The 388,508-nt window shown below is 68.8% G+C and carries 319 protein-coding genes, 2 tRNA genes, 1 other RNA gene and 3 pseudogenes (1 of these 325 cut by a window edge); 200 read left to right on the top strand and 125 right to left on the bottom strand.

The genetic code is table 11. The features are described 5' to 3' along the window. Positions 1-169 precede the first annotated feature (169 nt). Positions 170-616: an Lrp/AsnC family transcriptional regulator gene (locus AMK34_RS33405; protein ID WP_073847984.1), complete on the bottom strand. Its 447-nt coding sequence runs from the start codon at positions 614-616 to the stop codon at positions 170-172. 107 nt (positions 617-723) lie between these two features. Between AMK34_RS33405 and AMK34_RS33400 the strand changes: the two genes are divergently transcribed. The 5 genes from AMK34_RS33400 to AMK34_RS33380 all read left to right on the top strand — a co-directional run bounded on the left by AMK34_RS33400 (position 724) and on the right by AMK34_RS33380 (position 6,894). After that, entirely contained in the window at positions 724-1,176 is a 453-nt protein-coding gene (locus AMK34_RS33400; RefSeq protein WP_083650072.1) for a rhodanese-like domain-containing protein, read from the top strand. 89 nt (positions 1,177-1,265) lie between these two features. Beyond that, positions 1,266-2,021, top strand: a complete 756-nt coding sequence (locus tag AMK34_RS33395) for a type 1 glutamine amidotransferase (protein WP_073847983.1) — start codon at positions 1,266-1,268, stop codon at positions 2,019-2,021. A gap of 105 nt (positions 2,022-2,126) precedes the next feature. Further along, positions 2,127-3,245, top strand: a complete 1,119-nt coding sequence (locus AMK34_RS33390; RefSeq protein ID WP_083650071.1) for an inorganic phosphate transporter — start codon at positions 2,127-2,129, stop codon at positions 3,243-3,245. A 111-nt stretch (positions 3,246-3,356) separates the two neighbouring features. Then, positions 3,357-6,329 carry a bifunctional [glutamine synthetase] adenylyltransferase/[glutamine synthetase]-adenylyl-L-tyrosine phosphorylase gene (locus tag AMK34_RS33385; RefSeq protein WP_073847982.1) on the top strand — a complete coding sequence of 991 codons (2,973 nt, stop codon included), beginning with the start codon at positions 3,357-3,359 and terminating at the stop codon, positions 6,327-6,329. A gap of 130 nt (positions 6,330-6,459) precedes the next feature. Further along, entirely contained in the window at positions 6,460-6,894 is a 435-nt protein-coding gene (locus tag AMK34_RS33380; RefSeq protein ID WP_020633826.1) for an acyl-CoA thioesterase, read from the top strand. Between the two features lie 91 nt (positions 6,895-6,985). On the opposite strand, the gene glnA is transcribed toward AMK34_RS33380, so the two are convergent. Further along, the gene (gene glnA / locus AMK34_RS33375; RefSeq protein WP_073847981.1) at positions 6,986-8,410 is read right to left on the bottom strand and encodes a type I glutamate--ammonia ligase; all 1,425 of its coding nucleotides are present in this window, start codon (positions 8,408-8,410) and stop codon (positions 6,986-6,988) included. Between the two features lie 172 nt (positions 8,411-8,582). On the opposite strand from glnA, the gene AMK34_RS33370 reads away from it, so the two are divergent. Then, positions 8,583-9,068: an RDD family protein gene (locus tag AMK34_RS33370; RefSeq protein ID WP_241832918.1), complete on the top strand. Its 486-nt coding sequence runs from the start codon at positions 8,583-8,585 to the stop codon at positions 9,066-9,068. A 64-nt stretch (positions 9,069-9,132) separates the two neighbouring features. On the opposite strand, the gene AMK34_RS33365 is transcribed toward AMK34_RS33370, so the two are convergent. Continuing rightward, the gene (locus AMK34_RS33365; protein WP_241832917.1) at positions 9,133-9,759 is read right to left on the bottom strand and encodes a hypothetical protein; all 627 of its coding nucleotides are present in this window, start codon (positions 9,757-9,759) and stop codon (positions 9,133-9,135) included. Between the two features lie 431 nt (positions 9,760-10,190). Continuing rightward, on the bottom strand, positions 10,191-10,919 hold the full coding sequence (locus AMK34_RS33360; protein WP_016331624.1) for a DUF4191 domain-containing protein: 729 nt from the start codon (positions 10,917-10,919) through the stop codon (positions 10,191-10,193). 63 nt (positions 10,920-10,982) lie between these two features. Here AMK34_RS33360 and AMK34_RS33355 point away from each other — a divergent pair, with 63 nt between their 5' ends. The 6 genes from AMK34_RS33355 (at position 10,983) to AMK34_RS33330 (ending at position 15,503) form a co-directional block, all read left to right on the top strand. Beyond that, on the top strand, positions 10,983-13,070 hold the full coding sequence (locus tag AMK34_RS33355; protein WP_073847979.1) for an ATP-dependent DNA helicase UvrD2: 2,088 nt from the start codon (positions 10,983-10,985) through the stop codon (positions 13,068-13,070). A gap of 216 nt (positions 13,071-13,286) precedes the next feature. Next, entirely contained in the window at positions 13,287-13,553 is a 267-nt protein-coding gene (locus tag AMK34_RS33350; RefSeq protein ID WP_038518784.1) for a hypothetical protein, read from the top strand. 167 nt (positions 13,554-13,720) lie between these two features. After that, positions 13,721-14,104, top strand: a complete 384-nt coding sequence (locus AMK34_RS33345; protein WP_007033873.1) for a WhiB family transcriptional regulator — start codon at positions 13,721-13,723, stop codon at positions 14,102-14,104. Further along, complete coding sequence (locus AMK34_RS33340; protein ID WP_038518781.1) at positions 14,101-14,352, top strand: hypothetical protein; 252 nt, start codon at positions 14,101-14,103, stop codon at positions 14,350-14,352. The genes AMK34_RS33345 and AMK34_RS33340 overlap by 4 nt, the downstream gene beginning before the upstream one ends. A gap of 105 nt (positions 14,353-14,457) precedes the next feature. Further along, complete coding sequence (locus AMK34_RS33335; protein WP_073847978.1) at positions 14,458-15,327, top strand: class I SAM-dependent methyltransferase; 870 nt, start codon at positions 14,458-14,460, stop codon at positions 15,325-15,327. Continuing rightward, positions 15,324-15,503 (top strand): hypothetical protein, encoded by a 180-nt coding sequence (locus AMK34_RS33330; protein WP_038524339.1) that lies wholly within the window; start codon positions 15,324-15,326, stop codon positions 15,501-15,503. Before AMK34_RS33335 ends, AMK34_RS33330 begins: the two co-directional genes overlap by 4 nt. A 5-nt stretch (positions 15,504-15,508) precedes the next feature. Here the strand turns inward: AMK34_RS33330 and AMK34_RS33325 are convergent, their stop codons facing one another. From AMK34_RS33325 to AMK34_RS33315, 3 genes are all read right to left on the bottom strand, one after another. Beyond that, positions 15,509-16,420: a hypothetical protein gene (locus AMK34_RS33325; protein WP_073847977.1), complete on the bottom strand. Its 912-nt coding sequence runs from the start codon at positions 16,418-16,420 to the stop codon at positions 15,509-15,511. Positions 16,421-16,562: 142 nt separating this feature from the next. Beyond that, entirely contained in the window at positions 16,563-17,903 is a 1,341-nt protein-coding gene (locus AMK34_RS33320) for an ABC1 kinase family protein (RefSeq protein ID WP_073847976.1), read from the bottom strand. Between the two features lie 77 nt (positions 17,904-17,980). Then, positions 17,981-19,015, bottom strand: coding sequence for a hypothetical protein (locus AMK34_RS33315; RefSeq protein ID WP_038518773.1), 1,035 nt, complete (start codon positions 19,013-19,015; stop codon positions 17,981-17,983). A 163-nt stretch (positions 19,016-19,178) separates the two neighbouring features. Between AMK34_RS33315 and AMK34_RS33310 the strand changes: the two genes are divergently transcribed. Continuing rightward, entirely contained in the window at positions 19,179-19,742 is a 564-nt protein-coding gene (locus AMK34_RS33310; RefSeq protein ID WP_016331633.1) for a M48 metallopeptidase family protein, read from the top strand. Between the two features lie 6 nt (positions 19,743-19,748). On the opposite strand, the gene AMK34_RS33305 is transcribed toward AMK34_RS33310, so the two are convergent. Continuing rightward, entirely contained in the window at positions 19,749-21,098 is a 1,350-nt protein-coding gene (locus AMK34_RS33305) for a zinc-dependent metalloprotease (RefSeq protein ID WP_073847975.1), read from the bottom strand. A 203-nt stretch (positions 21,099-21,301) separates the two neighbouring features. Between AMK34_RS33305 and AMK34_RS33300 the strand changes: the two genes are divergently transcribed. Beyond that, positions 21,302-22,306, top strand: coding sequence for a YlbL family protein (locus AMK34_RS33300; protein WP_179948475.1), 1,005 nt, complete (start codon positions 21,302-21,304; stop codon positions 22,304-22,306). A gap of 131 nt (positions 22,307-22,437) precedes the next feature. On the opposite strand, the gene AMK34_RS33295 is transcribed toward AMK34_RS33300, so the two are convergent. Next, positions 22,438-22,986, bottom strand: a complete 549-nt coding sequence (locus AMK34_RS33295) for a PPA1309 family protein (RefSeq protein ID WP_073847974.1) — start codon at positions 22,984-22,986, stop codon at positions 22,438-22,440. 156 nt (positions 22,987-23,142) lie between these two features. Between AMK34_RS33295 and AMK34_RS33290 the strand changes: the two genes are divergently transcribed. Continuing rightward, positions 23,143-26,136 (top strand): UPF0182 family protein, encoded by a 2,994-nt coding sequence (locus tag AMK34_RS33290; protein ID WP_038518766.1) that lies wholly within the window; start codon positions 23,143-23,145, stop codon positions 26,134-26,136. Between the two features lie 67 nt (positions 26,137-26,203). Next, a tRNA-Met gene (locus tag AMK34_RS33285) sits at positions 26,204-26,277 on the top strand. A 187-nt stretch (positions 26,278-26,464) separates the two neighbouring features. On the opposite strand, the gene AMK34_RS33280 is transcribed toward AMK34_RS33285, so the two are convergent. Beyond that, entirely contained in the window at positions 26,465-27,922 is a 1,458-nt protein-coding gene (locus AMK34_RS33280) for an FAD-dependent monooxygenase (RefSeq protein ID WP_073847973.1), read from the bottom strand. A 93-nt stretch (positions 27,923-28,015) separates the two neighbouring features. Here AMK34_RS33280 and AMK34_RS33275 point away from each other — a divergent pair, with 93 nt between their 5' ends. From AMK34_RS33275 to AMK34_RS33240, 8 genes are all read left to right on the top strand, one after another. Next, positions 28,016-28,609, top strand: a complete 594-nt coding sequence (locus AMK34_RS33275; protein ID WP_073848029.1) for a TetR family transcriptional regulator — start codon at positions 28,016-28,018, stop codon at positions 28,607-28,609. An 83-nt stretch (positions 28,610-28,692) separates the two neighbouring features. After that, a tRNA-Met gene (locus tag AMK34_RS33270) sits at positions 28,693-28,766 on the top strand. Positions 28,767-29,045: 279 nt separating this feature from the next. Further along, positions 29,046-29,546, top strand: coding sequence for a PadR family transcriptional regulator (locus AMK34_RS33265; protein ID WP_016331641.1), 501 nt, complete (start codon positions 29,046-29,048; stop codon positions 29,544-29,546). A gap of 66 nt (positions 29,547-29,612) precedes the next feature. Beyond that, positions 29,613-30,716: a peptide chain release factor 2 gene (gene prfB / locus AMK34_RS33260; RefSeq protein WP_037345950.1), complete on the top strand. Its 1,104-nt coding sequence runs from the start codon at positions 29,613-29,615 to the stop codon at positions 30,714-30,716. 135 nt (positions 30,717-30,851) lie between these two features. Further along, a complete protein-coding gene (gene ftsE, locus AMK34_RS33255) occupies positions 30,852-31,541 on the top strand; it encodes a cell division ATP-binding protein FtsE (RefSeq protein ID WP_005168409.1) in 690 nt (229 codons plus the stop codon). A gap of 51 nt (positions 31,542-31,592) precedes the next feature. Next, on the top strand, positions 31,593-32,486 hold the full coding sequence (gene ftsX / locus AMK34_RS33250) for a permease-like cell division protein FtsX (RefSeq protein ID WP_038518756.1): 894 nt from the start codon (positions 31,593-31,595) through the stop codon (positions 32,484-32,486). Positions 32,487-32,538: 52 nt separating this feature from the next. Beyond that, complete coding sequence (gene smpB, locus AMK34_RS33245) at positions 32,539-33,021, top strand: SsrA-binding protein SmpB (RefSeq protein ID WP_038518755.1); 483 nt, start codon at positions 32,539-32,541, stop codon at positions 33,019-33,021. Next, positions 33,018-33,914 (top strand): amidohydrolase family protein, encoded by an 897-nt coding sequence (locus AMK34_RS33240; protein WP_073847972.1) that lies wholly within the window; start codon positions 33,018-33,020, stop codon positions 33,912-33,914. The genes smpB and AMK34_RS33240 overlap by 4 nt, the downstream gene beginning before the upstream one ends. Here AMK34_RS33240 and AMK34_RS33235 read toward each other — a convergent pair. The 5 genes from AMK34_RS33235 to AMK34_RS33215 all read right to left on the bottom strand — a co-directional run bounded on the left by AMK34_RS33235 (position 33,904) and on the right by AMK34_RS33215 (position 38,147). Then, positions 33,904-35,229, bottom strand: coding sequence for an acyltransferase family protein (locus AMK34_RS33235; protein WP_038518751.1), 1,326 nt, complete (start codon positions 35,227-35,229; stop codon positions 33,904-33,906). The genes AMK34_RS33240 and AMK34_RS33235 overlap by 11 nt on opposite strands. Before the next feature lie 94 nt (positions 35,230-35,323). Continuing rightward, entirely contained in the window at positions 35,324-35,557 is a 234-nt protein-coding gene (locus AMK34_RS33230; protein WP_038518749.1) for a hypothetical protein, read from the bottom strand. A gap of 82 nt (positions 35,558-35,639) precedes the next feature. Then, positions 35,640-36,281, bottom strand: coding sequence for a response regulator transcription factor (locus tag AMK34_RS33225; RefSeq protein WP_038518748.1), 642 nt, complete (start codon positions 36,279-36,281; stop codon positions 35,640-35,642). A 52-nt stretch (positions 36,282-36,333) separates the two neighbouring features. After that, positions 36,334-37,473, bottom strand: a complete 1,140-nt coding sequence (locus tag AMK34_RS33220) for a sensor histidine kinase (protein ID WP_038518746.1) — start codon at positions 37,471-37,473, stop codon at positions 36,334-36,336. Beyond that, a complete protein-coding gene (locus AMK34_RS33215; protein WP_073847971.1) occupies positions 37,470-38,147 on the bottom strand; it encodes a sensor domain-containing protein in 678 nt (225 codons plus the stop codon). Before AMK34_RS33215 ends, AMK34_RS33220 begins: the two co-directional genes overlap by 4 nt. Before the next feature lie 155 nt (positions 38,148-38,302). On the opposite strand from AMK34_RS33215, the gene ssrA reads away from it, so the two are divergent. The 3 genes from ssrA to AMK34_RS42865 all read left to right on the top strand — a co-directional run bounded on the left by ssrA (position 38,303) and on the right by AMK34_RS42865 (position 39,872). Further along, positions 38,303-38,675, top strand: a transfer-messenger RNA (tmRNA) gene (ssrA, locus tag AMK34_RS33210). A 109-nt stretch (positions 38,676-38,784) separates the two neighbouring features. Then, positions 38,785-39,522: an alpha/beta fold hydrolase gene (locus AMK34_RS33205; RefSeq protein ID WP_073848028.1), complete on the top strand. Its 738-nt coding sequence runs from the start codon at positions 38,785-38,787 to the stop codon at positions 39,520-39,522. A 134-nt stretch (positions 39,523-39,656) separates the two neighbouring features. Next, on the top strand, positions 39,657-39,872 hold the full coding sequence (locus AMK34_RS42865; RefSeq protein WP_037345970.1) for a hypothetical protein: 216 nt from the start codon (positions 39,657-39,659) through the stop codon (positions 39,870-39,872). Here AMK34_RS42865 and AMK34_RS33200 read toward each other — a convergent pair. Next, positions 39,860-40,645: an IclR family transcriptional regulator gene (locus AMK34_RS33200; RefSeq protein ID WP_073847970.1), complete on the bottom strand. Its 786-nt coding sequence runs from the start codon at positions 40,643-40,645 to the stop codon at positions 39,860-39,862. The genes AMK34_RS42865 and AMK34_RS33200 overlap by 13 nt on opposite strands. Before the next feature lie 384 nt (positions 40,646-41,029). Here AMK34_RS33200 and hutH point away from each other — a divergent pair, with 384 nt between their 5' ends. Genes hutH through hutI form a run of 5 tightly spaced genes read left to right on the top strand, consistent with a single transcriptional unit; the run spans position 41,030 to position 47,861 of the window. Further along, positions 41,030-42,556 carry a histidine ammonia-lyase gene (hutH, locus tag AMK34_RS33195; protein WP_073847969.1) on the top strand — a complete coding sequence of 509 codons (1,527 nt, stop codon included), beginning with the start codon at positions 41,030-41,032 and terminating at the stop codon, positions 42,554-42,556. Positions 42,557-42,560: 4 nt separating this feature from the next. After that, positions 42,561-44,213: a urocanate hydratase gene (gene hutU / locus AMK34_RS33190; RefSeq protein ID WP_073847968.1), complete on the top strand. Its 1,653-nt coding sequence runs from the start codon at positions 42,561-42,563 to the stop codon at positions 44,211-44,213. Further along, on the top strand, positions 44,210-45,406 hold the full coding sequence (locus AMK34_RS33185) for an allantoate amidohydrolase (RefSeq protein WP_073847967.1): 1,197 nt from the start codon (positions 44,210-44,212) through the stop codon (positions 45,404-45,406). Before hutU ends, AMK34_RS33185 begins: the two co-directional genes overlap by 4 nt. After that, positions 45,403-46,707, top strand: a complete 1,305-nt coding sequence (locus AMK34_RS33180; RefSeq protein WP_073847966.1) for a formimidoylglutamate deiminase — start codon at positions 45,403-45,405, stop codon at positions 46,705-46,707. Before AMK34_RS33185 ends, AMK34_RS33180 begins: the two co-directional genes overlap by 4 nt. Then, complete coding sequence (gene hutI / locus AMK34_RS33175; protein WP_073847965.1) at positions 46,695-47,861, top strand: imidazolonepropionase; 1,167 nt, start codon at positions 46,695-46,697, stop codon at positions 47,859-47,861. The genes AMK34_RS33180 and hutI overlap by 13 nt, the downstream gene beginning before the upstream one ends. A gap of 27 nt (positions 47,862-47,888) precedes the next feature. Here the strand turns inward: hutI and AMK34_RS33170 are convergent, their stop codons facing one another. Both AMK34_RS33170 and AMK34_RS33165 read right to left on the bottom strand, forming a co-directional pair. Next, on the bottom strand, positions 47,889-48,647 hold the full coding sequence (locus AMK34_RS33170; RefSeq protein ID WP_073847964.1) for a hypothetical protein: 759 nt from the start codon (positions 48,645-48,647) through the stop codon (positions 47,889-47,891). After that, complete coding sequence (locus AMK34_RS33165) at positions 48,644-48,853, bottom strand: hypothetical protein (RefSeq protein ID WP_016331662.1); 210 nt, start codon at positions 48,851-48,853, stop codon at positions 48,644-48,646. The genes AMK34_RS33170 and AMK34_RS33165 overlap by 4 nt, the downstream gene beginning before the upstream one ends. A 115-nt stretch (positions 48,854-48,968) precedes the next feature. On the opposite strand from AMK34_RS33165, the gene AMK34_RS33160 reads away from it, so the two are divergent. Both AMK34_RS33160 and AMK34_RS33155 read left to right on the top strand, forming a co-directional pair. After that, positions 48,969-50,573: a histidine kinase gene (locus tag AMK34_RS33160; RefSeq protein ID WP_073848027.1), complete on the top strand. Its 1,605-nt coding sequence runs from the start codon at positions 48,969-48,971 to the stop codon at positions 50,571-50,573. Continuing rightward, positions 50,548-51,222: a response regulator transcription factor gene (locus AMK34_RS33155; RefSeq protein WP_073847963.1), complete on the top strand. Its 675-nt coding sequence runs from the start codon at positions 50,548-50,550 to the stop codon at positions 51,220-51,222. Before AMK34_RS33160 ends, AMK34_RS33155 begins: the two co-directional genes overlap by 26 nt. Here AMK34_RS33155 and AMK34_RS33150 read toward each other — a convergent pair. After that, on the bottom strand, positions 51,167-52,288 hold the full coding sequence (locus AMK34_RS33150; RefSeq protein ID WP_073847962.1) for an FAD-dependent monooxygenase: 1,122 nt from the start codon (positions 52,286-52,288) through the stop codon (positions 51,167-51,169). The genes AMK34_RS33155 and AMK34_RS33150 overlap by 56 nt on opposite strands. Before the next feature lie 43 nt (positions 52,289-52,331). Between AMK34_RS33150 and AMK34_RS33145 the strand changes: the two genes are divergently transcribed. After that, the gene (locus AMK34_RS33145) at positions 52,332-52,877 is read left to right on the top strand and encodes a TetR/AcrR family transcriptional regulator (RefSeq protein WP_073847961.1); all 546 of its coding nucleotides are present in this window, start codon (positions 52,332-52,334) and stop codon (positions 52,875-52,877) included. 188 nt (positions 52,878-53,065) lie between these two features. Here the strand turns inward: AMK34_RS33145 and AMK34_RS33140 are convergent, their stop codons facing one another. From AMK34_RS33140 to AMK34_RS33130, 3 genes are read right to left on the bottom strand one after another with little or no spacing between them, the layout of a single operon-like run. Next, the gene (locus tag AMK34_RS33140) at positions 53,066-53,812 is read right to left on the bottom strand and encodes an ABC transporter permease (RefSeq protein ID WP_073847960.1); all 747 of its coding nucleotides are present in this window, start codon (positions 53,810-53,812) and stop codon (positions 53,066-53,068) included. Beyond that, positions 53,809-54,849, bottom strand: a complete 1,041-nt coding sequence (locus tag AMK34_RS33135; RefSeq protein WP_073847959.1) for an alpha/beta hydrolase family protein — start codon at positions 54,847-54,849, stop codon at positions 53,809-53,811. Before AMK34_RS33135 ends, AMK34_RS33140 begins: the two co-directional genes overlap by 4 nt. Beyond that, positions 54,846-55,763, bottom strand: coding sequence for an ABC transporter ATP-binding protein (locus AMK34_RS33130; RefSeq protein WP_073847958.1), 918 nt, complete (start codon positions 55,761-55,763; stop codon positions 54,846-54,848). Before AMK34_RS33130 ends, AMK34_RS33135 begins: the two co-directional genes overlap by 4 nt. 135 nt (positions 55,764-55,898) lie before the next feature. Here AMK34_RS33130 and AMK34_RS33125 point away from each other — a divergent pair, with 135 nt between their 5' ends. After that, positions 55,899-56,687, top strand: coding sequence for an ion transporter (locus AMK34_RS33125; protein WP_038518711.1), 789 nt, complete (start codon positions 55,899-55,901; stop codon positions 56,685-56,687). Here AMK34_RS33125 and hrpB read toward each other — a convergent pair. Further along, entirely contained in the window at positions 56,672-59,065 is a 2,394-nt protein-coding gene (gene hrpB / locus AMK34_RS33120) for an ATP-dependent helicase HrpB (protein ID WP_073847957.1), read from the bottom strand. The genes AMK34_RS33125 and hrpB overlap by 16 nt on opposite strands. Continuing rightward, positions 59,062-59,889, bottom strand: coding sequence for a glutamate ABC transporter substrate-binding protein (locus tag AMK34_RS33115; RefSeq protein ID WP_073847956.1), 828 nt, complete (start codon positions 59,887-59,889; stop codon positions 59,062-59,064). The genes hrpB and AMK34_RS33115 overlap by 4 nt, the downstream gene beginning before the upstream one ends. Positions 59,890-59,980: 91 nt before the next feature. On the opposite strand from AMK34_RS33115, the gene AMK34_RS33110 reads away from it, so the two are divergent. Then, the gene (locus AMK34_RS33110) at positions 59,981-60,469 is read left to right on the top strand and encodes a MauE/DoxX family redox-associated membrane protein (protein ID WP_073847955.1); all 489 of its coding nucleotides are present in this window, start codon (positions 59,981-59,983) and stop codon (positions 60,467-60,469) included. Positions 60,470-60,471: 2 nt separating this feature from the next. Next, the gene (locus AMK34_RS33105) at positions 60,472-61,266 is read left to right on the top strand and encodes a DsbA family protein (RefSeq protein WP_038518704.1); all 795 of its coding nucleotides are present in this window, start codon (positions 60,472-60,474) and stop codon (positions 61,264-61,266) included. A 73-nt stretch (positions 61,267-61,339) separates the two neighbouring features. Here AMK34_RS33105 and AMK34_RS33100 read toward each other — a convergent pair. Continuing rightward, positions 61,340-62,517, bottom strand: a pseudogene (locus tag AMK34_RS33100) (IS30 family transposase). Between the two features lie 387 nt (positions 62,518-62,904). Further along, complete coding sequence (locus AMK34_RS33095) at positions 62,905-63,783, bottom strand: LysR family transcriptional regulator (RefSeq protein ID WP_073847954.1); 879 nt, start codon at positions 63,781-63,783, stop codon at positions 62,905-62,907. Positions 63,784-63,916: 133 nt separating this feature from the next. Between AMK34_RS33095 and AMK34_RS33090 the strand changes: the two genes are divergently transcribed. Beyond that, positions 63,917-64,738 (top strand): ThuA domain-containing protein, encoded by an 822-nt coding sequence (locus tag AMK34_RS33090; protein WP_073847953.1) that lies wholly within the window; start codon positions 63,917-63,919, stop codon positions 64,736-64,738. 169 nt (positions 64,739-64,907) lie between these two features. On the opposite strand, the gene AMK34_RS33085 is transcribed toward AMK34_RS33090, so the two are convergent. Further along, complete coding sequence (locus AMK34_RS33085) at positions 64,908-65,615, bottom strand: RraA family protein (RefSeq protein ID WP_073847952.1); 708 nt, start codon at positions 65,613-65,615, stop codon at positions 64,908-64,910. 9 nt (positions 65,616-65,624) lie between these two features. Continuing rightward, positions 65,625-66,572 (bottom strand): hypothetical protein, encoded by a 948-nt coding sequence (locus tag AMK34_RS33080; RefSeq protein ID WP_241832916.1) that lies wholly within the window; start codon positions 66,570-66,572, stop codon positions 65,625-65,627. A gap of 180 nt (positions 66,573-66,752) precedes the next feature. Here AMK34_RS33080 and AMK34_RS33075 point away from each other — a divergent pair, with 180 nt between their 5' ends. Genes AMK34_RS33075 through AMK34_RS33055 form a run of 5 tightly spaced genes read left to right on the top strand, consistent with a single transcriptional unit; the run spans position 66,753 to position 71,322 of the window. Then, positions 66,753-67,946 (top strand): thiolase C-terminal domain-containing protein, encoded by a 1,194-nt coding sequence (locus AMK34_RS33075; protein WP_198941794.1) that lies wholly within the window; start codon positions 66,753-66,755, stop codon positions 67,944-67,946. A 17-nt stretch (positions 67,947-67,963) separates the two neighbouring features. Next, positions 67,964-68,395 (top strand): type II toxin-antitoxin system Rv0910 family toxin, encoded by a 432-nt coding sequence (locus AMK34_RS33070; protein ID WP_016331679.1) that lies wholly within the window; start codon positions 67,964-67,966, stop codon positions 68,393-68,395. Further along, positions 68,392-69,234 carry a MaoC/PaaZ C-terminal domain-containing protein gene (locus AMK34_RS33065; RefSeq protein WP_073847950.1) on the top strand — a complete coding sequence of 281 codons (843 nt, stop codon included), beginning with the start codon at positions 68,392-68,394 and terminating at the stop codon, positions 69,232-69,234. The genes AMK34_RS33070 and AMK34_RS33065 overlap by 4 nt, the downstream gene beginning before the upstream one ends. Before the next feature lie 10 nt (positions 69,235-69,244). Next, the gene (locus tag AMK34_RS33060; RefSeq protein ID WP_073847949.1) at positions 69,245-70,114 is read left to right on the top strand and encodes an SDR family oxidoreductase; all 870 of its coding nucleotides are present in this window, start codon (positions 69,245-69,247) and stop codon (positions 70,112-70,114) included. Continuing rightward, positions 70,111-71,322 carry an acyl-CoA dehydrogenase family protein gene (locus tag AMK34_RS33055; protein WP_038518690.1) on the top strand — a complete coding sequence of 404 codons (1,212 nt, stop codon included), beginning with the start codon at positions 70,111-70,113 and terminating at the stop codon, positions 71,320-71,322. The genes AMK34_RS33060 and AMK34_RS33055 overlap by 4 nt, the downstream gene beginning before the upstream one ends. 202 nt (positions 71,323-71,524) lie before the next feature. Here the strand turns inward: AMK34_RS33055 and AMK34_RS33050 are convergent, their stop codons facing one another. Together AMK34_RS33050 and AMK34_RS33045 are read right to left on the bottom strand one after the other, a co-directional pair. Next, the gene (locus AMK34_RS33050) at positions 71,525-74,011 is read right to left on the bottom strand and encodes a DNA gyrase/topoisomerase IV subunit A (protein WP_038518688.1); all 2,487 of its coding nucleotides are present in this window, start codon (positions 74,009-74,011) and stop codon (positions 71,525-71,527) included. 29 nt (positions 74,012-74,040) lie between these two features. Beyond that, positions 74,041-76,092: a DNA gyrase/topoisomerase IV subunit B gene (locus tag AMK34_RS33045; RefSeq protein ID WP_038518686.1), complete on the bottom strand. Its 2,052-nt coding sequence runs from the start codon at positions 76,090-76,092 to the stop codon at positions 74,041-74,043. Between the two features lie 230 nt (positions 76,093-76,322). Between AMK34_RS33045 and AMK34_RS33040 the strand changes: the two genes are divergently transcribed. After that, positions 76,323-77,264, top strand: a complete 942-nt coding sequence (locus AMK34_RS33040) for a hypothetical protein (protein ID WP_241832915.1) — start codon at positions 76,323-76,325, stop codon at positions 77,262-77,264. Here AMK34_RS33040 and AMK34_RS33035 read toward each other — a convergent pair. Next, entirely contained in the window at positions 77,248-78,672 is a 1,425-nt protein-coding gene (locus AMK34_RS33035) for a glycoside hydrolase family 76 protein (RefSeq protein ID WP_073847947.1), read from the bottom strand. The two genes, AMK34_RS33040 and AMK34_RS33035, sit on opposite strands and share 17 nt — an antisense overlap. Positions 78,673-78,807: 135 nt before the next feature. Between AMK34_RS33035 and AMK34_RS33030 the strand changes: the two genes are divergently transcribed. Beyond that, on the top strand, positions 78,808-79,881 hold the full coding sequence (locus AMK34_RS33030; protein WP_073847946.1) for an LLM class flavin-dependent oxidoreductase: 1,074 nt from the start codon (positions 78,808-78,810) through the stop codon (positions 79,879-79,881). After that, positions 79,878-80,459 carry an FMN reductase gene (locus AMK34_RS33025; RefSeq protein WP_073847945.1) on the top strand — a complete coding sequence of 194 codons (582 nt, stop codon included), beginning with the start codon at positions 79,878-79,880 and terminating at the stop codon, positions 80,457-80,459. Before AMK34_RS33030 ends, AMK34_RS33025 begins: the two co-directional genes overlap by 4 nt. 304 nt (positions 80,460-80,763) lie before the next feature. On the opposite strand, the gene AMK34_RS33020 is transcribed toward AMK34_RS33025, so the two are convergent. Continuing rightward, positions 80,764-81,105 carry a YciI family protein gene (locus AMK34_RS33020; protein ID WP_073847944.1) on the bottom strand — a complete coding sequence of 114 codons (342 nt, stop codon included), beginning with the start codon at positions 81,103-81,105 and terminating at the stop codon, positions 80,764-80,766. Between the two features lie 128 nt (positions 81,106-81,233). On the opposite strand from AMK34_RS33020, the gene AMK34_RS33015 reads away from it, so the two are divergent. The 3 genes from AMK34_RS33015 to AMK34_RS33005 all read left to right on the top strand — a co-directional run bounded on the left by AMK34_RS33015 (position 81,234) and on the right by AMK34_RS33005 (position 83,289). Next, complete coding sequence (locus AMK34_RS33015) at positions 81,234-81,647, top strand: PGPGW domain-containing protein (RefSeq protein WP_037346915.1); 414 nt, start codon at positions 81,234-81,236, stop codon at positions 81,645-81,647. Between the two features lie 29 nt (positions 81,648-81,676). After that, positions 81,677-82,345, top strand: coding sequence for a TetR/AcrR family transcriptional regulator (locus tag AMK34_RS33010; RefSeq protein WP_073848025.1), 669 nt, complete (start codon positions 81,677-81,679; stop codon positions 82,343-82,345). A gap of 86 nt (positions 82,346-82,431) precedes the next feature. Beyond that, the gene (locus tag AMK34_RS33005; protein WP_073847943.1) at positions 82,432-83,289 is read left to right on the top strand and encodes an oxidoreductase; all 858 of its coding nucleotides are present in this window, start codon (positions 82,432-82,434) and stop codon (positions 83,287-83,289) included. 59 nt (positions 83,290-83,348) lie between these two features. On the opposite strand, the gene AMK34_RS33000 is transcribed toward AMK34_RS33005, so the two are convergent. Next, positions 83,349-84,173 (bottom strand): ABC transporter permease, encoded by an 825-nt coding sequence (locus AMK34_RS33000; protein ID WP_073847942.1) that lies wholly within the window; start codon positions 84,171-84,173, stop codon positions 83,349-83,351. Further along, positions 84,163-85,059, bottom strand: coding sequence for an ABC transporter ATP-binding protein (locus AMK34_RS32995; RefSeq protein ID WP_073847941.1), 897 nt, complete (start codon positions 85,057-85,059; stop codon positions 84,163-84,165). Before AMK34_RS32995 ends, AMK34_RS33000 begins: the two co-directional genes overlap by 11 nt. 156 nt (positions 85,060-85,215) lie before the next feature. Between AMK34_RS32995 and AMK34_RS32990 the strand changes: the two genes are divergently transcribed. Beyond that, on the top strand, positions 85,216-85,674 hold the full coding sequence (locus AMK34_RS32990) for a membrane protein (RefSeq protein WP_037346056.1): 459 nt from the start codon (positions 85,216-85,218) through the stop codon (positions 85,672-85,674). Positions 85,675-85,714: 40 nt separating this feature from the next. On the opposite strand, the gene AMK34_RS32985 is transcribed toward AMK34_RS32990, so the two are convergent. Together AMK34_RS32985 and AMK34_RS32980 are read right to left on the bottom strand one after the other, a co-directional pair. After that, positions 85,715-86,017, bottom strand: a complete 303-nt coding sequence (locus AMK34_RS32985; RefSeq protein ID WP_228694684.1) for a hypothetical protein — start codon at positions 86,015-86,017, stop codon at positions 85,715-85,717. Between the two features lie 37 nt (positions 86,018-86,054). Next, positions 86,055-86,687, bottom strand: coding sequence for a hypothetical protein (locus AMK34_RS32980; RefSeq protein ID WP_038518662.1), 633 nt, complete (start codon positions 86,685-86,687; stop codon positions 86,055-86,057). A 367-nt stretch (positions 86,688-87,054) separates the two neighbouring features. On the opposite strand from AMK34_RS32980, the gene AMK34_RS43055 reads away from it, so the two are divergent. From AMK34_RS43055 to AMK34_RS32960, 5 genes are all read left to right on the top strand, one after another. Further along, complete coding sequence (locus tag AMK34_RS43055; RefSeq protein ID WP_158073312.1) at positions 87,055-87,228, top strand: hypothetical protein; 174 nt, start codon at positions 87,055-87,057, stop codon at positions 87,226-87,228. Between the two features lie 91 nt (positions 87,229-87,319). After that, entirely contained in the window at positions 87,320-89,932 is a 2,613-nt protein-coding gene (locus AMK34_RS32975; protein WP_083650069.1) for a CHAT domain-containing protein, read from the top strand. Between the two features lie 212 nt (positions 89,933-90,144). Further along, positions 90,145-90,660, top strand: coding sequence for a lytic polysaccharide monooxygenase auxiliary activity family 9 protein (locus AMK34_RS32970; protein ID WP_016331699.1), 516 nt, complete (start codon positions 90,145-90,147; stop codon positions 90,658-90,660). Positions 90,661-90,737: 77 nt separating this feature from the next. After that, positions 90,738-91,679 carry a DNA polymerase domain-containing protein gene (locus AMK34_RS32965; RefSeq protein ID WP_073847940.1) on the top strand — a complete coding sequence of 314 codons (942 nt, stop codon included), beginning with the start codon at positions 90,738-90,740 and terminating at the stop codon, positions 91,677-91,679. 72 nt (positions 91,680-91,751) lie between these two features. After that, on the top strand, positions 91,752-92,906 hold the full coding sequence (locus tag AMK34_RS32960; protein WP_073847939.1) for a 4-hydroxybenzoate 3-monooxygenase: 1,155 nt from the start codon (positions 91,752-91,754) through the stop codon (positions 92,904-92,906). A gap of 147 nt (positions 92,907-93,053) precedes the next feature. Here the strand turns inward: AMK34_RS32960 and AMK34_RS32955 are convergent, their stop codons facing one another. The 3 genes from AMK34_RS32955 to AMK34_RS32945 all read right to left on the bottom strand — a co-directional run bounded on the left by AMK34_RS32955 (position 93,054) and on the right by AMK34_RS32945 (position 95,634). Then, the gene (locus AMK34_RS32955) at positions 93,054-93,680 is read right to left on the bottom strand and encodes an AAA family ATPase (RefSeq protein WP_038518657.1); all 627 of its coding nucleotides are present in this window, start codon (positions 93,678-93,680) and stop codon (positions 93,054-93,056) included. A gap of 55 nt (positions 93,681-93,735) precedes the next feature. After that, positions 93,736-94,401 (bottom strand): DUF998 domain-containing protein, encoded by a 666-nt coding sequence (locus tag AMK34_RS32950; protein WP_038518655.1) that lies wholly within the window; start codon positions 94,399-94,401, stop codon positions 93,736-93,738. Between the two features lie 81 nt (positions 94,402-94,482). Beyond that, a complete protein-coding gene (locus tag AMK34_RS32945; RefSeq protein ID WP_038518654.1) occupies positions 94,483-95,634 on the bottom strand; it encodes a beta-ketoacyl synthase N-terminal-like domain-containing protein in 1,152 nt (383 codons plus the stop codon). 134 nt (positions 95,635-95,768) lie between these two features. On the opposite strand from AMK34_RS32945, the gene AMK34_RS32940 reads away from it, so the two are divergent. From AMK34_RS32940 to AMK34_RS32920, 4 genes are all read left to right on the top strand, one after another. Continuing rightward, complete coding sequence (locus AMK34_RS32940; RefSeq protein WP_038518652.1) at positions 95,769-98,345, top strand: sensor domain-containing protein; 2,577 nt, start codon at positions 95,769-95,771, stop codon at positions 98,343-98,345. 100 nt (positions 98,346-98,445) lie between these two features. Further along, complete coding sequence (locus AMK34_RS32935) at positions 98,446-99,012, top strand: Rv1733c family protein (protein WP_073847938.1); 567 nt, start codon at positions 98,446-98,448, stop codon at positions 99,010-99,012. A 410-nt stretch (positions 99,013-99,422) separates the two neighbouring features. Beyond that, positions 99,423-99,986, top strand: a complete 564-nt coding sequence (locus AMK34_RS32925; protein WP_174492059.1) for a TetR/AcrR family transcriptional regulator — start codon at positions 99,423-99,425, stop codon at positions 99,984-99,986. Between the two features lies 1 nt (position 99,987). Next, complete coding sequence (locus AMK34_RS32920) at positions 99,988-100,350, top strand: tautomerase family protein (RefSeq protein WP_073847935.1); 363 nt, start codon at positions 99,988-99,990, stop codon at positions 100,348-100,350. On the opposite strand, the gene AMK34_RS32915 is transcribed toward AMK34_RS32920, so the two are convergent. Next, positions 100,351-101,046: a CDP-alcohol phosphatidyltransferase family protein gene (locus tag AMK34_RS32915; protein WP_038518643.1), complete on the bottom strand. Its 696-nt coding sequence runs from the start codon at positions 101,044-101,046 to the stop codon at positions 100,351-100,353. A 60-nt stretch (positions 101,047-101,106) separates the two neighbouring features. On the opposite strand from AMK34_RS32915, the gene AMK34_RS32910 reads away from it, so the two are divergent. Genes AMK34_RS32910 through ribA form a run of 5 tightly spaced genes read left to right on the top strand, consistent with a single transcriptional unit; the run spans position 101,107 to position 105,954 of the window. After that, entirely contained in the window at positions 101,107-102,087 is a 981-nt protein-coding gene (locus tag AMK34_RS32910; protein WP_073847934.1) for a zinc-dependent alcohol dehydrogenase, read from the top strand. Between the two features lie 21 nt (positions 102,088-102,108). Next, positions 102,109-102,507 (top strand): 6-pyruvoyl trahydropterin synthase family protein, encoded by a 399-nt coding sequence (locus tag AMK34_RS32905; protein ID WP_038518637.1) that lies wholly within the window; start codon positions 102,109-102,111, stop codon positions 102,505-102,507. Then, entirely contained in the window at positions 102,504-103,571 is a 1,068-nt protein-coding gene (locus AMK34_RS32900; RefSeq protein ID WP_073847933.1) for a glycosyltransferase family 4 protein, read from the top strand. Before AMK34_RS32905 ends, AMK34_RS32900 begins: the two co-directional genes overlap by 4 nt. Next, positions 103,568-104,386 (top strand): methyltransferase domain-containing protein, encoded by an 819-nt coding sequence (locus tag AMK34_RS32895; protein WP_073847932.1) that lies wholly within the window; start codon positions 103,568-103,570, stop codon positions 104,384-104,386. The genes AMK34_RS32900 and AMK34_RS32895 overlap by 4 nt, the downstream gene beginning before the upstream one ends. Further along, positions 104,383-105,954: a GTP cyclohydrolase II gene (gene ribA, locus AMK34_RS32890; RefSeq protein ID WP_073847931.1), complete on the top strand. Its 1,572-nt coding sequence runs from the start codon at positions 104,383-104,385 to the stop codon at positions 105,952-105,954. The genes AMK34_RS32895 and ribA overlap by 4 nt, the downstream gene beginning before the upstream one ends. 196 nt (positions 105,955-106,150) lie before the next feature. Here the strand turns inward: ribA and AMK34_RS32885 are convergent, their stop codons facing one another. Beyond that, positions 106,151-106,846: a creatininase family protein gene (locus tag AMK34_RS32885; RefSeq protein WP_083650079.1), complete on the bottom strand. Its 696-nt coding sequence runs from the start codon at positions 106,844-106,846 to the stop codon at positions 106,151-106,153. An 18-nt stretch (positions 106,847-106,864) separates the two neighbouring features. Here AMK34_RS32885 and AMK34_RS32880 point away from each other — a divergent pair, with 18 nt between their 5' ends. The 3 genes from AMK34_RS32880 to AMK34_RS32870 all read left to right on the top strand — a co-directional run bounded on the left by AMK34_RS32880 (position 106,865) and on the right by AMK34_RS32870 (position 109,619). Then, positions 106,865-107,653: an inositol monophosphatase family protein gene (locus AMK34_RS32880; protein ID WP_038518626.1), complete on the top strand. Its 789-nt coding sequence runs from the start codon at positions 106,865-106,867 to the stop codon at positions 107,651-107,653. Between the two features lie 78 nt (positions 107,654-107,731). Beyond that, positions 107,732-108,826 carry a glycosyltransferase family 4 protein gene (locus AMK34_RS32875; RefSeq protein WP_125735721.1) on the top strand — a complete coding sequence of 365 codons (1,095 nt, stop codon included), beginning with the start codon at positions 107,732-107,734 and terminating at the stop codon, positions 108,824-108,826. A gap of 55 nt (positions 108,827-108,881) precedes the next feature. After that, complete coding sequence (locus AMK34_RS32870) at positions 108,882-109,619, top strand: GNAT family N-acetyltransferase (protein ID WP_037346103.1); 738 nt, start codon at positions 108,882-108,884, stop codon at positions 109,617-109,619. Between the two features lie 5 nt (positions 109,620-109,624). Here the strand turns inward: AMK34_RS32870 and AMK34_RS32865 are convergent, their stop codons facing one another. Continuing rightward, on the bottom strand, positions 109,625-109,918 hold the full coding sequence (locus AMK34_RS32865) for a hypothetical protein (protein WP_143202682.1): 294 nt from the start codon (positions 109,916-109,918) through the stop codon (positions 109,625-109,627). Positions 109,919-110,022: 104 nt separating this feature from the next. On the opposite strand from AMK34_RS32865, the gene AMK34_RS32860 reads away from it, so the two are divergent. Continuing rightward, entirely contained in the window at positions 110,023-110,886 is an 864-nt protein-coding gene (locus AMK34_RS32860; protein WP_073847929.1) for an NAD(P)-dependent oxidoreductase, read from the top strand. A gap of 411 nt (positions 110,887-111,297) precedes the next feature. Here AMK34_RS32860 and AMK34_RS32855 read toward each other — a convergent pair whose 3' ends face one another. The 9 genes from AMK34_RS32855 to AMK34_RS32815 form a co-directional block, all read right to left on the bottom strand. Next, a complete protein-coding gene (locus tag AMK34_RS32855) occupies positions 111,298-112,260 on the bottom strand; it encodes an LLM class flavin-dependent oxidoreductase (RefSeq protein WP_073847928.1) in 963 nt (320 codons plus the stop codon). Between the two features lie 16 nt (positions 112,261-112,276). Then, positions 112,277-114,178: an elongation factor G gene (locus AMK34_RS32850; RefSeq protein ID WP_073847927.1), complete on the bottom strand. Its 1,902-nt coding sequence runs from the start codon at positions 114,176-114,178 to the stop codon at positions 112,277-112,279. A 209-nt stretch (positions 114,179-114,387) separates the two neighbouring features. Continuing rightward, the gene (locus AMK34_RS32845) at positions 114,388-115,830 is read right to left on the bottom strand and encodes a glycoside hydrolase family 3 protein (RefSeq protein WP_073847926.1); all 1,443 of its coding nucleotides are present in this window, start codon (positions 115,828-115,830) and stop codon (positions 114,388-114,390) included. A gap of 3 nt (positions 115,831-115,833) precedes the next feature. Continuing rightward, a complete protein-coding gene (locus AMK34_RS32840) occupies positions 115,834-116,664 on the bottom strand; it encodes a carbohydrate ABC transporter permease (protein ID WP_038518602.1) in 831 nt (276 codons plus the stop codon). After that, on the bottom strand, positions 116,661-117,647 hold the full coding sequence (locus tag AMK34_RS32835; protein WP_038518598.1) for a carbohydrate ABC transporter permease: 987 nt from the start codon (positions 117,645-117,647) through the stop codon (positions 116,661-116,663). The genes AMK34_RS32840 and AMK34_RS32835 overlap by 4 nt, the downstream gene beginning before the upstream one ends. Continuing rightward, positions 117,644-118,936, bottom strand: coding sequence for an extracellular solute-binding protein (locus tag AMK34_RS32830; protein WP_038518596.1), 1,293 nt, complete (start codon positions 118,934-118,936; stop codon positions 117,644-117,646). The genes AMK34_RS32835 and AMK34_RS32830 overlap by 4 nt, the downstream gene beginning before the upstream one ends. Before the next feature lie 298 nt (positions 118,937-119,234). Beyond that, entirely contained in the window at positions 119,235-119,657 is a 423-nt protein-coding gene (locus AMK34_RS32825; RefSeq protein WP_073847925.1) for a DoxX family protein, read from the bottom strand. A 126-nt stretch (positions 119,658-119,783) separates the two neighbouring features. After that, positions 119,784-121,832: a hypothetical protein gene (locus AMK34_RS32820; protein ID WP_073847924.1), complete on the bottom strand. Its 2,049-nt coding sequence runs from the start codon at positions 121,830-121,832 to the stop codon at positions 119,784-119,786. Positions 121,833-121,910: 78 nt separating this feature from the next. Further along, positions 121,911-122,708, bottom strand: coding sequence for a thioesterase family protein (locus tag AMK34_RS32815; protein ID WP_038518588.1), 798 nt, complete (start codon positions 122,706-122,708; stop codon positions 121,911-121,913). Positions 122,709-122,766: 58 nt separating this feature from the next. Between AMK34_RS32815 and AMK34_RS32810 the strand changes: the two genes are divergently transcribed. Both AMK34_RS32810 and AMK34_RS32805 read left to right on the top strand, forming a co-directional pair. Continuing rightward, entirely contained in the window at positions 122,767-123,462 is a 696-nt protein-coding gene (locus tag AMK34_RS32810) for a TetR/AcrR family transcriptional regulator (protein ID WP_038518585.1), read from the top strand. Positions 123,463-123,471: 9 nt separating this feature from the next. Continuing rightward, the gene (locus tag AMK34_RS32805) at positions 123,472-124,677 is read left to right on the top strand and encodes a PP2C family protein-serine/threonine phosphatase (RefSeq protein WP_073847923.1); all 1,206 of its coding nucleotides are present in this window, start codon (positions 123,472-123,474) and stop codon (positions 124,675-124,677) included. Between the two features lies 1 nt (position 124,678). Here AMK34_RS32805 and AMK34_RS32800 read toward each other — a convergent pair whose 3' ends face one another. After that, positions 124,679-125,248, bottom strand: a complete 570-nt coding sequence (locus tag AMK34_RS32800; protein WP_073847922.1) for a YdeI/OmpD-associated family protein — start codon at positions 125,246-125,248, stop codon at positions 124,679-124,681. A 90-nt stretch (positions 125,249-125,338) separates the two neighbouring features. Between AMK34_RS32800 and AMK34_RS32795 the strand changes: the two genes are divergently transcribed. Beyond that, complete coding sequence (locus tag AMK34_RS32795; RefSeq protein ID WP_038518577.1) at positions 125,339-125,698, top strand: arsenate reductase family protein; 360 nt, start codon at positions 125,339-125,341, stop codon at positions 125,696-125,698. 219 nt (positions 125,699-125,917) lie between these two features. Here the strand turns inward: AMK34_RS32795 and pdxR are convergent, their stop codons facing one another. After that, entirely contained in the window at positions 125,918-127,273 is a 1,356-nt protein-coding gene (gene pdxR / locus AMK34_RS32790; protein ID WP_143202681.1) for a MocR-like pyridoxine biosynthesis transcription factor PdxR, read from the bottom strand. 46 nt (positions 127,274-127,319) lie between these two features. Between pdxR and AMK34_RS32785 the strand changes: the two genes are divergently transcribed. After that, positions 127,320-128,324, top strand: coding sequence for an aldo/keto reductase (locus tag AMK34_RS32785; RefSeq protein WP_038518572.1), 1,005 nt, complete (start codon positions 127,320-127,322; stop codon positions 128,322-128,324). A gap of 49 nt (positions 128,325-128,373) precedes the next feature. Here the strand turns inward: AMK34_RS32785 and AMK34_RS32780 are convergent, their stop codons facing one another. Further along, positions 128,374-129,531: an epoxide hydrolase family protein gene (locus AMK34_RS32780; protein WP_073847921.1), complete on the bottom strand. Its 1,158-nt coding sequence runs from the start codon at positions 129,529-129,531 to the stop codon at positions 128,374-128,376. Positions 129,532-129,592: 61 nt separating this feature from the next. On the opposite strand from AMK34_RS32780, the gene AMK34_RS32775 reads away from it, so the two are divergent. Next, on the top strand, positions 129,593-130,552 hold the full coding sequence (locus tag AMK34_RS32775; RefSeq protein ID WP_073848021.1) for a helix-turn-helix transcriptional regulator: 960 nt from the start codon (positions 129,593-129,595) through the stop codon (positions 130,550-130,552). An 18-nt stretch (positions 130,553-130,570) separates the two neighbouring features. On the opposite strand, the gene AMK34_RS32770 is transcribed toward AMK34_RS32775, so the two are convergent. Both AMK34_RS32770 and AMK34_RS32765 read right to left on the bottom strand, forming a co-directional pair. Then, the gene (locus tag AMK34_RS32770) at positions 130,571-132,232 is read right to left on the bottom strand and encodes a sulfatase-like hydrolase/transferase (RefSeq protein WP_073847920.1); all 1,662 of its coding nucleotides are present in this window, start codon (positions 132,230-132,232) and stop codon (positions 130,571-130,573) included. 62 nt (positions 132,233-132,294) lie between these two features. After that, positions 132,295-133,434 carry a PucR family transcriptional regulator gene (locus tag AMK34_RS32765; protein WP_038518564.1) on the bottom strand — a complete coding sequence of 380 codons (1,140 nt, stop codon included), beginning with the start codon at positions 133,432-133,434 and terminating at the stop codon, positions 132,295-132,297. 144 nt (positions 133,435-133,578) lie between these two features. On the opposite strand from AMK34_RS32765, the gene AMK34_RS32760 reads away from it, so the two are divergent. Genes AMK34_RS32760 through htpG form a run of 3 tightly spaced genes read left to right on the top strand, consistent with a single transcriptional unit; the run spans position 133,579 to position 138,347 of the window. Beyond that, positions 133,579-134,814 carry a YncE family protein gene (locus AMK34_RS32760; protein WP_073847919.1) on the top strand — a complete coding sequence of 412 codons (1,236 nt, stop codon included), beginning with the start codon at positions 133,579-133,581 and terminating at the stop codon, positions 134,812-134,814. A 51-nt stretch (positions 134,815-134,865) separates the two neighbouring features. Continuing rightward, entirely contained in the window at positions 134,866-136,461 is a 1,596-nt protein-coding gene (locus tag AMK34_RS32755) for an alkaline phosphatase D family protein (RefSeq protein ID WP_073847918.1), read from the top strand. A gap of 20 nt (positions 136,462-136,481) precedes the next feature. Further along, on the top strand, positions 136,482-138,347 hold the full coding sequence (gene htpG, locus AMK34_RS32750; protein ID WP_073847917.1) for a molecular chaperone HtpG: 1,866 nt from the start codon (positions 136,482-136,484) through the stop codon (positions 138,345-138,347). Between the two features lie 368 nt (positions 138,348-138,715). Here the strand turns inward: htpG and AMK34_RS32745 are convergent, their stop codons facing one another. The 8 genes from AMK34_RS32745 to AMK34_RS32710 all read right to left on the bottom strand — a co-directional run bounded on the left by AMK34_RS32745 (position 138,716) and on the right by AMK34_RS32710 (position 147,743). Continuing rightward, positions 138,716-140,731 carry an iron ABC transporter permease gene (locus tag AMK34_RS32745; protein ID WP_073847916.1) on the bottom strand — a complete coding sequence of 672 codons (2,016 nt, stop codon included), beginning with the start codon at positions 140,729-140,731 and terminating at the stop codon, positions 138,716-138,718. Further along, positions 140,731-141,708, bottom strand: coding sequence for an ABC transporter substrate-binding protein (locus AMK34_RS32740; protein ID WP_073847915.1), 978 nt, complete (start codon positions 141,706-141,708; stop codon positions 140,731-140,733). Before AMK34_RS32740 ends, AMK34_RS32745 begins: the two co-directional genes overlap by 1 nt. Positions 141,709-141,725: 17 nt before the next feature. Further along, the gene (locus AMK34_RS32735; protein WP_073847914.1) at positions 141,726-142,541 is read right to left on the bottom strand and encodes an ABC transporter ATP-binding protein; all 816 of its coding nucleotides are present in this window, start codon (positions 142,539-142,541) and stop codon (positions 141,726-141,728) included. 72 nt (positions 142,542-142,613) lie between these two features. Next, positions 142,614-143,483: a metal ABC transporter permease gene (locus tag AMK34_RS32730; RefSeq protein WP_037346150.1), complete on the bottom strand. Its 870-nt coding sequence runs from the start codon at positions 143,481-143,483 to the stop codon at positions 142,614-142,616. Then, on the bottom strand, positions 143,480-144,223 hold the full coding sequence (locus AMK34_RS32725; RefSeq protein ID WP_038518545.1) for a metal ABC transporter ATP-binding protein: 744 nt from the start codon (positions 144,221-144,223) through the stop codon (positions 143,480-143,482). Before AMK34_RS32725 ends, AMK34_RS32730 begins: the two co-directional genes overlap by 4 nt. Continuing rightward, positions 144,220-145,134 (bottom strand): metal ABC transporter substrate-binding protein, encoded by a 915-nt coding sequence (locus AMK34_RS32720; RefSeq protein WP_038518543.1) that lies wholly within the window; start codon positions 145,132-145,134, stop codon positions 144,220-144,222. Before AMK34_RS32720 ends, AMK34_RS32725 begins: the two co-directional genes overlap by 4 nt. Before the next feature lie 48 nt (positions 145,135-145,182). Beyond that, positions 145,183-147,282, bottom strand: a complete 2,100-nt coding sequence (locus AMK34_RS32715) for a (Fe-S)-binding protein (RefSeq protein ID WP_038518540.1) — start codon at positions 147,280-147,282, stop codon at positions 145,183-145,185. Between the two features lie 23 nt (positions 147,283-147,305). Next, positions 147,306-147,743 carry a hypothetical protein gene (locus AMK34_RS32710; RefSeq protein WP_073847913.1) on the bottom strand — a complete coding sequence of 146 codons (438 nt, stop codon included), beginning with the start codon at positions 147,741-147,743 and terminating at the stop codon, positions 147,306-147,308. Positions 147,744-148,020: 277 nt separating this feature from the next. Here AMK34_RS32710 and AMK34_RS32705 point away from each other — a divergent pair, with 277 nt between their 5' ends. From AMK34_RS32705 to AMK34_RS32690, 4 genes are all read left to right on the top strand, one after another. Next, positions 148,021-148,605 (top strand): hypothetical protein, encoded by a 585-nt coding sequence (locus AMK34_RS32705; RefSeq protein WP_037346159.1) that lies wholly within the window; start codon positions 148,021-148,023, stop codon positions 148,603-148,605. A gap of 80 nt (positions 148,606-148,685) precedes the next feature. Then, positions 148,686-150,632 carry a flotillin family protein gene (locus AMK34_RS32700; protein WP_228694680.1) on the top strand — a complete coding sequence of 649 codons (1,947 nt, stop codon included), beginning with the start codon at positions 148,686-148,688 and terminating at the stop codon, positions 150,630-150,632. Continuing rightward, complete coding sequence (locus tag AMK34_RS32695; RefSeq protein WP_073847912.1) at positions 150,629-155,512, top strand: DNA repair ATPase; 4,884 nt, start codon at positions 150,629-150,631, stop codon at positions 155,510-155,512. Before AMK34_RS32700 ends, AMK34_RS32695 begins: the two co-directional genes overlap by 4 nt. A gap of 286 nt (positions 155,513-155,798) precedes the next feature. Beyond that, positions 155,799-157,022, top strand: a complete 1,224-nt coding sequence (locus AMK34_RS32690; protein WP_073847911.1) for an HNH endonuclease signature motif containing protein — start codon at positions 155,799-155,801, stop codon at positions 157,020-157,022. A 184-nt stretch (positions 157,023-157,206) separates the two neighbouring features. Here AMK34_RS32690 and AMK34_RS32685 read toward each other — a convergent pair whose 3' ends face one another. Beyond that, on the bottom strand, positions 157,207-158,127 hold the full coding sequence (locus AMK34_RS32685) for a MarR family transcriptional regulator (RefSeq protein WP_073847910.1): 921 nt from the start codon (positions 158,125-158,127) through the stop codon (positions 157,207-157,209). A gap of 183 nt (positions 158,128-158,310) precedes the next feature. Here AMK34_RS32685 and AMK34_RS32680 point away from each other — a divergent pair, with 183 nt between their 5' ends. Both AMK34_RS32680 and AMK34_RS32675 read left to right on the top strand, forming a co-directional pair. Continuing rightward, the gene (locus AMK34_RS32680; protein WP_073847909.1) at positions 158,311-159,513 is read left to right on the top strand and encodes a cytochrome P450; all 1,203 of its coding nucleotides are present in this window, start codon (positions 158,311-158,313) and stop codon (positions 159,511-159,513) included. Between the two features lie 5 nt (positions 159,514-159,518). Then, positions 159,519-159,698: a ferredoxin gene (locus AMK34_RS32675; RefSeq protein WP_037346172.1), complete on the top strand. Its 180-nt coding sequence runs from the start codon at positions 159,519-159,521 to the stop codon at positions 159,696-159,698. 49 nt (positions 159,699-159,747) lie between these two features. On the opposite strand, the gene AMK34_RS32670 is transcribed toward AMK34_RS32675, so the two are convergent. Further along, the gene (locus AMK34_RS32670) at positions 159,748-160,299 is read right to left on the bottom strand and encodes a snapalysin family zinc-dependent metalloprotease (RefSeq protein WP_038518521.1); all 552 of its coding nucleotides are present in this window, start codon (positions 160,297-160,299) and stop codon (positions 159,748-159,750) included. Between the two features lie 138 nt (positions 160,300-160,437). On the opposite strand from AMK34_RS32670, the gene AMK34_RS32665 reads away from it, so the two are divergent. The 6 genes from AMK34_RS32665 (at position 160,438) to AMK34_RS32640 (ending at position 167,331) form a co-directional block, all read left to right on the top strand. Further along, positions 160,438-163,059 carry a P-loop NTPase fold protein gene (locus AMK34_RS32665; RefSeq protein WP_073847908.1) on the top strand — a complete coding sequence of 874 codons (2,622 nt, stop codon included), beginning with the start codon at positions 160,438-160,440 and terminating at the stop codon, positions 163,057-163,059. 36 nt (positions 163,060-163,095) lie between these two features. Further along, on the top strand, positions 163,096-164,850 hold the full coding sequence (locus tag AMK34_RS32660) for a substrate-binding and VWA domain-containing protein (RefSeq protein ID WP_073847907.1): 1,755 nt from the start codon (positions 163,096-163,098) through the stop codon (positions 164,848-164,850). A 1-nt stretch (position 164,851) separates the two neighbouring features. After that, positions 164,852-165,373 carry a hypothetical protein gene (locus AMK34_RS32655; RefSeq protein ID WP_038518512.1) on the top strand — a complete coding sequence of 174 codons (522 nt, stop codon included), beginning with the start codon at positions 164,852-164,854 and terminating at the stop codon, positions 165,371-165,373. Positions 165,374-165,423: 50 nt separating this feature from the next. Next, positions 165,424-165,789, top strand: coding sequence for a hypothetical protein (locus AMK34_RS32650; RefSeq protein WP_016331763.1), 366 nt, complete (start codon positions 165,424-165,426; stop codon positions 165,787-165,789). A gap of 29 nt (positions 165,790-165,818) precedes the next feature. Next, a complete protein-coding gene (locus AMK34_RS32645) occupies positions 165,819-166,520 on the top strand; it encodes a Crp/Fnr family transcriptional regulator (protein ID WP_037346186.1) in 702 nt (233 codons plus the stop codon). A 121-nt stretch (positions 166,521-166,641) separates the two neighbouring features. Beyond that, a complete protein-coding gene (locus tag AMK34_RS32640) occupies positions 166,642-167,331 on the top strand; it encodes a hypothetical protein (RefSeq protein ID WP_037346187.1) in 690 nt (229 codons plus the stop codon). 216 nt (positions 167,332-167,547) lie between these two features. Here AMK34_RS32640 and AMK34_RS32635 read toward each other — a convergent pair whose 3' ends face one another. The 4 genes from AMK34_RS32635 to AMK34_RS32620 form a co-directional block, all read right to left on the bottom strand. After that, a complete protein-coding gene (locus tag AMK34_RS32635; protein ID WP_143202694.1) occupies positions 167,548-168,993 on the bottom strand; it encodes a DUF1996 domain-containing protein in 1,446 nt (481 codons plus the stop codon). 431 nt (positions 168,994-169,424) lie between these two features. Further along, entirely contained in the window at positions 169,425-170,942 is a 1,518-nt protein-coding gene (locus AMK34_RS32630; RefSeq protein WP_073847906.1) for a tripartite tricarboxylate transporter permease, read from the bottom strand. Further along, positions 170,942-171,436 (bottom strand): tripartite tricarboxylate transporter TctB family protein, encoded by a 495-nt coding sequence (locus AMK34_RS32625; protein ID WP_037346191.1) that lies wholly within the window; start codon positions 171,434-171,436, stop codon positions 170,942-170,944. Before AMK34_RS32625 ends, AMK34_RS32630 begins: the two co-directional genes overlap by 1 nt. Beyond that, positions 171,433-172,401: a Bug family tripartite tricarboxylate transporter substrate binding protein gene (locus AMK34_RS32620; protein WP_081976006.1), complete on the bottom strand. Its 969-nt coding sequence runs from the start codon at positions 172,399-172,401 to the stop codon at positions 171,433-171,435. The genes AMK34_RS32625 and AMK34_RS32620 overlap by 4 nt, the downstream gene beginning before the upstream one ends. Before the next feature lie 132 nt (positions 172,402-172,533). Here AMK34_RS32620 and AMK34_RS32615 point away from each other — a divergent pair, with 132 nt between their 5' ends. Further along, positions 172,534-174,066, top strand: a complete 1,533-nt coding sequence (locus AMK34_RS32615) for a sensor histidine kinase (protein ID WP_038518505.1) — start codon at positions 172,534-172,536, stop codon at positions 174,064-174,066. Next, positions 174,063-174,725, top strand: a complete 663-nt coding sequence (locus AMK34_RS32610) for a response regulator (protein ID WP_038518502.1) — start codon at positions 174,063-174,065, stop codon at positions 174,723-174,725. The genes AMK34_RS32615 and AMK34_RS32610 overlap by 4 nt, the downstream gene beginning before the upstream one ends. Here AMK34_RS32610 and AMK34_RS32605 read toward each other — a convergent pair. Next, positions 174,676-175,287, bottom strand: coding sequence for a TetR/AcrR family transcriptional regulator C-terminal domain-containing protein (locus AMK34_RS32605; protein ID WP_241832914.1), 612 nt, complete (start codon positions 175,285-175,287; stop codon positions 174,676-174,678). The two genes, AMK34_RS32610 and AMK34_RS32605, sit on opposite strands and share 50 nt — an antisense overlap. 92 nt (positions 175,288-175,379) lie before the next feature. Between AMK34_RS32605 and AMK34_RS32600 the strand changes: the two genes are divergently transcribed. The 22 genes from AMK34_RS32600 (at position 175,380) to AMK34_RS32495 (ending at position 205,951) form a co-directional block, all read left to right on the top strand. Then, positions 175,380-176,747, top strand: a complete 1,368-nt coding sequence (locus AMK34_RS32600; protein WP_073847905.1) for a DHA2 family efflux MFS transporter permease subunit — start codon at positions 175,380-175,382, stop codon at positions 176,745-176,747. Between the two features lie 92 nt (positions 176,748-176,839). Further along, on the top strand, positions 176,840-178,042 hold the full coding sequence (locus AMK34_RS32595; protein ID WP_016331776.1) for an ROK family transcriptional regulator: 1,203 nt from the start codon (positions 176,840-176,842) through the stop codon (positions 178,040-178,042). Between the two features lie 550 nt (positions 178,043-178,592). Then, entirely contained in the window at positions 178,593-179,810 is a 1,218-nt protein-coding gene (locus AMK34_RS32590) for an ROK family protein (protein ID WP_228694674.1), read from the top strand. After that, a complete protein-coding gene (locus AMK34_RS32585) occupies positions 179,807-181,309 on the top strand; it encodes a sugar ABC transporter ATP-binding protein (RefSeq protein ID WP_063273992.1) in 1,503 nt (500 codons plus the stop codon). Before AMK34_RS32590 ends, AMK34_RS32585 begins: the two co-directional genes overlap by 4 nt. 35 nt (positions 181,310-181,344) lie before the next feature. Beyond that, entirely contained in the window at positions 181,345-182,322 is a 978-nt protein-coding gene (locus AMK34_RS32580) for an ABC transporter permease (protein WP_228694672.1), read from the top strand. 22 nt (positions 182,323-182,344) lie between these two features. Next, positions 182,345-183,397 (top strand): substrate-binding domain-containing protein, encoded by a 1,053-nt coding sequence (locus tag AMK34_RS32575; RefSeq protein ID WP_038518486.1) that lies wholly within the window; start codon positions 182,345-182,347, stop codon positions 183,395-183,397. A gap of 42 nt (positions 183,398-183,439) precedes the next feature. After that, positions 183,440-184,609: a Gfo/Idh/MocA family protein gene (locus AMK34_RS32570; RefSeq protein WP_073847904.1), complete on the top strand. Its 1,170-nt coding sequence runs from the start codon at positions 183,440-183,442 to the stop codon at positions 184,607-184,609. Between the two features lie 109 nt (positions 184,610-184,718). Then, entirely contained in the window at positions 184,719-185,876 is a 1,158-nt protein-coding gene (locus AMK34_RS32565) for an inositol-3-phosphate synthase (RefSeq protein ID WP_073847903.1), read from the top strand. Beyond that, positions 185,873-186,721: an SCO3242 family prenyltransferase gene (locus AMK34_RS32560; RefSeq protein ID WP_038518478.1), complete on the top strand. Its 849-nt coding sequence runs from the start codon at positions 185,873-185,875 to the stop codon at positions 186,719-186,721. The genes AMK34_RS32565 and AMK34_RS32560 overlap by 4 nt, the downstream gene beginning before the upstream one ends. Then, complete coding sequence (locus tag AMK34_RS32555; protein WP_241832913.1) at positions 186,718-188,298, top strand: EboA domain-containing protein; 1,581 nt, start codon at positions 186,718-186,720, stop codon at positions 188,296-188,298. Before AMK34_RS32560 ends, AMK34_RS32555 begins: the two co-directional genes overlap by 4 nt. A gap of 4 nt (positions 188,299-188,302) precedes the next feature. Beyond that, positions 188,303-189,166 (top strand): TatD family hydrolase, encoded by an 864-nt coding sequence (locus AMK34_RS32550; protein WP_037346221.1) that lies wholly within the window; start codon positions 188,303-188,305, stop codon positions 189,164-189,166. Further along, positions 189,163-190,233, top strand: coding sequence for a metabolite traffic protein EboE (gene eboE, locus AMK34_RS32545; RefSeq protein WP_073847902.1), 1,071 nt, complete (start codon positions 189,163-189,165; stop codon positions 190,231-190,233). Before AMK34_RS32550 ends, eboE begins: the two co-directional genes overlap by 4 nt. Continuing rightward, complete coding sequence (locus tag AMK34_RS32540) at positions 190,230-191,603, top strand: alkaline phosphatase family protein (protein WP_073847901.1); 1,374 nt, start codon at positions 190,230-190,232, stop codon at positions 191,601-191,603. The genes eboE and AMK34_RS32540 overlap by 4 nt, the downstream gene beginning before the upstream one ends. Positions 191,604-191,917: 314 nt before the next feature. Further along, positions 191,918-195,013, top strand: a complete 3,096-nt coding sequence (locus AMK34_RS32535; RefSeq protein ID WP_073847900.1) for a ThuA domain-containing protein — start codon at positions 191,918-191,920, stop codon at positions 195,011-195,013. Further along, complete coding sequence (locus tag AMK34_RS32530; RefSeq protein ID WP_038518461.1) at positions 195,010-196,014, top strand: sugar phosphate isomerase/epimerase family protein; 1,005 nt, start codon at positions 195,010-195,012, stop codon at positions 196,012-196,014. The genes AMK34_RS32535 and AMK34_RS32530 overlap by 4 nt, the downstream gene beginning before the upstream one ends. Before the next feature lie 10 nt (positions 196,015-196,024). Beyond that, entirely contained in the window at positions 196,025-196,912 is an 888-nt protein-coding gene (locus tag AMK34_RS32525) for a sugar phosphate isomerase/epimerase family protein (RefSeq protein ID WP_038518458.1), read from the top strand. Between the two features lie 14 nt (positions 196,913-196,926). Further along, the gene (locus AMK34_RS32520) at positions 196,927-197,943 is read left to right on the top strand and encodes a multicopper oxidase domain-containing protein (RefSeq protein ID WP_038518455.1); all 1,017 of its coding nucleotides are present in this window, start codon (positions 196,927-196,929) and stop codon (positions 197,941-197,943) included. Positions 197,944-197,962: 19 nt separating this feature from the next. Next, complete coding sequence (locus tag AMK34_RS32515; RefSeq protein WP_073847899.1) at positions 197,963-201,928, top strand: ThuA domain-containing protein; 3,966 nt, start codon at positions 197,963-197,965, stop codon at positions 201,926-201,928. A gap of 71 nt (positions 201,929-201,999) precedes the next feature. Beyond that, a complete protein-coding gene (locus AMK34_RS32510; RefSeq protein WP_073847898.1) occupies positions 202,000-203,892 on the top strand; it encodes an OmpL47-type beta-barrel domain-containing protein in 1,893 nt (630 codons plus the stop codon). A gap of 321 nt (positions 203,893-204,213) precedes the next feature. Continuing rightward, positions 204,214-205,077 (top strand): sigma-70 family RNA polymerase sigma factor, encoded by an 864-nt coding sequence (locus AMK34_RS32505; protein WP_073847897.1) that lies wholly within the window; start codon positions 204,214-204,216, stop codon positions 205,075-205,077. A 29-nt stretch (positions 205,078-205,106) separates the two neighbouring features. Beyond that, positions 205,107-205,586, top strand: coding sequence for a carboxymuconolactone decarboxylase family protein (locus AMK34_RS32500; protein WP_073847896.1), 480 nt, complete (start codon positions 205,107-205,109; stop codon positions 205,584-205,586). Beyond that, complete coding sequence (locus AMK34_RS32495; protein ID WP_073847895.1) at positions 205,586-205,951, top strand: DoxX family protein; 366 nt, start codon at positions 205,586-205,588, stop codon at positions 205,949-205,951. The genes AMK34_RS32500 and AMK34_RS32495 overlap by 1 nt, the downstream gene beginning before the upstream one ends. 66 nt (positions 205,952-206,017) lie before the next feature. Here AMK34_RS32495 and AMK34_RS32490 read toward each other — a convergent pair whose 3' ends face one another. From AMK34_RS32490 to AMK34_RS43305, 3 genes are all read right to left on the bottom strand, one after another. Continuing rightward, on the bottom strand, positions 206,018-207,763 hold the full coding sequence (locus tag AMK34_RS32490) for a BCCT family transporter (protein WP_037346253.1): 1,746 nt from the start codon (positions 207,761-207,763) through the stop codon (positions 206,018-206,020). Positions 207,764-207,965: 202 nt separating this feature from the next. Continuing rightward, positions 207,966-208,730: a hypothetical protein gene (locus tag AMK34_RS32485; RefSeq protein ID WP_073847894.1), complete on the bottom strand. Its 765-nt coding sequence runs from the start codon at positions 208,728-208,730 to the stop codon at positions 207,966-207,968. Positions 208,731-208,756: 26 nt separating this feature from the next. Then, positions 208,757-208,900 (bottom strand): hypothetical protein, encoded by a 144-nt coding sequence (locus AMK34_RS43305; protein ID WP_198941792.1) that lies wholly within the window; start codon positions 208,898-208,900, stop codon positions 208,757-208,759. 86 nt (positions 208,901-208,986) lie between these two features. Here AMK34_RS43305 and AMK34_RS32480 point away from each other — a divergent pair, with 86 nt between their 5' ends. Continuing rightward, positions 208,987-209,943 (top strand): GlxA family transcriptional regulator, encoded by a 957-nt coding sequence (locus tag AMK34_RS32480; RefSeq protein WP_038518433.1) that lies wholly within the window; start codon positions 208,987-208,989, stop codon positions 209,941-209,943. A 9-nt stretch (positions 209,944-209,952) separates the two neighbouring features. Here AMK34_RS32480 and AMK34_RS32475 read toward each other — a convergent pair whose 3' ends face one another. Together AMK34_RS32475 and AMK34_RS32470 are read right to left on the bottom strand one after the other, a co-directional pair. Next, positions 209,953-210,141 (bottom strand): hypothetical protein, encoded by a 189-nt coding sequence (locus AMK34_RS32475; RefSeq protein ID WP_038518431.1) that lies wholly within the window; start codon positions 210,139-210,141, stop codon positions 209,953-209,955. An 86-nt stretch (positions 210,142-210,227) separates the two neighbouring features. Next, a complete protein-coding gene (locus tag AMK34_RS32470) occupies positions 210,228-211,130 on the bottom strand; it encodes a LysR family transcriptional regulator (RefSeq protein ID WP_073847893.1) in 903 nt (300 codons plus the stop codon). A 120-nt stretch (positions 211,131-211,250) separates the two neighbouring features. On the opposite strand from AMK34_RS32470, the gene AMK34_RS32465 reads away from it, so the two are divergent. The 3 genes from AMK34_RS32465 (at position 211,251) to AMK34_RS32455 (ending at position 213,799) form a co-directional block, all read left to right on the top strand. Beyond that, complete coding sequence (locus AMK34_RS32465) at positions 211,251-211,949, top strand: type 1 glutamine amidotransferase domain-containing protein (RefSeq protein WP_073847892.1); 699 nt, start codon at positions 211,251-211,253, stop codon at positions 211,947-211,949. 65 nt (positions 211,950-212,014) lie between these two features. Continuing rightward, positions 212,015-212,584, top strand: a complete 570-nt coding sequence (locus AMK34_RS32460) for a TetR/AcrR family transcriptional regulator (protein WP_051972666.1) — start codon at positions 212,015-212,017, stop codon at positions 212,582-212,584. Positions 212,585-212,602: 18 nt separating this feature from the next. After that, a complete protein-coding gene (locus AMK34_RS32455; RefSeq protein WP_073847891.1) occupies positions 212,603-213,799 on the top strand; it encodes an FAD-dependent monooxygenase in 1,197 nt (398 codons plus the stop codon). 100 nt (positions 213,800-213,899) lie between these two features. Here AMK34_RS32455 and AMK34_RS32450 read toward each other — a convergent pair whose 3' ends face one another. The 5 genes from AMK34_RS32450 to AMK34_RS32430 form a co-directional block, all read right to left on the bottom strand. Further along, the gene (locus AMK34_RS32450) at positions 213,900-214,649 is read right to left on the bottom strand and encodes an SDR family NAD(P)-dependent oxidoreductase (RefSeq protein ID WP_073847890.1); all 750 of its coding nucleotides are present in this window, start codon (positions 214,647-214,649) and stop codon (positions 213,900-213,902) included. Between the two features lie 10 nt (positions 214,650-214,659). Beyond that, positions 214,660-215,706: an ABC transporter permease subunit gene (locus AMK34_RS32445; RefSeq protein ID WP_073847889.1), complete on the bottom strand. Its 1,047-nt coding sequence runs from the start codon at positions 215,704-215,706 to the stop codon at positions 214,660-214,662. Further along, positions 215,703-216,590 carry an ABC transporter ATP-binding protein gene (locus AMK34_RS32440; protein WP_073847888.1) on the bottom strand — a complete coding sequence of 296 codons (888 nt, stop codon included), beginning with the start codon at positions 216,588-216,590 and terminating at the stop codon, positions 215,703-215,705. The genes AMK34_RS32445 and AMK34_RS32440 overlap by 4 nt, the downstream gene beginning before the upstream one ends. Continuing rightward, positions 216,587-216,979: a GntR family transcriptional regulator gene (locus tag AMK34_RS32435; RefSeq protein ID WP_037346270.1), complete on the bottom strand. Its 393-nt coding sequence runs from the start codon at positions 216,977-216,979 to the stop codon at positions 216,587-216,589. Before AMK34_RS32435 ends, AMK34_RS32440 begins: the two co-directional genes overlap by 4 nt. A gap of 72 nt (positions 216,980-217,051) precedes the next feature. Continuing rightward, complete coding sequence (locus AMK34_RS32430) at positions 217,052-218,230, bottom strand: glycosyltransferase 87 family protein (protein ID WP_073847887.1); 1,179 nt, start codon at positions 218,228-218,230, stop codon at positions 217,052-217,054. A gap of 134 nt (positions 218,231-218,364) precedes the next feature. On the opposite strand from AMK34_RS32430, the gene AMK34_RS32425 reads away from it, so the two are divergent. The 4 genes from AMK34_RS32425 to AMK34_RS32410 all read left to right on the top strand — a co-directional run bounded on the left by AMK34_RS32425 (position 218,365) and on the right by AMK34_RS32410 (position 222,837). Beyond that, complete coding sequence (locus tag AMK34_RS32425) at positions 218,365-219,270, top strand: AraC family transcriptional regulator (protein WP_037346272.1); 906 nt, start codon at positions 218,365-218,367, stop codon at positions 219,268-219,270. Between the two features lie 78 nt (positions 219,271-219,348). Then, entirely contained in the window at positions 219,349-220,191 is an 843-nt protein-coding gene (locus AMK34_RS32420) for a dioxygenase family protein (RefSeq protein WP_037346274.1), read from the top strand. Between the two features lie 192 nt (positions 220,192-220,383). Then, positions 220,384-221,727, top strand: a complete 1,344-nt coding sequence (locus tag AMK34_RS32415) for an erythromycin esterase family protein (protein WP_073847886.1) — start codon at positions 220,384-220,386, stop codon at positions 221,725-221,727. Between the two features lie 135 nt (positions 221,728-221,862). Further along, positions 221,863-222,837 (top strand): sporulation protein, encoded by a 975-nt coding sequence (locus AMK34_RS32410; protein ID WP_038518411.1) that lies wholly within the window; start codon positions 221,863-221,865, stop codon positions 222,835-222,837. Positions 222,838-222,892: 55 nt separating this feature from the next. On the opposite strand, the gene AMK34_RS32405 is transcribed toward AMK34_RS32410, so the two are convergent. The 5 genes from AMK34_RS32405 to AMK34_RS32385 form a co-directional block, all read right to left on the bottom strand. Then, positions 222,893-224,098 (bottom strand): acyl-CoA dehydrogenase family protein, encoded by a 1,206-nt coding sequence (locus AMK34_RS32405; RefSeq protein WP_073847885.1) that lies wholly within the window; start codon positions 224,096-224,098, stop codon positions 222,893-222,895. Between the two features lie 188 nt (positions 224,099-224,286). Further along, complete coding sequence (locus AMK34_RS32400; RefSeq protein WP_073847884.1) at positions 224,287-225,483, bottom strand: GNAT family N-acetyltransferase; 1,197 nt, start codon at positions 225,481-225,483, stop codon at positions 224,287-224,289. Between the two features lie 31 nt (positions 225,484-225,514). Next, the gene (locus AMK34_RS32395; RefSeq protein ID WP_073847883.1) at positions 225,515-227,215 is read right to left on the bottom strand and encodes an ABC transporter ATP-binding protein; all 1,701 of its coding nucleotides are present in this window, start codon (positions 227,213-227,215) and stop codon (positions 225,515-225,517) included. Next, positions 227,212-228,954: an ABC transporter ATP-binding protein gene (locus AMK34_RS32390; protein ID WP_073847882.1), complete on the bottom strand. Its 1,743-nt coding sequence runs from the start codon at positions 228,952-228,954 to the stop codon at positions 227,212-227,214. Before AMK34_RS32390 ends, AMK34_RS32395 begins: the two co-directional genes overlap by 4 nt. Next, positions 228,951-229,853 (bottom strand): alpha/beta hydrolase, encoded by a 903-nt coding sequence (locus AMK34_RS32385; RefSeq protein WP_073847881.1) that lies wholly within the window; start codon positions 229,851-229,853, stop codon positions 228,951-228,953. Before AMK34_RS32385 ends, AMK34_RS32390 begins: the two co-directional genes overlap by 4 nt. 96 nt (positions 229,854-229,949) lie before the next feature. Here AMK34_RS32385 and AMK34_RS32380 point away from each other — a divergent pair, with 96 nt between their 5' ends. The 5 genes from AMK34_RS32380 (at position 229,950) to fxsT (ending at position 239,575) form a co-directional block, all read left to right on the top strand. Further along, complete coding sequence (locus AMK34_RS32380; protein ID WP_073847880.1) at positions 229,950-230,984, top strand: PucR family transcriptional regulator; 1,035 nt, start codon at positions 229,950-229,952, stop codon at positions 230,982-230,984. Between the two features lie 150 nt (positions 230,985-231,134). After that, positions 231,135-231,851, top strand: a complete 717-nt coding sequence (locus tag AMK34_RS32375; protein WP_037346286.1) for a S1 family peptidase — start codon at positions 231,135-231,137, stop codon at positions 231,849-231,851. A gap of 150 nt (positions 231,852-232,001) precedes the next feature. After that, positions 232,002-234,101, top strand: coding sequence for a VMAP-C domain-containing protein (locus tag AMK34_RS32370; protein WP_241832911.1), 2,100 nt, complete (start codon positions 232,002-232,004; stop codon positions 234,099-234,101). Positions 234,102-234,114: 13 nt separating this feature from the next. Then, the gene (locus AMK34_RS32365; RefSeq protein WP_073847878.1) at positions 234,115-235,197 is read left to right on the top strand and encodes an AAA family ATPase; all 1,083 of its coding nucleotides are present in this window, start codon (positions 234,115-234,117) and stop codon (positions 235,195-235,197) included. 1 nt (position 235,198) lies between these two features. Next, positions 235,199-239,575 carry an FxSxx-COOH system tetratricopeptide repeat protein gene (gene fxsT / locus AMK34_RS32360; protein WP_083650068.1) on the top strand — a complete coding sequence of 1,459 codons (4,377 nt, stop codon included), beginning with the start codon at positions 235,199-235,201 and terminating at the stop codon, positions 239,573-239,575. Position 239,576: 1 nt separating this feature from the next. Here fxsT and AMK34_RS32355 read toward each other — a convergent pair whose 3' ends face one another. The 3 genes from AMK34_RS32355 to AMK34_RS32345 are packed head-to-tail and all read right to left on the bottom strand — an operon-like array spanning position 239,577 to position 242,379. Next, complete coding sequence (locus AMK34_RS32355; protein ID WP_073847877.1) at positions 239,577-241,391, bottom strand: HEXXH motif domain-containing protein; 1,815 nt, start codon at positions 241,389-241,391, stop codon at positions 239,577-239,579. Further along, positions 241,391-241,606 (bottom strand): hypothetical protein, encoded by a 216-nt coding sequence (locus tag AMK34_RS32350; RefSeq protein WP_073847876.1) that lies wholly within the window; start codon positions 241,604-241,606, stop codon positions 241,391-241,393. The genes AMK34_RS32355 and AMK34_RS32350 overlap by 1 nt, the downstream gene beginning before the upstream one ends. A gap of 59 nt (positions 241,607-241,665) precedes the next feature. After that, the gene (locus AMK34_RS32345) at positions 241,666-242,379 is read right to left on the bottom strand and encodes a Crp/Fnr family transcriptional regulator (protein WP_037346295.1); all 714 of its coding nucleotides are present in this window, start codon (positions 242,377-242,379) and stop codon (positions 241,666-241,668) included. A 185-nt stretch (positions 242,380-242,564) separates the two neighbouring features. On the opposite strand from AMK34_RS32345, the gene AMK34_RS32340 reads away from it, so the two are divergent. The 3 genes from AMK34_RS32340 (at position 242,565) to AMK34_RS32330 (ending at position 246,997) form a co-directional block, all read left to right on the top strand. Then, positions 242,565-242,978, top strand: coding sequence for a hypothetical protein (locus tag AMK34_RS32340; RefSeq protein WP_073847875.1), 414 nt, complete (start codon positions 242,565-242,567; stop codon positions 242,976-242,978). Positions 242,979-243,633: 655 nt separating this feature from the next. Beyond that, complete coding sequence (locus AMK34_RS32335; RefSeq protein WP_073847874.1) at positions 243,634-246,165, top strand: phosphocholine-specific phospholipase C; 2,532 nt, start codon at positions 243,634-243,636, stop codon at positions 246,163-246,165. A gap of 157 nt (positions 246,166-246,322) precedes the next feature. Continuing rightward, positions 246,323-246,997 (top strand): DUF4232 domain-containing protein, encoded by a 675-nt coding sequence (locus AMK34_RS32330; RefSeq protein WP_073847873.1) that lies wholly within the window; start codon positions 246,323-246,325, stop codon positions 246,995-246,997. Positions 246,998-247,009: 12 nt separating this feature from the next. Here AMK34_RS32330 and AMK34_RS32325 read toward each other — a convergent pair whose 3' ends face one another. Continuing rightward, a complete protein-coding gene (locus AMK34_RS32325; RefSeq protein ID WP_038518375.1) occupies positions 247,010-247,516 on the bottom strand; it encodes a MarR family winged helix-turn-helix transcriptional regulator in 507 nt (168 codons plus the stop codon). A gap of 93 nt (positions 247,517-247,609) precedes the next feature. Here AMK34_RS32325 and AMK34_RS32320 point away from each other — a divergent pair, with 93 nt between their 5' ends. Beyond that, entirely contained in the window at positions 247,610-248,527 is a 918-nt protein-coding gene (locus AMK34_RS32320) for an EamA family transporter (RefSeq protein ID WP_073847872.1), read from the top strand. Here the strand turns inward: AMK34_RS32320 and AMK34_RS32315 are convergent. The 3 genes from AMK34_RS32315 to AMK34_RS32305 all read right to left on the bottom strand — a co-directional run bounded on the left by AMK34_RS32315 (position 248,484) and on the right by AMK34_RS32305 (position 257,164). Next, complete coding sequence (locus tag AMK34_RS32315; protein WP_073847871.1) at positions 248,484-254,777, bottom strand: type I polyketide synthase; 6,294 nt, start codon at positions 254,775-254,777, stop codon at positions 248,484-248,486. The genes AMK34_RS32320 and AMK34_RS32315 overlap by 44 nt on opposite strands. 82 nt (positions 254,778-254,859) lie before the next feature. After that, positions 254,860-255,699 carry a poly(ethylene terephthalate) hydrolase family protein gene (locus AMK34_RS32310; protein ID WP_073847870.1) on the bottom strand — a complete coding sequence of 280 codons (840 nt, stop codon included), beginning with the start codon at positions 255,697-255,699 and terminating at the stop codon, positions 254,860-254,862. A gap of 247 nt (positions 255,700-255,946) precedes the next feature. Next, complete coding sequence (locus AMK34_RS32305) at positions 255,947-257,164, bottom strand: cytochrome P450 (RefSeq protein ID WP_073847869.1); 1,218 nt, start codon at positions 257,162-257,164, stop codon at positions 255,947-255,949. A 133-nt stretch (positions 257,165-257,297) separates the two neighbouring features. Between AMK34_RS32305 and AMK34_RS32300 the strand changes: the two genes are divergently transcribed. Together AMK34_RS32300 and AMK34_RS32295 are read left to right on the top strand one after the other, a co-directional pair. Continuing rightward, positions 257,298-258,230 carry an ATP-binding cassette domain-containing protein gene (locus AMK34_RS32300; RefSeq protein ID WP_073847868.1) on the top strand — a complete coding sequence of 311 codons (933 nt, stop codon included), beginning with the start codon at positions 257,298-257,300 and terminating at the stop codon, positions 258,228-258,230. Next, on the top strand, positions 258,227-258,970 hold the full coding sequence (locus AMK34_RS32295) for an ABC transporter permease (protein ID WP_038518361.1): 744 nt from the start codon (positions 258,227-258,229) through the stop codon (positions 258,968-258,970). Before AMK34_RS32300 ends, AMK34_RS32295 begins: the two co-directional genes overlap by 4 nt. On the opposite strand, the gene AMK34_RS32290 is transcribed toward AMK34_RS32295, so the two are convergent. The 3 genes from AMK34_RS32290 to AMK34_RS32280 all read right to left on the bottom strand — a co-directional run bounded on the left by AMK34_RS32290 (position 258,954) and on the right by AMK34_RS32280 (position 263,724). Next, positions 258,954-262,079 (bottom strand): BTAD domain-containing putative transcriptional regulator, encoded by a 3,126-nt coding sequence (locus AMK34_RS32290; protein ID WP_073847867.1) that lies wholly within the window; start codon positions 262,077-262,079, stop codon positions 258,954-258,956. The genes AMK34_RS32295 and AMK34_RS32290 overlap by 17 nt on opposite strands. A 32-nt stretch (positions 262,080-262,111) precedes the next feature. Continuing rightward, positions 262,112-262,663, bottom strand: a complete 552-nt coding sequence (locus AMK34_RS32285; protein ID WP_073847866.1) for a YbhB/YbcL family Raf kinase inhibitor-like protein — start codon at positions 262,661-262,663, stop codon at positions 262,112-262,114. A 299-nt stretch (positions 262,664-262,962) separates the two neighbouring features. Then, positions 262,963-263,724, bottom strand: coding sequence for an NBR1-Ig-like domain-containing protein (locus AMK34_RS32280; RefSeq protein ID WP_073848018.1), 762 nt, complete (start codon positions 263,722-263,724; stop codon positions 262,963-262,965). Between the two features lie 255 nt (positions 263,725-263,979). Here AMK34_RS32280 and AMK34_RS32275 point away from each other — a divergent pair, with 255 nt between their 5' ends. Next, a complete protein-coding gene (locus AMK34_RS32275; protein ID WP_038518352.1) occupies positions 263,980-264,798 on the top strand; it encodes a peptidoglycan-binding domain-containing protein in 819 nt (272 codons plus the stop codon). Between the two features lie 47 nt (positions 264,799-264,845). Here AMK34_RS32275 and AMK34_RS32270 read toward each other — a convergent pair whose 3' ends face one another. After that, entirely contained in the window at positions 264,846-265,520 is a 675-nt protein-coding gene (locus AMK34_RS32270) for a GbsR/MarR family transcriptional regulator (RefSeq protein ID WP_073847865.1), read from the bottom strand. A gap of 121 nt (positions 265,521-265,641) precedes the next feature. Between AMK34_RS32270 and AMK34_RS32265 the strand changes: the two genes are divergently transcribed. Beyond that, positions 265,642-266,457 carry an oxidoreductase gene (locus AMK34_RS32265; RefSeq protein WP_073847864.1) on the top strand — a complete coding sequence of 272 codons (816 nt, stop codon included), beginning with the start codon at positions 265,642-265,644 and terminating at the stop codon, positions 266,455-266,457. A gap of 1 nt (position 266,458) precedes the next feature. Here the strand turns inward: AMK34_RS32265 and AMK34_RS32260 are convergent, their stop codons facing one another. Next, complete coding sequence (locus tag AMK34_RS32260) at positions 266,459-266,701, bottom strand: hypothetical protein (RefSeq protein ID WP_228694666.1); 243 nt, start codon at positions 266,699-266,701, stop codon at positions 266,459-266,461. 41 nt (positions 266,702-266,742) lie between these two features. Further along, on the bottom strand, positions 266,743-267,360 hold the full coding sequence (locus AMK34_RS32255; RefSeq protein WP_073847863.1) for a TetR/AcrR family transcriptional regulator: 618 nt from the start codon (positions 267,358-267,360) through the stop codon (positions 266,743-266,745). Between the two features lie 67 nt (positions 267,361-267,427). Here AMK34_RS32255 and AMK34_RS32250 point away from each other — a divergent pair, with 67 nt between their 5' ends. Next, positions 267,428-268,057 (top strand): MSMEG_1061 family FMN-dependent PPOX-type flavoprotein, encoded by a 630-nt coding sequence (locus AMK34_RS32250; RefSeq protein ID WP_073847862.1) that lies wholly within the window; start codon positions 267,428-267,430, stop codon positions 268,055-268,057. A 4-nt stretch (positions 268,058-268,061) separates the two neighbouring features. Continuing rightward, a complete protein-coding gene (locus AMK34_RS32245) occupies positions 268,062-268,958 on the top strand; it encodes a PDR/VanB family oxidoreductase (protein WP_198941806.1) in 897 nt (298 codons plus the stop codon). Positions 268,959-268,971: 13 nt separating this feature from the next. Here the strand turns inward: AMK34_RS32245 and AMK34_RS32240 are convergent, their stop codons facing one another. Further along, positions 268,972-270,117 (bottom strand): hypothetical protein, encoded by a 1,146-nt coding sequence (locus tag AMK34_RS32240; RefSeq protein ID WP_073847861.1) that lies wholly within the window; start codon positions 270,115-270,117, stop codon positions 268,972-268,974. Between the two features lie 80 nt (positions 270,118-270,197). On the opposite strand from AMK34_RS32240, the gene AMK34_RS32235 reads away from it, so the two are divergent. Continuing rightward, on the top strand, positions 270,198-271,154 hold the full coding sequence (locus tag AMK34_RS32235; protein ID WP_038518331.1) for an alpha/beta hydrolase: 957 nt from the start codon (positions 270,198-270,200) through the stop codon (positions 271,152-271,154). Positions 271,155-271,238: 84 nt separating this feature from the next. Further along, positions 271,239-271,535 (top strand): DUF1540 domain-containing protein, encoded by a 297-nt coding sequence (locus tag AMK34_RS32230; protein ID WP_016331847.1) that lies wholly within the window; start codon positions 271,239-271,241, stop codon positions 271,533-271,535. 217 nt (positions 271,536-271,752) lie between these two features. Here AMK34_RS32230 and AMK34_RS32225 read toward each other — a convergent pair whose 3' ends face one another. The 4 genes from AMK34_RS32225 to AMK34_RS32210 form a co-directional block, all read right to left on the bottom strand. Then, a complete protein-coding gene (locus AMK34_RS32225; RefSeq protein WP_073847860.1) occupies positions 271,753-272,421 on the bottom strand; it encodes a hypothetical protein in 669 nt (222 codons plus the stop codon). Between the two features lie 153 nt (positions 272,422-272,574). Next, complete coding sequence (locus AMK34_RS32220) at positions 272,575-274,755, bottom strand: RICIN domain-containing protein (protein ID WP_073847859.1); 2,181 nt, start codon at positions 274,753-274,755, stop codon at positions 272,575-272,577. 160 nt (positions 274,756-274,915) lie between these two features. Continuing rightward, a complete protein-coding gene (locus AMK34_RS32215; RefSeq protein ID WP_073847858.1) occupies positions 274,916-275,794 on the bottom strand; it encodes a helix-turn-helix domain-containing protein in 879 nt (292 codons plus the stop codon). A gap of 18 nt (positions 275,795-275,812) precedes the next feature. Then, positions 275,813-277,627: a glycoside hydrolase family 15 protein gene (locus tag AMK34_RS32210; protein ID WP_073847857.1), complete on the bottom strand. Its 1,815-nt coding sequence runs from the start codon at positions 277,625-277,627 to the stop codon at positions 275,813-275,815. A gap of 139 nt (positions 277,628-277,766) precedes the next feature. On the opposite strand from AMK34_RS32210, the gene AMK34_RS32205 reads away from it, so the two are divergent. Next, a complete protein-coding gene (locus tag AMK34_RS32205) occupies positions 277,767-279,074 on the top strand; it encodes an MFS transporter (protein ID WP_073848016.1) in 1,308 nt (435 codons plus the stop codon). An 87-nt stretch (positions 279,075-279,161) separates the two neighbouring features. Here the strand turns inward: AMK34_RS32205 and AMK34_RS43640 are convergent. Together AMK34_RS43640 and AMK34_RS32195 are read right to left on the bottom strand one after the other, a co-directional pair. Next, positions 279,162-279,401 (bottom strand): annotated as a pseudogene (locus AMK34_RS43640) (ion channel); the annotation flags it as partial. Positions 279,402-279,727: 326 nt separating this feature from the next. Beyond that, positions 279,728-282,337, bottom strand: coding sequence for a LuxR C-terminal-related transcriptional regulator (locus AMK34_RS32195; protein WP_443111217.1), 2,610 nt, complete (start codon positions 282,335-282,337; stop codon positions 279,728-279,730). Between the two features lie 172 nt (positions 282,338-282,509). On the opposite strand from AMK34_RS32195, the gene AMK34_RS32190 reads away from it, so the two are divergent. Together AMK34_RS32190 and AMK34_RS32185 are read left to right on the top strand one after the other, a co-directional pair. Further along, positions 282,510-282,854, top strand: coding sequence for a hypothetical protein (locus AMK34_RS32190; protein ID WP_083650067.1), 345 nt, complete (start codon positions 282,510-282,512; stop codon positions 282,852-282,854). Next, positions 282,851-283,105, top strand: coding sequence for a hypothetical protein (locus AMK34_RS32185; RefSeq protein ID WP_228694664.1), 255 nt, complete (start codon positions 282,851-282,853; stop codon positions 283,103-283,105). Before AMK34_RS32190 ends, AMK34_RS32185 begins: the two co-directional genes overlap by 4 nt. Positions 283,106-283,128: 23 nt before the next feature. On the opposite strand, the gene AMK34_RS32180 is transcribed toward AMK34_RS32185, so the two are convergent. Further along, positions 283,129-283,635, bottom strand: coding sequence for a DUF1269 domain-containing protein (locus AMK34_RS32180; RefSeq protein ID WP_038518308.1), 507 nt, complete (start codon positions 283,633-283,635; stop codon positions 283,129-283,131). Between the two features lie 200 nt (positions 283,636-283,835). On the opposite strand from AMK34_RS32180, the gene AMK34_RS32175 reads away from it, so the two are divergent. Beyond that, complete coding sequence (locus tag AMK34_RS32175; protein ID WP_073847854.1) at positions 283,836-284,297, top strand: DUF7144 family membrane protein; 462 nt, start codon at positions 283,836-283,838, stop codon at positions 284,295-284,297. A 113-nt stretch (positions 284,298-284,410) separates the two neighbouring features. Further along, complete coding sequence (locus AMK34_RS32170; RefSeq protein WP_143202678.1) at positions 284,411-286,891, top strand: LuxR C-terminal-related transcriptional regulator; 2,481 nt, start codon at positions 284,411-284,413, stop codon at positions 286,889-286,891. An 8-nt stretch (positions 286,892-286,899) separates the two neighbouring features. Here AMK34_RS32170 and AMK34_RS32165 read toward each other — a convergent pair whose 3' ends face one another. Next, the gene (locus AMK34_RS32165; protein WP_073847853.1) at positions 286,900-288,045 is read right to left on the bottom strand and encodes an AI-2E family transporter; all 1,146 of its coding nucleotides are present in this window, start codon (positions 288,043-288,045) and stop codon (positions 286,900-286,902) included. A gap of 207 nt (positions 288,046-288,252) precedes the next feature. Between AMK34_RS32165 and AMK34_RS32160 the strand changes: the two genes are divergently transcribed. Together AMK34_RS32160 and AMK34_RS32155 are read left to right on the top strand one after the other, a co-directional pair. Next, positions 288,253-289,605, top strand: coding sequence for a hypothetical protein (locus tag AMK34_RS32160; RefSeq protein WP_038518297.1), 1,353 nt, complete (start codon positions 288,253-288,255; stop codon positions 289,603-289,605). 598 nt (positions 289,606-290,203) lie between these two features. Next, positions 290,204-290,668 carry a hypothetical protein gene (locus AMK34_RS32155; protein WP_073847852.1) on the top strand — a complete coding sequence of 155 codons (465 nt, stop codon included), beginning with the start codon at positions 290,204-290,206 and terminating at the stop codon, positions 290,666-290,668. Here AMK34_RS32155 and AMK34_RS32150 read toward each other — a convergent pair. Next, on the bottom strand, positions 290,589-291,254 hold the full coding sequence (locus tag AMK34_RS32150) for a TetR/AcrR family transcriptional regulator (RefSeq protein WP_083650066.1): 666 nt from the start codon (positions 291,252-291,254) through the stop codon (positions 290,589-290,591). The two genes, AMK34_RS32155 and AMK34_RS32150, sit on opposite strands and share 80 nt — an antisense overlap. 68 nt (positions 291,255-291,322) lie before the next feature. Between AMK34_RS32150 and AMK34_RS32145 the strand changes: the two genes are divergently transcribed. From AMK34_RS32145 to AMK34_RS32035, 23 genes and pseudogenes are all read left to right on the top strand, one after another. Then, a complete protein-coding gene (locus AMK34_RS32145; RefSeq protein WP_073847851.1) occupies positions 291,323-292,048 on the top strand; it encodes an alpha/beta fold hydrolase in 726 nt (241 codons plus the stop codon). A 121-nt stretch (positions 292,049-292,169) separates the two neighbouring features. After that, positions 292,170-293,201 carry a VanH-AOV family D-lactate dehydrogenase gene (gene vanH, locus AMK34_RS32140; RefSeq protein WP_073848014.1) on the top strand — a complete coding sequence of 344 codons (1,032 nt, stop codon included), beginning with the start codon at positions 292,170-292,172 and terminating at the stop codon, positions 293,199-293,201. A gap of 1 nt (position 293,202) precedes the next feature. Beyond that, positions 293,203-294,249 carry a D-alanine--(R)-lactate ligase VanA-Ao2 gene (gene vanA-Ao2 / locus AMK34_RS32135; protein ID WP_073847850.1) on the top strand — a complete coding sequence of 349 codons (1,047 nt, stop codon included), beginning with the start codon at positions 293,203-293,205 and terminating at the stop codon, positions 294,247-294,249. Beyond that, a complete protein-coding gene (vanX, locus tag AMK34_RS32130) occupies positions 294,239-294,847 on the top strand; it encodes a D-Ala-D-Ala dipeptidase VanX (protein ID WP_038518289.1) in 609 nt (202 codons plus the stop codon). Before vanA-Ao2 ends, vanX begins: the two co-directional genes overlap by 11 nt. A gap of 1,140 nt (positions 294,848-295,987) precedes the next feature. Further along, positions 295,988-296,785 (top strand): winged helix-turn-helix transcriptional regulator, encoded by a 798-nt coding sequence (locus AMK34_RS32125; protein ID WP_038518287.1) that lies wholly within the window; start codon positions 295,988-295,990, stop codon positions 296,783-296,785. A gap of 137 nt (positions 296,786-296,922) precedes the next feature. Then, positions 296,923-297,753, top strand: coding sequence for a prephenate dehydrogenase (locus AMK34_RS32120; RefSeq protein ID WP_073847848.1), 831 nt, complete (start codon positions 296,923-296,925; stop codon positions 297,751-297,753). 181 nt (positions 297,754-297,934) lie between these two features. Beyond that, complete coding sequence (locus AMK34_RS32115; protein WP_037346384.1) at positions 297,935-299,887, top strand: ABC transporter ATP-binding protein; 1,953 nt, start codon at positions 297,935-297,937, stop codon at positions 299,885-299,887. A gap of 32 nt (positions 299,888-299,919) precedes the next feature. Then, positions 299,920-309,227 (top strand): annotated as a pseudogene (locus AMK34_RS43985) (amino acid adenylation domain-containing protein). A 554-nt stretch (positions 309,228-309,781) separates the two neighbouring features. Continuing rightward, positions 309,782-321,766 carry a non-ribosomal peptide synthetase gene (locus tag AMK34_RS32105; protein ID WP_073847847.1) on the top strand — a complete coding sequence of 3,995 codons (11,985 nt, stop codon included), beginning with the start codon at positions 309,782-309,784 and terminating at the stop codon, positions 321,764-321,766. A 156-nt stretch (positions 321,767-321,922) separates the two neighbouring features. Further along, positions 321,923-327,472 (top strand): non-ribosomal peptide synthetase, encoded by a 5,550-nt coding sequence (locus tag AMK34_RS32100; RefSeq protein WP_073847846.1) that lies wholly within the window; start codon positions 321,923-321,925, stop codon positions 327,470-327,472. 11 nt (positions 327,473-327,483) lie between these two features. Further along, positions 327,484-327,693 (top strand): MbtH family protein, encoded by a 210-nt coding sequence (locus AMK34_RS32095; protein ID WP_037346390.1) that lies wholly within the window; start codon positions 327,484-327,486, stop codon positions 327,691-327,693. A gap of 229 nt (positions 327,694-327,922) precedes the next feature. Beyond that, positions 327,923-329,098, top strand: a complete 1,176-nt coding sequence (locus tag AMK34_RS32090) for a cytochrome P450 (RefSeq protein ID WP_038518273.1) — start codon at positions 327,923-327,925, stop codon at positions 329,096-329,098. 22 nt (positions 329,099-329,120) lie between these two features. Continuing rightward, positions 329,121-330,278: a cytochrome P450 gene (locus AMK34_RS32085; protein WP_038518271.1), complete on the top strand. Its 1,158-nt coding sequence runs from the start codon at positions 329,121-329,123 to the stop codon at positions 330,276-330,278. Next, positions 330,268-331,464, top strand: a complete 1,197-nt coding sequence (locus tag AMK34_RS32080) for a cytochrome P450 (RefSeq protein ID WP_073847845.1) — start codon at positions 330,268-330,270, stop codon at positions 331,462-331,464. The genes AMK34_RS32085 and AMK34_RS32080 overlap by 11 nt, the downstream gene beginning before the upstream one ends. Before the next feature lie 338 nt (positions 331,465-331,802). Then, entirely contained in the window at positions 331,803-333,044 is a 1,242-nt protein-coding gene (locus tag AMK34_RS32075; protein ID WP_073847844.1) for a cytochrome P450, read from the top strand. A gap of 12 nt (positions 333,045-333,056) precedes the next feature. After that, entirely contained in the window at positions 333,057-334,214 is a 1,158-nt protein-coding gene (locus tag AMK34_RS32070) for a glycosyltransferase (RefSeq protein WP_073847843.1), read from the top strand. Positions 334,215-334,246: 32 nt separating this feature from the next. Further along, entirely contained in the window at positions 334,247-335,464 is a 1,218-nt protein-coding gene (locus AMK34_RS32065) for a glycosyltransferase (protein ID WP_073847842.1), read from the top strand. A gap of 17 nt (positions 335,465-335,481) precedes the next feature. After that, positions 335,482-336,696: a glycosyltransferase gene (locus AMK34_RS32060; RefSeq protein WP_073847841.1), complete on the top strand. Its 1,215-nt coding sequence runs from the start codon at positions 335,482-335,484 to the stop codon at positions 336,694-336,696. A 25-nt stretch (positions 336,697-336,721) separates the two neighbouring features. After that, complete coding sequence (locus tag AMK34_RS32055; RefSeq protein WP_038518254.1) at positions 336,722-337,534, top strand: class I SAM-dependent methyltransferase; 813 nt, start codon at positions 336,722-336,724, stop codon at positions 337,532-337,534. Positions 337,535-337,553: 19 nt separating this feature from the next. Continuing rightward, positions 337,554-338,678: a glycosyltransferase gene (locus AMK34_RS32050; protein ID WP_073847840.1), complete on the top strand. Its 1,125-nt coding sequence runs from the start codon at positions 337,554-337,556 to the stop codon at positions 338,676-338,678. Positions 338,679-338,710: 32 nt separating this feature from the next. Continuing rightward, complete coding sequence (locus tag AMK34_RS32045; protein WP_073848013.1) at positions 338,711-339,520, top strand: PIG-L deacetylase family protein; 810 nt, start codon at positions 338,711-338,713, stop codon at positions 339,518-339,520. Between the two features lie 13 nt (positions 339,521-339,533). After that, positions 339,534-341,351 carry an ArnT family glycosyltransferase gene (locus AMK34_RS32040; protein WP_083650063.1) on the top strand — a complete coding sequence of 606 codons (1,818 nt, stop codon included), beginning with the start codon at positions 339,534-339,536 and terminating at the stop codon, positions 341,349-341,351. A 63-nt stretch (positions 341,352-341,414) separates the two neighbouring features. Next, positions 341,415-342,455, top strand: a complete 1,041-nt coding sequence (locus AMK34_RS32035; RefSeq protein ID WP_073847838.1) for a methyltransferase — start codon at positions 341,415-341,417, stop codon at positions 342,453-342,455. A 399-nt stretch (positions 342,456-342,854) separates the two neighbouring features. Here AMK34_RS32035 and AMK34_RS32030 read toward each other — a convergent pair whose 3' ends face one another. Then, complete coding sequence (locus AMK34_RS32030) at positions 342,855-344,141, bottom strand: aminotransferase-like domain-containing protein (RefSeq protein ID WP_073847837.1); 1,287 nt, start codon at positions 344,139-344,141, stop codon at positions 342,855-342,857. 166 nt (positions 344,142-344,307) lie between these two features. Here AMK34_RS32030 and AMK34_RS32025 point away from each other — a divergent pair, with 166 nt between their 5' ends. The 15 genes from AMK34_RS32025 (at position 344,308) to AMK34_RS31955 (ending at position 361,529) form a co-directional block, all read left to right on the top strand. After that, positions 344,308-345,138, top strand: coding sequence for an alpha/beta fold hydrolase (locus AMK34_RS32025; RefSeq protein ID WP_038518236.1), 831 nt, complete (start codon positions 344,308-344,310; stop codon positions 345,136-345,138). Continuing rightward, entirely contained in the window at positions 345,135-346,868 is a 1,734-nt protein-coding gene (locus tag AMK34_RS32020; RefSeq protein ID WP_073847836.1) for an amino acid adenylation domain-containing protein, read from the top strand. Before AMK34_RS32025 ends, AMK34_RS32020 begins: the two co-directional genes overlap by 4 nt. A 14-nt stretch (positions 346,869-346,882) precedes the next feature. Then, on the top strand, positions 346,883-348,073 hold the full coding sequence (locus tag AMK34_RS32015) for a cytochrome P450 (protein ID WP_073847835.1): 1,191 nt from the start codon (positions 346,883-346,885) through the stop codon (positions 348,071-348,073). A gap of 110 nt (positions 348,074-348,183) precedes the next feature. Then, positions 348,184-349,236 (top strand): 4-hydroxyphenylpyruvate dioxygenase, encoded by a 1,053-nt coding sequence (gene hppD, locus AMK34_RS32010; RefSeq protein WP_073847834.1) that lies wholly within the window; start codon positions 348,184-348,186, stop codon positions 349,234-349,236. Next, complete coding sequence (locus tag AMK34_RS32005) at positions 349,233-350,303, top strand: alpha-hydroxy acid oxidase (RefSeq protein WP_073847833.1); 1,071 nt, start codon at positions 349,233-349,235, stop codon at positions 350,301-350,303. Before hppD ends, AMK34_RS32005 begins: the two co-directional genes overlap by 4 nt. A gap of 5 nt (positions 350,304-350,308) precedes the next feature. Beyond that, a complete protein-coding gene (locus tag AMK34_RS32000; protein WP_038518222.1) occupies positions 350,309-351,718 on the top strand; it encodes an NDP-hexose 2,3-dehydratase family protein in 1,410 nt (469 codons plus the stop codon). A 1-nt stretch (position 351,719) separates the two neighbouring features. Further along, complete coding sequence (locus AMK34_RS31995; RefSeq protein ID WP_073847832.1) at positions 351,720-352,697, top strand: NAD-dependent epimerase/dehydratase family protein; 978 nt, start codon at positions 351,720-351,722, stop codon at positions 352,695-352,697. Further along, the gene (locus AMK34_RS31990) at positions 352,694-353,803 is read left to right on the top strand and encodes a DegT/DnrJ/EryC1/StrS family aminotransferase (RefSeq protein ID WP_073847831.1); all 1,110 of its coding nucleotides are present in this window, start codon (positions 352,694-352,696) and stop codon (positions 353,801-353,803) included. Before AMK34_RS31995 ends, AMK34_RS31990 begins: the two co-directional genes overlap by 4 nt. Positions 353,804-353,822: 19 nt before the next feature. Then, the gene (locus AMK34_RS31985; protein ID WP_038518213.1) at positions 353,823-354,440 is read left to right on the top strand and encodes a dTDP-4-dehydrorhamnose 3,5-epimerase family protein; all 618 of its coding nucleotides are present in this window, start codon (positions 353,823-353,825) and stop codon (positions 354,438-354,440) included. 223 nt (positions 354,441-354,663) lie between these two features. Further along, the gene (locus AMK34_RS31980) at positions 354,664-356,328 is read left to right on the top strand and encodes an ArnT family glycosyltransferase (protein ID WP_241832909.1); all 1,665 of its coding nucleotides are present in this window, start codon (positions 354,664-354,666) and stop codon (positions 356,326-356,328) included. 198 nt (positions 356,329-356,526) lie between these two features. Then, positions 356,527-357,627, top strand: a complete 1,101-nt coding sequence (gene dpgA, locus AMK34_RS31975; RefSeq protein WP_038518209.1) for a 3,5-dihydroxyphenylacetyl-CoA synthase DpgA — start codon at positions 356,527-356,529, stop codon at positions 357,625-357,627. After that, the gene (dpgB, locus tag AMK34_RS31970) at positions 357,621-358,283 is read left to right on the top strand and encodes an enoyl-CoA-hydratase DpgB (protein WP_073847830.1); all 663 of its coding nucleotides are present in this window, start codon (positions 357,621-357,623) and stop codon (positions 358,281-358,283) included. The genes dpgA and dpgB overlap by 7 nt, the downstream gene beginning before the upstream one ends. Beyond that, positions 358,280-359,494 carry a (3,5-dihydroxyphenyl)acetyl-CoA 1,2-dioxygenase DpgC gene (gene dpgC / locus AMK34_RS31965; protein ID WP_083650062.1) on the top strand — a complete coding sequence of 405 codons (1,215 nt, stop codon included), beginning with the start codon at positions 358,280-358,282 and terminating at the stop codon, positions 359,492-359,494. The genes dpgB and dpgC overlap by 4 nt, the downstream gene beginning before the upstream one ends. Then, complete coding sequence (gene dpgD / locus AMK34_RS31960) at positions 359,491-360,282, top strand: enoyl-CoA-hydratase DpgD (protein WP_073847829.1); 792 nt, start codon at positions 359,491-359,493, stop codon at positions 360,280-360,282. The genes dpgC and dpgD overlap by 4 nt, the downstream gene beginning before the upstream one ends. Before the next feature lie 170 nt (positions 360,283-360,452). Beyond that, positions 360,453-361,529: a 3-deoxy-7-phosphoheptulonate synthase gene (locus tag AMK34_RS31955; protein WP_038518200.1), complete on the top strand. Its 1,077-nt coding sequence runs from the start codon at positions 360,453-360,455 to the stop codon at positions 361,527-361,529. 74 nt (positions 361,530-361,603) lie between these two features. Here AMK34_RS31955 and AMK34_RS31950 read toward each other — a convergent pair whose 3' ends face one another. Next, positions 361,604-362,005: a winged helix-turn-helix transcriptional regulator gene (locus tag AMK34_RS31950; protein ID WP_241832908.1), complete on the bottom strand. Its 402-nt coding sequence runs from the start codon at positions 362,003-362,005 to the stop codon at positions 361,604-361,606. 29 nt (positions 362,006-362,034) lie between these two features. Here AMK34_RS31950 and AMK34_RS31945 point away from each other — a divergent pair, with 29 nt between their 5' ends. Beyond that, on the top strand, positions 362,035-362,598 hold the full coding sequence (locus tag AMK34_RS31945; RefSeq protein ID WP_073847828.1) for a hypothetical protein: 564 nt from the start codon (positions 362,035-362,037) through the stop codon (positions 362,596-362,598). 285 nt (positions 362,599-362,883) lie between these two features. Here the strand turns inward: AMK34_RS31945 and AMK34_RS31940 are convergent, their stop codons facing one another. Then, the gene (locus AMK34_RS31940) at positions 362,884-363,771 is read right to left on the bottom strand and encodes an oxidoreductase (protein WP_073847827.1); all 888 of its coding nucleotides are present in this window, start codon (positions 363,769-363,771) and stop codon (positions 362,884-362,886) included. An 88-nt stretch (positions 363,772-363,859) separates the two neighbouring features. Here AMK34_RS31940 and AMK34_RS31935 point away from each other — a divergent pair, with 88 nt between their 5' ends. Then, a complete protein-coding gene (locus tag AMK34_RS31935) occupies positions 363,860-364,507 on the top strand; it encodes a response regulator transcription factor (RefSeq protein ID WP_038518191.1) in 648 nt (215 codons plus the stop codon). On the opposite strand, the gene AMK34_RS31930 is transcribed toward AMK34_RS31935, so the two are convergent. Next, on the bottom strand, positions 364,504-365,388 hold the full coding sequence (locus tag AMK34_RS31930; protein ID WP_073848010.1) for an ADP-ribosylglycohydrolase family protein: 885 nt from the start codon (positions 365,386-365,388) through the stop codon (positions 364,504-364,506). The genes AMK34_RS31935 and AMK34_RS31930 overlap by 4 nt on opposite strands. A 246-nt stretch (positions 365,389-365,634) precedes the next feature. Between AMK34_RS31930 and AMK34_RS31925 the strand changes: the two genes are divergently transcribed. From AMK34_RS31925 to AMK34_RS31915, 3 genes are all read left to right on the top strand, one after another. Beyond that, positions 365,635-365,949, top strand: coding sequence for a hypothetical protein (locus AMK34_RS31925; RefSeq protein ID WP_038518188.1), 315 nt, complete (start codon positions 365,635-365,637; stop codon positions 365,947-365,949). Between the two features lie 34 nt (positions 365,950-365,983). Then, positions 365,984-367,195, top strand: a complete 1,212-nt coding sequence (locus AMK34_RS31920) for a peptidoglycan-binding protein (protein WP_073847826.1) — start codon at positions 365,984-365,986, stop codon at positions 367,193-367,195. 78 nt (positions 367,196-367,273) lie between these two features. After that, the gene (locus tag AMK34_RS31915) at positions 367,274-367,684 is read left to right on the top strand and encodes a hypothetical protein (protein WP_037346455.1); all 411 of its coding nucleotides are present in this window, start codon (positions 367,274-367,276) and stop codon (positions 367,682-367,684) included. A 4-nt stretch (positions 367,685-367,688) separates the two neighbouring features. On the opposite strand, the gene AMK34_RS31910 is transcribed toward AMK34_RS31915, so the two are convergent. The 3 genes from AMK34_RS31910 to AMK34_RS31900 all read right to left on the bottom strand — a co-directional run bounded on the left by AMK34_RS31910 (position 367,689) and on the right by AMK34_RS31900 (position 370,280). Further along, the gene (locus AMK34_RS31910) at positions 367,689-368,672 is read right to left on the bottom strand and encodes a glycosyltransferase (RefSeq protein ID WP_073847825.1); all 984 of its coding nucleotides are present in this window, start codon (positions 368,670-368,672) and stop codon (positions 367,689-367,691) included. A 180-nt stretch (positions 368,673-368,852) separates the two neighbouring features. Further along, positions 368,853-369,347, bottom strand: coding sequence for a hypothetical protein (locus AMK34_RS31905; protein WP_241832907.1), 495 nt, complete (start codon positions 369,345-369,347; stop codon positions 368,853-368,855). 192 nt (positions 369,348-369,539) lie between these two features. Then, a complete protein-coding gene (locus tag AMK34_RS31900; protein WP_038518176.1) occupies positions 369,540-370,280 on the bottom strand; it encodes a hypothetical protein in 741 nt (246 codons plus the stop codon). Between the two features lie 200 nt (positions 370,281-370,480). Between AMK34_RS31900 and AMK34_RS43790 the strand changes: the two genes are divergently transcribed. Continuing rightward, entirely contained in the window at positions 370,481-370,606 is a 126-nt protein-coding gene (locus tag AMK34_RS43790) for a hypothetical protein (protein ID WP_274534456.1), read from the top strand. Positions 370,607-370,653: 47 nt separating this feature from the next. Here AMK34_RS43790 and AMK34_RS31895 read toward each other — a convergent pair whose 3' ends face one another. The 4 genes from AMK34_RS31895 to AMK34_RS31880 all read right to left on the bottom strand — a co-directional run bounded on the left by AMK34_RS31895 (position 370,654) and on the right by AMK34_RS31880 (position 372,417). Continuing rightward, the gene (locus AMK34_RS31895; RefSeq protein ID WP_073847824.1) at positions 370,654-371,205 is read right to left on the bottom strand and encodes a M23 family metallopeptidase; all 552 of its coding nucleotides are present in this window, start codon (positions 371,203-371,205) and stop codon (positions 370,654-370,656) included. A gap of 127 nt (positions 371,206-371,332) precedes the next feature. After that, the gene (locus AMK34_RS31890) at positions 371,333-371,773 is read right to left on the bottom strand and encodes a hypothetical protein (RefSeq protein ID WP_073847823.1); all 441 of its coding nucleotides are present in this window, start codon (positions 371,771-371,773) and stop codon (positions 371,333-371,335) included. 78 nt (positions 371,774-371,851) lie between these two features. Next, entirely contained in the window at positions 371,852-372,133 is a 282-nt protein-coding gene (locus tag AMK34_RS31885; protein WP_037346464.1) for a hypothetical protein, read from the bottom strand. 17 nt (positions 372,134-372,150) lie between these two features. After that, positions 372,151-372,417, bottom strand: a complete 267-nt coding sequence (locus tag AMK34_RS31880; RefSeq protein WP_073847822.1) for a hypothetical protein — start codon at positions 372,415-372,417, stop codon at positions 372,151-372,153. A 155-nt stretch (positions 372,418-372,572) separates the two neighbouring features. Between AMK34_RS31880 and AMK34_RS31875 the strand changes: the two genes are divergently transcribed. From AMK34_RS31875 to AMK34_RS31865, 3 genes are read left to right on the top strand one after another with little or no spacing between them, the layout of a single operon-like run. Beyond that, positions 372,573-372,995 (top strand): helix-turn-helix domain-containing protein, encoded by a 423-nt coding sequence (locus tag AMK34_RS31875; RefSeq protein ID WP_038524247.1) that lies wholly within the window; start codon positions 372,573-372,575, stop codon positions 372,993-372,995. Positions 372,996-372,997: 2 nt separating this feature from the next. Next, positions 372,998-373,480 (top strand): ImmA/IrrE family metallo-endopeptidase, encoded by a 483-nt coding sequence (locus AMK34_RS31870; RefSeq protein ID WP_073847821.1) that lies wholly within the window; start codon positions 372,998-373,000, stop codon positions 373,478-373,480. After that, entirely contained in the window at positions 373,477-374,553 is a 1,077-nt protein-coding gene (locus tag AMK34_RS31865; RefSeq protein ID WP_073847820.1) for an MAB_1171c family putative transporter, read from the top strand. The genes AMK34_RS31870 and AMK34_RS31865 overlap by 4 nt, the downstream gene beginning before the upstream one ends. Here AMK34_RS31865 and AMK34_RS31860 read toward each other — a convergent pair. After that, on the bottom strand, positions 374,540-375,211 hold the full coding sequence (locus tag AMK34_RS31860) for a hypothetical protein (protein ID WP_073847819.1): 672 nt from the start codon (positions 375,209-375,211) through the stop codon (positions 374,540-374,542). The two genes, AMK34_RS31865 and AMK34_RS31860, sit on opposite strands and share 14 nt — an antisense overlap. After that, positions 375,211-376,704, bottom strand: coding sequence for a glycosyltransferase family 2 protein (locus tag AMK34_RS31855; RefSeq protein WP_073847818.1), 1,494 nt, complete (start codon positions 376,702-376,704; stop codon positions 375,211-375,213). The genes AMK34_RS31860 and AMK34_RS31855 overlap by 1 nt, the downstream gene beginning before the upstream one ends. A 423-nt stretch (positions 376,705-377,127) precedes the next feature. On the opposite strand from AMK34_RS31855, the gene wecB reads away from it, so the two are divergent. From wecB to AMK34_RS31840, 3 genes are all read left to right on the top strand, one after another. Then, entirely contained in the window at positions 377,128-378,339 is a 1,212-nt protein-coding gene (gene wecB, locus AMK34_RS31850) for a non-hydrolyzing UDP-N-acetylglucosamine 2-epimerase (RefSeq protein ID WP_073847817.1), read from the top strand. After that, complete coding sequence (locus AMK34_RS31845; protein ID WP_073847816.1) at positions 378,336-380,063, top strand: DUF2334 domain-containing protein; 1,728 nt, start codon at positions 378,336-378,338, stop codon at positions 380,061-380,063. Before wecB ends, AMK34_RS31845 begins: the two co-directional genes overlap by 4 nt. 193 nt (positions 380,064-380,256) lie before the next feature. Further along, a complete protein-coding gene (locus AMK34_RS31840) occupies positions 380,257-381,480 on the top strand; it encodes an HNH endonuclease signature motif containing protein (RefSeq protein ID WP_073847815.1) in 1,224 nt (407 codons plus the stop codon). A 261-nt stretch (positions 381,481-381,741) separates the two neighbouring features. Here AMK34_RS31840 and AMK34_RS31835 read toward each other — a convergent pair whose 3' ends face one another. Further along, positions 381,742-383,439, bottom strand: coding sequence for a tetratricopeptide repeat protein (locus tag AMK34_RS31835; RefSeq protein ID WP_073847814.1), 1,698 nt, complete (start codon positions 383,437-383,439; stop codon positions 381,742-381,744). Beyond that, positions 383,436-384,611, bottom strand: coding sequence for an ATP-binding protein (locus AMK34_RS31830; RefSeq protein ID WP_038518151.1), 1,176 nt, complete (start codon positions 384,609-384,611; stop codon positions 383,436-383,438). Before AMK34_RS31830 ends, AMK34_RS31835 begins: the two co-directional genes overlap by 4 nt. 198 nt (positions 384,612-384,809) lie before the next feature. On the opposite strand from AMK34_RS31830, the gene AMK34_RS31825 reads away from it, so the two are divergent. From AMK34_RS31825 to AMK34_RS31805, 5 genes are all read left to right on the top strand, one after another. Beyond that, positions 384,810-385,820, top strand: coding sequence for a DUF5925 domain-containing protein (locus AMK34_RS31825; RefSeq protein WP_073847813.1), 1,011 nt, complete (start codon positions 384,810-384,812; stop codon positions 385,818-385,820). 67 nt (positions 385,821-385,887) lie between these two features. Further along, positions 385,888-386,181 (top strand): hypothetical protein, encoded by a 294-nt coding sequence (locus AMK34_RS31820; protein ID WP_143202677.1) that lies wholly within the window; start codon positions 385,888-385,890, stop codon positions 386,179-386,181. Positions 386,182-386,268: 87 nt separating this feature from the next. Then, a complete protein-coding gene (locus tag AMK34_RS31815; RefSeq protein WP_073847811.1) occupies positions 386,269-386,583 on the top strand; it encodes a WXG100 family type VII secretion target in 315 nt (104 codons plus the stop codon). Further along, on the top strand, positions 386,583-387,956 hold the full coding sequence (locus AMK34_RS31810) for a WXG100 family type VII secretion target (RefSeq protein ID WP_073847810.1): 1,374 nt from the start codon (positions 386,583-386,585) through the stop codon (positions 387,954-387,956). Before AMK34_RS31815 ends, AMK34_RS31810 begins: the two co-directional genes overlap by 1 nt. Then, positions 387,953-388,249 (top strand): hypothetical protein, encoded by a 297-nt coding sequence (locus AMK34_RS31805; protein ID WP_073847809.1) that lies wholly within the window; start codon positions 387,953-387,955, stop codon positions 388,247-388,249. Before AMK34_RS31810 ends, AMK34_RS31805 begins: the two co-directional genes overlap by 4 nt. Before the next feature lie 25 nt (positions 388,250-388,274). Here AMK34_RS31805 and AMK34_RS31800 read toward each other — a convergent pair whose 3' ends face one another. Then, positions 388,275-388,508: the final stretch of an AfsR/SARP family transcriptional regulator gene (locus tag AMK34_RS31800; protein ID WP_073847808.1), read on the bottom strand. It continues 2,754 nt past the right edge of the window; the window shows 234 of its 2,988 coding nt (coding positions 2,755-2,988); its start codon lies beyond the right edge, outside the window — the gene reads right to left on this strand; the stop codon is at positions 388,275-388,277.

Genomic DNA, 388,508 nt, shown 5'->3' with positions numbered 1-388,508 from the left:
ATGGTACTGCAACCGAAGGGTTGTGGGAGAGTAGGACACCGCCGGACTAACATTAGAAAGAAGGTCTGGGACCTGGTTGAGAACCGAGAGTTCTCCCAGGTCCCAGACCTTCTTTCATGTCTGCCCCGCCGAGTGGTAGCAAAGGTCCCTTGCTCCCCCGCGGAGTCGCTCAGCAGCTTTCTCGGCCGACCGCGCGCCGGCGCACAGGCGACGAGAAGACCAGCGAAGTGGTGGTCTCGCCGTAGCGCTGCATCCGCTCTACGAGTTCTTCCAGCTCCGCCGTGTTCCGGCAGGCGACTCGCACGAACCAGCACTCGTCACCCGTGACGTGGTCGGCGTCGAGCACCTGCGGTAATGCGAGGATGGTTTCGCGGAAGCGTGCCGTGTCCAGGCTGCGTACCCTTGCCCGAACCATCGCCTCGATCGGAAGCCCGAGCTTCGTCAGATCGACGCTCGCCGAGTACCCCGTGATGATCCCCTTCTCCTCGAGCCGACGAACCCGCTCGGTCACCGCGGGCGCGGACAGCGACACCCGCCGGCCGAGCTCCGAATAGGTCAACCGGCCGTCGGACTGGAGCAGTTCCAGCAGCTGCCAGTCGAGATCATCGAGGTTCACAGAACTCCAGGTCGATCGTCATGCCTGCCAGGGATCTCCAGGCTAGCCGCCGCCGAGACCTGGATTCTCCGATGTTGCGGATGATCACTGACCACGAAGATTGAGCCATGACGACCGAACCCCGCGCACTGATGTTTCCGGCTCTGGACAGCGCGACCGCGGCCGCGCACCTTCGCGCTGAACTCGCTCTCGAGGTCGACCCGGACGACCTGGTCCGAGATCTCACCTCTGGCGCCCAGCAGGGATACGTGGTAGTCGAGACCAGAGCTCCCGAGGCCTTCGCGTCTGCTCGCATCCCCGGCGCGATCAATCTCCCTTACCGGGACATGACAGCGGAGTCGGTCAGCGGGCTGGACCGCGAACTCGTCTACATCTGCTACTGCGAGAGCATTCACTGCAACGCCGCGACCAAAGGGGCCCTGAAACTCGCGGAGCTCGGCTTCAAGGTCAAACGCCTGTCCGGTGGTATCACCGCCTGGCAAGCTGCCGGCTATCCCGTTGAGCGAGACGCCCTGCCTTCCCCGCACACCCCCGCACCCGCCCCGCGCTGCGCCTGCTGACCGCTGAAGAGCAAGGGACCTTTGCTATCGCCGCCTCCCCACGTGGTAGCAAAGGTCCCTTGCTGTCGGTGCGGTCGTAGGCTGGGGAGGTGACCGCTCCCAAGTTGCTCGTCATCCAGCCGGATGCATCAGATCCGATCGGCCCCCTCGGCGACTGGCTCGCCGAGGCAGGCGCCGAGCTCGACATCCGGTTGCTGCCCGATCAGACTCTCCCCGCCGATCTCGGCGGATACGCCGGCGTCGTATGCCTTGGCGGCGGGATGGGCGCCAACGACGACGAGGCTCATCCGTGGCTCGCGGACGTGCGGAAGCTTCTTTCGAAGGCCGCCGGCGCGCGGATCCCGACGCTCGCGATCTGCCTCGGCAGCCAGCTCCTGGCGGTGGCGCTGGGCGGCAGCGTCGCCACTGGCGATCAGGGCCCCGAAGTCGGTCCGGGGCTTGTGTCCAAGAAGGACGCTGCGTGGACCGACCCGCTGTTCGCGGACCTGCCGCTCATGCAGGATGTCCTGCAGTTCCACAACGACGCGATCACGCGGCTGCCTGCCGGAGCCGAGCTTCTCGCCTCCTCTCCGCGGTATCCCTATCAGGCTTTCCGATTCGACCGTTGTGCCTACGGAGTCCAGTTCCACATCGAGACGACGCCAGAGGTGGTCCTCGACTGGGCGCGGCAGGCACCGGAAATGGCGGAACTCACCCGGCCGGACGTACTGACCCCGGAAAACCTGGCCCGGGTGCATGCCGATATCACCGAAACCTGGCGGCCGTTCGCCCAACGCTTCGTCCGACTGGTGTCCGGTGACCTCGCTCCGGCTGCGGACCGTCAACGTACTTTGCCGATGGCTTAACGACTTATGTCTCAAATACGTATGGGTTGTTAACACTCGGGTCTACCTGTCAGGTACCTTGCGAAGGGAGTTTCGAAGGGTTCGGAGGTCGGGGTGGAGCCCTCAGTGTTGGTCGTGCTCGTCGTCGTCACGGCCCTAATTTTCGATTTCACAAACGGGTTCCATGACACGGCCAACTCGATGGCGACGTCGATCGCCACCGGGGCGTTGCGTCCCAAGGTCGCGGTGACGATCTCCGCGGTCCTGAACCTGGTCGGCGCCTTCCTGTCGGTCGAAGTGGCCAAGACCATCTCGAATGGACTGGTCGACGACACCAAGATCGGGCCTGCGATCGTGTTCGGTGGCCTGGTCGGGGCGATCGTTTGGAACCTGGTCACCTGGTTCGTCGGACTACCGTCCAGCTCGTCCCACGCGCTGTTCGGGGGACTGATCGGCGCCACGTGGGTGTCCGCTGGAACGGACTCCGTCCACTTCGGAAAGATCGTCGAGAAGGTCCTGGTCCCGGCGGCGCTGTCGCCCGTCTTGGCAGGCCTCGTCGCGATGATCGTGACGTACTTCGTCTATCGGATCTTCGTCCGCCGCGGCCGCACCGCCGGCTTCCGAGTCGGCCAGATCATCTCGGCTTCGCTGGTCTCGCTCGCTCACGGCACGAACGACGCGCAGAAGACCATGGGCGTCATCACACTGACGATGATCACCGCCGGAACCCTCCCCGCCGGGGCAGGGCCGCCGCTCTGGGTGATCGTCAGCGCGGCGTTGGCGCTCGCGCTCGGCACATACCTGGGCGGCTGGCGCATCACCTTCACGCTAGGTAAAGGCCTGACGGATATCGATGGCCCGCAGGGCTTCGCCGCGCAGACCAGCTCGGCGGCCGTCATCCTCGCCTCGACGAACTTCGGTTTTCCACTTTCGACGACTCACGTCTGCTCCGGAGGGATCGTCGGCTCCGGAGTGGGCAGGAATGAGTCACCGGTTCGCTGGCGCACGGCCGGCCGCATGGTGGTCGCGTGGCTGTTCACCCTTCCGGCAGCCGCCATCGTCGGCGCCGGTGCCGGCCTCGTGACCTCGACCGGCACGGTGGGGACGATCGCTGTTGGCGTCGCGGGCCTCGCGATCGGCATTGGGATCTACCTCCTTTCCCGGCGGAGTCCCGTCAACGCCAGCAGCTTCACCAGCCCCGCCCCGCCCGTTCCGGAACAGGAAGTCGGCAGGATCGCCGCTTAGCAGGGAGCAAGGGACCTTTGCTACCGCGCGAGCCGAAGTGGTAGCAAAGGTCCCTTGATCCCTTGCGCGTCCGTCTGGCTCCGGGCGGAAGGGCGACTACGGTGGAAGCCGATGGTTGAGCGCGCCAGGCCGACCGCTTCCGTGGCGAGATACGGCTTCACCGATCCCCGTGCCGACGGGCAGCTGCGTGCTGCCGGTTGGTGGACCGAATCCGGCCCGGACGGTTCCGCCGCCGACGTGTTGTCCGCACTGTCCCGCGCCGCGGATCCCGATCTCGCACTGAGCGGCCTGGATCGGATCAGGGAAGTCGACCCAGCCGCCTGGAACGGGCTCGACCAGGCGCTGCGCGCCAATCGCACCTTCCGCGGCCGAATGCTCGGTGTCTTGGGCACTTCGAGCGCACTCGCGGACTTCATGGTCTCGAACACCGGCTGCTGGAAGGCCCTCGAAGGGCAGAAGAGCACTGAGCCGGATCAGTACGTGAGCAGTCTCCTCGGCCACCTACGTCCGGAAGGCGAGGTGCTCACCGGGCTTGAGGCGGAGCAGGCTCTTCGCGTCGGCTACCGCGAGCTGCTCCTCGGCATCGCAGCGGCCGACCTCGGGCATCTGGTCGAACCCGGCCTTCGCCAGCCCCCCTATGCCGAGATCGGAGCCCAGCTCACCACGCTGGCGGAGGCCGCGCTGACCGTGGGGCTGCTGGTCGCGGAGTCTGAGGTGGGGGCCAGTGTCGAAGGCCTGCTCGCCGTGATCGCGATGGGCAAATGCGGTGGTCGAGAGCTGAATTATGTGAGCGACGTGGACGTCATCTTCGTCGGCGATGGAGATCTGTCGGTCTCCACGCGGTTGGCGAGCACGATGATGCGCGTGGTCGGGAAGGCCTGTTTCGAGGTCGACGCGGCGCTGCGTCCGGAGGGCAAGGCGGGCGCCTTGGTCCGGACCCTCGACGGACATGCCGCTTACTACCAAAAGTGGGCCAAGACCTGGGAGTTTCAGGCCTTGCTCAAAGCACGCCCGGTGGCAGGCGACGCCGAGCTCGGGCGTAAGTACGCGGAGATGGTCGCGCCGAAGGTGTGGGCAGCGGCCGATCGCGAGAATTTCGTCCCCGAAGTCCAGAAGATGCGGCGCCGCGTTGAAGGGCATGTGCCCTCCGCGCACGCCGAACGAGAGCTGAAGCTGGGGCGCGGAGGTCTCCGGGACGTCGAGTTCGCGGTGCAGCTGCTGCAACTGGTCCACGGTCGGATCGACGCGGAGCTGCGCTCTCCGTCCACGATGGACGCACTCGCAGCCCTGGGTGACGGCGGCTACGTCGGCCGAAAGGATGCCGCGGAGCTGGCATCGTCTTACGAATTTCTCCGGACCATCGAGCATCGACTTCAGCTTCGCAGGCTCCGGCGCACGCACCTGTTCCCTGCTGCTTCGGACGTCAGCGAGCTGCGAACGATCGCGAGAGCGAGCGGTGTGCGACCGGCTCGGGGCAAAAGTGAAGGGGACGTCCTGCTGGCGGAGTTCCGCCGCCACCTGCAGAGCATCCGACGGCTTCACGAAAAGCTCTTCTACCGGCCCCTGCTGCAGTCTGTCGCGAACGTCCCGACCGAAGCGCTCCGGCTGACCACGAAACAGGCAGAGAGTCGTCTCGCCGCGCTCGGCTATGCCGCTCCGGACGGTGCCCTGCAGCACATCAAGGCTTTGACCGCGGGAATGTCGCGCCGGGCGGCCATCCAGCAGGCTCTGCTGCCGGTCTTGCTGGACCTTCTGGCCGACACTCCGGACCCTGACCGTGGGCTGCTGTCTTATCGGAAGGTCTCCGAAGCGCTTGAGGCAACGCCTTGGTACCTCAGGGTTCTCCGGGACGAAGGCGCAGTAGTCGAGCGGCTCGCTTTTCTGCTGGGTACCTCGCGCCTCGTGCCCGACCTGCTGGCCAGAGCACCCGAAGTCCTGCAGCTGCTCGGTGATCCCGCGCGGCTGGCCGGTCGCACCCCGGCAGAGGTGGCCACCTCCCTGCGAGCCGCGGTGCGGCGGCAACCGGGTTTGAACGCCGCGGTCGCGGCCGCGAGATCGCTCCGCCGTCACGAGATGCTGCGAATCGCGTCGGCGGATCTGCTGGGATTGCTGGATGTCCCAGCGGTCTGCGCGGCGCTGTCGAGCGTGTGGGTCGCCGTGCTTCAAGGTGCTTTGGCCGCTGCTTTCCGCCAGCGTCAGGCCGAGCTCGGACAGACCCCCGCGAAGATCGCTGTCATCGGTATGGGACGCCTGGGTGGGGCCGAACTCGGCTATGGATCTGACGCGGACGTTCTCTTCGTGTGCGAGCCGACCGAAGGAGTGTCGGACTCCGAAGCAGCGAAGTTCGCTTCTTCGGTCGCCGAGACGGTGCGCAAGATCCTCGGTGCCCCCAGCCCCGACCCTGCTCTGGTCGTCGACGCTGATCTCCGTCCGGAGGGGCGAAGCGGCCCGTTGGTGCGGACCCTTGAGTCTTACCGCAGCTACTACGGTCGCTGGGCGGAGGTCTGGGAATCGCAAGCGCTGCTCCGAGCGCGGTTCATCGCCGGTGACGAGGATCTTGGCGCTCGGTTCATCGAGATGATCTATCCCATTCGGTACCCGCAAGAAGGCCTCGACGGGGTTCGAGTGCGGGAGATCAGGCGGATCAAGGCCAGAGTGGAGACGGAGCGGATGCCCAAGGGCGCCGACCCGACACGGCACACGAAACTCGGCCGCGGAGGGCTCGCCGATGTGGAGTGGACTGTGCAGCTCATGCAGCTGCGCCATGGGCATGAAGTCGAGGGGCTTCGGACCACCTCGACGATCGAGGCTTTGAAAGCGGCGGCTGGGGCGGGGCTCGCCGAGCCCGCCGAGATCGAGTCCTTGACCGAGGCCTGGCTGCTGGCGACGCGTGTTCGGAATGCTGGGATGTTGGTCCGGGGCAAGGCCGTCGACGAGATCCCCAGCTCCGGTCGAGACCTGGCCGCGGTCGCGCGAGTGCTCGGCTACTCGGCCGATGACGATCCGGGCGAGTTCCTCGACGCCTATCGTCGGACGACGCGACGTGCTCATGCGGTCGTGGAGACGCTCTTCTACCAGGGCTGACCCACTCTGACCTGCGGTAAGTGATCAAGGGACCTTTGCTACCGCCCCGTGCGGAACGGACGAGGTGACAGCAAAGGTCCCTTGCTCACACTCGGGGTCGAGGAGGGGGAGCGGCACTTACAGTGGACCGGTGACTGTGCGCGAGCCATTTCGCACCCGGATCAAGGTGCGCCATTACGAGCTGGACACCCTTGGCCATCTCAACCACGCCGTCTACCACTCCTACGGCGAGGTCTCCAGACTCGAGCTGATGGAGCTCGCCGGCGGCCTCAACTCAGGTATGCGCGATGCGAATCTTGCGTTCGTGCTGCTCGAGTCCCATATCGTGTTCAGGCGCGAGCTTCGTGCGGGCGATGTCGTCGACGTGACCTGCGACGCCAAGTTCGGCACCGGCAAGACCTTCCACATGGACTCGAACATCTACAAGGTCGACGGCACCCTCTCCGCGGAGATCACGTGCACGCTGGGGCTGATGGATCTCGAGCGCCGAAAACTGGTGGACGACCCGCGCGGCCGCATCGAGCGGGCAGGCGTCGACCTGAAGGTTCTTTCCACTTCGGAGTAGCCGTACCGCGAAAGACCAATAAGAAACGCCGGTGGTGAGGGCGCTTTTGCACCTCACCACCGGCGTGCTCTTGGTGTTGCTTACCGCACGATCACACGTCGTAGTACAGCGAGAACTCGTACGGGTGCGGGCGCAGCCGCAGCGGGTCGATCTCGTTCTCACGCTTGTAGGAGATCCACGTGTCGATCACGTCGGGAGTGAACACGCCACCCTCGAGCAGGTAGTCGTGGTCCGCTTCCAGCGCGTCGAGAACCGCGCCGAGGTCGCCAGGAACGAGCTTGACGTTCTGGGCCTCCTCGGGCGGAAGCTCGTAGAGGTCCTTGTCGATGGGCTCCGGCGGCTCGATCTTGTTCTTGATGCCGTCGAGACCGGCCATCATCATCGCCGAGAACGCGAGGTACGGGTTACCGGACGAGTCCGGGCACCGGAACTCGGCGCGCTTGGCCTTCGGGTTGTTGCCCGTGATCGGGATACGGACACAAGCCGACCGGTTCCGCTGCGAGTACACCAGGCTGACCGGCGCCTCGAAGCCCGGCACGAGCCGGTGGTACGAGTTGACGGTCGGGTTGGTGAAGGCCAGCAGGCTCGGCGCGTGCTTGAGCAGGCCGCCGATGTAGTGGCGGGCGGTGTCGGACAGGCCCGCGTACCCCGACTCGTCGTGGAACAGCGGCGTGCCGTCCTTCCACAGCGACTGGTGGCAGTGCATGCCCGAGCCGTTGTCACCGGCGAGCGGCTTCGGCATGAAAGTCGCGGTCTTGCCGGCGGCGAACACGGTGTTCTTCACGATGTACTTGAACAGCTGCAGGTCATCCGCAGCGTGAAGCAGCGTGTTGAACTTGTAGTTGATCTCGGTCTGGCCGGCGGTGCCCACCTCGTGGTGCGCGCGCTCGATCTCGAAACCGGAGCCCTGCAGGTTGCGGACGATCTCGTCGCGCAGGTCGGCGAAGTGGTCGACTGGCGGGACCGGGAAGTAGCCGCCCTTGAACTTCGTCTTGTAACCCTGGTTGCCGCCCGGTACGTCGGCGCCGGTGTTCCACCAACCCTCGACGGAGTCGATCTCGTGGAACGAGGCGTGCTCGGCCGACTCGAACCGGATCGAGTCGAAGATGTAGAACTCGGCCTCCGGGCCGAAGAACACGTTGTCGGCGACGCCGTACTCGGAGATGTACTGCTCGGCCTTGCGCGCGATGTTGCGCGGGTCGCGGCTGTACGCCTCGCGGGTGAACGGGTCGTGCACGAAGAAGTTCAGCGAGAGCGTCTTCGCCTTGCGGAACGGGTCGATACGCGCAGTCTCGGGGTCCGGGAGGAGCAGCATGTCGGATTCGTGGATCGACTGGAAACCACGCACCGAGGAGCCGTCGAAGGCCAGGCCTTCTTCGTAGGCTTCTTCGTTGAACGCCTTCGCCGGAACGGTGAAGTGCTGCATAACGCCGGGCAGGTCGCAGAACCTGACGTCGACGACCTCTACGTTCTCGTCGGCGATAAGGCGCTGAATGTCGTCTGGAGTAGTGGGCACCCTCGGTGACTCCTTCTCGTTCGTTGCCGGCGGCAGTACTCTCTTCGGCTCACGCTAAGAGCGCGGTGTTGCCCGACCGTCACCCGTATGTTTCGCCGGTGTTAACGGGGCGGCGATATCGGGTAGTCGACCAGGGCGAATGTGGCCCGCGCCACCGGCATACCCTGGATGGGTGGCGAGATGGACCGGAGAATGGCTGCCCGGAGCCGGTGACGAGACGACTGCCGGTGGCGAGGGTACGCAGCGGTGGCGTGGCGAGCGACTCGGCTTGCCCCAATCGGGTGTCGGCTCGGTGGCGGGCGGCGGCGCACGCCTTCTCGGGCTGATCATCGACTTGGTTCTCGCCTCACTGGTCACGACCCTCTTCGTGACGCCCAGTCTCCAAGATCCGGCTGTGATGCAGACCTTCAACCTCTGGTCGGTCGGCGTCTGGGCGGCGATCACGGTCATTCCCGCGGCTTTCTTCGGCTTCACGCCCGGTATGGCTGTGGTCGGTATCCGTGTCGCCAGGCTCGACGGCGCGCAGATGGTCGGGGTGTGGCGCGCGGTCGTGCGCGCGGCGCTGACCTTTGTGATCATTCCGGCCGCGATCCGCAACATCGACGGCCGAAGCTGGCTCGACCGGCTGACCGGGACTGTCGTGATCCGCATGCGCTGACCTCGGAGGGGAGCAAGGGACCTTTGCTCTCGTCGGGAGATGCCGCTGCCGGGACCGGCCGTGGTCAGGCGGCCGGTGCCGCGGGAACGCTCCCGAGGTCTGGAGGCGGTCGTTGCCGAGCGCGGCGGTGTGCCGCTCGCAGGTCCTGGATCACCACCAGCGGCTCGTCACGCAGCTGTGCTGGGCTTACCTGGACGACGATGAGGCCTGGAGCGACCAGTGTCGGCATCGTGGGCAACTTGTCCGGTTCGAGAGCGACCTCGTCATGGCGAACCTGCAAGGCGACGCCGACCTGCGACCACCAGGCGTCGGCGACCCCGACCACCGCTCCGTCTGAAGTTCGCAGCTCCGCCCTCTGTGTGGGCCGGGGCAAGCCGCTGCGATCGAGGACGGACTCCAGCCACTGCTCGACAGCAGAGCCGACCCCATCTTGGAGGGCGTTGACGACGATTCGGGGGAGCGCGGAGCCGATCGTGCTGGCCTGGGCAAGCTCGTCTCGAAGTTCCTCAGGAGTGCAGAGTCCGCGATGGACCGCATCGTGGATCATGGCCCGCACCGACTTGAGTTCGTCCATACGTCGCGCCGCGTCGATCAGGGCCCGGGCGAGCGGGGCGACGGGCAGTCCGTCGATTTCCACTGGTTCCGGCAGATGGATGGTTCGTTCTACGACGGCGAATCCCCAAGTGGCCACCTTGCTCCGGTGGGGGATCAAAGTGTGCGCACGTCTTTCTGGCGGGAGTCTTCGTACTCCGTACAACCTGGCGGCCTGGACGCCGGTGAGCATCGCCTCCGGGCCCGCGTGAGTCAGTGCGACCTTCAAGAGCTGATGCTTGGTCGGTGTGGCGTTGGTCAGGAGGATGACGCCGGGTATCGGACGCCTCCACGGTCCGCCTTCTCGGCAATACCGAGAGATCGAGGAGTGTGAGTACCCCAGGGCGACAAGTTTCGCCCGGGCGGCCACGCCGTCCGGGAACATCGCTGCCAGCACTTTCTGGCGGGCGCTCGAAGTTCTGTCCACACAGTGATCATGCGACCACCCACCGACAGTTTTTCGCCCGAAGACGGATCAGGGGTCCTTTGCTACCACCTAGCGGTAGCAAAGGACCCCTGATACTCGTTTGATCAGCGGCGGCGGATGGTGCGCTGGACGTTGCGCATCTTCGCGCCGGCGGGCATCGGGCCCTTGGGCATGGCGGCACCGCGGCTGCCGAGGGCGGCCAGCTTCGCTTCCAGCGCGTCGACCTGGGCGGGCTTGAGGTTGCGCGGAAGCTTCATCAGGTAGCCCTGGAGCTTCTTCAGCGGCACCTGCTGCTCTTCGTTCCCGATGATCACGTTGTAGATCGGGGTCTCACCGATCAGGCGGGACACACGCTTCTTCTCCTGCGCGAGCAGGGACTTCACGCGGTGCGGCGCCCCCTCGGCGACGAGCACGACACCCGGCCCGCCGAGCACCCGGTGCACGGCGTCGAGCTGGGTCGTGGCCGCCACGGTCGGCGTCACCTTCCAGCGGCCTCGCATGTTCTCGAGTGCCCAGGCCGCGGCGCCGGGCTGCCCGTCGGCCTTCGAGTACACGGTCTTCTGAACCCGCCTGCCGAAGATGATCACGGCGGCGAGCGCGCCGAGCAGAATGCCCAGCGGCAGCACGACCCAGTGGACGTCGAAGATGAACCCGATGCCGAACACGACACCGGTGATGACCAGGAGCGATCCGACCATCCAGGGGATGAGCGCCTTGTCTTCCTTGCGCTGCATCTTGAAGGCCTCGAAGATCTGCCCGCGGCGAGCCTTGCTCGCGGCGCGCTTCTCCTTCTTGGCCAGCTTCGCTGCTTCCTTGTCCTGCTTTCCCGCCATGTGACCAGGATACGGCCGCGTGCCCTGCGCCGATCCCGTCGGGCCCTCTGCGAGGATCGGGGTGTGGTTAGCGCATCGTCCCCGAAGAGTCGTCCAGGCCTGCTCGATGGGCTCGATCCCGAGCAGCGCGCTGCCGCCTGCGCCCCGAGGGGGCCGGTCTGTGTCCTCGCGGGAGCGGGGACCGGCAAGACGCGGACGATCACGCACCGCATCGCCCACCTGGTCCGTTCCGGGCACGTCGCCGCTGGTCAGGTTCTCGCGGTCACCTTCACGACTCGCGCGGCGGGTGAGATGCGCACGCGTCTTCGAGGGCTGGGCGTCGACGCCGCCCAGGCGCTCACCTTCCACGCCGCCGCCCGCCGCCAGCTGCGCTACTTCTGGCCACAGGTGGTCGGTGACCGGCCGTGGGAACTCCTCGAGAACAAGTTCCGCTACATCAGCCAAGCCGCCAACAAGGCCGGGCTCGGCACCGAGACGGAGCTCCTGCGCGACCTCGCCAGTGAGATCGAGTGGAGCAAGGCCTCTTTGGTATCTCCGGACGACTATCCGGCGGTCGCCGCGCGTACGCAGCGGGACACACCGGCGCCCGCGTCGCAGGTCGCGGAGGTCTACCGCAACTACGAGAAGGTCAAGAACGCCGCACAGGTGCTCGACTTCGACGACCTGCTTCTGCACACCACCGCGGTCCTCGAGGAGCACACGGTGGTGGCCCAGGAGTTCCGCGAGCGCTACCGCTGCTTCGTCGTCGACGAGTATCAGGACGTCACGCCGCTGCAGCAGCGGTTGCTCGACGCCTGGCTCGGTGGCCGCGACGACCTGACCGTCGTCGGCGACGCCAACCAGACCATCTATTCGTTCGGTGGTGCTTCTCCCCGGCCGCTGCTGGAGTTCACACGGCGGTTTCCCGAGGCGACGGTCGTGAGGCTCGAGCGGGACTACCGCTCGACTCCCGAGGTCGTGGCTCTCGCCAACCAAGTGATCGGCGCCGCGCGTGGCCGTCCTGCGGGGTCGCGGCTGAAACTGATCGGCCAGCGTCCTTCCGGGCCGGTCCCGCGGTTCGCCGAATATGACGACGAGACCGCAGAGGCCGCGGCCGTCGCCCGCAGGATCCGCGATCTGCTCGACAGCGGAGTGACAGCGAGCGAGATCGCGGTGCTCTACCGCGTCAACGCCCAGTCGGAGGCTTACGAGCAGGCTCTGGCCGAGTTGGGTATCCCGTACCTGGTCCGTGGCGGCGAGCGGTTCTTCGCCAGGGCGGAGGTCCGGCAGGCGATGTCCGCGTTGCGGATGGCGTCGACCGACGCCGACACCGGAGAGCTGGTGACCCGGGTCCGCTCCGTGCTCGCGAAGGTCGGGCTCACGGACCAGCCTCCCGCCGGAGGCGCGGCGAAAGAGCGATGGGACGCGCTTCTCTCGATCGTCGAGTTGGCTGAGGAGCTGGCTTCCACCGTCGACGACGCGGATCTGCCGCGTTTCGTCGCGGAGCTCGAGCAGCGGGCGACAGCGCAGCATCCGCCGACGGTGGAGGGCATCACCCTGGCCTCGCTTCACGCGGCGAAGGGTCTCGAATGGGACGCTGTGTTCCTCGTCGGGCTTGCCGAAGGGACCATGCCGATCCTCCATGCCGATGGCGACGACGCGGCCATCGAGGAAGAGCGGCGTCTCTTTTATGTCGGCGTCACTCGGGCGCGAGAGCACCTCTCGCTCTCGTGGGCTTTGGCCAGGACGTCGGGAAATCGGCGCAATCGGCGACGGAGCCGCTTCCTCTACGGCCTCATCCCCGAAGACCATCCGGCAGCGCGGGTGGCCCGCTCGCAGCAGCCGAAGCAGTCCGGCAACAAGGCCCGGTGCCGGGTGTGCGGTGGGCCGTTGCCGGAGACGCTCGACATCAAGCTGGGCCGCTGCTCCCGTTGCCCGTCCAACGTGGATGAGCAGCTGCTCGAGAAACTGAAGTCCTGGCGGGGGGAACGTTCGCGTGAGCTCAAGGTGCCGGCCTTCGTCGTTTTCACGGACGCGACGCTGGTCGCCATCGCCGAGCAGCGGCCGACCGATGACACGGCGTTGTGCGCCATCTCCGGAATCGGCGCGACGAAGCTCGAACGCTTCGGCGCGGAGGTTCTCGACGTCGTGCGGGCCTCGGTGGGGCCTTGACCGCGTTCCAGGCATGATCCACGCGGCGAACCCGCTGCTCAGAGCCGATCTTCGCAACTTCGACGGATTTTCTGGAAAATAAGTTGCCCCGGTGCGGCCGGGGGCAATAACCTGCAGGTACCGGGCGGGAAGAGCCCGGACTGGGGAAGAACATCTACAACACAGCGTAGACCGCCGGGCGGTTCGCGCGCGACAGAGAAAGGTGGTGCCGGTGAAATGACGATCAACATGATGCTCACGAACCCTGGCACCCGTCTGTCCTGCGTCGCGGAAGTCCCGCAGGCTCAGCGCCAGGGCACCTTTGTGCCCGTGAGCATCCTCGCCGCCCGCGGCACCCAGCGTTTCGACCTCGGCCGGATCGCCGCTGAAAAGACCTTCTCGCACGCTGCCGCCATCGGTGGGGCGTACGAGAACGGTGGCGTCGATCTGCCGGTCATCAAGCAGTTCCGTGTTCCGTTGTCCATACGGGAGCGAAGTTCCTGACCTAGTCAGGACCAGAGGCTCACGAAGGCCGCGGAACCGGGTTACCGGATCCGCGGCCTTCGTGTTTTTGCTGCACAAACAAGTTGGCTGCACAACCTAATTGGGGTTCAGCGTTGTCCAGTTCCACCGTGAGTAAGAAATCCGTTACGGGACAGAGGAGTGCACTTATGTCATCGGCCATAGCTTTCGCGCCGGGGGAGGCTCTGCCTTTCGCCGACGCCGGCGTCGTAGACCTGCTCGACGCCATCGACTCGCCTGAGTCGATGCTTCCCTGCCGTTCGGGCGACGCGGACCTTTGGTTCGCCGAGTCGCCGGCAGAGCTCGAGCGGGCGAAGGCGTTCTGCGCGGACTGCCCGGTCCGTTCCGCCTGCCTCGCGGGCGCCCTTTCCCGGCGTGAGCCGTGGGGTGTCTGGGGTGGCGAGATCTTCGAGCGTGGCGTTGTCGTCGCGCGGAAGCGGCCCCGTGGCCGCCCCCGGAAGAACCCGGTCGTCGAGCCCGCCGCCGAGGCTCGCCCCGTCGCGCGCAAGGTCGAGCGGAGCGCTGCGGCATGACCGTCGAACTCATCACCACCAGGGATTACGAGGCGCGGACAGGAATTCACGCGCCGACCGAATTGAACGAGATCAAGGTCGAGGAGACCAGCGAAATGTTGCTTTATGAAGAACTGTCCAGGGCCCGAATACGAGACCTCGAGGAGGGAGTCCGCGCTCAGCGGGCTCGAAGCGGCCCGCGCGCCGCACGCAGGTGGACCAAGGTCGCCCGCTGGGCGACCCGGCGAGCCGAGCGCCTTCAGGCCTGACCACTCGGGGGAGCGGGGGACCTTTGCTACCACGGCACGGTGGTAGCAAAGGTCCCCCGCTCCCTTTTGGGCGTGGGTCGGGGCGGCTTGGTGTTCACTGGGGGAATGGCCGTACACACGCACGACGACATCGACTGGGCTGACCGGCTCCGATCGCTTCGCATGGCTGAGGCGCTCGACGCCGAGCCGATGCGGGAGGCGGCTCGACGGTTGCTGAAGGGCATGCCGGAAGGCCCGACCATTCTCGACGTCGGCTGCGGCGCGGGCGGGATGAGTGTGCTCTTCACCGAGGAGCTCGCGTCCGTCGGTGCCAAGATCGTGCTGGTCGACGCGACCGAGCATCTGCTCGCCGAAGCGCACCGCGTCGTCCGCGCGGCCGCGGGCGACAGGGCCACCGTCGAGACGATCCACGCCGACGTGGCCGATGGCGGGCTGGCCGCCAAGCTTCCGCCCGCCGATCTGGTCTGGGCTTCCCGCGTGGTCCACCACCTGCCCGACCAGCAGGCGGCCATCGACACCCTCGCCCGGCTCGCCCGCGCCGGCGGCCTGGTCGCCATCTCCGAGGGCGGCCTGGACTTCAACTGTCTTCCCTGGGATCTCGGCATCGGCCGGCCCGGGCTGGAGGAGCGGCTGCTCGCCGCGCGCGGTGAGTGGTTCGCCGAGATGCGGGCAGGGATCCCTGGCTCCGTTTCCATGCCCTACGGCTGGAACATCGCGCTGCAGCGGGCCGGTCTCGCCGACGTCGATTCCTTCGGCGTGCTCATCCACCATCCGGCGCCCGGACCGGAACTGCTGCGCGAGTTCATCATCGAGCGGCTGACCTGGCTGAACGAAGTGGCAAATGACCGCCTCGCCGACGACGACCACGAGACCGTGGCCGCATTGGTGGATCCGGCGAACCCGGCCTTCCTCGGCGCCCGCCACGACCTGTTCCTGCAAGGGGCGAAGACGGTCCATTGCGGACGGCGGTCGTGAACGACCCGGTCGGCTGCTCGTTGTGCGGCCGGACCCGCGGCGTCGACGAGGAGCCGGCGCAGACACTCGCCTGGGTCTCCACCCGTGAGAAGAACGTCGTGCGCTGGATGTGTCCCACCTGCGCTCGCCGCCACACCCGCGACATCGAGGGAAAGCTGCCGGACGAGTACTGGTGAATCACTCAGGCGGCGTCGATCCGGCCGATCGTGCGAACCTTCGGTCTCGGTGTCCGCGCCGCTTCGGCGAACGCCCTGACGAGCTCTGCCGCGACCTCCATCGGAACCTTCTTCAGCTGGTCGATGGTGCAGCGGACCAGCACGGTCCCGGTCGCGGTCAGCGCCAGAGGATGGAAATTGGCGGCGCCTTGTTTCGGAGCTCGGAACTGCCACGCCATGCCGATGTCGTCCCACCAGGCATCGGCGGTGCCGATGGGGCGCCCTCGTCGGTCGCAGAGCGTCGTGTTCCACGACGGCGAAGGCAGCGGGCAGCCGCTGAGGACCTTCTTCGCCAGCCCATGCGCGTACGTCTCTTCGGGATCGACGCGCCGCAAGGCCGCCCGCACCGCGGCTGAACCCCGTCGGTTGCCGGAATCGAGCTCCTCGCTGAGCTCCTCGAGCGTGCACAGACCCCAATACAGCGGCAGCGCGATCAGCTCGTCTATTCGCGAGGGGTCGAGCTCCAGCCGGGCCAGATCGAGCGCGGCCCTGGCCGGCGGGGCGAACGGAACACCGCCGATCAAGGTCGGCGGCGGCATCCGTGTGGTTCTTCGCGGCAGCATGCCGGGCTCCGCCGGAACGCGCCGGTAGTCGGGGACAAGGAGATGGACCTCCCGTGTGACCGGGCAGTCGACGCCTCGTGCGCGTAGCGCGTCGGCGCCCGTCACCACCACGTCCGGACCGAACCGCGCGACAGCGGCTTGCAGCAGCTGAAGGCGGGTGGGCGCGGCGTCGCGCAACAGGATCACACCCGGCAACAGCCGTCGCCAAGGGCCGCCAGGGCCACAGAGCTTCGCGGCGTAGCGCGCGGTGACGCCCGCTTTGCGCAGCTCGCGGCTGGTGATGATCCCTGACTCGCTGGTGTTACTGAGCGCCATGAGTCGGGCGCTTCGTGTAGTGGTCATGAATCGAGGATGACCGCTGGGCCGACCGGGTGGAACCGCTTCCGCCAACTTGTGGACAACTCGCCCGAGAGTGCCCGTTTTCGGCTCAGTCGCAACGTTCCCTGTGGATAACTTCTCAGGCCGCGAAGCCCGGCTGCCAGCGTTCGACGATCGCGCGGGCGGGGATCTCGGCGTCGAGCTGGCAGAGGATCCCGGTCGATCCGGCGGTCACCCGGTGGATCATCAGGTACTCGGGCGGGAGGTTGAGGGAGCGGCCGATCCGGAAATCCCGGCCGCGGGTGTCGCCGACCCGGCCCGCCTGTCGCTGCATCCAGCGGCGAGTGAAGTGGAATGTGTCGCCCGCCAGCGGTTCCGTGAACGGGGCCAGGTAGGCGAGTACGTCGTCGGCCCGCAGGTCCGCGTCGGCCCGGATGAAGCCGGACTCCCTGAGTAGCCGCATCAGTTTCGCGGATTCGCCGTCGAGCGCCAGCCGGGTCATCTCGCCGAGGTGCTGCGGAATCCCCTCGGGCAGCCGGGACACCCCGCCGAAGTCGATGACGCACAGGTTGCCGTCGGCGGTCAGCATGAAGTTGCCGGGGTGAGGATCCGAATGCAGGAGCCGGGCTCGTTCAGGGGACGAGTAGTGGAACTCGGTGAGCAGGCGGCCGGCGCGGTCCCGTGTCACCTTGTCGCCGCCGGCGATGATCTTCGAGAGCGGGGTACCGGTGGCCCACTCCGTGACGACGACCTTCGGCGCGCTGGCGACCACGCGGGGGATCAGGAACCCGGGGACACCTTCGAACGCCTTCACGAAATCACGCTGATTCTGGGCTTCCGCCTGGTAATCGAGCTCTTCGTTCATCCGTTCGGCGAGTTCCGCCAGGAGCGGTTTCACCTCGGTCCCCGGCACGAAGGCCTGGAACAACCTGCTGAAACGCTGGAGTTGCCGAAGGTCGCTCCGCAAGGCGTCGTCGGCTCCCGGGTACTGCACCTTGACGGCGACTTCGCGACCGTCGTGCCAGGTCGCACGGTGGACCTGGCCGATGCTCGCGGACGCGGCGGGCTCGTCGTCGAAGGCGGCGAATCGCTGCCGCCAGGTGCGCCCCAGCTGCTCGGCGAGGACCCGATGGGTCTGCCGGGTGGGCATGGGCGGCGCGGCCGCCTGAAGCTTCGTCAGGGCCTCGCGATAGGGCTTCGCCATCTCGTCCGGCACCGCGGCCTCGAAGACGCTCAGCGCCTGGCCGAACTTCATCGCGCCGCCTTTGAGCGTGCCGAGGACCTCGAAAAGCTGCTCCGCCGCCTTGGCCGACAGGGTCGCGTTGACCTCTTCGGCGCTCTGCCCGGTCAGCCGCCTGCCCCAGCCGCCGACCGCCCGTCCCGCTATGCCGAGGGGGATACTGGCCAGCTTCGCCGTTCGCGCGGCCCCGTTCCGGGGGATGGCGGCGTCACGGTCCTCGGCGTTGCGGGAGTCGGTCACCTTCGCGATTCTGCCTTGATTCACTGCGCCCGCGCAGCCTGTTGAGGGAGTGTGTGTGGGCTACATCGCTCGCCGTATCACCGGGCACCGCATCCGCATCCGGTGTGCGGCGGCCAGTCGCGGTGCCGGATCGTGCCGTCGAAGAAGTCGATCTCCAGTGTCGCGTTCCAGGCGGGCGGAGCCTGGTCGCCGGGGGACAGAAGCCGGAGGGCCTGTGCGGCGGCCAGCGCGGCGCAAGCGTGGACGGCGCCGAGGTCCGGCTGTTGCACCCGGCCCGCGAGCTGGCTCGCCACCCTCGGCCAGGAGTCGTCGCGGCCGGCGCGGTGGAGATCGGCGCAGCGCAGGCAACTGCTGCGTCCGGGCACCACGAGCGGCCCGACGATGCCGATCCCGTCCCGGACGCGCACCGGCAGGTGATTGACCCCGTCGCGGACGAGCCCCTCGACCAGCTCGGGAGCCGGTACGACGGCGTCGGTGAGCAGGACGAGTTCCGGCCGGCGATCCGAGTAGAGCCTGGTGGTCGCGATGTCCGTGCCCGCACGGTGCACCACCTGGGCCAGTGCGTCCCGGCGTGGCATGCCGATCTCGGCTTCGGTGTAACCCGAGCCGAGGTCGCCCTCACCGACGACGCCCGAAGCCCGGACGTCGATATGCCCGACGCCGCCTTTGGCGAGCAGGACGGCGAGGGCCGCGGCCAGCCTGCCGTCGCCGTGGATCGCCACCGCGGTGCGCTTGCGGCGTGCGGTCATGGCCGCCTGATGGTGGCGGGCTCGTAGCGACCAGAGCCCTGTTTCCGTTCTCGGTCTGGGATACCCGTCGGAGTGCCCCGCATCGGTCAGGAGTCCTCGGGCCGTCAGGTCCGTCATCAGGTCCCGCAGCTGTTCGTCGTGTTCGCTCTGCGCGAGCACGATGTCGTCCGCGGCCCGCTTTCCGTCCAGCCCGCGGACGGCTTCGGCCACCTCGGTGGCGACGCCGGCGACCACCACGGCGTGTGCCGGGTCGAGGCCGATCTGGATCTCGCCGTTGCCCCGTTCCAGCACATCCAGGCCGGGAAGCAGGGTGGGGAAGGCGGGAAGGATGATCGATCGCAGATCAGGTTCGCGCAGGTTCATGATCGCAGGATCGCACCCGCCCGCCGTCCCGCCGTCCGAAAGAACGCGAGTTATCCACAGGTTGGCCCCGTTGTGGACAACTGGGGGCTGTGACCTTTCGGCCCTCGGAGTTGTCGGTGACTGGCCTTACCGTGGTCGAGTGGTCGAAGCACGGACGCCCTCGTTGAGGGGCCGGGACACGACGAATCCGTCGGACACTCCCGAACACAAGGTCGAGGTACGGCGTAGCCAACGCCGTCACCGGACCGTCACCGCGTACTGGGACGAGGACACCCTCGTCGTGCTGATCCCTGCCCGGATGACCCGGGCCGAGGAGAAGCACTGGGTTGCCGAGATGCAGCGCAAGCTGCTGCGCAAGGGCCCGCGGCAGGCCGCGCCGCCGAAGGCCTCCGACGAGGCGCTGCTGGCGCGCTGCGCCGTGCTCTCGGCGAAGTATCTGGACGGAAAGGCGATACCCGCGAGCGTTCGCTGGGTCCCGCCGATGAGGACGAGGTGGGCGTCCTGCACGCCGGTCGACGCGACGATCAGGGTCAGTGATCGTCTGCGCCGGGTGCCGGGATGGGTGCTGGACTACGTCCTCGTGCACGAACTCGCGCATTTGAAGGAACCAGGGCACAACGCGGCGTTCTGGGAGCTCGTACGCCGTTATCCCAAGACCGAACGCGCCATCGGCTACCTGGAGGGCCTGTCCTCCGCCGCCGGTTGGGGCATCGCGGCGGAGGACTGACGTGCCTCAGCTCTCGTCTTCGTCGCCCTTGGGCTTGTTCTTCTCGCGCTCGGCGCGTTCGATCTCGGCGATCGGGTCGATGCCTTCGAGCGTCGACTCGCCATCGCCGAGGCGTTCGGAGAAGTCGAGCGGCTCGTCGAGGTCTTCGGCGGTCGGCATCAGGTCGGGGTGGGACCAGAGGCCATCCCGCTTCTCGATGCCGTGCTGGTCGCCGACGAGCTTCCACAACGAGGAAGCCGCCCGCATCCGCCTGGGCCGGAGTTCGAGCCCGACCAAGGTGGCGAAGGTCTGCTCGGCGGGACCACCGGTGGCCCGGCGGCGGCGCAGCGTCTCCCGGAGCGCGTCCGCGCCCGGCAGCCGGTCGCCGATGGCCTCGGCGACCACGACGTCGACCCAGCCTTCGACCAGCGCGAGCAGGGTCTCCAGGCGGTTCAGCGCCGCCTTCTGCTCGGGCGAGGTCTGCGGCTCGAGCAGGCCGGACGACATGGCCTCTTCGATGCTGGCCGGGTTCGACGGATCGATCCGGCCCGCGAGCTGCTCGAGCGCCGACGTGTCGACGGAGATGCCGTTCGCGAACTCCTCGACCGTGGCCAGCAGTCGCTGCCGCAGCCAGGGCACGTGGGCGAACAGCCGCTGGTGGGCGGCCTCGCGTGCGGCGATGAAGACCAGCACCTCGCTGGTCGGCAGCTCCAGGCCCTCGGTGAACTTCTCGATGTTGGCCGGCAGCAGCGCGGAGGTGGCCGCGGGACCCAGCGGAAGGCCGACCTCGGTGGAGGTGAGCACTTCGGAAGCCAACTGAGCCAAGGCGTTGCCGAGCTGGGAGCCGAAGGCCATCCCGCCCATCTGCCCCATCATCGAGAGCAGGGGGCCGGCGGCCTGCTTGGCCTCGTCGGGCAGGGCCTGGACCCACGCGCCCGAAACCTGCTGGGCGACGGGGTCGCAGAGGCGCTGCCAGGTCGGCAGGGTCTTCTCGACCCAGGTGCGCGCGGACCATGCGACGGTCGAGGTGGCTCCGGCGGGCAGGATCGTCGCGGCGTCGAGCCACAGCTCGGCCAGATGGGCGGCGTCACGGACAGCCGTGCTCGAGTCACCACCACTGGACGACGAAAAGCCGAGCTTGACGTCACCGCTGTCGCTGCTGCTGAGGTTTTGCAACGCGATCTGTTTCGCCAGGTCGTAGTTGACCGGCCCGGTCGAGCTGCCGGCCTGGCTGAGCATCTGGCCCAGCTGGCTGAGCATCTGACCGAGCTGATTGAAGGCCTCGGCGCCGGAGGGCTGGCCGCCGGAATCCGACGGCTCGTTCTCGCCTCGTTTGTCGGGATCGGGCGGTCCGAAGCCGAACGGGGGTTTGCTCATGGCACCACCGTACGCGGGTCCTGGGATTCACAGCTCGTCAAGTGGAGTGATGAGCGTGGCCTTCACCGAGAAGCGAACACAGTCACCGTACGCTGTCACGCGTGACAGAGCCCTCGGAGGAGACCACAGGAGCGCGGAGCCGTTCGGGCTCCGCGGGTGACCAGGACCGCTCCGAACGGCGGCTGACCCGGCGCGGCTGGACGCTGCTGGTCAGCGGCGCGTTGTTCGTCGCCTTCGCGCTGGTCGGGTTCTTCATCCCGGTGCCGTATGTGGCGATCAGTCCCGGCCCGACCTACGACACGCTCGGCAAGGATGCCGCCGGGCAGTCCGTGATCCAGGTCAACGGGCACGAGATCTTCCAGACCTCCGGCGAACTGCGGATGACGACGGTCTCCCTGCGCGATGGCGGCATCACGCTGTTCAACGCTCTCGGGCTCTGGGCGAGTGGCCGGTACGCGCTGGCGCCGCGCGAGGAGTACTTCAAACCCGGCGAGACCAACGAGCAGGTCCGCCAGGAGAACATCCAGCAGCTGCAAGACTCGCAGACCGCCGCTCAGGTCGCCGCGCTGCGGCGCAAGTTCCCGGTGAAGGTGCTCGCGAAAACGATCGTCTCCGGCAGCCCCGCGGACAAGGTGCTCGCCCCGGGGGACCGGCTGCTGGTGGTCAACGGGGCGACGGTCAAGGAAGCGACCGATGTGCGGGCCGCTCTGAACGGGACGAAGCCCGGGCAGACCGTCCAGATCACTTTCAAATCCGACGGGCAGGCCGAACGCACCGTGCCGCTCACGCTCGCGCAGCGGCCCGACGGGCCGGAAGGCTTCATGGGCCTGACCGCGGTGGACCGCGCGGACGTTCCCTTCGACGTGAAGATCTCGCTGCAGGATGTCGGCGGCCCGTCGGCGGGCCTGATGTTCGCGCTCGCGATCGTCGACAAGATGGAGCCCGGCGACCTCGCCGGTGGCAGGCACATCGCCGGAACGGGCGAGATCTCGGAGAAGGGAGCCGTCGGCGCGATCGGCGGCATCTCGTTCAAGGTGGTCGGTGCCCGCGAGGCCGGCGCGACCGACTTTCTCGTGCCCGCGCACAACTGCGCCGAGGCGAAGACCGCCGCGCCCGATGGCCTAAACCTGATCAAGGTTTCGACGCTCGACGAAGCGATCGCGCAGCTCGAGAACCTCAAGGCGGGACGGCCCACCGCCTCCTGCTGACCGCCGGGGGAGCAAGGGACCTTTGCTACCACCCCGCGGGCCTGGCTGAAGAGAGCAAGGGACCTTTGCTATCGCCCGGTGTGCGTCTCGGGCCGGGTGGTAGCAAAGGTCCCTTGCTCTCTTTCCGCAGGTCAGGGGAGCAGAGTCGCCTTCAGGGCTTCCAGCAGGTTGGGCGCCAGCTCCGGGTTCTCGATGATCTCGTCGACAGGGACGTCGCCGGGCTCTTCTGCCTTCCCCGCGCCGCGAAGCCGCATGACGCAGGCTCCGGCACCATCCCGCAGGACGGCCGCGACGAGCCGGGCCTCGGTCCGGCGAGGGTGGTCGGCGGCCGCCTGACGCAGGCGGTCGGCATCGGTCTCGGGCACGACGGGAAGCTCGGCTTCGGCGTCCGGCGGCAGCACGATGATCTCTTGCGCGAGCGCGCAGCCCAGAACCAGATCGGGCCACGCGATCTGCGCCAGCGCTTCACCGAGGTCGCCATCCGGCAGCGACTCCTGTGCGACCGGCGTCAGCGGGGCCGACGGATCGAGCTGTCCGGCCAGTTCGGGCTGCTCGTCCAGCAGCGCCGCGGTCGGGACCAGCGCGAACAACTGCGGCGGCTGATCCCATCCTCCGGAGGCGACGAACTCCTCGACTTCGCGGGCCAGGCCGGCCACGCCCTGCTGCTCACTCGGTGCCATTGCCACATCGTTCCAGGCGGCCGGGACAGCGGCGTCCCGAGTCCGGTTTGGGCGGGTTCCGGGAACTTCCGACGGCATCCGTAGAGTTAGAGCATCAGGGGCCGCACGCGGTACGCGCGTCCCTGCGAAAAGTTCACCAAACCAGGAGCGTGTGCAGTGGCCACTCGGCCCCCCGTGAGCCTGCCGAAGCTGTCCCGGCGCAGCCGGATCCTGCTCATCATCGCCGCCGTAGTCATCCTGGCCCTGCTGCTGGGCGCGAGACTGCTGGACACCTATGTCGACTGGTTGTGGTTCGGCGAGGTCGGCGCCCGGACGGTCTTCAGCACGGTGTTGATCACCCGTGTCGTCTTGTTCTTCGCCGTCGGGCTCCTGGTGGGAGGCTCGCTCGCGATCAGTTTGATGATCGCGTACCGGTCGAGGCCCGTCTTCGTGCCGATTTCCGGCAACGACGACCCGCTCGCGCGCTATCGATCGGCGATCGTCGGCCGGATCCGGCTTTTCGGCATCGGCATCCCGGTGCTCACCGGGCTCATCGCCGGCGCGTCCGCGCAGAGCGACTGGCAGGTCGTGCAGCTGTTCCTGAACGGCACGCGCTTCGGGCAGACCGATCCCGAATTCGGCAACGACGTCGGCTTCTACGCCTTCGACCTGCCGTTCTACAACTGGCTCCTGGGCTGGCTGTTCATCTCCGTCGTCATCGCGTTCTTCGGCGCGTTGATCTCCCATTACATCTTCGGTGGCATCCGGCTCGCGGGTAAGGGCGGCCAGCTCGCCGGCCCGACCCGTGCCCAGCTCGCCATCACCATCGGCATCTTCGTGCTGCTGAAGGCGGTCGAGTACTTCTTCGATCGCTACAACCTGCTGCTCTCCGACAGGGGGGCGCCGCTCTTCATCGGTGCGACCTACACCGACCTGAACGCGGTCCTGCCCGCGAAGCTGATCCTTCTGTGCATCTCGGTGATCTGTGCCGTCGCCTTCTTCGCCGGCGCGTTCCTGCGCAACCTGCAGCTTCCCGCGATCGCACTGGTGCTGCTGATCCTGTCGAACGTGCTCGTCGGCGTCGCGTGGCCCGCCGTGCTCGACCAGTTCTCGGTGCGTCCCAACGCGAACGAGAAGGAGTCCGCGTCGATCCAGCGCAACATGGACGCGACCCGCCAGGCGTTCGGCCTCACCAACGTCGAGTACAAGGACTACACCGGAAAGTCCGAGGCGACCTCCGCGGAGATCAAGGCGGACAAGGGGACCGTTCCGAACATCCGCCTCCTCGACCCGAACATCCTCAGCGACACCTTCACTCAGCGCGTCGGCCGTGAGAACTTCTACGGCTTCCCGTCGAAGCTGGACATCGACCGCTACACCCTCAACGGGGTCACGCAGGACTACATCGTCGCGGCCAAGGAGATCAAGACCGAGGGCCTGACCGGCAACCAGACGAACTGGATCAACAAGCACCTCGTCTACACGCACGGAAACGGCTTCGTCGCCGCGCCGGCCAACACGATCGACCGCGCGCTGAAGGACGCCAACTCCGACGGCGGTTACCCGATCGCCACCACCAGCGACACCCAGAACCCGACGGGCGCCGGCTCGACCGACCCGAACAAGCCGGGCATCAAGGTGGACGAGCCTCGCATCTACTACGGCGAGCTGGCGACCGACGCCGCGTACGCGATCGTCGGCGGCAAGGCGGGACAGGCGCCCGGCGAGTACGACACCGCCGTCGACCGCGGCTACATCTACAAGGGCTCCGGCGGCGTGCCGATCGACAACTGGTTCAACCGGCTCGTCTTCGCCGCCGAGTACGGCGAGCGGAACATCCTCTTCTCCGACGCCATCGGCGACGGATCCAAGATCATGTTCAACCGCGAGCCGCGGGACCGCGTCGCCAAGGTCGCCCCGTGGCTGACCCTCGACGGTGACCCGTATCCGGCGGTCGTCAACGGCAAGATCATCTGGATCGTCGACGGCTACACCACGATGAACAACTTCCCGTACGCCCAGCAGACCCAGCTCGGCCAGGCGACCAACGACTCGCTCAGCGGCACCACCCGCCAGGCGAACTCCTCGCTCAACTACATCCGCAACTCGGTCAAGGCCACCGTCGACGCGTTCGACGGCACCGTGACCCTGTACGGGGTCGAGGACAACGAGCCGGTGCTGAACGCCTGGAAGAACGTCTTCCCGGGCCTGGTCAAGCCGAGCAGCGAGATCTCACCGGACCTGCGGTCGCACTTCCGCTACCCCGAAGATCTCTTCAAGGTGCAGCGAGAACTCCTGTCGAAGTACCACGTGAACAACCCGGCGGAGTTCTACGCGCAGCAGGCCTTCTGGAGCGTTCCGCAGGACCCGACGCAGGAAGGTGGCGTGAACGCGTCCGCTTCCGGTGTCGCGAACCAGCCCGGCTACTACGTCCTGGCCACCGCGCCGGGAGACAACAAATCGCGATTCCAGCTCACCAGTTCACTGACCGGTCTCCAACGGCAGTACCTGGCGGCGTGGATGTCGGTGTCCTCGGATCCCGAGGACTACGGGAAGATGCGCGTCCTGAGACTGCCGACCGGCGCCAGCGGCTCGACCCAGGTGGACGGTCCCGTCCAGGTCCAGAACAGATTCCAAAGTGACCCACGGGTCGCGCAGGACCGGACCCTGTTCAACAACCCGAACGTCACCGTCACGTACGGAAACCTGATCACCCTGCCTGTCGCGAACGGCTTCCTCTACGTGGAACCGGTCTACATCCGGCAGCGGAACCAGCTGAGCTATCCGCAGCTGGCCCGGGTCTTGGTCTCCTATGGCACCAAGATCGGTTTCGCGCCGACGCTCAACGAAGCCCTGGATCAGGTCTTCGGGCCGGGCACGGGTTCCGGGGTCACGCCGCCGCAGACAGGAGGCACGCCCGGAACGACCACACCGCCCCCCGGCACCACGACGCCGCAGCCGCCGGCCACCGGCAACCCGGCGCTCGACAAGGCCGCGGGCGACATGCACGACGCCTGGGTCAAGTTCCGCGCCGCCCAGCAATCCGGCAACTACGCCGACCAGGGTGCCGCCCTGGCCGCACTCGAAGCCGCTTCGAAGGCCTACGAGTCGGCCAAGGCCAACCCGCCGGCGTCCGGTGCGCCCCCGACCTCCGGCCAGCCCGGAGGGTGACGTCGCTTACCTAAAGGGCACCTGCTTTGCGCCTGCTCGAAACGCAGGCGTAAGGTAGGTGTCACGACGCGGGGTGGAGCAGCTCGGTAGCTCGCTGGGCTCATAACCCAGAGGTCGCAGGTTCAAATCCTGTCCCCGCTACAGAGGTTGGAGGCCCGTGTCTGCGGAAAACGCAGATACGGGCCTCCTTCGCATTTGTCCCGGGGGTCGAACCCCCGGACCCCCGCCAGGAGGGCTCCGCCCCCTGGACCCCCGAGGTGAGTCGGTCGCTTAGGTGCCCGAGGTAGCGGGGGACCTTTGCTACCAGGTGGGGAGCGGGGGACCTTTGCTACCGCGTGGGGGCGGGGGCGGTCCAGCAGGCATAGCCATCGGGGCGGTACAGGACGGCTTCAGTGGCGGGCCACGGCAGGGACATGACCAGCTGGGTGGTCAGGCGCGGCGAGCGGGCATGGGCCCGGGCGGCGTCGATGTGGGCCGGGGTGGTCGTCAGGAGCACGAAGGCGCCGTCGCGGAAGAGCGTGCTGGGGCGCAGTGGGCCCTCTTCGGTCGCGACGTCCTCATCGGTCAGCCGCGAGCCGAGCGCGGGATGCGCGGTCCCGTGGGTCGTGTAGCGGATTCCCAGGCCCGAGACCATGCCCGACAGGTGCTTGCTCACCTCGGGCAGCGCGGCCAGGTCGGCGAAAACGGCGCGAAGCGCGCGAGACGAATGAGACCGCGGAGTCAGCCCCAGTTGAGCGGCGACGTTGTGCAGCACTTGAGCGCCGACAGGGTGCCGCTCGGCCTCGTAGGTGTCGAGCAGGTCGTCGCCCGCCCAGCCGCGCACTGTCGCGGCGAGCTTCCATCCCAGGTTCATCGCGTCCTGCACGCCCAGGTTCAGCCCCTGGCCGCCGGCCGGGAAATGGATGTGCGCGGCATCGCCCGCCAGCAGCACCCGCCCGGCGCGGTAGTGCTCCGCCTGCCGCGCGGCGTCGGAGAACTGTGACGCCCACCGGATTTCCGACACCGTCGCTGTCTCACCGTACGAGTCCAGCAGGGCGCGCCGGACTTCGTCGTGGGAGACGGCGGCCCGGAGGTCCGCAGGCCGCGAGGCCCTGTCGCCGTACACGAAGCGGTAGAGACCCGGTTCTCCCAACGGAATCAGGCCTTTGAACGTGGTCGCACCGGTCGGCTCGCCGGTGTTCCGCATCGTTCGCCACTGTTTTTGCACGCCGTCAGGGATTCTGTCGAACAGGACGTCCGCGACCACGCCGAAACCTTCACCGTCCACTCCGGGAAAGTCCACGCCGAGTCCTTTGCGTACAACACTTCGAGCGCCGTCGCAGCCGACGAGGAACTTCGCATACAGCACGTTCTCGCCGCTGTCTGTTCGGTACCGGACAGAGACAGAGTCCTTGTCCTGCACGAAATCGATTACTTCGGCGCCTCGGATCACCTTCGTTCCTTGTGCGGCAAGCCGTTCCTCCAGGTACTCCTCCACCTGTGCCTGCGGAATCCCCAGCTGGAAAGGGAAACGAGTGTCCCAGCCGTCGTAGCCGACCGGGATCATCGCGAAATGTCCGTCTCGCACTGTCGCGAATGAACGTTCCTCGGCGCCGTCCAGAAGTCCGCGCAGCTGCAGGATTTCCGCCGTGCGCGGCTGCAGGTTCAGCGCCTTCGACAGTCCGGTGCGCTCGTGAAGCCGTTCCAGAACCACGACATCGACACCGGCGAGCGCGAGTTCGTGGGCAAGCATCAGCCCCGTCGGCCCGGCGCCGGCCACGACCACGTCCGTCCCCAGGTTGTTCATACCACTCCTTAACGACGTTAAATTGACCGACGCCCAGCGTGCCCTTAACATTGTTAAATTGTCAAGGCGCTTCCGCTGGAAAGAGGGATGAAAGTGGGTCTGACCAGGCAGGACATCGCCCGCGCCGGGCTTCGGCTGCTCAATGACGTCGGGCTCAACGGGCTGACGCTCCGCCTGATCGCGGAGGAGCTCGGGGTCAAGGCGCCCGCGTTGTACTGGCACATGAAGAACAAACAGGAGCTGCTCGACGAGATGGCGACGCGGATGTACGCGGACGCGATGCCGGGTCGTGTGCCGGAAGGTATGGGGGAACGGGAGTCTCTCGAGCTGGCGGCACGGGCTTTGCGCCGGATGATGCTCGCTTACCGTGACGGCGCGAAGGTCTTCGCCGGGACTTTCCTGACCGACGACAGCCTGCTCGGTGACAATCCGCTGCAGGGGCGGGTCGACGCGGGGCTCGAACCGTACCTGGCCGGACGAGCGTTGTTCACCGTCTACACCTATGTCATCGGTTTCACCATCGAAGAACAGGCCGTTTATCCGGTTCCGGGCGAACGGGACCCGCGTTACGACGTGACGCCCACCGCGTGGGTCTTCGACGAGGACGTCGAAGGCAGGTTCGGCGACGGGCTGACCATGGTGCTCAACGGCGCCTTCGCTTGGCTGGATGACAAAGTCGCGCCATAAAGGCAGGTCAAAGGCCTTTTGAGAAGTTAAGGGCACCCCCGTGAAACCCGGTCCGGGCCCCGTGTAATCTATTAACACAACGACGCGGGGTGGAGCAGCTCGGTAGCTCGCTGGGCTCATAACCCAGAGGTCGCAGGTTCAAATCCTGTCCCCGCTACTGTGAAAACGAAGCGCGGATCTGCGGAAATCGCAGATCCGCGCTTCTTCGTTTTCCGGTTCCGTCGTCCGTGTGCCCTCCGGGGCGATCACTCCCCGTTGTTGGTCGGGGCGGGGGACGCGTACCGCTGTCCGTGGCGAAGGCCGGTTGCGTAGCGTGTTCGGTCCATTGTGGACAGGCGTAGTGCGTTGGGCCGAATGAGCGCATATCACTAGCCACAATGGACAGATGTGTTGACCACAGTGGACACAGGTTCCGAAAAGTGGGACCGTAGAGGACGTGTCCGAATTGAATGCAACAGCCGCCGCACTGCTCGGTCTTCTCCACGACGGTCCCGCCACGGGCGGGCAACTGGTCGCGGGGGCGGGTGAGCGTTTCGGCGCCTTCTTCAGCGTGACTCGCAGCCAGGTGTACCGGGAGCTCCCCGCCTTGTCGAAGGAGGGCCTCGTCCGCCTCGGCAAGCAGGGCCCGCGGTCGAGCCAGCAGTACCTCATCACCGCGGCGGGCAAGAAGGCGTTCAAGACGTGGCTGTCCTCCGAAGCCGGTCCTGACCACCTCCGCAGCCCGCTGATCCTCCGTCTCGTGCACGCCGGTTCGTTGACGGTGAAGCAGCGCGCGACCCTGCTCGAATCGGCCCGCGCGAGCTACACGCAGCAGCTCGACGAGGCCAAGGCCGCCACCAAGGCCGCCGACGGCCCGTACGCCAAAGCGGTCGCCGAGTTCGCTCAGGCGCAGGCCAAAGCCGCACTGAAACTGCTGGATTCCATCCCCCAGTCCTGACCCGGACAGGTGCCCACGGCCGGTTCCCCGCAACCGGTCGTGGGTTTTGCCGTAACCTTGGCCGACGTGAGTGATGAGTTCGATGCGGCACTGAAGGACCTGGCCGGCAAGCTGACGCAGATCGAGTCGGTGATGGACCTGGATGCGCTGCGTGCCCAGGTGGCCGAGCTGGAGGAACAGGCATCCAGCCCGAACCTCTGGGACGACCCCGAAGCGGCGCAGAAGGTCACCAGCCAGTTGTCCCACCGGCAGAGTGAGCTGCGACGCATTTCCGAGCTGCGGCAGCGGCTCGACGACCTGGGCGTCCTCTATGAACTGGCCGAGGCCGAGGGCGACTCCGCCAGTGTGGCCGAGTCCGAGTCCGAGCTCACGGCGCTCACCAAGGACATCGACGGGCTCGAGGTCCGCACCCTGCTGTCGGGTGAATACGACCCGCGGAACGCCGTGGTCACCATCCGGTCCGAAGCGGGCGGTGTCGACGCCGCCGACTGGGCCGAGATGCTGCTCCGGATGTACCTGCGGTGGGCGGAGCGCCACAACTACCCGACGGACGTCTACGACATCTCCTACGCCGAAGAAGCGGGCATCAAGTCCGCCACCTTCAAGGTGAGCGCCCCGTACGTCTACGGCACGCTCTCGGTCGAGCAGGGCACGCACCGGCTGGTGCGCATCTCGCCGTTCGACAACCAGAGCCGTCGCCAGACCTCCTTCGCGCACGTCGAGGTGATGCCCGAGGTCGAGGAGGTCGACCACGTCGACATCCCCGAGAAGGACATCCGCGTCGACGTGTACCGGTCGTCCGGCCCGGGCGGGCAGAGCGTGAACACGACGGACTCGGCGGTGCGGATCACGCACATCCCGACCGGCGTGGTCGTTTCGTGTCAGAACGAAAAGTCGCAGCTGCAGAACAAGGCGGCCGCGATGAAGGTGCTCCAGGCGCGGCTGCTGCAGCGTAAGAAGGAGGAGGAGCGCGCCGAGATGGACGCGCTCAAGGACGGCGGCTCCAGCTGGGGCAACCAGATGCGCTCCTACGTGCTGCACCCGTACCAGATGGTCAAGGACCTGCGGACCGAGTTCGAGGTCGGCAACCCGTCGTCCGTGCTCGACGGCGAGATCGACGGCTTCCTGGAGGCCGGCATCCGCTGGCGCAAGCAGTCCGGAGCCGCGTAACAACCCTGCGTGAGAGAGCAAGGGACCTTTGCTACCACTTTCCGAAAGAGAGTGATAGCAAAGGTCCCTTGCTCGCTCGGCCGCCGGGACCGGGCTACCCGGGCTTAACGGCGGGCATGGGTAGTATGCCGAACCGTGATCCGGCTCGAAGAGGTTTCCAAGGTCTACAAGACCTCGACCCGTCCCGCCCTTGAGCGGGTGTCGGTCGAGATCGACAAAGGCGAGTTCGTCTTCCTGATCGGTCCTTCGGGATCCGGGAAGTCGACCTTCCTGCGTCTCCTGCTGCGCGAAGAGGTGCCGAGCAAGGGTCGCGTCATGGTCTCCAACTTCGACGTCGCCAAGCTCGCCCGTCGCCGGGTGCCGCGGCTGCGGCAGACCATCGGCTGCGTCTTCCAGGACTTCCGTCTGCTGTCGAACAAGACCGTCGCCGAGAACGTCGCCTTCGCGCTCGAAGTCATCGGCAAGCCGCGCCCCACGATCCGCAAGGTCGTGCCCGAGGTGCTCGAACTCGTCGGCCTCGACGGCAAGGCCGACCGGCTCCCCAACGAACTCTCCGGTGGTGAGCAGCAGCGCGTCGCGATCGCCCGCGCGTTCGTGAACCGCCCGCTCGTGCTGCTCGCCGACGAGCCGACCGGGAACCTGGACCCCGACACCAGCCAGGACATCATGTTGCTGCTGGAGCGGATCAACCGCACCGGCACGACGGTGCTGATGGCCACCCACGACCATTCGATCGTGGACTCGATGCGGCGAAGGGTCGTCGAGCTCCAGCTCGGCAAGGTCATCCGTGACGACGCCCGAGGCGTCTACGGCATCGGCCGCTGACCGGCCCCGCCCTCCTCCGTAACCCACGACTTCCAAGGGACATCAACCCCGATGCGCGCCAGTTTCGTCTTCAGCGAGGTAGTCACCGGCTTGCGCCGGAACGTCACGATGACCATCGCGATGATCCTCACCACCGCGGTCTCCCTCGCCATGCTCGGCTTCGGTCTCCTGGCCGTCGGCACGATCGACAAGATGAAGGCCAACTTCCTCGCCGACGTCGAGGTTTCGGTCTATCTGGTCAACGACATCAGCGCGGGTGACCCGAACTGCTCGCAGTCCGCCTGCCAGACGCTGCGTCAGGAGCTGCAGGGCAACGAAGGCGTCGAGTCGGTCGTCTTCGAGAACCGCGAGCAGTCCTACGAGCGGTTCAAGAAGATGTTCGAGAGCCAGCCGGAACTGCTCGCGCTCACCGGGCCGGAGGCGCTGCCCGCGTCGCTCCACGTCAAGCTGAAGAACCCCGAGCGCAGCCAGGCGATCATCCAGGAGTACACCGGCAAGCCCGGCGTCTCCAAGGTCGACGACCAGCAGAAGGCGCTGGACCGCGTGTTCAACGCGCTCAACGGTGTGCGGAACCTGGCCTTCGGCGCCGCGCTGATCATGGCCATCGCCGCGCTGCTGCTGATCGCCAACACGATCCAGGTGTCGGCGTTCACCCGGCGCACCGAGGTCGGCATCATGCGGCTGGTCGGTGCGACCCGCTGGTACACGCAGCTGCCGTTCCTCCTGGAGGCGGTGGTCGCCGGCCTGGTCGGTGCCATCATCGGTATCGTCTTCCTGGTGCTCACCAAGGTGCTGTTGCTCGACTTGGTGCTCACGGGTGACGTGTTCCCCGCGGTCGGCATGCTCGAATTGCTGTTCCCGGTGGCGCCGATCCTGCTCGCCGTTTCGATCGTCATTTCGGCGATCACCGGCTACGTGACGCTGCGCCTGTACGTGCGCCACTAGCCGCCCCGATAACCACCTGCCCGAACACAGAAACTCACGTAGAGTCGCCGCTATGCCCAAGGAACGTGGACACAAGGTGATCGTGTCGAACCGCAAGGCTCGCCACGATTACTCCATCCTCGACACCTACGAAGCCGGTCTCGTGCTCGTCGGTACCGAGGTGAAGAGCCTGCGTGAAGGACGGGCATCGCTGGCCGACGCGTTCGCCACGGTGGACGACGGCGAGGTCTGGCTCCGCAACGTGCACATCCCGGAGTACGTGCAGGGCACGTGGACGAACCACACGCCGCGGCGCACCCGGAAACTGTTGCTGCACCGCCAGGAGATCGAGAAGCTCATCGGCAAGACCAAGGAGAGCGGTCTTTCGCTGGTCCCGCTGTCGATGTACTTCAAGGACGGCAAGGTCAAGGTCGAGATCGCGTTGGCGAAGGGCAAGAAGTCCTACGACAAGCGGCAGGACATCGCCAAGCGGGACGCGGAGCGCACCATCAGCCGGGCCATGGGCCGGGCGCTCAAGGGCCGGTACAACGATTGATCCACGGGCCCGCGTCGGACGCCGAGATCCCCGGCTGGATCTCGGCGCTGGGCATCGACGGGCTCGTGGACCTTCACCTGCATTTCCTGCCGAAGCCCGTCATGGACAAGGTGTGGGCCTATTTCGACCAGGCCGAGGAGCACTACGGCATGGCCTGGCCGGTGCTTTACCGCACGTCGGAGGAAGAACGCGTCGAAACCCTGCGCTCGTTCGGCGTGCGCAGGTTCGCGCCGCTGGTCTATCCGCACAAGCCGGGTATGGCCGCATGGCTGACGTCGTGGGCGCTGGAGTTCGCGGAACGCGTCCCGGAGGCGGTGCCGACCGGCACGTTCTACCCCGAGCCCGGCGCGCTGTCCGTTGTGGACGGTGCGCTGCGCGCGGGCGCCCGGTGTTTCAAGGCGCACGTCCAGATCGGCGCCTACGACCCGCGTGACGAGCTCCTCGACGACGTCTGGGGCGCGCTGGCGGACGCGGGCGTCCCGGTGGTCGTCCACTGTGGACACGGTCCGTTGAGGGGCGCCTACACCGGGCTACGGCTGTTCGAAGAGATCCTGGTGCGGCATCCCAGTCTGACGCTGGTGCTCGCGCACGCCGGCATGCCGGAGATCGATTTCGCCTTCGAGCTGGCCGGGAAGTATCCGCGCGTGTACCTCGACACCACGATGGTCGGGGTGGAGTTCACTTCGCACGGCAACCCGCTCCCGCCGGACTGGCAGGACCTCCTGGCGGAATTCCCCGACCGCGTCGTGTTCGGCACCGACTTCCCCAACATCCCGTACTCGTACGCCACACAGCTGCAGGCGATCGCCGGCTGGGCAGCCGACGATCGCCTGGGTGAGCCGTTCTTGCGGGCGGTGCTGCACGACACCCCCGCGAAACTGCTCAGCGTTTGAGCTGTGCCACCTCGGTGACCGACACGGCGCGGCCGAGTAGCCGCGTCCCCAGCTCCGAGACCGGGATCTGCTTGCCCGCCAGCAGGAATCCGCCCGTCGCCAGCGCCACCCACGGCGCCGGGCCCTGCGCCAGACCATCGCTCAGCGGGGCGAAACCGTGCGCTGCGAGGCCGAGCAGCCCGCCGGCGATCGCCAGTCCGGCCACCACGAGCTGAGGCGTGTGCGCGGTCGACGCGGGGCCGGAACCCTGCGTTTCGAAGCGGGCGAACATCCGCAGCAGGCCGAGGAGCACGAGCCCGCAGGCGCCGAGCCAGGCCGGGAGCATCGTCAGCCACAGCACGGAACCCGGTTCGGGGGTTTCGTAACCGAGGCCGTAGACCGCGACACCGGAGACGACGATCAGCGCCGGCATGTGCCACAGGTAGACGCTCATGAACCGCGGGCCGATCCACTTCAGGGCGGCGTCGAGGTTCGGCCGGGCGGCCAAGGCGTTCAGCTGGGGCTTGAAGGCCAGCAGGAGCCCGATCTGGCCGATCGCGAGGAAGGCCAGCAGCGCGGTCGGCGGGCTCATGTTCGACACCGGGGCGCCCGGCATGCCGATCATGCTCGCCGGGTACGGGCCGAAGGCGACCATCAGCGCGGTGATGCCGAATCCGGCGGCGGACATGCCCAGCGCGGCGTTGCGGCTCAACGATCCGAGACGTCCTTGCGTGTAGTGGAAACCGAGCTGGTGCACGGCCATCCAGACGAAGACGGCGTTCGCGAAACCGATCAGGCCGAGGTCGTTGAAGCGGGCGACGTCCACGAGTACGGCGGCGGCGAGCATCACGAGCGGGACCTTCAGGCCCCAGCGGCGATGTGCCGCGGCCAGCATCGGGGTGAGCAGCACGGTGAGCACGTACACGGCGAGGAACCACAGCAACTGGGCGGCGATCGCGCCGCCGACCTGCAACGGCTGCTCCGGAACGCCCATGCCGCGCAGGATGTCCGGGACGAACAGCCAGACGGCCACCAGCGGCAGCACCGGGATCATCAGCCGCTTGAGACGGGCCGCGAGCCAGGAGCGAGAGCTTTCCGCGCGGCTCAACGAGATCAGGTTCGCCGCGCCGCCGGCGAAGAAGACGAGCGGCATGACCTGGCTGAGCCAGGTGATGATCCACCAGCCGGGCGTCGCGAGGGCGTTCCCGGTGGCGAGACGGCCGTCGGCGTAGGAGAGCACCGGCATACCCCAGTGCTGGACGACGACCGCGAGGATCGCGACCGCTCGGACGATGTCCAGGAACCTGTCCCGGCCCTGTTTCCCGCTTGTGTGCATGGAAAAGAGCCTGGTGCTTCGGGGCCGCGAAAACAGTGGTGCGGGCCGCCGTATCGATCTTCGGGGTTTTCGCCCCCGGAAGGTGGAGTTTTCCCTACCCCACGCCGTCGGTCTCGGGCTCCGGGAGCGGGGCGGCGCACAGCCGGAACTCCCAGCAGTCGTCTTCGGCGCGGCCGAGTTCGTACCGGGTTTCGATTTTGGGCCCGTCGTGGAGATGGACGTGTTTGAGGACGGTGCCCACGATCGGTTCCGTGTCACCGAGTTCCTGGACACGGCCGTCGAGCGGCCCGCCGAAGAAGCGGACGCTGCGGGAGGTCCGGTCGGTCATGGGGCCTCCTCGGCTCGGCTCGTTCCCTCACCAACAGTCTGCCCATGTTAGGTGAGTGACGGCTTCGCCACCAAGAGCTACTTCAGCGTCCTAAGTAAGTGAGCACCGCGCGGACCCGGCGGTGCTCCACCGAGCTCGCTTCGAGACCGAGCTTCGAGAAGATGTTGCCGATGTGCTTCTCGACCGCGCCGTGCGAGACGACGAGCGAGTTCGCGATCGCGGTGTTCGACAGGCCCTGCGCCATCAGCCCCAGCACCTCGGACTCGCGGGCGGTGAGCGCGTCGAGCGGGTTCTTGCGGCCCCGCGCCATGAGCTGCGCGATGACGTCCGGATCGATGGCCGTGCCGCCGCCGGCGACGCGCTTGACCGCGTCGAGGAAGTCCCCGACGTCGGCGACGCGTTCCTTGAGCAGGTAACCGACTCCGCCCGCGCCACCGGACAGCAGCTCGACGGCGTAGCTCTCTTCGACGTACTGGGAAAGCACGAGAACCGGAAGACCGGGAACGGCCTCACGGGCGCCCAGCGCCGCACGCAAGCCCTCGTCGGTGAAGGTGGGTGGCATGCGGACGTCGACGATCGCGAGGTCCGGCCGGTGCTCCTTGACCGCGACCAGCAGGTCGTCGCCGTTGTCCACGGCGGCGACCGTCTCGATGTCCTCGTCGGCGAGCAGTCGGATCACCCCCGCGCGCAACAGAACCGCGTCTTCGGCGATGACAACCCGCATGCTGCCCCCAGCGTCGTGAGTGAATGGCAGAGCCTATTCACTCACGAGCGGGTCACCATTGGCACGGCAGGTCCGCGCGAATCACCGTCGGGCCACCGGGCGGGCTGACGACGGTGATCACGCCGTCGATCGTGGCCGCGCGGTCGGCGAGCCCGGCGAGGCCGCCACCTGGCCGGACTTCGGCGCCGCCGTGCCCGTTGTCGGTGATCTCGACGATGACCATCGACTCGGTGCGCCACACCTTCACGCCCGCTTCGGTCGCGCCCGAATGCTTCGCGATGTTGGTCAGCGTCTCGCCGACGATGAAGTAGGCCGTCGTCTCGACCGCGGCCGGCGGTCGCGGCTCGACGTCCACCTCGACGTCGACGTGGATCGGCGATTTCGCGGCCTGCGCGGACAAGGCGGCGTCGAGACCGCGGTCGCCGAGGACGGCCGGGTAGATCCCGCGGGCGAGATCGCGCAGTTCCGACACCGCGAGCTTGGCGTCGAGGTGCGCCTCGTCGATCAGTTCGCGCACGGCGTTCGGGTCCTGGTCGAACTTCGACTTCGCGCGGCCGAGGCTCATCGCGACGGCGACCAGCCGCTGCTGGGCGCCGTCGTGCAGGTCACGCTCGATGCGGCGGCGTTCGGCCTCGGCGGCGTCGACACCGCGAGCCCGCGACGCCTGCAGACGCTCGGCCTTCTGTTCCAGTTTCGCGGCGCGGTTCGGGCCGAGCAGCGAGTACGCCAGGTTGCCGTGCAGCCACCCGACCCACGGGGTCACCCAGATCGCCATCGGCAGCAGCACGATCGACGCGATCGCGATCGGCAGCTCCAGGCAGGCCAGCGGGAACGCCGCCATGAGGTAGGCGAGGTCACGCCAGGTCGTCGCGTCGGTCAGGCGGGTCAGCCAGCGCTTGACCAGCGAAAGTCCTTCGAGGGGGAGCCGCTCGACCGGCTCCAGTGGGGTTTCGAGCATCGTCCGCGCCCAGCCCCGCTCCCGGTCGGCGGACCAGCGGATGAAGCTGGTCGTGGCCATCAGGATCGGGAAGCCGATCCACACCACCGCGGTCGCGATGCCGACCGCCAGCCCGACGACGATGAGGATGAACTGGAGCAGCCGGAAGAAGAAGCTGACGAACATGTAGGCGATCGTTCGCATCGGCCGCGGCCGCGGGATCCCCACCTGCTGTACCTGCTGGTCGATCGTCATCCGTGAACCTCGCCCCAAGAATTTTCCAGACGGCGGCGCTGGGCGTAGGTCGGCCCGAGCAACGCCGCCGCGAGCCGGGCATGCATCCCGGCCAGCGCCTTCGTCAACGCTACCGAGAGAGCGATGCAGAGCACTCCGAGCGCCGCCCAAGGCAGCGCGGAGACCGTCGAATCGACGGTGAACCACGCGTTGTCCCAGGCCGGGAAGCGGTACTCGCCGCCGGGCAGGAAGCGGTAGTAGATCGGCAGCCCGGCGAGGCCGAGACTGGTCGCCCAGAACGCGGTGACCAGGACGAACTCGACGATCCCGAGCGGGAACAGCAGGAAGAAGTAGCCGAGGTCGCGCCAGGTCGAGCCGTCCTTCAGGCGTGCCTTCCAGCGCACGGACTGGCCGGCGACGGGCAGCGGGAGGTACGGCAGGTCGATGTAGCGGTCGAGCAGTGCGTACACCCTGGCGCGCTCCATCCGGGCCGCGCCGCGGACCGTCAGGATCACCAGCGCGAGGATGGGCAACCCGATCCAGACGACCGCGGTGCCGATGCCCGCCGAGATGAAGGACATCAAGAGCGCGAAGGCCAGGACGCCCATCGGCAGGTTCATCAGCAGGTAGACCAGCGAGCCGCCGAACGACGGATCGGACCTGCTCAGCTCCCGCTCGGCCGCCAGCGAACTCATGGTCGTGCTCCTCTCCTGTTCGAGGAGTCAAGCATCGCGCGCGGGGACGTCCGCTGACATGGTGCTCGCGGGCATCTCCCAGGTAGGGCTAGCCCCACCTGCGGGATTAACCCGGTTGCCGCCCGCGTTATGATGTACAGGTTGTGTCCCACCAAGGGGGTGAACGGTTTCGACTTTGGACGTTGAATCAGGAGAAGCGTGCCGGTGCAGGCGAGAGACCACCGTAAGCGTCATCGCAAACCAATAAGCGCCGAGCCTAAGAGCCAGCGCGAGTTCGCTCTTGCTGCCTAAGCAGTAGAGCAACTCTGTCGGTCCGGGGTCGCCTCCGACCCGGTCACCGGCATCAGCTAGGAGGCTTACCGTCACACTCGGCTACGGAGTGTGGTTGGGAATCAAACAGTGGCTGGGCTCGTCACTTCAGCTTGTTCGCGTGACTGAAGGGGCCAAGTAGAGACATAGCGGACTGCGCACGGAGAAGCCCTGATGATTCGCCAGAGGACCCGGGTTCAATTCCCGGCACCTCCACCGTTTCGACGAAGCGGCCCTACCCCTCAGGGGTGGGGCCGCTTCCTTGTACGCGGCAGGTGTGCACTTAGGGACATAGGCTGGCCCGCTTCCGGGTAATAGCCTCGTGACCATGCGCCTTCATGTGCATCAGTGGGGATCCGGACCGCGTGTCGTTCTCGTGCACGGCGTCCTGCTCGGCGGCCGCGAGGCGTGGCGGGCTCAGCGCCCGCTGACCGAGCGGTGGACCTTGCTCGCGCCGGACCGAGTCGGTCACGGGAAATCACCGGACGGCGTACAGGATTTCGAGGTCGACTCCGAGTTGATCGCGGAGCAGGTGCTCGACGAGCCCGCGCATCTGGTCGGGCTGTCCTACGGCGCGATCGTCGCGATGCTGTCGGCCGCGCGGCGGCCGGAGATGGTCCGGACGCTCACCGTGGTCGAACCGCCCGCAGCGGGGATCGTCCGCGGTGACGAGGTCGTCGACGCGTGGGACGCCGAATTGCGGCGATTTCTCGACGGGCCGCTCGACGATCCTCGCGAGGTGTTCAAGGCGTTCTTCCCGCTCGCGGGTGTGCCGCTGCCCATCCCGGACCCTGTGCCGGAGACGCTGCGGCGCGGTGCCCGTGCGCTGGTCGGGATGCGGCCGCCGGGTGACGCGGACTTACCGCTCGCTGCGCTGGCCGAAGCGGGTTTCCCGACGCTCGTGGTCACCGGCGGCCACCGGCCGGAGTACGAGATCGTCGCCGACGCGATCGCGGACGGGGTCGGCGCCCGCCGGGAAATCGTGCGGGGGATGGGGCATTTGGTGCCCGACACGGGTGCGCCGTTCAATGAGCTTTTGGAAGGATTTCTGAATCACGGAGAGTAGCTGTAGCAAGGTCGATTTCATCTCGATTCACCCGCAATGGCGATCTTGTTCCGTGAAGTGTCATGCTGTGTGTCCGACCATGGCTCTCTTTCGAAACGACCCCGTGTCGCCGGAGGGCCGGAAGAAGGTGGCAGATGACCTGGGCCAGGCATTCCAGTCGTCCCGACCCCGCTGAAGACCAGAGCCGGATGGCCGGTGTGCGCGCGGAGGAAGAAGTCCGCCTCACCCTGCAGAACGGCAGAGCCGCTCGAACCGTCGCAGGGCACGCCTCGGACGCCATCGACTGCGCGGAACTGCTGGCGATGCTCGGACTCGAGGGAGTCCAGAAGAAGCACGCTCAGCGCACCTGACCCCCGATCCGGGTGGTCAATTCGGCCGCGGTCGGACGGACCTCGTCGGCGAGATCGGGCCAAGTCTCCTCACACCCCTCGGCCCCTGGGCAGAGGTGGCGGAGGGTCACGCTGATCGCGGCCATCGGCCGGCCGCCGTGGTCGAAGACCGGGCAGGCCACCGAGGCGAATCCTTCGGTGACGTGACCGTCTTCGACCGCCCACCCGAGCCTGCCCTCCGCGTTCAGCGTGCGGCGCAGTTCGGCGAGGGTGCGCGGGCCGCGACCGGTGCGCAGGACGAACGCCGACGCGGCCGGGAAGAGCGCGCGCACATGCGGTGAGGGCAGATGCCGCAGGATCGCCCTGCCCGACGCCGTGAGCTGGCCCGGGAGCCGGACGCCGACCTCGGTCACCAAGGTTTCCGGGCGTGTGGGGCGCTCTTTGACCAGGTAGAGCGACTCGTTGCCGTGCAGCACGCCCAGATGTGCGGTGTGGCCGACGCGGTCGGCGAGTTTGCGCAGCAGCGGGACCGCGAGTCGTTCCAGCGGGTCGTGCCGCAGGTAGGCCGACCCGAGTTCGAACGCGGCGATGCCGAGGCCGTAGCGGCGCTCGGCGGGCAGGTGCGTCACGAAACCGGCGGCTTCCAGTTCGGCGAGCAGGTGATATGTCGTCGACCGCGGGAGACCGAGTTCGCGCGCGATCGCGGCCGCCGACACCGGGCCGGGCCGCGCGGCGAGGGCGCGGAGGATGCCGAGGCCGCGTCGGAGGGCTGGTACTTCGCTGCTCTCGCCCATGGTCGGCCTCCTTCGTTTTCGTGCGGCTGTTCGTGCGGCTGTTCGTGCGGCGGGGGAGCAAGGGGCCTTTGCTACCACTTCTCTCAATGTCGAGACGAGTGGTAGCAAAGGTCCCTTGCTCCCTTTTCGCAGGTGGGAGCGGTGACCGTGTGGATTTCGGGTCATCCAACGCACCAAAATCCACACAGTCGGTAGTCGTCGCTACGCGGGGTAGGGGGTGTGTGGATATAGGGACACTCAACGTCCCTATATCCACACACCCCCATCCCGGCGGCGACCCGTGGTAGCAAAGGTCCCTTGCTCCCACCGTGCGTGTCTTGGATACCAGACACAACCACCGGTTGGCGCCGCCCACCAGCAGGCATGGCGTTGTCCAATGGGGCTATGCCGGAAACCGTACTTCTGGGGTCCGAACCGCTTCGGCCCGAACAGGTCGTCGCGGTCGCCCGTGACCACTCGCCCGTCGCGGTCAGCGAAGCGGCCGAGAAGAACCTTGCCGCGACGCGTAAGCACATCGACGACCTCGCGCACGCCGAGACGCCGACGTACGGCGTTTCGACGGGCTTCGGGGCGCTCGCTACCAGGCACATCCCGCTCGAGAGCCGCACCGCGCTCCAGCGGTCGCTGATCCGGTCGCACGCGGCCGGCGCGGGCCCGGTCGTGGAGACCGAGGTCGTCCGCGCGCTGATGTTGCTGCGCCTCCGCACCCTCGCCAGCGGGTACACCGGCATCCGTCCCCAGACCGCGCAAGCGCTTGCGGCCATGCTCAACGCCGGGATCACCCCGCTCGTCCACGAGTACGGCAGCCTCGGCTGCTCCGGCGACCTCGCGCCCCTCGCTGCTGTCGCGCTCGCGCTGATGGGGGAGGGCGAAGTCGAGTACAACGGCGAAGTCGTCCAGGCCGACGTAGCGCTGAAGCACGCTGGGATCGAGCCGATCGTTCTCGCGGAGAAGGAGGGCCTCGCCCTCACCAACGGGACCGACGGCATGCTCGGCATGCTCCTGCTCGCGGCCGCCGACCTGCGCAAGTTGCTCGACACCGCCGACATCACCGCGGCGATGAGCGTCGAAGCGCTCCTCGGCACCGATCGCGCCTTCGCGGCCGACCTCCAGGCCTTGCGTCCGCACCCGGGCCAGGCGCTGAGCGCCCAGCGCATGTGGACGGCGCTGCAGGACTCGAAGATCGTCGAGAGCCACCGCGGTCCCGACTGCAACCGCGTCCAGGACGCGTACTCCCTCCGCTGCGCGCCCCAGGTGCACGGCGGCGCGCGGGACAGCCTCACGCACGCCGAACTCGTCGCCGAGCGTGAGCTTCATTCCGCGGTCGACAACCCGGTCGTGTTGTCCGACGGCCGTGTCGAGTCCAACGGCAACTTCCACGGCGCCCCGGTCGCGTACGTGCTCGACTTCCTCGCCATCCCGCTCGCGGACGTCGCGAGCATCGCCGAGCGCCGCACGGACCGCATGCTCGACAAGGCTCGTTCGCACGGCCTGCCGCCGTTCCTCGCGTTCGACCCCGGCGTCGATTCCGGCCACATGATCGCCCAGTACACGCAGGCGGCCGTGGTCAGCGAGCTCAAGCGGCTCGCGGTGCCGGCGTCGGTCGACTCGATCCCGAGCAGCGCCATGCAGGAGGACCACGTCTCCATGGGCTGGTCCGCCGCGCGCAAGCTGCGCAAGGCCGTCGAGGGCCTCAACACCGTGCTCGCCATCGAACTGCTCACCGCCGCGCGCGCCCTCGACATGCGTGCGCCCCTGGTCCCGTCGCCGGTCACCGGCCGGGTCCGGGATCTCGTCCGCACCAAGGTCGAAGGCCCCGGCCCCGACCGTCATCTGGCGCCGGAGATCGCCGCCGCCGAAGAACTCGTCGCGTCGGGTGCCGTCCTCGCCGCGGCCCAACTGGAGGTCTGAGCCCATGACCCGCACGGTCCGTGCCGCCCGAGGCACCACGCTCACCGCGAAGAACTGGCAGACCGAAGCCGCGTTGCGGATGTTCCACAACAACCTCGACCCCGACGTCGCCGAGCGTCCCGAGGACCTGGTGGTCTACGGCGGCACCGGCAAGGCCGCCCGCAACTGGGCCAGCTTCGACGCGATCACCCGCGAACTGACCACTTTGGACGCCGACGAGACACTGCTCGTCCAGTCCGGCAAGCCGGTCGGCGTGTTCCGCACGCACGAATGGGCGCCGCGCGTGCTCATCGCGAACTCCAACCTCGTCGGCGACTGGGCGACGTGGCCGGAGTTCCGCCGGCTGGAGGCCCAAGGCCTGACCATGTACGGCCAGATGACCGCGGGGTCCTGGATCTACATCGGCACGCAGGGAATCCTGCAGGGCACGTACGAGACCTTCGCCGCCGTCGCCAAGAAGCGGTTCGGCGGCAGCCTCAAGGGCACGCTCACCGTCACCGCCGGTCTCGGCGGCATGGGTGGCGCGCAGCCGCTCGCGGTCACGATGAACGACGGGGTCGCGCTCGTCATCGAATGCGACCCGCAGCGCGCGCACCGCCGCGTCGAGACCCGCTACCTCGACGAGGTCGCCGACGACCTCGACGACGCGATCCGCCGGGTGGAGGCCGCGAAGAAGGAGAAGCGCGCGCTGTCCGTCGGCGTGGTCGGCAACGCCGCCGAGGTGCTGCCCGAACTGCTGCGCCGCGGCGTCGAGGTCGACATCGTCACCGACCAGACCTCCGCGCACGACCCGCTTTCCTATCTGCCCAAGGGAATCGGCATCGACGAGTGGCAGGACTACGCGGACAAGAAGCCCGACGAGTTCACCGAACGCGCCCGCGAGTCGATGGCGGAGCACGTCGAGGCGATGCTCGGCTTCCTCGACAAGGGCGCCGAGGTCTTCGACTACGGCAACTCCCTGCGCGGCGAGGCGAAACTCGGCGGCTGCGAGCGCGCGTTCGACTTCCCGGGATTCGTGCCGGCCTACATCCGCCCGCTGTTCTGCGAGGGCAACGGCCCGTTCCGCTGGGCGGCGCTGTCCGGCGACCCCGAGGACATCGCGGCGACCGACCACGCGATGCTGGAACTGTTCCCGGAGAACGAATCCCTCGCGCGCTGGATCCGGCTCGCCGGGGAACGGGTGGCCTTCCAAGGCCTTCCGTCGCGGATCTGCTGGCTCGGCTACGGCGAGCGGCACCTCGCGGGGCTGCGGTTCAACGAGATGGTCGCCAGCGGTGAACTGAAGGCGCCGGTCGTCATCGGCCGCGACCACCTCGACTCGGGCAGTGTGGCTTCGCCGTACCGCGAGACCGAGGGCATGGCCGACGGTTCCGACGCGATCGCCGACTGGCCGCTGCTGAACGCGCTGGTCAACACCTCGTCGGGCGCCAGCTGGGTGTCGATCCACCACGGCGGCGGCGTCGGCATGGGTCGCTCCATCCACGCGGGCCAGGTCAGCGTGGCCGACGGAACCCTGCTGGCGGCACAGAAACTCGAGCGCGTGCTCACCAACGACCCGGGTATGGGCGTCATCCGGCACGTCGACGCGGGCTACGACCGCGCCGCCGACGTCGCCGACGAGCGCGGCGTGCGCGTGCCGATGCGGGACGCCGAGTGACCGCGTCCTCGCTGCTGGAGGAGATCTCGGACGTCGGCCGCGACCCGAAGCGCGGAGGCTATTCCCGCCACGCCTTCGACGCGGCCGAAACCGAGCTGCGCGCGTGGTTCGTCGAGCGCGCCGGACGTCTGGGACTGGGCGTCGAGACCGACCGCAACGGCAACATCTGGGCCTGGTGGGGAACACCCGGCCCGGACGCGGTCGTCACCGGGAGCCATCTCGACTCGGTGCCCGGCGGCGGTGCCTTCGACGGTCCGCTCGGTGTCGCGAGCGCGCTCGACGCGGTGGAGATCTTGCAGGCCAAGGGATTCCGTCCGGCCAAGCCGTTCGCCGTCGTGGTCTTCGCGGAAGAGGAGGGCGGCCGATTCGGTGTGCCGTGCCTCGGATCGCGTCTGCTGACCGGGACCATCGACGCGGACAAGGCACGCGGCCTGCGCGACCCGGACGGCGTCACGTTCGCCGAAGCGGCGGCGAAATCCGGCCTCGATCCGGATCGGGTCGGCCGTGACTCCGAGCGGCTCGGGCTGATCGGGCGGTTCCTGGAGCTGCACGTGGAGCAGGGGCGCGGGCTGATCGACCTCGGCTCGCCGGTCGCCGTCGGCAACACCGTGATCGCGCACGGACGATGGCGATTCTCCTTCCAGGGGCAGGGAAACCACGCCGGTGCGACGCTGATCGGCGATCGTCGTGACCCGATGATCCCGGCGGCGGAGACCGTTCTCGCCGTGCGGAAACTGGCGAAGGCGACCGCTGACGCGAGGGCCACCGTCGGCAGGCTCGTGCCGACGCCCGGCGGGACGAACGTCATCGCGTCCACTGTGGACCTGTGGCTGGACGCGCGAGTGCCGGGTACGGATACGCCCGCACTGGTCGCGGAAATCGCGAAGCTGGCGGAAGAGGCGGCCGGACAGGAAGGGTGCCGCGTCGAGGTCACCAGGGAGTCGTACTCCGACGACGTGATCTTCGACGACGTGCTGCGCCGTGACCTGAGCACGTGGCTGGGCGGGCCGCCGGAACTGCCGACCGGCGCCGGGCACGACGCGGCGATCCTCGCCGGGTTCGTCCCGTCCGGAATGCTCTATGTGCGTAACCCCACCGGGATCAGCCATTCCCCGGAGGAGTTCTCCGAAGCGGAGGACGTCGACCACGGTGCCCGCGCGCTCGCGGACGTCCTGGAGAAACTGTCGACATGACGACATATTGGTGTGAACGCGCCTGGCTGCCGGACGGGATCGCCGACGCCGTCCGGATCGAGGTCGACGGCGGCAAGATCACGTCCGTGACGGCGAACGCGCCTCGCGAAGGGACTGTCCTGAGTGGACTGACCTTGCCGGGTTTCGCGAACGGGCACTCGCACGCGTTCCACCGTGCGCTGCGCGGGCGGACGCACCACGACCGCGGCACCTTCTGGACGTGGCGCGAGCGGATGTATTCGCTCGCGTCTCGGCTGGATCCGGATTCGTATTACCGGTGGGCGCGCGGGGTTTATGCCGAGATGGTGCTTGCCGGGTACACGAGCGTCGGCGAGTTCCACTACCTGCACCACGCGCCGGGCGGAAAGCCTTACGCTGAGCCGAATGCGATGGGCGAGGCCTTGCGGCAGGCCGCCAGGGACGCCGGGATCCGGCTGACGTTGCTCGACACGTGCTACCTCGCGGGCGGGATCGGCGTCGAGCCCGACGAGGTGCAGCGGCGGTTCTCCGACGGGACGGCCACCAAGTGGGCGCAACGAGTCGGCGAATTGCGTGAGGACGAGACGTTCCGGGTGGGCGGCGCGATCCATTCGGTGCGTGCCGTTCCCGAGGACGAATTGTCCGAAGTGGACAACGGGACGCCCGAGGATCGTCCGCTGCACATCCATCTTTCCGAGCAGCGGGCCGAGAACGAGCAGTGCATGGCGGCTTATCACTGGACTCCGACGGGGCTGCTCTGGGACAACGGTGTGCTCACTGAGCGGCTCACCGCGGTGCACGCGACGCACCTGACACCGGGAGACATCAAGTGGCTCGGCGAGGCGGGGAGCCGCGCCTGTTTCTGCCCGACGACCGAACGGGATCTCGGCGACGGCATCGGTCCCGCGCGGACGCTGCTGGACGCGGGGGTGCGGCTGTCGATCGGCAGCGACAGCAACGCGGTCGTCGACGCGTTCGAGGAGACCAGGGCACTGGAATTGAACGAGCGGCTCGCCAGCGAGAAACGCGGTCGGTTCACCGCCGAGGAACTGCTCGCGGCCGCGACGGATCACGGTGCAGTCGGCTGGGACGAGGTCGGCACGCTGGCTCCGGGCGCGGGCGCGGACCTGGTGACGGTCGGCCTCGGGTCGGTGCGGACCGCGGGGATCGAGCCGTCCGGGGTGGTCTTCGCCGCTTCGGGGGCGGACGTACGGGACGTCGTCGTCGCCGGGCGTGAGATCGTCCGCGATGGCGTGCATCAGCTGATCGACCGGCCGGAAACGGTCTTGGCCAAGGAGATCGAGGCATTGTGGCAGTCCTGATCACGGGAATCGGCGAGCTCACCACGAACGACGCCGAACTGGGCAAGCTCCGGGACGCGGCGGTCGTCATCGAGGGCGAAGCGATCGCGTGGGTCGGCTCGGCGGTGGACGCGCCCGACGCGGACGAGCGGGTCGACGTCGAAGGGCGTGCGGTGCTGCCCGGTTGGGTGGACAGTCACACGCACCTCGTTTTCGCCGGGGACCGCACCGCCGAGTTCGAGGCGCGGATGGCCGGGAAGGCGTACAGCGCCGGGGGCATCGCGGTCACGGTCGATGCGACGCGGTCTGCTTCCGATGAGCAGCTGGCGGCGAACCTGCGGCGTCACGTGGACGAAGCGGCGAGGCAGGGCACGACCTGCCTGGAGACGAAGACCGGATACGGGCTCAACGTCGAAGACGAGGCTCGTTCGGCGCGGATCGCGGCCGATGTGGCCGACGAGGTCACGTTCCTCGGTGCGCATCTGGTGCCGCCGGGCGCGGACGCGGAGTCCTATGTGGACCTCGTGTGCGGTGACATGCTCGACGCCGTGGCCCCGCTCGTGCGGTGGGCCGACGTGTTCTGCGAGACCGGCGCGTTCGACGAGGCGCAGTCCGGACGGGTGCTCAAGGCGGCGCGGGAGCGTGGGCTCGGGCTGCGGGTGCACGGGAACCAGTTGGGGGAGGGGCCGGGAGTGCGGCTCGCCGTCGAGCTGGGGGCGGCGAGTGTCGACCACTGCACCTACCTGAGCGAAGCGGACGTCGAGGCTCTCGCTGCTTCGGACACTGTCGCGACCTTGCTGCCGGCGTGCGACCTGTCGACGCGGCAGCCGCTGGCGTCGGCGCGGCGGCTTCTCGACGCGGGGGCGACGGTCGCGCTGGCGAGCAACGCGAATCCGGGCAGCTCGTACACGACGTCGATGGCGTTCTGCGTGACGACCGCGGTGCTGCAGATGCGGATGACGATCGACGAGGCGGTGTGGTCGGCGACGGCGGGCGGTGCCCGGGCTCTGCGGCGTGACGACGTGGGCTTCGTGCGGCCGGGGGCGCGTGCCGACCTTCACGTGCTGGAGGCGCCTTCGACGACGCATCTCGCGTACCGGCCCGGGGTGCCGCTGACGGCTGAGGTGTGGCGGCGCGGAAGGCGTCTGACCAGCGGTTTCGCCTCAAAGTGGTAGCAAAGGTCCCTTGCTCCCCCGCGCGGATCAGGAGGCTTGGCCGAGGGTCTCCTGGACGCGTTCGCGCAAGGCGGGCGGGAGCTCGTCGAGCAGGTGGGACCACTGCTCGACCCGCTTCTCGCTCAGGTGCGTGAGCAGGTCGAGCACCGGCGCCCACAGGTCCTCGTCGGCGGCCGCGACCCCCAGGAGACCGCGGAACCGGGCTTCGGGAAGCAGCCCGAGGACGTGATCGATCCGGCTCTTGTCGTCGAGGACGAATGCGATCCGGATCAGCGCCTCGTCACCGATGACGGCCAGCGCCCGGCGCACCGTCGGATCGGGCAGGTGCCCGACGAACCGGCCGACGGTGATCCAGTCCTCGCGGCGCACCAGCTCACCTGCCACCTCGACGACGGTGTCGAGCGGGATCCGCGCGATGATCGCGCTCGCCCGGCGCGGGTCCAGTTCGGCCGCGACGTCGGCCAGGAACGGCGGCTTCAGCCGCTTCGCGACGTCGACGCCCCGAGAGACGTCGACCAGCCCGGCGATCCGCGCGCACAGAAGCGGGCCGAAGACCTTCTCGGCGATCTTCGCGAGAATCGGGCTCGGGACGAGCTTGCTCGCCATCGCCATCCGCTCCAGGGCGGCGAGATTGGCGTCGAACAGCGTGTCCGTGACCTGCTCGCGGAACGCCTGGAGCTCGGCTGCGTCCACGTTCTCCAGGTACGAGAGCCGTTCCGGGGTGGTGCCGAGGACGCGGGCGAGTTTGAGGATCTCCGCCTGCGAAGCGAAGTTTTCGGTGGTCACAGGCCCACCACCTTCCGAACGGCGCCGCGCAGAAGCGCGGGTACGTACTTCAGGCCCTCTTCGCCCGCTTCGGCCAACGCCTTGGCCTGGCGGTGGCGCGCGTCCCGCAACGCGTCGGAGAGGTCCTGTTTCTCGTGGTCGGCCAGCGCTTCGATGCCTGCCGGGACAGGACCGCCTAGCTGACCGGTGAGTGTGCGCTCGGCCATGGTCGATCATCATGCCTCATCGGGGCGGGGAAGCAGGGGACCTTTACTTTCGTCCATGGCGGACCGCTCGTCGCGGCTTGTAGCGTCCTGTCGTGTGAAGGACGCGGAGGAGCCCGTGCGGCGTGGGCGGCGGCTGGTCATGGACGTCGCCTTGTGGCTCGGGCTCTGCGGCTGGGTGGTCATCGACGCCGGATCCAGCACGAGGCACTGGGAACTGCTCGCCGGCCTCACCGCGACCACCACGGCGATCGCGGCGGCGCGCCGGTATCCGCTCGTCTCGCTCGCCATCGCGATGGTCGCCAGTTTCGTGGTGATGGGGAGCTTCGGCGGCCGGGTGCCGATCTGGGAAGGCTTCGTCCTCGTCGCGGTCGGTTACCTCGCCGGCTATCGGCAACCGGTCGCGAAACCGATGCTGCGCCTCTTCGCCGCTGTTTCGGTGCTGGCGGTCCCTGTCGCGCTGTTGTGGAGCAAGGACGGCTTCGCGTCCTGGGGTGCGTTGCTCGGCGTCCTCGTTTTCGCGGGGGTGACGCCCTGGCTGCTGGGCAGGTACGTCCGGCAGCGCGAGGACATGGCGCGCGACGGCTGGCGTCGCGCCGAGGAGATGGAGAGCCGCCAGCGGCTCGTCGCCGACCGCGCGCGGTTGCGTGAGCGCACCCGGATCGCCAGCGACATGCACGATTCGCTGGGCCACGAGCTGAGCCTGATCGCGGTGCGCGCGGCGGCGCTGGAGGTCGCGGGCGGACTCGACGAACCACAGCGACGGGCCGCGGGCGAGCTGCGGCAGAGCGCCGCGACGGCGACCGAACGGCTGCGCGAGATCATCGGCGTCCTGCGAGAGGACGACGCGCCGACCGAGCCGGTGCACGAGAGCATCGACGAACTGCTCGACCGGACCAGGGCTTCGGGCGTGCTGATCGAGTCCTCAGTGGACGAACCGCTCCACGGTGAGCCGCCGATGGTCGACCGCGCCGCGTACCGCGTGGTCCAGGAATCGGTCACGAACGTGGTGAAACACGCGCCGGGTGCCGCGGTGACGGTCCGGGTCGTACGGGCCGAAGGGCAGACGGACGTCGTGGTCACCAACTCCGCGCCGCCCGCGGGACCGCTGCCGGGCAGGGCATCGGGCAAACGCGGGCTGATCGGCCTGCGCGAACGGGTCCGTCTCGTCGGCGGGACTCTGCGCGCAGGCCCCCGTGACGGCGGATTCGAGGTCAGCGCGACCTTGCCGCACGACGCGGCGCCGTCGGAGGAATCGCCCGAGAGCCAGGCGGCGATGGACGCCGAGGTGGGACAGTCGACGTCGGCGAGGGAACTGGAACGCGCCCGCCGGGACGTCCGGCGCAGCCTGATCCAGGCGATCGTCGTGCCGATGGGGCTCTTCGGCGTGGTGGTCGGGATCAGCGGGGCCGTGTTCCTGGTGCAGTGGTACGGCTCCGAACTCCCCGGTGGGGACTACGCCCGCATCCACGTCGGACAGACCCGCGCGGAGATCGCCTCCCTCCTGCCCAGCGGTCAGCGGATCGCGCGACCGCGCACGGTGGAGTCTCCCGTGCCGCCGGGGGCGACATGCGAGTACTACGGCACCGAGCGCAGCGTGTTCAACTTGAACTACGAGGCCTACAGGCTGTGCTTCGCCGAGGGGAAACTCGTGGCGAAGGATTTGATCAGCGAAGACGAGCAAAAGGGGGACCCGGATGATCCGGGTGGTGCTGGCCGATGACGAGGCGATGATCCGTGCCGGGGTGTCGGCGATCCTGGCCGCGGATGCCGGGATCGAGGTGGTCGCGGAGGCCGAGGACGGGCGCGCCGCCGTCGAGCAGACCCGCGCGACCAGGCCGGACGTGGTGCTCCTCGACATCCGGATGCCGGTCATGGACGGGCTCAAGGCGGCCGAGGAGATCCGGCGGCTGCTGCCCGAGGTCGGCGTGATCATGCTGACGACGTTCGGCGAGGACGCCTACATCGAACGCGCGCTCGGCCTGGGCGCGAGCGGTTTCCTGCTGAAGTCCGGTGATCCCCGCGAACTGCTCGGCGGTATCCACGCGGTCGCGGGTGGGGCGGCGTTCCTATCGCCGAAGGTCGCGCAGCGGGTCATCGCCCGCTTTTCCGGCAATCAGGTGTCCCGCGCCGAAGAGGCGAAGGCGCTGATCGAGAAACTGACCCCGCGCGAGCAGGAAGTGCTGGCGCTGCTGGGTTCCGGACTGTCCAATGCGGACATCGCCGCGAAACTGTTCGTGGTCGAAGGCACGGTGAAGGCCTACGTGAGCACCATCCTCAACCGGCTCGGCGCGCGGAACCGGGTGCAGGCCGCGATCACCGCGTACGAGGCGGGGCTGGTCGGCGGGGGACGGGAGGAGTCCAGCCGCTGACACCGGCGCCGATGCGTGCGGTGAGCGCGCCGGGGAGCAGCCGGAACACGCCGTTGCGGACGGCCACGGCGAGCGGATTGCGCAGTTGCGGCCCGACTTTTCCCGCCTGGACCGAGGCTTTCACGACGCCTTGGCTGCGCGGGCGGCGCTGCTCGTCGTAACTCTTCAATGCCGCGTCGACGTCTTCGATGGTGCTGAGCGCGGCGGCGAGGACGACGGCGTCTTCGATCGCCTGGCAGCCGCCTTGGCCGAGGAACGGCGGCATCGCGTGGGCCGCGTCGCCGAGCAGTGCGACGCGGCCTTTCACGTACGAGGGCAGGGGAGTGCCGAGCAGATCGAGATCGTGGTGGAGCAGTGTCTCGGGCGCGGTCGCTTCGATGAGTTCGGGAATGGGGTCGTGCCAGCCGCCGAAGCGGTCTCGCAGATACGCCTTCGGATCCTCGTGGCGGACGCCCGCTTCGGCGACGTAACTCGCCCACCAGTAGACGCTGTCGTCGTGCAACGGGATGACGCCGATCTCGGCGCCGTCGTCCCAGCTCGTGCTGAGCTCGATCTTCCGGTCGACGGTGGTCACCGCGCGGAACGCCGTGCTTCCGCTGTAGACCGGTTCGGGGTGTCGTGGCCACAGCTGCTTGCGGGCCATGCTGTGGATCCCGTCCGCGGCGACGATGACGTCGGCGTCGAGGTCGTCGAGTCGGGTGACCTCGACGCCGGTGCGGACGCAACCCTCGGGAAGGGCGTCGTGGAGCGCGCCGATGAGATCCGCGCGGTGGATGGCGGCGAGCGGGCGACCGTGATGACGGCGGAAGGCCTCGGCATCCCATCGGGTGATGCGGCGGCCGTCGCGGTCGTGGAGACCTCCGGATGATTGCTCCCGCAGCTTGCCGAGCCGGACGCCCAGCGTCTCGAGTGACCGCAACGCGTTCGGCCACAGGGAGATGCCCGCCCCGGCGGCGGTGAGCGCCGGTGCCTGTTCGAGGACGGTGACCTCCCAGCCGATGCCGTGCAGCCCGATGGCGGCGCTCAGTCCGCCGATTCCCCCGCCGATCACGATCGCTTCGCGCATGTCGACCTCCTCTACACCTGTAGAGTACTACTACACTTGTAGAGTGCGAAAGGCGACGATCGGGGACGCGGCCATCGAGGTCATCGCGGCCGAGGGGATGCGGGGACTGACGCATCGCGCGGTCGACCGGTTCGCCGGGCTGCCGCCGGGTTCGACCTCGTATTACGCGCGGACGCGGGCGGCGCTGCTGGAGCTGGCGATCTCGCGGATGGTCGAACTCGACGAAGTCACCCTCGACCCGCCGCCCGGGCAGCTGGCCGAATACGTGGCGGGGTTCGCGCACGCGGCGATCACGAAGGGGCGGACGCGGATGCTCGCGCGGTACGAGTTCGCGCTGGAGGCGACGCGGCGGCCCGAGCTGCGGGAGGCTTACGACCGGGGTGGGCTGGTGATCCGGCGGCGGTGCGCGGAGGTGCTCACGGCGTGCGGATCGGCGGAGCCCGAACGGCACTCGCGGGTGCTCGTCGCGTGGCTGGAGGGGACGGTCTTCGACGCGCTGGCCGGGACGGGGTCGCTGCGGCCGCCGGGGCTGGACGAGTTGACGCGGGGGGCGCGGGAGGTTTTGGCGGGGCTCGGGGTGACGGGGTAGCAAGGGACCTTTGCTACCAACCAGGGCGCTGACCTGCGAAAAGAGAGCAAGGGACCTTTGCTACCACTGGGGGCGTCGGTCCTGGAGCGAGAAGTCGCGAAAGCCACTTTCGGGACATCTGACGTCCTGAAAGTGGCTTTCGCGACGTGCGGCCGGCGCGGGTGGTAGCAAAGGTCCCTTGCTCCCCGTCAGGCGTCGCGCCGCCGCAGGACGGTGGAACCGGTCGCAAGCCCGGCCGCGGCCCAAGCCGCACAGAGCGCGACGCCGACCCAAGGCGCGTAGGGCGCGATGCCGCCGAAGATCGGATTGGGCTGCCCAGGCGTGACCATCGCGTTGACGCCCGCGAAGCCGGGGAAGTAGTTCACGAGGTCTTCCGCGCCCAGCGAACCGGCGAACATCGGGATCATCACCAGCAGCACGAACACCGCCACGATCGTCCCCGCCGTCGAGCGCAGCGCCGTCCCCAGCCCGAGGCAGAGCAGGCCCAGCAGCGCGAAGTAGGCACCCATGCCGGCCGCGGTTCCGAGCACTTCGCCCACCGAGGAGTCGGGCGAGGGGATCTGCGGCGCCGAAACCGCCACACCGGCGAGCGTGTTCAGCACGCCGTAGCCGAACAGCACCGGCAGCAGGACCGCCGACTTCGCCATCAGGACCCGGTTCCGCACCGGGACCCACTGCAGCGTCGAGCGGATGCTGCCGCTGGCGTATTCGCTCGTGATGAACAGCGTCGCCAGCGCGACGACGGCGAACTGCGTCAGGTAGAACGCCGCCCCGGCCACCACCGAGTGCGCCGCCATCGGACGGCTGCTGCCGTCGCTCAGCGAGAAACCCATCCCGGCGGAGTAGGCGAGCATCAGGAAGACCCCGCCGATCAGGCACCACCAGGTCGACCGGACCGACCAGAACTTGGTCCATTCCGAAGAGATCGTGTTCATCGTGCGCTCCACTGCTTGAAGAAGCCGGTCAGCTCGGTACGGAAGAACTCCAGCGCCTTCCGCGAGTCGATCGAGCCGTACTGGTTTTCGATCTCGGTCGGCGGGAGCTGCGGTCGCAGTCCCAGCTGGTCGATCAGGATCGCCGCGTCGGTCACCGACGAATGGCCGCTGTTCTCGACGAGGTCCTGCCTCTTCGGGCCGGTGAGCCGCGGCCAGGTCTCGTCCCAGGACGCGCGGAAGTACTTCTCGCCGGTCGGGCTGGTCAGCAGCAGGAACGGCCGGTCGATCGAGACGTCGCCGTAGAACGGGCCGTCGACGTTCACGCCCGCCTTGATCCGCCGGTCGGCGGTCATCGCGGCGGCGGTCGCCGAACCTCCGGCGGAGTGACCGGCCATCCCGATCTTCGTCGCGTCGATCGACCAGCGCCGGTCCTTCAGCAGCGTGTCGACGACGAACGTCGTGTCCACGGCGCGGTTGGCGATCGCGGAGGGCCACGGCTCGCCGGAGAGTCCACAAGCGACACACTGGCGCAGCCCGTCGGGGAACTCCGTCGCCCAGGCTTCGTAGGCGTGATCCACTCCGGCGACCACGAAACCTTGCGCGGCAAGGTGTTCGGCCACCGAGGTCAGCGTGATCCGGTTGTTGCCCGCGCCCGGCGAAAGCACCACCAGCGGACGACGTCCCGGCAGGGAGGGCGCGTTCTCCCGCGAGTGGACCCGCACCTTGCTCAGCGCGTCCGGCGGCAGGTCGAGCTTCCGCCCGGCGACCGCGGCCGCCGACTCGGCCTTGGTCATGTACAGCGGCGCGCGGCCGATCGGCACGGCCGGGTACCAGACGTTGACCATCAGTTCGCGGCGCTTTTCGGGCACCCAGGGGTCGGCTCTCCGCTGATCGGTGAGATGCAGCGTGCGCAGCCCGATCGGGAACGGGCCGTCCGGCGCGGGCAGCGACAGCGCCGGAGCCGGTGCCGCCGACGCGGCCGCCGGCACCCCCAGCAGGCCGGCGATCACCGCCACCATGACCATGAGTGACTTCATGCCGCGACTCCCGTTCCGTATTCGACCGACGACGCGGTCAGTTCCATGTACGCCTGTTCGAGCGAGGCGGTCCGTTCGGTCAGCCCGTGCACGCGGATCCCGAGTTCGTGCACCGCGTCGCCGACGAGATGAATGGGCAGGTCGTGCACGACCAGTTCGCCCTGATCGGCTTCCGTGATCGCGCCGAGCGCGTGCAGGCGCTGTTCGAGGACATGCAGATCGGCGGGAGCGGGCACCCGCACCGCGACCGACGTCCGCGAATTGCCCGCGATGAATTCGTCGACCGGCGCGTCGGCGAGCAGTTTTCCCTTGCCGATGACGACGAGCCGGTCCGCGGTCAGCTGCATCTCGCTCATCAGGTGGCTCGACACGAACACCGTGCGGCCCTCCTCCGCGAGCGACCGCATCAGGTGCCGCACCCAGCGGACGCCGTCGGGGTCGAGCCCGTTCACCGGCTCGTCGAACATCAGCACGCCGGGATCACCCAGCAGGGCGCCGGCGATCCCGAGCCGTTGCCCCATGCCGAGGGAGAACGTTCCGGCGCGTTTGCCCGCGACGTCGCTGAGGCCGACCGTCGCGAGCACCTCGTCGACCCGGCTCGCCGGAATCCCGTTGCTGCGCGCCATCGCCAGAAGATGTTTGCCCGCGCTCCGGCCGGGGTGCAGCGCCTTCGCCTCCAGCAGCGCGCCGACCTCGCGCAGCGGGAAGCGCAGGTCCTCGTACCTCTTGCCGTCGATGCGGACTTCGCCGTCGTTCGGCGCGTCGAGGCCGAGCGTCATCCGCATGGTCGTCGACTTGCCCGCGCCGTTGGGACCGAGGAAACCGGTCACCTTGCCCGGCTCGACGGCGAAGGTCAGCCCATCGACCACCGTCTTCTCGCCATAGCGCTTCGTGAGTCCTCGAAGCGTGATCATCCGCGTCCTCCTTCGTGTCCCTGAATCCTCCGATGCGGGGACACCCGAGGACATTGCCCCGAAGTCATCGGCCACCCCTTACTTTCGGCAGGTGCCGCTCGGCGCGAGTCGGCGCGGAAAGGCACAATCGGCGCCATGACCACCCGCGAACAACGGCGCGTGAATCCGCTCGACCTGGTGATGCTCGTCCTCGCCGTGTTCTCGGTCGGGCTGCTCGCCTACGTGACGTTCTTCCCGCATTCGGCGGAGACGGCGCACCGCGTCTTCGTCATCGACACGACGGTGTGCGGGATCTTCGCGCTGGAATTCCTCTGGCGGTGGCGGCGTAACGGCTGGGAGAAGCGGTTTCCGCTGCGCAACTGGTACGAGATCCTCGGCATGATCCCCATCGCGCATCCGGCGCTGCGCGGCTTCCGGCTGTTGCGGATCATCGTGGTGCTGGTCCGGCTCGCCCGTACGGCGGACAGGGCGTTCGGGGAGCGGTTCACGCAGCGGCTGGTCGAACGGCTTTCGCGGCCGATCGTGCTGGCGATCAAGAAGCCGATCACGATCGCGGTGCTCGACGAGGTCGTGAAGGTGCTGGAAACCGGGAACTATCCGCAGAACCTCGCGCGTTCGCTCGGTGAGAACCAGACGCTGCTGCGCGGGATCATCGCGGAGAAGCTCAAGAACGATCCGCAGGCCGGGCGGCTTTCGAAACTGCCGTTCCACGACGAAGTGGTGCGTTCGGTGATCGACACCGCGATGCGCGTGATCCTCGAAGTGCTGACCGATCCGCGGATCGACGAGTTCTTCGCGCATGTGGTGCGGGAGAACCGGGAGCAGATCCGCAGCGCCGTGCAGCTGGGATTGAACGAGCGTGAGGACGACGAGGAGCTGGCGGCGCAGTTGCCGACCAAGCCGCAACATCAGCTGATGGACTGACCTCTTGAGGTACGCCGGGTGGGCGCGGCGGTCAGCGGATCCTCCGGCCACGGGTGTTTCGGGTAGCGGCCGCGAAGATCGGCGCGCACGGCCGCGTACCCGTTGCGCCAGAACGATTCCAGATCGGCGGTGACGGCGGCCGGCCGCCCGGCGGGGGAGAGCAGGTGCAGCACCACCGGGACACCCGCCAGCTTCGGCGTCGCGAGCCAGCCGAAGGTCTCCTGCAGTTTCACGGCCAGCACCGGCTGCTCGCTCGAATAGTCGACCCTGATCCGCGAACCCGACGGCACCTCCAGCCGATCCGGCGCCAGTTCGTCCAAACGCGACGCTTCGGGCCAGGGCAGCAATCCACGCAGCGCGGCACCCGCGTCCAGCGATGCCAGGTCCGATCGGCGGCGAGCCGAGCCGAGGTCCAGCCAGCTGTCCACAGTAGACAGCAGGTCCGCATCGCCGACCGCGGGCCAAGGCGAGCCCAGTACTCGATGCAGGAAAGACAGCCGCTCGCGCAGTCGCTTCCCGTCTTCCGACCAGCGAAGCAGGCTGAGTCCTTCGGTGCGCAAACCGTCCAGCAGCGCGGCGCGGATCGCGTCCGGCGCGGGTGAGCGCAACGGTTCCTCCGCGAGCACGATCGCCCCGAGCCGTCGCACCGATCGCGCGACGACGTCACCCGAAGACCAGCGCACTTCGTCCTCTGAGGACACCAGATTCGGCGCCGCGCGCACGGCGAGGTCCTCGTCGGCGGGGGCGGCCAGCCGGATGATGCCCTGTGCGCGGCCGGGATCGCGGGTCGCTTCGGCCACGGCCAGCCATTCGACGTCGGCGAGTCCGCTGCCGCGCGGGAGTTCGGCCGCAGTTCCGCCTGCCATCAGATACACCGGCGTCCCCGCGGCACGCCGTCGCGCGAGCCGCTCGGGATGCGCGAGCGCCACCACCAGTGCCGGATCGGACGCGTTGCCGCCGTCGGGCACCAGTCGGGAAAGCCTTCGCACGTCACGCTTCCAGCGCTCGTCACCGCGCACACGGCGCAACTCGGCTTCGAGATCGGTCAGGGTGCCGCCGCTGTCCAGCAGCGCGACGACTTCGGCGGCCGAGCGTGCGTTGGTCCGCGCCGCGCCGTCCAGCAACGCCCTCGCCAGCCGTGGATGCAGGCCCAGCCCGGCCATCTTCCGGCCGCGTTCGGTGACCGTGCCGTCCTCCGCGGTCGCCCCGAGCGTGGTCAGCAACGCTCGCCCGGCGGCCAGCGCGCCTTCGCCGGGCGGGTCCCACCAGGCGAGGCCGGAACCGTCCGGAGTGGACCAGCAGGCGAGTTCGAGGGCGAACCGCGCCAGTTCCGCCGTCCGGATCTCGGGTTCGGGATAGGCGGGCAGCGAACCCTGCTCGTGCGCGGCCCAGCAGCGGTACGCGCGGCCCGGCGCCTCACGTCCGGCGCGACCGGCGCGCTGTTCCGCGACCGCGGCCGAAACGCGGACCGTCGCCAATCCGGGCAGGCCGCGCCGGTGATCGACGCGGGGAACGCGCGAAAGTCCGCAGTCCACCACCGCGCGTACCCCCGGCACGGTCAGGCTGGATTCGGCGACCGATGTCGAGAGCACCACCCTGCGACGATCACGCGGGCGGAGCGCGTCGTCCTGGCTCGCCGCCGAAAGCCTTCCGTGCAAGGGCAGCACGTCGGCGTCGAGACCGTTGAGAAGTCCGCTCACCCTGGCGATCTCACCGGCGCCGGGCAGGAAGGCGAGGAGGTCACCGTCCCCTTCGGACAGTGCTTTGTGGATCACGCGGGCCACGGTCGCCTCGATCCGTTCGCCGCGCGCGGGCGGAGAGTACGAGACGTCGACCGGGTACGTCCTCGCGTGCGCGGTGATCACCGGCGCGTCGCCGAGCAGGGCCGCCAGGCGTCCGGAGGCCACCGTGGCGGACGTCGCGAGCAGCCGTAGGTCGTCCCGCAGCCCGGCGCGCACGTCCAGTAGCAGCGCGAGCAGGAGGTCGGCGTCGAGATGGCGTTCGTGGCATTCGTCGAGCAGGACGGTCGACACCCCGGCCAGTTCGGGATCGCCCTGCACCCGGCGGACCAGCAAGCCCGAGGTGACCACTTCGATCCGCGTCGAAGAAGACACCTTCCGATCGCCGCGGACCGAATAGCCGACCGTCTCACCGACCCGTTCGCCGAGCAGGGACGCCATCCTCGCCGCCGCGGCCCGTGCGGCGAGCCGCCGCGGTTCGGCGACGATCACCCGGCCTTCGCCGTTGTCCAGCGCGAGCGGCACCAAAGTGGTCTTTCCGGTGCCAGGGGGCGCGACGAGGACCGCGGTGCCGTGGGCGTCGAGTGCGGCTTCGAGTTCGGGCAGGACGGCGCGAACCGGCAGATCGGGAAGGGTCACCGCTCGGTGACCTGTGGTGGAGGTGGGATCCGGTAGCCGGACGGGCCGATGTTGCGGTTCAGCGAATCGAGCCATTCCCCGGACGAGATCATCTTCTGGATCGCCTTGGCCACCGCCGCGCGGCCCTCGATGTCGTCCTTGCGCAGGCCGACGCCGTACTTCTCCTTCGAGAAGGGCTTGCCGACGACCCTCAGCAGTTCCGGGTTCTGCGCCACGTAACCGGCGAGGATGACGTCGTCGGTGGTCACCGCGTCCACCTGTCCGGCGAGCAGCGCCGTAACGCAGTCCTGGTAGCGCGGGTACTCGACGAGCTGCACGGCCTGGGCGAACTTGTCGCGCACCTGCTCCGCCGAGGTGGTGCCGCCCACGGCGCACAGCTTGCGGCCGTTGAGGTTCTCGGGACCGGTGATGTCGGTCGACCGGAGGCGGACGAGGAGATCCTGGCCGGTGTCGAAATAGGGTCCGGCGAAGGCGACCACCTGTTTGCGTTTTTCGGTGATCGAATAGGTCGCCACCATCAGATCCGTGATCCCCGAGGTGATGTCCGTCTCGCGGGACGACGGCCTGCTGTCGTGCCAGGTGATGTGATCCTCGTCGACGCCCAATTCGCTCGCCACGTACTTCGCCACGTCGACGTCGAAGCCGACGTACCGGCCGTCGACCGTCCGTTTGGAAAGCCCCGGCTGGTCGAAGCGGATGCCGATGGTGAGCTTGTTGGACGCGACGGCGCGCGCGACGAGGGAATCCGACGGACCGGCCTCTTCGCCGCAGGCCGCCGCTGTGACCAGCATCAAGCAGGCCACCAGCAGGGCGCGTCCCCTCATCGGGTGCCTCCGTCCGCCGCCTCACGTTGTTCTCAGGGTCGGCGGTTAGCCTAGGCCCGTGCGTAGACCGCCCCAAGTCGTACTCGACGCCGTGGGCACACTCGCCCGGCTCGGACTGGCCGCCGTCTGGTTGGTTTCCGGAGCGCTGAAGATCAGCGCCCCGGGGCAGACCTACATCGCGGTCCAGGCGTTCGATGTCCTGCCGGACGGGCTCGTCCGCCCGGTCGCGATCGGGATGCCGCTCGTCGAACTGGCGCTCGGCCTGTTCCTGCTCGCCGGGTTCGTGACCCGGTGGGTGTCGGTGCTGTCGGTGCTGCTGCTCGCGGTGCTCATCGCCGCGATCGCCCAATCCTGGGCGCGCGGGCTGAGCATCGATTGCGGCTGTTTCGGCGGTGGCGGTCAGATCGCCGCGGATCAGACGCAGTATCCGCAGGAGATCGCCAGAGACCTCGGATTCGCGCTCCTGGGTGTCTGGCTGATCGTGCGGCCGCGGACCTGGCTTTCCGTGGACGGCTGGCTCGGGAACTCTCGCGCCTCCGCCGACGACGACTATGTGGGTATCGCTGAAGGGAACGAATAATCGTGGGTGGAGCTGAGCGCAACGCTCGGAAACGCAAGCAGCAGCAGACGGCGGCGCGTTCGGTGGCACAGGCCAGGGGCGTCGCGGGCGGCGACAAGAAGAAGGTCGTCGCGATCACCGTCGCGGTGGTCGTCCTCGCCGCGCTGGTGATCGGTGGTGTCATCTGGACGACCTCCAGCAAGGACAGCACCGAGGGCAAGGTGATCGGCGCGCAGACGGGCACATCGGCGCCCGGCGTCGTCGAGAAGCGCGACGGGGCCGTCGTGACCGTTGGCAAGCCCGAGGCGAAGAAGACCATCGACGTCTACGCCGACTTCCTGTGCCCGGTCTGCAAGCAGTTCGAAGAGACCTTCAAGGGGCAGATCGAGGAGCAGGTGAACAACGGGACGCTGCAGGTCCGCTACCACATGCTGCCGATGCTGAACCAGCGTTCCGACCCGCCCGGCTACTCGCTGGACTCCGCCAACGCCTCCCTCGCGGCGGCCGACGCGGGCAAGTTCCTCGCCTTCCACGACGCGCTGTTCAAGGACCAGCCGGAGGAAGGCGGCCGCGGGTTCGACAAGGCGCAGCTGATCAAGCTCGGCCAGGACGTCGGCATCACCGACCCGACCTTCGTGCTCAAGGTCAACAGCGGCGCGTACGAGCAGGAGATCCAGGACGCGTACAAGAAGATCTCCACGGACCCGTCGCTGCAGCAGGACTTCGGCAACGGCCCCGGTTTCGGCACGCCGACCGTCACCTCGAACGGGCAGGTCGTGAAGCTCGAGCAGGACTGGGTGCAGAAGGTCGTCAGCTAGTTTTCCCGTGATGGCCCCCTTCCCTCGGATCAGCCGAGGGGGTGGATTCCAGGGATGGTTGCAACACGGGTGATCAACTGGCTTCGGTGAGGAGTTTGGTCAAGCGCTCGGCTGGGGTGTCCCAGCCGAGCGTTTTGCGTGGGCGGCGGTTGAGCTGGGCGGCGACGGCGGTGAGGTGGTCGGGGGTGTGGACGCTCAGGTCTGTGCCTTTGGGGAAGTATTCGCGGAGCAGGCCGTTGGTGTTTTCGTTGGAGCCGCGTTGCCAGGGTGCGTGGGGGTCGCAGAAGTAGACGGGCATGTTGGTGGCGATGCTGAATTCGTGGTGTCGTGCCATTTCCGCGCCTTGGTCCCAGGTGAGGGAGCGGCGTAAGTGTTCGGGCAGGGTTGTGATGGTGGTGACGAGGGCGTCGCGGACGTGTTCGGCGGTGCGGGATTGTCCGAGTGGACGAGCATGACGTAGCGGGTGGAGCGTTCGACCAGGGTGCCGATCGCGGATGCTCCGTTCTCGCCGATGATGAGGTCGCCTTCCCAGTGGCCGGGGACGGCGCGGTCGTCTGCCTCGGCCGGGCGGTCGCTGATCATCACCATCGGCGTGGTGAACCGGGGCTGGCGTTGCTCGCCGTTGCCGCGGGGTTTGCGCTGAGTGCGGCCGGTGCGTAGCGCGGCTTTGAGTTCGCGGCGCAGCTCGCCGCGGCCTTGGACATACAGGGCTTGATAGATCGTTTCGTGGGCCACGTGCAGCTCCGGCTGGTCGGGGTGATCACGGCGCAGCCGGTTACTGGCTTGTTCGGGGCTGCACCGGTCGTCCAGCATGTCTTGGATCCGGTCCCGCAGCTCGGGGTTGGCCGCGATCTTGCCAGGTTTGGGCCGGGGCCGGCGAGCGTCGGCCCGGGCCTGCGCGGAATAGGGAAGATACTCATCGCTGGCGGGATCGGCGTTGCGGCCCAGTTCCCGGCTGACCGTCGAGGCCGGGCGGCCGATCCGGCGGCCGATCTCCCGGGGGCCGTGCCCGGCCCGCGCCAGATCCGCGATCAGAAGCCGCTCGTCCTGAGACAGAAACCAGGTGGACGGAACCCGTGCTCCGCCCGCAGGCAGGCGGTCCGAGGAAGGCGACTCCGGCACGGACGGGCACGACGGCGGGGCGGAAGGCCTACCGGCCTTCCGCCCCGCCTGACTCGCGCGTCCTTGCCGCCACCGATGCCCGGTCCGGCGGTTGATCCCCACGATCCGGCACGCCTCAGCAGTGCCCATCCCTTGCGCCACAAGATCAAGATATGCCCGGCGCTCGGCAAGCAGCTTCTTCGGCCCCTGAGGCGACCGATCCATACGGATCTCGAACAACACAACCCCTGAACAACTCAGGTGTTGCAACCACCACTAGAACCCAAGAGGAAGGGGGCCTTCACGCTGTTCGGGGCCGGTGGGGGCGGCCGGGTGGTAGCAAAGGTCCCTTGCTCTCCGCGCCGCGGTGACCGTGTGGATTTCTGGTCATCCAACGCACCAAAATCCACACAGTCAGTCAACACCGCTACGCGTCGTACAGGGTGTGTGGAAATAGGGACACTCAACGTCCCTATTTCCACACACCCCTGCCCGCCGGGGACGTGGTAGCAAAGGTCCCTTGCTCCCTTTCGCAGGTCAGGGGTGCGAGGCGACGGCGGCGAAGGCCTGTACGCGCGCTGTCTCCGCGGAGCGCGGCCAGACGAGGCCCCACTCGACGTCGGGTGATCCGGCGAAGGGCACGAAGCGGATCCGCGGGTGGCTGAAGTACTCCCGCGCGTGCGCGGCGAGCGGGCAGATACCGGCACCGGTGGCGATCGCGGCGAGCAGCTCTTGAAAGGTCGCGAAGGGAGCGCCCCGGGTCACGGGGTGCCCGGCCGGCGTCAGCCACTGTCGCGGTTCTTCGACCCAGTACGGCTCCGGCGGATGCGCCGCGCGAAGGACGGTGTCGCGGGCGAGGTCGTCGAGCGTGACTGACTTCCGTCGCGCGAAAGGGTGTTTCGACGACACCGCGAGCACCATCGGTTCGGTGTACACGGCCGGTCCGGTCGCGAGATCGGGTTCGTCGACCGGAAGCAGGGTCACCAGCACGTCGATCTCACCCGATCGCAGCATCGCGAACGGGTCGGCGAAATCAGCCTCGCGAATGAGCGGTTCGGTGTCCGGGTAGCGCTGCCGGAAACGGTCGAGCAGCTCTTCGGTCAGGTCGGCGACGCCGGGTGCTTCGAAACCCAGCCGCAGCACGCCGCCGATCCCGCGGCCGGCCGCGATCGCGCGGTCGATGCCCTCGTGCAGTGTGCGGTAGGCAGGGCCGAGGTCGTCCCGCAGCCGTTCGCCGATCGGGGTGAGCCGGACCCGTCGGCTGGTGCGGGCGAACAGCGGTACACCGATCCGGCGCTCCACCTGCTTGATCGACTGGCTCACCCGCGCCTGCGAGACGTGCAGGCGCTCCGCGGTACGGCCGAAATGTAGCTCGTCGGCCAGCGCCAGGAAGATCTCGATATCCCGCAGTTCCATAATCTCCAGGTTATCGATGCGGCTCCGTGCCGGTCACCGGGAACCGTATTTCGCGCAGGTCTAGACCATCGATGCTGTGTCATGTGTTAATTCAAGCAATGAATTTACGCGTTCTCGGCATGGGTGGTGAGGTATGACGAAATTCGTGGTCCGGCTCGCTCTGCTGTTCGTTTCGTGTCTCGCACTGGCGTCGGCGCCGGTGGCGGCGCAGGCGGCACCCGCGTTCAAGGTGCTCGCGTTCTACAACGGCACTTACGACGCGGCGCACATCAGCTTCGTCAAGGAAGCCAACCAGTGGTTCCCGAAAACCGCTTCGCAGAACAACTTCAGCTACACCGCGACCAACGACTGGAACCGGCTGAGCTCGCTGCAGCCGTCGCAGTATCAGGTCGTGCTGTTCCTGGACGACCTGCCGCAGACCTCCTCGCAACGCTCGGGCTTCGAGCGCTACATGAACGCGGGCGGCGCGTACTTCGGCTTCCACGTGGCCGCGTTCACCACCAATCCGTCCACATGGGACTGGTACCACAACAGATTCCTCGGCACGGGTGCGTTCAAGTCCAACACCTGGGGCCCGACGACGGCGACGCTGAAGGTGGAGAACCGGCCGCATCCCTCGACCACGCGGCTGCCCGCGACCTTCACCTCGTCGGTGAGCGAGTGGTACGCCTGGAACAGCGACCTGCGCAAGAACCCGGACATCCGGATCCTCGCGTCGGTGGACCCGGTGAGCTTCCCGCTCGGGACCGATCCGAACCAGTCCTGGTACAGCGGGTACTACCCGATCCTCTGGACCAACGCCAAGTACAAGATGCTCTACGCCAACTTCGGGCACAACAAGATGAACTACGAGACGAACCAGCCGCTTTCGTCGACCTTCGGCAGCGAGGTGCAGAACCGCTTCGTCGTCGACGGTCTGCTGTGGCTCGGTGGAAGGCAAACCGCACGAGGATGAGCCGGGCCCCTGCTCCCTTTCCGCAGGTCAGGGGCCCCGGTGGTAGCAAAGGTCCCTTGCTCTCCCGCGGTGCCGTGAAGGCCTCCTTGCCTACCCTGAAGGTAGTGAAGGAGGCCTTCACAGACGGCCTGCGTGGTGTCCGGGGCCGGGTGGTAGCAAAGGTCCCTTGCTACTCCTCGATGGCACCCCCGACCGCCCGCAGATGCTGCCGGAACGTCAGCGAAGGCGACTTCGCCCGCTCCGCGAGGAAGTCGGCGAAGCGGACCTGCTCGCGAAGAGACTCTCCGCCGCGGATCCGGTCGGCCTGGCGCCGCTCGGTGTCGCGGATGCCTTCGGCGCGGTCCAGGACCTCGTCCGCCCGGTCGGCGGGGACGAACAGGACGCCGTCCTCGTCGCCGAACACGAGGTCTTCCCTCGTCACCGTCCATTCCCCGACGGCGGCCGATTCGAGTGCGCCGTCCGGGCGGGCGGAGACCGAGAGCGGGCCGGTCGGGATCGACCCGAGGCTGAACACCGGCAGCCCGATCTTCTTGATGTCGGCCGTGTCGCGGTGCAGCCCCCAGATCACCACGCCGCTCAGCCCGGCCGCCTCCGCTTCGAGGACCGCGAGGTCCCCGACGCAGCTTTCGTCGAGCCTGCCGCCGTTGTCGACGACGAGGACGTCGCCGGGGTTCGCGATTTCGTACGCCTCCAGGAAGACGTCGACGCTGCCGACGTGCCGGGCGGGGGTGACCCGCCCGGCCACGCGGGCGCCGGGCACGACCGAGCGCGTGCCCGCGGGCGCGCACCGGACCTGAACGCCGGCGCGCACGCAGCCGTCGGTCAGATGTGCGGTGGTCAGCAGGGAGAACCGCTGCCGAAGCTCTTCGGGATCCATGCCCCGACTTTAGCCACGGCGCCACACCACGGGTTTGTGGTTCGGGCTGCTGTCATCCCGCACGGAGCCCATGACCTCGCCGTTCGCACCCACGAGAGCACCGCAGCCGGGGGATGGCGCGGGAAGCGTCTCGACCGCGCCGCCCGGCGACCACACCGCGGGAACCGTGGAGAAGTCCGGGGTCCTCAGGCAACCTGTGACAACTCCCGACCGGTTGAGCGAGACCGCCGTCATGGAGTCCGGCACCGGGATGGAGGTGTCAGGGGCCGTCCAAAGCCGTTGGCCCCCTTGGAGATCGGCCAGCACCTTGCCGTCCCGGATCGCGAGGGCGCGTGCTTCGCGGACGCCCTCGGGAAGGACCAGTTGCCGTGCCACGCCGTCCTTCCAGAGCCAGGCGCCGCCGCCCTGCTCTTGCATCAGGATCGTGCCGTCGTGATCGATGTCCACCGGGCCGAGCAGTGGCGGGCTGTCCAGCAGTACCGGATGCGCGCGGTCGTCGGCGGGCCAGATCGCCGCCCAGGAACCGAATCGCGGATCGTTGTGCACGAAGCCGACGACGTCTCCGCGGTCGTTCATGCCGGTGACCCGCGTCTGGGCGTAGTTCGGCACCTTCCCCAGAGGCTGGAAGCCGCCGTTCTCGAAGACGAACGAGCGATAGGTCCGGGTCGGAATCGCGTAATTGTTCGTCAGAATCGACCCTGACACGTTTTCGTCCACGGTCACGACCGAGTCGTAGTCTGCCGGGATGCCGTGGTTTCGAACGGTCCCTCCCGACCAGGTGAGCAGACCGTAGTCGGAGTGGCCCGCGTAGCTTCCGGCCCCGTCGGTGGCCACCACCTGGACAATGCCGAACGGCACCGGCAGGTAGCTCATCGTCCAACCGCTCGCCGACGCCGTGCCCGCCGACAACAGTCCGGCGGCGACGGTGGCCGCCAAGACCATGCTCGTCCGTTTCATCGTTACCCCCTGTGAGTCGTGTTCTCCCTGTTTAACGGGGGTGCGGCTCGCCCGTCTGCGTCACCTGACACGCAACGTGCCGGAAGTAACATCCGTTCAGACCTGTATGTAAGGGTTGATAAATACAAACCTGTCTGTATCTTCAGTGGCAGCAGCGACCCGGCAACGACAAGGAGCGTCGTGGTGGCCAACAAGGTGTACGTCGTCGGCGTGGGCATGACGAAGTTCGAGAAACCCGGACGCCGCGAGGGCTGGGACTACCCGCAGATGGCCAAGGAATCCGGGACCAAGGCGCTCGCCGACGCCGGGATCTCCTTCGACGAGGTGCGGCAGGCCTACGTCGGTTACGTCTACGGCGAGTCGACCTCGGGGCAGCGCGCGGTCTACGAACTGGGCATGACCGGGATCCCGGTCGTCAACGTCAACAACAACTGCTCGACCGGGTCGACCGCGCTGTACCTGGCCGCGGAGGCGATCCGGGGCGGCCGTGCGGACTGCGCGCTCGCGCTCGGCTTCGAGAAGATGCAGCCCGGATCGCTCGGCTCGACCTACGACGACCGCGAGCAGCCGATGGGCAAGCATCTCCAGGCGCTCGCGGAGATCTCCGAGGTGCTCTTCCCGCCCGCGCCGTGGATGTTCGGCGCGGCCGGCCGCGAGCATATGAAGACCTACGGCACCACCGCCGAGCACTTCGCCAAGATCGGCGAGAAGAACCACCGGCATTCGGTGAACAATCCGTACGCGCAGTTCCAGGAAAGCTATTCACTGCAGGACATCCGCGACTCGCGGATGATCTACGACCCGCTCACGAAGCTCCAGTGCTCACCGACCTCGGACGGTTCCGGCGCGGCGATCCTCGCCAGCGAGTCCTTTGTGGACTCGCATGGGCTGGCCGGGCAGGCCGTCGAGATCGTCGGGCAGGCGATGACCACCGACTTCGCCAGCACCTTCGACGGGACCGCGAAGAACATCATCGGCTACGACATGAACGTCCAGGCCGCGCGCCAGGTGTACGACCAGGCCGGCCTCGGCGCGGAGGACTTCCAGGTCATCGAGCTGCACGATTGCTTCTCCGCCAACGAACTCCTGCTCTACGAAGCGCTCGGACTCTGCGCCGAAGGGGAGGCCGGGAAGCTCGTCGATTCCGGAGACACCACCTACGGCGGGAAATGGGTCGTCAACCCGTCCGGCGGGCTGATCTCCAAGGGGCATCCGCTCGGCGCCACCGGCCTCGCGCAATGCGCCGAGCTGACCTGGCAGCTGCGCGGGACCGCCGACAAACGCCAGGTCGACGGCGTCCAGGCCGCGCTGCAGCACAACATCGGACTCGGCGGCGCCGCCGTCGTCACCGCCTACCAGCGCGCCGAGCGCTGATCCCGAAAGGAAGAACCATGGGCAAGATCAGTGCCTCCGTCGAACTCCCGGCCGCTCCCGACAAGGTGTGGGCGGAGTTCTCCAACCCCAACAACTTCGAGAAGTGGCTGACCATCCACACCAAGTGGAAGGGTGAGGTCCCGGCCGAATTCTCCAAGGGAGCACAGGCTTCCGAGGTCGTCACGATGCTCGGCATGCCGAACACGATCACCTGGACCGTCGACGAGTTCGAGGCGCCGTCGAAGCTGGCGATCTCCGGTACCGGGATGGCCGGGGTGAAGGTCAAGTTCGAGCTGTCGGTGGAGGCGTCCGGAGACGGTTCGCTCGCCAGCATCGACGCGGAGTTCGCCGGTCAGATGATCGTCGGCGCGCTCGGCAAGGCCGTCGAGAAGGACGGCAAGAAGAACCTCGACGCCTCCCTCGAGAACTTCAAGGCGTTGGTCTCGTGACCGAGCGGTTCGACCCCGGCGGGCTCGGCGAATGGACCGACGAGTCGCGGTTCGAGGTCACGCGCGAGCGGCTGATCGAGTACGCGAAGGCCACCAACGACCCGATCCCGGCGCACCTCGCCGGTGACGTCGCGAGCCCCGTGTTCGCGATCGTGCCGGTGTTCGAGTCGCTGATGGAACCCGCGCTCGAAGTCGTCCCGGTCGGCTTGTTCGGCCGGATCGTGCACGGAGAGCAGGAGTTCCGGTTCCACCGGCCGATCCGTCCTGGCGACAAGCTCGTGTCGCGGGCGCGGATGACCGGTTACGAGGGCCTGCCGAACGGCACCCGCGGCACCATCCACCTCGAATGCCGGACCGACGACGGAGACCTGGTCAACGAGCAGTACGTGACGCTGTTCGTGCGCGGGTTCGACACCGGGGAGACCCGCGGCGAACTCGGGCCGGACCACAAGTTCGACGAAAACCTCCGTTCGCAGGCGCCGGTGGCGAAGGTGAACCAGCACGTCGACGACGACCAGACGTATCGGTACGCGCCTGCCGCCGGCGACCCGATGCCGATCCATCTCGACGAAGAGGTCGCGAAGGATTCGGGACTGCCGGGGATCATCGCGCACGGCCTGTGCACCATGGCGTTCACTTCGTGGGCGCTGCTGACCGAGGTCGCCGGGTCCGATGTGGACAGACTGAAGCGGTTCGCCGTCCGGTTCGCCAAGCCGGTGCTGCCCGGCCAGGACCTGACGACGCGGATCTGGCGCGCGGGCGCCGGGAGCTACGCGTTCGAAACCACCGTCGGCGAAACCGTCGTGATCAAGGACGGTCTCGCGGAATTCGCGGAGTAGGAGCAAAGTCATGGGAGCACTCGACGGACGCGTCGCCGTCATCACCGGCGCCGGACGCGGGATCGGCCGCGAGCACGCGCTGCTGTTCGCGCGGGAGGGCGCGAGCGTCGTGGTCAACGACCTCGGCGGGGCGAACGACGGCAGCGGCAGCGATGCCGGGCCCGCGCAGGAGGTCGTCGACGAGATCCGCGCGGCGGGCGGGAAGGCGGTGGCGAACCCGGCCAACGTCGCCGAGTGGGCGGGCGCCGCCGAACTGGTGACGCAGGCGGTGGACGAGTTCGGCAGGCTCGACGTCGTCGTGAACAACGCCGGCATCCTGCGCGACGCGTTCATCGCCGGACTTGAGGAGTCCCAATGGGATTCCGTGATCGCCGTGCATTTGAAGGGGCACGCGGCGGTGCTGCGGCACGCGGCCGCGTACTGGAAGACCGCGAGCAAGGCAGGCGAGCCGGTGGCGGGCTCGGTGATCAACACCGCCTCCGCGTCCGGGACCACGCTGCCGAACGCGGGGCAGGCGAACTACGGCGCGGCGAAGGCGGGCATCGCCGCGCTGACGCTGGTCGCCGCCGAGGAACTGGAGCGCTACGGCGTGCGGGTGAACGCGATCGCGCCGATCGCGCGCACGCGGCTCACTCTGGCGACGCCGGGGATGGGCGCGATCTTCGCCCAGGAGGTGGAAGAGGGGGAGTTCGACGCGTTCTCCCCGGCGAACATCTCGCCGCTGGTCGCCTACCTCGCGACCGAGAAGTGCCCGCTCACCGGCAAGGTGTTCGCGGTGCAGGGCGGCGCGATCTCCGAACTCGCGGGCTGGCACGACGTCAAGGTGATCGAAACCGAGGCCGCCTGGGAGATCGACGACATCGCCGCGAGGCTCCCGTGATCGAGTGGTCCGAGACCGAACTGCTGATCAGGGACGCGATCCGGGAGTTCGTCGACAAGGAGATCCGGCCGCACCTCGACGCGCTGGAAAGCGGGACGCTGCCGCCGTACGACATCATCCGGAAGATGTTCGCGTCCTTCGGCATCGACGCGCTCGCCCGGGAATCGGTGTCGAAACTGCTGTCGAAGTCCCCTGGATCCGGTTCGGGCGGCGGCCTGGCGTTCGGTGGGCAGGAGGCGATGGCGCTCATCGCGGTGAGCGAACTGGCCGGGGTCAGTCTCGGCATCGTCGCTTCGCTCGGCGTGAGCATCGGGCTGACCGCGCAGACGATCCTGACGAAGGGCACGCAAGCGCAGAAGGAACGCTGGCTGCCCGGGCTGGCGACGTTCGAGAAGGTCGGGGCGTGGGCGATCACCGAACCCGACTCCGGCTCGGACGCTTTCGGTGGCATGAAGACGTCGGTCCGGCGCGACGGTGACGAGTACGTCCTCAATGGACAGAAGACGTTCATCACCAACGGGCCTTACGCCGACACGATCATCGTGTACGCGAAGCTCGACGACGGCTCGGCGGTCCGGGACCGCAAGGTGCTGACATTCGTGCTGGACAAGGGGATGCCCGGGCTCACGCAGGGCAAGCCGTTCAAGAAGATGGGCATGATGTCGTCGCCGACCGGCGAGCTGTTCTTCAGCGACGTCCGGCTCGGGCGGGACAGGCTGCTCGGCGAGTCCGAGACCGGCCGCGACGGGGACAGCAAGGCCGAGGTGAAGTCCGGGTTCGCCGTCGAGCGGATCGGGGTCGCGGCGCTGGCGCTCGGGATCATCAACGAATGTCATCGGCTTTGCGTGGACTACGCGAAGAACCGGAAGCTGTGGGGCCAGGAGATCGGGCGGTTCCAGCTGATCCAGCTCAAGCTGGCGAAGATGGAGGTCGCGCGGATCAACGTGCAGAACATGGTCTTCCAGCTGATCGAGACCCTGCGCGCGGGCAAGATGCCGACGCTGGCCGAGGCTTCGGCGATGAAGCTGTACTCGTCGGAGGCGGCCACCGAGGTCGCGATGGAGGCCGTGCAGCTGTTCGGCGGCAACGGGTACATGGCGGAGTACCGGGTGGAGCAGCTGGCGCGGGACGCGAAGTCGCTGATGATCTACGCGGGGAGCAACGAGATCCAGGTGACACACATCGCGAAGGGCCTGCTCGGTCGCTGAGGGAGCAAGGGACCTTTGCTACCACGCGGGGTCCGGGTCGCCGACGGACGACACCCGTGACCAGCCGGACGACACGCGTGATCAGCCGGACGACACGCGTGATTGGAGGCGGAACTCGCGTGACTGGAGGCGGAACTCGCGTGCTTGGGGCCGGAACGGCTCCAAGCACGCGAGTTCCGCGCTCAATCACGCGAGTGCGGGGTCAGTCGCGTTCGATGAGGTGACCGACGACCTCCGGGCCGGGGTGCGCGTGGCCGGAGCCGTCGCGGCGGAGGTCGACTTCGGGGAGTTCCACCGGGTCGCCGTTGCGGGCGGCACCGGCCGGACGCGGGCCGATCCAGCCGACGATCAGCCGCGTTTCGCCCTTGAGGAACCGCTGCGCCCGGACACCACCGGTCGCGCGGCCCTTGGCCGGGTACTCGCTGAACGGGGTCACCTTCACACTCGCGCCGGTCGCGGTGACGACCATCGGCTCGCCGTGTTCGGCGTCGTCGGTGCGGATCGCGCCGAAGAAGACCACTTCCGCCTCGCCGCGCACGACGATGCCTGCCATGCCGCCGCCCTTGAGACCCTGCGGCCGCACCAGCGAAGCGGCGTAGCGCAGCAGTGACGCTTCGGACGACAGGAACGCCAGCGTCTCGTTGCCGTCGGTGAGCCAGGTGGCGCCGACGACCTCATCGCCGTCCTTCAGGCTGATCACGTCGAACTCGTCGGAGCGGACCGGCCATTCCGGCGCGCACACCTTCACGACGCCGTGTTTCGTGCCGAGCGCGAGGCCGGGGGAGCCGGCGGCCTGTTCGCCGAGCGGGGCCAGGCCGATGACGCGCTCGCCCTTCTCCAGCGGCACCAGTTCCTTCGCGGCCATCCCGCCGCGAAGCGACACGGTGCCCGCCTGCTCGGGCAGCACCGGCAGCGGCAGCACGTCGGTCTTGAACGCGCGGCCACGGTTGGTCACCAGCAGCACCTGCCCGCGTGCGGTCGAATGGACCACCGCGGCCACCGAGTCGTGTTTGACGCGGCCGTTGCGGCGCCGCACCTCCGACGCCTCCTCCGATTCCGCGGCCGTCCGCGCGACCAGCCCGGTGGCCGACAGGATCACCTGGCACGGATCGTCGGCGACCTCCAGCGGACCCGACGGCTTCGACGCGGCGAGGACCTCCTTGAGGTCGCCGTCGATCAGCGCGGTGCGGCGTTCGGCGGGGGAGTCCTTGGCGACCTTGGCCAGCTCGGCCGAGACGACCTTCTTCAGCACCGACTCGTCGTCGAGGATCTTCGACAGCTCGGCGATCTCCTCGCGCAGCTTGTCCTGCTCGGACTCGAGCTCGATCCGGTCGTACTTCGTGAGCCGCCGCAGCGGGGTGTCCAGGATGTAGGTCGCCTGGATCTCCGAGAGCTTGAACCGCTTCATCAGGCCGTCCTTCGCGGCCGCGGCGTTCTCGCTCTCGCGGATCAGCTTGATCACCTTGTCGATGTTGAGCAGGGCGATCAGCAGACCGTCGACCAGGTGCAGCCGCTCTTCGCGCTTGCGGCGCCGGTACCGCGTGCGGCGGGTGACGACTTCGTAGCGGTGGCTGAGGAAGACCTCCAGCAGCGCCTTGAGCCCCAGCGTCTGCGGCTGCCCGTCCACCAGCACCAGGTTGTTGATGCCGAACGACTGCTCCAGCGGCGTGAGCCGGTACAGATCCGCCAGCAGCGCCTGCGGGTTCACGCCGACCTTGCATTCGATGACCAGCCGCGTGCCGTTCTCGCGGTCGGTGAGGTCCTTGACGTCGGCGATACCGGTGAGCCGCTTGGACTTGTTGACCTCGTCGGTGATCTTCTCGATCACCTTCTCGGGGCCGACGCCGTACGGCAGTTCGGTGATGGTGATCGCCTGACGCCCGCGGCTGCCCTCCAGTGGCCCGGTCTCGGCGCTGGCGCGCATGCGCACCACCCCACGGCCGGTCTCGTACGCGCGGCGGACCTCGTCCAGCCCCAGCAGCGAGCCGCCGGTCGGCAGGTCGGGACCCGGGACGAACTCCATCAGCTTGTCCAGCGTGGCGTTCGGGTGGTTGATCAGCCACCGCGCCGCGCCGATGACCTCGGTCAGGTTGTGCGGGATCATGTTGGTCGCCATCCCGACCGCGATCCCGGAAGTGCCGTTGACCAGCAGGTTCGGGAACGCCGCGGGCAGCACGGACGGCTCTTCGAGCGAGCCGTCGTAGTTCGGCCGGAAGTCGACGGTGTCCTCGCCGAGCTCACCGACCAGCAACATCGCCTCGGGGGAAAGCCGCGCCTCGGTGTATCGGGAGGCGGCCGGGCCGTCGTCGGGGGAGCCGAAGTTGCCGTGCCCGTCGACCAGCGGGACGTTGAGCGAGAAGTCCTGCGCGAGCCGGACCATGGCGTCGTAGATCGCCGTGTCGCCGTGCGGGTGGTACTTGCCCATCACGTCGCCGACCACGCGGGAAGACTTCACGTACGCGTGCGTCGGCCGGTAGCCGTTCTCGTTCATCGAGTACATGATCCGGCGGTGCACCGGCTTCAGCCCGTCCCGCGCGTCCGGGAGCGCCCGCGAGTGGATGACCGAATACGCGTACTCCAGGTACGAATCCTCGATCTCCGTCTTCAGCGAGTTGTCGAAGACGTTCGCGCCTGGCTTGTCGAACGCTGACGGGTCGACCTTGGTCGTGGTGCCCTTACGGCGTGCCATTGCTCAAAGCTCCTTGAATAGCAACGAAATCAGGCGTCGATGGCTTCGCGGTCGACCCGGTCGGAGGATTCGACCAGCCAGTTGCGGCGCGGCTCGACCTTCTCGCCCATCAACAGTTCGAGCGCGTTCTCCGCGGCTTCGACGTCGTCGAGGGTGATGCGGCGGACCGAGCGGGTGGCCGGGTTCATCGTGGTGTCCCACAGTTCGTCGGCGTCCATCTCGCCGAGACCCTTGAACCGCGGCACCGGCGTGACGATCTGCTTGCCGGCGCGTTCCAGCTCCGCGAACTTGGTCTCCATCTCCTTCTGGGTGAAGGTGAAGTGGGTTTCCGGGTTGCGGCCCTTGGTGACCAGTTTGTGCAGGGGCGGCATCGCGGCGTAGAGCCTGCCGTCCTCGATGACCGGCCGCATGTACTTCGCGAACAGCGTGATCAGCAGCGTGCGGATATGCGAACCGTCGACGTCCGCGTCGGCCATCAGGATCACCCGGCCGTACCGCATGGTCGACAGGTCGAACGTGCGCCCGCTGCCCGCGCCGAGCACCTGCACGATGGAGGCGATCTCGGCGTTCTTCAAGGTGTCGCCGAGCGACGCCTTCTGGACGTTGAGGATCTTGCCGCGTAAGGGAAGCAGCGCCTGGTACTCCGACACGCGCGCCATCCGCGCCGAACCGAGGGCGCTGTCACCCTCGACGAGGAACAGCTCGCTGCGGGAGACGCCGGTGGTGCGGCAGTCGACCAGCTTCGGCGGCATCGCCGCGCCTTCGAGCGCGGTCTTGCGCCGGGCCGCGTCCTTCTGCTGCTTCTGGGTGAGCCGGACGCGTGCCGCGTCGACCACCTTCTGCAGCACGATCTTCGCCTCTGACTTGGTCTTGCGCTCTTCGGTCCAGGAGCGGATGTGCTTGTCGACGACGCCCTGGATGACGCGGGTGATGCCGGCAGTGGACAGCTCGTCCTTGGTCTGCGAGGTGAACTGCGGCTCCGGCAGCCGGACGTGGACGACCGCCGTCATACCTTCGAGCACGTCCTCGACGGTCGGCATGTCCTCCTTGGGCTTGAGCAGCCCGCGGGTTTTGGAAATGGCGTCCTGCAAGGCTTTCAGCACCGCGCGGTCGAAACCGCGGCGATGGGTGCCGCCGTGCACGTTGCGGATGGTGTTGGTGAAGCATTCCACCGTGCGCTCGTAGCCGGTGCCCCAGCGCAGCGCGACCTCGATCTCCGCGTGACGCACCACATTGGACTGCATGACACCGCTGGCGTCGGCCGCGTTCTCCTTGTACGTGCCCTCGCCGTTGATGATCAGCGTGCCGCAGACGGGCTTCTCGCTGTCCGGGGCGAGGAAGTCGACCATGTCGGCGAGGCCGTTGGGGAAGTGGAAGGTCTCTTCGCTGATCGAGTCGTCGACGGCGGTGCGCAGCACGTACGTGACGCCGGGGACCAGGAACGCGGTGTTGCGCATCTTCGCGCGGACACCCTCGACGTCGAGCGCGGCGCCGCTCTCGAAGTAGCGCGAGTCGTACCAGTACCGGATCGACGTGCCGGAGCGCTCGCCGCGCTTCATCTTGCCGGTGACGTTCAGCCCGGACTTGCGGGTGAACTTGGCCTTCGGGCCCGGCCCGTCGAACACGCCGGGGACGCCGTGCGCGAACGACATCTGGTGGACCTTGCCGCTCTGCTTCACCGTGACGTCGAAGCGGTGCGACAGCGCGTTCACCGCCGAGGCGCCGACACCGTGCAGACCGCCGGAGGTCTTGTAGCCCGAGCCGCCGAACTTGCCGCCCGCGTGCAGCCTGGTCAGCACCAGCTCGACACCGGACAAACCGGATTTGGCGTGCGTTCCGGTGGGGATGCCGCGGCCGTCGTCGTCGACCTGGACGCTGCCGTCGGCGTGCAGGGTGACCACGATCTTCGTGGCGTGACCCGCCACGCCCTCGTCGGTCGAGTTGTCCACGACCTCGGAGAACAGGTGGTTGATGCCGCGGCTGTCGGTGGAGCCGATGTACATCCCGGGGCGCTTGCGGACCGCTTCCAGACCCTCGAGATGCGTCAGGTCGTCGGCCCCGTACAGGGTCTCAGCAGTCACTGGGTACTTCTCCTGGAGTCGTGGCTCGCGAACTAGCTCGTGGAGGTGGTGTTCAACGCGACACCGTACTGGAGGATATCCGTCCCCTCCGACAGCTTCGTTCTCCCGAGCCCCGCGTGTGGCGCATCACCCTGTCCCGATGGGCGGGTCACGGCTGGGGAAAGCGGCTTCCTCAAGGCTCGGATGAGGCGTTATCGTTTCCGGTGTCACAGGGTGACGGGGGGAACAAGGTGGCCGTCGGAACCGGTCCCACACGCGTCTCGACCGCACAACGCGTCGTGAGTCTCTGGTATTTCGTGGTGGTCATCGGGTCGTTCGGGATGCTCGCGCCGATACCGGTCGCGCACGCCGCGATCCGGCTTCGGCGAGGGATCCTCTGGCTGTTCGTGCTGGGTTACGGCGGCATCGCCGTCGCGATGATCTTCCTGCTGGAGCGGGCGGCGGCGGAGGGCGAGTCGGAGGCGATGTTGTCGTTCGCATGGCTCTTCGGCACGATCCTGTTCGTCACCGCGACCTGTGTCCACCTCGCGCGGTTGCGGACGAAGATCCTCTACCCGCCGCCGGCGGCGTGGGTCGAGTCCGGCATGCATTGCGGGCTGTTCTCGATCGACATCTCCGGATTCGGGCAGGTCGGCCGCAGCAGCGAGGTCTTCGTCCAGGTCCGGCGGATGCTCTTCGGCGTTCTCTCCACCGCCTTCGAGGCCAGCGGGATCGCCTGGGAGGCCTGCCTGAAGCGCGACACCGGGGACGGCATGATCGTCGTGGTCCCGCCGCATTTCCCGAAGTTCCGGCTGGTGTACCCGCTGCTTTCGCGGCTGACCGCGGAACTGGCCCGGTACAACGTCGTCACCGAGCCGGCACTGCGGATCCGGGTGCGGGTGGCGATCCACGCCGGCGAGATCGCGCTCGACGAGTACGGCGTGACGGGACGGCCGAAGGTGCTGCTCGCCCGGCTGCTGGACTCGCGCGTGCTGCGGGACGCGCTCGCCGAAGCGCCGGACGAGGCGCCCGTGGTGGTGCTCGTGTCGGACCGGTTCCACGAGGACGTCCAGGACCAGGGCGGCCCCGGTCTCGACACGATGAGCTACCGGCAGGTGCTCGTGCACGAGAAGGAGACCGAGGTCCGCGCCTGGCTGCACGTCCCGGATCCGGTGTTCAGAGAGCTGCCGTGAGGACCTCCAGCGCGCTGTGCTGACGGGCGGCGTCGATCTTGTCGACCGGTCCCGCCCAGCGCAGGCCGTGCTGATCGAGCGACGTGCGGTTGTTCGCGATCGTCGAGTTCGCTTGGCGCGTCAGGTAAGCGCGGTACGGTCTGCCCGCCAGCGCCCGGTCGAGCTCGCCGAGGCCCCTGGCGTACGCGCCCTTGAACGACGGCCCGTCGGCCCCGCAGTCGCCGGATTCGCACGGGTCGCGCAGGATCCCGTCCGAGTGCAGGAGTGACGTCGTGGTGGATGCGTCCGCGAGCCGCCGGGCCGTGGTGAGCAGGGTGGCGTCACCGGTCGCGCGCCGCAGTTCGACGAGCGCGCCGAGGACGATGCCCTGGTTGTAACTCCAGACGGCCTGGCCGTTGTTGGCGCAGGAGGCGTTCAGGCCGTCGTTGATCAGGGCGCTCCCGTTGATCATGCCGCTCGCGCGGAACCAGTCCCAGACCTCGCGTGCCCGCGCGAGCTGACGCGTGTCGCCGGGGATCCGGTTGTGCAGGGACGCGGCCACCTTGACGTACAGCTCGTTGGTGACGGCGTTCTTGTACGTCTTCGCCGTCGACCACCAGAGCCCGCCGCCGCAGGTCCCGTCACGGTAGGAGTACATGTAGTCCGCCGCGATGACGGCGGTGTCGAGGTAGCGGCGGTCCTTCGTGAGGTCGTAGGCGCGGATCCAGGCGAGCGCCCACCAGCCGGTGTCGTCGATGTATTCGTTCGTGAAGTTGTCGCCACGGTTGCGGTCGAAGGTGTTTCCGATGGCGTAGCGGTAGTTCTGCGAACCGGTTCGCGTGCTGTAGTCGAGGATCGCGGTGAGCGCGTTCGCCGAGTTCCACCAGCCCGTGGTCTGCCAGAGTCCCGTGCCGTTGTCGTAGAACTGCATGAGCGCGGTCGCCGCGGCTTCGGTGCGGTCCTTGGCGGCGACCGTGGTGCGGAACCACGGCGTGCAGGCGATTTCCGGCCGGTTGCCGGCCTTTCCGCAGGCGCGCAGGGCGCCGAAGCGGTGGGTGGCGGGGTCGTCGACGTTGAACATCAGGGTGCGCCAGCCGCGTTGGCCGTCGGGGATCTTCGTGTCGCCGATCCGGCTGTCGCCGGCCCAGGTGCGGCCGCCGTCGAAGGAGCGGTCGAGCCAGACTTCGTCGCCGGGGTCTCCGTTGGCGATGCTGCCCCAGCCCATGTCGTCGCCGTCGGAGAGGTGCAGCGTGATGCCGCGACCCCAGACGGACGCCGTGCCGGGTCTTCTTTCGCCGACGGCCAAAGCGGGGTCGCGGCTGTCGCAGTACTTGGCGCAGATCGTCGCCGCGACGGTGGGTTCGGGAGTGGTGGTGGCCGGAGTGAGAGCGAATGTCAACGTTGTCACAAGCAGGGAGGTGAGCCACATGGATTCGAGTGTGGGGGCGGTCACTTTCCGGGCCGATCAAGTCACCCTTTCAGCCCGCGTCGATGGTCTGGAATACTTCTTGCGTGCGTGAAGTTGAACGCTCAAGCAATGTAACCCCGGCCTAGGGAGCAGGTCATGCAGTTCGGAATCTTCACGGTGGGCGATGTGACGACCGACCCGACCACCGGGGAGGCGCCCAGCGAGTACGAGCGGATCAAGGCGATGGTGCGGATCGCGCTCAAGGCCGAAGAGGTCGGTCTCGACGTCTTCGCGACCGGCGAGCACCACAACCCGCCCTTCGTGCCTTCGTCGCCGACGACGATGCTCGGCTACATCGCCGCGCAGACGTCGAAGATCATCCTTTCCACGTCGACCACGCTGATCACCACGAACGACCCGGTGAAGATCGCCGAAGATTTCGCGATGCTGCAGCACCTCGCCGACGGCCGCGTCGACCTGATGATGGGACGCGGCAACACCGGCCCGGTGTACCCGTGGTTCGGGCAGGACATCCGGCAGGGGATCCCGCTGGCCATCGAGAACTACCACCTCCTGCACCGGTTGTGGCGCGAGGACGTGGTCAGCTGGTCCGGCAAGTTCCGGACGCCGCTGCAGGAGTTCACCTCGACGCCGCGGCCGCTCGACGGTGTCCCGCCGTTCGTCTGGCACGGCTCGATCCGCAGCCCGGAGATCGCGGAACAGGCCGCCTACTACGGCGACGGGTTCTTCGCGAACCACATCTTCTGGCCGAAGGAGCACTTCCAGGCACTGATCGACCTCTACCGCGAGCGGTACGAGCACTACGGGCACGGCAAGGCGGACCAGGCCATCGTCGGACTGGGCGGACAGGTGTTCCTGCGGCCCAAGTCGCAGGACGCGGTGCGGGAGTTCCGGCCGTACTTCGACAACGCGCCGGTGTACGGGCACGGGCCGTCGCTGGAGGAGTTCACCGAGCAGACGCCGCTGACCGTCGGCAGCCCGCAAGAGGTGATCGACAAGACGCTGAGCTTCCGCGAGCACTTCGGCGACTACCAGCGTCAGCTGTTCCTGATGGACCACGCCGGCTTGCCGCTGAAGACCGTGCTGGAACAGCTCGACCTGCTGGGCGAGCACGTGATCCCGGTGCTGCGCAAGGAACTCGACTCGCTTCGTCGTTCTCACGTTCCGGAAGCCCCTACGCACGCTTCTCGTTTGGAGGTCTTGGCATGACCACGATCGCTGTCGTCACCGCGGGATTGAGTCAGCCGTCCTCGACGCGGCTGCTCGCCGACAAACTCGCCGCGGCGGTTTCCGTCGCGCTGCCGGACGTGAAGATCGAGGTGATCGAACTCCGCGATCTGGCCGTCGACGTCACGAAGAACATGCTGACCGGGTTCCCCTCCCCGGCCCTGCGGGCGGCCATCGACACGGTGACCACCGCGGACGGCCTGATCGCCGTGACACCGGTGTTCACCGCGTCGTACAGCGGGCTGTTCAAGTCGTTCTTCGACGTGCTGGACCAGAAGGCGCTCGACGGGAAGCCGGTCCTGATCGGTGCCACCGGCGGGACCGAACGGCACTCGCTGGTGCTCGACTTCGCGCTGCGTCCGCTCTTCGCCTACCTTCGCGCGGAGCCTGTCGCGACGGCGGTGTACGCGGCTTCATCGGACTGGGCGTCTCCGGGCGACCTCGACAAGCGGGCGTCGCGGGCCGGGCGGGAACTCGCTTCGCGGCTGTCTTCGGATTCGCCGGCCGGAGCGCCGGAGAGCGGGTTCGTGCCGTTCGAGCAGCTGCTGGCCGGTGGGTGAGCAAGGGACCTTTGCTCTCTTGTGTTCTCGTGAGCACTCACGAGGCGCGTTCAGAGACCCCTCCGCGACCGGTCCTGTCACGACGGGGTGTGTGGATATGGGGACCTTGAATGTCCCTATATCCACACACCCTTCACTTGCGGTGACATTGGACGCTCGCCGCGGCACGGTCGAGTGGGGAGGATTTGGGACGTTGGACGTCCCAAATCCTCCCCACTCACCGATATCGGCTCCACCGCGGCGGCGGGACGAGGCCAAGCCGCGCAGGTAAGCAAACACCAGTCCTTGCCACTGACTCGCGCATTCAGGGGGTCGGCCAGACCGGCCGGATCTCGATGGTCGCGAACTTCGCCACCGGATGCTTCGCCACGACCTCGATCGCCTCGTCGAGATCGGCGCACTCGATCAGGTCGTAGCCGAGGATCTGTTCCTTCGTCTCCGCGAACGGCCCGTCCGAGACGAGCAGTTCGCCGTCGCGGTGGCGCACGGTGGTCGCGGTGGCCGCCGACCGGAGCCTGCTGCCGGACAACCGCACTCCGCGAGCGGTCATCTCGTCGACCCATTCCTGGGTCCGTTCGTCCAGCGGGTCTTCGCAGTCGTCCGCGCCGGGGAACGGCGTCCCGCAGATCAGCAACATGTAGCGCATCGGTCCTCCTTGGTCGAACAGTTCATCACCCCGACGAACGGTCTCCTCCGAAACAGACCGTCAGGACCAGCGCTTTCCCGTCCCGACCGGCACAATCGACGGAAAGGGACGACGGCGAGGAGACGACGGTGGGCATCGGAAAACCCGTGAAGCAGGCCCTGATCCTGATCGCGGGCATCATCCTGCTGGCGGTCGGTATCGCGCTGCTCGTGCTGCCCGGGCCCGGGTTGCTGCTGGTGCTCGCGGGTCTGCTCGTGCTGGCCTCGGAGTTCCCCGCGGTGGAAAAGTACGTCGATCCGATCCGCGACAGGGCGATGAAGGCGGCCGAGGACAGCGTTTCATCCCCGCTGCGCATCGCCGGTTCGGTGCTGGCGGGGCTGGGGCTGCTGGCCGCCGGGATCGTCTGGGGTCTGGTGCCGGGATTGCCCCTCGCGGGCTGGAGCACCGGATCGAGCTTGATCCTTTCCGGGCTCATCCTGTTCGCGTTGCTGATCTGGAGCTACAAGCGGGTGCAGGCGCGGAGGTCCGCGAACGCCGAATAACAGCCGGGTGGTCTGGTACCGTGCGCCGCGTGGCACCCGACTTCCAGCGCGCACGGCGGCCGGAACAGGTCGAGGCCCGGCGTGCGGCGATCCTCGGCGTGGCGCGCGAACTCCTGGCCGAGCGGCCCGTCTCCCGGATCAGCCTGCGGGAACTGAGCGATCGGGTGGGCCTGGCGAAGTCGAACGTGCTGCGGTACTTCGACAGCCGTGAGGCGATTTTCCTGGAGGTCTTGGACTCGGTCTGGGTCTCGTGGCTCGACGAGCTCGAAGGCGAGCTGAGCGCCCTCGACGGTCCCGGCTACGAGCGAGTCGCCACCGTCATCGCGACGTCGATCTCGCGGCAGCGCCTGCTCTGTGAGCTGATCAGCACGATGGCCGCCGTGCTGGAACGCAACATCTCCGTCGAGACCGCGCGGACGTTCAAGACGCGGGCCGGCGAACGGACCGAACGGCTCGCCGCCATCGTCCGCACTCAAGTCGCGTTGGACGCCGAAGCGGCAGGCTATTTCGCGAAGGCCGTCTTCATCCTCGTCGCGGGACTGTGGCCCTATGCGAACCCAGGAGAGGCCGTGGCGACGGTCCTGGCCGAACGCGGAGCGCCCACCGGCCACGCGATGTTCGTCGACGGGTTGACCGAGGGGCTGGCGAACCAGCTGGTCGGCCTGGCCGTTCGCGCAGGTCAGAGCCCCGAGTGGTAGCAAAGGTCCCTTGCTCCCTTCCCGCACGCGCCGGTCGGCGAGAACCTGCCTAAGGTGAGCGGAACCCACTCGTACAAGGAGCGATCATGAGCCCAGGCGGCACCCACACCCTCGGCGATCTCACCGTGAGCCGGATGGGCTACGGCGCCATGCGGCTGTCCGGCCCCGGCATCTGGGGTCCGCCGAGCGACCGCGACGCCGCGATCGCGGTCCTCCGCGAGGCGGTCGAGCTGGGCGTGACCCACATCGACACGAGCGACTTCTACGGTCCGCACACGACCAACGAGCTGATCCGCGAGGCCCTGCATCCGTATCCGGACGAGCTGCACATCGTCACGAAGGTCGGCGCGAAGCGGTCCCCGGACAAGGGCTGGCCGTCGGCTCTGTCGCGTGAGGAGCTGACGTCCGCTGTCCACGACAACCTGCGCAACCTCGGCCTCGACGTGCTCGACGTGGTCAACCTCCGGCTCGCGGGGGAGCACGGCGTCTTCCCGATCCCGGTCTCGATCACGGAGCCGTTCGACGTGCTCGCCGAGCTTCAGCAGCAGGGCCTGATCCGGCACCTCGGCCTGAGCCACGTGTCGGCGGAGCAGGTCAAGGAAGCGCGCGCCATCGCGCCGGTCGTCTGCGTGCAGAACGAGTACAACGTCGCGAACCGCGCCAACGACGGGCTCCTCGACGCCCTCGCGGCCATCAACATCCCGTTCGTGCCGTACTTCCCGCTCGGCGGGTTCACGCCGCTGCAGTCCGGCGTGCTCGACGACTGTGCCCGCCGGGTCGACGCGACGCCGATGCAGGTCGCGCTCGCGTGGCTGCTCCAGCGGTCGCCGAACATCCTGCTGATCCCGGGCACGTCCTCGCCCGCGCACCTGCGGGAGAACGTCGCCGCCGCGGACCTGGAGCTGCCGGCGGACGTCCTGGCGGATCTCGACGCCCTCGCCTAGCCGTCCGTGAAGGCCTCCTTCACTACCTTGAGGGTAGGGAAGGAGGCCTTCACGGACTTTCAGAGGACATCCCGGCGCCGCAGCAGCCAGCCGCCGAGACCGGCGAAGACCACCAGGTAGCCGGCCACCACCAACGTCGCCTGAGAGGCGCTGACGAGTTCCCCGACGCCCGGCGTCGCGCCCGAAGCGCCGAGCGACGCCGCCAGCGAACCGGCGTTGGCTCCCGGCAGCGCCAGCTGAAGCGTGCCGACCCAGTCCACCAGCGGGGCCGCGACCCCGAACAGCAGGTTCTGCACCACCAGCAGCCACACCAGGCCGAGCCCGATCGGTAGCGCGACCCCACGCATCGCGATGGCGAGCGCCGCGCCGAGTGCCGCCCACGTCATCGCGATCAGCCAACCGGCACCGATCCCCGTCAGCAGCGATCCGAAGGACGGCCAGTTCATCGGCTCGCCCTCCGAAGAGGCGATGAGCGTGCTGGTGATCGCGCCGGTCGCGAAGCTCGTCACGACGACGGTCAGCGACGCGACGGCCAGCGCGAACAACTTTCCACTGTAGACGGTCAGTCGCGAAGGTCCTTGCGTCAGAACGGTCTTCCAAGTGCTCCAGCCGTATTCGGTGCCGACGGCCAGCACCCCGAGCACGAGCAGGATCGCCCCGAGGAACACCGGCAGTCCGCCGATCGCGTTGCCGACCAGGTTGGACGGCAGGGTCGCGGCCAGCCCGCGATCGGTACCGGGAGCCCCGCTCGACGAACCCGCCGCGCCCGCGAGCGGCAGCAGGTAGGTGAACGTCAGGCCGAGCACGACCGCGATCCCCAGCATGAACCAGTTCGCCGGACGCCGGACGAGTTTCGCCAGCTCGGCGGTGCAGCTACCCCACATGACCTGCCACCTCTCCGGTGAGCTCGAAGAAGACCTGTTCCAGATCCCGTTCGCGGACGTGCAGTTCACGGACCGCGATCCCTTCCGTGACGAGTTCGCGGTTGAGCCACGCCGCGCGTTCCGGGTCGACGGTCAGATCGAGCCCGGTCCCGCTCTCGCGCACGTTCTCCGCGCCGATCCGGCGCCGCACCAGATCGGCGGCACGCACGATCTCGTCGGACTCGATGTGCAGCACCGTGCCGCCGCGGAGTTCGGCGACGGTGTTCTCCGCGACCAGCCGGCCGCGGGAGACGACGCCGACGCGGTCGCAGATCTGCTGGACCTCGCCCAGCAGATGGCTCGACAGCAGCACGGTGCAGCCCTCCGCGCCGAGCCGCCGGATCAGCACCCGCATGTCGGCCATCCCGGCCGGGTCGAGCCCGTTGGTCGGCTCGTCGAGGATCAGCAGCCGCGGGTCCTTCAGCAGTGCCGCCGCGACACCGAGCCGCTGTTTCATGCCGAGCGAATAGGTGGAGTACCGGTCCTTACCGCGATCGGCGAGGTCGACCATCGCGAGCACTTCGCCGACGCGGAGCGGATCCGTTCCGCTGTAGCGGGCCAATACCTTGAGATTGTCCGAGCCGGAGAGGTAGGGGTAGAACCCCGGCGATTCGATCAGCGCGCCGACCCCATCGAGGTCACCGGGCGGCCTGCCGAACAGCCGGACGCTGCCGGAGGTGGGCCGGACGAGGCCCAGCAGCATCCGCAACGTCGTCGTCTTGCCTGCGCCGTTCGGGCCGAGGAATCCGTAGATCTCGCCGGGCAGCACGGTCAGTTTCATCCGGTCGACGGCGAGTTGTTCGCCGTACCGTTTCGTGAGTTCGTCTGTGTCCACGGGAAGGTTCATGGTGACGAATGGTGTCGCGGGGGAGGACTTCGCCACATCCGTTCACGAGCGGCACTTCGCGTACGTCGCCGGACGTAGCCGGATGGCCGGAATCCTGCGACATCTGTCGAAAACACCGGTACCGGACACCTCGGCGATGATCATAGGCTCGGTGGCGTGTCGAAAATCCTCTTGATCCTCCACGTGCTCGCCGCCGTCATCGCGGTCGGCCCGGTCACCGTCGCGGCGAGCATGTTCCCCGCCGCGGCGCGAAAAGCCTTCGCCGAACCGGGTTCCGGGCTGTCCGTACTGCGCGCGCTCAACCGGATCTGCCGCGTCTACGCGATTTTCGGTATCGCGGTGCCGTTCTTCGGGCTGGCGACGGCGGGAAGCATGCGGGTCTTCGGCGACGCGTGGGTGATCGTGTCGATCGTGCTGACCGCCGCGGCCGCCGGTGTGCTGGCGTTGCTGGTGCTGCCCGGGCAGAACGCGATCCTCGCCGCGCTGGACGCGGAGCCGCCGTCGGCGCCGGTCACCGCGGGGCGGGTGGCGATGTACACCGGGATGTTCAACCTGCTGTGGGCAGTGGTGACGGTGCTGATGATCGTTCGGCCCGGGTCGACCACGGGGGCCTGAAAGAGCCTCGTGAGTGGATTCCCACTCACGAGGCTCTTGGTCAGGCGCTCAGCAACTGATTGAAGAACGACCGGTAGCGGCGAAGCGCGATCCGGAGGTCTTCGGTGGCCGGTTCGCCCTGGCTCCACGCGGATTCCAGTTCCTTCTTGTGGTCTGCGAAGGTCGTGGCCAGATTTTGGATCACCACCGCGACGAGTTCGTCGGCCTCCTTGACCGCTCGTCGCGGATCGTCCACAAAGGCCGTCTGGATGCCTTGCCAGCTGTCGCGGAACCTCTCGACGTCGACGTTTTCGAACAACGTCTGCGCGTCGTCTTCGGTGGTGCGCCGGGAATCGGTGGCCACCAGGTCCTCGGTGCCCAGGGGACGGCCGGCGTCGCCGTCAGCGGTCCGATCCTCGTCGGGCCGTTCCGTCGTCCCCGCGACGCGTTCCGTTCCCTCGGTTTCCAGTGGCCTGCTTTCCATGGCTTTCCGCTCCTTCGCCGGCATCGGTCAACAGATCTTCGAACACTTCGCGGTAGTGCTTCATCGCTTCCCGCATGTCCTCTGTGGACATTTCGGATTCCCGGTGGCGCACCAGCGTGTCGTGCCCGGCGCGGTAGTGCCGCAACGCGTTCGCGTGCCGGACGGACAGATCCGCGAGCTGCTGGTCGTACCCTTCGGTCGGGTAGCCGCGCTCGGCCATCAACGAGACCAGCACCCGATCCGCCTCGACGACGGCGCCGGACGGGCGGTCGACGAACTGTTCCTGGATCAGCGCCCATTCCTGCGCGTACCGGTCCTTTGTGGTCTCCGGCAACGGCCGGATGTCGAGATCCGAATGTCGTTTCACCCGCGACGAAAGCTCACGTTCGGCTTCTCGCGGGCTTTCGTGCTCCTTGACGGCCCGGTCGTATTCGGGCCCGAACGTCTCTCGCAATCGCCGCCTGCGTTGTCCTTCGATGACGAACCAAGCGGCCGCTCCCACCACCAGGATCGCGGCGATGACGATGATGATGACCAACCACGTGGGCATCGTTATCTCTCCTCCGGATATTCGCCGGTCATCCCCCGACAGGCGGTGAGTTCCCCGCCTTCTCGGCCGGAAACCCTTGTGCCGCAAGAAGTTTTGGATCTTAGGCCGGATGGCCCAGCGAAATGATCTCTCTTGGGCCACTTCGCGGACGTCTGTGCGGCCATGCGGAGGAGGTCGTGAGGCTCGCTAATCAAGCGTCCCCCTATTGGGTGCCGCCGATGACTCAGTGTAGGTAAAAACTCCCGATCACTGCTCCGTTGTGGCACTATTGCCCCGTTCGCAGGAAGAGGGCCTGCGAACGGAGGGGGCCGCCGTAATGGGGCTGCCTGGTACGACAGAAAAGATCATCAGGGGAGGAGATCGTCAAATGTCGACGCCTACGGACGTCAAGGACCCCATCGGCGAGGAGGAGCCGGTCGACCCGGCTCAGCCCAAGCCCGACCAGGGAGAACACCGGCACAGTCCCGATTGTGAGCACCAGAACGAACGGGTCCGCGACTGCCCTGGCGGCTGCGCCCAGACGCCGCCGCCCACTCCCTGAGCGATGCTCCTGGCTGAAGATGTTCGCCCGTCACCCGGTTTAGAACCGGTGGCGGGCGACTCTCGGCTACGGAGTGTGCTGTCATAGATCAGTGGCGGTAACACAGCTCGATCAAATCGAGGTCATTCGCAAGGCGCGCGAACTCCAGCGCGCCGGTATCGATGCCGCGTGTTCGGCCCGTCAACGCGAAGGAATCCTCCTGCTCCGCCGGGGCATGGCGTTGCTCGATTCCATTCATCCGGTCGCCGAGCGGATGAGGCACGATTGGCTCGCCACCCGGATCCGGCTGGCTTCCAGTATCGCGACCGTGGGGTCGGAGACCAGTGGGGGCGTCGCTTCCGGGCTCGCCGGTCTGGACGACGTACGACTGTTGCTGAAAGCGGTGGACGACCCCCGTCTCTACGCGGAATTACGCGGACAGCTCGACCACAATTACGGACTCCTGCTCATGGCGGTGGGCCGGAACGAGGAAAGCACGGCGTATTTCGATTCGTCCCTGGCGCACAAAGAGGCCTTGCTCGCCATGGCGAAGGATCCTTCGACGTCGCTCGACCCCTACCTGGGCACGTTGACCACTCGCGGGCTCGCGTACACCAGACTCGGCGACGTACGGCGGGCGAGGCGAGACCTCGTCAGCGCCGTGGAACTCGCGGAACGGAACGGTCTGCGGGCGCAAGCCGCGGACGTCCGCCGCCCGCTGGGCACGCTCGAACTCCGCGTCGGGAACGTACCCGCCGCGCTGCGACTCTACGAGGAAAGCGAGCGGATCTACCGCTCGCTCGACCTGGACATCCCGCCGCTGCTGAGGTGGGAGCGGGCCGAAGCGCTGTTGACCGCGGGCCTTGCCGAAGAGGCCGGAGCCCATCTCGACGAGATCCTGCCGGTGATGCTGGAACAGCGGAGTATCACCAGAGACCTGGGCGGAGTGGAGTTGTTCCGCGCTTCCGCGGCGCTGATGACCGATGATTTGGAGCTCGCGCGGACCTACGCCACCTCGGCCCGTCGTCGTACGCTCCGCTGGGGCTGTCAGACCTGTGTCGCCAACGCGACCATCGTCGGCCTCCGCGCCGACGTGCAGGAAGCCTTGCGCACCAACGAAATCCCGCCCACCCTGACCTCGCGCGCGTTGCGGGCGGCGAACGGGATGCCGATGCCGCGGCTCGCCGATCAGGCCGCGCTGGCGCGGATGCTGGCGGTTCGGGTCGAGCTGCGGAAGGGGAAACGCAAACGCGCCGCCGAGCTGCTCGCGCGGATTCCGCAGCCGGGGCGGTTGACTTCCGTCGATTACCGGATGCTGCGCAGGCTTTGCCGTGCGGAACTCGCGGTGGCCGAGGGGGACAAGACCAAGGCGCTGGCGGAGATCCGGGCCGGGCTCACCGAACTCGACCGCGTCCGCGACCGGATGGGCGGTATCGAGCTGGTGTCCGGTACGGCCCTGCACGGCAGGGAGCTGGCGGATCTGGCCGTCAAGATCGTGCTGGAGCGGGCCGACGCGGCCCGGTTGTTCGGCTGGACGGAGCGGACCCGGGCGCAAAGTTACCGGTATGAACCTGTTGTCGCGACCGATCCGGAGCTCGCCGAGCGGGTCGGCGAGGTCCGGGGGCTCGATCAGGCGATCCATCAGGCGCAGCACGAGGGGCATCCGACGGCGGCCTTGCGGACGAAGCACGCCGAGCGGTTGCGCGAGGCGCATCGGCTCGGCTGGCATACGGGTCGCTGGGGGAGGCCCCGGCCGGTCGCGCGGCTCGCGGAGGTCGCCGAGGAGCTGGGCGAACGCGCGTTGGTGAGTTTCGCGTCGTCGGGGGACGACCTGGTGGCGATGGTCGTCGTCGACGGGCGGTGCGAGCTGATGCGGCTCGGTTCGGCCGAGCGGGCGGCGGAGTCGGCGCGGATGCTGAACGTCGACCTCGACGCCCTCGCGCCGGATCGCCTGCCGGCGCCGTTGGTCCAGTCGGTGCTCGGGTCGGCGCGGAAACAGGCCGACCGGCTGGACACCCAGCTGATCCGGCCGCTCGAAGCGCTGCTCGGGGATCGCGGCCTGATCGTCGTGCCGACCGGCCCGTTGTTCGCCGTCCCGTGGGGAGTGCTGCCGGCGTTGCGGTCGCGGCCGATCGTCGTCGCGCCGTCGGCGACGGCCTGGCTGGGGGCGGCGCGGTCGACCGTCTCCCGTGCGCGGAAGGTCGTTCTCGTCCGGGGCCCCGGACTTGTCGGGACGCGTGGTGAGCTGGACAAACTCGCCGTGCATTACCGGACCGCGCGGACGCTGGCCGGCGCCGAGGCGACCGTGTCCTCTGTTTTGCACGCGCTGGACGGGGCGAAGCTCGCGCACATCGCCGCACACGGTGCGCACGAGCCCGAGAACGCCTTGTTCTCCCGGCTGGAATTGGCCGACGGCGCGCTCTTCGCGCACGAGATGGCCGGGTTGGCGCAGCCACCGACACAGGTCGTCTTCGCGGCGTGCGAATTGGCGCTGAACCGGATCCGGCCCGGCGACGAGGTCCTCGGTTTCGCCAGCGCGTTGCTCGCGAGCGGTTCGCGGACGGTGATCGCGCCGTTGAGCCGAGTCGGTGACGAGGCCGCGGCGGCCGCGATGGACGATTACCACCGCGGTCTCGCGGGAGGGGCCGGACCGGCGACCGCGCTGGCGGACACCATCGCCGTTGATCCGTTCCGGCGACCGTTCGTCTGTTTGGGTGCGGGCTGATCCTCCGGCTTGACAACCCCTGTTCGATCTTCACGACTCCAAGTGCCCGGTTGGTTACTCTTGACCGAGTCGTCTGAACCAATTATGGTCTAGACCACATTCGCCGGCTCGGCGCTTCGGCGGATGTGTCCCCACCTTCATTGGTATTTCGCTCGCTGTGACCCAGGAATCTCGAGTCCGCGGTGGGTGTAGAGATTGGGAAAGGGGTAGGCATGAGCTTCAAACGACGGCTTTTGACCCTGGCGGCCGGTGCGGCGATGGTGCCGGCGGCCCTGGTCGCGATCCCGGCGGGCACCGCCAGCGCGCACGGCTACGTTTCCTCGCCCGCGAGCAGGCAGGCGCAATGCGCCCAGAACACCGTTTCCTGTGGCTCCATCAAATGGGAGCCGCAAAGTGTCGAAGGCCCCAAGGGTCTCATGAGCTGCAACGGCGGTGTCGGCCGTTTCGCGGACCTCAACGATGACAGCAAGGGCTGGAAGGTGCATTCCCTCGGCCGTACCACCACGTTCCGGTGGACGCTGACGGCTCGCCACCGCACCAGCACTTGGGAGTACTTCGTCGACGGCGCCAAGGTCGCCAGCTTCAACGACGGTGGCGCGCAGCCGGGTGCCACGGTCACCCACAGCGTGAACCTGCAGCAGAGCGGGCGGCACAAGATCCTCGCCCGCTGGAACGTGTACGACACGGCGAACGCGTTCTACGCCTGCATCGACGCCAACATCAGCTAAGTAGTGGCGCTCGTGAGCGGTAATGACGGTTCCCACCGTCATTACCGCTCACGAGGCTTTTGTGTCAGGCTCGTCCCATGTGCGAACGGGACGGCGTCAAGCTGACCAATCTCGACCAGCCCTTGTTCGAGGGCGCGACCAAACGCGACCTGGTGGATTATCTGGACGCCGTCGCGGACCGCCTCGTCCCGGTGCTGGCGAACAGGCCGCTTTCGGTGATCCGGATCCTGCGCGGCCAGGACCCGTTCATGCAGAAGAATCTGCCCAAGTACACGCCCGACTGGGTGAAGCGGTACGGGATGTGGGCGGAGACGTCGAAGCGGCAGGTGTCGTACGCGCTCTGCGACGACCGCCGCACGCTGCTGTGGTTCGCGAACCAGCGCGCCGTCGAATATCACCCGACGTTGATGACCGCGGACGTCGACGCGGGGCCCACTCATCTCGTGCTGGATCTGGACCCGCCCGCCGGTGACGATTTCGCGCATGTCGTGAAGGCCGCCGTGCTGGTGCGCCAGGCGCTCGCCGAATCCGGCCTCGTCGGGACGGTGAAGACCAGCGGTTCCAAGGGAGTGCACATCTTCGTCCCGCTGGTGCCGGGACAAGGCGGCGAAGACGTCTTCGCCGCGACCCGCGCGCTCGCCGCCCGCGCGGAGCGGCTCGATCCGTCGGTCGCGACGACCGCGTACATCGTGGAAGACCGCGAGGGCAAGGTGTACCTCGATTCGACGCGGGCGGGCGGCAACACGGTCGCGGCGGCGTACAGCCCGCGCCTGCGGCCGGGGCTGCCGGTGTCGTTCCCGGTGGCCTGGGACGACCTCGAAAACGTGGTCCCCGCCGATTTCACCGTGCACACGGCGCCCGATCTCCTTGGCGGCAAGGATCCGTGGGCCGAGTCGATGCCGGAACCGCAGACACTGCCCGCCGACCTTGTCGAACAGGGGCACACGATCCCGATCGCGCGGGTCGTGGCGATGCACGAGGGGAAACGCCGGGCGAGGGCGCGCGAGCGGAAGGACTGAACGCCCACGGCGTCACGGTGTTTTGTGTACCTTGGACCGCGCTGGGGGCGGGCGAAGGTACTGGGGGCTTTCGTGGGAAAGATCGATGCCGACGTGGTGATCGTGGGGGCCGGTCCGGCCGGGCTCACGCTGGGGAACCTGCTGCGGGCGGCCGGGATCGACTGCTTGATCCTCGAGCGGCAAAGCCGTGAGCACGTCGAAAACCGGGCGAGGGCGGGATTTCTCGCCGCGAACAGTGTCCGCGTGCTCACCGAGAACGGGCTCGCCGCCGGGCTGATCGAGAAGGGCGCGAGGCACGACACCTGCGCGTTCCGCAATGATCAGGCCGAATTCGAGCTGAAGTACGGCGAACTGGGGAACGGCGAGGTGCACACCGTTTACCCGCAACAGTTCCTGGTCACCGACCTGATCGCCGAGTTCCTCGCTCGCGGCGGGGAGATCAGGTTCGGCACCGAGGTCTCGTCGGTGTCGGGCATGGACGCGACGGTCATCGCCGATGATCTTCTGTTGCGCGCCAAGTACATCGCCGGCTGCGACGGCAGGCGCGGTGTTTCGCTGAAATCCGTCCCCGCGCGGGTCTTCCGGCGGGACCACGACATCTCGTGGCTCGCGATCCTCGCCGAGGCGCCGCCGAGCATGTCCGCGATCGGGTACGCGATCCACGAACGGGGCTTCGCCGGGCATATGGCGAGGACGCCGACGGTGACGCGCTATTACCTCGAAGTCCCGCGCGGCGAGGATCCGGAAGAGTGGGGAGACGACCGGATCTGGGACGAACTGCACGTGCGGATGCGCTCCGATCGCTACGGCGAGCTCAAACGCGGCGCCATCATCGAGCGCCGGATCGTGGACATGGCCTCGCGCGTGATGGACACGATCCAGCGGGGGAACCTTTTCCTCGCGGGGGACGCGGCGAGCCTCATCAGTCCCGCCGCCGCGAAGGGCGCGAATCTCGCGCTGATGGAGGCCGAGATCCTCGCGCACGCGTTGATCGAAGCCCATACCGAGAGCGACACGACGGCGCTCGATCGCTATTCCGCCGACTGCCTGCCGCGGATCTGGCGTGCACAGGAGTTCTCGCTCTGGATGATCAATCTGCTGCACGGCCCGGCTGGATACGACGACGAGGCCGTCTTCCAGCGGGCACTGCGGGACGCGCGGTTGGAGAGCCTGCGGGTTTCCCGTGCGCACCAAGACTTCTTCGCCGAAAACTACGTGGGTATCTGAACCGGACGTCCGTCGCGTCCGTATTCCGGGGAAAGAGGATTTCGCGGAGTGAAAGGACGAACGACGATGCCGGTACGCATCCGCTGGACGCCGCCGAACCCGCACCCGAATTGTCCCGGCCCCGCGGACGAACCCGAGCCGGAACCGCTAGCCCGCGCGGACTGTGTGTGCGGCAGGGCGCTCGACGCGGAGGAGCCGGACGTCGCCTGAGCGGTGTCTCCCCGGCTCCTCCTCGGTGACGAAGCGCAGCGCGCCGGTGACCTCGCGGGTCACCATCCGCGCGCTGTGCCAGCCCGCCGGGACCCAGCCTTCACGCAGGGCGCGGCGGACCTTCTCGGCCCTTTTGACGTGGCGGGCGAACGAATGCCGCCGGATGACCCGCCCGCGCGCGACTTGGCCCGCGCGGGCGTCTTCCGGGGCCACGTCGAGCCACAGCAACCGGACCGGACGTCGGCTCAGGAGGCCGAGCAGGGCCAGCAGGCCGCGGGTCGTGGCCCTGGTCGACGGTTCGTGCACGACGAGCGGGCCGCCGTCCGCCAGCGCGGAGCGGACGACCCGCGCGCGATGCCAGACGTGGACCAGCGGCCGGTAGATCCGGTACGGCAGCGCGGGCGGCAGCCGTTCACGCAGCCGCGCGCGGACCTGGTCGGAATCGAGTACCGGTAGCGCGCCGGTCGCCGCCCGGGACAGCAGGGTGGTCTTGCCCGCCCCGGGAATCCCCGCCACCACCAGCAGGTCGCGACGGCCGAGCCGGAGTGCGATGCGATCGGTCATACGGCCTCAACGACCCGGCCGAGGATAAAGGTTCCTTTACCTTGATCGGCACAGGTCAGGCCGTCACGCGCGTTCCCGGCAGCGCGGTCTTGTCCGGCAGCAGCGTCCCGCCCTTGGTGAGCCACGCGACACCGAACGCGAGGATCGCCACCGACTCCAGCCACAGCGCCGGGTAGAGGTCCTTCGTCAGGTCGTCGAACACCAGCCCACAGAGCACGATCAACGCCAGGCACACCAGCATGATCACGCCCGACGCGACGTACAGCCGGTTCCGTTCGGGTTTGCGGGCGCCGGGGATCTCCTTGTCCGACTTGGTGAACAGCACGATGCAGAAGAACGCCAAGGTGAGGAAGAAGACCGCGGCGAAGCCGAGGTGCAGCAGCCCGATGATCTCGTCCGAGCGGTCGCCGTTCGCCGGTGTCGTGGGGAAGAGCGCCACCCCGACGGCGGCCACCGCCGCGATGTTCCCGGCGATGTCGTCGACCCGGCCGTAACCCCGGTAGGACAACAGGAAGACGCCGATGGCGCACATGACGCCGACCCAGACGTCACGCATTCCCGAGTAGTAGTAGCCGCTGATCGAATTGAGCAGGCCGCCACCGTCGACGACCAGCTTCCCGAAGACCAGCACGAAGGGCAGCCCGATCCCGAGGAAACCTATGGCGCGCCGCAAGAACAGGTAGTTGTGGACGAGATTGTCGGATGCCGTTCGCGGGCTCATGGTCGCCTCCGTGCTCAGAGCTTGTCGCTAGATAATGACAGCTCGTGACGACGTTGAGACCGTGTGTTATCGAATTGCTCGTTAGGGGGTTTCCAGTACGACAGCCGCGACGTACCCGCCCATCCCGATCGACGTCTTGACGGTGAGCCCGCTTTCCGGGCGGGACGGTCCGTCCAACAGCTGCGGATGCCCGTCCGCCACCGGTTTCGGTGCCGGCACCAGATCCCGCTCGGCCGCGAGGCAGATCGCCGCGATCTCGGTCAGCGCGCTGCCCGACTGGCTGTGCCCGGTCAGCGGTTTGATCGAGTAGATCCCGGTCTCGTGGGGGAAGACCGCTTCGAGGATCTGGGATTCCGTGCGGTGGCAGAGTTTCGTGCCGGTGCCGTGCGCGTTCAGGTAGCGGACGTCCGACGGTGCGGCGGCCGCGTTCTCCAGCGCGCCGGTCACCGCCTCGATCGCGCTCGTCGAATCAGGGTCGAGCGCCATCGCGTTGTGCGCTTCGTGCGTCATCGCGCCGCCTCGCAGCGTCGCGTACGAATCGGTCTTCCGCTGGGTCAGCACGACCGCGACCGCGGCCTCGGAGAAGGTGAAACCCTTTGTGCCCTCTTGGAAAGGGCGGCAGGCCTCGAGCGGGGGCACGTCGGTGATCGCCACCCCGCAGTGCACGAAGTTGCGCACCATCGGCCTGGTCGCGGACAGATCGGTGGTGACCACGACGACGTCGTCGGCCATGTCCGCGTCCAGCCACATCTTCGCGGTGAGCACGGCGGCACTGCCGGTCGCGCACATCGCGGACGTGGCCATGGAGGGGCCGTGGAAGCCGAACTCCGACATCAGCGTGGCGATCGGGGTCGAGGGCATCATGCCGATGAACTCGCGCCGGTACATGAGCTGCTCGCCGAGTTCGGTGAGCCTGTCCCAGGTGCGCAGGTCCTCACGGACGCCGCCGGAGATCACCCCGACCCGGCGTCCCGGCGTCCAGCCTCGCGAGCCGGCGTCTTCGATCGCCTCGCGTGCCGCGGCGAGCAGGGCGCGCGCGTGCAGGCTGCCGTCCCTCGCCTTGCCGCCCTCGGCGATATGCGCGACCCAACCGGGCAGATCCGGGGTCTCCCCGAAGCCGTCGGTGAATTGGGCGCAGGGGACGCCGCTCGCCAGGCCCTCCCAGAGTGATTCGCGCCCCCAGCCGTAGGCGGTTACGGCGCCGATGCCGCAGATGTCTGTTTTGCTCCGCACGTGTTTCCCTTCAACTACATTCAGTCAACGCTGGGGTGGAATAGCCGCACCGATCAGCTGTCCGGGGAGGACGGCTACGTCGATTTAGTGATCTAATCGGAAGCTACATCAGTCGAGTAGGGGGTTTGGATCAGATGGATCCTGACGATCTCGACGGTGGGACTCCCGACACCCACCGGCCCTCGGATCAGGATTCCTCGCCAGCGAACGGCACCGCGACCCGCACGGTGGGAAAAACCGACCGGCACGCGTCGCTCGTCCGTCTGCTGACCGAGTTGTCCGCCGAGAGGGATCGGCGCGGCGAACCCGCGCTCGCTTTTCTCGGCCAGGGGTACCGCCTTTTGGAGCAAAATTCCGACAGCGGGACTTTGGGGACGCAATATCTCACGATGGTGGAGGCGAGCCCGTACGGGATCTGTGTCCATCAGCGGGGCAAAGTCGTGTTCGTGAACTCGGCCACCATGCGCTTCGTCGGCGCGAAGGTGTCGACCGAGATCATCGGGATGCACATCACGGATCTGGTCGACGCGGGTTCGCAGGACGCGCTGCTGGCGCGGATCGGGTCGCTGGCCTCGCCCGGCTCGTTCAGCGAACCGACGGAGATGACCTTGCGGACCCTTCAGGGCCGCAGCGTCGCCGTCGAATCCCAGGCGGTGCTCACCACCTGGGAGGGCAAGCCCGCGTACCAGGTGATCATGCGCGATCTGACGACGCAGAAGGCGGCCGAGTCGGGCCTGCGGTTCCAGGCGGCGCTGGTCGGCCACGCGAGCGACGCGATCATCGCGACGTCGCCCGACGGGCTGGTCACGAGCTGGAACCCGGCGGCCGAGGCCGTCTACGGGCACGACCTCGACCAGGTCATCGGGGTGCCGGTGGCCGAGGTCGTCGGCGCGCCGATGAGCCCGCGGGAGGTCGTCGCGGCGGGTGGTGTCGTGCAGGCGACGCATTACAGCGCCGACGGCACGGCGCTGGCGGTGCGTGTCTCCGCGGCCGAGATGTTCGACGGCTACGTGCTGCTGTGCGCCGACGAGACCGCGCAGCGCCGGGCCGAGGCCGAATTCGCCACCGTCGTCGAGACGCTCGACGAGGGAGTGCTGCTGGTCGGCCCCGGCGGGCGGATCGAGCTGGCGAACTCCGCGGCGCACCGGATCGCCGGCGTGCCGTCGGGATCCCTGGTCGGCCTGGAGAGCCGGACGCTGCGACTGCACGACGAACAGGGCGTCCCGGTGCCCGTCGACGATCTGCCGTCCGCGCGGGTGCGCCGGTCCGGGAAGGTCGAGACCGGGCGGGTCGTGCAGGTGCGGCGGCGCGACGGCGCGCACCGATGGCTTTCGCTGACCTCCGGCCCGCTGATGGCGCCCGGTCAGAGCGTGCCCTCGGTGCTGACCTCCTTCGCCGACATCACCGAACGGCGGGCGATCAGCGAACGGCTGGCCTACGAGGCCACCCACGACCCGCTGACCAGGCTCGCGAACCGCACGTACGCGCTGAACCACCTGCGCCGGACGATCGCCGACCCGGCGGCCACGACCACCGTGATGTTCATCGACCTCGACAAGTTCAAGATCATCAACGATTCGCTCGGTCATACCGTCGGCGACCAGGTGCTGCGCATCATCGGCGACCGGCTGCGGGCCGCCGCCGGGCCTTCGGACCTGGTCGGACGGCTCGGCGGGGACGAGTTCCTGGTCATCACCACCGGTTATACCGAAGCCGCCGAGGTGCGGGCGCTCGCCGATCATCTCCAGCGGCGCCTCGCCGAATCGCTCACCGTGCACGGCCGAGAACTGCATATCAATACGAGCATTGGAATAGTGATCGCCGAACCGGGCGATCGGCGCACCGCCGACGAATTGCTGGAAGACGCCGATTTGGCGATGTATCAGGCGAAAACATTCGGCCCCGGTCGTTACGCGTTCTATGCGCCGATCATGCGGAAACGAGTGCGGGACCGTTTCGCGCTGGAACAGGATCTGCGGAACGCCGTCGCGGAAGGGCTGGTCGAGACCGTTTATCAGCCCGTCGTCGATTTGCGGACCGGTGAGATGGTCGCGGTGAAGGCGAAGTCCTGTTGGGACCATCCCGTTCGCGGGCCGATCGATCCGGCGGAATTGGCCGAGCTCGCCGACGACGGCGATCTTTTGACGGTCATCGGGGCGGAGGTTCTCGCCAAGGCCGCCTGCGAGATCTCTCGATGGCGTGCCGATCATGGTGTGCACTGTAATGTGAATGTGAGCCTTTCGGTCCGCCAACTGGGCGATCCCACGTTGCTGCAAGTGGTTCAGACAACACTGGAGAGCGCCGGTCTCGGGCCGCAGGATCTGAGTCTCGACGTCGACGAGACGGCGCTGAAGGACGCGGCCGACGCCGTCGACGCGCTGCGGAAGACCGGGGTGCGGGTGACCGCGGAACGGTTCGGCGCCGGGTACTCCTCGCTCGCGCAGCTGTGCAGGCTCGATCTGAGCGTGATCGAGATCGACCGGTCGTTCGTGGCCGACCTCGGACGATCGAGCGACGCCGAACCGATCGTCGCCGGGATCATGGCGATGGCGCACGCCGTCGACCTCATGGTCGTCGCGGAAGGGGTCGAGACGGCGCGGCAACTCGAAGTGCTGCACGAGCTCGGTTGCGACTGGGCGAAGGGGCCGCTGGTGGCTCCGCCGGGCCGGGTCGAAGACCTGAAGCCCGCGTACGAACACGTTGTGCGGTGAACCGGACGCTCGCCGCGTACGTGGTCCTTTGATGCGGGACCAAAGCCTCCTGTCGTGACGGCTCTTCCCGGCGCAGGCTTACCGGTGAAGGAGGTCCGTCGTGTCGCTTGTGTACCTGTGGCGCCGGATCCACCTCGGCCGCGGCTGGGACCGGGTCGAGGCGGCGATCTTGATCGCCTGCGTCCTGATCGCGCTGCTCGGTGTGCCGCTGGCCGCGGCGGCGGGCTCGGAGGCCTACGCGACCATGATGGCGCGCTCGGCTCTTGAGACGGCTTCGCGTCACTCGACGACCGCGTTCCTGCTCGAAGACGCTCCGCCGGCGCGCGTCGGTGTCGATGGGACGCCCTCCGTGGAGACGGCTCCGGTGACGGCGCGGTGGGCGTTGCCGGATGGTCGGTTTCAGGAGGCGCGTGTCACTTCGGACCTCGGCGCTTCGGCGGGGGACCCGGTGATCGTGTGGCTCGACGATTCCGGTGCCGTCGTCGAGCCGCCGGTGACGCCGCTGGACGCGGCCAGCACGGGGATCGGTGTCGGGGTGGGGGTGTGGCTGGGCGCAGTGACGCTGCTGGCGGCGGGGTATCTGCTCGCGCGGCACCTGCTGAACCGGGCGCGGTGGGCGGCTTGGGACCGGGAGTGGGAGCGGTTCGGGCAGGACTCGCGTTCTTGAGGCTTTGGCGCGTTTAGTCCTCTTAATGCCTGCGGTCCGTGAAGGCCTCCTTGAGGGACCCTGGGTCCCTCAAGGAGGCCTTCACGTACTTGGGGAAGGTGTGAAGGTCGAGTTTCCTCGGCTGAGCCGAGGGAAGGGGGCCTTCACGCGCGCTGGCTGTGAGGCCTGAGGGTTCTGTGGCGTATGTGGTGATTTGGCGGTCCGTGAAGGCCTCCTTCCCTACTTTGAGGGTAGTGAAGGAGGCCTTCACGGACCGGTGGCCATCGCGGAGCGCGTGAGCCTGCGCGTTTAGTCCTCTAAATGCGGAAAGTGGGCGCTGACCTGCGGGGAAGCGTCAAAGTGGTAGCAAAGGTCCCTTGCTCCCACACGCGTGGCTTGTCTCTGTACCTACTAGTATGTACGGTCAGGACGTGGACAAGAGGGAACGGCTCATCGAGAGCACTCGCGAGCTTCTGTGGGAGCGCGGGTACGTCGGCACCAGCCCGAAGGCGATCCAGGAGCGCTCCGGCGCCGGCCAGGGCAGCATGTACCACCACTTCCAGGGCAAGTCCGAACTCGCGCTCGCCGCGATCGGCCGCAGCGCCGACGATCTGCGCGCCAAGGCGGAGGCCGAGTTCTCCGGGCCCGGTTCGGTCGTCGAGCGCATCACCGTCTACCTGCGCCGCGAGCGCACCGTGCTCAAGGGTTGCCCGGTCGGCAGGCTCGCCCAGGATCCCGACGTGATGGCCGACGCGGAGCTGCGAAGGCCGGTCGAGGAGTACTTCGGCTGGCTCACCGGGCGTCTCGCCGAGTTGCTCGAAGAGGGGCGCGCGGCCGGTGAGCTCGATCAGGCACTCGACCCGCTCACCACGGCGACCGCGCTGGTCGCGGTGCTGCAGGGCGGCTACATCCTCGCCCGCGCCGCCGACTCCCCGGACGTGTTCGCGAAAGCCGTCGACGGCGCCCTCGGCCTGCTGACCACCAAGGAGAACTGACATGCCCTTCGTCCGCATCGACACCATCGGGACCGAGAAGCTCGAAGCCCTCGGCTACGCCGTCCACGACGCGATGGTCGAGACGCTCGGCATCCCGGACGACGACCGCTTCCAGGTCCTCAATGGCCAGAGCACCCTGAAATACGACGACTACCTGGGGATCCGCCGCGACGAGGGGGTCGTGTACGTCACGATCACCATGCGGCAGGGCCGCACCGACGTGCAGAAGAAGTCCCTGTACCGGCGGATCGCGGAGCTCGCCGAGGAGTACGCGGGGACCGAGCCGCGGAATGTGCTCGTCACGATCACCGAGAACAATCCCGTCGACTGGTCGATCGGGAACGGCGAAGCGCAGTACGCGTGATCACGCGGGCGCGGCGGTGAAGGCGTGCTGCTCCAGCAGCCACCACGTGTCGCGTCCGAACGACCAGGTCAGCAGTGCCAGCGCGCCCAGTGTCACCACGAAACCGGCCCAGAGCGGCAGGACCGTCGAGGCCACCACGACCAGCACGATGCCCTGGACCGCCGCGACGGTCTTGCGCGCCATGCTCGGCGGAAGCGGCGTGTTCAGCCACGGCCACAGCCTGCCCGCCACGACGAAGACGTAGCGCATCGCGCCGATCGTGAGCACCCACGGGCCCAGCGACTGCGCGACGACCACGCTCAGGATCAGGATCAGATACGCGTCGACCTCCATGTCGAACCGCGCGCCCAGCGGCGACGCCGTCCCGGTGCGGCGCGCGACCTGGCCGTCGACGGCGTCCAGGGCGAGCGCGACCGACGCGATGACGACCATCGCGACGATCTCCCGGCCCGCGGTGTCGACGACGAGCGCGGTCACGCAGCCGACCAGCCCGGAGCGAGCGAGCGTCACGGCGTCGGCGGGGCCCAGGGAGCGCGCGGTGCTCCGGTTCAGGCCGTAGGTCAGGAATCCGCCCACGGCGAGGCCGTAGGCCGCTCCGGCGAGCCAGCCCAGCGGGCCCAGCCCGGTGACGGCGTCCAGCGTCCCCAGCAGCGCCAGCTGGACGAGGACCCCCAGGAAAATACCGGGGTTGATCACGAGGCCTCCTCGTTATGGTGGCGGTGACCCCGCTTCCAGGGTCCGACATGAGAGGACACGATGGAACGCGCCTTCTGGTTCAGTGGTTCCGGCGACGGTGAGCTCAGGCCCGTCACGCTCCCTCCGGTCGGCGATGACGACGTGCTGGTCCGCACCCTGTACACGGGCGTGAGCCGCGGCACCGAGACGCTCGTCTTCCGCGGCGAGGTCCCACCGAGTCAACGTGCGGCCATGCGCGCGCCGTTCCAGGAAGGCGATTTCCCCGGTCCCGTCAAGTACGGATACCTCAATGTCGGCGTGGTCGAACGCGGTCCGGACGACCTCGTCGGGCAGGTCGTCTTCTGCCTCTATCCACATCAGACGCGCTTTGTCGTCCCGGCGTCGGCCGTCACGCCGGTGCCGAGCGAGGTCCCGCCGGAACGCGCGATCCTCGCGGGCACGATCGAGACCGCGGTCAACGCCGTCTGGGACGCGTCGCCGAAAATCGGCGACCGGATCGCCGTGGTCGGCGCCGGGATGGTCGGCGGCGGCGTCGCGAAACTGCTGGCCGGTTTCCCCGGGGCCAGGGTGCAGCTGATCGACGTCGACCCGGAGCGCGCGAAGATCGCCGAAGCGCTCGGTGTCGACTTCTCGACACCCGAGGACGCGCTGGGCGAATGCGACCTCGTCGTGCACGCCAGCGCGAGCGAAGCGGGGCTCGCCCGGTCTCTGGAGCTGCTCGCGCCGGAAGGCGAGGTCATCGAGCTGAGCTGGTACGGCGACCGGCGGATCAGCGTCCCGCTCGGCGAGAACTTCCACTCCCGACGGCTGGCTGTCCGCAGCAGCCAGGTCGGCATGGTCTCGCCGTCCCGCCGCCTGAACCGGACCTACGCCGACCGCTTGGCGCTCGCTTTGCGTCTTCTCGCCGATCCAGGATTCGAAGTGCTGGTCAGCGGGGAATGTCAGTTCCGTGAACTGCCGGACGTCTTGCCGCGTCTGGCCGCGAATGAACCAGGAACGCTCTGCCTCCGTGTCACCTATCAGATGGAGGACACGCGTTAAGGGTTCGACCCGGGAGGTCCGTTGTTCAGTATCACCGTCCGCGACCACGTCATGGTTGCCCACAGCTTCCGCGGCGAGGTCTTCGGCCCAGCACAGCGACTGCACGGCGCGACCTTCCTGGTGGACGCGACGTTCCGCCGCTCCGAACTGGACGCCGACAACATCGTCGTCGACATCGGCAAGGCGACCGAAGAGCTCAAAGCGGTGCTCGCCGATCTGAACTACCGCAACCTCGACGACGTGCCCGAGTTCGCCGGGATCAACACCTCGACCGAGTTCCTCGCCAAGGTCATCGCGGACCGGCTGGCCGGCCGCGTCCACGCGGGAGCGCTCGGTGAGGGCGCGCGCGGCCTCGAAGGACTCACCGTTTCGCTGCACGAATCCCACGTCGCGTGGGCGAGCTACGAGCGTGCGCTGTGAACCGTCTCCACGTGGTCCTGCCCAACGACATCGACGACGTGAGCGCGCCCAGCGGCGGCAACGTCTACGACCGGCGGCTGTGCGACGGCCTCGCCGGCGAGGCGGTGGAGGTCCACGAGATCCCGGTGCGCGGGAACTGGCCGCGGCCCGACACCGAAGCGCGCAAAGTCCTGGCGCGCAAGCTGGCCGAACTTCCCGACGGAGCCGCGGTGCTGCTCGACGGACTGGTTGCCTGCGGGGTGCCCGAGGTGATCGCCCCGGCGGCGCGGCGGCTGTCGATCGCGGTGCTGGTGCATCTGCCGCTGGCCGACGAGACGGGACTTTCGCCTTCGCTCGCCACCGAACTGGACCGGCTGGAACGCGAGACGCTGGGCGCGGTCGACGCCGTGGTCGTGACCAGCGACTGGGCGGCTCGACGGCTGATCGGGCACCACGACCTCGCCGCGCATCGCGTGCACGTGGTGCCGCCCGGCGTCGACAAGGCCGAAGTCGCCTCCGGGAGCCTGGACGGGACGCGGTTGGTCTGCGTCGCCAACGTCACCCCGCGCAAGGGACAGGGCACGCTCGCGGACGCGTTGAAGTCGCTCAAAGATCTACCGTGGATTTGTGAGTGCGTTGGTGCCATTCCCCGAGAGACCCGCTACGTCGAACGCCTGCGGCGGCACGCGCTCGGCGGACGGTTCACACTCACCGGCCCGCGATCCGGCGAGGAGCTCGAAGCGACGTACGCGGCCGCAGACCTTCTCGTGCTGCCTTCGCGCGCGGAGACCTACGGCATGGTCGTCACCGAGGCTCTCGCGCACGGCGTCCCCGTGCTGACGACCGCCGTCGACGCTCTGCCGGACACGCTCGGCCGGGCGCCCGACGGCAGTGTGCCCGGGCTGCTCGTCCCCGGTGAGGACGTCAACGCGCTGGCCGCGGCCCTGCGCCGCTGGCTCACCGAACCCGACCTGCGTGACCGCCTTCGCGCCTCCGCACGCCTGCGCCGCGAGACGTTGACCGGCTGGGACGAGACGGCCCGCGGCGTCGCCGCCGTGCTGCTGAGCGAACGGACGGCGGCATGACCAAATACGCCCCCAGCTGGCTCCAGCTGCGTGAAGACGCCGACGCCGCCGCTCGGGCGGCCGAGCTGATCGAGCCGGTGCGGTCCTTCTTGACCGAACAGGACGAGGTCGTCATCCGGGATCTCGGCTGCGGCACCGGTTCGCTCGGCCGCTGGCTGGCCAGGCGGCTGCCCGGCCGCCAGCGCTGGATCCTGCACGACCGCGATCCGGACCTGCTCACCCACGCGCAGGCCCGCACCAGCCGTCCGGATCACGCTTTGGACGGAAGCGAAGTCACCGTCGTCACCGAACAGCGTGACATCACCGAGTTACGCGCGGAGGACCTCGCCGGGACCTCGCTCGTGGCGGCGTCGGCGCTGCTCGACCTGCTCACCGCCGAGGAGATGTCCCGGCTGGCGGAAGCGTGCGTCGAGGCGCGCTGCGCGGTCCTGTTCACGCTGAGCGTTTCGGGCCGGGTCGTGCTGTCGCCCAAGGACCGGTTCGACGTCGAGATCTCCGACGCCTTCAACGCGCATCAGCGCCGGGTGACCGGCGGCCGGTGGCTGCTCGGGCCGGACGCGGTGGACGTCGCCTTCGGGGTTTTCGAACGCCTCGGCGCCACCGCGCGGCGAGCCCCGAGCCCCTGGCGGCTCGGGGCGGATCAGGCCGCGCTGACCGCGGAATGGCTCACCGGCTGGGTCGGCGCCGCTTGCGAACAGCGGCCGGAACTCGCGGCGGACGGCGACTCCTACCTGCGATGGCGGCTCGCGCAGTGCGCGGCCGGCGAGCTGAACGCGGTGATCCAGCATGAAGATCTCCTGGTGGTGCCCGCGTGAAACGGCTCTGGCCCTGGCTTCGGATCGTCGGCGCGCTCGCCATCCTCGGCGCGCTCGTCTGGCAGCTGGGCACCGGCGTGTTCCTCGAAGGTCTGCGCGAGGTCGACGCGGGCGGGATCGCCGCCGCGCTCGGGATCGGTTTCGCCACCACGGTTTTCAGTGCCTGGCGCTGGCGCCTGGTCGCTCGGCGGCTCAGTCTCGAGCTCTCGTTCGGAAGTGCCGTCGGCGAGTACTACCGCGCGTTGTTCCTCAACGGCGTGCTGCCGGCGGGCGTCCTCGGCGATGTGAACCGCGCCGTGCAGCACGGGCGCGAAGCCGGTGACGTGCCGCGCGGCGTCCGCGCGGTGGTGCTGGAGCGCACGGCCGGGCAGATCGTGGTGATCGGCGCTTCGGTCGTCGTCGTGCTCAGCGTGCCTTCCGTGGTGCCGCCGCCGATCGACCGCGTGGTGACGGCCGCCGGGATCGTCGTGGTCGTGCTGGCGCTCGCGGCCGTCGTCACCGGGATGACGGCCGGGCGGCGATGGATCCACAGTGGATCGAAATGGCGCCGCGGGTTCGCCGTGTCCCTCGCCGACGTCCGGCTCGGCCTGCTGACCAAGGAAACCTGGCCAGGGGTGGGCCTGCTCTCGGTCGCCACTCTCGCCGGGCACCTCGCCCTGTTCGTCGTCGCCGCGCGCGCGGCGGGCGTCACCGCGCCGGTCGGCGACCTGCTGCCGTTGATGATCCTCGCCCTGCTCGCGATGGGGCTGCCGCTGAACATCGGCGGATGGGGCCCTCGCGAAGGCGTTTGCGCGCTGCTGTTCGGCGCCGCCGGCCTCGGTTCGGCGCAGGGCGTCACCGTGGCCGTCGTCTACGGCGTGCTCGCGCTCGTCTCCAGCCTTCCCGGTGCGGGCGTCCTGCTCGCGCGTTCTGTCAGGAGTCACCGAACAGACAGGAGAAGCCCGATGACCGTCGAGAGGGTCGTTGAGACCAGACTGCCCACCCGGTACGGCGTTTTCCGCGCGTATGGGTACTTGGACGCCGACGGCACCGAACAGATGGCGCTGGTGCACGGCGACGTCGCGACCTCCCGCACGCTGGCGCGGGTCCATTCGGAATGCCTCACCGGCGACGTGTTCAGCTCGATGCACTGCGAATGCGGCGACCAGCTGGACGCCGCGCTGCGGGCGATCGTCGACGAGGGCGCCGGAATCCTCGTGTACGCCCAGGGCCACGAAGGACGCGGCATCGGCCTGCTCGCGAAGCTGAAAGCGATGCGGCTGCAGGACGAAGGGCTCGACACCGTCGAGGCGAACATCGCGCTCGGGCTGCCCGTGGACGCCCGCGACTACCGCGCCGCGGCGGAGATCCTGAACGATCTCGGCGTGCGGTCGGTGCGGCTGCTGTCCAACAACCCGGCGAAGGTCGACCAGCTGGAACGGCACGGCGTGCGGATCAGCGAGCGGGTGCCGCTGCTGGTCACGCCGAACGACGAGAACCTGCGGTACCTGCGGACCAAACAGGAACGGATGCACCATTTCCTGCCGCATCTGGACGCTGTCGAGCCGGTGGGTGCGGCGGGGAGCTGAAGGGGACTTTCCCCACGCCTCACGCGGTGAAGGGCGCTTTCGCCGCATCTTGGTCAAGTCAAGAACTGGGGTTGATCGGTTTTAGCGCTGTCATGCGTGGGCTGAAGGCTCCCTTCACCGCGTCTGACGCGGCGAAAGGAGCTTTCAGCCCACGCCGGATAGACCACCGGCAGCATGACATGCGGGAAAGTCCGAGTCAGCCGAGCGCGGCCAAGGTGTCCCCGAAGCTCTCCACCAGTGACGCCAGCACCAGCCGTCCTTTCTCCGCAGTCGCCAGCGAAGGCCGCCCGACCACACCGGATTCCGCATACGGGCGCAGGCCCACCGTCAGCAGGTGCCGCCTGTCGTCGGCGAGGTGATCCGCCTCGGTGAAACCGGGCCGGACCAGCGAAGGGTGCGCGTGCAGCAACAGGGAGGTCTCCAGCTCGCCGGCGTGCATGTCGCTGTCCAGCGACGTCTCCAGCCCGGCCGCGTCGTGCGCCGCCTGCCAGCCTTCGACACCGGGGAAGAGCGCCATCGGCGACGTCGACTCCTGGACCACGTTGGACAGGACGTAGTTGCCGCCGTGCGCGTTCACCAGCACCAGTTTCGGGACACCGGACCGGCGCAGAGACGCGGCGACGTCGTTCACCACGGCGTAGAGCGTCGCGGCGGAGATGCTGACCGTGCCCGCCCACTCCGCGTGTTCGTGGGAGCAGCCGATCGTGATCGGCGGGAGCCGCAGCACCGGATACGCCGCGGCGATGGCGTCGGCGATCGTCGTCGCGATCACCGCGTCGGTGGCGAGCGGGAGGTGCGCGCCGTGCTGTTCGAAACTGCCGACGGGCAGCACCGCGACCTCGGCGCCGCGGGCGCTTTCGTCGGCCGTCGTGGCCGTCGGGAACAGGTTCACGCGGGCTACGGTACCCATATGACCGACCACGCCGCATTGTTGTCCGTGGCCCGCGAGGCCGTCGCCAAGGCGACCGGGATAATCCGCTCGATGACGTCGTTTTCCGTTGCCGCCAAAGGTGATCGCGACATGGTGACCGACGTCGACCTCGCCGTCGAGGACGCCGTCCGCGAGTTCCTGGCACGCGAGACGCCGGAGATCGGCATCCTCGGCGAGGAGCGCGGGCATGAGGGGAACGAGGACCTGTGGTGGGCGCTCGACCCCGTCGACGGTACGGCGAACTTCGCGCGCGGGATTCCGCTGTGCGGTGTTTCGCTCGGTCTCGTCGACGGTCTGAACAGCACGGTCGCGGCGATCTCCCTGCCGTTCCTCGACGTCACCTACACCGCTGTGGCGGGCCAGGGCGCGTACGCGGGCGAAGAGCGTCTCACGGCGTCGAAAGCGACGAAGCTGTCCGACGCGATCGTGAGTATCGGCGACTTCGCGGTCGGCGAGGGCGCGGAGGTCAAGAACCGCGTCCGGATGGCGTTGCTGGCCGAACTCGGCGGCCGCGTGCAGCGGGTCCGGTTCCTCGGTTCCGCGGCGATCGACCTGGCGTGGGTCGCGGACGGCAAACTCGACGCGAGCGTCATCCTCGCCAACAAACCGTGGGACACGATGGCGGGTGTCCTTTTGGTGCGCGAGGCCGGGGGAGCGGTCGTCGACCTCGACGGCGGCGAGCACACGGTGCGTTCGGCGGCCACGATCGCGGTCGGCGCCGGACTGCGTGACGAGATCGTCGCGTCGATCGCGCGCGTGGCGGGCTGAACTTTGTCACCCGGGAAATGAACCGGACGGGCGCCGCGTCCGTGTCTCCTGATAAGGCGCCCGCATCTGGAGGTAACCGTGTTCACCTCGAATGTCCGCGTGACCGAACCGGTCGTCTTCGTCCTGCCGGGCGAAACCGAGGACGTCAGCGGTGAATACGACCGCCGGATGTGCCAGAACCTCCCGGCCACCGGCCTCCCGCTGCTGGAACTGCCGATCGCCGGGGAATGGCCGATGCCGGGGCCGCTGTCGCGGTCGAGACTGGCCCGTTCGCTCGCCGCGCTGCCCGACGACACCGTCGTCCTGATCGACGGCACGGTCGCCTGCGGGGTCCCGGAGATCGTGGTCCCGCACGCGCGGCGGCTCCGGCTGGCCGTCCTGGTCCACCGGCCGCTCGCCGACGATCCCGCGCTCGATCCGGCGCAGGCCGCCGAACTCGACGCCTGCGAACGGGAGACCCTGCGGCTGACGGGGATGATCGTCGCCACCGGGCCGTGGCTCGCGCGGCAGCTGATCGACCGGCACGACCTCGATCCGACCCGCGTCTACGTGGCGACACCGGGTACGGACGCGGCGCCGCTCGCCGCCGGGGCCGACGGCGTCTCGCGGCTGTTGTGTCTCGCGCCCATGACCGCGCGCCACGGCCAGGACGTGCTCATCCGGGCGCTGTCCCTGGTCGACGAACTGGCGTTCAAATGCGTGTTCGCCGGCGCGACACACCACGATCCCGCGTACGTCGACGAACTGCGCTGGACGGTCGAACGGCTCGGGCTCGGCTCCCGGATCAGCCTCATCCAGCCGCCGGACGACCTCGACCTGGTCTACGACGGCGCGGATCTGCTCGTCCTGCCCGCCCGCGGCGGCACGTCCGGACTGGTCGTGGCCGAGGCGCTGGCGCGCGGGATCCCCGTGGTGGCCACGGAAACCGCGGGGGCGCACGACGCGCTCGGCACCGCGCCCGGCGGCGGCGTGCCCGGCATGCTGGTGCCGCCGAACAACCCGTCGGCACTCGCGGCGGCGTTGCTGCGCTGGTCGCTCGACGCCGAACTCCGCCATTCCCTGCGGACGTCGGCGCTCGCGCGCAGCAGCGTCCTCGAGGAATGGGACGTCGCCGCCGGCAGGCTCACCGACGTGCTCTCCCGGTTGCAGGCGGCGCCGCGCCAGCCGGTTTGATCATCGCCCGGAAGCAGCTATCGGGGGAGATCACCGGCTCGGTTGACTGGGCGGCATGCGAATCGTCGATCTTGCGTCCCGTCCCGATCTCCTCGATGCCGCGCTGAATCTCGGCGACGTCGGCGGTGAGTTCATCTACGCCGGGTTCAGCGGCAAGATGATCACCCCGGACCGATTCCTGCGTCACTGGTCCCGGTATTTCCTGATCGCGCTGGACGACGACGGCGAGCCGATCGCGCGGGCGCTGTCGGTCCCGCTGACCTATCCGGCCGAAGACCGCCACGAGCTGCCGTCGCACGGCTGGGACGAGGCGATCCAGTGGGCCGCGCAGGATCTCATGGACGGCCGCGCGCCGGACACCCTGTGTGCGCTCGAAGTCGTTGTGGCGCCGCGAATGCGGGGGACCGGCCTGTCCACGCCGATGCTCAAAGCGCTGAAGGCGCGTGCGGCCGAGACGGGGCTGAAGCGGCTGATCGTCTCCGTGCGCCCGATCGGCAAGGAGGACGAACCCGACGTCCTCATGGAGGACTACGCCCTCCGGCGGCGCGAGGACGGGCTGTTCGCCGACCGCTGGCTGCGCACCCACGAACGGCTCGGCGCGCGGATGATCAAGGTGTGCCCGTTCGCGGTGACCATTTCGGGCTCGATCGCGGACTGGAAGGAGTGGAGCGGCGTCGACCTCGTCGACGGCGACAACGTGATCCCCGGCGGGATCGCGCCGGTGCACGCGAACGTCGAGCGGGACTGCGGGGTGTACGTGGAGGCGAACGTGTGGATGGAGCACCCGTTCTGATCGGCTCAGTCTTCACGGCGGCGGAAGCGCTCGCCGTCGAAGACCATTTCGAGCGGTGGGAGCCGGGTGTCGGGCCGCCAGCCGGCGCGGAAGGCGTCGCGAATGGCGCGGCGGACCTGCGTCTGTGTCGGCAGGAAGGCGTGGTGGTAGGGGTCCAGGACGAGAATCTGGCCGTCGGTGCCGTCTTCCTTGACGCGGATCGCGCGCGTCTTGCGTTCCCAGTCGGCGTCGAGATGCCAGAGGAACGACTGGCCGTTGCGCAGTGAGACCCGACGGGTGTCCTTCTCCGGCCAGGCCATCGTGCTCACTCCTCGTCATCGTGTCGCGGGGCGTTCCTCGCGATTTCCGCCGCAATCGTCGCATCGGGCCCGGTGCCGTTCTCCGGTACCGCAGAGTGGAGCCCATGGACCTCGAACGAGTCGGTTTCGCCGGGCTGGGCAGTATGGGCGAGCCGATGGCACGGAACCTGGTGCGGGCCGGGATCCCGGTGCTCCGCTGGAACCGCACGCCGGGCAAGGCCGACGAGGTGACCGACGTCGCCGAACTCTTCGCGCGGTGCGACGTCGTGATCCTGATGCTCAAGGACGCGGCCGCCGTCGACGCCGTACTCGGCCGCGGCGGGCCCGAGTTCGCCGGGCGGGTGGCGGGCCGCACGATCGTCCACATGGGAACGACGGCACCGGGGCATTCCCGCGCGCTGGAGGCGGACCTCGTCGCGGCGGGGGCGAAGTACGTGGAGGCGCCGGTTTCGGGTTCGCGTGTCCCGGCGGAGGCGGGGGAACTGGTCGCGATGCTCGCGGGCGACCCCGGCGCGGTCGAGGAGGTCCGGGAGCTGTTCGGGCCGATGTGCCGGGAAACCGTGTACTGCGGGCCGGTTCCCAACGGGCTCCTGATGAAGCTGGCGGTCAACGTGCACCTGACGTCGGTCGTGACGTCGCTGGCCGAGACGGTGCATTTCGCCCGGGCGCACGGGCTTGATCTCGGCCGGCTCGCCGACGTGCTCGGCGCGGGGCAACTCGCCAGCCCGATCCTGCGGGTCAAGGCGCCGAAGCTGGTCGAAGAGGATTTCGCGCCGCAGGCCTCGATCGCGAACGTCCTGGCGAACGTCGAGCTGATCGCGGCGGCGGCCGGGGACGCGGGCTTGAAGCTGCCGCTGATCGAGGCGTCCCGTGCCCTCTACGCCGAGACCGCGCGGCTCGGTCTCGGCGAGGAGGACATGGTCGCCGTCGTCAAGGCGCTCGACACCCACCCGCGTCCAGAGGACTGAATGCGGTCGTTGCGTGTGCAAGGACCGCATTCAGTCCTCTAAATGCGGTGCTTTGGGGCAGGGACCCGGCGTGGTCGGTCGCTTGGGCGTTGTGAAGGGGACTTTCGCCGCATCAGATGTGGGGAAAGTCCCCTTCACCTCGGGCGCTGCCGCCCCAAGGCACCGCATTTAGAGGACGAAATGCGGTGCCTTGGGGCAGGGACCCGGCGTGGTCGGGTAGCGATGTCCTGAAGGCCACCCTTGAGACATCTAACGTCCCCAAGGAGGCCTTCACGACGACGCCGACGGTGCCCTTGGTCGCTCGGATGTGGGGAAGGGAGCTTTCGCCGCATCGGATGCGGCGAAAGTCCTCTTCACCTCAGGCGCTGCCGTCCCCTGACCGCATTTAGAGGACGAAATGCGGAAGGGGGGTCAGCCGCGCAGGGCCGCGGCGATCCGGCCCGCCGCGGCGAAGGACTCCTCCTCCGGCTCACCGAGCAGCGGCAGCAGGATGACGGACTCGGTCCCGGCCGCGTACAGCGCGCGGATCTGCTCGACGCATCGGTCGAGCGGGCCGCTGATGCTCAGCCTGTCGATCCATTCGGGCCGCAACCGCCGGGCCAGGTCTTTACGGTCGGTGGCTGCCTTGACCTCGGCAAGCAGTTCGGCGCCGAAGTCCAGCGGCTCCAGCGCCGGACCGGAGTTCGGCCCGATCGCCGACGCGACGTCCGACCGGGCGCGTTCGCGGGCCCGCTCGGGATCGGCGTCGAGGGCCAGCCAGTTGTAGGTGGCGATCGAATGGCCTTCGACGCCGATCAGGTCCCGCGTCGCGCGGACGTACTCCGGGGTCGCCGGTTCGGCCAGGAGCGTCCCGTCGGCGACCCGGCCCGCCGCCGCGAGCGATTTCGGGCCGCGGACGCCGGCGACGAGCTTCGGCGGCAGCGCGGGCGGGAACTCCAGTTCGACCTCGTCGAGCCGGACATGCTTGCCCTCGAAGGAAACGCGCTCACCCGCCAGGAGCCGCCGGATGACCGACAGCGTCTCCTCGAACGCGGCGAGCGCCGACTTCGGCCACGCGTCGATCTGCCGCATCCAGCTCGGCACCCCGTGCCCGAACCCGGCGATCAGCCGTCCCGGGTACAGCTCCGCCAGTGCCGCGATCTCCATCGCCGCGATGGCCGGGTTCCTCGCCACGGCGGGCATGATGCCGATGCCGAGCGTGATCTTCTCGGTCGCCGCCAGCACCGCCGACGCCGTCGCGATCCCGCCCGCGTAGAAGCAGTCCTCGACGATCCAGACCTCGTCCAAACCCTCCCGTTCCGCGCGCCGGGCGAGGCCGGTCAGCCGGGCGGCGGGCAGCTCGCGCGGGATCCTGACCCCGAGCCGTGAAACCATGACGTTCTCCGTTCACTCAGACGCGCCGCAGCACGCGTAGCAGGTATTCCTTGCGTTCCAACGGGTTGTGATCGGTCCTCGATCGTGACGGCACCGGTCCCCGGACGGGCCGGTAGCTGTGGAAGGACGTCTCCATCGCGCCTTCTCCGCGGGTCGCCGAGGGCAGGAGCTGGTGCACCTCATGGGTTTTCGCCGCCGGGATCTCGCCTTCCAGCTCGGCCGTCCCGTCCTTCGTGAGCGTCGTCCGCGGCACGGCGCGCGCTCGCGCCAGCAGCGCGGTCACCGGGCCGAGCGTGTCGGCCGGCGTCTGGAGGGTGAACCGGTGCAGGGGTTCGTGCACGGTCGTCCCGGCTTCGCGCAGCGCCTCCATCAGCACCAACGGCGTCAGATCGCGGAAATCGCCCGCGGTGCTGGACATGCTCTTGTCGAACGTGCCGTGGGCGTGGCTTTGCCTGGCGTAGTAGCCGGAATGCGTCAGCGTCACCGCGCAGTCGCGCACCTCCCAGCCGTGGATGCCTTCGCGCAGCGTCTCCTTCACCGTGTCCTCCACGGCTTTGACGAAGGAGTACGGCATCGAGCCGAGTTCGACCTCCAGCCGGAACGAAATCCCGCTTCCGGGTTCGACGCGCAGTCCGACCGTGGCCAGAAAGGGATTCGACGCCGTGCCGATGAGTTCGACGGCCGATCCGGTGCCGTCGACGCGTTCGACGCAGATCGTGGTCGTCTCGCTGAACGTGACGTCGATGCCGTACTCGTCCGCGAGCGTCGCCTGTATGACCTCCTTCTGCACTTCTCCGTACAGCGAAACGGAAGTCTCTTGGCGGACCTCGTCGTGCCGCAGGCCGATCAGCGGATCCTGTTCGGTCAGCCGGGTGAGCGCCTGGTGCAGCGGCCCGCGATCGGCCGGGCGCACCGGCGAGACGACGGTTTCCAGCGTCGGCGGCGAGAACCGCGCTTCCCGCGTGCGCGGACAGGCCCCGAGCACGTCTCCGATCCGGACGTCGAGCCCCGAGATCTTCGCGATCCGCCCGGCTTCGGCCGACGCCGACGGCACGGCCGAGCCGTTGTCGAAAACGCTGATCGCGGTGACCTTGCCTTCGCCATCGCCGAGCGGGACCTTGTCGCGCACGGCGACGCTGCCGGAGAACAGCCGCACGTACGCGATCTTCTCGCCGCCCGGCGCGCGCTCGACCTTGAACACCGTGCCGGACAGCGGCGCGAGGACGTCGGCTTCCTTGGCGGGCAACAGGTTCTCGATGCCGTCGCGGAGCGCGTCGATCCCGGCGCCGGTGATCGCGGACCCGAAGTAGACCGGATGAGCGCGACCTTCGGCGACTTTCGCGGTGAGTTCGGCGCGGAGCCGCGACGGCGTGAACGCGTCCGGCTCGGTGAGGTATCCGGTGAGGAAGTCCTCGTCGAGCGTCGCCAGCAGATCGATCACCCGATCGGGAGCCATCGTGACGGCCGTTGGCGTGAGTTTCCCGGTGATCTCCCGGAACACGCGCTCCGGATCGGCGCCGCGGCGGTCCAGTTTGTTCACGAACAGCAGCGCCGGGATGCCCAGCCGCCGCAAGGTCCGCATGAGGACACGGGTCTGGGCTTGGACGCCTTCGACCGCCGACAGCACCAGGACGGCGCCGTCGAGCACGCCGAGCGCGCGTTCGACCTCGGCGATGAAATCGGGGTGGCCGGGGGTGTCGATCAGGTTGACGGTGACGTCGCCGAGGGCGAACGACACCACGGCCGCCTTGATGGTGATACCGCGGGCGCGTTCGAGCGCCAGCGTGTCGGTCTGCGTGCTGCCGTCGTCGACACTGCCCAGCTCGCCGATGATCCCGGCGGTGTGCAACAGGCGCTCGGTCAGGCTCGTCTTCCCGGCGTCAACATGCGCCAGAATCCCCAGATTGAGGGTCTTCACGAGTGATCTCGTCCTCGAGGTAGGCGGGAATTACCTGATGGAAGGACGTGGACACTCGCAAGACGATCATCTCCTAGGTCGGGAACCGATCTTCCCGACTACAACACCCCGGCTCCGGCCCCGCAACCGAATAACGCAATTCGTCCTCTGAATGCGGTAGTTGCGTGTGCAAGTACCGCATCCAGAGGACGAAATGCGAGAGGGGTGGGTCAGGCCAGGTACTCCGCGGCGGCACGGAGGCTGACGTAGGACCCGCTGAACGTGTCGATCCGCGGCCCCTCGGTCTCCGGGCCGGGAACGCCGGTCTCGACCCGGATGTAGTCCACAGTGGACTCGCGCAGCCAGCTGAGGAACTCGCGGACCTCGGGGTGCCGGTGCGCCTCGCGCGTCACCACCACGAGGTCGCGCGCGCCGTGGACGGCCTCGATCGCGGTCGCGATCCCGTCCGCGCCGACCTTGAGCGCCCGGGTGCCGGGCACGAGTTCGGTCAGATGCGAGCCGAGCCCCCACGGCATCGGGCCCGCCGCGATGATGGGCTCGGTCTCGATGTCGATCACCAGCGGCGGGCCGCCCAGCTTCGGCGAACCCTGGATCCGCAACGCCTTCCGCGCCGCCTCCAGGCCGAGGCGGTGATCCACCGGAGAGATCGGCGTCGAAACCGGGGGAGTGCCGAGCGCGGCGACCCGCTCCGACGCCTCCGCCAGCCGCTCCATCGGCAGCTCACCGGACTCGACGGCGGCCGCGATGACCGCCGCGATCCGGTTCAGCTCGTCCTCTTCGAACGACACCCCGCCGAGGCAGAGCGCGTCCGCGCCGGCGATCAGCGCCCGCACCGATGCCCGTCCGACGCCCTCGGTCTTGCCGAGTTCGCCCGCGACGGCGCCCATGTCCAGCGCGTCGGTGATGACCGCGCCGGTGAAGCCGAGCTCGCCGCGCAGCACGTCGGTGAGCGCCTTCGGGTTGAGCGTCGCGGGTAGTTCACCCCACGCGGGCACGACGAGGTGCCCGGTCATCACCGCGCGCACCCCGGCCGCGATCGCCGCCTTGAACGGGACCAGTTCGATCTCGTGCAGTTCAGCCTCGGTCCGGGGCAGCACCGGCAGCGCGTGGTGCGAGTCGTCCGTCGCCGCCCCGTGCCCGGGGAAATGCTTGGCCGACGCGGCCACGCCGTACTTCTGCAGCCCGGTGATGAACGCCGCCACATGCGGCGACGCCTTCACCGGATCCGAACCGAACGCCCGGACCCCGATCGAGGGATCCTCCGCCGCCATCGTGAGATCCGCGCACGGGGCGAAACTGATCGTCACCCCGCACGCGGCCAGCCGCTCGCCGAGCGCCGCCGCGACCGAGGTCGTCAGCTCGACGTCGTCCGCGGCGCCGAGTGCGAGTGGTCCCGGCACGAACGAGCCGGTGGCGACGTCGAGCCGGGTGACGTCACCGCCCTCCTCGTCGATGCCGACGAGCACGTCGGGCCGTTCCGCCCGCAGCTGTGCGCTCAGCGCGGCCACCTGCTCGTCGTCGACCACGTTGCGGCCGAACAGGATCGCGCCGCCGAGGCCGTCCGCCACCTTGCGGCGCAGCCAATCCGGCGCGGTGGTGCCGTCGAAGCCCGATACGAGAACGGATGCGGCGAGCTTTTCCGGTGAAGACAAGGATTACCCCTTCACTGCGCCTGCGGTCAGGTTGGACACGAGCTTGCGCTGGACGATGATGAAGAACACCAGCGCGGGCACGGCGTAGATGACCGACGCCGCCATGATGCCGCCCCAGTCCACGGAGAACGCCGTCCGGAACGACGACAGCCACACCGGCAGCGTCTGCTTGTTCTGGTCGCGCATGAACACGAACGCGAACAGGAACTCGTTCCACGCGGTGATGAAGCTGAACACCGAGGTGGTCACCAGTCCCGGCGCGAGCAGCGGCAGCGTCACCCGGCGGAAGGCACCCGCCCGGCTGCAGCCGTCGATCATCGCGGCCTCTTCGAGGTCGTACGGGATGCCGTTGACGAAGCCGTAGAGCATCCAGCACGTGAAGGGCAGCGTCGCCGCGAAGTACACCAGCAGCAGCGAAGGCAGCTGGTTGAGCAGCCCGGCGTCGCGCATCAGCAGGTACATCGGGATCAGCAGCGCTTCGAACGGCGCCAGCTGGGCGACGAGCACCAGCAGCAGGAAACCCTTACGCCCGCGGAAACGCATACGGGACAAGGGAACTGCGGCCAGCACACCCGCGACGAGCGAACACAGCACCGCGCCGAGCGTGACGATCAGGCTGTTGGCGAGGTACGTGGTGAAACCGGGTTTCGTCAGCGCCGAGACGAAGTTGTCGAACGTCACCGAAAGCGGGACGAGGTCGTAGTCCGGGGACAGGACCTGGCCCGGTGTCTTCAGCGAGGAGGTGAACATCCAGTACGTCGGGAAGACGAACAGCAGCGCCACCACCACGCCGAGCGTGCCGAGGCCGATCCGCTGGGTCAGGGACTTCCTCATGACAGGTCGGCCTCCTTCGTGCGCACCAGCAGCTGGACGTACCGGGCGGTGAGCAGGATCAGCACGAGCATCATCAGCAGGGCGGCGGTGGCCGCCAGGCCGAAGTGGTTGCCCGCGAGGCCCTTGAGGTACATGTAGACCGGCAGCGTCGTGCTGGCGCCGTCCGGCCCACCTTGACGGATCGCCCACACCTGGGCGAACAACTTGAAGTCCCACAGCACCGACAGGAACGTGACCATGGTCAGGATCGGCCGGATGGCCGGCCAGCTGACCGCCCAGAACGCCTGCCAGGCGTTGGCGCCGTCGATGCCCGCGGCCTCGTACTGCTCCTTCGGGACGCCGAGGAGCCCCGCGTAGAGCGTGAACGCCACGAACGGCACCGCCTGCCAGACCACCAGGATCCCGATGACGGTGAGCGTGCTCGGGCCGGTGGAGAACCACGAATGCCCGATGAAGCTCTCGAAACCGAGCTTCGCGAGCGTCTTGTTCAAGATGCCGTACTGCTGGTCGAAGATCCACTGGAACACCGTGGTCGTCGCGACCACCGGCGTCGCCCACGCGAGGATCAGCGCGACCTGCACGATCACCCGGACCACCGGGTTGAGATGCCGCATCAGCACCGCCATGAGCAGCGCGAGCAGCAGGGTGAGGATCACGACCGACGCGGTGAACACCAGCGTCCGGACGGTGATCTCCCAGAATTCCGAGTCGGACAGGATCTCGGAGAAGTTCTCGAATCCGACCCAGACCATCTCCCCGGAGACCAGCTCACGGAGGTCGAGCTTGCGGAGACTGATCCCGATCAGCTGCAGCGTCGGCCAGCCCAGCAGGACCAGGATCGCGACCAGAGCGGGAAGGATCAGCAGGTACGGCGCCGTCCGCTCGCCGAGGCGGAGGCGCCGGTTGGATTTCGGGGGTTTGATGCGCGGCGATGCCGGCGGGGTGGCCCCCGCCGGCATCGTCACATCTTTCGTCGTGGTCATCCGCCGATGAGCTTGTCGAGCGCTGCGTTGGCGTCGGCGGTCGCCTGGTCGAGCGTCTTCGTTCCGGTCAGGTAGGCGGTCAGCATGTCCTTGATCGGGTTCTGACCGGACTCGACGTCACCCCACTTGGGGCTGGTCGGCACGGCACGGCCGTTCTTGGAAGCCTCGGCCATCACCTTGGTGAGCGGGTTCGCGTCGAGCGCGGACACGTCGGTCGAGGTACCGGGGACGTAACCGGCCTTGGCCAGCTCGGTCTGGTACTTCGGGGTGGAGAACAGCTTGACGTAGTCCTTCGCCGCGGCCGCGTTCTTGCTGTTGGCCGGGATGACCAGGTTCGAGCCGCCCAGGAAGACCGGGGCCGACTTGTCGGCGGTCTTGCCCGGGATCGCGAAGGCGCCCGACTTCTCCTTGATCTTCGGGTCGGTCTTCGCCGCGGTGTCGACCTCACCCGGGACACCGATCATCATCGCGACCTTGCCGGCGCCGTAGATGCCCGCCTGCTGCGGCGTGGCCTCGTCGGCGTCCTTCGGGGCCTTGGTGCCCGAAGCGTCGGTGAGCTGCTTGTAGAACTCCAGCCCGGCCTTCGCCTGCGCGGAGTCCAGGGTCGACTTGAAGGACTTGCCGTTGGCCTGGGCGATGTCGCCGCCCTCGTCCCAGATGTAGGACAGCAGCTCGTACCAGTTCTGGCCGGGGTGGTAGAGGGCCTGGAACTCGGGGTCGCTGCCGAACTTGGCCTTGAGCTTGGTGATCGCGTCGAGCCACTCCGTGCGCGTCTTCGGCGTCGCGGTGATGCCCGCCTGCTCGAACATGTCCTTGCGGTAGATGACCTCGCGGTTGGCCGCGTAGAACGGGACGCCGTAGGTCTTGCCGTCGAACTCGCCCGAGGCCTTGAGGCCCTGCAGCCACTGCGCGCCGTTGAAGTCGTTCACGCTGGAGGTGAGGTCGGCGAGCACGCCCTGGTTCGCGAACGCGGGCGTCTGGGTGTTGCCCAGCTCGATCACGTCCGGCGGGTTGTCACTGGCCAGCGCGGTGGTCAGCTTCTGCTGGATGCCGTTCCACTGCTGGATCTCGTACTTGACCTTGACGCCGGGGTGCGCGTCTTCGAATTCCTTGTGGAGCGAGTTCGTCAATGCTTCGGGGGCGGTCCCCGTCATGAGCCAGACCGTGAGCGAGCCGTTCGAGGCCGCAGCGCTCGAATTCGTGCTGTCGCCACTGCCGGAACCGGCGCAGCCCGCCGTCGCGAGGGTGATGGCGGCGGCGCCCGCAGCCATCTTGAGCCAGCGCTTCACTCGTGCCGTCCTTTCGATGCCCGGCCACCATGCCGAGCTCCCACAAAATGGTGTAGACCAATGCGGGCAGCGTGGTACGTACCACTCCGACTGTCAAGCGGGTGGCCGGTTCGTTGTAAACGAGCCGCAATCTTTCACCTTGAGTGAGCGTTCGATCACGCTGATGATCAGTTTTCGGCGTGCTCGTCAGCGCCTCGCGAGGCGGGCTGACATGCGGTTTTTCTTTGGCCGTCCCGGTGATCGGGGCATTCGGCGGGTGATCTTTGCGCCGTTCGGTGTAAGGGTGGCGCGCGTTCGCCTAGAGGTCGTCCTCGTCGTCTTCGGGAGGCTCGATCCCGAGCAGTGCGCGCGTCTGATCCTGGAGGAACCACGCCAGCGTCGCGCAGACGATCAGCAGGATCAGCGGGAGGACCGGGCCGCCGTTGACGAGGATGAACAGTTCCGTGACGCTCGCGCCCACCATGACGCCCGCCAGCAGCAGCGCCGACGGGCCGCCGAAGCGGGGGATCAGCAGGCCGATCGCGCCGGCGACCTCGAGTACGCCGGTGACGTACCGCAGCCACTGCCCGAGCCCGATCTCGGCGAAGACCTGTTCGGTGTGGCCGCCGGAGAACAGCAGGTAGCCGCTGTAGAGGAACTCGGCGGCGAGCGCCACGCGCACGACCCACAGCACGATCGAGCCGATGGGCAGGCTTCGGGTACCGCTGGCTCCTCCGGTCATGCCGGGGATCCTTCTCCTGGTGAGCGGGGCTGGCAAGGCGGCGGCGAGGTACATGGGCTGAAGGCTCCCTTCGCCGCGTCTGATGCGGTGAAGGGAGCCTTCAGCCCGGCCGAAACAGGACACACGTCACTTCTGGTCGCCGAGGAGTATCTGTTCGAGCAGCAGGTCGACGTCACGGGCGGACTCGGCTTCGCCTATCCGGTGGAACGTTTCGGCGGCACGGAGCGCGCGGCGGGCCGCCTCGCGGACGCGGCCGGCGGCGCTGAGCACGTGGGCGGCGACGTGGTCGAGCTGCGCGACGAGATGTTCCCTGGCGGGCACGGTTTCGGTTTCCACCGCGTGCACGGCGGTTTCCGCGGCGTCGAGCGCGCTCAGCGCCGCGTCGACGTCGCCGGACCGCAGCCGGGAAAGCGTCGCCGCGTTACGGCAAGTGGCGGCCACGTAGCCGCCGCCGATCGCCAAGGCCGCGTCGGCGGCCCGCGCGTAGAAATCCGCGGCGTTCGCGCCGTAGCCGAGCAGATCGAGCTGTTCGGCGGCGGCCATGCTCACCGAGATGTAGGAATGCCCGGTGTCGCCCGAATCGTGGAGGATTTCGGCGAGGACGGCGTATTCGTTGAAGGCGCGCGAAGATTCGCCGAGCGCGCGGTAGCTGTCGGCGTACATCCACCGGCAGCGGTGGCCCCAGTCCGGTGACGTGGCGAGCAGGGCGATGGTGCGGGGCGCGACGTCGAGCACCTCGTCGTAGCGGCCGGCGCCGTGCAGCGCGGTGACGAGGACGTACCAATGTTCCGCGGTGTCCTTGCCTTTCGACGCGGAGACACCGAGCGACGCGTAGGCGTCGTCGACGGCCTCGGCGAACCTGCCGGTGCCGATCAGCGACAGCGCCCGAAGATGGCGGAGATGCCCGCGTAATCGTTCCGGACCGCCTACGGGCAGCGTCGCCAGCAGGTGTTCCACGAAGACGTCCAATTCGTCGAGCGATCCCGTGCGCTCGTAAGCGATCCGGACCTGTTCGACCGCTTCGACGGCCTTCTCGCCGACGTTCCCGACGATGAAGGCGTCCGTCGCCGACCGCGCGAGTTCCAGTGTGGTCACCGGATCCTCGCCGTCGCCGTTCCGCAACGACGCTTCGAGACACAGAAGTGTCCCGAGGAGCAAGGGATCGCCCGCCTCACCGGCCCGCTCGGCACCCCGTCGCAAGGCTTCGTACGCCTCGGAAGTGCGTCCCTGCCCGGAAAGCACGTGCGCCAGCCAGTATTCGCCCCAGCAGGCGGCGCGTTCGTCCGTCCCGGCGCGCAAGCGGGCCGCGGCCACCGTCGTCAGCGCGACCCCGGTCTCGACCTGATCGTCGAAGACGAGCCACAGGCCGAGCCAGCATTGGTTGAGCAGGAAGCGGATTTCGTTGCCCTGGCCCCGGAATCCGGCGGCCGCGTGGCGCAGCCGCTCCTCGGTGTCCTCGCCCTGGAAGAAGATCGCGCGCAGTTCGCTCAGCCGCGGCGCGATTTCATCCGGGACATCGCCGATCGCTTCGAGGCAGGCGCGCGCCTCCTCCGGTTCGCACCGGTGATTGTGGATCTCCGCCCGGATGACGAGTTCCTCCGCGGACAACCCCGGCGGCGGCAGGATCGGGACCCGGGGGAGCGCCGACGGCAGGAGCGGGACGAATTCCGCGACCGGTTTCGCGGCCATCTTCCGTTCGGCGTAGACGGTGAAGTATCCGGAGTGCTCGCGTCCGTCGAGTTCCTCGGCTTCGACGAGGGCCGCCGCCCGCATCCGCTCGTGCAGCCTGCTCAGGGAGACGCCGTCGTACGGGCCGTTGAGAACGAACGGGATCTCGCCGTATCCGGTTTCCGTCAACCGGCGGGTGAGCAGCGCGGCCGAGGCGAAGAACTCGAGCCTGCCGACGGCGTCCGAATGGTCGCCGACACCGTCCAAAAGCGACAGAAGATCGAGACCGGTGTGCTCGTTGCCGGTGAGGGCGCAGAATTCCAGCCGCGACGCGTGATCGCCGTACCGGATCGGGTCGCCGGACGAAGCCCTGCTCACCCAGCGATAGGTCGACGCGGCCTCGGCGTACTTGCCGGCGGCGGCCAGTGGCACCAGGGTCCGGCAGAGCCGGGTGATCTCGGCGCCGGCGGAATCGTTCTCGCCCGCGCGGCGTGGTTCCGCTTCCATGGTCCTGCCCCCAGAACAATGACGTCGACGCCGGATCTTAACTCCCGGCGCCGCGTCATGAACCCGCTTTCGGGTGGTTCAGGGGAGACGTACGGCGGCGATCTGGGTCGCCTGCCCGATCAGCCGGTTCTTTTCGTCCCAAAGCTCCGCGACCTCGTCCATCCGGTCGCCGCCGAGTTCGCCCGCGCGCATCCGCACCCGCACCGGACCCGGAGCCGGGAGCCCGCGCAGGTACGCGGTGAACTGGACGGTCGGCGCCCAACCCGCGATGCCCAGGTCGTAGGAGATCGGCGGCACCGGATCGAGCGCGACGAGCAGGCTCACCGGATCCCAGTCGCTGCCGTCGGCGAGCCGCAGCCAGGACGAGATGACGCCTTTCCGGGACGGCTGTCCCACCGCGAAACCGGCCGCGGCCGGGTCGAGACGCTGCTCGACGACGTCCATCAGGCCGATGCGGAATCCGCCACCGCCGTCGGCGGGCACGGGCAGGCAGTCCTGCTCCGGCGGGATCTCGACCGGGTCCACTCCGGACCACCACGCGTCGCCGTCGGTCAGGACGCCTTGGGTGATCAGCGCCTCGGTGCAGGGCGCGCCGCCCTGGCTCAGCCGCGCGCGCAGCTGGGTGAGGCCGCGGCCCTCGCGCAGCACCTCGACCTCGACGACCGCGGGGCCGGGCTCGGGCGCCACCGAGAACGAGCCGCTGATCGCGGTCAGATGCGGATGGGAGGAGACCTCGGCGGCCGCCTTGGCGAGCACGGCGAGAAGGTAGCCGCCGTGCAGCTTCGTCCCGATCGTCCACTGTGGATCGAGCTCGGTGTCGAAGACCTGGCCGTCGCCTCGGCGGCGGAGGGCGGTCGCGGTCCGGAAGTGCGCCATGCCTCAAGCTGACATCGTCAAGTTGACGGTGTCAAGTCAATGCTGGCAGCATCACGGCATGGGCGCGAAGCGGACGAAGGCGCGGCCGGGCGAAGGGGACAAGCTGCGCGGTGAGATCTTGTCGGCCGCCGACGCCCTGCTCGGCGAGGCGGGTACCGACGAGGCGCTGACGCTGCGAGCCGTCGCGCGCCGCACGGGCGTCTCCACGCCGTCGGTCTACGCGCATTTCCCCAGCCGGGACGCGTTGCTGGAGGCGGTCTGCCTGCGGGTGTGGGACGAACTCGCGCGCCGTATGCACGAGCATGCCGTCGAGGTCGCCGATCCGATGCGTGCCCTCAGCCGCCGCGCACGGGTGTACGCCCGGTTCGCACTCGACCATCCGGTGCAGTACCGCGTGCTCCTGATGCGTCCCTCCGGCGGTTCGTCGCCCGGCGCGGTCGCCTGTTTCCGGTACCTCGCCGACGCGACCGCCGCCTGCGTGCGGGCCGGGATCCTGCGCGGCGAACCGGAGGTCCTCGCGATGGGCCTCTGGTCGGCGATGCACGGCTGCGTGAGCCTGCTGATCGCCCAGCCGGGGTTCGACTGGCCGGAAGAGCCGGAGGCGCTGATCGACACCGTCATCCGGATGGCCGGGCTCGGCACGGCGCTCGCCTGCCGCGTCCCGAGGGACGCCATTCCGCCGAGTGCAGCATTGGCGGACGACCTCGACGAACTGGCGGCGGGCTGGGAGGTGGCCGCCGATCGGACTGGTTAGGCTCAGCGCATGCCCGAGACCCCGACAGCCGACGATCGGCTCCAGGTGCTCGAAGCCATCACCGACACTGCCTTGGGGAAACTCGGCCAGGACAAGGTGATGGCCACGATCCTGGCGCGCGTGCGCGAAGTCCTCGGGGTCGACACGGCGACGGTGCTCCGGCTCGACCCGTCGGCCCAGCAGCTGCAGGCCATCGCCGCCTCCGGTATCGAAGAAGAGGTCTACCAAGACGTCCGGATCCCCGTGGGAGCCGGTTTCGCGGGACGCGTCGCCGCGCAGCGGCGACCGGTGATCATCGACCACGTGGACGAGACCACGGTGGTGAACGCGCTCCTGTGGGAACGGGGGCTGCGCACGTTGCTCGGCGTGCCGATGCTGGCCGAGGACGAGCTCGTCGGTGTCCTGCATGTCGGGTCTGTGACGTCGCGGGCGTTCCCCGAGAGCGATGTCGAACTGCTGCGGCTGGTGGCCGCGCGGCTCGCGCTGGAAGTGCAGATCGAGATCGCCGCCAGCGATCGGGCGGCCGCGGCGGCGCTCCAGCGAAGCCTGCTGCCGGGGCGGCTGCCCGCCGTTCCGGGCATCCGGTTCTCCGCGCGGTACGTGCCGGGTACCGAACCCGGGGTCGGCGGCGACTGGTACGACCTGTTCTCACTGCCGGGCGACCGGCTCGGCATCGTGATGGGCGACGTCGCCGGGCACGGCCTCAACGCCGCCGTGATCATGGGACGGCTGCGCAGCGCGCTGCGCGCCTACGCGCTCGAATCGGACGATCCGGCGGAAGTACTGTCCAAACTGGACCGGAAGGTGCAGCATTTCGAGCCGGGCTCGCTGGCCACCGTCGTGTACGGATTGCTGACGGCTTCGCGCGACAGCATGGCGATCTCGCTGGCCGGGCATCTGCCGCCGGTGCTCGCGCCGCCCGGTGGTCCGTCGGTGTTCGTCGACGCGCCGGTCGATCCGCCCATCGGGGTCACCGGGCCGCGGCGCCGAAGAACCGTTGTCGAACTGCCGCCCGGTGCCGTGCTCGCCTTCTACACCGACGGTCTCGTCGAGCGCCGGGATCAGCTGATCGACGTCGGCCTGCAGCGGCTCGCGGGGGTGGTCTCCGCGGAGCAGCCCGGAGTGGTCTGCGCACGCGTGATGGCCGCGCTCGTCGGCAACACCCCGGCACAGGACGACATCGCCCTCCTCGTCGCCCGGTGCGAACCGAACTGAGTCACCGGACCGGGTGATTCGCGCGGACGTTCACGGCCGCGAGCTCGACGGTCCTGGTAATCCGCCGTTCCCGGGTCTCCGGCTTCTTCGCTGTCAGGATCCATTCCAGGATCAGCCTTTTCGACGACGGCGGGAACTTCTCGAAATGAGTGCGGGCGGCCTCGTGGGCGTCGAGCCGGGCACGCAGGTCCTCCGGGACACCGTCGCCGTCCGGCACGACCTGCCAGCGGCCCTTCGCCTTGGCCAGGTCGATCATCGCCTGACCGCGTTCGGTCATCTGTCCTTCGGCGATCAGGCGGGTGGCCCGCTCGCGGTTGACCCGGCTCCACGTGCTCCGGGGGTTGCGCGGGGTGAACCGCAGCCGCGAGCTGGTGGCGTCGTTCTTGCGGTGAAGCCCGTCGATCCAGCCGAAGCACAGGGCCTGCTCCATCGCCTCTTCGATCCGGACGCCGGCGACGCCGCTGTCCTTGTGCGGGATGACCAGCCAGACCTCCTTTTCGGTCCCGGAGTTCTCGGCCAGCCAGGCGCGCCACTCGGCGGGGGAGGCGGCGCTGAAGATGGTCTCGTCCATGGCCGGGTTCCTTTCGTCGTAACGTCTATGACCATCATCGGAAGCAAAGTGCTCATCGAGTGAGCACTTTTCGAAGGGAGGTGGACCCGGATGGAGATCTGGGTGAACCCGGCGTGTTCCAAATGCCGGTCCGCGGTGTCGATGCTGGACGAGGCGGGGGCCGAGTACACCGTGCGGAAGTACCTCGAGGAGCCGCCGACGGCGAAGGAACTGAAGGCCGTCCTCAAGCGGCTCGGGCTCGAGCCGTGGGACATCACCCGCACCGCCGAGCCGATCGCGAAGGAACTCGAACTCAAGACCTGGGGGCGCACCCCCGCCGACCGCGACCGCTGGATCGAGGCGCTGGCCACGCATCCGAAGCTGATCCAGCGGCCGATCATCACCGCCGACGACGGCACGACCGTGGTCGGGCGGACCCCGGAGGCCGTTCAGTCGGTACTTCCGGACTGACCGCCTCGTGCGTGGCGAGGACGGTTAGTACCTGGCGGGTGGCACGAAGACGTGATTCGCGTGATCGGAAACGTGACTCGCGTGCTTGGACGCCGCACTCGAGTGTTCGGCCTCCGATCACGCGAGATCCGCCTCCAAGCACGCGAGTGCGGTGTCGCATCACCGGTCCAGCCCGAATACGCCAACTTTGCCCTACCCCTCCATGGCCGTCCTTGCCACTCAAGAGGGGTGCGCGATGGCTTCCCGCAACAGGCGGGCCGCGGTGCTCACGGAGCCGTCCGCGAGGTTGCCGTAACCGAGGACCAGCCCGGGTTCGCCGGGTGCCACGCGGTAGTCGCCGAGATCGGCCACGCGCAGGCCTTTGGCCGCCGCCCGTTCCACCACCGTGGCGGCGGATTCGCCGGGCAGCTCCAGTACGAGATGCAGGCCGGCGGCGACGCCGGACAGACGCGCCGGGCCGAGCGCGTCGACCAGCGCGTCGCGCCGGGCGCGGTAGCGGCGCCGGGCCGCGCGCAGATGCCGGTCGTACGAGCCGCGTTCGAGGAAGGCCGCGAACGCCAGCTGGTCCAGGGCCGGCGGAGCGGGGGAAGGCTCCACTCTGTCCGTCCACTGTGGAGGGACGGTGTACCAGCCGAGGCCGAGCGCGGGACTGAGGGTCTTGCTGACCGAGCCGAGCAGCGCGACCCTCGCCGGATCCATGCCCTGCACCGTCCCGACCGGACGCCGGTCGTAGCGGAACTCGGCGTCGTAATCGTCCTCGATGATCAGGCCGTCGGCTTCGCGCGCCCAGGCCAGCAGCCCGGCGCGGCGGGCGGGTGACAAGACGGTGCCGGTGGGGAACTGGTGCGCCGGGGTCACGAGGACGGCCCGGACGCCGGGAGGGATCTCGTCGACGCGGAGCCCGTCTTCGTCGACCGGGACGCCGACGACGTCGAGCCCGGCGCGTGTCGCGACGCGGCGCAGGGTGTGCCAGCCGGGATCTTCGGCCGCGACGCGGGTGATCCCGGCCGCGAGCAGCGCCCGGCACAGGCGGCCGAACGCGTCGGTGACGCCGGACGCGATCCGCACGTCGTCGACGACCGCACCCCGGCAGCGGCGGAGGTGGTCGGCGAGCACGGCGCGGAGCCGCGGATGCCCGCCGGGGACGGGGTAGCCGAACTCGCCGTGGGGCGCGTTCACGAGTACTTCGCGGACCGCCTCCGCCCAGCGCGTCCGAGGGAAGTGCCGCAGATCGGGCAGGCCGGGCGCGAGGTCGATCTCGGGCGGCGAAACCTTGCGTACGGCGGGTTTCGCGGGCTCGGCGCTCGACGCGGACCAGCGCACGACGGTGCCCGATCCGGTGCGCGCGGCGAGGTAGCCCTCCGCGATCAGTTGCTCGTACGCCTGCGTGATCACCCAGCGGGAGCACCCCAGATCCGCGGCGAGGGTGCGGCTGGGCGGCAACGCGGCGCCGGAGCCGAGCGTGCCTTCGCGGATCACGGTGCGCAGCGCCCTGGTGAGCCGCTCGTGCCTGGGGCCCGGCCCGGAGAGGTCGAGAAGCACGTCCCAAGCCAGATTGGTCCGGGATCCGGTCATGGGAACGGACTGTAGTACCGGACCGATCGCGCATAAGGTCCAGACCATGGAAAAGGTGGAACTCGGCCGGACCGGCCGGAAGGTCAGCCAGGTCTCGCTCGGGTGCATGACGATGGGCACCGCCACCGACGAGCGGACCTCGGCGCGGATCCTGGACGCGTACCTCGACGACGGCGGCGACTTCCTCGACACCGCGAACTGCTACTCGTGGTGGGTGCCCGGCGCGTCGGGCGGAGAGAGCGAGGAACTGCTCGGGAAACTGCTGAAAGGCAGGCGGGACAAGGTCTTCCTGGCGACGAAGGTGTCGGCCGCGGTCGCCGACGCCGACAGCGCGCGCAAGGGGTATCACGACGACGGCACCGCGGACTGGGATTACATCGGACGCCATTTCGAGGGCGCGGGCGGCGACGTGATCCGGCGCGGCGTCGACGAAAGCCTGCGGCGGCTCGGCACCGACCACATCGACCTGTACTACGTCCACGTCGACGACCGGGCGACCCCGCTGGAGGAGACGCTGGCCGCGCTCGACGAGATCGTCCGCGCGGGGAAGGTGCGGCAGATCGGCTGGAGCAACGTCCGGACCTGGCGGCTGGAACGGATCCGCGCGCTCGCGGAGCGGCACGGCTGGGCCTCGCCGGTGGCCGTCCAGTTGCAGCATTCGTACCTGCGGCCGGTGGCCGATTCGGCGTCGCTTGCCACCGGGGACATGCTCGACTTCCTGCGGGACAACGAAGACATCGCGCTCGCCGCGTACTCGTCGATTCTGCGCGGGATCTACGACGACTCCGCGCGGCGGCTGGCGCATCCCGTCTGGCAGACCTACGCCGGCGCGGACGGCGAGGCGCGGATGGCCGCCGTCGAAACGGTGGCACGGGAGGTGGGGGCGACCGGGAACCAGGTCGCGCTGGCATGGCTGCTGCGCCAGACGTCGCCGCGGGTGCTGCCGCTGATCGGCCCGCGGACCTGGGAACACTACGAGGCGATCCGGCCGGCCTTCACGCTGGAGCTGGGCGCGGAGGCCATGGCGCTGCTGGACGGCGCCGGTAGCTGAAGGGGGCTTTCACCGCATGACATGCGGTGAAAGCCCCCTTCAGCCCCCGTCAGGAAAGCTTGCGGAAGAACGCCCGGAGGTCCCCCACCAAAAGGTCCGGCGCGTCCTGCGTCGCCCAGTGGCTGCCGCGGTCGAATTCCTGCCACGAAACGATGTTCGCGTGGTCCCGCTCGGCGAAGCGCCGCAGCGGCCGGAAGTCGTAGGCGAAGCTGGCCAGCCCGGTCGGCGCGGTCGTCGGCTCGGCCGGGTGCTCGCTGTGCTTGTCCTCGTAATAGAACCGCGCCGCCGAAGCCGCGGTGTTGGTGAGCCAGTACAGCGTGGCGTTGGTGAGCACGTGGTCGTCGCTCGTGGCCGACAGCAGCTGCGCGCTCCAAGCCAGCTGCCCGGTCGGCGAGTCGGCCAACGCGTGCGCGAGGTTCTGCGGCGCGCTTTCCTGGAGTTTCGCGTAGCCGGACATGTCGTCGTTGAAGGACTGAAGGAACTGCATGTACTCCAGTTCCTTCTCGGTCATGTCCTCGAACTCCGCCGGGTCGCCGCTGGGGAACGAGAACAGCTGCGTCACGTGCACACCGAGCACGTGCTCGGCGTCGATCCGGCCGACCTCGGGGGCGACGAACGAACCGGCGTCGTTCCCGTGCGTGCCGTAGCGCTCGTAGCCGAGGCGGCGCATCAGCTCGGCCCACGCCTGAGCCGTGCGGTACCGGTTCCAGCCCTTCTCGCGCGTCGGGCCGGAGAAGCCGAACCCGGGCAGCGAAGGGATGACCACGTGGAACGCGTCCGCCGCCTCGCCCCCGTGAGAACGCGGGTCCGTCAGCTGGTCGATCAGGTCGAGGTATTCGAAGACCGAGTTCGGCCAGCCGTGCGTGAGGATCAGCGGCGTCGCGTCCGGCTCCGGCGAGCGGACGTGCAGGAAGTGGATGTTCTGCCCGTCGATCTCCGTGGTGAACTGCGGGTACTCGTTGAGCTTCGCCTCCCACTTCCGCCAGTCGTAGCCCTCGCGCCAGTACGAGACCAGCCGTCGCACGTACTCCAGCGGCACGCCGTACTCCCAGCCCGGCGTGACCGGTCCGCGCTGCACCCCGTCGGTCACCTGGTCGGTGGGCAGTTCGTTCGCCCAGCGGACGCGGGCCAGGCGGTCGGCGAGGTCGTCCAGCTCGGCCTGCGGGATCTCGACGCGGAAGGGCTTGATCTCGGTGTTTTCGCTCATGAGACCAAGGTAGAGTGCCATTAGGAACATCCCGTTCCTAATGGAGGAGCAGCCTGAAGAAATGTTGGAAACCTCGGCAAGATTGCTCCGTTTGCTCTCCCTGCTGCAGACTCCCCGTGACTGGACCGGCACCGAACTGGCGGAACGCCTGGAGGTCAGCGCCCGCACGATCCGCAACGACGTCGAGCGCCTCCGCGCGCTCGGGTACCCGGTGAACGCGACCCGCGGTTCCGTCGGCGGCTATCGGCTCGGCGCGGGCGCCGATCTGCCGCCGCTGCTGCTGGACGACGAGGAGGCCGTCGCGGTCGCGATCGGCCTGCGCACCGCGGCCGGCGGCACCATCGCGGGTGTGGAGGAGACGTCGTTGCGCGCGCTCGCCAAGCTGGAGCAGGTACTGCCGTCCCGGTTGCGCCGCCGCGTGAACGCCTTGCAGGCGTACACGGTCCCGGTGCCGAGGGACGAGCCCGGCCCGCGCGTCACCGCCGAGACGCTCACCGTGCTGACGGCCTGCTGCCGGGATCGCGAGGTGCTGCGGTTCGGCTACCGGACGCACGACGGTTCGGAAAGCGCCCGCAAGGTCGAGCCGTATCGCCTGGTGAACTGGGGGCGTCGCTGGTACCTCGTCGCCTGGGACCTCGACCGCGGCGACTGGCGCACCTTCCGCGTCGACAGGCTGACCCCGCGTATCCCCACCGGCCCGCGGTTCACCGCGCGCGAGCTGCCCGAGGACGTCACGGATCGCGTGCGGCGTGGGGTGTCGTCCGCCGCTTGGCGCTACCGGGCGGACGTCACCGTGCACGCGTCCGCCGAAGAGGTGACCGCGCGGATCAACCCGGCCGTCGGGACGGTGGAGGCCGTCGACGCGAACACCTGCGTCCTGCACACCGGCGCGGACAGCATCGAGACGATGGCCGTCCACTTAGGACTCCTCAACGCCCCCTTCCACGTCACCGAACCCCCGCAGTTAGTCGACTACTTGCGCGAGCTGGCCGATCGATATCGCGACGCCACCCGCATTTAGTCCTCTGAATGCGGGTTTTCAGCGGGCGAAGGTGGTCAGGAACCGGTCCCGGAACGTGTCCATTCGCCACACCGGCGCGTTCCGGTCCGGGTGCAGGCCGTCCTGCCAGTCCCACGCCGCGACCTTGTCGAGTACCGCCTTGTCCCGCGTGACCACGGTGATCGGGACGTCGTGATCCGCGCCCGCGCCGGCGACGATCGGGTTCGGCTGGTGGTCGCCCAGGAACACGAGCACGAGATCGTCGTCGCCGTACGTCTCCACGTACGAGATGAGCGAGTTCAGCGAATACGCGATCGAGTCGCCGTACGCGCCCCGCACCTTGGCGGGGTCGGTGAACACCTCTTCGGGTGTTTTCCCTTGCGAGGGCATGGGATCGTAGATCGATCCGTCGCCGACGGCGGCCCAGTCGACCATGCGGGGCAGCGGTGTCCACGGCCAGTGACTGGTGACGAGGTCGATCTCCGCCATCATCGGCGGGCGGTCCGGCTTCCCGCGTTCGGCCCGCTGGAACGCCGAAAGCGTGAACTGGTCCGGCATCGTGGCGTAGGAGAACTGCGGGCCGTGATACCCGATGCTTCGCGAGTCGTAGTAGCGGTCGTAGCCGTAGACCTTGCCCTCCGGCCAGTCTTCGGTATGCGCCGGGACGACGCCGACGGTCTCCCAGCCCGCGCGTTTGAACGCGCCGCCGAGGGTGAACCGGTCGGTCCTCACGAAGTCGTCGTAGCGGTGCTGGCTGTCGACCCACACCCCGGACTGGAACGTCGAGTGCGCCAGCCAGCTGCCCGCGCTCGTCGTCGGCGACGTCAGGAACGCGCTGCGCGAGCCGTAGCCCGCGTTCTTCAGCCGCGCGGTCCCTGCGTCGAGGACCGCGTCGACCTTGGGTGCGATGTCCGAGTCCTGGACGGCCACCCGGCCGTAGCTTTCGATGAAAGTGAACAGGACGTCCTTGCCGCGCAACGCGTTCAGCAGCCCGGAAGACGGCGTGTCACGGAAGGCGTCGACGGCGACTTCTTCGGCGAAGGCCTGCCTGTCCCGGATTCCGGCCCGGACCTGGCGGAGGTCGTCGTAGGCGAAAGCGACCGCGCTGCGCGAAGCGAAGGGCTGTCCCGGAGCGAGCTGAGCGCCGGAGACCGCGCACACCATCCAGATTACGCTGAGCACGGCCGTCACCCTGGTCGCCGCCGTGCGCCTTCCGGCGACCACCCGGCTCAGCCGCAGCACGGCCAGCGCCATCAGCACGATCACCATTACCGCGAGCAGCGTCAGCCCCATGAACGACGCGATCGCGCCCGTCCTGCCGATCGACGTACCGAGCAGGTCGACGCCGTTGCCGAGCACACCCCAGTCGAAAACCGGGTTGAACCGCCGGTTCAGTGCGAGCCCGAAACCGATGTCGATGGCCTTGAACACGGTCAGCAGCCCGAGGATCGCGCTGGCGGACACCGCGACGATCCGCCGGGCGCCGTCGCGCAGCATGAGCACCACCGCCACCCCGAGCAGCGCCTCCACCGGCAACCGCACGAACGCCTCGGGCGTCAGCGCGTCGAGGTCGTTCGGCGCGAGCAGCGCGAACAGCACGAGAACGGCGGACAGGGTGGTCACCGCGCTGGACGCGATCTCACGGGCGGCCGTCCGGTCGCCGGGCAGGCCCACGAGGGCGGGGCGCGTGAAAACCGACAAGGCGGGTTCCTTCCGGGTGGAGAAGCCTTCACCGGGTTACACGGACGACGGGCCCCGGCGGTTCAGCCCGATCGCCAGGTGCGCAGCGCCCACCACCAGCCGACGGTGTGCCGCACATGCGTACCGCCGTCGTCTTCCGGCGGATCGAGCGACGCCCCGGTGATCTCGCCGAGCCGGGCGAGCCGGTACCGCACGGTGTTCGCGTGGACGTGCAACGCCGCGGCGGTCTGGTCGAGCCGCCGCCCGTGGTCGAGGTAGGCCAGCGCGGTCGAGACGAGTTGCTCGTGGAAGTCGTCGCCCGGCGTCAGCGCGCTCAGCAGGGTGTCGCCGAGGAGCGCGGCGAGCCCCGGCTGGGCGGCGAGCGCGGTCTCGACGGCCAGATCGGCCACCGCGTGCAGACCGCGGGACCGCGCGGCCGTCGGCAAGGCCATCACGCACAACGCGTGCATCCCGCGGACCTCCGCGAGCGGGACGGCGGGGGAGACCACCATGAGGACGTCGTCCCCGAGCGCAGACGAGGTGGGAAGCCGCGGCGCCAGCCCGGTCAGCCGCCCGTCGACCAGGCCGAAGACGCCACCCGTCGCGCCGAGCCGTCGCTCGACGACCCGCGCCTGGTACGGATCGCCGACGTCGGAGAGCAGGCAGTGATAGCGCCCGCCCGGGTTCAGCCCGACGTTCGCGACCTCCTCGGCCGAGGGCGCGGCCGTGTCGCCGCCCAGCAACCGCCGCAGCAACCGGGCCCGGCTGTCGTGCACCGTGCGGGAGAGTTCGAGTTCGGCCTCGTGATATCCGGCGATGACCTGCCGTTCGAGCGCGCGTGTGTTCCGGTCGAAGTCGACCAGTGCCGCCAGCATGACGTCGTCCGGCACCCCGGCCGCCTTGCCGCGTTCGACGGCGATCTCGACCGCGCGGCTGCGGCCGGCCTGCACCCCGCGCAGCAGCGCGGCGAGCGGGACCCCCTGCGTGGCCCGGTCCGCGCCGAGGACGGCGGCCGCGGCGTAGTCCTGCTCCCCGGCCCCGCCCGGCCGGTCGAACGAGGCGAGCCCGGCGGCGAGCACGATCGCGACGTGCCGCCGGTTCTCGCCCACCGGCAGGATCGCGACCTCCGGCGACTCCGTGCGGGCGGCACGGACCACTTCGTCGACGACATCGGCGTCGGCGGCCATCGCGGCCAGCACCTCGTGGAGCGACCGGTGCGCCATCGCCACCGCCTTCCCGCGCGGATTGTGCCCGGTGCACAACGAAGCCGGCGGTCCTTGGCGGCCGTCCCCTACCGAGGGTGTCCGGCCGGTTGGTTTCCTGTGAGCTACCGAAAGGTAACAGGCCCTCGCCGAAAGGTGCGCGTGATGCGGAAACGCCGGTTGCTGAACACCGTCCTCGTGACCTGCCTCGCCGCGGCACTGGGCTCGGCGCCCGCCGCCGCGGCGGAAGACGGCCTGCGGCAGGTGCTGTTCGTGGGCAACAACTGGGAGGGGACCGCGGACGTCATCGCGCCTTCCGGCGACTACGCCAAGATCGCGCGCGTGAACATGGTGCCGGACAAGGACGAACGGCTCACCGAGATCTACCTGAACCCGATCAAACTCGCCTTCTTCCTCGGCATCCGCAACGGTGTCGGCGAGGGACACGACCAGCTCGTCGACGATCTCTACACCACCCCGGACGGCCGCGCGGTGGTCGCTTCCCGCCCGAGTTTCGCCGACGTCGTGTCGATCGACCTCGCCACCGGCCGGGTCAACTGGCGGTTCCCGGTGTCGGGTTTCCGCTCCGACCACATGGCCGTGTCGCCGGACGGCCGCAGCATCGCGGTGTCGGCCTCGACGTCGAACACCGTCCACGTGCTCGACATCGAGACCGGACGGCAGCTCGGCTCGTTCAAGACCGGCGACAAACCGCATGAGAACACCTACACCGACGGCGGCCGGTACCTCTGGAACAGCTCGATCGGCGAGGTCAACACCGCGCTCGACGCGCCGTGGCAGGACTTCACCAAGGGCGACCGGCGGCTCACCGTCGTCGACGCGACCACCTTCAAGCAGGTGAAGGTGATCGACATGCGCGAGCGCTTGGACGCCTTCGGGCGTGGCGATCTCTCCGACGCCGTCCGGCCGGTGGCCTTCACCCCCGACGAGTCGAAGCTGTACTTCCAGGTGTCGTTCTTCAACGGCCTTCTCGAATACGACGTCGCCACCGACCGGATCACGCGGTCGAAGACGCTGCCGAAGAACCCGAACACCAGCGAGGACCGCACCACCTGGGTCAACGACTCCCGGCACCACGGGCTTTCGATGAGCCCGGCGGGCGACAAGCTCTGCGTCGCCGGGACGATGGACGACTACGCGACCATTGTGGACCGCGCGAGCCTGCGGGAGGCTCAGCTCGTGACGGCGGCGAAGCCGTACTGGGCGACCGTGAGCGGTGACGGAAGGCATTGCGTCATCTCGGAAAGCGGATCGGACCAGGTGACCGCGATCGACTTCGCGACCGGCGCGAAGGTGAAGTCCATTCCGGTCGGCGACCACCCGCAGCGGATCCGGATCGGCCACGTTCCCGAGGGCTGGGCGGGGCCCGCCGGCCGGTGACCCGCGCCGCTCAGCGCACGATCTTGGCTCCGCTGTGGCACCGTTTCAGGAATGAGTCTGCGCCTGGGGCCCTTGCTGCGGCATGTCGACGAGACGTCGGCGACGGTGTGGGTCGAGACCGGCACCGCCGGTGAGGTCGAAGTGCTCGGCACCACCGCGAGGACGTTCGAGATCAAGGGACATCACTACGCCCTGCTGGTGCTGACCGGTCTCGAACCCGGCTCGTGCGTCGAGTACGAAGTGCGCGTCGACGGCGAAAAGGTGTGGCCTCCGGCCGGTTCCGAGTTCCCGCCGAGCCGGATCCGGACGTTGCCCGAGGAGGAGTCGAGGGTCCGGCTCGTCTTCGGCTCGTGCCGCAAACCGCACGACGGCGACGCCTTCGGCCCGGACGCGCTGGCCGCGTACGCCCGCCGGATGGCCGCGGGCGAGGAAACCGAGTGGCCGCAGGCGTTGCTGATGCTGGGCGATCAGGTCTACGCGGACGAGACCACCGACGAGACGCAGGAATGGTTGAAACGCCGCCGGGACACCTCCCGGCCGCCGGGTACCGAGGTGATGGACTTCGAGGAATACACCCACTTGTACTTCGAGGCCTGGGGCGAACCGGCGATCCGCTGGCTGCTGTCCACCGTGCCGACGTCGATGATCTTCGACGACCACGACGTCCGCGACGATTGGAACACCTCCCTCGCCTGGCAGCGGCAGATGCGCGCGCAGCCGTGGTGGCGGGAACGGCTGCGCGGCGCGATCATGTCGTATTGGGTCTACCAGCACCTGGGGAACCTCGGCCCCGCGGAGCTCGCCGAAGACGGCACCTTCCAGAAGGCGATCTGTTCCGGCGGTGACAACGCCGAGCTGCTCTCCGCGTTCGCCGATGAAGCCGACAACGAACGCGACGGCACCAAAGGCGCGCGGTGGAGCTATCGCCGGGACTTCGGCGGCGTGCGGTTGCTGGTCATCGACAGCCGGGCGGGGCGGATCCTGGCGGGCGGCGCGCGGTCCATGGTCGACGACGACGAATTCGACTGGATCGAGGAGAACGCCGCCGCGCCGTGCGACCACCTGCTGATCGGCTCGTCGCTGCCCTGGCTGCTGCCGCCGGTCATCTCCCACCTGCAGTCGCTGAACGAACGTGCCTGCGACCGTCCCGGATGGCGCGGCAGGCTCGCGGAGAAGATCCGCCAGGCCGCCGACCTCGAACACTGGGCCGCGTTCCGGGCGTCGTTCGAGCGGTTGTCCGCGATGATCGCCCGCGAGGGACGGCGGGACGATCCGCCCGCCACCATCGCGGTGCTTTCGGGCGACGTCCACCACGCCTACATCGCCGAGGCGCACTACCCCGAGCCGGTGACTTCGACCGTCTTCCAGCTCACCTGCTCCCCGGTCCACAACGCCATGCCGCGTTTCCTCCGATGGGCTTTCGCCGGCACGTGGTCGGCCGCGGTGGCGTCCCTCGCGCGCCGCTGGGCCGGCCGGGGCGGCGTCGCGCCCGACCCGCTGACCTGGACCAAGGTGTCCGGACCGCATTTCGGCAACGTCATCGCCACGGTCGAGACCGAGGGCCGGGCGTGCGTCACGACGATCGAGCAGGCGACCGGCGACGGACTGGTCGAAGTGGCCCGACAGAGGCTTACCCGGGCCGAATAGGCGCTGGGTAATATCGGCCCGTGACAACCTCTGCCGAAACACTCGAGTTCCAGTCGGAGGCACGTCAGCTGCTTCAGCTGATGATCCACTCGATCTACTCGAACAAGGACACCTTCCTGCGGGAACTGGTGTCCAACGCCTCCGACGCACTGGACAAACTCCGCCTCGAAGCGTTCCGCGACAAGGAACTCCAGGCGGACACCGACGATCTCCACATCGAGATCGTGACCGACCCCGAAAACCGCACCCTCACCGTGCGGGACAACGGAATCGGGATGAGCCGGGACGACGTCGTGGCGCTGATCGGCACGATCGCGAAATCCGGCACCGCCGAATTCCTGAAGAAACTGAAGGAGACCAAGGATTCCGCGGCCTCGCAGGATCTGATCGGCCAATTCGGCATCGGCTTCTACGCCAGCTTCATGGTGGCCGACAAGGTCACGCTGCTGACCCGCCGCGCCGGATCGGACGAGGGCGTCCGCTGGGAATCCGAGGGCGAAGGCACGTACACCATCGAGACGGTCCCGGACCTGCCGCAGGGCACGTCGGTCGTCCTGCACCTCAAGCCCGAGGACGCCGAAGACCAGCTCTTCGACTACACCTCGGCCACGAAGATCAAGCAGATCGTCAAGAAGTACTCGGACTTCATCACCTGGCCCATCCGGATGACCGAAGGCGAAGAGGTCGTCACGGTCAACTCGATGAAGGCGCTGTGGGCCCGTCCGTCGTCCGACGTCACCGAGGACGAGTACAACGAGTTCTACAAGCACGTCGCGCACGACTGGAACGACCCGCTGGAGACGATCCGGCTCCAGGCCGAAGGCACCTTCGAGTACCAGGCGCTGCTGTTCCTGCCCGGCCACGCGCCGCTCGATCTGTTCATGCGGGAGCGCAAACGCGGTGTCCAGCTGTACGTGAAGCGCGTCTTCATCATGGACGACTGCGAAGCGCTGATGCCGGAATACCTGCGCTTCGTGAAGGGCGTCGTCGACGCGCAGGACCTCTCGCTCAACGTCTCGCGCGAGATCCTGCAGCAGGACCGGCAGATCCAGCTGATCCGCCGTCGCCTGGTCAAGAAGGTGCTGTCGACGGTCAAGACCCTGATGGCCGACGAGAACCGCTACAAGTACGACACCTTCTGGAAGGAGTTCGGCCGGGCCGTCAAGGAAGGCCTGCTGGACGACCACGAGAACCGCACCGCGATCCTCGACATCTGCTCGTTCGCCTCGACGAACGACCCGGAGAAGCTCACGTCGCTGCGTGAGTACGTCGAGCGGATGAAGGACGGCCAGGAGCACATCTACTACCTGACCGGCGAATCGCGGCAGAGCATCGAGAACTCCCCGCATCTGGAAGCCTTCCAGGCCAAGGGTTACGAGGTGCTCGTGCTCACCGACCCGATCGACGAGATGTGGGTCGACGCCGTCTCGGGCTACGAGGAGAAGCAGTTCCAGTCGGTCGCGAAGGGCGAGGTCGAACTCGACTCCGACACCACCGACGAGCAGAAGGAAGAGTTCTCCGGGCTGCTGACCTGGCTGACGACGACGCTGTCGGAGCAGGTCAAGGAGGTGCGGCTCTCGTCGCGGCTGACGACGTCGCCCGCCTGCATCGTCGGCGACACGAACGACGTCACCCCGACGCTGGAGAAGATGTACCGCGCGATGGGCCAGGAACTGCCGCAGATCAAGCGGATCCTGGAACTGAACCCGGGGCACCCGCTGGTGTCCGGGCTGCGGTCCTCGTTCACCGAGAAGGGCGAGTCCGAAGGGCTCGCGGAGACCGCGGAACTGTTGTACGGCATGGCTTTGCTCGCCGAAGGCGGCGAACTGGCCGACCCGGCGCGCTTTACCAAGCTGCTCGCCACGCACCTGCAGAAGACCCTGTAGTTCCGTGGTCTGAAGGGGCCCTTCACCGCATCGCATGCGGTGAAGGGCCCCTTCAGACCAGGCGACCCGAGGGCCGATCGTGGCCTGAACCGTCCACAAGGGACGCCGAGACTGACTCGATGCCCGATTTGAGCGCTTTGCGCAGAGGTCGTGAGTGATAAAGAGGGTTAGAACGACAATTGCCACTCACGACCCCCGGGCAATACTGCGCAAAGTGCCTGAATCGGGCGCTTTGATCTCGAAAAGTGACCTTTTTGGACAGTCCGGGGGCGGTAGGCCTCGGTGGTGCGCCCGCTTGCACCGCCGACTCAAGTTCGACAGCCCGTCCGGAACACGCACCTTCGCCGTCCCGGCATCCTGACGGCTCGCTACGGCCGGGTCTTCCAGAGCACCAGCACGAAGTACGGCGTCCCGACCATCGCGATGACCAGGCCCGCCGGGATCTGGGCGGGCGCGATGACCGTCCGCCCCAGGGTGTCCGCGACGCTCACCAGCAGCGCCCCGAGCGCCGCGGCCACCGGGACGATCCGGCCGTGCCGTCCACCCACCAGCGAGCGCGCCAGATGCGGTGCGACCAGGCCGACGAAGACGACCACACCGATGGCGGACACCGCGGTGGCCGCCAGGATCCCGGACGCCGCCAGCACCACCAGCCGTGACCGTTCGATGCGCATCCCGAGCACGCGCGGGGTGTCCTCGTCGAGGGCGTGCAGGTCGAGTTCCCGGTGCTTGATCCACAGCAACGGCGTCAGCGCGACGAGCGCGAGCGCCACCGGCACGACCTGGTCCAGCGTGCGGCCGTAGGTCGACCCGGAAAGCCAGGTCAGCGCCTTGGCCGAGTTCCACGGGTCGGAGACCACGATCAGCAGCGTGATCAGCGCCATCCCGGCCGACCAGACCGCGATGCCGATGATCACCAGCCGGTCCGAATCCAGCCCCGACCGCCACGCCAGCCCGTAGACCAGCAGGAACACCACGGTCGCGCCGGCGCCGGCCGCGCCGGCGATCGACCAGGCGCCGACCGCGGGGACGATGGTGATCAGCGTGATCGCGCCGAGCCCGGCGCCCGCGGTGATGCCGAGCAACCCGGGTTCGGCGAGCGGGTTGCGGCTGACCGACTGGATCCCGCAGCCGGACACGGCCAGCGCGGCACCGGCGAGCAGCGCGGCCAGCACCCGCGGAAGTCGTTGGTCCAGCACGAAGGTGAGCGCGGTCCCGGTGTTGCCGGTGACCCAGTTCGCGAGATCGCCGAGCAGCACTATGCGGTCGCCCAGCATCAGGCCTGCTACCGGGACGACGGCGAGGAGCGCCACCAGGACGACGGAAATGAGCACGAGCCGCCGGGTCGATCCGGCGACCCCGACCCGCCCGGCCGGGGCCGGACGGCGCGAGCCGCTTCCCCGGCCGCGCCGCGCCAGCCACACCATCACGACGGCGCCGACGATCGTGGTCACCACCCCGGTCGGCACCCGCACGGCGGCGGCCGAGCCCATGATCGCCCGCAGGACGACGTCGGCGCCGAGCACCGTGACGACGCCGACCAGCCCGGAAACCGGCAGCAGGGCACGATGTTTGGCGATCGGCAGCAGCAGCCGCGTGATCACCGGCGCGCTCAGCCCGACGAACCCGACCGGCCCGGCGACGGTCACCGCCGCCGCGGTCAGCGCGACGGTCAGCACGATCGCGGTGACCCGGGTCCGGCGGACGCGCAGGCCGAGCACGGTCGCGTTGTCGTCGCCGAGGGCGAGGATGTCGAGTTTGCCGCTCATCGCGACGAGCGCCACCACGGCGATCACCACGATCGGCGTCATCTGGGCGGTCGCGCGCAGATCGGCCACCGTCAGCGAACCGCTGCCCCAGGCGAACAGGCCGCTCGTCTCCTCCTCGAACAGGAGCAGCAGCAGGACGGTCACCGACTGGAGCGCCAGCAGCATCGCCGAACCGACGAGGACCAGCCGCGGGCTCGCGGCACCGCCGCCCGCGAGACCGAGTACGACGACGGCCGCGGCGAGCCCGCCCACGAACGCCGCCCCGCCCACCGGCACGAGCGGTAGCGAGAGACCGAACGCGGAAATGGCGACCACGGCGAAATGCGCGCCCGCGTTGACCGCGAGCGTGTCCGGCGAGGCGAGCGGATTCCTTGCCACGGACTGCATTCCCGCGCCCGCGACGCCGAGCGCGATCCCGAGCAGCAACGCGGCGAGCAGCCGGGGGACGCGCGCGCCCTCCAGTACCGCGAGGGTCTGCGCGTCGCCCTGGCCGAAGATCGCCTTCACCACGTCCAGCGGACCGGACGTCGAAGTGCCCTGCGTCAGGTGGATGCCGGCGAGGACGGCGATGAGCACCACCAGCCCCGCCGACACCGCGATGGTGCGGGCACGCATCAGGCCGTGACTGCCTTCACGATCTGGTCGGCGGTCATGATGATCGACTTCGGTCCGCCGAAGGTCCACGTGCCCGACTCGAGTTTGTGGATCTTCTTCGACACGACGAACGGCAGCCGCTGGTAGACGGCGTTCTGCGCGAGCCCGGTGGTGAAGACGTCCTCTTCGGACGCGCTGTAGAACAGCACGGTCTTCGGGTCGGTGATCGCGGTCAGGCCCTCGACGTCGGTCTGGCCGAGACCCCACTGCGGGTCGACCTTGCCGGTCCAGGCGTTCTTCAGGCCGACGGCCTCGGCGGTGTCGGAGACCAGCGAACCCTTGCCGAACGGGCGGATGCTGACGGTGCTGCCTTCGAGGTAGCCGTCGGCCATCAGGAACGGGGTGCCCGCGGCGCCCTTGGCCTCGACGGCCTTCTTGCCCTCCGCGAGTTTGGCGTCCATTTCGGACAGTTGCTTGTCCGCGTCGGCCTCCTTGCCGACCGTCTTCGCGATCAGCTTGAAGTCCTCGCGCAGGCGGTCGAAGTTCCGGCTCGCGTCGCTGGACTTGGTCACCACGACCGGCACGTACTTCTCGATCTGCGGGACCAGGGTCGAGTCACGCTCGTCGGCGATGATGACGACGTCGGGGTTCAGCCCGACGATCGCGTCGACGCTGGGCTCGTTGCGCTTGCCGACGTCCTTGACCTCGGCGGACAGCGGAGCGGCCTTGTCCCAGACGTTGTAGCCCGCGACGTCCGCGGCGCCGACCGGCATGACACCGAGCGACGCGACCATCTCGGCCTCGCCCCACTCCAGCGCGACGACGCGCTTCGCCGGGGCCTTGAGGGTGACGGCCTTGCCGCGCGCGTCGGTCACGGTGACCGGTCCGCTCGCGGCGGCGGATCCGCTCGGCGCGGCCGCGGTGTTCTCCGTGGTGCCGCAGGCGGAAAGCAGCAGGGCGGTCGCCGCGACGAGGGCGGCGGGGATCGGCAAACGCATGGTTCTTCCTGGATTTCTCAGGCGGGCCTGGGCGAATACCGCCCGAGTGGCCTGCAGTGGATCGCGCCCGTCACCGGGTCGTTCGCGACGTGGACGGTGACGCCGTAGGCCTTGGAGAGGTGTTCGGAGGTGAGCACCTGCCCGATGTCACCCGTGGCCACGATGGTTCCCTCGCTCAGCAGGACGACCTCGTCGGCGATGATCGCCGCGTGGTCGAGGTCGTGCAGCACCACGCCGACCGCGACGCCTTCTCCTGCCAGATCGCGGACGACGTCGAGGATCTCGACCTGATAGCGCAGGTCGAGATGGTTGGTGGGCTCGTCGAGCAGCAGCACGGAGGTCTGCTGGGCGAGACAGGAGGCGAGCCAGACGCGCTGGAGTTCGCCGCCGGAGAGCTCGTCGACCCCGCGTTCGGCCATCGCCGTCACGCCGGTGAGCTCCATCGCGCGGCGGACCGCGGCGGCGCCGTCGATGTCGACCCCGCGCCAGCCGGAGCGGTACGGATACCGGCCGTAGGAGACGACGTCGCGCACGGAGACCCCGCTCGGGGTGGGCCGGTGCTGGGTCAGCAGCGTGACCTGGCGGGCGAATTCCTTGCCGGACAACGCGTTGCCGCCCCAGACGGCGCGCTCTCCGAGCCGGACGCCGCCCTCGCGCGGCTTGTGCAGCCGCGCCAGCGAACGCAGGAGCGTCGACTTGCCGGAGCCGTTCGGCCCGACCAGCGCGGTCACCGTACCGGCGCGCAGGGACAGGGACACCCCGTCCACCACGGCCCGCTCTTGGTGCGCGAGCACCAGGTCATGGCCGGTGAGCAGCGCGTCTTCCGTAGACATGAGGGGAGCCTAACCTAAGGCGAGGCTCGGACCCATGTCACGAGAGACACAGAGCGCGGGGTGATTGTCCGGTTACGCTGCCCGTGCCGTTTCCCGCCGCCGCTTGGCCAGCCGCTTCCCGACGATCCCGTGCCGCGGCCCGAACAGGTACACCAGCGTGAACCCGGCGCCCTGCACCAGCACGATCATCCCGCCGGACGCGGTGTCGAGGTGGTAGCTCAGGTACAGCCCGGCCACCGCCGCGAGCACCGAGAACGACGGCGCGATCACGAGCATGCGGCCGAACCGGTCGGTCAGCAGGTACGCCGTCGCGCCGGGGATGATCAGCATCGCCACCACCAGGATCACGCCGACCACCTGCAGCGCCACCACCGCGGTCAGCGCGAGCAGGCCGAGCAGCGCGGCGCCGAGCACCCGCGGGTTGAGCCCGATCGCGTGCGCGTGCGTGGGATCGAAGGCGTACAAGGTGAAATCGCGGCGTTTGAGCACGAGCAGGGTGAGCGTGATCGCGCCGAGGACGCCGATCTGGATCAGATCCGAGGTGTCGACGCCGAGCAGGTTGCCGAAGATGATGTGGTTCAGGTCGGTCTGGCTCGGCGTCACCGAGATCAGCACGAGGCCGAGCGCGAACAACGTGGTGAACACGATGCCGATCGCGGCGTCCTCCTTGACCCGGCTGGTGTCCCGGACGACGCCGATCAACGCCACGGCGAGGAAGCCGAACACGACGGCGCCCAGCGCGAAGGGCGCGCCGAGGACGTAGGCGAGCACGACACCGGGCAGCACCGCGTGCGAGACCGCGTCGCCCATCAGCGACCAGCCGATCAGCACCAGCCAGCAGGAGAGCACCGCGCAGACCGCGGACGCGATCACCGTGGACGCCAGCGCCCGCACCATGAAGTCGTAGCTGAGCGGTTCGAGGAACAGGTCGTAGAGGCTCACGCGGGTTCTTCTTCCCGTTGCAGGACATCGAGTCCGAAGGCGAGCGCGAGATTCTCGGGCCGGAGCACCTCGCCGGGGGAGCCGTGCGCGAGCACCTTGCGCATCAGCAGGATCGCCTCGTCGGCCAGGCCGGGCAGCGCGTGCAGATCGTGGGTGGAGATCAGGACCGCGGCGCCGTCGGCCGCGAGTTCCTTGAGCAGCCGGGTGATCGTGGCCTCGGAGCGCTTGTCCACCCCGGCGAACGGCTCGTCCAGCAGCAGGACGCGGGCGCCCTGGGCGATCCCGCGCGCGACGAACGCACGTTTGCGCTGCCCGCCGGACAACTGACCGATCTGGCGTCCGGCGAGTTCGGTCAGCTCGACCCGTTCCAGCGCGTGGTCGACGGCTTCGTGGTCGGCGCGGCGCGGGCGGCGCGTGAAGCCGAGCCGCCCGTAGCGGCCGGTCATCACGACGTCCCGCACGGACAGCGGGAACGACCAGTCGACGTCCTCGCTCTGCGGTACATAGCCGATCACGCCGGTCTTGCGGGCGCGGGCGGGGGTGCCGCCGTCGATCGACACCGTGCCGGTGTCCGGCCGGACCATGCCCATGATCGTCTTGAACAGCGTCGACTTGCCGGAGCCGTTCATCCCGACCAGTCCGCACACGCGACCGTGATCGAGCGTGACGTCGACACCGTCGAGCGCGAGGACGTCGCCATAGTGGACGGTGACGCCTTCGACGCGGATCGCGGCCGTCACGGCTTCGCCCCGGTGAGCGCGGCGACGATCGTCTTCGAGTCGTGGCGGATGAGGTCGAGGTACGTCGGCACGGGACCTTCCGGCCCGGACAGCGAATCGACGAAGAGCACGCCGCCGAACGCGGCACCGGTCGCCGAGACGACCTGCCGCATCGGGGCGTCGGAGACGGTCGACTCGCAGAACACCGCGGGGACCTTGTTCTCCTTGACGAACCCGATCGCGCGGGTGATCTGCTGCGGGGTCGCCTGCTGTTCGGCGTTGACCGCCCAGATGTACCGCTCGGTGAGCCCGGTGTCGCGCGCCAGATAGGAAAAGGCGCCTTCGCAGGTGACCAGCGCGCGCTCGTTCTTCGGCAGGGCGCTCAGCGCGTTCGTCATCTCGTCCTGCACCCCTTGCAATTTCGCCTTGTAGGCGTCGCCGTTGGCCTTGAACACGGCGGCGTCGCCGGAGGAGAGCTCGCTGAACGCCTTCACCATGTTGTCCACGTAGATACCCACATTTTTCGGGGACATCCACGCGTGCGGGTTCGGCTTGCCCTGATAGGCGTCCTCGCCGATGGCGATGGGCTGGACACCTTCGCTGACCACCTTGTGCGGCGCGTCGCTCTCCTTGACGAACCGGGCGAACCACGCCTCCAGGTTCAGTCCGTTGTCGAGGATCAAGTCGGCCTTCGCGGCCTTCTTGATGTCGTCCGGCGTGGGCTCGTAGCCGTGGATCTCCGCGCCGGGTTTGGTGATCGACTCGACGCGGAGCTTGTCGCCCGCGACGTTCGAGGCGATGTCCGCCAGGACCGTGAACGTCGTCAGCACCACGGGCCGCTTGTCGTCCGTGCCGCCGGCGGGTCCGCCGCATGCGGACAGGACGAGTGCGGACGCCGCCAGCGCGCACACGGTCTTGCGCAGATTCGCCATCCCGTGAGTCTAGAGTTCGGTATGCCGAACTTCCAACTCACGTGTGCCTTAAATCTCGGTGGCGGTCCGGTCCCGTTCCCGTACGGACTCCAGCAGTAGCTGGGAAACGTCGCGCACAGTGACGTTCTCGCCACGCTTTTCGCTCTGCCGCTGCACGAGACCGTCGTTCAGCATCACGCGGCAGAACGGGCAGCCGGTGACAATCGTTTCGGCGTCGGTGCCGAGCGCTTCGTCGACGCGTTCGAGGTTGATGCGCTTGCCGATCTGCTCCTCCATCCACATCCGCGCGCCCCCGGCGCCGCAGCACAGCGAGCGGTCCGCGTGCCGGGGCATCTCGCTGAGCGTCGCGCCGGTCGCGCCGACGAGTTCGCGCGGCGGCTCGTAGACCTTGTTGTGGCGGCCGAGGTAGCACGGGTCGTGGTAGGTCACCGGGCCGGCGTCGACCGGTTTGACCGGCGTCAGCTTGCCCGCGCGGACGAGCCGGTTCAGTAGTTGCGTGTGGTGCAGAACCTCGTAGTGCCCGTCCAGTTGCGGGTACTCGCGGCCGAGGGTGTTGAGACAGTGCGGGCAGGTGGTGACGATCTTGCGCGTCCCCGGTTCGCGGCCCTCGAACACCGCGTTCAGCGTCTCGACGGTCTGCTGCGCGAGCATCTGGAAGAGGAATTCGTTGCCGGAGCGGCGCGCCGGGTCGCCGGTGCACGATTCGTCGGTGCCGAGGATCGTGTACTTCACCCCGGCGAGATGCAGGAGTTCCGCCGTGGCGCGGACGGTCTTGCGGGCGTTGTCGTCGAACGCGCCCGCGCACCCGACCCAGTAGACGTACTCGACGTCGTCGGCGAGCTCACCGTCGAAGATCGGCACCTCGAAGCCGAGGTCCTTCGTCCAGGCGAGCCGGTCGGAGTTGTTCTGGCCCCAGGGATTCCCCTTGGTCTCGAGGTTCTTGAACAGCACGCCGAGCTCGCTCGGGAAGGCCGACTCGATCATCACCTGGTAGCGGCGCATGTCCACGACGTGGTCCACGTGCTCGATGTCGACCGGGCACTGCTCGACACAGGCGCCGCAGGTGGTGCACGACCAGAGGACGTCCGGGTCGATGACGCCGAAGTCCTCCTTGGTGCCGACCAGCGGACGCTCTTCGGGAGCTTCCTTCCCGTCCAGGATGTACGGCGCCTTCTCGAAGAGATGGTCCCGCAGGTCCATGATCAACAGCTTGGGGGACAACGGTTTGCCGGTGTTCCACGCCGGGCACTGCGACTGGCAGCGGCCGCATTCGGTGCACGTGGCGAAATCGAGCATGCCCTTCCAGGTGAAGTCCTCGATCTTGCCGCGGCCGAACGTGTCGTCCTCGCCCGGATCCTCGAAGTCGATCGGCTTGCCGCCGGATTCCATCGGCAGCAGCGGGCCGAGCGCGTCCGGGAGCCGTTTCGCGGTGACGTTGACCGGCGCCAGGAAGATGTGCAGGTGCTTGGAGTAGAGCACGATCGACAGGAACGCCAGCATCACGCCGATGTGCAGCAGCAGCCCGACGGTCTCCAGTGGTTCGGTGACCGACGTCCCCAGCGGCTCCAGGAGTTCGCCGACGCCGAGGGAGACCCACGCGCCCGACTCGTACGGGAAGACGCCGACCGCCGCCGAAGCGCCGCGGAAGAGGAACATCGTCCAGATCACGTTGAAGATCATGAACAGGATCAGCCAGGCGCCGCCGGTGTGCGAGCCGAAGAACCGCGACGCGCGCTCCTTTCGTTCGGGTGCTTGGCGGATCCGGATGACCGCGAAGACCGCGAGCGAGACGAGTACCGCGACCGCGATGAAATCCTGCAGGAAACCCAGGACCGCCCAGTGCCCGATGAGCGGGATGTGGAAGTCGTGGTCGAACAGGGCGCCGTACGCCTCGACGTAGACCGAACCGAGGATCACGAAACCCCAGAACGTGAACAGATGCGCGAGCCCGGGGACGGACCATTTGAGCAGTTTGCGCTGTCCGAAGACCTCGGCCAGATGCGTTTTCGCGCGGACGGCCATGACGTCGGAGCGTTTCTCGTCCGGCTGGCCGGAACGGATCAGTTTGGCGAGCCAGGCGGCGCGACGGGCGGCGAAGGCGAGGCCGGCGACGGTGATGAGCAGACCGAGGATGAGACGAACGAGCACGAGTCCTCCGGGGGAGAATCGGCTCAGTGAGAGCCGGTGTAGTACCGGCACGCCTTGCAGGCGTACCGCATTTTGGCCACTCGCCACCGTTTTCGGTAGGCCTCCAGATGGCCCGGTCGTGGCGGATGCACGCCGAGCCTGCGGTGACGGCGGATCCGCCGTCCCGTTTCGAAGAGTTCGGTCGCCAGGCCGAGATAGGCACGCCTGAGCGCGATCCCCGGCTCCGCGGCGAGGTTGTCCCGGCAGAATCGGTGCAGCAGTGCGAGATCGGGGAGACCGGGGGAGGTCACGCCGGGGAGGTGTTCGACGACGCCGAGGCCGGGATGTCCGGCGGACACGGAGAATCTCGCGGGGAGTCCACAGTGGACGCAGGTGAGCGTGCAACTCAGGCACCGGGTGACGTGGCGGATCCGCCGTTCGCGCTGATCCTCGTCGATCGTCTCGCGAACGTGCCAACCCAATGGAGCCTCCCAAGACCGTGGTGTGTCCTGTGTCACTCTCAATACTGGAGAGTAGGGCTCGTCCCGATGGTGCGACAGGGCCAACCGGATGGCTTCCGGGCGGCCGGTCGGCGTAACGCTCCGCTCCCAGGCCAGATCGCATTCAGAGGACTAAATGCGGGGAGGGATCGCGCACGCTTCCGCACACCGTGACCCAGTCGTAGCCGAAAACGGCCCGCCCGGCGTCACGCGCTGGTTATAGTCCTGACCCGGGGTAATGGGGGAGGGAACGACGGCGATGGGCGGGTTCGTCACCGCGGCTCTGGGGTTCCCGGCCGTGCTCTTCAGCTTCCTGCTGATCGTGGTGATCGGCTACTGGCTGCTGGCACTGCTCGGCGCGGTCGATGTCGACGACTTCGACGGCGGCGACGGGCTCTTGGCGGGCTTCGGCGGCGTCCCACTGTCCATTTCGCTCTCTTTGCTGATCGCATTCACCTGGTTCGCCAGCCTGGCAGGGACGGTTCTTCTCGATGACCTTGAGCTTTCGACACCATCGAGGATCGGGTTCGGGGTCGGCGTGCTCGCCGTCGCGCTCGTCCTCGGCACACTCGGGACGAGGGTGATCGTGGTGCCACTACGCCGGGTGTTCGGTCCCGCGAGGGAACCGAGCAGGAAGGACTTCGTCGGCAGGGCGGCGGTCATTCGCACCTCGTCGGTCACGCACGACTTCGGTCAGGCCGAAGTCGCCGCCGCCGACGGGTCGACGGCCATTGTGGACGTTCGGCAGGCGGGTCAAGGCAACCTGACGGCGGGCAGCCGCGTAGTTCTCTATGACTACGACTCCGAACGCGAGTTCTTCTGGGTCGAGTCTTTGGACATCTGAAGCAGAAAAGGAACACTATGGGTGCCATCAGCGTGGGGGCCGGCGTTCTGATCGCCGTGGTAGTTGTCATCCTCCTGGTCTTGCTCTTCACGATCACCAGGTTGTTCAAGAAGGTGCCGCAGGGTAAGGCACTGATCATCTCGAAGGTCCGCCGCGTCGACGTGACGTTCACCGGCGCGATCGTCCTGCCTGTACTGCACAAGGCCGAGATCATGGACACCTCGGTCAAGGCCATGGAGATCACCCGGACCGGCCGTGAGGGCCTGATCTGCCGGGACAACATCCGCGCCGACATCCGGATCTCGTTCTTCGTGCGGGTCAACAAGACCGTCGAGGACGTGATCAAGGTCGCGCAGGCCATCGGCACCGAACGCGCGAGCCACGAGGCGACCCTGCAGGAGCTGTTCAACGCCAAGTTCTCCGAGGCGTTGAAAACCGTCGGCAAGCAGCTGGACTTCGTGGATCTCTACACCAAACGCCACGAATTCCGCGATCAGATCATCCGCGTCATCGGCACCGACCTCAACGGGTACAGCCTGGAGGACGCGGCCATCGACTACCTCGAGCAGACGCCGATGGCGCAGCTCGACTCCGCGAACATCCTCGACGCGCAGGGTATCCGCAAGATCACCGAGCTGACCGCGATCGAGCACGTGCGCACCAACGAGTTCCGCCGCAGCGAGGAGAAAGAGATCACCCGCCAGAACGTGGACGCCAAGGAGGCGATCCTCGAACTGGAGCGGCGGCAGGCCGACGCGGAGATCAAGCAGCGCCGCGAGGTCGAGACCATGCGCGCCCGCGAAGAGGCCGAGATCGCCAAGGTGCAGGCGGAGGAGCGGCTCAAGTCGCAGGCCGCCGGACTGCGCACGGACGAGCAGCTCGGCATCCAGCACCAGAACCAGCAGCGTGAGATCGAGGTCGCGGGCAAGAACCGCGAACGCGTGATCGCCATCGAGAGCGAGCGCATCGAGAAGGACAGGCTGCTCGAGGTCATCGGCCGCGAACGCGAGACCGAGCTGTCCCGGATCGCCAAGGACAAGGAAGTCGAGACCGAGAAGCGGTCCATCGCCGAGGTGATCCGCGAGCGCATCGCGGTCGAGAAGACCGTGGCGGAGCAGGAAGAGAACATCAAGAAGCTCCGCGTCGTCGAAGAGGCGCAGCGTCAGCGCGAGGCCATCATCATCCGGGCCGAGGCGGAGGCGCAGGAGAACCTCGTCAAGGACATCAAGGCCGCGGAAGCCGCCGAGGCCGCGTCGAAGCACAAGGCCCGCGAGGAGCTGACGCTGGCTGAGGCGCGTCAGCAGGCCGCCGAGCTGGAGACCAGGGCGAAGATCCGCCTGGCCGAAGGCATCCAGGCCGAGGAGGCCGCCGTCGGCCTGGCCGCGGCGCAGGTCAAGGAACGCGACGCCGACGCGCTGGAGAAGGTCGGCCGCGCCGAGGCCATCGTCGAACGCGAGAAGGCGATCGTGCTCGCCGACGCGATGCGCGACAAGCTCAAGGGCGAGGCCGAAGGTCTCACCGAGAAGGCCGCCGCGATGGCCGCGCTCGACTCCGCCAGCCGCCAGCACGAGGAGTACCGCCTGCGCCTGGAGGCCGAGAAGGAGATCCGGCTCGCCGCGCTCAACGTGCAGCGCGAGGTCGCCGAGGCGCAGGCCACGGTGCTGGGCATCGGGCTGGAGAAGGCCGACATCGACATCGTCGGCGGGGAGACCATGTTCTTCGAGAAGGTGATCGGCTCGATCGGCCTCGGCAAGAGCGTGGACGGTTTCGTCGAGCACTCGGACGTCGTCCAGACGCTCGGGAAGTCGTGGCTCGACGGGACGGGCAGCTTCACCGACGACCTGACCAAACTGGTCGGCTCGGTGAGCACGGAGGACGTGAAGAACCTGACGCTGTCGGCCTTCCTGGCCAAGCAGCTGCAGGCGGGCGGCCCGGACAGCGGCAAGGTGCAGGAACTGCTGGCCATGGCGCAGCGGCTCGGCCTCGCTGACAAGTCCGTCGCCGCTCTCGCCCCCGCGAAGCAGTGACGGCGACCGAACCGGCGGCAGGAACGGAGCAGCTGGACGCGGGCACCTACGAGGTGCTCCGCGCCCGGCTCGCCGCACAGGCCGCCGAACTGGCGAAACGCGCGGACGAGCTCAACACCGCGCGGCTCGGCGTCTTCGGCAGCGCGCAGCTCGCGCTGATCGGCACGGAGCGGATCCGCACCGCGAACAACTGCGTACCGCGCGACGTCGTGTCGGTCGGCGGGCGGATGTTGTTCGGCTACAACGTCTTCATCGGCCTCAAGCCGGAGACGACGGTCGACGACGTCTTCTCGCTGCACGGTTTCAGCCATGACGACGAGGCGTTCCGCTTCGACGACGTGCCTGCCGAGGAGCTGCCGGAGCTGTTGCGCGACGAGCAGTTCGTCCGCGATTTCGCCGAGCTGTACCGGTACTACCGGCAGGCGAAACTGCTGCAGCTGCGGCGGGTCGAGGGCAAACTGCTCGCGGTGTTCCAGATCGGCCCGCGGACCGAGGACATCCGCGTGCTGCGCTGGGGCGTGGCCGCCGACGGCAAGGTGTCCTATGTGGACAGCCGAGGCGAACGCGACCACGTCTTCCCGCCGTCGCACGACTTCGAATGGGTCGAGACCGGCCGCGAGCAGCACGTCCTCGGGCGGCATCCGCATATCTCGATCGAGGGCGAGGTGTTCGTCGAGACCGTCGGCGGCAACCTGACGATCAAGGTCGAGAACAACACCGAGACCGGTGAAGGCGTCTACTCCGAACCGGTCGACGAGCCACTGCAGAGCCTGGCCGACGCCGAGGTCTCCTACGCCAGGATCGGCCCGCTGATCCTGCTGCGGATGCTGCCGTACAAGGAGACCGAGCACCGGTACCTGGTGTTCAACACCCGCACCCGGAACGTGGTGCGCCTCGACGGGATCGGGCAGGCGTGCCAGCGGCTGCCCGAGGACCACGGGATCATCTTCCCCGGCGGCTACTACCTCGACACGGGTGTCAGCAAGACGTTCGACACCACTGTGGACGGTCTCGAATTCGAGCGCGTGATCCGTTCGCCCAACGGGGAGGACGTGCTCTACGTCTTCCACGCGCGGGCCGACGGGCGCTCGCTGCTCCTGCCGTACAACGTGATCCGCAAAGAGGTCTCGAACCCGATCCCGTGCCACGGGTATTCGCTGTTCGACGACGGCACGATGGTGCTGTTCCGCGCGCTGTCCGACGAGCCGAGCCGCGTGCACCCGATGCAGGTGTGGCGGACGCCGTTCCAATCGGATACGTACGCCGCGTCGCAGCCGGCCGGGACGGGGCCGCTGGAGCGGGTCGGCAACGCCGATCTGGTCCGCGGGATCTCCGACTGTCTCTCGATCGGCCGGATGGTCGGCGAGATGGCGCCGTCGGCGGCGGTGTTCGAGGCGCTGATCGCCGCGTGCGCGCGGGTCTTCGACCACTATCACTGGCTCGGTGAGGCCGAACTCGGCGATCTGCGGTCCCCGCTGTCCGACGTCCGGGTCACCGCCGAGCAGGTGCTCGACGAATTCGAGACGGTCACCTCGCTCACCGCGCAGGCGGCCGAAGCCGTCGAAGAAGCGGCCGCCGAGACCGCGTCGCTGGTGCGCAAGGTCCGCGGCGAGGCGCTGAACGCGGCCGACGCGTGGGTGCGCAGGCTCGCGGAGATGCACCGTGCGCGCGGGCATCTCGTCACCGTGCGGGAGCTGCGGTACGTCGACACCGACCGGGTCGACAAGCTGATCGCCGATCTCGACTCGGAATTCGGCGAGGCCGCGCAGCGGGCCGTCCGGTTCCTGCAGGGCGAGGACGCGTTCACGAGCTATCACGCCGAGGTCGACGGCCTCATCGAGGCGGCGGGCGCGATCTCGACCGTCGCCGAAGCGGTCCCGGTCGCCGAACAGCTGGACGAGCAGTCCGGCGGGCTCGAAGTCCTCACCGACGTCGTCGGCGGGCTGGAGATCGCGGACGCCGTGGTGCGGACGAAGATCCTCGAACGCGTCGGGGAGGTCATCGGCGCGGTCAACCGGGCTCGCGCAACCCTCGACGCGCGCCGCAAGGAACTGCTGGAGACCGAGGGCCGGGCCGAGTTCGCCGCCGAGTTCGCGCTGCTCGCGCAGGCCATCACCGGCGGTCTCGCGGTCGCGGACACGCCGGACCGCTGCGACGAGCAGCTCGGCAGATTGCTGCTGCAGCTGGAAAACCTCGAATCGCGGTTCGGGGAGTTCGACGACTTCCTGGCGTCGCTCGGCGAGAAGCGCACCGATGTCTACGAGGCGTTCTCCTCGCGCAAGCAGGCACTGCTCGACGAGCGGGCGCGCAGGGCGGACCGGCTGGTCGATTCGGCCGAGCGGATCCTCACGAGCGTGACCCGGCGGGTCGGAACGCTCGGTTCGGTCGACGAGATCAACACCTACTTCGCCTCCGACCCGATGGTCGCAAAACTGCGCAGCGTCGTCACCGAACTGCGTGAACTCGGCGATCAGGTGCGCGCCGAAGAGCTCGAAGGCCGCGTCAAGGCCGCGCGCCAGGAAGCCGGGCGCGCGCTGCGTGACAGGCTGGACCTCTACGGCGAGGGCGGCGAAACGATCCGCCTGGGCCGCAACACCTTCGCGGTCAACACCCAGGACATCGACCTCACCCTGGTGCCGCACGACGGCGGGATGAAGTTCGCGATCACCGGCACCGATTACCGTTCGCCGGTGCGGGATTCCGCGTTCGAGGAGACGCGGCCGTACTGGGACCAGCTGCTGGTCTCGGAGTCGGCCGAGGTCTACCGCGCCGAGTACCTGGCGACGTCGATCCTGGCCGAGCAGCCGGACTTGCAGGACGGCGATCTGCTGGAGGTCGTCCGGCGTGCGGCGGGGGATCGGTACGACGAGGGTTACGCGCGTGGCGTGCACGACCACGATGCCGCCGCCATCCTGGCGGTGCTGGTGCGCCTGCGGTCCGCTGCCGGGTTGCTGCGGTATCCGCCCGCCGCCCGGGCCGCCGCCCAGCTGTTCTGGGCTTTCGGCGCCGAAGAGGCGGCGAAGTCCGCCTGGACCACGCGTGCCGCGTCGCTCTCGCGAGTGCGGGAGGCGTTCGGGCACACCACGGCGATCGACGCACTGGCACGGGAACTCGCCGACGCGATGGCCGCGTTCGCGACGTCCTCGGGGCTGACGCTGGATCTGGAACTGGCCGGCGAGTACCTGTTCGAGGAACTGGCCGACGCGTCGCCGGGGTTCGTCACCAGCGGTGGCGCGCGGACGCTGCTCGACAAGTTCCGGCTGGACCGCCGGAGCTTCGCCGAAGATCTGCGTGCGCTCGAAAGTCTCGCGGATCGTCATCAGCTCGCCGAGGCATGGTTGCGGTCCTTTGTGGACTCTGCTGGCCTTTCTCGTGACGAACTCGCGGAGGCCGTCGCGATCGAGCTGGCCGACCTGCCGCGATACGACTCTTCGGCCGAACTTTCGGCCACTGTGGACGGTCTGCTCGGCTCGCATCCGCGGATCGTCAACCGGTCGCTGACCCTGCGGCTCGATGAGACACTCGCCAGGACTCGGCGATTCCGGCGCGATCGCGTCCCCGGTTTCCGTGCGTACCAACGGTTGCGCAACGACCTGGTGGCGGCCGAACGCGACAGGCTGCGGCTGGCCGAGTACAAGCCGAAGGTGATGAGCGCCTTCGTGCGCAACAGGCTCCTCGACGAGGTCTATTTGCCGCTGATCGGCGACAACCTCGCGAAACAGCTCGGCGCGACGGGCGACGCGCGGCGGACCGACCAGTCCGGTCTGCTGCTGCTCATCTCGCCGCCCGGCTACGGCAAGACGACACTCATGGAGTACGTCGCGAGCCGTCTCGGGCTGGTTTTCGTGAAGGTGAACGGGCCGGCGCTCGGGCACGAGGTCACGTCGGTGGATCCGGCGGACGCGCCCAACGCGACGGCGCGGCAAGAGGTCGAGAAGATCTCGTTCGCGCTGGAGCAGGGCAACAACGTGCTGCTGTATCTGGACGACATCCAGCACACTTCGCCGGAACTGTTGCAGAAGTTCATCTCGCTGTGCGACGCGCAGCGGCGGATGGAAGGTGTGTGGGAGGGCCGGACGCGGACGTATGACCTGCGGGGCAAGCGGTTCGCCGTCTGCATGGCCGGTAACCCGTACACCGAGCAGGGCAAGCGGTTCCGGATCCCGGACATGCTCGCCAACCGCGCGGACGTGTGGAACCTCGGCGATGTGTTGTCGGGCAAGGAAGACCTGTTCGCGCTGAGCTACATCGAAAACTCGCTCACTGCCAACACCGTGCTGGCCCCGCTGGTCTCGCGGGAACGGTCCGATGTGGACGTTCTGGTCCGCCTGGCCCGCGGCGACGGCTCGGTGCGGGCGGATCAGCTGAAACACGCGTACTCGGCGACCGAACTGGAGCAGATCCTCGCCGTGCTGCGAAAACTGATCAAGGTGCAGCGGATCGTCCTGACGAACAACCAGGCCTACATCGCCTCCGCGGCGCAAGCGGACGCGTCCCGGGTCGAACCGCCGTTCCAGCTCCAAGGCTCGTATCGCAACATGAACAAACTCGCCGGCCGGATCGTGCCCGCGATGAACGACGCGGAGCTGGAAGCGCTGATCGACGACCACTACGCCGGCGAAGCGCAGACGCTCACTTCGGGCGCCGAAGCCAACCTGTTGAAGCTGGCCGAACTCCGCGGCCGTCTGAGCGACTCGCAGGCGCAGCGATGGGCGGATGTGAAGGCGGCTTACCTGCGTGCGCAAGCGCTGGGCGGGGACGATGAGGACCCGATGAGCCGCGCTGTCGGCGCTGTGGGGCTGCTGGCCGATCGGGTGGGTGCGGTGGAGGCGGCTATTGAGCGGGCTTCGGAGCGGATGGTTGTGCGGGATGTGATGTAGGGCTTTCTTGGGTTTTGACTGAGGCGGCCCATTGCCGGGAGACGGTGATGGGCCGCCGGTTTTGTTGCCATGGTGGACAGTCCTCGCGCTGAGGAGGCTCGTTGCCGAAAAACGGCGACGGCGTCTACGCGTCTTTCTCCATTGCTGGAATTTGTTTCATATTACTTGCTGGTGATACTGATGTCGTGTGCGTTGCCGAAAATCGGCAATGCCTCTGTCGTTCGCGGGGCCGGGAATTGTCGGTGGTGGGTCGTAGGTTCGTGGGGTGGATACTCATTCCGCGCCTGTGGCGCTCTTGGAAAGCCTCACCGATCCCGAGGTGCTGGCTGCGGTGAGCGATGCCGCAAATGTGTTGGACGACAAGGATTCCGTCGCGTTGGCGCAGGCCGCGTCGGCCGGGATCGCACGCTTGGAAGCGGTGCGGTTCCGGGCGTTGGCGCAGCTGAACCGGCATCGTGACGGCGCACGGAGTGTGACGCAGGAGGTCGCGTTCGCGTTGTCTGTCACGGACAATCACGCGGGCGCCATGGTCGCCGCCGCTGACGCGCTGACCACCCGGCTGCCCCGCACGTTGAATCTGATGGACGAGGGGAAACTCGCCGGGTTCAGCGCGATGAAGGTCGCCACGGCCACCGCCTGGCTCTCCGACGAGGATGCTCTTGCGGTGGACGCCTTGTTGGAGGATCGGATCGGTGACAAGAATCCGGATCAGGTCCGGAAAGCGGCCAATCACGCGGCGAACACGATCGATCCCGAGGGTGCCGGCAAGCGGGCTGAGCAGCATCGTGAGGGTCGTCGTCTGACGGTGCGGCAGGGCGAAACGGGGGTGGCGTCGATCGAGGTCGAGGATGGGCCGGTCGAGAAGGTCGCCGCTGCTTATCAGCGGATCGACCGCGAAGCGCGAGCCCTCAAGACCAAGGAGGAACCCCGCACTCTCGACCAGCTCCGCGCCGACGTCGCGCTCGATCTGCTGCTCGGCGGCCATGGCGGGGCGAGCGAACGTAGCGAAGTGTTCCTGTACATGGATTTGTTCACCTATCTCGGCCTGAACGAGGATCCGGCGGAACTGGCCGGGCATGGCACGATCCCCGCCGCGTTGGCCAGGGAGATCGCCGAGGGTGGGAACAGTGTGTTGCGGCGGATCATCACCGATCCGCTGTCCGGCCAGATCCTCGATCTCGGCCGCGACCGCTACCGGCCGACAGCTGGTCTGGCCGAGTTCGTGCGAGTGCGGGACCGTGAATGCCGAAGACCCGGCTGCCACCGCCCGGCGCAGGCGTGCGACATCGATCATGCGGTGCCGTGGCAGCACGGCGGGCACACCGCCGACACCGACCTCATCGATCTCTGCCGCCGAGATCACCGGTTGAAGGACGAACCCGGCTGGACCTACCACCTCGCCTCCGATGGCACTCTGACGGTCACCACACCCACTGGGCAGCGCTACGACAGCACACCACCGCCGCTGCACGAACCCCGCCCGGGAAGCGACGAGCCACCGCCGTTCTGAGTCCGTCGCCGGAAAACGGCAACGGGGTTGGGACTTCAGCGTTCCGGCCCGTCGCCAGAAAACGGCAACAAGCGGGTCATGCGCAGAGGATTGGACGTTCGCCTGAAGCTGTCAACTCACACCGTCCGAAGCGTCGCCGGAAAGCGGCGACGGGGCAATCGCCAACAGCTCAACACCCCAACCCTCAACCCCCCAAAGCCGCCAACTGCCCCACCGTAAGCCGTTCCACCAAAGGAACCGCCCGATACTCCCCCTCACGACAATCCACCCGCACCGGCCCGGCGATATGCGGATGTTCCTCCACCACAAGCAAAGCCGCCGCAACCCGATCAGGCGACCATCCCAGCGCGTCTGCGAGGGCCGAAACGGAAAGCGCGCGGCCGGCATGCAGAAGGGCGGCGAGTACGGTCAAGGCGTCACCGGCGAACACCGCGACCCGGTCGTCGAGCATGATTTCGTTGATACGCGCGTGAAACCGGGAGAGGTCGTCCATGCGGGCGCCCGCGGGGGTCGAGGTGCCGAGGACTTCGGCGCCCCGGCGTGAGACCCGCACCCATTCCTGATTCGACCGGACGCTTTCGTTCCACACCCGTTGCGGCATTTCCTCGTCGATGACGTAGCGCTCGCGCCGTCCGTCCCGTTCCCGCCGGAGCATCGCCTGGGATTCGAGGTAGGCGACGGCGTTCGAGATCGACGCCGGGCTGACCTGGAGGCGCTGGGCGAGTTCGGCGGCGCTGAGTACGCCGTTGTCGCTGACGGACAGGCACGCGAGCAGTCGCGCGGTCATGCGGGGGAGGCCGGTCGCGACGATCATTTCGGCGAACTCGGTTTCGAAGGCGCGGACGGCTTCGGGGTCGCGGCCGTAGCCGTTTTCGACGACGGGGACAGCACGCGGCTGGGGTTTGCCGCGCCGCGCGCGTTCTCCGGTCACCCTGGTCGCTTCTTCGGCGCGGTAGCCGGCTTGGCCGCTGTTGCGCGCGACCTCACGGCTGATCGTCGACGTCGGACGCCCGAGCCGCCGGCCGATCTCGGCGTAACCGAGGCCGTCCTTGAGCCAGGTCGCGATCAGCCGACGGTCCTCCTGGGTCAGTCTGCCGCCCGGCATGGGCACCTCCTGTGCGTTCACCCGCAGATCATTGCAACGTGCCGTTGCATTCACCGACAAGATCGTTGCAACGATTTACGGAAATCTACCAGCAAGAACAGCAAAAATGCCAGTCTGTAGCTTTGAAGCAAACCTGAATGCAACGTAGCCTTTGGGCATCGGTAAAAACTGGGAGGAACAGAAATGACCACGTCGGTCCCACATCTCACCGAGCTTCCCCTGGAACGCCCGAAGGGCTGCCCGTTCGACCCGCCCGCCGAGCTCGGGACGCTGCGTGAAGAGCATCCGCTGGTCCGGCTGACGTTCCCCGACGGGCACGAAGGCTGGCTCGCGACCGGCCACACGATCGCGCGGGCCGTCCTCGCGGATCCCCGGTTCAGTGCTCGGCAGGAGCTGATGCACTCGCCGCTGCCGGGAGCGGCCGCGATGATGGAGATGCCGCCCGCGGCGCCGGGGATGTTCATCAAAATGGACGATCCCGAACACGGCCGCTACCGCAAGCTGCTCACCGGCAAGTTCACCGTCCGCCGGATGCGGCTGCTCAGCGAGCGGGTCGAGCAGGTGACCACCGAGTACCTCGACGCGATGGAGCGCCAGGGAACGACGGCCGATCTGGTGCCCGCCTTCGCGCAGCCCATTCCGGCGCTGATGATCTGCGAGCTGCTCGGCGTTCCCTACGAGGACCACGAGTTCTTCCGCCGCAACGTCATGCCGCTGAACCTGCCGGACGCTTCGGCCGAGGAGCAGGGAGCCGCCATCGACGCGTTGGGGCAGTACCTCTACAAGCTCATCGTGGCGAAGCGGGCCGAGCCGACCGATGACATCCTCGGCGAGCTGACGACCACGGAGCTCACGGACGAGGAGCTGACCAGCATCGCGTTCCTCTTGCTGGGAGCCGGACTCGACACCACGGCCAACATGCTCGCGCTGGGCACCTTCGCCCTTCTCCAGCACCCTGACCAGCTCGCGGCCTTGCGCGAGGACCCGGAACTCATCGACGGCGCGATCGAGGAACTGCTGCGCTACCTGACCATCGCGCACACCGGGGCACGCACCGCGCTCGAAGACGTCGAGATCGGGGGCCAGCTCGTCAAAGCCGGGGAAGCGGTCGCGCTTTCGGCCCAGGCCGCCAACCGCGATCCGCTGAAGTTCCCGGAACCCGACCGGCTCGACGTCCGGCGGAACGCAGCCGGGCACGCCTCTTTCGGGCACGGGGTGCACCAGTGCCTCGGCCAGCAGCTCGCGCGTGTGCAGATGAAGGTCGCTTTCACCGGGCTGCTCGCCCGGTTCCCGAAGCTGCGCCTGGCCGTTCCGGCCGACGAGATCCCGATGCGGACGGACTCCGACATCTACGGGGTGTACGCGCTCCCGGTGGCCTGGAGCTGATCGCGATGAGGCTCGAAGTGGACCGGGAACGCTGTGTGGGCGCCGGAATGTGCGTGCTGACCGCGCCGGAGGTGTTCGCGCAGGACGAGGAGGACGGCCGGGTCCGGTTGCTGGACCGCGATCCGGCGGAGATCGGCGACGCCGTTCAGTTGTGCCCGGCCGCGGCGATCACGGCGAACGCCTGAAGAACACCCAAGCCAGGGGGTGCCGGGCGGGCACCCCCTGGCGCGGGGATCAGCCGATTTCCGCGAGAACCTTGCCCGCGTCGGCGCTCTGGACGGCGGTGCCGGCGTAGAGCTGCTGGACCCTGGCCTTCTCCTGGGCGTTGGGGTTCACGTTGGCGCAGCTGACACCGCCGGTCGAGCCGGACATCAGCGACGAGCACGGCCCGGGCTTCACGTCGGGCAGGCCGAGGCTGTGGCCCAGTTCGTGCGACGCGATGCGGGTCTTGTTGTAGCCCTGCTGGACGGCCTGCCTGCCGTACCACACGGTGACCGTGCCGCTCGGGCGAACGGGGCCGAGGGTGGCGCGCGGCCAGCCGTTGTCGGCGATGATCCGGATGTTGACCCGCTGGCCCGGCGTCGCCTTCACGAGACGGACGTTGGTGACGTTGGTGTTCCAGACGTTGACGCCGGCGGCCACCGCGTCCTTGAACTCCGCGGCCTGGCTGTCGTCGTAGGTCAGGGTGGTCGCCATGATCTCGGCGGCACCCGCGGAGGGTGCCGTGAGCACCGAGATGGAGAGCGCGGCGCCGGTGAGCACCGCGGCGAAGGTACGTCGAAGCACGTTTGAACTCCTCGCGTCTAAGGCGTGCTGGAATTTCGGAGCAGTGTCGACACTGAACCTGTCGAAGCGCTCGGGGTACCCGCCGATAGTCGTCTGTCGTTAACCATGATCTTGACGCGACCGGAAGACTGTGCCGTTATGACGACGGCACGTTTCACCGGACACGAAGAACCGATCCTCGCGGTCGCGGTGAAGGGAAACCGGCTGGTCACCGGGGGCGCGGACCGGACGGTCCGGGTCTGGGACCTGGAGACGGGGAAGCAGCGATTCACGCTGAGCGGCCATGATCGGCCGGTCCTGGCGGTGGGTATCTCGGGTCAGTACGTGGTCGGTTGCGATGGGGCGACGGTGCGGCGCTGGCGGATCACCGGCGCCGAGGCGCATCCCCCGGAGGTCCAGACCACGAAGCGGGCCGTGGCGGTCGCGGTGGGCAAGGATGCCGTGGTGTCCGGCGCGGGGAGCGCCGTCGAGGTCCGGCGGCTGGACGGCGGGACGGTGCGCGGTCTGCGCACCGGCGGCCCGGAGATCGAATCGGTCGCGGTGACCCCGGACGGCGGGTTCGTCGTCGCCGGGGACGATGCCGGCGGCGTGCGGCTGTGGAACGGGAAAGTCGTTTCCCACTACCGGTTCGGCGGGGTGGGCGCGATCCACGTGATCGCGATCTCGCCCGACGGCGAGCAGGTGCTGTCCGCCGACGGGGAGACGGTCCGGTTGTGGCGGCGCAAGGGCGATTCCGCCCTCGTCTTCCCCGCGCACACCGGGGTGGTGCGAGCACTGGCCTTCGGCGTGGACGGCAAACTCGTGCTCTCGGGCGGTTCCGACGGCGAGGTCCGCGTCCGCGAGATCGACGACCCGCGGGAGTACACGCTCCTCGAGGGACATCAAGGGAACGTCTGGGCGATCGCCTGCACCGCGGGGAACGAGAAGGTCGTCACGGTCGGGGACGACCGCACGATCCGGGTGTGGGACCGCTTCGGCAACCAGATCGACGGCACCGGTTTCGTCGAGCCCAAACCGGGCCGGGCGCGGCCGCGGATCACGCCCGACGTCGAAAGCCCGGTCGACCTGATCGGCTTCCACGACGACGTGCGCACCCTCGCCGCGGTCATCGCCGACCGCGAGACCAGCCCGCCCCTGTGCGTCGCGCTGCTGGGGCCCTGGGGCTCCGGCAAATCGAGTTTCGTCCGGCAGGTGACGGACCGGGTGGCCGAGCTGGCCACCCGGTCCCGCGGCGACGCCGCCAACAGCGTGTTCGCCGGTGAGATCCGGCAGATCCGGTTCAACGCCTGGCAGTATCACGACGACCATCTGTGGGTCGGCCTGGTGGACCATCTGTTCCGCAACCTCGGCGCTCCCGAGGCGCATGCGGACGCCGGTGAGGTCCACGCCGAACGCGAAGCGTTGCGGACCCGGCTCGCGGGGCTGAAAGCCGTCAAGGCGGACTCTCCGCTCACGTGGCGTTGGCGGCTCTTGGTGTCCGGGGTGGACCGCGCCGAACGACGGCGGCGACGGCTCGTGGTGGCGGGCTACGCGCTGGCCGGAGTGCTCGGCATCGCCATGGCGATCACCGGCTGGGCGTTGTGGCACAACGCGATCCTCGCCGCCGCGGGTGCCGTCGTCACGCTCGGTGCCGTGCTGACCCCGGCGCTCACCACCGCCAGGGCCGCGCTCGCGCCGGTGAAGTCCACATTGGACAAGCTGCGGCACGATGTCGACAAGCGCGCGGAACGGTTCGAGACCGAGGTGCGGGAGACCGAGGAACGGCTTCGGCGGCTGGACGCGGCCGGCAGGCTCGGCGATCTGATCGAAGAGGCGAGGTCCGGCCGATATGGGGACTACCAAGGGGTTTTCGCCCGGGTCCGGGAGGATCTCGCGGACCTGAGCGCCGATCTGGCCGACGCGCGGGAACAATGGCTGCGGGCGGGCGGGAGGGGCAAGCCGCCGCTGGAACGGATCGTGCTCTACATCGACGACCTCGACCGCTGCCCGCCGTCGAAGGTGATCGAGGTGCTGGCCGCGGTCCATCTGCTGCTGGCCCTGCCCGCGTTCGTCGTGGTGGTGGCCGTCGACCCGCGATGGTTGCGGCGCTGCCTCGACCAGCACCACGAAGAGCTGTTCGGCGCGGGGGAGTCGAGCCGGACCGAGTATCTCGACAAGATCTTCCAGATCGTGTTCGCCTTGCGCCCCATGGGAAGCGCGGCGGACGAACTCATCGACGCCCTGATGCCGATCGAGGAACGGGAACCGCGGGCATCCGCGCACGAAGAATGGCCGGAGGACGAGAGCGCCCCCGAACGCGGTGAACAGGTGGAGGTCGTGGTCCAGGACACGGCCCCGCCGACGTTCTACAACATGCGGCCGGATCGGTTGCGGCTCACCGAGGTCGAACGCGATTTCGTCCACGTGCTGCGGAAGAAACTGCACACGCCGCGCGAGATCCGGAAGCTGGTCAACCTCTACCGGCTCGTCCGCATCGGCATCCCGGACGCGGAGCTGGAGGCGTTCGTCGCCGGCCCCTATCGCGCCGTGCTCGTCCTGCTGGCCCTGCTGGTGGCCGATCCGGAGGCGGCGCGTACGACGTTCATCGCGCTTTCCGGCGAAGAATCGTCGCGCGACGCCTTTCCACCTGAATGGCGGCTAGACGTCGAATCCTTCGATGATCTAAAGGTTTATCGGAATTGGGTGGGCACGCTCGCGCGCTTCAGTTTCGAAACCTACGATCTGGTGACCGAGGAGACGGAACCGGGATTCACGTTGTAGCTACACTTGCCCGCTACGACGGCTAGGGGGCGGCGCATGCGGAGATCAGGCTGGCTTTCGCTCGTCTTCGGCGCGCTCGTCGGGACGCTCGTGATCGTCCTGCTCGCGACCACGGTCACCGCGCCGTCGAACGCGTCCAGGTCCGACTGCGTCCGGCTGGTCACGAGTTCCTCGACGGAGAAGGGCGATCTGATCGCCGAACTGGCCGCGCGGTACAACGAGACCGGCCGGACGTTCGACGGCGGCAAGTGCGCGAAGGTCGACCCGCACAAGAAGACCTCGGGCGCCACGCTCGACCTCATCGCCGACGGCTGGAACGACATCGACGAGCACCAGCCCGAACCCCAGGTCTGGATGCCGAGTTCCTCGCTCTGGCTCGATCTGCTGCGGCAGCGAGGGAAGGGCGAGCGGATCAAGGCCGGGCCGAAGACGTCGCTCGCGACCAGTCCGATGGTGATCGCGATGCCGGAACCGATGGCCAAGGCGATGGGCTGGCCGGAAAAGACCCTCGGCTGGAATGACGTCCTGCAGGTGAACCGGGACGGTGGCTGGGCCTCGAAGGGCGCGGAGTACGCGAAGTGGGGCAACTTCACGCTCGGCAAGGACAATCCGCGGCGGTCGACGTCCGGGCTCGCGGCGACCATCGCGACCTACTTCGCCGCGACCGGCGGCGACTACGGCAAGATCGGGACCGCGGAGACCGTCCAATTCGTCCGCGGGATCGAGGCGTCGGTCGCCTACTACAGCGACGATTCGGTGGCCTTCCTCAAGACGCTGTACGACGAGGACCGCAAGAAGCCCACGCCCTACATCAGCGCGATGGCGATGCAGGAGCAGATGGTCTACCTCTACAACCGCGGCGTGCCGACCGGGGATCCGGCGCAGCTGAACGCGAATCCCGTCGCCCCGCTGCGCCCGCTGGTCGCCGTGCACCCCAAGGAAGGGACGATGCTGATCGACCACCCCTTCCTGACCACCGCGAGCGCGTCGCCGGAGCAGCAGGCCGCGGCCGAGGACTTCTACGCCTTCCTGCGGGAAGAGGGGCAGCAGAAGCGGTTCCGCGATCTCGGGTTCCGCGATCCCGATGGCAGGCCAGGGCCGGATCTGGCCGGGATCGTGGGCACCCAGGGGACCCAGGAACCCCCGAAGATCGGCGTCCCCACCGGCGAGCAGATCCAGAAGATGCTGGACGGCTGGGAGTACACGCAGCGGCGCGGCCGGATCCTGCTGGTGCTGGATCTGTCCGGTTCGATGAACGAGCCGTTCGACAAGAACCGCAAGGACAAACCGTATTCCGAGAGCCGCATCGCCCTGCTGAAACCCGCGATCCGGAAACAACTCGAGTACCTGCATCCCGAGGACGAGGTCGGGCTGTGGACCTTTTCGGACGGGTACGAGGAGAAGATGCCGATCGGCAAGGTCAAGAACGTCCGCGGCCCGATGCTCCAGCTGGTCGAGAACCTGACCCCGAGAGGGGACACGGCGCTGTACCAGACGGTGATGGCGGCCAACGACAAGATGCGGCGGGAGTTCGATCCGAACCTGATCAACGCCGTCGTCTTCCTGACCGACGGCGAGAACACCGAAGCCGGGACGAAGGAGCAGGTGCTGCAGAACGTCGACGCCGATCGGCTGGACAACTCCGTCCGGATCTTCACCATGGCCTACGGCGCGCAGGCCGACAGCCGCGTCCTCGACGAGATCGCGCAGAAGTCCAAGGCCCGCAGCTATCAGGCCGTCGACCCGTACGGCATCGACAAGATGTTCGTCAACGTCTTCAGCAACTTCTGACATGGCCGAGTACGACAACCGGCCGTTCCACGTCGTCGCGGTGGTGCTGGGCCTGATCGCCGGGATGATCGGCCGCGCCGTGACCTACCCGCATCCGCAGGCCTGGCTCTTCGGCGCGGCCGCCGCGCTGGCCGTGCTGGTCCCGGCCGAAACCGCGTTCTTCGTGCTGAACGGCCGACGACGGAAGCCGGTGCGGGAGGCGCGGGAAAAGAAGCGTGCGCCGCAGCCCGTCCGGCACGATCACTTCAGCCTGCTCGGCCGGGCGCTGACGGCCATCGAAACGCTGCGGCCGGGCGAAACGGAGCTTTCCGGAGCCTTCCGGCGGGCGGCGGCGCGACTCGAAGAGCACAAGAACCGGAACACTCCGGAAGTCGACGAGCTGAGGGACGAGACGAGCCAGATCACCGACAGGCTGGAGCGGCACGTGCGGGACGGGACCCCGGTCGGGGTGGTACTCGTCCAGCGGATGAGGCTGTACCAGGAAAGGCTCGAAGTCGCTCTCGCGGCGGTCGAACCGGGGTGAGTGTTCGGTGCCGAACAGACTACGGCCGTGCGCCATGCTGATCTGACAGCATGCCGTTGATCGGGCGCCGGGTTGTCGAGGGCGTGGAACATGTGGTCGTGCCGGTGGAGCACCGGTTCAGCCTGGAGGAGGCCGTGCTGGCGGTGATGGCCGCCAAAAGCACCGTGCGGCCCGCTCCAGGGATCAAGGTCGCTCCGCTGAAGGTGTCGGAGGTACGGTCAGCGCTGCTTTATGCGGCGAAGCACGCCGATAGGCGACACCAGATCGTGGACAGCTATTTCGTCGAGGCCGAAGACGGGCCGTTGCACCGGTTGGCCGAGTGGATCAGATCGGAACTGGTCCGGCTGGGCATCTTCACCACCCACGACGGTTCCGCCGCCGGATCGGGTGGCCGACTCGGTTACTCTCCGCGATAGGTGTTCACGACTGCCTGGGAGGGTGTTTCGTGGGTTTGGGCCAAGAGGCCGCCGAAGAGAGAGAACGTCCGTTCCTGGAGCGACTGGACGAACCCGTCCGCGCCCGGTTGCTGGAGATGGGGACCCCGCAGACCTACGAGGCCAGACAGGCGCTGATGCGGGCGGGCGAGCCCGGCGACTTCGTCATGTTGCTGCGGTACGGCTACGTGAAGGTGACCAGCGCGGATCGGATGGGCGCGACGGTCATCCTCGACGTCGGCGTGCCCGGCGATCTGCACGGCGAGATCGCGGTGATCGCGGGCGGTATCCGGATGGCCGACGTGGTCGCCATCGAGGAGGTGCACGTCCGGCGCATCGCGGCGAGCGAGTTCAACCGGTTCCTGCTGGATCATCCGGCGGCGATGCGCGAAGTGCTCGTCAGCGTCGCCCGGCGGTTCGTGCTCGCCCAGCGTCAGCGGACCCAGTCGTGGAAACCGCAGGCGGTGGCGAGGGTCGCGACCCGGCTGGACTACCTGGTCGACGTCTGTGGCATCCGGACACCCGCCGGCTGGCGCATCGGGATCCCGTTGAGCCAGGACGAACTCGCGCAGTTCATCCCGATGGGCCGGACCATGGTCGCGCAGGCGCTGGACAAACTGCGGAAGGCGGGAGTTGTGGCCAGTTCGCGCCGTGCGATCACCGTCATCGACCGCGAGGCATTGCGGGTGATCACGGAAAAAGGTGTGACTTAGCTCACTGGCGTTGACCATCGCGAGGTCACGTTTTGTTCGGTTCCGAACAGAACTTCCGGTGAGGAGTGGGAACACTGCTTCCTGCCGCCAGTTTTCACCGATCAGGGGAGGGGTCGCAGAGATGCAGGTGCTGACCTCAGGCCGATACAACGCGCACACCCACGCCGTGCTTTCCGTCGACATCGTCGGTTCGTCCAAGGCCAGCGACGACCTGCTGGACCCGATGAAGACCGAGATGGAAACGCTGGTTTCCCGCTCGTTCAACGCGGTGGGGCTCGCCCCGGGGGAAGCGCGTCACTTCCGGGAGACCGGGGACGGGCTGATGGTCGCGTATCCGGACCACGCCGTCGGGCAGCTCTGCGAGGTCGCGTTCCACCTGGACCATCTGCTCCGGACCCGTAACCGCTACGCCAGGGTGCCGATGCGGGCACGGGTGGCGGTCCACATGGGACCGATGGCGGACAACCACCGCTACCACCGCACGTACATCACGCTGACCCGGCTGCTGTGCGCCTCGACCTTCAACGACGCCGTGGGCTACTGGTGCCGTTCGGATCCGACGGGCGACAAGTTCGGCGCCGGGATGATCGTCTCGCAATCCGTGTGGCGCAACGTGGTCGAGCCGTTCGGGGTCGCGCTGGTCCCGCCCGCCCGCTGCGCCCGGATCAGCGTCACCACCCCGGACTTCGCCGACAGCGCGTGGATCCACTTGCCCGGCTTGGACGCGGAAGCGGTCCTCGCCGAACTGAACCCCGCCGTCGCGGTGCCGCTCGTGTTCGACCGGGTGAGCCGGTTGTCCACGACGGCCTGACCCAGACCGGGCGGTCCGGTTTCCAGGGAGGGAAAACCGTATCGCTCGCCGGTTCCCGGCCCGGTACCCCTACGCCGGGCCGGGAACCGGACCCCCGGCGCGGGGGGTGGGGGCGCGGGTCATCCCCGCCGCGCCCTCTCGCATGGAAATGTCATGAAAGGGTCGTTCAAGACGTTTTCTGTCCTGAACGACCCTTTCATGACGTCCGGGGCGCGCCTACTGCCTGCACCTCTTGCCGCTGTTGATGCACCTCACCAGCTGGTTCATCAGCCGCTGCGACATGACGTTCGCGAAGTCGTCGTGGTCGGAGCGAGGGTTGTGCTTCTCCTGCGCGAAGGCGTCGACCGCGTATTGCCCGGCGGCCTGGATGTTCGACGGGATGTTGTACACCAGCGTGATCCGCAGCTGCGGCACGTTCTTGAAGCCACGCGGGCATTTCCCGTTGCGGTCGGAGAACACGATATGCGTGCGGTGGTTCGCGCTGTCGGTGTTCTTCCCGTCCCAGCAGTTCGGGAACGAGTGGACGCGGGTGACCTTGCTGCCCCGCGGGCAGATCGGGTACAGCTCGGTGAGCCGGTCTTCGAAGCCGGTGCAGGTCCAGCTCGGCCGGGCGTTGGCCGGGCCGTTGGTGCTCTGCTTGGCGTCGCCGTAGAGCACGCGCAGGAACTTCGGCATCGCGACGACACGGCGGGCGCCGCCGCTGGTGAAGGTCAGGTCGACCTTCTCGGCGCGCTGGATCTCGCCTTCGTTGTTGCCGATCTCGTTGTTGTCGTTGACGCCGGGCAGATCGGCCGCCTTGCCGTCGGACTTCTTCTTCTCGGCGTCACCGGCGGCGTTGACGTTGCTGTTGTCACCGCCGTTGTCGAGACCGCCCTTGCCGTTCTGCTTCACGGCACAGCCGGCGAGCTGGTCTTCGTTCTTCGCGACCGGCTGGCCGGCCTGCCGCATGGTGTCGCCGATCTGCTTGATCGACGGCTTCCGCTTGTTCTTCAGCTCGTCGAGCACCTGACCGGCTTGTTTTCCTTGCGCCAGCTGGTTGTTCGCGTTCTCGGACTCCCGGTCGAGTTTGTCGAGGTTCTCGTCGATCGCGGGCATGGCCTGGTCGGGGACTTCGCTGAGTTCACTGAGTTCGCTGGCGACGTCGGGGCAGTCGACCTGGGCGGCGGCCTCGTCCTTGGCGGCGTCGACGCGATCGGCGGCGAGTTTCTCCTCGTTCGCGGCCTCGTTCTCTTCCTCTTCCTCGGTGTTGATCCGGATCACCGGCCAGAAGTAGGCCGACTTGTCCCCGTTCTTGCAGGTGGTGCCCGCGCGCAGCAGGCTCTTGTTGTTCGAATCCGCGTTGGTCGAAAGGTTCCCGACGTAGTCGTGCAGATGCTCGGCTCCATTGCGGACGCCGGGCTGCGCGATGAAGTTGTCGCCGTTGAAGTGGCCGTTCTCGTTGCGGCCGCAGTCCACGGTGAACGTCCCTCGTGCGCCTCGTTTCGCGAGGTCGAGGTTGACGTTGTTGCCGCGGGGGACCTTCGTGATGTCGATGAAGAACGACTTGTCCGCGCCGTCGGCCCTGGCGGCGTCGGGGGTTCCGGTCGTGGTGACCACGACGATCCCGCCGACGGCGATGGCGAAGGCGGTGGCGCCCGTGGCGACCTTGGTGCGGCGCGCCATGCGATGGCGGCCGGCGGATCTTTGGTTACGGGGCATGAACTTGTTCACCTCGTTCGGTGTCGTTGCCCGGAGCCCGGGGGATGCGTCGCCGGGAGTGCCGGCGTCACTGACTCCGTGTTGGCTGAAACGGCCCCGAACGAGAGGCGGTTCAAAAAGCGATCTCACCGTTATGCTTTCGTTACCTTTCGGGGGTGGTGGTAGGCGAGCCCCAGAACGATGGTGATCGGTCCCCACAGGGCGAGTGGCGCGGTGCAGATCGCGGCCAGCGTTTCCCAGCCCGCGTTGACGTAGGACGATGAAGGATCTGCATGAGGCCGATCCTGTCGCCGTGAGGCGCCGGAAAGATCACTCGCGCGGACAAGTTCCCTCCTTCCGGAGAGGGAGAAAGGCCCGGCCTCGGGGCAGTCGAGGCCGGGCCGGGTTCCCGCTGGTCAGGCGTCGACCTTGTCCTTGGGCTCCGCCTCGGGAGCGGTGGGACGGGCAGGAAGGAAACGCTTGATCACCGGGAAGAACAGGATCACCAGGATGATCACGTAGACCACGATCGCGAACGGCGTGTTGACCAGCCCGGTCAGCGAGCCGTCACTGAGCTGCAGCGCGCGCCGCATCTGCTGTTCGGCGGCCGGGCCGAGGATCACGCCGATGATCGCCGGCAGCACCGGCAATCCGTAGCGGCGCATCGCGAACCCGATCAGGCCGATCACGAACATCACCAGCAGGTCGAAGATGTCCGCGTTGACCGCGTACGCGCCGACACTGGCGAAGAACAGGATGCCCGCGTAGAGGTACGGCCGCGGGATGCGCAGCAGCTTCGCCCACAGCGGCGCCAGCGGCAGGTTCAGCACCAGCAGCAGCGTCAGGCCGACGAACAGCGAGGCGATCAGGCCCCACACCAGTTTCGACTCGCGTTCGAACAGCAGCGGACCCGGCTGGATGCCGTACTGCTGGAACGCCGCCAGCATCACGGCCGCGACCGCGGTGGTCGGCAGGCCCAGCGTCAGCATCGAGACCAGCGTGCCCGCCGCCGAGGACGACGCGGCCGCTTCCGGACCCGCGACCCCTTCGATGGCGCCCTTGCCGAATTCGTCCTTGTGCTTCGACAGCCGCTTTTCGGTCAGGTACGAGAGGAACGTCGGGATCTCCGCGCCACCGGCCGGGATGGCGCCGAACGGGAACCCGATCACCGGACCGCGCAGCCACGGCTTCCAGGTCCGCTTCAGATCGGCGCGCGAGAGCCACGGCCTGCCGACCGGGATCGGCTTGAAGGTGTTGCGCCGCAGATGCGCGGCCACCCACAGCGACTCGCCGACGGCGAACAGCGCGACCGCCACGATCACCACGTCGATCCCGTCCGCCAGATGCAGCGAACCGAAGGTCAGGCGCGACTGACCGGTCATCTCGTCCAGGCCGACGAGCCCGATGGTGAGGCCGATCAGCAGCGACGCGACACCGCGGATCCGCGAGTTGCCGAGCACCGAGGTGACCCCGATGAACGCCAGCACCATGATCGCGAACAGGTCGGGTGCGCCGATGTCGACCGCGTACTTCGCGATGATCGGCGCCAGCAGTACCAGCGCCATCGTGCCGAGGATGCCGCCGACGAAATGCCCGATCGCGGCCGCCGCCAGCGCCTGGGAGCCGCGGCCCTTGCGTGCCATGGGGTTTCCGTCGATCGCGGCGACCACGGAGAAGCTCTCACCCGGGGTGTTCAGCAGGATCGACGTCGTCGAGCCGCCGAACATGCCGCCGTAGTAGATACCGGCGAACATGATGAACGCCGCCGTCGGCTCCATGCCGTAGGTCACCGGCAGCAACAGGGCCACCGCCATCGCGGGGCCGATCCCCGGCAGCACCCCGATCGCGGTGCCCAGCAGCACACCGAGCGCGGCGAGCGCGAGGTGCGTCGGGGTCAGCGCGGTGCCGAACCCGTCGATGAGTTGCTGCAGCATCAGAACACCTCCATCAACGGGCCACCGGGCAGCGGGACACCGAGCAGGTTGTTGAAGATCAGGAAGGTCACGACCGACATGCCCGCCGCGATCAGTGGATCACGCACCAGGTTGCGGCTGCCGAGGGCGAACGCCGCGCCCCAGAACAGGATCGCGCCCGAGATCGGGAACCCGACGAGGCCGATCAGCGCCGCGTTGGCGAGGAAGGCACCGCACAGCAACAGAACCGTGCGCATGTCGGCGGGCGCGGTGAGGTCGATGTCCTCGCCGCCCTCGGCCTCGCCCTTGCCGCCGCGCAGGACGTCGCGCGCCAGCAGTACCGCGACGATCAGCAGCAGCGAGCCGACCAGGACCGGGACCGCCTTCGGTCCGACGGGACCGCGCTGGGCGAAGTCGGTGGGAATGCTCAGCGCGTCGGTCAGCACCAGCACGCCGAGCACCACGAGCACCACGCTCACTCCGAGTTCGGAGCGCCCTTTCAGCCACGTGGTCATGCCAGACCCAGCTCTTTCAGCACCGTTGCCACTCGAGTGTTCTCCTCTTTGAGAAACGAACCGAACTGCTCACCTGGCGCGAACGCGCCGGTCCATCCGTTGCGCTGCAAGGCTTCCTGCCACTGCGGCGTCTTCTGCAACCGCTCGAACAGGCTCACCAGCTTCGCCCGGTCCGACTCGGTGATACCCGGCGGCGCGACGATGCCGCGCCAGTTCGTGAACTTCACGTCCACACCGGACTCCGTCAGCGTCGGCGCGTCGATCCCGGGGAGCCGCTTCTCGCTCGTCACCGCCAGGACCCGGAGCGTGCCCGCCGCGATCTGGTCGCGGTACTCGCCGACACCGGAGACGCCGAACGCGACCTTGCCGCCGAGCACCGAGGCGAGCAGTTCGCCGCCGCCGTCGTACTGGACGTAGTTGACCGTCTTCGGCGCGAGCCCGATCGCCTTCGCCATCAGCATCGGCGCCAGGTGGTCCGGCCCGCCGGGGGACGAGCCGCCGCCGACCTGGACCGCGCCCGGGTCCCGCTTCCAGGCGTCGAGCAGCTGGCCGATGTTCTGGTACGGCGAATCCTTGCCGACCACGACGATGTCCGACTCTTCGATCAGCTTCGCCACCGGTGTGGTGTCGAGCAGCGAAGACGGCGACTTGTTCGTGAACACGCTGCCGACGACACCGAGCCCCATCGACATGACGAGTTTGCCGTTGCCGCGTTCGGCCACCGTGCGGCCGAGGCCGACCGTGCCGCCGGCGCCGGGGAGGTTGAACACCTCCGCGTTGCCGAGCAGGTCGGCGTCCTCCATGGCCTTGGTCGCGGTCCGCGCCGTGATGTCGTAACCGCCGCCGGGCGCGTTGGGCACGAGTACCCGCAACGACCGGATCTGCGAGCCCTCGTCGGCCTCGCTGCCCGGGGTGAGCAACGGTGGCACCAGCAAAACGGCGACGAGCGCCGCCGCGATGGCCAACCAGCTACTGGGCTTCACTGTGATCCCCGCCTCTCTGCCGCGTGGTTGGACATGTTGCACTCGTGTAAACAGAGATGTCTCGCTTAGACGCCTAAGGGTTCTTTTGTTCTTTGTGGTCACGAGGAGGTGGCGATGGGTGCTCGGGGTTCCTTGGCCCGCCAGCTCCTCGTGTGGCAACTGGTAGTCGTCAGCTGCCTACTCTGCGCGGTGGGCGTGCTGGCCGTCGTCCAGGCGGGGAACAACTTCCGCACGACCGAGGGACGCCGGGCGCTGTCGGTCGCGGAGAGTGTCGCCGCGCAGGGCATCGTGGGCGACCTCGACAACGGCCCGTGGGAGCTGAACGCGCCCGCGGAGACCGCGCGAAGCCTCTCCGGGGTCGATTTCGTCGTGATCGCGGGAGCGGACCGTTATGTGCTCGCGTCACCTGATCCGGGGCAGGTGCGCACGCTGCTCGACCTCGGCGACAGCACCGTCCTCTCTGGACGGTCGTGGGTCGGCGAACTCGACGGCTCGATCGTGGCGCACGTCCCGGTGCTCGACGAGAAGGGCGGCAAGGTGGTCCGCATGGTCGCGGCGGGCTCGAAGTCGCCCGGGTTCTTCGCCGGAGTGCTCGAGTCGCCGGACAACGCCCTGCGCGTGCTGGGGGTCGCGCTGGTGATCGGGGTGAGCGGTTCGCTGCTGCTGGCGCGGCGGGTGAAGAACCAGACGCTCGGCCTGGAACCGCACGAGATCACCGCGCTGGTCGAGAACCGGGAGGCCCTCCTGCACGGCATCAAGGAGGGCGTCGTCGGCCTGGATCCGCAGCACCGGATCACCCTCGTGAACGACCAGGCGCGCGAACTGCTGGCGCTGCCGGACGACGCGGTCGGCCGGTCGGTCGAGGACCTCGACCTCAACGAACGCATCCGCGACCTGCTCACCGGCCGCGCGACCGGCGCCGACCAGATCGTGCTGCGGCAGGGGAAGGTGCTCACGCTGAACCGGATGCCGATCGACGTGCGGGGAGCCGTGGTCACCCTGCGGGACCGCACCGATCTGATGACCCTGCGGGACGAACTCGACGCCAGCAGGCACGCCACCGACACGTTGCGGGCGCAGGCGCACGAGTTCAGCAACCGGCTGCACACCATCTCCGGGCTGCTGGAACTCGGGGAATACGAAGAGGTTCGCGGTTACGTCAGCCGGATCAGCTCGGCGCAGGGGGAGTGGCGCGCGGAGGTCGGCTCGCGCGTCGGCGACCCGGCGGTGGCGGCGCTGTTGATCGCGAAGGCGTCGCTCGCGGCGGAACGCGGGGTCGGGTTGCGGATGGCGCCGGACAGCGAACTGGATCGCGTCGAAGACGCCCTTTCCACGGATTTGGTGACAGTGCTGGGAAATCTCGTCGACAACGCCTTGGACGCGCTGGGTGGGGAACAGGGCTGGATCGAGGTCGGCGTGTGGCAGGAGGAGGACGAAGTGCGGGTGGAGGTCCGTGATTCCGGGCCGGGAGTCGCCCCGGAGATCGCGGAGGAAGTGTTCGAGCACGGCTTCACGACGAAGGCCGCCGCGCACGGCCAGCGCGGTCTCGGGCTCGCGCTGATCCGGCAGGCGTGCGTGCGGCGAGGCGGTTCGGTCGAGGTGCACAACTCCGGCGGCGCGGTGTTCACGGCGAGGTTGCCGCGATGATCAAGGTGCTCGTCGTCGACGACGATTTCATGGTCGCGAAGGTCCACAGTGGATACGTCACGCGCACGGAGGGGTTCGCCGTGGTCGGGGTCGCGCACACCGGCGCCGACGCGATCCGCCTGGCGCGGGAACTGAAACCGGATCTGGTGCTGCTGGACGTCTATCTTCCCGATGTCGACGGGCTTTCGGTGCTGCGGGAACTGCGCGCGACCGAGGACGTCGACGTCATCCTGATCACCGCCGCGACCGACGTGGAAACCGTGCGGCAGGCGATGCGGGGCGGTGTCCTGCACTATCTGATCAAACCGTTCGAGTACGCGTCGCTGCGCGATCAGCTGACTCATTTCGCGTCGTTGCACCGGCGGCTGGACCGGCTCGCCGAGGCCGGGCAGGCCGACGTCGACCAGGTCTTCGGCGCGCGGCCGAGCGCGAAACCCGTGCTGCCCAAGGGACTCACCGCCGAGACCGCGCGACTGGTGGAGAACGCGTTGCGGGGCGCGGCCGGCGGGATGTCGGCGAGCGAATGCGCCGAGGCGACCGGTGTCGCACGGGTGAGCGCGCGCCGGTACCTGGAGCATTTCGTGGCGACGGGCAAGGCCGAGGTGACGCTCAAGTACGGCGGGACGGGACGGCCCGAACGCCGCTATCTCTGGTCGTGACCCCTCCCCGCATTTCGTCCTCTGAATGCGCGACGTCGGCGCGGAGCCCGGCGATGAGGCGGGCGAGGCCGTACTCGAACGAGGCGGCCGGATCCTCGTCGTGGTCGCTCTCGACGTGCTGCTGTTCGTCGATCGCGCAGCCGAGGGTGTAGCGGCTGATCGCGAGGATCGCGTGCGTCGCGTCCTCCTCGGCGAAACCGGCCCGCAGCAACGGTTTGATCAGCGGTGTCATCGCCGACCGGCCGGTCGGACGGGAGCCGGCGTGCAGGCGGGCGCCGTCCCGGTAGGACAGCAGCGTGGCGCGGATGGTGCGAGCGCGCCTGGCCAGCCAATCGGCCCAGTCGTCCATCGCCGCGGGATCGTCGAGCGGGGCGAGCCGGTCGTCCAGCATCGTTTCGGCCATCTGGTCGAGCAACGCCTGCTTGCTCTTGAAATGCGTGTAGAGCGCGGGACCGCGCACGCCGAGCTTCTCCCCGAGCTTGCGCAGGCTCAGTCCGTCCAGCCCGACCTCGTCGAGGAGTTCCAGCGCGGCTCGAACGTAGCCATCCCGTCTCACGACCATGCGCACACCTTCGCCGGTCCGTATCGAAGTTGACAACTCGGCAGTATCTTATCACTGTTAAGAACTTAACAGTGATAAGAAGGGCAGGTAGGATGATCGGAAGTCCCGATGAGGACCGGTTGACCCCGGCGTTGTGGGGGACGGCCGCGATCCTGACCGTCGGCGGATTCCTGTCGATGTTCACGTCGACCGTCGTCACCGTCGCACTCGGCACGATCGCGGCCGGATTCCGTGCATCGCTCGGTACCGCCCAGTGGATCGCGACCGGTTATCTGCTCGCGCTCGCCGCGATGGTGCCGGTGAGCGGCTGGGCGTGTCGTCGCTTCGGGACGACGCGGGTGTGGCTGGTGTGCGTCGGTCTGTTCGCGCTCTTTTCCGCACTCTGCGCGGCGGCGCCCTCGGTCGAGGCGCTGATCGCCTTCCGTGTTCTGCAAGGCGCCGCGGGCGGGCTGCTGGTCCCGGCGGGACAGATCCTGTTCGCGACGATGGTGGGGCCGAAACGGCTCGGCCGGATGATGGCCGTGCTGAGCATCCCGATCTACCTCGCTCCCGTGCTCGGCACCCTGGCCGGCAGTGTGCTCGCCGAGCGGTTCGGCGTGCCGTGGCTGTTCCTCGTGAACGTGCCGCTCGCGCTGCTCTGCCTGCTGCTGGGCCGGAAACGGCTGCCGAGGGAAGGGCCCGTCGACACCCGTCCGCTGGATTGGCGTGGCTTGGCGCTCACCGTGACCGGATTGCCGTTGCTCGTCTACGGCTTCGCCGAAGCAGCCCCGATCGCGTCAGGTGCCGGTGCGATCCTGCTCGCCGTCTTCGTGGTCACCGCGCTGAGGTCGCCCGCGCCGCTGCTCGACCTGCGGCTGTTCCGCGACCGGATGTTCTCCTCGGCCGCCGCCGTCATCTTCGGGATGGGGATCGCCCTGTTCGGTGCGATGATCGTCCTGCCGCTGTACTACCTCGACGTCCGGCACGAAAGCCTCGTCGCCACCGGGTTCCTGACGGCGCCGCTGGCACTCGGCACGGTGCTGGCCCTTCCGCTCGCGGGCAGGCTGACCGACCGGATAGGCGGGGCGCGGGTGATCTTCGCCGGGCTGATCGTCACGATCATCGGGACGGTGCCGCTCGCGCTGCTCACCGGATCCGACGATTACCGGTGGCTCTCGGCCGTCCAGGTGGTCCGCGGCTGCGGTATCGGTCTGACCACGACGCCGGCGCTCGCCACCGGCCTGGTGTCGGTGCCCAAAGAGCGAATTTCCCACGCGATGCCGCTCTTCGCCATGCTGCAACGGATCGGCGGATCCTTCGGCACGTCGGTCCTGACCGCGGTCGTCGCCGCGCGGCTCGCCGCCGCTCCCGGGTCCGCGGCGGCCGTCGCGGGCGCGCACGGGTGGATCGCCGGGATCACGGCGATCGTGCTGATCCCGTCGTGGCTCCTCGTCCGCGCCGAAATGTCCACAAAGGACTGACGAGGGCCGGTGGGTTTGTTCCCGTCCGGAGGGCGTGAAGGTTTCCAGTGTCATCCGGGACAGCGGGTGGACAACGCCGTAGGCTCAGGTGAATGAGCACGGCACCCACGTCGGAGCATCCGACGGTCGAAACCCGGCACCAGACCCAGTTGCTCACCCTGTTGCGCGATGAGGGACCGATGTCCCGGGTCGAACTGGGGGAGCGGCTGGAGCTGCCGCGTGCCCGGGTGGGGGCCGAGGTCGCGCGGCTGGCCGAGGTCGGCCTCGTCGAGACCGCGGGTCCGTCGGCGAGCCGCGGTGGCAGGCGGTCCACCCTCGTGCGGCTCGCGGGAGACCTGCGGGTGCTGTCGGTCGACGTCGGCGCGACGTCGGTCGGGGTCGCGCTCACCGACGCTTCGTGCGAGGTGCTGGTGCACACCGTCGAGGACTGCGACGTCCGGCAGGGGCCGCACGCCGTGCTCAAACGGGTCGTCGCGCTGGCGGAGAAGATCCGCGAAGAGGCGCCGGGCAAGCTGATCGCGGCCGGGATCGGCTTGCCGGGGCCGGTGAGTTTCGCCGAGGGTATGGCGGTCGCGCCGCCGATAATGCCCGGCTGGGACCGGTTCTCCGTGCGCGACCATCTCGGCGGGTTGCTGCGCTGCCCGGTCACGGTCGACAACGACGTGAACTCGATGGCGCTCGGGGAGCGGCACGCCGGCGTCGCGCGCTCCATCGACGACCTGGTGTTCGTCAAGATCGGTACCGGTATCGGCTGCGGGATCGTGCTGGGCGGCAAGGTGTACCGCGGCGTCGCCGGCACCGCGGGCGACATCGGGCACATCCGCCTCGACGACTACGGGCCGACCTGTGCCTGCGGGGAGACCGGCTGCCTCGAGGCGTACTTCGGCGGCGCCGCGTTGGCCCGCGACGGGCTGACGCTCGCGCGCAGCGGCCGGTCGACGTACCTCGCCGACGTCGTCGCGGCCCGCGGCGCGATCACCGCGCAGGACGTCGGCCGCGCGGCGGCGTCGGGCGACTTCGGCGCGGTTAACCTGATCCGCGACGGCGGTCGGCGGCTCGGCCAGGTGGTCGCGTCACTGGTGAGTTTCGTGAACCCCGGCATGGTCGTGATCGGCGGCGGCGTCGCGCAGCTCGGGCATCAGCTGCTCGCCGAGATCCGCAGTTCGGTGTACCGGCGGTCGCTGCCGCTCGCGACCGGGAACCTGCCGATCGTGCTGTCCGAACTGGGGGACACCGCGGGGGTCATCGGGGCCGCCTGGTCCGCCACGGACCGGGCCTTCACGCTGAGTAGCTGACCGCGGCTCGTGAGTGTTTGGGTCGTTAGGGCCAATCGTGCCCTCCGTACCTCCTGGTCCGAAGTCTGTGAAGGCCTCCTTGAGGGACTCTAGGTCCCTCAAGGAGGCCTTCACAGACTTGGGCACGCAGGGGTGGCGTGAGCGGAGGCGTGACTCGTGTGATCGGGGACGTGACTCGCGTGATTGGAGGCGGCACTCGGGGTGTTCCGCCTCTGATCACGCGAGTTCCGGCTTCGATCACGTGAGTGCGGTGCCACGTCCTCGTGAGTGGTAAGGGCGGTTAGAACGACCCAAAACACTCACGACACCCAAGCGCCTGCCGCACGTTGGGCACTCACCTGATTCCGATTAGTAACGTCAAGATCGTACAGGCTTTCGCTCGAAAAGTACAAAAGTCTGTGTCGTTTGAGACGGCTAATCGGGTGACGGAGGGCTTTAGTCGACATTTCTGTCCTGTTGTCACCTTGACGGGTGACGGGCACCACCCTACTTTCGCTGGCTAAGTAACAAAGTTTGTTACGGCCGATTCGTAAGTGGGGACTGTGTGGCGGTGACGGAATCCGGGCGGCTCGACCCAGTCAGCCCCCGTACGGCGAACCTCGCCGCGCTCCTGCGGGCGTTGCGCGAGGGGCCGCTCTCGCGCACCCAGCTCGCGGCACGCTGCGGGCTCACCAAGGCGGCCGTCTCCGGGTTGATCACCGAGCTGTCCGAACGCGGTCTCGTCCGCTCCGCCGGACTCCAGGGCGGCGGCAACGGCAGGCCCAGCCAGCTGGTCGAGCTGAACGGCGCCAGCGCGTGCGGGCTCGCGCTCAGCGTCGAGGCCGACCGTTTCGCCGCCGTCGTCACGAATCTCGACGGCCGCGTGGTCTCCGAGCGCACCGAGACCGCCGACGTCGCCGCGCTCGGGCTGCACCGGAGCATGGACGAACTCGCCTTCCTCGCCCGGACCGTGCTGCTCGACGGCCGGCCGGTCGGGGTCACCGTTTCGGTTCCCGGCCTGGTCGATTCGGCCGCCGCCGTCCTCCGGTTCGCGCCGACCCTGCGCTGGCGCGACGCCGAGATCGCCGATCTCCTCGCCGCCCGGCTCGGCCTGCCGGTCGAGGCCATCACGGTCGACAACGAGGCCAACCTCGGCGCGGTCGGCGAGGCCGTCGCCGGGGTCGGAAAAGGCGTGCGGGAGCTCTTCTACCTCAGCGGCGGCACGGGTGTCGGCGGCGGGCTCGTGTCCGGTGGCGCGATTTTGCGCGGTGCCAGGGGTTTCGCGGGCGAGGTCGGGCACATCACGGTCGATCCGTCGGGCGAGCAGTGCCCCTGCGGCCGGGTCGGCTGCCTGGAGACCAAGGCCGGGCTCAACGCCGTCCTGCGCGGCGCCGCCTCGCCGGGCGACCCGCTGCACGATCCCGCGCTCGGCGTCGACGGCCGGGTCGGGCTGCTCAAGCACCGCGTCCAGCGTGGTGACCAGCGCGCGGTCGCGGCGGTCTCGGAACTCGGGGTCGCGCTCGGCATCGCGGTGTCCACCGTGGTCGACGTACTCGACCCGGACCTCGTCGTCCTCGGCGGCTACTTCGCCGAACTGGGCGAGTGGCTGGTCGAGCCGGTGCGCCGCGAACTGTCCGCGCGTCCGCTCGGGCACGAGCCCGCCTGCCGCGTCGAGCCGTCGCCGCTGGGCACCACCGCCCCGCTGCGCGGCGCCGCGCATCTCGCCACCGAACGGCTTTTCGCCGATCCGACGCTAGTTCCCACCACGGCCGAGGAGGCTCCGGCATGACCTTGCTATCCGTCCGGGGGATCGTGAAGACGTTCCCCGGGGTGCGTGCGCTGGACGGGGTCGACTTCGACGTCGAACCCGGCGAGGTGCACTGCCTGCTCGGCCAGAACGGCGCGGGCAAGTCCACGCTGATCAAGACGCTCGCCGGAGCCCACCGGCCCGACGGCGGCGAGATCTTCTGGCAGGGCGAGCCGGTCACGCTGCCCTCACCGGTCGCCGCGCTGAAGATCGGCATCGCGACCATGTACCAGGAACTCGACCTGGTGCCCGGGCTTTCCGTGGCGGACAACATCTTCCTCGGCCGCGAGCGCGCGACGTTCGGGTTCACACGGATCAGCGAGTCCCGGAACAAGGCCGCGAAACTGATGGCGCGGCTCGGGCATCCCGAGATCGCGCCGTCGACCGAGGTCGGCAAGTTGTCCGCCGCCGGTCAGCAGCTGGTCTCGATGGCGCGGGCGCTCGCGTACGACGCGAAGCTGCTGGTGATGGACGAGCCCACCGCGGCGCTGGCGGGCGAAGAGGTCGACAACCTGTTCCGCATCGTCGGTGAGCTGACCGCCGAAGGCGTCGCGATCGTCTACATCTCCCACCGGCTCGAAGAACTGCGCCGGATCGGCCATCGCGTCACCGTGCTGAAGGACGGCAAGACGGTCTCCACCGGACTCGACGCCAAGGAGACGCCCACCTCCGACCTCGTCGCGCTGATGGCGGGCCGCAAGGTCGAAACCGTGTTCGGCCCGCGCCACCAGGAACACGTCGACCCGGACAACGAGGTCCTGAAGGTGGAGAACCTGACCACCGTCGGCGAGTTCGAGAACGTGAACTTCACCGTGCACGCCGGGGAGGTCGTCGGGATCGCGGGCCTCGTCGGTTCGGGCCGCAGCGAGCTGCTGGAGACGATCTTCGGCGCGCGCAAACAGGACACGGGTTCGGTGTCGGTCGACGGCGAACCCGTCCGGCCGGGCAGCGTGTCCGCGGCGGTCAAGGCCGGGATCGGGCTGGCGCCCGAGGAACGCAAGAGCCAGGGACTCCTGCTGGACCTGCCCGTCGTGCACAACGTGACCCTGGCGAGCCTGAGCAAGTACGCGACGTTCGGGTTCACCGAGCGGGGCAGGGAACTCGACGACGCCGGGGAAAGCCTGCGGCGTCTCGATCTCCGGCCCGCCGACCCGCACCGGATCATCCGCACGCTGTCCGGCGGCAACCAGCAGAAGGCGGTGCTGGCGCGCTGGCTGGTCCGCGGCTGCCGGGTCCTGCTGCTGGACGAGCCGACGCGCGGGGTCGACGTCGGCGCGCGGGCGGAGCTGTACCGGCTGATCGAGGAACTGGCCGCGACCGGCGTCGCGATCGTGCTCGTCAGCAGCGAGATCCCCGAGGTACTCGGCCTGTCCGACCGGGTGCTGGTGCTGCGTGAAGGACGTGTCCTGGCTGAAAAGCCGTCCGCGGAGCTGACAGAGGCGGAAGTGCTCGACGTGATTCTCGAAGGGAGTGCGGCGTGACCGACCAAGCCGAATCGGTGCGTACGGAGAGCGCCGTGGAACCTTTGCCCCCCAAGAAGACAGGGTTCAAGTTCACCGCCGATCCCCGGCTGCTCGGGCTGACCGGGGTGCTGGTGATCCTCTGCATCGTCGGCCAGGTGACCAGGCCCGACCAGTTCTTCACCGACGGCAACATCTCCACGATCCTGCGGCTCGCCGCGGCCATCGGGGTGGTCAGCGTCGGGATGACGTTCGTGATCATCGCCGGTGGTATCGACCTCTCGGTCGGGTCGATCGTGGCGCTGTCCAGTGTCTGGCTGACCACTTTGGCCACCCAGTCCTACGGCCCGTTCGTGATGATCCTTTGTGGACTCCTGGTCGGCCTCGGCTGCGGGTTGATCAACGGGATCCTGGTCTCCTACGGGAAGATCGTGCCGTTCATCGCCACACTGGCGATGTACGTCTCCGCCCGCGGCCTCGCGGAACGCATCAGCGGCCGCCGCACGCAGGTGGTGTCCGAAGCGGGCTTCCTGGACTTCTTCCGCGGTGACCTGCTCGGCATCCCGGTGCTGATCTGGATGTTCGCGCTGGTGTTCGCGATCGGCTGGGTGGTGCTGAACCGCACCACGTTCGGCCGCCGCACCTTCGCCGTCGGCGGCAACGCCGAGGCTTCGCGGCTGGCGGGCATCAACGTCAAACGGCACACCGCGCTCGTCTACGGCGTCGCCGGGCTGTGCTGCGGTATCGCCGCGCTGATGGTCGTCGCCCGCACCACCGCGGGTGCCTCGACCAACGGCATGCTCTACGAGCTCGACGCCATCGCGGCGGTCGTCATCGGCGGCACCCTGCTCACCGGTGGTCGCGGTTCGCTCATCGGCACGCTGATCGGCGTGCTGATCTTCACCGTGCTGTCCAACATCTTCACGCTCAACAACCTGGACACCGACATCCAGAACATCGCCAAGGGCGTGATCATCGTCCTGGCCGCGCTGCTGCAGTTCCGCTCCGTCAAGAAAACCAAGACGAGTACTTGATCACCGTGGATGGAGAGTCGTCATGACCGAACAATCCCTGCATCGCCGCCGTTTCCTGCTGGGAGGCGCGGCCGTCGGAGCGGGTGCGCTGCTGACCGCGTGCACCTCGAACGAGGCACCGGCGCAGAACAACGCGGCCAACGTGGCCAACGCCGGGGCGAACTCGCAGCCCGGAACCCCTGTCACCATCGGGTTTTCGGCGCCCGCCGCGGACCACGGCTGGATGGCGGCCATCACCAAGAACGCCCGCGCGCAGGCGCAGAAGTTCAGTGAGGTCACGCTCAACGCGACCGAGGGCACCAACGACGTCAACCAGCAGATCTCCCAGGTGGAGACCTTGATCAACGCCAAGGTCAACGTCCTGGTGATCCTGCCGTTCGACGGCAAGGCGCTGACCGCGGTCGGCCAGCAGGCGATGGACGCCGGTATCCAGGTGATCAACCTGGACCGCGTCTTCGACACCCCGCTGGCGTACCGCACCTGGATCGGCGGCGACAACTACCGCATGGGTGTCAACGCCGGCAACTACATCGCCCAGCAGATGAAGGCGAAGAACATCGCCAGCCCGGTGATCGGCGAGGTCGCGGGGATCGACTCGCTGCCGCTGACCCAGGAACGCAGCAAGGGTTTCAAGGACGCCTTGACCCGTCAGGGTTTCACGGTCGGACCGCGCGTCGCCGCGGAGTTCACGCCGGAGTCCGGTGAGAAGCAGACGTCGAACCTGCTGCAGTCGGCGTCCAAATTGGACGCTCTGTGGAACCACGACGACGACCAGGGTGTCGGCGTCATCGCGGCGATCAACAACGCCAACCGCAAGAACTTCCTGATGGTCGGCGGCGCGGGGTCGAAGAACGCGATGAACCTGATCAAGTCCGACGCCGAACCGCTGAAGGCCACGGTGCTCTACAGCCCGTCGATGGCGTCCTCGGCGATCTCGCTCGCGCGACTGCTCGGCCAGGGCAAGGGCGCCGGCGACTTCGCCGAGCACGAGATCCCCGCCGAGATCACCACGTACTCCGCGGTGGTCACCAAGGAGAACGTCGACAAGTACATGGACGTCGGCTTCGACTCGTAAGACCCGCGTACCCGACACGCAAGCGGAGACATAGGAGGGGTATTGAGCACGGCAACGGAAACGATCGGGATCGGCATGGTGGGCCACGCGTTCATGGGTGCGGTGCATTCGCACGCGTGGCGCAGCGTGCACCGGTTCTTCACGCCACCGCTGATCCCGCGACTCGCCGTGCTCGGCGGCCGTGACGAGGTGCGGGCGAAGGCCGCGGCGGAACGGTTCGGCTGGGAAGACGTCGAGACGGATTGGCGCGCGCTGATCGCCCGCGACGACGTCGACCTGGTCGACATCTGCACCCCGGGTGACAGCCATGCCGAGATCGCGATCGCCGCGCTCGAAGCGGGCAAGCACGTGCTGTGCGAGAAGCCGCTGGCCAACACCCTCGCCGAGGCCGAAGCGATGGCCGAGGCGGCGGCGAAGGCACGGGCCAACGGCGTCCGGTCGATGGTGGCGTTCAACTACCGCCGGGTGCCCGCGCTCGCGCACGCCAGGAAACTGGTCGCGAGCGGGGCGCTCGGCGAGATCCGCCACGTGCGGTCGGTCTACCTGCAGGACTGGCTGTCCGACGCCCAGGCGCCGATGACCTGGCGGCTGCACAAGGACAAGGCGGGCTCCGGCGCGCTGGGCGACCTCGGCGCGCACATCGTCGACGCCGCCCAGTTCGTCACCGGCGACACGATCACCGGGGTTTCCGCGTTGACGAACACCTTCGTCAAGGAGCGGCCGGACGGCGACGGCGGCACCGGGCAGGTCACGGTCGACGACACCGCGCTGTTCCTCGGCCGGTTCGCCGGCGGCGCGGTGGCGAGTTTCGAGGCGACCCGGTTCGCGCTGGGCCGCAAGAACGCGATGCGGCTGGAGATCAACGGGTCGAAGGCGAGCCTCGCGTTCGACTTCGAGTCGATGAACGAACTGTCCTTCTTCGACGGTGGCCAGCCGCCCACCGAGGCCGGGTTCCGCCGGATCCTGGTCACCGAACCCGAGCACCCGTACGTCGGGGTGTGGTGGCCGCCGGGTCACCTGCTCGGCTACGAGCACACCTTCACCAACGAGGTCGCCGATCTGCTCACCGCGATCGGCGAAGGCAAGGATCCCGAACCGTCCTTCGAGGACGGATTGCGGGTTCAGCAGGTCTTGGACGCGGTCGAGCGCAGCGCGTCCGACGAGGCGCGATGGACCACTGTGCCCGGCGTCACCGTGAAGGGGAGTAACTGAGGAGTAGATCCAGCCGAAAGTCGCATGACGGCTATCACTGCGACTTGGTTCGATCCGAAACATCCGACCATCGGAGGTTGGGGTTCTCGGGTTCTGGAAAGGTGGAGAAATGCCTGCTCACGAGCGTACGGGCATCTGGTTGATCGGGGCGAGGGGGTCTGTCGCCACTACCGCCGCGGTAGGGCTCCTCGCGCTGCGCGCGGGGGTCGCCGGCGGTGGCGGCTGTGTCACCGAGCTGCCCGCGTTCGCCGGGGTTCCGTTGCCGGGCTGGGACGATCTGGTCCTCGGCGGGCACGACATCGTGCACACCCCGCTGGAGAAGCGCGCCGAACAGCTGGCGCACGCCGGTGTCTTCGGGCACTCGGTGTTCTCCGCGGTCCGGTCCGGGCTGGCCGAGGTGGACGCCGAGATCCGCGACGGCTACCACCCGGCGACGCACACCGGTGCCCAGGCCGACGCGGCCGCCCGGCTCACGGCGGACATCCGGTCTTTCGCCGACCGGCACGACCTCGCGCGGGTCGTGGTGGTCAACGTGTCCTCCACCGAGGCCCCGTGCCCCCACCTGCCCGAACACGACGACCTCGACGCGCTCGAGGCGGCGCTCGCCGACCCGGCACGGGCGGTGCTCCCGTCGAGCTCCCTGTCGGCCTACGCGGCCTTGAAGGCGGGGAGCCCGTACGTCGAGTTCACGCCGTCCGCGGGGATCACCCTGCCCGCGCTGCGTGAGCTCGCCGAGCGGGAAGGCCTGCCGTACGCGGGCTGCGACGGCAAGACCGGCGAGACGCTGCTGCGCACCGTCCTCGCGCCGATGTTCAGCGCGCGGGCGCTGAAGGTCCGCTCCTGGGCGGGCACCAACCTGCTGGGCGGCGGCGACGGCGAGACCCTCGCCGACCCGGTGACCGCGAACAGCAAGCTGGAATCCAAGGCACGCGGGCTCGCTGCGTTGCTCGGCGAGGACGTCACCGCGCCGCTGCACATCGACAACGTGCCCGACCTCGGCGAGATCAAGACCGCGTGGGACCACGTGTCGTTCGAGGGTTTCCTCGGCGCGCGCATGAGCCTGCAGTTCACCTGGACCGGCTACGACTCCGCGCTCGCGGCGCCGCTGATCCTGGACCTGGCCCGGTTCGTCACCGCCGCGCACGCCGGCGGCCAGAGCGGCGCGCTGACCGAACTCGGCTTCTTCTTCAAGGATCCGCTGGGCAGCGACGAACACCGCTTCGCCGAGCAGACCGCCCGCCTGATCAGCTGGGCGGGAACCCTGTGAAGGCCTATGTGGAACTCGTCCGGGCGCCCGCGGCGCTGACGGTGCTCGGCGACACGGTCGCCGGATCCGCCGCGGCGGGGCTCAAGATGACCGGACGGCGGCTGCTGCTGCCGCTGTCCTCGGTCGCCTTCTACTGGGCCGGGATGGCCCTCAACGACTGGGCGGACCGGAAGCTCGACGCCGTGGAGCGGCCCGAGCGCCCGATCCCGTCCGGGCGGGTGAGCGCGGGCGCGGCGCTCACCACCGGTGCCGCGCTGACCGCCGCCGGACTCGGCCTGGCAGCGCTCGGCGGCGGCCGTCGGGCGATGCGCGTCGCGGTCCCGCTCGCGGCGTCGGTGTGGGCCTACGACACCGTGCTCAAACCGACCCCGGCCGGACCGGTGGCCATGGCGGCGTGCCGCACCCTCGATGTGCTGCTGGGTGCCGGTGATTCGCCGAAGAAGGCGGCGACCGCCGCGGCGGCGGTCGGCGTCCACACGCTCGGTGTCACCGCGCTCTCCACCGGGGAGGTCCACGGGGCGAACCCGGCGACCGCCCGGGCGGCCTTGGCCACCAGCTGCGCGGCGACAACGTTGGCATTGACCGGACCGGCCCGTGGGGGCTGGCATCGCGCCGCCTCGATGGCCGCCGGTTCGGGCTACGCGGGCCTGGTCGGCCGGGCGCAGGCGGACGCCGTCCGCGACCCGTCGGCGAAATCCGTGCGGTCGGCGACCAAGAACGGCATCCACGGCATGGTCCCGCTGCAGGCGGCGGTCACGGCGAAGGGCTCGGTACTGGGGGCGGCGCTGGTCGCGGCCGCGCTGCCGATCGCCCGCAAGCTGTCGAGGAAGGTGAGCCCCACATGACGTTCTCACTCGGATACGGCACCAACGGCTTCTCCAACCACCGCCTCGACGACGCGCTCGCGGTGATCGCCGACCTCGGCTACACCGGGGTGGCGCTGACCCTGGACCACGATCACCTCGACCCGTTCGCCGACGATCTGGCGCGGCAGGTCGACCATGTGGCCTCCCGGCTTTCGGCGCTCGGCCTGAACCGGGTCGTCATCGAGACCGGCGCGCGGTACCTGCTCGACCCGTGGCGCAAGCACTCGCCGACGCTGCTTTCGGACGACCCCGCGTTGCGGATCGACTTCCTGGCGCGAGCTTTGCAAATCGCCGGGGACCTCGGTGCGGACTGCGTGTCGTTCTGGTCCGGCGTGTCCACTGTGGACAACGATCTGGCCTGGTCGCGGTTGCGTGAAGGGGTCGCGGCGGTCCTGGAGCACGCCGCGCGGCTGAACGTGCGACTGGCGATGGAACCCGAGCCCGGCCACCTCGTGCAGCATCTGGGCCAGGTCCTGGACCTCCGCAAGGAACTCGGCGAACCGGATCTCTTCGGGGTCACGCTCGACGTCGGGCACTGTGTCGCGGTCGAGCCGGTGAACGCGGCCGAATGCGTCCGCCTCGCCGGTCCGCTGCTGTGGAACGTGCAGCTGGACGACATGCTGCCGAGGGTCCACGAGCATCTGGAGTTCGGCGACGGGCATCTGGATCTGCCGGGGACGCTCGCCGCGCTGGCGGAGATCGGCTACACCGGCCTGGCCGCGGTCGAACTGCCCCGGCACAGCCATGCCGCGCCGGACACCGCGCGCCGGGCCTTCGAGGCGCTCACCGCGGCGATGCCGCAGACGTGGCAGGCCAAGGCGGAACGCCGGATCCGGGAGAAGCCGTCGGTGATCGGCTCGATCTTCCCGGCCGTCGGCCGCGAGGTCGGTCGTGAGGCGCTGCGCCCGGACACCGATCCGCAGGGTCTGGTCCACGGCACGGTCGACGACCGGGCACGGGTCCGGCTCGTGTCGGTGCTGGCCGACGTCCTCGACGACGCGGCGCTGGCCGCGGAACTACGCGATCTCTACCGCTACGGCGACGACGCCGAGCGGCGCGGGGTCCTGCGGGCGCTCTCCGCGCTGAAGTCGCCAGGGGCCGAAGTCACCGATGCCGGGATCAAGCTGGTCGAGGACGCCTTGCGCGCCAACGACATCAGGCTGGTCGCCGCCGCGATGGGTGCCTTCGCCCGGTTCCTGGACGACCACACGTGGCGCCACGGCGTCCTCAAATGCGTCTTCGTCGGTGTGCCGCTGGCCGCCGTCGCGGACCTCACTTCCCGCGCGGACGACGAGCTGCGGAGAATGCTCGCCGATTTCGCCGACGAACGCAGGGCGGCCGGACGTGACGTACCCGCCGACGCCCTCGAACTCCTCAAGGAGAACTCAGTGGTCACCATCGGAAGTCCTCCGGGGGTCTCGACGGCCCAGCTTCCCGCTGGACGCACGGCCGCGAGGCCCGAGTACGACCCCGGTACGCGAACCTCGCGGCCGCACGCCCAGCGGAAACCTGGATCCGCCGAATACCCCCGAAGGACTTCCGATGGCAACCACTAAGCCAGTGCGTATCTTCGATCCCCACATCCACATGTCCTCCCGGACCACCGACGACTACGAAGCCATGTACGCGGCCGGTGTCCGCGCGCTGGTCGAACCCGCGTTCTGGCTGGGGCAGCCGCGTACCAGCGTCGGCTCGTACACCGACTACTTCGACGCGCTCATCGGCTGGGAACGGTTCCGCGCCGCGCAGTTCGGCATCCGGCACCACTGCACGATCGCGCTGAACCCCAAGGAGGCCAACGACCCCCGCTGCCGCGAGGTGCTCGACGTGCTCCCGAGGTACCTGGCGAAGGACGGCGTGGTAGCGGTCGGCGAGGTCGGCTACGACTCGATGACCAAGGAAGAGGACGAGGTCTTCGCCCAGCAGCTGGCGATGGCGCTGGAACACGACCTTCCGGTTCTGGTGCACACCCCGCACCGCGACAAGCTGGAAGGCACCAAGCGCACGCTCGACGTCGTGCGCGAGGCCGGCGTCGCGCCGGAGCGCGTGGTCGTCGACCACCTCAACGAGGTCACCGTCAAGCTGGTCAAGGATTCCGGCGCCTGGATGGGTTTCTCCATCTACCCAGACACCAAGATGGACGAACACCGGATGGTCGAGATCCTGCGCCAGTATGGGCTGGACCAAATGATCGTGAACTCGGCCGCCGACTGGGGCCGGTCCGATCCGCTGAAAACCGCCAAGACCGGGCAGGCGATGCTCGACGGCGGGTTCACCGAGGCCGACGTCGACAAGGTGCTGTGGCAGAACCCGGTCGACTTCTACGGGCTCAGCGGCAGGCTCACGCTCGACCCGCTGCCCGGGTTCACCGGCGAGGCCGTGACGTTCGAGGGCAACTCGGTGCTGCGAGGTGCCCGCAAATGATCTCCTACTGCACGAACGTCCACCCCGCTGAAGACGTCGACGGCATCGTCGCGCAGCTGGAGCGGTACGCGCTCCCCGTGCGTGAGCGGCTGGGCGCCGATCGGCTCGGCGTCGGGCTGTGGCTTTCCGCGCCGGTCGCGCGCGGGCTCGCCGAAGACGCCGAGGCGCGCAAGCGTTTCCGTGCCGAACTCGACGCCCGCGGGCTGTCGGTGTACACGCTCAACGCCTTCCCGTACGGCGGTTTCCACGACGACGTCGTCAAGCACGCGGTCTACCGTCCTGAGTGGACACACCCGGACCGGGTCGCCTACACGATCGACTGCGTGAACGTGTTGTCCGACCTCCTCGCCGGGGATGCTTCTTACGGCAGCATATCCACGCTGCCGTTGGCTTGGCGTGAACCGTGGGGCGAACAGGACGACCGGCGAGCGATCGAGTCCTTCGCCGAGGTCGTCCGCGCGATCGGTGACCGGCCGATCAAACTGGCCGTCGAACCCGAACCCGGCTGCGTGCTCGACACGGTGGCCGACGCGCTGGGCTGGCTGTCCGGCCGCGTCGACCCGGAGTATGTCGGGCTGTGCCTGGACACCTGTCACCTCGCGGTGTCGTTCGCCGATCCGACGGAGACGCTCAGGGCGATCGCGGAGTCCGATGTGGACATCGTGAAGGTGCAGGCTTCCGCCGCGTTGCACGTCGAAGATCCCGCCGAAGCCCGTGACGCGTTGGCGGCGTTCGCGGAACCGCGATACCTGCACCAGGTCCGAGAGTTTTCGGGTGGTGTCGTGCGCAAGGCCGACGACCTGCCCGAGGCGTGGACCGACCTGCCGGGGGAGGGGCCGTGGCGCGTGCACTTCCACATGCCGCTGCACCAGGCGCCGGCCGCGCCGCTGTCCACCACGACCGACGTCCTGCGCACGGTCGCCGCCGGGCTGCCCGGCGAACCGCATATCGAAGTCGAGACCTACACCTGGAGCGTGCTCCCGGACGCGGGCGACCTCGTCGGCGGGATCGCCGCGGAACTCGAATGGGCACAGGCGAACCTCGTCAAGGAAGGGGCTTCCGCGTGAAACCCTTGGTCGTCATCGACGTCGTCGGGCTGACCCCGAAGGCGTTGCGGGACATGCCGAAACTGTCCGCCGTCGCCCGCGACGGCTGGCAGGCCGAACTGGGCACGGTGCTGCCAGCGGTCACCTGCAGCGCGCAGTCGACGTTCCTCACCGGGCTCATGCCCGCGCAGCACGGGATCGTCGGCAACGGCTGGTACTTCCGCGAGCTCGGCGAGATCTTCCTGTGGCGCCAGCACAACCGGCTCGTCGGCGGCGAGAAGCTGTGGGAGACCGCGCGAGCGGCGCACCCCGGCTACACGTCGGCGAACGTGTGCTGGTGGTACGCGATGGGGATGAGCACCGACGTCACGGTGACCCCGCGGCCGATCTACCATGCCGACGGCCGCAAGTCGCCGGACGCCTACGTGCGCCCGCCGGAACTGCACGATCAGCTGACCGGTGCGCTGGGGGAGTTCCCGCTCTTCCAGTACTGGGGCCCGACGGCGTCGCTCAAATCGAGCAAGTGGGTGATCGGGGCGTCGCGGCAGATCCTGCGGGAGAAGCGACCGGATCTGCTGCTGACCTACGTCCCGCATCTCGACTACGACCTGCAGCGCTTCGGCCCCGACGCGCCGCAGGCACGGCAGGCCGCGCGGGAACTGGACAACGCGCTGGCGCCGTTGCTCGATGACGCCCGCAACGCCGGGGCGACCGTGGTGGCGCTCAGCGAGTACGGGATCACCAACGTGCACCGGCCGGTCGACATCAACCGGGCACTGCGGCGCGAGGGTCTGCTGGAGGTCTACACCCAGGCGGGCATGGAGTACCTCGACCCGTGGGCATCGCGTGCGTTCGCCGTCGCCGACCACCAGGTCGCGCACGTCTACGTCCGCGATTCCGCTGATCTCGAGCGGGTGCGGTCGATCGTGGGCGAGCTGACCGGTGTCGACGAGGTCCTCGACCGTGAGGCGCAGGCCAAGTACGGGATCGACCACGAACGCGCGGGCGAACTCGTCGCGGTCGCCGATCCGGACTCGTGGTTCACCTACTACTACTGGCTCGACGACGCGCGGAAGCCCGACTTCGCACGCGGCGTCGAGATCCACCGCAAACCGGGTTACGACCCCGCCGAGCTGTTCTTCGACCCGGAGGACAAGTTCGCCAAGGCGCGGGCCGGGCTCAACCTGGCGAAGAAGTTCGCCGGGCTCCGGTACGCGATGGACGTCGTCCCGACCGATCCGCGCTGGGTGCGCGGCTCGCACGGACGGCTGCCCGATTCCACAGAGGACGGTCCGGTGTTGCTGTGCTCGGATCCGGCCTTCGAACCGTCCGGTCGTGTGGGGGCCACTGACGTACATCCGCTTTTGTTGTCGCTGCAGGGACTGAAGTAGAGGCGGTGGCGGGGGTGCTGAGGCCGGTGCGTGTCGCGAAAGCCACTTTCGCGACGTCTGATGTCCCGAAAGTGGCTTTCGGGACATGGTCGCCCGCCCCCGCCGCCACCGACGTTGCGAAAGCCACTTTCGCAACCTTCAACGTTGCGAAAGTGGCTTTCGCAACACCTCGGCTCGGCTCCGGGCCGGCGAGCTGACCCACTCCAGAAAGGAAAGCTCCACCAACGCAAGTCCTTCCTTGATCGCCGCCGCTCATCGAAAGGATCGCCACTGCTATGTCTTTGAAACGACGACTGGGTGTGCTCGTCACATCCATGGTCACGGCTTTGACAGGCGTCGCGCTACCGATGCAGACCGCATCGGCGCACGAAGCGGCCACGGTGCTCGTGTTCTCCAAGACCGCGGGCTTCCGGCACGATTCGATCCCCGACGGGATCAAGGCGATCAAGGATTTGGGGGCACAGAACCACTTCGCGGTGGAGGCCACCGAGGACGCGGCGGCCTTCACCGACGCGAACCTCAAGCGGTTCAACGCGGTGGTCTGGCTTTCCACCACCGGTGACGTGCTGAACGCGGACCAGCAGGCCGCGTTCGAGCGGTACGTGAAGGGAGGCGGCGGGTACGTGGGCGTGCACGCCGCCTCCGACACCGAGTACGACTGGCCCTGGTACGGCGAGCTGGTCGGGGCGTACTTCAAGTCCCATCCGCAGATCCAGCAGGCGAACGTCAAGGTCGAAGACCACGAGCACGTGTCCACTGTGGATCTGCCGGAGACGTGGCCGCGCACCGACGAGTGGTACAACTACCGCGAGAACCCGCGCAGCAACGTCCATGTGCTCGCGAGCCTGGACGAGAAGAGCTACCAGCCCGGTGACGGCGCGATGGGCGATCACCCGATCGCCTGGTGCCACGAGAACTCCGGCGGCCGCTCCTGGTACACCGGCGGCGGGCACACCAAGGCCTCCTACGCCGAGCCGGCCTTTCTCAAGCATCTGGCCGGCGGCATCAAGTACGCCACCAAACTGAGCGAGGCGGGCTGCGCCAAGGAGACCCAGGAAGACCCGGTCGACGCGGACTTCGACCAGATCACCCTGGCCAAGGGCGAGGAGAAGACCGGCGAGCCGATCGCGCTTTCCGTGCTGCCCAACCGCGACGTCCTGCACACTTCGCGCGACGGCCGCGTCTGGTACACCAGCTCGTCGGCGACGACGTCGCTGGCCGGGCAGATCCCCGTCTACAACCACGACGAGGACGGTCTTCAGGGTGTCGCCATCGACCCGGACTTCGCCAAGAACCGCTGGGTCTACCTGTACTACGCGCCCAAGCTGAACACCCCGGCCGGTGACGCGCCGGAGAACGGCACCCCCGCCGACTTCGAGCCGTTCAAGGGTTACAACCAGCTCTCGCGGTTCAAGCTGGGCACCGACAACAAACTCGACCTCACGAGCGAGCAGAAGATCCTCCAGGTCCCGGCCGAACGCGGCATCTGCTGCCACGCCGGTGGCGAGATCGACTTCGACGCCAAGGGCAACCTCTATCTGTCCACAGGGGACGATTCCAACCCGTTCGCCTCCGACGGTTTCACCCCGATCGACGAACGCGCCGACCGCAACCCGGTGTACGACGCGCAGCGCACCTCGGCCAACACCAACGATCTGCGCGGCAAGGTGCTGAGGATCAAGGTCGGCGCGGGAGGCAAGTACACGATCCCCAAGGGCAACCTGTTCCCCAAGGGCACGGCCAAGACCAAGCCCGAGATCTACGCGATGGGCTTCCGCAACCCGTTCCGCTTCGCCGTCGACCGCAAGACCGGCTGGATCCACCTGGCCGACTACGGTCCCGACGCCGGCGCGGCCGACCCGAAGCGCGGTCCCGGCGGCACGGTCGAGTTCAACCTGATCAAGAAGCCCGGCAACTTCGGCTGGCCGTACTGCGTCGGCGACAACCTGCCGTTCATCGACTACGACTTCGCCACCAAGCAGTCCGGCGCGGCCTTCGACTGCGCGAAGCCGAAGAACACCAGTCCGCGCAACACCGGCCTGACCGATCTGCCGCCGGTGGAGAAGGCGTGGATCCCCTACGACGGCGGTTCGCTGCCCGAGTTCGGCACCGGCCCCGAGTCGCCGATGGGTGGCCCCGTCTACCAGTTCGACGCGAAGAACCCGTCGCAGACGAAGTTCCCGGAGTACTTCAACGGCAAGACCTTCGCCTACGAATGGGAACGCGGCTGGATCAAGGAGATCACCGTCGGCGCGAACGGTGAACGCGGCGCCATCAAGCCGTTCTTCGACTCGATGGACCTCGTCCGCCCGATGAACCTCGAGTTCGGCCCGGACGGCGCGCTCTACGTCCTCGACTACGGCACCGGCTACTTCGGCGGTTCCAAGGAATCCGCCGTCTACCGCATCGACTACACCAAGGGCCGCCGCACCCCGGTCGCCCAGGTGGCCGCGGACAAGACGTCCGGCCAAGCCCCGCTGACCGTCAAGTTCGACCCGGCCGGGACGAACGACCCCGACGGCGGCGCGCTCACCTACGCCTGGGACTTCGACGGGAACGGCACGACCGATTCCACCGAGGCCACCCCGGTTTCCCACACCTACGCCGCGAACGGCCAGTACACGGCGAAGCTGTCGGTCACCGACTCCACCGGGCTGACCGGTTCGGCGAGCGTGGTGGTCACCGTCGGCAACACCGCGCCGGTGGTCACGCTGAAGACTCCGGTCAACGGCAGTGTGTTCAGCTTCGGCGACATGGTCCCGTTCAAGGTCGAGGTGACGGACGCCGAGGACGACCCGATCGACTGCTCCAAGGTGACCGTCGAATACATCCTCGGCCACGAGGGCCACGGGCATCCGCTGAGCCGCGCGACCGGTTGTGAAGGCACCATCGCCACGCCCGCCGACGAAGGACACGGCGCGGACGCCAACGTCTTCGGCGTCATCAACGCCAGCTACACCGACAACGGCGGAAACGGCGTGCCCGCGCTCACCGGCGAGGCGGAATCCATCCTGCAGCCCAAGCTGAAGCAGGCCGAGTTCTACACCCAGTCCAGCGGGATCGAGGTCGTCGCGCACGCCGGCGCCAGTGGCGGGAAACGCGTCGGCCACATCGAATCCGGCGACTGGATCAAATTCGACCCGGTGAACCTCGTGGGTGTCAGCGGCATCGGCTACCGGGTCTCGTCCGGCGGCGCGGGCGGCACGATCGAGGTCCACTCGGGCGCGGTGGACGGACCGCTGGTCCAGACGGTCACCGTCGCCAACACCGGCGGCTGGGACACCTACGCCGACATCCCGGCTTCCGCCATCACCGACCCCGGCGGCACCGGCCCGTTGTTCCTCGTGTTCAAGGGCGGTTCCGGCGGCTTGTTCGACGTAGACGCGATCACCTTCGAGGAGAACCGATGAGCCGTCCGATCACCCTGTTCACCGGCCAGTGGGCGGATCTCCCGTTCACCGAGGTGTGCAGGCTGGCCAGTGAATGGGGCTACGACGGCCTCGAAATCGCGTGTTCCGGCGACCACTTCGAGGTCGACCGCGCACTGTCCGAAGAGGACTACGTGCCCGGACGCCTCAAGCTGCTCGCCGAGCACGGCCTCAAGGTGTGGGCGATTTCCAACCACCTCGTCGGCCAGGCCATCTGCGACGACCCGATCGACGAACGCCACCAGGCCATCATCCCCGCCCGGGTGTGGGGCGATGGTGAGCCCGAAGGCGTCCGGCAGCGGGCGGCGAAGGAGATGGCCGACACCGCCCGTGCGGCGGCGAAACTCGGCGTGGACACGGTGATCGGCTTCACCGGCTCGAAGACCTGGAAGTACGTCGCCATGTTCCCGCCGGTCTCGCAGGCGGTCATCGACGACGGCTACCAGGACTTCGCGGACCGGTGGAACCCGATCCTCGACGTCTTCGACGAGGTGGGCGTGCGGTTCGCCCACGAGGTCCACCCGTCGGAGATCGCTTACGACTACTGGACAACGAAACGTGCGCTCGAAGCTGTCGGCGACCGTCCGGCATTCGGGCTGAATTGGGATCCTTCGCATTTCATCTGGCAGGACCTCGACCCGGTCGGCTTCATCCTCGACTTCGCCGACCGGATCTACCACGTGGACTGCAAGGACACCAGGAAGCGGTTCGACGGACGGAACGGACGGCTCGGCTCGCATCTCCCCTGGGGAGATCCCCGACGCGGCTGGGACTTCGTTTCGACCGGGCACGGCGACGTGCCCTGGGAGGACTGTTTCCGCGCACTGAATTCGATCGGCTACGCCGGTCCGATCTCGGTGGAGTGGGAGGACGCCGGCATGGACCGGCTCCGGGGCGCGGCGGAGGCCGTGACCTTTCTGCGGGGGCTCCTGTTCGACAAGCCGTCGGCGGCCTTCGACGCGGCTTTCAGCAACCAGAAGTGAGGGCGGTTTCATGTGCGGTGAAGAAGCTGAGCAGTTCCACTCTCGACGGGCGCTCCTGCGCGGGGCGGCGACGGCGGCGGTCGCGGTCGGCGCGGCGGTAGCCCTGCCGGGCGTGGCCAGTGCGGCCACCGAGGCGGAGACCCAGGGATCCGGCCACCACGGACGGGGCCGGGTCCCGGTGGAGAAGATCAGCATCCAGCTCTACTCCCTGCGCACCGCGCTGCAGGCCGATCTGCCGGGAACCCTGTCCGCGCTGGCGGACATCGGCTACCGGAAGGTCGAACTGGCGGGCACCTACGGCCGCACGGCCGAGGAGTTCCGCGGTCTGCTGGACAAGAACCACATCAAGGCGACGTCCACCCACGTCGGCATCGACGGCGACCTCGACAAGACCATCGCGGACGCGAAGGTCCTCGGGAACACCCGCGCCAACGTGCCGTGGGCGAATTTCGACACCATCGACGGCTGGAAGCAGTTCGCCGGCCGGATGGACGCGGCCGCACGGAAGTTCCGCCAGGCCGGTATCCCGCTCGGCTACCACAACCACGCGCACGAGTTCGCGGCCATCGACGGCGTGCGCCCGTACGACGTGCTGACCAGGAACACGAACCCGCGGTACGTGCACCTGGAGATCGACCTGTTCTGGGCGGTGGAAGGCGGGATGGACCCGGTTTCGCTGTACCGGCAGCACTGTCCGCGCGTGGTGCAGTACCACGTCAAGGACCGGACCGCGGCGGGCGAGATGGTCGACCCCGGCAAGGGCGTCATCGACTTCCCGCGCATCTTCCGCCACACCCGTCCCCATCTCGCCGAGTACATCGTCGAGCACGACAACCCCACGGATCCCCTGAGCACCGCCCAGACCGGATTCACCTATCTCCGTAACGTCCGCTTCTAGCTGGGGAATCCACAATGGACAACAAGAAACGCGGGCTGTCCCGCAGATCGATGCTCGCGGGCACCGCGGCCGGGGTGATCGCCCCGGTCGTGGTGTCGGCCAGCGCCGGTTCGGCACCGGCCGCCGCGGCCGGGATGACCCGCAACATCACCGTCTACGCCGACTACGTTCCCGGCACGACCCGGGTCGGTTACGGGCTCGAGCCCGGCAAACCGACGATCCCCGGGCCCCTCCTGGAGTGCTACGAGGGTGACACGCTGGTGATCGAGCTGGTCAACAACACCGACCAGCGCCTCTCGATCCATCCGCACGGCGTCAACTACGACACCAAATCCGACGGCTCGCCGTTCAACGATTCCTTCAACAAGCCCTACGAGACCAAGACCTACACCTGGAAGACCCGGACGGCGTATCAGGCGGCCAACGGTTTCTGGATGCCCGGCAGCGCGGGGTACTGGCACTACCACGACCACGCGTTCGGCGGCGACCACGGCACCGCGGGCCTGATGAAGGGGCTCTACGGCGGCCTGATCGTGCGCAGGCGCGGGGATCTGCTGCCCAGCAAGCAGTTCACCGTCGTGTTCACCGAAATGTGGATCAACCACCAGGTCGCCCCGAACACGCCGATCTTCGAGGCGAACCTCGGCGAACGCGTCGAGTTCATCTGCATCGGGCACGGCAACCTGATGCACACCTTCCACCTGCACGCGCACCGCTGGGCGGACACCCGCACCGGCATGCTCACCAGCGCGACCGACAACGCCCCCATCCTCGACAACAAGACCCTGGACCCCGGCAACTCCTTCGGGTTCCAGGTGATCGCCGGTGACGGCGTCGGGCCGGGCGCGTGGATGTACCACTGCCACGTCCAGCAGCACTCGGACGACGGCATGTCCGGGGTGTTCCTGGTCCGCAACGCCGACGGCGGGATGCCCGCGGGCGCCCAGGAGGCGATCGACCGCTTCAAGGGGCACCAGCACACCACCACGTCCACGCCGAACGCCACCGGCGCCTCGGCCCACCACCACTAGTCTTGAAAGGAGCGAGAACTTGAGACGAGTATTTTCGCAACGCCGGCTCCGCAGACGGTCACTGGCCGCGCTCGCGGTCGGCGCCGTCGTCACCTCCGGGCTGCCGCTGGCCATCGCGCCGGTGACCGCCGAAGCCGCGACGAACGTCCCGGTGAACGTCCTGGTCTTCCACGGCGCCGCCGCGGACCAGAAGGACCCCGTCCTGCGTGCCACGGACGCGATCGCGAGCCTGGGCCAGGCGAACGGCATCTCCGTTTCGTCCTCTTCGGACCCCGCGGTGTTCACCGCGGCCAACCTCGCGAAGTACCGCGGCGTCGTTTTCCTTTCCGCGCAGGGCATCACGCTCAACCGTGACCAGGAAACCTCGCTGCAGAACTACATGAAGGCGGGCGGCGGGTTCCTCGGCCTGTCCGACGCCGCACGGGCCCAGGACGGTTCGCAGTGGTTCTCGGGGCTGATCGGTGCCCGTCCGGTGGGCGCGCGTCCCACGCCGGAGGCCGTCGCGTCGGTCACCGCGAGCGCGGAGAACCCGCCCAACGAGACCAAGGAAAAGCTCACCGACAACAACGAGAACACGAAATGGCTGGCCTTCCAGCCGACCGGCTGGGTCGCCTACAAGCTGGCCGCCCCGGTGGCCGTGAGCAGCTACGCGCTCGTCTCGGCGAACGACTACGCCGGGCGTGACCCCAAGAACTGGACCCTGCAGGGCTCCAACGACGGGACCACGTGGATCGATCTGGACACTCGCGCAGGCGAGACATTCCCGGACCGGTTCGTGAGCCGGACGTTCACCTTCGCCAACACCACGGCGTACTCGAACTACCGGCTGAACATCACCGCCAACGGCGGCGAGCCGCTCATCCAGCTGGCCGATTTCAAGCTGTTCAAGGACAACTCGACCACCCCGCCGCCGCCGGAGCCCGACCCGGCGCAGGCCACGGTCGACGTCCTCGACAAGGCGAACCCGGCCACCGCCGGCCTGCCGCAGAAGTGGGTGCGCACCGACCGGTGGCTCAACTGGGAGGTCAACCCGGTCGGCACCGTGCACACGGTCGCGCAGGTCGAGGAATCGACCTACAAGCCGGGTGTCGGCGCGAACGGCGCCTTCCACCCGATCTCGTGGTGCCGTGACTACGACGGCGGACGCTCCTTCTACAGCGGCATGGGCCGGACCGAGGCGAGCTACGGCGAAGCCCAGTTCCGCAGCCACATCCTCGGTGCGCTCAAGTGGACCACCGGCATGGTGCGCGGTGACTGCAAGGCGGGTATCGCGGCCAACTACAAGGTCGAACGCCTGACCGCGGTCAACCAGCCGGGCCAGATGGACCAGATCGGCGAGCCGCACGGGCTCACCATCGCGCCGAACGGCCGGGTCTTCTACATCGGCCGCGCCGCCTGCGCCGGCAACGTCGTGCCCGCGCCGAACGACTGGACCAACCCCGAGATCGGCGCCGGCTGCGGCACGATCCACCAGTGGGACCCGGTCACCAAGAAACCTAAGCTGCTCACCACGCTGAAGGTGATGGGCAACCGCGGCAGCGGCGACGAACTGGTCAAGAACGAGGAAGGCCTCCTCGGTCTCGTGCTGGACCCGAAGTTCAGCGAGAACGGCTTCATGTACGCCTACTGGATGCCGCACTCGTCGGTCGACATCGACAAGCGGATCGGCAAGCGCACGGTCTCGCGGTTCACCTACGACCTGAAGAACCAGACGCTGGACCAGGCGACCCGCAAGGACCTGCTGTCGTGGGACGTCCAGGTCCACAGCTGCTGCCACGCCGGCGGTGGCATGGACTTCGACAAGGACGGGAACCTCTACATCGGTTCCGGTGACAGCAACTCGTCGCAGGGCTCCAACGGGTACTCCGGAAACAACTGGACCCAGGACTACAAGGGCGTCTCGTTCCAGGACGCGCGCCGTACCGCCGGCAACACCAACGACCTCAACGGCAAGATCCTGCGGATCCACCCGGAACCGGACGGTACCTACACCAACCCGGCGGGCAACCTGTTCCCCGAGGCCAACGACCCCGGGAACAAGACCAGGCCCGAGATCTACGTGATGGGCGTGCGGAACATCTCGCGTCTGCAAGTCGACAAGAAGACCAACTGGCTGACCGCCGCCTGGGTCGGCCCGGACGCGACCTCGCCGAGCCCGGAACTCGGCCCGGCCAAGTACGAGACCGCCACGGTCATCACCGAGGCCGGTAACCACGGCTGGCCGTACTGCATGGGCAACAAGCAGCCGTACCGCGACCGCAGCAGCACCGACGCCGCGGTCCTCACCGGCTGGTACGACTGCGACAACCCGGTCAACACCTCGCCGCGCAACACCGGTCTGGTGAACCTGCCGCCGATCAAGAAGAACATGATCTGGTACGCGCCGGACGGTGGCGGGCCGGTGTTCCCCAACCGCCCCAACAGCTCCGTCCCGACGTACAACGCGGCCGAGGCCACCTACACGCAGCCCTACCTCAAGGGCGGCGGCCAGGCGGTCATGACCGGACCGACGTACCACCGCGAACTGGTCAACACCAACAGCGGCGTCGCGTGGCCGTCGTACTGGAACGACAAATGGTTCATCGGTGACCAGAGCAACGGGCAGAACCGGATCGCGGTCACCCTCGACCCGAACGGCGTCGCGAAGCAGGATCCGCCGGTGTTCGCCGAGACCGTGCGGCAGATCATCCCGACCGGCGGTGGCGACAACAAGCTCAACCAGTGGATGGACGCCAAGTTCGGGCCGGACGGCGCGCTGTACGTGCTCGACTACGGCGGCGGCTTCTTCACCCTGACCAACAACCAGAAGCTGCTGAAGATCAGCTACACCGGCGGCGAGGCCACGCCGTCCGCGGCGGCGGCGTCGACCATGGTGCAGAACAAGCCGCTCACCGCGGCCTTCACCGGGTCGAAGTCCGGCGGCGTCTCCTACAAGTGGGAGTTCGGCGACGGCACGATCTCGACCCAGCCCGACCCGCGGCACACCTACCCGCGCACGGGTCTGTACACCGCCAAGCTGACCGTGACCTACGCGGACGGCGAGACGGTGACCACGCGGAACTCGGTCAGCGTCGGCTGTCTCGTGGCGGATTCCAGCGCCACGGTGACCATCGGCGACACGGACACCGGGGTGACCAACCGCAACGCCGGTGGCGGCTGCACGGTCGACGACATGATCGACGACGAGAGCACGTGGACCTCCCACGCCGGTTTCGTCAACCACGTCACCCAGGCCGTGGACCGGCTGGGCGACCTCGGCGTGCTGAACGCGGCCGAGTCGGACAAGATCAACGCCGCGGCCGCCGCGTCGCCCATCGGCAACAAGGGCGTCACCGGCTACGACGCGATCTACGACGGCACGGCCGAATCGTTCCGCAACTGGTCGCAGGCACCGTCCGGGCAGTTCGCCATCCAGCCGGACGGGTCACTGCGACCGTCGGGCGGGCTCGGCATGCTGTGGTACTCGGCACGGCAGTTCGGCAACTTCTCGGTGAAGCTGCAGTTCAAGGACATCGCGCCGACCGGCAGCGCCAACAGCGGTGTGTTCGTCCGGTTCCCGGATCCGCGCACTCCGCTGGAGCAACGTCCGCCGGGCAGCTGTGGCACGGTCGGTTCGGCGAGGACGTCGCAGGCCTGGGTCGCGATCTACTGCGGCCACGAAGTGCAGCTGTACGACGGGGCCACCGGTGAGCCGCAGAAGACCGGGTCGATCTACAACTTCGACCCGCGGCCGCTGGACCAGGCGGGAGTGAAGCCGAAGGGGACCTGGAACGAGTACGAGATCAAGGTCGTCGGGCAGAAGTACACGATCATCCGCAACGGCGTGGTGATCAACGAGTTCGAGAACGCGCCGGGGATCTCTTCGTCGCGGGCGGGCGATCCGTCCACCGACTTCCGGCAGTTCGTCAGCGGGTTCATCGGTCTGCAGAACCACGGTGACAACGACCTGATGGAGTTCCGCAACATCCGGGTGCGGCAGCTGTAGCGCGAAAGCCGGCCGGGCGCGCGGGTTCGCGTGCCCGGCCGGTCTCCCTTTGTACGGAAGGTTTCCCTGCGATGTCCCCAAGAACCCTCGTCGTGGCACTGGTGGCCGCGACGCTCGCACTGGCGGGCCTGGTGTTACCGGGCTCGTCCGCCCCCGCCTCCGCCGCACCCGTCCAGACCCTGGAATGGACCGCGGGCGACAGCACCGACCACTACCTCAGCGCGCCGTCGACCGCGGTGGCCGGTGAGACCACGATCGTCTTCAAGAACACCGAAGAGCTCGGCTCGACGATGTCGCACACGCTGACGTTCGACACCTCGACCCCTGGCTACAACCACGACGTCAACCTCAACATCCTCGCCAACCCCTACGACGACAAGAACGGCGTGCACGAGGCCACGGTCACGCTGACCCCTGGCAAGTACCGGTACTACTGCACGATCCAGGGCCACACCAAGATGATGGGCGAGTTCGTCGTCACCGACGGCGGCGGCGCCGACACCACCCCGCCGACCGTGACGGCGAACGTGACCGGCACCAAGGACACGGCCGGGAACTACGTCGGCTCCGCGACGGTGAATCTGTCCGCTTCGGACAGTCAGTCCGGTGTGGACAAGGTCGAGTACCAGCTCGACGGCGGCGCGTGGACCGCGTACACCGCACCCGTGGCGGTCACCGCGGCCGGTGCGCACATGGTCCACTATCGCGCTACCGACAAGGCCGGAAACGTTTCGCCGGAAGGGATGTCGTCCTTCACCGTCGTCACCGGACAGCCCGGTGACACGACACCGCCGACGGTGACGGCCGAGGTGACGGGCACCAAGGACGGCGCGGGCAACTACCTCGACACCGCCACCGTGAAGCTCACCGCCACCGACGCAGGCTCCGGTGTCGACAAAGTCGAGTACAAAGTGGACGAAGGCGCGTGGACCGCGTACACCGCTCCGGTCGCTGTCACCGCGCCGGGGATGCACATGGTCTCCTACCGCGCCTCGGACAAGGCGGGCAACGTCTCGCCGGAAGGCATGGCGCATTTCACGGTCGTCAGCGGTGACACCACCGCGCCGACCGTGACGTCCGAGGTGACCGGGACCAAGGACACCGCCGGGAACTACGTCGGCAAGGCGACCGTGACCCTCACGGCCACCGACGCCGGCTCGGGTGTCGGCAAGGTCGAGTACAACCTGAACGGCGGCCCGTGGCTCACCTACTCGGCGCCGCTCGCGCTGACCGTCGTCGGCGCGCACACGGTGAAGTACCGCGCCACCGACAAGGCGGGCAACGTCTCGGCCGAAGGCACGGCGACGTTCACCATCGTCGAAGGCGACGACAGCACCGCACCGGTCGTCTCGGTGGTGGTGAGCGGTGATCTGGACGGAAGCTGGTCGTACATCGAGGACGCGACCATCAACCTGACCGCGACGGACGCCGGGTCCGGTGTGGACAAGATCGAGTACCAGCTGGACGGCGGGGCCTGGACGGTCTACACCGCGCCGGTGAAGGTGACCGCGCTCGGCACGCACACGCTGACCTACCGCGCGTCGGACAAGGCGGGCAACGTGTCGGCGGAACAGGGCGGCGCGTTCACCATCGTCGCCGCGCCGCCGGGCCCGGACGCCTGTCCGGACTCCGACCTCCGGGACACCGTGATCCTCGGGACGGCGGACAGCCAGGTCGAGAACCGCGACACCGGCGACGGCTGCACGATCAACGACGTGATCGACGACGAGTCGGACTACTCGTCGAACGACCAGTTCGTGACCTACGTGCGGGCCGTGACCCAGGAACTCCTCGACGGCGAGGTCATCTCGTCCGACGAGCGGAACCTGATCGTCACGGCGGCGATCGAGTCCGGTATCGGCGGCTCGGCCACCGAGCCGGAACCGGAGCCCGGCAAGAAGAAGCCGGAGACGAAGAACCCCGGCATGAAGAAGACCGTGAAGACGCCGATCCGGGACGTCTGAGCGGTACTCGGCCCGGCTCCGCAGGGCTTTGCCGGATGTGGTGAAGGGGCCTTTCCTCGCATACGAAGCGGGGAAAGGCCCCTTCGCTTCGGCCTGGGTGACGGGACACCGAACTCGCGTGATCAGGCACGTCACTCGCGTGCTTGGACACGGAACTCGCGTGTTTGAGCACGGAACACCCGAGTGCGGCGTCCAGACACGTGAGTTCCGTCCCCGATCACGTGAGTCACGTCCTCAAGCACACGAGTCACGGAGTCGGTTACCTTTCTCGCGTCGCGCTCGTCATGTCCATGACGGGTTCGGCGCGAGAAAGGTATCGACATGACCGGTGAGGCGCTGGCCAGCGCGTTCGAGGAGCAGCGCGGGCGTCTGGTGGCCGTGGCCCAGCGGATGCTCGGCTCCCGCACGGACGCCGAGGACGCGGTCCAGGAGGCCTGGCTGCGGCTCGCGCGCCAGGACGCCGACATGATCGACAACCTGTCCGGCTGGTTGACCACCGTCGTCGGCCGCGTCTGCATCGACACCCTGCGCTCCCGCAAGACCCGCCCCGAGGACTCCTACGACGAGCCGCCCGAGCTGCTGGTGCTCGACGATTCGCCGGAAGAGGACGCGCTGCTCGCCGAATCGGTCGGGGTGGCGCTGGTCGTGGTGCTCGACACCCTCGGCCCGGCCGAGCGGCTGGCGTTCGTGCTGCACGATCTGTTCGCCGTCTCGTTCGCCGAGATCGGCGAGATCCTCGGCAAATCCGCGGACGCGGCGAAGATGCTCGCCAGCCGGGCCCGCCGGAAGGTGCGGGGACAGCGTCCGGCCGACGAGCCGCGGCAACGCGCCGTCGTCGACGCGTTCCTCGCGGCCGCGCGCGAAGGGGACTTCGACGGACTGCTGGAGATGCTCGATCCCGACGTGACGTGGCGCTCGCAGAGCCGTCACGGCGAGGTCGTGCGGCTCGGTGCGGCCGAGGTGGCCACCCGGGTCCAGCGCGGAGCACGCGCCGCCGGCATGACCCGTCCCGCGCTGGTCAACGGCAAACCGGGGATCGTGTCGTGGAGCCGGACGGGCAAGCTGCTGGGCGTCATGTCCTGCACCATCGTCGACGGCCGCATCGTCGGAATCGACTCCGTCAGTGATCCACGTCGCCTCGCGGCCATGGGTGTTACCTCTCGGGAGTCCTCCTCGTCGAAGTAAGTGAAAGACCGACGAGAAGGAGAAATCCCATGCAGGCAAGGCTCGAATTCCTCAAGACCGCTCTCGCGCCGAAGCTGGTGAAGCACTTCGTCTCGGCCGCGAAGGTGCTCGACGGCAGCGAACTTCCTTTGGCGACAAGGGAACTGGTGAACATCCGCGCCAGCCAGATCAACGGCTGCTCGGGCTGCCTCGACATGCACACCAAGGACGCGGCACACGCGGGGGAGACCACGACGCGGCTGAACCTGGTCGCCTGCTGGCGCGAGGCCACGGTCTTCACCGAGGCCGAACGCGCCGCGCTGGAACTCACCGAGCAGGGCTGCCGTCTCGCCGACGGCAGCGGTGTCACCGACGAGGCGTGGGAGGCCGCCGCCAAGCACTACGACGAGGACCAGCTCGTGGCGCTGGTGGCCCAGATCGCGCTCATCAACGCCTTCAACCGGTTGAACGTCATCACCCGGCAGCAGCCCGCCGGGGACTACACGCCCGGCCAGTTCGCGGCGCACTGATGGAGACCGCGCTGTGGATCGTCGCCGGTCTGCTGGCCGTGATGTATCTCGTGTCCGGGGTCGGGAAACTGTTCCTGCGCAGGGAAACGATCGCCGGAGTGGCGTCGGGCGCGGGATGGGTGCTGGATTTCGGCCCCGGCACGGTGAAGTTCATCGGGGTGGTCGAGATCCTGGGCGCGGTGGGCCTGGTCGTTCCCGCGCTGCTCGACATCGCGCCGGCGCTGGTGCCGCTGGCGGCCCTCGGACTGGCGCTGGTCATGACGGGCGCGCTGGTCGTGCGGTGGCGTCGCCGCGAGCCCCTGATCGCCCTGCTGGACCTGGGGTACCTCGCGTTGTGCGTCTTCGTCGCCATCGGACGCGCCTGAAGTACGTGAAGGCCCCCTTCACTGCGCTAGACGCAATGAAGGGGGCCTTCACGTACTTTCACCGACTCAGGTGCGCTGCTTCGACCGTCCGAGGAGGCGACGGCGGGCGTGGCCGTTCGTACGTTCCTCGTGCAGTTCCTTCAGCGACAACATCATCGCGTCTTCCTGCTTCATCAGCGGGTCGTTGCGGAGGTCCTTCCAGACCGACACGCACAACCCGACCATCACGAACACGAACGGCACCGCGATCAGGATGGTGAGGTTCTGCAACCCGGTCAGCGCCTTGTCCCCGCCGACCAGCAGCATCACCGCCGCGACGGCGCCCATCAGGACGCCCCAGAAGATGACGACACCCTTCTTCGGGTGCACGCTCCCGCGCTGGGACAAGGTGCCCATCACCACCGAAGCCGCGTCCGCGCCGGAGACGAAGAAGATGGACACCAGGATCATCACCAGGATCGCGATCGGGACGAACCACGGCAGCGTTTCGAGCAGTTCGAACGTCGCCGACTGGGCACTGCCCGCGCCCGCGATGTCCGTACCCGCCCGCTGCCTGCTGATCGCCGCGCCGCCGAAGATCGCGAACCAGATCAGGCTCACGATGCTCGGGATCGCGATGACACCGAAGATGAACTGCCGGATGGTGCGGCCGCGCGAGATCCGCGCGATGAACATGCCGACGAAGGGCGTCCACGAGATCCACCACGCCCAGTAGAAGACCGTCCAGCCGCCGAGCCAGGTCTGCATCTCCTCGCCACCGGTCATCCCGGTACGGCCGGACATCTCCGCCAGTTCGCGGAAGTAGTCGCCGATCGCGCCGGGCACGATGTTGAGGATCAGCACGGTCGGCCCGACCACCAGCACGAACACCGCGAGCACCGCGGCGAGCACCATGTTGATGTTGGACAGCCACTGGATTCCCTTGGCCACCCCGGACACCGCCGAAGCGATGAACGCGATGGTGAGGATCGCGATGATCGCGACCAGGAGTCCCTTGCCGGGATCGTCGATCCAGCCGACGGCGCCCATACCGCCACCCACCTGGAGCGCGCCGAGACCGAGCGAAGCGGCCGAACCGAACAGGGTCGCGAAGATCGCCATGATGTCGATCGCCTTGCCCAGCGGGCCTTCGGTGCGCCGCTTGCCGATCAGCGGCGCGAACACCGAACTGATCAGCTGGCTGCGGCCCTTCCGGAAGGTGCTGTACGCGATCGCGAGGCCGACGACGGCGTAGATCGCCCACGGGTGCACGGTCCAGTGGAACAACGTCGTCGCCATCGCGGTGTGGACGGCTTCGTCGGAGTTCGGGGCCGCGGTGCCCGGGGGCGGGCTCGCGAGGTGGGAGACCGGTTCGTACACACCGAAGAACATCAGGCCGATGCCCATGCCGGCGCTGAACATCATCGCGATCCACGACGACGTCCGGAATTCGGGGAGTTCCTTGTCCCCGCCCAGCGGGATCCGGCCGTAGCGGCTTATGGCCAGACAGACCGCGAAGAGCACGAAACCGCTCGCTGTCAGCACAAAGGCCCAGCCGCCGTAAGGGATCACGGCGTCGTTGAGGAGGGTCGACGCGACACTCGCGAGGCTCTCGGGGGACAGGACACCCCAGATGATGATGGCGAGCGCGAGGGCCGCCGCCACACCGAAAACGGTCCGGTCGGTTTCGGCGGGTCGTTCGGCGGCGAGGTCGAGCGGGACGTGCTCATCGGGCGGGTGCCCCGGACCTGTCGTGTCCGGCGCGTGGGCGAGGTCCGACGCGGTCTCCGCGACGACCTCTTCTTCCGCTTGTTTACCGTCCTGCGAACTCATGTTCAGACACGCGCCGATGACGGCGCGATCTCCTTCCGCCCGAGTTAACCCGTTTGCACCACTGCACCCTAACCAGAAAACTGGTAACCGGCAGAAAATGCGGGCGAAGAGGTTTAAACCGGTGATTGTGGGCCTGACCTCGGCGGATGCGAGCGTCGCCGACGATCTCGGCGGGGAACGTGTCGCTCGTGACACCGGGTGGTCAGGAGATCGGGCCGAGTTTTTCGCAGAGAGCCCTGCTGAACTGGGGTTCCTTGGCGAGGATTTCCTCGCATCCCTCGGTTTTGACGCTCGTCACCGCCTGCCATCGATCGGGTACCCAGCGGTAGAGCACGCGCAGCGACGGGCTTTGGGGGAAGTTCGTGCGGTCTACGACGAGCCACTTCTGGTCGCAGGCGCGCGTGTGGATGTCGATGGCTTCGCCGCGGGTCTGTTCGACCCGGACGTCGGCGCAGTGATCGGCGGGAGGGTCGCAGCCCAGCTCGCCGCAGTGACCCCAGGTCTCGTCCGGCAGTTTGTTCCAGGGAGCGTCCCCCGAGTTGAGCACCAGCGTCCGGTTCGCGATCGGGGCCGCGGTGGTGAGCTTGATCTCCGATGGCACCGTCGCCCGGCAATCGGCGGCCCCGGGGGTGATGACGACGTTCGCGTAGATGATGTCGTTCTCTTCTGTCAGGCCTTCGATCCGGGGTTCACGGCCGCAGTCCGGGAGCCGCACCTGGAGTAGGAGGCTGCGGTCGTCCGGCCCCGGGCGGACGCCCGTGGTCACGACGGTCAATGTGGCCTCAGGCGGCACCGTCTCGACGGAGGGAGGCGGTGCCTGGAGCTTCGGCGCGGAAGTCGTCGGCGCCGGAGCGGTGTCCGCGTAAGGAATGTCGGCCGCCAACACGGCGGCGAAGAGTGCTCCGCCGCCGAGCAGTACGGCCGCGCTCCATCGGAACGTACGAACGAAACGCTGCCCATCGGCCATCAAACCCCCCACGGTTCGAAGGGATTTTAAGCCGTGGCGCCTCCTTTCCAGAAGGGCCGGCCGAGCGGGTCGCCGCCGGCGGTGTCCGGACGGCCCTGCCGCGAGTGGTTGCGCTCCAGCAGGTAGGTGACGAGGGCGATCAGGGCGAGGGTGACGATGATTGCGGTCATGGCAGTAAGTTTGCGCCACTGCACATCCTGCCAAAAGTGGCAGTTCTGTCGTTGTGCGACAAAATCCTGCCAGCTATGCTTCGGGCATGCTGAAGAGCGTCGCCGTGGTGCTGCTGGACGACTTCGCCGCGTTCGAGTTCGGTGTCGTCTGCGAGGTGTTCGGTTACGACCGCACCGATGACGGACTGCCGCTGCTCGACTTCCGCGTGTGCGGGGAGCGGGCCGGAGAGCCGCTGAGCCTCGGTCACGGCGTCAAGGTCACCCCGGAACACGGTCTCGAAGCGACGGAAGACGCGGACCTGGTAGTCGTCCCCGCCTGCGACGTGCGCGACGAATACCCGCCCGCGGTGCTCGAAGCGCTCCGTGCGGTTTCGGCGCGAGGCGCCACACTGCTTTCGGTGTGCACCGGCGCGTTCGTGCTGGGTGCCGCGGGGCTGCTCGACGGGCGGCGGTGCACGAACCACTGGCGGCACAGCGAGCGGTTCCGGAAGCGTTTTCCCGAGGCGCGGCTGGACCCGGACGTCCTCTTCGTCGACGACGGCGACATCATCACCAGCGCCGGAACGGCCGCCGGCATCGACGCGTGCCTGCATCTGGTCCGGCGCGAACTCGGCTCCGCCGCGGCCACCGTGATCGCCCGGCGCATGGTGGTGCCGCCGCAACGGGAAGGCGGGCAACGCCAGTTCGTCGAGTTGCCGATCCCGGAGTGCACCGGGGACAGTCTTCAGCCGGTGCTCACCTGGATGCTCGACACCATCGACCACGAACATCCCGTCGCCGATCTGGCCCGCCGGGCCCGGATGTCCGAACGCACCTTCGCCCGCAAGTTCGTCGCGGAGACGGGCACCACACCGCACCGATGGCTTTCGACACAACGGGTTCTGCACGCGAGGTCGCTGCTCGAGGAGACGACGATGAGCATCGACGAGGTCGCGCGCCGCTGCGGCTTCGGCTCAGGAGCCTTGCTGCGTCACCATTTCCACAAGGTCGTCGGCGTTTCCCCGCAGGACTACCGACGAACCTTCGCACCGCAGCGCGTTTGACGCCCGGCCTCAGTCCTTCGATGGCTTGTTGAACAGGCCGAGGGATTGCGCGACCGCCGCGCCACCGGCCAGGAAGGCGAGCGGCAGCGTCTTGGCCCAGAACGCGCCGACGTCGAGCGAGATGAGCAAGGCGAGCAGCCCGGCCGCCAAGGCGGCCAAGACGAGCATTCCCAGGGCGAGGCGGGGTTTCGAGACCATGTGTCCTCCAGGAAACGGGTTCGGAAGAGCAAGCTTCGCGACGGTTCCGAGGGAGGAAGAGGTCATTTTTGCCCCGTGCGGGAGTTTCAGAGTGAACCCCAGGCGCGGGCGCGTTCCAGCAGCCGGTCGCGAATGAGGGTCACGACCGGCCGCACCGTCCCGGAGCGGTGCGCGAGATAGATGGTGTTCAGCGGCGGCACTTCCGGGGTGTGCACGATCGAGACCGAGCCCGCTTCGAGCGCGGCCGCGGCGATGTAGCGCGGCAGCACACTCGCCCCGGCTCCCGTGACGACGACGGCGAGGATCGCGCGGAGATCGGGCACGACCATCGCGACGCGGTTCGGCGGCCGCCGCCCGAATTCGCTGCGCCAGTAGCGGCGGATGATCGGCAGATCGCCGGCGTAGGCGATCAGCGGCAGGTGGGCCAGCGCCGGCACCGGGTCGGCGGCGAGCAGCGCGGGGTCGACGCTCCGGGCGAGCGCGGGGGCGGCGACGAGCACGAACTCCTCGTCGATCAACGGAATCGCGGTGATGCCGCGTTGCCGTGGCCGGACCGGCGATAGGACGAGGTCCAGGCGCGCGGCTTCGAGGGCGGACAGGAGTTCGTCGGCGAGCCCGAGGGTGACGGTGAGCCGCAGCCCGCGTTCGGTCAGCGGGGCGAGCGCGGGCAGGAACCGCGTCGCCATGCCGTCGCTCGCGCCGCCGATCGCCACTTGTTCGCGGTACTGGACCTCGTCGTCGCCCGCCGTCAGCGCGCCCCGCAGTTCGTCGATCCGGGTGCCGATCCTGGCGGCGAGTTCGGCCGCGCGGGCGGTCGGCGCCGCACCGAGCCGTGACCGGACGAAGAGCTGCTCGCCGAGTTCCTCCTCGAGCTTGAGCAGCTGCCCGGTGACGGCGGGCTGGGTCAGGCCGAGCTCCGCGGCGGCTGCGGAGAGCGAGCCGAGGCGGTAGATCGACAGGAAGGTCGCCAGCCGGTCCAAGTTGGGCATGCAAGCCGCCTTCCATAAGAAATCTTATGGATGCTAGCCGCCGTCTCGGAGTACTCGCAGCACGGACCCCGTTGAAGCGGGCAGTGGGCACAACGCCCCCGGACAACGAAAGGAACAGTCATGGCGCGGATCCTCATGATCGTCTCGGCCGCGGACCACGTGCGGCTCACGGACGGCGTCGACCACCCGACCGGCTTCTGGGCCGAAGAGGTCGCCGAGTCACACCGGGTGCTCGCCGCGGCGGGCCACCGGGTGGAGATCGCGACGCCGTCCGGGCTCCGGCCGACCGTCGACCCGATCAGCCTCGACGAACGGGGCGGCGTCGACGCGGCCACGGGCGCGAAATTCGCCGAGTACCTCGAGAAGCTCGACCTTTCGGCGCCGCTCAAGCTCTCCGACGTCTCGGCCGGCACCTACGACGCCTTCTACCTGCCCGGCGGACACGGCCCGATGACCGACCTGGTGGACGACGCCGACCTCGGTGCCCTGCTGAACGACGCCGACGCGCAGGGCAAGACCATCGCCGCGCTCTGCCACGGACTCGCCGCCTTGCTCAGCGCACGTCGCGAGGACGGCTCGTTCACCTTCGCGGGCCGCTCGATGACGTCGTTCAGCGACGAGGAGGAACGGCAGGGTGGACTGGGCGAGAAGACTCCCTTCTTCGTCGAGGCGCGGCTCCGGGAACAGGGCGCGATCGTCACTCCGGCGGCCGCCTGGTCGAGCGAGGTCGTCGTGGACGGAAACCTTGTCACCGGCCAGAATCCGCAGTCCAGTGTCGCGACCGCGGAACACGTGGTGGCGCGGCTGAAGACGGCGTGAGCTTGCACCGCGGACGGATCCGGACATACGATCAGGGCAGTCGTACAGGACGAACGCCCTAGGAGATGACGGTGGCAGGATCCCCGGCCGCGGCGCGTGGCAAGCTCGTTCGGCAACGGTTGCTCGAAGCGGCCGTCGCGCTCGTGCCCGAACTCGGCTGGTCCGCGGTCAGCACCCGGATCCTGGCCGAACGCGCGGGTGTCACGCCGAGCGTCGTGCACTACCACTTCCCGTCGCTGCAGGCCTTGATGATCGAGGGCGTGCTCGGCGCGATGCGCGAGGTCGCGGTCGCTTTCGAGCCGGCGCTGGAATCCGTCGAGACACCGGCCGATGCGGTGGACGCGCTGCTGGCGTCGGTCGGCGAATACTCCGGCACCGACCCGATGTCGTTGCTGTTCGCCGAGGCCTATCTCGCCGCGACCCGCGATGACACCTTGCGTCAAGGCATCCGCGAGCTGCTCGCCGGCCTGCGCACCAGGTTCGGCGGGTGGCTGGCGGAGCGGGGAGTGGCCGACGCCGACGACACGGCGGCGGCACTCCTCGCCGCGGTCGACGGGCTTCTGCTGCATCGGGCGCTCGGACCGGAGTCCGGCCGGATCGTCTCTCCGGCCGTCCTGCGCAGGCTGGTCGGCTGAACGAAAGGGAGGGACCCCATGAAGGTGGCGATCTGCGGGGCCGGGATCACCGGTCTGGCGCTGGCGCACCGGCTCGCGGCGCTCGACGTCGAAGTCGTGGTGCTGGAACGGGCGGCGGGGCCGCGGCAACAGGGTTACATGATCGACTTCTTCGGCCCCGGCTTCGACGCCGTCGAGGAAATGGGGCTGCTGCCCCAGGTCGAGGAAGCGGCGTATCGGGTGGACGAGGCGAGCCTGCTGGACGAGCACGGTCGCCGCCGGGCGGCGATCGACTACGTCCAGTTCGCCAAATCGGTGCGGGGACGGCTCTGCAGCATCATGCGGCCGGATCTGGAACGAGTACTGCGTACCGGTCTTCCGTCCACAGTGGACGTCAGGTTCGGTGCCGGGGTCACCGGCGTCGAGGACCTCGGCGACCGCGTGCGGGTCACCCTGGTGGACGGCGAGACCCTCGAAGCCGATCTGCTGGTCGGGGCCGACGGGATCCATTCGACCGTGCGGAGGCTGGTCTTCGGTGAAGAGAGCCGGTTCTTGCGTCATCTCGGTTTTCATACGGCGGCCTTCGTTTTCGAGGACGAGGAGATTCGCGCACAGGTGGGCGAGCGCTTCTGTCTGACCGACACAGTCGGGATGCAGATGGGTTTCTACGGTCTCCGCGACGGCAAACTCGCTGCGTTCGCCGTGCACCGCACGACGGATCCGGCCCTGCCGGACGACACGCGGGCGGCGCTGCGCGCGACCTACGGTTCGCTCGGCTGGGCGGTGCCGAAAGCGCTCGACCTGTGCCCGCCTCCGGGCGAGGTGTACTACGACCAGGTCGCGCAGATCGAGATGTCTTCCTGGAGCCGCGGGCGGGTCGTGCTCGTCGGCGATTCCTGTTATGCCGTCTCCCTTCTCGCCGGGCAGGGCGCTTCACTGGGGATTGCGGGCGCGTTCGTTCTGGCCGAGCAACTCACCCGGGCGCCCTCGATCGAGACCGCGCTCGCGGAGTACGAGCGTCTGGTCCGCCCGGTGGTGACCGAGAAGCAACAGGTCGCCCGCCGGGGCGCGCGATGGTTCCTGCCCGCCAACCGGTTCCTGCTCCTGGCGCGCCGGGCGTTCCTTCACGTGGCCCGGCTCCCGGGACTCGAACGACCGCTCGCGGCCGCCGTCACGGGAAAGTCGACGGCGCTCGTGACGAATCTGAAGCGTGGGGCCGAGATCCGGAGCCGGTGACTTTCGGAGGCTGAGGTCGGTTGCGGAAGCTGGGCTGAAGGGGGCCTTCGCTGCGTCTGATGCGGTGATGGGCCCCTTCGCGTCTTGCTGGTGGCCGCGATCACCAAGTGGGACGCGCGGACACACCTCCGTCCACCGTCAGGTTGTGCCCGGTGATCCACGACGCGAGCGGCGAAGCGAGAAAAAGGCACGCGTTCGCGACGTCGCCAGGAGTGCCGAGCCTGCCCAAGGGTGCGGCCTGTCGCCAGCGGTGGACGCCCTCCGGCCAGGCGTCGTCGAGGCCGGGGCGGTCGATGAGGCCGGGGGAGACGGCGTTGACGCGCAGCCCTCGCGGACCGTATTCGAGCGCGGCGGCGCGGGCGTGCATCACCAGGGCGGCCTTCGCGCTGCTGTAGTGCGCGTGTCCCGGCGCGGGCTGGGCCGCTTCGATCGAGGCGATGTGGATCACGCTGCCGCCGTTCATCACTTCGGCCGCGGCTTGGGTGCACGAGAACGCGCTGGTGACGTTCGCGTCGAGGACGGCGCGCCAGCTCTCCGCCGACATCTCCGGCAGAGGTTCGATCGGCTGCACGCCGGCGTTGTTGACCAGGGTGTCCAGCCGCCCGGTCCAGGCCGCGGCGGCGGACACCAGCCGCCGGCATTCGCCGTCGTCGGTGACGTCGGCGGCGAACGTCTTCGCGGTGCCGCCCGCCTCCTGGATCCGTTCGACGACGGCGAGCGCCGAGGACTCGTCACGGTGATAGTGCACGGCGACGGCGCTGCCCGCCTCGGCGAAACGCAGCGCGATGCCGCGACCGATCCCGCCGCTGGCCCCGGTGACGAGCGTGGTGGTACCGGTCAGGTCGAGCATCGAGGTCCTTTCAGGCGAGACGGCGGCGGATCCACCAGAAACAGAATCCCGCGAGACCGAGGGCGAGCGCCAGGTACAGCGCGCTCTCGATCCATTGGAACGGCCAGAATCGCGTGGGCGGGTGGTAGATCACGTGCTGTCGATAGCCGAGCCGGTTGATTTCGGCCAGGCACAGATCCATCGGGTCCGCTCCGGTACCGCGGTCGCCGGGTGGCGCCGAGGGCGAACACGGGCCGCCCGACGTCGGCATGGTGACGTTCTCGACAGGTTTGCCGGAAGCGTCGACGGTTTCGCCCGCCAGCAGCCAGCCGCCGGGATCCGGTGCCTTGGCTTCGAAATGCAGCACCCCGGTGTTCGGATTCCGGCCGATTCCATCCACGGTGGACGGAGAGAGTTCGAGCGTCGCGTCGATCGAGGGCAGCAGATGGGGCCGGACGACGATCGGCACGGCGACCTGGATCACCGCGAACGCGGCCAGCGTGACGGCCATCGCGGGCAGGCTGCGGCGCACCAGCATGCCGATGGTGACGCCGAGCGCGAAGGCGAACGCGGAGTACGCGATGGGGACGACACCGCGCGCGTCGAACACCATCGCCGAAAGCCGTGGGAAATCCTTCACAGCGGCCGTTTCGAAGGTGGTCGCCCACCAGGTCACCGCCAGGCTGCCCACGCCGCCGGCGAGCATCGCGGCCACACCGGTGATCCCGAATTTCACCGCCAGCCACCGTGTCCTGGTGACGCTCTGGTTCCAGATCAACCGATGCGTCCCGGCTTCGAGTTCACGGGTGAACAGCGGCGCGCCCCAGAAGAGTCCGATGAGCGCGGGCAGCAGGAGCACGAGCGCGGTGACGGCCAGGAAGGTGTTCTGGTGGTCGTTGAGGAAGCGCTCGACGAAGTCGTCGCAGGCGGCGGTGTCGCCCGCGCAGGTCGCGATCCCGGTGGCGTATTCGCCGGAGATTGCGGGCCCGGTGACGGCCAGGACGAGCGCGAGTACCGCCAGCGCCCCGAACACGGCCGCGGCCGGGAGCCGGAATTGACGCCAGGTCAGCCAGATCATCTCCGGACCTCCAGGATCCGCCGGTGGTTCGCGGTGGTTTTGGTCAGGTAGGCCAGTACGAGGTCTTCGAGGCTCAGCTTGCTCACCGTCCACACCGGATCGTGGATCGGTTCCTCGGTGCGGACGACGAAGGTGCTTTGGACGTCCGTATGGCTTTCCGAGACGACGTGCTGGCTCGACGGGAGCCTGGCGGCGTCGCGGCGCGGGCCGGTGAGGCGGTGGTGGGTGGCGAGCAGGGTCTCGACCTCGCCGGACACCTGCACACGGGAGTCGATGAGCACGATCAGGAAGTCGCAGGCGCGTTCCAGATCCGAGACCAGATGGGACGACAGCACCACGTTCAGTTCCTGCTCGACGGTGGCTTCGAGCAGCCCCTGCAGGAATTCGCGGCGCGCCAAGGGATCGAGCGCGGCGACGGGTTCGTCGAGGAGCAACAGTTCCGGCCGTTTCGCCACGCCGAGGGTGAGGGCGAGCTGGGCGCGTTGACCGCCGGAGAGTTTTCCGGCCTTGCGCGCGGGATCGAGACCGAGCCGGGCGATGCGGTCCCTGGCCAGCGCGTCGTCCCAGCCGGGGTTCAGCCGCGCACCGAGCCGCAGGTGGTCCGCGACGGAAAGCCCGGCGTAGGTCGGGGTGTCCTGCGCGACGAAGCCGACCTTGGCGAGCTGGGCCGGGCTGGCGCCGGGACGCCCGCCCAGCACGGTGATCCGGCCGGTGGTCGGTGGCAGCTGACCGGCGGCCATGTTCAGCAGCGTGGTCTTGCCCGCCCCGTTGGGACCGACCAGTCCGACCACGTGCCCGGCCGGGATGTCCAGCGTGCACTCGGAAAGCGCCCAGTTCTTGCCGTATCTCTTGCCGAGACCCTCGGTTCGCAGGACGGCGGTCATGCTATTTCCTCTCCGGCGACGGTCCGAAAGGTCGTCATGAACAGCGCCTCGATGCTCTCGTCGTCGAGCCCGGCCTTGCGGGCCTTCGCCAGCCATCGCTGCAGATCCATCCGCAGGGGGCCGTGCGCGGCGAGGGATCCGTCGGTGAGCGTCGCGGTCACGAAGGTGCCGACGCCCGGCCTCGCGGCGACGAGGCCTTCGTGTTCGAGCTCGCGATACGCCTTGAGCACGGTGTTGGGATTGATCGCCAGCCGGGCCACCACTTCCTTGACCGTCGGCAGCTGGTCGCCCTCGGCGAGCAGGCCCAGCCGCAGCGCCTGCCGCACCTGGCGGACGAGCTGCAGATACGGCGACAGGCCGGAGTGGTCCTCGAGGTGGAACTCGATCATGGTTACTCCATTTATCTAGTTACCTAGTACTATAGAGACATGAAGGAGCGCGGTGTCAAGATGGAAGGATCGCTAGACGCGCTTCCGTAGCGCGAGCACGCCGGCGACGGTGAGGAAGATCAGGCCCGCGAGGACGTAGCAGTTCCCCAGCCACTGCTGGGTGGTCGTCCATGTCTGGCCCGGCCGGTCGAAGGCAGGGAAGTACCGGAACGGGGCCGCGACGAAGATCGTGGCGATCACGCCGGTGACGGCTAGCCAGGCTGCCGCCCTGCGGCGATCCTGACGCCTGAGCACGGCGAAGGCGATGGTGGTGAACAGCGCCGGGGCGATCCACACCCAGTGATGCGACCACGACGTCGGCGAGATGAGCAGGGCGAACGTCGCGTTCAGCAGCAGCGCCTGCACCGGTGCCGAGCGGTACATGGTCACCGTCACCAGCACCAGCAGCACACCGGTGAGGACGATCCAGAGCGGCTTCGCGGCGGACTCGACGCCGAAGCGCGCCAGCACCGCTTGCAGGGTCTGGTTGGTGTGGAACGAAGTGCCGCTGATGCCGGACGCCCCGGCGAGCCCGCCGAACCAGTAGCGCGCGGACGCCTCCGGTGCGACCGCGAACGCGACGGCCGAGGCGGCCACGAACGTGCCCACCGCGGTCAGCGCGCCACGGAAGTCCTTGCGTACCAGGAAGAACAGCAGGAACGCCATCGGCGTCAGCTTGACGGCCGCGGCGAGACCGACCCCGATGCCGCGGTAACGACCCCGTGCCAGCAGGCAGTCGGCCGCGACGAGACCCATCAGCAACAGGTTGATCTGGCCGAAACCGAGTGTCTGGCGGACCGGTTCGAGGAAGAGCGCCGGGGTGATCGCCAGCGACGCGACGAGCAACGCCTTCCGTCGGTCCCGGGACGGCCACAGCGTGCGGACGATCCCGTAGAAGGTGATGCCCAGCGCGGCCAGGCTGAGCGCGAACAGCAAGAGCACCGCGCCCGTCCACGGGACCAGCGCCAGCGGGGTGAGCACCAACGCGGCGAACGGCGGGTAGATGAACAGCAGGGGGATGCCGGCGTCGGAAAGCGGCAACGCGCCGTAGAGATCGCCGCCGCTCCACAGCGTGTCGACGCCGAAACGGTAGATCTCGAGGTCGCTGTGCGAAGTGCCCGCCGTCGCCATGGCGACGACGCACGCCAGCGCCAAAGCGGCGAACGCGCCGAGCGACCACCGGGCCCGACCGCGCGACTTGGTGGGAGACATCGCGTGGTGACCCTTCGGACGTGCGTCGATGATCCGACTGTACCCGGCGGGGGAGAAGCGACTTCCGTCGGCAGTCACGGCGCGAACATTGGTCTAGACTTTTCATTCCCCAGTGTGGTGAAAGGGACCGATCCATGCGCGGAACGACGGTGTTGCCGAGGACGCCTTGCCTGAAACCGAAGGCGGGGGAATTGCCATTGCATCGGCTGGAGGTCCGTGCGCCAGACGCCCTGCCGTTCACGGTCGGCACCTTCGACACGATCGGGCCGATGTCGCGGGCGGCGTTCCCGCATCGGCACACCTTCTACGAAATCGTCCATGTCACCGGCGGCACCGGCGACCACGTCATCGATTTCACCCGCTGGGAATTGGGGCCGCCGCAACTCGCGGTCATAACACCGGGGCAGGTGCATCATTGGGATGCCCGTGATCTCACCGGATTCGTCGTGTTGTTCACCGACGATTTCCTGCTCGAACATCCGTCGGATCGCGAAACCCTGCGAAGGCTCAGCCAGCAGCCGTGGCGGCTCGACGAACGCGCGGCCGAGGAGACGGCGCGGCTGGTCGCCGAACTCGATGAGGAATTCCGTTGTGGCGGGCAGGGTACCGATTCGGTGCTGCGGGCGCTGATGCACGTGCTGATCGTGCGGGCGGGACGGCTTCCCGGCCTGGCGGATCCGCGTCCGCCCGCCAGAGCGCAGGCGGTGGGCACGGAATTCGCGCGGTTGCTCGGCAGACCCGACCTCGGGCTCTGGTCGGTCGGCGCGCTCGCGGAACGTATCGGGGTCACGCCGGGATATCTCACCGACGCGGTGAAAACGGCGACCGGCCGGACGGCGGCACAACTGATGCGCGAGGCGCGGACACGGGAGGCGAAACGGTTCCTGCTCGGCACGGATCTCACCGTGCGGCAGGTCGCCAGCCGGGTCGGTTTCGCGGATCCCGCGTATTTCTGCCGGTTCTTCCGGCGGGAAACGGGGTTGAGCCCCGGTGATTACCGCCGGACCGGAGACGCGCCCCCGGAGATTCACCACGACTGACCACCCCAGTCCATCGTCCGCAGCTGATCTTCTCCATACCGTCGAGGGTGATTCCCGAAGCCCCCACGAGGAGCAGGTATGGACGAAGAGAACAAGCTCAGCCGGAAGACCGTGCTGAAGGCCGCGATCGCCGCGGGTGTGGCGGCTCCGGTCGCGTTGATCGGCGGCCCCGCTCTCGCGCGCACCACCGTCGCGAGCGGCCAGGCACCCGAGCTGACCCCGTACTGCGACGACGGGGACGACCCGACCATCCCGCAGACCGAAGGTCCTTATTTCAAGCCGAATTCCCCGCAGCGCACCTCGCTCGTCACGGCGGGCACGCCGGGAACGCGGCTCACCGTGTCCGGCTACGTGTTCGGGCTCGGCTGCCTGCCGATCGCGCGGGCGCTGCTGGACTTCTGGCAGGCGGACGTCAACGGCGCCTACGACAACGTGGGGTACACCTTCCGCGGTCACCAGTTCACGAACGACCAGGGCGCGTTCTCGCTGAGCACCATCGTGCCCGGCCTGTACCCCGGTCGTACGCGGCACATCCACGTCAAGGTCCAGGCCCCCGGCAGGCCGGTGCTGACCACGCAGCTCTACTTCCCCAACGAGCCGCGCAACAACACCGACACGATCTTCGATCCGCGGCTGCTGATGACCGTCCGGGACGCGGGCACGGCCAAGGAGGCGGCGTTCGACTTCGTGTTGAACGTGCCGCAGACGCCGACGTCGACCTCGCGGCCGACCAGTACGACGCCGACGACGTCGACTTCGACCTCCAACCCGCCCGGCGGGACGACCTGGGCGGCGGGAACCGGCTATTCCGCGGGCGCCCGGGTCACCTACAGCGGTCGCGGTTATGTGTGCTTGCAGGCGCACACCGCCCAGCCCGGCTGGGAGCCGCCGTCCACACCCGCGTTGTGGCGCGCGGAGTGACGGACAGCCGCTGCGGAGGGAGATAAACGCGGGTGGATTCCCGCCGCCGGGTCCCACACCCCGGCGGCGGGGTCCACCCGCTTCCCTTGGGGTGAGGAAAACCCCACCCCAAGTAGGAGCTTTGCTTCAATGCGCCCCCACCGTTCCGTCGACGATGATCGATTTCGACAGCGGAACGAAGGGGTGAACGGTATGACGAACGGCCGGAAACGGTGGGCTAGACGGGGAGTGGTGGCCGCCGCCGTGGTGGTGACGGGGGCGATGCTCGCTCCCCTGGCGAGTCCGGCTCTCGCGGCGGAGACGACCACGACCTGGCGGGATCCGGTGCGGTCGCTGGACCGGGCGGCGTATCCGCTGCGCTCGACCGAACCGGGCCGTAACACTGCCGATCTCCGGGCGCTGGGCGGGATGATCGCCGACGCGAAGGTGGTCGGCCTCGGCGAGGCGACCCATGGCTCCCACGAGTTCTTCACCATGAAGGAGCGGGTGTTCCGCTACCTCGTGGAGGAAAAGGGGTTCCGGGCCTTCGCGCTGGAGCTCAGCTGGTCCGCCGGCCTGGAGATCGACGAGTACGTCCAGACCGGGCGCGGCGACGCCCGTGAGATCGCGAAGCGCACGCTGGCCGGATCCCCGTGGGATCGCGAGGAGTTCGTCAGCCTGATCCGGTGGATGCGCGATCACAACCGCGCGCATCCCGATCGCACGGTGCACTTCGTCGGTGACGACCTCGGCGCGCCTTCGGTGAACGACGCGTTCTTCGCGCGGATCACCGACTACATCGGCAGGCATCATCCGGAGGCGCTGCCCCGGCTCAACGAGCTGTACACGGGACTGCGCCCGATCGACGACGCGTTCGCCTACGTGCGCAAACCCGTCGACGAGCGACGACGGCTCGCCACGCAGGCGGAGCAGGCCTTCGAGCTGGTCAAGGGTCTGACCGGCGCGGACGCCTACGGCTGGACCGAGCAGCATGCCCGGTTCGTCGCGCAGACCGCCCGCTTCCTCGCCGTGGACCTCGCGGATCCGAAGGGGCTGCCCGCGGCCCAGATCCTGCGTGACCAGGCGATGGCGCAGAACGTGGCCTGGTGGCAGCGGCGGACCGGCCACAAGATCCTGCTTTCCGCGCACAACGCCCACGTCGCGTACATCCCCGACATGCCGTCGATCTACCCGAAGACCCAAGGCGCCTTCCTGCGCGAGACGCTGGGCCGCGGCTATCTGCCGATCGGGTTCAGCTTCGACCGGGGTTCCTTCCTGTCCAAGGACACCGCGGTAGGCGGCGAGTGGAAGCCGTTCTCCGTCCCGGCCGCGCCGTCCGGGACGAACGAGGACACCCTCGACCGGGTCCGGTTCGACGACTTCTACCTGGACCTGCGCACCGCGCCGCCCGCCGCCCGCGCCTGGCTGGACACCGCCCGGCCCACCCGCACCATCGGCACGCTGTTCCCCGTCGACCCGGCGGACATCTCGCTCGGGCGCTCCTACGACGTCGTCATCCACCTGCACGACGTCCGTCAGGCCGATCTGAGAAGGTAGTGACGTCGCGCCCGTTTAGGGGTTTTTAACCCGGTTTGCCTGGCGTGCCGCGACGGATCTCGGTAGTAGTCGAAGTGTTCCGGTACCCCCTGTTCCGGTACCCCCTGTTCCAGTACCCAGCGGAGGAAATCCCTGATGTTCAAACGGATGCTCAGCGCCTTCGGGGTCGGCGGCCCGTCCGTCGACACCGTGCTCGACTCGCCGCACGCCGTTCCCGGCGAGGTGATCACCGGCCAGGTCCGCATCCAGGGCGGTTCGAGCGACGCCCAGATCGAGGAGATCCTGCTTTCGCTGGTCACCAGGGTCGAGGTCGAGCACGGCGACCACGAGCGGGCCGGGACCGCGGAGTTCCTGCGGGTCAGCGCGGGCCGCAAGGTACGGGTGACGGCGGGGCAGCTGACGACCGTCCCGTTCCAGATCGCCTTGCCGTGGGAGACGCCGATCAGCGCGGTGGGCGGGCGTGAGCTGCCGGGCATGGTCGTCGGCGTGCGCACCGAACTCGTCATCGCCGGTGCGCCGGACAAGGGCGACCTCGACCCGGTGCTCGTCGGGCCGCTGGAATCGCAGGACCGGGTGCTGGAGGCGTTCGGCGAGCTGGGCTTCTCCTTCCGCAGCGCCGACGTGGAGGCCGGGCGTTTGCACGGTGTCCGGCAGGAGCTCGGGTTCTTCCAGGAGATCGAGTTCTTCCCGCCGTCGCGCTACGCCGGCCGGGTCAGCCAGGTGGAGCTGACCTTCGTCGCGAGCCCGGACGACCTCGTGGTGGTGCTGGAGGCGGACAAGCGCGGCGGCATGTTCCGCTCCGGCGGCGACTCCTTCGGCCGCTTCCACGTCTCGCACGAGGAGGCGCTGCGCACCGACTGGGCCGCCGCCATCGACGGCTGGCTGGCCAAGGTCGCCGAATCCGGCGGCGGGCACGCCATGTTCGGCGGGCACCAGGAGCACTACGGCCACGACTACGACCACCACGGTCATCACGGTCACCACGGCAGGCGTGGTCCGGGGATGGGCGGTGTGGTCGCCGGTGCCGCGGCCGGTGTGGTCGGCGGCATGATCCTCGGCGAGGTCATGGAGGACGTCTTCGACGGCGGCGACGAGGGTTTCGAGGAGTGATCCGGCTTTCTGGGCACACCGGCTCCGGTGTGCCCAGAAGTCACTTCGCCAGGACTCAGGTGTACCAGGTGGGCTCAGGAAGTTCGTTCAGCAAGGCGTAAGCACCGACTTCACGGCGTTTGTACGCCACCGGATCGTGCAGGGAGTGCGTCCGCAGATTCCGCCAGAACCGGTCCAGACCGTATTTCGTGGCGCTCGCGCGGGCGCCGGTCAGCTCGAAGATCTTCGTGCCGATTTCGAGGCCGGTATCGATCACGCGCTGTTTGGCGGCGGCGATGAGGACCGCGACCTCGCCGCGTGCCTCGGGGGTCAGTTCCTCGCGCGGAGCGTGCAGTACGGCGGAGATCGCGGTCCCGGCCTTGTCCACCAGCGCCTCGGCCGCCCACAGCTTCGACTGGAGATCCCCGTAGCCGTCGAGGATGTACCACTCCTCGCCGGCGGATGGCTTGTTGTCGCCGCCGTACGGCCACGCCCGGGTGTGCTCGCGCGTGTACGCCAGCGCGGTTTCGAGCGCGCCTTGCGCGATGCCGAGATAGAAGTTGGCGAACACCAGCTGGATCGCCGGGACGTTGAGCGTGTTGTAGGTCAGCGGGTGGAACTTCTTGTCGACGTAACCCGCCGCGCTCGCCCACGGGACGCGCACGTCGGTGATGGTCACGCTGCCCGATTCGGTGAGCCGCTGGCCGATGTTGTCCCAGTCGTCGTGGAAGACGATTCCGTCCTGTCCGGACGGGACGATTGCGAAGATGTGGTCTTCGGTGCCTTCGAGAACGCCCTCCAGCACGGTCAGATCCGAGACCTTGCTTCCGGTGGAGAACGACTTGTGTCCGTGGTAGACGATTTCGTCGCCGTCCTCGGTGATCTTCAGATCGGAATCGCGGGGGTTGACCGCGCCGCCGAAGAAGAAATCGTTTCGCGTATACAGTTCTTCGACGGCGGCGATCTGGTCGTCGGTCGCCACGAGGCGCGCGGCCCAGGACCAGAGATAGTGGTAGCCGAGCAGTTGGCCGATCGAGCCGTCACCGCGGGCGACCTCGCGGATGACGCGATAGGCGGTCTCCCAGCTCTGGCCGCCTCCGCCGTGCTCGACCGGGCCGAGCAGCGTCACCAGGCCGGATTCCTTGAGCAGCAGGACTTCCGCGTAGGGCGTTTCGTTCTTCCGGTCGCGCTCGGCCGCGTTCACCGCGAGTTCCGCGGCGACCTCCTTCGCGGCCGACAGCCATTCATGGGCGGATCGGATCCGGGGCTCGGTCGTGGTCATGGGGTGAATTCCGTTCTGTGCGAGGGCGAACGGGAATTCCGGGCAGGGCGGAGCGCCCGGAATTCCCGGGTGTTTCTCGAGGATGAGCGACACTTGTTCAGGCCGTACAGAGCATGCGTCCGAGTAGAGCAGTGGCACTTTGGGGTGTCAACGAACGTCCGCGCTCTGAGACCGCGCCCCTCTCGCGATCAGAACCAGTGCAGGCAATGCGGCGGACGCTCGGTGCGGAACAGAGCGTCGGCCGCCGCCGCGGCCCCCGAGTGATGGGCGCGGATATGGCCCGCCCGCACGAGTGTGCTCGGAGTGGTGCCGCCGAGATAGATCGAGCCCAGATCGCTCACGTCGAGGGACAGATCGGGTTCCCGCTCCGTCGGGACACAGGCCGCCTCGCCGTCCCGGACGGTGAGCAGATGGCGGCCGTGCTCGCCGAGCGCCGGGTCGCCGACGTCGAGGACGAGCTCGCCGTCGGCCGACCAGCCGCGGGCGGTGAGCGCGCGGGGGACGTCGAGCAGCCGCACCCACAGCCAATCCGTGTCGCCGCCGAGCTCGCCGGCGCGGAAGTCTTCGAGCTGCCAGCGCAGCGGATCGTCGAGCGGGCGGTGCTTGAACACGACTTCGCTGACGAGGTCGTGCCCGAGCAGGAACCTGGCCAGCGCCGTCGACACCGCGTCGTCGGTGGCGATGGTCTCGTCGACGGTCAGGGTGTCGGGTTCGGTGAGCGAGTAGGAGGCGTAACCGTCCGGGACGCCGTCGGCGTCGCGATGCACGGCGACGTACCGCGATGCCCGGGAGATCGGGGGTTGCCCGGCCCCCGCCTCCCACCAGCCGTGCGGGCGCGACAGCGCGCCGGGCCTGGCGCGGCGATACCGGTCGTAGACCGCTTCCAGGATCTCGCCGCAGTCGGCCCGGCGCAGCAGTTCGATCGAGCCGGTGGCCACCTCGGCCGCCCGAGGGACGGCGAGGGCGGCCCGGTGGCGCCGCACCGTCAGGCGCCGGGTGTAGGTCGCCGGCCCGTAGCCGAACCGGCGGTAGATCAGGGCCTCCGACGCCAGCAGGACGGAGAGGAACTCGCCCCTGGCCCGGAAATCGGCGAGCTGATGCCGCATCATCGCGCTGAGCACGCCCTGACGACGGTGCGAGGGCAGGACGCCGACGGCGGTCACCCCGGCGGCCGGCACGACGACCTCACCGGGCAGCGTCAGCTCGAAGGAGTAGGCGGCGGCCGTGCCGACCGGCCGCCCGTCCTCGGAAACCGCGAGCAGGCCGCGGTCCATTTCGAGCGCGGACCAGGTCTCGCCCGCGGTGTCCGGGAACCGGGCGAACGCGGTGAACATGGTGTCGACGAAGACGGCGCGGTCGTCGGCGGTCGTGGAACGGATCTTCATGGGCACAGTGCATTGCCGTTCCCCGGCGGCGTCAAGCGATTTGCGGTTCGAGGAACCCGGCGTACCGGCCGCCGAGCCGGGCCAGTTCGCCGTGGCTCCCTTCCTCCGCGATCCGGCCGCCGTCCAGGAAGACCACGTGGTCCGCACGCTCGACGGTCCGCAGCCGGTGCGCCACCATCACCACGGTCCGGCCCGCCATGAGTCGCTCGATCCCCTCGTGGACGGCCGTTTCGTTGACCGGATCGAGTGCGGAGGTCACCTCGTCGAGCAGCACGATGGGCGCGTCCTTCAGCAGGGCGCGCGCGATCGACACGCGCTGGCGTTCACCGCCGGACAGCAGCGCGCCGCCCTCGCCGACGTTCGCGGACCAGCCGCCGGGCAGCCGTTCGATCACCTCGTCGAGGCGGGCCGCCGTCGCCGCTGCCCGCACCTCGGCGTCGTCGGCGTCCGGACGGCCCAGCCGGACGTTCTCCTCGATAGTGCCATCGAACAGGTAGACGTCCTGGAACACGATCGCGATGCGGGACATCAGGTCGTCGGTGCTCATCATGCGGACGTCCACCCCGCCGACGCGCACCGCGCCCGAATCCACGTCGTGGAACCGGGCGAGTAGCTGCAGCACAGTGCTCTTCCCGGCGCCCGAAGGTCCGACGAGGGCGAGCTTCTGTCCTTCGTGGACGGTCAGCGACAGGCCGTCGAGCACCGCGCGGCCGCCGCGGGTGAAGGCGGCCGACTCGAACTCCAGATCGTGCCGCTCCGGCCGGACCGGTTCCGGCGGTTCCGGCAGCGGTTCGGTGCGCAGCAGCGCGTCGAGCCGTACCAGCACCGAACGCGCGCCGCGGAGTTTGCCGCCGATGTCGGTCAGCGAGAGCAGCGGATCGGCGCAGCGCGCGGCCAGGACGAGGATCGCCACGACCTCGGCGGCCCCGATCTCCCCGCCGAGCGCGAGGAACGCGCCCAGTGTCAGCAGGACGGTGAACAGCGCCTGCACCGTGAACGTCAGCCCCACGACACCGGGCAGCGCGGACAGGGTGGACCGGCGGTTCGCCCGCTGAAGGTCCCGCAGCGAGTCGTCGAGCAGCCGGAATCGTTCCTCGGCCCGCCCTCCGGCGCGCAACACCGGCTGGGCCTGCAGATACTCGATCACCCGGCCGGTCGCCTCGGTGCCGCGCCGGGCGGCCTCCTCGTCGGTCGCGGCCGACGAACGGCCCGTCCGCACTTGGATCACCGCCACGACCGGGACGGCGATCAGCGCGGCCAGCCCCAGCCGCCAGTCGAAGGCGAGGATCACGAACACGATCGTCAGCGGGGTGACGCAGGCGGCCACGAACGGGGCCAGCAGATGCGCGATCACGCCCATCGCCTGCAGGACACCGGGTCCGGCGAGCGCCGACACCTCGCCGACCCGGTTCCCGCCGTACCAGCCCATCGGCAGGCGGGCGAGATGGTCGCCGAGCCGGTGGTACATCCCGCGCAGCAACGTCGTCCCGGCGCGGAAGCCGGAGAGATCGGAGCGGTAGCGCAGGATCGCGAACACCGAGAAGGCCGCGCCGAACGCGATCAGCCACGGGACGGCGTCGCCGGGAGTGCTCCCGAGCAGCGCCCGCAGCAAGGGGACCAGCAACGCGTAGGACAGCCCTTCGACGATCCCGGTCACCGTCATCAGCGCCACGGTCCGCCGCACCGGTGGGGCGTGGTCGGGGCCGAGGATGCTCAGCAACATCCGGATCATCGAGGTTCCCCCTGTGGTTCGGCGGCGTGCTGGGAACGCCAGAATGCGGCGAATTTCCCGTTCCGGGTCAGCAGTTCCGCGGGCTTCCCGCGTTCGGCGATGACGCCGTTCTCCAGTAGTACGACGGTGTCGGCGTCGACGACCGTTTCCAGCCGGTGCGCGATGACCAGGATCGTCCGGTCGGCCCGTGCCGTCGCGAGAGCCCGGCGCACGGCCAGTTCGGTCTGCGGGTCGGCGAACGCGGTGGCCTCGTCGAGCACCAGGACGGGCGTATCGGCGAGCAGCGCGCGGGCCAGCGAGATCCGCTGGGCTTCCCCGCCCGACAAGCCGGTTTCCTCGTGCAGCACCGTTTCGTAGCCGCGCGGCAGTTCGAGGATCCGGTCGTGGATGTTCGCCAGCCGGGCGGCGCGCACGACGTCGTCGAGATCGGCGTGCGGCACGGCCAGCGCGATGTTCTCCGCGACCGACGCGCGCAGCAGGCGGACGTCCTGGAAAACGAAGGAGACCTTGCGATACAGCTCCTCGCCGCTGATCTCGCGCAGATCGACGCCGCCCAGCAGAATCGTTCCTTCCGTGGGGTCGAAGAACCTCGGCAGCAGAGTGACCAAAGTGGACTTACCGCCGCCGGACGGGCCGACGAGGGCGGTGACGGTGCCCGGTTCGAGTACCAGGTCGATGCCGTGCAGGACCTCGCGGTCGGCGTCGTAGCCGAACCGGACGTCACGCAGCTCGACTCGATGCCCTTTCGGCACAAGGGGATTCTCCGGCTCCGGCAGGGGTTGCACACCGAGCACGTCGCGGATCCGGCCGGTCGCGCGCCGGGCGGCCTGCAGTTCGTCGAAGCCGTGGCCGAGTGCGGCCACAGGGGCGGTCAAGCCCAGGCCCAGCACCAGGAACGGCAGGAGATCGACCGGGGCGAGGCCGCCGCCGGTGATCAGCAGCGTGCCGCCGATCAGGACCACCAGCAGGACGAACGGCGGCGACAACGCCAGCTGCATCCCCGCCGCCGGCCCGGCCATCCCTCGTACCCATCGGGTGAAGGTGGCGACGAAATCGTCCGCGGCGGTGCGGAACCTGCGGTGGGCGCGGCCCGCTCCGCCGAACGCCTTGACCACGGCGATGCCCTGGACGAATTCGACGACCGAATCGGAGATCCCCGCCATCCCGCGATCGAACTCCTCCTGCTCGCGAAGCCGGGAGGGCGTCATCATCAACGGGACCAGCGCCACCGCGAGGACGACCGGGATCAGCGTGATCAGGGTGAGCCGCCAGTCGATGGTGAGCAGGTAGCCCAGTGACACCAGCGGGACGACGAAGGCGGAGACGAGTTCGCCGGGGGTGTGGGCGATGAACGGGTGCACGGCGCCGACGTCCTCGCCGACGACCTTGGCCAGCTCACCGGTGCGACGCCCGGAGAACCAGCCGATCGGCACGCGGCCGAGGCGTTCGGCGAGCAGACGGCGGAAGGTGAGCTGGACCCGGCCGTCGAGCAGATGCCCGATCCCGGACGACGCGGCCGTGAGCACCAGCCGGACGAACAATCCGGCCGCGCCCACGATCACCGCGGTCCAGACCCGGCCCTCGTCGACCGGGCCGGGCGCCAGCAGCGCCCGGCCCAGTTCGACGACCGCGAGCAGCGGCGCCAACCCCGAGATGGCGCCGATGATCTGCAGGACGACGACGGCGGCGAAACTCCCGGCGAACGGACGCAGCAGCCGGGCTGTCGTAGGCGCCGTCATGATTCGGCCAGCGCGCGGCGCAGGACGCCGCCCAGTTCGTCGATCTGGCGGCGGGACACCTCGGCGGACAGGATCGCCTGTGACCCGTGGAAGGTGCCCGGCCAGTGGTGCAGCTCGACCGAAACCCCCGACTGAAGCAGACGGAGGGCGTACTCGATGTTCTCGTCGCGGTTGGGGCAGAGCTCGGCGGAGGCCACGTACGCGGGCGGCAGCCCGGAGAGATCGGTGGCCCGCGAAGGGGCGGCATACGGCGACGGTGCGGGCTTTCCGGCCAAGTAGTGCCCCCACGCGGCGGTGATCTTCGCGCGGTTCATCCACGGCGTGTCGGTGAAGTTCCGCGCCGACCACGACTCCTGACGGTCGTCGAGTCCGGGCTGGTTGAGCAGCTGGAAACAGATCCGCGGGCCGTCTTCGTCGCGGGCACGCAAGGCCGTCGCCGCCGCGAGCCCGCCACCCGCGCTGTGCCCGCCGATCGCGATCCGGTCGGGGGAGACGCCGAGTTCGGCCGCGTGGTCCGCGGCCCAGTTCAGCACGGTGTAGACGTCGTCGAACGCGGCCGGGAACGGGTTCTCCGGCGCCAGCCGGTACTCGACCGAGATCACGGTCGCGTCGGAGGCCTCGGCGAGCCGCGCCGCCCAAGGGTGCTCGGTCTCCAGGTTGCCCATGACCCAGCCGCCGCCGTGCAGCCAGATGATGGCGCCCCGCGCCTCCCGAGGGCGGTAGATCCGGATCGGGACGCCGGGGTCGCCGGGTACGGTCCGGTCTTCGACCTCCATGGCCGAGGTGTCGGGCCGCGGCACCGACATGGCCAGCTTCGCGAGCTTCTCGCGGTCCGCGATCGGGTCGTCGAGGTTCGCCGCGGGGAACAGGGCGATGAAGGCTTCGAGTTCGGGGTCCATGACGACGATCTTTCCGGCTTCGGGGCCGGAAGGCGGCCGCCATCCGTCGCGTGTGATCGCCCCTTCGTGCGACGATCGCCGCGTAGGCTCGCCGACATGGAGGCATTGGCCGCGCGGTTGTCGCATCTGGATCCCGACGTCGAGGGCGCGATCCGGGTCGTGATGTTCTACGACACCCTGATGCGGCGCCGGGTCGACCTCCCCGCGCTCGCCCGCGCCACCGCGGGCCTGGCGGAATGCGCGGCGGGTATCCGGCTGCACAGCACGGGACGCACCATCCGCATGGCCCCCGACGGACGCGAAGCCGCTCCGGCCTCCGTGCCCGCGTCCATCACGATGGCCGTCACCCTCGACGACGAAGAGATCGGCACGGTCTGGCTGGAACGCGAGGGGGAGGCCGCCGCCCTCGACGAAGCGGTGCTGGACCGCCTCGCGATCGCCGTTGCGACGGTCGTCGAACGCTACGGACCGGCCCGCACCACCATGGCCGATCCGGCGCTGGTGGAACTCGTGATCAGCTCCGCCAGCGACGCCGCCGCCAGGAACCGGGCCTTGCGGCTGCTGGGCTTCCCCGGCGACGCGCCGATCCGCGTGATCGCCGTCCGGTCCGGGCTCCCGCTCGAGAAGATCGGGGGCCTGATCTGCCACGGGCGCCCGGTCAAGGCCGCGTCACTCGGCGACGTCGGCATCATCCTGGCCGCCGCGGTGGATCCGGCCCGGTTCCCCGAAGACGTCCGCGCGGGGATCGGCGACGCCGAATGCCCGCACCGGTCCTGGCTGGACGCGACGACCGCGCTGCGGTTCACGACCGCGCGCCGTCCGGTGATCCACTATCGCGACCTCGGCGCCCTCGCGCTGCTCGCGCGGATCCCGGAAGAGGACACGCGGGCCAACGCCGACGTCGTCGCGATCACGAAGCTGGCCGCGGATCCGGAGGACCTGCGGACGCTGGACGCCTACTGCGCCACGGGTTCCGTGCGCCAGGCCGCCGATTCCCTGCACCTGCACCACAGCAGTGTGGCGCGGCGGCTCACCCAGATCGGCAAAAGCCTGTCCGTCGACCTGACCGACCCGCTCGGCCTGACGCGGGTGAGGCTCGCCCTCACCGCTTGGCGCCTGCTAGGCGAGTGACTACCTAATGATCTTCGCCCGGGCCCTCGAAATAAATAGGTAGCCCACGCGAACTTTCGTCGGTTTCCGGCTTCCCTTGGCACGACACAGAATCAGCGCGTTCGTCCCCACTGAAGCGGCCGGATCCCCGCCGCAGAAATGAGTCGGAACATGCGACTGCGCTCTCTTGTCCTGCTCGCCGGCACCGCCTTCATGGCGCTGCTCGGCTCGACCGCCCCCGCCGCGACCGCCGCCGAACCCTCGGGCGTGCAGCCGATGATCATCGGTGGTCAGTACGCGCAGAACGCTCCCTGGGCGGCCCGGCTGTTCGTGAACGGCCAGCAGAACTGCACCGCCACGATCATCGCGCCGCAGTACATCCTCACCGCCAAGCACTGCGTCGCGAGCAGCGGCAGCTACACGTTCCGCATCGGCAGCCTCGACCAGCAGAGCGGCGGCACCATGGCCACCGCGGCGAGCATCACCCGCCACTCGGGCGCGGACCTCGCCATCGTGCGGCTGACCAGTTCGGTCAACGCCACCTACTCGCCGCTCGGCACCACGAGCAATGTCGCCGTCGGGCAGAACGTCCAGGTCTACGGCTGGGGCGCGACCAGTCAGTGCGGTTCGGAGATCAACTGCCAGTCCCGCTACCTGAAGGTCGCCACCGTCCGGGTCAACTCGGTCAGCTGCAGCGACTACAACGGCGGGGTCGCGGTCTGCGCGAACCGCGTCGACGGCATCACCGCCGGCGGTGACTCGGGCGGTCCGATGTTCTCCGGTGGCCGCCAGGTCGGCGTCGCCTCGACCAGCGACCGGTCGAACAACACCGCGTACACCAACATCACCCGCTACCGCAGCTGGATCCAGCAGGTCGCCGGCGTCTGACCCTCCTCGTGAGTGGTGAGGATGGTTTCCACCCCGAAATGCCACTCACGACCACCGGGGTTGGGCACCTGAGGTACATGAAGGCCCCCTTCCTTGCGCCAGGCGCAAGGAAGGGGGCCTTCATGTACTGGGGGCCTTCAACGCGCCGCCGTGGTGATTGCCGTGGTTGCTGGTGCAGGTGAGCTGCAGCTGGCGATCTCTGAGGGTAGTGAAGGCCTCCTTCACTACCCTCAGAGTAGGCAAGGAGGCCTTCACCGCCCCGACCCGTTATCGGCCACAGCCAGATCCAGTAGGTACTTAAGGCACCCTTCGCTCCCACCGTCCTCACCACGCACGAGCGTTAACACCGAACCGCAGCCTCCTATTTGTCAATTGACACTCAACCCCGGGCCGATCGGCGCGATAATGTGGCGGTCGGCGCCGTGGGTCGGCGCCGTGGACCTTGGGAGGGGGCCAGTGGCGCGACCGACGCGGGCTCTCGACCGCACGATCGTCGTGGTGGACGTCGTGGGGTTCACCGCGCCGGACCGCAACCGTCTCGACCGGCTCGCCGTGCACCAGGGCATGTACGAGGTCTTGAAGATCGCGTTCGCCGAAAGCGGTATCGACTTCGATTCGTGCGCGCACGAGGACCGCGGTGACGGCGTCTTGATCCTGCTTCCGCCGGGAACGACCAAAAGCCTGGTCGCGGACCTGCTGCCGGACCGGCTCGGCGTCGCCCTCCGCCGGTACAACCACACGCGGACACCGCAGGCGCAGATGCGGCTGAGGGTGAGCCTCAACGCCGGCGAAGTGATCGGTGACGACAACGGCTGGGTCGGGGACGCGGTCGATATCGCTTTCCGCATTCTCGACGCACAACCGGTGAAGGAGGCCTTCGCCGAATCCGATCGGATGATCGCCTTCATCTCATCGGAGCGTTTCTTCGCGGACGTCATCGAGAAGGACCCGGGCTTGTTGCCCGAGTTGTACCGTCCGCTACCTGTTTCAGTGAAGACGTTCACCGGAATGGCTTATTTACGGCTGCACGGGGAAGCCATCGTGGATTCGGTGGTGGTGCGCGCCGAAGAACTCTTTCCGGCCGACCTGGCCGGTCCCGTTCTGGAGTTGGTCCCCCGCAAGGATCTGGTGGGCCTGCGTCGCCATCTGACCGGAATGAGAATCCCGAATCTGGCGATCATGGTGAGCCGTGCGCTCGGCCCCGCGGTCCGGCCGCCGCGGCTGGACGGCATCGCCGACGCGTGGGAAGCCTTTCAGCTGCTCACGGACTTCAACGCGGGACCGGACGGGATCCCGCCCGCGCTCACCTTTCTCGGGCTGCTGGCCGAAAACGCGGGAGGCGAACCGGACGCGATGATCGAGGGCTGGCTGGCGAATCAGGCCCGGTCCCTGCGGCTCGCCCCGGCGCTCGGGCATCAGCGGCTGACCAGGTCACCGATTCCGGACCGACCCCATCTGCATTTGATGATCATGCTCGAACCGGTTTCCGCTGATCCGACGCGGTGCACACTCGCGTTTTGGAGACAGGACGACCCGGAGGTCTGGCCGCCGTCGCTCGGCGGCGTGCGTGAAATCGGAATCGAAGAAGTCGAGCTCAGGGTCGATGACGTCATCCTGGAGACCGAGGGCGTCTGGTCCGGCCAGAGCATGTCCGCGTCGGTGGAATTCCTCCTGCCGAGGACGTTGATCAATTTGCCGGTGCAGCGGTGGGCGAAGGAGCATGAGACCGGTCAACCACAGCCGTTGCGCTACGGGTACCGTCTCGGAATACGCTCTTTGGAGAGGATGCGGGCGAGGCATTGGCATCGCGCATGGCATGTTCGCTGGGATTCGATGGTGAAGGACCCGGCCGCCGACCGGCTGCACTATTCCGGTCGCCCCGAGGTCGGGGATCACCCGATCGACGCCATACTGAGCGACGAGCACTGGGTCGGCCTGGTATTGGCGAAACCCCCGTCGCCCCAAGCGAAACCGGACGGCTCGCCGGACGAACTGACGAGCGCGCTCCGCAGTGGCCTCCCGGTCGTGCTCTGGCATCCGGACGCCGAGCCGGAGACCCTGCGCGAGTTGCTCGACTGGGTATTGGCCGCGGAGAGCGGATTCAACGAACTTCCGGATCGTCGCAAGCTGGCGAATTCCGGTATGGCGGTACCGTTCAAGAATTCTCTGGCTCACGATCTGGTGGTAATGTGGGACGACCCCAAACGCGTGATCGTTCTGGACCAGCCGTTGATCCCGACTCGACTGTAAGGGGATACCGCGGATGAGCGGGAACGATCAGGACGCGGCCGTGGACGGCCGGACCCCTCGGCTCGACGCACCCGATTGGTGGATCTACCGGGGCACCGGTATGCCCATTCACGACATCGATCTCGCGCAGTTGCTGCCCGCGCCGCCGCCGTGGCGTTCCTATCGCGGTGATCCCCCGCCGGAGAACGACGTACCGCCGCCGGACGACGGCGAGGCGGAGCGCCGTCTCGGTACCGCGTTCACGCTTTCGGAGCAGGACGCCGACGCCGCCGAACTGAACATGGTCAACGCGGCCCTGTACCTGCGGCGCCCGTTGCTGGTCACGGGAAACCCGGGAACCGGGAAGTCCAGCCTCGCGTACCGGATCGCCAGGGAACTGGGGCTGGGCAGGGTGCTGCGCTGGGCGATCACCAGTCATACCGCGCTGACTTCCGGGTTGTACGGCTACGACGCGATCGGCCGGGTCCAGGCGGCCGCGACCAGTCAGGCCCAGCGCGGAGACGAGGTGGAGGAACCCCCGATCGGCGATTTCGTCCGGCTCGGCCCGCTCGGCACCGCGTTCCTCCCCAGCAGGTTGCCGCGGGTCCTGTTGATCGACGAACTCGACAAATCCGAGGCGGATCTGCCCAACGATCTGCTTTCGATCTTCGAGGACGGCGAATTCTCCATCGAGGAATTGACCCGGGTGCGCAACCGGCATCCCGAAGTCACCGTGCACACCGCCGACCCGCAGCGCACCGCCGTGGTCCGCGACGGCCGGATCGCCTGTCACGCCTTCCCGATCGTCGTCATGACCAGCAATGGGGAGCGGGAGTTCCCGCCCGCGTTCCTGCGCCGGTGCCTGCAGTTGCGGATCGAGAATCCGGACGAGGAGCAGCTCGCCGCGATCGTGGCCGGTCATCTGGTCGGCGAGAACGGCGAACACCGCGACCGGCTCATCCGGGAATTCGCCGAACGGAGCAAGGCGGAAGGCGGGCTCCCCACCGACCGGCTGCTCGACGCCGTCTATCTCGCGACGTCGGGCGCGTACCAGCCGGATCAGGAGGCATGGCCGCGGCTGGTGGACGCCCTGTGGCAACGACTGACGGTGCGGTGACATGGAAGGGCCGGGCGGTGTGTCCGACTCGCGTTCCGCCCCGGTGGCGGACCGGCGGGACACCGGTTTTCCGCATGCGGGCAAGCGGTTCGGATTCGAGGAACTGAACTGGACCGACGTCGCCGACATCGTGTGGCTGGCCGCGGCCATTTCGCCGCGGCAGGCCGAGGGAGAGTCCGCGCCTGCCGAGGAGCCGCCCGAGGAAGTACGGATCCGCAACGCACCCGCCGACCGCGGGGAAATCCCGGAACTTCCCGAGCCGGGGCCGTCCCGCCTCGTGGACGTCCCGCCGGAGGCGGAAGACGAGGATCAGGTCGTCGCGATCGAAACCGTACCCGGTGAGCTGCCGGAACCCGCGGTGGACGGCGCCGGGCCCGGGGGAGCGGTACTCCTCGAATCACTGGAGTACTTCCGAGCGCTGAGAACCCTGAAACGAGAGATGGCCTCGCGGCGACACAACAATGTGGTCCTGGACGAAGTGGCGACCGCCGTCCGGGTCGCGGAGACCGGCCGGTGGTGGCCGGTCACCCGATCGAGAAAAGAGCGCTGGCTGGACCTGACGCTCGTCCTCGACAACGGTCCGTCGATGGCCTTGTGGCGCCCCAGGGTGTCGGCTTTCGTCGAATTACTCCGGCAAGTGGGTGCTTTCCGTACCATCCAGGTCCGCCTGTTGGAAACCGCTAAGGACGCCGAAGAGAATCTCGTTCTTCGTGGTGGCACGCCCGGCGCGCCCGCCCGCGATCCGGACGAAATCCTGGATTCGTCGGGACGGCGCGTGGTGTTGCTGGTGACCGATGGAGTGGGTGACGCCTGGCAGAAGAAGGACGCGCTCTACCCGATGTTGGCCCGGTGGGGCAGGAAGATGCCGGTGAGCATCGTGCACCTGCTCCCGCACTGGCTGTGGGGCCGGTGTGGGATGAGCCCGCACAAGGCGCGGTTGCGCGTGCCGAACGCGGTGGCGCCCAACGGCAGATGGAAATGCGACCTCGCGGACGCCTGGCTCGAACCGGGCTCGAAAGTGCCCGCTCATCTCGTCCCGGTGCCGGTCCTCGAACTGCGGCCGAGGTCGCTGGGCTGGTGGGCCGGACTGATGACCGGCGAAAACGACGGCACCGTGGAAGGAACCGTCGTACTCGCCACGGAACGGATTCCCCAGTCCGATTTCGATGACCCGCCGGTAACTTTGTCACCCGCCGAAAGAGTGCAACGATTTCGCAGTGTTGCGTCGCCGCCGGCGCTACGCTTGGCGCAGTTACTCGCGGCGGTACCGGTCCGTCTCGACGTGGCGAAGCTGGTGGGACAGGAATTCGTTCCGGAAGCGGGCCCGGAACACCTCCTCGAACTTTTGCTTTCGGGGATGATGTACGCTCCCGCACTCAGGGAGGGCAAGTCCACTTGGGACACAGACGGGGTCTTCGCTTTTCCCGAGGCAGTCCGGGAACTGCTGCTCAGCGGCGCGCGGCGGTCGGAGACGGCCAAGGTCGTCCGAGTGGCCGCCACCCATTTCGGTGACCGGATCCGGTTGATCTCCCACCTCCGAGACGCCATCGCCGACCCGAACAACACACCGGACCCAGACCTCACCCACGAGTCCCCGGCCGATGTGGAGCTGGAAACCGCGCTCATGCGAGCCCTTTCCGGGCCGTACCTGTCCCGAGCGGATCGGCTGCGCAACGCCGCGGCAAGCCAAGTCCTCCCCATACACGTATCTGAATCAAAGACTGAGAGCTCAATGATGCCTGAGACGGCCGAACGTCCACCTGCCTCGACACCTGTGACACAGGGACGCTCGTCTTATCTCAGTGAGCCCGAAGCGAACGAGCCGACGACCCGGATCGTGCACCCTTCGGCGGCGGAAACCTCCCGGAACTTCCCCGACCGTCAGGCCGACGACCCGCCACTGGTCTTCGGCAACGTTCCTCCACGGAACCCCAACTTCACCGGCCGCGACGAATTGCTCGACCAGCTCACCAAGAGATTGAGCAGTGGTACCACCGCTGTGCTTCCTTCGGCGCTGCACGGTCTCGGCGGTATCGGCAAGACCCAGATGGCCGCCGAATACATCTACCGGCATCTCCAGGATTACGACCTCGTCTGGTGGATCGACGCCGCGCACACCACTCAGATCCGCGCCGGTCTCACCGAACTCGCCGGAATCCTCGGCCTGCACGGCGCGTCCGAAGCCAGTGTCGCGGTGCCCGCGGTCATCGAGGCCCTCCGGACCGGACGTCCCTTCCGCCGCTGGCTCCTGGTCTTCGACGCCGCGGAAAGCCCGGATACCGTGCTGCCGTTCTTCCCGCGCAACGGTCCTGGCGAAATCCTGATCACCTCGCGCAACTCCGACTGGGCGGGGATCGCGCGCCCGCTGGAACTCGCGGTGTTCAAAAGAGAGGAAAGCGTCGAGCTGCTCGGCCGTCGCGGCCCGGAGATCGACCCGGCCGACGCCGAAGAACTCGCTGAGAAGCTCGGCGACCTGCCCTTGGCCGTGGAGCAGGCTGCTGCCTGGCGCGCGGTGACCGGGATGCCGGTACAGGAGTATCTGCGTCTGTTCGACGAGTCGGTCGAGGAAATCCTCGACACCGCTTCGGCGCCCGACAACGAGGTATCCGTCGCCGCAGCGTGGAACGTTTCGTTCGAGGAATTGAAGACCCGCAACCCGGCGGCGCATCAGATCCTGCACATCTGCGCCTTCTTCTCCCCGGAACCGATCTCGCGTGACCTGCTCACCGGCGTCAACCGGGTGTCGATCTCGCCCGAGCTGGACGCCGCGCTCCGTGACCCGATCAAACTGGCGCGCGCCATCCGTGACATCAACCGTTACGGCCTCGCCAAGATCGACCACGGGAACAACACGCTTCAGCTGCACCGGCTGGTGCAATTGGTGCTGCGCAACCGGGTGATGGCCCGGCAGGTGCACGCGCGCATGCAGCACGGCGCCCACCAGTTGCTCGCGGCCCTGGACCCCAACGATCCCGAGTCCAGCAGGCACTGGTCACGCTACCGCGAACTGCTGCCGCACGCCTACGCGGCGAACGTCCTGGACTGCGACAACGACTGGCCGCGTCAGCTCTACATCAACCTGATGCGTTACCTGTTCGAGTACGGCGATCACGAAGAAGCGGCGAGGCTCGGTCTCGAAGCGCGCAAGCGGTTCACCGACGCCCTCGGCCCCACTCATCCGCAGACCCTCGAAGTCTCGTCGAGGCTCGGGCTCTATCTGTGGGCGATCGGCCGGTACTCCGAAGCCGCGGAGCTCAACCAGCGCACCCTCGCGCTGCGTTTGCAGATCTCCAGTGAAGAGAACGAGGAGACCTTCGCGCTTCAGCGGAACATCACGATCGATCTCCGGGCTCAGGGCGATTTCGCGGGAGCGACCAAGCTGAGCGAAGAGATCTATCACAAGGCCAAGCGGATGTTCGGTGAGGACGACCCGGAGACGCTCTACGCCGCGTATCAGCACGCGATCAGCCTGCGGCTGGCCGGCGCCTACCGGGAGGCCTTGGAACTGGATCAGGACACCCTCCGGCGACGGATCGAGGTCCTCGGCCGCGATCACGTCCGCACCTTCAGCGTCAACAGTTCGGTGATCGTCGACCTGCGCGAAGCCGGCGAATACGGCCAGGCCCGGATTCAGCAGGAGAGGCTGACGGAGAATTTCACCGCCCGCTTCGGCGGAGAGCAGCTGGACGCGACCGTCAACTCGTTCCTGCTTTCGGTGACCAGGCGGAAGGACGGCGACCACCCCGGGGCGCTCAGCTTGTCCACGGAGGCCCTCAAGAGGTTCCGGCTCGCTTATGGCGACGACCATGGCACGACGATGGCCACGGCTCTCGCACATTCGATCGATCTTCGTCACTCGGGTGATCTGGCCGCGGCGAAGAAGCTGGGTGAGAACACCTTTGAGCGGTTCCGCGGCGGTCTCGGCGAGCATCATCCGCACACTCTCGCGGCCAATGTCGACCTGGCGGTGACGTTGCGGCTGATGGGCGACCCCGCGGCCGCCCGCGTCCTCGACGAACGCGCCCTCGAGCAGTTCCGTGCCACCATCGGCCCGGACCATCCCTACGCCATCATCGCCGCGATCAATCTGGCGAGTGACCTGGCAGCGGTGGGCGAGCTCGACCGCGTGGTCGAGCTGGGGCGAGACGCGATCGAACGTGGCACGCAGGTACTCGGCGAGGATCACCCCACGGTTCTGGCAGCGTCGTTCAACCTCGGACTGGATCTGGCTGCACTCGGCCGGACGGAGGAGGCCGCGCCGTTGCGCGATCCGATCCTGGCGCGGTACCGCCGGATCCTGGGCGAGGCTCACCCCGGAACTCAGGCGGCCGGTCGCGGCACCCGTGCCAACTGCGACATCGACCCGATCCTGATGTGACTCAACCCGGCACGAGTTGCCCGATCCAGGAGGCGATCTCCTCCACGGTCGGCGGCCGGGGGCCGGATCGCAAGGGTCGATGCACCGCGCGGACCAGCTCGGGACAGTGCAGCAGGGCACGAGCGGCAGGGTGGAGGCCTCGGGCGGAGAGTGCGAGGCCCAGCCCGGCCAAGGAGTTCGGCCGGTCCGGATCCGCGGCGAGTTCCCTCCGGTAGCCCTCGACGGCTTCGAGGTGATCGCCCGCGGTGTACGCGATATCAGCCGCGGTGGCGCCGGGGACCGTCGGCGGTCGCCCGTCCGGTGACCGCGTCGCGCCGAGGGTGAGCCGGATGAGGTCCGTTCTGGCCGGAGACCAGCCTCCGTCCGGTACCGGTGTCGGGGGGAGACTCGTGGCGTCGAGACTCGCGGGAGGCTTCGGTCGTCCGCTGAGCCACGCCGCCGCGAGTTCGGCGACTACCGACGGGTCTGGACGCAGGTGCCGGGCCCGCCATCCCGCCAGGTGATCGTGACGGGCCGCTGTGGCAAGCTCGCTCGCCTCCGCCGATACGGGCTCGGCCTGCCATGGCCCGAGGCGTTCGGCGATGGCGTCGAGAAAGCGTCGGCCGGCATCGGTCAGCGTCGAGTCGGCTCGCAGCACTTGCAGGGTGTGCCACGTCTGCTCACGCCAGTAGGCGAATTCGAAGGCGGAGCGACGGGGACTCGTCCCTGCCCTGGCCAGTGCGCGCCAGAAGGCGGTGACACCGAAGAAAGCGTAGACACCTTGGAAGGCGCCGCTCAGGGGGCGTGGATCGTCTCGCCAGGCCACATAGATCCGCTCTCGGGGGTCCGGCTCGTACAACTCGACGAGGTGCAGCAGACCCCCGAGCACTATGTGCTGGAACTCGTGGATCAGCGTTTCGGCGAGCGACGCGCCGTCGGTGGGCAGTCCGACGACCGCGCTGCCGAAAGCTTCTCCGGTCGACGCGCTCGGATTCCGGAAGAGCACCTGGGGTTTCGGAACCAAGGACGCCAATCCCACCGGCATGATGCGGGCCAGACCGGGGAGATGGGTGGCGACCAGGCGGCAGGCCTCGTCGATCAGCCGTTGCCAATCCGCCAGGTCTTTGCCCGGTATCCGTTCCGGCGGGAGCGGCTCGTAGAGACCTCGATAGGGATCGAGGTCGTCGAGCCACAACGAGAACCGGTGCGCGCCGACCTGGCTTCGCACCCGCCGGATTCCCCACCAACCCGGGGCGTCGGAGTCCGGCGCGTCCGGCAGCTGAATCGTCGTATCGGCGTTCGACACGGAGTACCGGCCGTTCGCGCCTCGCACGAGGGCCGAAGAAAACGTTTCGGTGACCGGAAAGCGGGCCATGCCGAGTGAAGGGAGCATGGCGTCGCCGTGCCATGCCGGGATGACGGTCTCGAAGTCCAGCTCCGCCCGGATCGCCGCGGCCGCCGCGATCGCGTGCGCGTGCCCCAGGTGCATCCACAAAGGACCGACGCCGTCGATCCCGTTGCGGAGCAGTCGAGTCGTATAGCCTGCCCAGCTTCCGGTATACGGATTGGTGAGCATCCTGTTCACCGAACGGGGTACTCGTGCTTCGGCACGGGCGAGGAGTTCCCAAGCGGAGTCCAGCGGCGGTAACGGGCCCGAATGATCCGGTGTCTTGGCGGCTTCGGTCAGCAAGGCGTGGATCAACAGTTTGCGACGGCTTCGCTCGGCCCGTCGCAGTCGCCGTGCCATGTCCTCATCGCCGTCGAGACGCGCCAGCGCGTCGAAGTCCCGCCATGACAAACGGTGGAACGCGGGGCGAGAACCGGCTGATGGTGACATCAGTCGATACGCTCACCGGCCGAGCTGGCAGTGCTTCTGTAGCGTGCGCGGACGAGGGTGGTCCGTTCGACGACATGGTGCGCCGATCGGCGGAGGGCCTCACTGTCCAGCTCTCGTAACGCGGTGAAGGAGACCGCGTCGAGATCCATCAACGCCGATTCGATGTCCGGTTCTGCGTCTGCCGAGAAAGAACTCATCGTGCCGATTCCCTCCACCCCGTGAAACGGTTGCGAGAGTTGAACCTCGACAAGGATAGCCGAGATTTCGTGCCGGATCAGGCCTCGGCGGCCGGTGGTGGCCGCCCGGCCGCCAATTCCCGTAGTGCGCGAGGGCTGGTGATGGTGACGCGCTGACGCGCGGTGCGCACCACGCCCAGGCGCCGGAGTTCGTCGAGGCCCCGGATCAGGGTGCTGCGCGAGACCCGCGCGAAGCCCGCCAATTCCCCTTGGTTGAAGCGGAGATCGACCTGTTTCCCGGCCGTCCAGTCGACGGCGTGCTGCAGCGCGAGTTCCAGGAGAACGGCGGCGAGGCGTTGCGGGAAATCCGGGCCGCCGGATTCGAGACGCAGCCGGTCGGATTGTTGCAGCCGGATCGCCGCGGTCCGGAAGATCTCCTCGGCGATACGCGGTTGCTCGCGTAATACGCCGAGGAATTTGTCCCTCGGTACGACGAGCGTGTGCACCTCGTCGATCGCCGACATCGTCGCGGAACGGGGGAGTCCGCTGATCGGGGCCAGTTCGCCGACGATTTCCGCGGGACCGCGGGCGGCGAGCGGGGCGTCCTCGCCGCGATAGTTGGTGGCGCTGATCTTCACCCAACCGTGCAGGACGACGAACATGCTGGTGGGCGGACTGCCCTGGAGGGCGAGGATCTGGCCGGGTCGCCACACTTTCAGGTGGCCGGCGCGCCGGAGGGCGGACTGCTCCGCCGGTGTCAGCCGCCGCCAGGTGCCCAGACTCCCGTTTTCAGCCGCGGAGGAACCGGTCATCCTGGCCCTCCGGTTCCCCGGGAACCGGATCGGTGCTGTGTTCCATTTGACGCATCAGCCACTCCCCCGACTCGTCAGCATGGTCAGTGGGCAGAACGACCCGGAAGTTTCGAACCGCGACCGGTAATTGTGCCAGGCACGGGGTGACTTCACCAGGCCTCGGGCCGGCGACGGGGGAGGGTGTCATGCACAGTGCGGAAAGTGTCATGGGACGGCCGAAGGATCACCGCCATCTGCCGGTGGGGCAGAACCCGCGGACGCCCAAGGCGTTCGGCCGAAGACCGGCGTTCTTCGCGCCGCATCCGCCGCTGATGTCCGGCGGGTGGTACCAGGGTGACGACCACGAGGTCGTCGGGCCGGGGCGGTATCCGGTGCCCCGGCCGCCCGCCAAATCGGCGAAGGCAGCGTTGCTGTGGGCGCTCTTCTTGGGGCCGTTGGGCCTTTGTTACGTGTCACCCGTCGGTGGGCTGATCGCGACGGCGGTCTCGGTCACGGCGATCACCTTCGGCGGCGCCGCGTTGGTGGCCGTGATCTGGCCGGTCGTCATGGTGCTCTCCTTGGCGGCCTTGTCCGGGCGGCCTGACGACGACAGGAGATGACGTCCGGCCGGTTCCCGGCCGGATGAACCGCGGTGGGGGACGCTCAAGGGGGGCGGCCCCCACCGCGGTTCCCCTCGCGAGAGGCGTTTCGGTTTCTAACGAGCGGTAAGGCAAGGTGTCGTGGTCGGCGCTCGGGTCGGTGGTGGGGTGAAGGCTCCCTTCGTCGGGTCTAACGCGGTGAAGGGTGCCTTCACCGCGGTCACTCATTCGCGCCGACCACTTCGCCAGGCGGAAGAGCGCGGTGACCCTCGCCGTTCACGACCAACGTGAGACCGCACTCGCGTGATTGAAGCCGGAACTCGCGTGATCAGCGGCGGAACACCCCGAGTGCGGCCTCCAATCACGCGAGTCACGTCTCTGATCACGCGAGTTACGCCTTCACTCACGCCGCGCCTGTGTTCCCAAGTCCGTGAAGGCCTCCTTGAGGGACCCAGAGTCCCTCAAGGAGGCCTTCACGGACTTCGGGCAAGGAGGTACAGAACACTCACGAGGTCGTGACCATCCGAAAGTCGCGTCATCTTGCTCCGATCATGCAGCCCCGGGGCCGAACCCTTGAACCGATCAGGCACCTATGTTTCTATCTGCTCGATAGCCGCGTCAAAGGTGCAGTTTCGAACACGATCGAACGGGTTCAACGCAATTCCTGGAGGGCTTCGTGCGCCGTCGTACCCTGCTGAAGGCCGCTGGTGCGGCTTCCGCCTTCACCTTGCTCCCGGCGAGCGTCCGGCAGGCACTCGCCGCCGAAGCGCCGACGGGCGGGCTCGACGTCATCGAGCACGTCGTGGTGTTCATGCAGGAGAACCGGTCGTTCGATCATTATCTCGGGACGTTGCGCGGCGTCCGGGGTTTCAACGATCCGGCCGCGATCAAACTACCGTCGGGAGCGTCGGTCTTCCAGCAACCCGACGGCACGGGCACCCTGCTCCCGTACGCGATCGACGATCAATTCATGGCCGACGTCGACCACAGCTGGTCCGGCGGGCACCGGGCGTGGAACAAGGGCCGTCACGACGCGTGGCGCGCGGCCAAGGGGGTCCGGTCGCTGACCTATCACACCCGCTCGGCGCTGCGGTTCTACCACGAACTGGCCGACGCGTTCACCGTCTGCGACGCCTACCACTGCTCGGAAATGGGGCCGACGAACCCGAACCGGATGTACCTGTTCACCGGCAAACTCGGCTACGAGCCGGACGGGACGACCCGGGCGATCGGCAACGCCGCCTGGCAGAACCCCGGGCACACCGGCTACACCTGGAAGACCTACGCCGAGCGCCTCCAGACCGCCGGCCGTAGCTGGCGCGTCTATCAGGAATGGGACAATTACGGCGACAACTCGCTGGACTATTTCAGCAGTTTCCTCGCCGTCGGCACCAAGGCGCTGTCGAAGGTGAAGGACTCCGCGGGCAAAGCCTTCCCGAAGCTGGAGTACTTCTACTACGCCCTCGATTCGGCTTCGGCCGCCGAGCGCACCCGGCTGCTCGACGGATTGGCGGCCGGTGTGGCGACCCTGACCGCGGCCGAACGCGCGATGTACGACCGCGGGCTGGCGCGGGTCGCGCCGAAGCAATTGTTGAGTGCCTTCAAGGGCGATGTCGACGCGGGCAGGTTGCCGTCGGTGTCGTGGATCGTCGCGCCGGAATCCCAGACCGAACATCCCGCGTGGGGCCCGAACACCGGGGCCGATCTGGTGAAGTCGATCCTCGACACGATCGCGTCCAAACCCGAGGTGTGGAACAAGACGTTGTTCCTGCTGACCTACGACGAGGACGGCGGTTTCTTCGACCACATGCCGCCGCCCGCGCCGCCGGTTTCCGACGACGAGGGCAAGAGTTCCGTCGCCACGACCGACGAATTCGTCTCCGGTGAGCCGATCGGGCTGGGCATACGGGTGCCCATGTTCGTGATCTCGCCGTGGAGCCGGGGCGGGAAGGTGTGTTCGGAGGTCTTCGACCACACTTCCGTGTTGCGCTTCCTCGAACAGTGGAGCGGCGTCGCCGAGCCGAACATCTCGCCGTGGCGGCGCACCGTCTGCGGTGACCTGACTTCGGCGCTGGACACGACGTCGCCGAGCGCGACCTATCCGGCGCTGACCAAACCCGTGCCGACCAGTGGACCGTGGAACACCCAGCCGCAGCCGCCGTCCGTGCAGAAGCTTCCCGTCGCGGAGACCGGAGTGCGGGCCGCGCGCCCCTTGCCGTATCAGCTGACGGCTTCAGGACGGGTGACCGCCGAACGATTCTGGATCGACTTCGCCAACACCGGAACGGCGGGCGCGCACTTTTACGTGTACGCCAACGCGTACCGGACCGACGGGCCGTGGCGCTACACCGTAGGCGGGAGCGCGACGCTTTCCGACTATTGGCAGGCCGGTTCCCCGGACGGCGCGTACGACCTCACCGCGCACGGCCCCAACGGTTTCCTGCGCCGGTTCGCGGGCAACCGGATCACCGCGACCACCGGCGGCAAGCCGAATCCGGAAGTCGTGCTGCGGCCCGGTTCCGGCGTCGTGTACCTGAAGATGACCAACGCCGGCGCCGCTTGCGAACTGACCGTGCGGACCGGCAACCGGGGCGGTGGACCGTGGACGTACACGGTCGCCCAGGGCGCGACGGTCGAGGACTGGTTCAGCACCGAAGGCGGCATGGGTGGCTGGTACGACCTGACCGTTCAGGGACCGGACGGCTTCCTTCGCCGCTTCGCGGGGCACGTCGAGACGGGCGTCGAAACCATCAGCGACCCCGTGATGGGCTCCGGGCCGCTCACGGCCACGGTCCGTTCGGCCGACAGCCAGGAGACGGTGGGGGAGAACGGCGCCGCCGCGAACGCCGTCGACGGGAATCCCGCCACCCATTGGCACACCAAATGGTCCGGCGGGGAAGACCCGCTGCCGCACGAACTGCAGCTCGATCTGGGCGCCGCCCGCACGGTCACGGGCTTGGCCTACTTGCCGCGTCAGGACGGCTCCGACCACGGGCGCGTCGGTGGCTACGAAGTCCATCTGAGCACGGACGGCTCGACCTGGGGAAGTCCCGTCGCCGCGGGTACTTTCGCGGACGACGCCGCCCGTAAGACCCTGCGGTTCTGGCCCACCCGGGCGCGTTATATGCGGTTCCGTGCCCTCACCGAGGCGGGCGGACGCGGGCCTTGGACGTCGGCGGCCGAGGTCACCCCGCTCGGCTGGATTTGACCCGAACGGGCAGAACTCCTTGTCCTCAAGGGAAAGATGCGTGACGGACGCTGAGGTTGCTTTTGTGAGAGCAGTGTCATCGTGACGCATCTTTCCCGCCCTGCCGGGCATCTTGCCCGGTGAGTGATCCACCGCAGGGACGACCGGGGAGAAGATGATGAGCCACCGCAAGCTCCGACCGAACATCGCACGGCTCGCGAAGGGAATCGCCGCCTGCGCCGGTGTGCTCGCCGTCGTCGCCTGCAGCAACCCAGGGGCTCCCGCCGCCGCCCCGCGAACCTCCGCGCCCGTCGGTGGTGGCGGTGTCGAGACCTCCGCCGCGCCGACCGCCACCTCCGTGCCCACCACCACGGCCAAGCCGCCCGTCACCACCGGGAAACAGGCCGGCTCGGGCGGAAATCCCCGTTGTGCCACCACGGATCTTTCGCTCGCGCTCGGTTCTCCCAAGCCGAGCCCGAATTCGTCGGGGCAGCTCGACGTTCCGTTGACCTACAAGAACACTTCGTCGCGGACGTGCGCGCTGTACGGCGTTCCCGGCGTCGACCTGAACGGTCCCGAGGACCCGAACGGCCCGGTCTACCACCTGCCCCGGATCGACAACGGCGTGAAGTACAACGACGTTCCGGCGGGATCCACCGCGACCGCGACCATCACGATCCTGAAGCCCGCCGACGACTCGGCCACGTGGACGCCGACGCGGGTGACGACCATCCCGCCGGGGCAGACCCAGCCGCTCACCGCGAACTGGCCGTCGGATCTTCCTGTGCTGCGCCAGGATGCCGCGACGCGTCCGGGGACCTACGTGAACGGGATCCTGTCCGATCCCGCCTGAGCCTCGCCGCGATCACTCCAGTGACGTGTCGCCGAAGTGTTCGAGCAGCAGCCGCAGGCCGCCGATCAGTTCGGCCCACTGCGCCGGTTTCAGGTCGGGCAGGAGGTCGGCTTCGTTCTCCAGGTGGAGGACGAAGACCTCGTCCACGACCTGACGTCCCTTGCCGGTCAGCCGGATCTTGACCGAGCGCCGGTCGTCGCTGTCGCGCACCCGCTCGACCAGGCCCTTGGTCTCCATGCGGTCGATGCGGTTCGTGATCGCCCCGGACGTGACCATCGCGGCCTTGAGCAGCGCGCCGGGCGTCAGGCCGTCGGCTTCCCCGGAGCGGCGGAGCGTGGTGAGCACGTCGAACTCCCACGACTCCAGGTCGTGCTTGGCGTTGAACTCCTTGAGCTTCCGGTCGAGGATCCGCGAAAGCCGCTGAACGCGCCCGATCACCTCGGCGGGCCAGAGCTTGTCTTCGAGGTCCGGCCGCTCGTGTCGCCAAAGCGCGATCACCGCGTCCACCGCGTCGGCCATGACGTCCTCCAATCGTCTCAACATTAAGAGACTTGACATTGACAGAAGTCGCTGGTGTTATCTCAACGTTGAGATTATCAGTGAGGAGACATCATGGCGATCATCGCCGAGCGGCCCGTCGTCCCGGCGGAACCGGCGGCCGCGAAACCGACGCTGCGTGACGCCGGGCTCGCCGCGCTGGCCCCGGCCAGCTGGGGCACCGTCTACGTCGTCACCGCGACCCTGTTGCCCCCGGACCGGCCGCTTTTGGCCGCCGCGCTGCGGGCGCTCCCGGCCGGGCTGCTCCTGCTGGCACTGACCCGGCGGCTCCCGCACGGGTCGTGGTGGTGGAAGACGACGGTGCTCGGGATGCTCAACTTCGGCGCCTTCCTGCCGTTGATCTTCTTCGCCGCGTACCGCCTCCCCGGCGGGGTCGCCGCGACCCTCGGCGCCCTGCAACCCCTGCTGGTGGCGCTGCTCGCGCTCCCGATGCTCCGCGTCCGGACCCCGGCTCCGATCCTGCTCGCCGCGATCGCCGGCGCCGGTGGGGTCGCGCTGCTGACCCTTTCGTCGGAAGCCCGGCTCGACCCGCTCGGGCTCGCCGCCATGCTCGCCGCCGTCGGACTCATGGCCGTTTCCCTGATCCTGACCAAGAAATGGGGCCGCCCTGAGCATCCGCTGGCGATGACCGGCTGGCAGCTGACCCTCGGCGGCATCGTCCTCGCCCCGGCGACGCTCCTGTTCGAAGGGCTCCCGAGCTCGCTGACGACGGCGAACCTGATCGGCTACGGCTACATCGGCATCGTCACCACCGCGCTGGCCTATCCGCTGTGGTTCCGCGGCATCGACCGGCTCGCCCCGGCGTCGGTCTCCCTGCTGACGCTGACCAACCCTCTCGTCGCCACCGCCGCGGGATTCCTGGTGCTGGGCCAGACCCTCACCGGCTGGCAGCTCACCGGATTCGCCGTCGCGCTCACCGCGTTGACGCTCAGCCAGACCCTCGCCCGGCCCGGTCGCGCAGGTGCCCGGTGAGTTCCGTGACGGTCGGATGGTCGAACAGGACGCGGGCGGGGAGTTCGACGCCGGTCAGCTCCCGGAGCCGCGTACGCAGGTCGATGACGGCCAGGGAATCGAGCCCGAGTTCGGTGAACGGCTTGTCCACGGGGATCGTTCCCGGATCGTGGTGGCCGAGGACCTCGGCGAGTTCCACCCGCAGCAGCTCGCGCAGTTCTTGCTCCGTGGGCTGATCCGGCCAGCGCCGGTCGGGTGACGGCGGCGCGGGTCTCGCGGCGGGGCGGCCGAGACCGTCGGCGATCGGGGGCAGACCGGCGGCGGTGGGGTCGAGCCGGGCGGCGATCAGGACCGGTTCGGCGTGTCCGAGCGCGGCGTCGAACAGCGCCATTCCCTGCTCCAGGGTCAGCGCGGCCACCCCGGAGGTCTGGATGCGATGCCGCGCCGCTTCGGGGATCTTCGAGCCGAGGCCGATCTCCAGATCCCAGAGACCCCAAGCGACCGACGTCGCGGGAAGCCCTTCCGCCCGCCGTCGTACGGCCAACGCGTCGAGGTAGCGGTTCGCCGCCGCGTAGTTCGCTTGTCCCGCGTTGCCGAAAGTGCCGGCCAGCGAGGAAAAGAGCACGAAAGCCGACAGGGGGAGATGTCGGGTGGCCTCGTGCAGGATCGCCGCGGCGTCGGCCTTCGGGCGGAAGACGGTGTCGATCCCGGCGGTCGTCTGCGCGGTGAACGCGGCGTCGGCGACGACGGCGGCGGAGTGCACCACGGCGGTCAGCGGCGGGTCGCAGGAGTCGACCAGCTGCCGGACGAAGGCCGGATCGGCGATGTCGCCGTCGACGATCCGCACGTCGGCGGGCAGTCCGCGGAGCTCGTCCGCACCGGGCGCGGCCGGGCCGCGGCGGCTGACCAGCAGCAGATGCCGAACCCCGTGCGCGGCCACGAGATGCCGGGCCAGCGCCCCACCGAGCGCGCCGGTGCCGCCGGTGATCAGCACGGTCCCGGCCGGGTCGATCGGACGGCCGGACGCGGGCGCGGTGCGGGCGATCCGCAGCGCGTGCGGTACGCCGTCCCGGATCGACAGCTGGGGTTCGGGGTTGCCGCCGACGAGTTCGCGCACCTTCTCCACCGGGAGCGCGGTGTCGACCACGGTGACCAGGCCGCGGTACTCGCTCGACGCGGCGGCCCCGAGCCCGAAGAGGGCGGCCGACGCCGGACCGGCCGCGTCTCGGGTGACGACGACGGTGCGTTCCCCGCGCGGGAGGGTGTCCTGCAGCGCGGTGAGCGCGATCCGGACGTCTTCGGTCTCGACGATCCGGACGTCGTCGGCGCGCGAGGCCGGGACGGGGATCCAGCGCGGCGCGTAGAGCATCGTGTTCCCGGCGGGCAGCGGCCGGGTGAGCAGGGATTCCACCACCGCGACGGGTGTTCCGGCCGGGTCGAAGAGTTCGACGCGGACTTCGCCGGGGCCGGACCGTACACAGTGGACTCGCGCCCGGCGCGCGGCGGGGGCGAACACGTGGACGCCGCTCCAGAAGAACGGCACGCGTGCTTCGTCGCCGGGCGCTCCGGCCAGCGCGAGGGTGTGCACCGCCGCGTCGAGCAGCACGGGATGCAGGGCGAATCGGCCGTCGACGTCTTCGGCGAGCGCGATGTCGGCGAACAGTTCGTCGCCGTCCTGCCACAGTCCGGTCACCGCGCGGAAGGCGGGACCGTAGTCGAGGGCCGCGTAAGCCCGGTCCAGGTCGACCGGTTCGGTGGCGGGAGGCGGCCACTCGCCCTTCCAGGGCTGCGCGAAGACCTCGGAGGTCCCCAGACGGCCGGTGGCGTGCCGCGTCCAGGCGTCGGAATCCTTGGCGTAGATGTCGATCCGGGGCCCGTCGACGACCACTTGGAGCGCGACGTCCTCTGACCGGCCGAGCCGCAGCGGCGCCTCGATCGTCAGCTCGGCCACGTTCGTTCCGCCCGCGTGCACGGCGAGTTCGACGAAGGCACTGGCAGGGAACAGTGTCGCGCCACCGACGACGTGGTCGGCGAGCCACCCGTGCGTGCGGACGCCCGCCGAACCGCCGTGCACGACCCTGGGCGAGTCGGGGGCGACTAGCGCCGGGCCGAGCATCGCATGGCCGTCGTGGCTCCGGCGCGGTTGCGGATCGAGCCAGAACCGCTCGCGCTGGAAGGGATACGTCGGCAGCGTGACCCGGCGGGCGCCGCTGCCGTCGAAAACCGATCGCCACGACACGGACACGCCGGCGGTGTGCAGCTCGCCCGCCGCCTCCAGGACGCTCCGGCTCGTGTCCATAGTGGACACAGTGGGCAGTACCGATCCGGCGGCCCTGCTCAGCACCGCAGACGGGCCGATCTCCAGGCAGATGGCCGTTTCCGTCGCGGCGATGGTGTCCAGCGCGTCGGCGAACCGGACCGGTTCCCTGGCGTGCCGCACCCAGTACTCCGGGCCGACGCCGGTGATCGCGCGGCCGGTCAGGCCGGAGATCAGGGTCCTCTCCGGTGCGCGGTAGGTCAGCCCGGTGGCGACCTCGTGGAATTCGGCGAGCATCGGGTCGATCAGCGGCGAATGGAACGCGTGGCTGACGCGCAGGCGTGCGGAACCCGGCCACTCGGCCGCGATCGCCTCGGTCACGCTCGCGGCTCCGGACAGCACAAGGGATCGAGGGCCGTTGACGGCGGCGATCGCCACCTGGTCGGCGAATTCCCCGACCAGCGGGGCGACTTCGGCCTCGGCCGCCCGGACGGCGATCATGACGCCACCCGGCGGCAAAGCGGCCATCAGACGGCCGCGCGCGGCCACCAGGACACCGGCGTCCTCGAGGGAGAGGACACCGGCGACATGTGCGGCGGCGATCTCGCCGATCGAGTGCCCGGCGACCGCGCCGGGCCGGAGACCCCACGATTCCAGCAGCCGGTACAGGGCGACTTCGTGGGCGAACAAGGCGGCTTGTGCGTGATCCGTCCGGTCGAGCAACTCCCCGCCCTCGAACGCGACTTCACGGACTCCGCCGCCGAGCGCCTCACACGCCGCGTCGAACGCCTTGCGGAACAACGGGAACCGCTCCGACAGTTCCTTTCCCATTCCCGCGCGCTGCGCGCCCTGTCCGCTGAACAGGAACGCCGCGGCCGCCGGTCCGCGCACGGTCCGGCCCCGGCGTTCGCCCGTGGCGAGGGCGCGCAACGCGGCGAGATCGCCGGACGGGACCAGCGCGCGATGCTCCAGCGCGGAGCGGGTGGCGAGGGTGAACGCGACGTCGTCCTCGTCCCGGCCGCCCACGGTCGCCAGCAACCGGGAGGCGGCGGCTCGCAGGGCGCCGTCTCCGGCGGCGCTCAACAGCCACGGCGCTCCGAGAGACGCAGGAGCTCCATTTTCCGGCGAGGGCGGCGCTTCCGAGACGAGAACGTGCGCGTTGGTGCCGCCAATCCCGAACGCGGAGACCCCGGCGTGCCGGGTTCTCGGTCCGGCACGCCATTCCCGGCCTTCGGCGAGCAGGCGCACATCGCCCGCGGACCAGTCGACGCGGGGGCTCGGCTCGTCGGCGTACAGCGACGGCGGCAAATGCCCGTGCCGCAAGGCTTCCACCATCTTGATCACCCCGGCGACGCCCGCCGCGGCCTGGGTGTGCCCGATGTTGGCCTTCACCGAGCCGAGCCACAGCGGCCGGTCACGTCCGCCACCGTAGGCGGCGATGAGGGCCTCCGCCTCGATCGGATCGCCGATCGGGGTGGCCGTTCCGTGCCCCTCCACCGCGTCGACGTCGGCCGGGGACAGACCGGCGTCGGCCAGCGCGGACGCGACGACCGCGCGCTGGGCCAGCCCGCTCGGCGCGGTCAGCCCGTTCGACGCCCCGTCGGAGTTGACGGCCGAACCGCTGAGCAGCGCCAGCACCGGATGCCCGTTCCGGCGGGCGTCCGACAGCCGCTCTAGGAGGACGACGCCCGCACCCTCGGACCACGCCGTGCCGTCGGCGCCCGCCGCGTAGGAGCGGCATCGGCCGTCCGGGGAAAGACCGCGCTGGCGGCTGAATTCGAGGAATGTGCGCGGGGACGACATCACCGTCGCTCCACCGGCCACGGCGAGCGAACACTCGCCGGCACGCAGCGCGCGCACGGCCCAATGCAGTGCCACCAGCGACGAGGAGCAGGCGGTGTCGACCGTGACCGCCGGGCCGTGCAGCCCGAAGGTGTAGGAGATCCGGCCGGACGCGAGCGCGTGCGAGGACCCGATGCCCAGCCGTCCCTCCATCCGATGCCCTTCGAACCGGCTGGCGTAGTCCTCGTTCATCACGCCGACGAACACCCCGGTGTCGCTTCCGCGCAGCGTGGCGGTGTCGAGGCCGGCACGTTCGAACAGCTCCCACGACGTCTCCAGCAGCAACCGCTGCTGAGGGTCGGTCGACAGGGCCTCGCGCGGCGACATCCCGAACAGGGCGGGGTCGAAATCCATGGCGTCGTCCACGAATCCGCCGCGGCGGGTGGTGGATCCGCCGAGCCTGCCGGGGTCCGGGTCGTATCGGACGGAGTGCTCCCAGCCCCGGTCGGTGGGGAAGTCGCCGGTCGCGTCGACGCCACCGGCCACCAGGTTCCACAGGTCCTCGGGCGACGTCACGCCGCCGGGGAACCGGCACGCGGTCGCGACGACGGCGATCGGTTCGTCGTCGCGAACGGGAACGGTTCTTCTCGTGGCGGGTCTGCTTTCCCCGGACAGGAGCCGTTCGAGCTCGGCGATGACCGCGGCCGGGGTCGGGAAGTCGTAGACGAGTGCTTGGGGGAGGGCCAATCCGGTCGCCTCGGCCAGCCGGTGCCGCAACTGCACGCCGCCCACCGACGTCAGGCCCAGTTCGGCGAACGGCCGGTCGCGCCACCGCTCGCCGACGTCGCACAGTTCGGCGATCGCCTCGCGCACCAGCGTTTCCGCCACGGGCGGCGGAACGCGCAAATCCTTCCGCAGCGCTTTCCCCGACGGCGTCCGGGGAAGGCTTTCGACGACGTGGAAGGCGACCGGAACCTTGTACGCGGAGAGCCGGTGGCGGCACAGACGGCGTACCGCGTCGAGATCCGGCTCGTCGGAGACGAGGAACGCCACCGGGACCGCGCCGAGGACCTCATCGGGTCTTCCCGTCACCAGAACGTCTTTGACGCCAGGGACTTCGGCGATGACCGCCTCGATCTCCGTCGGGTGCACGTTCTGGCCGCCGCAGACGATGACGTCGTCGGCGCGGCCTTCGAGGACGAGCCGTCCCTCGGCGAGACCGCCCACGTCACCGGTCCGGTACCAGCCGTCCGGCCCCGCGGCGCTCGGCGCCACTCCGGGACCGCGCACCTCGATCTGCTCGTCGACGACGCGGACCTCCATCCCCGGCACCGGTGTCAGATGATCGTCGCCGGGGAGCTGGACGGCGATCTTGCCACCGGTTTCCGTGCTGCCGTAACCGTCGAGGACTTCGATGCCGAACAGGTCCCGGACGGCGGCGCGGGTCGGCGCGGTGCACGGCGAGCCCCCGGAGAGGCACAGTCGTGGCGCGGGGAGAACGCCGCGGACCTCCTGACGCAGATTCAGAAACGTCGCCGGGACACCGGCGAGGACACCGCCGGGGAACGCCGTGAGCGCCCCGCGCAGATCGCGATCGATGATCCTCGTGTGCGTGCCCAACGCGATCGTCCCGGCGAAGGCCAGCGACAACGCGTACGCGTGGTGCAACGGAAGCGGCCACAGAACGGTGTCTTCGCCGGAGATCCCGTACATCGGGCCGTAGCAGGCGGCCGACGACCAGAGCATCGCGCGCTGGGTCGTCAGCACGCCTTTGGGGTGGCCGGTCGTGCCGGAGGTGTAGAGCAGCCAAGCGGGTTCGTCGAGGCCGAGATCGTCGCGCGGTTCACCCCGCGGGGGCGACGGCTCGTCCTCGACGAACACCACTCGTAACCGGAGCCTTCGCGCGAGCTCCGCGTGCCTGGCTTCGGTGATCAGCAGAACGGCGCCGGAATCATCGGCGACACGGGCGAGTTCGGCCGCCGTCGACCGCGCGCTCACCGAAACACCGACCCCGCCCGCCCGCAGCACCGCCAGGCTGTACTCGGCGAATTCGACCCGCCCGCCGACGTGGATGAGCACCCGTTCGCCGCGGGCGATCCCGAGCCCTGCCGCCAGTCGGCCGCTCGACTCCAGCAGTTCCCCGAAGGTCAGGGTCCGGTGCTCGTCGGTGAACGCCGGCCGGGCGGGCTGCCGTTCGCGTAACAAGGTCACCAGCGGGCGGATCTCGGTCATCCTTCGAAGGTATAGGCGCGCGGGTCGGCGCGGCGACGTGCTCAGCTTCCCGAACGGGCACTTTTCGCCGACGGATCGCGCATCAGGCGGCCTTTTCGTTCCGCTCGGTCGCGGACCAGCCGTCGTCGTCCTGGTCGAGGCCGGAAACGGTGCCATAGAAGACACTTTCGGCGTTCTGGTCACCGGAGAGGTGGAACCGCAGCCACGCGGTGATGGCGCCGATGGCCCGGTCGCGGGTCTCGCCCTGGAGGAAGTGCGTGGCGCCCTTCAGCTGGCCGTACACGGCGGGAACCTGGTCGCAGGCAAGGAATCGGCTGCGCACGTAGAAGGCAGGCACGATGACGTCGGCCTGCCCGGACACGAAGAAGGCGGGTCCGTGCAGCTTGTTCACGTTGCCCTGCGGGCCGGGCATGATCGGCAGCGTGGTCTTGACGAGCGGGTCCGCCCCGGCCGCGATCGCGCCGCCCCCGCCTTGCGAATGCCCGGCGGCGGCGATCTTCCCGGTGGCGATGCGACCCTGGAAGACGCTGCCCGCACGGGAGTTCTCCGCGATCAGATACCGGGCGCCCGCCAGCATCTCCTGGCCGGATCCCGACTGGCCGGTGTTCGCGGCCGCGACGACGTAACCCCAGCTCGCGAGGTGGGTGAAAAGCTGCTCGTACTGGTCGACGGTGGCGTTCGTGCCGTTGCCCCAGATCAGCACCGGATGCTCGGTGCCGTCAGAGGCGATGTCGGCCGGGTAGTAGAGAGTGTGCGCCGGACCGCCTGTCGCCTTGACCGCCTTGTGCGGCCCGGCTTTCTCGTACACGCGCGGACTGGTCGGGGCGGCCGCCGACGCGGCGACGGCGGTCTGCGGGACCGCCGTCGCCGACACGGCCAGCGCCAGCACGGTCAGCAATGCCCTGCGGCTCAAGGAACGCATGGTGTCTCCGAACGGTTTCGAGGAGTGATCTCGTGATCATTCCAAGCGGAGCGCTTGTTGTTTCCTGGAAGTTCCCCAGAATCGCGGCGGGGCGGATTGTGAACGGTGACAATCGGCGGAACGGAATGAATACGGGTACTTATTCAACCGCGGTTGATCGCAAGTACATGAAGGCCCCCTTCCTTGCGTCTAGCGCAAGGAAGGGGGCCTTCATGTACTGCAAGGGCGAGCGAGTCACTCATGAGGCCTATGCGGTCCAGGTGACCGGAAGCTCGTGCACGCCGTAGATGTTCATGTCGGTCTTGAGCTTGACCTCCTCGGCGGGCACGGCGAGCGCGAGCGTCGGGAAACGGCGCAGCAGTCCCTCGAAACCCGCGCGCATCTCGATCCGCGCCAGCTGCTGCCCGAGGCACTGGTGGATGCCGTGCCCGAACGACAGCAGACCGCGGGCATTGCGGTGCAGGTCCAAGGCGTCGGGGTTTTCGAACCGCCGCGGATCACGGTTGGCGGCCAGCAGCGAGATGATCACCGTCGACCCCGCGGGGATCGTTTCGCCGCCGAGCTCCAGATCCTCCGTGGCGTAGCGGAAGAAGATGTCGGCGACGGACAGGTAGCGAAGCAGTTCTTCGACGGCGCCGGGGAGCAGCTCCGCGTCGGCCCGCAGTTCGGCGAGCTGCTCAGGGTGCTCCAGGAGCGCGAAGGTGCCCAGCGCCAGCATGTTCGCGGTGGTCTCGTGTCCCGCGAGCAGCAGCAGGAACGCGGCGCCCGCCAGTTCCTCGATGGTGAGGTCTTCGTGGCGGCCGAGGTCGGACAGGATGTCGTCGCCGGGCGTCTCGCGTTTGCGGGTGACCAGTTCGGTGAGGAACGTGTTCATCCCGATGAACGCGGCCATCTTCTCCTCCAGCGTCTGGTCCCTGACCATGAGCTGCGCGGAGTTGGCCTGGAAGCTCTCACGGTCCTCGTAGGGGACGCCGAGCAGCTCGCAGATCACCAGCGACGGCACCGGCAGCGCGAACTCCTTGACCAGGTCGATCGGCGGAGTCAGGTTCGCCATCGCGTCCAGCCGCCGTTCGGTGATCTCGACGATGTGCTCTTCGAGCTGCTTCATCCGCTTCACGGTGAAGGCGCCGGTCAGCCGCTTCCGCAGCCGGCCGTGGTCCGGCGGGTCCATCGCGACGAACATGCCCGGCATCGGCGGCGACGGTTCGGTCGGAGCGGGCATCCCCGGCGTCTCGTACGGCATGTGCAGGATGCCGATGTCCTGGCGTGAGCTGAAGCGGGTGTCGGCCATCATCTGCCGGACCTCGTCGTAGCCGGTGACGAGCCAGCCCTCGTGACCGTCGGGGAAGACCATGGGACTCACCGGGCGGGCCTCGCGCAGCCGGGTGATCTCGCGGGGCGGGTCGAAGGGCCCCGCGTCGCGCTCCATCGGGAGGCCCTGCGGGACGGGAACCGTCTGAGTCATCGCTTCGCCTTTCGTGGTGGTTGTGACGGCCACTCTCCCCGCGAGGCCTGACATCCGGCTGACACGGCGCTGACACCACCCGTGTCAGCGCCGTGGCGGGGCCGTGTCAGCGCGGCCTTTCAAAGTGGTGCCCATGAACGACACAGCGATCGCGGTCTCCGGACTGCGCAAGACCTTCGGCGACAAGGTCGTGCTCGACGGCATAGACCTCGAAGTCCGGGCGGGCACCATCTTCTCCCTGCTCGGCCCGAACGGGGCGGGGAAGACCACGACGGTGAACCTGCTGACCACCCTGATGAAGGCCGACGGCGGCACCGCGAAGGTCGCGGGCCACGACCTGGTGACCGAGGCCAAGGCGGTGCGGGCCGCGATCGGCGTCACCGGCCAGTTCGCGGCGGTCGACGAACTGCTGACCGGTCAGGAGAACCTCCAGCTGATGGTGGACCTGAGCCGCGGGAAAGCGGGCAAGAACGTCGTGTCCGAGCTGCTGGAACGCTTCGACCTGGTGGAATCGGCGCGCAAGCCGGCGTCGACCTACTCGGGCGGTATGCGCCGGAAGCTGGATCTGGCGATGACGCTCGTCGGCGATCCGCGGATCATCTTCCTCGACGAGCCCACCACGGGCCTGGACCCGCGCAGCCGTCGCACGATGTGGTCGATCATCCGCGAGCTGGTGGCGGGCGGCGTGACCGTCTTCCTCACCACCCAGTACCTCGAAGAAGCTGACCAGCTCGCCGACCGGATCGCGGTCCTCGACCAGGGCCGCCTGGTCGCACAGGGCACGCCCGCCGAGCTCAAGCGCCGGATGCCCGGCACGCACGTCCGGCTCCACTTCACCACCGTCGCCGAACTCGACGCGGCGGCCCGGATCTTCCCCGGAGCCACTCGCGACGACGAGGAACTCGACCTGCGGATCCCCAGCGACACCGGGACAAAATCTCTGCGCTCGCTGCTCGACCGGCTCGACGAGTACTCGATCGCCGCCGAAGAGTTCTCCGTCCACACCCCTGATCTCGATGACGTTTTCCTCGCCCTGACCGGCCACGACACGGAGGCAGCCCGATGAACTCCCCCTCGACGGTGATGTTGCGCCGTAACTTCAAGCACCTCGTCCGCAACCCGACCTCGGTGTTCAACGCGATCCTGATGCCGGTGGTGATGATGCTGATGTTCGTCTACGTCTTCGGGGACGCGTTCAGCGTCGGCGTCGACTACATCGACTACGCGACACCGGGTTTGATGCTGCTGGCCGTCTGCTACGGCCTCGGCGCCACCGCGACCGCGGTGAACTCCGACATGACCAAGGGCATCATCAACCGGTTCAAGGTCATGGACGTCTCCCGCGGCGCCGTGCTGACCGGGCACGTCATCGCCAGCGTGCTGACCAACCTGGTCGCCATCGCGGCGCTCACCGGGGTGGCCTTCCTGCTCGGCTTCTCGCCGGCGGCCGGTTTCCTCGACTGGCTCGGCGTGGTCGGCATCGTCGTCCTGCTCGGTTTCGCGGCGGCCTGGCTCACGGTCGCGCTGGGACTGGCGGCGAAATCCCCGGAAACAGCGGGGATGGCCTCGGTGCCGCTGGTCATGCTGCCGTTCTTCAGCAGCGCGATCGTGCCCGCCGAGAAGATGGGGCCGGGGCTCCGGGAGTTCGCCCAGTACCAGCCCTTCACGCCGATCATCGAGACCCTGCGCGGGCTGCTCAACGGGGCACCGGCCGCGGGCGACGTGCTCCCGGCCCTCGGCTGGTGCGCCGGGATCGCGCTCGCCGGATACCTGTGGGCGTCCTCGACGTTCAAGAAGCGAGCGTGACCTCGGCCAGCTGTTTCCAGTCCGCCGCAGCGCCTTCTCGCGCCGCCTCCGCGAACTTCGCTTCGCCGAGGCGGCGCAGCGCTGTCTCCTCGATGCGGGTCACGTCCGGCCGGGACCGGTCCGGCAGCCCGCGCAGTTCGTCGGCCGCCCCGAGCAGCCTGCCTGCCTGTTCGGGATCGTCCTGGCGCAGGGCCAGATCCGCGATCCCGACGAGCACGTGGGCGATCAAGGGCTGGTACTGCACTTCACGTGCCGCCTGATAGGCCGATTCCCGGTGTTGACGGGACCGGCCGAGATCGTCGGTGAAGTAGCCGCGAAGGTCGTGGGTGATGGCGCGGACGTGTCCCAATCCCGCTTCGTCGCCCATCACGGTCGTCGCGAAGTCGAGCTGCTTCGCCGCTTCCTCGGTTTCGCCACGCCAGTGGAGGAGTTCCGCCTGCGAGAGGGCGAACATGCCCAGGGCACCCGGCCAGGTGACCCGCTCGGCGCGCCGTTCCGCATCGGCCGCGGCGGCGGCGCTGGCCTCCTCGTCGCCCATCAGCCAGAACAGCTGTGCCTGTCGCGACCGCAGCCGGATCAGGTCCTCGACGGAACCGACCTCGGTCACCACCGTGACCGCCTGTTCGTAGTACTCGCACGCGGTGGCGAACTCGCCGCGCGTGGCGAGCCGGTCCGCCAGTTCGGTCAGGGCGAACGAGATCCCGAACCGTTCCCCGATGGCCCGGAACTCGCTGAGCGCCCCCTCGAGATATTCGTCCGCCTCCCGGCCGGGATGGCCGAGCGAGACGCGCATCTTGCCGAGGTGCAGCCTGCCCAGCGCGCGGACCCAGGGGTTTTCGTCCGTCAGCACCGGTTCCCACGCGGACAGCGCCTCGTCTCCGGCCAGCATGCGTTCCAGCGGGACGACGAGGCCCAGCAGCGGATGCTTCTTTTCGGTGCGAGTGCCCAGCCGGTACGACTCGTGGATCCACTTCGCCGCGGTGTGCTCGTCGGCGAAACCGGAACTCACGAAGAGCGAGACGAGCCCGTACACGACGGCCGCGATCTCTTCCGGCACCTCGCCCGGCGTTTTGACGGCCGCGCTGACCAGCTCCATGCCTTCCGTGCGGTGCCCGCTGAGCCACCAGTACCAGCCACAGGCCGCCGCGAGCCGCATCGCTTCCGGCGCTTCGCCCGCCGTGAGGGCGCCGCGCATCGCGGCGGTGATGTTGTCGTGCTCGGCGTTGAGCTTGGCGAGCCATTCCAGCTGCTCGGCCTGGCGGAGCATCGGCTCGGCGGCCTCGGCGAGGCCGGTGAAATACGCGAGATGCGCGTGGCGTGCCAGCAGCGTTCCGTCCGCCTCGGCGAGCCGTTGCGCGGCGTACTCCTTGATCGTGCCGAGCATCCGGTAGCGCGGAGCCTCGTCGCCCGCGGAGACCAGCAGCGATTTCTCGGTCAGCGCGGTGAGCAGTTCGAGGACCTCGTACTCCTCGACGGCCTCGCTGACGCAGACCCGCTCGGCCGCCTCCAGGCTCGCCCCGCCCGAGAACACCGAGAGACGGCACAGGACCGTCCGTTCGGCGTCGGACAGCAGCTCCCAGCTCCAGTCGACCATGGCGCGCAACGTCCGGTGCCGGGGCAGCGCGGTCCGGCTGCCGCCGGTGAGCAGGCGGAACCGGTCGTCGAGCCGGTTCGCGAGCTGCTCGACGGACATCGTGCGCAGCCTGGCCGCGGCCAGCTCGATCGCCAGCGGCATCCCGTCCAGGATCCGGCACACGCGCGCCATCGTGTCGAGAGTGGTCTTGTCGGCCACGAAATCCTTGCGCACCGCGCTCGCCCGGTCCCGCAGCAACCGGACAGCGGGGGAGGCTTCGATCTCGCCGGGTGCGGCGTGCCGGTCCGGGACGGCCAGCGGCACGACATGCCACAACGTCTCGCCGGTGATGCCGAGCGGCTCCCGGCTCGTCGCCAAAATCCGGAGACGACGGCATTCCCCGAGCACCCGATGGGCGAAGGCCGCGGCCGCCTCGATCACGTGCTCGCAGTTGTCCAGGATCAGCAGGACTTCCCGGTCGCGGATCGCGGCGACGACCCGCTCGGCGGGTTCGGCGTTCGACGAGTCGCCGAGCAGAGCATCCCTCAGGCCGAGCGCGGCGAGCGTCGCTTGAGCTACGTCATCATCCGGGCCGATGGCCGCGAGCTCCACCAGCCACGCGCCGTCCGGGAGGTCGCCGAGCACGGTGCGCGCGGTTTCCGTGGCCAGCCTGGTCTTCCCCGAACCGCCGGGCCCGATCAGGGTGGTGAGCCGGTGCTCGGCGACGAGCTCGCGGACCTTGGCGACGTCGTCGTCCTTGCCGACGAAGCTGGTCAGCTCGGCGCGCACGTTGGTCTTGCGGTTCTCCTCGCGCCGTCCCAGCTCGCCTCGCAGCAGTTGGACGTGCACCGCGGACAGCTCCGGCGACGGATCGACGCCGAGCGCGTCGGCCAGTGCTTCCCGCGTGCGCTGGTAGACGAGCAGCGCTTCGGTGTCACGCCCGGTCGCCGCGAGGGCCCGCAGCAACGCGGCGACGAGCCGCTCGCGTAGCGGGTGCGCGGCCACCAGATCGGTCAGCTCGGTGACCAGGTTCGCGCCGTGCCCGAGGTCGAGTTCCGCGTCGAACCGGTCCTCCAACGCCGTCAGGCGAAGCCCTTCGAGCCGGGTGACCGCGGCGTCGAACGCGCCGCTGTCCTGCAGGCCGACGTCCTGCATGGCCGCCCCGCGCCACAGCCCGAGCGCCTCGCGCAGCCGCCTCGGCTCCTCGTCGCCGCGAGCCTGCTCGATGAGCCGCTCGAAACGCACGGCGTCGACGTCTTCGGGCGCCACCTTCAGCCGGTAGCCGTCGGTCTGTCCCTCGACGACGCCGTCCGGGAGCACCTTCCGCAGCCGGGAAACCAAGCGCTGCAAGGCGTTCGTCGCGTCGGCCGGGGGCTGCTCGCCCCAGATCCAGTCGACGAGCGTCGCTTTCGGGACCACACGGCCCGGCTCGAGCGCGAGGGCGATCAACAGCCCGCGCAGCCGCGCGCCCGGCACGTCGGCGAGCCCGCCGTCGTCCGTGTGCACCTCGAAGGGCCCCAGCATCCCGATCCGCATTGGGCCGATTTTGCCACGGGTGACCAGGGGACTTACGACTCGCCGGTGAGCCTCGCCGAACCGATCGAGGCCGCGGTGATCGCCCTGGCGGCGGCCTGGGTCGACGAACCGGAGTTCAGGCCGGTGAGCGACGCCCGGTCGAGGGCGTGCACGACGAATTCGTAGGTGTTCACGGTCGAGGGCGAGCACGGGCCCTGGTAGCCGTAGAGACTGGCGCTGCCGCGGTAGTAGACCTGCCTGGAGCCGGCGGGGACCGGCGGCCGGTAGACGTGCTGGACGTTCTGGGGGAGCGAGGCCGTGGACGCCGGGATGTCGTAGATGACCCAGTGGATGAGGTTGGCGTTGTCGAGGTCGCGCATGACGATCGCGTAGCTCTTCGCCGCGGCGGGAGCGCCCGACCAGGCCAGCGGTGGCGACTCGTTCTTCTTGGCCGGATCGTTCCCGCCGCCGCTGGTGCACTCGTGCACCTTGGGTATGAGGCCGCCGTTGGCGAAAGCGGTGCTGGACAGGGTGAACGCGGTTTGCGCCGCCGACGCCGCGGGGGAAAGGCAGGCGGCGCCGAGGGCGAACAGGGCGCAGAACACGATTCTCGTTGCTCTCACTGGAGTCTCCCGAGGCCGTTTGTGGTTCTCGTGCGCGGAATTCAGCGTAGGGAGCCCGGAAAGCGGCGGCTAGCGCACTTTTCCGGCCGAACGAGGTGTTTTCCCCGGGCTCAGGCGCGTCTCACGCGTGATCAGAGGCGGAACTCACGTGATTGAACGGCGAACTCGCGTGATTGGGAGGCGAACACACCGGGAACCAGATCCGCCGCGTGATCGCCGTCCGGACACGCGAGTTCCGCCTTCAATCACGCGAGTTCCGCTTTCAATCACGTGAAAACGGCTCAGGCGCGCACGAGCACCGAGAAGTAGATCGGCCTGCTGGCCGGGAACAGTTCCCGGTTCTCCTCGTCGACCATCTTCCAGAAGACCTTGCAGTCGGCGGGCGCGGTCGGCGGGGCGCTCACGGTGACCGTCACCTGCACGTTCCCCTGCGGGGCGGTGTCGTTGACCGGGATCCGGTCCGGGGTGCGGCAGGCGCCGGGCGCGACCGGGAGGTCGGTGCGGCGCAGATACCGCTTCCGCCATTCGACGGTGCCGGTGTTCTTGAGCTCCCACACCTTCACGAACTGGCTGCCCGGTTTGACCACGGTGTCGTCGGGGATGGTGACGTCGGCGACGAACTTGCTCGCGTCACCGGGATGGGGCGGCACGGACGGGTCCTGCGCGTCCGGCAGCAGGACGACCACGACGGCGGCGATCGCGGCGACGGCGACGAGGGCGAGCGTCACCAGGAGGAGTTTGGACCGCGACCGCGGCGCGGGATCCGGTTCGCGGTCGGCGGCGAGCACGAGCTGGACACCCTGCCATCGGGCGTGCCATTCCTCTTCGTCACCGTCGCAGGCGCGGACGAACTCCCGGACCGTCTCCCACGGCTGCAACCGCTTGCCGGTGACGGTGAGATGCAGGGTCGCGTGGGACACCGCGCCGGACTTCGCGGCCATCTTCCGGAAGGACGGCTCCCCGGCTCGCGTCCGGAGCTTCCGCAGCTCCTCCATGAACGCTTCGAGCTCCGGCGCCCGTTCTCCTGTTCGCGGTTCCGGCACGCTCCCCCTCGCGATCGTGTCCAACGTGACAACGTTTTTCGTCACTCTTCGCGGCTTGGTGACTATATCGCGAAGAGTGTCCGGATCGCCGCGCCGACCAGCGGGATCGGTCCGCCGCGCACGCTGTCAAACGCTGTCAACCTGCGGTTTTTGACGTCAGACGTTGCGTACAGGCGGTTCCGGGTGACACCGCTTCCGGGCCAGTGTCGGTCACGAGCTGCTCACAGGGAGCAGCCATCGAGTGAAGGAGCAGTCATGCGCAAGGTGGCAACCGCCGCGATGTTCGCCGCTCTGTCCGGGGCCACGCTGGGGATGACGGCGGCACAGCCCGCGGTGGCCGCACCCTCGGTCAACATGGAGGCCGTGGTCAAGGCGGCCATGTGGGATCCGTACAAGGCCGACCAATCGATCACGCCGGGTTCCGGGGAGAGCGTCAAGGTGGTCGAGCAGGCGCTGGCCGCGAAGAACCTGCTCGACAAGAAGCAGGTCGACGGGCACTTCGGCACCTCGACGGTGACCGCCTACCAGAAGTACCAGAAGTCGCTGGGCCACAGCGGCCTCGCCGCGAGCGGTCTGCCGGGCAAGGGCTCGCTGACCGAACTGGGCAAGGGCCGCTACACGGTGACCGCGCCGATCGGCGTCGGCTCGAAGACCAGCCTGGACGGCAAGACGGTCAACAAGCGCACGGCCGACATGATCGCGGCCGCGGAGAAGAAGGCCGGGGTCAAGTTCACCATCACGCAGGGCTCGTACAACGCCGGCGGGGTGGGCGCTTCGGGTGGTACGCACGACGGCGGCGGCGCGGTCGACATCTCGGTGAACAACATCTCGAACAAGACCGCCGCGGTGAAGGCACTGCGCGAGGTCGGGTTCGCCGCGTGGCACCGCACGCCGAGCCAGGGCGACTGGGTGGAGCACATCCACGGCATCGCGATCAGCGACACCGACATGTCGCCGCAGGCGCAGGCCCAGGCCGGCGACTACTTCAAGGGCCTCAACGGGCTGGCGAGCCACGCCAAGGACGACGGCCCCAAGGTGAAGAAGGTGACCTGGGAGGAATTCAAGCGTGGGTGACGCCACGGCGTTCCGGACGGGGCGGGCGGCTTCGGTCGCCCGCCCCGTCAGCGCGGGCCGGTCCGGCGCCAGTGTTCGGCCGCTTCGCTCATGTCCTCGCGCAGATGCCGGAAGAACCGGCTGGTGGTGTCCAGCCGGGCGCCCGCCGGGCCGTCGAGCAGGGCGGCACCTCGCCGGGTGACTTCAGCCCATTGGGTCATCGCTTCGAGACTTGTCTGCCAGGCGCGGTAGCCGAAGTCGTCGTCGATGACGTATCGCTGCCGCCTGCCCTCACGCTCACGAGTGATCAGGCCGCGTTGTTCGAGCCAGCCGACGGCCTTGGACACCGACGCGGGGCTGACCTCCAGCCTGGCCACCAGTTCGGTGGCGGTACCGCCACCGGTGTCCGCGGTGAACAGGCACGCCAGGACCCTGGCCATCATCGCCGGGACACCGGTCGCGGCCATCGTTTCGGCGAATTCGGTTTCGAAGTCGCGCAGCGTTTCCGAGGGTTGCTCGGTTTCCGGCGGCGGGCCGGGTTTGCGGCGTCGCGCCCGCCATCGCGTCGCCTGCTGCGCCTGATCCGCCCGGTAACCGTGGGCGCCGCCGTTGCGCGCCACCTCACGGATCACGGTCGATTTGGGGCGTTCCATCCGGCGGGCGATTTCGGCGTAGGCGAGCCCCGCCGACAGTCCCGACGCGATCTGTCCACGTTCGTCGTGGGTCAAACGGTTTCCCGGCACCCGTCCTCCGGTGCATTCAGTGGCATGGTCATTGCATCGATTCTAGGTTCTGTGTTGCAGGAATAGGAAAAACGAGCCTACGGTTTCTTCGTAAGCGAAGAAATCGGGAGGTGCATCCGGGATGACGGCCAAGGTATGCCTGGTCACCGGAGCGTCGTCGGGGATCGGCCACGCCACCGCGCTGGAACTCCTGCGCGCCGGGCACATCGTCTACGGCGCCGCGAGGCGTGTGGAGAAGATGGACGACCTCCGCGTGGCGGGCGGCCAGGTGCTCAAGATGGACGCTCGGAACGAGGACGATCTCCGCCGAGCGGTCGGCACCGTTCTCGACGAGCGGCAACGAATCGACGTCCTGGTCAACAACGCGGGGACGGTGCTGCACGGCGCCGTCGAGGACGTGCCGCTCGACAGCGCGCGCGACCAGCTCGAAGTCAATCTCCTCGCGCCCGCCAGGCTCGTTCAACTCGTCCTGCCTGCCATGCGGGGCAGGCGATCTGGCACGATCGTCAACGTCTCGTCGATCGGCGGCGAGATCGCCTTGCCGTTCGGCGCTTGGTACTACGCGTCGAAGCACGCGCTCGAAGCGTTCTCCGACACGCTCCGGATGGAGGTCGAGCCGTTCGGCATCGACGTCGTCATCATCCAGCCGGGCATCATCAAAACCGAGTTCGAGGACCAGACTTCCGCGCAGTTGCGGGAGAACTCCGGACACGGGGCTTATCGCGAGATGGCGGAAGCCATGGCGCGGCACGGGGAAACCGGGCTCAGCGACGGCTCCGACCCTTCCGTCGTCGTGGACGCCATCCGCAGCGCCATCGAAGCCGAGAAGCCGGAGACGCGGTACGCCGTCGGTCACCTCGCCGAGCAGCTCCTGGAGCTCAACAGGACGCTGCCGGATCGCGAATTCGACCAGCTGGCCATGCGCGCGACGAAGTAGCTCAACCGCTCGGCTGTTTCTCGACGACCCTCCGGTGGCGAGTGCGCGCGACACCGATCCACAGCAGGACGGTGACGACGGCGCCCGGTGCCGCGGTCAGGTACACCGGCCACGCGCGGAAGCCGGACACCCACAGCATCGTGACCAGGCCGAAGGTGATCAATGTCCAGATCAGCGCGAGTGCGCCGCCTCGCCGCCGCCACCGGGCGGTGAGGCCGCGCACGCTGTCCCCAAGTCGGCTCACACCGGTGAATACCCGCTCATCGCCTGGTCAACCCCCGGAAATCAGGCGCGGAGGTAACCGGTGATCATCGCCACGAGCTCGTTCTCGAGCCGCGTGACGTCGATGGAGCCCGGCGAGGCGATGAGCTGGTGCACGGTGAGCTCCACGGTCGACGCGACGAGCCGGGCCGCGGTGTCCTTGTCCCGCACGCGGACTTCGGGATGGTCGTGGAGCAGTTCCCGCAGGTCGCCGATCATCTCCCATTCCAGCCGGGTGATCCGTTCCAGCAGTTCGCCGGAACGGGGCGCCTGCTCGATCATGACCTGCAGCAGCCGCGGATCGTCGAGATGGTTCTCGATCACCGTGCGCACGAAATCCCGGATGACGGTTTCGAGCGGTTCCGGTGATTCCTTGTACCGGCGCAGCGTCTCGGTGGCCCGGTCGCCGTCGAGGTGGCGGGTCAGCAACTCGGCCAGGATCGCGTCCTTGTTCGGGTAGTACTGATACAGCGAACCGATCGAGATCCGGGCCCGTTCGGCGATCCGGTTCGTCGTCCCCGCGGCGTACCCGAACTCGGCGAAAACGTGAGCAGCCGCCGTGAGGATGCGCTGCCTCGTGAGCTCGGCCCGGACCTGGCGAGGCTGTTTACGTGGCTGAATCCGTCGTTGCTCCGACGTCATGACACTCCCGGTGAAGCGGCGCGAAAGCGAGTAGCGAGCGGGCTGAACAATTGCTCATAATTGTGCCATGACCAGCACTGATACGCGTCCGCGCAGGCTGTCGCCCGAAGAGGTCCGTGCCCGGCTGGGGGAGCCGGAGGCCATGATCAGGGCCAAGGTCCACGACCGGATCGACCGGCACGGCCACCGGTTCATCGCCCATGCCCCGTTCGTGGCGATGGCGACGTCGGACGCGACGGGCCTGCCCGACTGCTCGCCGCGCGGCGACTACCCCGGTTTCGTGAAGGTGCTCGACGAGCGCACCCTGGCGATCCCCGACCGGCCGGGCAACAAACTCGCCGACTCGTTCCGCAATCTCGCGGAGAACGACGGGATCGGCCTGATGTTCGTGGTCCCCGGCATGCGGGAGGTCTTCCGGGTCAACGGTCGCGCCTATCCCACCGACGAGCCGGACGTGCTCGCCAGGATGCGCACCGAAGGCAAACCGGCGGTCTTGGCGATCATCGTCGACGTGGTGGAGACCTTCTTCCACTGCGGCCGCGCGCTGATCCGGTCCCGGCTCTGGGATCCCGCGAGTCAGGCGCTGGCGGACGAATTGCCGTCCGTCGGCGAGGTCGCCGCCGAGCAGATGGGTCCCGGCGTCGATCCCGAGGTACTCCAGACCATGCTCGAAACCGGCTACCGGCAGTTGTACTGAGGTGATCCCGTTGACGCAGAAGACCGTTCTCGACCGCGTGGAACCGGTGGCCGATGGTGTCGTCTCGCTGGTGTTGCGCGGCGCCGAGGGACCGTTGGCGCCCTGGGAGCCGGGCGCGCATGTCGATCTGTCCCTGCCGAACTGGCTGACCCGGCAGTATTCCCTGTGCGGAGACCCGGCGGATCGCGGCAGCTACCGGGTCGCCGTCCGCCACGACCGGCTGAGCCGGGGCGGTTCGGAATACGTCCACCTGTTCCTGCGCGCGGGCCGCACCCTCGATGTTTCGTTGCCGCGCAACAACTTCCCGTTGCTGCCCGCCCCGGAGTATTTGTTCATCGCGGGCGGGATCGGCATCACGCCCATCGTGCCGATGCTCGCGGCGGCGGGTGACTCGGCCAGGTTGGTGTACGTCGGCAGGTCCGAAGCGACCATGCCGTTCGCCGCCGAACTCAAGGCGGCGTACGGCGACAGGGTGCGCCTGCACACGGACGGCAGACCCGATTTCGCCGCGTTGGCGGCCGGACTCGGCCCGGACGCGCTGGTCTACTGCTGCGGCCCCGCGTCGATGCTCGACGCCGCCGAGGCGGCGTTCCCCGCGCATCGCCTGCACCTCGAACGTTTCCGGCCGGCGGCCAAGGAATTCGCGCCGGACGTGCCGTTCGAAGTGCGTTGTGTCCGCTCGGACCGGACGGTGCCGGTCGCCGCGGAGGAATCGTTGCTGGACGCCCTGAATCACGCTGGGTTCCGGATCCCGTCCGGGTGCCGCGAAGGCGTTTGCGGGAGTTGCGAGATCCGCGTCGTCGGTGGGGAACCGGAGCACCGCGACGACATCGGCGCGCCGGACGGGCGGATGTACTGCTGTGTTTCGCGTGCGTCTTCGCGGTTGGACGTCGACCTCTGACCCGGCGTAGGCGCTACGCCGTGTCGCTCACGATGCGCAGGGTTCCGTCGGCGAGGACGTGTCCGGCCTTGAACGCGTCCGTGACGTTCGGGGCGTCGAGCCAGTCCGCGTCCAGGTCTTCGTCCCAGCCGAAGATCTGCTCGGCGATCGTCAGGGCCCGCGTGTCTTCGCCACGCAAAAGCGCTTCGGCGATTCGCAGATACTCCCCGGGACGGTGGCCGGCGTAGCGCGTCGCCATCGCGGCCACGTCCTCGACCATCCACCGTCCTTGATCGGGATAGAGGGCGGCAAGGCAGGCGAGTACGTATCGGGTCGCGAGTGGTTCGGCCTCCCACCGGGTCAGGAGCGCGGGAAGTTGCTCGCCGACGGCGATGTGCACGTCCGGTGTCCACGGAGCCGCGTCGGGGGCCCGTCCCCGTGCGGACGCGGGTTCGGCGTCGGCGAGGACGCCGGCCGGAAGGCAATCCGCCGCTGTGACCAGCCATGTGTAGAGGTCGAGCCGCCGGGAGGCACGGAGGCCGCCTGTGGTGATCAACCGGCCGACGAACGGCAGCGCGGGGGCCGTCGCGGAATAGCAGCTCCCCTGGTGAAGCAGGTTGTCGCCGAAGAGTTCGTCGAGGAGTTCATCCCAGTTGTCGTCGTCTCGCGCGAGCGCCCGGATCAGCTCGGGAATGTCCTCCGCCGGACCGTGGGCATGGTCGAGCTCGCTCCATTCGACCTCGTCCAGCCCGCTCGGATCGGCGTGTGCGTCGGAGACGGGATCAGGAGTCAGTTCCAGGGCGTACGACGGAGGCGCGGGCGCGATCACGACGGTGGGGACAGGCGGCCGCGCACCGGGGTTGGTGCGCACGATCGGCGCGTTCCGGAAATGCGTGAGCATGCCGGGGTCGCATCGGCTGCCACCTTGCCGGTATCCGCCGAAGCCACGCGCCAGGCGGGCAGCGGCCTTGCCGACGGCGTCGATGGTCCGATGTCCCTGGACGTCGACCGGATACGGGCCCTCGTCCAACGCGCACACGATCCAGCCCTCGGCCTGCGCCGGGCGTGCCACGACCATCGCGAAGCCGTACTCGGCCAGAGCTTCGGTCAACGCTTCGGCGCTCACCCTGTCGGGGACCGCGTAGTTGTGCGTGCCCGCTATCGCCGACCAACCGGCCATGGCCGCCCCCTTATGTCACCGCAAGACTGCCAGAGCCGACGTATACGGATCGTCGGCGCCCGCTGGCTAGGCTCACGCGGATGGTGGAACCCGCATACGATCCCGAACTCGCAGCCGTCCTGCCCGCGTTGAAGGGGAACGTGCCGGTCGGTATGACGGCGGATCAGCTGGAGCGGTACCGGGCGTTGCCGTTCCCGACGATCGAAGAACAGATCGGCGATCGCCCGGTCACCTGGACCGATCACACGATCCCCGGATACGGCGGCGCGGAGATCACCGTTTCGGTCATCGCGCGCCGGGATCATCGCGGCGGCGGGCCGGGGATCTACCACGTGCACGGCGGCGGAATGGTGATGGGCGACCGGTTCGCGTCGGTGGGGCCGCTCGTCGAATGGGCGATGAAGCACGACGCCGTCGCGGTCACCGTCGAATTCCGCCGCGCGCCCGAACATCCGGATCCGGTGCCGGTGGAGGACTGCTACGCCGGCCTGGAGTGGATGGCCGCGCACGCGGACGAGCTGGGCTTCGACCCGGGCAAGCTGGTCATCTTCGGCGGCAGCGGCGGAGGTGGCCTCGCCGCCGGGGTCACGCTGCTGGCACGCGATCGCGGCGGGCCGGCGCTGTGCGGCCAGCTGCTCCAGTGCCCGATGATCGACGACCGGAACGACACCGGGTCCGCGCGCCGGTACGACGGCGTCGGCGTCTGGGACCGGACCAGCAACCTGACGGCGTGGACGATGGTCCTCGGCGATCGGCGAGGCGGCCCCGACGTCTCGCCGTATGCCGCCCCGGCCCGCGCGACGGATCTCGGCGGGCTGCCCCCGACGTTCATCGACGTCGCCGCCGCCGAAGTGTTCCGCGACGAGGCCGTGGCCTACGCGAGCGCGATCTGGGCGGCCGGGGGAGAGGCGGAATTGCACGTCTGGGGCGGCGCGTTCCACGGCTTTTACGATCTCGCCCCGGAAACCGCCGTCGCCCGATCGTGTCTCGCCGCCCGCGATTCCTGGCTGGACCGGCTGCTCGCCGGACGTGAATGAATTTCCCCGAATTGCCGCCGCACCGGGCCGGTGTAACCCTGGTCATACCGAACGACACCACCACCACGAAGTACAGGAGTCGTTATGACCACCACCGAAATGCCCGCCGTCCACGAATGCACGGTCAGCGGATGTTCGTACAACCACGACGGCTGTCACGCTTTCGCCATCACAGTGGGCGGCGGCAATGGTTCGGCCGATTGCGGAACGTTCGTCCCGCTCAATACCAAGGGCGGACTCGATCGAGTGACCGCTCAGGTGGGCGCCTGCTCCCGGTCCGACTGCCGCCACAATTCCGCTCTGGAATGCACCGCTTCGAGTGTCCGGGTGGGACCGGGCGAGGGTGACCATGCCGCCAACTGCCTGACGTACGCTCCTTAGTCGCTTAGGGGCGGAGTTCATGTCGCGAAAGCCACTTTCGGGACATCAGACGTCCCGAAAGTGGCTTTCGCGACATGCTCGGCGGCATCGACTCAACCCGGAACTCGCGTGATTGAAGACGTAACTCGCGTGATGGAAAGCGGAACTCGTGAGTTCCGGCTTCGATCACGTGAGTTCGGCTCCCGATCACGCGAGTTCCGTGTCGGAGCACGGGCCGTCAGGCGCCGGGCTGGTCGCAGCTCGCGGCGTCGGTGCCCAGCACCGGGTCGGTCACCGGACGGCTCGTGATCGGGATGGTCTTCTGCGTGGTCAGCGCGCCGTCGCGAAGGGTGTAGACGGTGCGCGTGCCCGAGTAGGTGAGCGGGTCTGCGCCGACGTCGTCGGCCTCGGCCGCGACGGTTTCGAAGGTGCGGCCGCCGCCATCGAGCGGGGTGCACTGGTAACCCAGGTGGGCGGCGATGCCACCGCCTTCGGCGACCGACAGCGGCTTGTCGTCGTCGCCGACGACCTGGGCGAGGTTGCGGCCGTCGTAGTGCAGCGCGGTGAAGAACGTGGTGTTGGCGCCGACGGACTGGGTGACGATCAGTTCCGCGCGGCCGTCGCCGTTGAGGTCGGTGACGCGCGGGGCCTCGAGCGGGACGGAGCTGTCGGCGCCCAGGTGGATCGACGTGAAGGTGCCGTGCACGGTGGCCGAGATGACCTGGTCGTCGGGGCCGGTGAGCTGCGCGGTGACGGTCTCGATCTCCCCGTCGCCGTCGAGGTCGGCCACGGTGGTGACCGGGTCGGCGGAAGCCGGGCTCGCCAGCGCCGGCACGATGGCGGCCAGGCTCAGCGCCGCGACGACGCCGGTGATGGTGGTGGTGCGGATGATGCCGGTGTGCTTCATGGTGTTCTCCCTCCAACGCCTCCGGTGAACTTTTCACCGGAAGTGCTCTCATGAAGGGAGACGGTTGCGGATCATGGACGTGCAGTGAGAGTGTGATGTGCCACACAAACGCAACCCGGTGGCCCGCCCCCGGAGGAGCGGGCCACGCAGGGGTCAGCCGATGGTCCACGCTTGCAGCGCGGAGCCCGTGTCGGCCCGTTGTGTCACGGCCGCACCGTCCGAAGTGGACGCCGTGGTCAGCAGCAGACCCGAGCGGACACTGGCGATCTTGTAGGTGCCGTTGGGCTGTTTCGTCGCGTTCCAGCGCTGGTTGGCCCCACCGGTGCACGTCCATTGGATGACGCGCGCGCCCGCGGTGGTGGCCCCGCCTTCGACGTCGGCGCAGAGTTTCGAATGCGCGTTGGTCAGTGTGTAGGAGCCGTCGGACTGCCTGGTGAACAGCCACTTCTGGTTGGCGCCCTGGTTCGGTGTCCAGGTGACCAGCGGGGTTCCGGCGGCCGTCGACGAGTCCGGGTCGTCGAGGTTCTTGCCGGACGCGGCCAGGGTGTGGACGCCGTCGAGGGTGCCCGCGCCGGCGTCGGTGAACTTCAGTGTCTGTTCGGCCGCGGTCCGGCCGCCGCCGACGGCGTTCCCGGTGGTGTCGGTCCAAGACCGCAGCGGGGTGGTCTCCGCCAGGCGTGACGTCTTGCCGGACAGGCCGAGCACGAGGCCGCTGTACCGGTTCACCAGGCGGAAGGTTCCCTTGTCCACAGTGGACGGGATGACGAACCACTGCTGCCCGACCGTCGAAGCCGACGTGACGGTCGGTTTCGCGCCCCATGCCCGGCCCGCCTGCGCGGCGTCGACGCCGAGGAGCTGGCCCGTGGCGGCGTTGGCGATGCGGTACGAGCCGTCGCCGTCGGAGGAGAACTGCCATGCTTCGCGGTCGGATCCGGTCGTGGCCGCGACCGACGTCGTCGCGGTTCCGGTGCCCTGCGCGAGAACCCGGCCGTCACCGAGACCGATCCGGTACTTGCGGGAAGTGTCCACAGGGGACGGTGCGGGCGCCGACGAAGTGATGGTCTGCGTGGTGTACTCGCCGCCCGCGTTGTTCGAGCAGGCCACCGCGCAGTACGACCGGAACTGCTTGCCGATGATGGTCGAGTTCGTCTTGTTCGCCGCGTCGACGAACCAGCGGTACCACGACTGGTTGGTGTAGCTCCCGGTGTCGCCGATGAGACGCCATTTCTGCGTCGTCAGGTCGTCGGTCACGTAATAGCGCTGGGGGACGACGCTGTCCACGGCCTCCGGGGCGCCGATGTAGAGCCCGAGATGCGCGTTGTAGGCGATGTTCATGATGAACAGGTCGGACTTCTTCGGCAGCTGTCCCGCGGCGATCTGCTGGGTGACGTTGCCGGTGTTGGCCGGGTCGTAGTCGTCCGCGACGGGCGTGTAGCCGGTGTCGCCCGCGGCGGACACGGGGACCATGTTGCTCTCGCGGCCGCCGACGCCGGGCTGGCTCCAGCCGCCGTCGAACCACTTCTGCCACGAGCCGGACGCCATCTTGGCCGAGATCGGCGAACGGGCGACGTGCGCCAGCCCGGTCATCGGGCCGCCCGCGCCGGCCTTGGGCACGATGCGCGAGCCGTAGTAGACGTAGAAATAGCCGGAAGCGGTGTCGACGAACAGGCGCGGGTCGCCGTCGCCGTAGTCGAACGTCTGATGCGGGAACGCCGCCGTGTCACCGCGTTTCGTGCTGTACGGCGAAGTGATCGCGTGATCCTTGATGGTCCAGGTCTTGCCCTGGTCCTTCGAGACGGCCATGTCGATCGCGTCGTAATGGGAGAACGAGTACGCGCCGAACGGCTCGGGGGTGAACTCGTTGTGGATCAGGCCGTACCAGTCGCCGGTGTCCGGATCGACCCACGTGCCGACGAGGTCGCAGAAATTGCGCTGCGAATAACCCGACCCGGCGGGCGGATCGGTGGATTCCTTGCCGGTGGGGCTGTTGTTGCAGCGCCAGGTGGTGTCGTCGTTGCGGTCGGCGGGATTCGCCGGGTTCACCGCCGAACTGATCGGGTTCTTGGTGAAGCCGTCGAAATCGCGTCCGCTGTAGAAGTCCCACTCCCGCGGCTGGTCCGCGCCGTAGAGCGCGGCCGCCTGCTGGAAGTAGAACGTGCCGTCCTTGTCGACATAGGTACTCGCCGGGGTGTCGGTGGTCGGGCTGAACGACTTCTTGGCGTCGACCGTGATGGTGTACGTCGCGTCCGGCGGCGCGGCGTCGGACGACACCGGTACCACCGTGGTCGCCGCCACGGCCAAGGCCGCGGCGCCGAGAAGAGGCAGGGTCCGCATGACTCTCTCCCAAGGGTGACCCGCACCACAGTTGGCGGGGCGGTCGCCGATGTTATGAACGTTATTGCGCGTAAGTCAACGCTTTCAGTCAACTTCAAGCGTTGGTCATGCACTTATTGCGCGGAAAGTCCAAGCGGTCCGGTGCGGAAGTCCAAGGCGGTCAGTCGGGTACCAACGGCGGGTCGTCGGCCGGGGGAACGCGCGAACTCCAGCCGCCGGGGACGGCCTGGACGCGCGACTCACGGAAGCGCGCGGGGGAGACGCCGGCCCGGCGGGTGAAGAGCCTGCTGAAGTAGGCGGCGTCTTCGTAACCGATCGCTTGCGCCACTTCCTGCACCGGCATCCGTGTGGTGGCGAGGAGTTCCTTGGCGCGGTTGAGGCGGAGGGTCAGCAGGTGATCCTTCAGCCCGGTCTCGGTGCTCCGGCGCACGGCGGTGCGGAGTTCGGGCAGGGTCATGCCGCGGCGGGCCGCGATCTCGGCGACGCTGAGCGGCAGCAGGGCGTCCTGCGCCAGCGCCTCCAGCAGAGGGCCGTCGTCGGGAGTGCTGTCGGCGGCCCGCCGCAACGCCACCAGCAGATGATGCACGGCCGCCGAAGCGTCGACCTGGGCGAGCGGGCTGCCGCCGCGCGCGCAGCGCACGATCCGGCTCACGATGTCGCGCACGGCCTCGACGTCGCCCAGCGGCACCACCGGCGTCCCGGGCGTGACGTAGCCGAGTTCGACATAGGCGTCCACGGCGCTGCCGTCGAAGTCGACGAAGCATTCTTCCCAGCCATGCGCGGGGTCGGGCGCGTAGTGGTGCCCGACCCCGGGGACGAGCCACAGCAGCGCGGGCGCGACGACTTCCTGCCGTTCCCCGCCCGTCACGGCGAACCACCCGCGCCCCTTGGACACCACCACGGCCACGTAATGGTCGAGCACACGCGGCCCGACGGCGGGCAGGACGCCGTGCTGCAGCCCGACCCCGAGGCACACCAGGCCCAGCCGTCGGTGCACGGCGGACGGTGTGAAGTACCGCATCCAGGTCCGGTAACCCATCCCCGCATCTTCGCGCAATCAGCCCAAAGCGGCGTCGAGGGTGACCGCCGCGTCGATCAGCGCGAGATGGGTGAAGGCCTGCGGGAAGTTGCCGAGCTGTTCGCCGCTGGGCGCGATCTCCTCGGCGTAGAGGCCGACGTGGTTGGCGTAGGTCAGCATCTTCTCGAACGCCGCCCGCGCCTCGTCCAGCCTGCTCGCCCGGGTCAGCGCGTCGACGTAAGCGAAGCTGCACAAGGAGAAAGTGCCTTCCGTGCCCGCGAGGCCGTCCGGCGACGCGGCCGGGTCGTACCGGTGCACCAGGCTGTCGACGACCAGGTCCTTCCCGATCGCGTCGAGCGTCGAGAGCCAGAGCGGATCCCGCGAAGGGAGGAAACCGGTGCGGGGCATCCGCAGCAGCGACGCGTCCAGTTCGTCGCCGGTGTAGTGCTGGACGAACGCCTGTCTCGTCCGGTGCCACCCCTGGTTCAGGATCTGGTCGTAGATGCTGTCGCGCTGCCACGTCCAGTCCTCGACCGGGGCGGGGCGGCCGTGGGTGCTCGCCATCCGGAGGCCGCGGTCGAAGGCGACCCAGCTCATCAACCGGCCGTAGGTGAAGGACCGGCGGCCGCCCCTGGTCTCCCAGATGCCCTCTTCCGGCTGGTCCCAGTGTTCGCCGAGCCAGTCGAGCGCCGCGCGGACCGCGGTCCACCCGCGATGGGGCAGTTCGAAACCCGCCCGGTCGGCGGCGTAGACGCTGTCCATCGCCTCGCCGTAGATGTCCAGTTGCAGCTGCCCGGCCGCGTCGTTGCCGATCCGGACCGGGCTCGACCCGCGATAGCCGGACCAGTGCGGGAGGTCTTCCTCGCGGAGATCCGTCGCGCCGTCGACGCGGTAGAGCACGGCCAACGGCCCGCCGTCCCCGGTACCGCCTTCGCGGATCCGGTCGCCCAGCCAGCCGCCGAAGCGGGCGGCCTCTTCGATGAAACCGAGCGCCAGCAGCGCGGAGACCGAGAACGACGCGTCCCGCACCCAGGTGTAGCGGTAGTCCCAGTTCCGTTCCCCGCCGAGTTCCTCCGGCAGCCCGAGGGTCGGCGCGGCGACCAGCCCGCCGGTCGGCCGGTAGGTGAGCAGCTTCAGGGTGATCGCCGAGCGGGTCACGATCTCGCGCCAGCGGCCGCGATAGGTGGAGCGGGCCAGCCACGAACGCCACCAGCCCACCGTGCCGTCGAACAGGGCGGTGAACTCGCGGAGCCGGATCTCCCGCGGCGGTTCCGCGGTGTCGGTCTCGAGGACGACGCCCCGGACCTGTCCCGCCGTGAGACTCAGCCGCAGATGCGCGTCGCCGCCTTCGAGCCGCGTCTCGGCGAGGTGCTCGTCGCCGGGTTCGCGGACCGGGTGCAACGTCAGCGACAGTTCGCTCGACACGAAGACGACGCCGTGCCCGAACGGGATCGCCTCGTGCTGACGACGGCCGTAGTCGAATCGCGGCGCGACCACCATGTCGAAGGTGATGCTGCCCCGGACACAGCGCACGAGACGGGCGATCCGATGCCGCGCGGTCGCGGCGCCGTCACACGGGGGCATGAAGTCGACCACCTCGCCGATCCCGTCCGCGCCGGAGAACCGGGTGATCAGGACCGCGGTGTCCGGGTGGTACATCTGCCTGCTCGTATGCGGCCCGCTCGGCCGGATCCGGAACCGGCCGCCGCGTTCGTCGTCGAGCAGTGCGCCGAAGACCGACGGCGCGTCGAAACGCGGACTGCAGAACCAGTCGATCGACCCGTCGGTGGTGACCAGCGCGGCGGTCTGCAGATCGCCGATCAGGCCGTGGTCGGCGATCGCGGTTTCGGGCATGGCGCCTCCTCGGGCATCGGGTGCGGTCGGTGATCACCGTCGTCCGGACGGGTGGGCGCCGCCTCATCCGCCCGGGGTGAGGTGGCCCGGTGGTGGCCACGACACCGTGTGCGGCAACCCCGACCGGAAGGCCACGCCGATGCTCGTGCCGCCCTTGGCCCTCGCCCAGTTCGTCGCCAGTTACGCGGCGACGACGATGACCGTGGCCGTGAGCGTGCTCGCCGCCGACCTCGGCACCACGGTGCTCGGCGTCCAGACGGCGATCACGTTGTTCACCCTCACCATGGCGACGCTGATGGTGCCCGGCGGCAAACTGACCGACGTCCTGGGGCGCAAGCGGTGTTTCGTCGCCGGCCTCGCCGTCTACGGCGCGGGCGCGCTGCTCGCCTCGGCCGCGCACGGGCCGGTGGCGCTGGTGCTGGGGTATTCCCTGCTGCAGGGCATCGGGTCGGCGCTGATGATCCCGCCGATCTACATCCTGGTGACCGTCGCCAGTCCCGACGTCGAGACCAGGGCGCGCCGGTTCGGCGTGGTCTCCGGCGCGGGCGCGCTCGGTGCCGCCGCCGGTCCGCTCCTCGGCGGGCTGATCACGACGTGGCTGGGCTGGCGGTCCTCGTTCCTCCTCCAGGTGCTGATCGTCGGTGTGATCGTCCTGCTGGCGCTGCGGATCGCGGAGCCACCGGAAACCCCCGCCCGCACTCCGTTCGACGTCGGCGGTGCGGTGCTTTCGGCGGCGGGCCTGTTCTTCGTCGTGGCCGGTGTGCTGCGTCCGGCTTGGCTCCTCATCGGACTCGGCGCCGCGATCCTTGTCGCCTTCCACTTCCACATCCGCGCGCGGGAACGGGGCGGCCGCGAACCGCTGGTGTCCCCCGCGCTCTTCCGCGACCGCGTCACCCGGCTCGGCCTGATCACCCAGCACGTGCAATGGCTGATGCTGCAGGGCTCGTTCTTCGTGATCGCCGTTTTCCTGCAGCAGGCCCGCGGATACGACGCCGTCGAAACCGGGCTGACGCTGACACCCGCCACGATCGGCATCCTCGCCGCTTCGGCGGCCGCGGGACGGATGGCCCGGCGGCACGCGCAACGCCGTCTGATCCGCGGTGGTTTCGTGCTCGCCATCGCCGGGCTGCTGCTCGTACTCCTGCTGGTGCGGGCGGATTCAGGGGTGGCGAGTGCCGTTCCCGGGCTGTTCCTGCTCGGTGCCGGGGTCGGGATCATGCTGACGGCGTCGGTGAACCTGGTCCAGTCGCGCAGCCCGGACGCGGCCCAGGGCGACATCTCGGGGGTCTCGCGCGGTGTGTCCAACCTGGGTTCTTCGGTGGGGACGGCGCTCGCGGGTTCCGTGCTGGCCGGGGCGGCAGGCCACGGCTTCGCCTTGGCACTCGCGACGATGACCGCGACCGGGGTGATCGGTCTGATCGCCGCGGTGCTGCTGCCCGCGCGATAGGTCCACTGTGGACGAACGCCGGTGCCGCACGGCGGTCACGATCACCCGCAGGGCGATGCTCAGCACGAGCAGGTTCGCCACCATCTGGATCATCACGAGGATCCGCGCCGTCGCCGAAACCGGCGCGATGTCCCCGAAACCGACCGTCGTGAACATGGTGACCGTGAAGTACAGGGCGTCGGTTCGCGTCAGCTCCGTGCCGAACGAGCCGGGCCGGTCCTGCCCGAGCACGTAGTAGACGTCGGCGAACAGGAGCAGGAACAGCGGCACGACCAAGGCCAGCGCCTGGATCCCCTGCAGGGCGGGGAACGGCGAGCGCAGGATCATCCGCACCTCGCCGACGACGACCAGCACCACGATCGCGAGGCCGCAGGCGAAGGCGGCCACGGTCCAGGGACGCAGCTCTTGGTCGACGGGGAGCAGGTAGTACAGGCACAGCAACGCGGTGACGGTGAGCAGCGGCCGCAGCACCGCGAGATGGACGAACCGCCAAACCGCCCGCGTGGTGTCGGTCGTACGCGCCAAGGCCGTGGTCTCCTCACGCCGGGTTCGAATTCCGTTCAGGGGTAAGGCGGAACGGTGTTGCGAAAGCCACTTTCGCAACCTTCAGCGTTGCGAAAGTGGCTTTCGCGACACGGGATCGCGAGTGGCCGTCAGCGCGGGAGATCGATGCCCTCGGTGTCCAGCAGGCCGCGCCGGAGCGCGATCGCCACGGCGTCACGTCTGCTGCGGACGTCGAGTTTCGCGTAGATGCCGCGGACGTGGGTTTTGACCGTGTTCGGCGAAACCGTCAGATCCTGGGCGATCTCGTCGATCGAGCGCTGGGTCGGCAGCAGGCGCAGGACATTGCGTTCCCGTTCGGTCAGCGGCGCCGGCATCGGCGGAGTGCGCGATTCGCGGCGCCGGGCGAGCACCTGGCAGGCGAACCGCTCACCGGCGCCGAGTTTGCCCAGCCGCGCGGTCAGGAACGCGACGACGTCGGAAGGGGCGAACACGAACGGGAACCGGACGTCGCCGGGTTCGGCGGCGCGCAGGGCGTCGTCCAGCGACCGCACGGCGCGTTCCGGCGCACCGGCCGCGAGCGCCGCCCGCACGCCGATCAGCGACGCCTCGATCCCCGACCACGGCAACAGCATCGGCGCGCCGTCCTCCGAGAGCGAGCGCAGCACGGCACTCGCCGCGCCCTGCCTGCCGAGCCGCAGCTGGGTGCGGGCCCGCATCAGCAGCAGTTCGCCGGAACCGGTGATGATCGGCTGGGCCCAGTGGAAGGTCTCCCGTGCCTGATCGGCCGCGCCGAGCCGCAGCGCCGCCCGGTGTTCCAGTACCGCGCACCATGCCGCGTGTTCGGCGGAGAAGCTCCGCCCGGTGCCGAGCCGGGTGCGGGCGCGGCGCATCCTCCGCAGTCCCGAATGCCAGCCGCCGAGCTCGAATTCCGCCGCGCCACGCAGGGTTTCGGCGATCAGGCCCAGATTCGCGGCCGCGCGGGCAGGCGCGTCCCCGAGCATCCGGCCGATCTGTTTCGCGTGTTCGACGCATTCGGCGGCCTCGCCGCGCAGCAAGGAGCCGTAAGCGAGTTGCGCGGACACCTGGGCGCCTTCGAGCGAGCGATGCGGGTCGTGTGCCGCGTGCCGGGCCTGCACCCGCCGGGCGAGCGCCTCCATTTCGCGGTAATCGCCGTCCGATCCGGCCAGTCCGCTCAGCGTGACAAGGCATTGCGTGGCCAGGAAATGGTGATGCGCGTCCCCGGCGGACTCGGCGACGCGGGCCAGTGCCGCCCGTGCGGAGGCACGATCGCGGCGTGCGGTCAGTACACCCACCCGGTGCAGGGTCGCCAGCCCGCTGAGCCCGGTGTCCGCCGCGAGATGCTCGTCGACCTGTTCCGCCGCGCGGACGGCCTGCGCAGGGCCGCGATCGACCTGGGCCAGCCGGGATCGCACCAGTTGCCGCAACACGGTCAGCTCCGCCTCCGGTTCGGCGGGCCAGGCCGCGTCCGCGCAGCTCAGCTGCGACTCGGCCGACGTCGGTTCACCCCGTTCCAGATACAGCGCGGCCGAGACCAGCGCGAGCAGGGGAGAGGCCACGGCCCGCCGTTCACCGAGGACGGCGAGCGCGAGCCGCAGGACGTTGTGCTCACCACCGAGGAACAGCGGCACCGCGTGGCGGCGCGAAAGTTCGCCGACGCGGGTGGTGTTCCCCGAGCGGACGCTGTGCAACAGCGCGGCGGCGGCCTGGTCGTGTTCGGCGAACCAGCGCGCCGCGGCCGCGTGCAGGGATCTCGTCCGGTCCGGATCCCGGCGCAGCAACTCGGCCCGAAGGTAGGTGCGCAGCAGGGGCGGGACCCGGTGGCGCGGCGGGGTTCCGCCGGAGTGGACCACGCGCGCGGGTTCGCTGAGCTCGCGCAGCAGCGCCTCCGCGTCCGGCCGGTCCGTCAACGCGGCCGCCAGCCCCACCGGGATCTCGTCGCAGATGCTGATCGCGCGCAACAGATCCCGGTGGACGGCGGACAGGGGAGCGAGTACCTCGTCGGTCAGGTAGTCGAGCACCGCCCGGTCCCGTCCGGCGAAGAAGTCGGCGAGATTTCCTTGACGTGCCGCCGAAGCGGCGGCGAGGCGCAGTCCGGCCGGCCAGCCGCCCGTCCTGCTCACGAGCAGCCCCACCTGATGGGGCGGGATGCCCGGCCCGATCGCCGAGATGAGGGCGTCGGCCTCCTCCGGCGAGAAGCGCAACCGGTCCACGCTCACTTCGACGAGTCCTCCCGCCACCCGGGCACGCACCAGCGGCAGCGGTGGCTCCAGACGGCTCGAGACCACCAGTCGCAGCCCCGACGGCTGATGCCGCAGGAGCGCGCGCACCCCGCGCCAGGTGCCGGGGTGGGTGATCTCCTGCGCGTCGTCGAGGACGAGCAGGACGGGTTCGTCCACCGTGTCCAGCGCGTCGGCGATCGTGGCCAGGAAGGCGAGATCCGTGCCGGGGGACTCGGGGACCGCCAGCGAGCGCAGCGGATTCCCCGCCGGGATCCGGGCGCAGCCGCACAGTGCTTCGAGGACCGCCGACCAGAAGAGCCGCTCGTCGTCGTCCTCCGCGTCGGCGGACACCCAGGCCACCGCCCCGCGACGGCGGGCGGCCCATTCGGCGAGCAACACCGTCTTACCGAGACCCGCGGGCGCCCCGACGAACACCAACGCGTGTTCTCCCGCTTCGTCGAGAGCGGCGAGCAAACGCGGCCGGGAAACGAGATCCGGGGGCGGATCGGGGATGGTCACCTTTGTCCTCGGGACCCGTCTTCGCGGCGGAATATGCTGATCCTGCATCATGCGCCAGCCTCCTTCGCGGCCAGTTTCACATCGTCGAAGCGGATCCTGCCAGGCAATTCGCCGGTCTCACCCGTGCTGGGCGAGGAAAAGGGCGAGCGCACCCAGAATCGTGTGCCGCGTGATGGCCCGTGGAGATTGCCGGAGAAAAGGGAATGGCCGGAAACGGCCGACGTCGGTATTCGTCGCGACACAGTTCTTCTGGATCGGTCCCGCCGAGTTCGCGGTACTCGACCTACTGGGGACAGGCCGGGTCGGACCCGAGACGGGGTTCTTCTCGCTCGCCGTCCTGCTCGCGGCTCTGACCTCGGTGACCTCGATCCGGCTCGCCGCGCGGGCCGGTCTCGACCTGTTAGCGCGGCTGCTCTTCCTGCCGTGGCACACCTGGTCTTCGATCATGGCGGCGGTCGACCTGGCGGTACTCGCCGCGGCCTGGTACCTGGCCGGGCGGGGAAAGGGGAACCGATGAGCCCGTTGGCGGGAATGAATTACGTCTTCCGGGGCAGTGGCCGAATCCCCGAACAGGCGAACCGGGCGGTAGACGATTTCCGGGGAATGTGCGTGGTCCCGATCGGCGGCGAGCTGATCGTCTTCGGCACGGTGACCGAGCAAAGAAGCGTTTCGCGCATTCTGTGCGCACTCGAAGCACTCGGGATGCGCGTGGACTCCGTGCACCGGGTCCGGGAACTGCCGTCGCGGGTTTTCCCGATCGCGCGGTGAATCGGGAAAACCCGCGGCCGGGATCAGAGCCGTTCGGGGAGGGCGAACTCGCCGAACGCGGCACGCAACCGCGCCTCTTCCTCGTCGGTGAGATTCGTGGTGACCAAGGCGGCGCCGGTCTCCTTGAACGGCTCGGCCACCCGGTCGAGCACGGCACCGTCCGCCATCACGAACAACGCGGACGTGCCGGGCGTGACCTTGGCCCGGACCGCGGCGATGAAGTCGTCGTCGATGCCGACGCGGGAAAGCGAGCCGGTCAGTGCCCCGATCGCCGCGCCGACGGCCATTCCCAGCAGCGGCACCAGGAAGATCAGGCCGAACAGCAGTCCCCAGAACCCGCCGCCGAGCGCGCCGGCGCCGGTCAGCGAACCGAGGTCCTTGGTCTTCGGCTTCTTCCTGCCCTCGGGCCAGGTGACATAGGCCGCGTCGGCGATCTTGATGAGCTGTTGTTTCTGCAACCGTTCGAGCAGCGCGAGCGCGTTCTCCGCGCCGTCCGCGGTGGGAAAGGCCCATACGGTCAGCGAACTCATGGTGCGTCCTCCTCGGTCGGGATCGGTGCTCGGAGGCCGCACTGTGCTCCGGGCGGCGGCACCCCCGCATCGCCCGGGCCGGATGAGGCGGACCGGCGGGGACACGGCCCTGATCTCACCTGGCGCGGGGGAGGCCGCCGTCACGGTGGACGCACCATGATCGCCCGGGTCCGCAGCCCCCGCTTCCGAAAAGAGGGACCATGAGCGAAAGAGCGCATCACTGGACCACCACGGCGGGCACCGGCCCGCCGTCCTCGCCGGAGCACGCCGCGAGGGCGTCGCGGCGATCGGGCTGGGTCTGGTTCGCCGCGTCGATCACCATCATGGCCGGCCTGTTCACCGCGGTGGAGGGGCTGGTCGCGCTGTTCGAACAGAACTACTACCTGCTCGGCCCGTCGGGGCTGCTCGTCTTCGATCTCGGCGCCTGGGGCTGGATCCACCTGATCGTCGGGGTCCTCGCCGTGTTCGCGGGGAGCGCGTTGTTCACCGGGGCGCCGTGGGCGCGCGTCGTCACCGTCCTGCTCGCCGGGTTCAACGCGTTGGCGCAGCTGGTGTTCCTGTCCGCGTACCCGATCTGGGGCGTGGTCGTCATCGCCCTCGACGTCCTGGTGATCTGGGCCGTGCTCGTGCACGGGGACGAGACCTCGGACGAGCTCTGGTGACCCGCTGACCAGTACAGTCGTGGCCTCGCCGGGGTCGCGATCCTTCGGACGATCGAGAGGTTGACTTGCCCGCTCGAACGACATCGCGGTCCTGGCGGATCCCTTCGGCCAAGGTGACGGTGCCGCGGGTGCCGGGGATCTTCGTCCCGCGCGCCCGGCTCACGGCCCTGTTCGACCGTGCCGGAACCCGGCCGGTGACCGTGCTCCGGGCGCCCGCCGGTTCCGGCAAGACCACCGCATTGGCCTGCTGGGCCCGCGATCGGCGGGACGTGGCCTGGGTGTCGCTGGACGACGACGACAACGACGAGCGCCGTCTGTGGTCGGCCGTCCTCCTCTCGCTGCGCCGGAACCTCGGCCTCCCGGAGTTCCGGCTCGGGCCACCGTCACCCGGACGGCGCACCGAGTTCCTCGCCGATCTCGGTGACGTGTTCACCGGGCTGCGTGAACCGGTGTGGCTCGTCCTGGACGACGTCCAGGAGATCTCCCGTCCGGAGCCGGTGGAAGCGCTCGCCGCGCTGGCCCGGCACCAGCCGCCGATGCTGCGGCTGGTGCTGGCCACCCGCGTCGAGCCGAAACTGCGGCTGGCCCGCCTGGCGGTCGAAGGCGCGCTTTCCCGGCTCGGCGCCGCCGAACTCCGCTTCAGCGTGGAGGAAACGGCACACCTGCTTCGCTCCACCGGGGCCACGGTGGGCGAGGACCGGGTCCGCGAACTGACCGAGCGCACCGCGGGATGGGCCGCCGCGCTCGGCTGGGCCGCGGTCTCGGTGCGCGAGGCCGAGGACGCGGACGGGCTCGTCGCGGCCGTCGGGGGCGACGAGCTCGCCGTGGCCCGGTTCTTCGCCGACGAGGTGCTCTCGCGGTTGCCGTCCGCGACGTCGGATCTGCTGCTGTGCGTCAGTGTCTGCGACAACGTGAGCGCGGCGCTCGCGGCGCGGCTGACCGGTTCGCCGGACGCCGGGGTGACCCTGGACGAACTCGAGCGCGAGACCGGATTGGTCGTGCGCACGCCGGCCGACACCTACCGGCTTCCCGCCCCGCTGCGGGGTTTCCTGCAGGCGGAGCTGGCGCGCCGGTCCCCGGCGCGGGCACGGCGGCTGCAGGGGATCGCCGCCCGCTGGTACGCCGGGGAAGGGCGGTTCGGGGAAGCGCTGACGCACGCCGTCGCGGGCCGGGATCGTCAGGGCGCTTTGCGCCTGGCGCGTGACCACGCGGTGCGCCAGGTGCTGGCAGGCGACGGGAAACTCGTCCGGGGCGCGCTCGCCTATCTGGGTGAGGGGGCGTTGAGCGCGAGCCCCCGGCTCCGGCTGGCGTCCGCGCTGGAACACGTCCAGCGCGGGGAGTTCACCGCCGCCGCCACCGATCTCGGTGACGACGGACTGCGACGGCTGGCCGCGCCCCATCTCGCGCTGGTGACCGGGAACGGGCCGCCCGAAAGCACGGTGACGCGGTCGCCGGAGTCGATCGCGTGGGACAAGGTCGACCTGGTCTGGCGGGCGCTGCACCGGGGCGCCCGGCGGCACGCCGTCGCCCGTGCCGAGGCCGCGCTGCGCCTCGCCCACGGGGAGCGGCTCGAACATCTCGTCCTGCACAGCAGACTCGCGCTCGCCGTCGCGACGGGATTGCTCGGTGACCACACGGCGATGCGGCGCGCGTGCATCGGCGCGCTCGCCGTCGCCCGGCGGCACGGCTGGTGCCGCTCGCCGGGGGTCGCCGAATGCCATCTGATGCTCGCCTACGACGATCTGATGCGCTTCGAACCGGTGGCGGCCGCGGGCGAGCTGACCAGGGCCCCGCGGGCGGAGGTGCCTGTATCCGCACCGGTTCTGGGGCCACTGCGGGGTTTCTTCGAGGGCATGGTCCGCTTCGACGGCGGCGACCGGACGGCGGGCTCGCAGGCCATGCGGGCGGCCCGGCGGCGGCTCGCGGATCTAGAACTGCCCCGCGAGATCATCGGGATGTGCACGGTCGTCGAGCACCACGCGGCGCTCGTGGTGGGCGAGGGCCTGCACGCGGCCGAGGTGTTCGCCTGGGCGCAGGAGAGCTTGTCCGGCACCGCCGAACTGGCCCTGCTCCAGATCCGGGCCCATCTCGCCGTCGAGGAGACCGATCTCGCCGAAAAGGTCCTGCGCGCCACCGAATCCGCTCCCGCGTTGCTGCCGGCCACCCCGGTGGACACCCGCCTGGCCGAGACCGCGCTCGCGTTGCGTTCCCACCGGCGGACCCTGGCGCTGCAGGCGCTCGACCGCGCGCTCACCCTCGCGCGGCCGCAACGGCTGATCCGCCCGTTCGCGCTCGCGGAGCCGCGCGTCAGGAACCTGCTGATCGACCATTCCGGTGGTTTCGGCTCACTGGACCGCTTCGCGCAGACGGTCCGCGGGCGTCTCGTGCCGAACACCCCGCCCAGTGAGCTGACCGATCGCGAGCAGGTGGTGCTGCGGCGGCTGCCGTCCCAGCGTTCGCTCGACGAGATCGCGTCGGATCTGACGGTGTCGGTCAACACGGTGAAGACCCACGTCCGGTCGATCTACGGCAAGCTCGGGGTGAACAACCGCCGGTCGGCCGTGGTGGTCGCACGCCACCACGGCCTGACCTGAGCGGATGGTCAGCCTTTCCGGCGATCCGGCGAGCACAGCAGCGCCTCGGCCCAGCGCGCCCGCGGATCGACGTCGATGAGCAGCGCCTTGGCCAGCAGCGTCGCCGGCACGGCGAGGACGGCGCCGAGCGGCCCGAGCAGCCAGGTCCAGAACACCAGCGCGAGTACGGTGACCAAAGTGGACAGACCGACCGACTCGGCGACGAACCGGGGCTGGATCAGCGACTGCACCACGAAGTTCAGCAGGACGTACACGGCGATGGTCACGAGCATGGCGCGCCAGCCGCCGTCGAGGAGCGCGATGAGCGCGGGCGGGGCCACCCCGATCACGAAACCCACGTTGGGCACGTAGTTGGTGACGAAGGACAGCAGCCCCCACAGCACGGCCGCCGGGATGCCGAGCAGGGCGAGCGCGATCGTGTCGAGTATCGCCACCGCCCCGCCGAACACCGTCGTCACCACCAGGTACCGCCTCGTGCCGAAGGCGAACCGCCGCAACGCCGCGCCCGCCCACGGCCGATCGCGCGAGATCCGGCCGAGCCGTTGCCCGGCCCATGCCGATTCGGTGCTCAGGAAGAGCATCAAGGCGAGCAGGAAGGCCAGGTTCGTGACCAGGCCGCCGACGCCGGCGAGCAGGGATCCGGCGAACCCGATCAGCTTACCCGTGTCCATAGTGGACAGAATTTCGCGCAGTTGTGGTTCGCCGACCCCGAACCGGCCGAGGAACGCCGTTCCGTCACGGAGGAGTTCGTCGGCCTGTCCGGCGTAGCGGGGGAGCAGGGCGGAAAGCTGCGCGAGGGAGACCATGACCACCAGGAAGAGCGCGAGCAACGCGGCGTAGACGGTGACGACCAGGACGGCGACCGTGAGCCAGCGTGGGAAACCCTTGCCGCGCAACCAGGTCCGCACCGGGTCGAGGGTGATCACGATGACGAGGGCGAGGAACACGGGCCCGGCCAGCCAGGCGACGGCGCTCAGGCCGGCCAGCACGACGACCGCGGCGGCGGATCCCAGAAGCACCACCAGTGCGCGGGGAAACGGGGTGCCGGTGGCGGGAGGTGGCGCCGGAATCGGGGGCGGCCGTTTCGTGAGGCCCCGGGTTTTCCGGCGGCGGAACCGGTACGCGGAGAATTCGTCGAACGATATTCGCACCATGCGGCACCTTCCGGGAGGCGGATCGGTGTTCCACGGTGGCAGATCGCCGGTATCCGAAGATCACCCGGCGCGGGCGAAAAGCGCGTCCCGGGCCGCCCTTTCGGGCGCGCTCCGGTGCCTGCACGATCATCGGAAGTTCCGGTATACGTGGAAGGGAGGGCGCCGCCGGGGAGGACGGCATGGCGCTTCAAGCAAGGGGGAATACCGATGTTCGACGCGCGTCTCGTCGCTGATCAAGTCAGCCCGCTCGCCAAGCCGAAGATCAGAATTCTGTTCTACACCGATTTCGTCGGCTTCTCGGGGAACGGCGGCTTCTCCTTGGGAATCATCCGTGATCTCCTTTTGGGGAATCAGCCTTTCTTCGCCGAGTTCGAGATCGATTTGATCAACCGGCACGAAGGCGGGCACGCCGCCAACAAACTCACTTCCGAAGTGCTCGGCCGCTACGAGCAGGTGTGGTTCTTCGGCATCCTGCAGTCCAACATGCCGGGGGAGCCGGAAAACGAACTCGTGGACGCGGAGGTCGCCGCGCTGCGGACGTGGATGGACGCCGGCGGTGGCGTGCTCATCTGCGGCGACCACTCGAATCCGCGTCCGCCGGGAGCGGATCCTTCGCTGCCCGACTACCTGAACCTGGGGCGGGCACTGGGACATCGGGTCCCGCGCGCGGGTGAGCTGCGGGTGTGGAACGACCGGCCCGACGCCAGTATCGAGTTCAGCCACAACACCCACCAGCCGGATCCGTGGGGCAGTGACATCAACAACCCGATTCCGAACGATCTCGACCCGTACCCGCAGGAGCTGATCCTGCGGAAGCGGTTCGGCAGGCCGCACGTGTTGTTCCAGGGACGGCGGGGACCGATCACGATCTTCCCGGACCACATGCACGAGGGGCAGCTGGTCATCCCGGCGCAATTCCCCGCGGATGTCTGGCCGTCCGGCCGTTCGGGGCAGCCGAAGCCCGAAATCGTCGCGCAGGGCACCGACAAGCGCAACGGCCAGGTCTACGGCGTGTCCTGCGTGTACGACGGCGCGGCCGCCGGCGTCGGGCGAATCGTCGCCGACGCCACTTGGCACCACTATTTCGACATCAACCTGTGGGGTTTCGAAAAAGGCGGCGAAGTGCTCGACCGCCTCACCGAGTACTACGTGAACCTCACGCTGTGGTTGGCGCCGAAGCCGGTCAAGCTGGAAGTGAACGCGCAGCTGCTGTACTGGCTTTCGCACAACATGAGCGTCCGCGCGGTGCTGCCGGAGGGTTTCCGGGTGCCGGGGGGCACCGCGGCCGGCCTGGTCCGCGAAGTCGGCGGGCAAAGCGTGCTCGACGACCTCGTCTGGCCGCTGGAAGGGGCGCCGGGGGTCCCCGAAGAACTCCTGCTCGGCGCCGTCGTCAAGGAATCCGTCGCGGCGCTGAGCGGAGGGGACGTCGAGACGTTCGACGCCGTGGACGTCGTCGAGCGGGGCCTGCGGGCCGGGGCCGAGGAGTACGCCGCCGAGCTGCGAGCAGCGCTCGACGACGTCGAAGGCCTGGGGGAACGGCTGGCGCAGGGCATTCGCTGACGCTCGCTGAAGTACGTGAAGGCCTCCTTGAAGGACCCAGAGTCCCTTAAGGAGGCCTTCATTTGTGTACTTACGTCCGACCTGCGTGGGAGCGAGAGTCCGGTTGTCGTCGTGGTGGCCGTCCTGGTCGTGAAGCTTGATCGTGCCGGTCACGCCCAGGGGCGGACGACCGAGTGGGGAAAATCCTGGACGTTGGACGGCCGGAATCTTCCCCGCTCACCCAAGACGACAGCCAGCATTACGCCTCCCTTACCAACGGGGTCGACCGTGGAGGATTCAGGACGCACAACGTCCCGAATCCTCCACACCCGGCCGCGGCCACACCAGCGGGTAAGCAAATACGGGTTCGCCAAGGAGGCCTTCACGGACCGGGCCGAGCGTTGTCGATGAAGGATTTGGGACGTTCAGTGTCCCAAATCCTTCATCAACGAATCCCTGTGTGGAGGAGTCAGGGCGTTCAACGTCCCGAACCCCTCAGGCTCGGCCCCATACGAGTCCCTCAAGGAGGCCTTCACGGACCGCGCGGTCACACGATCGAGGCATGAGGCCCGTCTCCCGGCGTTCCGCGGGTATCCCCCGGGAAACGGAGGAGGCAACGATGCCCGACAACGAACTTCCGGGTTTCCTGATCATCGGCCTGATCTTCGTCGTCGCGGACGGCCAGGTCCTGTACCGCGGCGCCCGCCGCTTCCTGACCGCGCCGGACGCCCGCGAGGGAAGCGGATCGGTGGCCTGGATGGTGGTGACGGTCTTCCATCTGGCGGCGATCGGGATGCTCGCGCTGCTGGCGGTCGTGGCGCCGGACTGGTCCGGTTCGACGGCCGCGTTCGTCGGCAGGCTGGGCGTGTTCCTGCTGCTCATGGCGGTGGCGCACGTGCTCACCCTGTCCGTGCTCGCCCGGCGGCGCGAGGACGACGTGGCGGTCGGCACCCGGCGGCGGAAGAGCGCGGACGACCGCGCCGAACCCGTGCCGGAGCCGACGGTCACTCCGGTGCCGGGGCAGGAGGGCCGGACGCCCCGGGTGAGCCCGGATCTCGGGGACCAGGGGCCGTATCGGGCCTGAGCCCGAGCGCAGACTGGAGCTGACGCGCCCACCAGCGCACCTGCGCGGACGAATCGTCGGCAGCGGTCCCGGTGAGCCCGGCGCTGCGCCGGAAATCGCTTCCGTACAGGGGCTCCGTGGCCATCGCCTGGTGCAGGGCGGCGACAGCGAGCCGCGTGTCGTCGAGTGAACCGCCGGGGGGCCGGAGCCGGTGGAGGGCGTCGACGACCGGGTCGAGCATCCCGCTGCCCGGGTCGCGCCAGCCCGCCGCGTGCAGCGCCACCGCGAGCTCGCCGTAGCCGTCGCGGTACAGCGTGTGCAGGGCCTCGACGAACTCCAGCAGGTCGGCGTCGTGATCCAGCCAGCTGGTGAGCAGGTCCTGAAGCGCGTCCCGGAGGCGGCGGCCACCGTGCCGGAGGAGTTCGGCGAGCAGCTTTTCGCGGTTGCCGAAGTGATGGGCGACGCCGGCGTCGGTCATGCCGACCCGCGCGGCCACGGCGCGCATCTGGACGGCGGCGACGCCGGACTCGCCGAGCAGGGAAGCGGCCGCGTCGAGGATCAGCCGCCGGGCCTCTTCGGGCGCCCGTCGTGCGCGGGAAGTCGTCACGGGCGGATCGTACCTTGATGGGCCAAGGTATCTGCGTTACCTTGACGGTCCAAGGTAAGGGGGATGCCATGCATACCGAAATCAGCCTCGACCTGGGCGAGGTCACCCTGCGGGGCACGGTGACCGGAGCCGGCCCGACGGTCCTGCTGCTCCACGCGGGCGGGGAGCGCCGCGAGGTCTGGACGCCGGTCGCCGCGGTGCTGGCCCGGAACGGCTTCCGGTCGGTGGCCTTCGACCTGCGCGGACACGGCGACAGCTCCGGCCGGGCGACCACGCTCCGGGCCTTGGCCGACGACGTGGCCGGGATGATCGCGAGCCAGCCCGCGCCGGTCGTCCTGGTGGGCGCCTCGGTCGGTGGCCTGGCCGCCATCGCGGCGCTCGCGGATCCCGCCGTCGCGGCGCGCGCGTCCGGGCTCGTGCTCGTCGACGTCGTACCCGACCTGGAACCGGGCAGGGCGCGTTCGTGGCTCGATTTCCATGGGCTCACCGGCCGCTACACCCGCCTGGTGGACGACGTCCTCGGCTCGGGTCCCGCCCTGCTCGCCACGGCCGGGGCCGTGGACCTGCCCATCCTGGTGGTGCACGGCGGTCAGGGATCGCCGCTGCGCGACGCCGATGTCGGCCGTCTGCGCGCGGCAGGCCGTCAGGTCACCGTCGTCCGCGTCCCGTCGGCGGGTCACCTGGTGGCCAGGGACGCACCCGAACACCTCGCGGACCTCGTGTCCGGATGGCTTTGTGGCATCGGTCACGGGGCGGTTCCGGCGTCCGGGGGAGGTGGGCAAGATCTGCGGTAGAGCTGTGCGGCGCAGGTGAGCGACAACGACGTGCACTCGGCGCTACCAGTTGGTAACTTATTGTCGGGGCATCGAAAACCCCATAAGAAGCGGCAACAACGCGCTGCCTACAATGTCGGGCATGACCCACAGCGAACCAGCGCGATCAGCTGCCCCCCGCACCGGATCGCCGGCGTCCGCCTCCTCCTCGGCCGTCTTGGCGAGGGGAATCACGATTTATGGTTGCGGATCGGACGAGGCCGCCTTGTTCCGGGAGATGGCTCCTCGTTTCGGCGTAATTCCGACCATTGTGGACGAGCCGGTATCCGAGGCCAATATCGGGCTGGTCTCCGGAAATCGGTGCATCAGTATCGGTCACAAGACCAAGGTCACGAACTCCATTCTTCTCGAACTCGGCAAAGCGGGTGTCGAATACATCTCCACCCGGAGCATCGGCTTCAACCACATCGATGTGGACTACGCGGCGAGCGTCGGTATCACCGTGGGCAATGTCGCCTACTCGCCCGACAGCGTGGCCGATTTCACGCTGATGCTGATGCTGATGGCGGTGCGCGACGCCAAGTCCATCGTCCGCCGCACCGAGGTCCACGACTACCGGCTGAACGAAGTGCGCGGGAAAGAGCTGCGCGATCTGACCGTCGGTGTGGTCGGAACAGGGCGGATCGGGGTCGCGGTGCTGGACCGGCTGCGTGGTTTCGGCTGCCGGGTGCTGGCCTACGACACACTGCTGACCGCATCGGCCGATTACGTTCCGCTCGACGAATTGCTCCAGCAGAGCGACATCGTGACGCTCCATGTGCCGCTCAATACGGACACATATCATCTCCTCGACCGCGAGAACATCGAGCGGATGAAGGACGGCGCGTACATCATCAACACCGGACGTGGCCCGCTCATCGAAACCGAAGCCCTCATTTCGGCACTGGAAGACGGAAAACTGGGCGGAGCGGCATTGGACGTCGTCGAAGGAGAGGAAGGGATCTTCTACGCCGACTGCCGGAACAAGCCGCTCGAGAGTGAAACGTTGCTGCGGCTGGAAAAGCTGCCGAACGTGCTCATCAGTCCGCATACCGCCTATTACACGGACCACGCACTGAGTGACACTGTTGAAAACTCCATCATCAATTGTCTCCAATTCGAAAGCGGGAAGTAGTATGGGTAGGCTGAAAATCGGAATTCTGTTCGGCGGGCTTTCCGAAGAACATCCTATCTCCATCAAATCTGCGCGTGAGGTCCAGAAGAACCTCGACCTCGAGAAGTACGAGCCGTACTACATCGGGATCACCCAGAGCGGCTCCTGGATGCTGTGCGACGGCCCCGCCGAGGACTGGGAGAACGGGAACGTCCGCCCGGCCGTCCTGTCGCCGGACCGCGGGGTGCACGGTCTGCTCGTCCTGGACGAGGGCAAGTACGAGACGATCGCCCTCGACGTGGTGCTGCCGGTGCTGCACGGCAAGTTCGGTGAAGACGGCGCGATGCAGGGCCTGCTGGAGATCTCCGGCGTCCCCTACGTCGGCTGCGACCTCCCGAGCTCGGTCATGTGCATCGACAAGTCCCTCACGTACTCCGTCGTCAACGGTGCCGGTATCGCGACGCCGACGTTCCACATCGTCACGCCGGACAAGGACGTCGACGCGGACGAGCTGAACTACCCGGTCTTCGTGAAGCCCGCCCGCTCCGGCTCGTCGTTCGGCGTCAGCAAGGTCTCCTCGAAGGAGGAGCTGCCCGCCGCGCTGGCGGAGGCGCGCCAGTACGACGCGAAGATCCTGATCGAAGAGGCCGTCATCGGCAGCGAGATCGGCTGCTCGATCCTGGGCGACGGCGAGGACCTGTTCGCGGGCGAGGTCGACCGCGTCGCGCTGACCCACGGCTTCTTCAAGATCCACCAGGAGGAGAGCCCCGAGACCGGTTCCGAGAACTCGAGCTTCATCGTCCCCGCGGACATCCCGGACGAATCGCGCGACCTCGTGCAGCAGACGGCCAAGGTCATCTACCGCGCGCTGGGCTGCAGCGGGCTCGCGCGGGTGGACCTGTTCCTCAAGGAGGACGGCAGTGTCGTGCTCAACGAGGTCAACACCCTGCCCGGCCTGACCTCGTACAGCCGTTACCCGCGGATGATGAACGCCGCCGGCCTCTCGCTCGGCGACGTGATCGACCGCCTGGTGAAGCTGACGCTGGCGGACGTGACGAATGAGGGATGATTTCGTCTTCGTCGACGAGGTCGTCTCCGGAATCCGCTGGGACGCCAAGTACGCCACGTGGGACAACTTCACCGGCAAGCCGGTGGACGGCTACCTGGTGAACCGCGTCGTCGGCACGCGTGCGTTCTGCGCGGCGCTGGAAAAGGCGCGGGACAAGGCCGCGGAGCTCGGCTTCGGTCTGCTCCTTTGGGACGTGTACCGCCCGCAGCGCGCCGTGGACCGGTTCATGCGCTGGGCGGAAGAGCCCGAGGACGGCCGGAAGAAGGCCAGGCACTACCCGAACATCGAGCGACCCCAGATGTTCGAACAGGGCTACGTGGCCACCAAGTCCGGGCACAGCCGGGGCAGCACGGTGGACCTGACGCTCTACCGCCTGGACACCGGTGAGCTCGCCGACATGGGTGGCGACCACGACCTGATGGACGTCGTCTCGCACCACGGTGCCGACGGTGTGCCGGAAGAGGCCGCGAAGAACCGCGCGCACCTCTGCGCGGTCATGGAGGGCTCGGGCTTCAGCTCGTACGAGTGCGAGTGGTGGCACTACACGCTGAAGGACGAGCCTCACCCGGACACCTATTTCGATTTCCCCATCGAGTAGACAGGCGCGCGTGAAGGCCCCCTTCCCTCGGCTCAGCCGAGGCAAGGGGGCCTTCACGTTTTACGGGTGTATCCGTCCAACCGGTCGCGAACACCATTTCATCCCATGAATTGCCGGGGGTGCCACGACGTCGTGGATGGCCTGGGGCTGACCGCTTTACATCATGCCCGCCTTCACTTTGCTCCCGGCGTTCCACGCCGACCAGACCGTGGGAAGCGGACTCGGCCGTTCGTGTGAACAAGTGTCGAAGAACGGAACGTGAACCGGCGGGGGCGGTGATCCTCCGAGTAGAAGGCAAGCCGCGCGAACGGCCTAAGGGAGCCTGCGAACAGCCCAATCCGGAGTGCCCGGACAAGCGTGTACGCGGGTGCTTTACTTATGTTCGCCAATCGAGTCAATACCGCATGCGGAGTTTCGGATATTGATCTTGTGGGCTCCCTTCACTACGAAAATCACACTGTTCGTCAATTGCCGACATGGATTGTTCATGCCATGCTGCACATGTGCGCATCAGCTGGGGCTGACATGGTGTGCGCGCTTTACTGGGGACAGGGGGGACGCGTCGGGTGACTCGCGACCACGAGGCAGACCAAAGACTTCACTCGCCGAACCTCTGAACCGGAACCATAAGATCGGACATGTCCGAGACCTCGCACTGAAGCGGGCAGCCGTTCCGTCAGTGTTCGTCTCGCAGATCGCCGTCGGGGCGATGGGAGGATGCCGTTCAGCTTCGGTAGTTCGTCGGAATACGCGCCGAACGGTCAACTGGGAGACCGTTGTGGCGGGCCGCTCGCACGCGGCTCCGCCCGTCGGCGCTTGAGGGATCCTCACCGTCGAGGGCATCCCGTCCAACGGCCGAGGCCGGCATCGGACGGGTTCATGGTGTCCAACCGCCGAAGCCGAGCAGTTGGACGGTGGGGTTTCGTGGCGTGTCCAAATAGTTGATGAATCAACAGATTCAATGGGGGCTAGGTGGATCCGACGAGAGTTGACTTGTCCGCTCTCCCTGTCGTCGAAATCGAGCTGTCGAGACTGTCTTCTGCCTGTTCGCCGCGGACTTCGGGCGAGGATCCAGAGCACGTCGAGACACTGTTGTCGGCGGAGTGGGAGCTTCCGCCCATTCTCGTTCACCGCCCGACGATGCAGGTGGTCGATGGCCTGCACCGGCTGAAGGCGGCACGAGTCAGGGGCGATACGAAAATTTCCGCGAGGTTCATCGACGGCGCCGAGTCCGACGCCTTCGTCCTCGCGGTGGAAGCGAACATCCGGCACGGGTTGCCGCTTTCGCTCGCGGATCGGAAACGGGCGGCCGTCCAGATCATCGGGACGCATCCGCAGTGGTCCGATCGGCGGGTGGCCTCGGCGACCGGCATTTCCGCCGGCACGGTGGCGGACCTGCGCAAACGTGGCGGCGAAGGCGGAAACGGCGCCAGGATCGGGCGGGACGGGCGGATCCGTCCAGTGGACAGTTCGGAGCGGCGGAAGCTCGCCGCCGACCTGATCCGCAACGATCCCGGCCTGTCGCTCCGCCAGGTCGCCAAGCAGGTCGGCATCTCCCCGGAGACGGTGCGGGACGTGCGCGGCAGGCTGGAGCGTGGTGAGAGCCCGACCCCGGACGGGACCAGGAGACTGCGGACCAAGCCGGATCCGTTGAGCCTCACCGAAACCGACCTCGGTCATTCGCTGGACCGGGAACGGCTCACCGTGCTGGAGCGGCTCAAGGCCGACCCGGCGCTGCGGCTGAGCGAGGTCGGCCGGATCCTGTTGCGCATGCTCGCCATGCACTCCATGGACGGGCAGGAATGGGAACGGATCCTGCACGGTGTCCCGCCGCATCTGTACGGCGTGGTCGCCGGTTTCGCCAGGGATCACGCCCGGGTCTGGGCGGGGTTCGCGGATCATCTGGAGAACCGGGCGACCGATCTGGCCGCACGATGAGCGCGGACGGCATCGGGTAGGCACGGACGGGGCGAAGGGGACTTTTCCGCTTCACGCGGTGAAAGTCCCCTTTTCTCTTGCGCGGTGCCCAGGCCCCGTCGCTCGACATCACCGGGTGGGCGGCCTAAGAAGTAGCTGTGACCATCGAGAAGGCGCTTGTCGTCGGCACCGGCCTGATCGGCACTTCGGCCGCGTTGTCCCTTCGGGAAAAGGGTGTGGCGGTTCATCTCTCCGACATCGACGCGCAAGCCGTCCGGGTGGCGCGGGAGCTCGGCGCCGGGCGCGAATGGACCGGCGAGGAAGTGGACCTGGCGGTGATCGCGGTCCCACCGCAGCTCGTGGGGGAACGGCTGGCCGAACTCCAGAAGCGGGGCGCGGCGCGGGCGTACACCGACGTGGCCAGCGTCAAGGTCGATCCGATCGCCGACGCGGAGCGCCTCGGCTGCGACATGACCTCTTACGTACCAGGGCATCCGCTCGCCGGGCGGGAGCGATCCGGTCCGGCGGCGGCACGGGCGGGATTGTTCGCCGGCCGCCCTTGGGCGCTGTGCCCCGGCCCCGGAACAGGGGCGGAGGCCCTGCGGCTGACCCGCGAACTGGTGGCGCTGTGCGGGGCCGAGGCCGTCACCGTCGGCGCCGCCGAGCACGACTCGGCGGTGGCGCTGGTGTCGCACGCCCCGCACGTCGCCGCCTCGGCGGTGGCGGCGAGCCTGGCGAGCGGCGACGACGTCGCCCTGAGCCTCGCCGGGCAGGGGTTGCGGGACGTCACCCGCATCGCGGCCGGAAATCCTTTGCTGTGGCGGAGGATTCTCTCTGGCAACGCGGTTCCGGTGGCGGCGGTGCTCGACCGCATCGCGGCCGACCTCGCCGCGGCGGCCACCGCGCTGCGGGCCGGTGACCTGGATGATCTGACGGAACTGCTGCGCCGGGGCGTGGACGGCCACGGCCGGATCCCGGCCATCGGGTAGCAAGTCATCGTGATTCAGTACCGCCCATGCGTGTTCGGAGCCGGAACTCGCGTGCTCGGGGGCGGAACACGCGAGTCCTTTGTGGACGAACAGACGGCGGTGTTCCCGGGGCCACTCGTGGACATCGACACGATTCAGCACGATTGAGCTCGCCGACTTCGTGCGTGAGAGGGATGCCCAAATGGAAGTAATGTTGCGCTTCGGGGCGTCGCCCAAGAGCGATGACGACCCCGATCCCTGGTCGAACCGGGTCCGCCCCGGGACGGTGCGCAGAGTCCTCGCGTATTTCCGTCCCCATGTCGGCAAGGTGGCGCTGTTCGTCCTCATCGCCGCGATGGAGGCGTTCGTCGTCATCGCGACCCCGTTGCTGATGAAGGAACTCATCGACGGCGGCATCCTCAAGAACGACTTCGGTGTCGTGATCCTGATGGCGGTCCTGACCGCCGGGCTGGCCGTCGCGGGCGCGTTGTTGTCGCTGATGTCGGCGTACGTCTCCGCGAAGATCGGGGAGGGCGTCACCTACGACCTCCGCGTGCAGGCGCTGGATCACGTCCGGCGGCTGCCGATCGCGTTCTTCACCCGCACCCAGACCGGGGTGCTGGTCGGCAGGCTGCACACCGAGCTCATCATGGCGCAGCAGGCGTTCGGGCATCTGCTGATGGCGGCCACCAGCGTGGTCACCGTCCTGCTGGTGCTGGCCGAACTGTTCTACCTGTCCTGGCTCGTCGCGCTCGTCACGCTGGTGCTGGTGCCGCTGTTCGTCGTGCCCTGGATCTGGGTGGGCCGGATCATCCAGCGGCGCACGGGCACGTTGATGGAGACGAACGCCGGCCTCGGCGGCCTGCTGCACGAGCGGTTCAACGTCCAGGGCGCGATGCTCTCCAAGCTCTTCGGCCGCCCGGACGAGGAGATGGCCGACTACCGCACGCGCGCCGGGAAGATCCGCAAGATCGGCGTGAGCATCTCCATCTGGGCCCGGATGTCCTTCGCCATGATGGCGCTGATGGCCTCGATCGCCACGGCGGTCGTCTACGGCGTCGGCGGCGGGCTCGTGATCGACGGTGCGTTCCAGCTCGGGACGCTCATCGCCATCGCCACCCTGCTCGGGCGCCTGTTCGGGCCGATCACGCAGCTGTCGGGGATGCAGGAGACCGCGCAGACCGTCGTGGTGAGCTTCTCCCGGATCTTCGAGCTGCTCGACCTGAAGCCGCTGATCCAGGAACGCCCGGACGCGAAGGAACTCGAAAAGGACGTCGCCCCGGGTATCGAGTTCGACGACGTGGCGTTCCGCTATCCCACCGCGGACGAGGTCTCGCTGGCGTCGCTCGAGCACCTGCGGACCAAACGGGAACACGGCGACGTCACGGCGGACGTCCTGCGCGGCATCAGCTTCGAGGCCCCCGCCGGAACGCTCACCGCGCTCGTCGGCCCGTCCGGCGCCGGCAAGAGCACCATCACGCATCTGGTGTCGCGGCTGTACGACCCGAATTCGGGAGCGGTCCGCTTCGACGGCCACGATCTGCGCGACCTCACCTTCGACTCGATCCGCGGGACGGTCGGGGTGGTCAGCCAGGACGCCTACCTCTTCCACGACACGATCCGGGAGAACCTGCTCTACGCCCGCCCGACGGCCACCGAGGACGAGCTGATCGAAGCCTGCAAGGGGGCGCAGATCTGGGAGCTGATCCAGTCCCTGCCCCGCGGGTTCGACACCGTCACCGGCGATCGCGGCTACCGCATGTCCGGTGGGGAGAAGCAGCGGCTCGCCATCGCGCGGCTGTTGCTGAAGGCGCCCACGGTCGTCGTGCTCGACGAGGCGACCGCGCATCTGGACTCCGAGTCGGAGGCCGCCGTCCAGCGGGCGCTCAAGACCGCGCTGCGCAGCCGGACGTCGCTGGTGATCGCGCACCGGTTGTCCACGATCCGCGAGGCCGACCAGATCCTCGTGATCGACGGCGGAACGGTCCGTGAACGCGGCACGCACGACGAATTGCTGGCGCGGGGCGGGTTGTACTCGGAGCTCTATCACACGCAGTTCGCCAGGCCGGAGAACAACGCGGCCAAACCGGAGCCCGAGGAAGACGAGTTCGACGAAGAGCCTGAACCGCTGGACACCGTGGTCTACGGAGGATGACGATGAGTTCCGCAGCGCAGGCCGCGTCGACCGTGCCGGCCCTCTTCGCCCGGCAGGTGGACCGGGCACCGGACGCGGTGGCCGTGGCCGACGGGGACCGGGTCCTCACCTACCGGGAGCTCGACGAGCTCGCGGGCAGGCTGGCCGGGAAGCTGATCGCCCGCGGCGTCGGTGTCGGCGGACGGGTCGCGGTCATGCTGGACCGCTCGGCGGATCTGCTGGTGGCGCTGCTCGCCGTCTGGAAGGCGGGCGCGGCCTACGTGCCGGTGGACGCCTCGTACCCCGCGCCGCGGGTGGCGTTCATGGTCGAGGATTCGGGCGCGTCCCTGATGCTGTGCTCCGCCGCGACACGCGACGGTGTCCCGGCGGGGATCGAGTCCCTTCTCGTCACGGACGACACGGGCGAGGCCGCGGCCGTCCCGGCGAGTCCGGAAGACCTGGCGTACGTGATGTACACGTCCGGGTCGACGGGCAAGCCGAAGGGCGTGGCCGTCCCGCACTCCAGCGTCGCGGAACTGGTGGGGGATCCCGGCTGGGCGATGGAACCCGACGACGCGGTCCTCATGCACGCGCCGCATTCCTTCGACGCGTCCCTGTGCGAGATCTGGGTTCCGCTGGTGTCGGGCGCCAGGGTCGTGATCGCCGAGCCGGGGCCGGTGGACGCGCGGCGCCTGCGGGAGGCGGTCGCGGGCGGGGTGACGCGCGCGCATCTCACCGCGGGCAGTTTCCGTGCGGTGGCGGAGGAAGCGCCGGAATCCTTCGCGGGTTTGCGCGAGATCCTGACCGGTGGGGACCTGGTGCCCGCGCACGCGGTGGACCGCGTCCGGCAGGCCGCGCCGGGCGCGCGGATCCGGCATCTGTACGGGCCGACCGAGACGACGCTGTGCGCCACCTGGTTCGTGCTCGAACCCGAGGACGAGCCGGTCTCGGTCCTGCCGATCGGCCGTCCGCTTTCCGGCCGCCGGGCCTGGGTGCTGGACGACTCGCTGCGGCCGGTGGCGCCGGACGTGGTCGGCGAGCTGTACCTGTCCGGCGCCGGTCTCGCCGACGGCTATCTCGCCCGGCCAGGGCTGACGGCCGAGCGGTTCGTGGCGGATCCGTTCGCGCCGGGCGAAAGGATGTACCGGACCGGCGACCTCGCGAAATGGACACCGGACGGCGAGCTGCTCTTCGCGGGCCGCGTCGACGACCAGGTGAAGATCCGCGGTTTCCGCGTCGAACCCGGCGAGGTCGAGGCCGCGATGACCGCCCAGCCGGACGTCCACGAGGCCGTCGTGGTGCCGATCGACGGACGGCTGATCGGGTACGTCGTGGCGGACGTCGATCCCGCTCTCGTCCGCGAGCGGCTCGGCGCGGTACTGCCGGACCACCTGGTCCCCGCCGTGGTGATGACGGTGGACGCGTTGCCGCTCACCGGTAACGGCAAGGTCGACCGGGCGGCGTTGCCCGCTCCCGACTTCACGGCGAAGACCGGCGGACGCGAACCCGTCACCGAGACCGAGCGTGTCCTTTGTGGACTGTTCGCGGAAGTGACCGGTTCGGCCGGTGCGGGCGTCGACGACGGCTTCTTCGCGCTGGGCGGGGATTCGATCCTCGCGGTGCGCGTGGCGGCCCGGGCGGCGAAGGCCGGTCTGCTGGTGACGCCTTCGCAGATCTTCCGGGAGCAGACCCCCGCGCGGCTGGCCGCGGTGGCGGGTGCCGTGGCGGCCGATCAGCAGGTCACCGGTCCGCTGATCGAGCTGACCGCGGAAGACGAGGCGGAACTCGCGGCCGCGGTCCCGGACGCCGTGGAGGTCTGGCCGCTGGCGCCGCTCCAGGCGGGCCTGCTCTTCCAGACGACCCTCGACGACCAGGGTCCCGACATCTACCAGACCCAGTGGATCGTGGAGCTGACCGGCGAGCTGGACGTCGCCAGGCTGCGTTCGGTGTGGGAGGCGGTCTTCGCCAGGCACCCCGAGCTCCGGCTGACCTTCCACCGGCTCTCTTCGGGCAAGGCGGTGCAGGCCGTCGCCGGTCATGTCGACCTGCCGTGGCGCGAGGTCGATCTGTCCGGCGCGGACGTCGAGGAGGCCGTCAAGGCGCTGTCCGCGGCGGAGCAGCGGGACCGGTTCGATCTCGCCAAGGCGCCGCTGTTCCGGCTCGTCCTGATCAAGGTCGGTGAAGACCGGCATCGGCTGCTCGTGGTCAATCACCACATCCTGACCGACGGCTGGTCGGTGGCGGTGATCCTCAACGAGGTGTCGGCGGCCTATACCGCCGGGGGTTTCCCGGAGCGGACGGCCGCCTCGTACCGCGACTATCTGGCGTGGTTGGACAGGCAGGACAAGGAAGCGGCGCGCACGGCGTGGCAGGCGGAGCTGTCCGACATCGACGTGCCCGCGCTGGTCGCCAAATCGGACGCGGCGACGGACTACGACTACCGCGTCACCCATCTCGCGCCGGAGCTCTGCACGCGGCTCACCGATTTCGCCCGCGACCACGGCCTGACGCTGGCGACGGTGGTGCAGGGCGCGTGGGCGCTGGTGCTGGCGCGGCTCGCGCGGCGGACCGACGTGGTGTTCGGCACCACGGTCGCCTGCCGTCCCGCCGAACTTCCCGGTGTGGAGGCGATGCCGGGGCTGATGATGAACACGATCCCGGTGCGGGTCTCACTGGACGGCACACAGTCCATAGTGGACATGCTCACCGGTCTGCAGCGGCGCCAGGTCGCCTTGATGCCGCATCAGCACCTGGGTCTTACGGAGATCCAGAAGACGGCCGGACCCGGCGCGATGTTCGACACGCTGCTGGTGTTCGAGAACTACCCGCGGGATTTCGCCGACCAGTTCTCGTATCTGGGCACGGTCGAGGGGACGCACTACCCGGTGACCGTCGGGGTGATCCCCGGCGACGAGTTCCGGATCCAGCTCGCCTACTGGCGCGGGCAGATCGACCGGGCCGTCGCCGATTCCCTGCTGGACCGGTTCGTCGGCGCGCTCGGCGCCGTCGTCGAGGATCCGGCCGCCCTCGTCGGGCGGACCGGAATGGGCGAGATCCCGTTGCCCCGCTGGGAACCCGCGCTGCTGGACGACGTGCCGCTGCCGGAGCTGATCGGGCGGATGGCGGCCGAGCGGCCGGACGCGGTGGCGGTCACGGACGGGGAAGGCGACCTGACCTACGCGCAGCTGTGGGACCGGGCGACGAGGTTCGCCGCGGTCCTGCGGGCGGGCGGGGTCGACCGCGAACGCCGGGTCGGGCTCGTGGCGGGACGGTCCGCGTGGTGGCTCATCGGGATGCTCGGGGTTTCGCTGGCGGGCGGCGTCTTCGTCCCGGTGGATCCCGCGTATCCGGCCGAGCGGGTGAAGCTGATCTTCGGCAGCGCGGATCCGATGCTGGTGGTGTGTCAGCGAAAGACGCGTGATGCGGTGCCGGAGGACTTCGCCGACCGGATCGTCGTGCTCGACGAACTCGACCTGGCGGCGGCCCCGGAAGCGAGCTTGCCGAAGGTGGGGATGCGCGACGCGGCGTACGTGATCTACACGTCGGGCTCGACGGGGACGCCGAAGGGCGTCATCGTCACGTACTCGGGCCTGGGCAACCTGGCGATGGCGCATATCGAACGGCTCGCCGTGACGCCGTCGTCCCGTGTCCTGCAGTTCGCGGCGCTCGGCTTCGACACCATCGTGTCCGAGGTGATGATGGCGTTGCTTTCCGGGGCGACGCTGGTGATGCCGCCGGACGAGGATCTGCCGCCGCAGGCGTCGTTGAGCGACACGCTGGAGCGCTGGGACGTCACGCATGTGAAGGCACCGCCGTCGGTGCTGGCCACCGTGGACGTCTTCCCGGCCGGGGTGCGGACGGTGACCGCGGCGGGCGAGCTCTGCCCGCCCGGGCTGGTGGACCGGCTTTCCGCCGACCGCCGGATGCTCAACGCCTACGGGCCGACCGAGACCACGATCTGCGCGACGGTGAGCATGCCGCTGTCGCCGCACGGCGAGATCATCCCGTTCGGCGGGCCGATCGCCGGTGTCCGCGGCTATCTGCTGGACGCGTTCCTGCGCCCGTTGCCGCGGGGCGTCGTCGGTGAGCTGTACCTGGCCGGAATCGGGGTGGCGCGGGGATATCTGGGCCGTGCGGCGCTGACGTCCGAGCGGTTCGTCGCCGATCCGTTCGTTCCCGGCGAGCGGATGTACCGGACGGGCGACCTCGCCTATTGGACGGACGAGGACGAGCTGGTGTCCGCCGGCCGGGCCGACGACCAGGTGAAGATCCGCGGATTCCGGGTCGAGCCGCGCGAGATCGAATTCGCGCTGTCCAACAACCCTCGCGTCACTCAAGCGACGGTGACCGTTCGCGAGGGCCGGTTGGTGGCTTACGTGTCGCCGGGCGACGTCGACCCGGAGGCGCTGCGAACCGAACTCGCCGAGCGGATGCCGGCGTACATGGTGCCCGCGGCGGTGATGGCGCTGGACGTCCTGCCGCTGACACCGCACGGGAAGATCGACCGGAAGGCGTTGCCCGAACCGGATTTCTCGTCGAAGACGGTCGGGAGGGAACCGGCGAACGAGGCCGAGAGGATCCTGTGCGAGGTCTTCGCCGAGGTGCTCGGGCTGGCGCGGGCCGGGGTCGAGGACAGCTTCTTCGAGCTGGGCGGGGATTCGATCTCGTCCATGCAGGTCGCGTCCCGCGCGCGTCGTGACGGTATCTCGCTCACGCCGAAGCAGGTGTTCGAGCACCGGACTCCCGAACGGCTCGCGCAGCTCGTGACGCTGGTTCCCCAGCAGAAGTCGGCCGTGGCGGCCGATGGTGTCGGTGAAGTCGCGATGACGCCGGTGATGCGGCTTTTCGGCGACGGCGTCGCGGCGCCGGGCTTCGCGCAGTGGATCGTCCTGGGCGCTCCCGCGGATCTGACGGAAGAGACGCTGACCGCCGGTCTGACGGCGGTGCTGGACACGCACGACATGCTGCGGGCACGGATCGTCGACGGACGGCTGGTGGTCGGTGAACGCGGTGTGGCCGGGACTTTCACGCGGGTGAAGGTCGAAGGCGAGCTGGACGAGACCGCCGCGGCACGAGAGGCCGTCGGACGGCTGGATCCCGCTGCGGGCGTGGTCGTCCAGACCGTGTGGTTGGATGCAGGACCGGAGCGGGTGGGCCGGATCATCGTGGTGGCGCATCACCTCGTGGTCGACGGGGTTTCGTGGCGGGTACTGGCGGCAGATCTGCAGGCCGCGTGCGAGGCCGTCGCCGCCGGACGGAAACCGGAACTGGAGCCGGTGGGCGTGTCCTTCCGGCGATGGGCGGGGCTGCTGGAGGAGTGGGCCGTTTCGGCTGAACGGGTCGCGGAACTCCCCGCGTGGCAGGCGATTGTCGGAACCGGAACCCAGCAGGCCGCGGTCGGCGAGGTGCGCTCGCGGTCGTGGGTGGTGCCTGCGGCGGAGACGTCGGTGCTGGTCGGGCGGGCCCCGGTGGTGTTCCACTGCGGTGTGCACGAGGTCCTGCTGGCCGGGCTCGCGGGAGCCGTGGCGCGGTGGAGCGAGACGGACTCGGTGCTGGTGGACGTCGAGGGCCACGGTCGTCATCCCGCCGAGGGCATGGATCTGTCCAGGACGGTGGGCTGGTTCACCAGCACGCATCCGGTACGCCTCGACGTCTCCGGGATCGACCTGGCCGGGGTGCTCGCCGGGGACGCGGCGGCGGGGACGTTGCTGAAGGTCGTCAAGGAACAGTCGCGTGCGGTGCCCGGCGACGGGCTCGGGTACGGCTTGCTGCGCTACCTCAACGCCGAGACCGCGCTCTCGCTGGCGGAGCAGCCGTCGGCGCGGATCGGGTTCAACTACCTCGGGCGGTTCGCCGCGGGTGGCGGTGGCGACGTGCGGGCTTGGCAGCAGACGGGCGAGATCGGCGGCTCCGTCGACGCGGACATGCGGCTGCCGCACGGGCTGGACGTCAACGCGATCGTCCAGGACCTGCCGGACGGGCCGGAACTGATCCTCATGCTCGAATGGTCGGACGGCGTGTTCGACGAGGCCGGGATCGAACGACTCGTCCAGGAACTGCTGGCCGTGTTGTCCGGGCTGGCCGCCCAAGCGGAAGACCCCGCCGCGGGCGGGCACACCGCATCCGATTTCGGTCTCCTCGAATTGGACCAGGACGAGATCGAGAGCTTCGAAGCATTGGCAGCGGAACTCAGCGAAGGCCGGGCATCGTGAACACTTCGACGAACACTGGATCGGCACTGGCCGAAGTCTGGCCCCTCTCCCCGATGCAGGCGGGCATGCTCTACCACGCCTCGTTGGACGACGAGGCGCCCGACATCCATCTCATCCAGCAGTCGCAGATCATCGACGGACCCCTGGACACGGAACGGTTCCGGAAGTCCTGGGAGATCGTGCTCGGCAGGCATGCCGCGCTGCGGGCGAGTTTCCAGCGGCGGAAGAACGGAGAGACGATCCAGCTCATCCCCCGGGAGGTCAAACTCCCGTGGGCCGAACGGGATCTGTCCGATCTGTCCGAAGAGGACGCGCTGGCCGAGGCGACCGTGATCGCGGAGAAGGAGCGCTCCACGCGGTTCGACCTCACGCGGCCGCCGTTGCTGCGGTTGATGCTGATCCGGCTCGGCCCGGACAAGCACTGTCTGGTGACCACGAGCCATCACCTGCTCATCGACGGCTGGTCGCGGGCGATCATGGAGGCTGACCTCCTGGAGATCTACGCGACGGGTGGCGTCGCGCGTGCCCCGGGCTCCTACGGGAACTACTTGGCCTGGCTGGGAAGGCAGGACAAGGAGGCCGCCAAGGCGGCTTGGCGCACGGAGCTGGACGGTGCCGACGGCTCGGCGCTCGGGCTGCCCGAAAACCCCGGGAAGGCGCACGGGCTGCCGTCGAGCGAGGTGGTCCGTCATTCGCCGGAGTTCACCACCGCGCTGGCTGATTTCGCTCGTGGCAACGGTTTGACGTTCAACACGCTCGTTCAGGGCGCGTGGTCGCTGGTGCTGGCGAGGCTTTCCCGCCGTCAGGACGTGGTGTTCGGCGCGGTGGTCTCCGGACGGCCCGCGGAACTGCCCGGCGCGGAGCAGACCGTGGGGCTGTTCATCAACACCGTGCCGGTGCGGGTGCGGTTGGACGCGGCTCAGCCGGTCTTGCGGATGCTCACGGAGCTGCAGGGGCGGCAGTCGGAGATGATGGCGCACCACCATCTCGGCCTTCCGGAGATCCAAAAGCTGGGCGAGGCGGGTTTCGACACGATCGTCGTGTTCGAGAACTACGCCGACCCGGCGAGCGACTCGCCGTCCGCGCTCAGCCTGACCTTGCGGGACTTCAACCAGGCGACGCCGTACGCGATCACGCTGGGTGTCATGCCGGGCGAAAGCCTCGAAATCGAGCTGCAGTACCACGCGGACGTCGTCGAAGACTCCGTCGCCAAGGCGGCGCTGGACGGGCTCACGCTGGTGCTGGAGCAGATCATCGCGGAGCCGGGGACGCCGGTCGGCAGGCTGGACGTACTGGACGCCGCCGGGCGTGCGCTGGTGGTCGAGCGCTGGAACGAGACGGACGACATCGTCGACGCGGCGTCGGCGGTGGAGATGTTCGGCCGTCAGGTGGACCGGACCCCGCACGCGACGGCGATCGTGGCCGCGGACCGGGAATGGTCGTTCGCGGAACTCGACGAATGGTCCGGGAAACTCGCCACGGTGCTGACCGCCCGGGGCGTGCGGCGCGGCGACCGTGTCGGCGTGGTGGTCGAAAGGTCGGCGGAGCTGCTGGCGGCCTGGCTCGCGGTCTGGAAGGCCGGGGCGGTGTACGTGCCGATCGATCCGGACTATCCGGCCGAGCGGGTCGCGTTCATGCTGGAGGATTCTTCGGCCGCCGCGGTGGTGTGCCGGGCGGAGACCGCGACGCCGTCCGGATATCAGCGGATCCTCGTCGACGATCGGGTTTCCGGTGAGGCTTCGGTGGTGCCGGTCGGGGCGAACGACTTGGCGTACGTGATGTACACGTCCGGGTCGACCGGGACGCCGAAGGGCGTGGCCGTCTCGCACGGCGGCGTCGCGGCGTTGCTGGGGTACAAGGTGTGGGACCTGCACCCCGGCGACGCGGTGCTGATGCACGCGCCGCACACGTTCGACCCGGCGTTGTACGAGGTCTTGGTGCCGTTGGTGGCGGGGGCGCGGGTGATCCTCGCCGGCCCTGGCGTGATCGACGCGGACCGGCTCGCCGCCCACGCGGCGGAAGGCCTCACCTCGGTGAACTTCACCGCCGGGCAGTTCCGCGCGCTGGTGCAGGAGAAGCCGGACTGTTTCGCGGGGCTGCGGTACTTCCAGACCGGCGGGGACGTGGTGCCGCTCGGTGCCGTGGAGCGGGTGCGGCAGGCCTGTCCGGACCTGCGTGTGCTCCACACTTACGGTCCGACGGAAACGACGTTCTGCGCGTCGTGGAAGGTGATCCGGCCCGGTGACGAGCTGGGCACGACGCTGCCGATCGGCAAACCGCATCCGGGACGGCGGTTGTATGTACTGGACGTCTTCCTGCGGCCGCTGCCGCCGGGCGTCGCGGGCGACCTGTACATCGCGGGCGCCGGGGTGGCGCACGGCTACCTGGGCCGGACGGCGCTGACGGCCGAACGGTTCGTCGCCGACCCGTTCGCGTCCGGCGAGCGCATGTACCGGACGGGGGACCTGGCCTACTGGAACGACGAAGGTGAGCTGGTCTTCGCCGGACGGGCGGACACACAGGTCAAGATCCGCGGCTATCGCGTGGAACCGGGCGAGGTCGAGGCGGTATTGGCGGACCAGCCGGGCGTCGACCAGGCGGTGGTGGCGGTCCGTGATGGACGGCTGATCGGGTACGTCGTGTCCGGCGCGGGGGTGGATCCGGTGCGGCTGCGGGAGCGGATCGCCGGGCTGCTGCCGGAGTACATGGTGCCGTCGGTGGTGATGGCGCTGGCCGCGCTGCCGGTGAACGCGAACGGCAAGGTCGACCGGAAGGCGTTGCCGGAGCCCGATTTCAGCGGGCACATCGCCGGCCGGGAACCGGTCACGGAGATCGAACGGCTGCTGTGCGAGCTGTTCGCCGAAATGCTCGGGCTGGCGCGGGTCGGAGCGGACGACAGTTTCTTCGAGCTGGGCGGCGATTCGATCGTCTCGATGCAGCTGGCGGCGCGAGCGCGGCGCGAGGGGATGACCTTCGGCGCGCGGGAGGTGTTCGAGTACCGGACCCCGGCGGGGCTCGCGTCGTTCGTCGAATTGGGGGAGGAGCCGGACGAGGTCCCCGCGGCGCGGAAACCCGCCGCCGACTTCGAACTGGTCGACATGGGCAAGGACGAGATCGAGGAACTGGAGTCGGAGTTCGACACCGTGTGAGGCTCGCTTTTCGCCTTGGGGTCGTGAGTGGCGTTTCGGGTTAGAACCCGAAACGCCACTCACGACCCCGGTGAGGGCCAACGGTGTCTGGACGAAGGGGACTTTCGCCGCATGGGATGCGGCGAAAGTCCCCTTCGGCGCATCCGGCACCTGTGGGCGTGTCGCGAAAGCCACTTTCGGGACATCAGACGTCGCGAAAGTGGCTTTCGCGACTCGGTTTTGGCCACGTGAAGCGTTGCGAAAGCCACTTTCCCAACCTTCAAGGTTGCGAAAGTGGCTTTCGCAACACCGTCGGCTGGACGCCCCCGCGCCGAACCGTGGCCTGGTGACCTTGGGTAAGGGGTGTGTGGAAATAGGGACACTCAACGTCCCTATTCCCACACACCCCGCGCCGCAGTCCCTTTCACCGCAGGAAAAGCGGCCGTTGGACATGTTGTCCGTGCCGACCCTTCGGGCGACGATTCTGCGGGGGGACATGCCGCGTTCGACGTCGGCTCTTCGACTTCGCGCAGGACGGGATTCGCCGAAGGACTCGCTGATCGAGGGAGAAATTGATGGCTCAGTCGCGGATCGAGGACATCTGGCCGCTGTCGCCGTTGCAGGCAGGGCTGGTCTTCCACGCGGTCTACGACGGTGAGGGGCTCGACGTCTACATCGGACATTGGGTCCTGGAGCTGGACGGGCCCGTGGACGCGGCGAGGTTGCGCGCGGCGTGGGAGGCGCTGCTGGCTCGGCACGCTTCACTGCGGGCGTGTTTCCGGCAGCGCAAAACCGGTGAGACCGTGCAGATCATCGCCAGGCAGGTCGAGCTGCCGTGGCGCGAGATCGACCTGTCCCACCTCGAAAACCCCGAAGCCGCCGTGCACGAGCTGGCCGAAGAGGACCGGACGAAGCGGTTCGACCTCGCGACGGCGCCGTTGCTGCGGTTGACCTTGATCCGGCTCGGCGACGACAGCCATCGCCTCGTGGTGACCTGCCATCACGCGATCATGGACGCCTGGTCGCTGCCGATCGTGTTCGACGAGCTGTCGGCGTTGTACGCGGCGGCGGAGCTGCCGGAAGTGACGCCGTATCGCGAATATCTCGCGTGGCTGAGCCGTCAGGACAAGACGAAGGCGCTTTCGGCCTGGACGAAGGAACTGGGCGATCTCGAGTCGCAGACGCTGGTCGCGCCCGCCGATCCGGGACGGGCGCCCGGAATTCCCGAGAGCGTCACGGTCGAACTTCCCTCGGAGCTCACCCGCTCGCTGGAGGAGCTGGCCCGCGGCAACGGGCTCACGCTGAACACGGTGGTGCAGGGCGCGTGGGCGCTGGTGCTCGCCCAGCTGTCCGGCCGCACCGACGTCGTGTTCGGCGCGGTGGTCTCGGCGCGCCCGCCGGATCTGCCCGGCGTGGAAGGAATGGTGGGGCTGTTCCTCAACACCGTCCCGGTGCGCGCGCGGTTGCGTGGTTCGGCGCCGGTCGTCGAGATGCTGGCGGAACTGCAGAAGCGGCAGTCGGCGCTCATCCCCGACCAGTTCGTCGGGCTGGCGGACATCCAGCAGGCGGCCGGTCCCGGCGCGAGCTTCGACACGATGATCGTCTTCGAGAACTTCCCGCGCGAGCTCGGCGGGCCGGAGTCCGCCGCCCCGTTCGGCATTCGCGTGAACCAGGGCCAGGAAGCGGCCCACTATCCGCTGACGCTGGTCGCCGTTCCCGGCGAGTCGATGCTCGTCAAACTCGACTACCTCACGGACCTCTTCGACGAGGCCGCCGCGTTCGCCATCGTCGAACGGTTCACCGGCGTGCTGCGGCAGCTGACGCGTGGTCTCACCGTCGCCGACATCGAGGTCATCAGCGAGGCGGAGCGCGAAACGGTCGGTCAGTGGGGCGTTTCGTCCGAGGCGCCGCCGAATGTCCTGGCGCCGGATCTGTTCTCGCGTCAGGACGAAAGCGCGGTGGCGGTCGTCGCCGGTGACGAGACGCTGTCGTACGGAGAGCTGGCCGAGTGCGCCGAGCGGCTCGCCGGGTACCTGAGTGGCAAGGGAGTCCGGCGCGGAGACCGCGTCGCCGTCGTGATGGACCGGTCGCCCGACCTGATCGCGACCCTGCTCGCCGTGTGGAAGGTGGGTGCCGCGTACATCCCGCTGGACCCCGCGTATCCGGCGGAACGCGTGAAGTTCATGCTGGCGGACGCCGAACCGGCGGCGGTGGTGTGCACGGAAGCCCACCGGAACGCCGTGCTGGACGGCGGGCTCGCCCCGATCGTCCTCGACGAGCCGGAAACCCGGCGAGCGGTCGCGGAGTCCGCGCGGCTGTCGATCGGCGTCACGGCCGACGACGTCGCGTACGTGATGTACACGTCGGGCTCGACGGGCACGCCCAAGGGTGTCGCGGTGTCGCACGGCAACGTCGCGGCACTGGTCGGCGAGCCCGGCTGGGACGTCGGTCCCGAAGACGCCGTGCTGATGCACGCCTCGCACGCCTTCGACATCTCCCTGTTCGAGATGTGGGTGCCGCTGCTGACGGGCGCGCGGCTGGTGCTCGCCGGATCGGGGGTGGTGGACGGCGAGGCGCTGGCCGGTTACGTGGCCTCCGGGGTCACGGCCGCGCACCTGACCGCCGGCAGTTTCCGGGTGCTGGCCGAGGAGGCGCCGGAATCGGTGGCCGGGCTTCGCGAAGTGCTGACCGGCGGCGACGCGGTGCCGCCCGCCGCGGTCGAGCGTGTCCGGCGGACGTGCCCGGACGTACGGGTGCGGCATCTGTACGGGCCCACCGAGGCCACGCTGTGCGCGACGTGGTGGCTGCTCGAACCCGGTGCCGAGATGGGGGCGGTGCTGCCGATCGGCCGTCCGCTCGCGGGACGCCGGGTCTACGTCCTCGACGCGTTCCTGCGGCCTGTTCCGCAAGGCTTGCCTGGCGAGCTGTATGTCGCCGGAGCCGGTGTGGCGCAAGGCTATCTGGGCCGGTCGATGCTGACGGCCGAGCGGTTCGTGGCGGATCCGTTCGTCGCGGGCGGCCGCATGTACCGGACCGGCGACCTGGCGTACTGGACGGAGAAGGGCACGCTGGCGTTCGCCGGCCGTGCCGACGACCAGGTGAAGATCCGCGGTTACCGCGTGGAGCCGGGGGAGATCGAGGTGGCGCTCGCCCGGCTGCCCGGGGTCGCGCAGGCCGTGGTCGTCGCCCGGGGCGAGCACCTGATCGGCTACGCAGTCCCCGAAGCGGGGCAGGCCCTGGACCCGGCGCACCTGAGCGGACAGCTCGCCGAGACGCTGCCCGAGTTCATGATCCCGGCCGCGATGCTGGTGCTGGACGACTTGCCGCTGACCGTCAACGGGAAGGTGGACCGGCAGGCGCTGCCCGAACCGGACTTCTCCGCGAAGGCGGCGGGCCGCGAGCCCGTGACCGAGGACGAACGAGTCCTTTGTGGAGTGTTCGCCGACGTCCTCGGGCTGGAGCGGGTCGGCGTCGAGGACAGCTTCTTCGAGCTGGGCGGCGACTCGATCTCGTCGATGCAGGTGGCCGCTCGCGCCCGGCGCGAGGGCATCTCCCTGACCCCGCGGCTGGTGTTCGAGCACCGGACGCCCGAACGGCTGGCGGCGCTGGCCAAGGAAACCGCGGTACCGTCCACAGTGGAGTCCGGCGTGGGCGAGATCCCGATGACGCCGGTGATGCTCGCCCTCGGCGAGAACGCCGTGCGGCCGGGCTTCGCGCAGGCCAGAGTCCTCGTCACCCCGGAAGGATTCAGGCAGGAAGCGCTGGTCAAGGCGCTGCAGGCCGTGCTGGACACGCACGATCTGCTGCGGGCGCGCGTGGACGCGGGACGGCTGATCGTGCCCGAGCCGGGTGCGGTGGACGCGGCCGGTCTGGTGACGCGCGTCGAGGCCCGAGACCTGGACGAGGCCGCCGGACGCGAGGTCCGGAAGGCGACGGCCACGCTGGATCCGGCGGCCGGGACCATGCTGCGCGCGGTGTGGATCGACGATCCGGGATCCGTGCAGGGCAGGCTCGCGCTCGTGGCGCATCACCTGGCCGTCGACGCGGTCTCGTGGGGAATCCTGCTGCCCGATCTGCGGTCGGCCTACGAAGGCGCGGCGCTCGAACCCGTGACGACGTCGTACCGACACTGGGCGCGGCGGCTGGCCGCGCAGGCGCGCGACGAGCGCACCGTGGCCGAAACCGGCCGCTGGCTCGCCCTTCTCGACGGGGCGGAACCGGCCGTGGACCTGAGCGTGGGCAAGACGCACTCGTGGTCCGCGACGCTGTCCGGCGCCGTGGCGGACGACCTGCTGACCCGGCTGCCGAACGCCTTCCACTGCGGGATTCAGGACGTCCTGCTGGCGGGTCTCGCGGATGCGGTGACACGACTGCGCGGGACCGGCGCGCTGCTGGTGGACGTCGAAGGACACGGGCGCGAGGCCGCCGACGACGAGGACCTGCTGCGTACCGTGGGCTGGTTCACCAGCGTGCACCCGGTCCGCTTCGACGTCTCGTCGGGAAATCTGCTGAAGACCGCCAAGGAACAGATCCGCGCGGTCCCCGGCGACGGACTCGGCTACGGGCTGCTGCGGTACCTCAACCCCGAGACCGGCGCCCGGCTGGCGGAGTCGCCGTCCGCGCAGATCGGTTTCAACTATCTCGGCCGCACCAGCCTTTCCGCCAAGGACCGTGCGTGGCAGCCGGCGGGCGAAGGGCCGCTCGGCGGTGGGCCGGACATGATCCTGGCCCATCCCGTCGAGGTCGGCGCCGAGGTACAGGACACGCCGGAGGGGCCGCGGCTCGGGCTCGCCATCGACGGCCGGGATGTCGATCCCGCCACGGTGGAGCGCCTCGGTGAGGCCTGGCTGGCGACGCTGAACGCGCTCGCCGACGATCGCGCCGCGGGCGGGTACACGCCGTCCGACTTCGCTCTCGTCGAGCTGGCGCAGCAGGACGTTGCGGAGCTGGAGGCCGCGACGCCGGGGCTGACCGACATCTGGCCGCTTTCGCCGCTCCAGGAAGGCATGCTCTTCGAGCGAGCCGTCGCCGACGACGGCGTGGACGTCTATCAGAGCCAGCGGATCCTGGATCTCGACGGACCGCTCGACGCGGACCGGCTGCGGGCCGCGTGGAACCAGGTGGTCGCCCGGCACGATTCGCTCCGGGCGGGCTTCCACCAGCTGGGTTCCGGCGCGACGGTGCAGGTCGTCGCCGCCGAGGCCGAAATCCCTTGGCGCATGGTCGATCTGTCGCACGTCGGGGAGGAGGACGCGGCCGCGGAGATCGAGCGACTGCTCGCCGAGGACCAGGCCGAGCGGTTCGACGTGACCAAGGCGCCGCTGCTCCGGCTGATGCTGATCAAGCTGAGCCCGGTGCGGCACCGGTTCGTGCTGACGTCGCACCATGTTCTCCTTGACGGCTGGTCGACGCCGCTCGTCCTGGGCGAGGTCTCGATCGCGTACGCGGGTGGACGAGGACCGTCGAAGTCACCGTCCTATAAGGACTATCTGAGCTGGCTGAGCCGCCAGGACGAGCAGGCGACCCAGGAGGCCTGGCGCGCCGAACTCGCCGGTTCCGACGAGCCGACCGTGGTGGACGCCGACGCGGACAAGGCGATGGTCGTCCCAGGCGAACACGCCGAATGGCTGCCTGAGGCTGCGACACGGGCGCTCACCGGATTCGCCCGCGGACACGGCCTGACGCTGAGCACGATCGTGCAGGGCGCGTGGGCGCTGGTGCTGTCGCGGCTCGCGGGCCGCACCGACGTCGTGTTCGGGACGGTCGTCTCCGGGCGTCCGGCGGACGTGCCGGACGTGGAGCAGATGGTGGGGATGTTCATCAACACCGTCCCGGTCCGCGTGCGGCTCGACGGTGACCTGCCGGTGCTGGAACTGCTCCAGGACCTGCAGAGCCGTCAGTCCGCGTTGACCGAGCACCAGTACTTGGGGCTGTCGCAGGTGCAGCGCGCGGCGGGGGCGGGCGCGGTCTTCGACACCATCGTGATGATCGAGAACTATCCGCACGACGCCGACGGTCTCGGCGACGACGGCGGGGTGTCGATCAGCTCGGTCGTGACCAGGACCGGCACCGGTTATCCGCTGACGATGAGCGTTTCGCCCGGCAAGACCCTGCAGATCCGGGTGGCCTACCGGCCCGATCGGATCGAGGCGGCGACGGCGGCCGAGGTCGCCAGGCAGGTCGTGCGGGTACTGGAGCGGGTGTCGGCGGAGGCCTCGCTTCCCGTGGGCCGCCTCGGTGTGACGAGCGAACCGGCGCGCGTTTCCGTGGTGGAGCGCTGGAACGCGACGGGCGAGGCGACGTCCGGGACCACGGTGCCGGAGCTTTTCCGGCGGCGGGTCGCGGAGTCGCCGGACGCGGTCGCGGTCGTCGACGGGGAGCGCACGCTGTCCTACGCCGAACTCGACCGGGAATCCGATGGGCTGGCCGGGTATCTGGCCTCGCGAGGGGTGCGGCGCGGTGACCGCGTCGGTGTCGTGATGGAACGCGGCGCGGATCTGCTCGTCGCCCTGCTCGCGATCTGGAAGGCAGGCGCGGCCCAGGTTCCGGTGAATGTCGATTACCCCGCGGAGCGGATCGAGCGGATGCTGGCCGATTCCGGTGCGGCGCTGGCGATCTGCGTGGCGGCGAGCCTCGACGCGGTGCCGCAGGGGATCGAGCCGGTCGTCATGGGCGCGAGGGAGTACGCGGCGCCGCCCGTCCTCGTCGGCGCGCACGACACGGCGTACGTGATGTACACGTCGGGTTCGACCGGCGTGCCCAAGGGGGTCGCGGTGCCGCACGGCAGTGTCGCGGCGCTGGCGGGTGACCCGGGCTGGTCGCAAGGCCCCGGGGATCGTGTGCTGCTGCACGCTTCCCACGCTTTCGACGCGTCACTGGTCGAGATCTGGGTGCCGCTGGTGAGCGGGGCCACCGTCGTGGTCGCGGAACCGGGCGCGGTCGACGCGCAGCGGGTGCGGGAGGCGATCGAGCGCGGCGTCACCACCATCCACCTGACCGCCGGGACTTTCCGTGTGGTGGCCGAGGAAGCGCCGGAGTCGTTCGTCGGGCTGCGGGAGATCCTGACCGGCGGCGACGCGGTGCCTCTCGCGTCCGTGGAGCGGATGCGCCGTGCCTGCCCGGACGTGCGATTCCGTCAGCTGTACGGCCCCACCGAGATCACCTTGTGCGCCACCTGGCTCGTCCTCGAACCGGGTGCGGAAACGGGCGACGTCCTGCCGATCGGCGGACCGCTGGCCGGCCGCCAGGCGTATGTGCTCGACGCGTTCCTGCAGCCGGTTGCGCCGGGGGTGACCGGCGAGCTCTATCTCGCCGGTGCCGGTCTGGCACACGGCTATCTGGGTGCTCCGGACGCGACGGCCCAGCGTTTCGTCGCGAATCCGTTCGCGGCCGGTGAGCGCCTGTACCGCACGGGCGACCTCGCGCGCTGGACCGAGGACGGCGAACTGCTGTTCGGCGGCCGGGCCGACTCCCAGGTGAAGATCCGGGGCTACCGCGTCGAACCGGGCGAGATCGAGGCCGTGCTGACCGCACTTCCCGACGTCGCCCAGGCCGTCGTGGTCGCTCGAGAGGAACGGTCTGGCGAGAAGCGGCTGATCGCCTACGTCACCGCGGAATCGGAACTGGACGCCGAGACGGTCCGCGCGCGGCTCGCCGAACGGCTGCCGGAGTTCATGGTGCCCGCGGTGGTGCTCGTGCTCGACACCTTCCCGTTGACCCTCAACGGAAAGATCGACCGCGCAGCCCTGCCCGCGCCCGAATTCGCCGGGAAACCCGCCGGCCGTGAACCGCGGACCGAGGCCGAACGCGTGCTGACCGATCTGTTCGCCGAGATCCTCGGCGTGGACTGCGTCGGCGCGGACGACAGCTTCTTCGAACTGGGCGGCGACTCGATCCTCTCGATGCGGCTGGCCGCCCGCGCCCGGCGCGAGGACTATGTCTTCGGTGCCAAGCAGGTCTTCGAGCAGAAGACGCCCGCCGGAATCGCGGCGGTCGCCGGACGTGGTGTGCGGCAGGAGGAGGTCGCCGACGGCGTCGGCGAGGTGCCGTGGACGCCGGTCGTGCGGGCGCTGCTCGAACGCGATCCCGGCGCGATGTCCCGGGGCGCGCTGGCGCAATGGGTGATCGCGGGGGTGCCCGGCGACCTGACCGAGACGGCGCTGACGGCCGGTCTGCGTGCGGTGATCGACACCCACGACCTGCTGCGGAGCCGGGTGATCGACTCCGGTCTGGTCGTGGCGGAGCGGGGAACCGTCGACGTCGCCACAGTGCTTCGGCGGGTCGAGGTGGGCGACGGTGACCTCGACGAGATCGCGGAGCGCCACGCGCACGAGGCGGCCGGACGGCTCGATCCCGTCGCGGGTGTGCTGCTCCAGGCCGTTTGGGTGGACGCGGGTGCCAAGGGGCGGCTCGTGCTGGCCGCCCACCACCTCGCGGTCGACGTCGTGTCGTGGCGTGTCCTGCTCGCCGATCTGCAGGCGGCGTGCGAGGAACCGGTGCTCGATCCCCCGCCCGTTTCGTTCCGGCGCTGGGCGCGGACGCTGGCCGACCAGGCCGCGCGGCGGACCGGGGAATTGGAGACCTGGAAGGAAATCCTCGACGGCGCGCGGGCGCGGATCGGCGTACTCGACCCGAAACGCGACACCATCGCGACCTCCGGCCGCCGCTCGTGGACGTTGCCGCGGGACCGCGCGAGCGTCCTCGCGGAGAAGGCGACGTCGGCTTTCCATTGCGGCATCCACGAGGTGCTGCTGGCCACCCTCGCCGGCGCGGTCACCCGATGGCGCGGCGGCACCGCCGTCGTGGTGGACGTCGAAGGCCATGGCCGTGAGCCCCTCGAAGACATGGACCTTTCGCGGACGCTCGGCTGGTTCACCGATGTCCATCCGCTGAGGTTGGACACCGCCGGGGCGGACACGTCTGGCCAGTTGATGAAGCAGGTCAAGGAAAACGTGCGTGCGGTACCCGACGGCGGGCTCGGTTACGGGATGCTGCGGTATCTCGACGACGAAGCCGGGAAGGTGCTGGCGGCACTGCCGTCGCCGGAGATCGGGTTCAACTACCTCGGCCGGTTCTCGCCCCGGCCCGACGGCGACGCGGAACCCTGGCAGCTGGCCGGAACCATCGGCGGCACGGCGGAGGACGACCTGCCTCTGCGGCACGCCGTCGAAATCGACGCGGTGGTGCTCGACGGCGACGCCGGACCCGAGTTCACCCTCACCATCACCTGGGCGGAACGGCTGCTCACCGAAACCGACGCGGAATCGCTCGGCAAGGCGTGGCTGGACATGCTGACCGAGCTCGCGACTCACGCTGAAGCCGGCGCGGGAGGACACACGCCGTCCGACTTCCCGCTCATCGAGCTGACCCAGCGGGAAGTGGCGGACGTCGAGGCGCTCGTCCCGAACCTGCACGACATCTGGCCGCTTTCCCCGCTGCAGGAAGGGTTGCTGTTCCACGCGGTCGACGAGCGCGGCCCGGACGTCTACGCCGGTATCCGCGACATCGTCCTCGACGGGCCGCTCGACGTCGCCCGGTTCCGCGCGTCGTGGCAGACCCTGCTCGACCGGCATCCCGCGCTGCGGGCGGGTTTCCACCGGCTCGGCTCCGGCACGGCCGTCCAGGCGGTCGTCCGCGATGTTCCGGTGCCGTGGCAGGAAACCGACCTGTCCCACCTGCCTGAAGCCGAGGCGCTGGCGGAATTCGAGCGGCTCGCGGCGGAGTCCCATGCCGAGCGGTTCGACCTGGCGAAGGCGCCGCTGCTGCACCTGCACCTGGTGCGGTTCGGCGACCGCAGGCACCGGCTGGTGCTCCGGTCGCACCACATCTCGGCCGACGGCTGGTCGCTTCCGGTCTTCCTCGGCGAGGTGATGGCGGCGTACGAAGGCGAGCGGACGCTGCCCACCCCGACGTCGTATCGGGAGTACCTCGCCTGGCTTTCCCGTCAGGACAAGGCGGCCGCGAAGGAGGCGTGGCGGACCGAACTCGCCGGGCTCGACGAGGCGACCCACGTGGTGCCGCCGGACACGATCGCCGTGCCCATCGAGCCGGACCGCGTCCGCTTCGAACTCGACGCCGAACTCGGCGCCCGTCTGATGGAGTTCACGCGGCGCCACGGCGTCACGACGAACACGCTTTTCCAAGGTGTCTGGGCACTTCTGCTGGCCAGGCTGACCGGACGCGACGACGTCGTCTTCGGGACCACGGTGGCCGGACGGCCGATCGAGATCCCGGGTGTCGAATCCGCGGTCGGCCTGTTCATGAACATGCTGCCGGTCCGTGCCCGGCTCACCGGTGCCCAGCCGTTCCTGGAGATGCTGACGGATCTGCAGGAACGCCAGGTCGCCCTCATGCCGCATCAGCATGTCGGACTGACGGAGATCAACCAGCTCGCCGGCCCGGGCGCGGCCTTCGACACGATCGTGGTGTTCGAGAACTACCCGCCGCCGCCCCCGCCGTCCGACGATCCCGACGTCCTCGCGTTGCGCCCGGCGGGGATCCCGGACGACACCGGGCACTATCCGTTGTCCATCCGCGCTTCCGAAGGCGGCGGCGTCCACGGTGAGGTGATCTACCGGCCGGACGTGTTCGACCGGACGCGGATCGAGGAGATCGTCGCCTCGATCGCCCGGGCGCTCGACCAGGTCGTGACCGAACCGCGGGTGCCGGTCGGGCGGGTCGCCCTGATCGGGCCGGAGCAGCGCCGCCTGGTGATCGACGAATGGAACCGCACCGAGGTGCCGTTCGAGGCCGAAGCCCTGCCGGTGCTTTTCCGCCGTCAGGTGGAGAAGTCTCGTGACGCCGTGGCGATCGAGGACGCGAAGCGGACCCTGACCTTCGGCGGGCTGCTCGGCGAGGTCGAGACGCTGGCGCGGTTGCTCGTCGGGCTGGGTGTCCGGCGGGAGACCCGGGTCGGTGTCCTCGTGGAGCGGTCGGCCGAACTCGTGGTGACGATGATGGGAGTGTCGTTCTCCGGCGGGGCTTTCGTGCCGGTCGACCCGGACTATCCGGCCGAGCGTATCGAGCTGATGCTGACGAGTTCGGCGCCGCAGGTGCTGGTGTGCACGGCGGCCACGCGGGCGGTGGTGCCGTCGACGTTCGACGGCGAAATCCTGATGCTGGAAGAACTTCCGGCCGCGGATCCGGCGGTCGTGCTGCCGCCGGTGAAGCCGACCGACGCGGCGTACGTGATCTACACGTCGGGGTCGACGGGGGTGCCGAAGGGTGTCATGGTCACCCATTCCGGGCTCGGGAACCTGGCGACGGCGCATATCGAACGCCTCGGCGTGACGTCTTCCTCACGGGTTCTGCAGCTGTCCGCGATCGGCTTCGACGCGATCGTCTCCGAGCTGTACATGTCGCTGCTGGCCGGCGCGACCCTGGTGCTGGCCGGCGCGGAGACCATGCCGCCGCGGGTGACGCTCGGCGACGCGTTGCGGCGCTGGGGGATCACCCATCTCACGGTGTCGCCGAGTGTGCTGGCGGTGGAGGAGGATCTGCCGGACACGCTGCGCGGCGTGCTGACCGGCGGCGAGGTGTGCACGCCCGCGCTGGTCGACCGCTGGTCGCCGGGCCGCCGGTTCATCAACGCCTACGGCCCGACCGAGACGACGATCTGCTCGACCATGAGCGCCCCGTTGTCGCCGGGACACGAGGTGGTCCCGCTCGGTGGCCCGATCCGGAACGTGAAGCACTACATCCTCGACGCGTACCTGCAGCCGGTGCCGCCGGGTGTCGCCGGCGAGCTGTACATCGCCGGGGTCGGGCTCGCTCGCGGGTACCTGGGGCGGCCGGGCCTGACGTCGGAACGGTTCGTCGCGGACCCGTTCACCCCTGGCGAGCGCATGTACCGCTCCGGCGACCGGTTCCGGTGGGACCCCGACGGCGAGCTGATCTTCGTCGGCCGGGTCGACGCGCAGGTCAAGGTGCGCGGCTACCGGGTCGAGCCCGCTGAGATCGAGAACGTGCTCGCCGAACATCCGGGCGTCGCGCAGGCGGCGGTCGCCGTGCACCGGGACGGGCCGGGCGACAAACGGCTCGTGGCCTACGTCGTGCCGTCGGACGGCGCCGACGGTTCGCTGACGTCGGTGCTGCGCGAGATGGCGGCGGAACGCCTGCCGGAGTACATGATGCCCGCGGCGTTCGTGGCGCTGGAGAAGATGCCGCTCACCCCGAACGGCAAACTCGACCACCGGGCGCTGCAAGCACCCGACTTCTCCGGCATGTCCTCCGGACGCGACCCGCGCACGGCCATGGAGGCGAGGCTGTGCGGCCTGTTCGCGGAGGTGCTCGGCCTGGAGCAGGTCGGGCCCGACGACAGCTTCTTCGAACTCGGCGGCGACTCGATCATCTCGATGCAGCTGTCGGCCCGCGCCCGCCGCGAAGGGCTCGAACTGAGCCCGTGGCAGGTGTTCGAAGAGAAGACACCGGAACGGCTGGCGACGCTCGTCAAGGAGATCCCGGCCGAAGGCGAAAGCACCCCGGAACCGGAGCCCGCCGGGGGCTCGCTCCTCGCCCTTTCCCCTGACCAGCTGGACCAACTCGAGGCCGGGTTCTCGTGATCGAGTACCGCACTCGCGTGCTTGAGGCCGTAACTCACGTGCTTGGGGCCGTAACTCACGTGCGCGGCCCCGATCACGCGAGTTCCGCCTCTGATCACGCGAGCTCCGCCTCCAAGCACGCGAACGCGAGTTCACCCACCCACCAAGGAGCAGATCGTGACCGTTGACGACACTCGCGCGAAACCGCGTTCCAGCGTGGAGGACGTCTGGCCTCTTTCCCCGCTGCAGGAGGGAATGCTCTACCACACCGCGCTCGACGACGACGGGCCGGACACGTACACCGTGCAGACCGTCTACGGTATCGACGGCCCGCTGGACGCCGCGCTGCTGCGCGCGACGTGGCAGGCACTGGTCGATCGGCACGCCGCGCTGCGGGCCTGTTTCCGGTACGTCAGCGGCGCGCAGATGGTGCAGGTCATCACCCGCGACGCGCAGATCCCTTGGCGTGAAACGGATCTGACCGGGCTGCCCGAGGAGATCCTCGAAAGCGAAGTGGACCGGCTGGCCGCGGACGAGCTGGCCGAGCGGCTCCGCATCGAGGTGGCGCCGCTGATGAAGCTGCACCTGATCCGGCTCGGCCCGGACCGCCACCGGCTCGTGCACACGCTGCACCACGTGCTGACCGACGGCTGGTCGATGCCGATCATCCACCGCGAGCTCGCCGCGATCTACGCCGCGGGCGGGGACGCGTCCGGCCTGCCGCCCACAGTGTCCTATCGGGACTATCTCGCCTGGCTCGGCAAGCAGGACAAGGAAATCGCCCGCGCCGCCTGGCGCGACGAGTTCGCCGGGATCGACACGCCCACCGCGGTCGCGCCCGCCGATCCCGGCCGGGTGCCGGAGATCGACACCGAGATCGTCGAGCTGTCGACGGAACTCACCGAGGGTTTGGCGAATCTGGCGCGCGGCCACGATCTCACGCTGAACACGGTCGTGCAGGGCGCGTGGGCCGTCGTGCTTTCGCAGCTCGCCGGCCGCACCGAGGTCGTGTTCGGCGCGACGGCGTCGGGTCGTCCCGCCGAATTGGCCGGTGTCGAGTCGATGGTCGGCCAGTTGCTCAACACCCTGCCGGTGCGTGTGCGGCTCGACGGCGCCCGGCGCGCGGTCGACCTGTTCGCCGAACTGCAGCGCGACCAGTCGGCGCTCATGGCCCACCAGCATCTCGGCCTGCAGGACGTCCAGGCCGTGGTCGGTCCCGGCGCGGTCTTCGACACGCTGGTCATCTACGAGAACTTCCCCCGCAAGGGGCTCGGCCAGGCCCACGACGGCCTGACCCTGCGTCCGGTCAAACGCGGGCGCAACTCGTCGCACTACCCGTTCACGCTGGTCACCGGTCCGGGTGAGCAGATGCCGCTCATCCTCGACTACGACCGCGGCCTGTTCGACGAGAAGGCCGCCGGATCGGTCGTCGGCGCGCTGGCCCGCGTCCTGGAGCGGCTGGTCGCCGAACCCGACGTCCTCGTCGGCCGGTTGACCCTGCTGAGCGAGGCCGAACGTGCCTTGGTGGTGGACGAATTCAACGCGACCGAAGGCCCGGTCCCCGGGGAATCCGTCGTCGAACTGTTCGCCCGGCGGGTGACCGAGGCGCCCGAGGCGGTGGCGATCACCGACGCCGACGGCGCGGACCTGACCTACGCCGCCCTCGATCAGGCATCGAACCGGCTGGCCGCGCACCTCGCCGCCCGTGGCGTCGGCCGCGGCGACCGCGTGGGTGTCGCCATGGAAAGGTCGCCGGAGCTGCTGATCGCGTTCCTGGCGATCTGGAAGGCGGGTGCCGCGTACGTCCCGGTGGACGTCGAGTACCCGGCCGAGCGGATCGCGTTCATCCTCGAAGACTCCGGGGTCTCGGTCGTCGTGTGCACCCAGGCCACCAGCGGGGTCGCGCCGGCGGACGCGATCGTCCTCGACGCGCCGGAAACACGGGCCGCCATCGACGCTTTCGCGGACACGGCAACGGAATTCCGGCCGAGCGCGGACGACCTGGCGTACGTCATGTACACCTCCGGATCCACCGGTCTGCCCAAGGGCGTCGGCATCCCGCACGGCGGCGTGGCGGGACTGGCGGGCGACCGGGGCTGGCAGATCGGCCCCGGCGACGGCGTGCTGATGCACGCGACGCACGTCTTCGACCCGTCGCTGTACGCGATGTGGGTGCCGCTCTCGACCGGCGCGCGTGTCCTGCTCACCGAGCCGGGCGTCCTCGACGCGGCCGGAGTGCGGCAGGCCGTCGCCCGCGGCGCGAACTACGTCCACCTCACCGCGGGGACCTTCCGCGCCCTGGCGGAGACGTCACCGGAATGCTTCGACGGCCTGGTCGAGATCGGCACGGGCGGCGACATCGTTCCCGCGCAGTCCGTGGAAAACCTGCGGCGGGCCCAGCCGAACCTTCGGGTGCGCAACACCTACGGGCCCACCGAGACCACCTTGTGCGCGACGTGGCTCCCGATCGAACCCGGTGACGTCGTCGATCGGGAACTGCCGATCGGGCACCCCATGACCAACCGCAGGATCTACATCCTCGACGCCTTCCTGCGGCCGGTCGCGCCGGGTGTGGCGGGTGAGCTGTACATCGCGGGAACGGGGCTGGCGCGCGGATATCTCGACAGCCCGGGCCTGACGTCGGAGCGGTTCGTGGCGTGCCCGTTCCTGCCGGGCGAACGTATGTACCGCACCGGCGACCTGGCCCGCTGGACCCGCGGCGGCGAGGTGGTGTTCCTCGAACGCGCCGACGACCAGGTGAAGATCCGCGGTTACCGCGTCGAACTGGGCGAGGTCGAATCCGTGCTGGCCGCGCAGCCGGGCGTGGTCGAGGCCGTCGTCATGGCGCGTGAGGACCAGCCGGGGGAGAAGCGGCTGGTCGGATACTTCGTCTCCGACGGCGGCGACGCCGGTCCGGAGGAGATCAAGCGGCAGATGGGTTTGGTGCTGCCCGCGTACATGGTCCCCATGGCGGTCGTCGCGCTGCCCGGCCTTCCCGTCACGCCCAACGGAAAGGTGGACCGCCGGGCACTGCCCGCCCCGGATCTCGCCGGCCGCGCGTCGGAGAAGGCGCCCGAGAGCGAATCCGAGAAGGTGCTCTGCGAGCTGTTCTCGGAGATCCTCGGCGTCGACAACGTGGGTGTCGACGACGCCTTCCACGACCTCGGCGGCAGTTCGGCGCTGGCGATGCGGCTCATCGCGCGGATCCGCGAGGTGATCGGCGTGGATCTGCCCATCCGGCAGCTGTTCTCCTCGCCGACGCCCGCCGGTGTCGCCAGGGCGCTCGCCGCGAAGTCGCGGCCCGCGCTGGAACCCGCCGAGCGGCCCGAGCGGATTCCGCTCACGGCGCGGCAGCTGCGTGCGTGGCTGCTGGCCAGCCCCGGCGAGGAGACCGCCGGACTGCAGATCTCGGTCGCGCTGCGCCTGCGCGGCAGGCTCGACGTGGCCGCGCTGGGGGCGGCACTCGGCGACATCGCCGCCCGGCACGAGGTGCTGCGCACGACCTTCCCCGGAGACGCGCAGAACGTCCGGCAGCTGGTCCACGAGCCCGCGGCCATCGAGCTGTCCCCGGTGCCCGCCACCGAGGAGGAGCTTCCCGGGCTGCTCGCCGGGCTGCGTGCGTCGGTCTTCGACCTCACCAGTGAGGTTCCTTGGCGCTGCGACCTTTTCGCGCTCGCGGAGAAGGAACACGTGCTGCATCTGCGGCTGCACCGGATCCTCGCCGACAACGACTCGCTCGACGTGTTCTTCCGCGACCTGGCGGCCGCGTACGGCGCACGGCGTTCGGGCCGGGTCCCGGAACGCGCGCCGCTGGCACTGCAGTTCGCCGACTACGCGATCTGGGAGCAGCGGCTGCTCGCGGACGAGGACGAACAGGGCAGCCTGATCAACGAGCAGGTCGTCTTCTGGCGGGACACCCTCACCGGGATCGAAGGCGAGACGGTGCTCCCGTTCGACCGGCCGCGTCCGGCCGTCCCGTCGCGCAAGGCGGGCGCGGTCGAGCTGCGGCTCGGCGCCGAACCGTACGAACGGCTGACCAAGGCGGTGGAACGGCTCGGCGCGGACACCATCCACGTCGTGCACGCCGGTCTCGCGATGCTGCTGAGCAAATTCGGGGCCGGGCAGGATCTGGTGATCGGGACGAAACTGGCGCGGGACGAGGACCTCATCGACCTCGAACCGATGATCGGGCCGTTCGCCCGGCCGCTCGCCCTGCGCACGGATCTCTCCGGTGACCCGACGTTCCTCGAGGTCGTCACGCGGGTGCAGGAGGCCGTCCGGGGCGCGCGTCAGCAGCTGGACGTGCCGTTCGAGCGGATCGTCGACCTGCTGGACCTGCCCGCCTCGCTGTCCCGCCACCCCGTCTTCCAGGTGGGGCTGGAGGTCGACGAGGAGGACATCGGCGCGTGGGACGCGGCGGAACTGCCCGCCCTGCGCACCAGCGTCGAACCGGGCGGAACCGAGGCCACGGAACTGGATCTCGCGTTCAAACTCACCGAGCGGCTCGACGAGGACGGTCTCGAAGGCACTCTTCGCTACGCCGCCGACCTGTTCGACGAGGCGACGGCGGTATCGGTGGCGCGGCGGCTGGTCCACGTCCTGGAGCAGGTGGCGGAGGATCCCCAGCGGCGGATCAGCGAACTGGACCTCTTCCTCGACGAGACCGAACGCGGCCGTCCGGCGATCGCACCCGCCCGGTGGGCGGGCGAGGTACCCGCGGTGGTCGCGGAACTGGGTCCGCTCGGCGCGCTCGTGCTCGACGAGCAGCGCCGTCCGGTCGCCCCGGGCGTCGTCGGTGATCTCTACGTCACCGGTCCGGCGGTCGACGAGGGCAAGTCCGGTGAGCCCTGCCCGTTCGGGGAGCCGGGGCACCGGATGCTGAACACCGGCCTGCTCGCCCGCAAGACCCCGGCCAAAACCCTGATCGTGGTGGGGGAGCGGCGCCGCACGAGTACCGCGGTGAAGACGGGCGACTACGAGATCCTGTTGCCGCTGCAGGCGAACGGCGACCGGCCGCCGCTGTTCTGCGTCCACGCGAGCGGCGGGCTGAGCTGGAACTACGGGCCGCTGCTGCGGCATCTGCCCGCGAACCAGCCGGTCTACGGCGTGCAGGCACGCGGTCTCGCGCGGACCGAACGCCTGCCCGAGAGCGTCGAGGAAATGGCGGCCGACTACCTCGCGCACATCCGTGCCGTGCAGCCGACCGGGCCGTACCACCTGCTCGGCTGGTCGCTCGGCGGCCGGATCGCGCAGGCGATGGCCGCGATGCTCGAAGCCGACGGGGAAGAACTCGGCCTGCTCGCCCTGCTCGACGCGTATCCCGTCTACATGGGACGGAACGCGACCGGCACGGTGACCGAGGAGGCCGCGCGCGACGAAGACGGCCTCCAGAAACGGAAACAGCGGGATCTGGAGCTGGCGGGCGGCATGGTCCAGGGCCCCGGTGCCCGGGAGCGGCTGGAAGCGGTCATGAAGAACCTCTGGAAGGTCGGGCCGCAGCACACGGCCTCGCCGTTCAACGGCGACATCCTGCTCTTCGTCGCCTCGGAGGACCGGCCGGCGCACCTGCCCGTGTCGGAGGCCGTCGCGGGCTGGAAGGACTTCACAAGCGGGGCCATCGAGCATCACGAGATCCCGACCAACCATTACGACATGGTGCAACCCGCGGCGTTGGTCCAGATTGGGTCCATCGTCGCCGAGAAGCTCCGGCCGCGGCCGGGCGCCTGAAAGGAAAACCGATGAGCAATCCCTTTGACAACGAAGACGGTTCCTTTTTCGTGCTGGTGAACGACGAGGGCCAGCACTCCCTCTGGCCGACGTTCGCCGAGGTGCCCGCGGGCTGGACCCGCGTCCACGGCGAGGCCCCGCGCCAGGAATGCCTCGCCTACGTCGAGGAGCACTGGACGGACCTGCGGCCGAAGAGCCTGATCGCCGAAGTCAACGGCTGAGCGGGGGTGTCCAGCCGCTCAATGCGGACGGTTGGACGAGCCTCGGCGAAGGGGACTTTCCCCGCGTGACACGCGGTGAAGGGCGCTTTCCTCGCATCTCATGCGGGGAAAGCGCCCTTCAGCCCCCGCCGCCCCCGATCCGGGCGGTTGGACGAACTCGACGCTCGTCCGGCCGACCGGGAACATCCCTATCCGCGCGCGACGGCCGGTTGAGGCGAAAGGAACTGCCGTGTTCGAGGAGCTCAACGTCGTCAAGGGCTTGGAAATCCACCGGAGGAACCGATTCGACCCGGGGGCCGAACTCCTTTCCCTGATGGCCGAAGGCCCCATCTCCGCCCTGGGCACCGAGGAAGACGGTGAACGGCGGACGGCGTGGCTCGCCACCGGATACGACGAGGTCCGTCAGGTCCTCAGCTCGGACAAGTTCAGCGCGCGGCTGATCTACGGCGGGACCGCGGCCGGGATCGCCTGGCCCGGTTTCCTCACCCACTACGACCCGCCGGACCACACGCGCCTGCGCCGCCTGGTCACCCCGCCGTTCGCCATCCGGCGGATGCAGGGGTTCCGGCCGGAAGTCCGGCAGATCGTCGAAGACACCTTGGACACCATCGAGGACATGGGCGGGCCCACCGACTTCGTCCCGCATTTCGGCTGGGCCGTCGCCACGACGGCGACCTGCGACTTCCTCGGCATCCCGCGCGACGATCAGGCCGATCTGTCGCGCACCCTGCACGCCAGCCGGACCGAGCGGACGGACAAACGGCGCAACGCGGCGGGCAACAAGTACATGCAGTACATGAACAAGGCCGTCGCCCGCGTCCGCCGCGATCCCGGCGACGACCTGTTCGGGGTCGTGGTGCGCGAACACGGTGACGAGATCACCGACGCGGAACTGGCCGGGGTGGCCGCGTTCATCATGGGCGCGGGCGGCGACCAGGTGGCCAGGTTCCTCGCGGCGGGTGCGTTGCTGATGGTCGATTTCCCGGAGCAGTTCGACATCCTGCGGGAACGGCCGGACACCGTCCCGGACTGGCTGGAGGAGCTGAACCGGTACCTCACGACCGACGAGAAGCTTCACCCGCGTATCGCCAAGGAAGACGTCACGATCGGCGGCCGCCTCGTCAAGGCCGGTGACACCGTCACGTGCTCCCTGCTGGGGGCCAACCGCGCGAACTTCCCGGCACCGGAAGACGAATTCGACATCACGCGGGAGAAGTCGCCGCACGTCTCGTTCGGGCACGGGATCCATCATTGTCTCGGCAGGCCGCTGGCGGAGATGGTGTTCCGGGAGGCGATTCCCGCGCTGGCGAGGCGTTTCCCCAAGCTCAGGCTCGCCGAGCCCGAGCGCAAGCTCAAATTCGGCCCGCCCCCGTTCGACGTGGAAGCCCTGCTGCTCGACTGGTAGCGCCGGAAACCTGAGGAGAATCATGGTAGTTCCCTTGCCGCATCAGCGGATCCGGCTCGATCCGGCGCCGGAGCTCTCCGCGTTGCAAAAAGAAGGTCCCCTGCACCGGTACGACACGGAGACGGGGCTGAACGGCCGCAGGCAATGGTTGGTCACCGGATACGACGAGGTGCGCGAGATCCTCGCCGACGCCACCCGGTTCAGCTCGATGCGGCCGGTCGACGACGAGGCGGACCGGGCCCATCTGCCGGGCATCCTGCAGGCCTACGACCCGCCCGACCACACCCGCCTGCGTGGCACGGTGGCCGGGGCGTTCAGCGTCCGCCGGATCGAGCGGTTGCGGCCCCGGGTGGAGGAGATCATCGAAGAGGGCCTGGACGATCTGGAGAGCATGGGCTCGCCGATCGACTTCGTCCGGTACGCGGGCTGGCCCATGCCGGCGCTCATCGCGTGCGAGTTCCTCGGTGTCCCGCGCGACGACCAGGCCGATCTGTCGCGGATGATCCGCGACAGCCGGGAAAGCCGGATCCCCAAGCAGCGGGCCCAGTCGAGCCTCGGTGTCGTCAACTACTGCGAGAAGCTCGCGGCCCGCGAACGCCGTGATCCCGGTGACGAGCTGATCGGGTTCATCGCGCGTGAGCACGGCGACAAGGTCAGCGACGAGGAACTGTCGGGGCTCGCAGAGGCGATCCTGATCGTGGCCGTCGAGCAGATGGCCGCCCAGCTGGCCATGGCGGTGCTCCTGTTCGCGACGAACCCGGCCCAGCTTTCGCTGCTGCGCGAACGGCCGGAGCTCGTGGACAGCGCGACCGAGGAGGTCTTGCGCTTCCCGACGATCGTCGAGGCCCCTTCGCCGCGGACGGCGCTCGTCGACCTGGACATCGCCGGATACGAGATCCACGCCGGTGACGTGCTGACCTGCTCGATGCTGGCGGTCAACCGCACGCTCGGCGACAAGTTCGACATCACGCGGGAGAACAGCCCGGGGCATCTGGCCTTCGGGCACGGCATCCACCACTGTGTCGGCGCCCCGCTGGCCAGGCTCGAACTGCGGGTCGCGCTGCCGATCCTGGCCCGGCGGTTCCCCGGCCTGCGGCTGGCGGTGCCGGAGGAGGAGCTGCGGTTCGTGGCCGGCAAACCCGCGCCGTTCAACATCGAGGAGCTCCCCGTTGAGTGGTGAGGACACGCGTCCGCTGCACATTCGCAGACAGGACCTCGATCCGGCCGACGAACTGCGTGCCGCCGGACCGCTGTCGAAGGTCACGGTGGGCACCGGCGCGGACGCCGAGACCATCTGGATGGCGGCGGGGCACTCCGTCGTGCGCCAGGTTTTGGGCGACCACAAGCGCTTCAGCACCCGGCGCCGGTGGCACGAGCAGGACGAGGTCGGCGGGGAGGGCATCTTCCGGCCGCAGGAGCTGGTCGGCAACCTGATGGACTACGACCCGCCCGAACACACCCGGATGCGGCAGAAGCTGACGCCGGGGTTCACGCTGCGGAAGATGCGGCGCATGGAGCCGTACATCGAGCAGATCGTGTCCGAACGGCTCGATGCCATGGAGGACGAGGGTTCTCCCGCCGATGTGATCGAACTCGTCGCCGACGAGGTGCCGGGAGCCGTGCTGTGCGAACTGATCGGGGTGCCCCGTGACGACCGCGCCATGTTCCTCAAGCTGTGCCACGGACATCTCGACGCCTCGCTGAGCCAGCGGAGACGAGCGGCCGCGGGGGAGGCGTTCTCCCGCTACCTGCTGGCGATGATCGCCAGGAACCGCGAGGAACCCGGCGAGGGGCTGATCGGGGCGGTCGTCGCCGAACACGGTGACGAGGCCACCGACGAGGAGCTGAGAGGCTTCTGCGTGCAGGTGATGCTGGCCGGTGACGACAACATCTCCGGCATGATCGGCCTCGGCGTGCTGGCGTTGCTGCGGCATCCCGATCAGCTCGCCGCGGTGCGGGGCGACGGGCAGGCGGCGGACCGGGCGGTCGACGAGCTGATCCGGTATCTCACCGTGCCGTACGCCCCGACCCCCCGGACGGCGATGGAGGACGTCGCCATCGGGGACGAGGTGATCAAGGAGGGCGAGACCGTGCTGTGTTCGCTCCCCATGGCGAACCGCGATCCCGCGCTGGTGCCGGATCCGGACCGGCTCGATCTGACCCGCGAGCCCGTGCCGCATGTGGCGTTCGGGCACGGGATCCACCACTGTCTCGGCGCTTCGCTGGCGCGGCTCGAACTGCGCACGGTCTTCACGTTGCTGTGGCGGCGTTTTCCCGGCCTGAGGCTCGCGGATCCCGAGAAGGACACCATGTTCCGCCTCACCACACCGGCCTACGGGCTCACGAGCCTGATGGTCGAGTGGTGAGTGAAGGTGTCGCGAAAGCCACTTTCGCGACGCTGGATGTCCCGAAAGTGGCTTTCGCGACATGGCGGCACGACCCGAGGAAGCCGCTCACCTGTCCGTGAAGGCCTCCTTCCCTACTCTGAAGGTAGGGAAGGAGGCCTTCACTACCTTCGCCGACGAGGCTCGTGAAGAGGCCGTGCCCGACGCTTTTGCTTATCTCTCAGAAGAACCCGAATCACTCACGTACGCACCCAGCGTCCATGGCGGCGCTGGACGTCCCGCCCGATCGCGGATGAAGATTGCGGCGCGGCCCCGGGCCGGACCGCGATTCCTGGTCTATGAAGGAGCTTCCACTCGGTATGGAGCACGCAATCGACGAGGTCGCGCCGGCCGTGGAGCCGACCGCGAACTACATGATGAGGACGCACTGCGACCCTCACGAGGACATGTTCACGTTGCGGGAGAAGGGCCCCTTGGTCCGGATTCTCGGTGACGCGTCCACGCAGCTCGGCAAGGGCTATGTCTGGCAGGCACTCGGGTACGACGTCGTGCGCAAGATCCTCGGCGACCACGAGAACTTCACGACGCGCCCCCGGCTGACCGAGGCCGAAGCCGAACGGACGACCAACGGCGAAGACGTTCCCATGGCACCGCAGTTCGTCGGGCAGATCTCGACCTACGACCCGCCCGAGCACACGCGGCTGCGCCGGATGCTGACGCCGGAATTCACCGTCCGGCGGATCCGGCGGCTGGAACCGGCGATCCAGGAACTCATCGACGAACGTCTTGACGAGGTCGAGGCCGAAGGCCAACCCGCTGACGTACAAGGACTTTTCGCCGATCCGGTGGGCGGCGGTGTCCTTTGTGAACTGCTCGGCATCCCGCGCGACGACCGCAACGAGTTCATCCGCCGCATCCGGCGCAACGTCGACCTCAGCCGCGGATTCAAGGCGAGGGCCGCCGACAGCGCGGCGTTCAACCAGTATCTGCTCGGTCTCATCACCCGCCAGCGCAAGGATCCCGACGACGGTTTCCTCGGCATGCTGGTGCGCGAACACGGGGACAACGTCACCGACGACGAGCTGAAGGGCCTGTGCACGGCGCTGCTGCTCGGCGGTGTCGAGACCGTCGCGGGAATGCTGGGCTTCGGGGTGCTCGCGCTTCTGGATCACCCCGAACAGAAGCAGTTGCTCTTCGAAGGCCGTGAGCAGGCGGACCGGGTCGTCAACGAACTGCTGCGCTATCTCTCGCCGGTGCAGCAGCCGAATCCGCGGATGGCGCTCCGGGACGTCGTCGTCGGCGGACAGCTGATCAAGGCGGGGGATTACGTCCTCTGCTCGATCCTGATGGCCAACCGCGACGAAGCGCTGACGCCGAACCCGAACGTTCTCGACGCGCGGCGCCCGCCGGTTTCCGACGTCGGATTCGGGCACGGCATCCATTACTGCATCGGCGCCGCGATCGCGAGGTCGGTGCTGCGGATGGCGTATCAGTCGCTGTGGCAACGATTCCCCGGGCTGCGCCTGGCGGTGTCCAACGACGAGGTCAAGCTCCGGAACGCGTTCATCGACTGCCCGGATCAGTTGCCGGTCACCTGGTAGAGGGGAAGCGCAATGCGCGTGTTGTTGTGGGCGTGTGGATCACGCGGCGACGTCGAACCGCTGGTCGCGTTGGCGGCGCGGTTGAAGGAATCCGGCGCGGAAGTGCGGGTGTGCGCGCCGCCGGACAGCGCCGAACGGCTGGCCGAGCTCGACGTGCCGCTGGTGCCGGTCGCCCGGCCGGAGCGCGGGATGAACGACGGCGAGGGACGGGACCCCGAGCTCGCGGCCGCCGGGATCGCCGATCAGTTCGACCAGATGCCCGCCGTCGCCGAAGGCTGCGACGTCGTGGTGGCGACCGGCCTGCTGTCCGGCGCCGTCGCGGTGCGGTCGGTGGCCGAGAAGCTCGGAATCCCGTACTACTACGTCGCTTTGTGCCCGATCCACCTCCCGAGCCACCTCGAAGCGCCGCAGCGGGAGATGTACAACCAGGGCGCCGACGGCCTCTTCGGCGACGCGCTCAACGCCAAGCGTGCCGAGATCGGCCTGGCGCCGGTGAAGAACCTCTTCGACTACTGCTCCACCGAAAAGCCCTTGCTGGCGGCGGATCCGATCCTCGCGCCGCTGGCGCCGCGGCACGAAGCCGTGCAGACCGGCGCGTGGATCCTGCCCGACGAGCGGCCGCTTCCCGCGGACCTGGAGGCGTTCCTCGCCGCCGGAGCGCCGCCGGTGTACGTCGGTTTCGGCAGTTCGTCCGGCACCGCCGACGCGGCGAAGGTGGCCATCGAGGCCATCCGCGCGAAGGGCCACCGCGTGATCCTTTCCCGCGGCTGGGCCGGTTTGGACCTGCCCGAGGACGAGGCCGACTGCTTCGCCGTCGACGAGGTGAACCTGCAGGAGCTGTTCCGCCGGGTCGCCGTCTCCATCCACCACGACGGCACCGGCACGACCCATATCGCCACCCGGGCGGGCTCCCCGCAGATCATCGTGCGGTCGATCGTCGGCCAGCAGTACTACTCCGACCGGGTCGCCGAGCTGGGGATCGGGGTCGCCCTGGAGGGGCCGGCGCCGAGCTTCGAAGCCATGTCCGCCGCGCTCACCACGGCACTGGATCCCGAGACCCGGGCCAAGGCGATCGAAGTCGCCGAGACGACCAGCGCCGACGGGACCACGGTGGCCGTGGACCTGCTGCGTGACGCGGTCAGCCGCGAAAAGCCGTCGGTTCCCGCCTGAACCGCGCCGAAACGAAGAGATCGGGGAATTACGTGAAGCGCGTGTTGCTGGCGACGTCCGGAAGCCGCGGAGACGTCGAACCGCTGGTGGCGTTGGCGGTGCGGCTGCGGGAGGCGGGGGCCGAGGTGCGGATGGCCGCGCCGCCGGACTCCTCCGAGCGGCTGGCCGAGGTCGGTGTCCCGCTGGTGCCGGTCGGGCAGTCGACCCGCACGGCGATCAAGGACGCGAAGCCGCCGTCGCCCGAGGACGGGCCGCGGCTTTCGGCCGAGGCGATGGCCGTCCAGTTCGCCGAGGTCCCGGCCGCCGCCGAGGGTTGTGACGTCGTGGTGACGACCGGGATGCTGGCCACCGCGGTCGCCGTCCGGTCGGTGGCCGAGAAGCTGGGCATCCCTTACTACTACGGGTTCTACTGCCCGCGCTTCATCCCGTCGCCGCACTACGCGCCGCCGCCTCCGCTGGGCGAGCCGCCCGCGCCGGCGGGGGCCGACAACCGCGCGTTGTGGGAGCGCAACAGCCGCAGCGCCCTCAGGCGGTTCGGCGAGCCGCTCAACGCCCAGCGGGCCGCGATCGGCCTGCCGCCGGTCGAGGACGTCTTCGGCTACGGCTTCACCGATCACCCGTTGCTCGCGGCCGACGCGTCGCTGGCCCCGCTGCAGCCGACGGATCTCGACGTCGTCCAGACCGGCGCTTGGACACTGCCCGACGTGCGGCCGCTTTCCGCGGAGCTGGAGGAGTTCCTCGCCGCGGGTCCGCCGCCGGTGTACGTCGGTTTCGGCAGCATGCGCGCCCCTGAGGAGGCCGCCAAGGTCGCCGTCGAAGCGGTGCGCGCCCACGGACACCGCGTGATCCTTTCCCGTGGCTGGGCCGATCTGGCGCTGATCGACGACCGGAGCGACTGTTTCGCGGCGGGGGAGGGCAACCAGCAGTTGCTGTTCGGCCGGGTCGCCGCGGCCGTCCATCACGGTGGCGCGGGGACGACGACCACGGCCACCCGGGCGGGTGTTCCGCAGGTCGTGGTCCCGCAGATCGCGGACCAGCCGTACTTCGCGGGCCGGGTGGCCGAGCTGGGCATCGGCGTGGCGCACGACGGCCCGACGCCGACCTTCGAATCCCTGTCCGCCGCGCTCGAGACGGCGCTCGCCCCGGAGGTCCGGGAGCGGGCGGCGGCCGTGGCGGGCACGGTCCGCACCGATGGGGCCGCCGTGGCCGCGAAATTCCTCCTCGACGCGGTCGACCGCGTTTCCGTCTGAAACTCAAGGGATACGAAATGCGTGTGTTGTTGTCGACGACCGGACTCCGCGGCGACGTCGAGCCGGTGGTCGCGCTGGCGGTGCGGTTGCGGGAACTCGGCACCGAGGTGCGGGTATGCGCGCCGCCGGACACCGTGGAGCGGCTGACCGAGTTCGGCATCGAGGTCGTCCCGGTCGGGCAGTCGTTGCGCGCCATGATGGAGGGGATGGCGGAAGGGCCGGAACCCCGGCGTCCCGCCGACGAGCTCGCCGAGCAGTTCGACGCGGTCCCGGCGGCCGCCGAGGGCTGTGACGTGGTGCTGGCGACCGGCGTCCTCTCCGCCGCCATCGCCGTGCGGTCGGTGGCGGAAAGCCTGGGCATCCCGTACTTCTACGCCGCCTACTGCCCGATCTACCTGCCGTCGCCGTACTACCCGCCGCCGCTGTCGCGGGGCGACGGACGGCCGCCGGAGGAGGCGATGGACGACAACCGGGCGCTGTGGGACTTCTACACCGACGTCTTCTCCCAGCGCTATGCGGACGCGCTCAACGGCCGTCGCACAGAGCTCGGCCTGGCGCCCGTGGGGAACCTCGTCGAATACGGCTTCACCGAGCGGCCCTGGATGGCGGCGGATCCGGTCTTGGCCCCGCCTCGGCCGGAACTCGGCGCCGTCCAGACCGGCGCGTGGATCCTGCCCGACGAGCGGCCGCTTCCCACGGACCTGGAGGAGTTCCTCGCCGCGGGTCCGCCGCCGGTGTACGTCGGTTTCGGCAGCACGCCCGAGATCGCGGACACGGTGAAGCTGGCCGTCGAGGCGATCCGGGCGCAGGGACACCGGGTGGTGCTCTCCCGTGGTTGGGCGGACATGGCGCTTCCCGACGACGGAGCCGACTGTTTCGCCGTCGGTGAGGTGAACCTGCAGGCGTTGTTCGGCCGCGTCGCCGCCGTCGTCCACCACGCCGGCGGGGGTACGACGACCGTGGCCGCGCGGGCGGGCGTCCCCCAGGTCGTCCTGCCGCAGATCACCGATCAGCCGTACTTCGCCGAGCAGGTGGCCGCGTTGGGCATCGGTGTGGCGTTCGAGGAGTTCGGCCCGGCCCCGACCTTCGGCTCGCTGTCCGCCGCGCTCGTCACCGCGCTCTCCCCGGAGACCCGGGCCCGGGCGAAGGCCGTCGCGGGCACGCTCCGCGGCGACGGGACGACCGTGGCCGCGGAGCGCCTGCGCGCCGCCGTCGGCCGCGTTTCCGTTTGACCATCAACCGACCAGGGTGAGGAACATGTCCGATCTGGCTGCAGCACCGCACGAGAACCGGCAGATGGCGCAGTGGTTCGGCGCCGACGCCGAACGGTACGACCGCGCCCGGCCCACCTATCCCGAGGCACTGGTCGACCGGATCGTCTCGTTGAGCCCCGGCAAGAGCTTCGTGGACGTCGGCTGCGGGACCGGTCTCTCGTCCCGCCCGTTCCAAGCGGCGGGATGCACGGTGCTCGGTGTCGAACCGGACGCGCGGATGGCGGAGGTCGCCCGCAGGCGCGGGCTCGACGTCGAAGTCGCCAAGTTCGAGGACTGGGACCCGGCGGGTCGCACCTTCGACGCGGTCACTTCGGGGACCGCGTGGCACTGGGTCGACCCGTTCGCGGGCGCGGCCAAGGTGGCGGACGTGCTCGTTCCCCAGGGGCTGATCGCGTTGTTCGACAACGGGTTCGAACTCCCGGAAGCCGTCATGACGGCGCAGGGGGAGGCGTACCGGCACGCGATGCCGGACGTGAAGTTCGAGCCACCGTCCAAAAAGGACGAAGACGTCGAAGAGTACGTCGAGCAGATCTACGCCAAGCAGTACGTGAAGGCGGCCGAAGGCATCCTCCGCACCGGCGCGTTCACTCAGCCGGAGGAACTGCGCTTCGAGTGGTCGCGCGTCTGCACCCGGGACGAATGGCTCGACCAGATCCCGACCCAGGGCGGGCTCAACCACCTCGCGGAAGACGCGCGTGCCCGGTTCCTGGCGTACCTCGGCTCGGCGATCGACGAGATCGGCGGCTCGTTCACCATCAACTACGCCACGGTCGGCATCGCCGCGGTCCGGCGCTGAAGCATCCAGGGGATACGAAATGCGCGTGCTGTTTTGGTCGTACGGAACCCGCGGCGAGATCGAACCGCTGCTGGCACTGGCACTCCGGTTGCGCGAGCAGGGCGACGAGGTACGGATGTGCGCCCCGCCGGACTACACCGCGCGGCTGGCCGAGGCCGGCGTGCCGCACGTCGTCGTCGGCAAGCCGGTGCTCGAAGAGGCGGGCGCGCTGGGCGGACCGCCCGAATCGCCCGAGGCCGCGATCGCGGGGATCGCCGAGCAGTTCGAGAAGATCCCGGCGGCCGCCGAGGGCTGTGACGCGGTGGTGGCGACCGGGCTGCTGTCGGGCGCGATCGGTGTCCGTTCGGTGGCCGAGAAACTGGGCATCCCGTACTTCTACGTCGTGCCTTCGCCGGTGCTCGTGCCGTCGCCCGAACACCGGGGGATGTACAACAACGGCGCCGACGGCATGTTCGGCGGCGCGCTGAACGAACTGCGCGCCACGATCGGCCTCCCGCCGGTGAAGAACCTGTACGACTTCAGCAGCACCGACAAACCCTTCCTGGCGGCGGATCCCCTCCTGGCCCCGGCCGACGGCGGTGTCCGGACCGGTGCTTGGATCCACCCTGACGATCGGCCGCTTTCTGCTCGGCTGGAAGCGTTTCTCGCCGCGGGCGAGGCGCCGGTGTACGTCGGCTTCGGCTGCTCGCCCGCCCCCGCCGGCATCGCCAAGGTGGCCGTCGAGGCGATCCGCGCGCAGGGCCGCCGGGTCGTGCTTTCCACCGGCTGGGCCGGTTTGACGCTGCCCGACGACGGCGCCGACTGTCTGGCCGTCGGTGAGGAGAACCTGCAGGCGCTGTTCGGCAGAGTCGCCGCGGCCGTCCATCACGGCGGCACCGGGACGACGCATGTGGCGGCGCTGGCCGGCGTTCCGCAGATCGTGGTCCCGCAGATCGCGGATCATCCGCATTTCGCCGCCAAGGTGGCCGAACTGGGCATCGGCGTGGCACACGACGGCCCGAACCCGACGGTCGATTCGTTGGCCGCCGCGCTCGTCACCGCGCTGGCGCCGGAAACCCGCGCCCGAGCGAAGGCCGTCGCCGGCACGATCCGCACAGACGGCACGACGGTGGCCGCACAGGCGCTGTCCAGGCTCGTCGGTTGAAGCGCGACAAGGCGGTGACCAAAATCAGCACCATGCCTCCACGCCGGCTGCTGGCGATCTCCCCGCATTTGGACGACGCGGTCCTTTCCTTCGGCGCCGGTCTCGCCCAGGCGGCGCGGGACGGCGCGGAAGTACTCGTCGACACGGTCTTCGCCGGAACGGCGCCACCTCCGTATTCCGCGGCGGCGGAGCGTATGCACGCGGTCTGGGGTCTTTCCCCGGAGGACGACGCGCCCCTCCATCGCCGGAACGAGGACATCGCCGCGCTCGCCCATCTCGGGCTGGCGTACCGGCACGGCCGGTTCCTCGACTCCATCTACCGGAGGCTGCCGGACGGCCGATGGCTCACGGATCACGTGGAGGGCGGGCAGAAGCTCGCTTTGGCCCAGGATTCACCGGGCGATGACGGTCTCGTCGCCGAGATCAAGGACGACATCGAGGCGATCGTCGCCGAATTCGAGCCGACGCTGATCGTCACGTGCGCGGCCGTCGTGGACCATCCCGACAACCTGGCCACCCGTGACGCCGCGTTGTCCGCCGCGCGTGCGATGAACGTTCCGATACGGCTGTGGGAAGACCTCCCGTATTCGATGTTCACTCCGGGAAAGGTCGAATTACCGCCCGGTTTCCACCTCGGGGATTCCGAATTCGTTCCCGCGACCGCGGAGAATTGGAAACGGAAGAACGAAGCCGTGGAGTGTTATTCTTCCCAGCTGACGATGCTCAACGGCCGGAACAAGAATCTCTTCGCGAGGCTGGACGAGCACGCGCGGAAGAACTCACCGCGGGGCGGATTCGGCGAAACCATCTGGCCCGTTCTCGTCGACGAAGACAACGGTTAAGCGAGGTACCGGAGTGTCCGCAACACTCACTCATCTGCCGTCACCATCATTATCGGACGCCCCCGAGGGCGTGCGCGGCCGCTGGGCGTTCTGGCGTTCGCCCGCCGATCAGCCGCCGTGGGCGCGTCCGGCGCTGCTGGGCATCGCGTTCGTGGCGCTGGTCCTCTACGCCTGGAACCTGCCGAGGGTCGACTTCGCGCCGCTGTACTCGGACACGGCCAAGAGCATGTCCGAGAGCTGGAAGGCGTTCTTCTACGGCACCGTCGACCCGGGAGCCACGTACACGCTCGACAAACTCGCCGGATCGTTCGCGCCGCAGGCCATCTCGGCCAAGATCTTCGGCTATCACGAATGGTCGCTGGCGCTGCCGCAGGTGATCGAGGGCGTGATCTCGGTGCTGGTGATGTACCGGGTCGTGCGGCGCTGGGCGGGAGTGGTGCCCGGCCTGCTCGCCGCCGGTGTCTTCACCCTCACGCCGGTCCTCGCGTCGATGTTCGGGCACAGCATGCAGGACGGCCTGCTCACGATGTGCCTGGTCCTCGCCGTCGACGCCTACCAGCGTGCCGTGCTCGAGGCGCGGCTGAAGTGGCTGGTGATGGCCGGCGTCTGGGTCGGGATCGGCTTCCAGGCGAAAATGGTGCAGGCGTGGATGATCCTGCCCGCGCTGGCGATCGGCTATCTGCTCACCGCCCCGGTCGAGCTGCGCCGCCGCGTGACGCATCTGGGCATCGCCGGTGTGGTGACGCTGGCGGTGTCGCTGTCGTGGATCGCGCTCTACACCTTCACCCCGGACAGCGCGCGGCCGCATGTCAGCGGCACCACGAACAACAGCGCGTTCGCCATGGTGTTCGGCTACAACGGTCTCGGCCGCATCGGCGTCCACCTGCCCGGCGCCGAGGACCCCAACGGCCGCGGCGGCCTGCCGTCGCTCGGCCCGGGCGGTCCCGGCGGCGGACCCGGTGACTTCCCCGGCGGCCCTGGCGGCCCTGGTGGTCCCGAGGGCGGTCCTGGTGACGGCCCCGGTGGCGGCCCTGGCGGGCCGGAAGGCGGCCCCGGGGATCCGCAAGGCCCCGGTGGCGGTCAGGGTCTCGACGAGAACGGGAACTTCGGGACCAAGCACCAAGACGAGCAGAACGGGAACCTCGGCCCGAAGGCCGACGGCGACCAGCCGCTCGGTCCTGGCGGCCCGCAGCCTGATCAGTCCAAAGTGGAGACACGGGCGGATCCGATGGGGGCGACCAAACTCCTCGACGGTCACCTCGGTGTCGCGATCGCCTGGCTGTTCCCGCTCGCCCTGCTGTCGCTGCTGTGCGGGCTCTGGTGGTGGCGCCGCGCCGAACGCACCGACCCGGTGCGCGGCGGGCTGGTGATGTGGGGCGTCTGGCTGGTGACCTTCCTCGTCGTCTTCAGCGCGAGCGACGTCGCGCACACCGCGTACGTCGCCTCGCTCGCTCCCGCGATCGCCGCCCTTTCCGGGCTCGGCATCGTGACCTTCTGGCGCGCGTACCGCAACGGCGGCAGGCAGGGCTGGATTCTGCCGATCGCGATCGCCGCGGAACTGGCCTGGGGCGCCTGGCTGTGGTCCCATTACCCGAACTTCCTGCCGTGGGCCAAATGGGGCACGCTCGTGCTCGGCGTCGCCGCCCTCGTCGTGCTGATCCTGGCGCGAATGCGGGAAAGCGCGTCGAAATCCCTGGTCACGGCGGCGCTCGTGCTCGGGGTCGTGGCGATGATCGCCGCGCCCGCCACCTATGCCTTCTCCGTACTCCATCCCGATTACTCCGGCAGCTCTTTCGACGCCAATGCCGGACCGGCGTCCGGCTCCTTCTGAGGCGGGCCGGTGTCGTTCTCAACGTCTGCGGAAGTCTCCGCCGGCCGGAAAGGAAATCTGCCGATGCAGGAATCGCTCGACTCCACCGAGGTCCACCGTCGTTTCCAGCTGATCGCCAACGGCCCCGCGCTGTTCAACGCGGTGGTGTCCGGCATCGAGCTGGACATCTTCGACTTCCTGGAAGAACGCGGCGGTGCCGACGCCGCGGCGCTCGGTGAGTTCACCGGCCTGGAGCCGCACAAGGTCCGCGTGCTGATGCTCGCGCTGACCACCTCGGGCCTGATCGAGAAGCGGGGCGTCGACTATGTGAACCACCCGGTCGCGACCGAACTGCTCGCCACGACCGGGCCGGAGAGCTGGCAGCACATCCTGCTCAGCTGGAAGACCATCTACTACCCGGCGTTCGCGCGGATGACCTCCGCGCTGCGCGCTGGCACCAACGAGGCCCTCGACGCCCTCGAGGGCCCGGGCGACACGCTGTACGCGCGGCTCGGCAACGACCCGGAGAAGGCGCGGATCTTCTACACGGCGATGTCGGCGTTCTCGCTGCAGACGATGCCGGGACTGCTGGAGCACATCGACGTGAACTCGTCGCGGCATCTGCTCGACGTCGGCGGCGGTGACGGCACCACGGCGGCGGCCCTGCTGAAGGCCAACCCCGGCCTCAAGGCCACCCTTCTCGACCTGGCCAGCAGCGTGGCGCTCGCCGAACAGCGGGTGCCCGCCGAGGTCACCGACCGGCTCACCCTGCACCCGGCCGACCTGCTGACGGACCCGTTCCCCGGCGGCACCGACCACGCCTTGTTCAGCCACGTCCTCGACACCTTCACGGCCGAGCAGTGCGTGATGTTGCTGGCGAAGGCGTACGAGGTGCTGCCGTCCGGCGGGAAGATCTCGATCTACGGTTTCGCGGCCGCGGACGACGAGACCGGCGGCCCGCTTTCGGCACGGCTTTCGTTGTACCTCAACATTCTCGCCACCGGGCGGGGGATGGCCTGGCCGGTGGCCGAGGCCGCGGCGTGGCTCAAGTCGGTCGGATGCGTCGACGTGCGCTCGGTCGAGTTGCCGTTCGAGCACGCGCTGGTGACCGGTACGAAGCCCTGACCGACGGCGGTTGGTGTCGCGAAAGCCACTTTCGGGACGTCAGACGTCGCGAAAGTGGCTTTCGCGACATGCCTCGTTTCGCCAGAGGTACATGAAGGCCCCCTTCCTTGCGCTAGACGCAGTGAAGGGGGCCTTCATGTACTTCCCGAGGGGCCGGTCGCGGGTGCGGGAAGGTTGCGAAAGCCACTTTCGCAACCTTCAACGTTGCGAAAGTGGCTTTCGCATCACGGATCTCGGGACCCGACGCAACCCAGACCGGCCGGAATGGGCTGAAGGGGCCCATCGCCGCATCAGACGTGGCGATGGGCCCCTTCACCCCAGCCGCAGCACCCACCAGCACCCGACGCACGAAAAAGCCCCCATCCTCACCAACGGATGGGGGCTTTTCGCAGGAAACGCTCAGGCAAGCCGCGGCTTGATCAACGCCGCGAGCCGCGCGACGCCCTCTTCGATCAGTTCCGGCGTGAGCAGGCTGATCGAAAGCCGGAGCTGGTGGAATCCGCCCTTGCCGCCGTAGAAGTGGTGCATCGGGGTGAACAGCACGCCGTGTTCGCGGGCGGCGGTTTCGAGCAGTTCGTCGTCGACGACGAACGGAACCGTGACGGTGACGAAGAAACCACCCGTCGGCGTGTTCCAGCTGACGCCCTCGCACGAGCCGAGCCCGCGCGCCAGCGCGTCGAGCGTCAGCCGCAGGTTCCGTTGGTAGATGGCGATTTCCCGCGCGTTGGCCTTGGTGAGGCTGAAGTCGTTGAGCAGGAGCTTCCCGGCGATCACGGCTTGGGCGATGGGGGAGGTGTTCACCGTGAGCATGCCCTTGAGCTTCGAAAGCTGGTCGGCGAACAGGCCGCCGTCGGCCATCCGCTGGTCGGCCACCGCGAAACCGACCCGGGCGCCGGGCATCCCGGTCTTGGCGAAGGAACCGAGGTAGACCACGGATCCCGACCGGTCGAGGGATTTCAGCGAGGGCAGCCGCTCGGAGCCGAACAGGCCGTACGCGTTGTCCTCCAGGAGCAGGATGCCGTTCGATTCGGCGACGTCGAGGAGCCGGTGGCGCGAAGGCAGGTCCATGCTGGTGCCGGTGGGATTGGCGAAGTTGGGGGTCACGTAGCAGGCGCGCACCCGCTTGCCCTGCTCGTCGGCGCGCTTCAGCTGGAGGACAAGGTCGTCCGGATCGATGCCGTTCTCGTTCGACCGCACCGGCCACACGGGAGTGTCGGTGAGCAGCGCCGCCCCGGTCAGGCCGACGTAGGTGGGGGCGGGGGCGAGCAGCACGTCGCGCTCGCCCGCCCGCAGCGTGCGCAGGACCAGGAACATCGCCTCCTGCGCGCCCACCGTGATGACGACGGATTCCGGGGCGGCGTCGATGTTCTCGTCTTCGGCGAGGTTCTTGGCGATGAGATCGGCGATGACGCCCTTGGTGGTGCCGTATTGGAAGAGCGTGCGCGTCACCACGGCCTCGTCCATTTTCCGGTCGCGCCGGAGATGGTCGCAATAGGCGTCGAGGTAGGTGTGAATGAGTCGTATGTCGAAGAACTCTTCATACGGCCGGCCTGCCGCCATGGAAATGGCCACAGGGTATTCGTCGATCAGTTCGTTCAGCAGGTTCATCGACGAGATGGCCGGATCGGTGAGCGATCCGTGCAGCGTTTCCACGTTCAAGTGAGTGGACAGACCGTTTGAATCCATGAATACTAGGATTTCCACAGTCCGTCGGAGTGTCAAGAAGAGACGGTGGACGCCCCTTTTCCGGGAATTGTCCATTGCCGATGCTCTTTGACACCGGATCTTTCGAAGGTACGGTCGGATCCGCGCCACGTCTTGGCGCAGCAGCCCTTTTCCCTCAAGGAGCATCATGCTGATGACAACCGAGAACGGGATCCGGTTGTCCTACAACGATTGTGGCGACGGTCCGCCGGTCCTTCTGCTGACCGGCACCGGTGCGCCGAGTTCGGTGTGGGACCTGCATCAGGTGCCCGCGCTCCGCGCCGCCGGTTTCCGGGTGATCACGATGGACAATCGCGGGATCCCGCCGAGCGACGACGGCGCGGACGGATTCACCATCGATGACCTCGTCGCGGATGTGGCCGCCCTGATCGACTATCTGGACGCGGTGCCGTGCCGGATCGTCGGCACGTCGATGGGTTCCTATATCGCGCAAGAGGTCGCGCTCGCCCATCCGGAACTGCTGGAATCGGTCGTGCTGATGGCCGCCTGCGGCAAGAGCAGTCTCGTCCAGCGCGAGCTCGCCGAGGGTGAGGCGAAGCTGATCGAGCAGGGCATCGAGCTGCCGCCGGGTTTCCTCGCCGCGGTCCGCGCCATGCACAACCTGGGGCCCGCGACGCTCGCCGACGACGATCTCACCGGAGACTGGCTCGATCTGTTCGCGGCGGCGGGATCCTGGGGCCCGGGTGTCCGGTCGCAGCTGCTGCTGAGCGCGTTGCCGGATCGCCTCGCTTTCTACCAGGAGATCAAGGTGCCCTGTCACGTCGTCTCGTTCGAGCACGACCTCGTGGCGCCACCGGCGGCCGGTCTGGAGCTGGCTTCCGCGATCCCCGGCGCGACCTACCGCACGATTCCCGAGTGCGGGCATTTCGGCTACCTGGAGAACCCGGAAGCGGTGAACCGCGAGCTGATCCGGTTCCTCCGCACCGAATCGTCCGAGACACTGGGAGAGACCGTATGACCGTCCTTTCGGCGGCCACGACCCCCGCCCTGTTCGAGGCGACCGCAGCCGTGCTGCCGGATCGGCCGGCGGTGGCGATGGACAGCACCACCCTCACCTACGCCGAGCTGAACGGCGAGGCCAACCGGCTCGCCCGGCGGCTTGTCGCGCACGGCGTCGGCCCGGAGCGGCTCGTCGCGCTGGCGATGCCGAGGTCGATCGAGTTCGTCATCGCGATTCTGGCCGTGCACAAGGCGGGCGCGGCGTACGTGCCGGTCGATCCGGACTATCCGGAGGAACGCAAGCGGCAGATGCTGGACGACGCGGCGGCGCACTGCCTCTTGTGCCTGCCGGGGCAGGACGTGACCGGTGCCCCCGTCATCCTGAGCGTGGCGCGGGAGCCTGGCCGGGAAGAGCCGAACCTTAGCGACGAGGACCGGATCGGTCCGTTGCGTCCCGGCCATCCCGCGTACGTCATCTACACCTCGGGCTCGACAGGGCGGCCGAAAGGCGTGCTGGTCACGCATCGCGGGATCCCGAACCTGGCCGACGACTACGTGCGCCGTCAGGAACTGGGGCCCGACAGCAGGTTGCTGGCCTTCGCCTCGCCCAGCTTCGACGCCGCGGTCGCCGAATTCTGGCCGATCTGGCAGGCGGGCGGTTGTCTCGTCCTCGCTTCCGCGCCGGATCTGGTGCCCGGTGAGCCCCTCTCCCGGCTGGTGCGCGACCAGCGGATCACCCATGTCACGTTGCCGCCGTCGGCGCTGGCGCCGCTGGAGGAGGCGGGCGGCCTGCCCGCCGGGCTGACGCTCCTGGTCGCCGGCGAGGCGTGCCCGGCCCCGGTCGCGAAACGCTGGGCCGTGGACCGCGTGATGATCAACGCCTACGGTCCGACCGAGACCACGGTGGCGGTCACCGCGAGCGAGCCCTTGACCGGGGAGGAGACGCCGCCGATCGGCAGGCCGATCACCGGTGTCCGTACCTATGTCCTGGACGACCGGCTGCGCCCCGTGGAGGACGGCGACGTCGGCGAGCTGTACGCGGTGGGGCCCGGTCTCGCCCGCGGCTACCTCCGGAGAGCGGCCGCGACCGCGGAACGGTTCCTGCCGGATCCCTTCGGTGGCCCGGGCGGGCGTATGTACCGCACCGGAGACCGGGTCCGGACGCGTCCGGACGGTCAGTACGTCTTCGTCGGCCGGGTCGACGACCAGTTGAAGGTGCGCGGCCACCGGATCGAACCGGGCGAGGTCGAAGCCGCCCTGCTGGCGGTGGACGGCGTGGCCCAGGCGGTGGTGACCGAGCACGAGAACAGGCTCGTCGCCTATGTGGTCGGTGTCGGCGGCGAACGCGTGCCCACCGAAAAACTCCTGACGCCGCTTCGTGAACAGCTGCCCGGATATCTGGTGCCCGACGTGGTCGTCGGTCTGCCGAGCCTGCCGGTCTCACCCAACGGCAAGATCGACCGGGTCGCCCTGCCCACTCCCGAAGAGGAGCACGCCGGACGCGCGGCCGGGCGGGCGCCGCTCACCCCCACGGAGATCATCCTCGCCGAGCTGTTCGCCGAAGTGCTCGGCGTCAGCACCGTCGGGGTGGAGGACAGCTTCTTCGAGATCGGCGGCCATTCGCTGCTCGCGACTCGCCTCGTGAGCCGGGTCCGCGAACGCTTGAAGATCCGGCTGAGGGTGCAGGCGTTCTTCGACGCCCCGACAGTGGCTCGGCTCGCCAAGGTGCTCGACGGCGCACACACCTGACCTGGAGACCATTCATGCAGACGACGACAGCCGTCGACCTCGGCGATCCCGACCTGTACACGACCTTGGCCCGGCACGACCGGTGGCGCGAGTACGCGGCGGAAGACGCGATGGTGTGGAGCGGCCCGGGCAGCTCGCCCAGCGGTTTCTGGTCCGTGTTCTCGCATCAGGCGTGCGCGGCGGTGCTCGCGCCGTCGGCCCCGTTCACCTCCGAGTACGGGATGATGATCGGCTTCGACCGCGATCACCCCGACAACTCGGGCGGTCAGATGATGGTGGTCTCCGAACAGGACCAGCACCGGAAACTGCGCAAACTGGTGGGGCCGCTGCTTTCGCGGGCGGCGGCGCGGAAACTGTCGGAACGGGTGCGGACCGAGGTGACCGGCGTCCTCGATCGGGTGCTCGACGCCGAGGTGTGCGACGTGGCCGCGGCGATCGGCCCGCGGATCCCCGCCGCCGTCGTCTGCGAAATCCTCGGTGTGCCCGCCGAAGACCAGGACATGCTCATCGACCTGACGAACCACGCGTTCGGCGGCGAGGACGAACTGTTCGACGGGATGACCCCGCGTCAGGCGCACACCGAAATCCTCGTCTACTTCGACGAGCTGATCACCGCTCGCCGGGCGAGCCCCGGCGAGGATCTCGTCAGCACCCTGCTTTCCGACGACGAGCTTTCGATCGACGACGTCCTGCTCAACTGCGACAACGTGTTGATCGGCGGCAACGAGACCACGCGGCACGCGATCACCGGCGCGGTGCACGCTTTCGCCACCGCGCCGGGACTTCTGGCCCAGGTGCGGGACGGGGACGCCGACGTCGACACCGTCGTGGACGAAGTGCTGCGCTGGACTTCGCCCGCGATGCACGTGTTGCGGGTGACGACCGGCGACGTCACGATCAACGGCCGCGACCTCGAAGCCGGCACGCCGGTGGTCGCGTGGCTTCCCGCCGCGAACCGGGATCCCGCCGTGTTCGACGAGCCGGACACGTTCCGGGCGGGGCGGAAACCCAACCGGCACATCGCTTTCGGGCACGGCATGCACCACTGTCTCGGGTCCGCGCTCGCGCGGATCGAGCTGGCGGTGGTGCTGCGGGAGGTGGCCGGGCGGGTGTCGCGGGTGGAGCTGGTGAAGGACCCGTCCTGGCTGCGGGCGGTCGTCGTGCAGGGATACCGGGAGCTCCCGGTGCGGTTCACGGGCCGCTGACCCGACGTCCGTCCGATGTGGACCGAAGTGTCAAGCGGACACCATTGATGCGGAAATGGCTTCGCGCCATCCTGTGATTGAGGATTACATCTATTCCACGGAGGAATGTCTTGTCTTCTCACGAAAGCACGCAGAATTTCGAGATCGACTATGTGGAAATGTATGTGGCCAACCTCGAGGTGGCCGCGTCCGGCTGGCTGGACAAGTACGACTTCTCCGTCACGGCCACCGACCGGTCGGCCGACCACCGGAGCGTGACGCTGCGGCACAGCGCGATCGCGCTGGTGCTGACCGAGCCGCTGTCGGACCGGCACCCCGGGGCGACCTACCTGCAGACCCATGGTGAAGGGGTGGCCGACATCGCGCTGCGCACCTCCGACGTGGCCGCGGCCTTCGAAGCCGCGGTGAAGGCGGGCGCGAAACCCCTCCGCGAGCCGGAGAAGGGCGTGGACTCGGTCCTCACGGCCACCGTCAGCGGTTTCGGCGATGTCGTGCACACCCTGATCCAGAGCGACGTCGCCGAGGAGGCCCCGCGCGGCAAGGGCGGCGTGGAACTGGGCGTGATCGACCACTTCGCGGTGTGCCTGAACGCCGGCGATCTCGGCCACACGGTGGCGTTCTACGAGCGCGCGCTCGGTTTCAAGCAGATCTTCGAAGAGCACATCGTGGTCGGTGCGCAGGCGATGAACTCGACCGTCGTGCAGAGCACGTCGGGCGCGGTCACCCTCACCCTGATCGAGCCGGACAAGACCGCCGACCCCGGCCAGATCGACGACTTCATCAAGGAGCACCACGGGTCCGGCGTCCAGCACATCGCCTTCACCAGCCCGGACGCGGTCCGCGCGGTCAAGGAGCTTTCCGCGCGTGGCGTGGAATTCCTGAAGACCCCGGACGCCTACTACGACCTGCTCGGCGAGCGGATCGAGCTGGAGACGCACTCGCTGGACGATCTGCGCGAGACGAAGCTGCTCGCCGACGAGGACCACGGCGGCCAGCTGTTCCAGATCTTCACCGCCTCCACGCATCCGCGTAAGACGATCTTCTTCGAGATCATCGAGCGGCAGGGCGCCGGAACGTTCGGCAGCTCCAACATCAAGGCCCTGTACGAAGCCGTGGAGCTGGAGCGCACCGGGCAGAGCAAGCTCGGCCCCGCCCGGCGATGACCCACCTCTGCCTGGACGACCTCGAACGTGCCGCACGGGCGGCGCTGCCCGGCGAGATCTGGGACTTCCTCGCCGGGGGCAGCGGCGCCGAGGCGTCACTGGCGGCCAATCGCATCGCGCTGGACCGGATCTTCGTGATCCCCCGGATGCTGCGCGAGCTGACCGGCGGCACCACCGAGGCCGAGGTTCTCGGCCGGCGCGCTTCGCTCCCTGTGGCGGTCGCGCCGGTCGCGTACCAGCGGTTGTTCCATCCCGAAGGCGAACTCGCGGCGGCACGGGCGGCGCGTGACGCCGGGGTGCCGTACACCATCTGCACCCTGAGCAGTGTCCCGTTGGAGGAGATCGCGGCGGTCGGCGGACGGCCGTGGTTCCAGCTGTACTGGCTGCGCGACGAAAAGCGGTCACTGGAGCTCGTGCGCCGGGCGGAGGACGCAGGCTGCGAGGCGATCGTGTTCACCGTCGACGTGCCGTGGATGGGACGAAGGCTGCGGGACATGCGGAACGGGTTCGCGTTGCCGGAATCGGTGACCGCGGCCAACTTCGACGCCGGTGCGGCCGCGCATCGCCGTGCCGAAGGGCTTTCCGCCGTCGCCGACCACACCGCGCGGGAGTTCGCCCCGGCCACTTGGGAATCCGTCGAGGCGGTCCGTGCGCATACGAACCTTCCGGTGGTGCTCAAGGGGATCCTCGCGGTCGAGGACGCGGTGCGCGCCGTCGACGCGGGAGCCACCGGGATCGTGGTGTCCAACCACGGAGGCCGTCAGTTGGACGGCGCCGTACCGGGGATCGCGATGCTGGAGGAGATCGCGGACGCCGTCTCCGGCGGCTGCGAAGTGTTGCTGGACGGCGGGATCCGGACCGGCGGGGACGTGCTCAAGGCGCTCGCCCTCGGCGCGTCGGGGGTACTGATCGGGCGGCCCTTCATGTGGGGGCTGGCCGCGGACGGCCAGGCGGGCGCCCGTCAGGTGCTCGACCTGCTCGCCGTCGAACTCCGGAACGCACTGGGCCTGGCGGGCTGCGACTCGGTGAGCGCGGCCCGCCGGTTGAGCACTCGGTACGAAAGGTGAGGTCCATGCTGCCCCTTCTCGCGCCCGCGACGGTGCGTCCTCGTGCCGATCGCGACCACGCCGACCGCATCGCCCGGTCGGCCGCGACGACCGACGGCGTGCACATGCGGACCGAGGACGTCCGCGCCTGGATCGCCGAACGCCGTGAGGCCAACGTCTTCCACGTCGAACGCATCTCCTTCGCCGATCTCGACCAGTGGTGGTTCGAGGACGTGACGGGGAATCTAGTGCACAGCAGCGGACGGTTCTTCGCCATCGAGGGCTTGCACGTGGTCGAGGCCGACGGCCCCCACGGCGACGGGCCGTACCGCGAATGGCGGCAGCCGGTCATCAAACAGCCCGAGGTGGGCATTCTCGGCATCCTGGCCAAGGAGTTCGACGGTGTCCTGCATTTCCTCATGCAGGCCAAGATGGAGCCGGGGAACCCGAACCTCGTGCAGCTCTCACCGACCGTGCAGGCCACCCGCAGCAACTACACCAAGGCGCACGGCGGCACGAACGTCAAACTGATCGAGTACTTCGCCCCGCCCGATCCGGAGGGGATCATCGTCGACGTCCTGCAGGCCGAGCAGGGCTCGTGGTTCTTCCGCAAGTCCAATCGCAACATGATCGTCGAGACCGTCGACGACGTGCCGATGTGGGACGACTTCTGCTGGCTCACCCTCGGCCAGATCGCGGAGCTGATGCACGAGGACGAGACGATCAACATGAACGCCAGGAGCGTGCTGTCGTGTCTTCCGTACCACGACAGGGCTTCCGGCGCGCTGCTCTCCGACATCCAGCTCCTGTCGTGGTTCACCAACGAGCGTTCGCGCCACGACGTCCGCGCGCGGCGCATCCCGCTCACGGACGTCGACGGCTGGAAACAGGGCGTCGAAGCGATCGAGCACGAGGACGGCCGGTACTTCAAGGTCCTCGCGGTCGCGGTCAAGGGCAGCAACCGCGAGAAGATCAGCTGGACCCAGCCGCTGCTGGAATCCGTCGGCACCGGGGTCGTCGCGTTCCTCGTGCGCGAGATCGACGGCGTGCCGCACGTCCTGGTGCACGCCCGCGCCGACGGCGGTTTCCTGGACACCGTCGAGCTGGCCCCGACCGTCCAGTGCACGCCCCACAACTACGCGCACCTGCCGCCGGAGAGCCGCCCGCCCTTCCTCGACCTCGTCCTCGACGCGCCGCGCTCGCGGATCCGGTACGAGGCGGTACATTCCGAGGAGGGCGGCCGTTTCCTCAACGTCAGGGCCCGCTATCTCGCGATCGACGCGGACGACACGACCGTGGTCCCGCCCGGCTACGCCTGGGTCACGCCCGCCCAGCTCACCGCGCTCACCCGGCACGGGCACTACGTCAACGTCGAAGCCCGCACCCTGCTCGCCTGTATCAACGCCGCGACGGCGCAGCCGCAAGGAAAGGCATGAAATGAAGCTGATCACCGTCCTCGGGGCGTCGGGCTTCGTCGGCTCGGCCGTCACCCGCGCGCTGGCGCGGCAACCGATCCGGTTGCGAGCGGTGGCGCGCAGGCCTATCACGCCGCCGCCCGGCCCGGCCGAAACGACCGTCGTCGCCGCCGATCTCACCGACCGCGCCGCTTTGGCCGAAGCGGTCGCGGGCTCGGACGCGATCGTGTACCTGCTGCTGGCGGACGGCGGCTGGCGGGTGGCCGAGACCGAGGAAGCCGAGCGCGTGAATCTGGGCGTGATGCGCGATCTCGTCGACGTAATCGGCGCTGTCAGCGGGAAACCTCCTCTGGTGATCTACGGCGGGGCCGCGTCGCAGGTCGGTGTGCCGCCCCGGGAACCGATCGACGGCAGCGAGCCCGACGAGCCGGGAACCCCGTACGACAAGCAGAAACTGGCGGCGGAACAGGTCCTCAAGAAGGCCACGGCCGACGGCCTCGTGCGCGGGATTAGCCTGCGGCTGCCCACGGTGTTCGGCGAGAACCCGGCCGAGGGCGCGAAACTCGACCGCGGTGTCGTGTCCGCGATGGCGCGGCGGGCGCTCGACGGCCAGGACCTCACCATCTGGGGCGACGGCACCGTGCGCCGCGACCTCGTCCACGTCGAGGACATCGCGGCGGCGTTCACCGCGGCGCTGGCTGCCCCGGACGCGTTGGTCGGCGGCCACTGGCTGCTCGGTGCCGGCCGGGGAGACCAGCTGGCCGACGTCTTCCGGCTCGTGGCCAAGGAAATGGCCGACCACACCGGCCGCGCCCCGGTGGACGTGACCTGTGTGGAACCCCCGTCGCACGCGCCGGCGACGGATCTGCGCAGCGTCACCATCGATTCCACGCCGTTCCGGGCGATCACCGGCTGGCGTCCGGAGATCTCACTGCCCGAAGGAGTGCGCCGCACCGTCGCCGCGCTGACCACCCCTGTTCACGGAAAGGCTCGCACATGACCACGCGCGTATGGGACTACCTCGCCGAATACGAGACCGAACGTGAAGACCTGCTCGACGCGGTCGAGACGGTCTTCAACTCGGGGCAGCTCGTGCTCGGCGCGAGCCTGCGCGGCTTCGAGACGGAATTCGCCGCGTACCACGGCATCGGGCACTGCGTCGGGCTCGACAACGGCACGAACGCGATCAAGCTCGCCCTGCAGGCGCTGGGTGTCGGGCCGGGCGACGAGGTGATCACGGTGTCGAACACCGCCGCCCCGACCGTGGTCGCGATCGACGGCACCGGCGCCACTCCCGTCTTCGTCGACGTCCGCGAGGACGACTTCCTGATGGACACCGGCCAGGTCGAGGCCGCCATCACCGAGCGCACCAAATGCCTGCTGCCCGTCCACCTGTACGGCCAGTGCGTGGACATGGCCCCGCTCAAGGAACTCGCCGCGAAACACGGACTGTCCCTTTTGGAGGATTGTGCCCAGGCGCACGGCGCCCGGCAGAACGGCACGATCGCGGGCACGACCGGCGACGCGGCCGCGTTCTCCTTCTATCCCACCAAGGTGCTCGGCGCGTATGGCGACGGCGGCGCGGCGATCACGTCGGACGAGAAGGTGGCCGCGAAGCTGCGCCGGTTGCGGTACTACGGCATGGAAGAGCGCTACTACACGGTCGAGACGCCTGCCCACAACAGCCGGTTGGACGAGGTCCAGGCCGAGATCCTGCGGCGCAAGCTCAAGCGCCTCGACGCCTACACCGCCGGCCGCCGCGCCGTCGCCCAGCGCTATGTCGACGCCCTCGGCGACACCGAATTGAAGCTGCCGAAGACCGTCCCTGGCAACGAGCACGTGTACTACGTGTACGTGGTGCGGCACCCGCGTCGTGACGAGATCCTCGAACGCCTCAAGGCCTACGACATCCACCTCAACATCAGCTACCCGTGGCCGGTGCACACCATGACCGGATTCGCCCACCTCGGTTACGAGAAGGGTTCGCTCCCGGTCACCGAGAAGCTGGCAGGCGAGATCTTCTCGCTGCCGATGTACCCCGCGCTCTCACCCGACCTGCAGGACAAGGTCATCCACGCCGTCCGCGAAGTCCTTTCCACCCTCTGACCGAGCACAGGAGCAAGCCGTGCAAGCACGCAAACTCGCCGTCGAAGGCGCGATCGAGTTCACCCCGCGCGTCTTCCCCGACGACCGGGGCCTGTTCGTCTCGCCGTTCCAGGAAGAGGCCTTCGCCGAAGCCCACGGCAGCCCGCTCTTCCCGGTGGCGCAGACGAACCACAGCATGTCCAAACGCGGTGTGGTGCGGGGAATCCACTACACCGTGACGCCGCCGGGCATCGCGAAGTACGTCTACTGCGCCCGCGGCAGGGCGCTGGACATCGTCGTGGACATCCGGGTCGGCTCGCCCACGTTCGGGAAATGGGACGCGGTCCTGATGGACCAGCAGGATTTCCGGACGATGTATTTCCCGGTCGGCGTCGGCCACGCCTTCGTGGCGCTCGAGGACGACACCGTCATGTCGTACATGCTTTCCGCGGGCTACGTGGCGCAGAACGAACTCGCGCTTTCGGCCCTGGACCCCGCGCTGAGCCTGCCGATCGGCACCGAGGTGGAGCCGATCCTGTCCGACCGCGACCAGGTCGCCATCACGCTCGCCGAGGCGGAGCGGCAGGGGCTGCTTCCCGACTACGCCACCAGTGTGGAACTGGAGCGGCAGCTGACCGGAGTTTCGCTCTCCGCCTGAGTTTCTTCACCCGGCCGACGAGGGCCATCACGGACCCGACCCGGCGTCGCCCACCGGCGGCGCCGACCGTGATGGCCCTCGTCGGTGCGGGCGCATAGCCGAGTAATCGATATCCAGGGCGAGCCGGACGCACCGGCCCGCCGGGGGAAGGACGCCGAACTTGACGACCGATGGCCTTCAGCCGTCAGTGGACCCTTCGAACGACAACGCGTTTCTCCGCTGGGTGCGCAGACACCAGCGGTGGTTGTACGCGGGCGTGGTGATCGCCCTGCTCACGCAGATGGCGATCGCGATGATCACGACCGCCGTGGAACAGTCCCCGACCATCGACGAGCCGGTCTACGTCGGCACCGCGGTGGTCTACCTCGAAGAGCACAGCCTGCGGTACAACCCCGAGCATCCGCCGCTGGGCAAGCTGATCATCGCGGCCGGGGTGGCCTTCACCGACCCGAAGATCGCCCCCGGCTTCAGCGGCCACGAGTGGGAACTCGGCAAGCACGTGGTCTATGAGGCCGGCAACGACCCGGACCGGCTGATGCTGTTCGCCCGGCTCCCGGTGATCCTGCTGACGTTGTTGTTCGGGCTGGTCGTCTTCGCGTTCGCCGCCGATCTGGCCGGTCGCGCGGGCGGGGTGCTGGCGCTCACCCTGTTCACGTTCTCGCCCGACGTCATCGCGCACGGCTCGCTGGCCACGCTCGACGTGCCGGTGGCCGGGTTCCTGCTGACGTCGGTCTGGCTGGTGTGGCGCGCCCGGCGCCGCCCTGGGCTCTACCTCCCGCTCGCCGGGCTGGCCCTCGGCGCGGCCACGGCCACGAAGGTGCTTTCCCTCGTGGTGGTTCCGGTCCTGGTCCCGCTGGCCGTGCTGTCCGTCTGGCACGCCCGCCGCGCCCGTGGGCTCGACCTGAAGAGCCCGGCCCTGCTGATCGGACGCGGTGTGCTGGCGGGAGCCGGGATGGCGCTGATCGCGATCGCCGTGGTGTGGGCGTCGTATCTCGTCGTGGATCCGGGCCTGCACTGGGAGACGCCGTCGGGTATGCAGCCCCTGCACGGGATGCGCACGCTCGTCGAGTGGCTGCCGTTCCCGCAGCCGCTGCGCGACGGTATGCGCTTCCAGTTCGAACTCGAAGACCATGTGTGGCACAACTTCCTGTTCGGCAGGCACTACACGGGTTCGCTCTGGTACTACGGGCCCGCCGCGCTGCTGGTGAAGACACCGTTGGGGGCGCTGGCGATCTGGCTGGCGGGCGCCGCCGTGCTGCTGTCGGTCCGGCGCCTCCGCCCGGCGGCGCCGTACGTGCTCGTCCCGACGGCCCTGCTCATGGCCACGGCCATGGTGATCGTCCGTGACAACGGCGTGCGGTACCTGGCCTTCGCGCCGATGTTCCTGGCCGTCGCCGCGGCCGCGGTGCTCGTCGTGCGACGGCGGTGGGTGAAGGTGGCGGCGATCGCCGTGGTGGCCTTCGCCGCGGTCAGTTCGCTGATGACGTTCCCGTACTACCTCCCGTACTCCAACGAGGCGTTCGGCGGCCCGGAGAACACGCACAAGTACCTGCTGGACTCGAACGTCGACTGGGGGCAGGATCTGGGCCGCCTGGCGGATCGCCTGAAACAGGACTACGCGGGCGAGCGGACCTGGCTCGTCTACCAGGGGAGCGGTCTGCCGTCCTACTACGGCATCGATGCCGCCGATCCGCTCACGGTGCCCGAGGATCAAGTGCACGGGGTGCTCGCCGTGTCGGATTCCGCGGTCCTCGGCGCGTTCGCCGATCCCATGGGCGGGGGAGGGGCGCCCGGAAACGGCCACGGCGGCGACCTCGGCTCGCTGATCGCCGGCAGTACGCCGATCGAGCGAGTGGGCCATTCCATGACGATCTACCGCCGCCCGTAACGCACGTTCAGTCCACTTGAGACGGTCGGCCGCCTGATTTCCCTTGCCGTACGGGGCTTGGACGCGTTGACCATCGAGTTCGACGAAGCCTAATTTCGGAAATGTCCACTGAGATCCGCGAAAGGTGAGACCAATGCCCGCTGCGCAGTTCAAGCAGCTGCTTCGTAGCAAGCTCAGAACATGGGGGTGGATGTACCGATGACGGCCATCATCGAACCGGCCGAGGACCTTTCCGTCCTCACCGGACTCACCGAGATCACCCGATTCGCCGGCGTGGGCACCGCGGTGTCCGAGTCGTCGTACTCACAGACCGAACTTCTCGAAATCCTCGACATCGAGGATCCGAAGATCCGTTCGGTCTTCCTGAACAGCGCCATCGACCGGCGCTTCCTCACCCTGCCGCCGGAGGGTCCCGGCGGCGCCCGCGCGACCGAACCGCAGGGCGACCTCCTCGACAAGCACAAGAGGATCGCCGTCGACATGGGTTGCCGCGCCTTGGAAGCCTGCCTGAAGTCGGCGGGCGCGACGCTTTCGGATCTGCGTCATCTGTGCTGTGTCACCTCGACCGGGTTCCTGACGCCCGGCTTGAGCGCGCTCATCATCCGGGAAATGGGCATCGACCCGCATTGCAGCCGCTCGGACATCGTGGGCATGGGCTGCAACGCCGGTCTCAACGCGCTCAACGTGGTCGCGGGCTGGTCCGCGGCGCATCCCGGCGAACTCGGCGTCGTCCTGTGCAGCGAGGCGTGTTCCGCCGCCTACGCGCTGGACGGCACGATGCGGACCGCGGTGGTCAACAGTCTTTTCGGCGACGGATCCGCGGCGCTCGCGCTCGTTTCCGGTGACGGGCGCGTGCCGGGTCCGCGCGTCCTCAAATTCGCCAGCTACATCATCACCGACGCGGTCGACGCGATGCGCTACGACTGGGACCGTGACCAGGACCGGTTCAGTTTCTTCCTCGACCCGCAGATCCCCTACGTGGTCGGCGCGCACGCCGAAATCGTCATCGACCGGCTCTTGTCCGGGACGGGCCTGCGCCGCAGCGACATCGGCCACTGGCTGGTGCATTCGGGCGGGAAGAAGGTGATCGACGCCGTCGTCGTCAACCTCGGCCTGAGCCGGCACGACGTGCGCCACACCACCGGTGTGCTCCGCGACTACGGGAACCTCTCCAGCGGCTCCTTCCTCTTCTCCTACGAGCGGCTCGCCGACGAAGACGTCGCCCGCCCGGGGGACTACGGCGTGCTCATGACCATGGGGCCTGGCTCCACAATCGAAATGGCGCTTATTCAATGGTGACGCGTAACGAAATCAAGGGCGAACTGGTGCTGCGCTTCGACGGATCCCGTCCGCTGTCGGCCGCGGCCGTCGAGGAGATCGGCGCGTTCTGCGATCGAGCCGAGGACCAGCGTGAACCGGGACCGGTGACCATCCACGTCACGGGGGCCCCGCCCGCCGACTGGGCGAAGGGGCTGGCGGTCGGGCTCGTGTCCAAATGGGAACGGGTCGTGCGCCGGTTCGAACGCCTCGGCAGGCTCACGGCCGCTGTGGCGTCGGGCGAATGCGCCGGGATGGCCTTGGACCTCCTCCTCGCCGCCGACATCCGGATCGCCGAACCGGGCACCACGCTGCGGCTCGCGTCGGCGGGCGGTGGCACCTGGCCGGGTATGACCGTCTACCGGCTCACCAAACAGGCCGGAGCGGCGGGCATCCGCCGGGCCGTGCTGCTCGGGGCCTCGATCGGGACGGAGCGCGCGCTCGCCCTCGACCTGATCGACGAGGTCTCCGGCGATCCGGCGAAGACGCTGGCGGAGCTGGACGTCGTCGTGGACGGCGCCGAGACGGCGATCCGGCGGCAGCTGATCTTCGAAGCGGGCTCGACCACCTTCGAAGAGGCGCTCGGTTCCCACCTGGCCGCGGCGGACCGGGCCCTGCGGCGGGAAGCCAAGTCGTGACGGCTCTTTCGCCAGGGCTCGACCTCCGGGCCCTGGCGGGGGAGGCCCACCGCGTCGACGACGAGGTCCGGACGCTGCGCGCGGCCTTCGTCGAGGCGCACGCCGAGGAGCTCTACGCCGAACTCACCGACGGCCGGACGCGGTACCTGCGGATCGACGAACTCGTCCGCGCCGCCGCGCTCGCCTTTCCCGGTCTGGTGCCGTCGGAGGCGCAGATGGCGGCCGAGCGTGCGCGGCCGCAGGCGGAGAAGGAAGGGCGCGAGATCGATCAGGGCATCTTCCTGCGCGGGATCCTGCGCGCGCCGAAGGCGGGCCCGCATCTGCTCGACGCCATGCTCCGGCCCACCGCCAGGGCGCGGCGGCTGCTCCCGGAGTTCCTCGAAACCGGGCTCGTGCAGATGGAGGCCGTCCGGCTGGAGCGCCGGGACGGCGTCGCGCACCTGACCCTGTGCCGGGACGACTGCCTGAACGCCGAGGACGCCCAGCAGGTCGACGACATGGAGACCGCGGTCGACCTGGTGCTGCTCGACCCGTCCGTCCGGGTGGGACTGCTGCGGGGCGGGGTGATGAGCCATCCCCGCTATCTGGGGCGCCGGGTGTTCTGCGCGGGGATCAACCTCAAGAAGCTCAGCTCCGGCGACATCCCGCTGGTGGATTTCCTGCTGCGGCGGGAAACGGGGTACATCCAGAAGATCTTCCGCGGTCTGCTGACGGACGATTCCTGGCATTCCCGGTTCACCGGCAAACCCTGGATGGCGGCCGTCGATTCCTTCGCCATCGGGGGCGGGACCCAGCTGCTGCTGGTCTTCGACCACGTGCTGGCGGCGTCCGACGCGTATCTCAGCCTGCCCGCGGCCAAGGAGGGGATCATCCCCGGCGTGTCCAACTTCCGGCTTTCCCGGATCGCCGGGCCGCGGGTGGCCCGGCAGGTGATCCTCGGCGGCCGCAAGCTCCGGGCGGACGAGCCGGACGCCCGCTCGATCGTCGACGAGGTCGTGCCGCCGGAGGAGATGGACGCGGCCATCGACGGCGCGCTCGCCCGGCTCGACGGGGAGGCCGTCGCCGCCAACCGGCGCATGGTGAACCTTTCCGAGGAACCACCGGAGGAATTCCGCCGGTATATCGCCGAATTCGCGTTGCAGCAGGCTTTGCGCATCTACGGCGCGGATGTGATCGGCAAGGTGGACGGTTTCGCGGTGGGCTCGCGATGAACGGCGTCCGGTACGAGAAGAAGGATCACGTCGCCTACGTGACGATGGACCGGCCCGAGGCGCTGAACGCGATGGACCGGCGGATGCACGCGGAACTCGCCGGGATCTGGGACGACGTCGAAGCCGACGACGACGTCCGGGCCGTGGTCCTGGCCGGGGCGGGGGATCGGGCGTTCTCCGTCGGGCAGGACCTCAAGGAACGGGCGCGGCTGACCGACGAAGGCGTCGAAGCGTCGACGTTCGGCAGCAGCGGTCAGCCGGGGCATCCCCGGCTGACCGACCGGTTCACGCTGTCCAAACCGGTGGTCGCGCGCGTGCACGGCTACGCGCTGGGCGGCGGTTTCGAACTGGTGCTCGCGTGCGACATCGTCGTCGCTTCCGAAGAAGCGGTCTTCGGCTTGCCGGAGGTCCGTCTCGGTCTGATCGCCGGGGCGGGCGGTGTGTTCCGGTTGCCGCGCCAGCTTCCGCAGAAGGTGGCGATGGGATATCTGCTGACCGGCCGCAGAATGGACGCGGCGACGGCGTTGCGGCACGGGCTGGTCAACGAGGTCGTCCCGTTCCCGGAATTGGATCGGTGCGTCGCCGAATGGACGGACGACCTGGTGCGCGCCGCTCCGCTTTCGGTACGGGCGATCAAGGAGGCCGCGCTGCGATCGCTCGACCTCCCGCTCGAAGAGGCGTTCAAAACCTCGTATCCGTGGGAAGAACGGCGACGGACGAGTGCGGACGCGAGCGAGGGTGCCCGTGCCTTCGCCGAGAAACGGGATCCGATCTGGACCGGTCGCTGAATTCGGGTTGGACCATTGTTCCGCGTGGCGGATGATGGAACATTCGGGGTAAGAGAATTCTCGCTCGAGTAAATGCCGGGCCTGCTTCTAATTCACCCGAGACCGCCGTCCGGGCCGGGAAACCCCGGCTTTCCCGCGCCCGGTGCCGGCAGAAACCCTGGATATCTGTGATGACAACCATCGCCACGGTCGAACTCGACAACCAGCGCATCGACCGGATGGTCCCGCTGGTCACACCCGCTCTGCTGCACCACGAACTGCCGCTCAGCGCGACCGCGGCCGACACGGTGCGCCACGGCAGGGAAAACGTCCTCCGCGTCCTCGACGGCACGGACGACAGGCTGCTCGTGATCGCCGGGCCCTGTTCCATCCACGATCCCGCCGCGGCACTCGAATACGCTGACCGGCTGGCCGCCCTCGCCGGCCGGTTCGTCGACGAACTCCTGGTCGTCATGCGCGTGTACTTCGAAAAGCCCCGTACGGTCGGCGGCTGGAAGGGGCTCATCAACGATCCGCACCTCGACGGCACCGGCGACGTCAACCGCGGGCTGCGCGTCGCCAGGGACCTGCTCCTCGAACTCGCCGAGGGGGGTCTGCCCGCCGCTTGCGAATGGCTGGACACCACGATCCCGGCGTACCTGGCCGACACCGTCTCGTGGGGCGCGATCGGCGCGCGCACCGTGGAAAGCCAGAACCACCGCATGCTGGCGAGCGGCCTGTCCATGCCGGTCGGGTTCAAGAACCGCCGCGACGGCGATGTCGGTGTCGCGGTCGACGCGATCCGTGCCGCCGAAGCCCGGCACGTCGTCCCCGGTGTCGACCCCAGCGGCCTGCCCGCGATCCTGCACACCGTCGGCAACCCGGACTGTCACCTCGTGCTGCGCGGCGGCAACAGCGCGCCGAACCACAACCCGGCGTCCGTCCGCGCGGCGCTCACCACGCTGCAGAACGCGGGACTGCCCCGCCGGGTCGTGATCGACGCCAGCCACGACAACAGCCGCAAGGACCACCTCCGGCAGCCCGTCGTCGCGGGCCAGATCGCCGAACAGATCAAGAACGGTCAGCGCGGCATCGTCGGCGTCATGCTCGAATCGAACCTCCAGGCCGGCCGCCAGGACCTCCACCCCGACCGGCCGCTCACCTACGGCCAGTCCATCACGGACGCCTGCATCGACCTCGCCGCCACCCAAGAGGTCCTGCAGACCCTCGCCACGGCCACCGCCGCCCGCCGCTCCGGAGTGCGATGACCCCGTGATCGCCCTCCAATCACGCGAGATCGCCCCCTAATCACGCGTGATCGCCGTTCAATCACGCGAGATCGCTATCCGATCGCGTCGGCGCAGCCCATCGCGACGTTCGGCGCGGCGTCGCCACGGGTGCGTTCGAGATGCGCCTCGCCCCAGACCCGGACTCCCTCGACCACCGGCAGAACCGTGGCGCCGTAAGGAGTGAGCCGGTAGATGACACGCGCCGGGACCGGCCCGGTGACCACGCGTTCGACGAGTCCGTCGGCTTCGAGTTCGCGGAGTTGCTCGGCCAGCACCTTGGGCGTGATGGGGGCGCCCCGGCGGCGGAGGCCGGCGAAATGGGACTCACCGTGGGCGAGCCAGTACAGCAGCGTCAGTTTCCATTTCCCGCCGATCGCGGCGAACGCCGCGGCCATCGGACAGCCCGGCAGCGGGTTGGGACGGGGAAGGTTACCCAGAAGTGCCTTCTTGTCCATGGTCGTCCTCCGCTCGGATAGTTCGGACCATGACCGTGCCATACAAACGAATCCTGACAGTGGGCCTTTCGGCCCTGATGCTGGTCGCGACGGCGGCGTCGGGCGACGCGTCGACCTCGGGCACCGATCCCCAGCGCGCGTTCGACTGGGAGATCGGCACCTGGCGCTCCACGGTGCGGGTGCTCGCCGAGCCGCTTTCGGAGTCCGCTGACCAGTGGCTCCAGTTCGCGGGCACCAGCACCGTCCGCCCGCTCATGGACCGGCGGGCGAACGCCCTCGAATTCGAGGTTTCGGGCCCGGACGGGCGTATCGACGCGCTCAACCTGCGGCTGTACGAACCGCAGGCGCAGCGGTGGAGCCTGACCTTCGTCAACATGCGTGACGGTCTGCTCACCCCATCGGTCTACGGCGGGTTCCATGACGGCGTCGGCGAGTTCCACGGCGACGACCAGCTCGGCGGCCGTCCGATCAAGGTGCGTTTCCTCGTCTTCCGGCAAGGCGCGGACGAGGCGCGATTCGAGCAGGCGTTCTCGGCCGACGGCGGGACGACCTGGGAAACGAACTGGGTCGCCGTGGACCGCCGGGTCCGATAGTGAGCCTTCGGTGCGGCGGGGCCGCACTCACGTGATCGAAGCCGGAACTCGCGTGATCCGCGGCGGAACACCCGAGTGCGGCCTCCAATCACGCGAGTCACGTGCCTGATCACGCGAATCACGCCTCCACGCACGCCGCGCCCTGTGTGCCCAGTCCGTGAAGGCCTCCTTGAGGGACCCAGAGTCCCTCAAGGAGGCCTTCACGGACTTCTGATCGGGTAGGTACATAGGGCACGGTGGCTCTAACCCGAGACGCCACTCACGACCCACGCGAGGCCGGACAGCTCACCCCCGACCCACACCGTCCAGCAAAGCGAGCTCCTCCTCGCTCAACCGCAGGCCGCCCGCCGCGACGTTCTCCGCCAGATGCCCGGGATCGCCGGTCCCGGGGATGGCGAGGACGTGCGCGCCGCGGTGCAGCGTCCAGGCGAGCCGGATCTGCGCCGAAGTCGCGTCGTGCGCCGCGGCGACCTTCGCGACCTCGGCCTCGCCACGAACAGCGCCGGGCGAAGCGGCGCCGGGAATCGAGGTCGTGACGGCGAAGAACGGCACGAACGCGACGCCGAGCTCGCCGCACAGGTCGAGCAGGGCGTCGTCCTCGCGGTCGGCCAGGCCGTAGCGGTTCTGCACGCAGACCACCGGAGCGATCGACAAAGCCTCGGTCAGCTGGTCCGCCACGACGTTGGAGACACCCAGATGGCGGATCAGGCCCGCCTCGCGCAGCTCCGCCAGCGCGCCGAAATGGTCGGCCACCGAGCCGGGTTCCTTGCCCATCGCGGCGCCCCAGCGCAGATTGACGACGTCGAGGTGGTCGAGGCCGAGTTGCCGGATGTTCTCCTCGACCTGGCCGCGCAGCCGATCCGGCCGGGCGAAGGAGAACTCGCCGTCACGGTCGCGGCCCGCGCCGACCTTCGTGGTGATCACGAGGTCTTCGGGATACGGCTGGAGCGCGGTCGCGATCAGCTCGTTCGCCGAACGCGTGGGCGTGAAGTAGAACGAAGCCGTGTCGATGTGGTTGACGCCGAGTTCGATCGCGCGGCGCAGGACGGTGATCGCGTCCTCGCGGCTCTTGGGTCGCTCGTCCCAGGGCATCCCGGTCAGCCGCATCGCGCCGAGCCCGAGGCGGTCGACGGTGAGGTCGCCGAGCCGCCAGGTGTCGTGAAGGTTCGTCATGTCCCTCAGCGTCGTGACGCCCCTGCCCGTAGTCAGAAAATGGCAACAAGCTGCCACGTGGTCGCGCGGCTGGGGCAGTATCGGTGTCATGCGGACGAGTGATGCGGTCACGGTCGTGCGCGGCGAGGAGGAGCTGTTCCGCCGCGTCGGGCACCTGTTCTCGACCGTGACCGACCTGGCGTGCGCCGCCAACGACCTCGCGACCTGGGTCGCCGCCCACGGAGCCGGCGAGCTCGCCGAGCGCCGGGCGGGCCAGGTCCGGATCCGCAAGATCTACCGCGCCGGGCTGCTGCTCGACGAGGGCGCCGCGCAGGAGCTCGCGAGGGTCCGCGACCGGCACGGAGCCCAGGTCCGGATCTCCACCGAGGACCTCAACGAGACGATCGTCCTGGACGGCAGGCTCGTCATCCTCGCCGGTGACCTCAGCGCCGGGCAGCGCGGCTACAGCGTCATCACCCAGCCCGAAACCGTGCAGGGCGTGATGTCGCTGTTCGAGGCGGCCTGGCGATCGGCGACCGAACTCGCCGTCTTCGACGCGCAGGTGTCCGAGATCCGGCGGCTCGCCCCCGCGGTGCTGGACCTGCTTGGCAGCGGCGTCAAGGACGAAGCCGCCGCCCGGACCCTCGGCCTCGGCGTGCGGACCTACCGGCGCCGGGTGGCCGAACTGATGGCCGCCCTCGGCGCCGAGTCCCGCTTCCAGGCCGGAGTCCGGGCGCGCGAACTCGGCTTGGTCTAGACGCCCGCCCAATCCGGCAGCGGTTCGCAGGTGTCCCGCCAGGACGGCGGCAGGCCGTCGGCACCGACACGGGTCGCGACGATGCCGCCGACGATGGCGCAGGTGGTGTCCACGTCGCCACCGGCGGCCGCCGTGGTCCAGAAGGCCTTCTCGTAGTCGTCGAGGTGGCGGGCCGCCACCCACAGGGTGAAGGGCACCGTGTCGTGGGCACCGGTGTGGCTGCCGTTGCCCAGTTCGTGGGCGGCGGTCGCGGCGGAGGGCTCGTCGGCCAGGCGGATGGCGGCTCGGACACCGTCGTGCACGCGGCCCGGCGGCACCCGCCGCAGCACCTGGTCGAGGAAATCCTTCGGTGACGGCGGGTCCGGGGTGGCGGCCAGCGAGGCGGCGACCGCGACCGCGATCGCGCCCGCCACCCCGTCCGGATGGGTGTGGGTCACCTCGGCCGAAAGCGCGGCCTGGCGCGCTGCCTCGTCGGGCTCGCCGCCGAACCAGGCGCCGAGCGGCGCGACGCGCATCGCCGCGCCGTTGCCCCAGGAGCCCTGCCCGTCGAACAGATCCGCGACGAGTTCACGCCACGAGCCGCCCTGGCGGACGAGACGCAGCAAGCGGTTCATGGACGGGCCGTAGCCGCGGTCGAAGTCGTGGTGCGTCGCGAAGCTCGCGGCGAGCAGGTCTTGGTCGATGTGGCCGGCCCGGTCGAGGACGGCGAAAACGGAACACGCCATCTCGGCGTCGTCGGTCCATTGCCACGGGCCGGGCGGCGGCTGCCGCCGTGCCCAGTGGTCGCGATTGGCGGGGACGAAGAACTGGGAACCCAGCGCGTCGCCGAGGGTCAAGCCGTACAGGGAGGTCAAGGCGCGAGTGCGCCGATCGATGGTCATCGTGGCCCATTCTGGCAAACCCCCGACCGGGTGAGCTTCGGCTCCTCCCGGCCGGTGCCGGGAGGGTAGGATCTCCCCTCCGAGGACGCCGTGGAAATCTTCCGGGAACCAACGCGCGGCCGGATGCGTCGGTGTACACGAACGGCGTCATCGCGTTTACGGAAACGGTGCACACGCGTGGGTGGGAACTCATAGGGTGCGCGATAGAGCACTACGGGTCAGGCAAGCACGGGCTGGAGGATCTTCATGACTCGCCGATTCGATCCAGAGCAGATCGCCGCGCTGGCCAAGAAGGTCGGCGGGCTCAAAGAGGGTTACACCGGCACGGGCAAGGACCTGGGCGACGGTGATCCCGGAGCGGCGTTCGGCGACCTGAAGAACGCGGCCAGCACGGGGACCACGATGAAGGGTTTCCACCGCGGTGTGAACGCCGAACTGGCGGCCGCCGCGAAGCTCGTCGACGCCGCGTCGAACGCGCTGGCCAACGCCGCGCAGCGGATGCGCAACGACGAGGCCGCGGGTGTCGACACCCTCCGCGGCCACGCTCGCGAGCGGGACTGATCGGACTGAAGACGGGAACCAGGGGGATTTACCGATGACCACCGCGGAGCGGAATCCGAGCACGCTCGACGACCCGTCGCACGACCGCCCGAAGTCGCTGGACGCCATCGACAAGCACGCCCAGCAGACGCAGAAGCTCAACTCGGGCGCGGTCAATGACCAGGCCAGGAAGGTCGGCGGAGCCGCCACCCGGGCCAACGACCTCGGCGACGACCTCAAGGTCTTCCGTGACGACGTCCTGCGCCACTGGGAGGGCAAGGACGCCGACGCCGTCGCCGACCATCTCGAAAAGCTCGGCAAGGCCAGCTACAAGGTGAGTGACAAGGCCGAGGCGGCCAAGAACATCCTCCAGCGGGTCTCCGAGATCATGGACGAGGTCAAGAAGAAGGTCGCACAACTCGCCCAGGAAGCCAACGACAAGGACGCGGACAACCGCAAGCTGATCGACTCGGCCCGCCGCCGGAAGAACAGCTCCGAAGACGACAACGAGATCGCCGCGGCCGCGTCGGACATCGAGCGGCTCCGGCAGCTCAACGAAAAAGACTCGAACGGCAAGAAGGACGAGATCGAGAAGGCGCTGGACGACGCCGAGAAGCAGATCGACGATCTCCTCAAGCCGCTCGGCCTGGAGATCGAAGGCGGTTTCCTCGAGCTGATCCCCGCCGACGACGGCCAGACCACGGCGTCGAGCGTCCACGCCAAGCCGGTCAACCAGCAGCTGAGCGGCACACCCAGCTACGGCGGTGGAGACGGCGGCGGTGGCGGAGGCGGCGGTGGTGGCGGCGGAGGAGGCGGAGGCGTGCCGGGCGACGGCAGGCCCGCCAAGCCGATCGACGCCCGAGGCGACAACCCGGCGAAGATCGCGGAGAAGTTCCTCGGCCGCAACGCCGGCGACCTCAAGGGCAGCGGTGAGCTTCCCGCCATGCAGTCGTGGGTGCCCAACAACGTCAACTGCGCGAACTTCGTCTCCGGCTGTCTCGAGGCGGCGGGCCTGATCGACAAGGGGCAGGCCAGTGCCTCGGTCGCGGGTCTGACGGCCAACCTCGAAGCGGACGGCTGGCGGTCGGTGCCGCTCTCCGAGGCGAAGCCCGGCGACGTGGTGATCTCGAACAACGGCGGGCACGTCGTGCTGTACGCGGGCGATGGCCAGTTCATCGGCTCGAACAACGTCAACCCCGACGGTTCGCAGAAGATCAGCATGGGCGGCGGTGGCGGCCTCGTGAAGATCCTCACCCCGCCGACCTGATCCGACAGAACGCCGTAGCAGCACCGGGCAGGCGGACGCGATCGCTCGCGTCGCCGCCCGCCAGTGGGAGGTAGCTTGATGTACACCCCGTCCGCACGACCGTTTCCGGTGGCGCTGAATCCCGGCGACCCGGTCCGGGAAGCGGTGCTCCAGGCCGCCACCGCCCGGCTCGACGAGGAGTTCGGCGATCAGGTCCGGGTGGCCGTGGAACAGCTCGACCGGCTCGGTCCCTGGGTCTTCCTGCAGGGCACGATGCGTCCCGCCGAAGCAGGCCGTCCGTACTACGCCGGCACCATCTACGAGAACCGCCGGGCCGACGGCGTCATGTCCGACGTCTACGTCGCCCTGCTCAAGAAGAAGAGCGAAACGGGCGTCGACGACGACCCGCGGTCCTGGCGGGTGGCCAACTGCGCCATCGGCCCGACCGACGTCGCGTGGCTGACCTGGCCGGACGACTACGAAATCCCGCAGGAGCTGTTCGGGTTCTGACCACTCACGAGGCCTGTGTCCATTCCGGCAGGGTGCGGGCGACCTCGTCGGGCGAGGGCATCCGGGCGATCTCCTCGGCGATCGCTCGGGCGGCCTCGCGATGGGCGTTCCGCCCCAGCAGGGTCCGTGTGTGCGCGGCGACGGCTTCCACGCTCACCTCGCCGGGCTGAAGGCTCATCGCGGCCCCCGCGGTGCACAGCGCTTCGGCGTTGGCGAAGTGGTCGGCTCCCTGGGGGAGGACCAGCTGCGGGACACCGGCGGCGAGCGCGCCGAGCGTCGTGCCGCTTCCGCCGTGGTGCACCACCGCGTCGACGTGCGGCATCAAATCCGTTTGCGATAACCAGGCCCGCACCGTGACGTTGTCCGGGACGGCGCAGAGTTCCTCCGGGCGGATCCGTCCCGAGGCGACGACCACATGCGCGCCGAGCGTGGCCAGCCCCCGGATGGCCGTGGTGAGCACTTCCGGCGTGCCGAACGCGGTGCCGAGCGTCAGGTAGATCAACGGTCGCGCGGTCGTTTCGAGCCGCGCCGCCGGTTCGGAGAACGGAACGGGACGCAGTTCGACGCGTTCGGCCGTCGCGAGGAAGTCCTTGTCCTGCAAGGAAGGCGGGCAGATGTCGAGATGCGGCCGGTCGGGTCGCGTCGGCGGCTGAAGCCCGATCCCGTCGGGGAACATGCGGCCGAAACCGTGCCAGAGTCCCGGTATCCCGGCGCGTTCCGCGGCGACGGCCACCCCTGGTTGTCCCCATTCGTGCACGACGAGGTCGGGCCGTAGCCGCGCCAGCTCCGGTTCGAGATCCTCGGCGTAGATCTCGTAGAACGCGTCCGCCGGCCGAAACGGGCGGAGGCCGTTCCTGAGCAGTGGCGGATGGACGTGCTCGCCGGCGGCGAAGAACACCTCGTGCCCGGCGTCCCTGGCGGCGATCGCGAGCGGGATCAGGGGATAGGTGTGACCGACCGACGCAAGGCTGGCGAAGAGGACGCGCATGGTCGAGATGTTAGCATCAGATGTTGTGAACATTTGAAAGCAGGCGACCGGGTGGCCCGGCCGCCTGCTGGTGGGTTCCCTGGTCAGGGGCGGTAGATCTCCTTGACCGTGGCGATCTGGTCGGCGCCGTTCACGCTCGATGGTGACCGACTCGCCGGGGCACAGGGTGGCCGCGCTGATCTACTCGACAGGCGCCTTCCCCGAGCCCGCGGGCCTGGTCTCCAGCTGCAGGGAGCTGTTCGGCACGCCGCAGACCACCTCGGTCCCGGATTCCGTCAGGCGGGCGCAGGTCCACCTGCCCTGGACGTCGAGCACCCGCTCGCCGGGGCCTTCGGCCTGCGGCAGTTTCTCGTAGTACTCGGTGATCACGTTGTACGCCTCGGTGCAGCCCGGAGTGGTGCCGTCCGTGGCGGCCACCGCGATCAGGTCCATCTTCGGCCGCCCGGGGGCGCCGACCTGGCCGCCGTGCTTGCTGCAGTTGACGTCCCCGTTCGACGACTCTCCGGCAGCCGCCCCTTGGCCACCGCCCGGCTGAGCCTGTTCGACGGCCGCGTTCTTCACCGGAGAACCATTTCCCGCGACATTGTTCCCGGTGCACGCGGAAAGAAGTGCGGTGGCGGCGAGTGCGCCGCCCACAATGGCGGTCTTGACGGTCTTCTTCGCGGTGAATTTCATTTCAGCGCCCCTCTCGCGTCCATTGTCGAAGCTTTGTCTCCGAAGACGCCGGAAGCGGAATGGGGTTGCGTCGAAATGGGGTCGCGGCGCAGGGCTGCCCGAAGGTCCGGACCGTCGTGTCCGCACGGGCACGACCGCGGCCGGCCACGCAACCCTTCCCGGCGCGCCGGCCGGGAAGGGTCGCGGAGCGGGTTACGGGATGACGCGGTTGCGCAGGTTGTTCGGGTACGGGCCTTCGCCGTGGATGTTCAACTCGTTGGCCACTTCGAAGCTGTAGTACGGGTGCGAGCTGAAGTAGCTGTCCAGATTGGTGCCGCCGAAGCAGATCAGATCCGCGCCGCCCGCCGCGTTGGGGCCGTTGCAGAGGCTCAAGGTCGGGTAGCGGAACGAATCGACCGGCCGGAAACCGGCGCCGCCGGGACCGGGAACGGGCAGATGCCCGATCAGCCCGCCGGGATCACCCGGCCAGTTCGACTCGACGGGCTGCCGCCGCCCGTCGGCGAACAGCACGCCCTGGATGTTCCGTCCGGGCGGCTCGGTCTCCAGCACCGTGCCCGCGACGAGCGCGCCGAGGCTGAACCCGACGATGTACACCTTCGTTTCGAGGTCGCAGCCATAGGTGACATAGAGGTTGTAGAGCGCGGTCCGGAGATTGGCGACACCGGCGTCGACGTCGGCGTACAGATTGACGTCCCCCGCGCTGTTCGGATACGGAATGCGCACCGGGTCGGCGCCGCCCGGCGCGAGTCCCCGGTCGAGAAGCTTTTGCGCGCCGCCGTCCTGATATCCCGGGACGACGAACATGACGGGCCCGCACGGACCGTCCGGGCGGGCGGGTGCCGCCTGAGCCGCTCCCGTGCCGGCGATCGCGCCGGCCAGGGTGACGACGGACAGGACGGCGGTCGCGAGCAAACGCGCTCCGGTTCTTTTCATCGGTTTCTCCCCACTGTCGTATTGCCGCGCCGAACGTTAATGAGCGCGGATGAAATACCGATGAAATGCGGAGCTGTACCCACTTTCGGGTGAAGTTGTCGTCTTGGTCTCAAGTTCTGTGCCGTCCGGTGACGGGGAGAGGTGGCTTTTCCGCTATGACGAAAAGCGTGGGATTTCGATGCCGGCACTGGCCGCACGGCGTGGACACCGAGAGTGCGAAGAGTTTCTACGCGGGGACGTTGCCGAATCTCGGCTACGCCGACACACACAACGCGAACGAACAGACCGGCTCGGCGCGCGTCACCATCACGAAATCGGACGGCTGACGGGGGAGCACCCGCGGCGCGACGGGTGTCCTGCCGGATCCGCGGGCTCAGGCCCTGGTGTTGACGCTGACCGGTCGCGAACCGGTCGGCGGGGTCCAGCCTTGCAGGGTGGAGCGGATGCTCACGCGGTTGGCGCAGTTGATCACCTGGTAGTGCAGGTGGTAGTCGGTGGCCGCCCCGGTCTTGCCCGACCAGCCGATGATCCGGCCCTGCGGGACCCAGGTGCCCGCGTTGTAGATGGCCCGGTTCAAGTGGATGTATTGCGTGCAGGTGCCGTTGGAGTGCCGGATGATCACCTCGATGCCGTTCGACGAGTACGGCGACCAGCCCGAGACGAGGATCTGGCCGCCTTGTGCGGCGGACACCTCGTAGTTGGCCGGGAGTGCGATGTCCCAGGCGTACTCGTTGTAGGGGCCGGTGTGGGAGAAGGTGCCTTCCGGTCCCTGCGAGATGGTGTAGGCCTCACCCGCCGGGTACGGCATTTCGTAGTAGTAGTCCACGGCCGAAGCCGTGGCCGAGCCGGTGATCGTGAGGCCTGCCGCCGTCAGTACGGCGGCCGCCATCGTGATCAGCTTGCGCGGTAACGCTTTTCCGCTCATGGTGTCCCTCGCTTTCGTGCGTACGACGCCCTGCCATCGGCCGGGCGTCCCTGACTAAACAGGCAGGCCACGGCTCGGACAATGGTTTGTTCAGGGCTTGCGCTAAGGCGAGGAACGGGTTATCCGGTCAGCGACGGCCCGCGGCCAGGATGACGAGGAACTGGCCGCCGCCCGGCTCGACGGCGGCGGTCACCGGCAATCCCGGCACCAGCCGGGAGAAGCGGTCCACCAGCCAGTCGGCGGCTTCTTGCGCGTCCTGTTTCGTCGGGCACCGGGCCACCATTTCGCGGCCTTCCTTGCGCTCCAGCCGCCCGGCGACGGTGATCAGCGGCGCGGGCTCGACCACGTGCAGCCGATCCGGCCAGGCGATGACCACCTTGACCGCGCCCTTGCGGGTGTTGCAGCCGCGGTGCGCGAGCCGCTCGGCGATCTTGGCCTTCCGGTCCGCGGTCCGGCTGTCGACGCTCGGGCCCCGCGGGTCGTTCACCGACATGTCCGGGTCGACCGGTTCGTCGCACACCCAGCATCGCCAGCCGTCGCGTTCGGCCACGTCGTCGAGGAGACTCACCCGGCCAACCTAGCCTGAACGTCCGTGAAGGCCTCCTTAAGGGACCCAGAGTCCCTCAAGGAGGCCTTCACGGACCGCCTACTTCGTGCAGTGGATCCCGGCTTCACCCCGGTACATCACGAAGCTGATCTTCACCGAGTACAGGTGGATGATCACGCACTGGTCCTGCGTGTACCCGTAGGCGGAAGCGTGGTCGTAGGCCTGCTGCAACGCCGTCCGCTTGGCCGAGGCCGACGTCTTCTCCACCGTGGTCCCGAGGAACGCCCGGGTCTCCTCGGCGCTCGCCGTCGACGGCGCGAGTGTCATGAGTCCCGCGAGGACCACGGCGGCCCCCGTGGCGCGGGCGATCGTTCTGTTCATGTTTTCCCCTCCTGGTTTCAGCGCTGGCAGTAGAGCCAGACGCGCGCGCTGTAGTAGTCGAAGTGCGACCGGATGTCGGAGCCTCGGACGTAACACTGCGAGTCCTGCCAGCCCGTGTTGCGCGCGTACAAGCGCGCGACCTTTTCCGCCGACGCGACGGCGGCCGACGGTCCCGGGCCGATGCCGGTGGCGTAGAAGTCCCCGGTCTCCACGGCGAGCGCGGGCTGCGCCGACATGGTCACCGCGGCCACCGCCAGAGCGGCCGCGGTCAGCATCTTCTTCATGGGAGATCCCCCTTCTGGTTGTCAGCCAGGATCGACCGACTCCCCTTGGTCATTCATCTCAGCTAACGTGGAAACCGTAGAGCGGCGGCCTCCGGGCTGTCAACCCACGTGAACGAAGCGCCACAACTCATTCATTTCAGCTAACGGAGGTGAAGATGACCGAACCACGGGCGACCACGCTCACCGACCGGATCGACCGCCTCTTTCAGGTGGTCCGGCGGCCCAACGGCGAGCAGCACAGCCACGAGGAGGTGGCGCGGGCCTGCCGGGAGAGCACCGGCGAGTCGTTTTCCGCCGCCTACCTGTGGCAACTGCGGACCGGCCGCCGGGACAACCCGACCAAACGGCACCTCGAAGCGCTCGCGGCGTTCTTCCAGGTCCCGCCCGCGTACTTCTTCGACGACGAACAGGGGAGGGCTCTTGCCGAGGAGGTCGAATTGCTGGGAGCGTTGCGCAACAGCGCGGTGCGCGACCTGGCGTTGCGTGCGGTGACGCTGTCCGAGGAGGGGCTCGGCACCGTGACCGACATCGTCGAGGCGATCAAGCGGCGCGAGTCCAAGCGTGACCAGGGGGAGTAGCCATGCTGGGCAGGAAGAGTGCGCTCTGGCGCAGATGCGAGCGCATCGCCGGCGGTGTGCGGCTGCCGGAGCCGTTCGACGTCACCACGTTGTTCGGCGAGGTCGCGGCGATGCGGGGGCGGCCCATCGAACTGGTGCCGCTCGAGGCGCGGCCGGGGGCGCCGTGCGGGGTGCTCGCGGCCACCGATCGGGCGGACTACGTGTTCTACACGCGGGACACGTCCCCGTTGCACCAGCGGCACATCCTGCTGCACGAACTCGGTCACCTGCTCTGCGGGCACGTCGAAGGCGAGGTGCGGCCGGAGGCGATCGCGGAGATCGTCGCGCCCAGCCTGTCGGTGGACCTGGTCCGCCGCGTCCTCGGCCGCACCACCTACGCGCGGGAACAGGAGAAGGAAGCCGAACTCGTCGCTTCGCTGCTCATGCGCCGCGCCGCGCGCACCGGGCCGGAGAACGATCGGCTGCGCCACGCCCTCGGTTCATGATCAGCTATCTGTCCGCCGCGCTGCTGGCGCTGATCGGCCTCACCCGGCTGATGACGGTCCGCACCGGGCCGAGGTATCTGGCCACGTTCTTCCTCAGTATGGCGGTGGCCCTCGCCGTCTCGGCCGAGGGCACGGTCCGGCTGCTCGGCGACGAACTGCTCCCGCGGCTGGTCACCAACGCGCTGCAACTGCTCGCGATGCGCGCGCTGCTGCAACTGGTCCGCAGCACCCGGTCGCCGAAGAAGCCGACGCCGTTCTGGCCGATCGTGGTCTGCTGGACCCTGATGGTGGTGTGCTACCTGGACTTCGCGCCGCATCGGTCCGAGGCCGGCACATCTGAGTTTCAATGGCGCTTCAGCATCGTGGCGTATCAGGTGATCCTCACGACGTACGCGGTCACGTGCCTGGTGCTGTTCATCCGCACGCTCGTCCGCAGCGCCGCGGGCCGTCCACGAGGCGCGTTCCGGACCGGGCTGCGGATCCTGATCTGCGCCGCGGTGGTCACCATCGGCTGGGCGCTGTTCTCCGGGCTTCCCTCGCTGTGGCTGGAGATCACCGATCTCGCGGACCTCGACTTCCTGCCCCGCGCCCGCCTGGTCGGGCTCTGCGCGATGGTGTTGTGGGTCCTCGGCGGGCTGTGCACCACCTGGGACGGCGCGCTCCGGCTGGCGCGCGCGTGGCGAAGGATCCGGGCGGTGACACCGTTGTGGAAGGAACTGGTCGCCGCCCACCCGCAGATCGCGCTGCCCGTGCGGCACGATCTCGAATTCACCTTGTACCGCAGGGTGATCGAGATCCGTGACGGCCTGCTCGCCTTGCGGGCACACGTCCCGCCGCAGCTCGGGGACTGGCTGCGCACCCCGGTGGACGATCCCACGCGCGCCGCCGCCGAACTCGCGGCGGCGCTGGTGATGCGGGAGGCCGGCCGGAGCTGGCCGAACCATCCGGCGGGGCCGCATCCCAGCGCACGGGACGAAAGTGCCTGGCTGAGCGCCGTTTCGTCCGCGTTCACGCGGTCCGGGGTCGTGCGGGAGGTACGCGAGCGCGCGCTGGCGGAGGTCAAGGCCTCTTGAGTTCCAGCGTGGCGTTGTGCAGCGACGAGTACAGCGGGTCGGAAGTGAAGTCCGGCCCGGTTTCTTCGCCGAGGTAGACGTCGATGTGCCGGTCTCCGCCGAGCCCCGGGGTGAACTCGTCCATGATCCGCCAGGAGGCGGACCGCAGCCGGTCGCAGACACCTCGGTCGATCGCCGTGCCGTCCTCCGCGGTGCCGCAGCCGGTGATCCGCAGTTCGCGGCCCGCGGCGAGGACGGCCGGATCCGCGGCGGCGGAGACGAAGGGTTCCAGCGGACGGCCGTGGCTGTCGCGGGGCGCGTCGTCCAGCCAGAAACCGGTGTCGTGCGACCAGTTCAGGTACCGGCCGGCGTGACGGCCGCTGACGATCCGGCCGGTGCCTTCGTCCTCGACGGCCTGCACGAAGTCTTCGGGATAGCTGCCCAGCGGGTCTTCGCCGCGTTCGCAGTCGAGCACCAGGCAGCCGCTGACCGGCACCGGGGCGTCGTGGTGATGCGACTCGACGGCGGTGTAGTACACGGTCACGTACCACCCGGCGGACGACTCCTTCCCGGCACCGTCGCGGTCGATGGTGGAGGCCGCGGCGAGGGCCAGCCCGGCGGCCGCCAGGACGAGAACGATCCTGTTCCGTTTCCGGCGGCGCCGGTGCCGGCCTTCCATCACACCCGCTCCAGTCGTTGGGTCGGTTCGGTTTCGGCCAGCGGATGCGGGACCGGCCGGGTCGGCTCGGCGGCGGCCAGCGCCGCCGCGGGAATCGGCTGGGTGACGCTGGGGTCGACCGTCACCGGCGGCGCGGTGGGCCGCGGCAGCGGGAGCCGCACGGGGGCCGCCATCGGAACCGGCATCGGCGGCATCGGTGGCGTGGCTTGGCCGTCTTCGGCCAGCCGTTCGGTCTTCGCCCAGCCGTTGCGGCCGGACATCAGCCGGAACAGCGCGCGCCACGTCGCGATGATGCCCAGCGCCAGGAACCACGGATAGAGCAACCCGGCGAACAGGCACCGCAGGATGTTCTCGTCGCGGAGCCGGACCCAGTAGACCAAGCCCCAGAGCAGGCTCGGCAGCATGGCCAGCCCGACCAGCATCGCGGCCGACGTCGGCAGAGTGTCCACAGTGGCCACCAGCCCGCCGAGCGTGCTCCCGGTGACCAGCGCGATCGCGGACGCCGCGACCAGGCCGACCAGCAGCAGTGACATGGGCACGGTCAGCCACGGCGAGAGCAGGTAGATCAGGAAGTCGGTCAGGCCGAGGCCGCTGACGAACCGTGACGTGGTCAGCTTGCGCAGGTGCCGGAAACATTGCAGGTTGCCCTGCGCCCACCGGGTTCGCTGACGCAGCAACCGTTTCACGTCGGTCAGGCCCTGCTGGGTGACCCAAGCGGATTTCGTGTAGCGGACGCGGATCCCGGCAAGATGCAGGCGCAGACCGAGTTCCAGGTCTTCGACGAGACAGGCCGACCACGGTCCGGGATGGAACCGGGCGAGGACGGACAGCCGGGTGAACTGGCCGTTGCCGCCCAGACCGACGCTGCCGACCAGATCGCGCAAGGATTGCGCGGAGTCCGCGATGGCGCCGAATTCCAGATCCTGCAAGAGCGCCAACGTCTTGTGCCGGTTGTGGATGCGCACCCGGCACTGCACGGCGCCGACGTTCTTCTCCGCCATCAATTCGGCGATCTCGTCGAGCATCCCCTCACTGCACCGGCCGTCGCCGTCCACGATGCCGACGATCGTCTGCTCGACCGTGCCTTCCCGGCGAGCGATTTCGAGGATGTAGCGGTACGCCGTGTTGAGGCCTTCGCCCTTGCCTTGCCGGGCGATGGGCAGTTCGCGGCGTAGCACGTGCAGCCGCGGATCCCTGATACCGGCGAGGATATGCGGCGTCGCGTCGTCCGAGGCGTCGTCCACGACCACGACGCGGACCGGTGTGTACCTGGTCCCGGTGGCCAGGGCGTTGCGCACCGTGTTCGCGATGACGCGTTCCTCGTTCAGCGCCGGGATGACGATCCAGAACGGCACGGGATCCGGCGTCCGGCGCACACTGCGCGGCCGTTGCGGGGACCGCCAGGCGAACACCGCGAGGACGAGGTTCTGCAACGGCCACCAGATCAGCACGCCGACCATGATGGTGGCGATGACGGACAGGCTGGTTTCCATTTCGCTAATTCCCCCTTTCCGGCGCGGGTGCGATGCGCACGAGAATCGAACGAATCGCGAAAAGCAGCAGAATGAACGCGGCGAGTGACAAGAGCGGCCAGGCGCCCGCCCCCGCGGTGACCCCCAAGGTCGCGGTGGCGCCGACTGCCGGTCCGATTCGGATGACAGACATTTCTCCCCCAAAATGATCGTGCTCAAACCCTTGTGTGTAAAGGATTGTGCGTGATGCGTCGGGCCCCCCGGCCGATCCCGCATCCTCGACTACGACGTGAAGAGTCACCTCGCGGTTCCCTCGATCGGGTGAGGAAATTCGACGGGAACCGGACAGAACCACTCTGCGTCGCATCGGGCACAGCGCACCGCACAAATGATCATGAGAAGTGCGCGGAATCGCGAAAACATCATTCGAACCTTGGGGGAGTCATGGTTTGGAATCAACGCGAAAACGAAGCGACACGGCCGCGCGTGTGGCTCGTGATGGGTACCCGGCCGGAGGCGATCAAACTGGCGCCGGTCGCCGAAGCGATCGCCGAGGCCGGGCGGATGGAGCCCTGCCTGGTCGCCACCGGGCAGCATCCGACGATGGTCGATCAGGCGCTGGAGACGTTCGGCGTCCGCGCGGACGTCACGTTGCCGCTGCACCGCCGCGACGGTGGCCAGCCCGAACTGCTCGGCCAGATGCTGACCGGCCTGGACGCGCTGGCCGAACGTGAACCACCCGCGGCGGTGGTGGTCCAGGGCGACACCACGACCACACTGGCCGGCACGCTCGCCGCGTTCTGGCGGCGGGTTCCGGTGGTGCACCTGGAAGCGGGCCTGCGTTCGTTCGATCTGGCCGCGCCCTTCCCGGAAGAGCTGAACCGGCGGCTGGTCACCCAGGCCGCCTCCTTGCATCTTCCGCCGACCTCGGCCGCGGCGGACAACCTGCTTCGCGAGCAGGTCCCCGCCGAGCAGATCTTGGTCACCGGCAACACATCCGTGGACGCGATCCGCGCGATCGCCGACCGCGGCGCGGTGGACTTCCAGGACGAGCGGGTCGCCGCGGCGGTGGAAGCCGCCGCCCGCGGTGAACGGCTGGTGCTGGTCACCGCGCACCGCCGCGAGTCCTGGGGCGAACCCCTGCGCCAGGTGCTGCGCGCGGTCACCGAACTGGTCGCCCGCCATTCCGACGTGTCCGTGGTGCTGCCCGCGCATCCGAACCCGGCCGTACGCGAGCTGGTCGACGAGGAATTGGGCGGCCTGCCTCGCGTGGTGGTCACCGAGCCGCTGAGGTACGAGGAACTGGCCGGTGTGCTCGCGGCCGCCACGCTGGTGCTGTCCGACTCCGGCGGGATCCAGGAGGAGGCGCCCACGTTCGGGGTTCCGGTGCTGGTGTTGCGCGAGGTCACCGAACGGATGGAAGCGGTCCACGCGGGTTGTGCGCGGCTGGTCGGCACCGATCGCGAGCTGATCGTGCGGGCGGCGTCGGAACTGCTCACCGACCCGCGGGCGAGGGCGGCGATGATGGACGAGGGCAATCCCTTCGGCGACGGAAGGGCCGCGTCGCGCACCGAGCGCGCGCTGGCCAGGCTGCTAGGGCTGAGCGCCGAGCCGGTGGACGAGTTCGCCGCGGTGTCCGGGGGTGTGCTGGTATGACCCGGAAGCGCAAGGTGGACAGGCGACGGCGTACCCCGGCCGGGCTGCGGTTCGCGGTGCTGGCGGTCGTCGTCGCGACCGGTTTGGTGCTGCTGGTCGTGTACACGCGCCCGGCGAGCGCGATCCTCGCTTCGCCCGCGGCGGCACCGGTTTCGCTCGGCGACCGGCTGGCGATGAGCAGCGAAGTCGGCAGTCCCGGCCCCGGCGGGAACCGCGCCCACCGGACGCTGGTGGTCTACGACGCCGGTGAACGGGACGCGCCGAATCCGCCCGCCGACGCGGACGAAGCCGGTATGGCCGAAGCGTTCGCGATGCAGACCGCGAACCTGGTCTCGCGGGCGGGCGGCTGGACGATGCGTGCCGCGGCGGACTACCGGCCGGGCGAGATCGGCGGATACCAGGCGCTGGTCTACGTCGGTTCGATCAGTGACGCCGTGCTGCCCGCCGCACTGCTCGCGGACGTGGTGACCGCGAAGGTGCCGGTGGTCTGGCTGGGGGAGAACGTCGACCGCCTGGTGGCGCACGACCCGGGTGTCACCGCGCGCTGGGGCTGGACACCGGCGGGGCGGACGCCGACTTCGCCCACCGAGGTCCGCTACAAGAACGTGTCGCTCGAACGCAATCCCGAGATCGGCTCGGTTCCTTTGGTGCGGCGGGAAAACCCGGCGGTCAACGAGGTGCTCGCGGACAGCGTCACGGCCGGCGAGCACACGCCGTGGGCGGTGCGCTCGGGGAACTTCACCTACGTCGCGGAGGCGCCGTTCTCCTACGTCAACGAGGGTGACCGGTACCTCGCCGCCGCCGACATCCTGCTCGGCACGCTCGCGCCGAAGACCGCGGAACGGCACCGCGCGCTCGTGCGGATCGAGGACATCGGCCCGCGCACCGACGCGGGCCAGATCCGCCGGATCGCCGATCTCCTTGGCGGGCAAGGGATCCCGTTCTCCCTCGCGGTCTACCCGTATTACGCGGATCCGCACGGTGTGGCCAACGGCGGCAGGCCGACGTTCGCGCGGCTCGTGGACAGCCCGGCCTTGGTGGACGCGCTGCACCACGCGATCCGGCGCGGCGCGACGTTGATCATGCACGGCTACAGCCATCAGTTCGAGGAACTGGCGAACCCCTACGGCGGGGCGAGCGCGGCGGACTACGAGTTCTACACGGCGATCGTCGACAAGAACAACCACGTCGTGGAGACCGGCCCGGTCCCCGGCGATTCCGCGGAATGGTTCCGCGGGCGGATCGCCACCGGGCTCGGCGAGTTCCGCCGGGTCGGGCTGCCCGAGCCGGAAGTGTTCGAGTTCCCGCATTACGGTGGTTCCGCGGTGGACTACAAGGAGGTCAGCTCGCACTTCGCGGCGCGCTACGACCAGGGCAGCTATTTCGCGGGATACTGCCCACGTGGTGCCTGCGGCTCGACCTCGACGGTGTCCTATCAGAACAAGTACGGTCAGTATTTTCCCTACCCAGTAAGGGATGTCTATGGCGCCGTGGTGATCCCCGAGAATCTGGACCACGTCGCTCCGGAGCCGTTCAACCAGCATCCGGCCCGGCTGCCCGCCGACCTGCTCGCTGACGGTGCGAAGTCCAAGGTGGTCCGCGACAACGTGGCCAGCTTCTTCTTCCACCCGTTCCTGCCACTGGAGCACCTGAACACGGTGGTGCTCGGGCTGCGGGCGCAAGGATACGAGTTCACCACGGCGAGCGAGGTCGCTCGCGGCTGATCACTCCTGTCGTGTCCGCAGGCTGCCGCGGACACGACAGGATCCACGTTCCTCGCGGGGGGCTTGTGAGGTCGGGTCTTGCCGGTGGCGATGTGTGCGTTGCCGAAAATCGGCAATGCCTCTGTCGCTCGTGGGGCCTGGAATTGTCGGTAGTGGGTCGTATGTTCGTGGGGTGGATACTCATTCCGCGCCTGTGGCGCTCTTGGAAGGCCTCACTGATCCCGAGGTGCTGGCCGCGGTGAACGATGCCGCGATTGTGTTGGACGACAGGGATTCCGTCGCGTTGGCGCAGGCGGCGTCGGCGGGGATTGCGCGTTTGGAGGCGGTGCGGTTTCGGGCGTTGGCGCAGTTGAACCGGCATCGTGAGGGTGCGCGGAGTGTGGCGCAGGAGGTCGCGCTTGAGTTGTCCCTTGTGGACAATCATGCGGGTGCGCTGGTCGCCGCCGCGGACGCGCTGACCACCCGGTTGCCTCGCACGCTGAGCCTGATGGATGAGGGGAAACTCGCTGGGTTCAGTGCGATGAAGGTCGCGACGGCCACTGCCTGGCTGTCCGATGAGGACGCTCGTGCGGTGGACGCCTTGTTGGAGGATCGGATCGGGGACAAGAATCCGGATCAGGTCCGGAAGGCGGCCAACCATGCGGCGAACACGATCGATCCCGAGGGCGCCGGTAAACGGGCTGAGCGGCATCGGGAGGGTCGTCGTCTCACGTTGCGGCACGGTGAGACCGGAGTCGCATCCATCGAGGTCGAGGATGGGCCGGTCGAGAAGGTCGCTGCCGCCTACCAGCGGATCGACCGCGAAGCGCGGGCTCTCAGAACCGGTGGTGAAACCCGTACTCTCGACCAGTTACGGGCGGATGTCGCCCTCGATCTTTTGCTCGGCGGCCAAGGCGGCACGAGTGAACGCAGCGAAGTGTTTCTCTATATGGATTTGTTCACCTATCTCGGCCTGAACGAGGATCCGGCGGAACTGGCCGGGCACGGCACGATCCCCGCCGCGCTGGCCAGGGAGATCGCCGAGGGTGGGAATAGTGTGTTGCGGCGGATCGTCACTGATCCGCTGTCTGGGCAGGTTCTGGATCTGGGTCGGGACCGGTATCGGCCGACGGTGGGTTTGGCGGAGTTTGTGCGGGTGCGGGATCGTGAGTGTCGAAGACCCGGCTGTCACCGACCCGCTCAAGCCTGCGACATTGACCATTCGGTGCCGTGGCAACACGGCGGCCACACCTCCGATATCGACCTCATCGACCTCTGCCGCCGTGATCACCGGTTGAAAGACGAACCCGGTTGGACCTACCATCTCGCCTCCGATGGCACTCTGACGATCACCACACCCACCGGTCAGCGCTACGACAGCACACCACCGCCGCTTCATGAACCCCGTCCGGCAGTCGACGAGCCGCCACCGTTCTGAGCCGTCGCCGGAAAACGGCAACGGGGGCTTCGGCGTTCCGGCCTGTCGCCGGAATACGGCGGCAGGCGAGTTGTGCGTGACGGAGGCTGGGCCTAGTCGGAGCCGAGAAGTCCTGCTGTTCCGGCCTTCCGAACCCCGCCCGGCAGCCAACGAGCCGCCACTGTTCCGACCTGTCGCCGGAAAACGGCAACGGGCGGCCTTTGCCCAAGGGCCGACCCGTCACCGGAAAGCGGCGAGCTCCAGAACGGCACCTGCCGCCGCTCAAGCACCGGTGACGTAGATCCGGGCGATACTCCCGTCAGCCCAGGTCAAGCCAAGCCGATTCCCGGCGAAGTCGTAGACGACCGTGGCTTCGCCGTTGGCGCGGTTCACCCAGCTGTCGTGCGGAACGGCTCCATGCGCCCGCACGTAAGCATCGACGGACCCACGATGCCCGCCGAGGTCGAGCCCGGAGATCAGCCGGTCCGCGTCCGGGCAGACCCCGACATCGACACTGACCCTCGTCACCAGCCCGTCGAGCGCCTCGATGTAGACGCCGTCGGCGCTCGGCTCGTCGGGGACCAGTTCACTCCGCCGGACGGTCGAGCCGGGGAAGAGCCGCCGCAGTTCCGCGTAGGCCGGGGAGTCTTCGGGCGCGCCCAGTGCGGCGCACATCGTGACGATGACGCCGGTCAGTGGCGGAAGCGGATCGGTCTTCAGCGGTGCCGGACGCGGATCGCGCCCGCCGAACCCGGCCACCCGGTCCCAGATCCAGTCGGCCATCGACTCGGCGACCGGCTCGTCGGGAACTCCGGGACGGCGTTTGACCAGCGCCCCGAACGCGACGGCGACCAGGTACGCGCCGTCGTCGTCGGTCATCACTTGTTCCCAGAGCTCGTTCTCCGGCCACTCCGGATGGCCCGCCTGGTCGGCGTCGATCGCGGCGTCCATGGCGATGATCTCCGCGGCCGACATCAGGCGGAACGGCTCGTCCAAGCCCCACAGCGCACCGGAGCCGGGCCGCTGGCCGTCGTGCCAGCTCACCATGTCCTCCGCGACCATGGAGCCGACCTTGTCGCCCTCGGCCAGGTCGCCGACCGAGATTCCCGGCCGCAGCGCGGCACGCAGGTCGGCGGGCAGCACGGCGTCCAAGGCCGCCAGCGCAGAAGCCAGGTCGATACCGAGTTTCTGGTCGCGGAGCTGCCGCCACGCCAGCTCGATCGTCCCGGTGCCGCGGATGTCGTCCAGTGAAATGTCCTGGGCCTGGGCCTTGTCGACGATCCGCAGCATCTCCCGGGCGGACCCGACCAGGCTCTGCGCCAGGTCATCGGTCGGATCCTCGCGCAGCAGCCGCAGGCCGAGCTGTTCGGCGTCGTCGAACCGGTACTGCACCAGGTAGGACCAGCCGAGCATCATCGCGATCCAGGAGTCCGCCGCGTCGACCCGGATGGCCTCCTCGGCCGCGGCGATGAACCGCTCGGGTGGGGCGAGGCTCTCCATCAGGTACTCCGCACGCCTCCCCAGCGCCTTGGGGAGCGCGCCCGGCGCCGTCCGCGCGCACAGTGCGACCGCCTCGTCGAGCCGGCGCCACCCGTCCTCGTGCTCACCGGCGAGTGCCTGGGCGGAGCCCAGCTTCATCCAGTCGTCCCAGTCCTCCTGGGTCTCGGCGAGCACGGTGTGCGCCCACCGCAGCGCCTCGGCGTGGTCGTGCTCGGCGAACGCCAGACGCCGCAGCGAACGAGCCGCCCAGATGAACTGGCTGTCGCGGCGGGCGGTGATCCCGACGTACAGACGCCGGGCCTCGTCCGGGTCACCGCAGGACTCACGGTGATAGGCGAGCACCATCGACGCACTGCTTCGCTCCGGCTGGGCCGCGAGCACCTGCAGCGCCAGTTCGGGGATCTTGGGATGCGTCGGCTGGGCTTCGAGGAGTTCCCAGGCCAGGTCCAGGGTCCGTTCCACGGAATCGGTGTCGCTCATCGCATGCCTCGCTTGACCCGGTACGCCCGGAGCTGGTCGAAGGTGCCGTCGTCGACGCCGAACTCCAGCACCGGCGCCACCTGGTCGAACCAGGATGTCGTGGACGGGGTGATGCCGCGGACGGCGGCCAGCAGCGCGCCGGTCGTGACCGGTACCAGTTCGCCCTTGCTCATCGATTCGACCATCGCCTGCTGCAGCACGGTGGTCGTCAGGTGGCTGAGATCGGCACCGGAGAACCCTTCGGTCGCCGCCGCGACGGCCACGACGTCGACATCGTCGGCGGGTTTGCCGTCCAGCGCGCCCTGGACGATCGCCGCCCTGGCGACGGCGTCCGGTGGCAGCACCAGCACCGTCTTGTCGATCCGGCCCGGGCGGCGCAGCGCGGAGTCGATGTCCCACGGCCGGTTCGTCGCGGCGAGGAAGTAGACCCCGTCGTTCGCGCCCGCCACGCCGTCGAGCTCCTCCAGGAGCTGGGTGACGAGCATCCGCATCGCCTGCGAACCGCCGCCACCGGAGGTGCGCCGTCCGCCGAGCGCGTCGAACTCGTCGAAGAAGATCACGCACGGTGCCGCCGCGCGGGCGTGGCGGAACACGCTCTGGATCGCTTTCTCGCTCTCACCGATCCATTTGCTGAGCAGGTCCGCGAGGGTCACGTGGATGAAGGACGCGCCGAGATCGCCGGCGATCGCCCTGGCGATGAACGTCTTGCCGCAGCCGGGCGGGCCGTACATCAGCAGTGATCCGCCCGGTTTCTGGCCGAACGCCGCCGCCAATTCGGGATTGCGCAGCGGAGTCAGGAACGCGGTGTTCAGATGCTGCTTGACCTCGGCGAGCCCCACGACGTCGGCCAGCGTCACCGCCGGACGCTCGGTGTCCCACAGCGACTCCGAAGCGGTGGCGCTCACGGCGTGACGGTCCTCATCGGACGGGGCCGCCACGGCCTCGGCGGGCGGTGGGGCCGAGGTCCGCAACCGTGCCGCCATCAGCCGGGCGCGCAGCAGGCGGATCCGCGCCTGATCGCCGCCGTGGGCCTCGAACGCCGTCAGTTCGGTGGCGGCGCGGTCCGGGTCCTTCTCCAGCAGCAGCGTGATGAAGTCCTCACGCAGCGCCAGATTACCGGGGTCGGCCTCCACTTCGCGGGCGATCACCTCGATGAAGCCGTCATCGCTCACCGCGCACCTCCTTCCGCGAATGGTCCAATGTCAGCTCAGAGACAATCATCCCGGCGATCGTGGCGGACAGGCGGTCCGGCGAAGATCCCTGTCAGGGGTGAATCGGGGACGGTCCCTGATGTGCGCCGGCCTCGCGCGATGGACCGTGATGGGGTGACAGCAAGGACAACGGAGTTACCCCAGTCTCTTGATCGTGGAATGTTCTTCGGTGGCAACGTGCCGATGGAAGGCGTGCTGAACGCGCTGGCCATGGAACCGTTCATCACCGGGGCGAAGCCGCATGCACGGGCCGCCGAAATCACCGAGGTCTCACCGGACGCGACACTGCTGCCTCCTGGCGTCACCGCGGATCTGACGTACGAACTGGACGGTCGGCACTCGCATCTCGCCTACGGTCCCGAGTGGACACTCGTCGCGATGCGCCGCCGTGCCGGTGCCGCGACCGTGTGCGTATGCGCCACTTCCGGCGACCTGGCGGAGGAGGTGCTCGCGGCCGCGGTCGGGACCGCGCGGACGGGGGTGCCCGGGGAATCGGCCGTACCGGTCGGTTTCTGGCACGTGCAGGGGTGCGGTGGCGCCGGCGTGCGCGCGCCCAGGACGATGGACTTGCCGCCGTGGCAGGCGATCCGCGGCAACTACCCGCGCTCGGCGGTGACCGCGCTCGACACGCTCATGGCGGCGCGTCCGGAGGACATCACCGGCAGGCTGATCCTTCTCCACGGCCCCGCGGGCACCGGCAAGACGACCGCCGTGCGCGCGCTCGCGCACGAATGGCGGGACTGGTGCCAGGTCGACAACGTCCTCGACCCCGAGGTCCTGTTCGCCGATCCGGGCTACCTGACCTCGGTGGTGCTCGGCGAGGAGCGAGCGGACAAGCGGAAATGGCGTCTGCTGATCCTCGAAGACTGCGACGAACTCGTCGGCGCGGACGCGAAACGCGACTCCGGGCAGGCATTGTCCCGTCTGCTCAACCTGACCGACGGGCTGCTCGGCCAGGGCCTGGACATCCTGGTGTGCCTGACCACGAACGAGAACGTCGCGCGGCTGCATCCGGCGGTGGTCCGGCCAGGCCGCTGCCTCGCGGAGATCGAGGTCTGCCCGCTGCCGCGAGACGAGGCGGCCACGTGGCTGGGCACGGAGAACGGCGCGGACATCGGCTCCGAGGGCGCCACACTGGCCGAGCTGTATCGCCTGCGAGCCGCGGTCTAGCCGAGGGGTGGGTGGGATTCGGTCGTTCGGCCGGATCCCCGGGCGGCGGACTGTTAAGGTCCGCGCCATGCGGGTGTGGCTATGTGGGCTGGTCGTGGGCGTGGTGGCGCTGCTCGGCGCGTGTTCCGGGGGTGGGCAGGGGCGAGGCCAGGTGGTGCCCCCGGCGACGACTTCGCCGACGACCCCGACGACGGCTCCGGCGACGACCGGTCCGGTCACGACGGCCTCGCCGCAGACCCCGGCGACCACCACGACCCGGATCACCCCCGAGACCACACGGACCACCACCACTTACCGCGCACCGACGACCGCGAAGCGCCCGACGACCCCGCGCCGCTCCACTCCCACCCGCAGACGCTGACGACCCCGGGCGCTTTCACGCGGATGAAAGCCGCGTGAAAGCCGCGTTCCTAACCTCTTCGAAGGGGCAGGGACGAGAGGGGATCGCGTGGGGTACGAAGTCGATCCAGCGAAGTTGCTGGACGTGAGTGACGAGCTCGGGACCATCGGTACCGGGCTTCGGTCGGTGAGCGGGCAGGTGGCGCACACCGTGGTGGCGCAGCCGGACTTCGGCGGCGACCGCTACCAGGGACACGGTGCCGCGTACGTCGCCGCGAACGGGGAACTGGCGACTGTCGCCGTCCGGCTGGTCGGCGACATCGACGAGATCGCCAGCTTGCTGCGGGAGTCCGCCGGTGTCTACGGGGACACCGAGTCGGACTTCGCGTCACGGCTCGACGCCCTGCGTGACAGGGGCGAGTGATGGCCTGGTGGGACGAGGCCAAGGCGAGGTACCGGCCGGCAGGGGAGAACGGCCAGGTCAGCCCGACCGACGAGGAGATCAGGGCGATCCTCGACGACCCCGGCGTCTCCGACGAGACGAAGCGGGAGCTCATCGCCGCGTGGAGCTACGACTACGCGACGGGGTACATCTGGGGTGACGTCCTCATCCAGGAACGGACCGGGTACGACCCGGACACCGTGCCGGAAGAGGTCAAGGAGTACATCGAGGAATACGACGCCCAGGAGTACGTGGACAACTACGCCGCGAACGCCATCAACAACGGCGCCTTGAGTCAGGCGGTCAACGACGCCGCGACCATCGCGACGTACGGCGAGGAGCATCCCGGTGGCCCGGGCGCGCTGCCCGGATCCGGCAACCCGAGCGCGGACATGCAGGCCGCGATCGACCAGGCGGAGCACGAGCGCAGGTACGCGGACGACCTGGACGAGCAGCGAGAGAACGCCCATCGGCTCCAGTCCTATGCGGACAACCTGAAGGCGACCGGCGGTTCCGGCGCCGCGAGCTCGAAGGAGATCTTCGACTCCGGCGAGGTCGGCCTGGACTTCTTCAAGCTGTTCTGGGGGAAGTACTGCCGATACCGAAGCGGGGGAGGCGGATCGAGGGCGGCCTCTCGTGGTTCGGGCGATGGCGGCACGTCCTTGACCGGAAACCCGTTCGCGGACAAGTGGATCTTCAAGGCCCGGTACGGCGAGCAGCGTGAAGTGGAGTTCAAACGCATCCGCCTCCAGGCCGACCAGTACGTACAGGCGGCCGGCCGCCTGCAGCACCATGTCGACGAGCTGATCACGGCCCAGGGCGACTTGTTCGCCGAATGGGAGGGGGAGGCCGCGGACACCGCGTCGTCGCGCTACGACGACGCGGTGGACCGGGCCAGGGCCTTGATGAAGGAGCTCGACAACGCAGGCAAGGTGCTGACCGAGGTCCGCGGCGCGCTGGAGCAGCTGTGCGTGACCAAGGCGCAGACCGTGAACGGCCTGTTCTCACCGGCCATCAACGGGATCGTGCCGGACATCGTCGACCGGCTGGTCACGGTCGCCAAGGGAGGGGCGAGCGACGAGGACATCCTTTATGTGGCCTCACAGTTCGGCATTCCGGCCGACCAGGAGTGCCTGAACATCAGCGACGACGTCAAGGCCGAAGTCCGGCAGTCGGCGTCCGAGTGGTGCGACGGCAACCTGGTGCCGGTGGTGGAGACGAAGGTCGAGGCGTTCTGGGACGTCTGCGACGCCACCGACGAGGGGTTCGAGGAGATCCTCGGTGTGATGCGGGAAATGCTCGAACAGGGCGCGCGGGAAAGTGCCGGCGGGCGGCGGGAGGTGATGCCGCGATGACGGGGGAGGAGCGCATCGAGCGGATGCGCGAGCGGTTCGCCGACCGGATCGAGGGCAACCGGCACCGGATCGCGGTCAGGGCCGAGCGGTGCTACGCGGCGGAGAGGGCCGGCGCGGAGCGATCCGCGGCCCTGACACAACGCTGGCACGAGCGCGTCGCCGCGATCCGGCGCAGGGCGGAAGACCGTCGCAACGCCTTCGCGCCACCGAGTTCACGGAGGCCCCGGCAGTTCGATTTCGAGCCGGACTGGGACGACGATCCGGGCCCTCGGCGGTCTGGGATGTCCCGATAGTGGCTTCGCGACCCACGGAACCCGTTCAGCCGTGGCCAAAACGGCTGAGCTTCGCCCGGATTTCGGCGGCCTGAGGGACGTCGAGGTCGCGGTAGAAGTCGAGTACTCGCAGCCAGTGACGGCGGGCCTCGTCGTGCTCGTCCCGTTCAGCGTGGACGTCACCGATACCGGCGTGGGCGTGCGCCAGTTGCTCGCGGTGGCCCGCCTCGGTGGCCACGGCCAGCGCGTCGCCGTAACTGTGGAGGGCTTCGGCATGCCG

It is taken from the genome of Amycolatopsis sp. CB00013 (genome assembly GCF_001905755.1).
In the GTDB taxonomy this organism is placed as follows: Bacteria; Actinomycetota; Actinomycetes; order Mycobacteriales; family Pseudonocardiaceae; genus Amycolatopsis; species Amycolatopsis japonica.
The sequence above is the reverse complement of the archived record's forward strand: the minus strand, read 5'-3'. Positions and strand labels throughout refer to the sequence as shown.

Bases quoted from the DNA above. Each gene is read 5' to 3' on its own strand.
- AMK34_RS33020 (WP_073847944.1), bottom strand. From the start codon at position 81,105: ATGCGCTACATGTTGCTGATCTGCGGGACGCCGTTCCCCGGCGCGGAC.
- hutU (WP_073847968.1), top strand. From the start codon at position 42,561: ATGACCCGCACGGTCCGTGCCGCCCGAGGCACCACGCTCACCGCGAAG.
- AMK34_RS32840 (WP_038518602.1), bottom strand. From the start codon at position 116,664: ATGAGGAAGTCCCTGACCCAGCGGATCGGCCTCGGCACGCTCGGCGTG.
- AMK34_RS32210 (WP_073847857.1), bottom strand. From the start codon at position 277,627: ATGCCCGAAACCGCGATCGCCGACCACGGCCTGATCGGCGATCTGCAG.
- AMK34_RS32265 (WP_073847864.1), top strand. From the start codon at position 265,642: ATGACGGCCAAGGTATGCCTGGTCACCGGAGCGTCGTCGGGGATCGGC.
- AMK34_RS32225 (WP_073847860.1), bottom strand. From the start codon at position 272,421: ATGAAGCACACCGGCATCATCCGCACCACCACCATCACCGGCGTCGTC.
- AMK34_RS31990 (WP_073847831.1), top strand. From the start codon at position 352,694: ATGACCACGCGCGTATGGGACTACCTCGCCGAATACGAGACCGAACGT.
- AMK34_RS33115 (WP_073847956.1), bottom strand. From the start codon at position 59,889: ATGAGGGGACGCGCCCTGCTGGTGGCCTGCTTGATGCTGGTCACAGCG.
- AMK34_RS32000 (WP_038518222.1), top strand. From the start codon at position 350,309: ATGCTGCCCCTTCTCGCGCCCGCGACGGTGCGTCCTCGTGCCGATCGC.
- AMK34_RS32380 (WP_073847880.1), top strand. From the start codon at position 229,950: ATGGAGGCATTGGCCGCGCGGTTGTCGCATCTGGATCCCGACGTCGAG.
- AMK34_RS32665 (WP_073847908.1), top strand. From the start codon at position 160,438: ATGACGACGGCACGTTTCACCGGACACGAAGAACCGATCCTCGCGGTC.
- AMK34_RS32465 (WP_073847892.1), top strand. From the start codon at position 211,251: ATGGCGCGGATCCTCATGATCGTCTCGGCCGCGGACCACGTGCGGCTC.
- AMK34_RS33335 (WP_073847978.1), top strand. From the start codon at position 14,458: ATGGCCGTACACACGCACGACGACATCGACTGGGCTGACCGGCTCCGA.
- AMK34_RS32105 (WP_073847847.1), top strand. From the start codon at position 309,782: ATGGCTCAGTCGCGGATCGAGGACATCTGGCCGCTGTCGCCGTTGCAG.
- AMK34_RS32780 (WP_073847921.1), bottom strand. From the start codon at position 129,531: ATGAGCGAAAACACCGAGATCAAGCCCTTCCGCGTCGAGATCCCGCAG.
- AMK34_RS33280 (WP_073847973.1), bottom strand. From the start codon at position 27,922: ATGAACAACCTGGGGACGGACGTGGTCGTGGCCGGCGCCGGGCCGACG.
- AMK34_RS32520 (WP_038518455.1), top strand. From the start codon at position 196,927: ATGGACAACAAGAAACGCGGGCTGTCCCGCAGATCGATGCTCGCGGGC.
- AMK34_RS32430 (WP_073847887.1), bottom strand. From the start codon at position 218,230: ATGTCTCCCACCAAGTCGCGCGGTCGGGCCCGGTGGTCGCTCGGCGCG.
- AMK34_RS33090 (WP_073847953.1), top strand. From the start codon at position 63,917: ATGACGAAATTCGTGGTCCGGCTCGCTCTGCTGTTCGTTTCGTGTCTC.
- AMK34_RS32920 (WP_073847935.1), top strand. From the start codon at position 99,988: ATGCCCTTCGTCCGCATCGACACCATCGGGACCGAGAAGCTCGAAGCC.
- AMK34_RS32155 (WP_073847852.1), top strand. From the start codon at position 290,204: ATGCCCGACAACGAACTTCCGGGTTTCCTGATCATCGGCCTGATCTTC.
- AMK34_RS31855 (WP_073847818.1), bottom strand. From the start codon at position 376,704: ATGGAAACCAGCCTGTCCGTCATCGCCACCATCATGGTCGGCGTGCTG.
- AMK34_RS31895 (WP_073847824.1), bottom strand. From the start codon at position 371,205: ATGAGCGGAAAAGCGTTACCGCGCAAGCTGATCACGATGGCGGCCGCC.
- AMK34_RS33005 (WP_073847943.1), top strand. From the start codon at position 82,432: ATGAGCCCAGGCGGCACCCACACCCTCGGCGATCTCACCGTGAGCCGG.
- AMK34_RS32615 (WP_038518505.1), top strand. From the start codon at position 172,534: ATGGGTGCTCGGGGTTCCTTGGCCCGCCAGCTCCTCGTGTGGCAACTG.
- AMK34_RS32585 (WP_063273992.1), top strand. From the start codon at position 179,807: ATGACCTTGCTATCCGTCCGGGGGATCGTGAAGACGTTCCCCGGGGTG.
- AMK34_RS32880 (WP_038518626.1), top strand. From the start codon at position 106,865: ATGACCGACCACGCCGCATTGTTGTCCGTGGCCCGCGAGGCCGTCGCC.
- AMK34_RS33035 (WP_073847947.1), bottom strand. From the start codon at position 78,672: ATGTGGCTCACCTCCCTGCTTGTGACAACGTTGACATTCGCTCTCACT.
- AMK34_RS32450 (WP_073847890.1), bottom strand. From the start codon at position 214,649: ATGCTCGACCTGACCGGTACCACCACGCTCGTCACCGGGGCCAGCGGC.
- AMK34_RS31935 (WP_038518191.1), top strand. From the start codon at position 363,860: ATGCGGACGAGTGATGCGGTCACGGTCGTGCGCGGCGAGGAGGAGCTG.
- AMK34_RS31845 (WP_073847816.1), top strand. From the start codon at position 378,336: ATGACCCGGAAGCGCAAGGTGGACAGGCGACGGCGTACCCCGGCCGGG.
- AMK34_RS32050 (WP_073847840.1), top strand. From the start codon at position 337,554: ATGCGCGTGCTGTTTTGGTCGTACGGAACCCGCGGCGAGATCGAACCG.
- AMK34_RS33125 (WP_038518711.1), top strand. From the start codon at position 55,899: ATGACCACCCGCGAACAACGGCGCGTGAATCCGCTCGACCTGGTGATG.
- AMK34_RS32505 (WP_073847897.1), top strand. From the start codon at position 204,214: ATGACCGGTGAGGCGCTGGCCAGCGCGTTCGAGGAGCAGCGCGGGCGT.
- AMK34_RS32500 (WP_073847896.1), top strand. From the start codon at position 205,107: ATGCAGGCAAGGCTCGAATTCCTCAAGACCGCTCTCGCGCCGAAGCTG.
- AMK34_RS32655 (WP_038518512.1), top strand. From the start codon at position 164,852: ATGGCCGAGTACGACAACCGGCCGTTCCACGTCGTCGCGGTGGTGCTG.
- AMK34_RS33000 (WP_073847942.1), bottom strand. From the start codon at position 84,173: ATGTGGGGTAGCTGCACCGCCGAGCTGGCGAAACTCGTCCGGCGTCCG.
- AMK34_RS32495 (WP_073847895.1), top strand. From the start codon at position 205,586: ATGGAGACCGCGCTGTGGATCGTCGCCGGTCTGCTGGCCGTGATGTAT.
- AMK34_RS33235 (WP_038518751.1), bottom strand. From the start codon at position 35,229: ATGCACACAAGCGGGAAACAGGGCCGGGACAGGTTCCTGGACATCGTC.
- AMK34_RS32870 (WP_037346103.1), top strand. From the start codon at position 108,882: ATGCGAATCGTCGATCTTGCGTCCCGTCCCGATCTCCTCGATGCCGCG.
- AMK34_RS31995 (WP_073847832.1), top strand. From the start codon at position 351,720: ATGAAGCTGATCACCGTCCTCGGGGCGTCGGGCTTCGTCGGCTCGGCC.
- AMK34_RS31930 (WP_073848010.1), bottom strand. From the start codon at position 365,388: ATGACCATCGATCGGCGCACTCGCGCCTTGACCTCCCTGTACGGCTTG.
- AMK34_RS32595 (WP_016331776.1), top strand. From the start codon at position 176,840: ATGAGCACGGCACCCACGTCGGAGCATCCGACGGTCGAAACCCGGCAC.
- AMK34_RS32410 (WP_038518411.1), top strand. From the start codon at position 221,863: ATGTTCAAACGGATGCTCAGCGCCTTCGGGGTCGGCGGCCCGTCCGTC.
- AMK34_RS33165 (WP_016331662.1), bottom strand. From the start codon at position 48,853: ATGGCCGAGCGCACACTCACCGGTCAGCTAGGCGGTCCTGTCCCGGCA.
- AMK34_RS32625 (WP_037346191.1), bottom strand. From the start codon at position 171,436: ATGACCACGTGGCTGAAAGGGCGCTCCGAACTCGGAGTGAGCGTGGTG.
- dpgD (WP_073847829.1), top strand. From the start codon at position 359,491: ATGAACGGCGTCCGGTACGAGAAGAAGGATCACGTCGCCTACGTGACG.
- AMK34_RS32460 (WP_051972666.1), top strand. From the start codon at position 212,015: ATGACGGTGGCAGGATCCCCGGCCGCGGCGCGTGGCAAGCTCGTTCGG.
- AMK34_RS32455 (WP_073847891.1), top strand. From the start codon at position 212,603: ATGAAGGTGGCGATCTGCGGGGCCGGGATCACCGGTCTGGCGCTGGCG.
- AMK34_RS33060 (WP_073847949.1), top strand. From the start codon at position 69,245: ATGGGAGCACTCGACGGACGCGTCGCCGTCATCACCGGCGCCGGACGC.
- AMK34_RS32825 (WP_073847925.1), bottom strand. From the start codon at position 119,657: ATGACCGGAGGAGCCAGCGGTACCCGAAGCCTGCCCATCGGCTCGATC.
- AMK34_RS32160 (WP_038518297.1), top strand. From the start codon at position 288,253: ATGTTCGACGCGCGTCTCGTCGCTGATCAAGTCAGCCCGCTCGCCAAG.
- AMK34_RS32605 (WP_241832914.1), bottom strand. From the start codon at position 175,287: ATGGTCGTGAGACGGGATGGCTACGTTCGAGCCGCGCTGGAACTCCTC.
- AMK34_RS32330 (WP_073847873.1), top strand. From the start codon at position 246,323: ATGAGCCACCGCAAGCTCCGACCGAACATCGCACGGCTCGCGAAGGGA.
- AMK34_RS33140 (WP_073847960.1), bottom strand. From the start codon at position 53,812: ATGAACACGATCTCTTCGGAATGGACCAAGTTCTGGTCGGTCCGGTCG.
- AMK34_RS33225 (WP_038518748.1), bottom strand. From the start codon at position 36,281: ATGCGGGTTGTCATCGCCGAAGACGCGGTTCTGTTGCGCGCGGGGGTG.
- AMK34_RS32745 (WP_073847916.1), bottom strand. From the start codon at position 140,731: ATGCGTGCCCGCACCATCGCGGTGTCGGCGGGGCTGGTGGTGCTCATC.
- AMK34_RS32815 (WP_038518588.1), bottom strand. From the start codon at position 122,708: ATGGCGCACTTCCGGACCGCGACCGCCCTCCGCCGCCGAGGCGACGGC.
- fxsT (WP_083650068.1), top strand. From the start codon at position 235,199: ATGGAAGGGCCGGGCGGTGTGTCCGACTCGCGTTCCGCCCCGGTGGCG.
- AMK34_RS32180 (WP_038518308.1), bottom strand. From the start codon at position 283,635: ATGAGTTCGCTGACCGTATGGGCCTTTCCCACCGCGGACGGCGCGGAG.
- AMK34_RS32785 (WP_038518572.1), top strand. From the start codon at position 127,320: ATGGAAAAGGTGGAACTCGGCCGGACCGGCCGGAAGGTCAGCCAGGTC.
- AMK34_RS32735 (WP_073847914.1), bottom strand. From the start codon at position 142,541: ATGTCTACGGAAGACGCGCTGCTCACCGGCCATGACCTGGTGCTCGCG.
- AMK34_RS32205 (WP_073848016.1), top strand. From the start codon at position 277,767: ATGCTCGTGCCGCCCTTGGCCCTCGCCCAGTTCGTCGCCAGTTACGCG.
- AMK34_RS33215 (WP_073847971.1), bottom strand. From the start codon at position 38,147: ATGAGTTCGCTGGCGGCCGAGCGGGAGCTGAGCAGGTCCGATCCGTCG.
- AMK34_RS31955 (WP_038518200.1), top strand. From the start codon at position 360,453: ATGACAACCATCGCCACGGTCGAACTCGACAACCAGCGCATCGACCGG.
- AMK34_RS32175 (WP_073847854.1), top strand. From the start codon at position 283,836: ATGAGCGAAAGAGCGCATCACTGGACCACCACGGCGGGCACCGGCCCG.
- AMK34_RS31820 (WP_143202677.1), top strand. From the start codon at position 385,888: ATGCGGGTGTGGCTATGTGGGCTGGTCGTGGGCGTGGTGGCGCTGCTC.
- AMK34_RS31905 (WP_241832907.1), bottom strand. From the start codon at position 369,347: ATGAAATTCACCGCGAAGAAGACCGTCAAGACCGCCATTGTGGGCGGC.
- ftsX (WP_038518756.1), top strand. From the start codon at position 31,593: ATGCGCGCCAGTTTCGTCTTCAGCGAGGTAGTCACCGGCTTGCGCCGG.
- AMK34_RS32660 (WP_073847907.1), top strand. From the start codon at position 163,096: ATGCGGAGATCAGGCTGGCTTTCGCTCGTCTTCGGCGCGCTCGTCGGG.
- AMK34_RS32015 (WP_073847835.1), top strand. From the start codon at position 346,883: ATGCAGACGACGACAGCCGTCGACCTCGGCGATCCCGACCTGTACACG.
- AMK34_RS32070 (WP_073847843.1), top strand. From the start codon at position 333,057: ATGCGCGTGTTGTTGTGGGCGTGTGGATCACGCGGCGACGTCGAACCG.
- AMK34_RS33025 (WP_073847945.1), top strand. From the start codon at position 79,878: ATGACCACGATCGCTGTCGTCACCGCGGGATTGAGTCAGCCGTCCTCG.
- AMK34_RS32385 (WP_073847881.1), bottom strand. From the start codon at position 229,853: ATGGACCCCGAACTCGAAGCCTTCATCGCCCTGTTCCCCGCGGCGAAC.
- AMK34_RS42865 (WP_037345970.1), top strand. From the start codon at position 39,657: ATGACCTGGGCCAGGCATTCCAGTCGTCCCGACCCCGCTGAAGACCAG.
- AMK34_RS32680 (WP_073847909.1), top strand. From the start codon at position 158,311: ATGACCACGTCGGTCCCACATCTCACCGAGCTTCCCCTGGAACGCCCG.
- AMK34_RS33385 (WP_073847982.1), top strand. From the start codon at position 3,357: ATGGTTGAGCGCGCCAGGCCGACCGCTTCCGTGGCGAGATACGGCTTC.
- AMK34_RS31915 (WP_037346455.1), top strand. From the start codon at position 367,274: ATGTACACCCCGTCCGCACGACCGTTTCCGGTGGCGCTGAATCCCGGC.
- AMK34_RS33230 (WP_038518749.1), bottom strand. From the start codon at position 35,557: ATGACCGACCGGACCTCCCGCAGCGTCCGCTTCTTCGGCGGGCCGCTC.
- AMK34_RS33180 (WP_073847966.1), top strand. From the start codon at position 45,403: ATGACGACATATTGGTGTGAACGCGCCTGGCTGCCGGACGGGATCGCC.
- AMK34_RS32705 (WP_037346159.1), top strand. From the start codon at position 148,021: ATGGGCGGGTTCGTCACCGCGGCTCTGGGGTTCCCGGCCGTGCTCTTC.
- AMK34_RS32020 (WP_073847836.1), top strand. From the start codon at position 345,135: ATGACCGTCCTTTCGGCGGCCACGACCCCCGCCCTGTTCGAGGCGACC.
- AMK34_RS33220 (WP_038518746.1), bottom strand. From the start codon at position 37,473: ATGACGATCGACCAGCAGGTACAGCAGGTGGGGATCCCGCGGCCGCGG.
- AMK34_RS32865 (WP_143202682.1), bottom strand. From the start codon at position 109,918: ATGGCCTGGCCGGAGAAGGACACCCGTCGGGTCTCACTGCGCAACGGC.
- AMK34_RS32290 (WP_073847867.1), bottom strand. From the start codon at position 262,079: ATGCGGATCGGGATGCTGGGGCCCTTCGAGGTGCACACGGACGACGGC.
- AMK34_RS32030 (WP_073847837.1), bottom strand. From the start codon at position 344,141: ATGGATTCAAACGGTCTGTCCACTCACTTGAACGTGGAAACGCTGCAC.
- AMK34_RS31835 (WP_073847814.1), bottom strand. From the start codon at position 383,439: ATGAGCGACACCGATTCCGTGGAACGGACCCTGGACCTGGCCTGGGAA.
- AMK34_RS32535 (WP_073847900.1), top strand. From the start codon at position 191,918: ATGGTCACGGCTTTGACAGGCGTCGCGCTACCGATGCAGACCGCATCG.
- AMK34_RS32255 (WP_073847863.1), bottom strand. From the start codon at position 267,360: ATGACGTCGGAGCAACGACGGATTCAGCCACGTAAACAGCCTCGCCAG.
- AMK34_RS32530 (WP_038518461.1), top strand. From the start codon at position 195,010: ATGAGCCGTCCGATCACCCTGTTCACCGGCCAGTGGGCGGATCTCCCG.
- AMK34_RS32995 (WP_073847941.1), bottom strand. From the start codon at position 85,059: ATGAACCTTCCCGTGGACACAGACGAACTCACGAAACGGTACGGCGAA.
- AMK34_RS32055 (WP_038518254.1), top strand. From the start codon at position 336,722: ATGTCCGATCTGGCTGCAGCACCGCACGAGAACCGGCAGATGGCGCAG.
- AMK34_RS32910 (WP_073847934.1), top strand. From the start codon at position 101,107: ATGGAACGCGCCTTCTGGTTCAGTGGTTCCGGCGACGGTGAGCTCAGG.
- AMK34_RS31910 (WP_073847825.1), bottom strand. From the start codon at position 368,672: ATGCGCGTCCTCTTCGCCAGCCTTGCGTCGGTCGGTCACACCTATCCC.
- AMK34_RS32375 (WP_037346286.1), top strand. From the start codon at position 231,135: ATGCGACTGCGCTCTCTTGTCCTGCTCGCCGGCACCGCCTTCATGGCG.
- AMK34_RS32125 (WP_038518287.1), top strand. From the start codon at position 295,988: ATGCAGGTGGTCGATGGCCTGCACCGGCTGAAGGCGGCACGAGTCAGG.
- AMK34_RS32005 (WP_073847833.1), top strand. From the start codon at position 349,233: ATGACCCACCTCTGCCTGGACGACCTCGAACGTGCCGCACGGGCGGCG.
- vanA-Ao2 (WP_073847850.1), top strand. From the start codon at position 293,203: ATGGGTAGGCTGAAAATCGGAATTCTGTTCGGCGGGCTTTCCGAAGAA.
- AMK34_RS32240 (WP_073847861.1), bottom strand. From the start codon at position 270,117: ATGGCCGGTTGGTCGGCGATAGCGGGCACGCACAACTACGCGGTCCCC.
- AMK34_RS32475 (WP_038518431.1), bottom strand. From the start codon at position 210,141: ATGGTCTCGAAACCCCGCCTCGCCCTGGGAATGCTCGTCTTGGCCGCC.
- AMK34_RS32445 (WP_073847889.1), bottom strand. From the start codon at position 215,706: ATGATCTGGCTGACCTGGCGTCAATTCCGGCTCCCGGCCGCGGCCGTG.
- AMK34_RS31945 (WP_073847828.1), top strand. From the start codon at position 362,035: ATGACCGTGCCATACAAACGAATCCTGACAGTGGGCCTTTCGGCCCTG.
- AMK34_RS32480 (WP_038518433.1), top strand. From the start codon at position 208,987: ATGCTGAAGAGCGTCGCCGTGGTGCTGCTGGACGACTTCGCCGCGTTC.
- AMK34_RS33130 (WP_073847958.1), bottom strand. From the start codon at position 55,763: ATGATCACGCTTCGAGGACTCACGAAGCGCTATGGCGAGAAGACGGTG.
- AMK34_RS31810 (WP_073847810.1), top strand. From the start codon at position 386,583: ATGGCCTGGTGGGACGAGGCCAAGGCGAGGTACCGGCCGGCAGGGGAG.
- AMK34_RS32940 (WP_038518652.1), top strand. From the start codon at position 95,769: ATGGATCCTGACGATCTCGACGGTGGGACTCCCGACACCCACCGGCCC.
- AMK34_RS32095 (WP_037346390.1), top strand. From the start codon at position 327,484: ATGAGCAATCCCTTTGACAACGAAGACGGTTCCTTTTTCGTGCTGGTG.
- AMK34_RS32345 (WP_037346295.1), bottom strand. From the start codon at position 242,379: ATGACCGGTTCCTCCGCGGCTGAAAACGGGAGTCTGGGCACCTGGCGG.
- AMK34_RS32325 (WP_038518375.1), bottom strand. From the start codon at position 247,516: ATGGCCGACGCGGTGGACGCGGTGATCGCGCTTTGGCGACACGAGCGG.
- AMK34_RS32510 (WP_073847898.1), top strand. From the start codon at position 202,000: ATGTCCCCAAGAACCCTCGTCGTGGCACTGGTGGCCGCGACGCTCGCA.
- AMK34_RS31950 (WP_241832908.1), bottom strand. From the start codon at position 362,005: ATGGACAAGAAGGCACTTCTGGGTAACCTTCCCCGTCCCAACCCGCTG.
- AMK34_RS32060 (WP_073847841.1), top strand. From the start codon at position 335,482: ATGCGTGTGTTGTTGTCGACGACCGGACTCCGCGGCGACGTCGAGCCG.
- AMK34_RS32855 (WP_073847928.1), bottom strand. From the start codon at position 112,260: ATGGTTTCACGGCTCGGGGTCAGGATCCCGCGCGAGCTGCCCGCCGCC.
- AMK34_RS33295 (WP_073847974.1), bottom strand. From the start codon at position 22,986: ATGGCACCGAGTGAGCAGCAGGGCGTGGCCGGCCTGGCCCGCGAAGTC.
- AMK34_RS32835 (WP_038518598.1), bottom strand. From the start codon at position 117,647: ATGACCACGACGAAAGATGTGACGATGCCGGCGGGGGCCACCCCGCCG.
- AMK34_RS32295 (WP_038518361.1), top strand. From the start codon at position 258,227: ATGAACTCCCCCTCGACGGTGATGTTGCGCCGTAACTTCAAGCACCTC.
- AMK34_RS31805 (WP_073847809.1), top strand. From the start codon at position 387,953: ATGACGGGGGAGGAGCGCATCGAGCGGATGCGCGAGCGGTTCGCCGAC.
- AMK34_RS32340 (WP_073847875.1), top strand. From the start codon at position 242,565: ATGCACAGTGCGGAAAGTGTCATGGGACGGCCGAAGGATCACCGCCAT.
- AMK34_RS32685 (WP_073847910.1), bottom strand. From the start codon at position 158,127: ATGCCGGGCGGCAGACTGACCCAGGAGGACCGTCGGCTGATCGCGACC.
- AMK34_RS32425 (WP_037346272.1), top strand. From the start codon at position 218,365: ATGCGCGGAACGACGGTGTTGCCGAGGACGCCTTGCCTGAAACCGAAG.
- AMK34_RS32415 (WP_073847886.1), top strand. From the start codon at position 220,384: ATGACGAACGGCCGGAAACGGTGGGCTAGACGGGGAGTGGTGGCCGCC.
- AMK34_RS32895 (WP_073847932.1), top strand. From the start codon at position 103,568: ATGACCAAATACGCCCCCAGCTGGCTCCAGCTGCGTGAAGACGCCGAC.
- AMK34_RS33150 (WP_073847962.1), bottom strand. From the start codon at position 52,288: ATGCGCGAAGCGATCGTGATCGGCGGGGGAATCGGCGGACTGAGCGCC.
- AMK34_RS32400 (WP_073847884.1), bottom strand. From the start codon at position 225,483: ATGAAGATCCGTTCCACGACCGCCGACGACCGCGCCGTCTTCGTCGAC.
- AMK34_RS33155 (WP_073847963.1), top strand. From the start codon at position 50,548: ATGATCCGGGTGGTGCTGGCCGATGACGAGGCGATGATCCGTGCCGGG.
- AMK34_RS32355 (WP_073847877.1), bottom strand. From the start codon at position 241,391: ATGTCACCATCAGCCGGTTCTCGCCCCGCGTTCCACCGTTTGTCATGG.
- AMK34_RS32395 (WP_073847883.1), bottom strand. From the start codon at position 227,215: ATGATCCGGATGTTGCTGAGCATCCTCGGCCCCGACCACGCCCCACCG.
- AMK34_RS32950 (WP_038518655.1), bottom strand. From the start codon at position 94,401: ATGAGCCCGCGAACGGCATCCGACAATCTCGTCCACAACTACCTGTTC.
- AMK34_RS32675 (WP_037346172.1), top strand. From the start codon at position 159,519: ATGAGGCTCGAAGTGGACCGGGAACGCTGTGTGGGCGCCGGAATGTGC.
- AMK34_RS32035 (WP_073847838.1), top strand. From the start codon at position 341,415: ATGCAGGAATCGCTCGACTCCACCGAGGTCCACCGTCGTTTCCAGCTG.
- AMK34_RS33030 (WP_073847946.1), top strand. From the start codon at position 78,808: ATGCAGTTCGGAATCTTCACGGTGGGCGATGTGACGACCGACCCGACC.
- AMK34_RS32630 (WP_073847906.1), bottom strand. From the start codon at position 170,942: ATGCTGCAGCAACTCATCGACGGGTTCGGCACCGCGCTGACCCCGACG.
- AMK34_RS33345 (WP_007033873.1), top strand. From the start codon at position 13,721: ATGTCATCGGCCATAGCTTTCGCGCCGGGGGAGGCTCTGCCTTTCGCC.
- AMK34_RS32765 (WP_038518564.1), bottom strand. From the start codon at position 133,434: ATGGCGCACCGGTCGCTCCACGAGGTGCTGGCCGCGATGGCCGCCGAC.
- AMK34_RS32115 (WP_037346384.1), top strand. From the start codon at position 297,935: ATGGAAGTAATGTTGCGCTTCGGGGCGTCGCCCAAGAGCGATGACGAC.
- hutH (WP_073847969.1), top strand. From the start codon at position 41,030: ATGCCGGAAACCGTACTTCTGGGGTCCGAACCGCTTCGGCCCGAACAG.
- AMK34_RS32190 (WP_083650067.1), top strand. From the start codon at position 282,510: ATGGCCCGTGGAGATTGCCGGAGAAAAGGGAATGGCCGGAAACGGCCG.
- wecB (WP_073847817.1), top strand. From the start codon at position 377,128: ATGGTTTGGAATCAACGCGAAAACGAAGCGACACGGCCGCGCGTGTGG.
- AMK34_RS32610 (WP_038518502.1), top strand. From the start codon at position 174,063: ATGATCAAGGTGCTCGTCGTCGACGACGATTTCATGGTCGCGAAGGTC.
- AMK34_RS31885 (WP_037346464.1), bottom strand. From the start codon at position 372,133: ATGAACAGAACGATCGCCCGCGCCACGGGGGCCGCCGTGGTCCTCGCG.
- AMK34_RS32955 (WP_038518657.1), bottom strand. From the start codon at position 93,680: ATGACCGATCGCATCGCACTCCGGCTCGGCCGTCGCGACCTGCTGGTG.
- AMK34_RS31865 (WP_073847820.1), top strand. From the start codon at position 373,477: ATGATCAGCTATCTGTCCGCCGCGCTGCTGGCGCTGATCGGCCTCACC.
- AMK34_RS31860 (WP_073847819.1), bottom strand. From the start codon at position 375,211: ATGGAAGGCCGGCACCGGCGCCGCCGGAAACGGAACAGGATCGTTCTC.
- AMK34_RS31875 (WP_038524247.1), top strand. From the start codon at position 372,573: ATGACCGAACCACGGGCGACCACGCTCACCGACCGGATCGACCGCCTC.
- AMK34_RS32965 (WP_073847940.1), top strand. From the start codon at position 90,738: ATGTGCGAACGGGACGGCGTCAAGCTGACCAATCTCGACCAGCCCTTG.
- AMK34_RS31925 (WP_038518188.1), top strand. From the start codon at position 365,635: ATGACTCGCCGATTCGATCCAGAGCAGATCGCCGCGCTGGCCAAGAAG.
- AMK34_RS32310 (WP_073847870.1), bottom strand. From the start codon at position 255,699: ATGCGTTCCTTGAGCCGCAGGGCATTGCTGACCGTGCTGGCGCTGGCC.
- pdxR (WP_143202681.1), bottom strand. From the start codon at position 127,273: ATGACCGGATCCCGGACCAATCTGGCTTGGGACGTGCTTCTCGACCTC.
- AMK34_RS32760 (WP_073847919.1), top strand. From the start codon at position 133,579: ATGCGGAAACGCCGGTTGCTGAACACCGTCCTCGTGACCTGCCTCGCC.
- AMK34_RS32390 (WP_073847882.1), bottom strand. From the start codon at position 228,954: ATGACGGCGCCTACGACAGCCCGGCTGCTGCGTCCGTTCGCCGGGAGT.
- AMK34_RS33325 (WP_073847977.1), bottom strand. From the start codon at position 16,420: ATGGCGCTCAGTAACACCAGCGAGTCAGGGATCATCACCAGCCGCGAG.
- AMK34_RS32420 (WP_037346274.1), top strand. From the start codon at position 219,349: ATGGACGAAGAGAACAAGCTCAGCCGGAAGACCGTGCTGAAGGCCGCG.
- dpgB (WP_073847830.1), top strand. From the start codon at position 357,621: ATGGTGACGCGTAACGAAATCAAGGGCGAACTGGTGCTGCGCTTCGAC.
- AMK34_RS32485 (WP_073847894.1), bottom strand. From the start codon at position 208,730: ATGGCCGATGGGCAGCGTTTCGTTCGTACGTTCCGATGGAGCGCGGCC.
- AMK34_RS32800 (WP_073847922.1), bottom strand. From the start codon at position 125,248: ATGGACGAGACCATCTTCAGCGCCGCCTCCCCCGCCGAGTGGCGCGCC.
- AMK34_RS32025 (WP_038518236.1), top strand. From the start codon at position 344,308: ATGCTGATGACAACCGAGAACGGGATCCGGTTGTCCTACAACGATTGT.
- AMK34_RS32470 (WP_073847893.1), bottom strand. From the start codon at position 211,130: ATGCCCAACTTGGACCGGCTGGCGACCTTCCTGTCGATCTACCGCCTC.
- AMK34_RS32525 (WP_038518458.1), top strand. From the start codon at position 196,025: ATGTGCGGTGAAGAAGCTGAGCAGTTCCACTCTCGACGGGCGCTCCTG.
- AMK34_RS33360 (WP_016331624.1), bottom strand. From the start codon at position 10,919: ATGGCGGGAAAGCAGGACAAGGAAGCAGCGAAGCTGGCCAAGAAGGAG.
- AMK34_RS32820 (WP_073847924.1), bottom strand. From the start codon at position 121,832: ATGGAAGCGGAACCACGCCGCGCGGGCGAGAACGATTCCGCCGGCGCC.
- AMK34_RS32555 (WP_241832913.1), top strand. From the start codon at position 186,718: ATGACGTTCTCACTCGGATACGGCACCAACGGCTTCTCCAACCACCGC.
- AMK34_RS32365 (WP_073847878.1), top strand. From the start codon at position 234,115: ATGAGCGGGAACGATCAGGACGCGGCCGTGGACGGCCGGACCCCTCGG.
- AMK34_RS33095 (WP_073847954.1), bottom strand. From the start codon at position 63,783: ATGGAACTGCGGGATATCGAGATCTTCCTGGCGCTGGCCGACGAGCTA.
- AMK34_RS33135 (WP_073847959.1), bottom strand. From the start codon at position 54,849: ATGAAGTCACTCATGGTCATGGTGGCGGTGATCGCCGGCCTGCTGGGG.
- dpgA (WP_038518209.1), top strand. From the start codon at position 356,527: ATGACGGCCATCATCGAACCGGCCGAGGACCTTTCCGTCCTCACCGGA.
- AMK34_RS32275 (WP_038518352.1), top strand. From the start codon at position 263,980: ATGCGCAAGGTGGCAACCGCCGCGATGTTCGCCGCTCTGTCCGGGGCC.
- AMK34_RS33070 (WP_016331679.1), top strand. From the start codon at position 67,964: ATGGGCAAGATCAGTGCCTCCGTCGAACTCCCGGCCGCTCCCGACAAG.
- AMK34_RS32305 (WP_073847869.1), bottom strand. From the start codon at position 257,164: ATGACTCAGACGGTTCCCGTCCCGCAGGGCCTCCCGATGGAGCGCGAC.
- AMK34_RS32215 (WP_073847858.1), bottom strand. From the start codon at position 275,794: ATGGGTTACCGGACCTGGATGCGGTACTTCACACCGTCCGCCGTGCAC.
- AMK34_RS32300 (WP_073847868.1), top strand. From the start codon at position 257,298: ATGAACGACACAGCGATCGCGGTCTCCGGACTGCGCAAGACCTTCGGC.
- AMK34_RS31870 (WP_073847821.1), top strand. From the start codon at position 372,998: ATGCTGGGCAGGAAGAGTGCGCTCTGGCGCAGATGCGAGCGCATCGCC.
- AMK34_RS33350 (WP_038518784.1), top strand. From the start codon at position 13,287: ATGACGATCAACATGATGCTCACGAACCCTGGCACCCGTCTGTCCTGC.
- vanH (WP_073848014.1), top strand. From the start codon at position 292,170: ATGACCCACAGCGAACCAGCGCGATCAGCTGCCCCCCGCACCGGATCG.
- AMK34_RS32720 (WP_038518543.1), bottom strand. From the start codon at position 145,134: ATGGCGAATCTGCGCAAGACCGTGTGCGCGCTGGCGGCGTCCGCACTC.
- vanX (WP_038518289.1), top strand. From the start codon at position 294,239: ATGAGGGATGATTTCGTCTTCGTCGACGAGGTCGTCTCCGGAATCCGC.
- AMK34_RS32490 (WP_037346253.1), bottom strand. From the start codon at position 207,763: ATGAGTTCGCAGGACGGTAAACAAGCGGAAGAAGAGGTCGTCGCGGAG.
- AMK34_RS32220 (WP_073847859.1), bottom strand. From the start codon at position 274,755: ATGCGGACCCTGCCTCTTCTCGGCGCCGCGGCCTTGGCCGTGGCGGCG.
- AMK34_RS33200 (WP_073847970.1), bottom strand. From the start codon at position 40,645: ATGGGCGAGAGCAGCGAAGTACCAGCCCTCCGACGCGGCCTCGGCATC.
- AMK34_RS32600 (WP_073847905.1), top strand. From the start codon at position 175,380: ATGATCGGAAGTCCCGATGAGGACCGGTTGACCCCGGCGTTGTGGGGG.
- AMK34_RS32250 (WP_073847862.1), top strand. From the start codon at position 267,428: ATGACCAGCACTGATACGCGTCCGCGCAGGCTGTCGCCCGAAGAGGTC.
- AMK34_RS32085 (WP_038518271.1), top strand. From the start codon at position 329,121: ATGGTAGTTCCCTTGCCGCATCAGCGGATCCGGCTCGATCCGGCGCCG.
- AMK34_RS32315 (WP_073847871.1), bottom strand. From the start codon at position 254,777: ATGACCGAGATCCGCCCGCTGGTGACCTTGTTACGCGAACGGCAGCCC.
- AMK34_RS32145 (WP_073847851.1), top strand. From the start codon at position 291,323: ATGCATACCGAAATCAGCCTCGACCTGGGCGAGGTCACCCTGCGGGGC.
- AMK34_RS32755 (WP_073847918.1), top strand. From the start codon at position 134,866: ATGAGTCTGCGCCTGGGGCCCTTGCTGCGGCATGTCGACGAGACGTCG.
- AMK34_RS33340 (WP_038518781.1), top strand. From the start codon at position 14,101: ATGACCGTCGAACTCATCACCACCAGGGATTACGAGGCGCGGACAGGA.
- AMK34_RS31825 (WP_073847813.1), top strand. From the start codon at position 384,810: ATGTTCTTCGGTGGCAACGTGCCGATGGAAGGCGTGCTGAACGCGCTG.
- AMK34_RS32635 (WP_143202694.1), bottom strand. From the start codon at position 168,993: ATGGCGCGCCGCACCAAGGTCGCCACGGGCGCCACCGCCTTCGCCATC.
- smpB (WP_038518755.1), top strand. From the start codon at position 32,539: ATGCCCAAGGAACGTGGACACAAGGTGATCGTGTCGAACCGCAAGGCT.
- AMK34_RS31900 (WP_038518176.1), bottom strand. From the start codon at position 370,280: ATGAAAAGAACCGGAGCGCGTTTGCTCGCGACCGCCGTCCTGTCCGTC.
- AMK34_RS32775 (WP_073848021.1), top strand. From the start codon at position 129,593: ATGTTGGAAACCTCGGCAAGATTGCTCCGTTTGCTCTCCCTGCTGCAG.
- AMK34_RS43305 (WP_198941792.1), bottom strand. From the start codon at position 208,900: ATGACCGCAATCATCGTCACCCTCGCCCTGATCGCCCTCGTCACCTAC.
- AMK34_RS32185 (WP_228694664.1), top strand. From the start codon at position 282,851: ATGAGCCCGTTGGCGGGAATGAATTACGTCTTCCGGGGCAGTGGCCGA.
- AMK34_RS32575 (WP_038518486.1), top strand. From the start codon at position 182,345: ATGACCGAACAATCCCTGCATCGCCGCCGTTTCCTGCTGGGAGGCGCG.
- AMK34_RS32405 (WP_073847885.1), bottom strand. From the start codon at position 224,098: ATGACCACGACCGAGCCCCGGATCCGATCCGCCCATGAATGGCTGTCG.
- AMK34_RS33315 (WP_038518773.1), bottom strand. From the start codon at position 19,015: ATGAACCTGCGCGAACCTGATCTGCGATCGATCATCCTTCCCGCCTTC.
- eboE (WP_073847902.1), top strand. From the start codon at position 189,163: ATGATCTCCTACTGCACGAACGTCCACCCCGCTGAAGACGTCGACGGC.
- AMK34_RS32640 (WP_037346187.1), top strand. From the start codon at position 166,642: ATGCAGGTGCTGACCTCAGGCCGATACAACGCGCACACCCACGCCGTG.
- AMK34_RS32565 (WP_073847903.1), top strand. From the start codon at position 184,719: ATGCCTGCTCACGAGCGTACGGGCATCTGGTTGATCGGGGCGAGGGGG.
- AMK34_RS33080 (WP_241832916.1), bottom strand. From the start codon at position 66,572: ATGAAACGGACGAGCATGGTCTTGGCGGCCACCGTCGCCGCCGGACTG.
- AMK34_RS32045 (WP_073848013.1), top strand. From the start codon at position 338,711: ATGCCTCCACGCCGGCTGCTGGCGATCTCCCCGCATTTGGACGACGCG.
- AMK34_RS32805 (WP_073847923.1), top strand. From the start codon at position 123,472: ATGCCCGAGACCCCGACAGCCGACGATCGGCTCCAGGTGCTCGAAGCC.
- AMK34_RS33400 (WP_083650072.1), top strand. From the start codon at position 724: ATGACGACCGAACCCCGCGCACTGATGTTTCCGGCTCTGGACAGCGCG.
- AMK34_RS32795 (WP_038518577.1), top strand. From the start codon at position 125,339: ATGGAGATCTGGGTGAACCCGGCGTGTTCCAAATGCCGGTCCGCGGTG.
- AMK34_RS32650 (WP_016331763.1), top strand. From the start codon at position 165,424: ATGCCGTTGATCGGGCGCCGGGTTGTCGAGGGCGTGGAACATGTGGTC.
- AMK34_RS33205 (WP_073848028.1), top strand. From the start codon at position 38,785: ATGCGCCTTCATGTGCATCAGTGGGGATCCGGACCGCGTGTCGTTCTC.
- AMK34_RS32165 (WP_073847853.1), bottom strand. From the start codon at position 288,045: ATGGTGCGAATATCGTTCGACGAATTCTCCGCGTACCGGTTCCGCCGC.
- AMK34_RS32810 (WP_038518585.1), top strand. From the start codon at position 122,767: ATGGGCGCGAAGCGGACGAAGGCGCGGCCGGGCGAAGGGGACAAGCTG.
- AMK34_RS32230 (WP_016331847.1), top strand. From the start codon at position 271,239: ATGACCACCACCGAAATGCCCGCCGTCCACGAATGCACGGTCAGCGGA.
- AMK34_RS32075 (WP_073847844.1), top strand. From the start codon at position 331,803: ATGGAGCACGCAATCGACGAGGTCGCGCCGGCCGTGGAGCCGACCGCG.
- AMK34_RS32970 (WP_016331699.1), top strand. From the start codon at position 90,145: ATGAGCTTCAAACGACGGCTTTTGACCCTGGCGGCCGGTGCGGCGATG.
- AMK34_RS33085 (WP_073847952.1), bottom strand. From the start codon at position 65,615: ATGGATCCCGAAGAGCTTCGGCAGCGGTTCTCCCTGCTGACCACCGCA.
- AMK34_RS32740 (WP_073847915.1), bottom strand. From the start codon at position 141,708: ATGCGTTTGCCGATCCCCGCCGCCCTCGTCGCGGCGACCGCCCTGCTG.
- AMK34_RS32320 (WP_073847872.1), top strand. From the start codon at position 247,610: ATGGCGATCATCGCCGAGCGGCCCGTCGTCCCGGCGGAACCGGCGGCC.
- AMK34_RS31940 (WP_073847827.1), bottom strand. From the start codon at position 363,771: ATGACGAACCTTCACGACACCTGGCGGCTCGGCGACCTCACCGTCGAC.
- AMK34_RS32860 (WP_073847929.1), top strand. From the start codon at position 110,023: ATGGACCTCGAACGAGTCGGTTTCGCCGGGCTGGGCAGTATGGGCGAG.
- AMK34_RS32440 (WP_073847888.1), bottom strand. From the start codon at position 216,590: ATGACCGCCGTCCTGCGAACCGAGGGTCTCGGCAAGAGATACGGCAAG.
- AMK34_RS32235 (WP_038518331.1), top strand. From the start codon at position 270,198: ATGGTGGAACCCGCATACGATCCCGAACTCGCAGCCGTCCTGCCCGCG.
- AMK34_RS32980 (WP_038518662.1), bottom strand. From the start codon at position 86,687: ATGCCCACGTGGTTGGTCATCATCATCGTCATCGCCGCGATCCTGGTG.
- AMK34_RS33050 (WP_038518688.1), bottom strand. From the start codon at position 74,011: ATGGCACGCCGTAAGGGCACCACGACCAAGGTCGACCCGTCAGCGTTC.
- AMK34_RS33305 (WP_073847975.1), bottom strand. From the start codon at position 21,098: ATGAGCAAACCCCCGTTCGGCTTCGGACCGCCCGATCCCGACAAACGA.
- AMK34_RS31880 (WP_073847822.1), bottom strand. From the start codon at position 372,417: ATGAAGAAGATGCTGACCGCGGCCGCTCTGGCGGTGGCCGCGGTGACC.
- AMK34_RS32435 (WP_037346270.1), bottom strand. From the start codon at position 216,979: ATGATCGAGTTCCACCTCGAGGACCACTCCGGCCTGTCGCCGTATCTG.
- AMK34_RS31920 (WP_073847826.1), top strand. From the start codon at position 365,984: ATGACCACCGCGGAGCGGAATCCGAGCACGCTCGACGACCCGTCGCAC.
- AMK34_RS43055 (WP_158073312.1), top strand. From the start codon at position 87,055: ATGTCGACGCCTACGGACGTCAAGGACCCCATCGGCGAGGAGGAGCCG.